The 419,120-nt window shown below is 61.5% G+C and carries 423 protein-coding genes, 9 tRNA genes, 1 other RNA gene, 1 pseudogene and 2 riboswitches; of the genes and pseudogenes, 189 read left to right on the plus strand and 245 right to left on the minus strand.

Features of this window, described 5'->3' with window-relative positions:
* Positions 1-387: 387 nt before the first annotated feature.
* The 10 genes from cpaB (at position 388) to ACP2AV_RS03880 (ending at position 10,453) form a co-directional block, all read left to right on the plus strand.
* Positions 388-1,239, plus strand: a complete 852-nt coding sequence (gene cpaB / locus ACP2AV_RS03835) for a Flp pilus assembly protein CpaB (protein WP_426371365.1) — start codon at positions 388-390, stop codon at positions 1,237-1,239.
* A gap of 212 nt (positions 1,240-1,451) precedes the next feature.
* On the plus strand, positions 1,452-2,888 hold the full coding sequence (locus tag ACP2AV_RS03840) for a type II and III secretion system protein family protein (RefSeq protein ID WP_426371366.1): 1,437 nt from the start codon (positions 1,452-1,454) through the stop codon (positions 2,886-2,888).
* A gap of 4 nt (positions 2,889-2,892) precedes the next feature.
* Positions 2,893-3,546, plus strand: coding sequence for an OmpA family protein (locus ACP2AV_RS03845; protein ID WP_426371367.1), 654 nt, complete (start codon positions 2,893-2,895; stop codon positions 3,544-3,546).
* 215 nt (positions 3,547-3,761) lie between these two features.
* Positions 3,762-5,006, plus strand: a complete 1,245-nt coding sequence (locus ACP2AV_RS03850) for an AAA family ATPase (protein ID WP_426371368.1) — start codon at positions 3,762-3,764, stop codon at positions 5,004-5,006.
* Positions 5,007-5,026: 20 nt separating this feature from the next.
* Positions 5,027-6,490: a CpaF family protein gene (locus tag ACP2AV_RS03855; protein WP_426371369.1), complete on the plus strand. Its 1,464-nt coding sequence runs from the start codon at positions 5,027-5,029 to the stop codon at positions 6,488-6,490.
* Between the two features lie 6 nt (positions 6,491-6,496).
* Entirely contained in the window at positions 6,497-7,465 is a 969-nt protein-coding gene (locus ACP2AV_RS03860) for a type II secretion system F family protein (protein WP_426371370.1), read from the plus strand.
* 10 nt (positions 7,466-7,475) lie between these two features.
* Positions 7,476-8,456 (plus strand): type II secretion system F family protein, encoded by a 981-nt coding sequence (locus tag ACP2AV_RS03865; RefSeq protein ID WP_426371371.1) that lies wholly within the window; start codon positions 7,476-7,478, stop codon positions 8,454-8,456.
* 5 nt (positions 8,457-8,461) lie between these two features.
* Positions 8,462-9,022, plus strand: a complete 561-nt coding sequence (locus ACP2AV_RS03870; RefSeq protein WP_426371372.1) for a tetratricopeptide repeat protein — start codon at positions 8,462-8,464, stop codon at positions 9,020-9,022.
* 73 nt (positions 9,023-9,095) lie between these two features.
* Complete coding sequence (locus ACP2AV_RS03875; RefSeq protein WP_426371373.1) at positions 9,096-9,956, plus strand: tetratricopeptide repeat protein; 861 nt, start codon at positions 9,096-9,098, stop codon at positions 9,954-9,956.
* Positions 9,956-10,453: a prepilin peptidase gene (locus ACP2AV_RS03880; RefSeq protein WP_426371374.1), complete on the plus strand. Its 498-nt coding sequence runs from the start codon at positions 9,956-9,958 to the stop codon at positions 10,451-10,453. Before ACP2AV_RS03875 ends, ACP2AV_RS03880 begins: the two co-directional genes overlap by 1 nt.
* Position 10,454: 1 nt before the next feature.
* On the opposite strand, the gene ACP2AV_RS03885 is transcribed toward ACP2AV_RS03880, so the two are convergent.
* Positions 10,455-12,071: a hypothetical protein gene (locus ACP2AV_RS03885; protein ID WP_426371375.1), complete on the minus strand. Its 1,617-nt coding sequence runs from the start codon at positions 12,069-12,071 to the stop codon at positions 10,455-10,457.
* Between the two features lie 126 nt (positions 12,072-12,197).
* On the opposite strand from ACP2AV_RS03885, the gene ACP2AV_RS03890 reads away from it, so the two are divergent.
* The 3 genes from ACP2AV_RS03890 to pdeM all read left to right on the plus strand — a co-directional run bounded on the left by ACP2AV_RS03890 (position 12,198) and on the right by pdeM (position 16,714).
* Positions 12,198-13,508, plus strand: a complete 1,311-nt coding sequence (locus tag ACP2AV_RS03890; protein WP_426371376.1) for an ATPase — start codon at positions 12,198-12,200, stop codon at positions 13,506-13,508.
* A gap of 93 nt (positions 13,509-13,601) precedes the next feature.
* The gene (locus tag ACP2AV_RS03895) at positions 13,602-16,046 is read left to right on the plus strand and encodes a ligase-associated DNA damage response DEXH box helicase (protein ID WP_426371377.1); all 2,445 of its coding nucleotides are present in this window, start codon (positions 13,602-13,604) and stop codon (positions 16,044-16,046) included.
* Positions 16,043-16,714: a ligase-associated DNA damage response endonuclease PdeM gene (gene pdeM, locus ACP2AV_RS03900; RefSeq protein WP_426371378.1), complete on the plus strand. Its 672-nt coding sequence runs from the start codon at positions 16,043-16,045 to the stop codon at positions 16,712-16,714. The genes ACP2AV_RS03895 and pdeM overlap by 4 nt, the downstream gene beginning before the upstream one ends.
* Here pdeM and ACP2AV_RS03905 read toward each other — a convergent pair.
* From ACP2AV_RS03905 to ACP2AV_RS04000, 20 genes are all read right to left on the minus strand, one after another.
* A complete protein-coding gene (locus ACP2AV_RS03905; RefSeq protein ID WP_426371379.1) occupies positions 16,702-17,454 on the minus strand; it encodes a LytTR family DNA-binding domain-containing protein in 753 nt (250 codons plus the stop codon). The genes pdeM and ACP2AV_RS03905 overlap by 13 nt on opposite strands.
* Positions 17,455-17,579: 125 nt before the next feature.
* Complete coding sequence (gene folD, locus ACP2AV_RS03910; RefSeq protein ID WP_426371380.1) at positions 17,580-18,470, minus strand: bifunctional methylenetetrahydrofolate dehydrogenase/methenyltetrahydrofolate cyclohydrolase FolD; 891 nt, start codon at positions 18,468-18,470, stop codon at positions 17,580-17,582.
* Between the two features lie 293 nt (positions 18,471-18,763).
* A complete protein-coding gene (ftsH, locus tag ACP2AV_RS03915) occupies positions 18,764-20,680 on the minus strand; it encodes an ATP-dependent zinc metalloprotease FtsH (protein ID WP_426371780.1) in 1,917 nt (638 codons plus the stop codon).
* A 79-nt stretch (positions 20,681-20,759) separates the two neighbouring features.
* Positions 20,760-22,025, minus strand: a complete 1,266-nt coding sequence (gene tilS / locus ACP2AV_RS03920) for a tRNA lysidine(34) synthetase TilS (RefSeq protein ID WP_426371381.1) — start codon at positions 22,023-22,025, stop codon at positions 20,760-20,762.
* Positions 22,022-22,846, minus strand: coding sequence for a tol-pal system protein YbgF (gene ybgF / locus ACP2AV_RS03925; RefSeq protein WP_426371382.1), 825 nt, complete (start codon positions 22,844-22,846; stop codon positions 22,022-22,024). Before ybgF ends, tilS begins: the two co-directional genes overlap by 4 nt.
* Before the next feature lie 11 nt (positions 22,847-22,857).
* Entirely contained in the window at positions 22,858-23,376 is a 519-nt protein-coding gene (pal, locus tag ACP2AV_RS03930; protein ID WP_426371383.1) for a peptidoglycan-associated lipoprotein Pal, read from the minus strand.
* Positions 23,377-23,459: 83 nt separating this feature from the next.
* Positions 23,460-24,788 carry a Tol-Pal system beta propeller repeat protein TolB gene (gene tolB / locus ACP2AV_RS03935; RefSeq protein WP_426371384.1) on the minus strand — a complete coding sequence of 443 codons (1,329 nt, stop codon included), beginning with the start codon at positions 24,786-24,788 and terminating at the stop codon, positions 23,460-23,462.
* Positions 24,785-25,894, minus strand: coding sequence for a hypothetical protein (locus ACP2AV_RS03940; protein WP_426371385.1), 1,110 nt, complete (start codon positions 25,892-25,894; stop codon positions 24,785-24,787). Before ACP2AV_RS03940 ends, tolB begins: the two co-directional genes overlap by 4 nt.
* 3 nt (positions 25,895-25,897) lie before the next feature.
* Positions 25,898-26,368: a protein TolR gene (gene tolR / locus ACP2AV_RS03945; protein ID WP_426371386.1), complete on the minus strand. Its 471-nt coding sequence runs from the start codon at positions 26,366-26,368 to the stop codon at positions 25,898-25,900.
* Between the two features lies 1 nt (position 26,369).
* Positions 26,370-27,065, minus strand: coding sequence for a protein TolQ (tolQ, locus tag ACP2AV_RS03950; protein WP_426371387.1), 696 nt, complete (start codon positions 27,063-27,065; stop codon positions 26,370-26,372).
* 116 nt (positions 27,066-27,181) lie between these two features.
* Complete coding sequence (ybgC, locus tag ACP2AV_RS03955) at positions 27,182-27,568, minus strand: tol-pal system-associated acyl-CoA thioesterase (RefSeq protein WP_426371388.1); 387 nt, start codon at positions 27,566-27,568, stop codon at positions 27,182-27,184.
* Positions 27,565-28,200 (minus strand): hypothetical protein, encoded by a 636-nt coding sequence (locus ACP2AV_RS03960; RefSeq protein WP_426371389.1) that lies wholly within the window; start codon positions 28,198-28,200, stop codon positions 27,565-27,567. Before ACP2AV_RS03960 ends, ybgC begins: the two co-directional genes overlap by 4 nt.
* A 53-nt stretch (positions 28,201-28,253) precedes the next feature.
* Positions 28,254-29,279, minus strand: coding sequence for a Holliday junction branch migration DNA helicase RuvB (gene ruvB / locus ACP2AV_RS03965; protein ID WP_426371390.1), 1,026 nt, complete (start codon positions 29,277-29,279; stop codon positions 28,254-28,256).
* A gap of 3 nt (positions 29,280-29,282) precedes the next feature.
* The gene (gene ruvA / locus ACP2AV_RS03970) at positions 29,283-29,951 is read right to left on the minus strand and encodes a Holliday junction branch migration protein RuvA (RefSeq protein ID WP_426371391.1); all 669 of its coding nucleotides are present in this window, start codon (positions 29,949-29,951) and stop codon (positions 29,283-29,285) included.
* On the minus strand, positions 29,948-30,442 hold the full coding sequence (gene ruvC / locus ACP2AV_RS03975) for a crossover junction endodeoxyribonuclease RuvC (RefSeq protein ID WP_426371392.1): 495 nt from the start codon (positions 30,440-30,442) through the stop codon (positions 29,948-29,950). Before ruvC ends, ruvA begins: the two co-directional genes overlap by 4 nt.
* A gap of 468 nt (positions 30,443-30,910) precedes the next feature.
* The gene (locus ACP2AV_RS03980) at positions 30,911-31,267 is read right to left on the minus strand and encodes a hypothetical protein (protein ID WP_426371393.1); all 357 of its coding nucleotides are present in this window, start codon (positions 31,265-31,267) and stop codon (positions 30,911-30,913) included.
* A gap of 104 nt (positions 31,268-31,371) precedes the next feature.
* On the minus strand, positions 31,372-32,247 hold the full coding sequence (locus ACP2AV_RS03985; RefSeq protein WP_426371394.1) for a 50S ribosomal protein L11 methyltransferase: 876 nt from the start codon (positions 32,245-32,247) through the stop codon (positions 31,372-31,374).
* A gap of 4 nt (positions 32,248-32,251) precedes the next feature.
* Positions 32,252-32,824 carry a sugar O-acetyltransferase gene (locus tag ACP2AV_RS03990; RefSeq protein ID WP_426371395.1) on the minus strand — a complete coding sequence of 191 codons (573 nt, stop codon included), beginning with the start codon at positions 32,822-32,824 and terminating at the stop codon, positions 32,252-32,254.
* Positions 32,821-33,474 (minus strand): peptide-methionine (S)-S-oxide reductase MsrA, encoded by a 654-nt coding sequence (msrA, locus tag ACP2AV_RS03995; protein ID WP_426371396.1) that lies wholly within the window; start codon positions 33,472-33,474, stop codon positions 32,821-32,823. The genes ACP2AV_RS03990 and msrA overlap by 4 nt, the downstream gene beginning before the upstream one ends.
* 73 nt (positions 33,475-33,547) lie before the next feature.
* Entirely contained in the window at positions 33,548-34,780 is a 1,233-nt protein-coding gene (locus ACP2AV_RS04000; RefSeq protein ID WP_426371397.1) for an MFS transporter, read from the minus strand.
* A 132-nt stretch (positions 34,781-34,912) separates the two neighbouring features.
* On the opposite strand from ACP2AV_RS04000, the gene ACP2AV_RS04005 reads away from it, so the two are divergent.
* On the plus strand, positions 34,913-35,974 hold the full coding sequence (locus tag ACP2AV_RS04005) for a YeeE/YedE family protein (RefSeq protein ID WP_426371398.1): 1,062 nt from the start codon (positions 34,913-34,915) through the stop codon (positions 35,972-35,974).
* A gap of 321 nt (positions 35,975-36,295) precedes the next feature.
* On the opposite strand, the gene ACP2AV_RS04010 is transcribed toward ACP2AV_RS04005, so the two are convergent.
* The gene (locus ACP2AV_RS04010) at positions 36,296-38,503 is read right to left on the minus strand and encodes a primosomal protein N' (RefSeq protein ID WP_426371399.1); all 2,208 of its coding nucleotides are present in this window, start codon (positions 38,501-38,503) and stop codon (positions 36,296-36,298) included.
* Positions 38,504-38,590: 87 nt separating this feature from the next.
* On the opposite strand from ACP2AV_RS04010, the gene fsa reads away from it, so the two are divergent.
* The 4 genes from fsa to ACP2AV_RS04030 all read left to right on the plus strand — a co-directional run bounded on the left by fsa (position 38,591) and on the right by ACP2AV_RS04030 (position 41,788).
* Positions 38,591-39,244 carry a fructose-6-phosphate aldolase gene (gene fsa, locus ACP2AV_RS04015; protein WP_426371400.1) on the plus strand — a complete coding sequence of 218 codons (654 nt, stop codon included), beginning with the start codon at positions 38,591-38,593 and terminating at the stop codon, positions 39,242-39,244.
* A 195-nt stretch (positions 39,245-39,439) separates the two neighbouring features.
* Positions 39,440-40,147: a DUF484 family protein gene (locus ACP2AV_RS04020; protein ID WP_426371401.1), complete on the plus strand. Its 708-nt coding sequence runs from the start codon at positions 39,440-39,442 to the stop codon at positions 40,145-40,147.
* A 2-nt stretch (positions 40,148-40,149) separates the two neighbouring features.
* A complete protein-coding gene (locus tag ACP2AV_RS04025) occupies positions 40,150-41,073 on the plus strand; it encodes a tyrosine recombinase XerC (protein ID WP_426371781.1) in 924 nt (307 codons plus the stop codon).
* On the plus strand, positions 41,039-41,788 hold the full coding sequence (locus ACP2AV_RS04030) for a CDP-alcohol phosphatidyltransferase family protein (protein WP_426371402.1): 750 nt from the start codon (positions 41,039-41,041) through the stop codon (positions 41,786-41,788). The genes ACP2AV_RS04025 and ACP2AV_RS04030 overlap by 35 nt, the downstream gene beginning before the upstream one ends.
* On the opposite strand, the gene ileS is transcribed toward ACP2AV_RS04030, so the two are convergent.
* On the minus strand, positions 41,789-44,761 hold the full coding sequence (ileS, locus tag ACP2AV_RS04035; RefSeq protein WP_426371403.1) for an isoleucine--tRNA ligase: 2,973 nt from the start codon (positions 44,759-44,761) through the stop codon (positions 41,789-41,791).
* A 112-nt stretch (positions 44,762-44,873) separates the two neighbouring features.
* On the opposite strand from ileS, the gene ACP2AV_RS04040 reads away from it, so the two are divergent.
* A complete protein-coding gene (locus tag ACP2AV_RS04040) occupies positions 44,874-45,149 on the plus strand; it encodes a hypothetical protein (protein ID WP_426371404.1) in 276 nt (91 codons plus the stop codon).
* Positions 45,150-45,161: 12 nt separating this feature from the next.
* Here the strand turns inward: ACP2AV_RS04040 and ACP2AV_RS04045 are convergent, their stop codons facing one another.
* Both ACP2AV_RS04045 and ACP2AV_RS04050 read right to left on the minus strand, forming a co-directional pair.
* Positions 45,162-46,205, minus strand: a complete 1,044-nt coding sequence (locus ACP2AV_RS04045) for a YcjF family protein (RefSeq protein ID WP_426371405.1) — start codon at positions 46,203-46,205, stop codon at positions 45,162-45,164.
* Between the two features lie 149 nt (positions 46,206-46,354).
* A complete protein-coding gene (locus ACP2AV_RS04050; protein WP_426371406.1) occupies positions 46,355-47,764 on the minus strand; it encodes a YcjX family protein in 1,410 nt (469 codons plus the stop codon).
* Positions 47,765-47,852: 88 nt separating this feature from the next.
* On the opposite strand from ACP2AV_RS04050, the gene truA reads away from it, so the two are divergent.
* Entirely contained in the window at positions 47,853-48,635 is a 783-nt protein-coding gene (gene truA, locus ACP2AV_RS04055; protein ID WP_426371407.1) for a tRNA pseudouridine(38-40) synthase TruA, read from the plus strand.
* Between the two features lie 134 nt (positions 48,636-48,769).
* The gene (locus ACP2AV_RS04060; RefSeq protein WP_426371408.1) at positions 48,770-48,925 is read left to right on the plus strand and encodes a hypothetical protein; all 156 of its coding nucleotides are present in this window, start codon (positions 48,770-48,772) and stop codon (positions 48,923-48,925) included.
* 388 nt (positions 48,926-49,313) lie between these two features.
* On the opposite strand, the gene ACP2AV_RS04065 is transcribed toward ACP2AV_RS04060, so the two are convergent.
* From ACP2AV_RS04065 to ACP2AV_RS04075, 3 genes are all read right to left on the minus strand, one after another.
* Complete coding sequence (locus ACP2AV_RS04065) at positions 49,314-50,456, minus strand: fumarylacetoacetate hydrolase family protein (RefSeq protein ID WP_426371409.1); 1,143 nt, start codon at positions 50,454-50,456, stop codon at positions 49,314-49,316.
* 63 nt (positions 50,457-50,519) lie between these two features.
* Positions 50,520-52,217 (minus strand): adenine deaminase, encoded by a 1,698-nt coding sequence (gene ade / locus ACP2AV_RS04070; RefSeq protein WP_426371410.1) that lies wholly within the window; start codon positions 52,215-52,217, stop codon positions 50,520-50,522.
* 97 nt (positions 52,218-52,314) lie between these two features.
* On the minus strand, positions 52,315-52,854 hold the full coding sequence (locus ACP2AV_RS04075) for a hypothetical protein (RefSeq protein WP_426371411.1): 540 nt from the start codon (positions 52,852-52,854) through the stop codon (positions 52,315-52,317).
* Between the two features lie 312 nt (positions 52,855-53,166).
* Here ACP2AV_RS04075 and ACP2AV_RS04080 point away from each other — a divergent pair, with 312 nt between their 5' ends.
* Positions 53,167-54,333: a nucleotide sugar dehydrogenase gene (locus ACP2AV_RS04080; RefSeq protein ID WP_426371412.1), complete on the plus strand. Its 1,167-nt coding sequence runs from the start codon at positions 53,167-53,169 to the stop codon at positions 54,331-54,333.
* Entirely contained in the window at positions 54,333-55,343 is a 1,011-nt protein-coding gene (locus ACP2AV_RS04085; protein WP_426371413.1) for a GDP-mannose 4,6-dehydratase, read from the plus strand. Before ACP2AV_RS04080 ends, ACP2AV_RS04085 begins: the two co-directional genes overlap by 1 nt.
* A 298-nt stretch (positions 55,344-55,641) precedes the next feature.
* Here the strand turns inward: ACP2AV_RS04085 and ACP2AV_RS04090 are convergent, their stop codons facing one another.
* The 4 genes from ACP2AV_RS04090 to ACP2AV_RS04105 are packed head-to-tail and all read right to left on the minus strand — an operon-like array spanning position 55,642 to position 59,612.
* The gene (locus ACP2AV_RS04090; protein ID WP_426371414.1) at positions 55,642-56,373 is read right to left on the minus strand and encodes an SDR family NAD(P)-dependent oxidoreductase; all 732 of its coding nucleotides are present in this window, start codon (positions 56,371-56,373) and stop codon (positions 55,642-55,644) included.
* Positions 56,366-57,523, minus strand: coding sequence for a class I SAM-dependent methyltransferase (locus ACP2AV_RS04095; RefSeq protein ID WP_426371415.1), 1,158 nt, complete (start codon positions 57,521-57,523; stop codon positions 56,366-56,368). Before ACP2AV_RS04095 ends, ACP2AV_RS04090 begins: the two co-directional genes overlap by 8 nt.
* The gene (locus ACP2AV_RS04100; RefSeq protein ID WP_426371416.1) at positions 57,499-58,320 is read right to left on the minus strand and encodes a DUF1365 domain-containing protein; all 822 of its coding nucleotides are present in this window, start codon (positions 58,318-58,320) and stop codon (positions 57,499-57,501) included. Before ACP2AV_RS04100 ends, ACP2AV_RS04095 begins: the two co-directional genes overlap by 25 nt.
* On the minus strand, positions 58,317-59,612 hold the full coding sequence (locus tag ACP2AV_RS04105; protein ID WP_426371417.1) for an NAD(P)/FAD-dependent oxidoreductase: 1,296 nt from the start codon (positions 59,610-59,612) through the stop codon (positions 58,317-58,319). Before ACP2AV_RS04105 ends, ACP2AV_RS04100 begins: the two co-directional genes overlap by 4 nt.
* 114 nt (positions 59,613-59,726) lie before the next feature.
* On the opposite strand from ACP2AV_RS04105, the gene ACP2AV_RS04110 reads away from it, so the two are divergent.
* Complete coding sequence (locus ACP2AV_RS04110; RefSeq protein ID WP_426371418.1) at positions 59,727-60,377, plus strand: sigma-70 family RNA polymerase sigma factor; 651 nt, start codon at positions 59,727-59,729, stop codon at positions 60,375-60,377.
* Positions 60,374-61,006: a ChrR family anti-sigma-E factor gene (locus tag ACP2AV_RS04115; RefSeq protein WP_426371419.1), complete on the plus strand. Its 633-nt coding sequence runs from the start codon at positions 60,374-60,376 to the stop codon at positions 61,004-61,006. The genes ACP2AV_RS04110 and ACP2AV_RS04115 overlap by 4 nt, the downstream gene beginning before the upstream one ends.
* 98 nt (positions 61,007-61,104) lie before the next feature.
* On the opposite strand, the gene ACP2AV_RS04120 is transcribed toward ACP2AV_RS04115, so the two are convergent.
* The 10 genes from ACP2AV_RS04120 to ACP2AV_RS04165 all read right to left on the minus strand — a co-directional run bounded on the left by ACP2AV_RS04120 (position 61,105) and on the right by ACP2AV_RS04165 (position 70,715).
* Positions 61,105-61,181: transfer RNA gene (locus tag ACP2AV_RS04120), tRNA-Met, on the minus strand.
* 69 nt (positions 61,182-61,250) lie between these two features.
* Positions 61,251-62,030, minus strand: coding sequence for an extensin family protein (locus tag ACP2AV_RS04125; RefSeq protein WP_426371782.1), 780 nt, complete (start codon positions 62,028-62,030; stop codon positions 61,251-61,253).
* Positions 62,030-62,947: a prephenate/arogenate dehydrogenase family protein gene (locus tag ACP2AV_RS04130; RefSeq protein WP_426371420.1), complete on the minus strand. Its 918-nt coding sequence runs from the start codon at positions 62,945-62,947 to the stop codon at positions 62,030-62,032. The genes ACP2AV_RS04125 and ACP2AV_RS04130 overlap by 1 nt, the downstream gene beginning before the upstream one ends.
* Positions 62,944-64,026 (minus strand): histidinol-phosphate transaminase, encoded by a 1,083-nt coding sequence (gene hisC / locus ACP2AV_RS04135; protein ID WP_426371421.1) that lies wholly within the window; start codon positions 64,024-64,026, stop codon positions 62,944-62,946. Before hisC ends, ACP2AV_RS04130 begins: the two co-directional genes overlap by 4 nt.
* A 138-nt stretch (positions 64,027-64,164) precedes the next feature.
* Positions 64,165-65,586: a homospermidine synthase gene (locus tag ACP2AV_RS04140; protein WP_426371422.1), complete on the minus strand. Its 1,422-nt coding sequence runs from the start codon at positions 65,584-65,586 to the stop codon at positions 64,165-64,167.
* A gap of 420 nt (positions 65,587-66,006) precedes the next feature.
* A complete protein-coding gene (rpsD, locus tag ACP2AV_RS04145) occupies positions 66,007-66,627 on the minus strand; it encodes a 30S ribosomal protein S4 (RefSeq protein WP_426371423.1) in 621 nt (206 codons plus the stop codon).
* Between the two features lie 299 nt (positions 66,628-66,926).
* A complete protein-coding gene (locus ACP2AV_RS04150) occupies positions 66,927-67,982 on the minus strand; it encodes a Hint domain-containing protein (RefSeq protein WP_426371424.1) in 1,056 nt (351 codons plus the stop codon).
* Between the two features lie 83 nt (positions 67,983-68,065).
* The gene (locus ACP2AV_RS04155; RefSeq protein WP_426371425.1) at positions 68,066-68,986 is read right to left on the minus strand and encodes a lipid A-modifier LpxR family protein; all 921 of its coding nucleotides are present in this window, start codon (positions 68,984-68,986) and stop codon (positions 68,066-68,068) included.
* Positions 68,987-69,075: 89 nt separating this feature from the next.
* The gene (locus tag ACP2AV_RS04160) at positions 69,076-70,128 is read right to left on the minus strand and encodes a diguanylate cyclase domain-containing protein (RefSeq protein ID WP_426371426.1); all 1,053 of its coding nucleotides are present in this window, start codon (positions 70,126-70,128) and stop codon (positions 69,076-69,078) included.
* Positions 70,125-70,715, minus strand: a complete 591-nt coding sequence (locus ACP2AV_RS04165; protein WP_426371427.1) for a heme NO-binding domain-containing protein — start codon at positions 70,713-70,715, stop codon at positions 70,125-70,127. The genes ACP2AV_RS04160 and ACP2AV_RS04165 overlap by 4 nt, the downstream gene beginning before the upstream one ends.
* A gap of 141 nt (positions 70,716-70,856) precedes the next feature.
* Between ACP2AV_RS04165 and ACP2AV_RS04170 the strand changes: the two genes are divergently transcribed.
* Positions 70,857-71,312 carry a MarR family winged helix-turn-helix transcriptional regulator gene (locus tag ACP2AV_RS04170; protein ID WP_426371428.1) on the plus strand — a complete coding sequence of 152 codons (456 nt, stop codon included), beginning with the start codon at positions 70,857-70,859 and terminating at the stop codon, positions 71,310-71,312.
* 5 nt (positions 71,313-71,317) lie between these two features.
* Here the strand turns inward: ACP2AV_RS04170 and ACP2AV_RS04175 are convergent, their stop codons facing one another.
* Positions 71,318-71,596 (minus strand): DUF3572 domain-containing protein, encoded by a 279-nt coding sequence (locus ACP2AV_RS04175; RefSeq protein WP_426371429.1) that lies wholly within the window; start codon positions 71,594-71,596, stop codon positions 71,318-71,320.
* 83 nt (positions 71,597-71,679) lie between these two features.
* Here ACP2AV_RS04175 and ACP2AV_RS04180 point away from each other — a divergent pair, with 83 nt between their 5' ends.
* Positions 71,680-73,080 carry a diguanylate cyclase gene (locus tag ACP2AV_RS04180; protein WP_426371430.1) on the plus strand — a complete coding sequence of 467 codons (1,401 nt, stop codon included), beginning with the start codon at positions 71,680-71,682 and terminating at the stop codon, positions 73,078-73,080.
* Here ACP2AV_RS04180 and ACP2AV_RS04185 read toward each other — a convergent pair whose 3' ends face one another.
* The 4 genes from ACP2AV_RS04185 to ACP2AV_RS04200 form a co-directional block, all read right to left on the minus strand.
* Positions 73,081-73,620 (minus strand): periplasmic heavy metal sensor, encoded by a 540-nt coding sequence (locus ACP2AV_RS04185; protein ID WP_426371431.1) that lies wholly within the window; start codon positions 73,618-73,620, stop codon positions 73,081-73,083.
* A gap of 3 nt (positions 73,621-73,623) precedes the next feature.
* Positions 73,624-73,962, minus strand: coding sequence for a dihydroorotate dehydrogenase (locus tag ACP2AV_RS04190; protein ID WP_426371432.1), 339 nt, complete (start codon positions 73,960-73,962; stop codon positions 73,624-73,626).
* Positions 73,963-73,975: 13 nt separating this feature from the next.
* Positions 73,976-74,560 carry an RNA polymerase sigma factor gene (locus tag ACP2AV_RS04195; RefSeq protein WP_426371433.1) on the minus strand — a complete coding sequence of 195 codons (585 nt, stop codon included), beginning with the start codon at positions 74,558-74,560 and terminating at the stop codon, positions 73,976-73,978.
* A gap of 142 nt (positions 74,561-74,702) precedes the next feature.
* Complete coding sequence (locus ACP2AV_RS04200; protein ID WP_426371434.1) at positions 74,703-75,239, minus strand: EF-hand domain-containing protein; 537 nt, start codon at positions 75,237-75,239, stop codon at positions 74,703-74,705.
* A gap of 232 nt (positions 75,240-75,471) precedes the next feature.
* On the opposite strand from ACP2AV_RS04200, the gene ACP2AV_RS04205 reads away from it, so the two are divergent.
* Both ACP2AV_RS04205 and ACP2AV_RS04210 read left to right on the plus strand, forming a co-directional pair.
* Positions 75,472-75,861, plus strand: coding sequence for a DUF983 domain-containing protein (locus ACP2AV_RS04205; RefSeq protein ID WP_426371435.1), 390 nt, complete (start codon positions 75,472-75,474; stop codon positions 75,859-75,861).
* Positions 75,862-75,916: 55 nt separating this feature from the next.
* Entirely contained in the window at positions 75,917-76,618 is a 702-nt protein-coding gene (locus ACP2AV_RS04210) for an NUDIX hydrolase (RefSeq protein ID WP_426371436.1), read from the plus strand.
* 84 nt (positions 76,619-76,702) lie between these two features.
* On the opposite strand, the gene ACP2AV_RS04215 is transcribed toward ACP2AV_RS04210, so the two are convergent.
* Genes ACP2AV_RS04215 through ACP2AV_RS04230 form a run of 4 tightly spaced genes read right to left on the minus strand, consistent with a single transcriptional unit; the run spans position 76,703 to position 79,821 of the window.
* A complete protein-coding gene (locus ACP2AV_RS04215; RefSeq protein WP_426371437.1) occupies positions 76,703-77,893 on the minus strand; it encodes a thioesterase family protein in 1,191 nt (396 codons plus the stop codon).
* Positions 77,890-78,384: a lipocalin family protein gene (locus ACP2AV_RS04220; RefSeq protein ID WP_426371438.1), complete on the minus strand. Its 495-nt coding sequence runs from the start codon at positions 78,382-78,384 to the stop codon at positions 77,890-77,892. Before ACP2AV_RS04220 ends, ACP2AV_RS04215 begins: the two co-directional genes overlap by 4 nt.
* The gene (locus tag ACP2AV_RS04225; RefSeq protein WP_426371439.1) at positions 78,381-78,725 is read right to left on the minus strand and encodes a hypothetical protein; all 345 of its coding nucleotides are present in this window, start codon (positions 78,723-78,725) and stop codon (positions 78,381-78,383) included. The genes ACP2AV_RS04220 and ACP2AV_RS04225 overlap by 4 nt, the downstream gene beginning before the upstream one ends.
* A gap of 58 nt (positions 78,726-78,783) precedes the next feature.
* A complete protein-coding gene (locus ACP2AV_RS04230; RefSeq protein ID WP_426371440.1) occupies positions 78,784-79,821 on the minus strand; it encodes an aldo/keto reductase in 1,038 nt (345 codons plus the stop codon).
* Between the two features lie 125 nt (positions 79,822-79,946).
* Here ACP2AV_RS04230 and ACP2AV_RS04235 point away from each other — a divergent pair, with 125 nt between their 5' ends.
* The 6 genes from ACP2AV_RS04235 to ACP2AV_RS04260 all read left to right on the plus strand — a co-directional run bounded on the left by ACP2AV_RS04235 (position 79,947) and on the right by ACP2AV_RS04260 (position 85,815).
* Positions 79,947-80,606 carry an ImuA family protein gene (locus ACP2AV_RS04235; protein WP_426371441.1) on the plus strand — a complete coding sequence of 220 codons (660 nt, stop codon included), beginning with the start codon at positions 79,947-79,949 and terminating at the stop codon, positions 80,604-80,606.
* A 77-nt stretch (positions 80,607-80,683) separates the two neighbouring features.
* Positions 80,684-82,399, plus strand: a complete 1,716-nt coding sequence (metG, locus tag ACP2AV_RS04240; protein ID WP_426371442.1) for a methionine--tRNA ligase — start codon at positions 80,684-80,686, stop codon at positions 82,397-82,399.
* Positions 82,400-82,458: 59 nt separating this feature from the next.
* Positions 82,459-83,244: a lytic murein transglycosylase gene (locus tag ACP2AV_RS04245; RefSeq protein WP_426371443.1), complete on the plus strand. Its 786-nt coding sequence runs from the start codon at positions 82,459-82,461 to the stop codon at positions 83,242-83,244.
* 80 nt (positions 83,245-83,324) lie between these two features.
* A complete protein-coding gene (locus ACP2AV_RS04250) occupies positions 83,325-84,050 on the plus strand; it encodes a 5-oxoprolinase subunit B family protein (protein WP_426371444.1) in 726 nt (241 codons plus the stop codon).
* A gap of 8 nt (positions 84,051-84,058) precedes the next feature.
* A complete protein-coding gene (locus ACP2AV_RS04255) occupies positions 84,059-85,075 on the plus strand; it encodes a biotin-dependent carboxyltransferase family protein (RefSeq protein WP_426371445.1) in 1,017 nt (338 codons plus the stop codon).
* Positions 85,072-85,815 carry a LamB/YcsF family protein gene (locus tag ACP2AV_RS04260; protein WP_426371446.1) on the plus strand — a complete coding sequence of 248 codons (744 nt, stop codon included), beginning with the start codon at positions 85,072-85,074 and terminating at the stop codon, positions 85,813-85,815. Before ACP2AV_RS04255 ends, ACP2AV_RS04260 begins: the two co-directional genes overlap by 4 nt.
* 3 nt (positions 85,816-85,818) lie before the next feature.
* On the opposite strand, the gene ACP2AV_RS04265 is transcribed toward ACP2AV_RS04260, so the two are convergent.
* A tRNA-Leu gene (locus ACP2AV_RS04265) sits at positions 85,819-85,904 on the minus strand.
* A 96-nt stretch (positions 85,905-86,000) separates the two neighbouring features.
* Here ACP2AV_RS04265 and ACP2AV_RS04270 point away from each other — a divergent pair.
* On the plus strand, positions 86,001-86,747 hold the full coding sequence (locus ACP2AV_RS04270) for a rhomboid family intramembrane serine protease (protein ID WP_426371447.1): 747 nt from the start codon (positions 86,001-86,003) through the stop codon (positions 86,745-86,747).
* Between the two features lie 70 nt (positions 86,748-86,817).
* Here ACP2AV_RS04270 and ACP2AV_RS04275 read toward each other — a convergent pair whose 3' ends face one another.
* Together ACP2AV_RS04275 and ACP2AV_RS04280 are read right to left on the minus strand one after the other, a co-directional pair.
* A complete protein-coding gene (locus ACP2AV_RS04275; RefSeq protein WP_426371448.1) occupies positions 86,818-87,018 on the minus strand; it encodes a hypothetical protein in 201 nt (66 codons plus the stop codon).
* Positions 87,019-87,176: 158 nt separating this feature from the next.
* Positions 87,177-87,962: an inositol monophosphatase family protein gene (locus ACP2AV_RS04280; RefSeq protein ID WP_426371449.1), complete on the minus strand. Its 786-nt coding sequence runs from the start codon at positions 87,960-87,962 to the stop codon at positions 87,177-87,179.
* Between the two features lie 211 nt (positions 87,963-88,173).
* Between ACP2AV_RS04280 and ACP2AV_RS04285 the strand changes: the two genes are divergently transcribed.
* The gene (locus ACP2AV_RS04285; RefSeq protein WP_426371450.1) at positions 88,174-88,467 is read left to right on the plus strand and encodes a hypothetical protein; all 294 of its coding nucleotides are present in this window, start codon (positions 88,174-88,176) and stop codon (positions 88,465-88,467) included.
* A 35-nt stretch (positions 88,468-88,502) separates the two neighbouring features.
* On the opposite strand, the gene ACP2AV_RS04290 is transcribed toward ACP2AV_RS04285, so the two are convergent.
* Positions 88,503-89,408, minus strand: a complete 906-nt coding sequence (locus ACP2AV_RS04290) for a LysR family transcriptional regulator (RefSeq protein ID WP_426371451.1) — start codon at positions 89,406-89,408, stop codon at positions 88,503-88,505.
* 94 nt (positions 89,409-89,502) lie between these two features.
* On the opposite strand from ACP2AV_RS04290, the gene metF reads away from it, so the two are divergent.
* Together metF and ACP2AV_RS04300 are read left to right on the plus strand one after the other, a co-directional pair.
* A complete protein-coding gene (gene metF / locus ACP2AV_RS04295) occupies positions 89,503-90,387 on the plus strand; it encodes a methylenetetrahydrofolate reductase [NAD(P)H] (RefSeq protein WP_426371452.1) in 885 nt (294 codons plus the stop codon).
* A 60-nt stretch (positions 90,388-90,447) separates the two neighbouring features.
* Complete coding sequence (locus ACP2AV_RS04300) at positions 90,448-90,933, plus strand: PaaI family thioesterase (protein ID WP_426371453.1); 486 nt, start codon at positions 90,448-90,450, stop codon at positions 90,931-90,933.
* Here ACP2AV_RS04300 and ACP2AV_RS04305 read toward each other — a convergent pair.
* Both ACP2AV_RS04305 and ACP2AV_RS04310 read right to left on the minus strand, forming a co-directional pair.
* Positions 90,917-91,954, minus strand: coding sequence for a DUF2235 domain-containing protein (locus ACP2AV_RS04305; RefSeq protein ID WP_426371783.1), 1,038 nt, complete (start codon positions 91,952-91,954; stop codon positions 90,917-90,919). The two genes, ACP2AV_RS04300 and ACP2AV_RS04305, sit on opposite strands and share 17 nt — an antisense overlap.
* Positions 91,941-94,238 (minus strand): xanthine dehydrogenase family protein molybdopterin-binding subunit, encoded by a 2,298-nt coding sequence (locus ACP2AV_RS04310; protein WP_426371454.1) that lies wholly within the window; start codon positions 94,236-94,238, stop codon positions 91,941-91,943. Before ACP2AV_RS04310 ends, ACP2AV_RS04305 begins: the two co-directional genes overlap by 14 nt.
* Before the next feature lie 145 nt (positions 94,239-94,383).
* On the opposite strand from ACP2AV_RS04310, the gene ACP2AV_RS04315 reads away from it, so the two are divergent.
* Positions 94,384-97,449, plus strand: coding sequence for a valine--tRNA ligase (locus tag ACP2AV_RS04315; RefSeq protein ID WP_426371455.1), 3,066 nt, complete (start codon positions 94,384-94,386; stop codon positions 97,447-97,449).
* 377 nt (positions 97,450-97,826) lie between these two features.
* Here ACP2AV_RS04315 and ACP2AV_RS04320 read toward each other — a convergent pair whose 3' ends face one another.
* Positions 97,827-98,618: a crotonase/enoyl-CoA hydratase family protein gene (locus tag ACP2AV_RS04320; RefSeq protein ID WP_426371456.1), complete on the minus strand. Its 792-nt coding sequence runs from the start codon at positions 98,616-98,618 to the stop codon at positions 97,827-97,829.
* Between the two features lie 112 nt (positions 98,619-98,730).
* Between ACP2AV_RS04320 and ACP2AV_RS04325 the strand changes: the two genes are divergently transcribed.
* The gene (locus tag ACP2AV_RS04325; protein ID WP_426371457.1) at positions 98,731-99,837 is read left to right on the plus strand and encodes a pyridoxal phosphate-dependent aminotransferase; all 1,107 of its coding nucleotides are present in this window, start codon (positions 98,731-98,733) and stop codon (positions 99,835-99,837) included.
* Here ACP2AV_RS04325 and ACP2AV_RS04330 read toward each other — a convergent pair.
* Entirely contained in the window at positions 99,834-101,027 is a 1,194-nt protein-coding gene (locus tag ACP2AV_RS04330) for a pyridoxal-phosphate-dependent aminotransferase family protein (protein WP_426371458.1), read from the minus strand. The two genes, ACP2AV_RS04325 and ACP2AV_RS04330, sit on opposite strands and share 4 nt — an antisense overlap.
* Before the next feature lie 143 nt (positions 101,028-101,170).
* Here ACP2AV_RS04330 and ACP2AV_RS04335 point away from each other — a divergent pair, with 143 nt between their 5' ends.
* Positions 101,171-101,842 (plus strand): fused DSP-PTPase phosphatase/NAD kinase-like protein, encoded by a 672-nt coding sequence (locus ACP2AV_RS04335; protein WP_426371459.1) that lies wholly within the window; start codon positions 101,171-101,173, stop codon positions 101,840-101,842.
* A 1-nt stretch (position 101,843) separates the two neighbouring features.
* A pseudogene (locus ACP2AV_RS04340) lies at positions 101,844-103,355 on the plus strand (ABC transporter ATP-binding protein); the annotation flags it as partial.
* 241 nt (positions 103,356-103,596) lie between these two features.
* Here ACP2AV_RS04340 and ACP2AV_RS04345 read toward each other — a convergent pair.
* Positions 103,597-104,280: a TIGR04283 family arsenosugar biosynthesis glycosyltransferase gene (locus tag ACP2AV_RS04345; protein WP_426371460.1), complete on the minus strand. Its 684-nt coding sequence runs from the start codon at positions 104,278-104,280 to the stop codon at positions 103,597-103,599.
* 62 nt (positions 104,281-104,342) lie between these two features.
* On the opposite strand from ACP2AV_RS04345, the gene ACP2AV_RS04350 reads away from it, so the two are divergent.
* Positions 104,343-105,062 (plus strand): YgfZ/GcvT domain-containing protein, encoded by a 720-nt coding sequence (locus tag ACP2AV_RS04350; protein ID WP_426371461.1) that lies wholly within the window; start codon positions 104,343-104,345, stop codon positions 105,060-105,062.
* On the plus strand, positions 105,059-105,838 hold the full coding sequence (locus tag ACP2AV_RS04355) for a fructosamine kinase family protein (protein ID WP_426371462.1): 780 nt from the start codon (positions 105,059-105,061) through the stop codon (positions 105,836-105,838). The genes ACP2AV_RS04350 and ACP2AV_RS04355 overlap by 4 nt, the downstream gene beginning before the upstream one ends.
* Positions 105,839-105,862: 24 nt before the next feature.
* Here ACP2AV_RS04355 and efp read toward each other — a convergent pair whose 3' ends face one another.
* Positions 105,863-106,426, minus strand: a complete 564-nt coding sequence (gene efp, locus ACP2AV_RS04360; protein ID WP_426371463.1) for an elongation factor P — start codon at positions 106,424-106,426, stop codon at positions 105,863-105,865.
* A 216-nt stretch (positions 106,427-106,642) separates the two neighbouring features.
* Between efp and ACP2AV_RS04365 the strand changes: the two genes are divergently transcribed.
* The gene (locus ACP2AV_RS04365; RefSeq protein WP_426371464.1) at positions 106,643-106,963 is read left to right on the plus strand and encodes a DUF6280 family protein; all 321 of its coding nucleotides are present in this window, start codon (positions 106,643-106,645) and stop codon (positions 106,961-106,963) included.
* A gap of 66 nt (positions 106,964-107,029) precedes the next feature.
* Here ACP2AV_RS04365 and ACP2AV_RS04370 read toward each other — a convergent pair whose 3' ends face one another.
* The 4 genes from ACP2AV_RS04370 to ACP2AV_RS04385 all read right to left on the minus strand — a co-directional run bounded on the left by ACP2AV_RS04370 (position 107,030) and on the right by ACP2AV_RS04385 (position 110,799).
* The gene (locus ACP2AV_RS04370; protein ID WP_426371465.1) at positions 107,030-107,725 is read right to left on the minus strand and encodes a VIT1/CCC1 transporter family protein; all 696 of its coding nucleotides are present in this window, start codon (positions 107,723-107,725) and stop codon (positions 107,030-107,032) included.
* Between the two features lie 76 nt (positions 107,726-107,801).
* The gene (locus tag ACP2AV_RS04375; protein ID WP_426371466.1) at positions 107,802-108,665 is read right to left on the minus strand and encodes a hypothetical protein; all 864 of its coding nucleotides are present in this window, start codon (positions 108,663-108,665) and stop codon (positions 107,802-107,804) included.
* A 72-nt stretch (positions 108,666-108,737) separates the two neighbouring features.
* Positions 108,738-110,096: a TolC family outer membrane protein gene (locus ACP2AV_RS04380; protein WP_426371467.1), complete on the minus strand. Its 1,359-nt coding sequence runs from the start codon at positions 110,094-110,096 to the stop codon at positions 108,738-108,740.
* A gap of 49 nt (positions 110,097-110,145) precedes the next feature.
* A complete protein-coding gene (locus ACP2AV_RS04385) occupies positions 110,146-110,799 on the minus strand; it encodes a protein-L-isoaspartate O-methyltransferase family protein (protein WP_426371468.1) in 654 nt (217 codons plus the stop codon).
* 197 nt (positions 110,800-110,996) lie between these two features.
* Between ACP2AV_RS04385 and ACP2AV_RS04390 the strand changes: the two genes are divergently transcribed.
* Together ACP2AV_RS04390 and ACP2AV_RS04395 are read left to right on the plus strand one after the other, a co-directional pair.
* A tRNA-Cys gene (locus tag ACP2AV_RS04390) sits at positions 110,997-111,070 on the plus strand.
* The gene (locus tag ACP2AV_RS04395; RefSeq protein WP_426371469.1) at positions 111,037-111,270 is read left to right on the plus strand and encodes a hypothetical protein; all 234 of its coding nucleotides are present in this window, start codon (positions 111,037-111,039) and stop codon (positions 111,268-111,270) included. The genes ACP2AV_RS04390 and ACP2AV_RS04395 overlap by 34 nt, the downstream gene beginning before the upstream one ends.
* Positions 111,271-111,646: 376 nt before the next feature.
* Here ACP2AV_RS04395 and ACP2AV_RS04400 read toward each other — a convergent pair whose 3' ends face one another.
* The 14 genes from ACP2AV_RS04400 to ACP2AV_RS04465 form a co-directional block, all read right to left on the minus strand.
* Positions 111,647-112,471: a TonB family protein gene (locus ACP2AV_RS04400; RefSeq protein WP_426371470.1), complete on the minus strand. Its 825-nt coding sequence runs from the start codon at positions 112,469-112,471 to the stop codon at positions 111,647-111,649.
* On the minus strand, positions 112,468-112,848 hold the full coding sequence (locus tag ACP2AV_RS04405; RefSeq protein WP_426371471.1) for an ExbD/TolR family protein: 381 nt from the start codon (positions 112,846-112,848) through the stop codon (positions 112,468-112,470). Before ACP2AV_RS04405 ends, ACP2AV_RS04400 begins: the two co-directional genes overlap by 4 nt.
* A 2-nt stretch (positions 112,849-112,850) precedes the next feature.
* Positions 112,851-113,228 carry an ExbD/TolR family protein gene (locus ACP2AV_RS04410; protein WP_426371472.1) on the minus strand — a complete coding sequence of 126 codons (378 nt, stop codon included), beginning with the start codon at positions 113,226-113,228 and terminating at the stop codon, positions 112,851-112,853.
* The gene (locus ACP2AV_RS04415; RefSeq protein ID WP_426371473.1) at positions 113,228-113,758 is read right to left on the minus strand and encodes a MotA/TolQ/ExbB proton channel family protein; all 531 of its coding nucleotides are present in this window, start codon (positions 113,756-113,758) and stop codon (positions 113,228-113,230) included. The genes ACP2AV_RS04410 and ACP2AV_RS04415 overlap by 1 nt, the downstream gene beginning before the upstream one ends.
* 89 nt (positions 113,759-113,847) lie before the next feature.
* Complete coding sequence (locus tag ACP2AV_RS04420) at positions 113,848-114,855, minus strand: DUF6925 family protein (RefSeq protein WP_426371474.1); 1,008 nt, start codon at positions 114,853-114,855, stop codon at positions 113,848-113,850.
* Entirely contained in the window at positions 114,848-115,519 is a 672-nt protein-coding gene (locus tag ACP2AV_RS04425) for an adenosylcobinamide amidohydrolase (RefSeq protein WP_426371475.1), read from the minus strand. Before ACP2AV_RS04425 ends, ACP2AV_RS04420 begins: the two co-directional genes overlap by 8 nt.
* A complete protein-coding gene (locus tag ACP2AV_RS04430) occupies positions 115,516-116,274 on the minus strand; it encodes an ABC transporter ATP-binding protein (protein WP_426371476.1) in 759 nt (252 codons plus the stop codon). Before ACP2AV_RS04430 ends, ACP2AV_RS04425 begins: the two co-directional genes overlap by 4 nt.
* Positions 116,271-117,254, minus strand: coding sequence for a FecCD family ABC transporter permease (locus ACP2AV_RS04435; protein WP_426371477.1), 984 nt, complete (start codon positions 117,252-117,254; stop codon positions 116,271-116,273). Before ACP2AV_RS04435 ends, ACP2AV_RS04430 begins: the two co-directional genes overlap by 4 nt.
* Positions 117,251-118,111: an ABC transporter substrate-binding protein gene (locus ACP2AV_RS04440; protein ID WP_426371478.1), complete on the minus strand. Its 861-nt coding sequence runs from the start codon at positions 118,109-118,111 to the stop codon at positions 117,251-117,253. The genes ACP2AV_RS04435 and ACP2AV_RS04440 overlap by 4 nt, the downstream gene beginning before the upstream one ends.
* Positions 118,086-119,951, minus strand: a complete 1,866-nt coding sequence (locus ACP2AV_RS04445; protein ID WP_426371479.1) for a TonB-dependent receptor plug domain-containing protein — start codon at positions 119,949-119,951, stop codon at positions 118,086-118,088. The genes ACP2AV_RS04440 and ACP2AV_RS04445 overlap by 26 nt, the downstream gene beginning before the upstream one ends.
* 126 nt (positions 119,952-120,077) lie before the next feature.
* A riboswitch (cobalamin riboswitch) is annotated at positions 120,078-120,283 on the minus strand.
* Between the two features lie 591 nt (positions 120,284-120,874).
* Positions 120,875-122,188: a TRAP transporter large permease gene (locus ACP2AV_RS04450; protein ID WP_426371480.1), complete on the minus strand. Its 1,314-nt coding sequence runs from the start codon at positions 122,186-122,188 to the stop codon at positions 120,875-120,877.
* Positions 122,189-122,190: 2 nt separating this feature from the next.
* The gene (locus tag ACP2AV_RS04455) at positions 122,191-122,655 is read right to left on the minus strand and encodes a TRAP transporter small permease (RefSeq protein WP_426371481.1); all 465 of its coding nucleotides are present in this window, start codon (positions 122,653-122,655) and stop codon (positions 122,191-122,193) included.
* A 150-nt stretch (positions 122,656-122,805) separates the two neighbouring features.
* Positions 122,806-123,777 (minus strand): TRAP transporter substrate-binding protein DctP, encoded by a 972-nt coding sequence (gene dctP, locus ACP2AV_RS04460; protein WP_426371482.1) that lies wholly within the window; start codon positions 123,775-123,777, stop codon positions 122,806-122,808.
* A 70-nt stretch (positions 123,778-123,847) separates the two neighbouring features.
* Positions 123,848-124,849 (minus strand): dihydrodipicolinate synthase family protein, encoded by a 1,002-nt coding sequence (locus ACP2AV_RS04465; RefSeq protein ID WP_426371483.1) that lies wholly within the window; start codon positions 124,847-124,849, stop codon positions 123,848-123,850.
* Positions 124,850-125,005: 156 nt separating this feature from the next.
* Here ACP2AV_RS04465 and ACP2AV_RS04470 point away from each other — a divergent pair, with 156 nt between their 5' ends.
* The gene (locus tag ACP2AV_RS04470) at positions 125,006-125,770 is read left to right on the plus strand and encodes an AraC family transcriptional regulator (protein ID WP_426371484.1); all 765 of its coding nucleotides are present in this window, start codon (positions 125,006-125,008) and stop codon (positions 125,768-125,770) included.
* A 168-nt stretch (positions 125,771-125,938) separates the two neighbouring features.
* Here ACP2AV_RS04470 and ACP2AV_RS04475 read toward each other — a convergent pair whose 3' ends face one another.
* Positions 125,939-126,397 (minus strand): universal stress protein, encoded by a 459-nt coding sequence (locus ACP2AV_RS04475; RefSeq protein WP_426371485.1) that lies wholly within the window; start codon positions 126,395-126,397, stop codon positions 125,939-125,941.
* 95 nt (positions 126,398-126,492) lie between these two features.
* On the opposite strand from ACP2AV_RS04475, the gene ACP2AV_RS04480 reads away from it, so the two are divergent.
* The 8 genes from ACP2AV_RS04480 (at position 126,493) to ACP2AV_RS04515 (ending at position 138,621) form a co-directional block, all read left to right on the plus strand.
* Positions 126,493-126,948, plus strand: coding sequence for a MarR family winged helix-turn-helix transcriptional regulator (locus ACP2AV_RS04480; protein WP_426371486.1), 456 nt, complete (start codon positions 126,493-126,495; stop codon positions 126,946-126,948).
* 1 nt (position 126,949) lies between these two features.
* Entirely contained in the window at positions 126,950-128,101 is a 1,152-nt protein-coding gene (locus ACP2AV_RS04485; protein WP_426371487.1) for an HlyD family secretion protein, read from the plus strand.
* Positions 128,088-129,638, plus strand: coding sequence for a DHA2 family efflux MFS transporter permease subunit (locus ACP2AV_RS04490; protein ID WP_426371488.1), 1,551 nt, complete (start codon positions 128,088-128,090; stop codon positions 129,636-129,638). The genes ACP2AV_RS04485 and ACP2AV_RS04490 overlap by 14 nt, the downstream gene beginning before the upstream one ends.
* 307 nt (positions 129,639-129,945) lie before the next feature.
* Positions 129,946-130,950, plus strand: coding sequence for a hypothetical protein (locus ACP2AV_RS04495; protein ID WP_426371489.1), 1,005 nt, complete (start codon positions 129,946-129,948; stop codon positions 130,948-130,950).
* Between the two features lie 3 nt (positions 130,951-130,953).
* Complete coding sequence (locus ACP2AV_RS04500; RefSeq protein WP_426371490.1) at positions 130,954-132,516, plus strand: hypothetical protein; 1,563 nt, start codon at positions 130,954-130,956, stop codon at positions 132,514-132,516.
* Positions 132,517-132,581: 65 nt separating this feature from the next.
* Entirely contained in the window at positions 132,582-133,868 is a 1,287-nt protein-coding gene (locus ACP2AV_RS04505; protein WP_426371491.1) for an O-acetylhomoserine aminocarboxypropyltransferase/cysteine synthase family protein, read from the plus strand.
* 127 nt (positions 133,869-133,995) lie between these two features.
* On the plus strand, positions 133,996-136,533 hold the full coding sequence (locus ACP2AV_RS04510; RefSeq protein ID WP_426371492.1) for a hypothetical protein: 2,538 nt from the start codon (positions 133,996-133,998) through the stop codon (positions 136,531-136,533).
* A 213-nt stretch (positions 136,534-136,746) separates the two neighbouring features.
* Entirely contained in the window at positions 136,747-138,621 is a 1,875-nt protein-coding gene (locus tag ACP2AV_RS04515; protein ID WP_426371493.1) for a monovalent cation:proton antiporter-2 (CPA2) family protein, read from the plus strand.
* Between the two features lie 108 nt (positions 138,622-138,729).
* On the opposite strand, the gene ACP2AV_RS04520 is transcribed toward ACP2AV_RS04515, so the two are convergent.
* The 5 genes from ACP2AV_RS04520 to ACP2AV_RS04540 all read right to left on the minus strand — a co-directional run bounded on the left by ACP2AV_RS04520 (position 138,730) and on the right by ACP2AV_RS04540 (position 143,647).
* Complete coding sequence (locus ACP2AV_RS04520; RefSeq protein ID WP_426371494.1) at positions 138,730-139,239, minus strand: CarD family transcriptional regulator; 510 nt, start codon at positions 139,237-139,239, stop codon at positions 138,730-138,732.
* Between the two features lie 303 nt (positions 139,240-139,542).
* Positions 139,543-139,881, minus strand: coding sequence for a ferredoxin FdxA (gene fdxA, locus ACP2AV_RS04525; protein WP_426371495.1), 339 nt, complete (start codon positions 139,879-139,881; stop codon positions 139,543-139,545).
* Between the two features lie 49 nt (positions 139,882-139,930).
* Positions 139,931-140,311 carry an RNA-binding S4 domain-containing protein gene (locus tag ACP2AV_RS04530; RefSeq protein ID WP_426371496.1) on the minus strand — a complete coding sequence of 127 codons (381 nt, stop codon included), beginning with the start codon at positions 140,309-140,311 and terminating at the stop codon, positions 139,931-139,933.
* Positions 140,312-143,149, minus strand: coding sequence for a helicase-related protein (locus ACP2AV_RS04535; RefSeq protein WP_426371497.1), 2,838 nt, complete (start codon positions 143,147-143,149; stop codon positions 140,312-140,314).
* A gap of 18 nt (positions 143,150-143,167) precedes the next feature.
* A complete protein-coding gene (locus tag ACP2AV_RS04540; protein ID WP_426371498.1) occupies positions 143,168-143,647 on the minus strand; it encodes a tetratricopeptide repeat protein in 480 nt (159 codons plus the stop codon).
* A 153-nt stretch (positions 143,648-143,800) separates the two neighbouring features.
* On the opposite strand from ACP2AV_RS04540, the gene ACP2AV_RS04545 reads away from it, so the two are divergent.
* From ACP2AV_RS04545 to ACP2AV_RS04560, 4 genes are all read left to right on the plus strand, one after another.
* Positions 143,801-144,091, plus strand: coding sequence for an SCP2 sterol-binding domain-containing protein (locus ACP2AV_RS04545; RefSeq protein ID WP_426371499.1), 291 nt, complete (start codon positions 143,801-143,803; stop codon positions 144,089-144,091).
* A 3-nt stretch (positions 144,092-144,094) separates the two neighbouring features.
* Complete coding sequence (locus ACP2AV_RS04550) at positions 144,095-145,030, plus strand: alpha/beta hydrolase (RefSeq protein ID WP_426371500.1); 936 nt, start codon at positions 144,095-144,097, stop codon at positions 145,028-145,030.
* Between the two features lie 66 nt (positions 145,031-145,096).
* Positions 145,097-146,929 (plus strand): M3 family oligoendopeptidase, encoded by a 1,833-nt coding sequence (locus ACP2AV_RS04555; RefSeq protein ID WP_426371501.1) that lies wholly within the window; start codon positions 145,097-145,099, stop codon positions 146,927-146,929.
* Positions 146,930-146,953: 24 nt separating this feature from the next.
* Complete coding sequence (locus ACP2AV_RS04560; RefSeq protein ID WP_426371502.1) at positions 146,954-147,178, plus strand: hypothetical protein; 225 nt, start codon at positions 146,954-146,956, stop codon at positions 147,176-147,178.
* A 1-nt stretch (position 147,179) separates the two neighbouring features.
* On the opposite strand, the gene ACP2AV_RS04565 is transcribed toward ACP2AV_RS04560, so the two are convergent.
* The 4 genes from ACP2AV_RS04565 to ACP2AV_RS04580 form a co-directional block, all read right to left on the minus strand.
* Positions 147,180-147,503, minus strand: a complete 324-nt coding sequence (locus ACP2AV_RS04565) for a DUF4389 domain-containing protein (RefSeq protein WP_426371503.1) — start codon at positions 147,501-147,503, stop codon at positions 147,180-147,182.
* 48 nt (positions 147,504-147,551) lie between these two features.
* Entirely contained in the window at positions 147,552-148,529 is a 978-nt protein-coding gene (locus tag ACP2AV_RS04570; RefSeq protein ID WP_426371504.1) for a Gfo/Idh/MocA family protein, read from the minus strand.
* Between the two features lie 106 nt (positions 148,530-148,635).
* The gene (rpoH, locus tag ACP2AV_RS04575) at positions 148,636-149,538 is read right to left on the minus strand and encodes an RNA polymerase sigma factor RpoH (protein ID WP_426371505.1); all 903 of its coding nucleotides are present in this window, start codon (positions 149,536-149,538) and stop codon (positions 148,636-148,638) included.
* A gap of 164 nt (positions 149,539-149,702) precedes the next feature.
* The gene (locus tag ACP2AV_RS04580; RefSeq protein ID WP_426371506.1) at positions 149,703-150,731 is read right to left on the minus strand and encodes an RluA family pseudouridine synthase; all 1,029 of its coding nucleotides are present in this window, start codon (positions 150,729-150,731) and stop codon (positions 149,703-149,705) included.
* Between ACP2AV_RS04580 and ACP2AV_RS04585 the strand changes: the two genes are divergently transcribed.
* On the plus strand, positions 150,730-151,035 hold the full coding sequence (locus tag ACP2AV_RS04585) for a DUF6476 family protein (protein WP_426371507.1): 306 nt from the start codon (positions 150,730-150,732) through the stop codon (positions 151,033-151,035). The two genes, ACP2AV_RS04580 and ACP2AV_RS04585, sit on opposite strands and share 2 nt — an antisense overlap.
* A gap of 60 nt (positions 151,036-151,095) precedes the next feature.
* Entirely contained in the window at positions 151,096-151,386 is a 291-nt protein-coding gene (locus ACP2AV_RS04590; protein ID WP_426371508.1) for a hypothetical protein, read from the plus strand.
* A 14-nt stretch (positions 151,387-151,400) separates the two neighbouring features.
* Here ACP2AV_RS04590 and ACP2AV_RS04595 read toward each other — a convergent pair whose 3' ends face one another.
* Positions 151,401-152,378 carry a glycosyltransferase family 2 protein gene (locus ACP2AV_RS04595; protein WP_426371509.1) on the minus strand — a complete coding sequence of 326 codons (978 nt, stop codon included), beginning with the start codon at positions 152,376-152,378 and terminating at the stop codon, positions 151,401-151,403.
* A gap of 130 nt (positions 152,379-152,508) precedes the next feature.
* Between ACP2AV_RS04595 and ACP2AV_RS04600 the strand changes: the two genes are divergently transcribed.
* Positions 152,509-154,065 carry a glycosyltransferase family 39 protein gene (locus ACP2AV_RS04600; RefSeq protein WP_426371510.1) on the plus strand — a complete coding sequence of 519 codons (1,557 nt, stop codon included), beginning with the start codon at positions 152,509-152,511 and terminating at the stop codon, positions 154,063-154,065.
* 4 nt (positions 154,066-154,069) lie between these two features.
* On the opposite strand, the gene ACP2AV_RS04605 is transcribed toward ACP2AV_RS04600, so the two are convergent.
* Positions 154,070-154,146 (minus strand) — tRNA-His (locus ACP2AV_RS04605).
* Between the two features lie 128 nt (positions 154,147-154,274).
* Between ACP2AV_RS04605 and ACP2AV_RS04610 the strand changes: the two genes are divergently transcribed.
* The gene (locus tag ACP2AV_RS04610; protein WP_426371511.1) at positions 154,275-154,472 is read left to right on the plus strand and encodes a DUF6324 family protein; all 198 of its coding nucleotides are present in this window, start codon (positions 154,275-154,277) and stop codon (positions 154,470-154,472) included.
* Here ACP2AV_RS04610 and ACP2AV_RS04615 read toward each other — a convergent pair whose 3' ends face one another.
* Positions 154,473-154,946, minus strand: a complete 474-nt coding sequence (locus tag ACP2AV_RS04615) for an MmcB family DNA repair protein (RefSeq protein WP_426371512.1) — start codon at positions 154,944-154,946, stop codon at positions 154,473-154,475.
* Positions 154,947-155,033: 87 nt separating this feature from the next.
* On the opposite strand from ACP2AV_RS04615, the gene ssrS reads away from it, so the two are divergent.
* Positions 155,034-155,191, plus strand: a non-coding RNA gene (gene ssrS / locus ACP2AV_RS04620) — 6S RNA.
* A gap of 7 nt (positions 155,192-155,198) precedes the next feature.
* Here ssrS and ACP2AV_RS04625 read toward each other — a convergent pair.
* The 5 genes from ACP2AV_RS04625 to ACP2AV_RS04645 form a co-directional block, all read right to left on the minus strand.
* A complete protein-coding gene (locus tag ACP2AV_RS04625) occupies positions 155,199-155,519 on the minus strand; it encodes a hypothetical protein (RefSeq protein ID WP_426371513.1) in 321 nt (106 codons plus the stop codon).
* Positions 155,520-155,684: 165 nt separating this feature from the next.
* Positions 155,685-156,140: a transcription antitermination factor NusB gene (nusB, locus tag ACP2AV_RS04630; protein WP_426371514.1), complete on the minus strand. Its 456-nt coding sequence runs from the start codon at positions 156,138-156,140 to the stop codon at positions 155,685-155,687.
* Positions 156,137-156,673 carry a 6,7-dimethyl-8-ribityllumazine synthase gene (locus ACP2AV_RS04635; RefSeq protein WP_426371515.1) on the minus strand — a complete coding sequence of 179 codons (537 nt, stop codon included), beginning with the start codon at positions 156,671-156,673 and terminating at the stop codon, positions 156,137-156,139. Before ACP2AV_RS04635 ends, nusB begins: the two co-directional genes overlap by 4 nt.
* 3 nt (positions 156,674-156,676) lie before the next feature.
* A complete protein-coding gene (ribB, locus tag ACP2AV_RS04640) occupies positions 156,677-157,780 on the minus strand; it encodes a 3,4-dihydroxy-2-butanone-4-phosphate synthase (RefSeq protein ID WP_426371516.1) in 1,104 nt (367 codons plus the stop codon).
* Between the two features lie 130 nt (positions 157,781-157,910).
* Positions 157,911-158,510 (minus strand): riboflavin synthase, encoded by a 600-nt coding sequence (locus ACP2AV_RS04645; RefSeq protein WP_426371517.1) that lies wholly within the window; start codon positions 158,508-158,510, stop codon positions 157,911-157,913.
* Positions 158,511-158,672: 162 nt separating this feature from the next.
* Here ACP2AV_RS04645 and ACP2AV_RS04650 point away from each other — a divergent pair, with 162 nt between their 5' ends.
* From ACP2AV_RS04650 to ACP2AV_RS04660, 3 genes are all read left to right on the plus strand, one after another.
* Positions 158,673-159,971, plus strand: a complete 1,299-nt coding sequence (locus ACP2AV_RS04650) for a capsule biosynthesis protein (protein WP_426371518.1) — start codon at positions 158,673-158,675, stop codon at positions 159,969-159,971.
* Between the two features lie 148 nt (positions 159,972-160,119).
* Complete coding sequence (locus ACP2AV_RS04655; protein ID WP_426371784.1) at positions 160,120-161,244, plus strand: polysaccharide biosynthesis/export family protein; 1,125 nt, start codon at positions 160,120-160,122, stop codon at positions 161,242-161,244.
* Positions 161,245-161,256: 12 nt separating this feature from the next.
* Positions 161,257-163,269: a capsular polysaccharide biosynthesis protein gene (locus ACP2AV_RS04660; protein WP_426371519.1), complete on the plus strand. Its 2,013-nt coding sequence runs from the start codon at positions 161,257-161,259 to the stop codon at positions 163,267-163,269.
* Here ACP2AV_RS04660 and ribD read toward each other — a convergent pair whose 3' ends face one another.
* From ribD to dnaG, 6 genes are all read right to left on the minus strand, one after another.
* Positions 163,270-164,358, minus strand: coding sequence for a bifunctional diaminohydroxyphosphoribosylaminopyrimidine deaminase/5-amino-6-(5-phosphoribosylamino)uracil reductase RibD (ribD, locus tag ACP2AV_RS04665; RefSeq protein WP_426371520.1), 1,089 nt, complete (start codon positions 164,356-164,358; stop codon positions 163,270-163,272). It abuts the gene before it with no gap.
* Between the two features lie 5 nt (positions 164,359-164,363).
* Positions 164,364-164,831 carry a transcriptional regulator NrdR gene (gene nrdR, locus ACP2AV_RS04670; RefSeq protein WP_426371521.1) on the minus strand — a complete coding sequence of 156 codons (468 nt, stop codon included), beginning with the start codon at positions 164,829-164,831 and terminating at the stop codon, positions 164,364-164,366.
* A gap of 150 nt (positions 164,832-164,981) precedes the next feature.
* The gene (locus tag ACP2AV_RS04675) at positions 164,982-165,398 is read right to left on the minus strand and encodes a secondary thiamine-phosphate synthase enzyme YjbQ (RefSeq protein ID WP_426371522.1); all 417 of its coding nucleotides are present in this window, start codon (positions 165,396-165,398) and stop codon (positions 164,982-164,984) included.
* Between the two features lie 66 nt (positions 165,399-165,464).
* Positions 165,465-165,731 (minus strand): hypothetical protein, encoded by a 267-nt coding sequence (locus ACP2AV_RS04680; protein ID WP_426371523.1) that lies wholly within the window; start codon positions 165,729-165,731, stop codon positions 165,465-165,467.
* Between the two features lie 159 nt (positions 165,732-165,890).
* Positions 165,891-167,894, minus strand: coding sequence for an RNA polymerase sigma factor RpoD (rpoD, locus tag ACP2AV_RS04685; protein ID WP_426371524.1), 2,004 nt, complete (start codon positions 167,892-167,894; stop codon positions 165,891-165,893).
* A 139-nt stretch (positions 167,895-168,033) separates the two neighbouring features.
* Positions 168,034-169,992, minus strand: coding sequence for a DNA primase (dnaG, locus tag ACP2AV_RS04690; protein WP_426371525.1), 1,959 nt, complete (start codon positions 169,990-169,992; stop codon positions 168,034-168,036).
* Between the two features lie 309 nt (positions 169,993-170,301).
* On the opposite strand from dnaG, the gene ACP2AV_RS04695 reads away from it, so the two are divergent.
* Genes ACP2AV_RS04695 through ACP2AV_RS04705 form a run of 3 tightly spaced genes read left to right on the plus strand, consistent with a single transcriptional unit; the run spans position 170,302 to position 173,302 of the window.
* Positions 170,302-172,038 (plus strand): pilus assembly protein TadG-related protein, encoded by a 1,737-nt coding sequence (locus ACP2AV_RS04695; protein WP_426371526.1) that lies wholly within the window; start codon positions 170,302-170,304, stop codon positions 172,036-172,038.
* Positions 172,039-172,040: 2 nt separating this feature from the next.
* Positions 172,041-172,595 (plus strand): TadE/TadG family type IV pilus assembly protein, encoded by a 555-nt coding sequence (locus ACP2AV_RS04700; protein WP_426371527.1) that lies wholly within the window; start codon positions 172,041-172,043, stop codon positions 172,593-172,595.
* A 5-nt stretch (positions 172,596-172,600) separates the two neighbouring features.
* Complete coding sequence (locus tag ACP2AV_RS04705; RefSeq protein ID WP_426371528.1) at positions 172,601-173,302, plus strand: TadE/TadG family type IV pilus assembly protein; 702 nt, start codon at positions 172,601-172,603, stop codon at positions 173,300-173,302.
* A 37-nt stretch (positions 173,303-173,339) separates the two neighbouring features.
* Here ACP2AV_RS04705 and ACP2AV_RS04710 read toward each other — a convergent pair whose 3' ends face one another.
* Together ACP2AV_RS04710 and ACP2AV_RS04715 are read right to left on the minus strand one after the other, a co-directional pair.
* Positions 173,340-173,843, minus strand: a complete 504-nt coding sequence (locus ACP2AV_RS04710; protein ID WP_426371529.1) for a hypothetical protein — start codon at positions 173,841-173,843, stop codon at positions 173,340-173,342.
* Positions 173,840-174,427 (minus strand): TetR/AcrR family transcriptional regulator, encoded by a 588-nt coding sequence (locus ACP2AV_RS04715; RefSeq protein WP_426371530.1) that lies wholly within the window; start codon positions 174,425-174,427, stop codon positions 173,840-173,842. The genes ACP2AV_RS04710 and ACP2AV_RS04715 overlap by 4 nt, the downstream gene beginning before the upstream one ends.
* A 99-nt stretch (positions 174,428-174,526) precedes the next feature.
* On the opposite strand from ACP2AV_RS04715, the gene ACP2AV_RS04720 reads away from it, so the two are divergent.
* The 5 genes from ACP2AV_RS04720 (at position 174,527) to ACP2AV_RS04740 (ending at position 179,774) form a co-directional block, all read left to right on the plus strand.
* A complete protein-coding gene (locus ACP2AV_RS04720; RefSeq protein ID WP_426371531.1) occupies positions 174,527-174,763 on the plus strand; it encodes a hypothetical protein in 237 nt (78 codons plus the stop codon).
* A 73-nt stretch (positions 174,764-174,836) separates the two neighbouring features.
* Positions 174,837-176,126 (plus strand): homoserine dehydrogenase, encoded by a 1,290-nt coding sequence (locus tag ACP2AV_RS04725; protein ID WP_426371532.1) that lies wholly within the window; start codon positions 174,837-174,839, stop codon positions 176,124-176,126.
* Positions 176,127-176,611: 485 nt separating this feature from the next.
* A complete protein-coding gene (gene glpX, locus ACP2AV_RS04730; protein WP_426371533.1) occupies positions 176,612-177,574 on the plus strand; it encodes a class II fructose-bisphosphatase in 963 nt (320 codons plus the stop codon).
* Positions 177,575-177,845: 271 nt separating this feature from the next.
* Positions 177,846-179,588 (plus strand): single-stranded-DNA-specific exonuclease RecJ, encoded by a 1,743-nt coding sequence (recJ, locus tag ACP2AV_RS04735; RefSeq protein WP_426371534.1) that lies wholly within the window; start codon positions 177,846-177,848, stop codon positions 179,586-179,588.
* A 111-nt stretch (positions 179,589-179,699) separates the two neighbouring features.
* Positions 179,700-179,774 (plus strand) — tRNA-Glu (locus ACP2AV_RS04740).
* Positions 179,775-180,366: 592 nt separating this feature from the next.
* Here the strand turns inward: ACP2AV_RS04740 and ACP2AV_RS04745 are convergent.
* Complete coding sequence (locus ACP2AV_RS04745) at positions 180,367-183,096, minus strand: cation-translocating P-type ATPase (protein WP_426371535.1); 2,730 nt, start codon at positions 183,094-183,096, stop codon at positions 180,367-180,369.
* Between the two features lie 619 nt (positions 183,097-183,715).
* Here ACP2AV_RS04745 and ACP2AV_RS04750 point away from each other — a divergent pair.
* The 7 genes from ACP2AV_RS04750 to ACP2AV_RS04780 all read left to right on the plus strand — a co-directional run bounded on the left by ACP2AV_RS04750 (position 183,716) and on the right by ACP2AV_RS04780 (position 193,262).
* On the plus strand, positions 183,716-184,747 hold the full coding sequence (locus ACP2AV_RS04750) for a BMP family protein (protein WP_426371536.1): 1,032 nt from the start codon (positions 183,716-183,718) through the stop codon (positions 184,745-184,747).
* Complete coding sequence (locus ACP2AV_RS04755; protein WP_426371537.1) at positions 184,748-186,295, plus strand: ABC transporter ATP-binding protein; 1,548 nt, start codon at positions 184,748-184,750, stop codon at positions 186,293-186,295.
* A complete protein-coding gene (locus ACP2AV_RS04760) occupies positions 186,285-187,334 on the plus strand; it encodes an ABC transporter permease (RefSeq protein ID WP_426371538.1) in 1,050 nt (349 codons plus the stop codon). Before ACP2AV_RS04755 ends, ACP2AV_RS04760 begins: the two co-directional genes overlap by 11 nt.
* Positions 187,335-187,337: 3 nt before the next feature.
* Positions 187,338-188,282 (plus strand): ABC transporter permease, encoded by a 945-nt coding sequence (locus tag ACP2AV_RS04765; protein ID WP_426371539.1) that lies wholly within the window; start codon positions 187,338-187,340, stop codon positions 188,280-188,282.
* Entirely contained in the window at positions 188,282-189,562 is a 1,281-nt protein-coding gene (locus tag ACP2AV_RS04770) for an amidohydrolase family protein (protein ID WP_426371540.1), read from the plus strand. The genes ACP2AV_RS04765 and ACP2AV_RS04770 overlap by 1 nt, the downstream gene beginning before the upstream one ends.
* A gap of 524 nt (positions 189,563-190,086) precedes the next feature.
* The gene (locus tag ACP2AV_RS04775) at positions 190,087-192,258 is read left to right on the plus strand and encodes a malate synthase G (RefSeq protein ID WP_426371785.1); all 2,172 of its coding nucleotides are present in this window, start codon (positions 190,087-190,089) and stop codon (positions 192,256-192,258) included.
* A gap of 170 nt (positions 192,259-192,428) precedes the next feature.
* On the plus strand, positions 192,429-193,262 hold the full coding sequence (locus tag ACP2AV_RS04780; protein ID WP_426371541.1) for a bifunctional allantoicase/(S)-ureidoglycine aminohydrolase: 834 nt from the start codon (positions 192,429-192,431) through the stop codon (positions 193,260-193,262).
* A 231-nt stretch (positions 193,263-193,493) separates the two neighbouring features.
* On the opposite strand, the gene ACP2AV_RS04785 is transcribed toward ACP2AV_RS04780, so the two are convergent.
* The 3 genes from ACP2AV_RS04785 to puuE are packed head-to-tail and all read right to left on the minus strand — an operon-like array spanning position 193,494 to position 196,858.
* Complete coding sequence (locus tag ACP2AV_RS04785; protein ID WP_426371542.1) at positions 193,494-194,906, minus strand: uracil-xanthine permease family protein; 1,413 nt, start codon at positions 194,904-194,906, stop codon at positions 193,494-193,496.
* Between the two features lie 60 nt (positions 194,907-194,966).
* Entirely contained in the window at positions 194,967-195,449 is a 483-nt protein-coding gene (locus ACP2AV_RS04790) for an ureidoglycolate lyase (RefSeq protein ID WP_426371543.1), read from the minus strand.
* The gene (puuE, locus tag ACP2AV_RS04795; RefSeq protein WP_426371786.1) at positions 195,446-196,858 is read right to left on the minus strand and encodes an allantoinase PuuE; all 1,413 of its coding nucleotides are present in this window, start codon (positions 196,856-196,858) and stop codon (positions 195,446-195,448) included. Before puuE ends, ACP2AV_RS04790 begins: the two co-directional genes overlap by 4 nt.
* Before the next feature lie 145 nt (positions 196,859-197,003).
* Between puuE and uraH the strand changes: the two genes are divergently transcribed.
* Positions 197,004-197,360, plus strand: coding sequence for a hydroxyisourate hydrolase (gene uraH, locus ACP2AV_RS04800; protein ID WP_426371544.1), 357 nt, complete (start codon positions 197,004-197,006; stop codon positions 197,358-197,360).
* On the opposite strand, the gene ACP2AV_RS04805 is transcribed toward uraH, so the two are convergent.
* Entirely contained in the window at positions 197,357-198,286 is a 930-nt protein-coding gene (locus ACP2AV_RS04805; RefSeq protein WP_426371545.1) for a LysR family transcriptional regulator, read from the minus strand. The genes uraH and ACP2AV_RS04805 overlap by 4 nt on opposite strands.
* Positions 198,287-198,385: 99 nt before the next feature.
* On the opposite strand from ACP2AV_RS04805, the gene ACP2AV_RS04810 reads away from it, so the two are divergent.
* Both ACP2AV_RS04810 and ACP2AV_RS04815 read left to right on the plus strand, forming a co-directional pair.
* Positions 198,386-199,618: a urate hydroxylase PuuD gene (locus tag ACP2AV_RS04810; RefSeq protein WP_426371546.1), complete on the plus strand. Its 1,233-nt coding sequence runs from the start codon at positions 198,386-198,388 to the stop codon at positions 199,616-199,618.
* 133 nt (positions 199,619-199,751) lie between these two features.
* Positions 199,752-200,228, plus strand: a complete 477-nt coding sequence (locus ACP2AV_RS04815; RefSeq protein WP_426371547.1) for a cytochrome b — start codon at positions 199,752-199,754, stop codon at positions 200,226-200,228.
* Positions 200,229-200,285: 57 nt separating this feature from the next.
* On the opposite strand, the gene ACP2AV_RS04820 is transcribed toward ACP2AV_RS04815, so the two are convergent.
* Both ACP2AV_RS04820 and trxB read right to left on the minus strand, forming a co-directional pair.
* Positions 200,286-202,001: a bifunctional sulfate adenylyltransferase/adenylylsulfate kinase gene (locus ACP2AV_RS04820; protein WP_426371548.1), complete on the minus strand. Its 1,716-nt coding sequence runs from the start codon at positions 201,999-202,001 to the stop codon at positions 200,286-200,288.
* A gap of 244 nt (positions 202,002-202,245) precedes the next feature.
* Positions 202,246-203,193 carry a thioredoxin-disulfide reductase gene (gene trxB / locus ACP2AV_RS04825; protein ID WP_426371549.1) on the minus strand — a complete coding sequence of 316 codons (948 nt, stop codon included), beginning with the start codon at positions 203,191-203,193 and terminating at the stop codon, positions 202,246-202,248.
* 195 nt (positions 203,194-203,388) lie between these two features.
* Here trxB and ACP2AV_RS04830 point away from each other — a divergent pair, with 195 nt between their 5' ends.
* Entirely contained in the window at positions 203,389-203,889 is a 501-nt protein-coding gene (locus tag ACP2AV_RS04830; RefSeq protein ID WP_426371550.1) for an Lrp/AsnC family transcriptional regulator, read from the plus strand.
* Positions 203,890-203,958: 69 nt separating this feature from the next.
* On the plus strand, positions 203,959-204,534 hold the full coding sequence (locus tag ACP2AV_RS04835) for a hypothetical protein (RefSeq protein ID WP_426371551.1): 576 nt from the start codon (positions 203,959-203,961) through the stop codon (positions 204,532-204,534).
* Positions 204,535-204,675: 141 nt separating this feature from the next.
* On the opposite strand, the gene groL is transcribed toward ACP2AV_RS04835, so the two are convergent.
* The 3 genes from groL to ACP2AV_RS04850 form a co-directional block, all read right to left on the minus strand.
* Positions 204,676-206,322 carry a chaperonin GroEL gene (gene groL / locus ACP2AV_RS04840; RefSeq protein WP_426371552.1) on the minus strand — a complete coding sequence of 549 codons (1,647 nt, stop codon included), beginning with the start codon at positions 206,320-206,322 and terminating at the stop codon, positions 204,676-204,678.
* Between the two features lie 35 nt (positions 206,323-206,357).
* Positions 206,358-206,645, minus strand: a complete 288-nt coding sequence (locus ACP2AV_RS04845) for a co-chaperone GroES (RefSeq protein ID WP_426371553.1) — start codon at positions 206,643-206,645, stop codon at positions 206,358-206,360.
* Positions 206,646-207,058: 413 nt separating this feature from the next.
* Complete coding sequence (locus tag ACP2AV_RS04850) at positions 207,059-207,763, minus strand: DUF2161 domain-containing phosphodiesterase (protein WP_426371554.1); 705 nt, start codon at positions 207,761-207,763, stop codon at positions 207,059-207,061.
* Positions 207,764-207,823: 60 nt separating this feature from the next.
* Here ACP2AV_RS04850 and ACP2AV_RS04855 point away from each other — a divergent pair, with 60 nt between their 5' ends.
* The 6 genes from ACP2AV_RS04855 (at position 207,824) to ACP2AV_RS04880 (ending at position 212,502) form a co-directional block, all read left to right on the plus strand.
* Positions 207,824-208,519, plus strand: a complete 696-nt coding sequence (locus ACP2AV_RS04855) for a ZIP family metal transporter (RefSeq protein ID WP_426371555.1) — start codon at positions 207,824-207,826, stop codon at positions 208,517-208,519.
* 83 nt (positions 208,520-208,602) lie between these two features.
* Positions 208,603-209,523, plus strand: a complete 921-nt coding sequence (locus ACP2AV_RS04860; RefSeq protein WP_426371556.1) for a manganese-dependent inorganic pyrophosphatase — start codon at positions 208,603-208,605, stop codon at positions 209,521-209,523.
* Between the two features lie 135 nt (positions 209,524-209,658).
* Entirely contained in the window at positions 209,659-210,534 is an 876-nt protein-coding gene (locus ACP2AV_RS04865) for a TIGR01459 family HAD-type hydrolase (protein WP_426371557.1), read from the plus strand.
* 117 nt (positions 210,535-210,651) lie between these two features.
* On the plus strand, positions 210,652-211,095 hold the full coding sequence (locus ACP2AV_RS04870) for a MaoC family dehydratase (protein ID WP_426371787.1): 444 nt from the start codon (positions 210,652-210,654) through the stop codon (positions 211,093-211,095).
* Positions 211,096-211,133: 38 nt separating this feature from the next.
* The gene (locus ACP2AV_RS04875) at positions 211,134-212,051 is read left to right on the plus strand and encodes a bifunctional riboflavin kinase/FAD synthetase (RefSeq protein WP_426371558.1); all 918 of its coding nucleotides are present in this window, start codon (positions 211,134-211,136) and stop codon (positions 212,049-212,051) included.
* A complete protein-coding gene (locus ACP2AV_RS04880; RefSeq protein ID WP_426371559.1) occupies positions 212,044-212,502 on the plus strand; it encodes a YcgN family cysteine cluster protein in 459 nt (152 codons plus the stop codon). The genes ACP2AV_RS04875 and ACP2AV_RS04880 overlap by 8 nt, the downstream gene beginning before the upstream one ends.
* Positions 212,503-212,581: 79 nt before the next feature.
* Here the strand turns inward: ACP2AV_RS04880 and ACP2AV_RS04885 are convergent, their stop codons facing one another.
* Positions 212,582-213,181, minus strand: a complete 600-nt coding sequence (locus tag ACP2AV_RS04885) for a 2-hydroxychromene-2-carboxylate isomerase (protein ID WP_426371560.1) — start codon at positions 213,179-213,181, stop codon at positions 212,582-212,584.
* A 95-nt stretch (positions 213,182-213,276) separates the two neighbouring features.
* Here ACP2AV_RS04885 and ACP2AV_RS04890 point away from each other — a divergent pair, with 95 nt between their 5' ends.
* Positions 213,277-214,296, plus strand: a complete 1,020-nt coding sequence (locus ACP2AV_RS04890) for a ribose-phosphate pyrophosphokinase (RefSeq protein ID WP_426371561.1) — start codon at positions 213,277-213,279, stop codon at positions 214,294-214,296.
* A 46-nt stretch (positions 214,297-214,342) separates the two neighbouring features.
* On the opposite strand, the gene ACP2AV_RS04895 is transcribed toward ACP2AV_RS04890, so the two are convergent.
* Entirely contained in the window at positions 214,343-214,690 is a 348-nt protein-coding gene (locus ACP2AV_RS04895; RefSeq protein WP_426371562.1) for an H-type lectin domain-containing protein, read from the minus strand.
* Between the two features lie 250 nt (positions 214,691-214,940).
* Between ACP2AV_RS04895 and ACP2AV_RS04900 the strand changes: the two genes are divergently transcribed.
* Positions 214,941-215,261, plus strand: a complete 321-nt coding sequence (locus ACP2AV_RS04900) for a hypothetical protein (RefSeq protein ID WP_426371563.1) — start codon at positions 214,941-214,943, stop codon at positions 215,259-215,261.
* Between the two features lie 152 nt (positions 215,262-215,413).
* Here ACP2AV_RS04900 and ACP2AV_RS04905 read toward each other — a convergent pair whose 3' ends face one another.
* The 6 genes from ACP2AV_RS04905 to ACP2AV_RS04930 form a co-directional block, all read right to left on the minus strand.
* Complete coding sequence (locus ACP2AV_RS04905; protein WP_426371564.1) at positions 215,414-215,833, minus strand: F0F1 ATP synthase subunit epsilon; 420 nt, start codon at positions 215,831-215,833, stop codon at positions 215,414-215,416.
* Positions 215,834-215,892: 59 nt separating this feature from the next.
* A complete protein-coding gene (gene atpD, locus ACP2AV_RS04910; RefSeq protein WP_426371565.1) occupies positions 215,893-217,317 on the minus strand; it encodes a F0F1 ATP synthase subunit beta in 1,425 nt (474 codons plus the stop codon).
* A 19-nt stretch (positions 217,318-217,336) separates the two neighbouring features.
* Complete coding sequence (locus ACP2AV_RS04915; RefSeq protein WP_426371566.1) at positions 217,337-218,212, minus strand: F0F1 ATP synthase subunit gamma; 876 nt, start codon at positions 218,210-218,212, stop codon at positions 217,337-217,339.
* A gap of 14 nt (positions 218,213-218,226) precedes the next feature.
* Positions 218,227-219,765 carry a F0F1 ATP synthase subunit alpha gene (gene atpA / locus ACP2AV_RS04920; protein ID WP_426371567.1) on the minus strand — a complete coding sequence of 513 codons (1,539 nt, stop codon included), beginning with the start codon at positions 219,763-219,765 and terminating at the stop codon, positions 218,227-218,229.
* Entirely contained in the window at positions 219,765-220,325 is a 561-nt protein-coding gene (locus tag ACP2AV_RS04925) for a F0F1 ATP synthase subunit delta (RefSeq protein WP_426371568.1), read from the minus strand. The genes atpA and ACP2AV_RS04925 overlap by 1 nt, the downstream gene beginning before the upstream one ends.
* Positions 220,326-220,892: 567 nt before the next feature.
* A complete protein-coding gene (locus tag ACP2AV_RS04930) occupies positions 220,893-221,642 on the minus strand; it encodes a class I SAM-dependent methyltransferase (RefSeq protein WP_426371569.1) in 750 nt (249 codons plus the stop codon).
* A gap of 63 nt (positions 221,643-221,705) precedes the next feature.
* Here ACP2AV_RS04930 and gloB point away from each other — a divergent pair, with 63 nt between their 5' ends.
* The gene (gene gloB / locus ACP2AV_RS04935; protein ID WP_426371570.1) at positions 221,706-222,467 is read left to right on the plus strand and encodes a hydroxyacylglutathione hydrolase; all 762 of its coding nucleotides are present in this window, start codon (positions 221,706-221,708) and stop codon (positions 222,465-222,467) included.
* A 201-nt stretch (positions 222,468-222,668) separates the two neighbouring features.
* On the plus strand, positions 222,669-224,999 hold the full coding sequence (clpA, locus tag ACP2AV_RS04940; RefSeq protein WP_426371571.1) for an ATP-dependent Clp protease ATP-binding subunit ClpA: 2,331 nt from the start codon (positions 222,669-222,671) through the stop codon (positions 224,997-224,999).
* Between the two features lie 70 nt (positions 225,000-225,069).
* Here clpA and ACP2AV_RS04945 read toward each other — a convergent pair whose 3' ends face one another.
* From ACP2AV_RS04945 to ACP2AV_RS04955, 3 genes are all read right to left on the minus strand, one after another.
* A complete protein-coding gene (locus ACP2AV_RS04945) occupies positions 225,070-226,815 on the minus strand; it encodes a peptidoglycan -binding protein (RefSeq protein ID WP_426371572.1) in 1,746 nt (581 codons plus the stop codon).
* Between the two features lies 1 nt (position 226,816).
* Positions 226,817-227,974 (minus strand): biopolymer transporter ExbB, encoded by a 1,158-nt coding sequence (locus tag ACP2AV_RS04950; RefSeq protein ID WP_426371573.1) that lies wholly within the window; start codon positions 227,972-227,974, stop codon positions 226,817-226,819.
* An 87-nt stretch (positions 227,975-228,061) separates the two neighbouring features.
* On the minus strand, positions 228,062-228,595 hold the full coding sequence (locus ACP2AV_RS04955) for a gamma-glutamylcyclotransferase (protein WP_426371574.1): 534 nt from the start codon (positions 228,593-228,595) through the stop codon (positions 228,062-228,064).
* A 67-nt stretch (positions 228,596-228,662) separates the two neighbouring features.
* On the opposite strand from ACP2AV_RS04955, the gene ACP2AV_RS04960 reads away from it, so the two are divergent.
* From ACP2AV_RS04960 to ACP2AV_RS04975, 4 genes are all read left to right on the plus strand, one after another.
* A complete protein-coding gene (locus ACP2AV_RS04960) occupies positions 228,663-229,661 on the plus strand; it encodes a DUF2125 domain-containing protein (protein WP_426371575.1) in 999 nt (332 codons plus the stop codon).
* Positions 229,662-229,727: 66 nt separating this feature from the next.
* The gene (locus ACP2AV_RS04965; protein WP_426371576.1) at positions 229,728-232,202 is read left to right on the plus strand and encodes a heavy metal translocating P-type ATPase; all 2,475 of its coding nucleotides are present in this window, start codon (positions 229,728-229,730) and stop codon (positions 232,200-232,202) included.
* Positions 232,199-232,597 carry a Cu(I)-responsive transcriptional regulator gene (cueR, locus tag ACP2AV_RS04970; protein ID WP_426371577.1) on the plus strand — a complete coding sequence of 133 codons (399 nt, stop codon included), beginning with the start codon at positions 232,199-232,201 and terminating at the stop codon, positions 232,595-232,597. The genes ACP2AV_RS04965 and cueR overlap by 4 nt, the downstream gene beginning before the upstream one ends.
* 490 nt (positions 232,598-233,087) lie before the next feature.
* Positions 233,088-234,179 (plus strand): AAA family ATPase, encoded by a 1,092-nt coding sequence (locus tag ACP2AV_RS04975; RefSeq protein ID WP_426371578.1) that lies wholly within the window; start codon positions 233,088-233,090, stop codon positions 234,177-234,179.
* 112 nt (positions 234,180-234,291) lie between these two features.
* Here the strand turns inward: ACP2AV_RS04975 and ACP2AV_RS04980 are convergent, their stop codons facing one another.
* The 3 genes from ACP2AV_RS04980 to ACP2AV_RS04990 all read right to left on the minus strand — a co-directional run bounded on the left by ACP2AV_RS04980 (position 234,292) and on the right by ACP2AV_RS04990 (position 238,372).
* Positions 234,292-236,472: a molybdopterin cofactor-binding domain-containing protein gene (locus tag ACP2AV_RS04980; RefSeq protein ID WP_426371579.1), complete on the minus strand. Its 2,181-nt coding sequence runs from the start codon at positions 236,470-236,472 to the stop codon at positions 234,292-234,294.
* Between the two features lie 4 nt (positions 236,473-236,476).
* A complete protein-coding gene (locus ACP2AV_RS04985; RefSeq protein ID WP_426371580.1) occupies positions 236,477-236,941 on the minus strand; it encodes a (2Fe-2S)-binding protein in 465 nt (154 codons plus the stop codon).
* 435 nt (positions 236,942-237,376) lie between these two features.
* Positions 237,377-238,372, minus strand: coding sequence for a helix-turn-helix domain-containing protein (locus ACP2AV_RS04990; RefSeq protein ID WP_426371581.1), 996 nt, complete (start codon positions 238,370-238,372; stop codon positions 237,377-237,379).
* Between the two features lie 282 nt (positions 238,373-238,654).
* Between ACP2AV_RS04990 and ACP2AV_RS04995 the strand changes: the two genes are divergently transcribed.
* From ACP2AV_RS04995 to ACP2AV_RS05010, 4 genes are all read left to right on the plus strand, one after another.
* Complete coding sequence (locus ACP2AV_RS04995) at positions 238,655-239,554, plus strand: restriction endonuclease (protein ID WP_426371582.1); 900 nt, start codon at positions 238,655-238,657, stop codon at positions 239,552-239,554.
* 455 nt (positions 239,555-240,009) lie between these two features.
* On the plus strand, positions 240,010-240,693 hold the full coding sequence (locus tag ACP2AV_RS05000) for a cupin domain-containing protein (RefSeq protein WP_426371583.1): 684 nt from the start codon (positions 240,010-240,012) through the stop codon (positions 240,691-240,693).
* Positions 240,683-241,366: an SDR family NAD(P)-dependent oxidoreductase gene (locus ACP2AV_RS05005; RefSeq protein WP_426371584.1), complete on the plus strand. Its 684-nt coding sequence runs from the start codon at positions 240,683-240,685 to the stop codon at positions 241,364-241,366. The genes ACP2AV_RS05000 and ACP2AV_RS05005 overlap by 11 nt, the downstream gene beginning before the upstream one ends.
* 3 nt (positions 241,367-241,369) lie before the next feature.
* A complete protein-coding gene (locus ACP2AV_RS05010; RefSeq protein ID WP_426371585.1) occupies positions 241,370-242,434 on the plus strand; it encodes a flavin monoamine oxidase family protein in 1,065 nt (354 codons plus the stop codon).
* A 399-nt stretch (positions 242,435-242,833) separates the two neighbouring features.
* Here the strand turns inward: ACP2AV_RS05010 and ACP2AV_RS05015 are convergent, their stop codons facing one another.
* The gene (locus ACP2AV_RS05015; protein WP_426371586.1) at positions 242,834-243,706 is read right to left on the minus strand and encodes a PepSY-associated TM helix domain-containing protein; all 873 of its coding nucleotides are present in this window, start codon (positions 243,704-243,706) and stop codon (positions 242,834-242,836) included.
* Here ACP2AV_RS05015 and ACP2AV_RS05020 point away from each other — a divergent pair.
* The 3 genes from ACP2AV_RS05020 to ACP2AV_RS05030 are packed head-to-tail and all read left to right on the plus strand — an operon-like array spanning position 243,681 to position 245,811.
* A complete protein-coding gene (locus ACP2AV_RS05020) occupies positions 243,681-244,109 on the plus strand; it encodes a DUF2924 domain-containing protein (RefSeq protein ID WP_426371587.1) in 429 nt (142 codons plus the stop codon). The two genes, ACP2AV_RS05015 and ACP2AV_RS05020, sit on opposite strands and share 26 nt — an antisense overlap.
* Positions 244,106-245,431, plus strand: coding sequence for a recombinase family protein (locus tag ACP2AV_RS05025; protein WP_426371588.1), 1,326 nt, complete (start codon positions 244,106-244,108; stop codon positions 245,429-245,431). Before ACP2AV_RS05020 ends, ACP2AV_RS05025 begins: the two co-directional genes overlap by 4 nt.
* Positions 245,431-245,811 (plus strand): hypothetical protein, encoded by a 381-nt coding sequence (locus tag ACP2AV_RS05030; RefSeq protein WP_426371589.1) that lies wholly within the window; start codon positions 245,431-245,433, stop codon positions 245,809-245,811. The genes ACP2AV_RS05025 and ACP2AV_RS05030 overlap by 1 nt, the downstream gene beginning before the upstream one ends.
* A gap of 12 nt (positions 245,812-245,823) precedes the next feature.
* Here ACP2AV_RS05030 and ACP2AV_RS05035 read toward each other — a convergent pair whose 3' ends face one another.
* The 4 genes from ACP2AV_RS05035 to ychF form a co-directional block, all read right to left on the minus strand.
* Positions 245,824-246,759: a metallophosphoesterase gene (locus ACP2AV_RS05035; RefSeq protein ID WP_426371590.1), complete on the minus strand. Its 936-nt coding sequence runs from the start codon at positions 246,757-246,759 to the stop codon at positions 245,824-245,826.
* Positions 246,760-247,221: 462 nt separating this feature from the next.
* Positions 247,222-247,311 (minus strand) — tRNA-Ser (locus ACP2AV_RS05040).
* 828 nt (positions 247,312-248,139) lie between these two features.
* Complete coding sequence (locus ACP2AV_RS05045) at positions 248,140-250,500, minus strand: hypothetical protein (protein WP_426371591.1); 2,361 nt, start codon at positions 250,498-250,500, stop codon at positions 248,140-248,142.
* A gap of 327 nt (positions 250,501-250,827) precedes the next feature.
* Entirely contained in the window at positions 250,828-251,925 is a 1,098-nt protein-coding gene (ychF, locus tag ACP2AV_RS05050; protein WP_426371592.1) for a redox-regulated ATPase YchF, read from the minus strand.
* Between the two features lie 121 nt (positions 251,926-252,046).
* Between ychF and ACP2AV_RS05055 the strand changes: the two genes are divergently transcribed.
* Positions 252,047-252,457, plus strand: coding sequence for a VOC family protein (locus tag ACP2AV_RS05055; RefSeq protein ID WP_426371593.1), 411 nt, complete (start codon positions 252,047-252,049; stop codon positions 252,455-252,457).
* 106 nt (positions 252,458-252,563) lie between these two features.
* A complete protein-coding gene (gene trpA / locus ACP2AV_RS05060) occupies positions 252,564-253,355 on the plus strand; it encodes a tryptophan synthase subunit alpha (RefSeq protein ID WP_426371594.1) in 792 nt (263 codons plus the stop codon).
* A gap of 28 nt (positions 253,356-253,383) precedes the next feature.
* On the opposite strand, the gene ACP2AV_RS05065 is transcribed toward trpA, so the two are convergent.
* Positions 253,384-254,157, minus strand: a complete 774-nt coding sequence (locus tag ACP2AV_RS05065; protein WP_426371595.1) for a ZIP family metal transporter — start codon at positions 254,155-254,157, stop codon at positions 253,384-253,386.
* Between the two features lie 166 nt (positions 254,158-254,323).
* Here ACP2AV_RS05065 and ACP2AV_RS05070 point away from each other — a divergent pair, with 166 nt between their 5' ends.
* A complete protein-coding gene (locus ACP2AV_RS05070) occupies positions 254,324-255,487 on the plus strand; it encodes an alpha-hydroxy acid oxidase (RefSeq protein WP_426371596.1) in 1,164 nt (387 codons plus the stop codon).
* 225 nt (positions 255,488-255,712) lie between these two features.
* On the opposite strand, the gene ACP2AV_RS05075 is transcribed toward ACP2AV_RS05070, so the two are convergent.
* Positions 255,713-256,867: an MFS transporter gene (locus ACP2AV_RS05075; RefSeq protein ID WP_426371597.1), complete on the minus strand. Its 1,155-nt coding sequence runs from the start codon at positions 256,865-256,867 to the stop codon at positions 255,713-255,715.
* Between the two features lie 217 nt (positions 256,868-257,084).
* On the opposite strand from ACP2AV_RS05075, the gene ACP2AV_RS05080 reads away from it, so the two are divergent.
* Positions 257,085-257,726 (plus strand): 50S ribosomal protein L25/general stress protein Ctc, encoded by a 642-nt coding sequence (locus ACP2AV_RS05080; RefSeq protein WP_426371598.1) that lies wholly within the window; start codon positions 257,085-257,087, stop codon positions 257,724-257,726.
* A gap of 55 nt (positions 257,727-257,781) precedes the next feature.
* Here the strand turns inward: ACP2AV_RS05080 and ACP2AV_RS05085 are convergent, their stop codons facing one another.
* Entirely contained in the window at positions 257,782-258,891 is a 1,110-nt protein-coding gene (locus ACP2AV_RS05085) for an NADH:flavin oxidoreductase (protein WP_426371599.1), read from the minus strand.
* A 136-nt stretch (positions 258,892-259,027) separates the two neighbouring features.
* Here ACP2AV_RS05085 and pth point away from each other — a divergent pair, with 136 nt between their 5' ends.
* Entirely contained in the window at positions 259,028-259,834 is an 807-nt protein-coding gene (gene pth, locus ACP2AV_RS05090) for an aminoacyl-tRNA hydrolase (RefSeq protein ID WP_426371600.1), read from the plus strand.
* Positions 259,831-260,865, plus strand: coding sequence for a DUF2332 domain-containing protein (locus tag ACP2AV_RS05095; RefSeq protein WP_426371601.1), 1,035 nt, complete (start codon positions 259,831-259,833; stop codon positions 260,863-260,865). Before pth ends, ACP2AV_RS05095 begins: the two co-directional genes overlap by 4 nt.
* On the opposite strand, the gene ACP2AV_RS05100 is transcribed toward ACP2AV_RS05095, so the two are convergent.
* The 22 genes from ACP2AV_RS05100 to miaB form a co-directional block, all read right to left on the minus strand.
* Complete coding sequence (locus tag ACP2AV_RS05100) at positions 260,862-261,359, minus strand: helix-turn-helix transcriptional regulator (RefSeq protein ID WP_426371602.1); 498 nt, start codon at positions 261,357-261,359, stop codon at positions 260,862-260,864. The genes ACP2AV_RS05095 and ACP2AV_RS05100 overlap by 4 nt on opposite strands.
* A 19-nt stretch (positions 261,360-261,378) precedes the next feature.
* Positions 261,379-261,882 carry a hypothetical protein gene (locus ACP2AV_RS05105; protein ID WP_426371603.1) on the minus strand — a complete coding sequence of 168 codons (504 nt, stop codon included), beginning with the start codon at positions 261,880-261,882 and terminating at the stop codon, positions 261,379-261,381.
* A 79-nt stretch (positions 261,883-261,961) separates the two neighbouring features.
* Positions 261,962-262,579 carry a PepSY domain-containing protein gene (locus ACP2AV_RS05110; protein WP_426371604.1) on the minus strand — a complete coding sequence of 206 codons (618 nt, stop codon included), beginning with the start codon at positions 262,577-262,579 and terminating at the stop codon, positions 261,962-261,964.
* Between the two features lie 135 nt (positions 262,580-262,714).
* Positions 262,715-263,950 (minus strand): tryptophan synthase subunit beta, encoded by a 1,236-nt coding sequence (trpB, locus tag ACP2AV_RS05115; protein ID WP_426371605.1) that lies wholly within the window; start codon positions 263,948-263,950, stop codon positions 262,715-262,717.
* 71 nt (positions 263,951-264,021) lie between these two features.
* A complete protein-coding gene (locus ACP2AV_RS05120) occupies positions 264,022-264,666 on the minus strand; it encodes a phosphoribosylanthranilate isomerase (protein ID WP_426371606.1) in 645 nt (214 codons plus the stop codon).
* A gap of 10 nt (positions 264,667-264,676) precedes the next feature.
* Positions 264,677-265,039 carry a LapA family protein gene (locus ACP2AV_RS05125; protein WP_426371607.1) on the minus strand — a complete coding sequence of 121 codons (363 nt, stop codon included), beginning with the start codon at positions 265,037-265,039 and terminating at the stop codon, positions 264,677-264,679.
* Between the two features lie 11 nt (positions 265,040-265,050).
* Positions 265,051-265,332: an integration host factor subunit beta gene (gene ihfB / locus ACP2AV_RS05130; protein WP_426371608.1), complete on the minus strand. Its 282-nt coding sequence runs from the start codon at positions 265,330-265,332 to the stop codon at positions 265,051-265,053.
* 322 nt (positions 265,333-265,654) lie between these two features.
* Positions 265,655-267,328, minus strand: coding sequence for a 30S ribosomal protein S1 (gene rpsA, locus ACP2AV_RS05135; protein ID WP_426371609.1), 1,674 nt, complete (start codon positions 267,326-267,328; stop codon positions 265,655-265,657).
* A 256-nt stretch (positions 267,329-267,584) separates the two neighbouring features.
* Positions 267,585-268,220, minus strand: coding sequence for a (d)CMP kinase (locus ACP2AV_RS05140; protein WP_426371610.1), 636 nt, complete (start codon positions 268,218-268,220; stop codon positions 267,585-267,587).
* A gap of 51 nt (positions 268,221-268,271) precedes the next feature.
* Positions 268,272-268,799 carry a hypothetical protein gene (locus ACP2AV_RS05145; RefSeq protein ID WP_426371611.1) on the minus strand — a complete coding sequence of 176 codons (528 nt, stop codon included), beginning with the start codon at positions 268,797-268,799 and terminating at the stop codon, positions 268,272-268,274.
* Entirely contained in the window at positions 268,796-270,151 is a 1,356-nt protein-coding gene (gene aroA / locus ACP2AV_RS05150; RefSeq protein ID WP_426371612.1) for a 3-phosphoshikimate 1-carboxyvinyltransferase, read from the minus strand. The genes ACP2AV_RS05145 and aroA overlap by 4 nt, the downstream gene beginning before the upstream one ends.
* 116 nt (positions 270,152-270,267) lie before the next feature.
* On the minus strand, positions 270,268-270,981 hold the full coding sequence (gene trmB / locus ACP2AV_RS05155; RefSeq protein ID WP_426371613.1) for a tRNA (guanine(46)-N(7))-methyltransferase TrmB: 714 nt from the start codon (positions 270,979-270,981) through the stop codon (positions 270,268-270,270).
* Positions 270,982-270,990: 9 nt separating this feature from the next.
* Positions 270,991-271,137, minus strand: a complete 147-nt coding sequence (locus tag ACP2AV_RS05160; protein WP_426371614.1) for a hypothetical protein — start codon at positions 271,135-271,137, stop codon at positions 270,991-270,993.
* Positions 271,138-271,235: 98 nt separating this feature from the next.
* Entirely contained in the window at positions 271,236-272,417 is a 1,182-nt protein-coding gene (gene metK / locus ACP2AV_RS05165) for a methionine adenosyltransferase (RefSeq protein WP_426371615.1), read from the minus strand.
* A gap of 5 nt (positions 272,418-272,422) precedes the next feature.
* A riboswitch (SAM-SAH riboswitch) is annotated at positions 272,423-272,471 on the minus strand.
* 33 nt (positions 272,472-272,504) lie between these two features.
* Positions 272,505-274,010, minus strand: coding sequence for an apolipoprotein N-acyltransferase (gene lnt / locus ACP2AV_RS05170; protein WP_426371788.1), 1,506 nt, complete (start codon positions 274,008-274,010; stop codon positions 272,505-272,507).
* 58 nt (positions 274,011-274,068) lie between these two features.
* A complete protein-coding gene (locus ACP2AV_RS05175; protein ID WP_426371616.1) occupies positions 274,069-274,962 on the minus strand; it encodes a hemolysin family protein in 894 nt (297 codons plus the stop codon).
* Positions 274,963-275,004: 42 nt separating this feature from the next.
* Positions 275,005-275,505: an rRNA maturation RNase YbeY gene (gene ybeY / locus ACP2AV_RS05180; RefSeq protein ID WP_426371617.1), complete on the minus strand. Its 501-nt coding sequence runs from the start codon at positions 275,503-275,505 to the stop codon at positions 275,005-275,007.
* Positions 275,502-275,675, minus strand: a complete 174-nt coding sequence (locus ACP2AV_RS05185; protein WP_426371618.1) for a hypothetical protein — start codon at positions 275,673-275,675, stop codon at positions 275,502-275,504. The genes ybeY and ACP2AV_RS05185 overlap by 4 nt, the downstream gene beginning before the upstream one ends.
* Complete coding sequence (locus ACP2AV_RS05190) at positions 275,662-276,675, minus strand: PhoH family protein (RefSeq protein ID WP_426371619.1); 1,014 nt, start codon at positions 276,673-276,675, stop codon at positions 275,662-275,664. Before ACP2AV_RS05190 ends, ACP2AV_RS05185 begins: the two co-directional genes overlap by 14 nt.
* A 154-nt stretch (positions 276,676-276,829) precedes the next feature.
* A complete protein-coding gene (locus ACP2AV_RS05195) occupies positions 276,830-277,141 on the minus strand; it encodes a hypothetical protein (RefSeq protein WP_426371620.1) in 312 nt (103 codons plus the stop codon).
* Between the two features lie 17 nt (positions 277,142-277,158).
* Positions 277,159-277,737: an OmpA family protein gene (locus tag ACP2AV_RS05200; RefSeq protein ID WP_426371621.1), complete on the minus strand. Its 579-nt coding sequence runs from the start codon at positions 277,735-277,737 to the stop codon at positions 277,159-277,161.
* A gap of 199 nt (positions 277,738-277,936) precedes the next feature.
* Positions 277,937-279,259, minus strand: coding sequence for a tRNA (N6-isopentenyl adenosine(37)-C2)-methylthiotransferase MiaB (gene miaB, locus ACP2AV_RS05205; RefSeq protein WP_426371622.1), 1,323 nt, complete (start codon positions 279,257-279,259; stop codon positions 277,937-277,939).
* 125 nt (positions 279,260-279,384) lie between these two features.
* On the opposite strand from miaB, the gene ACP2AV_RS05210 reads away from it, so the two are divergent.
* Positions 279,385-280,254 carry a hypothetical protein gene (locus tag ACP2AV_RS05210; RefSeq protein WP_426371623.1) on the plus strand — a complete coding sequence of 290 codons (870 nt, stop codon included), beginning with the start codon at positions 279,385-279,387 and terminating at the stop codon, positions 280,252-280,254.
* 152 nt (positions 280,255-280,406) lie between these two features.
* Positions 280,407-280,835 carry an FKBP-type peptidyl-prolyl cis-trans isomerase gene (locus ACP2AV_RS05215; RefSeq protein ID WP_426371624.1) on the plus strand — a complete coding sequence of 143 codons (429 nt, stop codon included), beginning with the start codon at positions 280,407-280,409 and terminating at the stop codon, positions 280,833-280,835.
* Positions 280,836-281,342: 507 nt separating this feature from the next.
* On the opposite strand, the gene irrA is transcribed toward ACP2AV_RS05215, so the two are convergent.
* Positions 281,343-281,765 carry an iron response transcriptional regulator IrrA gene (irrA, locus tag ACP2AV_RS05220; RefSeq protein WP_426371625.1) on the minus strand — a complete coding sequence of 141 codons (423 nt, stop codon included), beginning with the start codon at positions 281,763-281,765 and terminating at the stop codon, positions 281,343-281,345.
* A 168-nt stretch (positions 281,766-281,933) separates the two neighbouring features.
* Between irrA and fabA the strand changes: the two genes are divergently transcribed.
* The 3 genes from fabA (at position 281,934) to ACP2AV_RS05235 (ending at position 284,529) form a co-directional block, all read left to right on the plus strand.
* Positions 281,934-282,443, plus strand: a complete 510-nt coding sequence (gene fabA, locus ACP2AV_RS05225) for a bifunctional 3-hydroxydecanoyl-ACP dehydratase/trans-2-decenoyl-ACP isomerase (RefSeq protein ID WP_426371626.1) — start codon at positions 281,934-281,936, stop codon at positions 282,441-282,443.
* Between the two features lie 61 nt (positions 282,444-282,504).
* Positions 282,505-283,734 (plus strand): beta-ketoacyl-ACP synthase I, encoded by a 1,230-nt coding sequence (gene fabB / locus ACP2AV_RS05230; protein ID WP_426371627.1) that lies wholly within the window; start codon positions 282,505-282,507, stop codon positions 283,732-283,734.
* A gap of 6 nt (positions 283,735-283,740) precedes the next feature.
* Positions 283,741-284,529, plus strand: a complete 789-nt coding sequence (locus tag ACP2AV_RS05235; RefSeq protein ID WP_426371628.1) for an enoyl-ACP reductase FabI — start codon at positions 283,741-283,743, stop codon at positions 284,527-284,529.
* A gap of 19 nt (positions 284,530-284,548) precedes the next feature.
* Here ACP2AV_RS05235 and ACP2AV_RS05240 read toward each other — a convergent pair whose 3' ends face one another.
* A complete protein-coding gene (locus ACP2AV_RS05240; protein ID WP_426371630.1) occupies positions 284,549-285,205 on the minus strand; it encodes a hypothetical protein in 657 nt (218 codons plus the stop codon).
* 166 nt (positions 285,206-285,371) lie between these two features.
* Here ACP2AV_RS05240 and ACP2AV_RS05245 point away from each other — a divergent pair, with 166 nt between their 5' ends.
* The 15 genes from ACP2AV_RS05245 (at position 285,372) to ACP2AV_RS05315 (ending at position 298,591) form a co-directional block, all read left to right on the plus strand.
* Positions 285,372-286,163 carry a hypothetical protein gene (locus tag ACP2AV_RS05245; protein WP_426371631.1) on the plus strand — a complete coding sequence of 264 codons (792 nt, stop codon included), beginning with the start codon at positions 285,372-285,374 and terminating at the stop codon, positions 286,161-286,163.
* A gap of 52 nt (positions 286,164-286,215) precedes the next feature.
* Positions 286,216-286,902 carry a haloacid dehalogenase type II gene (locus ACP2AV_RS05250; protein ID WP_426371632.1) on the plus strand — a complete coding sequence of 229 codons (687 nt, stop codon included), beginning with the start codon at positions 286,216-286,218 and terminating at the stop codon, positions 286,900-286,902.
* Positions 286,902-287,723, plus strand: coding sequence for an alpha/beta fold hydrolase (locus ACP2AV_RS05255; RefSeq protein WP_426371633.1), 822 nt, complete (start codon positions 286,902-286,904; stop codon positions 287,721-287,723). The genes ACP2AV_RS05250 and ACP2AV_RS05255 overlap by 1 nt, the downstream gene beginning before the upstream one ends.
* On the plus strand, positions 287,702-288,688 hold the full coding sequence (locus tag ACP2AV_RS05260) for a threonine ammonia-lyase (RefSeq protein WP_426371634.1): 987 nt from the start codon (positions 287,702-287,704) through the stop codon (positions 288,686-288,688). Before ACP2AV_RS05255 ends, ACP2AV_RS05260 begins: the two co-directional genes overlap by 22 nt.
* 205 nt (positions 288,689-288,893) lie before the next feature.
* Positions 288,894-290,063, plus strand: a complete 1,170-nt coding sequence (gene pobA / locus ACP2AV_RS05265) for a 4-hydroxybenzoate 3-monooxygenase (RefSeq protein WP_426371635.1) — start codon at positions 288,894-288,896, stop codon at positions 290,061-290,063.
* Positions 290,063-290,848 carry a 3-oxoadipate enol-lactonase gene (gene pcaD / locus ACP2AV_RS05270; RefSeq protein WP_426371636.1) on the plus strand — a complete coding sequence of 262 codons (786 nt, stop codon included), beginning with the start codon at positions 290,063-290,065 and terminating at the stop codon, positions 290,846-290,848. Before pobA ends, pcaD begins: the two co-directional genes overlap by 1 nt.
* Positions 290,841-291,221 carry a 4-carboxymuconolactone decarboxylase gene (gene pcaC / locus ACP2AV_RS05275; protein WP_426371637.1) on the plus strand — a complete coding sequence of 127 codons (381 nt, stop codon included), beginning with the start codon at positions 290,841-290,843 and terminating at the stop codon, positions 291,219-291,221. The genes pcaD and pcaC overlap by 8 nt, the downstream gene beginning before the upstream one ends.
* Positions 291,218-291,946: a protocatechuate 3,4-dioxygenase subunit beta gene (pcaH, locus tag ACP2AV_RS05280; RefSeq protein WP_426371638.1), complete on the plus strand. Its 729-nt coding sequence runs from the start codon at positions 291,218-291,220 to the stop codon at positions 291,944-291,946. Before pcaC ends, pcaH begins: the two co-directional genes overlap by 4 nt.
* A gap of 1 nt (position 291,947) precedes the next feature.
* The gene (pcaG, locus tag ACP2AV_RS05285) at positions 291,948-292,547 is read left to right on the plus strand and encodes a protocatechuate 3,4-dioxygenase subunit alpha (protein ID WP_426371639.1); all 600 of its coding nucleotides are present in this window, start codon (positions 291,948-291,950) and stop codon (positions 292,545-292,547) included.
* A gap of 78 nt (positions 292,548-292,625) precedes the next feature.
* Positions 292,626-293,336 carry an alpha/beta fold hydrolase gene (locus ACP2AV_RS05290; protein ID WP_426371640.1) on the plus strand — a complete coding sequence of 237 codons (711 nt, stop codon included), beginning with the start codon at positions 292,626-292,628 and terminating at the stop codon, positions 293,334-293,336.
* Positions 293,333-294,166, plus strand: a complete 834-nt coding sequence (locus tag ACP2AV_RS05295; protein ID WP_426371641.1) for a 3-keto-5-aminohexanoate cleavage protein — start codon at positions 293,333-293,335, stop codon at positions 294,164-294,166. Before ACP2AV_RS05290 ends, ACP2AV_RS05295 begins: the two co-directional genes overlap by 4 nt.
* A complete protein-coding gene (locus ACP2AV_RS05300) occupies positions 294,166-295,494 on the plus strand; it encodes a lyase family protein (RefSeq protein WP_426371642.1) in 1,329 nt (442 codons plus the stop codon). The genes ACP2AV_RS05295 and ACP2AV_RS05300 overlap by 1 nt, the downstream gene beginning before the upstream one ends.
* Positions 295,495-295,545: 51 nt before the next feature.
* Positions 295,546-296,760, plus strand: coding sequence for an MFS transporter (locus ACP2AV_RS05305; RefSeq protein ID WP_426371643.1), 1,215 nt, complete (start codon positions 295,546-295,548; stop codon positions 296,758-296,760).
* A gap of 105 nt (positions 296,761-296,865) precedes the next feature.
* On the plus strand, positions 296,866-297,945 hold the full coding sequence (locus ACP2AV_RS05310) for a zinc-binding dehydrogenase (protein ID WP_426371644.1): 1,080 nt from the start codon (positions 296,866-296,868) through the stop codon (positions 297,943-297,945).
* A 37-nt stretch (positions 297,946-297,982) separates the two neighbouring features.
* Positions 297,983-298,591, plus strand: a complete 609-nt coding sequence (locus ACP2AV_RS05315) for an exopolysaccharide biosynthesis protein (protein ID WP_426371645.1) — start codon at positions 297,983-297,985, stop codon at positions 298,589-298,591.
* 61 nt (positions 298,592-298,652) lie between these two features.
* On the opposite strand, the gene ACP2AV_RS05320 is transcribed toward ACP2AV_RS05315, so the two are convergent.
* Positions 298,653-298,729 (minus strand) — tRNA-Arg (locus ACP2AV_RS05320).
* 45 nt (positions 298,730-298,774) lie between these two features.
* Positions 298,775-299,086, minus strand: coding sequence for an ETC complex I subunit (locus tag ACP2AV_RS05325; RefSeq protein ID WP_426371646.1), 312 nt, complete (start codon positions 299,084-299,086; stop codon positions 298,775-298,777).
* 430 nt (positions 299,087-299,516) lie between these two features.
* Here ACP2AV_RS05325 and uvrB point away from each other — a divergent pair, with 430 nt between their 5' ends.
* Positions 299,517-301,682, plus strand: coding sequence for an excinuclease ABC subunit UvrB (gene uvrB, locus ACP2AV_RS05330; protein WP_426371647.1), 2,166 nt, complete (start codon positions 299,517-299,519; stop codon positions 301,680-301,682).
* A 99-nt stretch (positions 301,683-301,781) separates the two neighbouring features.
* Here the strand turns inward: uvrB and ACP2AV_RS05335 are convergent, their stop codons facing one another.
* From ACP2AV_RS05335 to ACP2AV_RS05345, 3 genes are all read right to left on the minus strand, one after another.
* Positions 301,782-302,585 carry a HEPN domain-containing protein gene (locus ACP2AV_RS05335; protein WP_426371648.1) on the minus strand — a complete coding sequence of 268 codons (804 nt, stop codon included), beginning with the start codon at positions 302,583-302,585 and terminating at the stop codon, positions 301,782-301,784.
* Positions 302,586-302,881: 296 nt separating this feature from the next.
* A complete protein-coding gene (locus ACP2AV_RS05340; protein ID WP_426371649.1) occupies positions 302,882-303,484 on the minus strand; it encodes a rhodanese-like domain-containing protein in 603 nt (200 codons plus the stop codon).
* Between the two features lie 55 nt (positions 303,485-303,539).
* The gene (locus ACP2AV_RS05345; RefSeq protein WP_426371650.1) at positions 303,540-303,863 is read right to left on the minus strand and encodes a zf-TFIIB domain-containing protein; all 324 of its coding nucleotides are present in this window, start codon (positions 303,861-303,863) and stop codon (positions 303,540-303,542) included.
* Positions 303,864-304,112: 249 nt separating this feature from the next.
* Between ACP2AV_RS05345 and ACP2AV_RS05350 the strand changes: the two genes are divergently transcribed.
* Complete coding sequence (locus tag ACP2AV_RS05350) at positions 304,113-304,814, plus strand: response regulator transcription factor (protein ID WP_426371651.1); 702 nt, start codon at positions 304,113-304,115, stop codon at positions 304,812-304,814.
* Here the strand turns inward: ACP2AV_RS05350 and ACP2AV_RS05355 are convergent.
* Positions 304,811-305,128 carry an antibiotic biosynthesis monooxygenase family protein gene (locus tag ACP2AV_RS05355; RefSeq protein ID WP_426371652.1) on the minus strand — a complete coding sequence of 106 codons (318 nt, stop codon included), beginning with the start codon at positions 305,126-305,128 and terminating at the stop codon, positions 304,811-304,813. The two genes, ACP2AV_RS05350 and ACP2AV_RS05355, sit on opposite strands and share 4 nt — an antisense overlap.
* Positions 305,129-305,153: 25 nt before the next feature.
* On the minus strand, positions 305,154-305,726 hold the full coding sequence (locus tag ACP2AV_RS05360; protein ID WP_426371653.1) for a hemerythrin domain-containing protein: 573 nt from the start codon (positions 305,724-305,726) through the stop codon (positions 305,154-305,156).
* 87 nt (positions 305,727-305,813) lie between these two features.
* Here ACP2AV_RS05360 and ACP2AV_RS05365 point away from each other — a divergent pair, with 87 nt between their 5' ends.
* Complete coding sequence (locus tag ACP2AV_RS05365) at positions 305,814-306,278, plus strand: HugZ family protein (RefSeq protein WP_426371654.1); 465 nt, start codon at positions 305,814-305,816, stop codon at positions 306,276-306,278.
* A gap of 66 nt (positions 306,279-306,344) precedes the next feature.
* On the opposite strand, the gene ACP2AV_RS05370 is transcribed toward ACP2AV_RS05365, so the two are convergent.
* Together ACP2AV_RS05370 and ACP2AV_RS05375 are read right to left on the minus strand one after the other, a co-directional pair.
* Complete coding sequence (locus ACP2AV_RS05370) at positions 306,345-308,636, minus strand: glycosyl hydrolase family 28-related protein (RefSeq protein ID WP_426371655.1); 2,292 nt, start codon at positions 308,634-308,636, stop codon at positions 306,345-306,347.
* Positions 308,637-309,029: 393 nt separating this feature from the next.
* Positions 309,030-310,604 (minus strand): lysine--tRNA ligase, encoded by a 1,575-nt coding sequence (locus ACP2AV_RS05375; protein ID WP_426371656.1) that lies wholly within the window; start codon positions 310,602-310,604, stop codon positions 309,030-309,032.
* A 103-nt stretch (positions 310,605-310,707) separates the two neighbouring features.
* On the opposite strand from ACP2AV_RS05375, the gene ACP2AV_RS05380 reads away from it, so the two are divergent.
* Positions 310,708-311,130, plus strand: coding sequence for a tellurite resistance TerB family protein (locus ACP2AV_RS05380; protein WP_426371657.1), 423 nt, complete (start codon positions 310,708-310,710; stop codon positions 311,128-311,130).
* Positions 311,131-311,147: 17 nt separating this feature from the next.
* Here the strand turns inward: ACP2AV_RS05380 and dacB are convergent, their stop codons facing one another.
* The 3 genes from dacB to ACP2AV_RS05395 all read right to left on the minus strand — a co-directional run bounded on the left by dacB (position 311,148) and on the right by ACP2AV_RS05395 (position 313,880).
* Positions 311,148-312,641, minus strand: coding sequence for a D-alanyl-D-alanine carboxypeptidase/D-alanyl-D-alanine endopeptidase (gene dacB / locus ACP2AV_RS05385; protein ID WP_426371658.1), 1,494 nt, complete (start codon positions 312,639-312,641; stop codon positions 311,148-311,150).
* Between the two features lie 26 nt (positions 312,642-312,667).
* A complete protein-coding gene (locus ACP2AV_RS05390; RefSeq protein ID WP_426371659.1) occupies positions 312,668-313,267 on the minus strand; it encodes a nicotinate-nucleotide adenylyltransferase in 600 nt (199 codons plus the stop codon).
* A 163-nt stretch (positions 313,268-313,430) separates the two neighbouring features.
* Positions 313,431-313,880 carry a CBS domain-containing protein gene (locus tag ACP2AV_RS05395; RefSeq protein ID WP_426371660.1) on the minus strand — a complete coding sequence of 150 codons (450 nt, stop codon included), beginning with the start codon at positions 313,878-313,880 and terminating at the stop codon, positions 313,431-313,433.
* 188 nt (positions 313,881-314,068) lie between these two features.
* Here ACP2AV_RS05395 and panC point away from each other — a divergent pair, with 188 nt between their 5' ends.
* The 3 genes from panC to ACP2AV_RS05410 all read left to right on the plus strand — a co-directional run bounded on the left by panC (position 314,069) and on the right by ACP2AV_RS05410 (position 316,354).
* A complete protein-coding gene (panC, locus tag ACP2AV_RS05400; RefSeq protein ID WP_426371661.1) occupies positions 314,069-314,902 on the plus strand; it encodes a pantoate--beta-alanine ligase in 834 nt (277 codons plus the stop codon).
* Entirely contained in the window at positions 314,899-315,717 is an 819-nt protein-coding gene (gene panB, locus ACP2AV_RS05405; RefSeq protein ID WP_426371662.1) for a 3-methyl-2-oxobutanoate hydroxymethyltransferase, read from the plus strand. The genes panC and panB overlap by 4 nt, the downstream gene beginning before the upstream one ends.
* Positions 315,718-315,886: 169 nt before the next feature.
* Complete coding sequence (locus ACP2AV_RS05410; RefSeq protein WP_426371663.1) at positions 315,887-316,354, plus strand: hypothetical protein; 468 nt, start codon at positions 315,887-315,889, stop codon at positions 316,352-316,354.
* A 165-nt stretch (positions 316,355-316,519) separates the two neighbouring features.
* Here the strand turns inward: ACP2AV_RS05410 and ACP2AV_RS05415 are convergent, their stop codons facing one another.
* On the minus strand, positions 316,520-317,506 hold the full coding sequence (locus tag ACP2AV_RS05415) for a 2-hydroxyacid dehydrogenase (RefSeq protein ID WP_426371664.1): 987 nt from the start codon (positions 317,504-317,506) through the stop codon (positions 316,520-316,522).
* A 130-nt stretch (positions 317,507-317,636) separates the two neighbouring features.
* On the opposite strand from ACP2AV_RS05415, the gene ACP2AV_RS05420 reads away from it, so the two are divergent.
* Genes ACP2AV_RS05420 through ACP2AV_RS05430 form a run of 3 tightly spaced genes read left to right on the plus strand, consistent with a single transcriptional unit; the run spans position 317,637 to position 320,092 of the window.
* A complete protein-coding gene (locus ACP2AV_RS05420; RefSeq protein ID WP_426371665.1) occupies positions 317,637-318,128 on the plus strand; it encodes an SH3 domain-containing protein in 492 nt (163 codons plus the stop codon).
* Position 318,129: 1 nt separating this feature from the next.
* A complete protein-coding gene (locus ACP2AV_RS05425; RefSeq protein WP_426371666.1) occupies positions 318,130-319,128 on the plus strand; it encodes a hypothetical protein in 999 nt (332 codons plus the stop codon).
* 58 nt (positions 319,129-319,186) lie between these two features.
* Positions 319,187-320,092: a cation diffusion facilitator family transporter gene (locus ACP2AV_RS05430; RefSeq protein ID WP_426371667.1), complete on the plus strand. Its 906-nt coding sequence runs from the start codon at positions 319,187-319,189 to the stop codon at positions 320,090-320,092.
* A 16-nt stretch (positions 320,093-320,108) separates the two neighbouring features.
* Here ACP2AV_RS05430 and ACP2AV_RS05435 read toward each other — a convergent pair whose 3' ends face one another.
* The 5 genes from ACP2AV_RS05435 to ACP2AV_RS05455 all read right to left on the minus strand — a co-directional run bounded on the left by ACP2AV_RS05435 (position 320,109) and on the right by ACP2AV_RS05455 (position 325,857).
* Positions 320,109-322,136: a M3 family metallopeptidase gene (locus ACP2AV_RS05435; RefSeq protein ID WP_426371668.1), complete on the minus strand. Its 2,028-nt coding sequence runs from the start codon at positions 322,134-322,136 to the stop codon at positions 320,109-320,111.
* 18 nt (positions 322,137-322,154) lie between these two features.
* On the minus strand, positions 322,155-323,207 hold the full coding sequence (locus tag ACP2AV_RS05440) for a HesA/MoeB/ThiF family protein (RefSeq protein ID WP_426371669.1): 1,053 nt from the start codon (positions 323,205-323,207) through the stop codon (positions 322,155-322,157).
* Positions 323,204-323,665, minus strand: a complete 462-nt coding sequence (gene dut, locus ACP2AV_RS05445; RefSeq protein ID WP_426371670.1) for a dUTP diphosphatase — start codon at positions 323,663-323,665, stop codon at positions 323,204-323,206. The genes ACP2AV_RS05440 and dut overlap by 4 nt, the downstream gene beginning before the upstream one ends.
* Positions 323,662-324,852: a bifunctional phosphopantothenoylcysteine decarboxylase/phosphopantothenate--cysteine ligase CoaBC gene (coaBC, locus tag ACP2AV_RS05450; RefSeq protein WP_426371671.1), complete on the minus strand. Its 1,191-nt coding sequence runs from the start codon at positions 324,850-324,852 to the stop codon at positions 323,662-323,664. The genes dut and coaBC overlap by 4 nt, the downstream gene beginning before the upstream one ends.
* 126 nt (positions 324,853-324,978) lie before the next feature.
* On the minus strand, positions 324,979-325,857 hold the full coding sequence (locus ACP2AV_RS05455; protein ID WP_426371672.1) for an RNA polymerase factor sigma-32: 879 nt from the start codon (positions 325,855-325,857) through the stop codon (positions 324,979-324,981).
* Between the two features lie 644 nt (positions 325,858-326,501).
* On the opposite strand from ACP2AV_RS05455, the gene ACP2AV_RS05460 reads away from it, so the two are divergent.
* Positions 326,502-328,016, plus strand: coding sequence for a YifB family Mg chelatase-like AAA ATPase (locus ACP2AV_RS05460; protein WP_426371673.1), 1,515 nt, complete (start codon positions 326,502-326,504; stop codon positions 328,014-328,016).
* On the opposite strand, the gene gshB is transcribed toward ACP2AV_RS05460, so the two are convergent.
* From gshB to rsmI, 3 genes are read right to left on the minus strand one after another with little or no spacing between them, the layout of a single operon-like run.
* Positions 328,013-328,951: a glutathione synthase gene (gene gshB, locus ACP2AV_RS05465; protein WP_426371674.1), complete on the minus strand. Its 939-nt coding sequence runs from the start codon at positions 328,949-328,951 to the stop codon at positions 328,013-328,015. The genes ACP2AV_RS05460 and gshB overlap by 4 nt on opposite strands.
* 58 nt (positions 328,952-329,009) lie before the next feature.
* Positions 329,010-329,372, minus strand: coding sequence for a YraN family protein (locus tag ACP2AV_RS05470; protein ID WP_426371675.1), 363 nt, complete (start codon positions 329,370-329,372; stop codon positions 329,010-329,012).
* Entirely contained in the window at positions 329,369-330,229 is an 861-nt protein-coding gene (gene rsmI, locus ACP2AV_RS05475) for a 16S rRNA (cytidine(1402)-2'-O)-methyltransferase (RefSeq protein ID WP_426371676.1), read from the minus strand. Before rsmI ends, ACP2AV_RS05470 begins: the two co-directional genes overlap by 4 nt.
* Before the next feature lie 111 nt (positions 330,230-330,340).
* Between rsmI and ACP2AV_RS05480 the strand changes: the two genes are divergently transcribed.
* The 3 genes from ACP2AV_RS05480 to murJ are packed head-to-tail and all read left to right on the plus strand — an operon-like array spanning position 330,341 to position 335,881.
* Entirely contained in the window at positions 330,341-331,525 is a 1,185-nt protein-coding gene (locus tag ACP2AV_RS05480; protein ID WP_426371677.1) for a penicillin-binding protein activator, read from the plus strand.
* Positions 331,485-334,328 carry a [protein-PII] uridylyltransferase gene (locus ACP2AV_RS05485; protein ID WP_426371678.1) on the plus strand — a complete coding sequence of 948 codons (2,844 nt, stop codon included), beginning with the start codon at positions 331,485-331,487 and terminating at the stop codon, positions 334,326-334,328. Before ACP2AV_RS05480 ends, ACP2AV_RS05485 begins: the two co-directional genes overlap by 41 nt.
* Positions 334,328-335,881: a murein biosynthesis integral membrane protein MurJ gene (murJ, locus tag ACP2AV_RS05490; RefSeq protein WP_426371679.1), complete on the plus strand. Its 1,554-nt coding sequence runs from the start codon at positions 334,328-334,330 to the stop codon at positions 335,879-335,881. Before ACP2AV_RS05485 ends, murJ begins: the two co-directional genes overlap by 1 nt.
* 5 nt (positions 335,882-335,886) lie before the next feature.
* On the opposite strand, the gene ACP2AV_RS05495 is transcribed toward murJ, so the two are convergent.
* Positions 335,887-336,576, minus strand: coding sequence for a rhomboid family intramembrane serine protease (locus ACP2AV_RS05495; RefSeq protein WP_426371680.1), 690 nt, complete (start codon positions 336,574-336,576; stop codon positions 335,887-335,889).
* A gap of 94 nt (positions 336,577-336,670) precedes the next feature.
* Here ACP2AV_RS05495 and trpS point away from each other — a divergent pair, with 94 nt between their 5' ends.
* From trpS to ACP2AV_RS05555, 12 genes are all read left to right on the plus strand, one after another.
* A complete protein-coding gene (gene trpS, locus ACP2AV_RS05500) occupies positions 336,671-337,687 on the plus strand; it encodes a tryptophan--tRNA ligase (RefSeq protein ID WP_426371681.1) in 1,017 nt (338 codons plus the stop codon).
* Positions 337,688-338,013: 326 nt separating this feature from the next.
* Entirely contained in the window at positions 338,014-339,066 is a 1,053-nt protein-coding gene (locus tag ACP2AV_RS05505; protein ID WP_426371682.1) for a hypothetical protein, read from the plus strand.
* A gap of 48 nt (positions 339,067-339,114) precedes the next feature.
* Positions 339,115-339,570: a universal stress protein gene (locus tag ACP2AV_RS05510; RefSeq protein WP_426371683.1), complete on the plus strand. Its 456-nt coding sequence runs from the start codon at positions 339,115-339,117 to the stop codon at positions 339,568-339,570.
* A 79-nt stretch (positions 339,571-339,649) separates the two neighbouring features.
* Positions 339,650-340,210 carry a NifU family protein gene (locus ACP2AV_RS05515; protein WP_426371684.1) on the plus strand — a complete coding sequence of 187 codons (561 nt, stop codon included), beginning with the start codon at positions 339,650-339,652 and terminating at the stop codon, positions 340,208-340,210.
* Between the two features lie 7 nt (positions 340,211-340,217).
* On the plus strand, positions 340,218-340,898 hold the full coding sequence (gene tsaB, locus ACP2AV_RS05520) for a tRNA (adenosine(37)-N6)-threonylcarbamoyltransferase complex dimerization subunit type 1 TsaB (protein WP_426371685.1): 681 nt from the start codon (positions 340,218-340,220) through the stop codon (positions 340,896-340,898).
* Positions 340,895-341,314, plus strand: coding sequence for a ribosomal protein S18-alanine N-acetyltransferase (gene rimI / locus ACP2AV_RS05525; protein WP_426371686.1), 420 nt, complete (start codon positions 340,895-340,897; stop codon positions 341,312-341,314). The genes tsaB and rimI overlap by 4 nt, the downstream gene beginning before the upstream one ends.
* Before the next feature lie 167 nt (positions 341,315-341,481).
* A complete protein-coding gene (locus ACP2AV_RS05530) occupies positions 341,482-342,471 on the plus strand; it encodes a BMP family lipoprotein (RefSeq protein WP_426371687.1) in 990 nt (329 codons plus the stop codon).
* 6 nt (positions 342,472-342,477) lie between these two features.
* Complete coding sequence (locus ACP2AV_RS05535) at positions 342,478-344,112, plus strand: ABC transporter ATP-binding protein (RefSeq protein ID WP_426371688.1); 1,635 nt, start codon at positions 342,478-342,480, stop codon at positions 344,110-344,112.
* Positions 344,109-345,200: an ABC transporter permease gene (locus ACP2AV_RS05540; protein ID WP_426371689.1), complete on the plus strand. Its 1,092-nt coding sequence runs from the start codon at positions 344,109-344,111 to the stop codon at positions 345,198-345,200. Before ACP2AV_RS05535 ends, ACP2AV_RS05540 begins: the two co-directional genes overlap by 4 nt.
* Positions 345,201-345,203: 3 nt before the next feature.
* Positions 345,204-346,166, plus strand: coding sequence for an ABC transporter permease (locus tag ACP2AV_RS05545; RefSeq protein ID WP_426371690.1), 963 nt, complete (start codon positions 345,204-345,206; stop codon positions 346,164-346,166).
* An 80-nt stretch (positions 346,167-346,246) separates the two neighbouring features.
* The gene (locus tag ACP2AV_RS05550) at positions 346,247-347,164 is read left to right on the plus strand and encodes a sulfite exporter TauE/SafE family protein (RefSeq protein ID WP_426371691.1); all 918 of its coding nucleotides are present in this window, start codon (positions 346,247-346,249) and stop codon (positions 347,162-347,164) included.
* Positions 347,161-347,919, plus strand: a complete 759-nt coding sequence (locus tag ACP2AV_RS05555) for a TIGR02186 family protein (protein ID WP_426371692.1) — start codon at positions 347,161-347,163, stop codon at positions 347,917-347,919. The genes ACP2AV_RS05550 and ACP2AV_RS05555 overlap by 4 nt, the downstream gene beginning before the upstream one ends.
* On the opposite strand, the gene ACP2AV_RS05560 is transcribed toward ACP2AV_RS05555, so the two are convergent.
* The 4 genes from ACP2AV_RS05560 to ACP2AV_RS05575 form a co-directional block, all read right to left on the minus strand.
* Positions 347,904-349,442 carry an ATP-dependent DNA helicase gene (locus ACP2AV_RS05560; protein WP_426371693.1) on the minus strand — a complete coding sequence of 513 codons (1,539 nt, stop codon included), beginning with the start codon at positions 349,440-349,442 and terminating at the stop codon, positions 347,904-347,906. The two genes, ACP2AV_RS05555 and ACP2AV_RS05560, sit on opposite strands and share 16 nt — an antisense overlap.
* A gap of 168 nt (positions 349,443-349,610) precedes the next feature.
* Positions 349,611-350,246: an acyl-homoserine-lactone synthase gene (locus ACP2AV_RS05565; protein ID WP_426371694.1), complete on the minus strand. Its 636-nt coding sequence runs from the start codon at positions 350,244-350,246 to the stop codon at positions 349,611-349,613.
* Between the two features lie 110 nt (positions 350,247-350,356).
* Positions 350,357-351,070 (minus strand): helix-turn-helix transcriptional regulator, encoded by a 714-nt coding sequence (locus ACP2AV_RS05570; RefSeq protein ID WP_426371695.1) that lies wholly within the window; start codon positions 351,068-351,070, stop codon positions 350,357-350,359.
* On the minus strand, positions 351,015-351,230 hold the full coding sequence (locus ACP2AV_RS05575; RefSeq protein ID WP_426371696.1) for a hypothetical protein: 216 nt from the start codon (positions 351,228-351,230) through the stop codon (positions 351,015-351,017). The genes ACP2AV_RS05570 and ACP2AV_RS05575 overlap by 56 nt, the downstream gene beginning before the upstream one ends.
* 138 nt (positions 351,231-351,368) lie before the next feature.
* Here ACP2AV_RS05575 and ACP2AV_RS05580 point away from each other — a divergent pair, with 138 nt between their 5' ends.
* Positions 351,369-351,515: a hypothetical protein gene (locus ACP2AV_RS05580; protein ID WP_426371697.1), complete on the plus strand. Its 147-nt coding sequence runs from the start codon at positions 351,369-351,371 to the stop codon at positions 351,513-351,515.
* Positions 351,516-351,521: 6 nt separating this feature from the next.
* Here ACP2AV_RS05580 and ccrA read toward each other — a convergent pair whose 3' ends face one another.
* A complete protein-coding gene (ccrA, locus tag ACP2AV_RS05585; RefSeq protein ID WP_426371698.1) occupies positions 351,522-352,808 on the minus strand; it encodes a crotonyl-CoA carboxylase/reductase in 1,287 nt (428 codons plus the stop codon).
* Between the two features lie 344 nt (positions 352,809-353,152).
* Here ccrA and ACP2AV_RS05590 point away from each other — a divergent pair, with 344 nt between their 5' ends.
* The 4 genes from ACP2AV_RS05590 to ACP2AV_RS05605 are packed head-to-tail and all read left to right on the plus strand — an operon-like array spanning position 353,153 to position 357,183.
* The gene (locus ACP2AV_RS05590) at positions 353,153-355,120 is read left to right on the plus strand and encodes a methylmalonyl-CoA mutase family protein (RefSeq protein ID WP_426371699.1); all 1,968 of its coding nucleotides are present in this window, start codon (positions 353,153-353,155) and stop codon (positions 355,118-355,120) included.
* A 36-nt stretch (positions 355,121-355,156) separates the two neighbouring features.
* On the plus strand, positions 355,157-355,432 hold the full coding sequence (locus ACP2AV_RS05595; protein WP_426371700.1) for an acylphosphatase: 276 nt from the start codon (positions 355,157-355,159) through the stop codon (positions 355,430-355,432).
* Between the two features lie 60 nt (positions 355,433-355,492).
* The gene (deoD, locus tag ACP2AV_RS05600) at positions 355,493-356,200 is read left to right on the plus strand and encodes a purine-nucleoside phosphorylase (RefSeq protein WP_426371701.1); all 708 of its coding nucleotides are present in this window, start codon (positions 355,493-355,495) and stop codon (positions 356,198-356,200) included.
* Entirely contained in the window at positions 356,197-357,183 is a 987-nt protein-coding gene (locus ACP2AV_RS05605) for an aldo/keto reductase (RefSeq protein ID WP_426371702.1), read from the plus strand. Before deoD ends, ACP2AV_RS05605 begins: the two co-directional genes overlap by 4 nt.
* A gap of 8 nt (positions 357,184-357,191) precedes the next feature.
* Here ACP2AV_RS05605 and ACP2AV_RS05610 read toward each other — a convergent pair whose 3' ends face one another.
* The 10 genes from ACP2AV_RS05610 to ACP2AV_RS05655 all read right to left on the minus strand — a co-directional run bounded on the left by ACP2AV_RS05610 (position 357,192) and on the right by ACP2AV_RS05655 (position 364,595).
* Positions 357,192-357,338: a hypothetical protein gene (locus ACP2AV_RS05610; protein ID WP_426371703.1), complete on the minus strand. Its 147-nt coding sequence runs from the start codon at positions 357,336-357,338 to the stop codon at positions 357,192-357,194.
* A 115-nt stretch (positions 357,339-357,453) separates the two neighbouring features.
* Positions 357,454-357,903, minus strand: coding sequence for a hypothetical protein (locus tag ACP2AV_RS05615; RefSeq protein ID WP_426371704.1), 450 nt, complete (start codon positions 357,901-357,903; stop codon positions 357,454-357,456).
* A complete protein-coding gene (locus tag ACP2AV_RS05620; protein ID WP_426371705.1) occupies positions 357,903-358,679 on the minus strand; it encodes a succinate dehydrogenase iron-sulfur subunit in 777 nt (258 codons plus the stop codon). The genes ACP2AV_RS05615 and ACP2AV_RS05620 overlap by 1 nt, the downstream gene beginning before the upstream one ends.
* Positions 358,680-358,690: 11 nt before the next feature.
* Complete coding sequence (gene sdhA / locus ACP2AV_RS05625; RefSeq protein WP_426371706.1) at positions 358,691-360,499, minus strand: succinate dehydrogenase flavoprotein subunit; 1,809 nt, start codon at positions 360,497-360,499, stop codon at positions 358,691-358,693.
* A 22-nt stretch (positions 360,500-360,521) separates the two neighbouring features.
* On the minus strand, positions 360,522-360,893 hold the full coding sequence (gene sdhD / locus ACP2AV_RS05630; protein ID WP_426371707.1) for a succinate dehydrogenase, hydrophobic membrane anchor protein: 372 nt from the start codon (positions 360,891-360,893) through the stop codon (positions 360,522-360,524).
* 12 nt (positions 360,894-360,905) lie between these two features.
* The gene (gene sdhC / locus ACP2AV_RS05635; RefSeq protein ID WP_426371708.1) at positions 360,906-361,295 is read right to left on the minus strand and encodes a succinate dehydrogenase, cytochrome b556 subunit; all 390 of its coding nucleotides are present in this window, start codon (positions 361,293-361,295) and stop codon (positions 360,906-360,908) included.
* Positions 361,296-361,925: 630 nt separating this feature from the next.
* Positions 361,926-362,960: a MaoC family dehydratase gene (locus tag ACP2AV_RS05640; protein WP_426371709.1), complete on the minus strand. Its 1,035-nt coding sequence runs from the start codon at positions 362,958-362,960 to the stop codon at positions 361,926-361,928.
* Positions 362,960-363,163, minus strand: coding sequence for a DUF1737 domain-containing protein (locus tag ACP2AV_RS05645; protein ID WP_426371710.1), 204 nt, complete (start codon positions 363,161-363,163; stop codon positions 362,960-362,962). The genes ACP2AV_RS05640 and ACP2AV_RS05645 overlap by 1 nt, the downstream gene beginning before the upstream one ends.
* A gap of 4 nt (positions 363,164-363,167) precedes the next feature.
* Positions 363,168-363,719, minus strand: coding sequence for an NnrU family protein (locus ACP2AV_RS05650; protein ID WP_426371711.1), 552 nt, complete (start codon positions 363,717-363,719; stop codon positions 363,168-363,170).
* A 12-nt stretch (positions 363,720-363,731) separates the two neighbouring features.
* Positions 363,732-364,595, minus strand: coding sequence for an HpcH/HpaI aldolase/citrate lyase family protein (locus ACP2AV_RS05655; RefSeq protein ID WP_426371712.1), 864 nt, complete (start codon positions 364,593-364,595; stop codon positions 363,732-363,734).
* A gap of 265 nt (positions 364,596-364,860) precedes the next feature.
* On the opposite strand from ACP2AV_RS05655, the gene ACP2AV_RS05660 reads away from it, so the two are divergent.
* The gene (locus tag ACP2AV_RS05660; protein ID WP_426371713.1) at positions 364,861-365,163 is read left to right on the plus strand and encodes a hypothetical protein; all 303 of its coding nucleotides are present in this window, start codon (positions 364,861-364,863) and stop codon (positions 365,161-365,163) included.
* 90 nt (positions 365,164-365,253) lie between these two features.
* Here the strand turns inward: ACP2AV_RS05660 and ACP2AV_RS05665 are convergent, their stop codons facing one another.
* Positions 365,254-366,018 (minus strand): sulfite exporter TauE/SafE family protein, encoded by a 765-nt coding sequence (locus ACP2AV_RS05665; protein ID WP_426371714.1) that lies wholly within the window; start codon positions 366,016-366,018, stop codon positions 365,254-365,256.
* Positions 366,019-366,168: 150 nt separating this feature from the next.
* On the opposite strand from ACP2AV_RS05665, the gene mdh reads away from it, so the two are divergent.
* The 7 genes from mdh (at position 366,169) to lpdA (ending at position 376,391) form a co-directional block, all read left to right on the plus strand.
* Positions 366,169-367,131 (plus strand): malate dehydrogenase, encoded by a 963-nt coding sequence (gene mdh, locus ACP2AV_RS05670; protein ID WP_426371715.1) that lies wholly within the window; start codon positions 366,169-366,171, stop codon positions 367,129-367,131.
* A 229-nt stretch (positions 367,132-367,360) separates the two neighbouring features.
* Positions 367,361-368,554 carry an ADP-forming succinate--CoA ligase subunit beta gene (sucC, locus tag ACP2AV_RS05675; RefSeq protein ID WP_426371716.1) on the plus strand — a complete coding sequence of 398 codons (1,194 nt, stop codon included), beginning with the start codon at positions 367,361-367,363 and terminating at the stop codon, positions 368,552-368,554.
* 4 nt (positions 368,555-368,558) lie between these two features.
* Positions 368,559-369,446: a succinate--CoA ligase subunit alpha gene (gene sucD, locus ACP2AV_RS05680; protein WP_426371717.1), complete on the plus strand. Its 888-nt coding sequence runs from the start codon at positions 368,559-368,561 to the stop codon at positions 369,444-369,446.
* A 108-nt stretch (positions 369,447-369,554) separates the two neighbouring features.
* Positions 369,555-372,515: a 2-oxoglutarate dehydrogenase E1 component gene (locus ACP2AV_RS05685; RefSeq protein ID WP_426371718.1), complete on the plus strand. Its 2,961-nt coding sequence runs from the start codon at positions 369,555-369,557 to the stop codon at positions 372,513-372,515.
* A gap of 4 nt (positions 372,516-372,519) precedes the next feature.
* Positions 372,520-374,052: a 2-oxoglutarate dehydrogenase complex dihydrolipoyllysine-residue succinyltransferase gene (odhB, locus tag ACP2AV_RS05690; RefSeq protein ID WP_426371719.1), complete on the plus strand. Its 1,533-nt coding sequence runs from the start codon at positions 372,520-372,522 to the stop codon at positions 374,050-374,052.
* A gap of 281 nt (positions 374,053-374,333) precedes the next feature.
* The gene (locus tag ACP2AV_RS05695) at positions 374,334-374,729 is read left to right on the plus strand and encodes an MAPEG family protein (RefSeq protein ID WP_426371720.1); all 396 of its coding nucleotides are present in this window, start codon (positions 374,334-374,336) and stop codon (positions 374,727-374,729) included.
* 273 nt (positions 374,730-375,002) lie between these two features.
* The gene (gene lpdA, locus ACP2AV_RS05700; RefSeq protein WP_426371721.1) at positions 375,003-376,391 is read left to right on the plus strand and encodes a dihydrolipoyl dehydrogenase; all 1,389 of its coding nucleotides are present in this window, start codon (positions 375,003-375,005) and stop codon (positions 376,389-376,391) included.
* A gap of 487 nt (positions 376,392-376,878) precedes the next feature.
* Here lpdA and ACP2AV_RS05705 read toward each other — a convergent pair whose 3' ends face one another.
* Positions 376,879-377,544 carry a GntR family transcriptional regulator gene (locus ACP2AV_RS05705; RefSeq protein ID WP_426371722.1) on the minus strand — a complete coding sequence of 222 codons (666 nt, stop codon included), beginning with the start codon at positions 377,542-377,544 and terminating at the stop codon, positions 376,879-376,881.
* A 35-nt stretch (positions 377,545-377,579) separates the two neighbouring features.
* Complete coding sequence (locus tag ACP2AV_RS05710) at positions 377,580-378,269, minus strand: M48 family metallopeptidase (protein ID WP_426371723.1); 690 nt, start codon at positions 378,267-378,269, stop codon at positions 377,580-377,582.
* A gap of 195 nt (positions 378,270-378,464) precedes the next feature.
* Between ACP2AV_RS05710 and ACP2AV_RS05715 the strand changes: the two genes are divergently transcribed.
* The 3 genes from ACP2AV_RS05715 to ACP2AV_RS05725 all read left to right on the plus strand — a co-directional run bounded on the left by ACP2AV_RS05715 (position 378,465) and on the right by ACP2AV_RS05725 (position 380,101).
* Entirely contained in the window at positions 378,465-378,785 is a 321-nt protein-coding gene (locus ACP2AV_RS05715; RefSeq protein ID WP_426371724.1) for a TIGR02300 family protein, read from the plus strand.
* Between the two features lie 83 nt (positions 378,786-378,868).
* Positions 378,869-378,944, plus strand: a tRNA-Ala gene (locus ACP2AV_RS05720).
* Between the two features lie 842 nt (positions 378,945-379,786).
* Positions 379,787-380,101 (plus strand): MarR family winged helix-turn-helix transcriptional regulator, encoded by a 315-nt coding sequence (locus ACP2AV_RS05725; RefSeq protein WP_426371789.1) that lies wholly within the window; start codon positions 379,787-379,789, stop codon positions 380,099-380,101.
* A 156-nt stretch (positions 380,102-380,257) separates the two neighbouring features.
* On the opposite strand, the gene ACP2AV_RS05730 is transcribed toward ACP2AV_RS05725, so the two are convergent.
* The 4 genes from ACP2AV_RS05730 to ACP2AV_RS05745 form a co-directional block, all read right to left on the minus strand.
* A tRNA-Arg gene (locus ACP2AV_RS05730) sits at positions 380,258-380,334 on the minus strand.
* Between the two features lie 57 nt (positions 380,335-380,391).
* Positions 380,392-381,741: a sensor histidine kinase gene (locus ACP2AV_RS05735; protein ID WP_426371725.1), complete on the minus strand. Its 1,350-nt coding sequence runs from the start codon at positions 381,739-381,741 to the stop codon at positions 380,392-380,394.
* 64 nt (positions 381,742-381,805) lie between these two features.
* Positions 381,806-383,218, minus strand: a complete 1,413-nt coding sequence (locus tag ACP2AV_RS05740; RefSeq protein ID WP_426371726.1) for a dihydrolipoyl dehydrogenase family protein — start codon at positions 383,216-383,218, stop codon at positions 381,806-381,808.
* Positions 383,215-383,937, minus strand: coding sequence for a TVP38/TMEM64 family protein (locus ACP2AV_RS05745; protein WP_426371727.1), 723 nt, complete (start codon positions 383,935-383,937; stop codon positions 383,215-383,217). The genes ACP2AV_RS05740 and ACP2AV_RS05745 overlap by 4 nt, the downstream gene beginning before the upstream one ends.
* 251 nt (positions 383,938-384,188) lie before the next feature.
* Between ACP2AV_RS05745 and rpmH the strand changes: the two genes are divergently transcribed.
* From rpmH to ACP2AV_RS05790, 9 genes are all read left to right on the plus strand, one after another.
* Complete coding sequence (rpmH, locus tag ACP2AV_RS05750; protein ID WP_005980833.1) at positions 384,189-384,323, plus strand: 50S ribosomal protein L34; 135 nt, start codon at positions 384,189-384,191, stop codon at positions 384,321-384,323.
* 23 nt (positions 384,324-384,346) lie between these two features.
* On the plus strand, positions 384,347-384,745 hold the full coding sequence (gene rnpA, locus ACP2AV_RS05755) for a ribonuclease P protein component (protein ID WP_426371728.1): 399 nt from the start codon (positions 384,347-384,349) through the stop codon (positions 384,743-384,745).
* A complete protein-coding gene (gene yidD / locus ACP2AV_RS05760; protein ID WP_426371729.1) occupies positions 384,742-384,975 on the plus strand; it encodes a membrane protein insertion efficiency factor YidD in 234 nt (77 codons plus the stop codon). The genes rnpA and yidD overlap by 4 nt, the downstream gene beginning before the upstream one ends.
* A 205-nt stretch (positions 384,976-385,180) precedes the next feature.
* Positions 385,181-386,026, plus strand: coding sequence for a tRNA 2-thiocytidine(32) synthetase TtcA (gene ttcA, locus ACP2AV_RS05765; protein ID WP_426371730.1), 846 nt, complete (start codon positions 385,181-385,183; stop codon positions 386,024-386,026).
* Between the two features lie 183 nt (positions 386,027-386,209).
* The gene (locus ACP2AV_RS05770) at positions 386,210-387,673 is read left to right on the plus strand and encodes a putative bifunctional diguanylate cyclase/phosphodiesterase (protein WP_426371731.1); all 1,464 of its coding nucleotides are present in this window, start codon (positions 386,210-386,212) and stop codon (positions 387,671-387,673) included.
* Between the two features lie 103 nt (positions 387,674-387,776).
* Entirely contained in the window at positions 387,777-389,582 is a 1,806-nt protein-coding gene (gene yidC / locus ACP2AV_RS05775; protein WP_426371732.1) for a membrane protein insertase YidC, read from the plus strand.
* Positions 389,583-389,597: 15 nt separating this feature from the next.
* Positions 389,598-390,245 carry a ribosome biogenesis GTP-binding protein YihA/YsxC gene (gene yihA, locus ACP2AV_RS05780; RefSeq protein ID WP_426371733.1) on the plus strand — a complete coding sequence of 216 codons (648 nt, stop codon included), beginning with the start codon at positions 389,598-389,600 and terminating at the stop codon, positions 390,243-390,245.
* Positions 390,246-390,314: 69 nt separating this feature from the next.
* Positions 390,315-391,205, plus strand: a complete 891-nt coding sequence (gene argB / locus ACP2AV_RS05785) for an acetylglutamate kinase (RefSeq protein WP_426371734.1) — start codon at positions 390,315-390,317, stop codon at positions 391,203-391,205.
* A complete protein-coding gene (locus ACP2AV_RS05790) occupies positions 391,202-391,711 on the plus strand; it encodes a SixA phosphatase family protein (protein WP_426371736.1) in 510 nt (169 codons plus the stop codon). Before argB ends, ACP2AV_RS05790 begins: the two co-directional genes overlap by 4 nt.
* Positions 391,712-391,768: 57 nt before the next feature.
* On the opposite strand, the gene ACP2AV_RS05795 is transcribed toward ACP2AV_RS05790, so the two are convergent.
* From ACP2AV_RS05795 to ACP2AV_RS05840, 10 genes are all read right to left on the minus strand, one after another.
* Positions 391,769-392,560, minus strand: coding sequence for an amino acid ABC transporter ATP-binding protein (locus ACP2AV_RS05795; RefSeq protein ID WP_426371737.1), 792 nt, complete (start codon positions 392,558-392,560; stop codon positions 391,769-391,771).
* Between the two features lie 12 nt (positions 392,561-392,572).
* The gene (locus ACP2AV_RS05800) at positions 392,573-393,883 is read right to left on the minus strand and encodes an amino acid ABC transporter permease (protein WP_426371738.1); all 1,311 of its coding nucleotides are present in this window, start codon (positions 393,881-393,883) and stop codon (positions 392,573-392,575) included.
* Position 393,884: 1 nt separating this feature from the next.
* Complete coding sequence (locus ACP2AV_RS05805) at positions 393,885-395,102, minus strand: amino acid ABC transporter permease (RefSeq protein ID WP_426371740.1); 1,218 nt, start codon at positions 395,100-395,102, stop codon at positions 393,885-393,887.
* A gap of 164 nt (positions 395,103-395,266) precedes the next feature.
* On the minus strand, positions 395,267-396,283 hold the full coding sequence (locus tag ACP2AV_RS05810) for an amino acid ABC transporter substrate-binding protein (protein ID WP_426371742.1): 1,017 nt from the start codon (positions 396,281-396,283) through the stop codon (positions 395,267-395,269).
* 204 nt (positions 396,284-396,487) lie between these two features.
* The gene (locus tag ACP2AV_RS05815; protein ID WP_426371743.1) at positions 396,488-397,204 is read right to left on the minus strand and encodes an ATP12 family chaperone protein; all 717 of its coding nucleotides are present in this window, start codon (positions 397,202-397,204) and stop codon (positions 396,488-396,490) included.
* Positions 397,201-398,238: an RluA family pseudouridine synthase gene (locus tag ACP2AV_RS05820; RefSeq protein WP_426371744.1), complete on the minus strand. Its 1,038-nt coding sequence runs from the start codon at positions 398,236-398,238 to the stop codon at positions 397,201-397,203. The genes ACP2AV_RS05815 and ACP2AV_RS05820 overlap by 4 nt, the downstream gene beginning before the upstream one ends.
* Positions 398,235-398,612 carry a fluoride efflux transporter CrcB gene (crcB, locus tag ACP2AV_RS05825; protein WP_426371745.1) on the minus strand — a complete coding sequence of 126 codons (378 nt, stop codon included), beginning with the start codon at positions 398,610-398,612 and terminating at the stop codon, positions 398,235-398,237. The genes ACP2AV_RS05820 and crcB overlap by 4 nt, the downstream gene beginning before the upstream one ends.
* A gap of 32 nt (positions 398,613-398,644) precedes the next feature.
* A complete protein-coding gene (locus ACP2AV_RS05830) occupies positions 398,645-399,961 on the minus strand; it encodes a replication-associated recombination protein A (RefSeq protein ID WP_426371747.1) in 1,317 nt (438 codons plus the stop codon).
* 93 nt (positions 399,962-400,054) lie between these two features.
* Complete coding sequence (locus tag ACP2AV_RS05835; protein WP_426371748.1) at positions 400,055-400,642, minus strand: acyl-homoserine-lactone synthase; 588 nt, start codon at positions 400,640-400,642, stop codon at positions 400,055-400,057.
* A gap of 51 nt (positions 400,643-400,693) precedes the next feature.
* The gene (locus ACP2AV_RS05840; RefSeq protein ID WP_426371749.1) at positions 400,694-401,305 is read right to left on the minus strand and encodes an autoinducer binding domain-containing protein; all 612 of its coding nucleotides are present in this window, start codon (positions 401,303-401,305) and stop codon (positions 400,694-400,696) included.
* Positions 401,306-401,426: 121 nt separating this feature from the next.
* Between ACP2AV_RS05840 and ACP2AV_RS05845 the strand changes: the two genes are divergently transcribed.
* Positions 401,427-401,567: a hypothetical protein gene (locus ACP2AV_RS05845; RefSeq protein ID WP_426371750.1), complete on the plus strand. Its 141-nt coding sequence runs from the start codon at positions 401,427-401,429 to the stop codon at positions 401,565-401,567.
* Between the two features lie 74 nt (positions 401,568-401,641).
* On the opposite strand, the gene rplQ is transcribed toward ACP2AV_RS05845, so the two are convergent.
* The 19 genes from rplQ to rpmC form a co-directional block, all read right to left on the minus strand.
* Positions 401,642-402,064, minus strand: coding sequence for a 50S ribosomal protein L17 (gene rplQ / locus ACP2AV_RS05850; protein WP_426371751.1), 423 nt, complete (start codon positions 402,062-402,064; stop codon positions 401,642-401,644).
* Between the two features lie 182 nt (positions 402,065-402,246).
* On the minus strand, positions 402,247-403,263 hold the full coding sequence (locus ACP2AV_RS05855; RefSeq protein WP_426371752.1) for a DNA-directed RNA polymerase subunit alpha: 1,017 nt from the start codon (positions 403,261-403,263) through the stop codon (positions 402,247-402,249).
* A gap of 119 nt (positions 403,264-403,382) precedes the next feature.
* Complete coding sequence (gene rpsK, locus ACP2AV_RS05860; RefSeq protein ID WP_426371753.1) at positions 403,383-403,772, minus strand: 30S ribosomal protein S11; 390 nt, start codon at positions 403,770-403,772, stop codon at positions 403,383-403,385.
* Between the two features lie 15 nt (positions 403,773-403,787).
* Positions 403,788-404,156: a 30S ribosomal protein S13 gene (rpsM, locus tag ACP2AV_RS05865; protein WP_426371754.1), complete on the minus strand. Its 369-nt coding sequence runs from the start codon at positions 404,154-404,156 to the stop codon at positions 403,788-403,790.
* A 383-nt stretch (positions 404,157-404,539) separates the two neighbouring features.
* Positions 404,540-405,181 (minus strand): adenylate kinase, encoded by a 642-nt coding sequence (locus ACP2AV_RS05870; protein WP_426371755.1) that lies wholly within the window; start codon positions 405,179-405,181, stop codon positions 404,540-404,542.
* Positions 405,178-406,533, minus strand: coding sequence for a preprotein translocase subunit SecY (gene secY / locus ACP2AV_RS05875; protein ID WP_426371756.1), 1,356 nt, complete (start codon positions 406,531-406,533; stop codon positions 405,178-405,180). The genes ACP2AV_RS05870 and secY overlap by 4 nt, the downstream gene beginning before the upstream one ends.
* 104 nt (positions 406,534-406,637) lie before the next feature.
* Positions 406,638-407,105, minus strand: a complete 468-nt coding sequence (gene rplO / locus ACP2AV_RS05880; RefSeq protein ID WP_426371757.1) for a 50S ribosomal protein L15 — start codon at positions 407,103-407,105, stop codon at positions 406,638-406,640.
* A 148-nt stretch (positions 407,106-407,253) separates the two neighbouring features.
* Positions 407,254-407,871, minus strand: a complete 618-nt coding sequence (locus ACP2AV_RS05885) for a hypothetical protein (RefSeq protein WP_426371758.1) — start codon at positions 407,869-407,871, stop codon at positions 407,254-407,256.
* 147 nt (positions 407,872-408,018) lie between these two features.
* Positions 408,019-408,207, minus strand: a complete 189-nt coding sequence (gene rpmD / locus ACP2AV_RS05890) for a 50S ribosomal protein L30 (RefSeq protein ID WP_426371759.1) — start codon at positions 408,205-408,207, stop codon at positions 408,019-408,021.
* 5 nt (positions 408,208-408,212) lie between these two features.
* Entirely contained in the window at positions 408,213-408,782 is a 570-nt protein-coding gene (gene rpsE, locus ACP2AV_RS05895) for a 30S ribosomal protein S5 (protein ID WP_426371760.1), read from the minus strand.
* Positions 408,783-408,794: 12 nt separating this feature from the next.
* Positions 408,795-409,154 (minus strand): 50S ribosomal protein L18, encoded by a 360-nt coding sequence (gene rplR / locus ACP2AV_RS05900; protein WP_426371761.1) that lies wholly within the window; start codon positions 409,152-409,154, stop codon positions 408,795-408,797.
* Positions 409,155-409,165: 11 nt separating this feature from the next.
* Complete coding sequence (gene rplF, locus ACP2AV_RS05905) at positions 409,166-409,699, minus strand: 50S ribosomal protein L6 (protein ID WP_426371762.1); 534 nt, start codon at positions 409,697-409,699, stop codon at positions 409,166-409,168.
* Positions 409,700-409,710: 11 nt separating this feature from the next.
* A complete protein-coding gene (gene rpsH / locus ACP2AV_RS05910) occupies positions 409,711-410,103 on the minus strand; it encodes a 30S ribosomal protein S8 (RefSeq protein ID WP_426371763.1) in 393 nt (130 codons plus the stop codon).
* A 10-nt stretch (positions 410,104-410,113) separates the two neighbouring features.
* Positions 410,114-410,419, minus strand: a complete 306-nt coding sequence (gene rpsN, locus ACP2AV_RS05915) for a 30S ribosomal protein S14 (protein ID WP_426371764.1) — start codon at positions 410,417-410,419, stop codon at positions 410,114-410,116.
* Positions 410,420-410,435: 16 nt separating this feature from the next.
* Complete coding sequence (gene rplE / locus ACP2AV_RS05920) at positions 410,436-410,999, minus strand: 50S ribosomal protein L5 (protein WP_426371765.1); 564 nt, start codon at positions 410,997-410,999, stop codon at positions 410,436-410,438.
* Positions 410,999-411,304, minus strand: coding sequence for a 50S ribosomal protein L24 (rplX, locus tag ACP2AV_RS05925; RefSeq protein ID WP_426371766.1), 306 nt, complete (start codon positions 411,302-411,304; stop codon positions 410,999-411,001). Before rplX ends, rplE begins: the two co-directional genes overlap by 1 nt.
* A complete protein-coding gene (rplN, locus tag ACP2AV_RS05930) occupies positions 411,304-411,672 on the minus strand; it encodes a 50S ribosomal protein L14 (protein ID WP_426371767.1) in 369 nt (122 codons plus the stop codon). The genes rplX and rplN overlap by 1 nt, the downstream gene beginning before the upstream one ends.
* A gap of 72 nt (positions 411,673-411,744) precedes the next feature.
* The gene (gene rpsQ / locus ACP2AV_RS05935) at positions 411,745-411,972 is read right to left on the minus strand and encodes a 30S ribosomal protein S17 (RefSeq protein WP_426371768.1); all 228 of its coding nucleotides are present in this window, start codon (positions 411,970-411,972) and stop codon (positions 411,745-411,747) included.
* Between the two features lie 11 nt (positions 411,973-411,983).
* Positions 411,984-412,184, minus strand: coding sequence for a 50S ribosomal protein L29 (rpmC, locus tag ACP2AV_RS05940; RefSeq protein ID WP_426371769.1), 201 nt, complete (start codon positions 412,182-412,184; stop codon positions 411,984-411,986).
* Between the two features lie 205 nt (positions 412,185-412,389).
* Here rpmC and ACP2AV_RS05945 point away from each other — a divergent pair, with 205 nt between their 5' ends.
* Positions 412,390-413,010: a TIGR02466 family protein gene (locus ACP2AV_RS05945; protein WP_426371770.1), complete on the plus strand. Its 621-nt coding sequence runs from the start codon at positions 412,390-412,392 to the stop codon at positions 413,008-413,010.
* A 144-nt stretch (positions 413,011-413,154) separates the two neighbouring features.
* On the opposite strand, the gene ACP2AV_RS05950 is transcribed toward ACP2AV_RS05945, so the two are convergent.
* The 11 genes from ACP2AV_RS05950 to ACP2AV_RS06000 all read right to left on the minus strand — a co-directional run.
* On the minus strand, positions 413,155-413,364 hold the full coding sequence (locus ACP2AV_RS05950; RefSeq protein WP_426371771.1) for a hypothetical protein: 210 nt from the start codon (positions 413,362-413,364) through the stop codon (positions 413,155-413,157).
* Positions 413,365-413,858: 494 nt separating this feature from the next.
* A complete protein-coding gene (gene rplP, locus ACP2AV_RS05955) occupies positions 413,859-414,272 on the minus strand; it encodes a 50S ribosomal protein L16 (RefSeq protein ID WP_426371772.1) in 414 nt (137 codons plus the stop codon).
* A gap of 13 nt (positions 414,273-414,285) precedes the next feature.
* Positions 414,286-414,993 carry a 30S ribosomal protein S3 gene (rpsC, locus tag ACP2AV_RS05960; protein WP_426371773.1) on the minus strand — a complete coding sequence of 236 codons (708 nt, stop codon included), beginning with the start codon at positions 414,991-414,993 and terminating at the stop codon, positions 414,286-414,288.
* Positions 414,993-415,373, minus strand: coding sequence for a 50S ribosomal protein L22 (gene rplV / locus ACP2AV_RS05965; RefSeq protein ID WP_426371774.1), 381 nt, complete (start codon positions 415,371-415,373; stop codon positions 414,993-414,995). The genes rpsC and rplV overlap by 1 nt, the downstream gene beginning before the upstream one ends.
* Positions 415,374-415,376: 3 nt before the next feature.
* Positions 415,377-415,655, minus strand: a complete 279-nt coding sequence (gene rpsS, locus ACP2AV_RS05970; protein ID WP_426371775.1) for a 30S ribosomal protein S19 — start codon at positions 415,653-415,655, stop codon at positions 415,377-415,379.
* Between the two features lie 3 nt (positions 415,656-415,658).
* Positions 415,659-416,501 (minus strand): 50S ribosomal protein L2, encoded by an 843-nt coding sequence (gene rplB / locus ACP2AV_RS05975; protein ID WP_426371776.1) that lies wholly within the window; start codon positions 416,499-416,501, stop codon positions 415,659-415,661.
* 304 nt (positions 416,502-416,805) lie between these two features.
* The gene (locus ACP2AV_RS05980; RefSeq protein WP_426371777.1) at positions 416,806-417,102 is read right to left on the minus strand and encodes a 50S ribosomal protein L23; all 297 of its coding nucleotides are present in this window, start codon (positions 417,100-417,102) and stop codon (positions 416,806-416,808) included.
* The gene (rplD, locus tag ACP2AV_RS05985; RefSeq protein WP_426371778.1) at positions 417,099-417,719 is read right to left on the minus strand and encodes a 50S ribosomal protein L4; all 621 of its coding nucleotides are present in this window, start codon (positions 417,717-417,719) and stop codon (positions 417,099-417,101) included. Before rplD ends, ACP2AV_RS05980 begins: the two co-directional genes overlap by 4 nt.
* Positions 417,716-418,585, minus strand: a complete 870-nt coding sequence (rplC, locus tag ACP2AV_RS05990; protein WP_426371779.1) for a 50S ribosomal protein L3 — start codon at positions 418,583-418,585, stop codon at positions 417,716-417,718. Before rplC ends, rplD begins: the two co-directional genes overlap by 4 nt.
* A 13-nt stretch (positions 418,586-418,598) precedes the next feature.
* A complete protein-coding gene (gene rpsJ, locus ACP2AV_RS05995; RefSeq protein ID WP_108261210.1) occupies positions 418,599-418,907 on the minus strand; it encodes a 30S ribosomal protein S10 in 309 nt (102 codons plus the stop codon).
* Positions 418,908-419,031: 124 nt separating this feature from the next.
* A partial coding sequence (locus tag ACP2AV_RS06000) for a hypothetical protein (protein WP_215942303.1) occupies positions 419,032-419,120 on the minus strand: 89 nt, incomplete at its 5' end.

Below are 419,120 nucleotides of genomic sequence, written 5' to 3' on the forward strand. Positions count from 1 at the left end.
AAGACGGCGCTGTGACCGTTGACTGGGTTGTGCTGACTTCGGCTGTCGTTGGTCTGGGCGTTGCCGTTCTGACCACTGTTGCCGGCGGCACCAAAGAACTGGGCTCGACCATCTCGACCTCGCTGTCGGGCACTTCGGTCGCCACGTACTAAGCCCAAACGCTTAGCTGACATTCGGGGCCGCACTTGGGAAACCTGGTGCGGCCCTGAAACTTTTGGGGCAAGAATTGCCATCGGTCCCGGCCCAGAGCCGCAGGAATTTCCCCGGTAGCGACACTGGTGGGACCAGATATCGCCACAATCATACGTCAAACAGGAAACAGTATTTCATATCGTGGCCCGTTGTTTGCACCCGGCGCAACGGATCGCAACGCGAAAGGACACAGACATGCGTATGGTATTCGGTTTGGTGCTAGTGGTGGGCGTCGCGCTTGCCGGCTTCGCCGTTTACATGGCAAAAGATCGCATCGGTGCCTATCAGGCACAGCTGGCCACTGAGCGCGCGGCGCTCGCACAAATCGTCCCGACCAAAGACGTCTTTATCATGGCCAAGCCGATCGCTTATGGCCAATACCTCAAGAAAGAAGACGTCAAAGCGATCCGCTGGCCGGAAAACGCCTTGCCGGAAGGTGTCTTTCATTCGCTGGAAGAAATCTTCCCGCCAAACGCGGAAGGCGAACGTGCAGCCCTGCGCCGGATGGAGGTCAACGAGCCGATCATGCGCATCAAGGTCACTGAACCGGGGCAGGACGCCGGCGTTGGTGCGCGGCTGGAACGCGGCCAACGTGCCTATGCCATCCGCGTCGACGTCGCATCAGGCGTGTCCGGATTCATCCGCCCGGGCGACCGGGTCGACGTTTATTGGACCGGGCGCAACATTTCGAACCCGTCCATGGGCGACGTCACCCGCTTGATTGAGCCTGGCATTCAGATTGTCGCGATTGACCAGACCGCTGACAGCGATCGGTCCAATCCGATCGTGGCACGGACCGTCACGGTTTCCGGTACACCTGAACAGGTCGCGCGCTTGGCCCTTGCCCAAGGGTCCGGCAAACTGTCGCTGTCGCTGGTTGGCGCAAACGATGACTACCAGGCTGGCGCGATCGACGTTGACCAGAAGCAACTCCTGGGCGTTGTCGATGCGCCGATCGCCGCCCCCGTCGCCAAAGCCCAAGAGTGTTTCGTTACAACCCGCAAAGGCGCTGAAACGATCCGCACCCCGGTCCAGTGCAACAACTGACACTGGGCGCCTGTGTTTGACAAAAGGTGGGCGCACGGCTTGACCGCGCGCCCGTTTCGCGTTCTCAACTGCGATTGTGTTGCGAGTTATCCACATAAGATTTCGCTCGCAATTGATTGATTCTTGCATAAATTTCTGAACTGACGCATCCTCTGCGCAATAAAGGGCGTACAAGACCCATCTTGAGGCGTGATCGGAGAGGCAGGATCACAATGAAAATTGATAAGTTTTTCAAGGCGGCCCTTGTCGGGTTCGCTTTGGTTGCAGCACAAACCCCAAGCGCCTCAGCCGAGGTATTGCGGGTCATGACAGGCACCGCATCGCGCACGCTGAATGTACCGATGAACCGGGCGGTGGTTGTAGAAAGCGACGAACCCTTTGCAGAGCTGTCGATCGCGAACGCGAACATTGCAGACATCTCGACCCTGTCGGATCGTTCGATCTACATTTTGGGCAAAGCGCCGGGCAACACGACCCTGACCCTTTTGGCGCCAGATGGAGGGTTGATTGCCAACGTGCAAGTGTTGGTGACCCCAGACCTGACCGAATTCAAAGAACGCCTGCGACAGGTTCTTCCGGGCGAGCAGATCGAAGTGCGGAACGCAAACGACGGGATCATTCTGTCAGGCGTCGTATCGTCAGCTGCTAAGCTGGACCGCGCCATTGATCTGGCAAACCGCTATGCGCCCGAACGCGTGACGAATATGCTGTCGGTCGGGGGAACCCAGCAGGTCATGCTGAAAGTCCGGTTTGCGGAAATGCAGCGCTCGGTGTCCAAGTCGCTTTCCGCCGGTTTGGCCATGCAGGGCAGTATTTTTGGTGGTGACGTTGGCGTAAACGGCGGCTCTGGCCCGTTCGTCAACCAAAACAACATAAACAGCGCGTTGGACGGCGATCTGTCAACGGGCGTGTCGAGCGGAACCGAGGCCAGTGGCCGCTATCTTCTGGGCTGGAACAGTGGCGGTCTACAACTGGCGCTGGCGTTGGAGGCTCTTGAATCAAAGGGGGTTGTGCGCACTCTGGCCGAACCTAACCTGACGGCCCTGTCCGGGCAGCAGGCCAAGTTCCTTGCCGGTGGCGAATACCCCATTCCGGTGAGCAATGGCGACGGGTCGATTACCATAGAATACAAACCATTCGGTGTGGAATTGGAGTTCGTTCCCCGCGTTGTCGATCAGGACGTGATCAACATTGAAATGAAGGCGGCGGTTTCGGGCATCGACAGCTCTATCAGCTACAACAACGACGGGTTTACGATCAACGCGTTCAAACGGCGAGAAACAGCGACGACGGTGGAACTGCGCGACGGCGAGAGCTTTGCCATTGCCGGTCTGTTGGAAGACGACTTCCAGGATCTGGCCGGTCAAGTGCCATGGCTGGGCGACATCCCGGTGCTGGGCGCCCTCTTCCGTTCGGCCGAATACCAACGTGAACAGTCCGAACTGGTGATCATCATTACCGCACACCTGGTCACTCCGACCCGCGGCGAGGCCTTGGCCCTGCCCACCGACCGTGTGCGCGTTCCGACCGAGAGCGAACTGTTCCTGTTCGGCAAGACGATCAAGGGGGCCAATACACCGAAAACAGGCGCGGCCGCCGAAGTGGCGAAACAGGACTTTAACGGGTCCTATGGTTATGTGATGGAGTAAGCCGATGCAGGCGCACATCAAGATCTTCTTCGGGGCGGCAAGCCTGATCGCATTGACGGCTTGTGACCGCGGGGCACTGGACAGCTGGAACAGCCCGGCGGGCGCCTTCCTGGATGAAGGCAGCTTCGGCAACCCGACCATGAACAATACCTTGGTGATGACCGGTCAACGCGACTACATCATCAACCTGAACCAGCGGTTCGCCTCCGAAGTGCCATCCACGGTCAACTTCGAATTCAACAAGGCGACCCTGACGCCCCAAGCCATGGCCACGTTGCGCCAACAGGCCGATTGGATCCGCCAGTTCCCCGAAGTCCACTTCAAGGTTTTCGGCCACACGGACCTTGTCGGTTCAAATGCCTACAACAAGGCCCTTGGAATGCGCCGCGCCCGAGCGGCCGTGAACTATCTCATCTCGCAGGGCATCAGCCGCTCGCGTCTGGAAGCCGTCGTGTCTTATGGTGAAACACAGCCGCTGGTCGCCACCCAAGAGCCCGAGATGCGCAACCGCCGCACGGTGACCGAGGTGGCCGGCTTTGTGAAAAGCCACCCTGCCGTGTTGAATGGCAAGTACGCGCAGGTCGTCTTCCGCGAATACGTCAATTCGGCACGTCCAGACAGCGATCTGGTCGAATTTGGTGTTTCCAAAACCGAATGACCTTGGCAGCTTGGGCAACACCGTCGCCGATTAGCGTATAATTACGCGATTTCGGCCCAAATGTTGCCCACATTGCCCGTCACAAAATCCTCATTGGGAGTAGTGTGCGCGATTTCTGAGTCGCGTGTGCGGGTTTCAATGGGGATGGTCCGTGCAGAATAGCCGGGAAAATCAAATCTCTGTTGTGGCTCGCCGTTTGGAAAGGACGAGACGCAATGACGAGCAGTGCAGCATTGCAGCCAGAGCCGGTGCCACTGGTGGCGTGTACAGTCAGCAGGGACGTTCAGAACTTTGATCTTCTGATCGAAGACATGGAAACCGAACTCGGCGAGGGTTGGGGCGACCTATCCTTTGACGATGCACGTATTTTCCTGACCCAGCCAGAAAGCGAAGACCTTGAATTCATCGCCATCGCGATGGAGCAGGAAGACGAAGACAAGCTTGCCCTGATCGCCGAACTGATCAAGAAAGCAAAAGAAAAAAGCATCAAGGTCATCTTGATTGCCGAAGACGTCAGCCCGATTTCCCTTCATCAACTTCTGACGATGGGGGCGCAAGAGTTCGTCCCCTACCCGCTTCCAGACGGCGCATTGCACGACGCGATCGAGCGTCTGCGCACCCCCGATCCTGAACCCATCGCCGCCGTGCAAGAGCCTGTTACAAAACTGCGGGCAACCGGCGATCGCAACGGCGTTGTCCTGCCGGTCCACGGTATTGCCGGGGGAACCGGCGCGACAACTCTGGCGGTCAACCTGGCATGGGAATTGGCGAACATCGAAAAGGAAGACGCACCGCGCGTGTGCTTGCTGGACCTGGATTTGCAATTCGGGTCGGCGTCGACCTTTTTGGACTTGCCGCGCCGCGAAGCAGTCTACGAAATGTGGTCCGACACCGAAGGCATGGACAGCGAAAGCTTCATGCAGGCGCTCATGCCCTTCAACGACAAACTGTTCGTGCTGACCGCCCCGACCGAGATTTTGCCGCTGGACATTATCGAACCCAGCGACGTCGAGCGCGTCCTGGAAATGGCCCGCACAAACTTTGACTATGTCATTGTCGACATGCCAACCACGGTGGTCGTGTGGACTGAAACAGTCCTGAACGATGCAGCCGTGTATTTTGTCACGCTCGAACTCGACATGCGCTCGGCCCAGAACACGCTGCGCTTCGTGCGCGCCCTGAAGGGCGAGGAACTGCCGGTGGAAAAACTGCGCTACGTTCTGAACCGCGCGCCCAAAATGACCGATTTGCAGGGCAAAAGCCGCGTCAAACGCCTGGCCGAAAGCCTGGACATCGACGTCGAATTGCAAATGCCGGACGGCCAAAAGCAGGTCAGCCAGGCTGCGGACCACGGCCTGCCGCTGGCCGAGAACTTTGCCAAGAACCCGCTGCGCAAGGAAATTCTCAAATTGGCAGCATCCGTGCACGAACACAACAAATCCGCCGCCGAAGCGAATTGATGACACTAAAGGGGTGACACATGTTTTCACGCTACAAAAAGTCTGACGGCGCGCCGCCCAAAAAGGGTGCAACCGAGGCCGCCAAACCGGCCGAAAACATGGTCAGCTTGGCCGATGTAGAAAAGAAGGCCGCTGCAAAAACGGGTGTTCAGCGCCGGGCCTCGCCAAACAAGGCGGCCGAAGTTGTCCCCATGGACAAGGAACGAAAGCGCAAGGATCGTTTGGTTCAGATCAAGACGACCATGCACAAGCGACTGCTCGAAGACCTGAACCTGGCAGCGCTCGACCAGGCCAGCGAAAGCGATCTGAAGACCGAAATCAGTGCGATCACTTCCGAAGCATCGGAAGAGCTTGGCATTGTTTTGAACCGCGAAGAGCGGGCCACGATGATCCAGGACCTGTACGATGAGGTGCGCGGTCTCGGCCCTCTCGAAGCATTGCTGAAAGACGACAGTGTCAACGATATCCTGGTCAACGGTCCGCAACAGATTTTCGTGGAACGCGCGGGCAAGCTGCAACTGACCGATATCACCTTTAAAGACGAACGCCACCTGCTACGCATCATCGACAAGATCGTGTCGGCTGTGGGGCGGCGGGTCGATGAATCGAACCCTTACGTGGACGCCCGCTTGCAGGATGGATCGCGTTTCAACGCGATGGTTCCGCCGATTGCGGTCGACGGGTCGCTGGTATCGATCCGGAAATTCAAGAAAGAAAAACTGGGGATCGACGATCTGGTCAACTTCGGAGCGTTCACCGAAGAAATTGCCGCATACTTGCAGGCAGCGGTGGCGTGCCGACTGAACATAATCGTGTCGGGTGGGACCGGTTCGGGCAAGACGACCACGCTCAACGCATTGTCGTCTTTCATCGACGATAGCGAGCGTATTCTGACGATTGAGGATACGGCCGAACTCCAGCTGCAACAGACCCATGTCGGTCGGATGGAAAGCCGCCCTGCCAACGTGGAAGGCAAGGGCGCCGTCAGCCAGCGCGACTGTCTGAAAAACGCCCTGCGGATGCGCCCCGACCGCATCATCGTGGGCGAAACCCGCGGTGAAGAAGTCATCGATATGCTTCAGGCGATGAACACTGGCCACGACGGGTCGATGACCACGATCCACGCCAACAGCGCGCGCGATGGCGTCAGCCGCCTGGAAAACATGATCGCCATGGCCGGGATCGAAATGCCGCTCAAGGCGGTGCGCAGCCAGATTGCGTCGGCTGTGAACCTGATCGTTCAGGCAAGCAGGCTGCAGGACGGATCGCGCCGCATGACCTCGATTACAGAAATCACAGGCATGGAGGGCGAAGTCATTTCGATGCAGGAGCTGTTTCGTTACCAGCGCACCGGCCTGACCCCCGACAACAAGATCATCGGCCATTTTACCGCCACCGGCGTGCGTTCGCACTATTCCGAACGTTTCCGGATGTGGGGGTATGACCTGCCGCCCCAAATTTTCGAGCCCTTCAAGCCGGAGTAAAACACCATGAATATCAATCCGGAAATCCTGATATACGGCCTGGTCTTCGTCGGCGTTCTTGTGCTGGTCGAAGGCATCTACCTGACCGTGTTTGGCAAATCGATTTCGCTGAACAACAAGATCAACCGCCGCCTCGAAATGCTTGAAAAGGGCGGCGAGCGTGAGCAGGTGCTGGAACAACTCCGCAAGGAAATGTCCCAACACATGAAATCGCGCAAACTGCCGATCTACTCGATCTTGGCGGAAAAGGCCCAAAAGGGCGCGATTGCCTTCACCCCGCCGCAGCTGATCATGGTGATGGGCGCACTGGCTGTCATCGCCTTTGTCGGGCTCAGCGTGGGCACGGAAACATCCCTGCCGGTGCGCGCGGGTGTGTCGATCATCATGGGTGTCGGTTCGGTGTTCGTCTGGATCAACAGCAAGGCCAAAAAACGCCTGTCCATGATCGAAGAACAACTGCCCGACGCGGTGGAACTCATGGTGCGCAGTCTGCGGGTGGGTCACCCGTTTGTTTCGGCCCTGAATATCGTCGCCAACGAAGTCCCGGACCCGCTCGGGTCGGAAATGGGTATTATCTCGGACGAGGCCGCCTATGGCCGCGACGTTGGCGAAGCCCTGAAACACATGGCCGAGCGGCTGGATATGCAGGATTTGCGCTTTCTGGCGGTTGCTGTGGCGATCCAGCAGCAATCGGGGGGGAACCTGGCCGAGATCCTGGATGGCCTGGCCAAGGTGATCCGTTCGCGCTTCAAGCTGTTCCGCCGGGTGAAAGCCATCACAGCCGAAGCGAAATGGTCGGGCACCTTCCTGTCTGGCTTCCCGCTGCTGGCCTTGATCATGGTGCAGCTTATTCAGCCTAACTACTACGACGATGTGATCGATACGCCAGCTTTCATTCCCGCCTGCCTTGTCGTGGCCGGCTTCCTGACCGCCAATGTCTTTGTGATGAAGGCGCTTGTGAACATCAAGGTCTGAGGAACCCATCATGGACCAGATTTTTCTTTCGATCCTCGGGCCCGAATTGGCCCCCATTGGCCCGACCATTGCGGCGGGGTTTTTCGGCCTGATCCTTGTCCTGTTGGTACTGCCCAAGCTATTGACCAAAGAGCATGACCCGCTCGACAAGCTCAAGGACGAGGCCCGCGGGCGCAAGAACGCCGAAGACGCCAACACACCCGCCTTGCGGTTCGGCGGCAAGAAGGACAAATTACAGAAATACTCCAACTTTCTCGAACCGCAATCAGCCGAAGAGCTGAGCGCGATGAAATTGAAACTGTTGCAGGCGGGTTACCGGTCACCCAATGCGGTGCGGATGTACCATTTCGCGCAGTTTGTATTGGGAATTGGGCTGCTGGCCTTTGGCGGCGTGCTTGCCTTTCTCAAGTCCATGAACGGCGATCCAACGACCCAGCAATTGGCCATGTACGTGCTGATCCCAGCGGGCGCCGGTTACATGTTCCCCAAATACTGGGTGACGCGCCGTGTCGAAACCCGCAAGGAAGAGATCATCGCAGGGTTCCCAGACAGTCTCGATCTGATGCTGGTCTGCGTCGAAGCGGGCCAGTCGCTGGATCAGGCCATCGTACGTGTGTCCACGGAAATCCGGGCGGGTTTTCCCAGCCTTGCCGATGAATTCGAGATCGTCAGCAACGAGATGAAGGCCGGCAAGGACAAGGTAACGGTTCTGCGCGATATGGCCGAACGTTGCGGCGTACCGGACGTGGCCAGTTTTGTGACCGTGCTCATCCAGTCGACCACCTTCGGCACGTCGATTTCCGAAGCATTGCGGGTCTATGCAGCTGAAATGCGTGACAAGCGCGTGATGCGGGCCGAAGAAAAGGCAAACACCTTGCCTACCAAGATGACCCTTGCCACAATGATGCTGACCGTTCCGCCACTGCTCGTGATCCTGATCGGTCCATCGGTTTACGGCATCTACACGATGCTCTCGGGGAGCACGTTCTAACACATATGTCATTTCGACTGATCGTTCTTGCAGCCTCTGGGCTTGTGGCCGCCTGCGCGCCTGCGGGTGGCCTTCGCGCACCCGACGGCGGGGTCTATGCGCCGGCCGGCGTGGATGCACGCGGGCAAAGTGTCGACGGGTTGATCGTAGGGCATCGCCTGATGGCGGCGGGTCAGTACGAACTGGCGTTGGATGCCTATCTGCGGGCTGCGTCCGAGCAAGGGCTGACGGTTGACACCATGTCCGCGCTCGGCTCGGCCAATCTGAAACTGGGGCGCTTGGGACAGGCGGAACGGCTTCTGCGCCAGGCTGTCGACAAGGACGAAACCTTTGCGCCCGCATGGAATAACCTGGGCGTCGTTCTGATGGAAAAGGGCGAATTCGGCGAAGCCGAGCGCGTCTTCCGTATCGCCTATGCGCTGGACAGTGGCGAAAGTGCCGACATCCGTGAGAATCTGCGTCTCGCGCTCGCAAAAATTGAAAACCCCGGCTATCATGATGACAATGACAGCGCTTTTTCGCTGGTGCGTCGGGGTGGCGGAACCTACTTGCTGCTTTCGCGCTGACCAGAAGAGCGCAAAATAGTGTCCCGCAAAGGGACCGGTCAATAAACGAGAGCAGTATAAGGACGCAGGCACCATGCGCCACATTTCCCTTATTTCGCTGTGCTTAGCAGGCGCACTTGCCCTGTCGGCCTGTGAAAATCACGAAAAGATGGATGTTGAACGCGCGGCCGCCAAGGGCGTGAACGTGATCGACGAAAGCAATCTCAATGACGTGATGCTGAACGCCGCCGACCCGAATGAAGCGGTGGCTTATTTTCAGCGCACAGAAGCCGAGAACCCCGATCGCGTGGATTTGAAACGCGGGCTGGCCAAGGCCCTGATCCGTGCCAAACGCATCCCCGAGGCCGAAGCTGCCTGGGCTGACACAGTCGCCCACAAGGATTCGGAGCCCGAAGATAAGGTAAACTATGCTGATGCGTTGATCCGCAACGGCAACTGGGAAACCGCTGAAACGGTCTTGAACGATATTCCCCCCACGCATGAGACCTACAAGCGCTATCGCCTCGAAGCCATGGTGGCCGACAGCAACGAAGAATGGAAAAAAGCCGACAGTTTCTATGAAATCGCTGCCGGTCAGACGACCAAACCGTCGGGCGTCTACAATAACTGGGGGTATTCAAAACTGACCCGTGGTGATTTCAAGGGCGCCGAAGAGATGTTCGCCCGCGCCCTGACTTACAACCCGTCACTCTTCACCGCCAAGAATAACCTGGTTCTCGCTCGCGGGGCGCAACGCAAATACGATCTGCCCGTCATCCAGATGACACAGGTTGAGCGGGCCCAACTGCTGCACACCCTGGCGCTGGCAGCCATCAAGCAAGGCGATGTTTCGACCGGCAAGGGCCTGTTGACATCGGCCATCGAAACGCATCCGCAGCATTTCGAAGCCGCCGTGCGCAGCCTCGACGCGCTGGAAGCGAACGTCACGCGCTAATGGTTCATATCTCGTCTTCGGCGGCACTGTGGTTTTTGCCCTTTGCGGTGATCATTTCGATCTGGGTCGCATGGAGCGACATGAAGTTCATGAAAATACCCAACAAGGCGGTCACTGCCTTGTTGATCGTTTTCGTCGTGATCGGCGTGGTGGCCCTGCCTTTCGAGGTCTGGGCGTGGCGCTGGCTGCATGTCGCAGTGGTTCTGGCGATTGGGTTCGTTGCAAATGCAGTCGGCCTGCTTGGGGCGGGCGACGCCAAGTTCGCAGCGGCAATAGCACCGTACGTCCCGCTCGCAGATGTATCCACGATCCTCTACCTGTTCGCGGCCGTGCTTTTGGGCGCATTCGCAACCCACCGCCTGTTTCGGGCAATTCCGGCATGGCGCGCCTATACGGCGGATTGGCAATCATGGGAGCACAAGGATTTTCCAATGGGCCTCGCGCTTGGCGGAACGCTCAGCTTTTACCTGGTGATCGGGGCAATCTACGGTCCCTAGGTCATCGCAGGATCGCATAGAGCGCAAAGAAATCATTTACGCCGACCAATTGAAGCGGGACCGCGCCCTGGGTCAACGCATCAATCGCCGCCGCCCGCGCGCGCGGAACAAACGGACACATCGGGACCAGCACATGGCTGGCGTCTTCGATCCCGGGCAACCCGCCATAGTACCAGACCGCCCCCCCCTTCAATCGACGATAAGGCCCGAACAGCCAGATTGAGTTGACCGTATCAGTCTCAAAAATCCCCGCGCCAGGGGGCAACAGGTCAGCCAGGGCGGCGCTCATTCCGCGACGCATCCCAACCAGCCCCGAAGTTGTCGTGCAGCGCGGAAAGGACACCCCCTCAAGCGACTTGATCTCTTCGCGTTCGTCCGAGGCATAGGGTTTGAGCGCCGGGATGCGATCTTCGAGCGGCATGGACATGTTCATCAGCGCCTGGCGTTCCGCGTTGACCATCACCCCCCGCATTGCGGCATGCTCGGGCAAAAAAACGATGTAGTCGGACAAATCGCCGCCGAAATGGCGAAACGGGCTTTTCAGCGTATTGACGGCCGAGGGAAAACCAAGTGCAAAGGCCGCGATACCCAGTGCCGTCAACGCGCTGCGCGCCTCGATCCCGAAGAGCCCTTTGTGCATGTTTTCGGGCCGTAATGTGATCAGCAACACACCCAGTAGAATCTGCCATTGTGGATCATTGCCGAAGTTCTGGTAGGTAACGTAGACAAATGCAGGAATGAGAATGAGGATAAGCAGCCCGCCAGCCTTTTGCCCCGATTGCCGCAAAAAGATCGCCCCCAGCAGGGCGCACAAGGTCCCGCCCAAATAGGCCGGACCGGCCAGAACAGTGCTCAGGCTCGCTCCGGGTGCGGCGCGCAATTCCGATCCGGCGACCATGCGCAGGTCAGCCAGATAAGCTGGCCAGTAACTCGGGCCATACCCCAGCGTGACCAGCGCGCCAACTGCCACCCCGCCAATCACCGCAAAGCCCAATGTACGCGCCCCGTGCACCAGCACGACAGCCACAAGAACGGGCAGGGCGAAGGCGACAAAATAGGTTAGCTTCAGGACTGCCAAAACGCCCATCAACAGACCGATCAACACCCCGTCAAGCGCAGGGCGCCGGGGGCCAAGATCCGGCAAGACCGCCAAGGCCAGCGCGGCAAAGGCGATTCCCCAGGCCCACCTGTTGTAGTGCATGGAAACCGAAAGCGCCGCAGACGTGTCCCCGAATACCATGGCCAAGACCAGCGATAGCGTCCCCAGCCCAAAGATCCACGGCATGGCCCCGCGCATTCTGCTGGTACCTGCCCGCCAAACCGGCACCGCTAAAAGCGCCGCAACCAGCATTTGGCCAAGGGGAAACGCCTGGGCGACAGGCAGCCCCAAACCGGTCCAAAAGTGGATAGGCGCAAAGGCCAGAACACCGATAGGGGTGGCGAAGTCATGATGAATCCGCTCGCCGGCATCAAGTCGCAAAACGATCTGTACAAAATGCAACGTGTCAATTTCGTAATTCGAGATCAAGAGGCGCCCGCCGATCAACACCGCGCCCCCCAAAATCGCCACAATCGCTGCCAAAAAGACGGCGAATAGGAATGGATTTGGCCTGCTCATGCCTCACTCCTGCCCATTTTTTCAGACAACTTACACCGGAACACGACCGTTGGATAGAGCGTCCGGTATGACCACCTGCGCCCGGCTTGCGGTCCATCGCAATACGAGCAGTTGCAGGAATTGCCCATGAATATGCACGTGTCCAACGTTCTGGCGCCGCCCCTTCCCCGCAGCCTTGAGCAGCTGGGCCTGCCGCAGGTCATGATGCGGGACATTTTGTTGAAAACCATGTTTCGCATGAACCTTGAGAACGTGACCGACCTTTCGGCAGCCCTTTGTCTGGCCAACTCGGTCTGTCAGGACCTGATCGACCTGGCGCGCGGTCAGAAACTGGTCGAAGCGACGGGCACGCTGCATGCGAATTCCGGCAGCGAAATGGGCTATCAACTGTCGGACGCCGGCAAGGCGCGGGCGTTGGACGCGCTGGCGCAGTCTGAATACTATGGCGCGATGCCGATCCCGCTGACTGATTATCAGCAGCAGGTCGAACGGCAGTCGATCCGCAACATTCAGATCACCCGCGATCAGCTGACAAACGCCATGGGCCACCTGATCCTGCCCGACAGCCTGCTTGATCATTTGGGTCCGGCGGTTGGCTCTGGCCGCTCGATCCTGATGTATGGCCCACCGGGCAACGGGAAGTCGTCGATTTCAAACGGTATCCGCGATGCAATGGGCGACAAGATCTTCGTCCCGCGCGCCATCGAATTCTCTGGCCAGGTGATCACGGTTTACGATCCAATCGTCCACACCGCCGCCGAAATGCAGGTCGATGATCCCAATTCACTACGCCGAACCGCCAACCGGTTCGATCTTCGGTATGTTTATTGTGAGCGTCCCACTGTGATCACCGGGGGCGAATTGTCGCTGGACATGCTGGACCTGGTCTACAACCCCACGGCGCGCACCTATCAGGCTCCGCTGCAGTTGAAGTCGACAGGCGGCATCTTCATTGTCGATGACCTTGGGCGTCAGGCCGAACCGCCGCAAGCCCTTGTAAACCGCTGGATCGTTCCGTTGGAAGAAAGCAAGGACATCCTTGCGCTGCAATCTGGCGAGAAATTCGAGGTGCCCTTCGACACGCTGGTGATCTTTTCGACCAACTTCCACCCGAACGAAATTTTCGACAAGGCGGCGTTGCGCCGGATCTTTTTCAAAATCAAGATCGACGGGCCCGATCAGGCCGGCTTCCTGAAGATCTTTGCGATGGTGGCCAAGAAGAAAAAGGTCCCGCTGGATGAAAAGGCGTTGCTGCACTTGATGAAGGTCAAGTACCCGACCATCGACAACATCTACGCCAACTACCAGCCGAATTTTCTGATCGACCAGATCATCGCCATTTGCGAATTCGAAGGCATCCCATACCAGATGTCGCCTGAGCTGATCGATCGCGCATGGGCAAACATGTTCGTCAAGGAAGAAGAGATCGTACATTGACACGCAGAGATCGCGCATACTGGCATAGATGACCACATCGCGCTCAAGCTTATGCGCTTTGTCCTTGGTCGCAAACCGAACTAGCTTGTGGGCATGTGCGCGCTGCCGGCTTATATTTCCGACTGGTTCGATCAAAACGGATGGTCCCCCCATCCGCACCAGATCGACATGTTTGAGGCGCGAAATGACGCCGCCCTGCTGCTGATCGCACCGACCGGTGGTGGCAAGACACTTGCAGGTTTTCTACCGACATTGGCCGAACTGGGCCAGAATCCGACCCCTGGGTTGCACACACTCTACATATCGCCGCTCAAGGCACTGGCGTCGGACATCGGGCGCAATCTGTCGGCGCCGGCCCACGCGATGGGCCTGCCGGTCCGGATTGAGGACCGGACGGGCGATACCTCTTATGTTCAGAAACGTCGCCAGCGCGCCGATCCGCCCCATATTCTGCTGACCACGCCCGAGAGCTTGGCCTTGATGCTGAGCTACGAGGACGCCCCGCGCATTTTCAAAGGGCTTCAACGTATCGTCGTCGACGAAATTCACGCGCTGGCCGAAAGCAAGCGCGGCGATCAGTTGATGCTGGCCTTGGCCCAACTGCAGGCGCACTGCCCTGGGCTTCGCCGCGTCGGCCTGTCCGCAACGGTCGAAAATCCGCAGGCCATGACGCGTTATTTGGCGCATGGCGATGATCCCTGTTCGCTCGTTCTGGCAGACCCCGGCCCTGACCCGGATATCCAGATGCTGACAACCCAAGACGCCCCCCCATGGTCAGGCGGCGGCGGGCGGTATGCGATCCGCGCGATCCTTGACCAGGTGCGCCAGCACCGCACGACGCTGATTTTTCACAACACGCGCGCGCAGGCTGAATTGTTTTTCCACGATCTTTGGCTGGCCAACGACGATGATCTGCCTATCGGCATACACCACGGCAGCCTTGCGCGCGAATCCCGACAAAAGGTCGAAGAGGCGATGGTGGCGGGCCGCCTGCGCGCCGTTGTCTGCACCGGGTCACTGGATCTGGGAATTGATTGGGGTGACGTCGATCTGGTGATTCAGGTCGGGGCGCCAAAAAACGTCAAACGTCTGGTGCAGAGGATCGGCAGGTCGAACCATCGCCATAATGCGCCGTCCAAGGCGCTGGTGGTCCCGGCCAATCGTTTTGAAGTGGTCGAATGCGTGGCAGCGCTGGACGCAATGCGGGCCCACGATCTGGATGGTGACACCGCACTGCGCGGCGGGCGTGACGTGCTGTGCCAGCACATCCTGATCGCCGCCTGCGCCGGGCCGTTTTCAGCCGACGCCCTGCATCAGACGCTGAGCAGCGCAGGTCCCTACCGCCATATCACCCGCGCCCAATTTGACGCCTGTCTTGATTTCGTGGCCACGGGCGGTTACGCGCTGCGCCACTATGATCGCTGGCAACGCCTGTTGCAGCGCCCAGACGGTATGTGGCAGCTGCGCGACCCCCGGGCCGCACGGCGCATCCGCATGAATCTCGGGACGATCCAGGACACCGACACACTTAAGGTTCGCATGAAAAACCGGCGTGGCGGCGCACCACTGGGAGAAGTCGAAGAAAGTTTCGCGGCCAGCCTGACCCCTGGCGACACATTCCTTATCGGTGGCCGCATTGTGCGCTACGAAGGACTTCGCGAAACCGTGGTCGAGGTCAGCCCTCGCTCCGATAAAAAGCCCAAGATCGCGGTGTTCGGCGGCACCAAATTCGCGACCTCGACCGAACTGGCCCATCGAATCTTGCGCATGTTTCAACAGGACAACTGGCCCGCCCTGCCCGATCACACCGCCCAATGGCTGGCCCTGCAGCGCCGCGTGAGCCGCCTGCCGCGCCCAGACCGGCTGTTGATCGAAACATTCCCGCACGACGGCCGGGAACACCTGTGCGTTTATGGGTTTGCCGGGCGCAACGCGATGCAGACCCTTGGGTTGATCCTGACCCAAGCGATGGAGCGCGCAGGGCTACATCCCATGGGGTTTGTTGCGACGGATTACGCGGTCCTGATCTGGGGGCTGGACACAGTGCATGATCCCGCCGCGCTGCTCGCCGCCGCCAACTTGCGGGATGGTTTCGAAACATGGCTGGCAGGGAATGCCGTGATGAAACGGACCTTTCGCGCCTCGGCCACGATCGCCGGTCTGATTGAACGCAACAGTCCCGGCAGTCGCAGCACGGGTCGGCAGGCCACTTTTAGCTCTGACATCTTGTACGAGACGTTGATGAAATACGATCCCGATCACCTGATGCTGGACATCACGCGCGAAGAGGCGCTGAAGGGACTGGTCGATTTCAGCCGGATCGAAGAAATGCTGAACCGCACCGCAGGTCGGACCGATCATCTGGCTTTGGACCGCTTGTCACCCCTTGCCGCGCCCTTGTTGCTAGAGGTCGGGCGCGTCCCGGTCGAGGGCATGGCGACAGAGCGGCTGCTGGCCGAAGAAGCGGACGCGCTTATGCGCGAAGCTGGGCTGCACCACTTGCATGCGACCAGCGCGCCCGGTAAGAACGGGTCATGAACGTCCACCGTTTCGATTTTGCCGGCGCACCCCTTTGTGCCCTGCCGACCGGCGCCTTGTGGTTGCCGAACGAACGGGCTTTGGTGGTCAGCGATCTGCACTTGGGAAAATCCGAACGTATGGCCCGGCGCGGCGGTGTCATGCTGCCCCCATACGAAACCAGCGACACCATGGCGCGATTGGACACCCTGATTGCGCAGTATGACCCCCGGACCGTTGTCTGTCTTGGGGACAGTTTTGATGATGTGGAAGCCGCTGTGGCCGTATCGCAGCAAATTGCGGATTGGATTTCGCGGTTGCAGGCAGGGCGGCGCTGGATCTGGATCGAAGGCAACCATGACGCTGGATCCGCTGAATTCGGCGGAACGCATGTCGGCGCGATGTCTATCGGCCCCCTCACCTTCCGCCATATCGCCGATCCGGACTGCAAGAACGAAGTGTCAGGGCATTTCCACCCCAAGGCCCGTTTGACCGTGCGCGGCAAGACGATTTCACGCCCATGTTTCGTGGTGGACAGTACCCGGATCATCCTGCCTGCTTTTGGACTTTATACCGGCGGACTGGACTGCAGGGATGCGCCCATTGCCGGATTGATGGGGCCGAACGCCTGCGCCATTCTGACGGGTCCAACGGCCAGGGCCATCCCGATGCCGCGTCACGCCGCTTGATTGTCGACCAATCCGGCCGCACGCGCTTCGTCCATATAGCCGCGGCTGACCGGCACCCGTGACCCGTCAATCAGCTGCAGATATACACGACCGTTTTCACGCTCTGCAGCCGCAACCGCAGCGCGCGCGACCCAGTGCGACCGGTGAACGCGCGCGCCATTGATACCGTTGAGTTCAATCAGAGCATCCGAGAAGCGCATGCGGATTTGCTCACTTCCCTTGTCGGTCACGACTTCCACGTAGTGGCCCTTGGAAGTCATGCGAATTATTCTGCCCGTCCGGTCTTTCGGCAGACGTGCCAGCAGGCGCGGCCGTTCCTTTTGCTGCAGATAAAAGAGGAAACGCGCCACGCCGATAGAGTACATGACTGCGGCGTCATAGATCAGGACACGAAAAATACTTGGCTCGATCATGCTGCCCACGGATTGGAACGCGACAAGAACCCAAAAGGCGACCGGGGCGATGACGATCGTAAGGATCGTGGACACCACAATTTGCAAGACCAACTCGGATTGGCGCGCCAAAACATGCCTTGCGAGGATACGAATGGAGTTCGAGGTCAGGATCGAAACAAGGGTGACGGTCAGCCAAAACGTCGCCCGTGGCCCATATGGCATATTTTCAAAGGTCCCGAACGGGCCACTGATCGTCAACAGCAACGTGCTTGCGAACCAGATGAACAGGTAGACCGGTGTAACAACCACCTTTTCCAGTTCGCTTAAAAACTGTCGAAACGTCAAAAAGCCCAGCCCCCCCGCCGATGTTTCAAGGGATAACGCAGCGCAAAGCGGGCTGACAAGAGAGCATACACGCCGCAGCAGAACAAGGCGTGTGCATCGGTGCTACATCTGTCTCAGAACTCGCGCTATGCGGTCAGACCTTCGGGGTCACTCAACCCACGCGCGCGACAGGCGGCCGTCACTGTGTTGGCAAGCAGGCACGCAATCGTCATGGGGCCAACACCGCCAGGAACGGGCGTCACGGCCGACGCGACATTCGAAATGTCCTTGAAATCCACATCGCCGACCAGCCGGGATTTCCCATCCTCACCTGCAATGCGATTGATGCCCACGTCGATCACGGTCGCCCCAGGTTTCAGCCAACTGCCCTTGACCATTTCGGGCCGTCCCACGGCTGCGACGACGATGTCGGCCTGACGCGTCACCTCGTCAATATTGCGGGTGCGTGAATGGGCAATCGTCACGGTGCAGCTATCACGCAGCAACAATTGCGCCATCGGTTTTCCGACAAGGTTAGAGCGCCCGAGGATGACAGCGTGCTTGCCCGAAAGATCCCCCAACCGGTCGCGCAATAGCATCAGGCACCCCAGCGGTGTGCAACTGATGATCGCCTGCTGGCCACTGGCAAGCCGGCCGGCGTTGATCACGCTCAGCCCATCGACGTCTTTCGCAGGGTCGATGCGGGCGACGATGTCGCGTTCACTCAGGTGTGCCGGAACCGGGAATTGACACAAAATGCCGTGCACATCCGGATCCGCGTTCAAGCGGTCGACCAGCGCAAACACCTCGGCCTGCGAGACATCGGCCGGCAATTTATGCTCGAATGAATTCATGCCGACCTCAACGGTTTGACGCCCCTTGTTGCGGACGTAAACCTCGGACGCGGGATCTTCGCCAATCAGAATGACGGCAAGCCCTGGCGTCAGATTATGCACCTCTTGCAGCCGGGCGACGTGGTCGGCGATCTTGCCGCGCAGTCTTGCCGCAAATGCTTTGCCATCAATAATGTCAGCCATGGCCTGATCATCCCTTTCCCGAACACACGTCCTTCGCGAGCGATAAAGGTTTCGGCCATGTCGGTCCAGAGCCTGACCAGCGGAACGGTGACGAATCCGTGTTCCCGTGCGCTTGCGCCGCCCTTTTTCCAAAGCTGCCCATGGAATGAACCAAGCCTTGGCCTTGCGTTGAGCCAAAGTGGCACTGAAAACCGGCAGTTTATACGAGGATCCTATCCAGTCGCATCCTGGTCGCTGAACGGAAAAAGGCCCGGGACGATCCCGGGCCTTTTGTCGTTCGCCGATGCGTCAGATCAAGCGCTAGGTTCAGGTTCCGGGGTCGGCCCCGTTCCTTCACCCTTGGCTTTTTTCGTCTTGGGGATCGCCGTGACGGACGGCGCGTTGCCCGAAGGCGCATCGCCGTCGTCATCATCGCCGCCAATCGGTTCGCCATTCATCACTTTTTTGATCTCGTCGCCGGTCAGGGTTTCATATTCCAACAAACCTTGCGCCAGACGTTCCCAATCGTCTTTACGTTCCTCGATGATCCTGCGCGCTGTCTGATACCCTTCGTCGATAAGATCGCGCACTTCGTCTTCGATCAGCTCTTTGGTCGATGCCGACACCGAAAAACCGCCGGTATTCCCCGAATACCCTTCATGGGCTTCGGCGTAGTCGATGTTCCCGACCTTGTCGGACATCCCCCACCGCATCACCATGGCACGCGCAATGGCGCTGGCTTGCTGAATATCACCCGCCGGCCCGTTGGATACGTGATCCTCGCCCCATTTGATGATCTCGGCTGCCTTGCCCGCCATGGTCATAGCGATCTTCTGCTTGGCCTCGTCCTTGTGATAGTTCAGCTTGTCCATTTCCGGCAAACTGACCACCATGCCCAACGCAGAGCCGCGTGGGATGATCGTGGCCTTGTAGACCGGATCGCACTTGGGCAGCTCCAGACCGACAATGGCGTGACCAGCTTCGTGGTAGGCTGTCATTTCCTTCTGCTCAGGCGTCAGGACCATGCTGCGACGTTCCACGCCCATCATGACCTTGTCCTTGGCCTGCTCGAAATCTTCCATCGTAACGATATGGCGTCCGACGCGGGCCGCCATCAGGGCAGCTTCGTTGACCAGGTTCATCAGATCGGCGCCCGAGAACCCCGGCGTGCCGCGCGCGATGATGCGCAGATCGACATTCGGCCCCAGAGGTACCTTGCGGGCGTGAACCGACAGGATTTTCTCGCGGCCCTTGATGTCCGGGTTGGGCACATGGATCTGGCGGTCGAACCGGCCCGGACGCAGCAGCGCCGGGTCCAGCACGTCCTTACGGTTGGTCGCCGCGATGATGATGATGCCTTCGTTGGATTCGAACCCGTCCATTTCGACCAAAAGCTGGTTCAGCGTCTGTTCGCGTTCGTCATTGCCGCCGCCAATTCCCGCACCGCGCGACCGGCCCACGGCATCGATTTCGTCGATAAAGACGATGCACGGCGCGTTTTTCTTCGCCTGCTCGAACATGTCGCGAACGCGCGAGGCCCCGACGCCGACGAACATTTCCACGAAGTCCGACCCTGAAATGGTGAAGAACGGCACACCCGCTTCGCCTGCAATCGCACGCGCCAAAAGCGTTTTACCGGTGCCCGGGGGGCCCACAAGCAGCGCGCCTTTGGGGATTTTGCCACCGAGTCGGCTGAATTTCTGGGGATTGCGCAGGAATTCCACGATCTCTTCCAGCTCTTCCTTGGCCTCATCAATCCCGGCCACGTCATCAAACGTGACACGTCCGTGCTTTTCCGTCAGCAGTTTGGCACGCGACTTGCCAAAGCCCATGGCCCCGCCTTTGCCGCCACCTTGCATGCGGTTCATCATGAAGTACCAGAACCCGATAAGGATCACGACCGGCAGCAGCAGCATCATGACGGATTGAAAGCCCGACTGGCGTTGGCTTTCTGCAGAAACCGCAATCCCTTTTTCGATCAATTGATCAGCAATATCAGCTTCTTCCGGGCGGATCGTGGTGTACTGTGCACCGTCGCTGCCACGATAAAGCACTCGTTCACCGTCTAGCGTGACTTCGCTGACGTCGTTGTTGTTCACCGCGGTCATGAATTCCGAATAGCTTGTCTGACGCATGTTCAGCGTCGACTGACCATTCGAAAACACGTTGAAGAGCGCCAGGATCAACAGAAACAGGACGGCCCAGAATGCGAGCGTGCGAGCGTTGCCCAAGGGGATTTCCTCCGAATACATTCGACCCGTGGCGCGTGCCACCGGTCACCCTGCTAAAATAGGCATCACACGGCTTAGTTCAATGCGATAAAGCGGTTGAAAAGAAATGATCGGCCCCAAGCGTCAATTCGGCGCATGTTCCACACGCCATCCCGACCGTTGGCGCGGCGATCAATTCCTGCCCGCGCCACAGCCCCGGATGCGCCAAGAGCGACCGGCGCGGCAAACCTTGCGAGCGCCAATCAGGGCACTGGGCCAGCCCCGCTTCGCCAAGCGCGCGCACTTCTCCTGCCTGATCTGACAGAAGCGTCCAGCGGTTGTCCCACATCTCATTCGGCCGGCCGATCTGGTCAATCGCGCCCACCTCGCGTGTGATGCGCAGGCCTGTGTCTTCTTCGGTGATCACGCAGCCGGCCAGAACATGGATGCCATTGATCGCCAACCCGTGATCCATCCTGGCCAGTTGGTGGGTGCGCGGTTGTTTTACGCTCTTCCCGATATAGGCCAGCGCCGCCAACATGATCCGACGTTCGGTTTCGGGATGGATCGGCGGACGGGGCCGGGTTTCGATCAGCAGATCGCTGCGGTCGAACCGCACCACGCGCCGGGCATCTTCGGCAGTTTTCTGCGCGACCAACGACGCGGCCATTTGCGCCGCGTGGGCGACTTGTCCAAGGGCGTCAACCGTCAGCCCCAAGTTCTCCAGCACCGGCAAGGCGCGCCGCATGCGCACACGCTCAAACGCGGGGTTGTCGTTCGACGGATCTTCAGCCCAGGTCAGACCGTGAGCCGTCAGGTACCGGCGCAAGTCTGCGCGCGCCACCTTCAAAAGCGGACGAATAAAGGTGATGCCGTGCTTTTGGCTGTGTGTCGTCATGGCGGCCAGACCGTCCACACCGGACCCGCGCGCCATCGCCATGAGAACGGTTTCCGCCTGATCATCAGCCGTATGGGCAAGCGCAACGCACGGGATGTCTTGGGCCCTGGCCCACTGAGTGATCAGCCGGTAGCGAGCCTCGCGCGCGGCGGCCATCAGGTTTCCCTTGGCTTGGGTGCCGTCCCACTGCGCGATGTGATGCGAAATTCCGTGATGGGCGCAATAATCCGCGACCAGTCGCGCCTCGCCTGCGGCTTCGGGGCGCAAACCATGGTCAACAGTCACGACGCTGATCAACACCTTCTTGTCAGGCGCAAAGCGTCGATAAAGATCCAGCATCGCCATGGAATCGCCGCCGCCGGACACCGCCAATCCGACGTGTTTTACATCAGCGGGAAAGGCCCACGCCATTGCGCACTGAAGGTGGGATTCGACCGCGTGCAGATCTTCGCCTGACAGGGCGCTCACGAGCACCCGAGATCGGCCATTTTGGCATCAGCAGTGCCGGCAGCATCGGTGCCAGGAAAGCGCACGCCAACCTGACCCAGGGTGACGCAGGCTTCGTTCGTCTGACCCAGGGCCGACAAAGAGACGCCCAGATTCAACAAAGCCTCTGAGGCGCGATTGCCATCTGGCGCGCCCGAAAAGGACGTCAAATAAGCGCGCGCCGCCGCAGATTGTTGGCCCAGTTGCTCCAGGGACTGGCCGCGCAAGAAATGGGCATCGGCCGTCAGTGGCCCGCCGGGATAGTCCGTCGCGAATTTCTCGAACCCAGCCGCTGCCGCTTGCCAATCACCGGCATCAAATGCTGCCTTGGCTGCATCGAAATCCGTCTTTTCGCCAACGGCCAGCTGTACGCCATTGTCTGCGGGCGCGGCCGGTACGGGGGCTGCGACAGGGGCCGCTTGCCCGCCAATCGGCGCAAGCGGGGGCAGATTGGAAATATCGCATCCATCTTCCAATTCGCACACACGGAAATTCAGATCGTCGATCTTGTTGGTTCCGTCCGACACGATCGCATTGATCCGGTTTTCCAGCTCTTCCGTTTTTGACGTCAGCCTGGTCAGTTCGCTTTCTATCAGATCGACACGTTCCAACGTGCTGGCCCCGCCAAAGGACGTATTTGGCGCCCCGGTCGTGCTCAGTTCACGTTTGAGTTTTTGCAACTCGACGAACAGCACGGCCATGTTCTGGCGAATGTCGGCCAGCGTCTCTGCGCGATCTTGCCCAAGCACCGGCCCGGGAAAGATCAGCGCCACCGACATGGCAAGCACAGTGAAACGCATCATCGGTTTGATCCTCAGCTCATGCCGCCTGCGGCCAGGACCGTGACGGCGCGCCGGTTCTTGGCGTAGCACGCCTCGGCGGAACAGATTTCCAGCGGGCGTTCCTTGCCATAGGTGAGCGTTTTCAAACGCGTCGGGGTGATGCCTTGGCTGATCAGGTATTCCTGAACGGCAGCCGCGCGCCGGGCGCCCAGTGCCAGGTTGTATTCGCGCGTGCCCTGTTCGTCGGCGTGGCCTTCGATGATGGCGACATAATCGCGGTTGTCGATCAGCCATTGCGCCTGGGCCGCCAGCGTGGTGCGCGCCTCGTCGCTGAGGGTGGATTGATCGACGGCAAAGAGAACACGATCCCCAACGGTCTGGTTGAAATAGGCCACCGAAGTCGGGTCATCGGCGCTGCCCGGCACAACGGCGTCTTGGCCGCCTGCGCCGGCGCCCGCCATGGTGCCGTCGCCGTTGAAACGGCCCGGGTTCGTACAAGCCGTCGCGGCCATCAAGGCCACCAGCAGAGCTGCTTTCGTGAGATGTCTCATGTGTCAGACGTCCTCGTCCTTGTCATTCATGTGCTCGATTGGGGCGACCATAGCATCGCTGACCGCGCTTGGGAATTCTTGACCTATTGCAGCAGGGGCGACCATGCCGGATCCGATGCCGGCCCGTCCGTCGGAATGCGGCGCAGGTTTCGCCCGGAAATATCGACCGAATAGAGCGCCGGAACACCCGCTGCGCCTTGGGTTTCACGGGTAAACATGATGACGCGACCGTTGGGCGACCAGGTCGGCCCTTCGTCCAGGAAACTTGCGGTCAGCAGGCGTTCTTCGGACCCATCCGTGCGCATCACGCCAATGTGAAAACGGCCCTGGTTCTGCTTAGTAAAGGCAATCAGATCTCCGCGCGGCGACCAAACCGGCGTGCCGTAGCGCCCTGGACCAAAGCTGATGCGACGCGCCTCACCGCCCCCGGCGGGCATGACATAGAGCTGCTGCGTGCCTGACCGATCGCTTTCGAAGACGATCTGACTGCCATCGGGCGAAAAACTGGGGGCGGTTTCAATGGCGGCGGTGTTGGTCAGCCGCTGCGGGGCGCCGCCGATGTCCATCCGGTAGATGTCGGTGTTGCCACCCTTGGACAGCGAAAAGACGATGGTCTGCCCATTGGGCCCGAACCGGGGGGCGAATGTCATCGCCTCGACATCGATATTCAGGGCCCGGCGCGTTACCGTGCCTACGTCCAGAACCATGATCTGAGGAAAGCCGCTTTCGTAACTGGTGAACAACACCCGATCGCCCGTCGGTGAAAATCGCGGCGCAAGGACGATTGACGAACTATCGGTCAGGTACTGAACGTTCGCGCCGTCATAATCCATGACCGCCAATCGTTTCTTGCGGTCATTTTTCGGGCCGCTCTCTGACACGAACACCACGCGGCTGTCGAAATATCCCCCTTCGCCCGTGATCCGGCTGTAGACGACATCGGCCACCTTGTGCGCCATGCGGCGCCACCCGGAGGCTGACGCGACGAATTGCAGCCCGTCGCCCAACGGCTGGTCCGAGAACACGTCATGCACCCGGAACTTGACCGTGACCCGCCCATCATTCGTGGCACTGACCGACCCTGCGATCAGGGCCTGCGCGTTGATCGCCTTCCAGTCCGCGTAAGCGATCGGGTCGTTAAAGTTGCTGATCTGCGAAATATGCGCACTGGCCGGGATTTCACGAAACAGTCCGGTGCCTATCAGATCGTCCGAAATGACGCGCGTAATCTGCGCAGCCAGGTCTGCCGCAGCGGGTGTATCGGCCACGAAAATTGGCGCGGCAAATGGCAACGGTTCAATCACCCCTTCGGTGATTTCAATGCGCAAGGGGCCAGTCCGCTCCTGCGCATGAGCAGGAACAAGACCGCACAAAAGGGCAGCGGCGAAGGCCAGGGATCTCAGTATTTTCATCGCAGCCTCATATTCTCTGGATTGAAGGTCATTTCAATGGTCTGCCAATGGCTGTACTTGTCGCTCGGCAAATTATAGCCGCCCTGCTGGCACCGCAGGACGGCGCGGCGGGCTACCTGGAAGGCGGTCGCGGCGTCAGGGCCGTCCGATGCAATCATGCGCAGTGAGTTCGCCACAACCGTCCCATCGCGGTTCATCCGCATTTCGACAGTCACGACCGTGTTTGCCGCCGGACTGCCCACATCCACATTCCAGCATTTCTGGACCGACACGCGCAGCCCCTCACGTTCGGAAAACGTCAGCGGCGGGCCTGCGGGCGCGCCCACTTGCTCGCCGCCGCCAATAGCTGCTGCAATGTCGCTGGCCACACTGGCGGGACTTTGCGCTTCTGATGCCGCCGGATCGGCCGGTGCCGACTCTTGGGTTGGGGTCTGGGCTGTTTGCACCGGCTCGCGGCGCGCGGGCCGCACGCGCGGGCGTGGGGATGAAGTTAACCCGGCGGGCTTTTCAGCTTCGGTCACGATTTCACTCGTCGCGTCTTCGGGTGCGGCTTGGGGCGTGTCCTCGGCGATCTGATCGCTCGGGGCATCGGGTGACACGGCCGGGGCTGGCGTGTCGGCAACCTGCGGCGTTGGCTCAGGCGTGACCACGGGTTCAGGCGCAACGCGGGGGGCGGCGCGCGGAATCGGCCGATCTGACGGAGACGGTGCCACCACATCCCCAGCCTCTTGGCTGGGCGGTTCGGGCGTTTCTATTTCAGGGGTGACCACGGCCTGGGGTGTCTCTTGCGTCAGGGGATCGGGCGCGCGATCCGGGGTCCTGGGTTCGGGCGGCGACGGCGATGCCTGCTCGGACGGCGCATCAGGTGACACATCAACCCGCGGCGTCGTGTCGGGCGACGGCGCATCTGGAACGGGGGTTTCCAACCCTGCCGTTGGGGCCAGAGTGGGCGCGCTCAGCGCGGCGAATTCTTCTCCGGTCAACAGCGTCACTTCGGCCGAGGGCAGAACATCGGTGCCGTCGGCGCGCAGAAAAATCCCGCCCACCAAGGCCCAGAGAATCAGCGCCGCATGCCCGACCCCCGAAATATACTGCCCCGTATTCACGCCTCAATTGCCGGTCAGGGTCGGTCCGCCGGTGTCGGTCACCAGCCCGATATTGCGAAAACCGCCCGCGTTCAGTGCGCCCATCACCTGAGCCACCTTTTCATAGGGAAGCGCGCCATCAGCGCGCAAATAGACCTTGTCGTCGCTGCGTTCGGCAGCCACGGCGCGCAACTTGGCGATCAGGTCCCCCTCTTCTGTCTCGTTCGACATCAGCAAAACCCGGCCATCGGCGGTCAAGGTGATCGTCAGCGGCTCTTGGTCTTCGCTCGGCAACGCCGTGGCGGCCGTTTCGGGCAGTTCGACCGGCACGCCCACGGTCAGCAACGGCGCCGCCACCATAAAGATGATCAACAGGACCAGCATCACATCCACAAAAGGCGTGACGTTGATTTCCGCCATGGGCTTGGCCCCATGGTTGCGACGACGCGACCGGCGGCTGCCACCCCCGCCCCTTTGCACAACACCTGCCCCCATCTCAGCTATCCAACTGACGCGACAGGATGGTCGCGAATTCGTCGGCAAAGCTCTCATAGCTTCCCAGGATCAATTCGCTGTCTGTCGTCAATTTGTTGTAGAAAATGACCGCCGGGATTGCCGCCAACAGGCCCAGCCCGGTCGCAATCAACGCCTCGGCGATGCCGGGCGCGACCACCGCCAGATTGGTGCTTTGCTGCAGGGCGATTTCTTCAAAGGCATTCTTGATGCCCCAGACGGTGCCGAACAAACCAATGAACGGCGCGGTCGAACCGACGGTGGCCAGAAAGGTCAGCCCCTGGTTCAAATCTTCGGCTTCCTTGGATATCGCCACGTCCATGGACCGGTCAATCCGACTTTGCGCGCCCGGGATCATCCCGCCATCGTCACGATGGGATCGGCGCCATTCCGTCATGCCGGCCACAAACACGCGTTCGGCCGCGCCATCGGGTGTCGGCCCAACTTGTTCGTAGAGCGTGTCCAGCGGTTCGCCCGACCAAAAGGCCCGGTCGAACTGTCCGGCCAAGGCGCGCGCCTTACGGAACAGGATGTGTTTTTGAATGATGATCGACCAAGACCAGAAAGACGCAATGATCAGCATGATCATCACGATTTTCACGGTGAAGGTCGCACGCATGAAAAGGGCGAGAAAGGAGAAATCAATCTCCTGCGCCATCGCAAGGGTTTCGGTTTCCATAGCCTGCTCGTTCTCGGTTGGCTGCAATCTTGCTGCAGCTCTCATTACAGGCGATTCTATCCGGTTTTCAGGGCAATTGCCAACACAGTCGCGTGATGGCCGGTACGGATCCGTTGCTATTGCAGGCGCCGGCGAATTTCTGCCGGAACCCGGGCTGGCTGACCGGCTTCGTTGATCACGACAATTGTCACGTCGGCAACAAAGATCACGTCTTTGCGCCGCAAAACCTCTTGATGCATGGCGATCCGCGCGCCGCGGACCTGCGTGACAGCCGTGTGCACCACCAGATCGTCGCCAAAACGGGCCGCGGCCAGATAGTCGGCCTCAAGCCGACGAACGGCGAAGACCAGTCCGCTTTCGCGCATCTTCAACTGATCGATGCCCATTTCGGAGATCAGTTCGGACCGGCCCCGTTCGATATACTTCAGGTAATTGGCATAGTAGACGATACCGGCCATGTCGGTGTCTTCATAATAGACCTTGACCGGCAGGGTGTGGGTCATGCCGCGTGCACCGCCCGCGCGTACAGCCGCAAGGCGTGCGCCGGATCGCGATCCGATGCTGGCAAGACCGGTTCATAGGCGGCGCGGATCACGTTGGCGATTTCGGGGCGCACGATGGTGCCAGCATTGTCGGGCAGTTCGGCCAGCGCAGAAACGTCGGCAAAGGCAGTATCTGACCATAGCAGCACCCCGTGCACCGCCACGCCCAGAGCGATGACTTCCGCTGGCAGGTCCGCTTGCGCTTCGTTCATGCGAACAAAGCTGAAACACGCCTGGATCGCACCATTATCGTCAAAGCGGAAGGCCCGGTATTGGCCCGCATCGGCCGATTTCAGCCGCGCCACTGTACCGGCCAGGTCAGGGATCATCTGGTCCATCGACGGGACGGCCAAAAGCTCATCCCAGTCGCTGAAAAAGAACACCATGAAATTCGCGCCCAGTTCAGGATCGGTTTCGGCCATCTTGTGGCCGGCAATCGCCACGATCGCTTCGATGGCGCCCTTGATGGTGGGAAGGGTTTCGTCCGTAACGCCGAAGATGACCGGCACGATCGGGCGACCCCAGCGGGCAAAGACATAATCACCCGTCGAGCGGGTGAACAGGGATGTGGTCAGTTCAGGTGTCAAAAGCATGGGCCCTAAATGACAAACCCGCCGTCCGGGGTCCAGCCCCTGCGCGCAGCGATCTAACCGAACAGATCGCTTGCCCCTGACACTCGCGGGGGCTCAAGGCCCAAATGCGTCCAGGCCTTTTGCGTCAGCATCCGCCCCCGCGGGGTGCGCTGGATCAGGCCCTGCTGCAACAGGAACGGCTCAATCACCTCTTCGATCGCATCGCGGCTTTCTGACAAGGCCGCCGACAGGGTTTCGACCCCCACCGGCCCCCCGCCATAGTTTTCGCCAATCAGCGTCAAATAGCGCCGATCCGCCCCATCCAACCCAATCCCGTCAACCCCGAGCCGGGTCAGCGCCCCATCGGCAAGAGCGCGCGTGATGCGCCCGTCGCCTTCGACCAAAGCGAAATCGACCACGCGGCGCAGCAGGCGCCCTGCGATCCGTGGCGTTCCGCGCGCGCGCTTGGCGATCTCGGCAATCCCGTCATCATCGGCAGGCAACCCCAACAGGCGCGCGCCACGGGCGACGATCTGCTCTAATTCTGCCCGTTCGTAAAAGTTCAGCCGGGTCGGAATACCGAACCGGTCCCGCAACGGCGTGGACAACAAACCCAGCCGCGTGGTTGCGCCCACCAGGGTGAAGGGCTGCAATTCGATCCGAACGGTGCGCGCGGCGGGGCCTTCGCCGATCACCAGGTCCAGTTCGAAATCCTCCATCGCGGGATATAACACCTCTTCGACGACCGGGTTCATGCGGTGGATTTCGTCAATGAACAGCACGTCGCGCGCTTCCAGGTTCGTCAGGATGGCGGCCAGATCGCCCGCTTTCGCCAGCACCGGGCCAGACGTCATCTTGAAGTTCACCCCCAATTCGCGCGCCATGATCTGTGCCAAGGTGGTCTTGCCCAGGCCCGGCGGGCCGTGAAACAGGGCGTGGTCCATCGCTTCACCCCGGCGCCGGGCGCTTTCGATGAATACGGCCAGGTTGGCACGCGCCTCGGCCTGACCGATGAAGTCCGACAGGGCCTGCGGGCGCAGGGCGCGGTCGCGATCCTCGGGTTGCGGGTCGGGGCGAAGGGTCGGATCGGGCGTTTCCATCGCTTATCCTTTCGGTGCGAGCAGACGCAGTGCCGCACGGATCAACGCCTCGGTTTCTGCCTCGGGGTCTTCACCCGCCGCCTGGGCCACGGCACTGGCCGCGTCGCCTGGCCCATAGCCCAGGTTCGACAAGGCCGACAAAGCATCGGATTGGGCCGATGCAGACGGTGCCGTGCGCGGCGCGGTCGGGGCAGGCCGTTCGATGACCTCGTCGTCATCGTCGTCATGCAGGGCTGGTTTCGGCGCCTCGGACGCACCCATGGCCATGACCGCCGGGGCCTTGTCTTTCAGTTCATTCACCACCCGCTGCGCGATCTTGGGTCCGACGCCCGGCGCGGCCTTGACCGCGGCCCAGTCACCAAGCGCAATCGCGCGGCCGGTCGCATCCGGCCCCAGCGTTCCAAGGATCGACATCGCCGCCTTGGCCCCCACCCCTTGAACGGATGTCAGCAAACGATGCCATTCCTTTTCGGCCAACGTCATAAAACCGATCAGCTGCATCAGGTCCTCGCGCACGATCATTTCGGTCCACAGTGCGGCAAAGCCCCCCACGGGTGGCAGCGCTGACAAGGTCCGCTCGGACACCTGCACAATATAGCCCACACCGCGCACATCGATCAGCACATGGTCGATCCCGCGATAGTCGATCCGCCCTGAAAGACGCCCGATCACAACGCCACCTGCTTCCAGGCGCTCGAAGACTGCAAGTGATGTGCATGACAAATCGCGATTGCCAAGGCATCGGCTGCATCCGCCCCCTTCAGTGCGACCCCGGGCAACTGCATCTTGACCATCATCTGCACCTGCTTCTTTTGCGCGTGCCCCACCCCGACGACCGCCTTCTTGACTGCGTTCGGGGCGTATTCACCCACCGAAATCGCAGCCAATGCGGGTACCAGCATGGCGATTCCGCGCGCCTGACCCAGCTTGACCGTTGCAACCCCGTCTTTGTTCATAAAGGTATGTTCCACCGCAGCCGCATCGGGTGCAAAGGTGTCTACAACGTCGCGCAGCCCATGATACAGCGCGACCAGCCGCAGCCCCATATCACCGGTTCCGCTGGTCACCTGCCCATTGGCCACGTGGCTGAGTTTCGAGCCGTTCACATCGATCACGCCCCAGCCCATGGACCGCAGCCCCGGGTCGATCCCCATGACACGCATACCAACTGCCCTAACCTGTTTTTTTCTTTGTTTCGCAGTTAGCACGAAAAGTGAACATCTGCCAAGCGCCGTCGCGCGCTGCACTAGGTCCTGACCCCTGAATCGCCCCTGTGCCCGGTGGGCCTGTGCTGCGCCGCGCGCAACCTGCCCCCGTTCAAGCGGACGGAACGCGCCCAGCCCAGAAGGGTCACCGTCACCATGTGAGACCATCGTTTTCGATCTGTCCTGACGGCGCTGGCAGGCCGGGGCCTTGCCCGCCCTGCCCGCACGGTGATCGCAGGATGAATGACACCGGCATGTCAGGCGGTGCGATGGGCGCCTGTCCGCGCAAAAGCCGTGGGCCAGAAAAACGAAACAGGCCGCGTCCTGAACATCGGACACGGCCTTTTCGAACATGCGTCGGTGTGTGGCAGCGTAGAGGAGGGAAAATCTCGCGCCGCCGAACTTACCGGCAAGCCCCGCCGCGGATCAAAAGAGCCCGCCGACCGATTGTTTCATGTGCCGGCTGATCCAAACAGTCACCGGGTCAGCACTCATCACATAGGCACCGGCTTGCTCGACAATCGTGCCGTTTTGCAAACGCTCGATCCGCGACGCATAAGTTGCCGCACCAAGGCTGGAATAGACAAACGCCTTGAACAGCAGCAAGAGACAAAAGCTGAAGAACAGCCCCCGGTACGGGAACCCCATCACCTTTCGGTGTGGGCGCGCGATCACCAATCCATCGCTGGTCATCGCGGTGATAGAGCCGCCTTCCAGCTTGCGGTGATGGCGTTCAATGCGCTGAAGGCGCTTGCCAAATTCGTATTGTTTACGATCGGCCATAGCGGCCTCCCTCGTTCCTGCGCCCCCACAGATCGAATACGAATTTCCGGGTGAAATGCGGCGAAAACAAGGCGAATGTGACGAAATGGGGATATTTCGGCTCTTTACTCTGCCAACTTCTTGAGAATCAGCGTCGACCATTCAACAATTTCTTCGCGACTGACCAGTTTGTATCCATTCTGTTCATAAGCCGCGATCACGTCGTTTGACTGTTCGTTAAGAATACCGGACAGAATCACGACTCCGCCCTCGGCCGACGCACCGGCCATTCCCGGCGCCAGATCGATCAAGGGGCCTTTGAGGATATTGGCAAAGATCAGATCGAAAGGGGCCTTCGCGCGCAGGTCGGGATGATCGAAACCAGCGGCCTCGATGCAAAGAACACGGCCCTCGAGCCCATTGGCCACAACATTCGCTTGGGCCACCTCTACCGCGACCTCATCTATATCGCTGGCCAGAACCTGGTTCGCGCTGACGTGGGCCGCGGCCATTGCCAGTACCGCTGTGCCGCAGCCGATATCGGCCGCGTTCTGGGGGACGAACCCATCGTCCAGCAACCGGTCAAGCGCGCGCAGACAGCCCAACGTTGTGCCATGATGCCCCGTGCCGAAAGCCATGGCAGCTTCGATCAAAAGGCCGATCTTGCTGGCGGGCAGCTTGTCGGCATCATGGTGGCCGTACACAAAGAACCGCCCGGCTTCGACCGGGGACAATTCACGTCGCACATGGGCCACCCAGTCGCGGTCCGGCAATTCGGACACCACGAAATCCTTGGCCCCATGCATCGCCGCCAGCAGGGCCAGCCCCACGCTGTCGGGGCGTTCGGTAAAATAGCCGCCCACTTCCCACAGGCCCGAGCCGTCTTCGATTTCGAACACGCCGACACCAGTGGGTTCGGGAGACAGCGTTTCCATGGCATCCCCCAAGGCTTCGGCAGGCGTCTTGCCAGGCAAAGTGGTCAGGGCGGTGAATGTGGTCATGGGGCTACTCCGGGCTATCGCGCCCTGTTAGCGCGCGCGCGGGCACGCCCGCAACCCGGCATTGGGCGGGAATGTCGCGGTTGACCACCGCCCCGGCCCCCACAATCGCCCCGTCGCCGATCGTGACCCCGGGTAAAACGATGACCCCAGCGGCCAGCCAGACATCCGCGCCGATGGTCACAGGCAGCGCACGTTCGATCCCCTTGGCGCGCTTTGCCGGGTCGCGGTGGTGATCGGCGGTAATGATCTGCACGCCCGGCCCCATCATCGAACGTGCCCCGATCCGTACCGGCGCGCCGTCCAGCACCACGCAACGGGCGTTGAGAAAGACATCGTCGGCAAGATGCGTGTTAAACCCGTACGAGCAGTGAAATCCGTTTTCGATCAACACGTCACGCCCGACATGTCCCAACAAAGCACGCAGGCGCGGCGCCATGCCCAAGGGCGTGCGGTCATCCGGGTGCATCTGGCCATGTTCAAAACAGGCCGCGCGGGCTTCGGCGCGCAGGTCGTCCAGTTCCGCCCCCAGGCAGGAATACCAATCGCCCGCCCGCATCCGCGCAATCAGGTCACTCATACGCCGGTGCCGATCGGGCAACTCACACCGGTGCCGCCCAACCCGCAGTAGCCGCCTGGGTTCTTGGCCAGGTACTGTTGGTGATAATCTTCTGCAAAGTAGAATTCGGGCGCGTCCAGAATTTCCGTCGTGATCGCTCCGTACCCTTCCTGGGCCAGGCGCGGCGCGAACGCGGCCAGGCTGGCTTCGGCCGCTTGGCGTTGTTCCTTGGTGGTGACATAGATGCCCGAGCGATACTGCGTGCCGCGGTCATTGCCTTGCCGCATGCCCTGTGTCGGGTCGTGCCCTTCCCAAAACGTACGCAGCAGATCGTCATAGCTGACGATAGCAGGGTCATAGACCACCCGAACCACTTCATTTTGGCCGGTCTGGCCCGAACACACCTCGTCGTATGTCGGGTTTGGCGTGTGCCCTGCAGCGTATCCCACGGCGGTGTTGTAGACGCCCGGCAGGGTCCAGAATATCCGTTCAACACCCCAAAAACAGCCCATCCCGAAAATGGCGACCTCCATGCCATCTGGCACGGGGGCTTTCAGCGGACGGTCAAAGACGAAATGCGTTGACGCAGTCGGGATGGCGTCCTGGCGCCCCGGCAGAGCGTCTGCTTTGGCAGGCATTTCGGATTTCCTGGAACTGGGCAGTCCAAACATCGCGCGTCTCCTCTTGTTGCTGGTCAAGATATAGGGCGGGCGCGGCGCGTCCATACTTGCGATCACATCGATGTCATTCGGCCGGGACCGGCCCAAGCCCGCTGAGCCGTGTTTCGTACCCCTTGGACGGATGGCGCGGGATCAGCAGCGCCAGCCCCAGCGATACCGCCGCCATACCGGCCGCCAGGGCAAATACCGCGCCTGGCGAAACGATCCACAAATACCCCAGAAGCGCCGGCAAAAAGACCGCGGCGATATGGTTGATCGTGAAAGCCACGGCGGCCGTCGGGGCAATGTCGCCCGGATCAGCGATCTTCTGGAAATATGTCTTGAGCGCCAGCGCCAGCGCAAACAGCATATGGTCGATCACGTAGAGCGTTGCCGCCAGAACGACGCCCCAGCCGAAATAGTAAATCCCACCATATGCCAGAAACACGATGACCAACCCGACATATTCAAAGATCAGGACCCGTTGTTCGCCATAACTGGCCACGGCCCGGCCAAACAGCGGCGCAAAGACCATGTTGGCCACGAAATTGATCAGGAACAGCCCGGTGACCTGATGCACTTCGAAGCCGAACCGCTCGACCATCATAAAGGCGGCAAAGACCACGAAAATCTGCCGCCGCGCCCCGGCCATGGCCTGCAACGCGTAGTACAGCCAGTAGCGGCGGCGCAGTACCATTTTCTTGATCTGCGGCTCGTCTGTTTCGAATTGGGGATAGGCAAAGAAACAGATCAAGGCGACCAGCGCGGTGAACCCGCCAGCCATGAGGTAGACGAATTCGTAGCTCAGGTTAAGCGTTTGCCAGGTCATGACCAGCAATCCGTAGGCAATCAGCGACGCCGCCGATCCGGCGGCCAACAGCCACCCCAGAACCTGAGGCGCGCGCTTTTTGTCGATCCATTGCAGCTGAAGGCTCTGGTTCACGGTCTCGTAATAATGAAACCCGATCGAGCTGAGCATCGTGACCGTCAGGATCCCGTAAAAACTGGGGTAATAGGCGGTGATTGCCGTGGCCACCCCCAACATCAGCAACGACACCAGCCCCAAAATCTGTTCGCGCATGAAAATGATGATGGCGATCACGCCGATCGCGAAAAAGCCCGGGATTTCGCGCACCGTGTGCAGCCAGCCGATCTCAACGCCGGTAAAGCCCGCCACTTCAATCACGAAGTTGTTCAACAGCGCGCTCCAGGTCGCGAAGGCCACCGGCATGGCAAAGGCCATCACGAACAACAGCGCGACGGGCCGCTGCCAGAACGGCAAATCCTGTGCGTTTCGGATATTGATAATACGGGCCATGGCCTGCGTCCTAGGGCGAAACGCATCGAAGGGCGAGAGGCAAAACGCATTCTCAAATTGCGATACTTGATACGGATCAAGGCGGTCAACGCAGTCAGCTCTAAGCTGCGCCCAACTGCGAAAGGACCGGCCATGGACATCCTGTCAATTGTCGAAGCCTTGGGCGAAGGCCCGACGGCCGCGTTTTTCGGCCTGATCACGGGTGCTCTCTTTGGTATTGCCGCGCAAAGGTCAGCGTTTTGTCTGCGTGCGGCCACGGTGGAATTTGCCCGCGGCGCGCTCGGGCCACGGATGGCGGTGTGGCTGTTGACCTTTTCGACCGCGCTGGTGTGGGTGCAGGCGGCCGAAATGGCCGGGTTCATGCGGTCGGCCGATGCCCGGATGATGGCGGTGACAGGCTCGGTTTCGGGGGCGGTGATTGGCGGGCTGCTGTTTGGCGTGGGCATGGTGCTGGCGCGCGGCTGCTCGGGTCGGCTGTTGGTGCTGGCGGCCACGGGCAACCTGCGCGCGGTGGTGTCGGGGCTGATCTTTGCCGTCGTCGCCCAGATGAGCCTGCACGGTGTTCTCGCCCCTTTGCGCGACAAGCTGGCCACGATCTGGGTCACCCCCGGCGGGCGCAATATCGACCTGCTGGACTTTGCAAGACTGCCGGAAGCCACGGGCCTTGTGCTCGGCGTGGTGCTGGCAGCGGTTGCGGTGGGTCTGGCGGCGCGCAACAAGCTTGGGGCGGGCAAGCTGGTCTTTGCCTCGGGCGTTGGCTTTGCGGTGGCCGTCGGCTGGGTTCTGACTTTTGCCTTGTCGCAGGTCGCCTTCGATCCGGTCCAGATCGAAAGCGCAACCTTTACAGGCCCCTCCGCCAACACGCTGATGTTCTTGCTTGTGGACAACCCCGTGCTTGAGTTCGACGTGGGCCTGGTTCCCGGCGTCTTTTTGGGCGCCTTTGTCGCTGCCGCCCTCACGCGTGAGTTCAGGTTCCAGGGCTTCGACGGGGCCGGCAGCATGCGCCGGTCAATGATCGGCGCGGCGCTCATGGGCTTTGGGGGCATGCTGGCCGGGGGCTGCGCCATTGGCGCGGGCGTCACAGGCGGGTCGATCTTTGTCGCCACGGCATGGCTTGCGCTTACTTGTATGTGGATCGGCGCAGTTGTCACCGACATTGTGGTCGATCAGCGCTTGGCCCTGCGCCCGGTTTGAGCCGGACGAAACCCACGCCACGCTGCCGCGCCCAGCAACAGATCGCCCTGAACCCAACCTGCCCCCTGGCCGCAGGGCTTGGCTGAGCGCCACTTTTCCGGCTCTGCTGCGCACCTTGCGTCTCAGAGGGTAGCTTATCTATGAGTGGTGGCCGCAAGCGGTTGGGTCAAAAGCGTGCCGGTGGACTAGGTGGCCAGGGTCAAGCTGATCCGCCACACGCCCCCAGCCACGTTCGCTCGCTTTCCCCTGCGCCCCTCAACTTTTCGAACATTTCCCAAGCCGCACACCAAAAGCGGGTGGCGCCAATGCGCCGAAACGCTGCTAGTAAAAACTCTGCGGGTCGATGTCGATTTGCACGCGCGTGTCACCGCGCGGCTTGAACTGGCCGACCCAATCGCGCAACGCCGCTTGAATAGGCGCGCCCTTGTCGGCCTTGACCAGCAAGCGCACGCGGTGACGCCCGCGTACCCGCGCGATAGGGGCGGGCGCCGGGCCAAAGACCTGCGCCCCGATGGCCCGCATCGGCGCGTCGCGCCGCGCCAATTCGTTGCCCAGATCGAACACGTTCTGCACATCGCTGCCCGACAGGATCACCCCCGCCATCCGGCCATAGGGCGGCACCCCCGCCGCGCGCCGCTCAGACGCCTCGGCGGCCCAAAAGCCTTCTTCGTCGCCCGACAGGATCGCGCGGATCACCGGATGCTCGGGCTGATAGGTCTGCAACAGCGCCGTGCCCGGCACGTCGGCCCGTCCGGCTCTGCCGGCCACCTGCCGGATCAACTGGAACGTTCGCTCGGCGGCCCGCAAATCGGACCCTTGCAACCCCAGATCTGCATCGATCACCCCGACCAGCGTCAATTTGGGAAAATTGTGCCCCTTGGCGACCAACTGCGTCCCGATGATGATGTCTACATCGCCCTCGGCGATCGCCTTGATCTGTTCTTTCAGGGCGCGCGCGGACCCAAACAGATCGCTTGACAACACCGCCACGCGGGCGTCGGAAAAAACCTCGCCCACTTCTTCGGCAAGGCGCTCTACACCTGGTCCAACTGCGGCCAGTGTCCCCTCTTTCTGGCAGTTGGGGCAGACCTCGGGGATCGGCTTGGTTTCGCCGCATTGGTGGCACATCAGGCGCTTGAGAAAGCGGTGCTCGACCATCCGCGCGTCGCAGTGATCACAACCGATCTGATGCCCGCACGCCCGGCACAACGTGATCGGCGCATAGCCGCGGCGGTTGATGAACAGCAGCGATTGTTCACCCTTCGCCATGCGCGCCCGCACTTCGCCCTGCAAGCTGCCGGATATCCAGCGGTTCGCGGGCAGGGTTTCGCCGCGCATGTCGATCGCGCCCATCCGCGGCATGACCGCCGGACCGAAGCGTGTGCTCAGATCGACGCGCCGGTACTTTCCCGCCTCAACATTCGCCCAGCTTTCCAGCGACGGCGTGGCCGAGGCCAGCACCACTTGCGCCGAATTCAGCGAGCCGCGCAGCACCGCCATATCGCGCGCCGAATACAGCACCCCGTCTTCCTGTTTGTAGGACTGGTCGTGCTCTTCATCCACGACGATCAAGCCAAGGTTCTGGAACGGCAAAAACAGTGCTGATCGCGCGCCCACCACTACCTGCGCGCGCCCTTCGCCAACCATGCGCCAACAGCGCCGCCGTTCGGTCATGGTCACGCCCGAATGCCATTCGGCGGGCAGCGCGCCGAACCGTTCCTGCACCCGTTCCAGGAATTCGGCCGTCAACGCAATTTCCGGCAACAGCACCAGCGCCTGGCGGCCGGCGGCAAGGCATTCGGCCACCGCCTCTAGATAAACTTCCGTTTTGCCCGCCCCCGTCACGCCTTTCAGCAAGGTCGTACCATAGGTCCCGCTGGCCACGCCTTCGCGCAACGCGGTGGCGGCGGTGGCCTGATCCGCGCTCAGCGCCTTGCCGGGCAGCGCGGGGTCCAGCCGGGGATAATCGGCGTCGCGCGGCGCGTCTTCGGCGATCACGGCGCCCGGTTCGACCATGCCCTTGACGACCGAGGTGGACACCCCGGCCATTTCCGCCAGTTCCTTGAGCGTGAACGCCAACCCGCCATACTCGCGCAGCACATCGATCACCCGGGCGCGCGCGTCGGTCATGCGCGGCATCTGCCCCGATCCCAGCCGATAAACGGTGCGCATCGACGGCGGATTGCCCAGCCCCGGCGCCCGCGTCGCAAGGCGCAGCATGGCTGGCATGGGCGTCAGAGTGTATTCTGCCACGCGGGTCAGAAAAACGCGCATCTCGTCGCGCATGGGGGCAGCATCCAGAACGCGGATAACGGAACGTACCTTCGAGATATCGAAATCGCCGCGCCCTGCCCCCCAGACCACCCCCAACACCTTGCGCGGCCCCAGCGGCACCTCGACGAAAGCCCCCAGGTGGCATCCGCCCTCGGGTGCCTTGTAGTCCAGCAGACGATCCAGCGGCTGAGCGGTCAGTACACCGATCAACGCGCCTTCGTCGAAATAGCTTTTTGCGGCATTCCCCCGTGTCATGATGGCTGTCTTAGGCCCTTTCGGCCAGTCCCGCCATAGGCTAGAAGAGCGCGGAATCCGAAAGCGCGAATCCAAGGAGCCGCTGCCATGAAATTCTTCGTAGACACTGCAGATGTGGACGCCATCCGCGAGCTGAACGACCTGGGAATGGTCGACGGGGTCACGACCAACCCGTCCCTGATCAAGAAGTCAGGCCGCGACATCATCGAAGTGACCAAAGAGATTTGTTCCTTCGTCGACGGGCCGGTATCGGCCGAAGTGATTGCACTCAAGTCCGAAGACATGATTGCCGAAGGGCGCGAGTTGGCCAAGATCGCCGAGAATATTGCGATCAAGGTTCCCCTGACATGGGACGGGCTGAAAGCGTGCAAGGTCTTGTCGGACGAAGGGCGCATGGTGAACGTGACCTTGTGTTTCTCGGCCAACCAGGCGTTGCTGGCCGCCAAGGCCGGGGCGACATTCATCTCGCCGTTCATCGGGCGGCTGGATGATCTCAATCTCGACGGGTTGGACCTGATTGCCGACATTCGCGCGATCTACGACAACTACGGGTTTGAAACGAACATCCTTGCCGCCTCGATCCGCAGCGCCAATCACATGAGCGAATGCGCCAAGATCGGCGCCGATGTGGCCACCGCGCCGCCTGCCGTGATCAAAGCCATGGCAAACCATCTGTTGACGGACAAAGGGCTGGACCAGTTCGTCAAGGATGCCGCCGACGCGGGTATCAAGATCGTCTGATCCGGTTATTATCGTTTATGGCAGGCCGCAGGGGCACCCTCTGCGGCCTGTTTCGTTAAGCCCCCCTTCACAACTGTGGCCAACGGGCCGCGCGTTGGCCTGCGTATCCGCAAAAGCCTTGCGCAGGGGCCTTTGGACATGATTCAGTGACACTAAAGCCGGGGCGCCAAAGACCCCGATCATTTGTGAGGCAGTATGAACGAGCACGCTCTGAAGGCGGAAGATCTGCGTGAGCGGATTATTTCCGACCCCGAATTCATTCTTGAAGACCAAGATGTCATGGCCGCCCTGATCGCGGCCAACGAACGCGCCATGGGCGCCAATATCATCGATCTGCGCGGTATCGCGATGGAGCGGCTGGAAAACCGGCTGAACCGTCTGGAAGACACACACCGGGGCGTCATCGCAGCCGCCTATGACAACCTGGCCGGGACAAACCAGATTCATCGCGCCATCCTGCGGATGCTTGAACCCACGGATTTCGCGACCTTCCTGCGCGATCTTGGCGGCGAAGTGGCCGATATCCTGCGCGTCGATTGCGTCAAGCTGGTGCTGGAAACCCATGAAGCGGACGCGGGCGAAGCTGTCGCGCAGTTGGGCGATGTGCTGATCACGGCTGAGCCGGGCTTTATCGACACCTATCTGACCATGGGCCGAAATATCCCTGTGCGGTCGGTCACCTTGCGCCAATTGGCCCCCGACAGCGATGTCATTTACGCAGAAGAAAGCGGCTGGATCCATTCCGAAGCCTGCCTGAAACTGGATCTTGGCGCAGGTCGCCTGCCCGGCATGCTGGTGCTGGGCGCCGAAGACCCCCACCAGTTCAAACCCACGCAAGGGGCTGAACTGCTGACGTTCTTTTCGGGTGTTCTGGAACGCTCGATCCGCCGCTGGCTGGCGTGATGCTGATCGGGCCGGGGATGCGTGATGCGCTTGCCGGCTGGCTGGATCACCAGCGTGCGCTGAAAGGCGCGCCGCAAACCACGATTGACGCCTATGCGCGCGACGTGTCGGGGTTCCTGTCGTTCCTGACAGGCCATTTCGGAGAGTCTGGCGGGGTGGCGGTTCTGGGCCAGGTGCGCGTGGCGGACATGCGCGCGTGGATGGCGCATGAGCGCGGGCGCGGAATTGCGGCCCGGTCGCTGGCGCGTGAGTTGTCGGCGGTCAAGGGATTTGCCCGTTGGGCCGCAGACCGGCATGACATTGAAATATCGGCTATTCTTGCGGCCCGGTCGCCCAAGTTCCAGCGCAAACTGCCCCGCCCCCTGTCCGAAGATGCCGCGAAACAGATGATCGATACGGTCGGCGATCAAGCACGCGAACCTTGGGTGGCCGCACGCGACATGGCGGTGGTCACGCTGCTCTACGGGTGCGGGCTGCGAATTTCCGAGGCGCTTGGCCTGACTGGCGCGCAAGCTGACATGGGCGACGCGCTGCGCATTCGCGGCAAAGGGGGCAAAGAACGCATCGTGCCGGTCATTGGCCCGGCGCGCGACGCGGTAGCGCGCTACGTGCAGATCTGCCCCTTCGATCTGGACCCCAAGGGCCCGCTGTTCCGGGGCGCGCGGGGCGGGGCGCTGAACCCCCGGCTGATCGCCAAGGTCACAGAACGCGCCCGGCTTCAACTGGGCCTGCCCGCCACCGCCACCCCCCATGCCATGCGCCACAGCTTCGCGACGCATCTGCTGAATGCGGGCGGCGATTTGCGCGCGATCCAGGAACTTCTGGGCCACGCGTCGCTGTCGACCACCCAAGCCTATACATCCGTCGATACGGCCCGCCTGATGGAGGTCTATGCGGCCGCCCATCCGCGTGCACACGGCGCTTGATGTGGCACGCCGGATCGGCCATCAACACCCAATGCACCTGCGCGCCTACTCTGTCCACCTGCTGACCGCCATTGGCGCGGGCTTGGCGATGCTGGCCATTCTGGCCGCCGCGCAAACCGATTGGCGCGCCATGTTCCTGTGGTTGCTGGCGGCGCTGGTGGTCGATGGTATCGACGGCCCCCTGGCGCGCCGGTTCGATGTCCGTACCAATGCGCCGCGGATCGACGGGGCGCTGCTGGATCTGGTGATCGACTTCTTGACCTACGTGTTCATTCCGCTCTTTGCGCTGTTTCAATCTGGGCTCTTGCCCGGCTGGACCGGCTGGGCGGTCGTGCTGGTGGTCACGGTCACTTCGGCGCTCTATTTCGCGGATGACCGGATGAAAACGCTGGATGGGTCGTTCGAGGGTTTCCCGGCCTGCTGGAACATCGTGGTGCTGGTCTTTTTCGCCACGCAACCGCCCGCCTGGATCATGCTGGTGACCATTGTCGTGCTGACTCCCGCGATGTTTCTCAACATCCGTTTCGTACACCCGATCCGAACGGCGCGCTGGCGCGCGGTATCCTTGCCCGTCACTTTGATCTGGATGGCTACGGCCGCCTTGGCAATGTGGTGGCCCGGCCCGGCCTGGCACGGACCGGTGCTGATTGCCTCCAGCCTTTACCTGTTGTTTGCGGGGGCGGTGCAACAGGTCACCGCCCCGCCGCGCGGGTAATCAGCCAAGCGCAGCGTCACAGCGCCCGCACACGCCCGGATGGGCATGCTGGCCCACGTCTGGCAGGATTTTCCAGCAGCGTTGGCATTTTTCGCCCTCGGCCTTTTCGAACACCACGCCCACACCGTCGACTTCGGGCAGGCGGAACGCTTCGTTCGGGGCCGGATCGGCCGTCACGACGATGGCCGAGGTGATGCACAGATCGTCAAACGCCACGGTTTTCAACATCTCGACCAGCGCCGCATCATCGACGTGGACCACGGGCGCCGCCTCGAGCGAGGCGCCGATCACCTTGTCGCGCCGCTGGATTTCCAGCGCGGCCGTTACAACGCGGCGCACCTTGCGAATAGCGGCCCATTTCGCGGCCAATGCTTCGTCGCGCCAGTCGGCGGGCGTATCGACGAAGTCAACCATGTGGACGGAACTGTCCTCGCCTGCGAAGCGCTCTAGCCAGACTTCTTCCATCGTGAACACCAGCACCGGCGCCAGCCAGCGCGTCAGGCGGTGATAGATTTCGTCCAGCACCGTCAGCGCGGCCTTCCGGCGCGCGCTATCCCCATCGCAATACAGCGCGTCCTTGCGGATATCGAAGTAAAACGCAGACAAATCAACGGTGGCGAAATTGAACACCGCCTGCCAGACGGACGAAAAATCAAAGGTGCGATAGCCTGTACGCACGACATCGTCCAGTTCGGCCAGACGGTGCAACACCCAACGTTCCAGCTCGGGCATGTCGGCGGGCGCAACGCGCTTCGACTCGTCGAAATCACCCAAACTACCCAGCATATAGCGCATGGTATTGCGCAGGCGGCGATAGCTGTCGGCCACCCCTTTCAGGATTTCCGGGCCGATCCGCTGGTCGGCGGTATAGTCGGTCTGGGCCACCCACAAACGCAGGATATCGGCGCCGTATTGCTTGATGACTTCTTCGGGCACGATGGTGTTGCCCAGGGATTTGGACATTTTCATGCCCTTTTCGTCCAACGTAAAGCCGTGGGTCACCACGTTGCGATATGGCGCGCGGCCCTTGGTGCCGCAGGCCTGCAGCAGCGACGAATGGAACCAGCCCCGATGCTGGTCGGTGCCTTCCATGTAGACGTCAGCGATCCCGTCCGGCGTGCCGTCTTCGCGATCGCGCAGAACGAACGCATGGGTCGATCCACTGTCAAACCACACATCCAGCACGTCAAACACCTGTTCATAATCCTGCGGGTCGTGCAGGCCATCCAAGATCTTTTCCTTGAATCCTTGCACATACCAAACATCCGCGCCGTCTTTTTCAAACGCGGCCTTGATACGGGCATTGACCTGTTCGTCGCGCAGCAGAAAGTCAGGATCGGTCGGCAACGCGCCCTTCTTGGTGAAGCAGGTCAGCGGTACGCCCCAGGCCCGCTGGCGGCTCAGCACCCAGTCGGGGCGGCTTTCGATCATCGAATAGAGCCGGTTGCGCCCGGTCTTGGGGGTCCATTTCACCAGCTCGTCGATCGAGCGCAGGGCCCGGGTGCGGATCGTGTCACCATAGGCGCCCATCCCGTCATCCAGCTTGCGGTCCACCGCGGCAAACCATTGCGGCGTGTTGCGGTAGATCACCGGCGCCTTCGAGCGCCACGAATGCGGGTAGCTGTGCTTGATCTTGCCGCGCGCCAAAAGTCCGCCTACTTCGGCCAGCTTCGAGATCACGGCAGCGTTGGCGTCACCCTCCCAGTCGCCCTTCTTGGGCTTGTCGCGCAGGATGCGCTTGCCCCCAAAGAACGGCAAGTCCGCGCGAAAGCTGCCGTCATCCATCACGTTGTAAGTGATGACTTTTTCCAGCATTCCCAGATCGCGGAACAGCTCGAATTCCTCCATCCCGTGGGACGGCGCGCAATGCACGAACCCGGTGCCTTCGGTGTCTGTCACAAAATCGGCGGCGCGAAAATCGCGCGGCTCGTCCCATTCGCCATTGGCACCGTCGGCCCCGGCCAGCGGGTGTTCCAGCGTCAGGCCCGACAGTTCATCGGCCGTGACATCGCGCACGCGGCGCCACATGTCCGGCTCAAGCCGCGCGCGGCTGAACACATCAGCGGCAAGGTTGTCGGCCAGCAGGTAACGCTCGCCGGGTTTGGCCCAGCATTCCTCGGGGGTCGCGGCGACCTCGTAGAGACCGTATGCGATATCCTTGCCGAAAACGACCGCCTTGTTCGACGGCATGGTCCAGGGCGTGGTGGTCCAGATGACGACATAGGCGTTTTGCAATTCGGCGCGGCGCAGTTCAGCGTCTGATAGCGCGTCCAGATCGGGCACATCGGCGGTGCCATCCGGGCCCAGAACGCGGAATTTCACCCAGACCGTAAAGCTATTCTTGTCGTGGTATTCAACCTCGGCCTCGGCCAGCGCCGTTTGTTCCACGGGGCTCCACATCACGGGCTTTGACCCTTGATAAAGCGTTCCATTCATGAGGAATTTCATGAATTCGTCGGCAATCACCGCCTCGGCGTGATAGTCCATGGTCAGGTAGGGATCGGCCCAGTTGCCGGTGATCCCGATGCGCTTGAATTCCTCGCGCTGGATGTTGACCCATTCATCGGCAAAGGCGCGGCATTCGCGGCGGAAATCGACCACCGGAACGTCATCCTTGTCGAGCCCCTTCTCGCGGTATTTTTCCTCTATTTTCCATTCGATAGGCAGGCCGTGACAGTCCCAGCCGGGCACGTAGCGGCTGTCGTGACCCATCATCTGGTGCGAGCGCACGATCATGTCCTTGATCGTCTTGTTCAGGGCGTGGCCGATGTGCAGATGGCCGTTGGCGTAGGGGGGGCCGTCGTGCAGCACGAAACTGTCGCGGCCCTTTTTCTCGCGCAGGCGGTCATAGACGCCGATCCTTTCCCAGCGGGCCAGCCAGTCGGGTTCGCGCTTGGGTAGGCCCGCGCGCATGGGAAAATCGGTTTTCGGCAGATTCAACGTGTCTTTGTAGTCGGGGGTCTCGGCGCACATTTCGCTCGATCCTTGAATGTCTTTAAAAGGTTACGGAGAGATCGGCGCGGTGGTCCATACGCCTTGTCCCGGCGGCTCGTGGTGTCAGAGCGCCGGGCCAGTAATTCGAAAAATGATCGAAGCCATCCGTGTCATGGGCGCGGTTATAGGCGCGGGCCCGAGCAAGGGCAAGCGCTGGCTGGGGCGGCGAATCCCGGCGGGTTTCAGCGCCAGCTACATGTCGGCAATCCGTCAGCCAACCGTCTGCCCAGCGTCGGCGATCCGTCGGACTTTTGACGGGCCGGATGTCGGGCAAAATGTCTGGCAAAATGTCTGGCAAAATGTCTGGCGCGATGTCTGGCGCGATGTCTGGCGCGATGTCTGGCAAACTGTCGGGCAACCTGTATGACAGGAAAAACGCTCAGGTATTGCCGCCCCCGCCGACGTTCCCGTCGACGTCCCCGGCCCCTGCCCCGCGCCCCACGCTGGGAAACAATCCGGTCAGCGCGCGTTGCAAGAGCGAGGTCACGCGCGGCCGTTTCAGGCGGCGGAACGGCAGCGGGCGGCAAACCTCGATCGCGGCAATCCCGACACGCGCGGTCAGCGCCCCGTTCACCACCCCTTCACCGAAGCGGCGCGACACCTTGGCCAGCGCCCCGCCCCCCGCAAGCGATCCGATCAGATCATCGCCAACCGCCACCGCGCCGGTCGCAACCAGATGGGTGAAGACAGCGCGGGTCAGGCGCCAATTGCCCAGCGCCCCCGAGCGCCCGCCGTAGATTTCGGCAATGCGGCGGATCATGCGCAGATTGGCGGTCAGCGCGGCAAGCAGATCGGCCAGCGCCAGCGGAACAATGGCCGTCACCGTGGCAACCTGGCGCGCGGCAGCTTCGACTTCGCGCCGCGCCAGGGCATCAAGGGGCGCCAGCAGTTCGGATTCGGCCAGGCCCAGCACCGCATCGGCGTCGAACTGTTCTTCGTCGCGTTCGCGAAAGCGCGCCAGGCCCCATTCGACTTCGGGGCGCGCGGCGTAAAGCGTCTTGAGCTGGTCCGTCACCGCGCGCGCGGCGCTGGTGTCATTCGCGCCGATGGCAGCGTCTGCCTGGGCCTGCAGCCGGTCCAACCGTTTGAGCCGCGCAAAGGCCGACAATTCGCGGATCGCCAGCCCGGCGCAGACCAGCAAGAACGCCAGAACCAGCACCGCGGCGATGGCGCCCAGAACCGGGTTGCGGTCAAGCAGGGAAAAGGTGAAATCCCACGCCAGCAGGCCGGCAGCAAAGGTGAGAATGGCCAAGAGCAGTTGCCAGAAAGCACGCACCAGCCGGTTGGGGCGGCGCGTGGCAATGGCCGCAACGGTTTGCATGGCGCGCCCTTCGGGCTGCGGTTCGGGGACCGGGGCGGCATCGGCCGGGCTGGGGGCCGGGGCGGTTGGGTCGATGTCGAAAAGGATGGGGCCTTTGGCCATGGCTCAGGGCTTTCGGTGCTTATTTTGGGGCGTTCGGGGCGTTTTTGGGTGCGTTCGGTGTGTTTGGCGCGATGGGACGGGCGCGGCAGCCCTGTGTGTCCGGCGCGCGCAGGGCGCGCCCCCGCAAATTTCACAAGACAAAGACAGCATCAAAGCTTGTCCCCGATAAGAAAGTCGGCGGCGCGGTCCAGACGAATGTGCGGCGGGCCTTCGCCGGGGTTGAGCGTGATGCGTTGGGGCAAAAAGCGCATCGCCTGAAAATCGCCGTCAAGCCATTTGGGCGCGCCCGCACGCGCCGGGCCAAGCAGCACATTGGGGTCTGTGGGCAGTTCGCCCGGATAAAAGGCGGCCTGTTTGTCGCCGGTGTCGGTGGCGATGCGCCCGCGCACCACCGGCAGGTCGGCGCCGTCATGGGGCAGCATGTCTTCGGTGGTGGCGCGCAAGGCGGCAAGCGACATGGCTTGGGTTTTGGCGCCCGCGAAATCGGCGCGGCGGCGGGCGTCATCAACCAGCGCATCCATGATCGCCGTCAGTTGCCCGTGCTGGGTGTGGTGAATGTGATCCGCCTTGGTGGCGGCGAACAGGATACGTTCCACACGTTTGCCGCGCACAAGCTGGCCAAGCAGCGAATTGCGCCCCGGGCGAAAGGCGGTCAGGATATCGGCCATGGTCTGGCGCAGATCCTCTAGCGCGCGGGGCCCGGCGTTGATCGCGCCAAGCGCATCGACCAGCACGACCTGCCGGTCAAGCCGCGCAAAGTGGTCGCGAAAAAACGGTTTGACGACGCGCGATTTATACGCCTCGTAGCGGCGCTCCATCTCGCGGTAGAGCGAGCCGCGCTTGGCCCGCTCTACGCCCGAAAGCGGGGCAAAGGTCAGCACGGGCGAGCCTTCGAGTTCGCCGGGCAAGAGGAAGCGCCCGGGGGTCAGATCAGAATAGCCGGCGCTGCGGGCCGCGTGCAGATAGGCGGTAAAGGCCGTGGCCAGCGCCTTGGCGGTCGGTTCATCATGATCGCTGGCGGGATCGGGCGCGAGCGCCAGGAAGGGCTTGGCGCTGTCGCGCTGGGCCATGCGGGTCAGCACCAGGTCGGACCAATCGGCATAGCTGCGATCAAGGAGCGCAAGGTCCAGCAGCCATTCGCCGGGGTAGTCGATGATATCTAGGTGCACCACCCGCGGGCCCGACAGACCCGACAACAGCCCGCTGGGTTGCACCCGCAGCGACAGGCGCAGCTGCGAGATCTGGCGCGTGCCTTCGGGCCAGTGGGGCGTCGGGGCGGTAAGCGCGCCGTAGTGGTCTTCGAAGGCAAAGCGCGGGATCGTATCATCGGGCTGGGGTTGCAGATAGGCGGCCTGGATCAGCGGCGCGGCAGCAAGGCCGGGCATGCGCGCGCGGTCCATCAGGTTGGCCACCAGCGAGGTGATAAAGACGGTCTTGCCCGCGCGGCTAAGGCCGGTGACCCCAAGGCGGATCACCGGTTCGAACAGCGCCTCGGACACCGTGGACTGCACGGTTTCCACAGAGCGGGTCAGCGCGTCGGCAATATCGTTGATGATCAAGTCTCTGGCCCTCGCCCGCTTCCTGGGGACAACATAGGCGCTTGGGGGCGTGCTTGCCAGTGGGCGCGCGCGGCGATACATGGCGGGCATGCCCCGTTATGCCCTTCAGATCGAATACAATGGCGCGCCCTTTCATGGCTGGCAGCGCCAAAAGGCGCATCCGTCGGTGCAGCAGGCGCTGGAAGAGGCGCTGCGCCGGCTTGAACCGGATGTGCCGTCGATCGCGGCGGCGGGGCGGACAGACGCAGGGGTCCATGCGCTGGGTCAGGTGGCCCATTGCGACATGGGCAAGGCGTGGCAGCCGGCGCGGCTGGCCGGCGCGATCAATGCGCATCTGCGCCCCCTGCCGGTGGCGGTCGTGCAATGCGCGCCGGTGGCGGACGATTTTCACGCGCGCTTTGATGCCCATGAACGGCGCTATCTGTTCCGCCTGGTCGCGCGCCGCGCGCCGGTGACCCATGACGCAGGGCTGGTGTGGCAGATCGGACATGCGCTGGACGCGCGCGCGATGCAGGCGGGGGCGGACCGGCTGTTGGGGCAGCATGATTTCACGACCTTTCGTTCGACCATGTGCCAGGCCGACAGCCCGGTCAAAACGCTGGACGCGCTAGAGGTCAGCGAACACCCCTACCCCGGCGGGCGCGAATACCGGTTCGCGGTGCGCGCGCGCAGTTTTCTGCACAATCAGGTGCGCAGCTTCGTGGGCACGCTCGAACGGGTGGGCGCAGGGGCGTGGACGCCCGATGACGTGACAGCGGCGCTTGACGCGCGCACGCGCGCGGCCTGCGGGCCGGTCTGCCCGCCGCAGGGGCTGTACCTGGCGGGCGTGGGCTATGATCCGGATCCCTTCGCCGGCGCCGCCGGGGTGTAGAGGCGCGAAACAGGCGCGCGGTGCGATGCACATTTGTCGTCTCGAAAGCGACACAATCCTGCCCCGATGTGATGGAATACGTGGTCCGGCACCGCAAAGTGCACCGCAAAAGACACCGCTACGGAGGACGCGCCATGGACCTTTCGACAATCACTTTCGACCAGATTGCAATGGCCGTGATGGGCACCATCGCCCTGCGCGAAGCAATGATCATGGTGTTGCCCAATTCGATCGCCGGTCCGGGCGGCTGGCTGATCGACACGGCACCGGGCGACGTGTCGAAAGCCTGACCCGCCGCACCCGATTTGCTGCCCCAGTTTACCGGCCCGCTTTACCGCAACCAGCGCGGCGCCCTAGGCGCGCGCCCTATCATGTGCGCCGGATGGCGGGCATCTGGGTGAAGTGCACTGAGGATGACGGGCACGGCAATTGTCGGGCTCGGCAAGACACGGGCACTGCAAATCTCAGGTACTGCAAATTATGGTCACTGGGGATGACGGGCACGGCGACCTATTGGCACCGGGGATCGCGGCCCAGCGGATAACAGGGTCAGCAGATCACGGACAGAACCGATGGCCGGCGCAACGAATTGCGCCGCACAACTGAAGGCGGGCACTGCGGATGACAGGCGCAACGAACGGCGCCGCACAACCGAACACGGCGCGGCGGATGGCCCGGTCAGAGCAGTTCGCGCGCGGCCAGATTACGCATCAGCACCGAAATCCCCGCCCGCCACGGCGCACAGTTGTGCGCTGCCACCACCGGATTTTCCAACGCCCCCAGCATCGGCGCGCTGATGCGCACGCGATCCCCGACCTCGTGATGGCTGCGCCCGATACCTTGCGTCATGCACGGCGCAAAGGGCGTGCCGGAAAACAGCATCATGCCATCGGGAAAACCGCGTTCGCTGGACAGAACCTGCGTGACCTGATCCAGCGGCGAGCGCAGCATCCCGCGCAGGTGGTACCGGTCTTGAAACACCGGCTTCCCCCCCGCGCTGACCTGAAAATCCAGATGCATGTCGCTTACGTCATCCAGAGTAAAAACGCCGTCGAACAAGCGGATCATCGGGCCGATCACGCAGCCCGACAGGGTATCCTTGTTCAAATAGGTCCGCGCCAAACGGTCCGACACCTGCGGGCGCGTGCTGACATCGTTGCCCAGCGCAGCCCCCAGAACATCGCCGCGCGAATTGACGGCAAGAACGATTTCGGGCTGCGAGCTGGCCATCTGCCAGTCGCCCGACAGCGGCACCGGTTGCGCATGGCCGATCGCCGACAGCACCGGGCGATTGCCGAGGGTTGCGGCGTCAAGCCCCAGAAATTCGCGCAGCTCATCGAACCAGCAGTCCTGATCCTTCAGCGCGGCGACAGTTGTTTCCAGCCGCTGGCCCTTGCGATGGGCGGCAAAGGCCCGGGTGATCGGATCACGCCGATGGGCCATGAATTCGCGCTGCGCACAGGGATCGCTGCCGGCGCGGATTTCGGCCAGCCAGCCCAGGATCACCTCGACGAAATTCCCGAAGGTCGCCTTGATCACCTGCAGATCGCAGGGCGGCAGCCACGCCAGCGAACTGCCCAGATCCCCGACATCGCCGATCCGCACCCCCCGGACCGAGGTCACGAACTTCAGCGGATCCGGCTGTTCAAGCACATCGCGAACGGTTGGCGCGCGCCGCGAGGTGATTTCGAACACTTCGCCGTCACGCATGACAACCACGCTGGGTCCGATACCATAGCGTTCGACACGCCCAAGCCACACCCCTTCGTCTGGCAATTGGGGATCCACGGCATGGTCGTCGCTGGGTCGGGGCGCTAGCATGCCCTATCTTGGCACTGCGTCCGCTGCGCGACAATCTGTCCTTTCAGACAGTTATTTGGACATTTATCCGATGATTTCGAATTTGTTGACGTCGACCAACCCGCGATCCGTGATCTTGAGATTGGGGATCACCGGAAGGGCAAGGAAGGCCAGTTGCAAAAACGGCTCTTCCAGCGTGACACCCAGCGCGCGCGCCGCCCGGCGCAGATCGCGCAGCCCGTGCTCGACGGTTTCGAACAGGTCCAATGACATCAGCCCGGCGACCGGCAGCGCCAGTTCGGCCAGGATCTTGCCGCCCTGCGCCACCACGAACCCGCCTTCGATATCGGCCATGCGGTTCGCCGCCAGCGCCATGTCGTCGTAATCGGCCCCCACCACGGCGATGTTGTGGTGATCGTGGCAAACGGTGCTGGCGATGGCGCCGCGTTCCAGACCAAAGCCGCGCACGAAACCATTGGCAATATTGCCGTTTTTCCCGTGCCGCTCAATCACGGTGATACGGATCAGATCGCGGCTGGGATCGGGGCGCTTGTCGCCGTTTTCCGGCGCAATCTGCTCGGTCAGGTGCTGGGTGATGATCTTGCCTTCCACAATGCCGATCACCGGGGTTTCGGCGCGATTACCTGTGGCGCGAAAGTGGTCGGGCGTGACGGTGGGCGCCTTGACCGACGCGCGCCCGACCGGGTCGATCAGATCGCGCGCGCCAAAGCTGGCGTCATTTGCCACCTGCCCCCCGGCCAACACCATATGCGCGCGGCAGTCTTCCAACGGCCCGTCGAGCATCACGATATCGGCCCGTTTGCCGGGCGCAATCAGCCCGCGATCCTTCAGCCCGAACGCTTCGGCCGCCGACAGGGACGCGGCGCGGTAGGCCGCCAGCGGCGGCGTGCCCAGCGCGATCAGCGTGCGGATCATGTAATCGAGATGGCCATATTCAGCGATGTCCAGCGGATTGCGATCATCGGTGCACAGGCACACATAGGGGGCAGTGCGATCGGTCAGGATCGGGGCCAGCGCGTGCATATCCTTGGACACCGACCCTTCGCGGATCAGCAAGCGCATCCCCTTGCGCAGCTTTTCCAGCGCTTCCTGGGCGGTTGTCGCTTCATGTTCGGTGCGGATGCCGGCGGCGATATAGGCGTTCAGATCCTTGCCCGACAGCATCGGGCAGTGCCCGTCGATATGGGCCCCATCAAAGGCGTGCAGCTTGGCCATGCAACCGGGGTCCTGGTGGATCACGCCGGGAAAGTTCATGAATTCGGCCAGTCCGATGCCCGACGGGTGGCCGCGCAGTGCGCGCAGCGCGTCGGCGTCGATTTCGGCCCCGGCGGTTTCCATGTGGGTCGACGGCACGCAAGAGCTGAGCTGCACCTTGATCGACATGATGGTGCGCAGGGCGGCCTCTTGGAAATAGCGGATGCCGTCCGGGCCGATCACGTTGGCGATTTCATGCGGATCGCAGATGGCGGTTGTCACGCCGCGCGGGGTCACGCAGCGATCGAATTCGAACGGGGTGACAAGGCTGCTTTCGATATGCAGGTGGGTGTCGATGAAGCCGGGGACAAGGATGCGCCCGCCCGCGTCGATCACCTGCGCCCCGTCATACGCAGCGCAGGTCCCCACGATGGTATCGCCGCAGATCGCGACATCGCCGTCCAGCAGATCGCCGGTGACCAGATCGAGCACCCTGCCCCCCCGGATAACCAGATCGGCGGGGTCGTCGCCGCGGCCTTGAGAGATACGGGCGGACAAATCGGACATGGGGTTGGCTCCTGCTGGGATGATACGCCCAGAATGAGCAGTGCCGCGCCGGGTGTCCAGCCCGCGTGGCGGGGGATCAATCCTGCGGGGCGGTGGATCAGCCCTGCGGGGCGGCGCGGCGCGCTTCGGCCTGCGCGATGGCGGGGCGCAGATCGGCCACGTCCAGCAGGTCGGGGCGGATGTCGCGCAGCGGCAGGATATGGTCAACGCCCGCCTCAACCAGATCGCGCGCGGTGTCCAGTGGCAGGGTGTCGTAGGACATGGCCAGGTAGTGCGTGCCCTGCCCGCGCGACCGGGTCAGCCGCGCCAGCGCCGCCATTTCGCCGGGCGCGCCAGTCAGATCGAAGACAATGATGTCATGCCGGTTGACCGAGGCCACCGATCCGCCCGTTGTGCCACCTGCCATATCGATCAGGCTGGCGGTTCTAGAGGTCACGCGCGCCCCGCGTTCGCCCTGCAGCGCGTGACTGACCATGCGGTTGATGCCCTTGTTCGCGCTGATCACAAGGATCGACGTCTGGTCCATAAACAGCTCGGCCGGGACAGACGGGCGCGGTGTGGGCCGGGGCGTGGGCCCGGGATCTGTGTCGGTATCCGTGTGGGTATCGGGGGCAGCGGCGCGGGTATGGGTCATCATGGCAAACTTTGGGTTTGGCTGTGGATGTCAGTGAATGTCTGGTGATACCGTCGCGCGCAATCGGGGCGGAACTGGGGCGTTTGCAAGGCGATATTAACCAAGTTTCACGCAAACGGGCCGCGCGGCGGACCCGTCCGCCCAGCCCGCGCACTGCCCACGCCCAGCGCCGCGCACAGCCCCGCGCACTGCCCGCGCGAAACTGGCGCAACGATGCAACGGCTGCAGGGCAATTGCGCCGCGCACGGACAATGTATTGAAACACACCCGCCCGCTTTGCATATAAACCCCACAACAAAAGAGCAGAGCCGTTCCATGAAAATCGCCGTGGCGGGCCTCGGGTATGTCGGGCTGTCCAACGCCATCCTCCTCTCCCAGAACAATGATGTGGTGGCCATCGACATCGCGCAAGAGCGGGTCGATATGGTCAACGCGGGCGAAAGCCCGATCATCGATTCCGACTGCGCGGCTTTCCTGGCGCGTGGATCCCTGCGCCTGACAGCCACCACCGACCCGTCCCAGGCCTATGGCGGGGCCGACTACGTGGTGATCGCGACCCCCACCAACTATGACCCCCAGACCAACGCCTTTGACACCACCACCGTCGAAGCGGTGGTCGCGCAGGTGCGCGCCATCAACCCCGATGCGATCATGGTGATCAAATCGACCATCCCGGTGGGCTATACCCAGGGGCTGATCGCCAGCACCGGCTGCACGAACATCATCTTCAGCCCCGAATTCCTGCGCGAAGGCAAGGCACTGCACGACAACCTGTACCCCAGCCGCATCGTGGTGGGCGAACGCAGCGCGCGCGCCAGCACCTTTGCCGACCTGCTGGTCCAGGGCGCACAGAAAGACGACATCGCGGTGCTGTTCACCGGCCCCTCTGAGGCCGAGGCGATCAAGCTGTTCGCCAACACCTACCTTGCCATGCGCGTGGCCTATTTCAACGAACTGGACAGCTATGCCATGGCCTATGGCATGGACAGCAAGCAGATCATCGAAGGCATCGGGCTGGATCCGCGCATCGGCGCGCATTACAACAACCCGTCCTTCGGCTACGGCGGCTATTGCCTGCCCAAGGACACCAAGCAGCTTCTGGCCAACTACGACACCGTGCCCCAGAACCTGATCCGCGCCATTGTCGATGCCAACCGCACCCGCAAGGATTTCATCGCCGACCTGATCATCGCCAAGCGCCCGCGCGTGGTGGGGGTGTACCGGCTGGTGATGAAGGAAGGGTCGGACAATTTCCGCCAGTCCTCGGTTCAGGGCATCATGAAGCGGGTCAAGGCCAAGGGCATCAAGGTCGTCGTCTATGAACCGACGTTCGAGGGCGACGAATTCTTCGGCTCGAAGGTCACGCGCGATCTGACCAGTTTCAAGGCGATCAGCGACGTGGTATTGGCCAACCGGATGCACCCCGACCTGGGCGACGTGCACGCCAAGGTCTTCACCCGCGATCTGTTTGGAACCGACTGATGCGCAGCGCACTTGTCACCGGGGCCGCCGGCTTTATCGGCTTTCACCTGATCCGGCGCCTGCTGGGCGACGGGTTCCGCGTGATCGGGGTCGACAGCCTGAACGATTACTATGACGTGGCGCTGAAGGAACGGCGTCAGGCGCAGTTGCTGCAATCGCCCAACTATCGCGCCGTGACCGGCAAGGTCGAAGATCCCGGCCTGCTGATGGGCCTGATGGCCGAAGAAACCCCGGATGTGGTGGTGCATCTGGCCGCGCAAGCGGGCGTGCGCTATTCCATCGACAATCCAAGGGCTTACGTCGAAGCCAACCTGATCGGCACCTTCGAATTGCTCGAAGCCGCGCGCGCCCATCCGCCTGCCCATTTGCTGCTGGCTTCGACCAGTTCGGTCTATGGCGCCAACACGCTCATGCCCTATAGCGAAACGCATAAGGTCGACACGCAGATGTCGTTTTATGCCGCGACCAAGAAATCGAACGAGGCGATGGCCCACAGCTATGCCCACCTGTTCGATCTGCCCACCACGATGTTCCGGTTCTTTACGGTCTATGGCCCCTGGGGGCGCCCCGACATGGCGCTGTTCAAATTCACCAAGGCCATTCTGGCGGGCACGCCGATCGACATCTACAACCACGGCAAGATGCAGCGCGATTTCACCTATGTCGAAGACCTGGTCGAAGGCATCCGCCTGCTGATCGACACCCCGCCCCAGCGCCCCGAAAATGGCGCCGTCCCCGAAGGTGACAGCCTGTCGCCAGTGGCCCCGTGGCGCGCGGTCAACATCGGCAATTCCGACAGCGTGCCGCTGATGGACTTCATCGCCGCCATCGAAGAGGCGACGGGGATCCAAGCCAAGAAGAACTTCATGGAAATGCAGCCCGGCGACGTGCCCGCGACCTGGGCCGATGCGACGCTGCTGAAAACGCTGACGGGCTATGCGCCCAAGACCGACGTGCGCACCGGCGTCAAAGCCTTTGTCGATTGGTACCGCGACTATTACCAGGTCTGAAAAAGGTCTGAAAAGGGGTGCAGCGCCCGCCCGATGAGGTGAAAGCAGGCGCTGCGGGCACATCTGGGCTGTGCCACCCCTTCGCAAGCACCGGCTTGGGGATGCCGGATCTTTTGCACCGGACCGTCTTCGAACGCGCGTGATTGCACGGTGATTGCACGGTGATTGCACGGTAAATGCACGGTGCGCGCCGGCGTCCGACGGGTCGCGGGACAGGGTGACGATAGGTCATGCGGCAGCGCAGCAGAAATCAGATTTTCGTGACCCGGCGGCCTGGGGGCGTGGGGGTCGGCAGGACTCAGCCGATGATGCGCAGGAACAGGCGGCGCGGGATCAGCCAGCCACTGGTGAACAGCCATGAAAAGGGCCGCGGAAAGCTGGTCTGAAAGCGGCCCGAGCGGATCGCGCCCATGACATGATCGGCGGCTTTTTCGGGGGCCATGATCTGGGGCATGTCAAAGTCGTTCTTGTCCGACAGGCGGGTCTTGATAAAGCCGGGGTTGGCCAGCTGGACGGTCACGTTGGTCTTGTGCAAATCGGCATGCAGGTTGCCCGCAAGGTGCATCAGCCCGGCCTTTGAGGCATCATAGCCGATAGCGCCGGGCAGGCTGCGAAACCCCGACAGCGACCCGATGATCACCACGTGGCCCGCGTCGCGTGCGGCCATATCGGGCACCACGCGGCCCAGAAGGCGCACCGCGCCCATCAGGTTGACGTCGAACATCGCTTCGACCTTTGCCGTGTCCCAGTCGCGCGTGGCGAGCGGTTCGTAATTTCCCACGCACCACAGCAGCGCATCGACCTGGCCCGCCTGCGCGACGGCCTGATCGACCGATGCGGTGTCGGTGACATCCATCGGCACGACCTCTGCGCCGCCCAGGTCTTGCGCGACCGCGTCCAGCTTGTCCCTGGAGCGGGCAGACAGCACCACCTGCGCGCCCTGCCCGGCCAGTTGGCGCGCCAACGCGGCGCCCAGCCCGTGGCTGGCCCCGACGACCCACCAGCGTTTGCCTTGGAACGGATCAGGCATGGGCAATCTCGACTTGCACCACGTCGGTCTGGCCGGTGGCGAAAGAGGCCGCGCAAATTTCAAGATAGAACTGCCAGTTGCGCAAAAAGGCCCGGTCCAGCCCCATCGCTTCGATCCTTGGGCGCTGCGCCATCAGACGTTCAGCCCAGATCCGGCAGGTGCGCGCGTAATCCTGCCCGAAGGCGAAATTGTCGCGCACGGCCAGCCCGGCCTGTTGCGCCTGATCCGCGATCACCTTGTCCGACAGCAGCATGCCGCCGGGAAACGTGTACTGGCGAATGTAATCGGACCCGGCGCGATAGGTCGAAAAATAGCGGTCCGGCACGGTGATGGCCTGCACCACCGCGCGCCCGCCTTCGGCCAGCCGCGCCTTGAGCGTTGCGAAATAGCTGGGCCAGTACCGCTCGCCCACCGCTTCGATCATTTCGATCGACACGATATTGTCGAAGGTGCCTTCGGATTTGCGGTAATCCAGCAACTCGATCCTGGCACGTCCGTCCAGGCGCGCATCGGCATAGCCCTTTTGGCTGGGCGAAATGGTGATGCCGGTCACATCGCGCCCGCTTTGCGTGGCGTGATCGGCGAATCCGCCCCAGCCGCAGCCGATCTCAAGCACGCTTTCGCCCGGCCCCAGACGGCTGAGCACGCGGTCATACTTGCGCCCCTGCCCGCGCTGCAGATCGGTGTCGCCATCGGCAAACAGCGCCGAGGAATAGGTCATCGAAGGGTCCAGCCATAGCTGGTAGAATTCGTTGCCCACATCATAGTGGCTGCGGATGTTGCGCGATGCGCCGCGGATCGAATTGGCCCGCAGGATCCGGTCAACGGTGCGGAATTTGACGGTGTTCCAGACGCTGGGATAGGCGTAGTCGGACATCTGATCGAGATTGCGCAGCGCCACGCTCACCACGTCTTCGATCGACGGCGTATCCCACAGCCCGGCCACATACGCTTCGCCCAGACCGACATCGCCGCGTGCGGCCAGCGCAGTCACCGTGGCCCAGTCGTGGATCACCATGTGGGCCTCGGGCGCGCCCTGGCCGAAGTGGTGGGTATCGCCCTCGGGGGTGGTCAGGGTCAGGCTGCCGTTTGTGATGCCTGCGCAGGTTTCCAGGAAATCATGCTTTACGCGGTTGGTGACGAAGAGCATGGGCTCACCTCTTGTTCGGGGGGCTGGGGACGGGTGCGATAGCGCGCGCCCTTGAGTTTCAGGCGCACGGCCTGCCAGTAAATCAGCGCGATGGTCCGGATGGCCCCGTAAGGGCGGCGCAGCGCCGCGCCAAGGATCACCCGGTTCGTCAGCGGCTGGCGCTTGCCGGCCAAGGTGGCCAGAACGCCCTGACGGCCATTGCGAAAATCGATGCGGATCGAAATCGCATCGTCCGTCACATCGAACTGGAACGCATAGGTGCCGGCGATGTCCTGAAACGGCGACACATGCATCACCTTGCGCGCCTCGATCCGGTCGGCGCCGGTCAAGGGCGACAGGTCTGGCTTGTGACACAGGTAGAAATGGCGATCGCCAAAGGTGTTGTTCACCTCGGCCAGAACGGCGCGCAGGCCATGGCTGTCCTGCGCCAGCCAGAAGCTGACCGGGTTGAACGTCCGCCCCAGAACGCGCGGCTGGGTGATCAGGCGCAACCCTGATATGGCGCCCTGCGCCACCCCGGCGGCGCGAAAGGTGCGGCGCGCGAATTCGGCGCCCTGTACGCCCTGTGTGCCCTGCGCGCCCTGTGAACCCTGGGCCGCCTGTGAACCCTGGGCCCGGCTGCCGTAATCCCTGGAGCGCAGAGAAAACACGTTCCACCCATCGCGCGACCACAGCGCAGGCCCGCCCGCGGCGTCCGGCGACACCAGGACATAGTCGAGCGCATAGGAAAAGCTGTGCGCAACATCGCCCCGGCGCCGATGAAACGTGGTGGCGCGGATATGCTCGGGCCGGCTCATGCGCGCATCAGCGCGGCCGGGGCCGCATCCATCTGGCGCACGACGCGCACGGCCGACGCAAAGCCGTCTTCGTGGAATCCGTGGCGCAGGTAGGCCCCCGCGAACCAGGTCCGGTTCTGCCCCTGGATCGCGGCAATATCACCCTGCGCACGCATTGCCGGGCCGTCGAACACCGGGTGGCGAAAGGTCTTTTCGTCGTAAATCAGATCCTCGCGCACCGGCACGGACGGGTTCAGCGTGACGAACAACGGGTCGTCCTGCGGTATGTTTTGCAGGCGGTTCATCCAGTATGTCACCCCTATCGCGGGCTCTTGTCCCACGCTTTCGGATTTGTAGACCCAGCTGGACCATGCGCCCTTGCGCCGTGGCATCTGGCCTGCATCGCGGTGCAGGATCGCCTGATTGTCCTGATATTTCAAGTCACCCAGCGCCGCGCGTTCGCTTGGGGTGGGCTGGGCCAGCAGACGCAGGGCATCATCGGAGTGGCAGGCAAAGATCACGTCATCGAACCGTTCGGGCGTGCACCCCCGGGCCTGCACGGTCACGCCCAGCGGATCGCGCTGAACCGATTGGACCGGCGTTGCGGCCCGCAATTCGACCCCCAGCCGGGCCAGATGCGCGCTGAGACGGCGCACATATTCGACCGAGCCACCGTCGACCGTCCACCACTGGTGCTGCCCGCTGGCGCTGAGCAGCGCATGGTTGCGAAAGAACCGCACAAGGGCGCGGGCGGGAAAGCGACCGACCTCGGACGGGGGGGTTGACCAGATCGCGCCGCAGATCGGCAACAGGTAATAGCGGCGGAACCACGACCCCAGGTTCATCTGTTCGATCAGCTCATCCGTGGTCAGATCGGCCGCGTCGCTGACCGCTTCGGCCTGCGCGTTGAAGCGGGCAATGTCGCGGATCATGCGCAGGAACTTGGGGCGCCCCAGATTGGACGGTTGCGCCACCACCGCGCGCAAATCCCGCAGCCCGTATTCCACCGTGCCGTTGTCGATGGTGGCGCCAAAGCTCATGTCCGACTTGGCGACAGGCACGTTCAGATCGTCGAACATGCGCGTCAGATGCGGATAGTTGACGTAGTTGAACACGATGAACCCGGTATCGACCGGCTGATCGCCCCGCAGCCCCGCGGTGACGGTGCGCGCATGTCCCCCCAGCGTCTTACCGGCCTCGAACAAGGTGACCTGCGCGTGATCGGCCAGCAGATAGGCAGCCGCCATGCCCGAAATGCCGCCGCCGACAATGGCGATGCGCCGCGCGGGCACGAAGGGGGGATGAATGGTCATGAGCGCTTCCAGTTATTGATATCCCAACGGATACGCCGCCCGCGCGCTGGCGGATCAATTCGCAGGAATAATTCTGATCCGGCTGGCCATGCGCGCCGTAGACTGGTTATGATTATGACAGAGCATAGCCCCGACGCGCCGCCGCATCACCTTGTCCGGCCAAGGGCGGCTGTCGTTGTCCGCCCGCGAAAGGCCCCCGTGAACGAGCCAACCAGACAAGCGTATTCCGAACAAACCGATTGGATGCTGGCGGTTCGCGATCAGCGCGACCGGGTCGCCTTTGGCAAGCTGTTCGACTATTACGCGCCCCGGGTCAAAGGCATCATCATGCGCAAGGGAACGTCCGATGCGCAGGCCGAAGATATCGTTCAGGATGTCCTGCTGACGGTCTGGCACAAGGCGGCCCAGTTCGACCCGCACCGCGCACAGGTATCGGCCTGGGTGTTCCAGATCGCAAGAAATCGTCAGATCGATGTGATCCGAAAGGAACGCCGCCCCGTACCCGAAGCTCTGAAAGTCGAAGAAGATCTGGAACCCGATGCGTCACAGATCGTGGCCTTGGAACAGGAAACGGAAAAATTGCGCGCCGCGTTGCAGGCGTTGAACCCCGAGCAACGCGACATGGTCGAAAAGGCCTATCTGGGTGAAATGACCCATTCGGACATCTCCGAACAAACCGGGTTGCCGCTGGGCACAATCAAGTCGCGCATACGGCTGGGGATGGAACGCCTCAGGCATGAGTTGAAAGGAAATTACACGTCGTGACGGATATCCAGCATCATATTTCCGAGCCGCTTTTGGCGGCCTATGCTGCGGGCAACCTGAGCAAGCCGTTCGAACTGGTGGTCGCAGCGCATGTGTCGATGTGCGACACCTGCCGCGCATCGCTGAGCGCCCACGAAAGCGCGGGCGGCGTGGTGATGGATGCCACAAGCGCGCCGGTATCGGACGATCTGAAGGCGCGGGTCTTTGACGGGCTGGACGCTGATTTCCTTGCCCCGGCCCCGCCAAAGCGTCAGGGCATCTACCCCGGCCCCATCGCCGAGCTGTTGGGCACCAAGCCCCCCAAGTGGTCGTCGCTGGGCCTGGGGGTCAAACAGTCCATCCTGCACGATGACGATCATGGCAGCGCCCGCTTGCTGCTGATCCCGCCCGGCCAGGCAGTGCCTGACCACGGCCACAACGGGCTGGAACTGACGATGGTGCTGCAAGGCGCCTTCCACGACGAAACCGGTCACTTTGGCGTTGGCGATGTTGAAACGGCCGATCACGATCTGGAGCATACGCCGATAGCAGATGACGGTTTGCCCTGTATCTGCCTTGCCGCAACAGACGCGCCGCTGCGGTTCAACAGTATGATCCCGCGGCTCTTGCAACCGTTTTTCCGGATCTGAGCGCCAGCACCGCAGCCCAATGTTCGCGCCGATCCCGCCGCCGGCAAGCGCATCGCCGTTTGGCCGTTCCAGCCCGGCGGATGAATAAAAAGGGGGGGTGGTAGCGGAGGAGGGACTTGAACCCCCGACACGCGGATTATGATTCCGCTGCTCTAACCAACTGAGCTACTCCGCCAGAGTGTGCGGCTAGGTAAGCGACAGGGGCGTGGGGGTCAAGAGGGTTTCGCGCGAAAACCACAGCGAATTATCGGCAGTACGCGCCCGAACGGTAGTGCGCCGTATCAAAGTGAAAATGGTCAAGGTGAAAGCGGTTGGCCTTGGGGCCCAGAACGGTTCCAAAAGGTCCGCAGGCGGCCTTGTGGACCTTGCGCAGGGGGCGGGCATAGCGGGGCTGATTCCAGCCATCCAGCACGGTGACCAACGTGCCATCGCGCAGGTAGAACCCTGAAATGTCGATCGCGCGCCCGCGCCCGTGCTCTGAAATCTTGGCGCCGGGCTGGTTGTTGCGCGTGCGACAGGCATAGCCCGCCGCGACCTTCAGTTTCACCAGCCCGCCGCCCTTTTTGCGAAACGCGGGCTTGGCGGCCTTGTCGACCCAGTTACCAAGCGCGCGTGCGGTCGGGCAATCCATGGTTGCAGGGGTCGACAGCGCCACGCCAGATACCGCCGTGACGCGCACAGGGTTATCAACGCCGCACCCTGCCAGCCGGCCCGGAATCGGCGGCACGCTGACGCCCTGGATGGATTTCGCGCCGCAGATCTTGCCCGCCTGCCCTTTGATCGCCGCTTTGGGCGGCTGGGACTTGGCGCCACCAAAAATCTTGCGCAGCCCGTTCGGGCGCTCTTGGGGGCGCGGGGCGGTCACCCGCGGCGCAGGCGCCACGAAGGCGCGCGGCGGCGCGCTCGGAGCGGTGCGCAAAACGTCGAACGGGCGCGGTTTGGGTGCGGGGGACGATGTGATCGTGGCCAGCGCGGGCGGGGCAATCAGCAGGGCCAGACAGGCGGCATATGCGGCCCTGCGGATCACTGCTTGGTCACCCGCCCGAAATCAGGGGCGTCGGTGTCCTGGCCCGCTTCGATGATACCGCGGCGGATGGCCCGTGTGTGGGTGAAATAGTCGAACAATTCATCGCCATCGCCCCGGCGAATGGCGCGCTGCAGGGCAAAGAGTTCTTCGGTAAAGCGCCCCAGGATTTCCAGCGTCGCGTCCTTGTTGTTCAGGAACACATCGCGCCACATGGTCGGATCGCTGGCGGCAATCCGGGTAAAGTCGCGAAACCCGGCCGCCGAATACTTGATCACTTCGCTGTCGGTCACGCGGCGCAGATCATCCGCCACGCCCACCATCGTATAGGCGATCAGGTGCGGCGTGTGGCTGGTGACGGCCAGAACCAGATCGTGGTGATCGGGGTCCATTTCATCGACATTTGCGCCCATGCCTTCCCACAGCCTGCGCAAACGGTCCACCGCGGCGCGGTCGGTGCCCGCGACGGGGACGATCAGGCACCACCGGTTGTCGAACAGTTCGGCAAAGCCCGAACGCGGGCCCGAATGTTCGGTCCCGGCCAAGGGATGGGCGGGGATGAAATGCACGCCGTCGGGGATCCAGGGCCCCACCGCTTCGATCACCGCGCGCTTGACCGATCCCACGTCGGTCACCGTCGCGCCAGGGGCCAGGGCGGGCGCGATTTCTTCGGCGACGCGGCCCATGGCGCCCACGGGCACGGCCAGCACCACCAGATCGGCGCCATCGACCGCGTCAGCGGCGCTGTCACACACCCGGTCGACCAGACCAATTTCGCGCGCGGTATCGCGGGTTTCGGCGCTGCGGGCATAGCCCGTAATTTCGCCCGCCAACCCCGACCGCCGCATGGCATGGGCCATCGACCCGGCAATCAGCCCCAGCCCGATCAGGGCGACACGTTTGTAGACATGGCTCACTTGACGATGCCCTTGAACTTGGCGATCGAAAACGCCACCCGGCGGCACGACGCTTCGTCCCCGACGGTGATGCGCAAACACTGCGGCAGCTTGTACCCCGCGACCCGCCGCACGATGACGCCCTGCTCTTTCAGATAGGCATCACAGGCGTCGGCTTCGGCCTGATCATGAAAACGGGCCAGGATGAAATTGGCACAGGACGTGTCTGACGGGATGCCCATTTCGGCCAGTGCTTCGGCCAGCCACGCCCGCATCCGGGTGTTTTCCGCCCGGCACTTTTCCACATAGGCCCGGTCGCGCATGGCCGCTTCGGCGGCCGCCTGCTGGATTTCGGACAGGTTGAACGGCCCGCGGATCCGGTTGAGCACGTCGATGATCGCCCTGGGCCCATAGCCCCAGCCGATCCGCAGCCCCCCCAGCCCGTAAATCTTGGAAAAGGTCCGCGTCATGACAACATTTTCGTTCGATTCGACAAAAGACGCGCCCCCGTCGAACCCTTCGACATATTCGGCATAGGCCCCGTCCAGAACCAGGATGCACTGATCGGGCAGCCCCCCGGCCAGGCGCGCGACTTCGTTCCCGCCGATCATCGTGCCGGTGGGATTGGCCGGGTTCGCGATGAACACAAGACGTGTGCGATCGGTCGTGGCGGCAAGGATCGCATCGACATCCACCGTGCGATCATGTTCGGGCACCTCGACCGGCGTGGCGCCGGCCGCCCGCGCACTGATCTTGTACATGGAAAATCCGTGTTCGGTATGGATCACCTCGTCCCCCGGTCCGGCATAGGCCTGACACAGCAGGTGAATGATCTCGTCCGATCCGACACCGCAGATGATGCGCCCGGCGTCCAGCCCGTTCACTTCGGCGATGGCGGCGCGCAACGCGGCGTGATCGGTGCCCGGATAGCGGTGCAACTGGTGCACCGACTTGGTCACCGCTTCCTTGGCCTTTTCCGACGGTCCGAACGGGTTTTCGTTCGACGACAGTTTGACCACGTCAGAGACGCCGTCGACGGTGCTCTGGCCCCCCACATAGGGGCTGATATCCATGATCCCGGGTTGTGGTTCGATCGTCATGCACGGATCCCTTCCAACATCCGCGCCTTCATAACGGCCCACACTGCGCAAAGCCAGTGCCCTGTTGCCATGCCGCGCCGTCATCTGCTGGCACATATCCCGGCGCGCGCAAGGGGCCGTGCCCCCCGCCCCGCCTGATCACGCGCCCAGCCGTTCCAGCACGTTGGCAAAGGCCCAAGGCTCGCTCTCGATCAGGTCTTCGGGGAAATGCGACTGGCGATCGCTCAGCGGCGTCCAGTCGGTGTAATGCCCTTCGACCGGGCCCAGATACGCGCTCTGGACTTCAAGGCAACGGGCATGATCCATCTCGTCGGTTTCAACGATGCCGGCGCCGGGATTTTCCAGCGCCCAGACCATGCCCGCCAGAACGGCCGAGGTCACCTGCAACCCGGTGGCATTCTGATCGGGCGCCAGCGTCTTGGCGTCGTCGTTCGACAGGCGCGAGCCATACCAGAGCGCATTCTTGTCATGCCCGTAGAGCAGCACGCCCAATTCGTCGATTCCGTCAACGATTTCTTCCACGTCCAGAATGTGGTGCACCTGTTGCACCTGCCCCGATCCGAACATCTCATGCAGGCTGAGCACCGCGTCATCGCAGGGATGATAGGCGTAGTGCACAGTGGGGCGGAACGTGGGATGATCGCCGTCGCCAACGGTGTAATAGTCGGCAATCGACACGCTTTCATTGTGGGTCACCAGAAAGCCGAACTGCGGGCCCGGGGTCGGGCACCAGGTGCGCACGCGGGTGTTGGCGCCCGGTTGTTCCAGCCAGATCGCGCTTTTGCAGCCCTTGGCCTGGCGGTGGGCGTTGGGGGGGAACCATGGCTCCCAGCTGCCCCAGCCCAGTTCGGCCGGCTGGAACCCTTCGGCAATGAACCCTTCAACGGACCAGGTATTGACGAAATGGCCCGGCGCGCGCGGGGCGTGGCGCACCTGCGTGTCGCGCTCGGCGATATGCACGCCCTTGACGCCCAGTTTGTGCATCAGCGCGGCCCAGTCCTGACGGGTCTTTGGATCGGCCGCAACGCCCATATCATGCGCCAGTTTCTCAAGCCCCGCCTTGACGAACCAGCTGACCATGCCGGGATTGGCGCCGCAGCACGACACTGCGGTTGAGCCGCCCGGGTCGGCGGCCTTTTCATCGCGCACCGCCTGGCGCAGCGCATAATTGGTGCGCGCGGCGTTGTCCTCGGTGTCGAAATAAAACCCTTCCCACGGCTCGACGACCGTATCGATATAGGGCACGTCCATCTCGCGGCAGAATTTCATCAGATCCAGCGACGAGGTATCGACCGACAGGTTCACCACGAACCCCTGGCCGCGTTGCAGCAGCCCGCCCAGAACATCGCGGTAACTGGCCGGCGTCAGCGCGTCGCCCACGCGGCGGTAGCCCGCGGCCTGGATGGCGGGCGCGTTGGCCGCGTTCGGTTCGATGATGACCAGCTTGTCGCGGTCAAAGTCGAAATGCCGTTCGATCAGGGGCAGTGTTCCCCGGCCGATCGATCCGAAACCGATCATGACGATGGGGCCATCGATGCGCGCGTAGACGGGATAGCTCATGTCGCAAAACTCCTTCTTTCCAGCACCGCTAGCACGGGGTCGCATAGCGAAAAAGGTCTGCGTTGATCCGATCGCCCATTTCGCGCAGGCGTGGCGGGTTCGCCTAGAACCTGGCCGTTACCTGGCGCGGGCGCGGGCGATCATCGGGCCCATCGTCGCCCATCCGGGCCCATCGCCAAGAACAGCGGGCGGACCCGGGCCAGGTCGGTCCCGGTGCCGTCGATCCCCATCTGGTCGGTCCCCGTCGGTCGGTCCCGGTGTCGTCGGTCAAAACCTGCACGACAAGGATGGGCGCGGCGAGCGTTCGGGTCAGGGCCAGCTTCAGCCGCGCAAAAACCAACCCCAGATACATCGGCGCCAACAAAAAAGCCCGCCGCACTTGCGCGCGACGGGCCGAATTCGATGCGTTTCGCGTGAACCTTAGTTCTGTGCGTAGTATTCGATGACCAGGTTCGGTTCCATCATCACCGGGTAAGGCACATCGCTGAGACCCGGAGCGCGCACGAAGGTGGCTTTCATCTTCGAATGGTCAGCGTCGATATAATCGGGCACATCGCGCTCGGGCAGCTGAACGGCTTCCAGAACAACGGCCAGTTGCTTGGAACGGTCGCGCACTTCGATCACGTCGCCTTCCTTGACACGGTAGGACGGGATGTTGACGCGCTTGCCGTTCACCAGGACATGGCCGTGGTTGACGAATTGGCGGGCGGCAAAGACGGTCGGCACGAACTTGGCGCGGTAGACGACGGCGTCCAGGCGGCGTTCGAGCAGGCCGATCAGGTTTTCACCGGTGTCGCCCTTGACGCGTTCGGCTTCACCGAAGATGCGGCGGAATTGCTTTTCGGTCAGATCGCCGTAGTAGCCTTTGAGCTTTTGCTTGGCGCGCAGCTGCAGACCGAAATCCGACAGTTTGCCCTTGCGGCGCTGGCCGTGCTGGCCGGGGCCGTATTCGCGCCGGTTGACGGGCGACTTGGGGCGACCCCAGATGTTTTCGCCCATGCGGCGGTCGATCTTGTACTTGGCAGACGTGCGTTTGGTCACGGCTGGTCTCCTTTTGTGGCTGGCATCACAGCTTGCCCTGATTGCCGGTTCCCACTGTTCGGGCGGGATTTTCATCCCGGCGCGATCCATGAGGCCGACAGCAGCAAGCCACGTGCCGATGTAAAAGGGCGTTGTCCTTTGCCTTGCGGCCGACAGGCATTCCCTTGCGGGAGCCACCAACACCAAATGAAACCCGGCCGCTTTGACAAGCCGCCGGGATGGCGCGCTTATAAACGAGCTTGGGGGCGTGTCAAGCGCCCCTGTTTACAGGGCGCCGTGATTTGTATGGCCCCGTGGATTTACATAGCGCCGTGATGCAGGATTGCCGCCTCGGCCGATGTCAGCTGGCGCCGGGCAAACCCGCCATAATGATTGGGCGCGCGCGCAAGGTCGGGCATGGCGGCCATCAAACGGTGGCGCTGCGCCTCGGGCAGAGCATCCAGATCGGCGGTGTCCGGGTGAAAGCTTTCGGTTTCGACCCCATTGGCGAAAACAACCTGATGCGCGTCCAGCATCAAGTGCACGTAACTGACCTGGCGCAGTTGCCGATCAATCACGATCGTTCGGTCGTTGGCCAGATCGCGCGCGCAGGCCAGCACTTCGTCGGTGTTGAACAGCGCCCGCGCGACCGGACCGCGCACCACGATCCGGTGCTGGGGCGAAACAATCAGTTCATCGTCCGGCACATCAACCCCCAGCGCCGACGCCCGCAGCCGAACCGGGCGCAATTGGGGCATCGCATGCAACCGCGCCCCGGACAGGCGGCGCCCGCCGGTCCAGATCAATTCTTGTGGGCCGTTGTCCTTGGTCAAAATGCGGTCCCCCGCACGCAGAGTTTCGACCGGCACGCCCCCCTGTTCGGTCGCAATCCGGGTGCCGGGCGTGAAACAGACGACCGCGTCCTGCGCCGGGGCGCAATCGCGCCGGACCGGCTGCGCGTCGATCGACACGACCCATAAATCCCTGTCTGCCGGCGGGACCGGACCAAGGAACATGAGCAAGGGCGCGTGGCCCTGCTGGTCAATAAGGCATATCGTATAGCGCAGATGACCGTCCGTCACATCAAAAGACCCGTCGAAAAGACGGTTGCTTTCGTCCTCGGGGTCGTACACCCCGAAGTCCACCCTGTCCTTGGCGATACGCCGCACTTTATCCGCTGCGCGCTGGCGCAGATTGTCCATGCCCAAGGCGTCTTCCAGAATTAATATATCGCGCGCGCCATCTATCCGCGCCGCAGCCCCCGTCCAACGCCACGTGGCGCCGACGATCAACGCATCGACGGGGGCCCCGTGAATCCCGTCGAGCTCGGTTTGCGACCAGCAAATGACGAACGTGCCCCTCGTGCCCGTTCCCATACCCGTATTTCCTGCCGTTCATTTTATTATTAACAGAAGCTTAACAGGCAAAGTTGATCTTGTTAAGAAATGATTCGCATCGCTCAGAAGTTGATGCGAAATCGCACCGATCCGACCAATTGACCTTCGCGCTGACGCTCGAACTCGCGCCCCAGGAAACTGACCCCGGCAAAGCCGTCGGCCCCGACACTGCGAAAATGCATGCCGGCCCGGACGCGGCTGCGCAATGGTGTCAATTCATGCCCGTCGTCGGCCCGCAGATAGCGCGATTGCACCACCCGCGCGACATCGCCGCCCACGGTAAAACCCAGCCTGGGGCGCGGCGCCTTGTGCGTCGCCCTGTAAAGTTGGCCGGTGGTACTGTCGCGCACCAGCATGTCCCCCGCGCCGAGCCCTTTTAGGTGCACATCGACACCGGCGCGCGCAAAAGTCTCTGGCCCCGCTTCCAGTGCCACGAACGGGCGCATCAGCGTTGTGCCGGACACCTGCAAAAGCTGCCCAGCCTCAAATTCCGCGCGCGGATACACCGCGTTGGCGATCTGGTCGACCAACGGCCCGGCGACGGGAAAGCCCGCAATCCTGTGAAATTCACGTTGCAAATCATCCAGATGGGTGTGCGAGCCTGTAAAGGTGGCGCCGCCGCCAAGCATCAGTTCCGTGTTGCGCTTGCGCCAATGGCTGTGCACGCCAAAGGTGACGGCCCCCACGAAGCGGCGATCAGCGGGCGCCGGTGCGGGCGCCACAAGATTGGAGGGCGCGATGATTTCGGCGCCGAACCGGAATTCGACGATGTCGCCAATGTGCTCGGGCAGGCGCCCGTCCCAAGCCCGGCCGATCACATAGCTGTATTGAACGGCCCCGGTGCGCCACCGATCCTGACCGTCCACGATGCTGTCGTTCGAAAAAAGCGCGCCCATACCCAGCGCAGTGCGATCCCCCGCCGCGCCAGGACCAGCAGCCGCGCACATCAGCGCGACCAAGATGACATGAAAGAAAGCCCGCATTGCGCGCCCCCGATTTTGCCCTCTGGCACGTGTAGGGCATGATTGCCGCCCCCGCGAAAAGCCTGGCGCGCCCCCCGGCGCCCCCATGGTCATCGCGCCACAGGTCCGGGTTCGGCCTGAACCTGCGTGGCCATCGGCAGATGCACAGCGGGTTCGAACAAGGTGTAGCACGCACGGCCCTTGTGCTTTGACGCATAGAGCGCCGTATCGGCATCAGCCAGCATCCGGTCGGCGTCCGCCACAGCGTAGAGATTCGATGTCGTGATCCCGATCGATCCGGAAACCCGGCACCGATTGCCTTCGAAAATCACGGGCTCTTCCAGCTTGGCGATGATACGTTTTGCGATCCGGGCCAAGCGCTTGGGATCGATGGTGCCCGGCAGGATCAACACGAATTCGTCGCCCCCCACGCGCGCGATCGTGTCTTCGTCGCGGGTTTCGGCAACCAGGACCTGCGCGACCGCTTGCAACACATGGTCGCCCGCCGCGTGCCCAAGCGTGTCATTCACGTCTTTGAAAAAATCCAGATCCAGATGCATGAGCGCAAAGCAGCGGCCGCAGTTGATCAGCCGCGCCAGAACGTGATCCATGGCGCGCCGGTTCTTCAGCCCGGTCAAGGTGTCGGTGAACGCCTGTTCTTCGGCCGCGATCTTGGCACCCTGCAGGCGTTGGTTCAGCTGGCGGGATTCTTCGAGCACGGCAGACTTGGCTTCGACCAGATAAAGCAATTCGATGGTCAGGTCGGTGGCGGCGAAATCGCCAGATGTCAGCTGGTACTTGGCAACGGCGTCCACCACCGAAATGCCGAAACCAAGGTTCATGAATATCCCCCCCCCGTGGGGCACTGGCTGGATCGTGCCGCGCAAATCATGCCCGCCCAGCGACCGCATCCCCAGTTGGGCGCGACACCCGATGCAGTCCAACAGCCGGTCCACCGTATCCAGACCACGCGGTTTGCGCAGATCGAAAACCTGCCAGAAGCTCTGTCCGATCATCTGCCCCTGATTCTGCCCCTGATAGAGCTTGCGCAGCGTGGGGCCGGCCCGGACAATGTCGCCCCCCCGATCGATTTCCAAATGCATTGGCATCAACGTGTCGATAGTCACCTGCCCCAGCACCACCATGTCTTGTTCGGAAGTCATTGCGTCGCCTTTGCTGCCAAATCGAAACTTCTCCCTTCGGCGAAGGCCGCTTCCAACAGGCTGACGCCAATGCAATCGCTGCCGTCAATTTCGCCTTGATGTTCCAAAAGAACCAACGCGCCATAATCGTCGGCCATCGCCCGAAGGACCCCCACCATGACATATCCGAATCCGGGCATGCCCGGCCCGCATTTGACCGAAAAAGCGCCTGCGGTCACTTCGTCAACTTCGATACTGGGCAGGTCCATTTCGGGCACCGCCAGCCGGGCCCGGTCCTGCAGCTCGTCAAGGGAATGGAGAAATTCTTCAAACGTCTCACCGCCGAAACGCAGCAGGCGGCGCAGCGCTTCCCTATTGGGATGAGACACCAGGTAAGTCCCCAGATCCTCAAGCAGCGCATCTTGTGGTTTTCGCAATTGCGCGGACGCCGCGTCGAGCATCGCAAAGGACTGGGCGTCTTCGTAGATCAACATCGCTTCGAAATTGTCGTGGCCCAACTGCGCGTCTTCCGAAATCGCCGCCCAGGTGTTGACGCCGTAGGTGTCGCGCAGGAAGCATTGGATAGAGCGATTGATCAGACCGTGCATGTTTGGCCTACCTTTTACTACTTTGCGCAACCATAGGCATTTGGGTCTTAACAAACGGACAACAGGCATGGCCGAACCTGAGGAAATCTCGCGTCGTCAACACGTTGACACACCGCGCAGGATGTCTCAAACCGGGTTGTTATGGATAGCGACACATCATATCGCCTGCACGACTCGCTGGGTTATCAGTTATCGATGGCGGCGCGGGTGCAGGAACGGCGCCTGGACGAAGGATTGCGCCAGCTTGGCCTGACGCGCATGTCATGGTGCGTCTTGCTGGCCGTCGGCAGCGAAGGGCTGGAGCAGCCCTCGCTTATTGCGGAATTCGTCGGGATCGACCGCACCGCGACAAGCCGCATTCTTCGCACGATGGAAGGCGCCGGATTGATCGCGCGCATGTCGGAATCAGTCGATCGGCGCAAGACATCCGTGTCACTGACCGCGCGGGGCAAGGACGTTCTGGACAAGGGCGTGCCGCTGGCTGTCGACAACAATCAGATCATGTCCGCGCGCTTGACGGGCGACGAATTCACCGAACTGTCGCGCCTGTTGCAAAAGGTGCGCGCGGGCGAAGACACGCCGCTTTCGGGGATCTGAGCGGGTCAGGTCCAGTTCGGCAGATTGCCCCCCGGCAGCGCCATGCGGGCGGGCGCAACCCGGTCATAGGCCACGCCCGCCGCGTCGCAAAACCCGACGACCCACGCATCATCCATCAACAGGAAATCCAGCACCGAACCAAGGAATTCGGGTTCGCCGGCGCGGGCCGCGATATCCTGGGCCGATGCCCCGGTCGATCCCAGAAAAACTGGCAGCAACTCACCGTTTCCAGCAAGCCAGCCCAGCGCTTGGATCGCAATGACTTCGGCGGATTCCTGCTTCATGGCGCGCGTCCTGCCCTATCTGGTGAAACGGTTTCTTAACCTATCTCAACCATGTTTGGAAAAGACAACTAAAATTGGAACAAATGGGGAATGCGATGGCGGGGCGGATACTTCTTGTTGATGACGTTGCCACCAATCGCATCGTCATGAAAGTCAAGCTGGCCTCAGCGTTTTACGATGTTTTGCAGGCCGATAGCGCCCCCGAGGCCGAGCGGCTTGCGCTGGATGTGCGCCCGGACCTGATCATACTTGACGCCGTCTTGCGCCCCCATGGCGGCGCGGATCTGTGCCACAAGCTGAAATCCAACCCCCACACGCGCGACATTCCGATCATCGTGGTGACATCGCTGCACGACCGCCAGACCCGGCTGGCCGCGCTGGACGCGGGTGCGGACGAATTCCTGACCAAGCCGCTGGATGAGCTGAGCCTTCTGGCGCGGGTGCGCTCGCTTTTGCGGGCACGCGCCACGTCCGAAGAGCTTCGCCGCCGCCAGCACACCGCGCGCGAATTGGGATTCGCCGAACAGCCTGCGCCCTTCACCGTGCCGGGCCGCGTGGCCATCATCACCGCCGAAACCGACGAAGCCATTCGCTGGCGCGAACAGGTGCGCAAACATCTGCGCGATCGGGTCGATGTGATTCCCGCGGCGCAAGTGCTTGAGGCCCTGAACAGCATGAAAACCCCGCCCGATGCCTTTGTTATTTCGACAAATCTGGCCGAGGCGGGCAGCGGGCTTCGATTGCTGGCCGAACTGCGATCGCGCGAACAGACGCGCCATTCGGCGATCCTGATCGTGCACGAACCGCGCGATCGCAATTCGGCCATCATGGCGCTGGATCTGGGGGCCAACGATCTGCTTGCGCGCGGGTTCGATCCCGAAGAACTGGCCCTGCGGCTGCGCGGGCAGATGCGCCGCAAGCAAGAGGGCGACCGCCTGCGCACCAATGTCGAAGACGGGTTTCGCCTGGCCGTGACCGACCCTTTGACGGGGCTGTACAACCGGCGCTACGCCATGCCCCATCTGGGCAAGATCGCCGAACGCGCCCGCGCCCAGTCGCGCAGCTATGCGGTCATGCTGGTCGATCTGGACCGGTTCAAGTTCGTCAATGATACCTACGGCCACGCGGCCGGGGACCGGGTGCTTGTCGAAGTCGCCAAACGCCTGAAGGACAACCTGCGCAGCATCGATCTGGTGGCGCGGGTGGGGGGTGAAGAATTCCTTATCGCCCTGCCCGACACCGACCTTTACGAAGCCACCGTCACGGCCGAACGCCTGCGCCGAATTATCCAGCAAGATGCGATCACCCTTTGCAAAGGCCAGCCTGGCCTGACGATTACCGCGTCCATCGGCGTGGCGATGGGCGGACTCGATGCGACATCAAGCGACAAGGTCGAAGCGGTCATGAACGACGCGGATCGCGCGCTCTATGATGCCAAGGCCGAGGGCCGCAATCAGGTCAGCATGGGGCGGACGGCCGCCTGATCACTTGCGATCGCGCCAACCTTTTTCATCACGGTCCCGTCCTTTTTCATCACGGTCCCGTCGGTCGGGCCCACGGGTCAGGATCCCGTGCAACCGGTCGGCATAGTCTTTGCGGGCGTCAGGGTCCATGTCACGAATTTGATTGAGCAACAGCTCCTGTCCCTGCATCTGCATGGCGTTCAACCTGGATTGCCGCTGGTTCAGCAGGGCTTCCAACGCTTCGGGCTGGAACGGATCGGCCCGCAACACCGCTAGCAGCGCGTCATTCTGGCGATCCATCTCTTGGCGCACCTGCTTTCGATCCGGCATATGCGCGCGATACGCCCGGCCAAGGTCACGCCGGTCTTCCCGCTCGAACGCGGCGATAAAAGCGCCATAGCCAACATCGCGCGCCGCCAGATCCCGGGGCGGCGGGGCTTCCTTGAACCGGTATGCCGCCCCTGCGACCAGACCGATAATCAACAGGTTGATCGCAAGCGACACCACGGTCAGCACCCGCCACACATGAAACTTGCGCTTGGGCTGTGTTGCATCGGCCATGGTTTATCCTTCCTCGGCCAGATCGTAGAAACTGGCTGTCATATCGATGGTACTGTAGTCCCAATATGGGGTGCCCAGTACGTTCTGTGCCAAATCGTTCAACGGATCCGGCATGTAGATCCCGATGCTCAGCCCCGCAAAGGTGGCCGCGCCCAGCCCCGCCACGGCGCCCCAACCGCCCAGTGCGGCCAGCGCCGCGCGCCATCCGCGTCGACGGGCCGGGACCGGGGCCGCCTGGGCCACGGCAATCTGCGCCTCGGCATCGGCCATGATGCGCGCCATGAGATCGCCGCTGGGCACCGGGCCGTCCGCGCGCGCGGCGGAAAACAGATCGTCAAGCATGTCGTCGCTCCGATTAGCCATCCTCAAACCCCAATTCTTCCTTCTGGCCGGCCAACAGGCCAGCGAGCTTGCGTTTGCCCCGCGCTGTCAGACTTTCGACAGCTTCCACGCCGATTTCCATTACTTCGGCAATTTCGGGATTGGACATCCCTTCGATGTGGCGCAAAACCACCGCTTGCCGTTGCCGTTCTGGCAGTGCGCCCAGCGCCTTGTCCAGCGCAGCCACACGTTGCTTTTGTTCCATCGCCGCGTGCACCCCCGGGGTTGGATCCTGGGGTTCGGGCGCTTCGTCCAGTGGCACACCGCGCTTTTTACGTAGCCGATCGGTGCACAGGTTCGATGTCACGCGATAGAGCCAGGTTGTCACCTTGGCCTCGCCCTGGCGCCAATCGGGCGCGATCTTCCACAGCCGCATCATTGCTTCTTGCGCCACATCCTCGGCTTCCGCACGATCCCGTAACATACGGTTCGCAAAGCCGAAAACCCGCGGCGTCAGACGCAACGTCAGCGCGCGCGCGGCCAGCTGGTCGCCATTTCCATAGGCGATCAGCAATGCTTCGTCTGGCACATCGTTCAAGGCATCAAGCGGCATGTTCATCGCCTGTCAGTGCTATCCGTTCCCGCAGTTGCGGACAATCCTGGATGCCGGGCCACACCTTGGGCCCCGCATCCGCTGGTCAGTCGCGCGCCCGTAGGGCACAGGCGTGTGCCGGGCGCGCGACGCTCAGGTCCGGCGGGACTTACCGGCCGTCGCCCATGCGATGCGGGCGTTTGCCACCCGGTTCACCGCGTTTGTTGCTGCGTTCGGCAAAGCGCTCTTTCGCGGCGTCCAGTTCAGCCTCGCTCAGCGCGCCATCGCTGTCGGTGTCCAGACGCTGGAACATCCGGTCCATCGGCGTGGCAGTGCGCGCGGCCTGCATTTCGTCAAAGCTCAGTTCGCCGTCGCCGTTCTGGTCCATGCGTTCCACCATGGCCGCACGGCGCTGCGCGGCGCGCTCTGCCTTCTGGGCCTGCGACTGGGCGGTCAGTTCCTCGGCGGACAGGCTGCCATTGCCATCCGTATCGGCGGCCTCGAACCGGGTTTGCGCCAGCGCTTCGATTTCGGCCTGCGTAACCTTGCCATTGCTGTCCGCATCGGCGGCAGCGAAATCGAATCCGGGCCCGAAACCGCCCGATCCGCGCTGACCGTGACGCATAGAGCCGTCGTGGGCCGTCGCCAGACCAACCGATCCCAGAAGCGTTGCTGCAGCAAGGGTCGAAATCAAGATCTTCTTCATGTAGTCCTCCAAAGACTGCTTCTCGCGGTGCGTTGTTGCGCCATCGTATGGTGATCAAACGGGCAGGCCGGGCGTTTCCGTCGCGCGGTGTCGATATTTTTTTGCGGCGCGCCTGCGCGACACGCCGCCGCACGGACATTCTGCCCCCTTCTTCTGACGCTTCAGTTGCATATATTACGCTAAACCAACCTTTCGCCGGGCCGAATTGCGCCCCTTGCCAGTGAGGCGCCGAATGTCCGAACACCTGTTACAACCGACCCAAGACCGTCCGATGCACCCGACCTTGTGGCGCGGCTGGCGCCGTCGCTGCCCACAATGTGGCAACGGGCCGGTGTTGCGCGGGTATCTGAAGGTGCGCGAAGAATGCCCGGTTTGCGGACAGGATTTTACCGCTGCGCGCGCGGACGACGGGCCGGCCTATCTGACCATTCTGATCGTGGGGCATATCATGGCCCCGCTGCTGCTGTGGGGTTTTACCGTCTATCGCCCCGACCCGCTGGTGTTGTTTACGGTGTTCGCTGTGGGCTGCGTGACGCTGTCACTTTATCTGCTGCCGCGACTGAAAGGGGCGATCGTCGCCTTTCAATGGGCCAAGCGGATGCATGGGTTCGGCGCGGGATGACGCTTGCCCCACCTTGCGCGCAGGTCTAAGCTGCGCCCGATTGGGGAGGAATTGCATGACCGACAAATCAGCGATACGTAATGCCGCCACCGTGATCATGGTGCGCGATCCGGCCGGGGACCCATCGGTCCTGATGGGCCAACGCGGCGAAAAGGCCGCCTTTATGCCGAACAAGTTCGTCTTCCCCGGTGGCGCGGTCGATCCGGACGACGCCGTGGTTCCACTGGCCCGCCCAATGGGCGAACCATGTCGAACCCGTCTGGCCGAAGATGCGCTAAAGCCGCTGGATTTCGACAATCTGCACCACGCGCTGGCAACCGCAGCCATACGCGAGTTGTGGGAAGAAACGGGCCTGATCCTGGGGGCCCCGGGCACCTGGGATATCGCGCCGCCCGAAGACTGGGCCAGTTTCGCGGCCACCGGGCATGTGCCGACCGCCGCGCCTTTGCGCTTTTTCTTTCGGGCCATCACCCCGCCGGGGCGTCCGCGCCGGTTCGATGCCCGGTTCTTGTTGGCAGACGCGGCCGAACTGGCCTGCGATCCGGACGATTTCAGCCACGCTTGCGATGAATTAAGCCACCTGCAATGGATTCCGATCCAGGAAGTGCGCGGATTCAACCTGCCCTTCATTACCGAGGTTGTGCTGGCCGAACTGGTCAAGTCCCTGCCCCGAATCGAAGCGCCGCAAAGCGTGCCGTTTTTCCACAAAGGGGCCGAAGAACAGAAGTTTGGCCAACTGGGTGGGCGCGCGCTCTGATCCACGGCGGGGCCGGTGCATCACCGGCCCGCCATATCAGCACTGCCCGCCATCAGCGCCACCTGTCATCATCGTGGCCCGCCTTCACCGTTGACCTACAGCCTTTCCCGCCCCGTCCGGCGGCGGCAAATGTGCATGTCGCGCGGCCAGTTCCTGCAGCGTTTTCGCCACCGCCGGGGCTGGTGGGCAGGTCGAGCGGGTGGTCAGATCGACGTGCAGCATCAGGTTTTCCGCCGTCGCCAGCAGCGCATCGGCGCTGTGCATTTTGTGCCAGAGCGAAATTTTCTTGCCCTCGGCCAACAGCACGCGGGTGTCGATCCGGAACGACTGGCCGGCGTGGGCTTCGACAAGATGGCGAATGTGGGTTTCGACGGTAAACAGGCTCATCCCAGCGTCAATATAGGCCGCGTCGATCCCGACCGCCCCCATGAAGCGATCCGTGGCATATGCGAAAGCTTCGAGATATTTCGATTCGGTCATGTGGCCGTTGTAATCGGTCCAGTCGGCGGGAACGGCCATCGCCAGTGTCACCAGCGGTGTCTGGCCAAGGTCCGGTGGGCCACCAAGGGCTTCGAACTGGCGCAGCGGGGCCGCCTGGGGACGGTAGCGCGCGCGGGTCGCGCGCAGCAGGGCCACCATCAGGCGCGGATCATCGCGCGCCAGCAGCGCCGGCCCGACGCCCAATTGCAGCACTTGGTGCGGGGCGGACAACGCGTCAGCACTTTGCAGGGCGGCGCGCAGCCGCGCCCCCGCCCCTTGTGATGTCACAGGGACCATGCCGATGCGGTCAAGCACCTGGCGGGCGCGCGCCACCACCCCAGCCGGGTTCGCTGCCGTCGTGCCCAGTTCGACGACGGGCAGCAGGTATTCCGGCGCCTGCCCTTCTGCCACGATGACACAGGCGGGCACTGCGGCGCAGCCTTGCAGGTCTTTGATGTTTGTCCCGCCGGCGCTGGCGATGATCGCATCGCTGTGGGCCTGCGCGGTCTGGATCACCTGACGTTTCAGCGCCAGACGGTTTGGCAAAGCTTCGGTGATCCAGTCGGCATCGGCAACGGCCGCTGCAACCGAACCTGCCATGGTGATTTGCCCTTCGCCCGGCAGAGGCGCATCAAAGAGCCCGGCCAAAAGCGGGCGTGCGGTATCCAGCGCCTGGTTCGCCCGGTCCAATGCTGCGGGATCGCGATCAAACAGGTGCACATCCGCCCCCATCAGCGCCAGACGCGCCGCCCAGGGCGCGCCGCGCGCCCCGACGCCCAGAACCGCCGCCTTCATGAGCGCGACCGGCGCAAGCCCGCCGGATCATAGCCGTTGAAATCCAGGATGCGCCGCGCGGCGTCCATGCGGTCTTTGGGAATGTCGCGGGTGCGGTTCAGCACATAGGCGAATTCGCCGGACGGGGTGGCGATGACCGCGGTGCGATAACCGTCATCGACCCACAGCACCCACAAGGGCGCGCCATCGTCTGTCTGCAGCCGCCCCGGACCGATCAGACGGGCGACACGCTGGCGGGGGGTGGCATCACGGCATGGTCCTTCGGTCAGGGTCACGTCGCCGGTTTTCTGCACCGTCACGGTCAACGCGCCAATCGCGCAGGCGCCATCGTGGTACCCCGCGACCTCGTACCAGCGGCCCTGAAAGCGATTGACATCGAAACTGGCCATGCTGGCCATTTGCGCACCCGGCGCGCGCAACGAAGGCGTCTGCGCGGCGCAGCCGGCAAGGACCAGCGTTGTGACCAGCGATATGACAAGCGCGCGGATCATTCCAGGCACATGGTTGCCACGCGCCCGGTGCGGGTCAGGATTTCGTTGCAGCCGAACAGGGGCGCGACCGGCGCACAGCTGCGCGAGCGGGCAAGGCAGATGTTGGTGCTGCAGTCAGTTGATTTCTTGCACGATTGGCCAGCGTCTTTGGGCACGCGCAGGCACAGGTATCCGCCATCGGCCCCGCCCTTGGCCCATCTGCCGCCGTCCATCGTGCACTGCACCCGCGCCAGATCGCCGCCGTCGATGGCGTAGTTGGACAAGCCCGAAGGGGTCGGCGCTTCGGGTTGGCACGCAGCCAGCGCACCAATCGCAAAGATTGCCCCCAGTCGCTTTAACATGTCGCTGTGCCCCCTGGCGGATCATTTGCGTGCATAAGACAGGCAAGGGCAATCCGGTTCAATAGGGCATCGGGTGGCTCTTGTGCACGGTGTCGATATCGTTCAGCAGCTCTGGCGGCAGCCGAAGGTCGGCCGCCGCGATCGCCAGGTTCAGCTGCTGTATCGTCGTCGCCCCGAAAATCGACGCCCCCATGAAGGGCCGCGTCAGGGTCCAGGCCAGGGCCATTTGCGCCGGATCCATCTGATAGCGCTGCGCGATGGCGCGGTAGGCTTCGATGGCAGGCCACACCCGGTCGGTGACGCGCCCGCCCAGATTGGGTGCGAAAGACCGGCGCGACCCTTCTGGCGTGTCGTTCGGGCCGTATTTTCCCGACAACATGCCCGCCGCCATGGGTGAATAGGCAAGCAGCGCGACATCCTCGAAATGGGTCACTTCGGCCATATCCGTATCATAGAGGCGGCAGAGCAGAGAATATTCGTTCTGCACAGCCACGGGGCGCGGCCCGCCGGTTTCTTCGGCCAGGCGCAGCCACTGCATCGTGCCCCAGGCGCTGTCGTTGGACAGGCCCAGATAGCGGATCTTTCCCGCTTTGCGCGCCCGCTCTAATCCGGCCAGTGTGCCGCGGATGTGGTCCAGAACCGCTTCGCGTTCGCCTTTGGCAGCCCAGCCCCAATTCTGGCGAAAATGGAACGATCCGCGCATCGGCCAGTGCAATTGATACAGATCGATCACGTCGGTCTTGAGGCGCCGCAGCGAGGCGTCGATCAGGGTTTCGATATTATCCGGGCCATAGCCGTCGCCATCGCGGATCGCCTTGCTGTCGCCGCCCGCCTTGGTGGCCAGGATCACATCGTCGCGCCGGCCGGTCTTTTCGAACCAGTCGCCGATCACGCGCTCGGTATCGCCCACGGTTTCAGCGCGCACCGGGTTGACCGGGTACATTTCGGCCGTATCGATGAAATTGATCCCCGCGTCCAATGCGCGGTCAATCTGGGCGTGGCCTTGTTCGGCGGTGTTCTGGCTGCCCCAGGTCATCGAGCCGAGGCACAGTTCGGAAACGCGCAGGTCCGAGGCGCCGAGAGTACGGTATTTCATGGATGGTCCCTTTGTTGCTTCGCGCTGACCTAATGTGTTTTGCCGGCAAGGCAAAGCCCCGGACGGGTGGTGTTTTACGCGCCCTGGCGGATTGAGAACAAAAAGCGAACATGTTAGGGTGACGCATGTCGATTCCCACCGCCTTGTCCCGCAACGGGCCGCTCCGGTCCGACCGGTTCCAGCAGCCGTTCGTGGCGGATCTGACGCTGGGGCTTGGGCGGGTGCATGAGTTTTGCGGCGATGCGCGGCGGCGGCTGGCCCTGATGCTGGCAGCGCGCATGACGGGCGATGTGTTCTGGATCGCCCCCGCGTGGGAGCCGGCCCGACTGAACCCGCAGGGCTTTCACGATCTGGTCGAGCCGGCGCGCATCACCTTTGTGACCGTCAAGCGGGCCGAGGACCTGCTCTGGTGCATGGAAGAGGTGTTGCGATCCGGCGCAGTGCCCCTGGCGGTGGTCGATGTGCCGGGGTTGCCGCATCTGACCCCGGTGCGGCGCATGCATCTGGCGGCCGAGGCAGGGGCAGACCGCGGGGCGGTGCCCCTGGGCATACTGCTGACCCCGGGCGATGGCGGCGCGCAAGGCGTCGAAACCCGCTGGCGGCTGCGCGCGGCACATGCGCCGGGGCACGAGGCGTGGCACCTTACGCGGCTGCGCGCCCGCATGGCTGCGCCGCGCGACTGGCGCATGCAGCCGGGCGCACACGGCATGACCCTGACGCCCTGGCAAGGCGACACGGGGGGAAGGGGCGCGGCGCCCGCGCCGGGCACCCCCGGGGATATTTGAGAACAGAAGAAGAGCGCGGTCTTTTCCTTTGCGCCCCGGCGCGATAGAGGGGAACAAGTCGAACTCAAGGACCCGCCATGCAACGCACGCTGATCACATCTGCCCTGCCCTATATCAACGGGATCAAACATCTGGGAAACCTGGTGGGATCGCAGCTGCCCGCCGATCTTTATGCCCGCTATTGCCGGGCCCGCGGGCATGAGGTGCTGTTTCTTTGCGCCACCGACGAACATGGCACCCCGGCCGAAATTGCGGCCGAAAAGGCCGGCAAGGACGTGGCCGAATATTGCGCCGAATTGCACCAGGTTCAGGCCGATCTGGCCGAAGGGTTCCGCCTGTCGTTCGATCATTTCGGACGCTCGTCGTCCGAGCAGAACCGCAAGCTGACCCAGCATCTGGCCGCACGTCTGGACGACGCCGGGCTGATCGAAGAGATCGAAGAGCGGCAGATGTATTCGCCGACAGACGGGCGCTTTTTGCCCGACCGTTATATCGAAGGCACCTGCCCGAATTGCGGCTATGACAGCGCACGCGGCGATCAGTGCGACAACTGCACCAAGCAGTTGGACCCGACCGACCTGATCAACCCGCACTCGACCATCTCTGGGGCGACCGATCTGGAAGTGCGCACCACCAAACACTTGTTTCTCAAGCAATCCAAGATGCGCGATGCGCTGAGAGACTGGATTGACAGCAAGACCGATTGGCCGGTGCTGACGACGTCGATCGCCAAGAAATGGCTGAACGACGGCGACGGCCTGCAGGACCGCGGGATCACGCGCGACCTGAGCTGGGGCGTGCCGGTGCAAAAAGGCGACGCCCCCTGGCCAGGCATGGAAGGCAAGGTATTTTACGTCTGGTTCGACGCCCCGATCGAATACATCGCGTGCGGCGCGGAATGGGCAGATGCCAAGGGTTTGCCGGATCGCGACTGGCAACGCTGGTGGCGCACCGATGCGGGCGCCGAAGATGTTCGATATGTGCAATTCATGGGCAAGGACAACGTGCCGTTCCACACCCTGTCCTTTCCCGTCACGATGCTGGGGTCGGGCGAACCCTGGAAGATGGTCGACTATATCAAGTCGTTCAACTACCTGAACTATGATGGCGGGCAGTTTTCCACCTCGCGCGGGCGGGGGGTGTTCATGGACCAGGCCCTTTCGATCCTGCCCAGCGATTACTGGCGCTGGTGGCTGCTGAGCCATGCGCCCGAAAGCAGTGACAGCGAATTCACCTGGGAAAACTTCCAGACCTCGGTGAACAAGGATCTGGCCGACGTGCTGGGCAATTTCGTCTCACGGGTGACAAAGTTCTGCCGTGGCAAGTTCGGCGAACAGGTTCCGGGTGGCCCCGCTTATGGCCCGCAAGAAACCGCCCTGATGGACGAACTGCAATCGCGCCTTGAAGCCTATCAGGCCAATATGGACGCGATCGAAGTGCGCAAGGCCGCGACCGAGCTGCGCGCGATCTGGGTGGCTGGCAACGAATACCTGCAATCGGCCGCGCCTTGGACGACCTTCAAGACCGATCCGGAACAAGCCGCGATGCAAGTGCGCTTTGCGCTGAACCTGATCCCGTTCTACGCCGCGCTGTCGGCGCCGTTCATTCCCGATACCGCCGCCGCGATGGCCGAAGCGATGAACGTTGCGCCAGATTGGCCCAGCGACGTGCAAAGCGCCATGACCCGTCTGAGCGCTGGCGATGCATTCAGTGTGCCGGGGAACCTGTTCGCCAAGATCACCGACGAGCAGCGCGAGGACTGGCAGCAGAAATTCGCAGGGACGCGCGACTGAACGTTGCCCCACCCTGCCCGCTTGCGCTAGCGTCACCCCGTCTTAACCGGAGTGTCCCCATGCGTCTTGCCGCCCTTGCCTTGATCCTGTCGTCCACCGCCGCCCTGGCCGCCCCATGCGGCAACGACGCCAGCGGGTTTTTAGCGTGGAAACAAGCCTTTGCCAAAGAGGCCGCCCGCGAAGGGATCGGCGAAAAAGGGCTGGCCGCGCTGACCCGTGCCACCTACGCCGCACGCACCATCGCCGCCGATCGAAATCAGAAAAGCTTCAAATACAGCCTGGAAAAGTTCATGCAGGTGCGCGGTGCGGATGCCATCGTCGCGCAGGGGCGCCGCAACATCGCCAAATACCCCGACTTTTACGGCGCGCTTGAACGCATCTATGGCGTGCCGGCTGGCATCATCGTCGCAATCCACGGCATGGAAACGGGCTTTGGCAGGTTCATGGGCGATTCCCATGTCCTGTCGGCGACAACCACGCTGGCCTATGATTGCCGCCGCCCGGACTTTTTCCGCCCGCATCTGCTGGCGACGCTGAAGTTGATCGACCGCGGGGATATCAGCGCTAACGCGACCGGCGCCAAACATGGCGAACTGGGTCACACCCAGTTTCTTCCCGGCAACATATTGGCGTATGGTGTCGATGGCGACGGCAATGGCCAGGTCGATCTGACCGGCGTTTCCGATGCCCTTTCGTCCACCGCCAACTTTCTGCGCAGCAAAGGATGGCAACCCGGCAAGGGCTGGCAAGAAGGCCAGCCGAACTTTCGTGTGATCAAGGAATGGAACGCCGCCAGCGTCTATCAAAAAGCCATCGCGATCATCGCGGCCCGGATCGAGGCGTAGCGCCCGTGTCGCGCCCCCGCGTCGACTATGTTTGAATTCGTGCCATGACTGCCAACCGCCGCCCGCACGCAATGCCCGCAATGTCCGCTCCGGTCTGCTTGCCACTGGGCGCGGATGGCGTGCTGGTGAAATTCAGCCTGCACCCGGATCCGGCGGCTATGCGCGCGGCGCAGGCTTTTGGCGCCGCCATGCGCCGCGCACCGCCGGGCGGCGTGGTCGAAACCGCCGTGTCTCTGGTGTCGGTGTTCTTGCGGTTCGATCCGTTGGAAACCAGCCGTTTGGCCGTAACCAACGCCGTCAGCGCGACATTGACTGCGCATGACTGGGCCTGCACAGCCGGCCCGCCCGCCGCCCGGCGGTGGCGTATTCCCGCGGTCTTTGGCAACGATCACGGTCCCGCTCTGGCCGAAGCCGCCGCCTTGGCCGGGCTGAGCGAGGCCGAAGCGATCGAAAACCTGACTGGAACCGATCTGAGCGTGCTGGCCATCGGGTTCGCGCCCGGGCAGCCCTATTTGGGGCTGCTCGATGACCGGTGGGATCTTCCGCGCCTTGCCAACCTGACACCGCAGGTCCCGGCCGGGGCAATCGTCGTGGCGGTGCGCCAACTGGTTCTTTTTGCCAACCCGTCGACAACCGGCTGGCGCCACATCGGGCAAACCGCCTTTCGTCCGTTTGACAAGGACGCCGCGCCCCCCTTCGCGCTTGACGCCGGTGATGCCTTGCGCCTGCACGCCGTCAGCGCCGCAGACTTCGCTGAATTGGCCAAACAGCCGATGGGCGGCGCCACCTGCGAGGCGCTTGAATGACGGGCCGCATGACACTCCACAGGGCCGGACCAGCCACCAGCGTGCAAGATCTGGGACGCCCGGGCCTTGTCGGTGTCGGCCTGTCGCGGGGGGGCGCGATGGACCCTTTGGCACTGCAAGAAGCGGCGGCCCTGTTGGCGCTGCCCCGGCCTGTGGCGGCGCTGGAAATGGTGGGGCGCGGCGCGTGCCTGTCTGTCGATGCGCCGACGCGTATCGCGCTGACCGGTGCCCCGATGACGGCGCGGTTGAACACCGCCGAAATCGGCTGGAATCGCTCGGTGGCCCTTGCCCCCGGCGACCGGTTGGACATCGGCGGCGCGACGCGCGGGGTTTACGGCTATGTGTCCTGCGCAGGGGGATTTGCACAGCCGCATTGGCAAGACAGCCAGGCGGCCCATATTTCGGCAGGGATCGGCGGCTGGCTGAGCGACGGCACGGCGCTGAAACTGGGCCCAAACCCGCACCCCGCCGGGCCCGATCAACGCCTTTCCCCCGATGATCGGTTTGCCGGCGGCCCGATCCGCATCATGCCCGGCCCCCAGACTGCCCTGTTCGACGACTACACACTGGCCCGTTTTCTGGCAACCAAGTTTCGCATGAGTGCGCGCGCGAACCGGCAGGGCATCGCTCTGGAGCACGACGGCGAACCGTTTCGCTGCGCAGTTGCCGACGGCCTGGCTTCGGACTTCATCGTGGCGGGCGACATTCAGATCGCCGGCGCGGGACACCCGTACGTTCTGGCCAGTGAATGCCAGACGATCGGCGGCTATCCACGTATTGGAACCGTGATCCCGGCGGATCTTGCGACGCTGGTGCAATGCCAGCCCGGCCAAACCCTGACCTTCGACATGCTGAGCGTCGACGAGGCCGACGCCCTGGCGCGCGCCCAGCCCGATGCCGTTGCGGGCCTGCGCGCCAGGGTGCAACCCCTGGTGCGCGATCCCCATGACATCCCGGATCTGCTGAGCTACCAGTTGATCGACGGGGTGACCGCTGGACTTGACCCCGAAGGGACTGAACCATGACATCGACCGTCGATTTGAATGCGGATATGGGCGAAGGCATTGGAAACGATGCCGCGCTCTTGGACATTGTGACGTCAGCCAACATCGCGTGCGGCGGTCACGCCGGCGATGTCGACACGATGGCAGACACGATGAAAGCCGCATACGGCAAGGGTGTGTGGATCGGCGCTCATCCAGGGTTTTTCGATCGCGAAGGGTTCGGGCGCGCCCGCCAAACCCTGAGCGCGGATCAGTTGCGGTCGCTGATCGCCTATCAACTGGGCGCGGCCCTGGGGATCGGGGCGGAAATTGGCGTGCCTCTGCGCCACCTCAAACTGCACGGGGCCTTGGCGAACATGGCCGCCGAAGACATCGGGATTGCCCGCGCGTGTTTTGCCGCCGCGCGCGCTTTGGCCCCGCAGATTGTTCTGATGGCAATGGCCGGCACGCAGCAAGAGCGCGCCGCGCGCGAACTGGGCGGCGCCTGGGTGGGCGAAGTTTTTGGTGACCGCGCCTATGGCGAAGACGGCACGCTGTTGGACAGATCGCACCCCTCAGCGGTGCTTCACGACGCGACCGAGGCGGCCGAGCGCATCGCCGACATGGTGCGCCAGAGCAGTATCGTGACCCTGTCGGGCAAGCTGATCCCAACGAAAATCGATACCATTTGCGTTCACGGAGACACCCCCGAAGCGGTCGAGATGGCCCGCAAAATACGCGCGCGCCTGCTGCAAATGGACGTGGCCGTGGCCCCGTTTTGACGTTGGTGCGGGCGGTGGGACTCGAACCCACACGGCACAAAGGCCTTCGGATTTTAAGTCCGATATGTCTACCATTCCATCACGCCCGCACCGGCGCGGGGTCAACCCCATGACTTACTACCCAAAGCCACCAGCAACGACAATGCGTTGCTTGACGCCATCGCACCAACAGATAGACCTGAGCCATGTTTCCGATACGTGATCACAATCCATCCCTGCAACGGCCCTTTGTGACCATCACGCTTATCTTGATCAATGTCTGGGTTTTCATCGCCGCGTTGCCCCTGGCCGCTGATCAACAAAGCCTGATGAGCTTTTATGGCCAATACGCGTTGATCCCCGCGCGGATTTCATCGGGCGATGGAATGGAAACCTTTGTGACATCGATGTTTTTGCATGGCAGCTTCATGCATCTGGCCGGCAACATGCTGTTTTTATGGATCTTCGGCGATAACCTGGAAGAGCAACTGGGCCATATCGGGTTCGTGATGTTCTACCTTGCCGCGGGCGTCGGGGCTGCGTTGTTGCAGTTCATCACCGCGCCGTTTTCCGGTGTTCCGGTCGTCGGGGCGTCGGGCGCGATTGCGGGGGTCATGGGCGGCTACCTGTTGTTGTTTCCCAGGGCGCGCGTCGACGTGCTGTTCATCTTCATCATTTTTTTCAAGGTGTTTTCCGTTCCAGCCTGGCTCATGCTGGGACTGTGGTTCGCCATGCAGCTCTTTTTCGGCGTCACGACCGATGCGGGCAATGGCGGGGTGGCCTATTGGGCACATGCGGGCGGCTTTATCGTTGGCTTTTTGTGGGTGCTGCCGCTTTGGCGCCGAAAAGGGGGGCGCGCTTTTTGGCATACCAATGAAGGACATCCGCCGCACCCCGAAGCGAAATACGACCTTTCGCGCACATCCATACCCCGTGCAGGCCGACGCCGCTAAAGGAAAAAGGCGACCCTAAGGCCGCCTTTTCAAAACATAGATTGTGAAACGTGGTCTCTACAAGACGCGATCAGTTCACGTTCGCGGCCATACTCCCCACGGTCGTGTTGATGTCACCGGCCAGGCTGGTGGCACCGCCCGCCACGGTTGTGAGGACGGCCACGCCCAGACCAACAAGTGCGGCTGTCAACACAACCCAATCCACGGTCACTGCGCCGGCTTCATCGCGGACGAAACCCCTGACACGGGCAAATATTTGTTCTTTTTTCACGGTGCTCTCCTGAAAGGCTCAGACACAATGTGGCCCCCAACTCTGGCGCAAATCGGGCATCAAAAACCAATAATTATGTTTTTTGAATCGCCCGGCACGACAAATCTGGCAGGCCGGGCCACTTGTCCAAAATCGCGCAACAATCGCGTGAACCGGTGTCAGTTCCGGATGATTTTGGCCAAAGCACCAAACAGGTCGGAATTCGCGCAAATCAGCTCGCCATCCGCCAGGGCATCGCCTTCGGGGGCCAGCGCTTCAACGAAACCACCGGCCTCGCGCACCAGCAAAAGACCTGCAGCGATGTCCCAGGAATGCAGCCTGCGTTCCCAAAATCCATCGTACCGGCCAGCCGCCACATACGCCAGATCCAGCGCCGCCGCGCCCCAACGCCGCACGCCCGCACATGCGGGCAACAGCCGCGCAAGATCCTGCAGCGTATCGGGCAGATCGGCCCGGCCAGCAAACGGCAGGCCGGTCGCGAAAATCGCTTCGTTCATGCGCTTGCGCGCGGACACACGAATGCGGGTTTCGTTCATCCACGCACCTGCGCCCTTCTCGGCCCAGAACAGTTCATCCTTGGCCGGGTCGTACACCACGCCAGCCACGATTTCGCCCTTGTGCTCAAGCGCGATGGACACCGCCCAATGGGGCAACCCGTGCAGAAAGTTCGTGGTTCCGTCCAGAGGATCGACAATCCAGCGCCGCGTCGGGTCCTTGCCGTCGATGTCTTCGCTTTCCTCGCCGCACCAGCCATAGTTCGGGCGCGCTTCCATCAGTTCTTCGCGAATGATGTTTTCCGCCGCCACGTCGGCCCGGCTGACAAAATCACCGGCCCCCTTCAGCGACACCTGCAGGTTTTCAACCTCTTGGAAATCCTTGACCAACGATCGCCCCGCCTTGCGCGCGGCTTTCATCATCACGTTGATATTGGCACTGCCCTGCATGTCCGGCTCCTGTCTGTCAGGCCGCGCGTATAAGCCCGCAGGCCGTGGAATCCAAGAGCCGAGTGTACGGCGAACCGCTTTAGGGGGCATTGCAGGTGAATTTCCCCGTGATCTGTTGGCAAGGCTTTGTCAAAACTGAACGTGCAAGTCGACTGTTCAGGCGGCGGCACATAACAATACGGGCCCAACGTGCCCGAACAGAGGGTAGAACATGGAAGCGATTATCGGACAATTGGTCGGCGGCGTCCTGGGTGGCATGGGCGGCGGCAAGGCTGTTCCTTCGGCCAACATGGGGTCGTTGGGGAACGTGCTGGCCGGGGCGGCTGGCGGTCTGGCCGGCGGCGGTCTGCTTGGCAGCCTGATGGGCGGCGCCGCAGGCGACGTGGCCGCAGCCGCGGGCGGTCTGGACATTGCCGCGCTGGCATCGAACCTTGTTGGTGGCGGCGTCGGCGGGCTTGTCGTTCAGGTTGTGATCGGCATAATCGTCAAGAAACTGAGGGGCTAACGCCCTTTTGCGCGGCTGAGCGACGGTGCACCCGTTCAGCCGCGCTGTAATTTCAGCGGCTGGGTGCGCGCAAGATCGATCAGGTGTGTCATGTACGGCTTTTTCGCGTCATCGGCCCGGATGGCAGCATAAAGACGCCGGGTGATCCCATCCTTGGTCAACGGACGCGTCACGTAATCCGAATTGTACTTCACCTCGCGCACCACCCAATCGGGCAGCACCGCCACACCCCGGTTCGAAGCCACCAGCAACAGGATCACGGCCGTCAGTTCAACCTGACGAACCGCTTTGGGGACGACCTTGGCAGGGGTCAGCAGCTGGCTGAACAGATCCAGCCGCGCCCGGTCGACCGGGTAGGTGATCAGGGTCTGGTCGCGGAAATCTTCGGCCTCGACATAGGGCTTGTCGGCCAACGGATTGCGCGATGACGCGACAAACACCGGATCATAGTCGAAAAGGGGTTCGAACTGGACACCGGCAATGTTTTCCGGATCGGATGAAATGACCAGGTCGACCTCTTCCTTTTGCAACGCGGGCAGGGCATCGAAGGCCAGACCGGGGCGAATGTCGACATCAACGTCAGGCCACGCCTTGCGGAATTCTTCGAGCACGGGAAAAAGCCATTCGAAACAGGCGTGACATTCGATGGCAATATGCAGACGCCCGGCCCTGCCCGACCTGAGCCCTGAAAAATCCTCTTCCAAGGCGGCAACGCGCGGCAGGACCTCTTCGGCCAAGGCCAACAGTTTCTTGCCCGCCGCCGACAGCTTGAGCGGTTTCGATCTGCGCACGAACAGTTCGACCCCGGCTTGATCTTCAAGTCCTTTGACTTGGTGTGACAGCGCCGACTGGGTTATATTCAACTGATCGGCCGCGCGGGCCAGACCGCCGGCCTCGTGGATTGCCTTGATGGTACGCAGATGTCTGAATTCCAGGTGCATGTGAAAGCAATTCATTAATTTGATGAGTAATATGAAATTGTCTCACAGCGGCGAACATGACACAAGGCCCGCTCAGACACGTAAAGGAATCGACATGTCCGCGCCTCGCATCAGCTATGAATTTTTCCCGCCGCAATCGATCGAGGCGACGTTCCGCCTGTTTGAAACGGTGAATGCGCTGGCCCCGACCCACCCCGATTTCGTGTCCGTGACCTATGGCGCGGGCGGCACCACGCGCAAGTTGACCCATGATGCAGTCGGGACGATTCACAAACACTACGGGTTGAATGTGGCCGCCCACCTGACGTGCGTGGATGCGACCCGCGAAGAAACGCTGGCCATCGCAGACAGCTATGCCGATGCCGGCGTAAGCGAAATTGTTGCGCTGCGCGGCGATCCCCCCAAGGGTCAGGGCAGCTTCAGCGCCCATCCCGAAGGCTTTGCCAATTCGGTTGAACTGGTCGAAGCACTGGCCAAGACCGGCAAATTCAGGATCCGCGTGGGCGCCTACCCTGACCCCCACCCCGAGGCCCCCGACAGCCAGGCCGATGTCGATTGGCTGAAACGCAAGATCGATGCGGGTGCCAGTAGCGCGATTACCCAGTTTTTCTTTGAAGCCGACACGTTCTTTCGGTTCCGGGACCGCTGCGAAAAGGCCGGTATAGACGCCGAAGTCATTCCCGGCATCCTGCCCATCGAACACTGGAAAGGCACCAAGCGCTTTGCTGAACGTTGCGGCACCCCGGTGCCTGAATGGCTGGACGAAAAGTTCGAAGGGGCGATTGCCGACGGCGCCGAGGCCCGGCTGGGGCGGGATCTAGCCATCGATCTGGCGTCCAAACTGATGGACGGGGGCGTGGAAAGCTTGCATTTTTACACGCTCAACAAGCCCGCGCTAACCAGTCAGGTGGTCGGCGCGTTGGGCGTATCCGCCGCCCCGGTGAAACCCGCCGCAACGTCAACAACCCAGGTGGCCTGAGCGCAATTGACCTTGCGCGCGGACGGTTGCAGCGTGCCGTGGCGCAATGGGGGGAATACTATGACAAGATATGTGGCACAGACGCCCGACGAATTGATTGATCAGGACAGCACGTTGTCGATGTCCGGCCTGGACTTCATGAAAGGCATGGTCGAGGGGCGCATCGCCGGGCCGCCGATGGCCGCCGCGCTCAACTACCAGATCACCGAGGTCAGCGAAGGCCGGGCCGTATTTCGCGGCGCGCCAAAGTTCGAATTCGTCAACCCGACGGGCGCCGTGCATGGCGGCTGGTACGGGACACTTCTGGATAGCTGCATGGCCTGCGCCGTGATGACCGCCGTGCCCAAGGGCGCGATCTATACCACGCTGGAATACAAGGTGAATATCGTCCGCCCGATCAAGCTGGGCGTGCAGGTCGATGCCATCGGCATCCTGCAGCACGCGGGCCGGTCCACAGGGGTCGCCACGGGCGAAATCCGGGGGGTTGAAGACGGCAAGCTCTATGCTACCGGATCTACCACCTGCATCATCATGCAGATCCGCTGAGCGCGGCCTCTAGCGTGGGGTGAAACCGCTCGGACGGGTCCGCACCGACCATGCGGCGGCGGCGCGACAAGAACAATTTTGCCGCGCCGCGCCATGTGCCGACTGATGGTGCATCGGCATCTTGGGGAAAGCTGGCCTTCCACCCCGGCGGCAACGGCAGGCCAAGTGTTTCGGCTTGCTCCATCATCCATACGAACGGCACGTTGGCCAGGGGTCTTGCGCGGTGATAGCCGCCCAGTTGCCCCCCCACATCCCCATGCGTGCCGCGAAACCACATCTGGACCAGATTGCCCGACCATTCGGGATCGCTCACCCATAGCACCGGCGCGTAGGAATTGCGGGTTTCGTGAAAGGCCAGCGCGTGAAACCCGTTTTTCACCCCGTGTGAAAGGTGGTGATTGTGAAACTGGTGCTTGGTCTCAGAAAAGCGCCAGATGATCGGCGCCCGCAAGCCCAGCGCCTTGACCGTGTCCCACACACCGATCATTTCGATCGTGACTTCGCGATGGCAATGAACCTTGGCAAAGCCTTCGCGCGCAGCCGCGCCATCCGCGGATTGATAGAGCCTGTAAGCCTCGCGCAGGTTGCGCTCGGTCGCGTGGCTTGCCGTCAACAGCCCCACGCGGTCAATCAAACCGGCAAGCGAGCGCACCGCATAGGCCCCCCGCGAATAACCGAAAAGGAATATCCGGTCCCCCGGACGGTAGCGCGAGGCCAGAGCGCCGTAGACCCGGCGGATCTGCTGGTTGATCCCCCGCCCTTCGATGACGTTCAGCGCATCGCGCCAACCGGTCCATTGCACACCCGCCTCATAGCGCAACGACGTCTGACCCAGGGGCAAGGCCGCCTTGATCAGACGGTACGCAAGACCGGCGTTGGTTTCACGCCCATGGCGCAGCGACGACATCGTGCCATCCAGGATGATCACATGCGTGACCGGCCCGCGCCGCACGACGGGTCCACTGGCCTCTTGCTTGGGGCGCAGCCCGACAAGGCCGAATATGCGATCACTCAGGCGCAGACTGAACCTCCTGCAGGGTGGACCAGACCCGCGACGGGGTGAACGGCATGTCCGCCACCCGTACGCCCTGCCCCCACATTGCATCCAGTGCGGCGTTGGCCACAGCGGCCAGTGCGCCGACGGTGCCGGCCTCGCCGCAGCCCTTTATGCCCATCACGTTCGCCTTTGAAGGAACCGGTTCCGAATGGAACGCAATAAAGGGAACGTCGTCGGCGCGCGGCAAACCATAATCCATGAACGTTGCCGACAGCAGTTGACCGCTTTCATCGAACGCCAGGTCTTCGGTGATGGCCTGACCGATGCCCTGCGCCACGCCACCATGCACCTGGCCTTGGGCCAGCAGGGGGTTGATCAGGTTCCCGAAATCGTCCGCAACCGTGTATTTGACCACTTGCGTCTTGCCGGTGTCGGGGTCGATTTCGACCTCGGCGATGTGACAGCCATTGGGAAATGAACGCGCGTCCAGACGTGCGGTTTCGCGGAAACTCAGCAAATCGGTGCGCGCGGCCTTTCGCGCCATTTCGGCCACATCCATCATCGTGGGCGTGTCGTTGGACCCATCGATACGGAAATGTTCGTCGTCGAAACTGACATCGGCGCGCGGCACGTCGGCATCTTCGGCCAGGAATTCGCTGAAGGCTTCGATCATGAAGGTCGCGGTGGCCAGCGTGGCGTTGTTCTGGGTGGTCACGCTGCGCGAGCCACCCGTGCCGCCCCCCGTCGGGATCAGATCGCTGTCGCCCTGGATCACGTCGATCCGATCGACCTCAATCCCGGTCTGATCGGCCAGAAACTGGGCGTAGACCGTTTCGTGCCCCTGCCCGTTGGATTGCGTCCCGACATATAAATTGACCCGGCCGCTTTCCAGAAATTCCACATGGGCGGTTTCGCTAGGATCGCCAAGGATCGATTCGATGTAATAGCACAGGCCCCGCCCGCGCAGTTTGCCCGCGGCGGCCGAGGCCGCCCGGCGCGCATCGAACCCGTCCCAGTCCGCCTCGGCTGTCGCGCGGTCCAGCACGCGGGCAAATTCACCCACATCATAAAGTTCCCCGGTCTGCGTGTCATAGGGGAACTGATCGGGCTTGATAAAGTTGATCCGCCGCAAATCGCGCGGATCAATCCCAAGTTGGCGGGCCGCGTAGTCCATGGTGCGTTCCAGGGCGTAAATCGCTTCTGGGCGACCCGCGCCGCGATAAGCGTCGACCTGGGTGGTGTTGGTGTAGATGCCTTTCACGGCCAGGAAGACGTTTGCGACGTCATAGGTGCCAGTCAGAACGCGCGCGAACAAAAAGCTCTGGATGGACTGGCCGAAGTTCGAATTGTAGACGCCCAAATTCGACAGCGTCGTCACGCGATAGCCGGTGATCCGATAGTCGGCGTCCAAGGCCAGCTCGCAGGTTGACGTCAGGTCGCGCCCGGCATGATCCGACAGCATCGCTTCGGTTCTTTCCGACATCCAGCGCACCGGGCGCCCCGTCACCCTGGCCGCCAGCGCGCAGGCGAAATACTCGGGATAAGGCGCGGCCTTCATGCCAAAGCCACCGCCCACGTCCGGGTGGGTGACGCGCACCTGGTCGGGATTGATCCCGAAGGCGCGTACCAGTTCGCCCTTCATGCCCCAGACGCCCTGACCGTTAAAGCACAGGTGGACGCGGTCGCCCTGCCATTGGGCATAGCAGCCGCGCGGTTCCAGCGAATTGACGATGACGCGGTTGTCCGGAACATCGACCTTGACCACGTGGGCCGCAGCCTGAAATGCCGCTTCGGTCTGGGTTTCGTCGCCGATGGCCCAGTCATAGGCAACATTGTCCGGCGCTTCGGGGTGAATGGTCGGCCCGCCCGGAGCCACATCCATCTTGACCGGTAATTCATTGAAATCGAACAGGATCAATTCGGCCGCATCGCGCGCCTGATCAAGCGTGTCCGCAACAACCAGCGCAATCGGTTCGCCCACGTGGCGGACGCGATCCTTGGCCAGCATGGGCCGCAAGGGCGCAGCCCCCCTGGATCCGTCACGGTTTGTCATCAACGACCCGCTCATCGAGATATCCATGCCAGCGGCTTCCATGTCCGCCACGCTCAGAACCGCCGCTACGCCCGGGGCAGCGCGCGCATCTTCCAGGTCAAGTTCGGTGATATCGCCATGGGCAACCGGGGATCGAAGGAACACGCCATGCAGCGCATCGGCAGGCGCAATGTTATCGACATAGCGCCCATGCCCGGTAAGAAAACGAAGGTCTTCGCGGCGCCGCACCGGCTGGCTCTTGCCGAATTTTTCCATTTCAGGCCTCCCGCTGTTTTCTGCCAAACACTAGCCTGCCTGCCGCCACTGTCCAACCCATGCGATCATGCGCGGTCTTTCCCTTCCTGCGCGCATTGGGTAAGCAGTGCCGCAGCACAGCAATTCGACCGGAAGGCGACCGATCATGGCGATGGAAAAAACATTCGACGCACGCGAAGCCGAAGCCCGTATTTACGACACATGGGAAGCCGAGGGCCGTTTCAAGGCAGGCGCGAACGCCTCGTCAGACGAAACCTTCAGCATCATGATCCCGCCGCCCAATGTCACCGGCAGCCTGCACATGGGCCATGCGTTCAACAACACGTTGCAGGATATCCTTGTCCGCTGGCACCGGATGCGCGGGCACGACACGCTGTGGCAGCCGGGTCAGGACCACGCGGGGATCGCCACGCAGATGGTCGTCGAACGCCAGTTGGCGCAAAATAAGGAACCCTCGCGCCGCGAAATGGGCCGCGAGGCCTTCACCAAGCGCGTGTGGGACTGGAAGACCGAAAGCGGCGACACGATCATCAACCAGCTCAAGCGGTTGGGCGCGTCCTGCGACTGGTCGCGCAACGCATTCACCATGTCAGGCGCCGAGGGCGCCCCCGAAGGCGAAGAGGGCAACTTTCACGATGCGGTGATCAAGGTCTTTGTCGACATGTACGAAAAGGGCCTGATCTACCGCGGCAAGCGGCTGGTGAACTGGGACCCGCATTTTGAAACCGCGATCAGTGATCTTGAGGTCGAGAACATCGAAGTCGATGGCCATATGTGGCACTTCAAGTACCCGCTGGCGGACGGCGCCACTTACACCTACATCGAAAAGGATGAGGACGGGAACATCGTGCTGGAGGAAGAGCGCGACTATATCGCGATCGCCACCACCCGCCCCGAAACCATGTTGGGCGACGGCGCGGTGGCGGTGCATCCGTCGGACGAACGCTATGCACCGATCGTCGGCACGCTCTGCGAAATCCCGGTCGGCCCCAAGGAACACCGCCGCCTGATCCCGATCATCACCGACGATTACCCCGATCCCGATTTCGGCTCGGGCGCGGTCAAGATCACCGGCGCGCATGACTTCAATGACTATAGCGTCGCATCGCGCAACAACATCCCGATGTATCGCCTGATGGACACCAAGGGCGCGATGCGCGACGACGGGGTGCCCTATGGCGATGCCGCCGCCCGCGCCAGGGAAATCACGGCCGCGGGCACCTTCGATCCGAACGAGGTCGACGGGCTGAACCTGGTGCCTGAAAAATACCGCGGCATGGATCGTTTCGACGCCCGCGAACAGGTGATCGCCGATATCGACGCCGAAGGGCTGATGATCGAGGTCGAGGACAAGAAGATCATGCAGCCGTTTGGTGACCGCTCGAAGGTCGTCATCGAACCGATGCTGACCGACCAGTGGTTCGTCGACACATCGAAGATCGTCGAACCGGCACTGGACGCCGTGCGCAAGGGGCGCGCGAACGGGGGCACTGACATTCTGCCCGAAAGCGACCGCAAAGTGTATTTCCATTGGCTGGAAAACATCGAACCGTGGTGTATTTCCCGCCAGCTCTGGTGGGGGCATCAGATCCCGGTCTGGTACGGGCTGGACCTAGGCTATGACAAGGACATGAACGCAGATGGCGATCTGGACCACGTCGAGCTGCTGGGCCTGCTGACCGAAGGCGGGATGCTGCACGCGGGCGACGTGATGCATTGCGCCGCTGACTTCGCGGGCGTTCAGGATGCCTTCCGGCGCGAGATTTACGATGTGCCGAACCCGTTGTCCCATGCCGCGATCATCGAAGTGGCCGACAAGCACGAAGCCATCGAACGTCTGGCCGAAAGCCTGGCGCAGTATGCTGTCGATCAAGACCCGACCAAGCTGGTCTACCCGGTGTGGCGCGATCAAGACGTGTTGGACACGTGGTTTTCATCCGGCCTGTGGCCCATTGGCACGCTGGGCTGGCCGGAAAAAACGCCCGAGCTAGACAAGTACTTCCCGACAAGTGTGCTCATCACCGGCTTTGACATCATTTTCTTCTGGGTCGCCCGGATGATGATGATGCAATACGCCGTCGTTGGGGAACGCCCGTTTGACACGGTCTATGTCCATGCGCTGGTCCGCGACGAAAAGGGCAAGAAGATGTCCAAATCGCTGGGCAACGTTCTGGACCCGCTGGACCTGATCGACGAATACGGCGCCGACGCGGTGCGCTTTACCCTGACGGCCATGGCCGCGATGGGGCGCGATTTGAAACTGTCCACGCAGCGCATCGCGGGCTACCGCAACTTCGGCACAAAGATCTGGAATGCGGCCCGGTTTGCCGAAATGAACGGCGTGTTCGACACTTATACGCCGGGGGCCACCCCTGCGCCCAAGGCCACGCTCAACCGTTGGATCATGGGCGAAGTTGCCAAGACCCGGGTGGCCGTCGCCGCCGCGCTCGAGGACTTCCGCTTCAACGATGCGGCCAATGCGCTCTACAGCTTTGTCTGGGGGACATTCTGCGACTGGTACGTGGAATTCTCCAAGCCGCTGCTGCTGGACGAAAATGACGACCGGCAGGAAACCCAGCAAACCATGGGCTGGGCACTGGATCAGTGCCTGATCATGTTGCACCCGATCATGCCCTTCATTACCGAAGAGCTATGGGGCACCATGGCCAAGCGCGAAAAGCCACTGGTCCATGCCGACTGGCCGACCTATGGCGACGAACTGGTCGACGCCGATGCTGACCGCGAAATGAACTGGGTCATCAGCCTGATCGAAGCGATCCGTTCAGCCCGCGCCCAGATGCACGTGCCGGCCGGGCTGAAAATCCCCATGTTGCGGGTTGAAACCGATGATGCTGGCCGCCGCGCCTATGCCACGAACGAAGCGCTGATCATGCGTCTGGCCCGAATAGACAGTCTGGCCGAAAGCCCCACGGTCCCCAAAGGGGCAATCACCATTCCCGTTGCCGGGTCCACCTTTGCCCTGCCCATCGCCGACATCATCGACATCGACGAGGAAAAAGCACGGCTGGAGAAAACCCTCGGAAAGCTGGAAAAAGAGCTGGGCGGACTGCGCGGGCGGTTGAACAACCCCAAGTTCGTCGAAAGCGCGCCCGCTGAAGTGGTTGAAGAAACACGCGAAAACCTTGCCGCGCGCGAAGAAGAAGACGCCAAGCTGCGCGAGGCACTTGCACGGCTGGCCGAACTGGGCTGAGCCGAATGGTCCACGGCCTGTCGCATGTCACGGCGGGCCGCTTTGCATCGCCCAGCCTGCAGCGCCGTCCGGCCCGCAGGGGCTGAATTGCCCGCCCGTCCTGCCCGTTTGATCGAATGCCCGTTTGATCGAATGCCAGCCCCGCAGGGCCTGCGCCGAAACCGCCTGTTTGGAGTCCACAAGCGCCGCCGGGCTGCGGACCCTGCACAAAGACCTGCACAAAGCAGGCGTCGCGGCCAGAAAATCCACGCTGGCGCGTACCGGACCAAGCGTGCGAGGCGCGGCGCATCCACGGTGCCCAAGTGGGCCATGGCGCGAATTGTCGATCTGAAAACGCGGTCAATCCTATTGCTCGGCGCGCGGCGCGAATTCTTGTCTTATGTGAACTTCGGCTCACGCTTTTGCAGGAATGCCATCACGGTTTCCGCCTGATGCGGATTGCCGATCAACGCGCATTGCTCGCGGCTTTCTTCGTAGAGCACCTTTTCCCGCTCGCCCTCTTCTGCCACCCGGATCAAACGCTTGCCGGCTTGCACCGCCGACGGGCTTTTGGATGCGATCTTTTCAGCCAATGCGCGCGCGGCGGCGAGCGGATCATCGGACAGTTCGCTCACCAAGCCCCATTCTGCCATCTTCGAGGCAGGGAAAATGTCGGCCGTGAAGGTCAGCCGCTTGATCACGTCGCTCCGCGTCAGCCGCGGCATCAAAACCATGCCGCCCATGTCGGGCACCAGCCCCCACTTCAGCTCCATCACCGACATCTGACATTCGGGATGCGCAATTCGGATATCGGCGCCCAGCGCCAACTGGAATCCGGCGCCAAAAGCCATGCCATGCAAGGCCGCAATCACCGGCACCCGGCAGTCCTGCAGGCACAAGGCAAACTGCTGCATCGCGTTCGCGTCACCATGGGTGCGGGCCATGATACGGTCCGTGCGCTCTTTTCCGTCATCGCCTTGAAACTTCTGGAAATTCGCGATGTCCATCCCGGCGCAAAATCCTGCGCCTTCACCGCGCAGAACGCAGACCCGCGCGTCTGATGCGTCAATTTGTGCGACAGCCCCGATCAGTTCATCCACCATCTGGTAACTGACCGCGTTTCGCTTGTCTGGCCGCATCAGCGCCAGATCGGCAATGTGGTTTTCGATGGTTAGCGCGACGTGTTCCATGATGTTACTCCTGCCGTTTTGCGCCAGCTTACGCGCGGGTTGCGCCCACCCCAAGCGTAACGCAACGAAACAACCCTTGCACCGCAGCGCCGTCGACGCTCATATCGCGGGCATGACCACGCCTCGATACACACCGCTTGTCGCATCCTTGCCCCAATCTGTGCCCTTCATCGGCCCCGAAACGATGGAACGTGAACGTGGACGCCCCTTTGCCGCGCGCCTGGGGGCGAACGAAAACGTCTTCGGCCCATCGCCAAAGGCAATCGAAGCCATGCAAGCGACTGCGCCCGAGGTCTGGAAATACGGCGATTCCCTGAGCCACGATCTGCGACATGCGCTGGCCAGCCACCACGGCGTGTCGGATCGCAATATCATTGTTGGCGAAGGGATCGACGGGCTTTTGGGGTATCTGGTCCGCCTGATCGCCGGGCCGGGCGACAAGGTCGTGACTTCGTGGGGGGCCTACCCGACGTTCAACTATCACGTGACAGGCCATGGCGCAGAACTGATCACCGTTCCCTACAAGGACGATGCCGAAGATCCGGATGCGCTGATCGCAAAAGCCGCCGATGTCGGCGCGAAGCTGGTCTATCTGGCCAACCCCGACAACCCAATGGGCAGTCGGCATTCGGCGGCGCGGATCAGCGCGATGATTGAGGCATTGCCGGACGGTTGCCTTTTGGTTCTGGATGAAGCCTACATCGAATTTTCGCCCGAAGGCACGGCGCCTCGGATCGATCCCGATGATCCCCGTGTGATCCGGTTTCGCACCTTCTCCAAGGCGTATGGGATGGCTGGCGCGCGGGTTGGCTATGGCATTGCGGCGCCAGAGCTCATCGCCAGCTTTGATAAAGTGCGCAATCACTTCGGGATGTGCCGGATCAGCCAGGCCGGCGTTCTGGCCGCATTGCAGGATCAAGTGTGGCTGCTGCACGTGGTCAGCGAAACCGCCGTCGCCCGCAATCGCCTTGCCGATATTGCCGCGGCGAATGGCCTGAGCGCGTTGCCGTCGGCCACGAATTTCGTGGCCATCGATTGCCACCGTGACGGCGCCTTTGCGCGCAAGGTGATGACCGAGCTGTTGGCGCGGGACATCTTTGTGCGCATGCCGTTCGTTGCGCCGCAGGATCGGTGCATTCGCGTCTCTGCCGGCACAGCGGGCGATCTTTCGGCGTTCGCCGATGCGCTGCCGGACGCTTTGGAAGCGGCGCGCCTTTAGGCGGACGCCATCACCTGCGCGGCTGCGTCTGCGGCCCGTTCGCCGTGGGCGATCCCCAGCGCTTTCATCCCGGCATCCATCGCGCCGATCACGCCCATCACCATGTTCATGTTCACATGCCCCATGTGGGCGACGCGGAAATAGCCGTCGGCCGCCGGGTCACCCGGGGGGACCATGCCCAGGCCAATACCAAGGGTCACGCCCGCCTTGTCGATCAGCCATTCGCGCAGCGCCGTCCCCTGCGGCGGGTCAAGCCGCAAGGTGGTGACGGCCCGGCTGCGTGTGGCCGGATCGGTCATGTTGATGCGCATCGACCCGCCCTGCCCCCACGCATCGAACGCGGCCCAATAGGCCCGCGCGAACAGATCATGGCGCGCCCAGACCTGCTCGATCCCTTCGTCGTGGATCATGTCCAACGCCTTGCGCAGCGCGAAAATGTGATGGGTCGGCGACGTGCCGTCAAAGTAGCGATAGACCTCATCCGCGTCGATGCGCGGCGCCCAATCCCAATAGGGCGTTCGGCAGTTGGCCGTCGCCCCGGCCCGGCGCGCCCTGTCATTGCAAAAGATGAACCCCATTCCGGGCGGCGTCATCAGCCCCTTCTGACTGGCCGAAATGGCCACATCAACGCCCCACGCATCCATTTCGAACCGATCGCACGCCAGCGAGGCCACGCAATCGACCATCAACAGCGCCGGGTGCCCGGCAGCATCCATCGCCTGCCGGATCGCCGACACATCCGCGAGAGCCGATGTCGCTGTGTCGACATGGGTGACGGTGACCGCCTTGATCGACTGGGCGGTGTCGGCGGCCAGGGCCTGTTGCACCCGGGCCGGATCTGGCGCCGCGCAAAGACCGAAATCAATGCGCTGCACCTGCGCGCCCAGCGCGTCGGCCACATTCGCCCATCCTTCGCCAAAGCGGCCGTTGACCAGCGCAAGAACCTTGTCGCCGCGCGACAGCACATTGGTCAGCGACGCCTCCCACATCGCGTGCCCGTTGCCGATGTACATCGCGACGTGCCCGGCGGTCCGCGCCACAGCGCACAGGTCCGGGACAAGCGATCTTGTGATATCGTGAATTTCGCCAGTGTAGATGTTCGGCGCAGGCCGGTGCATGGCCTGCAAGACAGCATCGGGCATGACCGACGGGCCGGGAATGGCAAGATAATGACGTCCGGTATCGGGCATATGGCGCGTTCCTTGTCCGCTTATGACCAATTGCTAGGTCGGCTTCGGCCCGAGGTCAATCTGCCGCGCCATTCTTGCCCCGTCGCGCACAACAGATTAGATGGGCATCCAATGCCGCGCCAGCGGTCTCAATCGGGGCGACCATGCCAAGCCAAAACCGACCGCTGATCAGCCGCCTGTGGTTCCAGAAAGGCGATACGCTCGATACCCCTGGGGATCGCGCGCGGGCAATGGTGCATTTCCATCTGGTCGATCACGCCTATCTGCGCGGTCTGTGGCACAACGAAGACGAAATCGCACCGGGTGCCTGGCGGTCGAACCAGCCCTCTCCGCGTCGCTTTGACCGGTTTGCCCGGCGCGGGATCAAGACGGTCCTGAACCTGCGCGGCGAAAACAAGAATCCGCATTACCTGATCGAAGCCGAGGCCTGTGCGCGCCTTGGACTGACGCTGATCAACTACCCGATGGCTGCGCGCGCCGCGCTTGAGCCGGACCGCTACCTTGGGTTGCTGGATATCTTTGACACGATCGAAAAGCCCTTCGTCATGCACTGCAAGTCTGGGGCCGATCGGGCCGGGCTGGCTTCGGCGCTGTACCTGATCCACGTCGAAGGCGTTGCACCGCGCAAGGCCAGGGCGATGCTTTCGCGGCGGTACGTTCATTTGAAGCAGACCAAGACAGGTATTCTGGATCACTTGCTGGATTGCTACATCGAGGCGCATGACGAAACCGGGATAGCGCTGCGTGACTGGTTCGAAACCGTTTACGACCGTGAAACAGTCCGCGATGGTTTCACGCCGCGCTGGAGCGTGTGACATGAACGCACAGTATTCCCACAAGAAGATCCGCAAGTGGCTCTTTGGCACCTATCTGCGCCCGCACACTGGCGTGATCGTCCTGTCTCTGATCCTGATGGCCCTGGAAGGGGGCATGCTCGGGGCGCTCAGTTTTCTGGTGCAACCGATGTTCGACGACGTGCTGGTTGCCGGCAGCCGCAGCGGCTTGGTGGTGATCGCCCTGTCGGTCATGGGGGTGTTCCTTGTGCGAGCGGTGGCGGGCTTTTTGCACCGGGTCTTGATGAAACGCGTGGGCCAAAAGGTGGCTGCGGGATTGCAGCGCGATATGGTCGCCCATGTCCTGACGCTGGATTCAGGGTTCTTTCAGGCCAATTCACCGGGCACACTGATCGAACGGGCGCGGGGCGACACCTTGGTGGCGTCGGAAATCTGGGCCCGGCTCTTTGCGGCTTTGGGGCGCGACACGGTGGCGCTGGCCTCGCTCTTGGGCGTGGCGCTTTGGACCGATTGGAAGCTGACCTTGATTGCGGTGGCGGGCGCGCCGCTTCTGGTGCTGCCAATCATGGGCCTGCAGCGGTGGGTGCGCGTGACCGCCCGCACAGCCCGCGCCGCCGCCGCACGGATTGCCACCCGACTGGACGAGATTTTCCACGGCGTCGATACCATCAAGCTGTCGGGGACCGAGGCACGCGAGGCCACGCGCTTTGACGAAGAGTTGGACGGGTTCGTGCACGCACAGGTCAAATCCGAAGTCGGACAGGCGGCCATCCCCGCCCTGATGGACATCATCGCGGGCCTGGGCTTTATGGGCGTGTTCTTTTACGGTGGCTTGCAGATTGTCGAAGGCACCCGCACGGTCGGCGAATTCATGTCGTTCGTCACGGCCATGGCGCTGATATTTGAACCGCTGCGCAAGCTGGGCAACATTTCGGGCGTTTGGCAGGCCGCGCTGTCCAGCTTTGAACGGCTATACGATATCTTTCAACACAAACCCACGATCCTGTCCCCCGCAGCCCCCGCGCCTGTCCCGGCCGATCCCAGCAAAGCCGACGTCGTGCTGCGCGATGTGGCCTTTGCCTATGGCGACACCCCGGTTTTGCGCGGCGCGACCCTGACCGCCGAGGCCGGGAAAACCACGGCCCTTGTGGGGGCGTCGGGCGCCGGGAAATCGACCGTTTTCCGCCTGCTGACCCGATTGGCCGATCCAGACAGCGGGCAGATCCAGATCGGCGATGTCCCGGTCGACAAGTTGAACTTGCATGATTTGCGCAGTTTGTTTTCGGTGGTCAGCCAGGACGCCTTGATGTTCGATGAAACCATCCGCGACAACGTCCTGATGGGCAAAGACGCCGCCCCCGAGGCGTTGGACAAAGCGCTAGACGCCGCCCACGTGGCGGATTTCCTGCCGCGCCTGACGAACGGGCTCGACACGCCCGCTGGGCCCCGCGGAAGCGGTCTTTCCGGGGGGCAACGGCAAAGGGTGGCCATCGCGCGGGCCCTGCTGCGCGACAAACCGATCCTGTTGCTGGATGAAGCGACAAGTGCGCTGGACGCACAGTCCGAGGATCTGGTGCAAAAAGCGCTGGACCAGCTGTCCAAAGGCCGCACGACACTGGTGATCGCCCATCGCCTGTCCACCGTGCGCGACGCGGACAAGATCGTGGTGATGGATCACGGCCGCGTCGTCGAACAGGGCACCCATGACGACCTGCTGGCTCAGGGCGGCATCTACGCCGATCTCTACCGGCTGCAGTACGCCGGTGGCAAGACGGTCAGCGATCCTGATAACCGCGGGAAAGCCTTGCCGGATCAGCGCCGCAAAGGTAGCGGGCAAGACGCCAGAGGTTCCGGCTTCCTTGGCGCAGCCAACCGTGCGCTTGATAGCGTTCTGAGCGTGTTTCGACGCTAAGCGAGCTGCGCTTGATCCGGCCGCGCAGCGCCCGGGCCAGGGCAACATCCTCCATCAGCGCAATATCCTGATACCCCCCCACCGCGTCGTAAAGGTGCCGCGGGACAACCAGCCCCTGATCCCCATAGGGCAAACCCAGCCGGGTGCGCGCATTGGCCCATGCGGCTGTGACGCGCGCCATCGGATGGCGGCTGTCGAACGCCAGTCGAAACACCAGAGCAAAATCCGGCTGCTTGGCAATGTGATCCAACACCGCGTCGCTCCATCCATCGGGAAGACGCGTATCGGCGTGCAGCACCATGATCCAGTCGCCTTTGCTGGCCGCAACGCCGCGCGCCAGTTGGCCACCGCGCCCGGCGGGTCCCACGATCAATTCGGCGCCAAGCCCATCGGCCACTTTCGCAATGTCGTCTGTTGATCCGCCGTCGGTGATCACCAGTTCGCGCACCAGCCCGGCCTGCAACCCTTCGAACAAGGCAGGCAGGTTTGCCGCCAGTTCGGGCGCCGCATTCAGTGTCGGGATCACGACAGACAGTGCCGCACGCATCACGGGTCCTTTCCACTACGTGGCGCATGACTATATTGACCAGCAAAGGCAGGAAAGAGAACATGCGCGCAATCTTTGAAATCCAAGGGGCCGATCGGGCCGATTTTCTACAAGGTCTGGTCACCAACGACGTCAAAAGCGGCGATCTGATCTATGCGGCCTTGCTGACGCCGCAGGGAAAATATCTGGCCGACTTCTTCCTTGTCCGTCGCCCGGACGACTATTTGCTGGATGTGGATGACAGCTTGGCACCGGGCCTTTTGCAGCGTCTGAACATGTACAAGCTGCGTGCGGATGTCGCCATTGCGCCGTCGGATCTGTCAGTCGCCTGCGGCACGGGCGATGCGCCACACGGCGCCCTGCCCGACCCCCGTCACCCTGAGATGGGATGGCGCCTTTATGGCAACACATCAGGGAATGACGGAACGGACTGGACCGACATTCGGGTGCGCCATTGCATCCCCGAAACCGGGATCGAATTGACCCCGGACACCTACATTCTGGAAGCCGGATTCGAACGCCTGAACGGGGTCGACTTCAAGAAAGGTTGCTATGTGGGACAGGAAGTTACCGCCCGGATGAAACACAAGACCGAGCTGAAGAAAGGCTTGCGCACCGTGCGAATCGAAGGCGCCGCACCGGTCGGAACCGACATCGTTACGCAAGACGGCAAACCTGCGGGCGTTCTGTATTCTCAGTCTGGCGATCAGGCCATCGCCTACCTGCGCTTTGACCGGGCAACCGGCCCATTGCGCGCAGGCGACGCTATCGTGCAGCCATGAACATCGCGGCGGCGCTCAAAGACCTGGGCATCGCGAGTCGCCGGATCACGTCGTTGTCCGGTGGCGCGCTTTCAGACGTTTACCGGGTGGACACCTCTCGGGCTGTCTTCGCGGCCAAGACGGGACCCCATGTCGCTGTCGAGGCGCGCATGTTGCGCGCGATGGCAGCCGCAGGGGCGCCGGTGCCAAGGGTGATAAACGAAGCCCCCAACCTGATCTTGCTTGAATTCCTGCATGACGCGCCGTGCGGACACGATAGCTGGGAAGCCGCAGGGGCCGCGCTGCGCGACATGCACGCCACCACAGGCGATGCATCCGGCTGGCCCGAAGATTACGCCTTTGGCGCAGTCGATGTGGTCAACACGCCCTGCTCCGACTGGCCTGAATTCTGGGCCGAACGGCGCCTGCGCCCATTTGCACAAACGTTCCCGGACCTGGCCCCACGGATCGACACGGCTTGCCAGCGCTTGCGCGGCATTCTGCCTGACCAGGCTTGCGGGCTACTGCACGGCGATATGTGGTCAGGCAATCTTCTGGCAACAACGCGCGGCGTCATGATGATCGACCCGGCCTGCTACCATGGCCATGGCGAGGTGGACCTTGCCATGCTGGATTTGTTCAGCGAGGTGCCCCCAGCCTTGGCTGCGGGGTATGGCCCGTTGGAGCCCGGATGGCAGGAAAGGCGCAGGATCTACCAGATTTTTCCGGCCCTTGTGCACCTGGCCCTGTTCGGAGGCAGCTATCGAAACCTGGTTGACCGGCTCTTGCCAACCTAAAATCCGGGGCTGGCCAGAGCGACCCTATGCGCGCTCGGAATATTCCATCGTTTCGGTGTTCACAACGATGTCTTCGTCCGTCCCGACAAATGGTGGCACCATCACACGCACACCGTTGTCCAACACTGCGGGCTTGAACGAATTCGCCGCAGTCTGGCCTTTGACAACAGGTTCCGTCTCGACGATCTTGCAGATCACTTTCTGTGGCAACGTCGCGTTCAGCGCTTCTTCTTCGTAGAATTCGACGACAATCGTCATGCCATCTTGCAAAAACGGGCGACGCTCGCCCAGAATATCGGCAGGAATAGTGACCTGATCGTAGGTCTCGGTGTTCATGATGTTCAGCAGCCCATCGCTTTCGTAAAGGAACTGCATGTCCTTTTGCTCAAGCCGGACCCGTTCCACCTTGTCGGCGCTGCGAAACCGTTCGTTCAGTTTACGCCCGTCGCGCAGGTTCTTCAGTTCGACCTGAGCGAACGCGCCGCCCTTGCCCGGCTTGACGTGATCAACCTTGACCGCGGCCCACAGGCCGCCGTCATGCTCAAGCACGTTTCCGGGGCGAATCTCGTTTCCGTTGATTTTTGGCATGTGGCAAAACCTTGACAATAGGTTGAAGCAAATTTGGCAAACCCTATATCTTTGGTCAGACCGCCTGGCAAGCAGACTAGATATCGTAGCGCAAACATGCGAAGAATGCACAAAATGCATGGCAGGCATGCATTTGCGTTGTATCCGAATCGCGTTGGACCTGCCATAAGGAACGCCACGCCAGAAAGACAAGAGCAATAAACAAAAGGACCACACATGGCTGATTTCGTTGACAGCACCGCGTTCAATTATGAGCAAGGCCAACGCGCACGTAAACTTTTTGCGGCCGTGGTTCTGGCCGCATTGGATGATGCGATCGCCGATGACAAGAAATATGGAAATGGGCCCGAGCAGATCGCTCGGTGGGCCCGTTCGCGCGACGGTCGTGAAGTGCTGTCTTGCGCCGGGATCGATCCTAACGAACGGGTTGTCTCGGGCCTGATGGAATTCGTGGGCAAAGGCGTGCGCACGTCGGTCGCCCTGTCGCGCGAGGAAAGCGAACGGCGGAACGCCGCACAGCAGGCCGAAGCCGCCTGATCGCGCAGAAATTTGGGTTGGATGCGCGCTCGCCTGAACGGCGGGCGCGTTTTTCATTGCGCCAGCCTAAACGACGGCGCCAAAGATTTTCCCGACCGCTGCGGTGATCGCCATCGCCACGACACCCCAGAACATCACGCGCAGAGTGCCCTGCCCCAGCGGCGCGCCCCCCGCCCTGGCTCCGGCGGCGCCAAGCACACCCAGAAACACCACCGTCGCGGCAAAAACGTAGATGTTAAATCCTGCGATGGGCGCAAATGTTGCCACGATCAACGGCGCAGCGGCGCCGACGGCAAAGGTAATCGCCGACGTCCAAGCGGCCTGAAACGGGCGCGCGGCCGTGATTTCATTCAGGCCAAGTTCGTCCCGCGCATGCGCCCCCAGCGCATCATGCGCGGTCAGTTGCCGCGCCACCTCTAACGCCGTTTCGGTGGTCAAGCCGCGGTCTTCGTAGATCGAGGCAAGCTCTCTGAGTTCAGGTTCGGGGTTGTGTTCAAGCTCGTGTGCCTCTCGGGCAAGGTCGGCCGATTCCGCGTCTGACTGGCTGGACACGGACACGTATTCGCCCGCCGCCATCGACATGGCGCCGGCAACCAAGCCCGCGATTCCTGCTGTCAGAATTTCAGATTTGTCCGCCGAGGCCGCCGCCACCCCAACAATAATCGATGCCGTTGAAATCAGCCCGTCATTGGCGCCCAAAACCGCAGCACGCAGCCAGCCAGTCTTGTGGACATTGTGTTCTTCTGCGTGTGCACTCTGCATTGGGCAACCCTCTGTTCCCCACCACTCTGGGACACACGACGCTGGCTTGCAACGCCGCGCCAGGGCGGCGCGACAATCAGTCCAGCTCGCGCAGGGTCAAAGCGCGTTGGACTTCGCGGCGAACAAGACGGCGGACATTGCGCGTGATGCGTTCGCCAAGATCGCCTTGCAGTTCTTCGCGCACGATTTGTGCGACAAGATCCTTTAACGCGTCTTCGTCAAGAACGGCATCGTCGCCTTCCATTTCCAGTGGATCATCGGCGCCAAACAGGTCGTCATCGAGATGCGCGAAGTCGTCGTCGAACTGCGGGCTGTCCTGGGCCAATACTTCCGCAGATTTTCGCGTGACCGGTTCGTGCCGGCCATCAAATCGTGTTCCACTGGCCGTGCGGGACAAACTGAGAATCGTTGCGGTATGGGGCGCGCCAGCCGATTCTTCGCTGCCATCGGGTTCAAATTCACCGGCCTGCGCACCGATCGCAGCTTCCAATTCGGCGATGCGCTCTTCCAGACTGCTGTGTCTGCTCGGCGCTTCTTCGGTGCCTTCACTATCGATGATCTCGGCGTCCACGATCTCTGAGCTCTGATCATCGGACGGATCATCTGCGCGGTCGTCTACCCATTCTACTGGGTCATCAGCGCGATCTGATTCGGCCGCGGACACCGGATTGTGCAAGGCCAACACATCTTCAAGGTCACTGGCCAGATCGGAAGCGGTTTCGTTCGGGGCGGTTTCTTCGGGCGCGAAGTCACCGCCGGCCTGTTTGCGGGAAACAGCATCTTCGTTGTCTTGTACGCGCAATGCCGGCGTCAGAACAAACTTCTCAGGTTCCTTGCGCGCTTCGGGGGCAACATCGTTCGTTGCGCCCGTTTCGGACACAAGACGACGGATCGACGACACGACATCTTCGATCTCAGGCATCGACATTGGATCCGACATGCGCAGCTCTCCATACCTGCATTGGTACACAGTACCCGCCCAGATTACCCCACACAACAGATAGGGAAAATCTTAGTTTTTTCCCAAGCTCTCAAGCACCCGGTCCAGTTTTTCGCCTTGGGGCGATACGCGGGTCAGCGGTGCAGTTTTCACCGCATTGTAATACGCCGACGGGTCATACCGTGGCACATTCAACCCCAGATGATCGACCGTCAACAACCCCATGGCCCCCAATACGGAATAGACCGCGCGATAGCGTCCCAGCTCGGCCTGAATGGCCGAAACCTGCGCATTCAGAAGGGTTTGCTCGGCTTCGAGCACATCCAACGTCGTCCGCGCGCCCAAAGTCGCCTCTTCCTGGACGCCGCTAAAGGCTTCGCGCGCCGCGCGAACCTGGCGGGCCGTCGCCTCGATACTGGCGGTCGTGACACGCGCGGTGGACCAAGCGGTTCCGATCGATTGTTCCACCGTACGCACCACCTGGATCAAATTCGCGCGCGCGGCGTCCCGGCTTGCCGCCGCAACACGCTCCAAAGACCGCAGGTTGCCGCCCTGGTAGATCGGCCCTGACAAGCTCAGCCCGATCGTATCGTTTGGGTTGTCGTCGGTCAGCCCCACCGAAGCGCTGGCACCAAGCGTCGGGCGCATGCTGGCCCGCGCACGCATGATGTTGATTTCGGCTACGGTTACATCGCGTTTGGCCGCTTTGATGCTGGGATGCTGTTCGCGGGCGACAGCGCGGGCCGCATCAATCGACGTTGCCGTTGCGGGCAGTTGCGCAGGCCGGTGCAGGTTTTCCGGATAATGCCCGGTCACTGCTTTGTACGCCTCGCGCGCGGCGGCCAAATCGCCCTGCGCGAGTTGTTCGTTTGCGCGGGCCTGCGCCAAGAGTGCCTGCGCCTGGCTGACATCCGTGCGCGTCACTTCGCCCACCTCGAAACGGTCTTCTGCCGCACGCAATTCCTGGGTAATCAATCGCACGTTGGACGCGCGAAGCCCCACAATGGCCTGCGCTTCGATCACATCGAAATAGGCAGTGACTGCGTTTTGCAGAACCGCCTGTTCAACCCCGACCAACCGTTCACGCGTAGCAAGCACGTTTTCCTTGGCCGCATCGATCGCCAACTGGCTCTTGCCAAAATCATACAGCGTCATCTGCGCGGTCAGGTTCAGCGAATTGACCCAGTCTTCGGTCAACGACGAATAGGTCATACCCGCAGAATAGCCCACGATCGGGCGCAGCCCGGCAATCGCTTGGGCAACGTCTTCGTCAGCAATGCGCAACAAGGCGCGGTTTTGCTCAAGTAGGCCAGACGTCTTGTAGGCCGAGGCCAGCGCATCGGCCAAGGACTCGGCCCACGCGGCGCCACCGGTTAGCCCGAGCGATACAGCCAAGGCGCCTACCATGCATTTGAACTTCGAAACCTTCATGACAATTGCCTCATATGTCTTGCAGTGACGATCCGGCTGAATCGCCGCGTCACAGTGCGAATGCTCTTTTGGCCTCGAAACCGGACAGGACCGGGGCGCTTGCGTGAAACGCATCGCGCCAGTTGACCTGGCCATCGAAATTATACCCGATTCTGACGGTGCCCAATTCGCCTTCGGTGAAAATCGCGGAAATACGGCCGCCGTCCTTCAGCTGATCGGTCAACGCCTTGGGCATTTGTTCTACCGCACCCTGAAGGATGATCACATCATAGGGCCCGTGCTTTGCAGCCCCTTCGGCCAGGGGCCCCGTCACGACGGCAACATTGTCGTAACCGTGATCGGATAGGTTGGTCTGCGCGTCAGCTGCCATGGCTTCGTCAGATTCAACCGCCACCACCGCTTCGGCCAGGCGCGACATGACTGCGGATGAATAGCCCAGCCCACAGCCCAGATCCAAAACCAACTCGTCGGGTTGAATATTCAGCGCATCCAGCATCTTGGCCAAGGTGCGCGGTTCCAGCAGCACCCGATCGCCACCCAGCGGGATGCTATCGCCAACATAGGCCGCTTCACGCTTCGCATCAGGTACAAAATCCTCGCGCGGAACATTTAGCATAGCATCGATGATGGGGAACTTCGTGACATCGGACGGTCGCACCTGCGTGTCGACCATAATCGTCCTGCGCATATCGTAATCCGGCATGTGTTGAACTCTTTTGTTCATTTTCTCCAAACCCTTTGCCATAGATAGGGCTACCGGGCAACTGCTCAACCGACGCACCCCCATCCCACGCGTGGAACTGTCACCTCCATGCCACCGCCGCATACTGTCGCCGGTTCTGGATTGCTCTCTTGAAACCTCGCAAGAAAGAGATTAGTGCATCGCCGTACCACCACGGCGGCGAGTTGGCGGAGTGGTGACGCAGCGGATTGCAAATCCGTGTACACCGGTTCGATTCCGGTACTCGCCTCCATTATTTTCAATGTCTTGCGTCATCCCCCTTCTCCTTCACTGGCGTTTTTGAAACAACCGTTGAAGCTTTCACGTTTCGGTCTTGCGTCGGTCCATGTGATTTTTCGCCCCTTGGGCGCGCTTCGCGAGTTCCCTTTGCCGGATTACTTTTTTGGCATCGCAACGCCTGAGTGGCCGGTGACAGCCTTGACCATCTCGTGATCACATCCGGCCAAATACACCTCGATCGTCGCGTTTTTCCTCCGCAACGATACGGTAACTCACTGGTCGCCGCTTGGCGTCGGTCACAATGGTGTCATTCGTTCGCTCAAGTCCATCGTGATGGGCCTTCAGGCGGTCGATAAGCGGGGTTCATAGCGGCTTGTCGGTTTTGCCCTGCGTGAAATCGAATCCTTCAGCGCGCGTCAGCGCCGTCATCTGCACCGTCTTGCCGCTGACCGTGGCCATGTGAAACAGACGGTACGGGTTGGTCGGGCGCTGCGGGAAGTCTTCGATGGAATAGAGGCAGCGTTCCAGCGCCGTGATCTGCTAGAATCTTAGCGCAGATATGACGCAAAGTGCGTTCGTTTTTTGCGTCCTAGCGATCGAACCTGATCGGCAGCGAAAAGCGATGCACACCCATAGACACCCCGCGCGGCGCAGCCGAAAACCGCGCGCGCCGCACCGCAGTTACAGCCGCTTGATCGAGCGTCGCATCCCCAGAAGATTTTTGCACAGCAACAGACGACAAGGTGCCAGACGCGGACACTGCAAGCGTTACTGTCACCGTTCCTCGGTTTCTTGTGCCGGCAGGATACCTCTTGCGGTGTTCCACCGATGAACGAATGCTGCTGCCCCATTGCGCCATGAGAGCGGGGTTTGGTGACTGCCGTTTGGTCGGTGCCGCAGCGGCGCCTTCATTGCCGGATGACTGTTTCTGACCTGTTCCCGCAGCGGTCTGTCGGGTTGCAGTTTGTGCCCGAGTGGAAGGCGAAGAACGCGTTTCTCTGGGCCGAACAGGTCTTTCTTTTGGGCGTGGCGATGCCTTTTCAGCCAAAGCGGACGGTTGGGGAACACGCATGTCGATGGCTGGAAGACCATCAACCGCTGAAGCGATAGGCGCCACCGAGGGCTGGGCAACCTGGCGTGCTGGTTGCGATTGCGCGAATGGCGTGCGCGGTTGATCTTGCATTGCCGTTGCCGTGACTGGCTCAAGGACCGCAATCTGTTGGGCCGCTTCGACAGGCCGATCCCACGTTGCGACCAAATCAGAGAGCGCCTTTGAACTTGCCGCCAACGAGATGCTGTTTTCCCCTGCATTGCCGGACGCAGGTGCCGCCCCGTCCGGTGCCTTGGAAAACAGCGCCAGATGCGCCACCGCCGCCACCACCATGAACAAGATGAATTCGACCGCCTGTTTCATGGGCGTCCAACGGCAAGATCGACGGTCTTTAGGCCAATGCCCGCAAGACGGGCCAGAACCTTGGCAAGTTCTGGCGTGGGCAAATCAGCATCGGCGCGGATCGTCAGGCGTTGCTGTGTATTCAAAGTCTGGAGAGCAGCCCATGCATCTGCGCCGACAGCTCCGCGAAACCCCACCACATTCTCACTCGATATGTAGAGGGTCATGTCTTCTTCCAGGACCGTTTCGCTCTGCGAGACCGGCAATGACAGGTCGAATGGCGGCGCAGGCGCAATTCGCGCTGATATCATGAAAAAGATCAGCAAAAGAAACACGACGTTGATCATCGGCACGACGGATTCCGCAAATCGGCGGCGTGGAGGGCGTGAAAACCGCATCGCTATTCGATCAGTGCCAGCTGCGTAAACCCTGCCGCTTGCAGGGCTTGGGCCACGTCGATCAAACGCTGGAGCGGGGCATCATCGGCACCGCGCAAAATGATCACATCGTCATCTGCTTCCACCAATGGGCGCAGCGCGTCGATCATGGACTCCATCGAAACAGCAGATCCGTTCAAGCGTAAATCGTCCTGCCCAATGTCGATCAACCTTGGTGGGCCAGTGTAGGCCGTGCGACTGCCCGCCGCCGTCAAGGGCAGAGCCTTGTCTTGACCGAACTGAGACGCCAGCATGAAAAACACCAGCAGCAAGAACACCACGTCGATCATCGGCGTAAGGCTGGGCTTGCGCCGAGGCTGGGGGCTGGCAAAACTGAACATCAGGCAGCGGGCCTTTGCGGCTCGGACGCTTGCGTAAAGAGCCGGGTTGCGAGGTCTTCCATATCCAGTTGAACACGCTCTACAATTCCCTCGAACCAGCTCAGCGCTACGGCAGCAGGAATCGCCACGGCCATGCCCGCAGCGGTGGTCAGCAATGCCTCCCAAATGCCACCTGCCAACACGGAAGGATCCGCCTGGCCCCCGCTTGTTTCCAGCGCCTGAAACGCGTCGATCATGCCCAGAACCGTGCCAAGCAGACCGATCAGCGGCGCGATGGTGACGATCAGTTCAAGCGGTCGCAAACCGCCGCGCAATGCGGCCAGTTCGTGCGCTGCAAGCCGCGCGACCTCTTCCCGCGCCAGCGTGTCTGGCAACTCGCGCGCCTTGAGTGCGGCACTGACGAAACGGGCACGGACATTGCGTTGGACAGAGGTTTCGGCGGTGCCCGTCTGGACAATGCGGCGGGCTTTACGCGACGACCATGCACCGTCAACAGCAAGCCGCCAGAGCTTCCACAGAATAACCGCCAAGGTCAAAACTGATAGCCCTGCTATCGCTGCAAGTGCAGGGCCACCAGTTTCGAGAAACTGCCTTGCGGCGGACACATCGAACCCCATGATCAATGTCCCGGATTCTCGTCTTCGGCCTCGTCCGGCATGGTGCTGGCATCAAAGGCAACGCTCCAACGGTCCAGCAGCGCACTGTCCGCGTGCAACCGGCGCCACTGCCGCAACCCGTTGCGCAGCCCGGCGCGGCCCGTGCGAGAAGCCGGTTCGGCCACCCCGTCCGGTTCCTGACCCTTTTCAAGCGCTGCCCAGCAATTCGCTTTGGCCGCCAAGTAGTCATCTGGCCCCCACGCTTGCAACAAAGTTTGAAATGCATCGAACGCCTTGCGATTGAAATCCTTGTCCTGCCCCATCCGATCGAACACTGGGTTTTCTGGATGGAAACCTGCGCAGGGCACCCAACCCTCGGGAATAGGGGTGTTTGCAGAATGGGTTCGGCCCGCACGCAACAATTTCGGCAATACATGCGTGTGCGGTCCTTCGGGCGACACCCCGCCCGTATCGGGCCCGCCAATCATCTGGAACACTTCCAGGCGACCGATTTTTGTGAGCGCAACGCGATGTGGATGTGCCTTGAGAATTGCGGGCATGGCTGGATTGCCATGCTCCATGAGCGAGCGCCCTGCGTTTTCGCGCAATATGGCCAACAAGTCTTTGTCGTTGGTGCGGATGCAGAAATCGACCTGCGGTTGCGCCAATCCCATGTCGAACAGGATTGCGCCGCGATCGTCATCGCGCAACGCTTCATCGTCAGGGCCAAGCTCGGTCAGCACGTCACGGCGGTGCATCATCGCATCGCCCTCGGGCAGACAAAGCGACACGGCCTGCGACCAGCGGTGCGCACGCGGGCTGAGTGTCTCATAGGCCACGGGCCGGACACCTTCCAGCCGCTCGATCCGCACGCCACCACGGGCCGTGACCTGCGTCAGCGGCTCAGAGTGCTGGGGCGGAACTTCGTCCCCGACATGGTGAAATTCGGCAATTGCCCCGAATGACCCCATATTCCAGCCGGCCTCTGGGTGTTGCAGACCGTTCGCCAGCACGTCTTCAAGATTAAGCATGTTCCTCCCCTCCCTTCAAAATTGATCCAACGTCGGTTTTCCATTGTTGAGCGCCCTGCATCGTTGCGCGATAAACCGCGGCCCCAACCGCTTCGCCGATCTGCGTGTGCAATCCCGCGAAATTTTCAGCCCCTTGTGGCGCGGCAACGGCGATGCAATCGGTGCCGGTGCCGGTCGCAATCCCGGTCGGCAGGTCCAGTCCCGCCTCCATGATGGCCGCGGTGCGCGCCTGTGTGGCGATGCTGAGCGTCTCGATCAAACCCGCCTGTGACAAACCAGTGTCCAATCGCACAGCGACGTTGATGGTGCCCCAATCCTGCATCTGGCGATCAACCCGGGCCCCAACCCGTTCCGCATTCGAAAGACCGACGGTTGCGACACAATGTGCGGTCATGCGGCCGGCCTTGGCGGTGCTCTGCGTGAAGTACGAGACATCGCGCGAGGTCAGAAACCCGACCGCATCCTCATATGCCTGCAGCTTGAGTTCGCGGTTGAACCATGCGGGCACATCCATGCCTTGCGGCAGATCGGCATTGCGCACTTCGCGCCAGACGATGCGCCGTGCGGTCGCGAAACCGGGGCGGTTGATGGCCCAGCTCAGCACCTGCATGTTGCGCCCCAGATCGAACATCAACCAAGGCCGCGCAAGGGTGACATCGCTCATGTCACGACCCCCAGCGGTTGAAAAACAAGGCCGTTTTCTGTGGTCTCCAGATAGGCGCTGATCCGGAACGTGTCGCGCAAGAGATCCGACGTCAGCACGTCTTGTGGCGGCCCATCGGCGGCGATGCCACCTTTGTCGATCACGATCAGACGCGTGCAATGGCGGGCGGCAAGGCCCAGATCATGCAGTGAAACGATCACGGAATGGCCATCTTGCGCGAGCGCTGAAAAGGTCTGCATCGTTGCGATCTGGTGTGCGGGATCCAGGCCTGCAATCGGCTCATCCGCCATCAACAGCGGCGTTTCTTGTGCCAACGCGCGTGCGATCAGCACGCGGGTCTGTTCGCCCCCAGACAGGCGCGTCGCGGTCCGGCCCCGAAACCCGTTCAGGTCCATGCGTTGCATCGCGCGATCCACAGCCGCAAGGTCGGCGTCACGGGGGCGCTGACCGGCTGCCAAATGCGGCGTGCGACCCAACATCACCAGTGTGTCAATATCAACGGGCCATGCGATTTCTCGCGATTGGGGCATCCACGCGACGGCGCGGCCACGCTCGCGGGGCGACAGTGCGGCCAGTGAACTATGACCGACACTTGCGATCAGACCCAAGGCCGCGCGCATCAGCGTCGTTTTACCTGCACCGTTCGGGCCAATGATACCGACCAATTCCCCTGTTCCGACGCGCAGGTTGATGCCGCGCAGGATATCGCGGTTGCGGCGCGCAACGCCGAAATCACTCAGGGATAGCAAAGTCACGCGATATCCCTTCGTGTGCGGTAGATCAGGTGCAGGAACAAAGGCGCACCAACCAGTGCGGTCACAACGCCAAGTTTCAGATCACGGCCCGGCAAGATCACGCGCACGGCAATGTCTGCTGCCAGCAGCATCGCGGCCCCGCCAAATGCGGATGCCCAGAGCAACCGACCCGGCCGTGCGCCCACAAAAGGGCGTAGCAGATGCGGCACAACCAGCCCGACAAACCCGATCGCCCCCGCCACCGCAGTCGAGGCACCAACGACCGCTGCGGTGCCAAAAATCAGTGTCAGACGCATCCTGCGCAGGCCGATCCCCATCGCCTCGGCCGCATCCTCGCCCAGCGTCAACGCATCCAGCCCGCGCGACAATGTGGCCAGCATCAGCGCCCCGAGCACGATCAGCGGAAAGGCGATCCAGACATGGGTCATCGAACGGTCCGCAAGTGATCCCATCATCCAGAATACAATCTCGTTGGCGGCAAAGGGATTGGGTGACAGGTTCAGCACCAGAGATGTGAACGCCCCCGCCAGCGCCGATATCGCGATGCCCGCAAGGATCAGTGTCAGGGAAGAGCCGCCTGGACCGGCCAGCACCAACACCAGAAAAACCCCGATCAACGCGCCGGCCAGAGCAGCCAGCGGCAGGCCAAAGGCAAACGCCGCAGCCAGTCCCGTCTGTATCGCCAGCACCGCGCCCAACGCGGCAGACCCTGAAACGCCGATCAGACCCGGGTCAGCCAGCGGGTTGCGCAGATATCCTTGCATCGCGGCCCCGGCCAATCCAAGTGATCCACCGATCAGCACGGCAAGCAAAGCACGTGGCAGGCGAATTTCGCGCATCACCAGCGTCATCGGGCCTTCATCGCCTGCGAACAGCGCGTTGAGACTTTGGAACACCCCGATATTTGCCGGACCAACAACCAGGGCCGCAAAAAATAGTAAGGCCACCAGCGTCGACAATATGAGTACCAGCCGTGTCATTGTTGCACTTCCTGCAACTCACGGCGTAGCGCGACCATTTCGTCGATGGCCCGCAATACGAAAGGCGTGCCGCAAACCCAATCACTGTCGGTCATGGATGCCTCGGGGCGCGCGCGACGCAGCGCCTCGATCACCGGATGGCTCTTTACCTCTTCAGAGCGCGATGCGCCTGGATACGGACGGCTGGTGATGACCGCATCGGGCATGGCCATCGCCAGAACCTCCAGCGGGATGATTCCACCCGCGTTGAACCCGTCTTCGGCGGCGATGTTGTCCAGACCGGCGATGCTGAGAATTTGCCCTGCCAGCGTCTTGTCGCCAGAGGTGTAGCCATTTGCGTAGTAGAGCGCTGCGCGGGGGCGCGATGCAATCTCGGCCCTGTAGGCTGTCAACCGCGCGTCAAATTCCGCAGTGATCTTCGCTGCGCGTTCCGGCTGGCCCAGAACCGCCCCCATCTGCGTCAGCCTTTCCTGCACATCCTCTAGAGAATAGGCAGGGTCGAATACGGCAACCGGAATTTCGAGCCGTCTCAGCATATCCACAGTTGCCCGTGTGCTGAAACTGCCCGCGACGACCAGATCGGGTTGCAGCAGATATATCTCCTCGGCCAATCCCCGATTCCTGTGAAAATTCACGGCTTGCTCGACCATTGCCGAACTGCGCGGGTCTGACGCCAGATAAGAGACTGACAAAAGCTGTCCTTCGCCAGCAACCAACATGGCCAATTGATCGGTGCAAAGGTTCATCGACACGACTCTGGTCGGCGTGTCGGACATCGCGGCTACGGGCGCGCTGGTCAGCGCGCCCGCGAGGCATAGCGCCCGTATCGCCTCAGAAATTCGCACTGATGCCAACATAGGCCGCACGGCCCCGTGATGCGAAACCCCAGACGTCTACTGCATCGTCATCGAACAGGTTCGTGATGCGCCCATTCAGGGTCAACGTGTCTGTCAGGTCATATTGTGCGGCAACATCGACGGTCGTGTATGCGGGCAATTCCACCGTGGCGTAAGCTCCGAAGTACTGCGTATCGAAGTTGCCCGACACATGCCGGATGTCCGCTGAAACCGTTCCGCGCCCGCCAAATGTGTCCAGCGTCGCGCCAAGCGCCAGCTCGTGACGCGGCCTGCGGATTTCAACACTGTTGTCGGGGTTCTTGGCGTCAATGTAGGTGTAGGCAAGCCGCAAGGCGAGCGCATCTGTCGCTTGCATGGTTCCCGACACTTCGATGCCTTGACGGTCACTATCACCGGCTTGGTTTTCGTACGAGAACGTCCCCGGCCCGGTGCTGACCGATGTGATTTCATCTGTCAGGGTTTCGTTGAAATAAGTGACGTCGATCAGGCCTCGACCATTCAAGACAGCGAACTCTGCCCCGATATCGAAGCTCTTGTTGCGCTCGGGGCTCAGGTTCGGGTTGCCTGTATACCCAAAGGCGGCGGCGTAAAGCTCGAAATAGGACGGGTTCACAACGCCCGTACCTGCTGATGCGTGCAACCGCACCCCTGTATCAGGCAACTGATAGGACAACCCGACATTCCAGGTCGTTGCATTCTCGAACACATCATTGTCGTCGAACCGCGCGCCTGCCTGCACATCAAGTCCGTTTGCAAAGCTGCCGCGATATTCCAGAGCAATAGAGGTGGTTTCGCGCCCGTACAGCGGGTTGGAACTGCTGCTGTCCTTCTCGTTTTCCAGCAGCAGGTTCAGCAGATGGTCAGCGTCCGCCACCGCGCGCCCGTCCAAGCCATAGCTCAAACGATACTTCCACGCCTCTGTGTCCGTCGTGGTCGGCGCACCGCCGTTGTAGGTCGATGTGTATTCCGTATTCTCGTAAGAGAGACGATGCGTCAGCCGACCGCCCATCATCTGGTATTCAGCATAGATGGCTGCGGTCTTTTCATCGCGGGTGGAACCGGTGGTCGGGTCATCGACCACATAGCTGTCGGCATCCGTCGCGCCGAACGGGGATGGGTCGGTATCGTATTCTTCTTCCGCCCGGCGCAGGGTAAATCCGAGCTTGAGGTCGTCAGTGACCAGGTAGTCACCCGACAGGATACCGGTGGTGCGTTGCAGCCCGTCCTTTTCACCGCCGTCACCCGACTGATCATAGCCGTGATCCTCGGTGTGCGAGAGCGAGAACGACAGCCCCCCCCGTTCATTGCGGCGCGAAATGAGGGTGCTCGCAGTCGTCGCTGCCCCGACTTCCAGCGAGGCCGAATAGGACTCACCGATCCCGCCCTTGCTGGTGATGATGTTGATCACCCCCGCCGATGCGTTCGATCCATAATAGACCGACTGCGGCCCGCGCAGCACTTCGATCCGCTCGATGTTCGCTGTCTCCAGCCCGCTGAGGATGTATTCGCCATCGCCCCCGGCGGCCTCGATCCCGTCGATCAGGATCAGGGTGTGATTGGCTTCACCGCCGCGGACACGCACCTGCGTAAATGAGTTGCTTGACCCATTGACTGAAACGCCAGGAAGGGCGCGCAGGGCGTCCTGCACCGTCGCGATGCCGCGTTCCTCGATTTGCTGTGACGTGACAACGCTGGCCGCGCGCCCGAAAGCGTCAGCGTCAATCGGTGACAGGCCGCCGCTAACGATAATCTCGTCCAGCGCAAAAGTTTCCTGTGCCGAAAGCGGGTTTGCAAGAAGCGGCGTGACGGCCACGGAAGCCAAAAAATAGGTGCGGAGCATAATTAACCCTCGGATACGACCCATCAGGGACGTTGAATTTGAAATGTCATTTGAGGGAAGAGCCCCCCGCAGACGGTGAAAACACCACAAGCGGAAGATCCGCAGCCCTGACGCCCCTCGCGCCCGGACAGGGTGAACACCTCGGCAGGTCTCCTGACTCGCGGGTCAATGCTTGGCCGGCCCTTCCCATCACGCAAAGTGTGACAGTGGATATACCGACCTCGCTCTCCGCCTACAGTTGCGGGGGCAGTCGTGGATTTGGTCAATTGACCGAACCACGTTCCCTTTTAACCGGACGGCGAACCGCCCGGACCGAAGCAAAAAGATAGTATAAGCAGGCGACGACCTTGAAAAGGGCGAATTTTGCTTATCAGATACTGTCGCTCGCAGTTGATCGCATCGATCAAAAAGGGGGGGGTACCTGCCCGTCTACTGGCCCGTCTACTGGCATCACTTGGAAGCAGGCATTGGATCTTGTGCCGACACCCGCGGGAGCTGGGCCGCCACACAACCACCCATGCCACAATCGGCGATAAGCGCTTTGCAGGTCGCAAGTCTTGCGCCTCGTACTGACCGCTTTGGTGTTTGTGAAACCCCGCGATTGGGCCTACGGTCGGTCCCCCGCTCATCTATCAGGGCGCAAACCAAATGGCGGCTTGGGGTGCCACGAACCACGTGTTGGTCAGAGCAGGTGTTCAGGTCCAGCGTGCTTTCGCAAACGCCAAGGCATCCTACGGCGCAGCGTTCGACCCCCGGCGCAACGGAAGAAAACCGATCTGTTCAACAAGGTTTCGCAGGCGTTTTCGACCAATTGACAAGCAGCCCGCTGCAAGGCGCAACGGGCTGCGAGGCCGTAGCCCGGACCGACAAGACAGCATAGCGCTCTGCCACTTGTCGGCCCTGCATATTGGCAAACCTGCCGGCTACAAGAAGCTGGGCAACCAGAGGGCCAGTTCCGGAAAGAGGAACAGCAGGAACAGAACCAGCACTTCCAGGCAGATGAACGGAATCGCCGCGCGATAGATCCGCAGCATCGATATCGACTCTGGCGCCACACCGCGCATAACGAACAGCAAAAGGCCGAAGGGCGGCGTCAACAGGCTGACCTCCATCACCACCAGGAACAGAACGCCAAGCCAGAGCATGTTCACGTCCTGCGCCATCGCGATCGGCAGAAAGAATGGCAGGGTGACCAGCAGCATGCTGACCTGATCCATGAACGCGCCCAGAAAGATCAACACACAGAGCATCATCAACACCGCACCAAAGGCCGTCAGGTTCAGCCCGTCCACGAAACCCAGCATCCCTTCGATCGCCCCGGACAGGGACAAGAGTTGCGAGAAGGTCGTAGAACCAGCCACGATCAGCATGATCATCGAGGCGACCTTGGCTGTTTCGGAAAGCGCGGTATACATCACGTCGAAGGACAGTGACCGATAGGCCGCCGCTGCGATCATCGCCGCCATACAGCCGATTGCAGCTGCTTCGGTTGGTGATGCGATGCCTCCGAAGATGCTGCCCACCACGGCCACAAAGATCAACATCAGCGGCAGGACGTAAACCAGGAACGGGCGCCATTTTTCGCGGCGCGTCAGGTTGCTTACGCTTTCCTGAACCGGTGCCAGCTCGGGGTTGATGGTGCACCGGATCAGCACGTAACCCAGAAAAAGCGCGGCCATCAACATACCCGGCATGAGCCCCGCCACCAGAAGCGACGAGATCGGAATATAGGCCAGACTGCCAAGCAGAACCGCCAGCGCCGACGGCGGGATCAGCATGGCAATCCCCCCGGTCGCCATGATCGGCCCCATCGCGATGCCCGGATCATAGCCGCGTTTGAGCATGTCGGGCAGAAGAACGCCCCCCATCAGGGCCGTGTTGGCAATGGTCGACCCCGTGAGCGATGAAAAGATGGTGCCGCCGGTGATGGCCACGACCGACATGCGGCCGGGAACGCGCGAAATCAGAATGTCGACGGCGTTGATCGCCCGGAAGGCGACTTTGGACTGGAACAGGATCTCTCCCATCAGCAGAAACAAGACGACGGGCAGGAAGGAAAACTTGGCCACGGATTCAAACATTTCACCGGATAGAAATTCCAGCGACCCGGTGCCCCCCATGAACAGCACCATGCCGATCAGATTGGCACCGATAAAGGAAAAAGCGACCGGCAGGCCGATGGCCATGCCGAACGCGATGATGGCAAGCATCAACAAGAGCGCGAGATACCACTCCATGGTCAGAACCCCCCCGAGATTGGCGCCGCCTCGGCGGAATCCGGTTTGTTGCCAACGATGCGCAGCACAAATTCGATGGCCATAAGCAGGAACGAGACCGGTATCACCGCCAGCAGTGGCCATTCCGGGATCACCAGACTTTTGTAGATGGCGCTATTGCTTTCGAACGCGTTGTAAGCGGCCCCCGCACTGAAATAAGCAATCGACAGACACACCGCGAGGCCAACAAAGTCGGCAAACAGGTCGAGCGCGCGCGCGCCCGCGCGCGGCAGTGTCTTGGCAAGGATGTCGATCTTGACATGGAGCCCAAGGCGGAGCACCCAGGGCGCGGCGGCGAATGCCCCCACATAGATCGAATATTCCGCCACCTCGCCGACCCACTCAACCGTGGGCAGGCCCAACAGGCGCAGAAAGATATTCATCGACACCGTGACGGCGATGAAACCCACCAAAATCCCAAAAAACAACACAAACCCCTTAAGCACACCATCGTGTACCGCGCGAACTTGTCGCAACATTTCAGACACCTCCCTATAGTCTCGGCAAAGTCCCATGCGACCGCTCTTGGTCACATGGGACATGCACGTGGCCGCAATGGTACCGCCACGTGCGCGGGCTCATTGCTGGGTAATAAATGCGCGAATTTCGTCAGCGACCGTCGCGTTGATCTTTCTGGCTTCCTCCCAGCCAACACGACGTGCCGTCTCGTTCCAGATCTTTGCCTGGTCGGCTGGCAACACGATGGTTTCGATGCCTGCTTCTGTCTGCCGCGCGATTTCCCTTGCGTCATTTTCGGCGACCAGGTAGTTCCCGCGTTCCAGTTCAAGCATCATCTCGTTCAGCAACGCCTGCTGTTCTTCAGACATGCTTTCCCATAGCTTCAGATTCATCAGCACGTGACCGTTGCCGGTAAAGAACCCAGGTTCGACGCGATATTTCGTCACCTGATCCCAGCTATAATCAAAGATGCCTTCAGCGACCCAGCCGTAACCGTCGACCACCCCGCGCTCCATGAGCGTATAAACCTCGGGCACAGGGGCCGAATGGGTTGACGCCCCAAGCGCCGAGAAAAACGCCTGGTAGGCCGTGGACACGCGGATGTCGATCCCGCTGAGATCGGCGGAATCGATCGGTTTGTTCAGGTAAAGATAGTAGGGCGACGTGTCATAGGTGCGGCCCAGATAATGCAGGCCCTTTTCGGCGTGCAGATTCTGAATGTATTCGTAACCGCCATTCTGGCGAAGCTCTGCGATATCGACCTCGGACAACTTGAAGAAGTCGGCCTCGGGCAGAACGTTGGTGTACCAGCCGCCCGTCACGTAGGCCATGCCGTAGACACCGCCCTTTACCTTCTTGACGATCTGCACCGGGCTGCCGATGGCCGGCGCACCGCCCAGGTAGTCGATCTGCACCAGACCCTTGCCGCGCTCGTTCAGTTCATCAATGAACGCCTCATAGCGCGATGCAATAATCGATCCGGCGGTCCAGCCGCTCACAGCGCGGATCGTTACTTCTTCGGCCAGTGCCGGAACTGCCGTCGCCAGAAGCGCCAGCGCTGCGACAGTGTTTCTCGTCAGAACCTTCAACATGGTCTTTTCCTCCCTTTGAATGGTTTTGGCGCCCGGCGCTTATGGCCGGATCACCAGTTTTTTCAGGTCTTCACAGATCAAATGCGCCCTGCTTGACTTCGTCCGAAACCGCGTTCCATCTGCGCGCAGCTTCGACGGTGCCTTCCAGATAGGCTTTTGGCATCAGATCGAACGGGGGGCGTGTCGGGCCCGCGTTGATATATCCCGCAGCGTTGAAACGTTCCTTTTCCAACGGAATGTTGTATTTGGAAAATTCGCGGAAATCGCCGTTGGGAAAGAAGGTCTCGTAGCTCCAGGTGATCCGATCTGTGAGCCTTTGGGCCATTTCGTCTTCACCGGCGGTGATCAAATCGCGCAGTTTGGTGCAAGGCAGCATGCCGCAGCTTGCTGATCCGGCCCAGGCGGCCACGGATACATCGGCGTCGACTTCCCGGGCTTTCAGCCAATCGCGTTCCAGCGGCAACAGCCGGATCCGGCCCTTCACGGCCTCTAGACTGCGCGCGTAGATGTCGTCGACACCGATCGTCTTGGCGGCCACGACCTGCGGGATCTCGGCAAGCTCGGCCCAGGTTTCGGGGGTAATCCGCCCCTTGAAGGCTTCGGGATTGTCGTAAATCACAATGCCCAGTTCCGGCACTGCTGCAGACACGTCGCGATAATATTGCACGATCGCCTCGGGCGCCAATTGGCACCACATGGGGCGCCCCAGCATGGTTCCATGGGCGCCAAGATCGCGCACGAACTTCATGCGTTCAATGGTTTCGCGTGTGCTCTGCATCGTTGTCCCGATACAGACAGGCACGCGTCCGGCCACCGCTTCGACCACCGTCGTGACGTACAATTTCCATTCTTCGGGGGTCAGCGTGGCTTCTTCACCGAAGGTGCCGTTGGTCAGGATGGCGTCGACGCCGTCTTCGATGATCTGGTTGACGGCGCGGCGTGTCTCTTCGACATCGATGGCGACGCCTTCATACAGCGGGTCGGCCGCCTCAGGTGTGCTGCACGAGGGGATAATTCCCCAGATTCCTGTCACGTCTGCAACCGTAATTCGGCATCCGTTGGCGTTTGGCATTGCTTCTCTCCCAATAGTGCAAAAACACTGGCCGTCCGTGACTTCCTGCATTTGAGGCACGGCCATTCCATGGTCATAACTTAGGGACAGCGATGAAGATGGCGCTACCGGGTCTTTGGACATAGAATAACGCGATTCAGACAAAAGGCCGGCTTCATGAAATACCTACCACCCAACAGCTACGACAAACCCGGATCGCTGATATCCTTCACCGTGCGCCAATGCGCGAACCTCACGGTGGTGCCGCGCCATAGCCACGCGCACCCGCAACTTCTCTATACCACGACCGGATTTCTTCAGGTGCGCACCGACAGCGGCAAGTGGGTGGTACCAAACGGCCAGGCCTTCTGGCTACCGTCAGACGTGGCGCACGAGGTTACGTGCAACGGCAGCGTGACCATGCACAGCCTGTTTTTCAACACCTCTGGCGACGCCGAATTTCTGGACACCTGCAGCGTGGTCACAATTTCCCCTCTGCTGAAAGAGCTGATCCTGTACACCACCCGGACAGTCGACACGCTGGATTCGGCCGCCTCTGAGCGCCTGATCTCGGTCATTCTGGACCAGGTCAGCCACCTGCCCGCCGAGCCGCTGTTCCTGCCGGTCGCAAGTGATTCCCGCCTAAAACCCATTATCGACGGGCTTCTGGACGATCCGTCCGATTCACAGTCGCTCGATGCATGGGCCAACGAAGTGGGCAGTTGCGCGCGCACCCTGTCGCGGCTGTTTATCACACAAACCGGCCTGACCTTTGGCAGGTGGCGCGAAAGGGCGCGGGTGATCGCGGCGTTGAAAGGGTTGTCGGAAGGTCGCAGCGTGACCGAAATGGCCTACGCGTTGGATTACCGCTCGCAAAGCGCCTTTATCAACATGTTCAAACGGACAACCGGACGCACACCTGGAAAGTTCTTTACGCACTGACTGTCGTCATTTCGCACACGCGGACCGATGCGATCATCGGTTATGCGCGGTCGCGAGGTATTTACGCTGCACGCACTATTCGGCACAGTTCGGCCAAACACCTGATCCATAACCATGCACAGCGTGCGCCACCCCGCACGGGCCGGCGCAACGGCCCGTCTCTCGGTCCTATGTCTTCGGGAACAGTTCGGAATCCTCGACCACCTTTTGCGCAAGAAGCAGGCTGCATTTCAGACGGTCGCCAAGCTCGGCGGTGACCGATCTCCTCAACCAGTGCGACCAGAACCCATCGCGATGATGCCCCGCGATCACAAGATCCGCGCCCAACTCATCCGCAATCCTTGTAATGGTTGCAACCGGGTCGCCGAACTCCATTCGCACCACCGGTTCCAGCCCCATCGCGGTGAGCCTGTGGCGCCCCTCTTCCAGTACCGCTTCGAAATCAGCTTGCTGGCGGCGCAGCGCTTCGGCGTCCGCAGCCTGGGCCATTGCACTAACCGAGGACGTTTCAACAACCGCAAGCAGATGAACCGCAGCGCCTGTGATCTGGGCCAGTTTCGCGCCTTCGCGAAGGGCCAGCCGCCCCTCACGGGATCCATCGTAACAGAGCAGTATGGTTGCGTACATCGAAGGGTCTCTTTGATTTGTTTCGCCACTTGCCAATTGGTTAGTTCGACACTAGTTAGGTGCCTAATTAACTACAAGCGATGTTTTCCCCGCCAATGCAAGACGATCCTGATCTCATGGAAGCCTTCACGCGATCTCTGACGATGGTTGCACGTCAGTGGAAGCGTCGTATCGATTTGCAGTTTCGCGAACTGGGGCTGACACAGGCGCGGTGGGGGGTTCTTTTGGAATTGTCCCGCTCCGAAGAGATAACGCAGACCGAACTGGCGCGCTCTTTGGGGATCGAGGGGGCGACGCTGGTCCGGTTGCTTGACGGGCTGGAAGGGGGCGGGCTGGTTGAACGCCGGCCGTGCGAAGAAGACAGGCGCGCCAAGAAACTGCGCCTTACCCCCAAGGCAAGCGCGCTTATCGGCGAAATGAAGAAAATAGCCACAGAGAACAGGCGGCTGCTTCTTGTGGATGTGTCCGAGCAGGATCTGCAGATGTCGACACGCGTCCTGAACCAGATCCTCGCTCGCTTGGAGATAATGAATAGTGACAAGAATGGATGAGATGAAACCTGACCCAACGGCACCGGGTGAAGTGCGCCCGGATAACGCGAAGCCCGCGCGCGCACCCAAGCGGAACCGGACGCGGTGGGGGCGGATTGCGATCATTGCGGGCGGGATCGCCTTGGCGGTCTGGCTGGGTGTGCCTTGGGTGATGGCACGGTTCACACAGATCCATGTCAACGATGCCCGGATTGCCGCCAGCGTCGTCACCGTTTCCAGCGAAGTTGCAGGGCGGGTGACGTCACTGCCGGTCGTGGTCGGGGATACCGTCGCCGCAGGTGACGTGATCGCCATGATCGACCGCACATCGTCCGAGCCGCAACTCGCCGCCGTGCTTTCCAGACTCACCGCCAGCGATGCCCAGGTGGCCGAGATCGAAACCCGCAAGAAGATGCTTGAGAAACAGCTGACCGCGCGGCGGGAAGCGGCCAACGCAGGTATCGCCGCCGCCGAGGCAAACCACGAAGCGGCCCTGGCGGCGCTGGCCAACGCGCGAAGCCGCTACGAAAGGGTCAACACGCTGGCCGAACAGAACATCGCGTCTCAGCAAAGCCTTGACGAAGCACGCGCGGCCTTTGACAGCGCAGCGCAACAGGAACGGGCCGCCTTCGCGGCGATCGGAAGCGCCACAGCCAATCTGGCGATCGTCGATGCCGATGCCGCGCAGATGGATATGCTCGACAGCCAGATTGCGTCGGTACAGGCGGGTCGAAAAGGAACCGAGGCCGAACGGAGCCTGAAGGAAATCGACCTTGCCCATCGCACGCTCACGGCTGAATTCGACGGAATCGTCGATGCCACGTTCGCCGATGTCGGCGAATATGTAACGCCGGGCACGCGGCTTCTTATGTATCACGCCCCTGACCGGACGTGGATCGACGCCAACGTCAAAGAGACCGAATTTGGCAAGATCCGGGTCGGTTCGAAGGCGCGCATCACGGTCGATGCTGTTCCCGGTCAGACGTTCGAGGGCGAAGTGATTGCCATGGGGGGGGCCGCCACCAGCCAGCTTGCGCTGCTGCCCAGCCCGAACCCGTCCGGCAACTTCACCAAGGTCACACAACGTCTGCCAATCCGGCTGTCGATCGACGCCGAGGGCGTTGAACTGAGGCCCGGCATGATGGTCGAGGTCTATATTGATGTCGCAGATTGACCGTTATTTCGAACGGTATGGCCCGGCCTACAAGTGGTATGCGACTGGCGCGACGATGGTCGCGACCATTTCGGTGGTATTGTCCACAACCATCGTAAACGTTGCGATCCCGGCGGTCATGGGAACCTTCGGGATCAGTGCGGTCCAGGCGCAATGGATATCGACAGGCTTTCTCGCGGCGATGACCGCGACGATGCTGCTGGCCGACTGGGCCGATCGTGCCTTTGGAATGCGCGCAACCATGAACGCTGCAATGGCGATCTTTCTGGTCGGGTCGGTCATCGGCGGCATTGCCCCGAACGAATCTGTCCTGACATTCGCGCGTGTCGTGCAGGGGGCAGCGGCCGGTATCGTACAGCCCCTGGCCATGATCCTGCTGTTCAAGGTGTTCCCGCCCGACAAGCGCGGTGCGGCCATGGGGATTTATGGTGTTGGGGTCGTGCTGGCGCCGGCGTTGGGCCCTTGGATCGGCGGGGTGCTGATGGATGCTTTTGACTGGCGGTCGGTCTTTTATCTGGGCCTTCCCTTTTCGGTGATTGCGATCGTTCTGTCCAATCTCTTCCTTCCCGGTCGTGAGGAAAGCGGCAAGCGCCCGGCGTTTGACTTCGTGGGCGTTGCGATCCTTTCGGTCTTTCTGTCGGTGCTGCTAAGCACGCTGTCCAATGCGCAGCGGCTGGGGTGGGATTCGAACACGATACTGCTGGGTTTTGCGGTCTCGGCCAGTGCGGCCGTGGCGTTCGTGATATGGGAACTGCACACGTCCAAACCGATGCTGGACATGCGGCTTTTCGCCAGCTTCGCCTTTTCATCAGCGTCCGTCGTGTCGTTCATCATGGGGGCGGGGCTTTTCGGATCGACCTATCTTTTGCCGGTTTTCGTGCAGCAAATTCAGGGCCTGATGCCGACCCAGGCTGGACTGCTGCTGATGCCGTCGGGATTCGCGATGTTGCTGGTTTTTCCGATCGCCGGGCGATTGTCCGACAAGGTCACACCAGCCATCATGATCGGCATCGGCATGGCGGTCTTTGCCGGGTCTTCGTGGCTGATGGCCGGAGCAAACGTTCACACGGCCTTCTGGACGCTGGCGTGGCTGACAGTCCTGTCACGTGTCGGGCTTGGGCTGGTCTTTCCCGCCATCACGTCAGGGTCGCTCAAGGTTCTGCCGCACCATCTTCTCGGTCAGGGATCGGGCGCGGTGAACTTCATTCGTCAGCTTGGCGGCGCTTTCGGGGTGAACCTTTTGACGGTCTTCATCGAACGGCGCACAATCATGCACGCGGATGCCTTCGCGGCCACCCAGACCAGCGACAACGCAACAACCATGGAATTCCTGGGCAAGGTGGCCGGCCTGTTGCATGCGTCAGGTGTGCCAGACACCCAGCTTATGCCCGCGGCGGCCTCGTTTCTGGGTCAGACAGTCGTGATCCAAGCGTCAAATGCCGCGTTCCAGGACGGGTTCGTTATCATTTGCGGCGTCTTCATGGTCGCCTTGATCCCGACCTGGCTCATGTGGCGCGCTGCCAAGAAAACTGCCTAGCTGTCAAAGAAATGGCGGCCAACAGACGCCTTGGTGCCGGCCGTGCGTGGTCGCATCGCGCCGCAGAACTTCTCACAAAATGAGCCAGGTTGAAACGATGGTATCCCCGCGGCACATCTGAATTTTGGCATGCGCTTGGCGGTTGCTGCGGGACGCGTGCACACCCAAAATACGCCAATAATGCGCAAAGACGTGTTTCATTAAACATACCGCTATAAAAATCTCGAAACGCGGCGCGATGGGTTCTTTAGGCACAAGCCGTCCATCGCTATAGTGACGTCTAATCAGGTTATCAGGCATGCCAAAAATGGCAAAACCGGCAGAAAAATCACGCGATTTCAATATCGTCGTTGTGGGTCAAGATGGCCGGCTAATGTACGAGGCCGCCGTATTCGCCGCCACCCTTCGCGCATCTGACATCGAATTCTCCGGCAAGCTTTTCGTGGCCGAACCGCAACCCGGCCCCAAGTGGCCCCGGGACCCGCGGATCAAGGACAGCGCGGTGCGCGACCTGCTAGGCATGCTCGGCGCCCAGATCCTGCCGTTCGAAAACAAACATTTCGGTGCATCCTATCCAAACGGCAACAAGATCGAAGCACTCATGGCCCTGCCCAAAGGCGAGCCTTTCGTGTTCTTCGATAGTGATACGATCATCACCGGCCCCCTGTCCCGCGTTCCCTTCGACTTCGACCGGCCTTCGGCGTCCATGCGGCGCGAAAATACCTGGCCCAAGATCGAATTATATGGGCCGGGTTATGCGCAAATCTGGAAATCTCTGTATGACAAGTTCGGGCTGGATTTTGAAAGCTCGCTCGATCCCAGCCAGCCAGACGAATACTGGCAGCGGTATTTGTATTTCAATGCGGGCTGGTTCTTTTACCGGTGCCCACACGAATTTGGCGCGCGATTTGCCGAATATGCCACCGCGATCCGGGATCACGCCCCCGATGAACTGGTGTGCCAGAGCCTTGACCCTTGGCTGGATCAAGCAGCATTGCCCTTGGTGATTCACAGCTTTGGCGGCGGGCGCCAGACAATTCCTGCCGGTTTGCTGGACGGCAAGACGTCGGTGCATTACCGGTATTTGCCATTGCTCTATGCGCGCGAAAGCGACCATGCAATCAAGGTTCTGGAAGACGCGATTGCCCCCAACAAGATCAAGAAAGTCCTCAAGGAATACGAACCGCTGAAAAAGCTGGTCTACCAAAAGAAGGGCCACAAAGTGCGCGCCATGTTCGATCAGAACGATTTGCCGCGTCGTGAACAGGCCATTCGCAACCCGATCAAACGGGCAGGTTGGTGGATGAGGTAAAATATGAGCAAGGCGATTTCTTCCCGCGACGCGGCGCAAGACTGGGTTCAGTGGGTCGTGGGCGCCTGCCTGATCCTAAGCGCAGCGCTGCTGCTGTGGAAGCTGCGGCAGTTCTTTCACGACGATGCGTTCATTTCGCTGCGCTATGCGCGGCATCTGGCGCTGGACGGGGAATTGGCATGGAACCTGGGCGAACGGGTCGAAGGCTATACCAACCTGCTGCATGTTTTGCTGTCGGCGCTGTTGATCCGCGCTGGTATGGGCGCGATGGACGCGGTGCACGCAATCAACTTTTGCGCCACGGCGCTGTTAGCGGTTGCCAGTTGGCGGCTGACGGGATTGTCCACACGGGACCTGACGCTGCGGATGGCTGCGATGTTGCCTGTCGTTTCGGCCCCGGTGATCGGTTGGGTTTATGGTGGGCTGGAAGCTGTCCTGGCCGCCGCCTTTATTGCCTGCGCGCTGTTCTTTGCCATGCCTGCGGTCAAGGGCACCGACCGTCTGCCCCGCACGCTTCTGGCGTCGCTCTTCTTCGCGCTTGCCTATTTGACACGCCCCGATGCACTCATCGCGAATTTCGCCACCGGGTTGGCCGTGCTGGCCTTGTCCCCCCTGTCCCTGCCCCGCAAGCTGGTGCATTTCGTGGGGGTTGGAACCGTGTCGGCACTGACGCTCATCGCGCATTTGCTGATCCGCAACGCGTATTACGGCGAATGGCTGCCCCTAACTTTCCACGCCAAGGTCGGGATCGCAACGCCGCAGCGTCTCGTGAACGGGCTGGAATATGCGGGCACTGCGCTCTGGGCCATTCCGGCGCTTCTGGCGCTGATCGTGCTGGCACTGGCGACGCGCAGCCAATCCAACGCACACGGCCCGGTGCGGCTGGCCCGAGCCGGCCTGATGATCGCGGCGCTTCAATCGGCCTACATAATCTGGTCGGGCGGCGACCACATGTCTTTTGTGCGCATCTTCGTGCCGGTTATCCCGGCGGCGGTTCTGGGCGCCGCCGCCTTTATGGCCGCCGATCCGCGCGGGTTCGGGCGGGCTGCCGCATTGACGCTGGCGCTTCTGGCGCTGGCCCAAGCCGCCCTACGGCCTGCGCAACAGGCCGACCCAGCCGCCAGCTACGGGGCCTTCATGGGCCTGCGTATCGCCGAACATTTTCCCGAGCCGCGCGTCGTGGCGCTGGCGACCGCTGGATCGACACCGTTTTTCGCCGACCACCATACCTATATCGACACGCTTGGCCTGAACGATCCGGTGATCGCCAAGCGCGATCCGGTTCCGATCCGCACCCCTATCCAATCCTACCCGGGCCACGGCAAGGGCGACGGTTCCTATGTGTTGTCGCGCAAGCCCGATGTGATCATTTTCGGCACGGCAGTCGGAAACCCGCCAGGCGAGCCTGTGTTCCTGACCGACTACGAATTGCTGGACGATCCCGATTTCCTGCGCTGCTATGACCTGCGCCGTTTTCCAGTCATCCTCTCTGATAATTTTCCACTGACTCCGCCGGATATGAGCGTCACCCCAGAGTATATGTATATGGAACGTGTCTGTGACTGAGCATTCGCGCTTGCACGCCAGCGCCCTTCCCATCTAGCCTGCACGCCAAACAGAGGGGGGATTCCATGAGCGACACCTACGGCTTCGACACACTGCAAATTCACGCGGGCGCCCAGCCCGATCCGGCCACAGGCGCCCGCCAGACGCCGATATACCAGACCACGGGTTACGTGTTTCGCGATGCGGATCACGCCGCGGCGCTCTTCAACCTGCAAGAGGTCGGCTTTATTTACTCGCGCCTGACCAATCCTACGGTTGCCGTACTGCAAGACCGCATTGCCACACTAGAAGGCGGGGCGGGCGCGGTTTGCTGTTCGTCCGGACATGCCGCGCAGATCATGGCGCTATTTCCGCTGATGGGCCCAGGCAAGAATATTGTCGCATCCACAAGGGCTTACGGCGGAACCTTGACGCAGTTCAGCCAGACAATCACCCGCTTCGGCTGGTCGGCCACTTTTGTCGATTTCGACGATCTGGACGCGGTCAAGGCAGCCATCGACGATGACACGCGCGCGATCTTCTGCGAATCCATCGCGAACCCCGGTGGCTATGTCACCGATTTGCCAGCAATCGCCAAGATTGCCGACGGGGCGGGCATTCCCCTGATCGTGGACAACACCAGCGCAACGCCGTACCTGTGCAATCCGATCGAACACGGCGCCACGCTGGTGGTTCATTCAATGACCAAATACCTGACCGGCAACGGAACCGTCACCGGTGGCGCAGTGATCGACAGCGGCAAATTCGACTGGTCCGCCAGCGACAAGTTTCCATCGCTGTCCCAACCCGAACCGGCCTATCATGGCCTGAACTTTCACGAGACCTTTGGCCCCCTGGCCTTCACGTTCCACGGTATTGCCATTGGCCTGCGCGACCTGGGGATGACATTGAATCCGCAAGCCGCCCATTACACATTGATGGGGATCGAAACCCTGTCGCTCCGCATGGAACGGCACGTATCAAACGCCCGCAAGGTTGCCGAATGGCTTGAAAACGATGACCGGATCGAAATGGTCACCTATGCGGGATTGCCTTCATCCCCTTACGCCGAGCGCGCCCAGACGATCTGCCCGCGCGGCGCGGGTGCGCTGTTCACGGTTTCGGTAAAGGGCGGTTACGACGCCTGTGTCAAACTGGTCGAATCATTGAAGCTGTTCAGCCATGTTGCCAACCTTGGTGACACCCGGTCACTGGTCATCCATTCGGCGTCTACGACCCACCGCCAGCTTTCCGAACAGGACCAGATCGCGGCAGGTGCCGCACCAGAAGTGGTGCGCCTGTCGATCGGAATAGAGGACCCGATCGACCTGATCGCCGATCTTGACCAGGCCCTGGCAATAGCGACCAGTTAACGACAGCGCGCGCGGATCGCCGCCGATCCGCGCTTTCCCTTGGCGACGTCCTGCGATAAGGTTTTGCCGAGTTTCGGTCGGGCATGGCCCGGCCGCATTTGCTTATCTCAAGGTGTTGAACGGTGAGATGAAACCAAGCTTTGCGTTGAACCTCAGCCTTGACGGCATCAGCCTGTTGCACCGGGCCGGATCCGTATGGGTCAACGTGGGCGATGTCAGCATCGACAGCGAAGATCTTGCGGCTGAACTGTCGATGTTGCGCAAATCGGCAGCGAACCTCAGCCCGGCGGGGATTACCAGCAAACTGGTCCTTCCAAACTCGCAGATCCTTTATACCAGCCTTGAGGACCCGGGCGAGGATGACGCAAAGCGTCACGCTGCAATTCAAAAAGCGCTGGATGGCACCACACCCTATACGCTGGACGAAATCACCTACGATTGGCGGATCAAGGATGGTCAGATCCTTGTGGCGGCCGTGGCGAACGAAACGCTGGAAGAAGCCGAGGCCTTCGCCAGCGAACATCGGTTCAACCCGGTGTCCTTCGTTGCAGTACCAGAGAATGGCGACTTTCCCGGCGAGCCCTTCTTTGGCCAAGCCAAGGCGACCGCCGAACTGCTGCCAGAGGGCGAAACGGTTGAACGTGATTGCGCGCAGCCCGATGCCCCCGGCCCCGCAGACCTGAACATCGAAGATACGATGCCAGATGAACCGGACGGACAAGGCGCGCTTGGTGACGCACCCGGGGATGCCCCCCGGCCCTCGGAACCGAGCCCGTCAGACAGTCTGCCGCCGGCTCAAACCGCTACTCAGTTCGTCTCACGCCGCGATGCCTCTGCGCCCCAAACCCCCGCGCCGCGCATTTCACAGACACCCGCGCGCATAGATCTGGGAACGGGTGCGGCCGCGCTCGGTGGGGTCAGCCGCAAGGTTGAAACAACCCACGTTCCAATTACAGCGCCTTTTGTCGGGGATCAGGACGACACGCCCCCCCCAAAAAAGGCGCCCAAGGCCAAGAAATCCTCTGCGCCCAAAGGGATGCTGCCCGAACCCCCCCCGATGCCATTGCAACGGACGCCGATTGCGCCTTTGGAACCGACGGAGGTCCGCGCATCCGAAAGCACTTCGTCGAATGACGGCACCGATCACGCCGCCCCAACCGCCGAACACCCGCAAGAGGCGGAAGCGCTCACTGTGTTCGGTGCGCGCAAAGCTGACGGTGCGGCCCAACGTCGGGGGCCAAAGTACCTTGGTCTCATTCTCACCGGCATCTTGCTGGTCTGTCTGGCGGTGATTTTCGTCGTGTCTGGCTGGATGTCAGACGACGAGGCAGGTGCTCAATCCGAACAAGGCGCCGCTCAAACCGGCGCGGCCGCGCCGTTGCCTTCGGATGATCGTCAGGTGGCGGCAGAACAGCCGCCCGAATCCGCGCCTGAGATCGCCCCGCCCCCAGCCCTGCCATCTCAGGGCACAGCCGCCGTGCCAGATGCCGCCACGCTCGCGCGTCAACAAGGGGATGTCGAACTGGACCCCACAGTGGATCCGGCTGCGGCGGCGTCCGGAACGCGGGGCGACGCGCAAAACACCCCGGCCGACGTCGTTACAGATACGATGGTCGCGCGCGAGCCCAGGCTTTCGGCCCAGACCAGCGCTTCCACAGAACTGGCGGTCGTGCCAACGCCCGACAGCCTGGACGACGTGTTTATTGCCGCAATCGATCCGCGGATTTCCGACGGAGATGCGGTTGCCTTGCCACTTCAGCGCGGCGCGGACGGCCCACCGGCGCCACCATCAACACCAGCATCACCGACCGCCAAGTACGATCTGGACGAAAACGGGCTGGTGCGGGCAACCCGTCAGGGCGCACCGACACCCCAGGGCGCGATCGTGTTTCTCGGCCGGCCCGACCGTGTCCCGGCACCGCGCCCCGATGCGGCCATCGCAGCGCGTACTCAGGACATTCAGGAGTCTGACGCCGTTGCCGCAAGTGAAGCTGTGGCAGAAACAGAGCCCAGTGTGCAGCCATCTGATTTGATCGAACGCCAGGACAGCAGCGCCACTGGCAGCAACGCGATGGCGGAACTTGCGCAAATCCTGCCACGACCGCGCCCGACGGATCTGGCCGAGCGCGCCGCACAAATCGCCGCCAAGCGCGCGGCTGCCGAAGCGTCGGCCCAGGCGGCGGCCGCAGCGGCTCAGGCTGCCAGCGCCGCATCATTGGTTGCCGAAGAACCGCCCCAGACGGCAGAACCGATCCGGATCTCGAGCGGATTGGCCGCGGCCCGACCGACCGCGCGCCCCCAGAATTTCGCAGCCATCGTCGAGCGCGCGCGGGCCAATTCGCAGGCGACAGGCGCGACGAGCGGCACTGGAAATTCGCGCGCGCTTTTGGCCGCCGCGACGCCCCGTGCGCCGTCTATTCCGACTGCCGCGTCAGTTGCCCGACAGGCCACGTCACGCAATGCGATCAATCTCAACCGTTTGAACTTGATCGGCGTTTACGGATCCAATCAGGAACGCCGCGCACTGGTCCGTCTGCCATCGGGAAAGTACGAAAAAGTCAAGGTCGGCGACAGGCTGGACGGTGGGCGCGTGCGGGCCATCGGCAAGGACGATCTGACCTACACCAAGAACGGACGCAACATGACCTTGGAAATCAAAGGCTAACCGGCGGCCGCTCTATCGCGTGGCATTGACGGTGCGAAAAGCCCGCAGTCTGTCGGCAAACAGGGCCCTTTGGGCGCCCACACACCACATGGGTGCAAATCAACTGACGAATGTCCGGTTTCGGGCGCGGCATGGCACCGCAGCGCCTTGCCAAGCGCCGGTTCAGCCTTATCCTGCATCAACGATTGTCATCCCCATTTTCAAGGACTTTTCATGGAAGGGTTTCTGTTTCAGGCCACAATTTACCTTGCCGCCACTGTCGTCGCAGTTCCAATTGCATCGCGGCTGGGGCTTGGGTCTGTGCTTGGGTACTTGGCGGCGGGGATCGTGATTGGACCAATCCTGGGGCTGGTCGGGCATCACGAAACGCAGGATCTGCAGCATTTTGCCGAATTCGGCGTCGTCATGATGTTGTTTCTGATCGGCCTGGAGCTGGAGCCGCGGGCGCTTTGGGATATGCGTCACCGATTGCTTGGGCTGGGCGGTCTGCAGATCGCCAGCACCGTGGCGGCGGTGTATGTGGTATCGCACTATGCACTGGGCCAAAGCGTCAATGTCTCGATTGCCCTGGGGATGATTTTTGCTCTGTCTTCAACAGCGATCGTGCTGCAGACGCTCACGGAAAAAGGGTTGATGCAAACGAACGGCGGGCGTTCTGCCTTTTCCGTGCTGCTGACGCAGGATATCGCGGTCATTCCTTTTCTGATCCTCTTGCCACTCTTGGGTACGGCGAGCACATGGGGCTTTTCGCCAGATGGATCGATTGCGCAAAGCGCCGGCGATCACAGCCAGGTGTCCCTGGTCGAAGGCCTGCCGGGCTGGGGCGTTGCGCTGATGACGCTGGGCGCAGTGGCGGTGATTATTTTTGCAGGCACGTTCCTCACCCGCCCTCTTTTCCGCCATATCCATGCCGCCAAACTGCGCGAACTTTATACCGCCGTGGCACTGTTCATTGTGGTCGGGATCGCGCTGTTGATGCTTGCGGTGGGTCTGTCACCAGCACTCGGAACCTTTCTGGCCGGCGTGGTGCTGGCCAACACCGAATTCCGTCATGAGCTGGAGAGCGACATTGAACCCTTCAAAGGGCTGTTGCTGGGGTTGTTCTTTATCACTGTGGGCGCGGGTATCAACTTTGGGCTGCTCTTCGATCGGCCGGCCAACATTATTGCCTTGGTCGTGTCGCTGGTTTTGCTAAAGGGCATCTTGCTGTTTCTGATTGCCACGATCTTCGGGCTGCGACGGCGGCAACGAATGTTGTTCACCCTGTCCCTGGCGCAAGCAGGGGAATTCGGGTTTGTTCTGGTGTCTTTCGCGCTGCAACTAAATGTGCTGACCCAGCAACTGGGAGAAACCGTGCTCTTGGTGGTGGCCTTATCGATGCTCTTCACGCCGCTTTTGTTCATTCTTTATGACTACTTGTCCAAAAAGATGAACGATACCGGCCCCGACATCCCCCACGACGAAGTCGACGATCCCCAGCAGGTCATCATTGCCGGGATCGGGCGGTTTGGGCAGGTGGTCAACCGGTTGGTCCAAAGTTCGGGGTTCCAGACCACGGTGCTGGATTCCGATCTGGCGACGATCCAACTCATGCGCAAGTTTGGCTTCAAGGGCTTTTTTGGCGATCCGACCCGACCCGAAATGCTGCATGCCGCGGGACTGGACGATGCCAAAGTGCTTGTGGTTGCGTTGGACGATCGCGCAGCGGCGAACAAACTGGTGAAATATGCGCGCAGCAAACGGCCCGATATCACGATCATCTCGCGGGCCCACGATCGCCTCCACGTCTATGAGTTATACCAGGCTGGGGCCGACAAGATCGTGCGCGAAATGTTCGACAGTTCTTTGCGCGCGGGACGCTATGTCCTGGAAAGCATGGGGCTATCGGACTTTGAGGCCAGCGAACTGGAATTTGCGTTCTTCCGTCATGACCGTGCGTCATTGCGCGAACTGGCCGAACTTTGGGATCCGGCGGTCCCAGTGTCGGAAAATACGGCCTATCTCGAACGCTCCAAAGTGCTCGACAAAGAACTGGAAACCGCGCTGGTGCAGCAACTGGATCAGGCGCGCGAGAAAAAAAGCGCCTGAGGGGCAGACAACTGCGCATAAAAAATGCCGTCACCCCTCCCCTGGCGACGGCATCTTCGGCCAAAAGACTGGCCTATCCAGAACTGGCCTGTCCAGATCAGCGTTTGATCAGGCTGCGCGCGAGATCAGAACCTCGCCCACTTTTTCTTGCGCACTCACTTCGTCGGTGCCGCCTACGGCAGCCACTTCGCGGGTCAAACGTTCCAGCGCGGCTTCGTAAAGCTGGCGTTCGGAATAGCTTTGCTCACGCTGGTCGTCAGTACGGTGCAGGTCGCGGACAACTTCGGCGATCGCAATCAGATCGCCCGAGTTGATTTTTTGCTCGTATTCCTGCGCGCGGCGCGACCACATGGCCCGCTTGACCTTGGCTTTGCCTCTCAGGGTTCTCATCGCGTCCGCCACCTCGTCGGGCGAACTGAGCGACCGCATGCCGACTTCTTCGGCCTTGTTGGTCGGAACACGCAAAGTCATCTTGTCCTTTTCGAACGAAATAACGAACAGCTCCAACGACAGCCCGGCGATTTCCTGTTCCTCGATCGATACGATCTTGCCCACACCGTGGGCCGGGTACACGACGAAATCGTTGGGGCGGAATTCGGACTTCTTAGCTTTGCTCATATGGCACTTTCTTCTTCGGATCGACCGGTCACCAGAGCCGTCAAATCCCGCACCGATGGGCTCAAACCCTTCGGAGGACGGGATTTCGGTCTTGTGAAACACACCCCACAGGCAATCGGCACATGTAAGGGCCGGTCAAACTAATTGCGTCATTGCTGAATGAGTGTAACACAAAAATGCATCAAAAACCAGCATAGCAGCCGGTTTGTGCGCCTTCGCCACAAAAAATTGGGCTCGGGCAGGCCAAATTCAGGCGTTTACCGTGGCTTACGTCGGGTCAGACGGGCGCTGACACGAATCGGTTTAGCCGCCGTCGCCTGGCGCTTCGGAAAAGTACTTCTCTAGTTTTCCGCTTTCGCCGTCGCGCTCTTCGGCCTCGGGCAGCGGGTCTTTCTTGGTGATGATCACCGGCCAAAGCTCAGAGTACTTCCGGTTGAATTCGACCCACTTGTCCATATCCGGTTCAGTATCGGGACGGATCGCATCCGCAGGGCATTCTGGTTCACACACGCCGCAGTCGATACATTCGTCGGGATGAATGACCAGCATGTTCTCACCCTCGTAAAAACAGTCTACGGGGCAGACTTCCACGCAGTCGGTGTATTTGCAGGCGATGCAAGCATCATTGACGATATAGGTCATGGGCAATCTATCCGTTCATTCCAGCGCCTAGCTAGCGCGGCCCAAGCAATCATTCAAGCGGATCGCGCAGGGAAAGGCGGGCGTTGCGACGATCTTTCGCTGAAGGCCGCCCCTTTCCCTCAAAGCGTGGGTTCGCTGGAACGTCGTCCTTCGGGCGTACCGGTGTCAGGTCGTCATAAAGCGCCCGCGCTTCGGGCGCGGGCCCGCGCCGTTCGCCGATGGCCACGATACGTGCAACGCGGATGTCGCGCCCTTGTGGAAACGTCAGGGTGTCGCCCGGCCCCACACCGCGTGACGGCTTGTCAATCTTGTCGCCATTGACGCGGACGTGACCGCCGCCCACCACTTTGGCGGCCAGACCGCGCGTCTTGAAAAACCGCGCAAACCACAGCCACTTGTCGATCCGGATCGTGGGACGCGGCTCTGCCACTCAGGACTTGTCCTTGAGCCCCATGAGCGCTGCTGCAAAGGGGTTGTCCGGGTCGATGCCCTTGTCCTTCTTGGGCTTGGCCTCGAACCTCTTGGGGCCCTGATCGCGGCGGGGGCCTTTGCCCTTGGCGCCTTGGGGCTTGGGTTTGCGGCCCTGGGGCTTATCCTGCGCGCGGCCACCTTCCCGGCGCGGCCCGCGGTTGCCCCGATTTCCGCCCCAGGTGAAGGTGTAAAATACTTCCATTTCAGGGCCGTCGGCGGCGGTATCTTCGACGCCGTCTGACGACGGACCCGCTGCGGCAGGCGTTTCGACACCGGGGCCTTGGGGTTCGGGCGCATCAGTCGCCACAGCTTCTGGGGCGGCATCTGTCGGAATGGCCTGTGCCGGCGCAGCATCGGCATCGGTGACGTCGGGCGCCGCCTGTGGTGCCTCTGGTGCCGGTGCCTTGCGCTTCTCGCGCTCGCCTTTTTCGGCCTTGTAGCCCAGCCCTTGCATAAGGTCGGCGAATTGTTCCAGCGTCATGCCGGTGATCGACAGCATATCGGGCTTGGTTTCGAACCCGGCGCGACTGTCTTCGCCGCGCAGCATGTCCGCCAGACGCTCTAGCATATCGATGCGGATTGCCCGCTCGCCCGCCAATCGATACCCGGACATCGCATAAAACCCTTGCGGCGCATCCTTCAGCGCGGGGATCGTCACCAACCCCGGCGGCGGGCTTTCGGGTGCCTCGTCGTGCTTGGCCGCCAGCGACCAAAGCAACAAGCGCAGCCGTGTCGGTGCGGGTTTGAGCAGAAGCGGCATGAAAATCGTGAACTGCCCAAAGCGCACACCGTGCTTGCGCAGCGCGCCGCGCGCGTCCTGATCCAGTTCCTTGACCTCGCTCGCGACCTGATCGCGCGGGATGATCCCCAGGTTTTCGGCCAAGCGAAAGGCGAACCCACGGGCCAGGCCGCTCAACTCTTCGTCGCGGCTCATGGCCAGCAACGGCTCGAACAAGGCGGCAACCTTGCGGTCAACGAAGTGCTGCAAGCGGCGTTCAACCTTTTGGGCCACGTCCACCCCTGCTTCGTCGTCCACGAACGCATGGGCACGGGGCTTGAGCGGATCATCGTCGACGACCAGTTTGCCTACCGCGTGCTCGCCCCACATCAGCCCACCCTGATCGGTAAAATCGATCTCGGTGTCGGGGGCATTGTAAAAGCGATCAGCGCGCAAGTGGAATTCCGGCGCCAGCGCGGCCACAGCGGCCTGTCGCAGGGTCTTGGCTTCTTCGGGGTTCGATGTCTGATCCTGCCGGAACTGGAACCCTTCGAGACGGCCTATGAATTCGCCCGCCACATGCACTTCACTCTTGTCGTTCACCTCGGCCACAAGGCTCTCCTTCTGTTTCAACCGGCGAAGCAACACAGAGGTTCGCCGGTCGACAAATCTTTGCGTCAGCGCCCCGTGAAGGGCATCCGACAGTCGGTCTTCTACCGCACGGGTCTCGCCGCGCCAATGGGTTTCATCGTCAACCCACCCCTTGCGCTGCGCCACGTAGGTCCAGGTGCGAATAAATGCCAGTCTTTTCGACAAGGCATCAATATCGCCTTCGGGGCGATCAATTCGCTTGACCTGACGGGCCAGCCAATCGTCCGGGACCCGGCCGCCATCATACAAGTATAGCAGGATTTGTGACACCATTGTTGCGTGTTCTGCGTGGCTGATGCCCCGAAAATCGGGAATGCGGCAGACATCCCACAACAGTTCCACATTCTGGCGCCCTGTCAAACGACCTGCCAGTTCGTCCATCTGAACCAACGATTTCAACGCGATCAGGTCATCGGAATCGCGCACCCGTGTCAGCCAGTTGTCCTGTGTCTGCCGTTCGAGCGACGCGATCAGCGCCTGGGCGGTTCCGAACTCCAACTGCGTATTGCGCCATTGCAGCTTTTTGACCGGGGGGAATTGGTGTTCGGTAATCGCCGCGACCTGTTCTTCGTGCAGCGGTCCCGCCTCGCCCGTGGTGCCAAAGCTGCCGTGGGTCATGTGGCGCCCGGCGCGCCCGGCGATCTGGGCCAGCTCCTGCGAGGTCAACGGCCGCATGCGGCGGCCATCGAACTTGGAGGTCGCAGAAAACGCCACATGGGTAATGTCCAGGTTCAGCCCCATGCCAATCGCGTCGGTCGCGACAAGATAATCGACATCGCCGTTCTGGTAGAGTTCCACCTGTGCGTTGCGGGTGCGCGGGCTGAGCGCGCCAAGCACCACCGCAGCCCCGCCCTTCTGGCGACGCAACAGTTCAGCGATGGCGTAAACGTTGTCGACGGAAAACCCCACGATGGCTGAGCGCGCGGGCATCCGGCTGATCTTTTTCTGCCCGCCATAGGTCAGTTCCGAAAAGCGGTCGCGCCGCACGAACTGGACACCGGGCACCTGCGCGGCAATCGCGCTGCGCATGGTATCGCTGCCCAAAAACAGCGTTTCATGCGTGCCACGCGCATGCAGCAGGCGATCTGTGAACACATGGCCGCGATCAGGATCGGCGCACAACTGGATTTCATCGACCGCCAGGAAATCCGGGCCGGTTCCGATCGGCATCGCTTCGACCGTGCAAACCCAGTATTGGGCGCGCGGCGGAACGATCCGCTCTTCGCCAGTGACCAGGGCAACAACGGATGGGCCACGCAACGCGACAATCTTGTCATACACCTCGCGCGCAAGAAGACGCAGCGGCAGGCCGATGACGCCTGTGCGATAGCCCAGCATCCGCTCGATAGCATAATGTGTCTTGCCGGTGTTCGTGGGGCCAAGGACGGCTGTAACCCGCCCCATCGCGTCCGCGCCAATGCCTGCCATGTTCCTAGCCCTTCAGGCTCAGAGCGACTGATCGCCCAGTTGCGTTTCCAGCCGGTCTATTTCCTCTTGCAGACCTTCGCGGCGGGGGTGCAACGCTTCGACCATGCGATAGGTCGCCAGCGCATCGCGCGGCTTATCCATCTGGTCAAGGATGATCGCAAGCCCCATGAGCGCGCCGAAATGGCGCGGCTCGCGCACAAGGGTGCGCCGAATATCGGCCAACGACTGGCCGATGGCGCCTTGGGCGAAAAATGCCGTTGCCCGCGCGTTGTAGCCTTCGGCGAAGTCCGGCGCATGATCAATCAGGGCCGTGAAATGTTCGATCGCCAGCGCGTGCTCGCCGTGCTCCATCGCGGCGCGCCCTTTCTTCAACAGCAGGTCCATCGCCGGAGACCCCGAAGTCGACCACTCCAGCCATATGGCTTCTTCGGTCAGCGTCAATTCCGGGCCTTCGGCCAGTTTCAGCCGTTCGAACAGATCATCAAGCTTGTCAGCCACGGCCAGGTTGGGCAGAAATAACGCGACGGCACAAGCGACTGCCGCCGATTTGAATTTGGTTTTTGAACGTTGCGAACCCATAACACGGTTGAGTTTAGCGCAGCCTGCTCGAAACAAAAGGGCGCGCGGATCACGAATTAGAGGATAACCCCCATGAGCGATGTAATTACCGGCGCAGTATCCGTCCTGAATGAAAAACTTGACGGCGGCTTTTCCGCCGGCACCGCCAAATTCGTGATCGAAGGCGAAGGCGCGGTCATGATAGACGGCGACGGTGCGCGCGCAGCCGACGAAGATGCCGACGTCACGATGACGGCGGATCTCGAAACATTTCAATCCATGATGGATGGCGACATCGACCCGACGGCCGCTTTCATGCAGGGCAAACTGTCGATCGACGGCGATATGGGCATGGCGATGCAGCTGGGCTCGGCGCTCGCCTGACCCATGGAACACGCCCCGTTTCATGCCGATCAGGCCGAAGGGCCTGACGGTAAGGCCGCCTATTGGTTGACAGCAGCCGACGGGCGGCGCCTGCGTATCGCGGTCTGGCCCAAGCCAGATGCGAAAGGCACCGTCCTGTTGTTCCCGGGTCGCACCGAGTATGTGGAAAAATACGGCCGCGCGGCAGCAGACCTGGCGGCGCGCGGTTATGCCACCGTGGCCATCGACTGGCGCGGCCAAGGTTTGTCCGACCGGGTGCACGATGACGTGTCGATGGGACATGTGGACAGTTTTTCCGACTATCAGCTCGACGTGCAGGCCGCGCTTTTGGCCGTGCGTGAACTGGCCCTTCCTGAACCGTTTTTCCTTATTGCCCATTCCATGGGCGGGGCCATCGGCCTGCGCGCTTTGCAAAATGGCTTGCCCGTCAACGCGGCCGCCTTTTCCGCGCCGATGTGGGGCATCTTGATGAACGGCTTGCCCGATTGGGCAAAGACGTTTTTGTCCTGGGCCCTGACCACCATTGGCTGGGGTAGCAAACGTGCGCCCGGCACTGCTGGTGAAACTTATGTTCTGCGCGAACCGTTCGAAGGCAACCTGCTGACCAGTGACCCGGACATGTATGCATATATGGTGCGCCATGCGCACCATGACACTGGCTTGCATCTTGGCGGACCGTCGATGGACTGGGTTCACAAAGCGCTGGTTGAATGCCACGCGTTGATGAAAATGCCTGCGCCGGACGTGCCGACCAAGGTGTTTCTCGGCACCAAAGAGGCAATCGTCGACCCAGTTCCGATCAAACGCTACATGCCCAAATGGCCCAAAGGCGAATTGATCATGGTCGAAGGGGCGCGCCACGAAATCATGATGGAAGGTCCCAAGGAACGCGGCCTGTTTTTCGACGAGGTCGACGCGCTTTTTTCCGCTCATTTGTGATGGCGTTGCGAAATCGCGTGGGGCAACCTATGTCAAGGGTGAACGACATCTTTGAAAGGCCGCCCCATGCGTGATTTTCCCCCAAACCCCGTCTTCGAAGCTGACGTGCAGGCCAGCGGGGGCGGCAAGGATCTGGGCAATTTGCCCGATTGGGATCTGAGCGACCTCTACAAGGGCGAAGACGATCCCAAGCTGAAATCCGACCTGGACTGGTACAAGGCCGAAGCCGCCCAGTTCGCCAAGGATTTCCAGGGGCGCGTGGCCGATTTGAGCGCGGATGAGCTGTTGGAATCGATCCAGCGCAGCGAAAAGATGGATATGGTTGCGGGCCGCATCCTGTCCTTCGCGGGGTTGCGCTACTACCAGAATTCGCTGGATGGCGGGCGCGTGCAGTTCATGTCGAACATGCAGCAAGAAATCACCGACTCGACGTCGGATCTTGTGTTCTATTGGCTGGAATTCAACCGCATCGCGGACTCCAAATACGAGGCAATGCTGGCCGAAAACGCCGATCTGGCACGCTATCGCCCGGTGCTGGACCATTCGCGCGCCATGAAGCCGTACCAGCTGTCGGACGAAATCGAAAAACTGCTTCACGACCAATCGGTCGTGGGGGCCGCCGCGTGGAACAAACTGTTCGACGAAACCGTCGCCGGATTGATGTTCACCGTCGATGGCGAAGATATGGGCATCAGTGAAGTTGCCGATCTCTTGTCGCACAAAGACCGCGCCAAGCGCGAGGCGGCGGCGCGCGAAATCGGACGGGTTCTGAACGCCAACATCAAGATTTTTTCGCGCGTACACAACACCTTGGCCAAGGAAAAGGGCATCATCGACCGGTGGCGCGGCCTGCCGACGCCGCAAACCAGCCGACACCTTTCGAACCGCGTCGAACCCGAGGTTGTCGAGGCGCTCCGCAACGCCGTTGTCGATGCCTACCCGCGCCTGTCGCATCGGTACTACGAACTCAAGCGCAAATGGCTGGGTTTGGACAAGATGCAGGTCTGGGATCGCAACGCCCCCCTGCCGATGGAAATCGACAAGACCGTCAAGTGGGATGAGGCGACCAAGACCGTGATGGACGCCTATGCGGGGTTCGATCCGCGCATGGCCGAAATTGCCCAGCCGTTCTTTACCAAGGGCTGGATTGATGCCGCCGTCAAACCGGGCAAATCCCCCGGCGCGTTTGCTCACCCCACGGTGACAGATGCCCACCCCTACGTCATGCTGAACTATCTTGGCAAACCACGCGATGTGATGACGCTGGCCCACGAATTGGGCCACGGGGTGCACCAGGTGCTTGCCGCAGACCAAGGTGAAATGCTGTCGTCGACCCCGCTGACCCTGGCCGAGACGGCTAGCGTGTTCGGCGAAATGCTGACCTTTCAGAAAATGCTTTCAGACGCGAAAAGCGATGATGAAAAACGCGTTCTGCTGGCCAATAAGGTCGAAGACATGATCAATACGGTCGTGCGGCAAATTGCGTTTTACGATTTCGAATGCAAACTGCATGCAGCACGTTCCGAGGGCGAACTGACACCCGAACAGATCAACGAATTGTGGATGAGCGTTCAGGGGGAAAGCCTTGGGCCTGCATTTGAATTCATCGATGAATACGCGACTTATTGGTCCTATATTCCGCATTTCGTGCATTCGCCGTTTTACGTCTATGCCTATGCCTTTGGCGACGGGCTGGTGAACGCGCTCTATGCAGTGTTCCAGGAAAGCCCAGACGGGTTTCAGGACAAGTATTTCGATATGCTCAAGGCAGGCGGCGCCATGCACCACAAGGAATTGTTGGCGCCCTTCGGGCTGGATGCATCGGACCCGGAATTCTGGAACAAGGGCCTTGCGATGATCGAAGGCTTCATCGACCAATTGGAGGCAATGGAGGGCTAACACGCCTGCAGAACTGGTTCATTCATGGCCAACTGGCACGAGAGATGGCAATACAGCAAACATAAGGCCCAGACCTGGGCCCTACGCAACATTCCGCCCGGTTTGCGAACCGTGGTCGGCGTGTTGCTGGCCTTGGGCGGCGTCTTCGGGTTCATGCCGGTGCTGGGGTTCTGGATGGTCCCGCTGGGCATTGCCATCGCCGCGCTGGACTTTCGCCCCATCCTGCGATGGCTGCATCGTCGCCGCTAAGTCAATCGCTGCCCCATTGACGCCAGGGAAAAGGCTTTGCTTCGGTTGCGCCGGTCTGAAATTCGGCCACTTGCCGTAACCAATCGCCCAATTGCGCGCCGAAATCCGCGATTCCCCTATTACGTTCCTTGGCAATCAGCATCCACAGGAACTGGACTACGGCCATCACGCCAAGCAGCATTTCGGCGATTCCGAAGAACAGCGCGAAAATGATCATGAACAGGCCACGCATCCAGATGGACTGGGTTTCGCCTAGCGGATTTTGCGGTTCTTCCAGTTCAACCGCGTCATCCATTCCTTTGGGGTTGGTATCAGATGTGGTCATGAGAGCCTCCGCGTTCTGCACCTGTGAAGTTTACCACAGTTCCCGGATTTAGTTCTGATCTGCCTCAAAAACCGCATCAATAGCCGCTTGGGTGCCACGTGCATCTTCCAACGCCCAGGGATAGGTTTCGCCGTTCTGAACGGCCCTGCAAAACGCTTCGACCTGCAGCACGTAGTGATTAACACCCGGCCAACGAAAGGTTTCGATGCCCTGATCAGGCCGGGACAAATGCACCTGCGCTTCACCGAAAACGTTGGGATTGAAAGGCGCGGTCAGGCGAACGGCGCCCTTGTCGCCGTGAAAGAACGCGGATTGATGCGGAAACATCCGCATCGATGTCAGGGATGAAAAGGTGAAATCGGGGAAATCGGCCATGAATTCCGTGGTGGTATCGATCCCGTTTTCACGTTCGATCCGCACGGCGCGGACACGCTGGGGTTCGGCCCCCGTCACGAACCGGGCGCCGCCGATGGTATAGACCCCGATATCAGGCAGCGATCCCCCGCCGGTTTCAGGCTTGTTGCGGATGTTCTGGGCGTCGGCAGAATTGTCATAAGTGAAACAAGCGGTCACATGGCGCAGATCGCCGATGGCCCCGCTCTGCACAAGATTACGCACTTTGTGCCACTGAGGATGATGCGCGATCATGTAAGCTTCCGCCATCACCAGCCCTGTGCGGTCGCGCGTGGCGATCAGTGCGTCGATTTCATTGGCCCGCATCGCAATCGGCTTTTCACAAAGCACGTGCTTGCCCGCCTCGGCGGCCTGAAGGGCCCAACTGACGTGAAGGTGATTGGGCAAAGGTATATAGACCGCATCGATATCCGGGTCGGCCAGCAAGGCATTGTAGTCGTCATGCAGGCGCAAATCGGGTGCAAAGGCCTGAAATCCGAGCGCTTTTTCAGGTGCCGATGTCGCCAGTGCGACCAATTGCGCGCCTTCAGCGGCGTGAATTGCGCGCGCCATGTGTTTGCGGGCGAATGTGGCGGCGCCCATCACGCCCCATCTGACGGGTCTATCGCTCATGTGGCACTCCTTGTTTGCGCAAACATGGCCCAGTTGTCATCAGGAGACAACGCCAAGAAAAACGGGCGCCAAATGGCACCCGTTGATCGAGGGAATACGCATCATGCTACGCTGGTTCAATGACGCCCTTGTCGGTCGCCAGTTCGCGCACACGTTCTTGCAGCTTTTCAAACGCGCGCACTTCGATCTGACGAATACGTTCGCGGCTTACATTGTATTTGCCCGACAGGTCTTCCAGCGTGACGGGCGCATCTTGCAACCGGCGCTGCGTGATAATGTCTTTTTCGCGGTCGTTCAGCACATCCATGGCCTGGACCAATAGCTTGCGCCGGGTGTCCAGTTCATCCTTGGCCTCATAATCGGCGGCCGTGTCTGCATCGTCATCTTCCAGCCAATCCTGCCACTCTGCCGAACTGTCACCATCACCGCCGCCAATCATGGCATTCAACGAGGCGTCGCCGCCTTTGCTCATCCGGCGGTTCATCGACACCACTTCGGCTTCGGTCACGCCCAGATCAGTGGCAATCCGCTTGACGTTGTCGGGATGCATGTCGCCGTCTTCATACGCACCAATGCGCGCTTTGGCCTTGCGCAGGTTGAAGAAGAGTTTCTTCTGCGCGCTGGTGGTGCCCAGCTTTACCAAAGACCACGAGCGCAGAATATATTCCTGGATCGCAGCGCGAATCCACCACATCGCATAAGTGGCCAGACGGAACCCTTTTTCAGGATCGAACCGCTTGACGGCCTGCATCAGACCGACGTTCGCTTCGGAAATCACTTCGGCCTGCGGCAAACCGTAGCCGCGGTATCCCATAGCGATCTTGGCCGCCAACCGCAGATGCGAGGTAACCAGCTTGTGTGCGGCCTCGGTGTCTTCGTGGTCGGTCCAACGTTTGGCCAGCATATACTCTTCTTCCGGCTCAAGCATGGGAAACTTGCGGATTTCCTGCATGTAGCGGTTGAGCCCTTGTTCAGGGCTTGGGGCCGGTAAGTTTTTGTAATTGCTCATGTCTTCTCCCTCGAAACCGCGAAGTTACGCGGATTAACATTACAAATGTAGGTAGCGCTAACGCCCCTTTCAAGGGCCGGTTGCCATACGCTCAACTGGCTACCCGTGCTGTCTTAACGGATAATGAAGCTCATTCCGTCGCTTTCAATCGAACTTCTGCGGTCTCACGCAGACGTGCCAAGTATTTCAAGCAAATCACGCATGTCGGCGGGCAAGCGGGCTTCGAACGTCATGCGTTCGCCGCTGATCGGATGGGCGAACCCCAGTTCGGCGGCATGCAGCGCCTGTCGCGGAAAGGTCCGCAGCGCATCATGGGCAACGGGCGACAAGGCCCCGGCGGCGATCTTGCGCCGTCCGCCATAGGTCTGGTCGCCGACAAGGGCATGACCGGCATAGGCCATATGGACGCGGATCTGGTGCGTGCGTCCGGTTTCCAGCCAGCATTCGACCAGCGCCAGGGCGGGGGGCGCGCCGAATTGTTCGACAACGCGCGCGCGGGTCACCGCGTGTCGCCCCCCGGACATCAAGACGGCCTGTTTCTGACGGTCGGTCTTGTGGCGGGCAAGATGGGTCGTGATCCGTAGGATATTCGCCCCTTCAAAGCCAACCCCGCGCAAACCACGAAGGCGCGGATCGCCCGCGTCCGGCACACCGTAGACCAGCGCCAGGTAACGCCTGTGCACCGTGTGCTTTTCGAACTGCTTGGCCAAACCATGATGGGCGGCGTCGGACTTGGCCACGACAAGAAGTCCCGATGTATCCTTGTCGATCCGGTGGACAATGCCGGGGCGTTTTTCGCCCCCTACCCCGGACAGTGCACCTTTGAAGTGGTGCAACAGGGCGTTGACCAATGTGCCTGCGGGCGTGCCGGGCGCGGGATGCACCACCATCCCGACGGGCTTGTTCACGACAACCAGGTCATCGTCTTCGTACACAATGTCCAGAGGAATATCTTCCGGACCGATATGGCTTTCGCTTGCCTCTTCGACAGTGATCGAGATCACATCGCCTTCGGTCACTTTGGCCTTCTGGTCGGTGACAATCGACCCGTTCACCGAAACCGCGCCCTCTGCGATCAACCGGGCCAGTCGCGAGCGGCTGAGGTGCGCATCGTCTGGCACATCGCGCGCCAGTGCCTTATCAAGACGCGGCGGCGGCGCGGCCCCGATTGTGACCTGCAAGGTGGTGGACATGGACGACGAACCCCCGATTGACCCGGCCGAACTGGCGAACCTGCGCTTTTTACGCCGCTTGGTGACGATCCTGACCGCCACGATGATTTTGGGCCTTCTAGTCCTGATCGTTCTGTTTGTCACCCGCTTCCCGGACCGGCCTGCCTCGGAACTGCCCGGCGCAATCACGCTGCCCGATGGCGCCAAGGCCAGTGCCTTCACGCAAGGGCCCGACTGGTACGCGGTTGTCACCGATGATGACCGGATCCTGATCTACGACCTGGGCGACAACAGCCTGCGGCAAACCATTCAAATCCGCCACTGATTGCCAGATCGATCTGCGCAGGCTAGACCTTTTTCAACATCCGTCGAAGTAGAGCCGTGCATGATGGACCTGATACTGTCACTCGTCGAACAAATTCGCATTGAGGCGCTTGGGTTTCTGGGCGGCATCATCTTTTTCGGCTCGTGGCTGATCCAGGCCGCCGAAAGCCGCCGCGCGGGTCGCCCCGTAGTGTCGGCCCGCTTTTTCTGGCTGCGCGCACTAGCCTCGGCTCTGCTCGCTTATGAAGGCATCCGCGCCGGGTCTCTATCGGTGTTCCTGATGATGGTCGCGACCGGCGCCCTGATGCTCTACAATATCTGGCTGATCAAATCGGGCCGCAAAACTGGCTGACGCCTTTCCGGTGTTCAGTCGATCACCTGATCGATCACGTATTTCTCACGTTCGCTCAGGCGTGTCGTTTGCACCAGCTCGGCCACCAGTCCGACACCGATCAACTGCGTGCCCGTCACGATCAACAGTATTCCGATCTGCAACAGCGGCCGGGTTCCGATCGGCCCGAGCCCAAGAAACCACAAGATCGTCAGATATGTCACGAACGCGCCGCCCAACAGGAACAAAGGCGCCCCGAGCAACGCAAAGAAATGCAAGGGCCGCGCGGAATAGCGTGTCACCATTTTCACCGTGATCAGATCCAAAAATCCTTTCACCATCCGCGATGCGCCATATTTGGACACGCCGTGTTCACGCGCATGGTGCTGCACGTCGATCTCGGTCACCTTGAAGCCGGCCGCGTGCAACAGAGCCGGCGTGAAGCGGTGCAATTCACCATACAGGTTCAGATGTTTGGCCGCCCGCCGGCTATAGGCTTTGAACCCGCAATTGATGTCATGGATGTCGATATCAAAGAGCCAAGAGGTCAGCCGGTTGAACACCTTGGACGGCAGCGTTTTGCCTAAAGGATCATTGCGCTTTTTCTTCCACCCCGAGACTACCTCATACCCGTGTTCGAACTGCTCCAGGAACCGCGGAATTTCTGCAGGATCGTCCTGCAGGTCGGCGTCCATGGTGATGATTACATCGCCGTTCGCGGCCTGGAAGCCTGCGGACAGCGCCGCGGCCTTGCCGAAGTTCCGGGTAAAGCGAAGCGAGCGCACATGCGAATGCGTCCGGGCGAGGTCTTCGGCAATCGCGCTGCCATTGTCAGTCGATCCGTCGTCCACAAAGATGATTTCGTGCGGTCGGCCAATATCGCCCATTGTGGCATCGATCCGCTCTTGCAAGTCGCTCAAGGTTTTTTCTTCGTTGAGGAAAGGAATGACAAAGGAAACCATGCCTGTAGCCAAATCAGGTTTTGCCGTTTTTTCGCCAGCCAGAGCACTCATTGGCGCCCCCTTTCCGCTCTACACCTTGCACCGAAACAATTGCATTCGGGGTTGCTCCTGCGTAGCTTGACGCCACCCAAAAAGCGACCGGGGAAACCGGGCTCGGGTCAAGAAAGATACAGGGTTTGTCATGAACGACACGGTTTCGCGCGCCCGCCGCACTTCGCTGGTCAGGGCCTGTGTTCTGGCGGGGCTGACGCTGTTGCTTGGGTGGCAATCGCTATTTGATCCAATGGGCCGCGATCAGGGAATCCACGCCGCGATCGCTCTTGGGCTGGACCACGGCCTTCTACCCTACAGCGACATCTACAATATCAAGCCGCCTCTTACCACGTTTACGCATTGGTCGGCGCTGACGCTTTTCGGGCACGACATGGCCGCGATCCGAAAGCTGGATATGGTGCTGGTCTGGTTGGCTGCGTGGGCTTTGGTGGTTGCGATCTCGCGCTTGTCTGACCAGCGTGGGCTTGGCCTGATCGCAGGCGTGGCTGCGCTCTTGCTGTATTACGCTCAGGATTTCTGGACCAAGGCCCAAACCGACGCCTGGGCAAGTTTTTGCGTTGTCTGGGCCCTGCTGGTGCTGAGCGGCGCATGGCAGCGAAACGAAGGTCCAAGCAGACGCGCATTGATCGCCGCAGCCGGGGCGCTGATGGGGGCCGCGGTTCTTTTCAAATACACCTTGGCCACCTTTGGTCTTTTGATCTTTGCGCCGCTTCTGGCGCATGGAGCGATCCGATTTCTCTGGTCGGACCTGATATTTCTTTGCCTTGGGGGTCTGGCCGCCCTTGGGGGTATGGCTGCCCTTCTTGCCTGGACCGGCACGCTGGGCGACTATTTCGAAATCCAGCGCTACATTCTGAACTATATCGGCTACCAAGATCATGATCGAACCCTGTGGCGCGAGGCGTTCCAGATTGTGTTCGAAAGCCCCACGGCGACGATGTTTGCTACGATTGGGTTGGTTGTTTCCTTTTGGGCTATGGCTGCGCGCCGCGCGACACTGGTCCAGGCCCTGGTACTGATCCTGCTGTTCAGCGGCTGGATGTCGGGCGCGGCGCAGAACAAAGGGTTTACCTATCATTTCATGCCGCAGCTACCTGGGTTTGCCCTAGCCACAGCGCTTGGTCTGCATGCGGTCTGGACGCGGCTCGCGCGCGGCTCAGCGCTCGGGCGGACGCTGACCGCCGCACTGGTCATTGCCGGGCTGATCGCCGAGGCGCCCGGTACGGACCGGGCCAAGGCAATCGGCCTGATTGGCCAGCCCGATTTCCGACGCGCCTATTGGACCGCGACCGAAATGAAGGGGTTCGACGTGCAGGCCATGGCCGATTTTTCGGCTGACTTTGCCGCCAAACGCGCACCAGAGGAAACGGTGTTCCTGTGGGGGTATGAAACCATCACCTATTTGCTGCTGGATGAACCGCCGCGTTACCGCTACCCGTATGCTTGGCCGCTGGTCGTCAGCTTTCACGATGGGCGCTACACCGCGGACTTGATGACCCGCCTTCGGGCTGACCCGCCGGTCTGGTTTTTGGTAAACAAGCAGGACCAAACCCCCCACGTGACCGGGCATGAACGCGACTCGGCCGCATCATTGCCGCTGATCGCACCGCTGCAGACCTTCGTCGACACCCGTTACACACGCATGAGCACGACACCGCTCTACGACGTTTACCGATTGAAATGAGGGGTGGTACCACCTCCCCGGCTCGAACGGGGGACCTCCTGATCCACAATCAGGCGCTCTAACCAACTGAGCTAAGGCGGCACTGGCAGGGGATTTAGCCCCGCTGCGCGCTGAATGCAAGTGCTTCGAACCGTCAAATCCCAATTGCCCGGCCCTTGCCCTGCACAGCGCAAAGCGATAATCCAAGCCGATCAAAACAGAGGCGTCTCATGAGCATCAATTCAGAAAGCGACATCACGGCCAACCTGCAAATCGGTCCCACCACCGAAGGCATGGTGCGCATCTTCGTCGAAGGTGGCGGCGCTGAAATTCCGATGGACTTCGATCCGGAAGAAGCCGATGAGATCGCAGAAGAAATCCGCGCCGCGGCGGCGCAAGCGCGCAAGATGGCGACAACCAAGCGCTGATCAGGCGGTTTCGGGACCCCAATTTGCGGCGACGCCCGGATCCCGATAGGCCTGCAGGCGGCGGGCCGCATTGGTCGCGAATTTCTGGATCATGACCTTGCGCCGCGCGGCGGCCAGCTTGATTTCCGGGCCCATCCGCAAGATTTCTGCCGAATAGGCATCGGCCACGATCAAACCTGTACCGTCAGGCAGCAACTCCGTGGGGAATGACGCGTCCACGGCCCAGAAAAACCGATCGCACCACTCCAGATAGCCCTGCCACTTGCGATCAGTCTGAAAGTCGGCACGCGAACTTTTGCATTCGATCACCCAGATTTCGCCCTTGGGTCCAAGACCCATCACATCCACGCGCAGCCCGCGTGTGGGCACCAGTTCTTCGACACTCACAAACCCGTGGTCTGCCAAATGGCGGCAGACGCCGCGCGCCAAAAGCTGGCCCGGCTGCGCCGATACGAGGAAAGGATCGCGTGTCATGGGGTAAACATGAACAATACGTGAACAAAAATCAAGCCAGCGTAGCCCTTGCCCCAGAGCGGCCCGCACACTAGGTAGCTTGACAGGCAGGTACTGCCCTTCTCGTAAATGGGGTCAAATTCCGGTGGCCTTAAGCAACTCCGAGGGAGCTGGCTCTGTCCGGATCGTGGTCCGGTTACCTGGCGCCCACCTGTATATACAGGTCCTCGGGAATTAGCTTACCCCACGGTCGTGGCGGTCCTGCCGTTCAATTTACAGGCGCTTTGGCGCCTGCTCTTTCCCAGCATGCACCCGCACCATCGCCGGTTCGCTTGTCATCACGGGCGGCTTTGGGCCGGCCTTGGGGGGCTCTTTTTCTGCAAGGTTCATGATCGCAATTGCAAACTGAACGCCGGAAAAGACGATCCCGTTGAACACGACCAACAAGATCAGCGCCAGAATGCCCACGTCCGAGGTGAAAATAAGGTGCCGGAGGTTCGCTACATTAATCCAAAGCAACGCTGCGACGAAAATCGATGACAGTCCGAAACCGATGAGCACATGGCGGATATACATGGACACGAGTTTGGGCATTTTTGACCCCTCAGTGCAGTGTGTCACGCGGCCGTTTGTCGCGTGTTCACCACTATAGATAGGTATTGAACACCGTCAGTCCAGTGTGCCGATTGCCGCAGCGGCGCGCGGCGGGCTTGTGAACGGTTCGCCGCAAAGCGCTAGACGGGTCAAAACCCGGGCGCGTCAGAACGCCTCGGGGTGGGCTTCGCGTGCCATGTGATCCAGCACGGCGTTGACGAACTTGGGCTCGCGCCCGTCGGGGAAGAACGCTTTGGCCACATCCACGAATTCAACGATGACCACTTTGGGCGGGGTCTTGTTTTCCACAAGTTCGCCCCCGGCGGCACGAAACAGCGCCCGCAACGTGGGATCGATCCGCCCCAGCGGCCACTTGGCCACCAGCGCGCGGTCGGTCATCTGGTCGATCTTGACTTGTTCGTTCACGGCCATTTCGGTGATCGCGTCGAACAGATCCAGATTGGCTTCGGCCATCTCTTCGCCATCCACAACCGCGCCCATGCGGTAGTCGCGAAATTCGGTGCGCACCTTGTCGACGGTCTGGCCAGCCGCTTCCATCTGGAACAAGGCCTGCACGGCATAGAGCCGCGCGGCCGACTTCATCTGTTTCTTGTCGCTCATGCGCGGGCGGATCCTTCGGCGATCTGGATGGCGTCGGAATGAAAGCCGACGCCCTGTTTCGGACCGCCCCATCTACGCGCCAAGGCGATCAGGTGCAAGGCCGCGGCAGCGGCCCCACCGCCTTTGTTTTGACCCTTGGCTTCGGCCCGGACCACCGCTTGCTGGTGGTTTTCCACCGTCAGTATCCCATTGCCGATGCACAGCCCTTGAAGCCCCAGCAGGGTCAATGCGCGGCTGGAGTCATTGCATACCGTATCGTAGTGGGTGGTTTCGCCGCGGATGACACAACCCAGCGCGACAAACCCGTCGAAATTGCTCAGCCGATCAGCCATGCCGATGGCGCTCGGCACCTCAAGTGCGCCCGGAACTTCGACAAGGTCCCACGTGCCCCCAACGTCTTCGATCACCGCCTTGGCACCTGCCACAAGCTGGTCCGCGATGTCCTTATAATAAGGCGCCACCACGATCAGAAGTTTGACCGGCTTGTCAAAGCTGGGAAGGTCCAGCACGTGATGGGTTTCATTCGATGCCATGAGTCAGCCTTTCGTGATCGCGCGCGTGCCGGTGATCGCCAGCCCGTATGCTTCCAGCCCGACGACCTTGGGCTTGGGATTGTCCGTGATAAGCACCAGTTCATGCAGCCCGAGGGCGGCCAGAATCTGTGCGCCAAGTCCGTACTGCCGCAGGGTTTGGGGCGATTCGGCCCCATCGACGGCCAGCTTCATCGTGGTGTCGCGCAATAGGACGATGACGCCCCGCCCATCTTCGGCAATGACCCGCATCGCGCCTTCGACTTCACCCGGATTCGCGCCAATTCCCAGTACGTCCTCCAACGGGTTGAGCGCGTGCATCCGAACCAGGACCGGATCGGGCGATGAAATATCACCCTGGGAAAGAACGATATGTTCGGCCCCTTGGGTTTCATCGGTGAATATGCGCATCATCCATTCCCCACCGAAGGCAGATGTGACCGACTTGGTGGCGCTTTCGCGAACCAGGTTGTCGTGCCTGCGGCGATAGGCGATCAGGTCGGAAATCGTCCCGATCTTGAGGTTGTGCTTCTGCGCGAAAGCTACCAATTCGGGCAGGCGGGACATCGTCCCGTCTTCATTCATGATCTCGCAGATTACGCCCGCAGGCATCAGCCCTGCCAAACGTGACACGTCGGTGGCCGCCTCGGTATGCCCGGCCCGCACAAGAACGCCGCCGTCCTTTGCGCGCAGCGGGAAAACATGGCCCGGTGTCGCGATGTCTGCGCCCGTCTTGGTGGGGTCGATCGCAACGGCGATGGTCCGGGCCCGATCGTGGGCCGATATCCCGGTACTCACCCCTTCGCGCGCTTCGATCGAAACGGTAAAAGCGGTTTCATGGCGCGAGGAGTTGTTCGACGCCATCAGCGGCAGTCCAAGTGCGTCGATCCGTTCGCCCGGCAGCGTCAGGCAAATCAGGCCGCGCCCGTGGGTGGCCATGAAATTCACCGCTTCGGGCGTGGCCATCTGTGCCGGGATCACCAGATCGCCTTCGTTTTCGCGATCTTCGTGGTCAACAAGGATGAACATCCGGCCGTTGCGGGCATCTTCGATGATCTCTTCGACGGTGGAAATGGCGTCGGAATAGTCGTGCGGTGCGGTATCTGTCATAGTCATCCCTTCGGTCCCCCGCGCACATACCGCATGGGTCGGGGCTTGGCCAGAGAAACGCCGCTGCAAATCAGCCGCATTGCATCATTTTGAATTTTTTTGACCGCAAGCCGACCGCAAACGAAAGTGCTTAGCCAGACACCTCGGCCAGTCGTGCAACGTAACGGGCCAAGGTGTCGATTTCCAGATTGACGCGGTCTCCCACCGCAAGCTGGCCCCATGTCGTCACCTGTTGCGTGTGCGGGATCAGGTTGACGCCGAACTGCGCCCCGTTCACTTCGTTCACGGTCAGCGACGTTCCATTCAACGCCACCGAGCCTTTGGATGCGATATACCGCGCGACGTCCTCAGGGGCGCGAAAAGTGATCCGCGTGCTGTCGCCTTCGTCGCTCATGTCCAGGATTGTAGCGGTCCCATCCACATGACCCGACACGATATGTCCGCCCAGCTCATCCCCGACCCGTAGCGCGCGTTCCAGGTTCAGGTGGTGTCCTTCGCGCCAATCGCCCGCCGTGGACTTGGCCAGAGTTTCCGCCGAAATGTCTACATCGAACCAAGGTTCAGGCTCGCGCCCCGATGCCACAACAGTCAGGCACACACCGTTACAGGCAATCGAAGCACCCAGATCGATATCGTCCACGTCGTAGCCTGTCGCGATGCGCGCGCGCAGATCGCCGCGCTGATCCAGCGATGTAATCCGTCCGATATCGGTAATAATGCCTGTAAACATGGTGCCCTCCGTCCGAGCAAATCGGTAGCGCGCATCAGCCGGATGCGCAACCGTTCAGGTATTCTTAGCGCAAATCGCGCACACTGCCTGAAATTCGTCTGGATCTGGTTTTGGTTCAGGTGACTTGGCCGCAATTTGGCGTAAAAAAGAGGCATGGCTCACATGACTGTCGCGCTTGATAATATTGAAAACAGGTCATTTCTGTTTCTGCAGGGACCGCACGGGCCCTTTTTCCACGCGCTTGGCAAAATGCTGCGAACCGCCGGCGCCCGGGTTTGGCGCGTCGGGTTCAACGCGGGGGACCGCGCGTTCTGGCCAGATCGCGCATCCTACATCGCGTTTTGCGATGCGCCAGAGGCATGGAACGACCGCTTTGACGCAATTGTTGCCGAAAATGACATCACCGACGTTGTTCTCTATGGCGACATACGCCCCCTGCACGCCCAAGCGGTTGAACGCGCCAAAGCGGCGGGACTCACCGTCCACATTTTCGAAGAAGGCTATCTGCGACCCTATTGGGTCAGCTATGAGCGCGGCGGTTCAAACGGGTTTTCAGCCCTGATGGACATGAGCGTCGCGCAAATGAAAGCTGTTCTTGCGCGCTCGGATCACGACAATTTCGAAGTGCCAAGTCATTGGGGCGACTTGCGCCACCACGTGTTCTACGGCGCGCTCTATCACTGGTTCGTCATATTCCGAAACGGCCCCTACGCCAAAACAAAACGCCACAGAGAATTGCCCGTCACAAAGGAATTCTACTTCTATCTCAAGCGTCTATGCCTGATGCCGCTGCATTGGGCCGACCGCGTTCTGGCGACGCGCCGGGTTCGCAACGGCGGCTACCCGTATCATTTGGCACTGCTGCAACTGGAACATGACGCGTCCTTTCAGGCCCATTCGCGCTTTGAAACGATGCCAGAGTTCGTAGAGACCGTAATCGAGGGGTTTGCCAATGGCGCGCCCCGCCATCACCACCTTGTCTTCAAGGCCCATCCGCTAGAGATGGGGCGCAGGAATCTGGCGCAAATCGTGGCGCAAATCGCGCAGACCCACGGCGTTGCGGCCCGTGTGCACTACATTCGCGGGGGTAAATTGGCCCAGCTGCTGGACCACGCACGTTCGGCCGTTACGGTCAATTCGACGGCAGGGCAGCAGGTGCTCTGGCGGGGCCTTCCGCTCAAGGTTTTTGGCGACGCCGTGTATGCCAAGCGCGAATTCGTGTCGACGCAGCCGCTGGACCAATTCTTTGCAGCACCAGCGCGGCCGAACAGTTCGGATTACCGCGATTTTCGCCAGTATCTTCTGGAAACCTCTCAGATTGCCGGCGGATTTTATTCGGCCAGCGGGCGGCGGCAGCTCTTGCGGCAAGTCGTTGATATGATGCTGGCACCGACGGATCCCTATACGGCATTGGAACGCGGCACGGCCACGCCGCGCCCGGCTCTTCGTGCTGTGACCTGAGCACGGATCGCGGCAAGGCGGCAACAGGTGACAGGGCCAAACCCCTTGGTCTGATTCGCCGCGCTGGATTTTAGTCGCGGATTCCCTTACCTTGACAAAAAAAGACCGAGGCAGTTTTCAGGTCGAGGAGACCAGTGCAGTGAAATCCATGACGTCGCGCGCGGCGAAAACCGTCGCATTTCTGGCCCTTGCCGGGCTTCTTGCCGCCTGCGGTCTTCCCAGATCCGGTCCAAGCAAACGCGAGATTTTTGCCGGGTCCGTTCAAAAAGAAGGCGACGCATTCGTCATCACCGTGAACGACAGGGTGACGCGTGCCACCAGCGTTGTTCCCGCGCTCGGGTTTTCTCAGACGTTCATCAACGCAGGGATCGTTGGCTCGGACACGATCCGCCCCGGTGACACACTGGGAATTTCGATCTGGGAAAACGTGGATCGGCCATTGCTTGGGGCGCCCGGAACCCCCGCGACCGCCTTGGAAGAAGTGCAGGTTGATGGCAACGGGTATATCTTTATTCCCTACGCGGGACGCATCAAAGCGTCGGGCAACAGCCCCGAAGCGATCCGCCGCATCATCACCAACAAACTCGAAGCTCAAACACCCGACCCGCAGGTGACGGTCACGCGCCTTGCCGGCGACGGGGCAACGGTTTCGTTGACCGGTGCGATCGGCGCCCAGGGTGTTTATGCCATTGAACGCCCCACCCGCACCCTCACGGCGATGCTGGCCCGGGCTGGCGGCGTATCGGTCGAACCGGAAATCGCCCAGATTACCCTGGTGCGCGGCGATCAAACGGCGACGATCTGGTATGAGGATCTGTATTCCAATCCTGAATTCGACATCGCCCTGCGGGCCGGCGACCGTATCCTGATCGAAGAAGACAAACGGTCCTTTACCGCGATCGGCGCGACCGGTGCACAAAGCCGCGTCCCCTTTGAAACGCAGACGCTCAGCGCCCTGGAAGCCATCGCCACGGTTGGCGGCCTGAATTCGCAACTGGCCGATCCGACCGGCGTCTTTGTCTTTCGAAATGAAACAGCTGAAATCGCCAATGAAGTCTTGGGCACGACCGATCTGACCGGACCGCAACGGATGGTCTACCTTCTGGACCTGACCGAACCGAACGGGGTGTTCCTGGCGCGCGATTTTGTCATCCGCGACCAAGACACCGTCTATGTCACCGAAGCGCCCTTTGTGCAGTGGTCCAAATCATTGGGGGCGATCACTGGATCGCTGACCACGGCCGCGACGATCAACACCCTGGCGGGGAACTGACCCCTTGCCCCGATGAACGGCAAGCCGGACATACCAGCCGCCGGGGAGCATGCTTCCCGGCGGCTTTGCGTCTACACCGCCGGGTTCTTGATAGACAAACGGGTGCGGCGCATCCTGAAACTGGCCGGGTGGGCGCCGCGCCTGGGCATTCCGCGTGATGGTGATGCCGTGGGTGTTTGGGGCCATTCGCCCTATGCGCACCGCGGTGAAACCATGGCCGCGAAACACGGGGCCCCAATCGTGCGGATCGAAGATGCATTCCTTCGGTCGGTGCGCACAGGCCGCGAAGGCGAACCGCCGCTGGGCCTGATTGTCGATCAGCGTGGCATCTATTTTGACGCGTCCAAGCCTTCGGACTTAGAGCATTTGTTGTCCACCCATGCGCTGGACGATACCGCGCTGCTGAACAGGGCCCGCAATTGCGCTGAATGGATCCGATTGTCGCATTTGTCCAAGTATAATGCATTTGATTGCGAAAATTCTGTGCCCGATGCGCCATATGTTCTGGTCATCGACCAAACCAAGGGTGATGCGTCTATCCGCCTTGGGGGCGGGTCGGACGATCTTTTTCGCGAAATGCTGGTCTTCGCGCAACTTGAACATCCTGGCACGAAAATCGTGATCAAAACCCACCCCGAAACGGCCGTCGGACAACGCGCAGGCCATTTCGGACCCGAGGACGCAAACGATCGCGTCCAGATCCTGACCGACCCGGTCAGCCCATGGACGTTGATGGAAGGGGCGGTCGGGGTATATACGGTGTCCTCGACCCTGGGGTTCGAAGCGATCATGGCCGGTCACAAACCGCGCGTCTTTGGCCAGCCCTTCTATGCCGGCTGGGGCTTGACCCAAGACGAAAACCCCGTCCCTCGTCGAACCCGTGGTCTGACCCGCGCACAGCTTTTTGCCGGCGCCATGCTGCTTTACCCGACGTGGTACGATCCCTATCGCGACTGCTTGTGCGAACTGGAAGACGTTCTGGCAACGCTCGAAGCCCAGTCGCGCGCATGGCGCGAGGATCATACAGGCTATGTCGCCCGGAAAATGTCGCTTTGGAAAAGAGCGCCCCTGCGACGGTTCTTTTCCAAACGCGTCACGTTCCTGTCCTCGCGACCGGTGGCACCACCTGTGCCGGGGGGGCCAAAACGCCTGGTTTGGGGGCCGGATGCCGAGCCAGGAGAAATCCGTGTTGAAGATGGGTTCTTGCGCTCGCGCGGGCTGGGGGCATCGCTGGTGCCGCCGCTGTCGTTGATCGCTGATCCCGAGGGCATTTACTTTGATGCCACAAGGCCATCGCGGCTAGAGAAACTGATCGCGCAGCGCGTTGATCTGACGCCAGCGATGAGACATCGCGCCGAGGCATTGCGCCAATCGCTGATCCGAAATCGCCTGACCAAGTACAATCTGGTCAAACCGGCAATCCCTGATTTGCCGCAAGATCGCACGAAGATCCTTGTCGTTGGCCAAGTCGAAACCGATGCGTCGATCCGGCTTGGCTGCAGCGACGTGTCGACCAACCTGGGCCTTCTGGAACGGGCGCGTGGCGAAAACCCCAACGCCTTTTTGGTCTACAAGCCGCATCCTGATGTCGAGGCAGGCCTGCGCAAAGGCAAAACCGATGCCACGGGCCTCGCTGATCTGATCGCCCATGAAACCGACCCGATCAGTTTGCTTGACGCGGTCGACGAGGTTTGGGTTCTGACGTCACTTTTGGGTTTTGAAGCGTTGGTTCGGGGCAAACCGGTGACCACTTTAGGCACCCCCTTTTACGCGGGATGGGGGCTGACCCGCGATTTGGGGCCAGGATCGACCCGGCGAACAGCACGGCCAGATCTTTCCGGATTGATCCACGCAAGTCTGATCGACTATCCGCGCTATTTCGATCCCGAAACCGGCCTGGCTTGCCCGGTCGAAGTCGCGGTCGAGCGTTTGGCGTCAGCAAAGGGGCCGAACATGGGTCTGGGGTTGCGCATCTTGTCCAAAGCCCAAGGGGCCATGGTCAGCATAGCCCCGCGCAAACGCTAATTACGCCGGAACCCAGCGGGACATTACGTCTCCGCCAAGGTCGCATGTATCGCGCAAAGCGAACCGCGGCGCATGGTCCAGCCGATCGATGCCCATCGCCGACAAGCTCGGGCGACCCTCGGCGCCAAGCGCAACACCCGCGGTCATGGTAATCAGGTGGTCCACACACCCCGCATCAATCAAAGACCCGGCCAGCGCCCCGCCCCCTTCGCAAAACACACGGGTCAGACCGCGTTCGGCCAGCGCTTTCAACACGTGGCGCAAGTCCAGATGCCGGGCGTCCGACAATTCGCAAGGTACCAGCTCAGCCCCCGCATCCTTCCAATCCGTTTGGGTTTGGGTCGGGGCATCGTCGCCGTGCACCAGCCAAACTGGAACAGCACGCGCGGTCTGAAAAAGCTTGCCCTTGGGCAGATCAAGACGCCGGCTGATCACGACACGCACGGGCTGGTGGTCGATCCCAAGGTCGCGGACGGTCAGCGACGGATCGTCGGCGCGCGCCGTGCCCGCCCCCACCAGCACCGCGTCATGTGTAGCGCGCAGGGCGTGCACGGTTCGGCGCGCCATCGGGCCGGTAATCCACTGACTTTCGCCTGTTCCGGTCGCGATGCGCCCATCAAGCGAACTGGCAAGTTTGAGCGTGACCATCGGGCGGTTCGCTTCGACGCGGCTCAGGAATCCCTGCAAGTCTTGTCTTGCCCTGTCTTCCAGCACGCCTGTCACAACGTCAATTCCAGCAGAGCGCAAGCGCGAAATCCCCTGCCCGTTGACCCTGGGGTCGGGATCGGGATGGGCCACGACAACCCGGCCGATACCCGCCGCAACCAAGGCATCCGCGCAAGGCGGCGTCTTGCCGTGGTGTGAACATGGTTCCAGCGTGACATAGGCGGTTGCGCCCTGCGCCTGGTGACCTGCCTGCGCCAGAGCACGGACTTCCGCGTGGGGCCGCCCCCCTGGCGCCGTCCAACCGCGGCCAACAATGCGTCCATCGCGGACAATCACGCAACCAACGGCAGGGTTCGGCCAAACGCGGCCAAGACCACGCCGACCCAACGCCAGGGCGTGGGCCATATGGGCCGTGTCAGACATGGGGATTATTCTTCCTTGGCCGTTGGCGGGCGCAATTCGCTGACAAACTTGTCAAAGTCATCAGCGGCTTGGAAATTCTTGTAAACGCTCGCAAATCGCACATACGCGACCGTGTCGATCCGGGCCAGGCTTTCCATGACGATCTCGCCGATCGTTTTCGACGGGATGTCGGTTTCGCCCATGCTTTCCAGCCGCCGAACAATGCCCGAGATCATCTGATCCATGCGTTCAGGTTCAACAGGGCGCTTTTGCAGAGCGATACGGATTGAGCGCTCGAGCTTGTCGCGATCAAAATCTTCGCGCCGACCGTTCGATTTGACGACGACCAGGTCGCGTAGCTGCACCCGCTCGTACGTCGTGAAACGGCCGCCACAAGCCGAGCAAAATCTGCGCCGACGAATGGCAACATGATCCTCAGCCGGTCGGCTATCCTTCACCTGAGTATCGACATTTCCGCAAAATGGACAGCGCATGGTGCACCCTTATCCCTGGTCCCGCCTTGGTTCTAGGGGTAGGCCCCTAGTTATCCACACGCACTATAGGATGGCAGCCATAGTTTGGGTAGAGGCTTATTTGCCCCCCAAGATCGTGCGGTCATGGTACCCAGGTTTGCGCCCATGGCATCAACGCAGCATCGCGACGACAGAGCGTTGATGCGGACGGTTTCTGTGTTCGAACAGGTACACGCCTTGCCAAGTGCCCAAGGCCAATGCGCCATCCAGCACCGGGATCGACACATGCGTGGGCAACAGCGCCGCCTTGATATGCGCAGGCATGTCGTCTGGTCCCTCGTATGTGTGCGTCAGATACGCCATGCTGGGATCCGTCGTCGGCGGGACCAGTTTATGAAAGAACGCCTGAAGATCCGTCTGCACTTCCGGATCCGCATTTTCCTGTATGACAAGGCTGGCCGATGTATGTCGGACGAAAAGAGTAAGCAATCCCTCGGACGTTTCTTGGCGGGCGACCCAGCGGGCAACATCGTCGGTAAACTCGTACAGGCCTGGCCCGGACTTCGGGATGGAAAACTGCGTGTTCATTCACTCTCTATGGGTGCAGGACCAGAACGATGTCAAACATGACTGTCGCCAATATTGCGCGGCGTTCTAACCCTTGTCGCGCAAGACACAAACAACACTAGGCCCCGTGAAAGGCGTCGTTGCCGCCGGCTGCAAATGCGCGGTCGGTGGAACCGGGGATGTGGTCAGCACCTGTTCAACCGTGACCCTGCAACGCGCCAGATCTTCTGCGGAAACTTCGATCTCAACCACGCCCGGCTCAAGGTGCTCTTCGGTCAGTGGCACGTATGGAGATGCCACTGCGCTGGAAGAAACAGATACGATAAATGTCAAAATCGCGGCTATCCGGGTCATGTTCGTCCTTCCTTTGTTGAAAGGATAACACGAGCCCGGCGATTTAGTTTCATAGACACGGCATTTACACGCGAAACACAGCGTTTCGGCGGCTATTTCGCCAATCTCGCCCTATGCAATATACACCACAAAAGGCGCCTATCCACGATCGCAGCCCCCCTATTGATCGAGGAAACTGCGCAACTTGCGGCTACGGCTTGGATGTTTGAGTTTGCGTAGCGCTTTCGCCTCAATCTGGCGAATCCGTTCGCGCGTGACGCTAAACTGCTGGCCCACCTCTTCCAGCGTATGATCGGTGTTCATACCTATTCCAAAGCGCATCCGAAGGACGCGTTCTTCGCGTGGGGTAAGCGATGCCAGTACCCGCGTCGTTGTTTCCTTCAGATTCTCTTGAATGGCGGAATCCAGCGGCAAGATCGCGTTCTTGTCCTCGATGAAATCGCCGAGCTGGCTGTCTTCTTCGTCGCCGATCGGAGTTTCGAGGCTGATTGGCTCTTTGGCGATTTTCATCACCTTGCGAACTTTTTCCAGCGGCATCTGCAGCTTTTCTGCCAGTTCCTCAGGCGTGGGTTCGCGACCGATCTCGTGCAGCATTTGGCGCCCGGTGCGCACCAGCTTGTTGATCGTTTCGATCATGTGGACCGGGATACGGATCGTACGCGCCTGATCCGCGATCGACCTGGTGATGGCCTGACGGATCCACCAAGTGGCATAGGTGCTGAACTTGTAGCCACGGCGGTATTCGAACTTGTCCACCGCTTTCATGAGGCCGATGTTGCCCTCTTGGATCAAATCGAGGAATTGCAGACCGCGGTTCGTGTATTTCTTGGCGATGGAAATCACCAGGCGCAGGTTCGCTTCGACCATTTCCTTCTTGGCCTGACGGGCTTCCTTTTCACCCTTCTGAACCTGCTGGACGATGCGGCGGAATTCGCTGATATCGACGCCGACGTATTGACCGACCTGGGCCATTTCGGCGCGCAGCTCTTCAATCTTGGGCGTAAACCGTTCGATCAGCATGGTCCATCCACGGCCCGGCTTTTCGGCCATGCGCTCCAACCACGTTGGATCCAACTCGGCGCCGCGATATTCATCGATGAATTCGCGGCGGTTGATCCGGGCCTGGTCCGCCAGTTTGACCATGTTGCTGTCGATCGACATGATCCGGCGGTTGATGCCGTACAGCTGGTCGATCAGCGCTTCAATCCGGTTGTTGTGCAGGTGCAACTCGTTCACCAGCATGACGATTTCCGAGCGCAGTTTCTGGTATTCAGCTTCGTCGGCGTCGCTGAACGAACCGTCTTCGTTCAGTGTCGCGCTCATGCGCTGATCCTGCATTTCAGACAGCAGCGAATAATCGTGGGCGATGACTTCCAGTGTTTCCAGAACCCGCGGTTTCAAAGCGGCTTCCATCGCGGCCAAGGACATATTGGCCTGATCGTCCTCGTCGTCGTCATCGTCGGACTGGATCGGGTTACCGTCGGCGTCCAGTTCAGGCTGGTCTTCTTTTTTCTCGGCCGGCGCCGATGGCGTCGTGTCGACATTCACGTTCCCGACGACGCTTTCGACATCGTCTTCGTCCCCATCGACCCCCGAGCCGAACGTCGCTTCAAGATCGATCACGTCGCGAAGCAGGATGTCTTCGGACAAAAGTTCGTCGCGCCAGATCGTAATCGCCTGGAAAGTCAGCGGGCTTTCGCACAGCCCGGCGATCATGGTATTTCGGCCCGCCTCAATCCGTTTGGCGATCGCGATTTCACCTTCGCGGCTCAGCAGTTCAACCGACCCCATTTCGCGCAGGTACATGCGCACCGGATCGTCGGTGCGGTCCAGCTTTTCGGTTTCGCCACTGGTCGTCGCGACTTCACCGCTCTTGGACGAGGCATCAACAAGTTCAGTCGAACCCTTCTTGCCCTCTTCTTCCTCGGCTTCTTCGTCTTCGATGATGTTGATGCCCATTTCGGACAACATCGACATCACGTCTTCGATTTGCTCGGACGATACCTGTTCAGGCGGCAATACAGCGTTCAACTGATCGTAGGTGATGTAACCCTTCTCACGGGCCTCGGCGATCATCTTCTTGACGGCGGCCTGACTCATGTCCAGCGACATGCCGTCGCTTTGATCGTCCTGCTGACGTTCGTCGTTGTCCTTTGCGGCCATTCGGCGCTCCTTCGCTGACGGTCAACCCATCGTGGGCGAATCACCCGTTACCTGATTCGCTCGAACATATCCCACGAATCACTGATTCGCACGTTGGTTTACCGTTGTTTCCTTACCAATACCCGATCCGACCCTGGCTCTATCCGGACTCTGAGCCACCGTTTTGACCGATCTTGTTTAACAGTTCGTCCAGTGCGTTGCGTTCCGCACGATCCAGTAACAATCCGTTAGGGGCCCTTTCATAGACGGTCTTGTCCTCATCCTCTGACCGGGCCGCGCGATTTCGGGCTTCGGCGGCTTGTTGCAAACGCCATGTCAGACCCTCGTCATCCTCGGGCAATACTGCGATATCAAGTTCCGCCTCGCTCAACTCACGCAGCATGCCGCGCGCGGCGGTAAGCTTGGCAAGTTCTTCAGCGACGCATTGGGTTGCGATGTCGACATCTCCTGGTGCCCGCACTGCGGGGCTGATCTGGACATGGCGCAAGGCATAGAGCGATTCAAGGGCGTCACGGCCACATATTTGTTCAAGTCGGCCCTGGACGTCATTCGGCGCGGTATCGATACAGACAAGCAGCGCCGCCCGGATCGCTTCATGTTCGGGGGTCGATACGTCCAGCGTTTCCAGCGCGCTTTCGAAGGTCTCGATGATGGCGGGTGTCGCCACAAGGCTGGCAAGGATCACCGCTTCGCGCAGACGTTCTTCAATGCCCGCATCCGTGCGCGCCAGCGGGCTTTGCACAGCGCCTGGCGTTGCCGGTTCGGGCGCGCCGCGCGGGCGCCAAGTGCGGGCGGGGCCGGTATTCCCGCGCCGCCCCCGGAAAAGCTGAAAGCGAAGTTCCTTGATCGCCTCGCCGTAGTGCCGTTTGACTGACGGATCGGGGATTTTCGCGATGGCGTCGCGCAGGGACCGGTCCAGCGCGGCGCGCCGTTCGGGGCTGTCGAACACGCGGCCTTCGGTTTCCCGCTGCCAAAGCAGATCGACCATCGGGCGCGCCTGATCCAGTGCCGCCTGCATGGCGGCTGCCCCCTTTGCCTTGATCAGGTCATCCGGGTCCAGCCCATCTGGCATGACGCAAAACCGCAGCGACTTGCCGACTTGCAATTGTGGCAGGGCAAGATCGATCAACCGCATCGCGGCGCGCTGTCCGGCCTTGTCCCCGTCCAACGTGATGATCGGCTCGTCTGCAATGCGCCACATCAAGTGCAGCTGATCTTCGGTGATCGCGGTGCCCAATGGGGCCACGGTGGCGCCGAACCCGGCCTCGGCCAACGCGATGACATCCATGTACCCTTCGGCCACCACCAAGGGCTGCCCCTTGCCGGCCGCTTCGCGCGCAGGGCCATGATTGTACAAAGATCGCCCCTTGTCGAAGAGTAGAGTTTCGTTTCCATTCAGGTACTTGGCCCGCGCATTCGGGTCCATCGCCCGCCCGCCAAAGGAAATGCAGCGGCCACGCGCGTCGCGGATCGGGAACATGATGCGCCCGCGGAAACGATCATAGGGCGCGCCGCCGTCGTCGGGTGGGATCGCAAGCCCGCAGTCTACGATCATCTGCGGATCGACCCCCTGCCCCTTGAGATGCTCAATCACACCATGGCGCTGGTTGGGGGCAAAGCCGATGTCCCACCGCGCCTGCGCTTCAGGGCCCAGACCACGCCCCGCCAGGTAATCACGCGCCTCGGCGCCCGCCCCGCCTGCCAGCATCAGCCGATAGTGGCGTACCGCCTGCTCCATGACGTCAGCCATCTCGGTGCGCCGGTCGGCCCGCTCTTGCGCTTTGGGATCGGCTTTCGGCACGGGCATGCCGGCCTCGCGCGCCAGGATTTCGACGGCCTCCATGAAACTCACATTTTCCGTTTCGCGAACGAAACTGATCGCATCGCCCTTCGCATGGCAGCCGAAGCAGTAATAGAATCCCTTTTGATCCATCACATGAAACGATGCCGTTTTCTCATGGTGAAACGGGCATGGTGCCCACATGTCGCCGCGCGCCTGATTGGATTTGTGCTTGTCCCACATGACTTTGCGCCCGACCACTTGGGACAGGGACACGAGGGTACGCAATTCATCCAGAAAACCGGGGGGCAGACTCATGGCGCAAGTATCGTTTCCCGCGTCACAACTGTCCAGACACGGCGCGCTGATCCGCGGTTAATCCGCTGGCAAGACCTGTGGCAGGAAGATCAAGAGCTTTCGGCGGGCTTCACCCGTATCTGGCGGCGATTGTTTACGGTTTATTAAACAATCCCGCAGGCCCAGTTCCAAGTGTTTCCAAAACAGATTGTTCTTGTCGGAAATGGAACGGGTTTCGCCATATTTCCGCCACGCGGCGATGCTGTTTTGGGCTTGGCCGGAAGTGTGTGGTCCGGCGTGTGGGGCGCTGCGAATGGGAAAGGGTTAGCGATGACGCGCAAGGCGACAACCACGAGCAAGGCCGAATTGGCGCAAGGCAACCTGCGTCGGCAGGCGGCCCCCTTGCGCAGGGCACACCACGCCGCAGCGCGGTTCCGCAAAGACGAAAGCGGGTCGCTCATCATCTTTTCCCTTTTCATATTCGTTCTGATCCTGATGACGGGCGGCATGGCCGTTGACATCATGCGTTACGAAAGCGCCCGCACGAACGTGCAGAACACGATCGACCGGGCGGTGCTGGCCGCTGCTGACCTTGATCAGGTTTCTGACGCCGAAGCCGTGGTCGACGACTATTTCGCCAAGGCCGGGCTGGGCCATCTGGACCCGCAAACCCAGGATCTGACCGACGACCTGACCTATTCGACCGTGACGACCACGGTCGACGCCAAGGTCGACACGATTTTCATGAAGAACCTGGGGATCGAATACCTGGGCGCGAATTCGGGATCGGTCGCGGAAGAGCGGGTGTCCGAGATCGAAATTGCGCTGGTGCTGGATGTATCCGGGTCAATGGGCAGCAACAACCGGCTGACCAATATGAAAACAGCCGCCAAAGACTTTGTCGACACCGTATTCGAAAATGCCGAAGACGGCACGATGACCGTGTCGTTGGTCCCGTACAGCACGCAAGTGAATGCAGGAGCAGGCATCATGACGCGGCTCGAACGGCGCAACGCCCAACCCTATCTGTACTGCGCCACGTTCGAAGATGACGACTTCACGACCACCACGGTGCCGCCTGTTGGCAACGTGCTGAATGAATCGATCATCCAGACGTCGCATGTCGATATGCAGACGATCTACAAGAGCAGCGAAAATAGCGGGCGATACTGGAATTCAAGCAAGATGAACTGTTCGACCCAAGCCGCGCTGGAAATTTTGCCGCTGGCAGACGATCCATTCGTTATCAAACCCCGGATCGAGAGTTTGTCGGCGGGGGGCTGGACTTCGATCGACCTTGGAATCAAGTGGGGCGTCGCAATGCTAGACCCGTCGTTCCAGTCCGTCGTGACCGGCTTGATCGCCGACGGCGCCGTCGACGCCGCGCATCAGGGCAAGCCCGCGAAATACACCGGCAACCAAGCCATGAAAGTGCTGGTGGTGATGACCGACGGCGCCAATACGCGCCAGTACTGGTTGCCCGAAGAATTGGGATCGGGGCCCAGCAATGTCTGGATCAATCCGGACAACGACCGGCTCTACGTGTTCAAGAATTCGACTTCGTGCAACAACGATCTGAACAGGAACAACTGCTGGTACAGCGCCTATAACGGAAATTACTACAGGACCACGGACCTGATCGATGCCTTCGTCAGTCCGGGCGACCGCGGTGGCATCAACGATTTGTCGGACTTCCAGGCCCATTCAAGCCTCAATCGCTTTGGCTATGTCGACCTGTGGCACACGTATACGGAAAACTACATCGCGTATCTGTATGGAAAGATCGGTGTGAACGGCTGGGACTACTACAGCTGGGACGAGTACATGTACAACTACTACGACCAGCCAAAAAAAGACGCTCGGATGAAAGCGATCTGCGACGCCGCCAAGGACACCGGCAAGATTGTGATCTTCACCATCGGATTTGAAGTCAGCGACAGCGATGCCACCGTGATGGAGTATTGCGCGTCCAGTGAATCGCATTTCCACCGCGTGGCCGGCACCCAGTTGCAAACGGCCTTCGCCGAAATCGCCAACAAGATCTCTCAACTTCGCCTGGTGCAGTAAACATGGTCTCCTGGTTCAAATCAAAGTTCGGCGCCTGGCGCAAAGATGAACGGGGCACGGTGACGGTTGAATTCGTTATCCTGTTTCCTGTCTTTGTGACCATCTTGCTGTCTGGCATCGAAATCGGCGTTCTCATGTCGCGCCAGACCATGCTGGAACGTGGCGTCGATCTGGCCGTGCGCGAATTGCGCCTTGGCATCATCGACGGCGGCAGCGACGACAAGTTGACCGAAGACGATGTGCGCAAGGCAATCTGCAATCATTCCGGCATTCTCAAAGATTGCTTCAATTCAATGCACATGGACCTGATGGTCATTTCGACCAATACATTCAATCTGCCCAAATCCAGCGCAACCTGTCTGGATAAATCGGACGGGGCGATCAAACCCAACGTGGATTTCGATGCGGGCATCCAGAACGACCTGATGATCATCCGGGCCTGCTTCGTCGTTGACCCGTTCTTTCCGACTTCTGCCCTGGGGGCTCAACTGCCGCGGGATGCTGCCGGCAACTACCAACTCGTCAGCATGTCCGCCTTTGTAAACGAGCCGAGCTAATGACCATGTGTACCAAAATCCAGCAACGAATTCGCGCGTTTCGTAACGGGGCTGAAGGATCGATGTCTGTCGAAGCGGTCCTTATTATTCCCCTTCTTCTATGGGCTTACACGGCGATGTTCGTTTACTTTGATGCATTTCGCGCCCGTAACGAAGCCGAAAAGGCCTCCTTTGTGATTTCGGATGCGTTGACCCGCGTGACCGAGGGGGTCGACGAAAGCTACATCGACGGAATGCAGAAAACCTTCGACTTTCTGAACAACCACGATGACGACAGCAGGCTACGCGTGACCGAAGTTCAGTGGATCGAAACAGACCCCGACAGTGGCGACGGCCAGTATGAAGTCACCTGGTCCTATTCGACTGAAAACAAGCTACCCAAGCTGACCAATGCCGATCTGATCAGCCTCAAGTCCAAGATCCCGAACCTCGTCCATGGCGAAAGACTGGTGATCGTTGAAACCAAATCCAAATGGGAGCCGCTGTTTCAGGTCGGCCTTGATCAACGCGACTTCGAATTCTTCGTCCCCTCTTCCCCGCGCTTTGCCTCCAAAGTGGCATGGGAAGGCGCCGAAACGGCAATCGGCGACGAGATCACGAACCCTGACTATGTCGCATCCGACGATGCCGATCTCGAGGACGAAGAGGACGACACCGAATACGTCAAAAAGTCGAAGAAAAAGCGCAGAAAATGGGGTTTCTTCTGACGCATGACAGACAAACCCCGGCCCACGGCCGGGGTTTTCATTTCGGCCCCAGACCGGCCCGCATCATTTCAATCGCCTCGGCCATAATCTTGCCTTCGTGTGCGCGCGTTACCCCACCAAGACCCAATCGTTTACCAACGCGCCACCACAGGCCCGGCGCCCATGCCAGTGGTTGCTTGTCGTTCAGGACCAGCGTGAACCCTTGCGATGGCTTGGATGCGAACGGACCGCGCGCAATGGACTGGATTTGTGACACGTGAACCAGGGCCTGCCCGCCAGCCCCGCCTTCTCCGATCGTCCCATCGCTGTGCAACACGATCCCGTGCGCCGTGGCCCGCCAGCACTTCACGGCCAGCCAGACCGCTGCCGCCCCGAAGGCGCAAAGCGCCAAACGCGCAAGGGCGGATGCGTCACCAGCTGCCACGCCCAGATTTATGCTGAGCCCGCCAAGGGTCACCAGTACGACAACAGCTGCGCCACGCCGCATGGGCGAAGGTGTCAGTGCAGCCACAACATGCCTTTGTTCGGTCTGTGTCATCATGCCCCTACTGCCCGACGTACCATATTCCAATAGATGCGTTCCACACGGTCGCGGCTCAGCCGCCCGCCCTCACGGTACCACGTGTTGACACCCGTCAGCATGGCAATAACCGCCATCATGGCCAACTTGGTGTCCGGGGTGGAAAATTCGCCCACCGCATCACCTTCGGCCAAGATTTTCTCAAGACTGTCCTCGTAGCGTTTTCGCAGCCGTTCGATTTCCGCAAAGTTGTCAGGTGTCAGATTCCGCAGCTCCATGTAGGAAATAAAGACCGCATCCGCGCGCGCCAGGTTGAAACGGATGTGAAACCGGGTAAACGCCTGCAATGCCTCTGTCGGGGTATTGCCGCGCGGCTCTTGCGCCCAGTCCTCAAGCAAATCGGTCATATGCGTGCGCATCAAGTCGAACAGCAATGTCTGCTTGTCGGGCGTATAAAGATATAGTGCGCCCGCCTGAACGCCCACTTCGCGCGCGATCTGACGCATCGAAACGGCAGCGAATCCTTGCTTGGCGAACAGGCGCAAGGCGGCATCGCGTACCTTTGGAGCAGTCTTTTCAGAATGAGAGCCTGTTTTTCTTGCCATACAGACTTGTTAACTGAACGATCGTTCAGTGCAAGTGCGACCACCTTGCTGGAGGCATCCAACAAACGCTATATCTCACCCAGATCATTCGGAGCCGCCATGCGCATTCGCCACTTTCTTTTCCTTGCCGTCCTGGCTGGCTGCGCAGAGTTTCCCGATCTTGATCGGGCGATCAGCCCGTCAGCGCGCGCGGCCAGCTACCCGCAAATCGCGCCGTTGGACGGCACATTGATGCCAGAGCCCGAAGAGACCGACGCAGGCCTGGTCGCTCTTGCTAACCGTGCCGCGGCGCTGCGGGCCCGCGCCGAGCGTTTGCGCGGCACACCGATCGAATAGCGTCTTACCGCATTGCGCCTGCGCGCCGGTTTGGCTAACACCCCCCAGACCCCAAACCGCCACGGAGACCGACATGACACAAGCCCCACTGCGCCTCGGCATCGCCGGTCTTGGGACCGTGGGTGTTGGCACCCTGCGGATCGTCAACCGTCACGCCGAACTGCTGGCCGCACGTGCCGGGCGGCCCATCGAAATCACGGCTGTTTCTGCGCGTAACCGCGACAAGGATCGCGGCGTGTCGATCCAGCCCTTCGCCTGGGAAGATGATCCCGTCGCGCTGGCGCGGCGCGACGATTTGGATGTGTTCGTCGAACTCATGGGCGGGGCGGACGGCCCGGCCAAGGCCGCGACCGAAGCGGCATTGTCCGCCGGCAAGGATGTGGTGACTGCGAACAAGGCAATGCTGGCGATCAATGGCCAGAGCTTGGCCGAATTGGCAGAAGAAAACGGACGCGTCATCCGGTTTGAGGCGGCGGTCGCGGGCGGCATCCCTGTGATCAAGGCGCTGACCGAAGGGCTGGCCGGGAACCAGGTCACGCGGGTCATGGGCGTGATGAACGGCACCTGCAACTACATTCTGACGCGCATGGAAAACGAAGGCCTGAGCTATGACGAGGTTTTCGATGCCGCCAACCAGCTGGGCTTTCTGGAAGCCGACCCGACCCTGGACGTGGGCGGGATCGATGCGGGGCACAAGCTGGCGCTGCTTGCAACCATCGCATTCGGAACGAAAGTGGCCTTTTCTGACATGGTTCTGGAAGGGATCGAGCGGATCACCATCGAGGACATCGAGCAGGCCGCCGATATGGGCTTTCGCATCAAGCTGCTGGGCGTGGCGCAAATGACTCCGCGCGGCCTGGAACAGCGCATGCAGCCGTGCCTTGTTCCGGCAGCCTCCCCCCTCGGCCAGCTCGAGGGCGCAACCAACATGACAGTGCTTGAAGGCGACGCAGTCGGTCAAATCGTGCTGCGCGGCGCAGGCGCAGGCGAAGGGCCGACGGCCAGCGCCGTTATGGGCGATGTGATGGACATCGCGCGCGGATTCCGCACCCCGACATTTGGACGGCCCGCTTCAGGGCTGGCTGATAGCGTGCCGGCACAGACGGCAATTCCCGCCCCCTATTACCTGCGCATGTCGCTCGTGGATGAACCCGGCGCACTGGCCAAGATCGCCACTGTTCTTGGCGAACAGGGAATATCCATCGACCGGATGCACCAATATGGCCACCGTCAGGACAGCGCGCCGGTTCTGTTTGTCACCCACAAGACGGACCGCGCATCAATCGACGCCTCGCTTGCCAAGATGGGCGACACAGGGGTGATCGCATCAGCGCCCGTTGCGATCCGGATCGAAGACGTCTGACCCGTCGGCAGAAATTTTCGTTCTTGATCAGTGCCCTTGGATCGCGCCATTGGTATCCAATGGTCTTTGCTTGACCGCCTGATCCATCGCACGTGGCTAGGGGATGGCCCACCCCCCCCCTGCGCCCCGCGACAACCGTCTGGCCGCGCGCGCCCACACTGTTCCCGCATCAAAACACTCATGACCGGTGCGCTCCAACGCCTGATGATGGCGTATTTGATGCTTCGCGGTCGCTTGCCGGCGGTCTGTTCGCGACTGCTTGCGGACTGGGCCACGCAGGCGCGGGTCAGCGACCGTGCCCTGCTGGGATACAATTGGGCTCGCTGTGGGGGCATTGATCAGCAAAGTTGGTAGTCCTTGCGGCGCAATGCGCCCCAGCCATGACAGGCGCCCAAGCGTTAGCGCAAACGTCTGCGCAGTGGCTTTTCGCGCTTGCAGCAGGCTGATAGACAGGCGCCAACAAGTTCACATCAAAGGATTTCCCCATGGCCGCCACCATCGACTTTAACGACCGCATGCTGTCTCTGGGCTTGGCCCGGGTCTCTGAAGCGGCGGCCATGGCTTCGGCCAAGCTTGTGGGGCGCGGCGATGAAAAAGCGGCCGACCAAGCCGCTGTCAACGCCATGCGCGACCAGTTGAACATGCTGGACATCCAAGGCGTCGTCGTGATCGGCGAAGGGGAACGCGACGAAGCACCTATGCTGTTCATCGGCGAAGAAGTGGGCACCGGAAAAGGCCCGGCGGTGGATATCGCGCTCGATCCGCTGGAAGGCACCACGCTGACGGCCAAGGATATGCCGAACGCGCTGACCGTGATTGCCATGGCACCGCGCGGCACGCTCTTGCACGCGCCGGACGTTTACATGGACAAGCTGGCCATCGGTCCGGGTTACAACAAAAACGTCGTCAGTCTGGACATGTCGCCCAAAGAGCGCGTGGCGGCACTAGCCAAGGCGCGGGGCTGCAACGATGACGATATCACCGTCTGTGTGCTGGAACGTCCGCGCCACGAAAACATGATCGAAGAGCTGCGTTCAACCGGCGCAGCAATCCGCCTGATCACTGACGGGGACGTGGCGGGCGTGATCCACTGCGCCGAGCACGAGATCACCGGCATCGATATGTACATGGGATCGGGCGGCGCACCCGAGGGCGTGTTGGCGGCAAGCGCGCTGAAATGCATGGGCGGCCAGATGTGGGGCAAGCTGCTATTTCGCAATGATGACGAACGCGCTCGCGCAGCCAAGGCCGGCATCACCGATCTGGACAGGGTGTACTCGCGCGATGAACTGGTGACCCAGGACGTGATCTTCGCAGCCACCGGCGTGACAGACGGGTCTGTCGTGAAAGGGATCAAACGCGAGCCGGGCTTTTTGGAGACCGAAACGATCCTCATGCGTTCGAAAACCGGTTCGGTACGGCGCATGGTTTACCGGAATCCGGTCTAAGGGAACGCGTTGGGAATTGGTTTCCAAACAGGCTTCGATGACCCCTTTGGGGACCGCATACTAACCCTGTCGCCCAGTTGACCGCCAAGCGTTTGCTGGAACACTGGCGCGCCCAGAGCGCGCCGGTAGGCTAGGTCCGGCATGTAACAAGCGCGCCGGCCAGCCCGCTGCGCGGTGCAGTCTGCCAGCCGCGCGCCATCGGCGGAATCCGGGGCGACGAAATCCCAAGCTAAGCCTTGCCATCCGTTCTGGTCTTGGGCAAACCCGGTCCATGGCTGACTTCCTTGATGTTTCATGTTCGCTTACCGGACGCCGATGGGTTGGTCCGTCGGCCGAGGACGACCGCCTTTCTGAAGCGCTGGAACAGAAAACCGGGCTGCCGGGGCCAATCGCCCGAATTCTGGCCGCACGCGGCATCGGCGCGGATGAAGCCGACACTTATCTGGCCCCAACGCTGCGGGCCCTGCTGCCCGATCCGATGGTACTGCGCGACATGAGCGCGGTGGCTGTGCGGTTCATTTCCGCAATTGAACGGAAAGAGCGCATCGCGATCTTTGCCGACTACGACGTCGACGGCGGCGCCTCTGCCGCCCTATTGATCACCTGGCTGCGCGATATGGGCCTGGCCAGCACACTGTATATTCCCGATCGGATCGACGAAGGCTATGGACCGAACGACGCTGCGATGTCCGATCTTGCCCGCGCGCACGATCTGATCATTTGCGTCGATTGCGGCACGCTGAGCCATGATGCGATTGCTGCCGCACGCGGCGCGGATGTCATCGTTCTGGACCACCATCTGGGCGGTGAAACGCTGCCCTCTTGCGTTGCCGTGGTCAATCCGAACCGGCAGGACGAAACCGGCGATTTGGCCCATCTGTGCGCCGCCGCTGTGGTCTTTTTACTTTTGGTCGAAGTGACCCGTCGCCTGCGCGGGACCCGCAATACACCTGATCTGATGTGCTTGCTGGACCTTGTGGCGCTGGCGACCGTGGCCGATGTTGCCCCGCTGATCGGTGTGAACCGGGCCTTTGTGCGCACCGGGCTGAGCGTGATGGCGCGGCGCGAACGCCCTGGGCTGACAGCACTGTGCGATGTGGCGCGCATGGACACTGCGCCCACGTCTTATCATTTGGGGTTCCTGCTGGGGCCGCGGATCAATGCCGGGGGACGCATCGGACAGGCGGATCTGGGCGCACGGTTGTTGGCAACCGATGATCCGCGTGAGGCGCAGCGCCTTGCCGAACGGCTGGACGCGCTGAACGGCGAACGACGCGAAATCGAAGCTGCGGTCCGCGACGCCGCGATGGAGCAGGCCGAGGCCCGCGGTCTGGACAAACCGCTGGTATGGGCCGCATCCGAAGGATGGCATCCCGGTGTTGTCGGTATCGTCGCGTCCCGTCTGAAAGAGGCCACAAACCGACCCGCGATCGTGATCGGGTTTGATGGCGCTGAAGGCAAGGGATCGGGGCGGTCCATCCCGGGCGTCGATCTGGGCGCCTGCATTCAACGTTTGGCCGCCGAGGGGCTGTTGGTCAAAGGGGGGGGCCACAAGATGGCGGCTGGCCTGACCGTCATGCGCGATCAACTCGAACCCGCGATGGACCGCCTGTCCGACCTGCTGGCAAAGCAGGGTGCAGGTGACGCAGGTCCCGCTGACCTCAAGTTGACCGGTCTGATGATGCCCGGCGCTGCAACTGTCGAAATGATCGATCAGCTGGAAAAGGCAGGGCCCTATGGGGCTTCGGCCCCTGCCCCCAGATTCGTCTTTCCTGACGTGAAGATCGACTTTGCGAAACGGGTCGGGGCCAACCACCTGAAAATCCGGTTCTCTGATGGCATGGGACACGCGCTAGAGGCGATTTCCTTTGGGGCGTTCGACAGCCAGCTTGGGCCAAATCTGGATGCACACGGCGGAAAACGTTTTCATCTTGCCGGCCGGTTGGAAAACAACGTTTGGAATGGCCGTTTGACCCCCCAGATGCGCCTTGAGGACGCCGCGCCGTGCACATAGGTCGACATTATGAACGCTGGCCAAGATTTTTTGAATGACGCGCGTTTTTCGGTCGTTTTACCTCTTGCCAGCGCCCCCGCCTTTGCGTATTCAGCGCCCCACACCAAGAGTGGCCCGTTCGTCTATCGGTTAGGACGCCAGGTTTTCAACCTGGAAAGAGGGGTTCGATTCCCCTACGGGCTGCCACTTTTTTCTCTGCACAATTTTCCCCAGCACAAATCGCCTGACACATTGCGACGGCACTGCGCCAGCGAATGCAAACGACTGTTTCAATTGGATGGGCAACGATTTGAGCTGTGAGCAAGCTGTTCATTCACCTTGCTTTGCTGAAAAACACTCGTCCGAAACACCGAAACGTTTTGGCACGCTCCCACGATCTTCAGTCGCGCTGACCCGGAAAAGTTGCGGACAGATGCCTGCCACGCCTGTTTAAGGAACATCGTCGTTGGCGGTGTTGGCCCCGTTCAGGGCCTTGAAGGTATCTCAACTCTGCGGCCCTATCCGACCACCGCATGAGACATTTCCCCCTAAAGGGTTAGCGCAATCGCTTTGCCAGGCGCCGATCACATCGATTGCTTATTTGCGCACTGTGGGCCGCCGACCAGGGACTCTGCCACGGCTTTTCCGCGAATAATCCGCTTAGCACTTACACCACCCAAGGCCCCGTCACAGCCGAATTCGTCAAGAGCGGTATTGTCGGCCGCGATGACTGCACGCCCCGTGCATATGCGCTTGGATCAATGTCCGTTGGCACGCCAGAGGTGCATGTTCTGATGTATCATGCCGCCTGCTCCCTGCGCGCGTCCGGCGAATGCGCCGACGCATCATGCTGAACAGCGCGTTCCGGCGGGGCCAGCCACAGCACGATTTGCCCCAACACCAGTTGCAGCGCGCTGAACCCAAAGGCCAGCGCCAACCCGTTCCAGCCCGGGTCAGGCAAGCTCAGGACGTCGGACATGACCGGCAGCCAGAGGGCGATGCCAATCATGCCCAGACACAGCGCAATGGCCCCCCAAACCCAGATATTGCGCGTAACCTCGTTGGACCAGAAGCCCGAACCAGGCGTGCGCATGTTGAAGACATTCCAGACCTGCGCCAACGCCAGTGTAAGGAAGGCCACCGTGATCGCCTGGGGCACGGCCAGGTTCAGCCATTCCAGCGCAAGCACAAAGGCGGCAAGGGTCGCGACGGTGATCGCAGCCCCCAGAAGGGCAATATACGCCCAGCGGCGATTGTCGACGATAGGCTCGGCCGGGTCGCGTGGCGGGCGGTCCATGACGGTGTCATCGCCCGTGCCAAGTCCCAACGCAAAGGCCGGAAAGACGTCCGTGACCAGGTTGAGGAACAGGATTTGCAGCGGCAAAAGTGGCGTCGGCAGCCCGGCGCCCACGGCAACGCCCACGACCATCACTTCGCTGACGTTGCACGACATCAGGTAAACCACGAACTTCCGGATATTGGCAAAGATCACACGCCCCTGGCGCATCGCGGCAATGATGGTGCTGAAGGCATCGTCGTTCAAAACGACCTCGGCGGCTTCACGCGCGACCTGCGTGCCGCGCTTGCCCATCGCGATGCCGATATCTGCCTTTTTCAGCGCAGGGGCATCGTTCACACCGTCCCCTGTCATCGCGACGATCTGGCCGCTCTTTTGATAAAGCGTCACGATTTTCAGCTTGTCCGCCGGGGCGACGCGGGCAAAGACATCGGTGTCAATGATGCGTGCCCGATCCGCCTCGGTGGGATTGTCGAGGTCCATCTCGCGGATGTCTGCGCCCGTCAGCACGTTCATCGTTTCACCCGCCAGACCCGCCTGCCGGGCAATTTCGGCGGCGGTCTGGGCGTGATCGCCCGTCATCATCACGACCCGCACACCCGCGCGGCGGCTGGCGGCAATCGCCTCTGGCACATCGGCGCGGATCGGATCGGAAAGACAGACCATGCCCAACAGGATCAGCCCTTCGTAGGGTTCGGCCGCCGGATCATCTGTTGTTTTGCTTGCCACCCCCAACAGTCTCAGCCCTCTGCCGGCCGCCGCGCGCGCACGTTCGCTCCAATCCTCGCGCATGCTCGCATCCAGCGAAACGACGCCGCCCTCTGTCAGCACCCGGTCGCAGGATGCCAGAACTTCCTCTGGCGCGCCTTTGACGGCAAAAACGATGCCATCGGGCCCGTCGTGGACCGTTGCCATCATCTTGGCGTCCGGATCAAAGGCGTGTTGGGCACATATGGGTTTGTCTTGCAGGATCTCTTCGCGCGGATGCCCGGCGGCCTGAGCCAAATCAAGGAGCGCCAGTTCCATCGGATCACCTGCGCGTTGATCGCCATTACCAAGGCTGGCCGTGTTGCACATCGCCCCAGCCTTGACCGCCTCGGCCAGACCCGGTTGGTCCGAAAGGGCGATGGCCGCCCCATCCATCACGAACCTGTGGTCCTGCGTATCGATCTCTACATCGCCCGAAGACAAGAGCATGCCGACAGCCGTCATCCGGTTTTCCGTTAACGTGCCGGTCTTGTCGGTCAGGATGATCGTTGTCGCCCCCAGCGTTTCGACCGCCGACAGACGGGCCACCAGCGCATTGCGTTGCGCCATCCGCCACATTCCCCGCGCAAGACATAGCGTCGCCACGACCGGCAGGCCCTCGGGCACTGCTGCCACGGCCAATGCGACGCCGGTCTCGACCATCTGCGCGATCGGATATCCGCGCCAGACGCCCAGGGCGATGATGAACAAGGTCAGCCCAAGGGTCAGCCAGACCAGCTTGTGCCCAAGCCGATCCAGACGGCGCTCGAGCGGTGAGCTTTCCGCTTCGGCAGTCCGGGTCAGATCGCTGATCCGGCCCAACTCTGTTGCCATGCCGGTCCCCGTGACAACCGCTTCGGCGCTGCCTTGGGACACTGACGACCCTTTGAACGCCATGTTCGCGCGTTCCGCGATCACGGTATCTTCGGGCAGTTCTTCGGTCTGCTTGGCCACAGGCATCGATTCGCCAGTCAGGACGGATTCGTCGACATGCAGGCCCGAAGCCGTCAGCAAGCGCATGTCCGCCGTCACGATATCGCCCGCCTCGAGCAGCACGATATCGCCCGGCACGAGATCCTGCGCATCGACCATGCGATCCTGCCCATCGCGGCGCACCCGCGTCTTGACCTGAGCGATTTTGTGGAGCGCTTCCATGGACCGCGCCGCGCGCAATTCGGTGATGAAACCGATGGCCCCATTGATCAGCAGCACGACGCCGATCGCTGCAGCTTCGACCAGGTCACCCAAATACAGCGACAATCCTGCCGCCGCGCCCAGCAACCAGACAATGACACCTTTGAACTGGTGAAGCAGGATGGACAGCGGACTCTGCGTCGCGTGACGTCGAAGGCTGTTGACACCATATTTCTGGCGCCGTGCCGCGATTTCGGATTCACTAAGACCGACCTTGGGGTCGACCCCGAAGTGTTGGGCGATCTCAACGTCTTTTCCAGAATGCACTGTTTGTTTTGTTTGGGTGTCCATTTTGGACCTCTGCATCGCAACTTGAGAGCTTTCACTAAAGCGATCACGCCTCGCATGCATTGACAAGGATCATATCGCGAATTGGATCTGACGCAGAGGTATTCCGCTGCTTTGGCTTGGCAAATGCCCATTTCCGAGACCAGCGATGGCGCCATCGCTCATGCCCGAATTTCACACGAAAGCGGTCTGCATCGCATTGGCCAGAAGTTCGAGCCACCAGCGTTTGTACGAACACCTTGGCGGCGGATTTTCGACACTGGCCCTCAGATGACACTGGCCCGCCGATACCGCTTGATCGGCGCAACTATTCACAAACCAGCGGCCCGGGCTGATCCGGCGCGCGCAACGACAGAGCTTTGGAAAGCCAGGCCAGGTCGATCCGACGAACGCGAGGACAAAGAACGCCAGGACAAATCAGTTCCGTTTTCTGGCCATGCTGTACCATCCCCCGCCCCCTGCACGCCTGTTTTTCAGGCAAACGCCGGTGTTCTGCACAGTTTGTCATCCCTTGGTTCTGGACTCGGCGCATGGCGCTGCCTTCTACTGGAAACTATCCGAATTCTTTTGCCATTTGGTCAAACAATCGAGGCATGCCTCGCAAATCAGGGGGATCAGTTTCATGACGCACACAAGAAAAACCAGGGTGATCGGCCTTTCCCGCCGGAAGTTTCTCAGCACCACTGCGGGCATTGCCCTTGTCGTGGCGGCGGGCGTGCCGGGGGCTTTGAAGGCGGCCGAGCCGCTCAAGGTTGCGGGCATCTACACCGTGCCCGTTGAACAACAATGGGTCAGCCGCATTCACAAGGCCGCCAGCATCGCCAAAGAGCGCGGCGACATCGACTATGTGTTTTCCGAAAATGTATCGAATACCGACTACGCCCGCGTCATGCGCGAATATGCCGAGCAGGGTTTTCAGTTGATCTTGGGCGAGGTTTTCGCCGTCGAGCAAGAGGCCCGTGAGGTGGCCGCCGAATACCCCGACATCGCTTTCCTGATGGGGTCCAGCTTCAAGCCGGACGACTCGCTGGCCAACTTTGCCGTATTCGACAACTACATCCAGGATGCGTCATATCTGTCCGGTATCATCGCGGGCGCGATGACGGAAACCGGCAATATCGGCATGGTCGGCGGTTTTCCGATCCCCGAGGTCAATCGCTTGATGCACGCCTTTATGGCCGGCGCACGCGAGATGAACCCTGACACCACATTCCAGGTCAGTTTCATCGGCAGCTGGTTCGATCCGCCCAAGGCCAAGGAAACAGCGTTTGCAATGATCGAAAACGGCGCCGATATGCTCTATGCGGAACGGTTCGGTGTGTCAGACGCGGCGCAGGAAAAGGGCATCCTTGCCATCGGCAACGTAATCGACACCCAGGCCGATTACCCGGGCACCGTCGTCGCCTCGGCGATCTGGCACTTCGAACCCACACTGGACAAGGCCATCGCCGAAGTGAACGCCGGCACATTCACCGCAGCCGATTACGGTCTTTATTCCTTCATGAAGGAAGGCGGCGCGTCACTGGCCCCGCTCGGCACGTTCGAAGGCAAGGTGCCACAAGCGGCGCTGGATCTCGTCAAGCAGCGTACCGACCAGATCACGTCCGGAGAGTTCGTGGTCGAAATCAACGACGAAGAACCCAAGTCCTCGTAAATGTCGATTGCAGAGTCGGCGCAGGTTGTCTTGCGCCTCGATTCCATTACCAAGCGTTTCGGCAAGCTGGTCGCGAATGACGCGGTCAGCCTGTCGCTGCGTAAAGGCGAGGTGATTGCCCTTTTGGGCGAAAACGGCGCGGGCAAGACCACGCTGATGAACATCCTTTTCGGCCAGTACACGGCCGACGAGGGCACCGTCGAAGTCTTCGGCCAGCTTTTGCCGCCCGGCAACCCGCGCGCCGCGCTGGATGCCGGGGTTGGCATGGTGCACCAGCATTTCACGCTGGCCGACAACATGAGCGTTCTGGAAAACGTCATTCTTGGCACCCAACCGCTCTTGTCACTGCGACTTGACCGGGCGGCGGCGCGATCAAAACTCGGCAAGCTGGCCCGTGATTTCGGCCTGAAGGTTGATCCCGATGCCAAGGTCAGCAGCCTGACGGTTGGCGAACGTCAGCGGGTCGAAATCCTCAAGGCGCTGTACCGCGATGCCCGCATTCTGATCTTGGACGAACCGACCGCCGTGCTGACCCCGCAGGAAACCGAAGAACTGTTCGCGACCCTGCGCAAGGCGATCAAGCTTGGCCTGTCGGTGGTGTTCATCTCGCACAAGTTGCACGAGGTCATGGCGATTTCCGACCGCGTCCTGATCCTGCGGCACGGCCGTCTGGTCGCCGAACGGCCCATCGCGGATGTGAACAAGGAAACGCTGGCCGCGCTTATGGTCGGGGCCGACGTATCGGCGCCCAAGGTAGCGCCCGGACACCCAGGTGACGTGCTTTTGCACCTACGCCAGGTCACGACCCCGCCGCGCGGCAACGCACCGGGGCTGAGCAAGGTTTCACTGGCGCTGCACGCAGGGCAGATCGTGGGGCTTGCGGGGGTTTCGGGCAACGGACAAGGCGCGCTGGCCGAACTGATCGGCGGGCTGATCGGGCCAGCATCGGGCCGGCTGGAACTGGATGGCGCGCAGCTTGAAAACTGGTCCCCCCGCGCGGCGGTCCAATCGGGTATCGCCCGCATCCCCGAAGACCGGCACAAGACCGGCACCATCGCTGAATTTGACCTCACAGAAAACGCGATCCTGGAATCCTATGGCCGGCAACCCTACAGTCGGTCAGGCGTGATGAACTGGCCCCAGGCCGAAGCGTTCGCGCGCGAGATCATCGAAACCTATGACGTGCGCTGCCCCGGACCGGGCACGCCAATCAGGCTGTTGTCGGGCGGGAACATGCAAAAACTGATCCTCGGTCGCGTACTAGAGGCAAATCCGCGCATCATTCTAGCCAACCAGCCGGTGCGCGGCCTGGACATCGGTGCGGTCAACTACGTGCATTCGCAACTTCTGGCCGCCCGCGACCGGGGCGCGGCAGTGCTGCTGATATCAGAGGACCTAGATGAGATCATGGCCCTGTCAGACGTGATCCACGTCATTTGCGAAGGGCGCCTGTCGCCGGGATTTGCACGTGGAACGATGACGCCGGCCGAAATAGGGGGCTGGATGGCCGGGCAAGGGTTTGAAGAGGAAGCCGCTCATGCGTCTTGAACCGGTGGCCAACCCCACACTCTGCCGCACGACATTGCCGCCTGTGATCGCCATCGGATCCACCGTGGTGATCGCTTCGCTGTTGGCCATGATTGCAGGGGCCAATCCGTTTTCGGTGCTTGGCCTGATCCTGAAAGGGGCGTTCGGGACAAAATTCGCCCTTCTTGAAACGCTCAACCGGGCCACGCCACTTATCTTTACCGGGCTTGCCGTGGCCGTCGCCTTCCGGGCGCGTCTGTGGAACATCGGGGCCGAAGCGCAGCTTTATGCCGGCGCGCTCATGACCGTGGTTCTGGGCACCGGCATGTTGCAGTGGGGGGCCGTCGCGCTGCTACCCGCGCTGGTGGTCGCATCGATGCTTGCGGGTGCGCTGGTGCTTTTGGTGCCGGCCCTTCTCAAGGTGCGTTTCGGTGTCGACGAAGTGGTAACAACCCTGTTGTTCAACTTTATTTTCCTGCTGTTCATCTCGTTGTTGCTGGAAGGACCGCTGAAGGATCCGATGGGCATGGGATGGCCCAAATCGGCACGTCTTGTGCCCGAAGCACGCCTGCCCCGCATCTTCGAAGGGCTGCGCCTGCACTGGGGCTTCGCGCTGGCCTTGTTTGCCGCGGTCGTCGTGTGGGTGATCGAACGGCGCACAACGCTGGGCTACGAAATGCGCGCCGTGGGCCTCAACCGCGCGGCTGCGGACTTTGCCGGGATTCCGGTCAACCGCGTGTTGATCAAGACGGCGCTGCTGTCCGGCGGGCTTGCGGCGCTTGCGGGTTTTTCCGAAGTAGCCGGGCTGAAAGGCAGCCTGACGCTCGATCTTAGCCCGGGCTATGGCTACACCGGCATTACCGTGGCGATGCTGGCGCTTCTCAATCCGCTGGCCGTGGTGGCTGCGGCGTTGTTCGTGGCGGGTATCTTTGTCGGCGCCGACAGCATGAGCCGCGCGGTCGAAGTGCCCAGCTATCTTGCCGACATCATGCTGGCGAGCGCACTTCTGCTGATGGTTCTGGCGATCCTGCTGACCCGGTTCCGCGTGGTGAGGGAATAGCCCATGGACATCCTTGAAATCCTGCTTTCAGCCAGTTTCTGGACCGCCGCGATCCGCATCGCCAGCCCGCTGATCTTTGCGACCCTGGGCGAGCTGATCTGCGAACGCGCCGGCGTTCTGAACCTGGGGATTGAGGGCATCATGGTCGCCGGGGCCTTTGCGGGATGGATGGCGGTCTATTCCGGCACCGGCCTGTGGGCGGGGGTGGCGGTTGCCATGGCGGTGGGAATGCTGTTCGGGTTGATCCACAGCCTTTTGACCGTGCCGTTCGGCCTGTCGCAGCACGTGGTGGGCCTTGGCGTCACGCTGCTGGCGACATCTTTGACCTATTATTCATATCGCGTCGCCCTGCCCGAGGTGACCAGCCCGCCCAAGATCGATGCGTTCCAACCATTTGAAGTCCCGCTTCTGTCCGATATTCCGCTGATCGGCCCGGCGCTTTTCGCGCAGACACCTCTGACCTATCTGGCGTTCATTCTGGTGGGTGTGGTGGCGGTGGTGCTCTATCGTACGCCGCTTGGTCTTGCGCTGCGGGCAGCCGGCGAAAACCCATCGGCTGTCGCGGCGCAGGGTCTTTCGGTTACCGGAATCCGGATGGGCGCGGTGATCGTGGGCAGCGGGCTGATGGCCGTGGGCGGCGCATTTCTGACCATGTCGGCCTTCGACAGCTTCTTCTTTGAAATGGTCAACGGGCGCGGCTGGATCTGCATCGCGCTCGTGGTATTTGGCGCATGGAAACCCGGCAAGGCGCTGTTGGGCGCGATCCTGTTTGCCGCTTTCGACGCACTTCAGATCCGGGTGCAGCAGACGCCGCTTGGCGCCGATATTCCCTATCAGGTCTTTCTGATGATGCCCTATATCCTGTCTATTCTGGCGCTCATCGTCATGTCGCGCCGGGCCGAGGTGCCCGCAGCGCTGATGGTGCCATTCAATAAAGGAGAACGCTGATGTTCGATCTCATCGTCAAAGGCGGCACGTTGCCCGATGGGCGCAGCGCCGATATCGGGATCAAGGGCGAAACGATCACAGCTCTCGAAGACCTGTCCGGCGCCCAAGCCGCCGAGGTCATCGAGGCGTCGGGCGATCTGGTAAGCCCGCCCTTCGTCGATCCGCATTTCCATCTCGATGCGACGCTTTCTTACGGGCTGCCACGCATCAACGCATCGGGCACGCTGCTGGAAGGCATCGGGCTGTGGGGGGAACTCAAGCAGATCGTCACCAAGGACGAAATGGTCGAACGCGCCCTGACCTATTGCGATTGGGCTGTCAGTCAGGGTCTGCTTGCCATCCGCAGTCACGTGGACACCTGCGACGACCGACTGTTGGGCGTCGAAGCGATGCTCGAGGTACGCGATCGTGTCCGCGACTATCTCGACCTGCAACTGGTGGCCTTTCCACAAGACGGTTTCTACCGCGACCCGACCGCGCGCGACAACACGATCCGCGCGCTCGACATGGGCGTTGACGTGGTGGGGGGAATTCCGCACTTCGAACGCACTATGGCCGATGGGGCGGCATCGATCCGCGAACAGTGTGAACTTGCGGCCGCGCGCGGGCTGATGGTTGATCTGCATTGCGATGAAACCGACGACCCGCTCAGCCGTCACATCGAAACCCTGGCATTCGAAGCGCAGCGACTGGGCCTGCAGGGCCGGGTCGCGGGCAGTCATCTGACGTCGATGCATTCGATGGACAACTACTATGTCTCGAAACTCTTGCCCCTGATGGCCGAAGCCGGGGTCGCGGCCATCCCCAATCCGTTGATCAATATCACCTTGCAAGGGCGGCACGACAGCTATCCCAAACGGCGCGGCCTGACGCGCGTCAAGGAAATGCAGGCCCACGGCATCACCGTGGGCTGGGGGCAGGATTGCGTGCTGGATCCGTGGTATTCGCTGGGCACGGCGGATATGCTCGACGTGGCTTTCATGGGCCTGCATGTGGCGCAAATGACCAGCCCCGAGGAAATGGCGCGCTGTTTCGACATGGTAACCCATCACAATGCCCGTATCCTGGGGCTTCGCGATTATGGCATTGCGCCGGGCAAACGCGCATCGCTGGTCGTGCTGGACGCCGCCACCCCGATCGAAGCGCTACGCCTGCGTCCAGCGCGCCTTGCCGTGATTTCGAACGGCAAGATCGTCAGCCGGATGCCACGTGAGGATGCCGCGTTGTCGATCCCGGGCCGCCCTTCGACGGTGCGTCGGCGGCACGCACGCACCAACTAGGGGCCGTCAGATCCGCCCTGCGCTGGCTGACCGCGCCCTGTCATTCAGCCCTTGCGGTTGCCCGATGCCATTTATCCGCGCCGGGCTTTTCCAAGGTCAGCGCGTGTCGGCTTCGCAGCTCATTCGGGTTTCCCGCCCGGCCCATTTTTGTTGCGCGCAGGTGAAACCGAAGCCGCCCGAGGGGTGCAGCGCAACTGCGCCACGCCTCGCAAATCGCGGTTTTGTTGACCCGGCGAGGCCCGGTTAGGATGAAAACAAATATTCGGTTCGCGCGCGGCCAAGATGATCTGGCCGGCACGCAACGCGGCCCAGCGTGGGCGCCTGCCCTCAGCGCCAATCCATAGCCGCCGCACGACACACGGCGGAAGGTTCGCCCAGACCTGACAGTATTCGCACACCCTTGAAGGTGTATCTTGTTTTTTGAAACAGTTTTGCGCGCCGTATCTGCTAGAAACGCCATGAACGCCCAATTCCGTGTCCACCCGTACCCGACCGATCCAGCAACGCTGCAAAAGGAAGCCGTCATGCCAAACCCAAGCACAGGCCGCGCCTCGAATTCCAAAGGTCAATTGACCGTTGATCCGCAATTGCGCCGGTTTGTCGAGGACGAAGCCCTGGCAGGTTTGGACATCTCGGCCGATCAATTCTGGGGCGCACTGTCCGATATCGTTCACGAGTTCACGCCGCTCAACCGGGCCCTTTTGCAAAAACGCGACGATCTTCAGGCCCAGATCGACGCTTGGCACATTGCCAATCGCCAAGGGCCGCACGATCCGAACGGCTACAAGGCCTTTTTGGAAGGGATCGGTTATATCGTGCCAGAGGGTCCGGATTTCGTGATCGAAACGGAAAACACCGACCCCGAGATTGCATCGGTTCCCGGCCCGCAGCTGGTGGTGCCGTCCGACAATGCACGCTTTGTCCTGAATGCGGCCAACGCGCGATGGGGCAGCTTTTACGATTGCCTTTATGGTACCGACGCAATGGGGCCGCCGCCACAGGGCAGAGCATTCGATGACGGGCGCGGCGCACGGGTGGTGGCGCGGTCTGCGGTGTTTCTCGACGAAATTTTCCCGATCGAGACAACCAGCCACGCCAAAGCATCGCAATATGCCGTGTCCGGGGGTCAACTGCTTGTGGATGGCTCACCTCTCAAGTCCCCGGGTGCTTTCGCTGGCTACAAGGGCGATCCGCAATCCCCCCAGTCCGTTTTGCTCTGCAACCATGGTCTGCATGTCGAACTGGTCTTTGATGCCACGCACCCGATCGGGGCGAAATCGCCATCGGGGTTGGCGGATGTTGTGCTTGAATCGGCGATGTCCGCGATCATCGATCTGGAAGATTCCGTCGCCTGCGTGGATACACAAGACAAGGTTGTGGCCTACCGCAACTGGCTTGGGCTGATGCGCGGCGATCTTGAAGAAACCTTCGACAAGGGCGGCAAGACGATGACGCGCCGCCTTCACGGCGACCGCCCATTCACTGCGCCCGGTGGCGGATCACTCTCGCTCAAGGGGCGGGCGCTATTGCTGGTGCGCAATGTGGGCCACCTAATGACGACCCCGGCGGTTCTGGACCGCAATGGCAATGAGGTATTCGAAGGCCTGTTGGACGCGATGATCACTGTGGTGATCGCCATGCACGATCTGATCAAGACCGACGGTGCGCGCAATTCGCTCTACGGGTCGGTCTATGTCGTGAAACCCAAGATGCACGGCCCCGAAGAAGTCGCGTTTGCGAACAAGGTGTTCGGCGCCGTCGAAGATGCACTCAACCTGCCGCGCCATACCGTGAAACTGGGCATCATGGACGAAGAGCGCCGCACAAGCGTGAATCTCAAGGAATGCATCCGGGCGGCCAAGCATCGGGTTTTCTTTATCAACACCGGCTTTCTTGATCGGACCGGGGACGAGATCCACACCTCGATGGAGGCCGGGCCATTCAGTCGCAAGGACTTCATCAAGCGCAAGGGATGGATCACCGCCTATGAGGACCAGAACGTCGATATCGGTCTGGAATGCGGCCTGTCGGGCAAGGCGCAGATCGGCAAAGGCATGTGGACGGTTCCCGACGAAATGGCAGCGATGCTCGAGCAAAAGATCGAACATCCGCGCGCCGGCGCCAATTGTGCCTGGGTGCCCAACCCCACGGCTGCCACGTTGCACGCCACGCATTATCACAAGGTGGACGTGATGGCAGTGCAAGCGGCGCTGGCCAAGGGTGGGCGCCGCGCTTATGTCGATGCTCTGCTGGACATACCACTTGCAGCCTACCGCCAGTGGACACCCGAACAAATCCGCCATGAGGTTGAAAACAACGCCCAAGGCATTTTGGGGTACGTGGTGCGCTGGATTGATCAGGGCGTGGGGTGTTCCAAGGTGCCGGACATCAACGATGTGGGCCTGATGGAGGACCGCGCGACCTGCCGGATCTCGGCGCAGCACATAGCAAACTGGCTGCATCATGGGGTCGTGGATCGCCAACAGGTGTCAGAAGTGATGCAGCAGATGGCCCGGGTCGTGGATCGTCAGAATGCAGATGATCCGCAATACACGCCGATGGCACCCGGTTTTGACGGGATCGCATACCAGGCCGCATGCGACCTGGTTTTCGAAGGATGCGCCCAACCGTCGGGTTATACGGAACCTGTCCTGCATGCCCGGCGGTTGGAATTGAAAGCCAAAATGGCGGGCTGAACAACCACGAAACGGTTTGGGCGATACGCGCCGCTTGTGGCGATAACCTTGCGCGTATAACGCTGATTTTCAAAACTTCCCGAAGAGAGCTGTTGCGTCTTTGCGGGTGGTTGCGCACGGGATCGAAGCGCATATTCCAACCAAATCGCACGTCGCCGTCAGGAGCATCCATGAGCACCAAGTATTTCGCGCCGCACGGGGGCCATCCGGATCAGAAGCAGCTTGCCACTGATCGCGCCGTCTTTACGGATGCCTATGCGGTTATCCCGAAAGGCACGATGCGTGACATCGTCACCAGCTTCCTGCCGTTTTGGGACGATACCCGGCTCTGGGTGCTGGCGCGGCCACTCAGCGGTTTTGCCGAGACCTTTTCGCAATACATCATGGAAGTGCAGCCGGGCGGTGGGTCGGATCGTGCGGAAACCGATCCGGGGGCCGAAGGGGTTCTGTTCGTCGTCGAAGGGACCGCCACGCTGCAAGTAAACGGACAGACGCACGAAATGACCCCCGGCGGATACGCATACCTGCCGCCCTCAAGCGGCTGGGTCCTGCGCAATCGCGCCGATGAGGTTTTTCGCTTCCACTGGATACGCAAGACCTACGAGGCGGTAGAGGGCTTGGACACGCCGGACGTTCTTGTGCTGAATGAAAACGACATCGCGCCAACACCGATGCCTGGCACCGATGGCAAGTGGGCCACCACCCGCTTCGTCGATCCGGCCGATCTGCGGCATGACATGCATGTGAACGTCGTTACCTTCGAACCCGGCGCTGTCATCCCCTTCATGGAAACCCATGTGATGGAACACGGGCTTTACGTTCTGGAAGGCAAGGCGGTTTACCGTCTGAACACCGACTGGGTCGAGGTCGAGGCAGGCGATTACATGTGGTTGCGCGCCTTCTGCCCGCAGGCCTGCTATGCAGGCGGGCCGGGCCGGTTCCGCTATCTTCTTTACAAGGACGTCAACCGGCATATGGCACTGCGGCCCGGTGCAACAGCCTGACCGCAGCACCCGCGCATCAAGGTTTCGGCCAAGTAACGCTGCGACCGATCATCAAAGCCAGTTCAAAGGTTGGCGCAATGTCCGCGTGGACCAGCGTCGATACGTTGGCACCGGCCACAACGCCGCGACCAGCGGCCGCGATGCAGGGGCCAAAAAATACAAAGCGGCGCAAGCAATGCGCCGCTCTGCGTTATGTTCGCGATAGACGCTTGGCGCGTCAGCAGATGATCGTCAAACGTGCTCATCCTTTGGGGGATGCACAACCATGCCGGCCAAGGCGTCTTCGGCGCCGCCACCCGGAAGATCTTCGGGCAAGAGCAGGTTCAGAATGATCGCGATGAGAGCCGCTGTCAGGATGCCCGACGTGGCCAGAACTTTCAAAGTTCCCGGCAGGTACTGAAGCGCATTCGGCTCAAGCTGCAGCCCCAGACCCAGCGACAGCGCAATCGCGAAGATCACCATGTTGCGGCGATTCCAGTTCACGTCCGACAGCATCGAAATGCCGGCGGCAACGACCATGCCAAACATCACGATCACCCCGCCGCCCAGCACCTCGATCGGGATGGATGAGATCACAGCACCGATTTTCGGGATAAGGCCGCAAATGATCAGGAAGAGCGCGCCAAGGGTCACGACCATGCGGCTCATGACACCGGTCATTGCGATAAGGCCCACGTTTTGTGAGAACGACGTATTGGGCAGCGCACCGAACAGGCCCGAAACTGCCGTGCCCAGACCATCGGCAAAGGTCGCCCCCTGAATTTCCTTGTCCGTCGCCTCGCGCCCGGCGCCACCTTTGGTGATCGCCGAAACGTCGCCAACGGTTTCAACGGCGGAGACAAAGGCCATCGCACAGAAACCGATGATCGCCGCGACCGAGAATTCGATACCAAAATGCAGCGGGTTCGGCAGGGCAAAGGGCGCCGCACGGCTCACGCTTTCAAGGCTGACCTGGCCCAGAGCAAAAGCGACGATATAGCCGACCACCAAACCGATCAGAACCGCCGAAACCGATAGCATCCCGCGGGCAAAGAAACTCAGCCCAAGGGTAACAACGATCACCGTTCCGGCCATGAACCAGTTCAGACCAGAGCCATATTCTTCGGTGCCGATTGCTGGCACACCGCCAGCGGCATACTGGATGCCGACCTTGACAAGCGCCAGGCCGATCATCGTGACCACAAGCCCGGTAACCAGCGGTGGCAGGGCAAAGCGCAACTTCCCGATGAAGAGCCCCAGAAAGGCGTGGAACAGGCCGCCCACGACAACGCCGCCCATCAGAACGGCAATGGCGTCCACCCCTTTGCCGGCGACCAGAGGGATCATGATCGGGATAAACGCAAAGCTGGTGCCCTGCACGATCGGCAGACGTGCGCCCAACGGGCCGATGCCGATCGACTGGAACAATGTGGCTACGCCAGCAAAGAACATCGACATCTGGATCATGTAGATCATCTGTGGAAAGTCAGGGCTGTTCGAACCAAAGCCGAAACCCGCTGCCCCGCACACAATGATCGCCGGGGTAACGTTCGATACGAACATCGCCAACACGTGTTGGATCCCAAGCGGAACCGCCTTGGCCATTGGCGGGGTGTAATTTGGATCGCGCAGCTGCTCCGGCGTTCCGATGGATGCATCCGACATGGCGTCTGTCCTTCCCTAGTGATGCGTGCGCTGGTTCACTATCCGGCGCTTGTTAAAAGTTTATCTTACGATGACGTATGGTTCGTCGAACCAATGCTCTTCCAGGTTCGGACTGTCATTGACACGGTCAACGACCGCGAAAAGACCGGGGCCCGACAAGGGGCACAGCACCCCGTGCCAGACGTTGCGACCGATGTTCACGCCCTGTCCGGAGCCTGCGATAAAGCCACGCGGCCGGTCCGGAACCCCATTGTTGTCCCCAGCCAGCACCACCAGATATTCGCCGTCCTGCATTGGCAAAAATGCTTGGCTTCCGAGTGGATGACGCTCCATCATCTCTAGCGTGAACGGCATCGGGAAAGCCGCCGATTTGAAAAGGCTGATCCCGACATCGCCAGCGATATCAAGCGACGCGCGGTCGTGGAAACGGCCGCAATACCCCCGGTTGATGATCTTGTCCGCTTCCCCGCTTGCGTCAATCAATTCCGCAAGCCCACGTATGGCGTCTTGCGAGATCGGTGCGGCGGGAACGGTCCGGCTCATGTTGCGAATTTCTCTTTCAGGCGCAGCTCGGCAATCCGTTCAACCTGGCGGCAGGCCTCCGCAAACTCGGCGTCCCGGTCGTTGCCGATGCGCCGATGAAAGGCCTCAAGGATGCTGGCTTTGGTGTTGTCTTTCACCGCGATGATGAAGGGAAACCCGTGACGTGCCACATAGTCGGCGTTGAGTTTCTGGAAGGTTTCGCGCTCTTTGTCGGTCAGCATGTCCAGCCCGGCCCCGGCCTGTTCGCCGGAACTTTCCTTGGTCAACCGGCCCGCTGCCGCCAGTTTCCCCGCCAGGTCAGGGTGTGCGTTGAGAACGCCCAACCGTCGGTCCTTTGACGCAGATCGAAACACACGCGCCAAGGCATTGTGAACGCCCGCGGCGTTGTCGTGAGACGGCCCCAGTTCCAGTTCATACGCACCTTCGGCGATCCAGTGGCTGTGTTCGTAAACCCCGCCGAATTCCGACACAAAGGTTGCTTTGTCCATCTCTGACGGTCTGAGCCCTGCCAACGGTGGATGTTCGCGGGCCCAATGATCGGCGATCTGTTCGCGGGTCGCGAACCAGACGCCGTCATGTTGCACGAAGTGATCCAGTGCGCGTTTCAACGCTATGGCCCGCCCCGGACGACCGGCAATGCGGCAATGCAAACCGATGGACAGCATCTTTGGCGCCCCTGCCTCGCCTTCGGCGTACAGCATGTCGAAACTGTCCTTCAGATAGCTTTCGAACTGGTCACCCGTGGTGAAACCCGCCTGAATCGCGAACCGCATGTCGTTGCAGTCCATCGTATAGGGAACGATCAGTTGGTCTTTCCCGCCCGCTTTTACCCAATAGGGCAGATCGTCGGCGTAGCTGTCAGCAATATAGGCCAGATCGCCGACTTCGGCGGCCAGGTCCACGGTATTGACCGAACAACGCCCCGTGTACCAGCCACGCGGCGGGGTCCCTACAACCTCGGTATGCAGGCGGATCGCCTCGCGGATCTGGGCGCGTTCTTCATCAGCGCTCATGTCCTTGTGCTCGATCCATTTCAGCCCGTGGCTGGCGATTTCCCAACCTGCGGCTTGCATTGCAGACAGTTGCAGCGGCGCGCGGGCCAGCGCGGTCGCGACCCCGTAGACCGTGATCGGAATGTCCTGCAAAAGGCTGTGCACCCGCCAGAACCCGGCGCGGCTGCCATATTCATAGATGGATTCCATGTTCCAGTGACGTTGCCCCGGCCAAGGCACCGCCCCGGTGATTTCGGACAAAAACGCCTCGGATGCAGCATCGCCATGCAGGATGTTGTTTTCGCCGCCTTCTTCATAGTTCAGCACGATCTGAACGGCGATCTTGGCACCGCCCGGCCACGTCACGCGAGGCCACTGCCCCCCGTAGCCGGTCATGTCTCGCGGATATCTTGACACGTGAATTCCCTTTTGCTCCTTCATTCATACCCCAGTAGACGCCAATTGTTTTTCAAAAAAAACAGGAAGCAGCCTTCGGACAGACCCGACCTGTCATGAACCCTGCAAACGGGTTAGAAATGCACAGGAATTAGGAGGTCTTGGAATGACTGGCTATTTGACGACCCATGTTCTGGACACCGCGCGGGGCTGCCCGGCAAAAGGCATCAGGATCGCGCTGTACCGTGTCAGTGGCAATTCGCGCGCCAAGATCGCCGAGACTGCAACCAATGACGATGGGCGAACCGATGCGCCCATCCTTCCGGCAGACCAGTTCAAGACCGGCACCTATGAGCTGATCTTCTTTACCGGGGATTATCTGCGCGCCAACGGTTTGGCCCAGGGCGACATCCTGTTTCTCGATCAGGTGCCAATCCGGTTCGGCATGTCGGATCCAGACGCGCACTACCACGTCCCCCTGCTGCTATCGCCCTTCGGCTATTCGACCTACCGCGGCAGCTAGCCTGCCTGTTGGCGCTGCGCCGTGGATTTGAAGGTACCTGCAATCCTGTCGATCATGAATTCCATGAACAGGCGTGTCTTTGGATCCTGGCGGCGGCGGTGGGTGAAAAGGCAAGCCATTTGAATGGGTTCGGGCGGCGTTTGCCGCGCGACCGGCACCAGACGCCTGGTTTGCAAGTGGTCTGCGATCTCAAGAACCGGCTTCATTGCGATCCCGTGGCCGGCCAGCGCCCAATCCGTCAGAACGTCGCCATCGTCGGATTCGTAACGCCCTGTGACACGAAACCGTTTGGGCCCTGCCGGGGTCGTCAGAACCCACTGAAATTCGGTGGCGCCTGGAAACCGCAAACTCAGGCATTCATGCCCGTCAGACACAAGATCGTCCCCGCAAACCGGCATGCCCTTTCTTGCGATGTAGTCCGGGGACGCGCACAAAACACGCTCGACGTCTGCGATCTTGCGGATGCGCAGGTTGCTGTCTTCGGGTTTGCCAAGGAAAAAGGCCAGATCCAGGCCTTCGGTCGTCAAATCCACTTTCCGGTCGGTCAAGCGAAGCCTTACGTTCACGTCTGGATAGTCTTTCAGAAAATCGGGAACCAGGGGCGCAATCAGACGCCGCCCGACCCCAAGCGGGGCGGCAACGTACAGCGACCCTTTGAGGTTTTCGGTGATATTGACGATCTGCGCTTCGGCGCTTTCGACAGCTTGCAGAATATCTGTCGCCCCGCGGTAGAACGACTGCCCTTGCTCGGTCGGCGTCAAACTGCGGGTCGTGCGTTGGAACAGTCTCACGCCGAGATGCTCTTCCAACTGCGAAATCCGTGACGACGTAACGGCTGGGGAAATCCGCAGATCTCGCCCCGCCGCAGACATGCTGCCCAGTTCGTAGACGCGTACGAACGTCCGAATGTTGTCGAGGTAGGACATTGTTCTGTTTTTTTTGATGCTGTATGGCCTTTCATGGCAATACCAGAACAAATCCGTCTCGCCTAGAGTCATGGCAATCCGAATCGTGGGGGTAAGGCCATGTATGACTTGGCAATTCTATGGGACTGGATCGCCTTTTCCGTCCGCTGGCTTCATGTGGTTGCCGCCATGGCGTGGATCGGCGCGTCGTTTTATTTCATCGCGCTCGATCTGATGTTGAAACCCGATGACGCTCTGCCCGAAGGCGCCCATGGCGAAGAATGGGAGGTCCACGGCGGCGGTTTCTATCACACGGTGAAATACCTTGTCGCCCCGGCCCGGATGCCCGAACACCTGACGTGGCACAAATGGCAGAGCTACACCACATGGCTTTCCGGCGCGGCGCTCTTGATGATCATGTACTGGGTTGGCGGCGAATTGTTCCTGCTGGACCCGACAAAGATGGACCTGACCCTTTGGCAGGGCATCTTGATTTCCGCTGGCTCGCTGACCATTGGGTGGCTGGCCTATGACGCGATGTGCAAATCCAGGCTGTCCGACACCCCCACCTTGCTGATGCTGTTGCTGTTTGTGATCCTTGTAATCATGTCATGGGGTTACCATCAGGTCTTTACCGGGCGTGCGGCGCTTTTGCATCTGGGCGCCTTCACCGCGACGATCATGACGGCCAATGTGTTCTTTCAGATCATCCCCAATCAACGCATCGTCGTCGAAGACCTGAAGGCCGGGCGCACCCCGGATGCAAAATACGGCAAAATCGCCAAGGTTCGCTCGACACACAACAACTACCTGACGCTGCCGGTCGTCTTCCTGATGCTGGCAAACCACTATCCGTTGGCTTTCGCCACCCACTATAGCTGGATCATCGCCAGCCTGATTTTCCTGACCGGGGTCACGATCCGTCACTACTTCAACACCATGCATAAAACCGGGCGCGGACCGCATTGGACGTGGGCCGTCACGGTCTTGTTGATGGTCGTGATCGCATGGCTGTCCACGGTGCCGGGGGGCGATAGCTACGAAAACGCCGAAGCCCGCGCTCTGACACCCTATGAAGAAAAATACGCCTCGGCCGCGACCTTTGAAGAGGCATACTACACCGTCATTGGAAACTGTTCGATGTGTCACGCCCGCGAGCCATCTTGGGACGGCATGCACTGGGCGCCCAAGAACATCGTGCTGGAAACTGAAAGCGATGTCGCGCGCCATGCCGATCAGATCTACCTGCACGCCGGTCTGACCAATGCCATGCCGCCACCGAACGCCATCGAAATGGATGACGAAGCGCGCGCATCGATCGTGGCGTGGGTGCGCGAAGTGCGCGGCGAATAAACCCCCGGCCTGTCACATATTGCCCGACCTGTCTGCGTTTGGGTCGTGCCCCTGTTCGATGTAGACCTGTCGCGACGGAAACCGGCCGGCCACGCGTATCACCCGCATTGTTTACAAAATGCGAGACGGAACCGTGACACGTTATTCCCCGCTGCAAACCCTTATCCATTGGTTGATCGTGATCTTGTTCACGGCGAACTATTTCGTTTCAGATGGCATGGGCCGTGCGCTCAGGACCAAGCTGGACGGCGGCACACCCGACCAGTTTGCCGCCAGCATTCACCCGCCCATCGGAATTGCCATCTTGGCACTGATGGTCATCCGCGTTGCCCTGCGGCTGCGCATGGGCGCGCCGGATTTGCCGCCCACGACATCGCCCACCATGGCCAAGGCGGCCAGGGCCGGTCATCTGGCGTTCTATGTCCTGCTGTTCGCCATTCCGATCTCGGGCATGGCCGCTTGGGGCGTGGGCATCCGAGAGGCGGGCGAAGTGCACGAGGTGCTGGTCAATCTAACGGTGATCCTGGTGGTGGGCCACGCCGCGATGGCACTCTATCACCAGTTGATCCTGAAAGACGGGCTGATGACCCGCATGTCTCTGCGCCGATAAAAAAACCGCCCGCAACCAAATGGCTGCGGGCGGTTTGGATCACATGTACCACAACGTTTACTGCGCCGCGATCAGTCCCATCGACTCAAGCTTCAGCAGAACCTGGTGGGCGCAGTTGTCCACATCTACGTTTTCAGTCTCAAGCCGCAGCTCGGGGTTTTCAGGCACATCGTAAGGGTCGGAAATCCCGGTGAATTCCTTGATTTTTCCTTCGCGGGCCAGTTTATAGAGCCCCTTGCGGTCGCGCCGTTCGCATTCTTCGATCGACGTCGAGACATGCACTTCGACGAAAGCGCCGTATTGCTCGACGTTCTCGCGGACGATCCGGCGGGTCGACGCATAAGGGGCGATGGGCGCGCAAATCGCGATACCGCCGTTCTTTGTGATCTCGGACGCGACATAGCCGATGCGCTGGATGTTCAGGTCACGATGTTCTTTCGAAAAGCCAAGTTCCGAACTGAGGTTCTTGCGCACCACATCGCCGTCCAGCAGGGTGACAGGGCGCCCGCCCATTTCCATCAGCTTGACCATCAGCGCGTTCGCGATCGTGGATTTGCCTGACCCAGAGAACCCGGTGAAAAACACGGTAAAGCCCTGCTTCGAGCGCGGGGGTCTGGTTTTACGCAGCTCTGCGACCACTTCGGGAAAGCTGAACCATTCGGGAATTTCCAGCCCTTCGGCCAGACGGCGGCGCAATTCGGTCCCTGAAATGTTCAGGATCGTCACGTCGTCCTTGTCGGCGATCTCGTCGGCCGGCTCGTACTGGGCGCGCTCTTGCACATAGACCATGTGTTTGAAATCGACCATTTCGATGCCCATTTCGTGCTGATGCGCACGGAAAAGTTCCTGGGCGTCATAGGGGCCATAGAAATCCTCGCCCTGGCTGTTCTTGCCCGGGCCGGCGTGATCGCGTCCGACGATGAAGTGCGTGCAGCCGTAATTGGCGCGGATCAGCCCGTGCCAGACAGCCTCACGCGGGCCAGCCATCCGCATTGCCAGCGGCAACAGCGACATCGTCGTGGTCGAGGCGGGGTACTTGTCCAGCACAGCCTCGTAACAGCGGACCCGGGTGAAATGATCCACATCGCCCGGCTTGGTCATGCCAACGACCGGGTGGATCAGCAGGTTCGCCTGGGCCTCTTTGGCGGCGCGAAATGTCAGTTCCTGGTGCGCGCGGTGCAGCGGGTTGCGGGTCTGGAACGCCACGACCTTGCGCCAGCCCAGCTTGCGGAAATAGGCGCGCAGTTCGTTTGGGGTGTCCCGGCTGCCGCGGAAGTCGTAATGCACGGGTTGCTGGATGCCGGTAACCGGTCCACCCAGATAGACCTTGCCGGCCTGGTTATGCAGGTAATGCACGGCAGGATGGGCCAGATCGTCGGCGCCAAAGACCTTTGCGGCCTCGTTGGATTTGTTCGGCACCCAATTGTCCGACACGGTCATCGTGGCCAGGATCACGCCTTCCTGGTCGCGCAGGGCAATATCCTGTCCCTCTTGCAGCGACGCCGCGAACTCTTCGCTCACGTCCAGCGTAATGGGCATGGGCCACAACGTGCCATCGGACAGGCGCATGTCTTCGACCACGCCGTTGTAATCTTCCTCGGTCAAAAACCCCTTCAGCGGGTTGAACCCGCCGTTCATCAGCAGTTCCAGATCGCAAATCTGCCGCGGAGTCAGATCCCAGCTGACCAGTTCGCCAGCTTCCGTCTTGAGCTTCTGCGCGCTATCGTACGAGACGAAAAGTTCGGGGATCGGTGCAAGATTGGGTGACATCATTTCCGGTGGCGCCTTGTTCCAATGGGTAGGTCAAACTGTCAACGGGGCCCACGGCCCCCACTATTTGCAGCGCGGTGTGCAACCAGTTGTGGAAAAATTCAACCCTACCGACACTGACGGCGCAAATTGAGGCGAAATAGCCCCAGGTTTCAGCGATTTCGCCAGTTTTGTTCCCCACCGCGCGTCCGTTTGGGAAATAGTCCCGCCAGAGAGACGCCTCTGTTGCTGCGGCGCAGCATTGTCGTCAGGGCGCGTCTTGTTCCGCGAGCCACCGCTCGGCGTCCAACGCGGCCATGCAGCCCATTCCAGCGCTTGTCACTGCTTGCCGATAAACGTGGTCGGTCAGATCGCCTGCGGCAAAGACCCCCGGCACCGACGTTTCCGTCGTCCCCGGTTTGACCTTGACGTAGCCGCCACTGTGCAATTCCAGCTGATCCTTGACCAATTCGCTGGCAGGCGCGTGGCCGATAGCGATAAAGGCGCCCTTGCAGGGGATTTCGATGATGTCACCGGTCTTGACGTTCTTGGCCCGGACGGCTTCGACCCCCAGCGGGTTGTCTTCACCGACCACTTCTTCAAGCTGGTGATTCCACAGGATCTCGACCTTGGGGTTCTTGAACAGTCTCTCCTGCATGATCTTTTCCGAACGCAGGCTGTCGCGGCGATGAATCAGCGTGACCTTGCTGGCGAAATTGGTCAGGAACAGCGCTTCTTCGACAGCCGTGTTTCCGCCGCCAACCACCACAACGTCCTGGCCTCGATAAAAGAAACCGTCGCATGTCGCGCAAGCCGAAACACCGAACCCTTTGAATTTCTCTTCGCTTGGCAAGCCCAGCCATTTCGCCTGTGCGCCGGTGGCCAGAATGACCGCGTCAGCGGTATAGGTTGTTCCGCTGTCGCCCTGCGCGGTGAAGGGTCGTTGGCCCAGATCCAGCGACTGGATGTGATCCGCAATGACCTCGGCGCCCATGGCCTTGGCATGGGCTTCCATTTTGACCATCAACTCTGGTCCCTGCACTTCGGTTTCGCCGGGCCAGTTTTCAACTTCGGTTGTGATCGTCAACTGCCCGCCGGGCTGAATGCCTTGCACCAACACCGGCTCAAGCATCGCGCGGCTGGCATAGACGGCCGCAGTATATCCGGCCGGGCCGGAACCGATGATCAGGACGCGGGTGTGCTTGGGATCGGACATTGGTTTTCTCTTTAATGGGTCATTTGTTCCGATATAAGCGGGGGGCGCGCGGGATGGAAGGCCAGTTCGCCTCGCAACCGACTCTTGCGCCCGAAGCCCGAACCGCGGAATGATATTGCGCCGCCGCGAAACATTATTGCGCCGCACAGCAGTTCAACATATGTTTCGCGAAACAATTCACCTGGGAGCACTCAAATGGCCGGCACCAAGCTGGACGAAATCGACCGCAAGATTCTGGCCGAGTTGCAAGCTGATGGACGCATAACGAATGTCGAACTGGCCAAGCGTGTCGGCATTTCCGCCCCCCCCTGTCTGCGCCGCGTCCGAACACTGGAAGAGGCAGGGTATATCCGCGGGTATCACGCCGACGTCGACAGCCGCGCGTTGAATTTTGAAGTGCAGGTTTTCGCAATGGTCGGCCTGCAAAGCCAAGCCGAAGCGGATCTGGCGCGGTTCGAAGCGATGTGCCAGAAATGGCCGCTGGTGCGCGAGTGTCACATGCTGAACGGCGAGGTGGATTTCATGCTGAAATGTGTCTCGCCGGACCTGTCGACGTTTCAGAGCTTTCTAACCGGGCAGCTGCTGACGACGCCGAACGTGGGATCGGTGAAGACGTCGCTGGTGATCCGCTGCGCAAAAGACGAACCGGGTGTGCCATTCGATGTGCTCGAAAATCGCCTTGCCCAGGACGCCTGACGCAACAGGTTGCACCGCGATCCTGCCAATTGCCACGCGATGGTCGTGCTTTGGTCGCGTTCAGGCGCTATGCTTGGTCAGATACTGAACCCGACCACATTCGGAACGCAGGCAATGCTGTCACGACTGTTCAAACGCAAACCCAAGACCGCCCCAGTTTTCGGGCAGCAAAGTTTTGCGGACGCAAAAGCGCAGCACGACGCACATTTGTCCAACGTCAACGCGGCGCTGCGCCAATCGGGTGCGGGGCCTTTGATCGCTCTGCCACTTTGCGCTGCGGCATGCGAAGGGGGCGCGATATCCAATTTCCTACTGCAGATCGGCGCCAATCCCTTCGATCGCTGGAACATGATGTATTTCGCCGCGGATGCGTCCACCGCCCAATTGCTCGACACCGTGCAATACAGCCCCGAATTGGACAGCCAGTATGATCAGGCCGTCACCGACGTGATCGGCCGCGTTGCCATTGCCTGGGACAGTTTTCACGACCGGTTCCCCAATTCCGACCCCCAAACCACCGCAGATTTCGCCGCGCAGCTTTGCGATTTGCTGGATGGCATGGCGCGTGATCTTGAACCGCGCATTTACCTTGGCCGAACGAACAAGTGGACCGCGTTCTTTGACCAAGAAGCCACCGCCGCCTGACCGCATCGTCCCGGCCGCTGTCGCCCCCCGGTCCGATCCGGCGCTGACGCCCTTTCAACAAGAAAAGGGGCCACCCAAAGGTAGCCCCCCGCAGTCTTTTGGCTGAATGGGCGAGAAACTCGCCCAGACGGGCCGGTTGGCTTACATCATGCCGCCCATGCCGCCCATGCCGCCCATGTCGGGCATGCCGCCACCAGCCGCGCCTTCTTTGGCGGGCTTCTCGGCGACCATGGCTTCGGTGGTGATCAGCAGGCCAGCGATCGAGGCCGCATCTTCCAGAGCCGTCCGGGCCACCTTAGCCGGGTCGATCACACCGAATTCGAACATGTCGCCATATTCTTCGGTCTGTGCGTTAAAGCCAAAGGACAGATCTTTGCTTTCGCGGATCTTGCCAGCCACGACAGCGCCATCGACGCCAGCGTTTTCTGCGATCTGACGCAGCGGAGCTTCCAGAGCACGGCGCACGATTGCGATGCCGGCTTCCTGATCGCTGTTTTCGCCGCCCAGACCTTCCAGAGCCTTCGCGGCCTGAACCAGAGCGACACCGCCGCCCACGATCACACCTTCCTGAACGGCCGCACGGGTCGCGTTCAGCGCGTCGTCAACACGGTCTTTGCGTTCTTTGACTTCAACCTCGGTCATGCCGCCAACGCGGATGACAGCAACACCGCCGGCCAGTTTGGCCACGCGTTCTTGCAGTTTTTCGCGGTCGTAGTCGCTGGTGGTCTCTTCGATCTGCTGACGGATCTGGCTGACGCGGGCTTCGATCTCGGTCTTGTCGCCGTGGCCGTCCACGATGGTGGTTTCGTCTTTCGTGATCTTGATCGTCTTGGCAGTGCCAAGCATTTCCATGGTCACGTTTTCCAGCTTCATGCCCAGATCTTCGCTGATGACCTGACCGCCGGTCAGGATCGCGATGTCCTGCAGCATGGCCTTGCGGCGATCGCCGAAGCCCGGTGCCTTGACAGCAGCAATTTTCAGGCCGCCGCGCAGTTTGTTGACCACCAGGGTCGCCAGCGCTTCGCCTTCCACATCTTCAGCAATGATCAGCAGCGGCTTTTGCGACTGGATCACCGATTCGAGCAGCGGAACCATCGGCTGCAGCGAAGAGAGCTTTTTCTCGTGCAGCAGAACCAGGCAATCGTCCAGTTCAGCAACCATCTTGTCGGAGTTGGTCACGAAGTAGGGCGACAGGTAGCCGCGGTCGAACTGCATGCCTTCCACGACGGTGGTCTCGGTTTCCAGACCTTTGTTTTCCTCGACGGTGATAACACCCTCGTTGCCGACCTTCTGCATGGCGTCAGCAATCTGGCGGCCGATGTCAGCTTCGCCGTTCGCCGAGATCGTGCCGACCTGAGCAATTTCGTCGCTGTCCTTGACTTCGCGGGCCGCGTTCTTGATCGCTTCGACGACCTTGGCGGTGGCCAGATCGATGCCGCGCTTGAGGTCCATCGGGTTCATGCCAGCGGCAACCGACTTCATGCCTTCCTTGACGATGGCCTGGGCCAGAACCGTCGCGGTGGTGGTGCCGTCGCCAGCTTCGTCATTGGTACGGCTGGCCACTTCTTTGACCATCTGCGCGCCCATGTTTTCGAACTTGTCTTCCAGTTCGATTTCCTTGGCCACGGACACACCGTCTTTGGTGATGCGCGGTGCGCCGAAGGATTTTTCAATCACCACGTTACGCCCTTTGGGGCCCAGGGTGACTTTGACAGCGTCTGCCAGCACGTTCACGCCCTTGAGCATGCGATTGCGGGCATCGGTATCGAACTTGACGTCTTTAGCCATTGTTCTCTCCTAGATTTCCGGTTGTTTCAGGACGATCAGGCGATAACGCCCAGGATGTCCGACTCTTTCATGATGAGCAGTTCTTCGCCGTCCAGTGTGATCTCGGTGCCCGACCACTTGCCGAACAGGATCTTGTCACCGGCCTTGACGTCCATGGCGATGCGATCGCCGTCGTCGTCCTTGGCGCCCAGACCAACGGATACAACTTCGCCCTCGGCGGGTTTTTCCTTGGCGCTATCGGGGATGATCAGGCCGCCCTTGGTTTTTTCGTCGCTTTCAACGCGACGAACCAGTACGCGGTCGTGCAGCGGTGTAAATGCCATCTCTGAGGCTCCTTGGCTCAAAGTTTCAATTCCAGTGTTAGCACTCAATGCAGTCGAGTGCTAACGGGACGTAGGTAAGGAGCGTTCAGGGGCGAGTCAACAGGAATGCGCGTGAAAATTTGCGCTGGCCGTCGTGCCGCTCTGCAGCGCATTTAAACGCCCGGCGCGCACGGCGTTTGCCGCCTGCCGCAGACTATGGCACGCGGCGGCCATACGGCGGCCATCATGCCGGTTCCGCCCCGTTTTCTGTCGGTTTTTGCGCGGACAAATATACCAAGCGAGATATGGGCGTCCGACCGGCGGCGCGCAAGACGCAGCGGCGCAACTAGGTCACTTTGGTCGACCGAAATGGGGCCCAAGGCCTTGCAGGTCGTTGCCGGGCGGGTCCCCCTTGCAGCCGGTGGCAAAGAGTTTCACCGGCGGTTTCCGGTCGGCGGTTCTTGACGCGCCGCGCCCTGCCCAAAGTCCTTTAGTCCTTCGGCCCCCTTTGGCGTCAGCGCGTAGACGCCCTTGTCCACCCGTTCGAACCAGCCGTAGTGATCGTCGCGCATCAGCGTGGTAGCGCGGGAGCACCCGGTGGCGCGGGCGACCTCGGCGCCTTTGGTGGGGCCGTGCGCCGCCAAATGCGCCGCGCAACGCAGGGCGTCCTGCCGGTATGCGGTCACCAAACCCGCCCGCGTCTGCCCCCCCTTGTTCGGATCGCCCACGCGCCGTGCGAATTCGCGCAGCAGCCGCCCCTTACGGGCCTGGTTCTGGCGCGGACGATAGGGCCCTGGATCGCAATGCACTTCCACCAGCCCGTCGCGCAGACGCACGGTGATCAACCCCAGCCCCAACCGCCGGGCCAGCGCCACATTGTCCTTCAGCGACGTCGCAAACCGCCGCCCCTGCCCCCGCGGCACGGCGATGTAAACCCAGTCGGTCACCCTTTGCCGCGCAATCCCTTGATGAAACAACGACAAGGAAAACCCCGTCTTCAACTCGATGACCACCGGATCGTCTTCGCCGCGCACGCCCATCACATCCACAGCGCCGATCTCGGCCTTGACGTCATAGCCCTGCCCTTCCAGAAAGTCCTTTATGGCCGGGTAAAGGTCGATTTCTTGTGGTTTGCTCATACCACCTGATACCGCAGCGTGGAACCGGCGCATAGCGCTGCGCGTTAAGCGGCTATGCTGATGACCTTGATCGTACTTGCTATCGTCGCTGCGGCCCTGTTGATCGGCGCGGCTTGGGGCATTTTCGCGCCCCTGTCAGAAGAAACCGAAGGGTTCGTGATTGCCGTCGCGGGTGGGGCGTTGATCGTTTCCATCATGTCCGAGTTGGTCGAACCCGCATCCCATCACCTGACTTTTTTATCGCTGGCCGCTGCTCTTGTCTTTGGGGCAAGCCTGTTTGTCCTGCTGGACAGGTTCGTCAAACGCAAAATCGGCGCGCAGTCCGGTGGCGGGCTTTTGGTTTCTGTCACGCTGGACGGGATTCCTGAAAATCTGGCGCTCGGTGTCGCCCTGATTGGCGCGGGGCCAAAAGAAGTCGCGGCGCTGGCGGGATCGATTTTCCTGTCCAACCTGCCCGAGGCCGCAGGCGGGGCCAAGGGAATGCAGGCTGATGGGTCTTCGAAACCCACGGTCCTTGCGATCTGGGCGGGTACCGCTGTGCTGCTGACAGCCGCCGCGCTGATCGGGAACCTGATGTTGGCCGGCGTGAGCGAGGCCGCGTTGGCCGCTGTCCGCGTGACGGCCGCCGGCGTCGTTGCAGCGTCGCTTGCAACCGAGATCTTTCCGAAAGCCTATAACGAAGATTCGATGTCGGCGGGCATCGCCGTTGCCCTGGGCCTGGCGGCCGCGCATGGGCTTTCGCAACTTGGTGGCTGACGGGCGCCCCCACGCCTAGTGACAAGGCCGGACCATCGCCCTATAACGCCCGCGAAAATCGCGTTAATTGATGGACAGTGTATATGACCACCCTCGTCTTCGGCCACAAATCCCCCGACACCGATTCCACCGGCTCGCCGCTTATCTGGGCCTGGTACCTGAGCGAGGTGCGCCAACAACCCGCCAAGGCCGTGTTGTTGGGCGAGCCAAACACAGAAGCGGCCTTCGTGCTGAAAAAATGGGGCTGCGACATGCCCGAAATCATCTCGGACGTCAGCGCCGACGACACCTGCGTGATCGTCGACACCAACAACCCGGCCGAATTGCCCCCGTCGATCAATGACGCCAATGTGGTGCAGATCATCGACCACCACAAACTGACCGGCGGGCTGGAAACCAAGGCCCCGATCGACGTCACCATCAAGCCGTTGGCCTGCACTGCAACCATCATGCACAACCTGATGGGCGAAAACGACACCAAGATGACCGACCAGATCAAGGGCCTGATGCTGTCGTGCATCCTGTCCGACACGCTGGAATTTCGCTCGCCCACCACGACGGACCAGGACAAGGCGCTGGCCGAACAACTGGCCAAGGAACTGGGCCTGGACCTGTCGGCCTATGCGGCCGAAATGTTCGAAGCCAAGTCGGACGTTTCCGCCTTTTCCGACGCCGAGCTGATCCGCATGGACAGCAAGGAATACGCCGTGGGCGACACCAAGTTCCGCGTATCGGTTCTGGAAACCACCGCGCCCAAGATCGTGCTGGACCGGAAAGATAGCATCATGGCTACATTCGAGGACGTGGCCAAGGAAGACGGCGTGGATCAAGTTCTGCTTTTCGTCGTCGACATCCTGAACGAAGAAGCCACGCTGTTCGTGCCGAACGATCTGGTCAAGGGCGTTGCGGAAAAGAGCTTTGGTGCCACCGTCACCGGCGACAGCGTCGTACTGCCCGGCATCATGAGCCGCAAAAAGCAGATCATTCCGAACCTCAAGGTCTGATCGCGTCCCAAGATCGCCAAAAGGCCCGTCGATCCCGGCGGGCCTTTTTTCGTTTCAGGGGGGCTGGGCGGTGGTCAAGTCGGGCGGGTTGCGCCATATCTCTGTCAGACCCAAACGTTTTGTACAGACAGGCCCATGACCCAGCTGATTGAATCGCTTTCCGAAATTTCCGGCCGTTACAACGCACTGTTCGTCGATTTGTGGGGCTGTGTGCACAACGGTGTCACGGCCTATCCCGACGCGGTGGCCGCGCTGCAGCAGTATCGCACGCAAACCGGCGGCAAGGTGATTCTGGTCACGAACTCGCCCCGCCCCCGCGCCCAGGTGGCAGAACAATTGGTGCAGTTCTCCGTGCCCGCGGACGCCTACGACGATATCGCCAGCAGTGGCGACAGCGCCCGCGCGGCCATGTTCGAAGGGGTGGTCGGCAACAAGGTCTGGCACATCGGAACGCCGACCGAGGCCCCATTTTTTGAACCTCTGAAGCTGCTGGACAATCCCGCGCCAATCGAGCGGGTGACGCTTGAGGCGGCCGAAGGCATCGTGTGTACAGGGCCCGAAGACCCCACGGCCGATCCGTCGGTTTATCGCCCGCAATTCCTTTTGGCCAAGCAAAAGGGCCTGAAACTGCTGTGTGCCAACCCCGATATCGTTGTGGACCGGGGCGATCACCGTGAATGGTGCGCTGGCGCCTTGGCGCAACTTTACACGGAAATGGGGGGCGAAAGCCTCTACTTTGGCAAGCCACACCCACCGATTTACGACCTGGCCCGCCGCCGCCTGCGCAAGATCGCCGATGTCGCGGACGACAGCATCCTGTGTATCGGCGACGGCATCCACACCGACATTCAGGGCGGCATTGGTGAAGGTCTGGACACGCTGTTCATCACCGGCGGACTGGCTGCCGAAGAGTTCGGATCCGACCCGGCAAAACCCGACAAGGCCCGGCTGGACACATGGCTGTCGGATCAAAGGCTATCGCCCACCGCCGCCATTTCTTTCCTGCGGTAAGCAAGCAACAACATTGCGTCACCTTACCAACTTTCGTTATATTCTTGCGCGAAACATTTGTGCGCGGGCAGCAGACACGCTATGCTGCACCGCAACATGACGAAGGATTCGCTTGATATGCTCGATAATATGCCCCGCGGTACGATCTGCATCGAAGACCTTGAAATCGGCATGGTGCGCTCTCTGCGCAAAGTCGTGACCGACGAGGATATCGAAATGTTCGCGCAGGTTTCGACCGACCGAAACCCCGTGCACCTGGACGACGCCTATGCGCAGGACACCATCTTTGAGGGCCGCATCGCCCATGGTATGCTGACGGCGGGTCTGATTTCCGCCGTGATTGGCGAACAACTGCCCGGCCACGGCACGGTCTACATGGGTCAGACGCTCAAGTTTCTTGCCCCCGTGCGCCCCGGCGACATGGTGCTGGCCGAGGTCACCGTGCGTGAAATCGATTTCGCAAAGCGCCGCGTCACCCTTGATTGTCAGTGTTCCGTGGGCGATACGGTTGTGCTGAAAGGCGAGGCCAAAGTTCTGGCACCGAGCCGTAAATTTGATTGACCCGGTGCGGGGCTGCCCGGGATTCTGGGCGGACGCGAATGCAGGTTTTCACCAAGTGGGACGGGATTGAGCACAAAGGCGCTTCGGTTGCCATTGGCAACTTTGATGGGGTGCATCTTGGCCATCAATCAGTATTAAATATCGCGCGCGGCCACGGCCCGCTGGGGGTCATTACATTTGAGCCCCACCCGCGCGAAGTTTTCGCCCCCAATGGCCCCCCATTCCGCCTGATGAATGCCGAAGCCAAGCGCAACCGGCTGGCCAAGCTGGGGGTCGAATATCTCTATGAATTGCCCTTTGGACCTGCGCTTTCCGACCTGTCGCCGCAGACCTTTGGCCGCGAAGTTCTGGTAGATGGCATCGGCGCCAGCCACGTGACCGTCGGCGCGGATTTCCACTTTGGCAAGGCGCGCGCCGGCACTCCGGACACGCTGCGCGATCTGGGCGCGCAGATGGGATTTGGCGTGAGCGTCGCCGACCTGCTGCACGACGACTCGGTTGAAATCAGCTCGACCAATATTCGCAAGGCACTGGCCGACGGGCGCCCGCGCGATGCGGCGGCAATGCTGGGCCATTGGCACCGAATCGAAGGCGCCGTCTTGCACGGTGACGCGCGCGGGCGCGATATGGGCTACCCCACCGCCAATATGTCGATCACCGGGCTGCACCCGCCCAAATTCGGCATCTACGCCGTATTGATCGACGTGCTGTCCGGGCCCCACGCCGGCAACTACCGCGGCGCGGCGTCATGCGGTGTGCGGCCTATGTTCGGTGACACGGTGCCCAACCTGGAAACGCATATCTTCGACTTTAGCGGCGATCTTTATGACGATCACGTGTCGGTTGCGTTGGTCGAATACCTGCGCGGCGAAGAAAAATTCGACAACGTCGACGCATTGGTCGCCCAAATGGATGCCGACTGCGCACGCGCGCGCACGATCCTTGCCGATGTCTGATCTGCGCCCGCGGTTTTGGGAACGCATCGCGCTGGCCGATATGCGGCCAGCCGAATGGGAAGCGCTGTGCGATGGTTGCGGCAAATGCTGCCTGAACAAACTGGAAGACCCCGATACGGCCGAAATTGCGCTGACCCGTGTGGCCTGTCGCCTGTTTGACGATGCGACCTGCCGTTGCGGACAGTACGACATCCGCAAAAAGATCGTGCCCGAATGCATTGTCCTGACGCCCGGAAATATCGACCGTCACGTCCATTGGATGCCCGAAACCTGCGCCTACCGGCTGCTGCACACCGGGTACCAACTGCCACTATGGCATCCGCTGATCACCGGCGATCCGGACAGCCCGCACAAGGCTGGCGTCAGCGCTCAGGGCCTGACCCTGCCCGAGTTCGAAGTGGACGAGGACGAATGGGAAGACCACATCATCGACGAACCGATGGGCCTGTAACCGCCCAAACCGTTGGCTAAACAGCTGGCCCGTAAGAAATATCTTCGATCGCCACAGGATACCCCCACGCTGCAGGGCGTCAAAGATTCCCGGCCAGGTACGCGTCCAGATCGTCCAGCCGGTCCTGACCCCAGAACTTTTCCGATCCATCCACGATATAGAACGGCGAACCGAACGCACCCTTGTTGATCGCCTCTTCGGCATTGGCCTCATACGTCATGGCCCCGCTGAGCAAACCGGTGTCGGCCAGCCCCGGATCAAAGCCCGCGCGGGACAGACAGTCGCGGATTACGGCGTCGTCGGCGATGTGCTTGTCTTCGGCCCAGCAGGCGCGCAGCACGTTCTGGACCAGCGCGCCAACATCCCCGCCGCCCGCGGCCTGCGCCGCGATGATCGCGTATGAGGCTGGCGCTGGATTGGCCGGAAAATGGGCCGGATGGATGTTGAGCGGCAAACCGGTCTTGACCTGCGCGCGGCGCAATTCCTGCAACCGATAGTCCTGCCGCGCGGGGTGGCGTTCGTTCAGCATCTTGCCGCCCGTGCCGGCAAACACGCGGGCAAAGTCAGCCGGCTTATAGGTAATGGTCGCACCGTGCTTTGCGGCCAGCTGCTCTAATCGGTTCCCTGCCAGATAGGCCCATGGGGAAATTGCGACGAAATAGTAATCGATGTGCGCCATTTGGCCCCTCCTGCGACGGCATTGATTGCCCCGATCATAACGGGGTGCTACTCCGCCCTCAACGTTCACGAATCCGTCACACGGGGAAGCTGCCCATGCCCTCTACTTCCGAGCCGAAGATCATCGCCGGGAATGCCAACCGCCCGCTGGGCAACGCCATATCGCGGCGCATGTCGATGCACCGGGGGATGAGCGTCGAACTTGTCGATGCCCGTGTCGAACGCTTCAATGATCAAGAGATCTTTGTCGAAGTCTACGAGAACGTGCGCGGCGAGGATATGTTCATCATTCAGCCGACCTCGAACCCGGCGAATGACAACCTGATGGAACTGCTGATCATGACGGACGCGCTGCGCCGGTCGTCAGCCAGCCGCATCACCGCCGTGGTCCCCTATTTCGGCTATGCCCGCCAGGATCGCCGCACCAAGGCCCGCACGCCCATTTCGGCAAAGCTGGTGGCCAACATGATGGTCGAGGCCGGGATCGAGCGGGTCCTGACGATGGACCTGCACGCAACGCAGATCCAGGGCTTTTTCGACATTCCCGTCGACAACCTCTATGCCGCGCCGATCTTTGCGCTGGACATCAAGCACCACTTCAAAGGCCAGATGGACGGAATCATGGTGGTCTCGCCCGACGTGGGCGGCGTGGCCCGTGCGCGTGAACTGGCCAAACGGATCGAAGCCCCGCTGAGCATCGTGGACAAACGCCGCGAAAAGGCCGGCGAAGTGGCCGAGATGACAGTGATCGGCGACGTGTCAGGCAAAAAATGCATTATTGTCGATGACTTGGTCGATACCGCCGGCACATTGTGCAAGGCCGCCGACCTGCTGATGGAACACGGCGCGGCCGAGGTGCACGCCTATATCACCCACGGCGTTTTGTCCGGTCCGGCGGTTGAGCGGGTCGAGAAATCGGTGATGAAATCGCTGGTGATCACCGACACGATCGAAACCACCGAAGCCGCCAAGAAATGCCCCAACATCCGCGTGGTGCCGACCGCACCGATGTTTGCGCAGGCGATCATTAACATCTGGAACGGCACGTCAGTGTCGTCGCTGTTTGAAGACAGCACGCTGGCCCCGATTTACGAAGGCATGTACCAGGTCGACTGACGGGAATGGCGCTTTTTCAATAGGTTGGCGGCCATCCCGGCGGGGTTCAGACATCCCAGTTGTCGTCGTCGGGCATCGCGCCCATGGCGATCCAGTCGGCCCGGATGCGGGCCACTCGGGTGTCGGCCCATGTACGGAACACGATCACGAACCCTTCGGGATTGACCATTTCGGCCGTGATGTCGGCGCGGGCATTGGTTTTCTGATCCATGTCCCACATGCCGATCGACACCTGTACCACGGGGCTTTGCGAAAAAACCTGTTCAAATTCAACGATATGGCGCAGCTCGCGCGGGCCGGTGCCCGTCCACATGGCGCCGCCGTCCTGAAAATCGGAAAACAGCAGGACCGAGCCCTGATCCACCCCCAAAACCCCGCTGTGTACCTTGATCATCTGGTCTTCCCTGGACGTAACGCACCGGGAATACGCCATTCACGCCGGAATTTGCAAACGCCGATTGGTGACTGCACACAACGGTGTGGCCGAAGTGCCCCCGCACAGGGCCGGGCGCCGCCGCAACGCGCAAAGGGGGCCAGATCGCCCCTGGCGGGCCAAGGGCATACCGAGCGATTTTTTGGGAAAAAGCGGCGTCTGCAAACCGTCTGCATAGCGTCTGCGGACCGTCGGATATGTGTCGGGCGAAATGTCGGGCCGCTTGTCGGGCGAAATGTCGGGCACAGCATGGGTCGTAACGGATCACGGAAAGACTGCCGCAATGATGCCGCCCGGCGACAGCCATCTGCCGGGCACACGAGGCATCGCGTTCGCGCGGTTCCTGACAGACCGCTCGGCCAACGAACCGGTCGGTTGCGGTATCGTGGACAATGTCATCAGGAAACCACCATTGGATGCCGACGGGGCCATGGGCGTTCGACGTGACCGATTGCAAAGACTCTACAATGTGACCATAGGCCGAAACGCTAGCCGCCACGGGTCATCGCGCTTCGATCGTCGGCGCCGCTGAAGTCACGGTCCAGGTGATCTTGGGGTGGCACCATGGCTGAGGCGGTTGCGGGCTGGCGCGGATCTGCGCCGGGTACGCAACTGGGCGTGACACCGGCAACGAAAAACCCCCGACCTTTCGGGCGGGGGTTTTGGTGTTCGCTGTGCCTGCGCTCAGAGGTTCGGCTGGTTCGGATCCAGGCCGATGTGGCCACCCATGGCGACCATGTCGGCCAGCAGCTTGGCAGCATCGTCGGCCACGCTCGGGTGGGCATCCTTGTGGGCGCGGTGGGCTTCGGTGACCCAGTCGTTCAAGACGTCCTGGGTCATTTCCGTCCGCGGCAGGGATTTTTCGGCCAGAACCGTCACGCCCTCGGGCGAGATTTCCGCAAATCCGCCGGTAACGGTGAATTCCTGGGGCTGACCGTCGGTCGTGACCGTGAGAATCCCGGGGCGCAGGGTGGTGATCAGCGGCGAATGACCGGCCATGGCCGTCAGATCGCCTTCTGCGCCGGGGATCTGCACCTCGCTCGCTTGAACGGACATGAGTTTCCGCTCGGGCGAGACCAGGTCGAACTGAATGTTATCGGCCATCGGGCCTCTCCTCGGGTTGTCCGGCCCCCTGCCCGGTCAGGCAGGTGGGCCATGTTGCGTCAAGCGGCGTCGGCAGCCATTTTTTCGGCCTTGGCGACCACTTCGTCGATGTCGCCAACCATGTAGAAGGCGCCTTCGGGCAGGTGATCGTATTCACCGGCAACCACGGCCTTGAAGGACGCGATGGTTTTTTCCAGCGGCACCTGGATGCCGTCGGACCCGGTAAACACCTTGGCCACGTCGAAGGGCTGCGACAGGAAGCGCTGGATCTTACGGGCGCGCGACACGGTCAGTTTGTCTTCTTCGCTCAGTTCGTCCATGCCCAGAATGGCGATGATGTCCTGCAGCGACTTGTAGCGCTGAAGGATCCCCTGAACGTCACGGGCAACCTGGTAGTGTTCTTCGCCAACGATCTGCGGGTCCATCAGGCGCGAGTTGGAATCCAGCGGGTCAACGGCCGGGTAGATACCCAGTTCCGAAATCGCCCGGCTGAGAACCGTCTGCGCGTCGAGGTGGGCAAAGGTTGTGGCCGGCGCCGGGTCGGTAAGGTCATCCGCGGGAACATAGACGGCCTGGATCGACGTGATCGACCCGTTCTTGGTCGAGGTGATGCGTTCCTGCATCGCGCCCATGTCGGTGGCCAGTGTCGGCTGATAGCCCACGGCCGACGGGATACGACCCAACAGTGCGGACACTTCGGACCCGGCCTGCGTGAAGCGGAAGATGTTGTCGACGAAGAACAGAACGTCGGTCCCGGACTGGTCGCGGAACTGCTCGGCCAGGGTCAGGCCGGTCAGCGCAACACGGGCACGCGCCCCCGGAGGTTCGTTCATCTGGCCGTAAACCAGGGCCACTTGCGATTCTTGCAGGTTGTCGGGCTTGATGACGTTGGATTCGATCATCTCGTGATACAGGTCGTTACCTTCCCGCGTCCGTTCGCCCACACCGGCGAAAACCGAAAAGCCCGAGTGCACTTTGGCGATGTTGTTGATCAGTTCCATGATCAGAACCGTCTTGCCCACGCCGGCGCCGCCGAACAGGCCAATCTTGCCGCCCTTGGAATAGGGGGCCAGCAGGTCGATCACCTTGATGCCGGTCACCAGGATTTCCGATTCCGTCGACTGATCCTGAAACGCAGGGGCCTCAGCGTGGATCGGACGGTATTCATCGGCTTCGATCGGCGCGCCTTCGTCAACCGGTTCGCCGATGACGTTCAGGATACGGCCCAGCGTCGCGTTGCCAACCGGCACCGAAATCGGGGTGCCGGTATCGCTGACGGTCTGACCGCGGACCAGACCTTCGGTCGCGTCCATCGCGATGCAGCGAACGGTGTTTTCGCCGAGGTGCTGCGCAACCTCAAGAACCAGACGCTTGCCATTGTTGTCGGTTTCAAGGGCGTTCAGAATTTCGGGGAGCTCGTCCTCGAACTGAACGTCCACAACGGCGCCGATCACCTGGGTGATTTTGCCTTTTGCGTTTGCCATTTCGTTTCTCCGGTAGGTCTTAGAGCGCCTCGGCGCCCGAAATGATTTCGATAAGCTCGTTCGTGATCACGGCCTGACGCGAGCGGTTGTATTCGATGGTCAGTTTGTCGATCATCTCGCCCGCATTGCGCGTCGCGTTGTCCATCGCCGACATCCGGGCGCCCTGTTCGGACGCACCGTTTTCCAGCAGAGCCGTAAAGATCTGCGTGGCCACACCGCGCGGCAGCAGGTCGGCCAGAATGGCCTCTTCGCTGGGCTCGTAATCGTAGACGACGCTTTCCTCGCCCTCGCCCGTATCTTCGTAGGCGGCGGGGATGATCTGAAGCGCGGTCGGCAACTGGGTGACCACGTTTTCGAACTGCGCGAAAAAGATCGTCGCGACGTCGAATTCACCGGCGTCAAACCGCGTCAGCACGTCCTGCGCGATGGATTGCGCATTGGCATAGCCGATGGTCTTGACCTCGGTCAGGTCCACGTGGCCGATCATCAGATCGCTGTAGTCCCGCTTGAGCTGTTCACGGCCCTTTTTGCCGACGGTCAGGATTTTCACCTGTTTCCCGGTGGCTTGCAGTTCCGCAATGCGCGTCTTGGCCAGTTTGACGATGTTGGTGTTGAAGCCCCCGCAGAGGCCCTTTTCCGACGTCATCACGACCAGAAGCTGCACCTGATCCGAGCCGGTGCCGGCCAACAGGCGCGGCGCCGAATCCGACCCGGCTGAGGCCGCCGACAGCGCACCCATGACGGCGTTGAACCGTTCAGCATAGGGGCGCGCAGCCTCGGCAGCTTCTTGGGCCCGCCGCAATTTCGCGGCGGCCACCATCTGCATGGCCTTGGTGATCTTGCGGGTCGATTTGACCGACGCGATCCGGTTTTTAAGGTCCTTGAGATTTGGCATTGCCTTATCTCTCCTTATGCGAAGTCTGCGGCGAACTCGTCGATAGCAGCTTTCAACCTGACAGCAGCATCGCCCTTGATCTTGGGATCGTCGTTGGTGATCCAGTCCAGAACGTCCATATGCTTGGCACGCATGTGCGCCAGCAGGCCGTCTTCGAAGCGGGCCACGTCTTTGACCGCGACCTTGTCGAGGTAGCCGTTGGTGCCGGCAAAGATCACAACCACGATTTCAGCGTTGGTCAGCGGCGAATACTGCGGCTGTTTCATCAGTTCGGTCAGACGCGCACCACGGTTCAGCAACTGCTGGGTCGCGGCGTCAAGGTCAGACCCGAACTGGGCAAAGGCCGCCATTTCGCGGTACTGGGCCAGCGACAGTTTCACCGGACCGGCAACCGACGACATCGCGTTGGACTGGGCCGAAGACCCCACACGCGACACCGACAGACCGGTGTTCACGGCCGGGCGGATCCCCTGGTAGAACAGTTCGGTTTCCAAAAAGATCTGGCCGTCGGTGATCGAAATCACGTTGGTCGGAATAAAGGCCGACACGTCGCCACCCTGGGTTTCGATGATCGGCAGCGCGGTCAGCGACCCTGCGCCGTGATCTTCGTTCAGCTTGGCCGAACGTTCCAGCAGACGCGAGTGCAGGTAGAACACGTCGCCCGGATAGGCTTCACGTCCCGGCGGACGGCGCAGCAGCAGCGACATCTGGCGATAGGACACGGCCTGCTTGGACAGGTCATCATAGATGATCAGCGCGTGCTTGCCGTTGTCGCGGAAATATTCGGCCATCGCCGTTGCGGCGTAGGGGGCCATGAACTGCATCGGCGCGGGATCGGACGCGGTCGCGGCCACGATGATCGAATAATCGATGGCGCCGGTTTCTTCCAGTTTCTTCACCAGCTGGGCCACGGTCGAACGCTTTTGGCCAATCGCGACATAGACGCAGTACAGCTTTTTGCTGTCGTCGTCGCCGGCGGCGTCGTTGTAGCTTTTCTGGTTCAGGATGGTGTCGAGCGCGATGGCGGTCTTGCCGGTCTGACGGTCGCCAATGATCAGCTCACGCTGGCCGCGGCCGATCGGGATCATCGCGTCAACCGATTTCAGGCCGGTGGCCATCGGTTCGTGCACCGATTTACGCGGGATGATGCCGGGCGCTTTCACGTCTGCGATGCGGCGCTCGGTGGCCTTGATTTCGCCTTTGCCGTCGATCGGGTTGCCCAGACCGTCAACAACGCGCCCCAGCAGCGCTTCGCCGGCGGGCACGTCCACGATGGACTTGGTGCGCTTGACGACGTCGCCTTCCTTGATGTCCCGGTCCGAGCCGAAGATCACGACACCGACGTTGTCGGTTTCGAGGTTCAGCGCCATACCGCGGATCCCACCGGGGAATTCGACCATTTCGCCAGCCTGGATGTTGTCCAGACCGTGCACGCGGGCGATACCGTCGCCCACCGAAAGCACACGACCCACTTCGGCCACTTCGGCCTCTTGGCCAAAGTTCTTGATCTGCTCCTTGAGGATCGCAGAAATTTCGGCTGCCTGGATTCCCATTATCCGACCTCTTTCATTGCATTCTGGAGGGAGTTGAGCTTGGCCTTGATCGACGTGTCGATCATTTGCGAGCCCACTTTAACGACAAGGCCACCGATGAGTGTTTCATCGACGGCCAGATTGATTTTCACATCCTTGCCAACTTGCGCCTTCAGCGTCTTGGCAAGCTTGTCCTGTTGCGCCTTGGTCATCGCCTTGGCGGCGGTCACATCGGCGGTCACTTCGCCCTTTTCGGCGGCGATGCGTTCGCGCAGGGCGGTGATCAGGTGCGGCAGCACGAACAGGCGGCGCTTGGAGGCCATCAGGCCCAGCGTATTGACCATGGTGGTGCCGAGGTTCATTTTTTTCGCGACAGCGGTAATCGCGGCGCTCTGCTGGTCGCGGCTGAAGACCGGCGACGATATCACGTCGCGCAGATCGGCGCTTTCGGCCATCGCGGCATCCAACGCATCGACGTCGCTTTCCAGCGCCTTGAGCGATTTACCTTCCTTGGCCAGTTCAAAAATGGCCGTCGCATAACGTGCGGCGATGCCGCCTGAGATCGAAGCTGGTTCGGACACGTCCACCCTTCCGATTGTCTTAGCCCCACATGCGCCGTGTGCGTTGGACGCAAGGGGGGCAGCCCAATGGTGCGTACCGCGAACGGCGCGCACCAAAATCGGCTTGCATGTAACAGAGCATTTCCGATGCCGCAACCGCCTTGCGCCGGAATTCAGTGCCTTGCCGCATGCGCGAAATCGCCTGACTCTGCTGCCCTGTATACCGGGGTATACCACATAGCCCCCCAAGGTGCGACATTGCGCCCCGCCTTATGGGGCAGTTTTTTCGGCGGTTTTCGCGCGCGGCGACGTCTCCGGGCGACGGTGAGGGCGACGGCGCGCGCGACGGTGCGGGCCGAAATCACGGGCCACATTGCAGCATTGGAATCGCAGGGCGGATAAAGCCAATCCAATTTTGCGGGCCTAATTTGCGGGGCCGGCTTTGCACGTCACATCGCAAGCCACTTCGCGGACCACACCGTACCGACAGATTCGCAAAGCTAAATTCGCAGGGCCAGAACCGCACAGCCAAATTCGCAGGGCCAGAACCGCACAGCCAGACTCGCACGGCCAGAACCGCAGGGCCCGTCAGATCGGCTTGGCTTCGGGGCTGGGCACCCCGGCCAGCACGCCGCGCCGCTTGCGCCCGCTGACCGGTGCGCCGGTCCCGGTCTGGGCATAGACCTGCTTTGACGCCTCGACCACCAGCACCCCGCCCGCCAGCACCGGGATCTTGCGCCCGATCCGTTCCCAGACCGGCCCCGAGCGCAGCCAGAATCGCTTGTGCGAGGGCGGCTGATAGAGCGCCGCCGCGCTGCGTTCGGGCAAAAAGCGATGCCGTTTCAACTGCACTTCCAGCTGACTCGACGAATAGGGCCGCCCGAACCCGAACGGCGTGGCATCGCGCCGCGACCACAGACCGGTGCGGTTCGGCACGACAAAGATCACCCGCCCGCCGGGCCCCAGCACCCGCCAGCATTCATCGAGCAGCGCCGAAGGATGCTCGGACGTTTCCAGCCCGTGCATCACGATCAGCCGGTCGACATGGCCCGTCTGCAACGGCCAGAGCGTTTCTTCGCACAATACCGAATGGTTGGGCCCGCCGGTCGGCCAGGGCATGACGCCTTGCTGGCCCGGCATCAGGCTGATGACCCGGCGCGCATCGGCCAGGTAGGGGCGCAGCAACGGCACCGCGAACCCAAAGCCTGCCACGGTCTGCCCCGTGGCGGCCGTGGGCGCCCACATTTCGGCCACGGCCTCGCGCACCATACGCTGCGCCGCCCGGCCAAGACCGGTGCGATAATAAAAGTTTCTCAGGTCAACAACGTCGAGGTGCATTGCAATCAGGGGTCCGCTCGGGCCACAGTTTCCCTGACCATAGACCAGACGCGGGAAAAGAAAATGCCTCTTGAGATCGTGACCGTCCCCTGCCTGTCGGACAATTATGCCTATCTGGTGAAAGGGCCCGACGGGGTGGCGCTGATTGATGCGCCCGAAGCTGCGCCGATCATCGCCGCGCTCGACGCGCGTGGCTGGCAGCTGGGCGTCATCATGATCACCCACCACCACCACGACCACGTCGGCGGGGTCGACGAATTGCGCGCCCGCTACGGCTGCCCGGTGATGGGCCCCAAGGCCGAGGCCGACAAGCTGCCGAAACTGGACATGGCGCTGGAGCCGGGCTTTGCGGGCGGCACGGGCGATGCGCTGTGCGAGGTGATCGCGGTGCCCGGCCATACGCTGGGCCACATCGCGTTCCATTACCCCAACGCCGGCGCGCTGTTCACCGCCGACAGCCTGATGGCGCTTGGCTGCGGGCGCATCTTTGAAGGCACGCCGGACATGATGTACGATTCCCTGTGCCGTCTGGCTGCCCTGCCCGATGACACCCAGGTCTATTCGGGCCACGAATACACCCTGGGCAACGCGAAATTCGCGCAAACCATTGAACCGGGCAACGCCGCACTTACATCAAGAGCAGACCAGATCTCAGCCACCCGGGCCCAAGGCAAGCCCACGGTCCCGGCCAGCTTGGGTCTGGAAAAAGAAACCAACCCGTTCCTGCGCGCCCATATCCCAGATGTGAAAGCAGCGCTCGGCATGGAGGACGCCGCCGATGTCGACGTCTTTGCCGAGATCCGGCGCCGCAAGGACAAGTTCTGAAGGTCGTGACAATCATCCGGTTCCGCACAAAGTGGCGGGATTCCTGTGCCGCAAAAACGCGCTTTGTCCGAAAAGTGATCGCAAAACGGCAAAAAAACCTTGAAGCCGGACGATTTCAATCGAACTTTAACTATAACAGGCCACGGTCAGAACGGGACCGCGCTGTCCCCCAATGACCTTACTATAAGGAGCGCCGTTCACGTGCCGTCATTTTCGAACTCACTCGAGCAAGCCATTCATTCCGCCTTGGCCCTGGCCAATGCGCGCCGCCATGAACTGGCGACGCTCGAACACCTGCTGCTCGCGCTGATCGACGAAGACGATGCCGCCAAGGTCATGAAGGCGTGCAGCGTCGATGTGGAAGAATTGCGCCAGCAACTGGTCACCTTCATAGACGATGAACTGTCCACCCTGGTCACCAATATCGAAGGCTCGGAAGCAGTGCCGACCGCCGCGTTCCAGCGCGTGATCCAGCGCGCTGCGATCCATGTGCAATCGTCGGGCCGCACCGAAGTCACCGGCGCTAATGTGCTGGTGGCGATCTTTGCCGAACGCGAATCGAATGCCGCCTATTTCCTGCAAGAACAGGACATGACGCGCTATGATGCGGTGAATTTCATCGCCCACGGCGTCGCCAAAGACCCAAGTTTCGGCGAACCGCGCCCGATCACCGGCGCCAGCGACGACGATGAACCATCCATCGACGCAGAAGCGACCAAGAGCGACGACAAGGAAAGCGCCTTGGGCAAATACTGCGTCGATCTGAACGCCAAGGCGCGCGAGGGCGAAGTTGATCCCCTGATCGGGCGCGAAGGCGAAGTCGAGCGCTGCATTCAGGTGCTGTGCCGCCGGCGCAAGAACAACCCGCTGCTGGTGGGCGATCCGGGCGTGGGCAAGACCGCCATCGCGGAAGGTCTGGCCAAAAAGATCGTTGACGGCGAAACCCCCGAGGTTCTGGCCAACGCCACGATCTTTTCCCTGGATATGGCCGCGCTGCTGGCCGGCACCCGCTATCGCGGCGATTTCGAAGAGCGCCTGAAAGCCGTGGTTTCCGAATTGGAAGACCACCCTGACGCGGTGCTGTTCATTGACGAAATCCACACGGTGATCGGCGCCGGCGCCACATCGGGCGGGGCGATGGATGCCAGCAACCTGCTGAAACCCGCGCTGCAGGGCGGCAAACTGCGCTGCATGGGGTCGACCACCTACAAGGAATTCCGCCAGCACTTCGAAAAGGACCGCGCGCTGAGCCGCCGGTTCCAGAAAATCGACGTGAGCGAACCATCGGTCGATGACACGATCAAGATCCTGCAGGGCCTCAAACCCTATTTCGAAGATCACCACGACATTCGCTACACCGCGGATGCGATCAAGACGGCCGTGGAACTGTCGGCCCGCTACATCCATGATCGCAAGCTGCCCGACAAGGCGATCGACGTGATCGACGAAGCCGGCGCGGCGCAGCATCTGGTGGCCGAAAGCAAGCGGCGCAAGACGATCAGCCCCAAGGAAATCGAAGCCGTGGTGGCCAAGATCGCCCGCATCCCGCCCAAGAACGTCACCAAGGACGATGCCGAGGTGCTCAAGGATCTCGAAGCGACGCTCAAGCGCGTGGTCTTCGGGCAGAACGCCGCGATCGAAGCGCTGTCGAGCGCGATCAAACTGGCCCGGGCCGGTCTGCGCGAACCCGAAAAACCCATCGGCAACTACCTGTTCGCAGGGCCGACCGGCGTCGGCAAAACCGAAGTCGCCAAGCAACTGGCTGACAGCCTTGGCGTGGAACTGCTGCGCTTTGACATGTCGGAATACATGGAAAAACACGCGGTCAGCCGCCTGATCGGCGCGCCTCCGGGCTATGTCGGATTTGACCAGGGCGGCATGCTGACCGATGGCGTGGATCAGCACCCGCACTGCGTGCTGCTGCTCGACGAGATCGAAAAAGCCCACCCGGATGTCTACAATATCCTGCTGCAGGTGATGGACCACGGCAAGCTGACCGATCACAACGGGCGCACGGTGGATTTCCGCAACGTGATCCTGATCATGACCTCGAACGCGGGCGCTGCAGAACAGGCCAAGGCCGCCTTCGGGTTCGGCCGCGAGCGGCGCGAAGGCGAAGATACCGCCGCCATCGAACGCACCTTCACGCCCGAATTCCGCAACCGTCTGGACGCGGTGATCAGCTTTGCGCCCCTGCCCAAGGATGTCATCCTGCAGATCGTCGAAAAGTTCGTGCTGCAACTGGAAGCGCAACTGATCGACCGCAACGTTCATATCGACCTGACCAAACGCGCCGCGGAATGGCTGGGCGAAAAGGGCTACGACGACAAGATGGGCGCGCGCCCGCTTGGCCGCGTGATCCAGGAACACATCAAAAAACCGCTGGCCGAAGAACTGCTGTTCGGCAAACTGGCCAAAGGCGGGCTGGTCAAGGTGGGCGTCAAGGATGGCAAGATCGATCTGCGCATCGAAGAGCCGCAAAAAGCGCGCCTGACATCCAAGAAAAAGCCCCCCCTGCTGACCGCCGACTGACCGGCCAGCCACAGGTTACCAGAGCAAAGCAAAGGGCCGCGACCAGCGGCCCTTTTCATTTTGGATACAGCTATTTTTCAGTCAGTTTCAGTTCGATCCGCCGGTTCGCGGCCAGCGCGGCGGGGCTGTCGCCCTTGGCCACCGGCTGGTATTCGCCAAAGCCCGTCGCGGCCAGCCGCTCGGGCGGAAATCCAAGCCCGTCTGTCATATAGCGCACCACCGACAGCGCCCGCGCCTGGCTGAGTTCCCAGTTGTCGGCGTAGCGCCCGCCAAAGATCGGCTGACTGTCGGTATGCCCGTCAACGCGGATGACCCAGTCGATCTGGGGCGGGATGTCATCGGCGATTCCCGACAGGGTGTCAGCCACCTGCGCGATTTGCGCACGCCCGCCCGCGGACAGCTGCGCCGAGCCGGTGGCAAACAGCACCTCGGACGAAAACACGAACCGGTCCCCCACGATCCGCACACCTTCCAGATCGCCAAGGATCTCGCGCATTCTGCCAAAGAATTCAGACCGGTAGTTCGCAAGCGATCTGGCCTCTTCGGCCAGCCGCTGCGCTTCTTTTTCCAGCCGTTCGCGCTCGGCCTCTTCCAGCTGTGCGCGCCGGCGCTGCTCGGACGCGGCGCGCGCCAACGCGGCGTTGAGTTGCCCGGTCAGGGTCTCGATCTGCACTTGCGCGGTCTCATCCTCGGCGGCGCTGGCATCCAGAATGGCCTGAAGGGTCGATAGCTGGCTGCGCAACTCGGCCAATTGTTCGTTCAGCAGCGCCACCTTGCGCTGCGCGTCGGCGGAAATGTCCTTTTGCTCGGCCAGTGCGCTGCGCGCGGCGGCCAAAAGGCCCGCGTTCCGCTCGGCCTCGCTCAGCTCGCTTTGCCTTTCGCGCGCCAACGCGGCGGTTTCGCTGCGCGCGGCGGCCAGAAGGGTCAGGGTTTCTTCGGCCTCTTTGCGCTTTTCTTCCAGCGCAAGGGTCATCGCGGTCAGTTCAGCGTCCGCGTCGGCCAGCCGTTTGCGCAGGGCTTGCGCGGCGGCGGCTTCGGCCAACCGTGCCTCTTCGGCGGCGCTGAGCGCGGCGGTGGTTTCGTCCACCCGCGCGCGCGCGGCCGCCAGTTCTTCGGCGCTCAGCGCGGCCTTGTCCTGCGCCGCGGTGAGCGCGGCCAACAGGTCGGCGGCGCGGCTGCGTTCGCGCTGCAGCGCGGTGCGGGCATCCTCAAGCGCGCTCTGGCGGGTTTCGGCGTCGGATTCCAGTGACGCGATCAACGCCTCCAGCGCCTCGCGCCGGGCCGCGGCCAGACGGGCAGCTTCGGCCTGCGCGTCAATTTCCTGCCGCGCATTGGCGAGCGCAAGGTTCAGCGCCTCTTGTTCGTCGATCAACCGGGTCTGCGCCTGTTCCAGGGCAGCCATTTGCCCCAGGGCGGCGTCGCGCTCGGACAGCAGCGCGGCCACCTGCTCTTCGAAACTGGCGATCCGGTCGCTCTGTTCGCCGATCTGGCTGCGCAGGGTGGCGATCAGCGTGCGCTGGCGGTCGGCCTGCGCCTGCGCCTGCTGCACGTCATCGGTGAGCCGCGACACCTGCTGGCCCAGATCAAAGGCGCGTTGCTGTTCCAGCCCCAGCGCGCGGGCCAGGGCATCAACCTCGCCCGCCAGCGCCTCAAGTTCGCTTTCTTGCCCGGTGATCGTGTCGCGCAGCATGGTCTGCACCACCATGAAAATCGTCAGCACGAACATCAGCACCAGCAAAAGCGCGGTCATCGCATCGACGAAACCGGGCCAGATCGCCCCGGACATGCGTTGCGTGGCGCGGCGGGTCAGGGCCATGTCAGCGCCCCTGCTGGGCGCGGATGGCCTTGGTCAACGCGGCCAGATCGGCCCGCAGTTCGCCCATGGTTTCCTGCCGCCCGGCGGACAGTTCTTCGAGAATGCGCAAGAGCTGCACGTCGATCGAGCGCAGGCGCATCCGGCTTTCCGCATCCACCTGGCCGGCGGCGTCTTCGGCTTGCCGGGTCAGGATCGCGGCCAGTTTTTCCTGCCCGTCGGCGACGCGGTGCATGGCGGCGCTGGCCTGACCATCCGCGTCCAAGCGTTCGGTCAGTTTTTCGATGGTGCCCGCCAGTGCCATCAGACGCGCATCGACACTGGCCTGATCCTGGCGCGCCTCGGAAAACAGGATGCGCATCCGGTCGATCTGGCCGGACATGTGATCGAGCACGGCCGTTGCCGCGCTGGTGTCGCCATCGCTGTCCCCCGCAAACCCGATGCGGGTGATCGAGGACATCCATTCTTCAAGCTCGCGGAAAAAGCGGTTCTGCCCGTGGCTGGCGAAAAGCTCAAGCATCCCCACGACCAGCGATCCGAACAGCCCCAAAAGCGACGAGGAAAACGCCGTGCCCATCCCGCCCAGTTGCGCTTCAAGCCCGCCCATCAGCCGCGAGAACACCTGAACCCCGCCTTCCCCTTCGGTCGGTGCAAGGCTGCGGATGGTGTCGACCATCGCCGGGACCGTCGTGGCCAGGCCAAAGAACGTTCCCAAAAGGCCAAGGAATATCAACAGGTTGACAAGGTAGCGAGTGATGTCGCGTGCTTCATCGATGCGGGTGGCCACGGAATCCAGGATCGAGCGCGCCGAGGTCGACGAGATCTGGCTGTTCGCCTCGCGCCCGCGCATCAGGGCGGCCAGCGGGGCCAGCAGGCGCGGCGCCTTGTCGTTGCCACCCTTGGGCCGGAAGCCGGTAAAGCGTTCAATCCAGTTGACCGAGGCGATCAACTGCACGACCTGCCAGAAACAGGCCAGCACCCCGATCACAAAGACCAGCGCGATGAAGCCGTTGAGATAGGGGTTGGCCAGGAACAGCGGCGCCACGCGCGGCAGCATGACGTACACCCCCAACCCAAGCAGCACCAGCACCAGCACCATCATGACGATCTGGCGCACTGGCTGCGAGAAATGCACCACGACGTCGCTGCGGTGTTGTTCCATGGTGCGGACCCTGCCCCATTGCTTGTCGGTTGTCGGTCAGGCGAAGGATAGGGGTAGAAGTGGCGCCTGCCAACACAAGATGTAGTGTCAGACCCCCGTGATGTCGCGCACCCGCGCGCTCAGCCATGTCAGATCGGGATCGGGCAGGCCCAGTTCGTCCAGATGCCGGGCGGTGTTGGTCAGGTATTCGTGGTTCGCCCCGCGCCCGCCCCGCGCGCGCGCAATGATCTGCGCCTGGCGCTCAAGCGTCAGCGCGCCGCAATACTGCGCGTGATCGCGGTCAACGACATAGGTCAGCGCCTCGACCTGTCGGCCATCGCTCAGCGACAGGATGTGGCGTTCCTCGCGGTAGGCCGAAGACACCAGTTCGCGTTCGCGCAATTCCGCCAAGCCGCCCGCCACATCCCCGCCCATGCGAAACGCCATGCCCATGCAGGCCGCCCCGTCGTCCCGGTCCAGCGCCAACACCAGCCCCGGATCGTCGACGGTGCCGCGATGGTGGATCGACCACATGCAAAAACTGCGCGCAAACCCGCCCAGCCGCGCTATCGCCCGCTCGGCCACGTCAAACCCGGGGTTCCAGATCAGCGAGCCATAGCCGAATACCCAAACCGGATCCATGTTCTGTCCTCTGGTCAGTTGCCTTTTCGCCCTATAGTCATCAGAGCGGAAAATCAAAAGGTGGGTCATGCGCAAAATCGTTTATGTGATCTTGTTGGCCGCGCTCGGATGGGCGGGCTACTGGTTTGTCGGATCGCGTGCCATGGAAGGGGCGCTGCGCACCTGGCTGGCCGATCGCCAACAGGCCGGCTGGGTGGCCGAATATGACCGGCTGAACACCATCGGCTTTCCAAACCGGTTCGACACCACCATCCAGGCGCTGGAACTGGCCGACCCGTCCACCGGCGTGGCCTGGAGCGTGCCGCGCCTTGAAATCCTGCAACTCAGCTACAAACCCAATCACATCATCCTGCGCCTGCCCGGTGAACAGATCGTCGCCTCGCCCTACCAGCGCATCGCGGTGACCAGCAGCGACTTGCGCGGATCGATCGTGTTTGACCCCGACACCGACCTGACGCTGAACCGCGCGACATTCGCCATGGCCGACATGGCGCTGTCATCGACGCTGGGCTGGACCGCGCGGCTGAATTCCGGTCAGCTGGCCACCCGGCAGGCCGGATCGGACCGGGTCCATGACATATATTTCGAAGCCAAGGGCCTGACCCCGTCCGATGGGCTGCGCGATCAGCTGGACCCGACCAATTCCCTGCCCGCCAGCTTTTCGATATTCAAGGCGCAGGCCAAACTGGGCTTTACCGACCCGTGGGACCGCCATGCAATCGAAACCGCCCGCCCCCAGATCGAAACGCTCGATCTGGATCTGGTGCAGGCCAAATGGGGCGATCTGGATCTCAGGATCGCGGGCAATCTGACCGTGGACACCCGCGGCATTCCCACCGGCGATATCACCGTCAAGGCCGCCAACTGGCGTGATATGCTGGCCATCGCCGAAGCATCAGGCGCGGTGCCGGCAGGGTTCGTGCCGACGTTGCGCAAGGCGCTGGAATTCGTGTCGAAACTGTCGGGCGATCCGCGCACGCTGGATGCGCCTTTGACCTTTCGCAACGGGATCATCAGCTTTGGGCCGATCCCGCTGGGACAGGCGCCGCGCCTGATTATTCGGTGAGCCGGCCTTGACCTTCCATTTACTGGAAGGCCTATATCTGACCTGACACAACCCTCAGGTGAGATCATGGCCGCCCAAACCACTGTTTCCTTTGATGTCAACGGAATGACCTGCGCGGGCTGCGCGGGGCGCGTCGAACGCGCGCTGACCGCCCTGCCCGGTGTGGACAACGCGGCGGTGAACCTGGCGCGGGAATCTGTGCAGGTCACCTATGCGCCCGGGGCGCAAGACGCCAAGGGCCTCAGCGACGCCCTGCAGAGCGCCGGCTATCCGGCGCGCCTGGGTGACGTGACGCTGGCGATTTCCGGCATGACCTGCGCGTCCTGCGTGGGCCGGGTCGAAAAAGCGCTGGCCGCGGTGCCGGGCGTTGCGGATGTGTCGGTGAATTTGGCCAGCGAAGAGGCCCACGTACGCATTCTGCAAGGGGCTGTGCGCCCCGAAGATCTGGTACAGGCGTGCAAAGATGCCGGGTACGAGGCCCGCGTGGCCGGGGGCGGCGACGACACGTCGATCACCGAACGCAAACAGGCCGAGGCCGCCGTGTTACGGCGCAATCTGCTGGTGGCGGCCGTGTTGGCCCTGCCGGTTTTCGTGGTGGAAATGGGCGGACATCTGATCCCCGCGATGCATCACTGGATCGCCGGTACGGTGGGGGTCCAGACCAGTTGGATCGTCCAGTTCGTGTTGGCCACGGCGGTCCTGGCCGGGCCGGGGCGGGTCTTTTACACCAAGGGCATACCGGCCCTGCTGCGCGGTGGGCCTGATATGAACAGCCTTGTCGCGCTTGGCACCCTGGCCGCCTGGGGCTATTCGACGATTGCCACCTTCCTGCCCGCCGCCCTGCCCCAAGACGCGCGCGCGGTCTACTACGAAGCCGCGGTGGTCATCGTGGTGCTGGTGCTGCTGGGCCGCTACCTGGAAGCGCGCGCCAAGGGCCGCGCCAGCGCCGCCATCGCGCGGCTGGCGGGCCTGACTCCGGCGCGCGCGGTGGTGCTGCGCGACGGCGCGCCGGTTGACATCGCGGCCGGCGATCTGGCTGTCGGCGACATTGCCCTGGTGCGCGCCGGTGCCCGTTTGCCCGCCGACGGCCAGGTCGTGGACGGCCAGAGCCACGTTGACGAAAGCATGATCACCGGCGAACCCTTGCCCGTCTTGCGCGCGCCCGGCGACAGCGTGACGGGCGGAACGGTCAACGGGGCGGGCACGCTGCAGGTGCGCATCACGCAGGTTGGACGCGACACGGTTCTGGCCCAGATTCAGCGCATGGTGTCCGAGGCGCAGGCGGGCAAACTGCCGATCCAGTCATTGGTCGACAAGGTAACGCTGTGGTTCGTACCGGCCGTTCTGGGCGTCGCGGCTGTGACGGTTCTGGCGTGGCTGGCGTTGGCCCCGTCCCCGGCGCTGACCAAGGCACTGGTGGCCGGCGTGTCGGTGCTGATCATCGCCTGTCCTTGCGCGATGGGCCTGGCCACGCCGACCTCGATCATGGTGGGCACCGGGCGCGCCGCGGAAATGGGGGTTCTGTTTCGCAAGGGCGATGCCCTGCAAGCGCTCAGCGGTGTGGACGTGGTTGCACTGGACAAGACCGGCACCCTGACCGAAGGCCGCCCCGCCGTGACCCATATCGAACTGGCCAACGGCATCGATCACGACACGGCCCTGGCCGCAGTGGCCGCCCTGGAAACGGCCAGCGATCACCCGTTGGCGCGCGCCATCATCGGCGCTGCCGACGGGCTGGCCCTGCCCGACGCGCGCGAGGTTACCGCCCATGGCGGACGTGGCCTGTCGGGCACGGTGGGCGGGCAACGGGTGCTGGTCGGATCGGCCCGGTTCCTGGCCGACGAAGGCATTGACGCATCGACGCTGGCGCAGGCGTTGCAGCAGCACGTGGCATCCGGGGCGACCCCGGTGCTCGCTGCGATCGACAGGCAGGCGGTCATGGCGCTTGCGATCAGCGATCCACTGCGCGCCAGCACGCGCGATGCGATTGCCGCTCTGCATGACCTAGGGGTGCGCGTGGCGGTCATTTCGGGCGATGCGCGCGGCGCCGTCGACGCGGTCGCCCACGATCTGGGCATCGACTACGCGGTGGCCGAAGTGCTGCCGGGCGGCAAGGTCGACGCGCTTGATGACCTGCGGGCAGACGGCGCCAAGCTGGCCTTTGTGGGCGATGGAATCAACGATGCGCCCGCGCTGGCGGCGGCGGATGTGGGGCTGGCCATGGGCTCGGGGACGGATGTGGCGATCGAAGCGGCGGATGTGGTGCTGGTGGGGGGCGATTTGCGCGGGGCGGTGCGCGCCATCGACATGTCGCGCCGCACCATGCGCAATATCCGCCAGAACCTGTTTTGGGCCTTTTGCTATAACGTGTTGCTGATCCCGGTCGCGGCGGGCGTCTTTTACCCCGCGTTTGGCTGGCAACTATCGCCCATGCTGGGGGCCGGGGCCATGGCCGCATCCAGCGTGCTGGTGGTATCGAACGCGCTGCGCCTGCGTCTGGTGCGCCCGGTCCTGAGCGGCGCGCAAAGGGGCACGCCATGAACATCGGAGACGTGGCCAAACGCACCGGCGTGCCTGCGAAAACCATCCGCTATTACGAAGACATCGGCCTGATCACCCCGGCGCGCGGCGACAATGGCTACCGCCGCTTTGGCAATGCGGACCTGCATCGCCTTGCCTTTCTGGGCCGCGCACGGGGGCTTGGATTTTCCATCGAAGACTGCCGCGCGCTGCTGGCGCTGTACAACGATCAAGACCGGGCTAGCGCCGACGTCAAGGTAATCGCGCAAGGCCACCTGGCCCGGATCGAAGCCAAGATCGCCGAACTTCAGGCCATGCACGAAACGCTGGGCGAACTGGTGCGGTGCTGCTCGGGCGATGACCGGCCCGATTGCCCGATCCTGTCGGATCTGGGCGCCGGGCTGACCCGTGGCTAGGGCGATCCCGACGCCCGCGAAGGCGCGGACTCCGGCGCGGGTCTGCGTGCCCGCGCGGGGGTATTCGATCAGCGCAGGTGTTTCGCGCGCCAAATATTGTCGCCGTGCACGTTGCGCATAGCGCCAAGCCGGATGTCAGAACGGAACGCACAGGGGGTGAACAGGCGAATACTGGCGCGAACTGGCGCGCCTGAAATAATTCCCGCGCGCCCCGGACTTTCGTTGCGCCCGCTAGGCGCCTGATCCGCAAGCAAAAGCGTTACCCATCCCCAGAGCGCCTTGGCCGCGCCTGTGGATAAGTGGGTATCTTCGCTGTTGACCGGGCGGTGCGACTCGGCTCTTGATGCAGGTCATGACGCGAAATCGTTACATAAGACCGCCAGGGCTGCGAAGCCCCTGATCGATGTCGGCTGCCTTGGCGCAGCCATCAGCAACCCACTGAAAACATTTCCGATTTATCCGGTTCTGTTCGCTTGCACAGAAAGCCGCCATGACACGTGTTCCTATCCTGCCGATCCCGAAGAACTACAAGACCCAAGACGAATTGGTCGACCATTTCGTGGGCCATATCCTGACCCTGCGCGCGGATCGCCGCGCGGCTTTTGAACAGGGCCAAGGCGACATCGCCAAACCCGAAAAAGCGATGAGCGACGACGAAAAGATCGCCCGCGGCCTGATCTGTGACCGCGACATCCACCGCGCCAAACGGCGGGCCCAACGGATGTCCCGGCACTTTGACGAAGCCCTGGGAATGCGCCATCTGCACGCAACCGAGCGCGCGCGCCTTGTGGCGCTTGGGCCATCGGTCGCGGCGGTGACCATTGAGTCCGAGCACCGCGCAGACGAAATGGCCGCGCAGCTGGAAGCGGAAATGCCCTGGATGCGGGCGGCCAACGAAAAGGTCTGGCAGGACATGCGCCTTGCGGCCAGGCGCGATGGCGTCTTTACCGTTGCGCCGCTGCTTGTGGACGGGCCGCCGGGTGTCGGCAAATCCACCTGGGCGCGCCGGGTGGCCCAGTTGGTCGGCGCGCCTTCGGTGCTGCTGGATGCGACCAAGGGCGGCGCGGGGATGGAGTTGGCCGGGCTGGAACGGGGCTATTCGTCATCACAGCCGGGCCGCCCGGTCGAAGCGATTCTGACCCACAAGGTCGCCAACCCGGTCGTTGTCGTGGACGAGATCTGCAAGGCCAGCACCCGGTTCAGATCGAAGAGTGAAACCCCTTTCGCCGATACGCTTTTGTCGATGATCGAACCGGCGACATCCAGGAAATGGGACTGCGTCTATTTCAGGGTGCCGTTCGATATGTCGCATGTGTCGTGGATCATGACATCGAACAATCGCCTTGGGATTCCGGCAGTGCTGCGCAGTCGTCTGACGATTGTCGAAGTGGCCTCGCCCGGATTGGCGCATCTGGCCGAATTCGTCACGCTTGAAGGTCGCAAGCGCGACCTGAGCCAGCCGGCCATTGATGCGGTCATAGACGCGCTGCAGCGGGTGGATATATCAGGGCTGTCGCTGCGCAGCGTATCACGCATGTTGCGGCTGGCCGAAGTGATCGAAACACGCCCGATGGTGCACTGATCTGGCCGCCCTTTTGATTGGGGTCCGACCGAGCATTAAAAAACGCGCCAAGGATCACCATGGCGCGTTCTTTTGTGGGGCCTGTTGTGGGCCCTGTTGGGGGGCCTGAGACTTAGGCGAAATCAACCTGTCCTAGCATCGGCAACTCGGTCACACGCGCGCCGCCAGCACGCGCGATGGCGTTTGCCAAGGCCGGGCCCGAGGGCGGCGTGCCGGGTTCGCCCACGCCGGTCGGCGCCTCCATCGACTGGATCACAGCGACTTCGATCGCGCCGATATCGGACATGCGCAAAGGCTCGTAATCGGGGAAGTTGGACTGATCCACCTCGCCTTTGGTCAAGGTGATTTCGTTGCGCATCACGGCGCCGATCCCAAAGCCGATCCCGCCTTCGATCTGGGCACGGATCACATCCGGGTTCACCGGAACGCCGCAATCGACAGCCGCCCAGACCTTTTCGATCTTGACCGGATCGTCGCCGCCGCCCGACACCTCGGCCACTTCGGCAACAAAGGACCCGAAGGAATGATGCACCGCAAGGCCGCGTGCGCGCCCGTCGGGTGCCGGAGCGGACCAGTTGGCCAGGTCAGCAACCTGGTTGAGCACACCGATCATGCGGGTCTGGGCCGGGGTATCGCCCGGCAGCATGGACAGGCGCAGCGCCAGCGGGTCGGCATCGGTTTCCTGCGCCACCAGGTCCAACATGCTTTCCATGACATAAGCGGTATGCGTGTGCCCGACTGAACGCCACCACAAAACGCTTGTCGCCTTGGCATGGTCGGTCAGGCCCACGGCCATGCCCGGAACCGCATAAGGGGTGTCCGCCACACCTTCGACCGACGAATGATCGACACCGTCAATCACGGACATCTGCTCCATCGAGGTGCCTTTCATGATCGACTGGCCCGCGATGCGGTGGTCCCAGCCAATGATCGCGCCGTTGTCGTCCAGACCGACACGCACGCGATGCGCGAAGGCGGGGCGATAGTAGCCGCCCTTGATGTCGTCCTCTCGGGTCCAGACCAGCTTGACGGGGCGCGAGCGGTCGGTCATCGCGAAGGCCATCGCACATTCAAGGTTGTAATCGGCCGTGGGATTGGCGCGCCGGCCAAACGATCCGCCCGCCAGAAGCGTGTTGACCTGAACCTTTTCCATCGGCAACTGCAGCACCTGGCTGACGGTCATGTGGCTGAATGTGGGGAATTGCGCCCCATCATGCAGCACCACACCGCCATCGTCCGTCGGCGCGATGGTGCAGGTCAAGGGTTCCATCGGGGCGTGCGCGAGCAGCGGGAAATAGAACGTCTTGTCGATCACCTTTGCCGCCCCATCGACGGCATCGGCGGTGGCGGATTGATCGCCCCACTTCTGATAGGTGCTGGGGCCATTGACGCCGGCGATCAGCTCGGCCTTGATTTCGTCGGACGAACGCATTTCGGCGGCCGAATTGTCCCATTCCACTGTCAGCGCGTCGCGCGCGCTGATCGCGGCCCAGGTCGAGTCGGCATAGACCGCAACGCCGGACGCATCCGGCAGGGTCTGTGCCATGACGAACCCGGGCTTGCCTTGCGCGCCGCTGGCGTCAAAGCTGGCGACCTTGGCCCCGCGCCGCGGCGCATGTGCAATGACCACCACCAGTTGGTTGTCCAACTGCAGATCCATCGCGAACGTGGCGCTGCCGTTTATCTTGACCGGGGTATCCTTGCGTTTGACCGCGCCTTCCTTGCCGATCAGACGCCATTCGTCCGGCGTGCGCAGGCGTGGCTGCTCGGGGGCGTCCAGCGCGGCGGCTGCTGCGACAAAATCTGCCAGCGGCGCGGATTTTCCGCCGCCGGTGATCTGGCCGTCAACGATGTCGAGCGTGCTGGCCTGTACACCCCATTCGCCGGCCGCCGCTGCGATCAGCATGTCGCGCGCGGCTGCCCCTGCGGTGCGGTATTGCATAAAGCTGTTGGCCATCGCGGTCGAGCCGCCGGTGCCCTGGATACCGCCGAACAGCGTGTTGCCATAGACCTGCGGGTTGGACGGGGCGAATTCATAATCGATCTGGTCCATCGTCACGCCAAGTTCTTCGGCGATCAGCGTCGTCAGACCGGTCGCGGGGCCCTGCCCCTTTTCGAAATGCTTGACGATTGCGGTCACGCGGCCGTCCGAGCCGATGCGCACAAACGGGTTCAGATCGGACGCGTCAGAACTGGCCGCCAAAGCGCCATCGGCACGTGCGCCAACATAGAGAACGGCAGCCGTCGCAGCCGCCCCTTTCAGGAAGCCCCGGCGAGAGGTATTCACATTCATCGGATCAAGCCTCCAGAATTTCGGCGGCGCGCTGAACGCCGGCACGGATACGTTGATAGGTGGCACAACGGCAGGCGTTGCCCCACATGTAGGCATCGATTTCTTCGGCGTTGGGCTTGGCGTTTTCGTTCAAAAGACCGACGGCAGACATGATCTGACCCGATTGGCAATATCCGCATTGCACCACATCCAGTTCGGCCCAGGCCTGCTGCACCGCAGCCCCGACGCGGTCTTGCTCCATCGCTTCGATGGTGCGGATATCGACCCCGTCGACATCTTCGATATTGGTCTGACAGGACCGGACCGGCTGGCCGTCGACATGCACCGTACAGGCCCCGCAGGACGCAACCCCGCAGCCGAATTTGGTGCCGGTCATCTTCAATTCATCCCGGATGACCCAAAGCAAGGGTGTGCCGTCTTCGGCATCGACTGTTGTCGTTGTGCCGTTGATGTTCAGTTCGCGTTTCATGTTCTTCTCCCTAATCGTGCCCAGACCTATTCGTGCCAAGACCCTAATCGTGCCAAGACAATGGCACAGCATTCTTTGTCAGAGCAGCCTTTCGGTTTGCACTGAAATCAATATACGCAGTCCCTTAGCCAACGTCGCTTGGGAATCGCGCCAATAAACCAACAAAAAGCGCCAGCGGCGACGACGCTTGCGCCGCGACTTTGACCCACCTGTGCCGCTGACATGCCGGTTGCAGCTACCTGTCTGTCCGCTGACATCTAGCGCATCGCATCTGTCTTGCCACAGCGTGGATCGCGAATATGTGGGTGATGAAAACGGGTTCCCCGGGTTCCCGGCCATCAGCGTCTGGCCAGTGATCGAAGGGGCGGGATCGATGGTGTGGGATCGATGGTGTGGGATCGATGGGGCCGGAACGTGATCCGCCAATCGCGAGGATCAGTTGATTTCCGCCACCCTGGCCTGCGAAGGGGTCATGCCCGTCCATTCATGGAACGCGCGGTAGAAAGAATTGGGATCCTGGTAGGCCAGAAGAAAACTGGTCTCTTCTGCGCTCAGCTTTTGGTCGCGCAGATAGGTCATCGCCAGGGACGCCCGGGTGGCATCCAGCAGCGCCTGGAAACTGGTGTTTTCGTCCTTCAGCTTGCGTTGCAGACTGCGCTTGCTCAGGTTCAACCGGGCGCTGACCGTGTCGATTGAAACTTGCCCCGATGGCAAAAGGTCCGCCAGAACCCGGCGCACCCGACCGCTGAGCGCGGCATCATCCCCATGCCCGGACAGCCGCGCCAAAAGTTCCTTTTCGATCAGGTTGTAAAATTCGGTGTCTGCCGAAATCAGCGGGCGCTTTGCGTCGGCCATCGTGAAGGACAGCGCGATGTGATCGCCGTGTGTTACCGGTGCGCCGACATAGTCGCGAAACGCGTCGGTGACCCAATCCAGGTTCGGCAGTGTGATGGCGTGCGGCAAGACATGATGGGCGGTAAAAGCCCGTGCAAAATCAAGGAAAAAGATGATCTCGGTTGCGGCCATGACGGCCGGCGTCGCCTGTCCATCGGCCCCCGAGAACCGGACGTTCAGGTGCTGGTCGGTCTGTGTGATGTCAAGATTGATCGGCGCCACCAGCGGCTTGAACACGGCCAGGCGGCGCAGGCCCGTGGCAATATCGGGGCTGGACGAAAAGGCAAGTAGCGCGGGTTGAAATGGCCCACGCGACGCACCCCGCCCAAGGGTAAGCGGCAAATCGGGATCGCCGCTTTCTTCTGCAAACGCCGTCCACAGCCGGAAATACGCGGCCGCGTCCACGCCCTTGCCTTCATTTTCCAGGCAGTCAGATGCCAACGCCGCGCGGGCCAGCACACGGGGGACGGAAATGCCCATGATATTGCAGGTCTGTCGGACGACTGCAGCGATCTTGTAGTGGCGCACGGTGGACATAGGGTTCGCTCCGGTTCTGGGGCAACATGTCAGAAAGTCAGCGGACCCGCATCTCTGATCAGCGCTCGTTCCCCAGATTGTGATGCTCTTGGGGTCTTTAGCAAATAAGCAAACATGCCCTGTCGTCAAGCTGTGAAAAGGGGGGGGGTATGGCATGCCAGCCCCTTACGGCAAATGTTGATATCGCTTGCCCGAAAAGGCGGGCCACACTTCTATGCCGCGCCGAAACCACTTCCCTCTTGGAGAGGATGACTACATCTTCCTCAGCAAGGGAGTGCAAATATGGCAAATTTACGTCCGGTAGAGTTCAAACTGGTGGAGAAACTCACTGAGATGGAAAGCGGGTACGTGCTCGACTTTTCAAATCAAACATTCGCGGAGTTCTTTTCGGACGAAGCAGGGATCGACATTTATGATGACGCATTCAGTGAATACGGCGGCTCGAAAGGAAAGCGGCTACGAGCCTTTTTGAGGAGGGCCCAGCCCCTTGCAGTCGCGCGCATTCTCACTTCTCTCTGGGAATACCGAGAAATACGCCGGCTTGAGAGAGGTGAGCCCGAGACCATTCAGAACTGTCGCGCTCGGTTGTCTGCTATCGTGGAAAGATTGGGGGGCGATCCACTCCCTGCCCACGACATATCCCAGGTCGATACGGCCCGCCCTGTTTCGGCTCCGTCGTCAATACGGAAAGGTCCATCTGTCGTTGACCGTCAAGCATTACAGGACGAATTTCAGGCGATGTTTGACATGGCACCACATCCGCGAGGCTATGCTTTCGAGAAATTCTTGAAGAAGTTGTTTGATGCGTGGGGCCTCGATTCCAGAGGTGGGTTTCGAAATTCCGGCGAGCAGATCGATGGCTCCTTTGTTCACGACCAAAATACATACCTGCTTGAAGCGAAGTGGCACAATGAGAAAACGAATGCGAACACACTCCATGCTTTTCAGGGCAAGGTCGAAGAACGGCCGAAATGGGCCAGAGGTCTGCTTATCAGTTATAAGGGTTTCAGCAGTGACGCCTTCGACGCGTTCACCTCTCGCCAAATAATCCTGATGGATGGAATGGATATCATGGATACCCTCGGTCGAGAGCTTCATCTGGATGAGGTGATCCGTGCCAAGCTCCGCCACTCAGTGGAGCGCAAGGAGCCGTTTGCTCGAACACGAACCCTGTTTTCTTGATTACATAAAGTCCCGCTCGAGATGGCCGGACGCGCCGCGAAGCGAACATTGGATCGGAACTTGTGGAAGTAGGCATCCAAACTGCGCAGCGTTGCGCGGCGGATACGCGCGCGTTCGGGGCATTCGCCCGCTTGGCGATGCGTGATGCCCGTTGATTTCCACCCGGCGTCCCATTTTTCGCGCCAAGGACTGTCGACGCGGAGCGGTCGCAGCCTATCTACCGATCAACAGTTCGACGGCTTGCCACCAAGACCTTGCCACCAAGACAAAGGACCACGCGCGTGAAAAACTACGTCAGGGACGGCGCCGCATTTGCGGGGTTGGCGTCAGCGGATGCCGCCAATTTGGCCAGTTTGCAGTCGGGAAATGCCCACCAAACGTGGCACGCCAAAATCGCGCGATACCCATCAATCGCAGGGCAATGCCCAAACCGCTGTACGACAAGGAAATGACCGATGAACCTGAACGCAGACTTCGACAAACGTGTCCTTGTGCGCTCTGACGACTTAGCGTGGCAAGCGTCACCGATGAATGGCGTCGAGCGCCGCATGTTGGACCGTATCGGCGGCGAAGTGGCCCGCGCCACAACCATCGTCCGCTATGCACCCGGCAGCAAGTTTTCGGCCCACACCCACACCGGCGGCGAAGAATTCATCGTGCTGGACGGCGTGTTCCAGGATGAACATGGCGACTACCCGGCGGGCACCTACGTGCGAAACCCGCCAACGACACAGCACACACCGGGGTCGGATCAGGGCTGCACCATCTTCGTCAAGCTCTGGCAATTCGACCCGGACGATCGCAACCAGTTCCGCAAAAACATGGCCGATGAACTGGGAGCATTTTCCGATGGCGTGGCCACTGCCCTTTTGCACCAAGACGATCGTGAGGTGGTCAGCTACAGCCACATTGACCCGAGCGCGACCCTGACATCCCAAGCCCCGGGCGGCATCGAGATGCTGGTCCTTGACGGCAGCGTCACGCTGCCAGCGCAACATCTGGGCAAAAACGACTGGCTGCGCTTGCCCGATGGGGATCCCCTGTCGGCCACAGGCGGCCCCGATGGCGCCAGGGTCTGGATCAAATCCGGCCACCTGCCCTTTGCCAAAGCCCCCGAGGTGCCCTCCGATGCAACGTGACAGACCGCTGGCACTGGTTGCGGGTGCGGGGGCGGGCCTTGGCCAGTCGCTTGTCGAACGGTTTGAGGCGGGCGGCATGACAGCCGTCGGTCTGGGCCGCACCCGGCCAGACAAGACCGCGGGGCTGTTCCATCAGATCGATCTGGCGGACCCCGAACAGGTCTCGCCCCTGCTGGCGGACCTGATTGCCGCCCACGGGGCCCCCGAAATCGTGGTGCACAATACGGCCGAGCTGGTGATTGCGCCGTTCGCTGAAACCTCGCTTGCGGAGTATCAACGCACTTGGACATCCATGGTGCAAACTCTGGTCATCTTGGGCCAGACTGTGCTGCCGGCAATGGTTCAGTCCGGCGGCGGGGCGCTTATCGTGTCCGGCGCGACGGCATCGCTGCGGGGGGGTGCGACGTTTTCGGCCTTTGCGTCGGCAAAATTCGCGCTGCGCGGGCTGACCCAATCGCTTGCGCGCGAATTCCAGCCACAGGGCATCCATGTGGCCCATGTGATCCTTGACGGGATCATCGAAACGGCCCGCTCGAAGACCCTGCACAGCCTTGATCCGGCGAAAATGATGACGCCCGCCGACATCGCCGAGACGTATTGGCAACTGGCCCATCAGCCCAGTTCCACCTGGACGCAGGAACTGGATCTACGCCCGCCGAGCGAAGGGTTCTGATGGATGCAGACCGATACACTGATCATCGGTGGCGGGCTTGCCGGGCTTTTCCTTGCGGCCCGTCTCAGCGCGCTTGGGCACGATTTCCTGCTCGCCGAGGCGCGCCCCCGCCTTGGCGGGCGCATTGCGACGCTGCACCAGGATGGCGGCGCGTTTGACATGGGGCCTGCTTGGTTCTGGCCCGGCCAACCGCGCATCGCACAGCTGATCACCCAGTTGGGGCTAAGCCGTTTCGATCAATATGCCCATGGCGACCTGATCTACGAGGACGACCAAGGGCAGCCCATCCGCGGTCAGGGCTTTGCGTCGATGCAAGGGTCATATCGTCTGACCGGCGGGCTGGGGCAACTGATCACCGGCCTGTCGGATCAGATCGACGCGGGCCGCGTGCACCTTGGTACACCCATCACCGGCCTTGCCCGGCACACTGACGCCATCACCGCGACCGTGCAAACCGGCCAGACAATCGCGGCCCGCCGCGCCGTGCTGGCCATCCCCCCGCGCCTGGCCTCTGACATCGTTTTTGATCCCGACCTGCCCGGCCCGGCCCATGCGGCCATGAAAGCCACCGCCACATGGATGGCCGGCCACGCCAAGGCGGTTGCCATCTATGATCGCGCGTTTTGGCGCGAAGCGGGCCTGTCCGGCGATGCGATGAGCCGCTTTGGACCATTGTCGGAAATACACGATGCCTCGCCTGCGCAGGGCGGCCCCTACGCGCTGTTCGGGTTTCTCGGCGTGCCGCCTCAGGCCAGGGCGGACGAGCAAGCGCTGAAACAGCACATTCTCGCGCAGCTCACCCGGATCTTTGGCCCCGATGCGGCCAGTCCTGTCACCCTGGCGGTGAAAGATTGGGCCTTTGATCGGTTCACCGCAAACGGGTTGGACCAGCAACCCCTTTTTGCCCACCCTGACTATGGTCTGCCCGCCGCGCTGAGCGGCTTGTGGAACGGCAAGCTGATCTTTGGCGGGACCGAGGTCGCGCCGGAATTCGGCGGCTATCTTGAGGGGGCATTGGAAGCCGCTGAAAACGCGCTGAGCCAATTGAAAAGCGGCTTGTCCGATTGAAGCAAGTCAGGTGATTTGCGGTCCATGGCGCGGCTTGCCTGGGCCATATTTTCGAAGTTCGCTTTGGTGGGCGTCACCTTTGCGCGGCGGGCGACAAACAGGTTCAGACGGGACAACCGTATCAGCCGGCGAATTGATGTCCCAAACTTCCGCAGCCCCCTGCATAAAGCGCATGGCGCAATGGCCGCGTTGCGTATTGGGTAAGACATAGATCGCCGCGCGAAACCGTTGATCGGATTTATCTATCCGCCACAGCTATTGATTTCGCGAACTGCGACCTTGGGCGGCGCGCCGACATTGCCTGCACTTGCGGGGCCATGCGTGGCAACGCGAAACTGGCCGGTCATTGGGAAATCATCATAGTGGCCACCCGGCGCGTTGCCGGGTGGCCGTTTGGTCTCAGGACGCTTGCGCCTTGCGCGGCCTTGCCACGTAGATCACGCCTTCAATGACCGCCAAAACGATCAAGGTCAGGCCGACCAGCGGAAAGAATATCCCCGCAGCAATGGCAATAAGCAGCAGCGTGCGCGGGATACGCCAATCGGTTGGGTATTGCGGTGTGCCGATCGCGCCGGCGGGGCGGCGTTTCCACCACATTGCCCCAGCGGCGACGGACATGACCACCATGGCCACGCAGACCAAGAGCAAGACGATCTGGTTTACCAGCCCCCATGCCTGCCCCATGTGGATCGAAATGCCCCATTCCGCAGCCCAGCCAAGCGCGCCCAAATCATTCAACCCGGCATCATAGAGAACTTCGCCGGTGTATAGATCCAGGTGGAGCACCCGCTCTTGCGTAGCGTCATCGGGATAGACCGACGCAGAGAACACGCCTGTTTCACCCGATGGCATGTTCAGCGCATAGCCCGGCGCAATGCCCAGCCCTTCGACCGTGGCAACAATTTGATCCAGCCCGGCAGGAACGCCCGAAGAGGCGCCCGAAACGGGCATGGGCTGCTGCTCCATGATCCAGGGCGTACGATCCAGCGCCTGTGCACTCGGCACAGTGGATTGCGGCGTGTTCGACCAATAGCCATCCGGCATTCCCAGCCCCAGCGCATAGGCCCCGTCATAGAAATACCCGCCCCAGACCGAAGACCACGGCAAACCGGTCATCGCGAGAAACACGATAAACACAGCCGAATAGATGCCCGTCACCGCGTGCAGGTCGCGCCACCACGGGCGGCCCTTGGTGGCTTTGATCGTGGCCGTGCCGACCTTTTTGCCCCGCGGCCACCACAGGTAGATGCCCGTCGCGGTCAGCAACACCATCCAGCCTGCAACAGCCTCGATGATCCGGTTGCCGATCTTTCATGCGCCCGCGCCGAATACCAGCCGTCAGAACCTCGAGCTGCGGCTTGGCTACCGCATCCAGGAACTGGCCCTCGGCGGCATTGGCCGCGACACCCGGCGGACGCTGGATGCACTGGCGACGGAGGTGGCGTCCGGCGAATCCGGTCAGGTGATGACCGACCCACGACGGCCTTTGCCGGGCACCAAGCTGGTCCGGGAATGGAACGGTGTCGAGCACACCGTCACAGTTTTGGCGAAGGGCTTCGAGTGGCAAGGTCGTCGGTACAAATCGCTTTCTGGCGCGGCGCGGGCCATCACCGGCGCGAATTGGAATGGCTGGAAATTCTTCGGCTTCACCCCACGCCCGAGGATCAGCAAATGACACGCCAACCACAGTCACAACCGCCCCGCCGCCTGCGCTGCGCCATCTACACCCGCAAGTCGAGCGAGGAAGGGCTCGACATGGAGTTCAACAGCCTCGACGCCCAACGAGAGGCGTGTGAGGCCTATATCGCCAGCCAAAAGGCCGAGGGTTGGGTCTGCCTGCGTGATAAATACGATGACGGCGGCTTCTCCGGCGGCACGCTGGAACGTCCCGCGCTTAAGGATCTGATCGCCGACATCGAGGACGGGCTGATCGACATCGTCGTCGTCTACAAAATCGACCGCCTCAGCCGCGCGCTGATGGATTTCTCAAAGCTGGTCGAGATCTTCGACAAGCACGGCGTCACCTTTGTGTCCGTCACGCAGTCCTTTAACACCACCACATCCATGGGACGGCTCACACTGAACATCCTGCTTAGCTTTGCCCAATTCGAACGCGAGGTCATCGGCGAGCGGATCCGCGACAAGGTCGCGGCTTCGCGCAAGAAGGGGATCTGGATGGGCGGGCCGGTGCCGCTCGGCTACACCGTGAAGGACCGCAAGCTGATCGTGGATCCGGACGAGGCCGAGGCGGTGCGGACGATCTTCACGCTCTACGCGCGGTCCAGTTCCACGGCGCAGGTGGTCCGCGAGTTGGACGCGCGCGCAATCCTCACCAAGACCGGCAGGCCCTACGACAAGACCTCGCTGCTCAAGACCCTGCACAACAAGGTCTATCGCGGCCTCGCCGTGCACAAGGGCACCGCCTATCCCGGCGAGCACGACGCAATCATCGACGAGACGCTTTGGGACGAGGTGCATGAGGTGATCGCGAACAACCGGTATTTTAGGAAGGCTGCGGCCCAAGAGCCTTCACCGGCGCTGCTGCGCGGGCTGATCTTCACCGAGACCGGCGTGGCGATGACCCCGCACCACACCAAGAAGGGCACGCGGCGCTATCGCTACTACGTCTCGATGGACGTGATCAAGAAACGCCCCAAGGCCGAGCTACGCGGCCCGCAGCGGTTGCCGGGTGGTATGGTCGAAGATGCCGTGGTCGGCGAAGTCCGCCGCCTGCTGCAAACGCCGGAGGTCGCCGCGCGGGTGTCGCGGACCCTGCGCAAGGACCGGCCAGACCTTGGCGAGGCGGACATCAGCGCATCGCTCTCCCAGTTTGACGAGATGTGGAACGCGCTGATCCCGGCCGAACAGGCGCGCGTGGTCCGGCTCTTGGTGGCGCGGGTCACCGCCAGCGAGGCCGGATTGGCGGTCGACCTCCGACATGAGGGCTTGGGCGCGATTGCAGCACTCATGGCCCCGTCCAATCCGGAGGTGGCGTGATGGCAGAGCCCGAGACCCTCCGCGTCCACATCCCACTCACCCTGCGCAATCGAGGCGGCCGCCCCCGCATCCTGCCGCCAAAAGAGATCGAGGTCGCCATGGATCGCGGCCAGGATGCCCGCCTTCTGCGCGCCATCGGTCGCGCATGGGACTGGCGGTACAGGCTGGAGCAAGGTGATGTGAACACCATTGCTGATCTTGCCAGAGCGGAAGGTATCTCCGACCGTTATGTCAGCCGCGTGATCCGGCTGGCATGGCTCTCGCCCTCCGTTCTGGAGCGACTGGTCCTTCGGCGCGAGCCCACTGTGCTGTCGATCTTTGATCTTTGCGGCGTGGCGGAACTGCCATGGGTCGAGCAGCCGGAAAGGGTGTTCGACTGATGGCCACCCGTTTTAGCTGATCGCCGGATGTACCCGGATCTTGTCCTTCGAAAGCGGTCCGGCCGGGTCGGACATATCATAAGAGACCAGTGGGCCTTCCTTGCCAGCAGAATAGTCGAGGCAAAGCGCATTCTGTGCCTGTAGGACCGGGTCGCCACTCAACCAGTAATGCCCGAAGAACACCGGTCGCGCAGTGGCTGGATAGGTCTGTGCCGAAAGCGTCTCCGGCAGGTTTTCGTCAGGCAGGTCCTCAATTGACGGCACAGAGATCGCTATGTCGCGCCAGGTGCGAGCGGCCGCGTTCCACCATTGCAGGCGCACATGATCTCTCTCCGTCCCGTCCTTGTCCGTGAACGACCAGCCTTCCGGTAGTCGATGCTCTGGCCCCTTCGTAATCTGCTCGGCCAAGATAAACATCTCGTCGGCTTCGTCGCGACGGATCAGCTGTTCCTCGGTCAGCACGCCATCCCCGGTCAGCGTCTTGAGCCGATCCAATGAGGCGTCGATCCAGCAGGCGTGCACGGCACGAAACCCGTCCTCCTCAAGAAACAGAGGCAGGCTTCGCATCCAGTCCAGAACGTCGCGCGTCTGCGGATCGCCGGGCGGGAACTGGTTCAGGAACGTTCGGTGCTGCCGGATGTTTTTCGGCGAATGCGCACGAAGCGGCTGACCATCATCGGGGTGCATCGTGTGGAAGTGGAGAGCGTTGAGCTCATGATTGCCCATGATCGCCTTGGCCTTGCCTGCATCGACAAGTTCGCGGACGGTCTTGAGAACAGCCCGATTATCCGGCCCACGGTCGATGAAGTCTCCCAGAAAGACGATCTGTCGATCCGGATCGGGATGGGTCCATCCGAGAGCACTCCGCCTCCACCCCAGCCCAGCGAGGGCAGCGTCGAGTTTGGCGGATTGGCCGTGGGTGTCTGGAATGATGTCAAATGGGTTCATGCGGTCATCTTGGGATTATTCTCGGTATCTGGTTTGGCTCAGCCTCCGCATCGATATGAACCAATCCGAGGTTCTTGAAACGCTAGCGGTGCTAAAATGGTTTGTCATCAGGGGTTTCGGAGAGTGAATGGGATGCGAACCCACCCAAGAAATCCGCCTGTTTACGCTGGCATCCCGAGCAACGCGCCTACCGCGTGTTCCGTCTATGTTGCCATCGATATCGTTCGGAACGCGCGTTTGGGTTTTGGCGGTGTTCGGCGGCAGAGCATTGAAAGGTAACGAGAAAACGAGACCGAACCGGAACGGACGAGGTTCGCCCAAACTGAGACGGAGGGCCATTCTGAGCCCAGCTTCGGCCATTGAGCGCGTCTAATAGGTTCGGTCGGTTCCTGCAAACCCCTTTTATAACACGGAAAAATCCGTGCCCGTCAGGGCGGTGTCACTGGTTCGCAATGGGGATAATGGCGGAGACGAAGGGATTCGAACCCTCGAGACGGTTTCCCGCCTACTCCCTTAGCAGGGGAGCGCCTTCGACCACTCGGCCACGTCTCCGCTGATGGGTATAGCCGCGCAAGTCCAAGGAATACAAGACGAAATTGCCCTTGCCCGGAAAAGATAGGGCGAGACGCCCAAGCCCTTGAAATGACACCGAAAGGCGCAGAATAGCGCGGAGTTTGGACAAGATTTGGTCAACCGAATTCGACCGAAATCTTACCCGAAAGCGTTTGGAATTACGCCGATCAATTCGGCTAGGTCGGGCAAAACAAGGCCTCGCCGGGCCTTTAAAGCGGCAGCCCGCAGCACTCGTGCCCGCGAGGAGAGAAGCGTTGCGTGACAGCATTGAGCATCGAAATGGGCGGGCATCCTCTCCAACAAGGCAATCCGGCGTATGGCTGCCGAGCTTCTGGGAGATCCTGCACCGATGCTTAGCCGGACCGATCTCGAGATCCGTTGGGGCGTCGGACCTGACACCGTCCAAAAACTGGTCAAGCTCTCGACCCCAGCGCTTCCATACGCATCGGCAACAAGCGCCGTTTCCGTCCCAACTGCACTGCGCTGGACGAGATGATGAAACGGCTGCCTGAACCGAAAAATATACCGGGAAATACTGGTATTTCCGGGCATGGAGCAGTCGAAAATTCAACTTAACCTCCCGCCTCTCCCCAAAATTTACGCAACAGTTTGGTTGGCCCACTTGGAAGGCCTAACCGAGGGGCCGATGGAGTGATTGCAGATCGCAACAATGCAACGAGCGGCGCCAAATCTGACGTCTTTGCTTGGGTGGAAGATCGCCTCAAAGGCTACTCCGCAGGCACGAGCAAGCTCAGCGGTCAGATGGAGCGTTTCAACGCGCGCATAACCACCTTTTCTTTCTTCTGGTTAACGGCGATTGAGCCAAGGCCTATTCAGTCGAGATCGTAGCAGCTCGCCCGCGGGGCGCCCCGCTTCGATCATGGCAGCCTTCAGGCCTGGCTTACGGGCAATTGTCTGTTCGACTTCGTGAAGCCCTGACAGAACGGCAGCGTCTGCGGGCGCAATATCGCGCGCGGTAAACAGCAGCTTGATTGCATCGACCTCTGACTTTGGGCGAGAGGCGATGAGGCTTGCGTGGTCCTCCAGGGCGGAGATCAAATCATCTTGGGCCCGCTGGGCCATCCAGGCATCTAGATCTGATCTCGATGCCTGGATGTTAAAGGTATCACATCTCTCTGTGAGACGGTCGATGCGGCACTCTAAGGCCGCGATGACATGGCCGTGTAGTTTTTCTGCGGCCCGCCGCAAGTCTTCGCGCCAATCTGCCATGAGCTGCTTCTGAGCGTAGTCTTTCAATGTGCTGTTGCCCAGAAGAGCGGCGGCTCCGATCGCGGGGCCGAGAATGAGCGCACCGGCCGGACCTATTGCAATAAGGCCGAACCAAGCCCCTGCATTTCCACCCGCGAAAGCGAGTAGGCCACGCGAGGCGCCGTCGAGGATAAGCCAGGCAGGAAGGTCGGAAATCGGAACCCGCCCCCGGACCATCTCAATGCCCCCGCGCAGAACACCGAGCGACAACGCGAATTGCAGGATGTCCGGGTCGGCCAAATCGACGGCATGACCGAGAGTCTCTGAGATCTGCTCCTCGATCGTCGCAATCTCGAACCCGGGAAGGGTCGTCACCATTTGCGCCCATGGCGCACCGCGTGCCACGGCCTCTTCAGCGAGAGCGGAATTGGCGATCACCGGGATGTCCGGGTATTTCTCGAAATGCTTGGTCAGGTTCGAGAACGAAGTGCCGCATTTGACCTGCACTGCCGCCCCGTCGACGATGACATCAAAACCGGGCGTGTTACTGGATTCTGCGAGTTGGACATCGTGACCATCGGCAATAAGCTTGTCCATGACGAGCCGTTCGGCCGTGTATCCCCGCAGTGAATCTTTGGCGCCCGAGGACAGGAAATCGGCGGCGCTCCAAGCTAAGGCAATAGGATCTCCGAGTTCCTTTGAGCGAGAAAAGTCGGCGGCCTTCATGACGTTGGGCTCAATCGCCGCGGCGTGCCAGAGCATTTCGCCGGCGGTAAGGCCCAACGAGGCAATCGCATCGGGGACGTCGGTGGTCATCTTCTTCGAAGACCACGGCTCCGGAGGCTGTCCTGCCGGCACCGGAATCGGCCCAGCCAAGCGGCCAACAAGCGAGGTTACATAGTGGCGCATTTCTGCGCGATCCTTCGCAGGCATCCAGCCGAAGGAACTGTTCGGCGCCCGGTCCAGCTTGCGCATGTCCGCGAGAAATTGATCCAGACCCGTCTCTGTGTGCTGCGCGCCTTGAGCGGCCATGAGCACCCCGAGACGGGCAGCCAACTGGCTACGGACTATCCGAGACCCGCGCCCCATTCCGAGCCATCCAAGAGCGGCGACGCCCACCATGACGGTCACAGGGTTGACCAAGGTGAAAAGCAGAGAGGTCAAGGTTGGCCCGGCGACCAGTGGAATGATCGAGCTGAGATGTGCGGCCAGCAGGTAGGGGGCAAAGCCCGCATTGGCGACCACGACCGCCCCGCCGATCCAAGCCCCGCCAGCAGCCATGGCATTGCGCGCCCGGACCTGTCCTTGCCGCAGAGCCTCGGCAATCTCTGGATCGGCTTCTTTCGCCGCGGCCTCCAGAACCTTGTCGTCCGCGAGAAGCGCCATCATTTCCTCGGCCACGATCTGGGGGAATGGCAGAGGCGGCTCCGCGACGAAGGCAGCTTTCGCCGACTTCCAGTAGTCAGCGGCCTTACCGCCGACCAGTACGCCAACGCCACCGTCGGGCTCTTTATGATGTGCCGTGCGGTGGCGGGCTCGGATGGAGGGTGTGAGCCTCTCGGATGCGCGAACCGCAAAAGCGGATGCCGATCGCGTGGCAGACTTCGCTGACAGGCAGGGGACAACACACGGCAGAGACATGGCCTCTGTCAGCCTCGACCAAAGGCGAAAGCGAAGGGCGGCATCCGAGGCAGACGATCCCGCAAGGTCATTCTGAGCAGCTTGGAGGCGTTCTGCGGCGGCATCCGCTGCGAGACCGAGCTTGGCGCCCATTCCCTGCACAGCCCCTTTGGCGAGGAAAAGGCCGTCGACGCATTCAATGAGAGCGATGATCTGGCAAATCTCGGCCCGTTCGAGAACACCAAGACCCGACAGGATATCCACGGGGCGAATAATAGGAGGTGCGGCAGGTTCAACAGTCATGTTGCGGACATTGCGCCTTTTCGGAAGATACTCCAACTGGCAAGAGCACTTACATTGCTGATTTTACTTAAGAAGAGATTAAGGTCAGCTTCGGTTTTTCTGCATCGTAGTGCCGTGGTTCCTTTTAGATTGTGGCATTGTACCGTTCTTAACCGCGCCGGAACTTCACGCATACGCTCCCATGTGCGCCCGACGCCAATTGGCGCACCGGGTCGCCGTGACCTTGGGATTTCCCCGCCACTCAAAATGCCCGCGCTGGCCCGCCGCGTTCACCGGCTGATCCCATGCGCGGGGCCCAAGATCTGCTGCTTGCTGGCCGAACCGTCGGGCGTAGGCCACAGGCGACAGGCCGTTGCGGGAGGCTCAGGTGTTGAACAGGAAATGCATCACATCGCCATCCTTGACGATGTAGGTCTTGCCCTCGGCGCGCATCTTGCCTGCGTCTTTGGCCGGGCCTTCGCCGCCGAGCGCCACGAAATCGTCATAGGCGATGGTTTCGGCGCGGATGAAACCCTTTTCGAAATCGCCGTGGATGACGCCTGCGGCCTGCGGCGCGGCGGTGCCGTGCTTGATCGTCCAGGCGCGCGCCTCTTTGGGGCCCACGGTGAAATAGGTTTCAAGGTGCAGCAATTCATAGCCTGCGCGGATCAACCGGTCGAGGCCGGCTTCCTCCAACCCCATTTCTTCCAGGAACATCTCGGCCTCGTCTGGATCAAGCTGGCTGATTTCCTCTTCGATCTTGGCAGAAATCACCACGGCCCCTGCCCCCTGCTCGGCGGCCATCTTGGCCACGGCATCGGAATGGGCGTTGCCTTTGGCCGCGTTTTCTTCTTCGACATTGCAGACATAGAGGATCGGCTTTTGCGTCAGAAGTTGCAGCATGCGCCAGGCCTTGGCGTCTTCGGCGTCGACATCGACCGAGCGCGCGGGCCGGTCGTTTTCCAGCGCCTCTTGTGCGTCGGCCAGCAGCCGGTCTTGCTGTGCGGCCTCTTTGTCGCCGCCCTTGAGCTTGCGGACCAACCCTGCGCGACGTTTTTCAATGCTCTCCAGATCGGCCAGCATCAGTTCGGTTTCGATCACCTGCGCGTCATCCACCGGGTCGACACGACCTTCGACATGGGTCACGTCACCGTCTTCGAAACAACGCACCACATGGGCGAAGGCGTCACATTCGCGAATGTTGGCCAGAAACTGGTTGCCCAGCCCTTCGCCCTTCGAGGCGCCTTTGACCAGCCCGGCGATGTCCACGAACGTCATGCGCGTCGGGATGGTCTGTTTCGAGCCAGCAATCGCGGCCAGCTTGTCCAGACGCGCGTCAGGCACGGCGACTTCGCCCACGTTGGGTTCAATCGTGCAAAAAGGAAAATTGGCGGCCTGCGCGGCGGCGGTTCTCGTCAGTGCGTTGAATAGCGTCGATTTGCCCACATTCGGCAAGCCGACGATCCCCATCTTGAAACCCATGGCTCAGGCCCTTTCGCGTCAATCCGCGCGCTTGATAGGGCGCAGCGGCGCGGCGCGCAAGCGGACTTGGCGGAATCGCACAATCCTGTCAGTCTGAACCTGACCAACAAGAGGTACCGCCATGCCCATCGCACCCTATATCCATTTCCAAGGCAACTGCCGCACTGCAATGACCGCCTACCAGCAGATTCTGGGCGGCGATCTAGAGATCATGGGCTACGATCAGATGCCCGGTGCCCCTGCCCCGTTGGCCACGAGCAACCGCGTGATGCATTCGGCGCTGATGTCGCCCTTTGGCGATATTGAGGCGTCAGACTTTCCACCCGGCGTCGATGGGGGCCCGCAAATGGGCGTCTCGATCGCGCTGGAAGTTCCCGCGAAGGCTGACGCAAAGCGGATCTACGAGGCCTTGTTGCAGGACGGCGATGTGCTCGAACCCTTTGGCGAAAATTTCTTTTCCCCCGGTTTCGGGATGCTCAAGGATCGGTTCGGCACACATTGGATCGTCATGACCACCCCGGCCCCTGCCTGAGCCGCAACCTGAGCCCCAACCTGCGCCCCGCCTGGGTCCGACCAGACCCATTGCCTTTCGCGTCGCTTTGGGCGAAACCCGTCGCCAGACAGACCGGAGAACGCCCATGACCCGCATCGACGACACATTCGCGCGCCTGAAAGACGCAGGGAAAAAGGCATTTGTCGCCTACGTCATGGCCGGCGACCCGGACGAGGCGACATCGCTGGAGATCGTACGCGCCCTGCCCGGCGCTGGCGTCGATATCATCGAACTGGGCCTGCCCTTTACCGATCCCATGGCTGACGGACCGACCATCCAGCTGGCCGGTCAACGGGCGCTTGACGCGGGCATGACACTGGAACGCACGCTGAATATCGCGCGCGAATTTCGCAAAGACGACGACACGACGCCGATCGTGCTGATGGGGTATTACAACCCGATCTATTCGCGCGGCGTGGACAAGTTTCTGGCCGACGCAAAAGACGCCGGGATCGACGGTCTGATCGTGGTCGACCTGCCGCCGGAAGAAGACGACGAACTATGCATTCCGGCGCAAAAGGCGGGGTTGAATTTCATCCGGCTGGCCACACCCACGACCGACGACAAACGCTTGCCCAAGGTGCTGCAGAACACATCGGGATTCGTCTATTACGTGTCGATCACCGGGATCACCGGCGCGGCCGAAGCGCAGGCCGACACGGTCGCCCCCGAAGTGGCGCGCATCAAGTCGCAAACCGATCTGCCGATCATCGTGGGCTTTGGCGTCAGAACGCCCGAAACCTCGGAAGCGATTGCGGGAATTGCCGATGGCACCGTCGTTGGCAGCGCCATTGTCGAAAGGATCGGCAAGGGCGAGAGCGTTGAAAAGGTTGCGCAATTCGTAAAATCCCTGGCCGACGGGGCGCATCGCGCCTGATCCGCACCCATAACCGCGCCTGACCGGATCAACCCAGCGTCACATCCAGGAACATCATCAGGATCAGTCCGATCATCAGCCCCGCAGTCGCCATCTTCTGGTGGCCATTGCGGTGCGTTTCGGGAATGATTTCATGGCTGATGATGTACAGCATCGCGCCGGCCGCAAAACACAGCCCCCACGGTAGCAGCGCCGCGCTGATATGGATCAGCCAGACGCCCAGAAGCCCGCCCACCGGCTCAACCAGCCCTGTGGCCAGCGCAATGGCAAAGGCGCCCAACTTGGTATAGCCCTGCCCACGCAGCGCGACGGCCACGGCCAACCCTTCGGGCGCGTTCTGCAGGCCGATCCCGGTGGCAAGGGATATGCCATTGGCCACATCGCCCCCGCCAAACCCCACGCCCACGGCCATGCCTTCGGGAAAGTTGTGGATGGTGATCGCGATGACGAACAGCCATATCTTGGACAGGGCCGCCAGGTCGCTGCCCTCGCGCCCGGCGATGAAATGTTCGTGCGGCACATATTCGTTCAGCGCGTGCACCAAAAGCGCCCCCAACGCCAGGCCCGCCGCCGCGATACTTGCCGCCAACCAGACCGAACCGGTCTGTGCCTCGCCCGCGTCAATCCCCGGGATCAAAAGGGAAAAATAACTGGCCGAAATCATGACCCCGGCCGCAAACCCCAGCAGCATATCGTTGGTCCGCCGCGAAATGCCGCGCCCGAACAGGACTGGAATCGCGCCCACGCCCGTCATCAGCCCTGCAATCAGGCTGGCGAGTGTTCCCATGACGATGATCGACATATGCGCCCCTGTGCCTGAACCCCCGTGCCTGCACCCATGTTGCGCCATTTGCCGCTGGACGCAACCGGTCCCATCGCCACACTGGTTTTGCGCGCAGGTTGTCCACGCAGGTTGTCCATGTAGTGCAAAATTGGTAAGGGGACCTAACCAAAACAAGGGGCGTGCCATGCCAGTCATCACCTGCATCGACGATCTCAAGCGCCTGCACAAGCGCCGCACGCCCACGATGTTCTATGATTATTGCGAAAGCGGGTCCTGGAGCGAGCAGACCTTTCGCGAAAATACCAGCGATTTCGATAAGATACGGCTAAGGCCGCGTGTCGCCGTCGACATGGACGGCCGCTCGACCGCGACCAAAATGATCGGTCAAGACGTCGCGATGCCCGTCGCGTTGGCCCCGGTAGGGCTGACCGGGATGCAGCGGGCCGACGGGGAAATCAAGGCGGCGAAAGCGGCCGAGAAATTCGGCGTGCCCTTCACCTTGTCGACCATGTCGATCTGCTCGATCGAAGAAGTGGCCAAGCACACCCGCAAACCGTTCTGGTTTCAGCTATACGTGATGCGCGACCAGGATTTCCTGCGCAATGTGATCCAGCGGGCCAAGGATGCCGGCGTGTCGGCTCTGGTGCTGACCCTGGATCTGCAGATCCTTGGCCAGCGGCACAAAGACCTGAAAAACGGCCTGTCAGCCCCGCCGAAACTGACCCCGCGGGTGATCGCGGACCTGATGACAAGATGGCGGTGGGGTCTGGAAATGCTGGGCACCAAAAACCGCGGGTTCGGCAATATCGTGGGCCACGCCAAAGGGGTCGAGGATCCAACGAGCCTGTTCACCTGGACCGCGGAACAGTTCGATCCGCGGCTGGATTGGTCCAAGATCGAAGCGATCAAGAACATGTGGGGCGGCCCGCTGATCCTGAAAGGGGTGATGGAGCCACAAGACGCTGAAATGGCTGCAAAAGTTGGCTGTGACGCTATCGTGGTATCGAACCATGGCGGGCGCCAACTGGACGGGGCGCTAAGTTCGATCCGGGTACTGGAACGTATTGTGGACGCGGTCGGGGACAAGACCGAAGTGCATTTCGACAGCGGCATCCGATCGGGTCAGGACGTGCTGAAGGCCTTGGCGCTTGGGGCCAAGGGCACCTACATCGGGCGCGCGTATATTCACGGGCTGGGCGCAATGGGCGAAGAGGGGGTCACCAGGGCGCTGCAGGTGATCCACAACGAAATGGATATTTCCATGGCGCTGTGCGGGCGCAAGTCGGTTGAGCAGGTGGATCGGGACATGGTGCTGGTGCCGCAGGATTTCGCCGGCCGCTGGGCCTGAAACGCAACGCGTGGTGGGCCGCCTGTGCGATGGGCCGCGCCCCACCATGCGCCGCCGTGCCCCACCGTGCCCCGCCGCTGCGGCGGGAAAATTGCGCCGATGACGATCCCGATCCGCGTCGGCCAACCGTCTGCAAACGGTCTGCTTCCCGTCTGCCATCCGTCGGACAAATTGTCGGGCAAACCGCACGGTTCGCGCAACGTGCGCCGGGATGCAGGCGAACGGTTAACCGCGCCGCTTGTGCGCCGTCATCACCAGCACCGCCGGGATGATCGCACTGACCAGACCCGCCACCACCACAAAGGCCACGCGCAGGCCGGCCAGCTCGGCGATGAAACCGATCAACGAAGGGCCGATGAAAAAGCCGAACATGCCAAAGAGCCACGCGCGCGCAATCGCGTGGGCGCGCTGTTCGCGATGCACCATCTTGCCCAGCAGCGAATTGGCCGTCGGCACGATCACCGCCAGGCCCGCCGCCGCGATGCCCACGCCGATCAGAACGGCCCAGGTGCCAGGTGCAGTCGCGATCACCAGAATGCCGATCACACCCAATGCGCCCGACCAGATTATCACGCGATCCTCGCCCAGCTTTTCCGTGGTGACCTGGCCCAGCAGACGCACGGCCGCCATGATAAAGCCCAGCGTCGCGGGGCCGAAACTGCCCTGGCCGGGGGCGCCGTCCAGTTCGCGCTCAATGAATAGCGCGGTCCAGGTTTCGACCGCGGTTTCGCCCACGAAGCTGACCAGCAACATCAGCCCCGCCATGGACACGATCAGCCAGGGGATCGCGGCGGGCGCGGCGTCGCCATCCAAGGGCTGGAACGGACGCCAGGCGCGCCCTTCATAGGTCAGGGCCGCCAGCACGCCATTGACCACCCCCATGACGGCGAAAATCGTGATCAGGTCCACCCCGGCGTGACGCAGCCCCCCCACCACCAGCGCCGCTGACCCGAAACACAGCGAAGACATCGCGTGGTTGATGTTCATCAGGTGCACCCCGTGCCGTTCTTCCAGCTGCGACAGGCGCATGTTGGCGCCAATATCGACAGAGGCCAGCGTGCCCCCCAAGACCGCAAGTATCGCGAACAGCGTGGCGGGCGAATTTGCGTGGGGCGGCAACTGCATCGCCGCCACCACCACGATCGCCAGCGCCGGCAGCACATGGCGACCCAGCGCCACCGACAGGCGCGGCGCGAACCACATGGCCACCATGCTGCCCAATGCCCCGCCGACCAGCGCCAGGCCAAGTTGCAGATCGCTGGCGCCGGCCTGCGCCTTGATCCCGGGGATTGCGGCCGCAAGGGTGCCCCAATATGTCCCCACCGCGCCCAATGCGAAAAAGGGCGCGCGCGAGATTTTGATGGCAGTCAGCAAGGACATGGGTGACCCATACATCCGTCACGGTAACCGACGCTAGGAACACGCGCCGTGTTCGGCAACCCCGAATGCGACGCCACCCCAACGGCGCGCAGGCGCAACTGCGGCCGCAGCGCCCCAAAAACCGCTTTGCAAGCCCGGGATTCTGGCCTATACGCGCGGCTTCACGCGGGCATACAGCCTTGGAGGATGTCCGCCTTTACAATTTGGAGACTGAACTATGGCTGGTGAGATCCCTGATCTTCACGCCACGGTACGGACGGGGACTGGCAAGGGCGCCGCTCGTCAAGCCCGCCGCAACGGGAACGTACCTGGCATCGTATATGGCGGCGGCGCAGACCCCCTGCCCATCGAAATTCCGTTCAACGTGCTGCTCAAGCGCCTGAAAGCAGGCCGCTTTTTGTCGACTCTCTTCAACATGAAGGTTGAAGGCCAGGACGACGTGCGCGTGATCTGCCGCAGCGTGCAACGCGACGTGGTCAAGGATCTGCCGACCCACGTGGACTTTATGCGCTTGCGCCGGACGTCGAAAATCAACCTGTTCATTCACGTTGATTTCGTCGGCGAAGAAGAATCGCCCGGCATCAAGACCGGCGGCGTTCTGACCGTTGTGCGAAGCGAAGTCGAACTGATCGTGACCGCAGCAGATATTCCCGAAAGCATCACGGTGGACATTTCGGGCGCGGATGTGGGCGACGTGATCCACATTTCCGACGTGACCCTGCCCGAAGGCGCCAAACCGGTCATCGACCGTGACTTTGTGATCGCCAACATCTCGGCCCCGTCCAGCCTGCGCGCTGCGGGCGACGACGACGAAGAAGAAGCTGCCGAGGCCGGCGAAGAGGCCGCAGCCGAAGAATAAGATCCGCTTTCGGATCGACGCGAAACGGGGCCCCGGCGGGCCCCGTTTTTTTTGCTTACGACAGCGTGGCCAGCAACGATTTGTCGTAAGGGACCAGGGCGGCGAAATCGCCTGCCTTCACCCGGTTCGCCCAGTCGGGGTTGGCGATCAGTGCACGTCCCACGGCGACCAGATCGAATTCGTCGCGGGCCATCCGTTCGATCAGGTTGTCGATGCTGGCCGGTTCCCCGGCGTTGAAGGCGCCGGTGCCGTCTTCGGGCAAAAAGTCGGAATTCAGCCCGACGCTGCCCACGGCGATCGCGGGCTTGCCGGTCAGCTTGCGCGTCCAGCCGGCCAGGTTCAGGTCACTGCCGTCAAATTCGGGCTGCCAGAACCGGCGGGTCGAGCAGTGAAAGATGTCGACACCCGCATCCGCCAGCGGGCCAAGGAATGCGCCCAGGGCCTCGGGTGTGTCGCACAGGCGGGCAGAATAATCCTGCTGTTTCCACTGGGAATAGCGCAGGATGATCGGGAAATCGGGGCCGACGGCTGCGCGCACGGCCGCCACGATTTCCAGCGCAAAGCGCGAACGCGCGGCCAGGTCACCGCCATAGGCGTCGTCGCGCGCGTTGGTGCCATCCCAGAAGAACTGGTCGATCAGATAGCCGTGTGCGCCGTGGATCTCGACCGCGTCGAACCCGATTTTCTTGGCGTCTGCGGCGCCCTTGGCAAAGGCGGCGACCACGTCGTCGATATCGCGCTGCGTCATGGCGTGGCCGGTCACCTTGCCGGGCCGGGCCATGCCCGACGGGCTGTAGCCGGGCGTGTCGCCCCCGGGCGCCACACCGGGGCGGCGCACGGCCCCCACATGCCACAGTTGCGGTGCGATCTTGCCGCCCGCCGCGTGGACCGCTTCGACCACCCGCGCCCAGCCGGCCAGCGCGTCGGCGCCATAGATGGCCGGCACGTCGGGATAGCCGCTGGCGGCGGGATGATCCACAATGGTGCCTTCGGTGATGATCAGCCCCACGCCCCCTTCGGCGCGGCGGCGATAGTAGTCAACCACCTTGTCGTTGGGCACGTTGCCCGGTGACATGCTACGGGTCATGGGGGCCATGACGATGCGGTTCTTGAGGGTCAACGTGTCACTGGTGAATGGGCGGAACAACGTGTCTTGTGCGGTCATGATGTGTCTTTGTCCTTTGCTTCGCCGCTAAGGAAACCGACCTGCCGAAAAGGGCAAGTGTTTCGCCGCGTCGCAGCCCTTCCTCAGGGCAGAAAAACTGGCTAAGCTGGCCGGACCAAATGGACGAGGCAAGACGGTGAAGCTGTTTGTGGGGCTGGGAAATCCCGGCATGAAATACGCGGGCAATCGCCACAACATCGGCTTTATGGTCATCGACCGGATTGCCGGGGATCACGGCTTTGCGCCGTGGCGTGGCAAGTTCCAGGCCAGCCTGTCCGACGGCGTGTTGGGCGGTGAAAAGGTGATCCTGCTCAAACCCGAAACCTTCATGAACCTGTCCGGCCAATCCGTGGGCGAGGCGATGCGGTTTTACAAACTGACGCCCGCCGACGTGATCGTCTTTCATGACGAACTGGACCTTGCCCCCGGCAAGGCGCGGTTCAAACAGGGCGGCGGGCATGCGGGCCACAACGGGTTGCGGTCGATCCATCAGCATATCGGGCCCGACTATGGCCGGGTCCGGCTGGGCATCGGCCATCCGGGCCACAAGGACCGGGTCGCGGCCTATGTTTTGTCCGATTTCTCCAAGTCTGATGCAGATTGGCTGGACGATCTGGTGCGTGGATGTTCGGATGGTGCAAGCCATCTTGCGGCGGGCGATGCCGGGAAATTCATGAATGCGGTGGCGCTGCGCACCGCGCCGCCCCGATCGTCGGCCACGCCAGCGCCCAAAGCAGGCGCGAAACCAGAAGCGAAGGCTGGGGCGAAGGCGAAGGCTGACCCGAAGGCTGCGGCGAAGACCGACGCGAACGCCAAGGCCGGGCCCAAGTCAGAGGCAAAGTCTGAGGCAAAGCCAGAGTCCAACACCAAAACACCCGGCCCTGCCCCCGCGCCGCAAGACCCCCGCAGCCCCCTGCAAAAACTGGCGGACAAGTTCCGTTGAGCCTGCGCGCCGCCCTCACCCGTCAGGCTGATGCATGCGACGCGCTTGGGTCAGAGTTTACGGCGCGGCTGCTGCGGCTGACCGCGGCCCGCCTGCAGCGCGGCACGCCAGTGGCGGACCGGATGCTGGACTGGCCCGGCGATGTCAGCGGGGCGGGCGCGTCGGTGCCGCTGCGCTTTGCCGGCGCGCTGCACGGGCTGATCCTGATGGACCATGCCCCCGAACTGGCGCCGCTCTGGCCGCCGCACGCGGTGACAGACGACACCCTGTGGGCCGGCGTCGAGGCCGCGATGCGCGCCCACCAGGGCGAATTGATGGCATGGCTGGACAATGCCCCCCAGACGAACGAGGTCCGCCGCTCCGCCGCGCTGATCGCCGTGGGTCACATCCTGTCGGCCCGATACGGGCTGCCCATCCGCCTGTCAGAACTGGGGGCCAGCGCGGGGCTGAACCTGTTCTGGGATCACTATGCGCTGGCGGCGGGGGGGCAGACACTGGGCCCCGAGGCCCCGGCGCTGACGCTGACGCCGGACTGGTCCGGCCCCCTGCCCCTGCCGTGCGATCCGTTCATCAGCGACCGGCGCGGCGTGGATCTGCACCCGCTGTCGCCCAGCGATCCCGCGGATCGCAATCGCTTGCGCGCCTATACATGGCCGGACCAGCCCGACCGGATGGCGCGGCTGGACGCGGCGCTGTCGGTGGCCACGCCAGTGGTGGACCAGGGCGATGCGGCGGCATGGCTGGTCAACCGCATGGCAGACATGTTGGAAGGTCAGCTGGATTTCGTTTACCACACGGTCGCTTGGCAATATTTCCCGCCCGGCACCCGCGCCGCCTGCACCGCGGCGTTGGAAGCGCGCGGCGAAAAGGCGACCATGCGAAGCCCGCTGGCCTGGCTGTCGGTAGAGGCCGACACGGGCGGTGCGCAACAGGGCGCGGCGATGGTGCTGCGGCTGTGGCCCGGTGACCGCACGCCGATCCGGCTGGGCCGGATGGATTTCCACGGCCGCTGGATCGACTGGCGCTGTTAGGAATTGGCCGGTCCCGGCAGGTCGATCAGATCATCCAGAAACAGGGCCAGCAATTGTGGCCGCCCCCCGACGCCAGCCTTGCGATAGATCGCGTTGGTCTGGGCTTTGACCGTGCCCTCGGAGGTGTCGCGCAGGGCGGCGATTTCGCCGGTAGACATGCCCTTGACGGCAAAGAATGCCACGTCGCGTTCGGCCGGCGTCAGGCCCCATTCGTCAAACCGTTCGTCCAGTACCTGCATGAATTCCGACGACGCACGGTGCAGCCGCGCTTCGGCCGCGCGTTGGCGGCGTAGCGTAGCGCGCAGCAGCAGCCCGCCCATGACCACCCCCAACACCAGCCCCAGCGCGGCGCCGATTTCGATCAGTTCGCGCGCTTGCCAACTGATCGGGCGATCGCGCAGACCAAATAGCGATGAAAAGATATCCCACACGAAAAAGACGGCGCAGGCTGCCTGCACCGCGACGGTTGCGATCACCAGCGGGTTGCGCCGCACAGGTCAGGCGCCTTTCGGGTCAGTCGTCATCGTCGTCCCCATTGTCTGCATCATCACTGTCGCCATTGCTGTCGTCATCGCTGTCGTCATCGTCGGCGCTGTGGCCATCGCTGTCGTCGTCATCATCGTCGCTGTCGTCGTCATTGCTTGCGTGCCCGCGGGTGTCACCATGGCCGCCACTGCTGTCGCCGGACGATCCGGTCTGGGGCACCGAAATGATCGACCCGCCAAGGCTGGATGAGCCGGCGTTTTGCGCTGCGGGGCCGCGGCTGTCCAATTCCCAATAGTCGCGCAGGATTTCCCCGGTATTGGTGTTCAGGATGATTTCACGACGCGCGGCATTGCCTGTGGCCACGATCCGGGTGCGGCCCAGCAGGGTGCGGGTGATCTGGATGCGCGCATAGCCCTGATCCTTGAGCTGTTCGACCACCCGGTCCTGCGCGCCCTGCGCCATACCCGGGCCGATCATCGCCGCGAGGACGAAGGCGCTGGTCAGGATGATATGGACAAATCGGCGGGTCATCAGGCTTTCACAATGCGGCGGGACCCGGCCGGGGCCGGATACCGATCAGTGTCAGGATGTTTGCAGGTTTGACAAGGGGTCAGTCGTCGTCGCTATCAGAGTCAGAGTCGCTATCACCATCTGACTCACCGTCTGAATCGCTATCTGAATCTCCGTCTGAATCGTTGTCCGAGTCACTATCGGAATCGCCATCGCTATCGGACTCGCCGTGCCCTTCGGAGTCTGCGTCGTCGTCGCTATCGTCCCCGTCATCATCGCCATCGTCGCCATCATCATCATCGTGATCATCATCAGCGTCGTGGTCGTCGCCATCGTCATCGTGGTCGTCGCCATCATCATCATCGTCGTCATGATCGTCGTCGTAATCATCATCGTCGTCATCATCATCATCGTCGGCGCGCACGAAATCGCGGTCTTGGCTGCGCACCTCAACACCCGGCGTCGTGTTGTCGTTGCGCCCGACGCGCTCAACCTCTTGCTTCAGCAGATCGCCGGTGGCCAGGTCATAGACCAGTTCAACCTTCTGGTTGTTGCGGATCGCTTCGACCTTCATCTGGGTCGCGCCGTTGCGGACCTCGACGCGGGTGAATCCCTGTTCCTGCAACCCGCGGATCACCTGATCCGACGCGCTTTGCGCAAAGGCGGTGGTGGCGGCAAATGCGCCGATAAAGGCGGCAACCTTGATCGTGACTTTCATCGGGTGTGTCCTCATCTGGATGAATTTCTGATGACAGGACATTGCCCAGCCCGCACCGTCCGATCCATTGACCAGAGGGTATAGACCGGGGGTTTTGGTCCCCAGGTTCAGGCGCATAAACCAGGGTTTACGGGGTCAGCCGCCGGTCTGAACGTCAACGCCTAGGTGCTTGGCAACGGTGAAGATGTCTTTGTCGCCGCGCCCGCACATGTTCATCACGATGATATGGTCCGATGGCAAATCCGGTGCGATCTTCATGACATGCGCCAACGCGTGGCAGGGTTCGAGCGCAGGAATGATGCCTTCGGTGCGGCAGGAAAACTGAAACGCCTCAAGCGCCTCGGCGTCGGTGATCGAAACATAGTTCGCGCGGCCCGTGTCGTGCAGCCAGCTGTGTTCGGGCCCAATGCCCGGATAATCCAGCCCGGCGCTGATCGAATGCCCTTCCAGGATCTGCCCATCGTCGTCCTGCAGCAGATACGTGCGGTTGCCATGCAGCACGCCGGGGCGCCCGCCGGTCAGGCTGGCACAATGTTCCATCCTGTCATCCACGCCCTTTCCGCCCGCTTCGACGCCGATGAATTGCACATCGGGGTCGTCAAGAAACGGATAGAACAGACCCATCGCGTTCGAGCCCCCACCGATCGCCGCAATCACCGTGTCGGGCAAGCGGCCTTGGCCCTCTTGCTCGGCCAGCTGCACCCGCACTTCCTTGCCGATGATGGCCTGGAAATCGCGCACCATCGCAGGGTACGGATGCGGCCCGGCCACGGTGCCGATGCAATAAAAGGTGTCGTGCACATTGGTCACCCAGTCACGCAGCGCGTCGTTCATCGCATCCTTGAGCGTGCCGCGGCCCGATGTCACGGGCACCACTTCGGCCCCCAGAAGGCGCATGCGAAAGACGTTGGGGGCCTGGCGTTCCACGTCATGGGCGCCCATGTAAACCACGCATTTCAGCCCGAACTTGGCGCAGACAGTGGCCGTGGCCACGCCGTGCTGGCCGGCGCCGGTTTCGGCGATGATGCGCGATTTTCCCATCCGGCGCGCCAGAATGATCTGGCCCAGAACGTTGTTGATCTTGTGCGCGCCGGTGTGGTTCAGTTCGTCGCGCTTGAGGTAAATCTTGGCCCCGCCCAGTTCTTCGGTCATGCGGCTTGCGAAATACAACGGCGACGGGCGGCCGACATAGTGGGTCCACAGATCGTTCATTTCGGCCCAGAAACTATCGTCGGTCTTGGCCTTTTCGTATTCGGCCTCAAGATCGAGGATCAGCGGCATCAGGGTTTCCGACACGAACCGCCCACCGTAAATGCCGAACCGACCGTTTTCGTCTGGGCCGGACATGAAACTGTTGAAAAGGTCGGTCATCGAAAGCTCCTGTTGGTCGGGCCAGCCTGGCGCAAAAGCGGTGTATCCCGCCCCCGTGGCAGGGGCAAGCGTCAGGCGTGTGCGGCGCGGGTGAAGGCGCGGATCAGGGCCGCGTCCTTGATGCCGGGGGCGCTTTCCACCCCGCTTGACACATCGACCTGCTTCGCACCGGTCAGGCGCACCGCCTGGGCCACGTTGTCGGGGGTCAGACCGCCCGCCAGCATCCAGGGCTTGGTCCAGTACTTGCGCGTTTGCAGCAGCCGCCAGTCGAACGACAGCCCGTTGCCGCCGGGCAAATCCGCGGACCTGGGCGGCTTGGCATCGATCAAGAGCTGGTCGGCCACCGGGGCGTAGGCGTCGATCTGGGCCAGATCCGCGGCGTCGGCGATGCCGATGGCCTTCATCACCGGCAAGCCGGTGTGCGCGCGCACTTCGGACACGCGGCGGGGCGATTCGGACCCGTGCAACTGGATCATGTCCAGCGGGACCGCGCCGGTGATCGCATCCAGATCATCGTCGCTCGGGTTGACCATCAGGGCCACCTTGGCAATGCCCACCGGCACGTCGACCGCCAGCGCAGTCGCCTGCGCCACGGACAGGTTGCGCGGGGACTTGGGGAAAAAGACAAAGCCGACATAGGCTGCACCGGCCTGCGCGGCGGCGGCCACCTGTTCAGGGCTGGTCAGCCCGCAGATTTTCACACGAATGTCGGTCATGCCCACTGCTTTATCGCGCGTGGTTCGCATCCTCAAGCAAGGCGAGCACTTCGTCGCCCTGACGCTTGGCCTCGTCGGTCTTGAGCTTGCGCACTTCGCGGCGCAGCTGTTCTTTTTCGCGCCGTTCGGCATCGGCGGCGGCGCGGTGCTTGTGTTCGCGCAGCCATTCCCAAATGAAACCGATCAAAACGCCGGCGATGATGCCGCCGAAGATCACCAAAAAGAGCGGCAGGGTAACCGACCCGCCGATTCCCGTCAGTGACGCCAGGTCATCGGGCAACAGGTTCAACGTCACATTGGCGCGGTTGGCCAGCGCCACCGTGACCAGGACGATGGCAAGAACTGCCAGGAAAATATAGCGGATATAGCGCATGGAATGCAGCCTCAGTCGTCGTTCAGGCGGTCACGCAGCAGCTTGCCGGTCTTGAAGAAAGGCACGTGCTTTTCTTCAACCTCAACGCTTTCGCCGGTGCGTGGGTTCCGGCCTGTTCTGGCATCCCGCTTCTTGACGGAAAACGCGCCAAATCCGCGCAGCTCGACCCGATTTCCCCGGGCCATGGCTTCGATGATTTCGTCGAAGATCGTGTTCACGATCCGCTCAACGTCGCGCTGGTAAAGATGCGGGTTGTCATCTGCGATTTTCTGGATCAGTTCCGACCGGATCATCCTGTTCCCCCCTTGGGTGTCCCGCAGCGCCCTATCATTTGGGCGCACTCATGTGATTGGGGCAACTATAGGTCGTGATCAGGCGGCGCGAAATAGCCTCGGCGCGCGGCAAAAGGCATTTTTTTGGGCTAAAGCGCTGATCTTTTGCGAAAAATACAGTTGTGCCGGCATAGAATCGCCCGCCATGTCCCATTTCTGCGGTGCGGCACGGAATTTGGAAAAGTCGTGATTCGGATTGCCGAAATGAAAACGGCCCCACCAAATGGCGGGGCCGTTTGCGATTTCTTGGCCAGACTTTGGCCCGACCCTTACCGGGCTGGGCTTAGTCCTCCGACTTGAGCGCGGCGCCCAGGATATCACCCAGCGATGCACCCGAATCCGAGCTGCCGTACTGTGCCACGGCTTCTTTTTCTTCGGCGATCTCGCGGGCCTTGATCGACAGACCCAGACGGCGGGTTTTCTGATCGACGTTGGTGACGCGCACGTCCACCTTGTCGCCCACGCCAAAGCGCTCGGGGCGCTGTTCGGCCCGGTCACGCGACAGGTCCGAGCGGCGGATGAAGGACTTGGCGCCTTCGTATTCCACTTCGATCCCGCCATCTTCGATCGCGGTGACTTCCACGGTGATGATCGAGCCGCGTTTCACGCCTTCGGTCGCACCGCTGAAGCTGTCGTCCAGCGCCTTGATGCTCAGCGAAATCCGCTCTTTTTCAACGTCCGTTTCGGTGACAACGGCCTTGACCACGTCGCCCTTCTGGAAGTTCTGGATGGCATCTTCGCCACGCTCGTCCCACGAGATGTCGGACAGGTGAACCATGCCGTCGATGTCGCCCGGCAGGCCGACGAACAGACCGAATTCGGTGATGTTCTTGACCTCGCCTTCCACCTGAGTGCCCTCGGGGTGGGTTTCGGCGAACACTTCCCACGGGTTGCGTTGGGTCTGCTTGAGACCCAGCGACACGCGGCGTTTGGCACTGTCGATTTCCAGCACCATGATTTCGACTTCCTGGCTGGTCGACACGATCTTGCCGGGGTGGACGTTCTTCTTGGTCCACGACATTTCCGACACGTGCACCAGGCCTTCGACGCCCGGTTCCAGTTCCACGAACGCACCATAATCGGTGATGTTCGTCACGCGGCCGGTGTGCACCGAACGCAGCGGGAACTTGGCTTCGACGGCATCCCACGGATCGTCCTGCAGCTGCTTCATGCCCAGGCTGATGCGGTGGGTTTCCTTGTTGATCTTGATGACCTGAACGTTGATGGTCTCGCCGATCGACAGGATTTCCGACGGGTGGTTGACGCGGCGCCAGGCCATGTCGGTGACGTGCAGCAGGCCGTCAACACCGCCAAGGTCAACAAAGGCACCGTATTCGGTGATGTTCTTGACCACGCCTTCGACGGTCTGACCTTCGGTCAGGTTGCCGATGACTTCGGCGCGCTGTTCGGCGCGGCTTTCTTCCAGGATCGCACGGCGCGAAACAACGATGTTGCCACGGCGACGGTCCATTTTCAGGATCTGGAAGGGCTGCTTGAGACCCATCAGCGGCCCAGCGTCGCGCACGGGGCGCACATCGACCTGGCTGCCGGGCAGGAACGCAACCGCGCCGCCCAGATCGACGGTGAACCCGCCCTTGACGCGCCCAAAGATGGCACCTTCGACGCGCTCTTCTGCGGCATAGGCGTTTTCCAGGCGGTCCCAGGCTTCCTCGCGGCGCGCTTTATCGCGGCTGATCGAGGCTTCGCCACGCGAGTTTTCCACGCGATCCAGGAACACTTCGACCTCTTGGCCGACTTCCAGATCGGGGGCTTCACCGGGATTTGCGAATTCTTTCAGATCAACGCGGCCTTCCATCTTGTAGCCGACGTCGATGATGGCTTGACCCGCCTCGATGGCGATGACCTTGCCTTTGACAACGCTGCCTTCGGCGGGCGTGTCAATTTCGAAGCTTTCATTCAGGAGGGCTTCGAATTCCTCCATACTTGTTTGAGCCATGTGGTCTCTGGTTTCCTTTGATCTACACTATTCTGGCCGAGCGGTTGTCTCCGCCGGTCTTGGTTTGGTCTGCTCCGCGACGGGCGCCCCCGAAATGGGATTCGGCATAAAAAACAAGGGCCGGTTGCCCGACCCTGCTCAAATGTCCGACGCTCTGCGGCCCCTTGACGGGCGCCGTATAGGGCAAAGGGCTCAATAACGCAAGGGGTTTGGCCACTTTAGACGCCGGCAAATGCGCGCCCCGGCCCCTGCGCCGCTAGACGGTTGAACCGTTGTTGTCGGCATCCTTGATCGCGGCGTCGATCAACGCGGCGGCCTTTTCCACGGCCTGCGCGATGCTCAGCGTGCTGGTGTCCAGTTCGATCGCGTCCGGCGCAATGGTCATCGGCGCGGTGGCACGGTCGGCGTCGCGCTGATCGCGGGCGCGCAGATCGGCCAGCACCTTGTCAAAATCGGTGTCGGCGCCGCCTGCGACCAGTTCTTCGAACCGGCGGCGGGCGCGCACCTCGTCGGTGGCGGTGACGAACAGCTTCACCTCGGCCTCGGGGCAGATCACGGTGCCGATGTCGCGCCCGTCCAGAACCGCGCCGCCCGCGCGCCGGGCAAAGGCGCGCTGAAAATCGACCAGCGCTTCGCGCACGTCCGGGATTGCCGCCACCTTGGAGGCCGCCTGCCCGGCCGCCGCCGTGCGCAGATCGCCGCGATCGAGATCCTCGGGGCGCAGGGCGCGCGCCGCGTCGATCGGATCGGTGCCGTCCGCCGCCAGCGCCCCGACCGCGCGGTAAAGCAGCCCGGTGTCCAGGTGCGCAAAGCCGTAGCGCGCGGCGAGGGCGCGGCTGATCGTGCCTTTTCCCGAAGCGGCGGGGCCGTCAATGGCAACGCAAAGACTCATGGCGTCTCCTGTCAATTGAGCGGCAATTTTTGACCCAGCGAACCTGCACTGTCAAACGTCGCGGCGAAAAAACACCCGCCGAACGATCAGCGGCACAACCACCAGCCCCGGCCAGACGGTCAGCAGCGCCTTGGCCTGCGTCAGAATGCTGGCCTGCGCGATCTGCGCGTCCGTCACCGCGCCGGGGGGCAGGCGCAGCATCGCGGCGATGCGCGCGTTTTCGGTCAGATCGCACAGCATGCCCAGCACGGATGACACGATCAACAGCACCGTTACCCAGCGTGCCACCCCGCGGGTGGCCCAGACGATGGACCAGCAGGCAATCACGCACAGCAGCACCGGATACACCGTGTCCAGCCGGCGCTGCACGTTCAGATAGAGCGCCCGCCCTTCGTCGCTGAGCGCGCCCAGAAAGGCGCGCGCGGCATCGGCGGAATAGCCGGACAGGCGCAGATCCAGCGCCGGCGATCCGGCATCGGCGGCAATGCGCGGCAAGGTGCCCAGCATCATGACCGTATAAAAACCGAAGGTGACGGCGACGATGGTCCAGTAGAGCGTAATGCGTGCGCGCCCGCTCACTCGGACTCGCGCGTGACCAGCGCCCCGAGACCGGCCATCAGCGGCTCGAAATCGGGAAAGGACGTGGCAATCGGGCTGCCGTCATCCACATGGACCGGCGCTTGCGCGGACATGCCCAGCACCAGGAAGGCCATGGCGATGCGGTGGTCCAGATGGCTGGCGCAAACCGCCCCGCCCGGCACGTTGCCCTGCCCCAGACCGTGCACGATCATCGTATCATGGTCTTCATCCACGCTGACCCCGCAGGCGCGCAGCCCCACGGCCATGGCGTCGATCCGGTCGCTTTCCTTGACGCGCAGTTCCTTGACGCCGCGCATCGTCGTGGTCCCGGCGGCATTGGCCGCGACGACCGACAGCACCGGGTATTCGTCGATCATGCTGGCCGCGCGCGCGGGGGGCACATCGACCCCTTTCAGATCCGGCGAATAGCGCACGCGCAGGTCGGCCACAGGTTCTCCGCCTTCTTCGCGCGGATTGTCAAAGACGATATCGGCGCCCATTTCGACCAGCGTGGTAAAAAGCCCGTTGCGCGTGGGGTTCTGGCTGACACCGGGCACGGTGATGTCCGAGCCGGGCACAAGGATCGCGGCGCAAACGGGAAAGGCCGCCGACGACGGATCGCGCGGCACGGCCACGGCCTGGGGGCGCAGTTCGGGCTGGCCGGTCAGGGTGATGCAGCGCCCTTCGGGGGTGTCTTCCACGGTGATCTCGGCGCCGAACCCTGCCAGCATGCGTTCGGTGTGATCGCGCGTTGCCTCGCGTTCGCGCACGATGGTCTTGCCCGGCGCGTTCAGCCCGGCCAGCAGCACCGCCGACTTGACCTGCGCCGATGGCACGGGGGTCACATAGTCGACCGGGACGGGCATTTCAGCCCCCACAAGTGTCAGTGGCAAGCGCCCGCCCGACCGGCCCACCGCCCGCGCGCCAAACAGCGCCACCGGGTCGCTCACCCGGCCCATCGGGCGTTTGCGCAAGCTGGCATCGCCGGTAAAGGTGACCGCAAAGGGATAGGTCGCAACCAGCCCCATCAACAGGCGCACCCCGGTGCCCGAGTTGCCGCAATTGATCACGTCGTCAGGTTCGCACAGACCGCCAACGCCCACGCCATGCACCGACCACGCGCGCCCATCGGCATCGCGGGTAATTTCGGCGCCCATGGCGCGCAGGGCCTTGGCGGTGTCCAGCACATCTTCGCCTTCGAGCAAGCCGGTGATGCGGGTTTCGCCGACCGCAAGCGCGCCGAAAATCAGCGCGCGGTGACTGATCGACTTGTCGCCCGGAACCTTGGCCTGGCCGGTCAACGGGCCGCACTTGGCGGATCTCATCGGGATGGGGGTGCCGTGTCCAGACATGCGGGTTCCTTGAATCGCTTGCGAGAAGTCTGCCGCGCCCTGATAGCGCACCCCCTGCGCCGGGTAAATCGGGCGCAGGCGAATTTGCGCGCGCCCGGCCTGCCCAGAGGCGGCGATCAGAGGCGGCGAAATGTCAGGTAATGGGGCGTGCGCCCTTCGCGCAGGGCCTTTTGTTCATAGCGGGTCGATAGCCAGTCGTCCCACGGGCGGCGCCAGTCATCCGCGCGCGCGCCCTGCCATTCGAACCCGGCCCTTGGCACTTCTTCCAGCGTCTGGCGGACATAGTCGGGGATGTCGGTCGCCACGCGAAATTCCGCCCCCGGTCTGAGCACCCGGTGCAGCGGCGCCAGATGTTCGGGCGTCACAAAGCGGCGGCGGTGGTGGCGGGCCTTGGGCCAGGGGTCGGGATAGAGCAGGAACGCCTTGTCGATGCTGGCGGGCGGCAGCACATCGAACAGGTCCCGCGCATCGCCCGGATGGACGGCCACGTTCTGTGTGCCCAGCCGCCGGATCTTGCCCAAGAGCGCCGCGACACCGTTGATGTACGGCTCGCATCCGATGATTTCGACCTGCGGGTTGAGACCGGCCTGATGCACCATATGTTCGCCCGAGCCAAAGCCGACCTCAAGCCAGACCGGCTTGCCGTGAAAGCGCGCGGCCATGTCGATGGGGGTGCGATCGGGGTTTGCGTCCCAATCCACCGCGCCGGGCGACAGGGCGGCCAGGTCCTGATCCAGATAGTCCTGCTGCGCCTTGTTCAGCGATTTGCCATGGCGGCGGCCATAGAAATTGCGCCACGGGGCGCCGGTTTTGTGTGTCTCGTCGGTCATGGCGCCCTGCTAGCGCCAAGGATGCGCCAAGGCAAGGGCGCGCACGGCCCCCGGCGGGCCGCCTGCGCAGACGGCAGAGACGGTGATGGTGCCAGTGATCGTGCCCGTGATCGTGGCAGCGATGGTGCCCGTGACGGTTGCCGTGATTTGCGCCATCGCGCACCGGGTCCAGAACGAATGCAATGTGCCCGGCAAGCCCCCCTGCCCGTTCACGCGGCACGGTCAGGGGGCGCAGACGCGGGTTAACCGCCGGATCAGACGGCTTTTTTCAACGCCTCGGCCAGATCGGTGCGTTCCCAGCTAAAGCCGCCATCGGCCTGGGGCGCGCGGCCAAAATGGCCGTAGGCGGCGGTGCGCTGGTAGATCGGCTTGTTCAGCTGCAGATGCGTGCGGATGCCGCGCGGGGTCAGGTCGATCACATCGCGTATCGCGTTTTCGATCTGGGCCGGATCAACCTGGCCGGTGCCATAGGTGTCGGCATAGATCGACAGAGGCTTGGCCACGCCGATGGCATAGGACAGCTGGATCAGGCAGCGTTCGGCCAGGCCGGCCGCAACCACGTTCTTGGCCAGGTAGCGCGCGGCATAGGCGGCGGACCGGTCCACCTTGGTCGGATCCTTGCCCGAAAACGCGCCGCCCCCGTGCGGGGCCGCCCCGCCATAGGTGTCCACGATGATCTTGCGCCCGGTCAGGCCTGCGTCCCCGTCCGGGCCGCCGATCACGAACTTGCCGGTCGGGTTGACCCACCATTCGGTGTTTTCGGTCAGCCAGCCATCGGGCAGAACCTGCCGGATGTAGGGTTCGACAATCGCGCGGATATCGTCCGAGCTCTGGGTTTCGTCGGTGTGCTGGGTCGACAACACCAGCGACGTCACTTCGACCGGCTTGCCATCCACATAGCGCAGCGACAGCTGGCTTTTGGCGTCTGGGCCCAGCGTAGGTTCGGTGCCGTTCTTGCGCACCTCGGCCAGGCGGGCAAGGATCGCGTGGGCATAGTGAACCGGGGCGGGCATCAATTCGGGCGTTTCGCGCACCGCATAGCCAAACATGATCCCCTGATCGCCTGCGCCTTCGTCCTTGCCGGTGGCCGCATCGACGCCCTGGGCGATATGGGCGGATTGTTCGTGCAGGTAGTTCGACACCTTGAGCGTCTGCCAGTGGAACTTGTCCTGTTCATAGCCGATATCGCGCACGCAGTCGCGCACGATCCCGTCCATGTTTTTCATGTATTCCGACAGCTTGGCCTGATCTGACAGCCCCACTTCGCCGCCGATCACGACGCGGTCGGTGGTGGCAAAGGTCTCGCAGGCGACGCGCGCTTCGGGCTCTTCTGCCAGCAACGTGTCAAGGATGGCATCGGAAATCCGGTCACAGACTTTGTCCGGATGCCCCTCGGATACGGATTCCGAGGTAAAAATATAGTTCTGTCGGGTCATGAAAGCGCTCCACTAAAGTGACCGTCGCACGCCAGGAAGCCGTTGTGCGCGGCAATTGCTCAGCGATACCCGCAGGTTGTGTCCGGGTCAAACGCTTTCTCGGCGCGTGCGCAACGTCACGGTCACGATACCGACGATAAGCAACACCGCGACCGGCAGATCGCCCGTGCGGCTGTAAAGCGTGGGCGGCGCAGGCGCGGGCAGGCGCACATCCAGCCGCCCGGCCACGTTCAGCGGCAGCGCGGCCTGCACCCGCCCGCGCGCATCGATCAGCGCCGAAATGCCGGTATTGGCGGCGCGAATCAGCGGCAACCCGGTTTCGATCGCGCGCATCCGCGCCTGCACCAGATGCTGCTGCGGGCCTGCGAAATTGCCGAACCACGCATCGTTGGTGATTTGCAGCACCCAGTCGGGGCGCGTCGCGGTGCGCAGGTCGTGGGGGAACACCGCCTCGTAGCAGATCAGGGGCAGCGCATGGCCAAGCGCGCCCAGATCCAGCACCTGCGGCCCTGGCCCTGCGCTGAAACCGTAGCCGCTGGCTTGGGTAAACGTCTGCAGCCCGAGCGCACGCAGCAGCCCCGGCAGCGGGATGTATTCGCCAAAGGGAACAAGGTGGTGCTTGTCGTAGCGCAGGCGGGGATTTCCGGTGTCATCCAGGACCACCAGCGCGTTATAGGCGCGCCCGGCGGCATCGGCGTTGATCCCGGTGATCATCGGGGTGCCGGTCGCCGCGCTCATCAACTCGAACGCGGGCCCCGCACGGCTGAGCCAGGTCGCGACCGCGCTTTCGGGCCAGATCACCAGATCGGGTTTCGGCGCGGCCGAGCTGAGCTTGAGCGCGCGTTGAAAGAACATCGGCGCCTTTACCGGATCCCATTTGTCGCGCTGCGCCGCGTTGGGCTGGACGATGCGGATCAGGGGCGCTTGGGGCCGTGTTTGTGCCAGTGTGTCGGGCCGTATTTCTGGCCATGTTTCTGGCAGTGTTTCGGGCCGTGTGTCGGGCGCCGCCAGGGCCGCCAGCGACAGCGCGCCGCCCACCGCAGCCGGGGCCAGCAGCGCGGCCAGACGGCGCTGCGCCGCGGCCCACTGCACCAGCGCCGCCATCATCGCAAAGGCCACCATCAGCCCATAGGGCCCGATCCACGCCAGAGCCGCCGCCATGGGCGTGTCGATCAACGCCTGCACCGGACTGGCCCAGGGAAAGCCGGTAAACAGGTGGGCGCGGGTCAGTTCGGCGGCGCCAAGGGCCAGAACCCAGCCCGCCCGGCCTGCCTGGCCTGCCCGGCCGTTCCGGCCCGGTGCAAACCGCCCCGCAAGCCACATGACCAGCCACATGAACAGGCCCCAGATCAGCGCCAGCCCGCCAGCCATGAAGATGACGGCGAACGGGGCCATCCAACCGTGGCGCGCAAGATCCACAAGGAACGGTTCCACCAGCCAATGCAGCGAGGCGCCGAAATAGGCGACGCCAAACCACCACGCCACAAATCCCGCCTGCCGCGGCGTGCTGATCAGGTGCAGCCCCAGCCACCCGGCCAGCCCGACCAACGTCAGCGGCCAGACCAACAGTGGCGCCATGCCCGCGGCAGACACCCCGCCCAAGGCCGCCGCCGCAACATAGCGACGACGCCCTTGCAGGTATGGATTTGGCTTATTCGGCAGCTTCCACGGCCTCGGGCAGGCGCACGCGCACACGCTTGATCCGCCGGGGATCGGCATCGACGATGGTGAATTCCGCACCTGACGGATGGGGCACCACTTCGCCGCGCGCGGGCACGCGGCCCGTCAGCAGGAACACCAGCCCGCCCAGCGTGTCGATTTCTTCGTCCACGTCGACATCGGACAGGGTCATGCCGATTTCGGCCTCAAGTTCGTCCAGCGGCGTCTTGGCCTGCGCGATCCAGGCGCCGGGGCCATCGGCGGTCCAATAGGTGCCTTCGGCGATGTCGTGTTCGTCTTCGATTTCGCCGATGACCTGCTCGATCAGGTCTTCCAGCGTCACCAGCCCATCGACCCCGCCGTATTCGTCGATCACCAGCGCCATATGCATGCGCTCGCTCTGCATCTTTTGCAGCAGCACCCCGATCGGCATCGACGGCGGCGCAAACAGCAAGGGGCGCACCAGCTTGCGCATGGAAAAGCGCCCGCCCCCGTCAAACCCGTGGGTCAGCGCAAAATCCTTGAGATGGATCAGCCCGATCGGCGTGTCGAGCGTGCCGTTATACACCGGCAGGCGCGTCAGGCCGCTGTCGCGGAACACCTTCACCAGGTCTTCTTTCTTTATGTCGACCGGCACCGCGACCATATCCGCCTTGGGAATGGCCACATCTTCGACCTGCACACGGCGCAGGTTGAGCATGCCGAAGTTCTGCGTCTGGACGGTGCCGCGCGGGCCGGTGTCTTCGGGTACCGGACGCTGGGTGGTTTTTGGCGACAACAAATGACCGAACAGGCGGCTGAACAGCCCCCGTTTCGGTTGCGATATCTTGACTTGCGGAGGCGCGCTTTGCGCTGCCGCAGAAGACCCATCAGGGGAAGTGTCCATCAGTCCTTTCCAATTGTGCCGGGCCAATACACGCCCGCAATTTCACGAATATGGGTCCGCAAGGCCCATGGATGCAAGTATCGCGACCTCATGTCGTTCCATGACCGTGGCATCTTGGTCATCAATATGATCGTAGCCCAGAAGATGTAACAGCCCGTGAACAAGCAGGTGCGTGACGTGATCGGCCAACGGTTTGGCCTGCTCGGCGGCCTCGCGCGCGCAGGTATCATAGGCAATGGCGATGTCGCCCAGTTCGGTCGGGAACGGGCCGTCGGCGACCTGGGGCGCGGCGGGCGCGGCGCCCGGCGTGGCGGGGGCGCGATCCTCGGATGGCCAGCTGAGCACGTTGGTCGCGGTGGGCTTTTCGCGAAAATCGGCGTTCAGGGCCGCAATGCGTGCGTCGTCGCAGGCCAACAGCGCAACTTCCAGCCCCTGCGCCCCGATATCCAGATGCGCCAGCGTTGCGGCAAAGGCCGTTTCGGCCAGCCGTTCCAGGCCCAGATCAGCCCAACGGTCATCTTCAATGACGGTGTCAACGATCATGGCCGGGCCATGCCCTGCCCCGCCTGTGCCCAGACCGCCACGGGCAGATCGAACGCAAAGACCGCCATGGCCTTGTACAGGCCGCCGGCAAAGCCGGGGCCACAGACCCAGAGCGCCGCCAGTGCTGACAGCGGCGTCGCGATTGGAACAAAAAGTTTAGCCTGACACATCGTCCGCGTCATACGCCTCGATGATCCTGGCGACAAGCGGGTGGCGCACAACGTCTTTCGAGGTGAAGTAATTGAACGCGATATTATCGATATGCGACAGCAGGCGCTCGGCGTCGCGCAGGCCCGATTGCACCCCGCGCGGCAAATCGACCTGGCTGCGATCGCCTGTGATCACCATGCGCGACCCTTCGCCCAAACGGGTCAGGAACATCTTCATCTGCATGGTGGTGGCGTTCTGTGCTTCGTCCAGCACAACAAAGGCGTTCGACAGCGTGCGCCCCCGCATGAAGGCCAGCGGCGCGATTTCGATCTTTTTCTCTTCGATCAGCTTGGCCACTTGCTTGGCGGGCAGAAAATCGTTCAGCGCGTCATAGAGCGGCTGCATGTAGGGATCGACCTTGTCTTTCATGTCGCCCGGCAGATAGCCCAGCTTTTCGCCCGCCTCGACCGCCGGGCGCGACAGGATGATCCGGTCGACATGACCGCCCATGAACATGTTCACCCCCACGGCAACGGCCAGATAGGTCTTGCCGGTGCCTGCCGGGCCGATCCCGAACCCCAGTTCATTCTTGTAAAGGTTCGTGACATAGGCCTTTTGGGCGGCCGTGCGCGGTTCGATGGTCTTCTTGCGGGTGCGGATTTCCACCCTGCCGGTGTCGGAAAAAAGTTCCGCCTGATCGCTGGGTTCATGCATCCGGTCGGCGCCGCCCATGCGGATTTCGCCATCAATCGCCCCCGCATCCACATCACCGCCGTGTTCGAGACGCTGATAGAGTTCCTGCAGGACCACCGCCGCCTGACTGCGCGGGTCAGGTTCGCCCATCACCGCCAGGACATTGCCTCGGCGCAGGATCTGGACCTGAAGCTGATGTTCGATCTGAGCAAGGTTGCGGTCAAACTCGCCGCAAAGGTCAATCAACAGGCGGTTGTCTGGAAATTCCAGAAGCGTCTCATGCGAGGCTTCGGGAGATGGCGGGGGTGTCAACGCGCTAAGGCCCAATCAGAACTCCGTATCAAAGGTCTTGTATCTCGATGGTGCCAAGGCCCCACCTTTGGTGCAAGCCTGAATCGAGAAACTTCACATCTCTGTAACGAAAAAGGCCGTGCGGGGTTCCGCACGGCCAGCGATGCCTGATTGATGGGCAAAGCCGGGTTCAGATCGAATCATCGATCGTCGAGCCGGATCGGAACGGGCCGACAGCCGTGTTCGGCGCGCCCGCGCCGGAACAGACCATGGCACCGGTCCGTGGATCGCGGCGCGCATCCATGTAGCCTTCGATCCCGTCGTCGATGATCCAATGATCGCACCCATTGGGATCAATCCAGATCCCCGCCTTTAGGTCCGTGAGCGGCTTTTTGTCGGTGCCATAATCAATGGTCTTGTTCGCACCGGTCCGGCCCGAGTCTTCGCACCCGGCCAGAATCCCGACGGCCAGAAGGGCGGCGATTACCTTGGTTGTCGTCATGTCTCCGCTCCTCCGGCTCATTTCACACACACGATTTCGACGCGGCGGTTTTCGGCCATGCCAGCGGCCGTGTTGTTCGACGCGCGCGGCTTGCGTTCGCCGTAGCCTTCGACTTTCTGAATCGTTTTGCCCGCGCTTTGTGCAATCGCAGCCACGGCATTGGCGCGGTTCTTGCTGAGCGTCATGTTATACGCGTCCGAGCCGCGGGCATCGGTGTGCCCCTGGATGATGTAGGCCTTGGCCGGATTGTCGTTGAAGAATTGAAGGACGCGGTCGCGCCCTTCGGCTGATACGGTATAGCTGTCGGTGGCAAACAACGCGTCTGAGCCGAGCGTGCCGCAGGACAGGCTGGGCGCGGTGCGGCCACAGACCGGCAAGCCGTTACGCTTGAGATGCGGCGTCATATAGCCTTCGAACCCGTCGTCCATCACGAAATGCTCGCACCCGTCCGGATCGATCCAGATCGATGGCACGTAACTTTCGCCAGACACGACCTCTTGCGCCATTGCGCCATTTGCGCCTGCTGCCACAAGCACCGCTGCGACACCGGCAGCGGCCATCGCCCTGCCGGACGCGTCAAAAAGTTTGGTAAACACCGCTTTAATCCTCACTCTAGAAAACGACGTGGCACTTTTCGTGCTGCTCCGTCTTTTATTGGGTGCAGCTTAACAAACCCTGACGACTCCTGTGAAGCCAACTTATCCACACACTGTGGATAATGGCGCAACAGCGGTGTGATTTTGCACCTATTGGCGCGCGGTCGTCACCAATCAGCTACCGGAACCGCAGGCGCGTTTATCCAACCAGCGTTCCGGCAAGCGAATTTGTCCCGCTTCGCGTGATTCTGACCCTGCGAATGTCGCCCTTGGCGATGGTGTCATCGGCCACATGCACCGCGTGCAGGTAATCGGATTTGCCCACCATCTGGCCGGGCTGGCGGCCGGGTTTTTCGAACAGCACCGACACGTCGCGCCCGACCATGCTCTCCTGGGTTGCGCGCTGCTGTTCGGCCAGCAACGCCTGCAGCTCTTGCAGCCGGGCGTCGGCGACCTGCGGGTCGACCAGGGCCTTTTCGGCCGCCGGGGTCCCGGGGCGGGCGCTGTATTTGAACGAATAGGCGGTGCCATAGCCAACCTGACGGATCAGGGCCATGGTATCGGCGAAATCAGCATCGGTTTCACCCGGAAACCCCACGATGAAGTCGCCCGAGATCAGGATATCGGGGCGCGCGGCGCGGATGCGTTCGATCAGGCGGATGTACTGCTCGGCGGTATGCTTGCGGTTCATCGCCTTGAGGATCCGATCGCTGCCGGCCTGCACGGGCAGGTGCAAATAGGGCATCAGCTTGGGTTCATCGCCATGGGCGGCGATCAGATCGTCTTCCATGTCGTTGGGGTGGCTTGTGGTGTAGCGGATGCGGTCCAGCCCATCCACGCGGGCCAGTTCGCGCACCAGACGGGCCAGCGACCAGTCGCCGCCATCGCTCGCGCCGTGATAGGCGTTGACGTTCTGGCCCAGCAGCGTGATCTCGCGCACGCCGCGTTCGACCAGATCGCGCGCTTCGGCCAGAACGCGCGCGGCCGGGCGGCTGACTTCGGCGCCCCGCGTGTAGGGCACCACGCAAAAGGCGCAGAACTTGTCGCAGCCTTCCTGCACGGTCAGGAATGCCGTGGGCGCGCGTTTGGCCTTGGGGCGGGCGGGCATGTGTTCGAATTTGTCTTCGGCCGGGAAATCGGTATCGAGCGCCTTTTCCCCGGACCGCGCCTTGGCTTCCAGTTCGGGCAGGCGGTGATAGCTTTGCGGGCCCACGACCAGATCGACCATCGGCTGTCGGCGCATGATCTCTTCGCCCTCGGCCTGGGCGACACAACCGGCCACGCCGATCGTCAGGTCGGGCCTGGCGGTTTTCAACCCCCGGAAGCGGCCCAATTCGGAATAGATCTTTTCGGCCGCCTTTTCACGGATGTGGCACGTATTCAGCAAGATCATGTCGGCGTCGTCAGGGGTGGCGGTTTCGACATACCCCGCGCCGCCCAGGGCTTCGGCCATGCGTTCACTGTCATAGACGTTCATCTGACAGCCATAGGTCTTGATATACAGCTTTTTAGGCTCTGACATGATACGCGCTCCGGGTTGAGGCCGCTCTGTACACCCATCGCCCGCGCCCCGCAACGCTTGCATCGCGGGGCTCTTCATGGCCTGTTAAGCAGAATGCGGCCAACAAGGCTGCCATGGGCAGTGCGATGCGATACCAGAACCTCAAGTCCTTCCTTGCCGACGGCAAGGCGGCGCTGGCCAAGGGGCCGGTGGCCCTGATCTTTGCCGAGGACCTGAGCGAGGTAGACACCACCATCCGCCACCACCGGAACCTGGGCTTTCGCGAGGTGGTGTTGTTCGCCCCGGCCGAGCTGGAGCTGCCCGCAGCGCTGGAAAAGACCGTCCACCGGGTCACCCAGACAACCACGTCGATGGCCATCACCACCGACACGGTCAACCAGATCATCGATGCGGCGCCGGGGATCTGGCTGTATTACTGTTTCAACGCCGAATACCTGTTCTTTCCGTTCTGCGAGACCCGCACGGTCGGGGAAATGCTGGCCTTTCACACCGAAGAACGGCGCGATGCGATGCTCAGCTATGTCATCGACCTGTATGCCGGCGATCTGAGCGAGGCCCCGAACGCGGTATCGCTGGAAGACGCGCACCTGGACCGGTCGGGCTATTACGCCGAAGCGCGGCAAGACCCCGACAACGAAAACCGCCCCAAGGATCGGCAACTGAACTTTCACGGCGGGCTGCGCTGGCGCTATGAGGAACACATCCCCCCTGCCCGCCGCAAGATTGACCGCATCGCGCTGTTCAAGGCCAAACCCGGCCTGCGCCTGCGGGACGATCACACCTTTTCTGACGAAGAATACAACACCTTCGCCTGTCCCTGGCACAACAACCTGACCGCCGCCATCGCCAGTTTCCGCACCGCCAAGGCCCTGCGCGCCAACGCCGGTTCGCGGTTTGAAATCGACACGTTCACCTGGCACAATTCGGTGGAATTCGAATGGCATTCCCAGCAGCTTATGGATCTGGGCCTGATGGAGCCCGGGCAATGGTTTTAGCCGGTTTTAGGCGGTTTTAGGCGGTTTTAGGCGATTTTTGGCCCGCGCCCGCGATCGCTTTGACACCCGGCGCATGGCTGATAGACTCGCGCTAAATCTGAGCACCCGCTGATGCGGCCTCATACATTCATCCAGACATCTGAGGACCATTCATGACCGAAGCGAAATCGGGCGACAAAGTTCGCATTCATTACACCGGCACCCTGCAAGACGGCACCGTCTTTGACAGCTCGCAGGGGCGCGACCCGCTGGAATTCACCGTTGGCAGTGGCCAGGTCATTCCGGGGTTGGACAAACACCTGCCCGGCATGACCGTGGGCGAAACCAAGACCGTCACCGCCGAAGCGGGCGAAGCCTATGGGCCGCCCCATGACGATGCGATCCAGGACGTTCCGCGCGAACAGATCCCCGCCGACCTGCCGCTGGACATCGGCACGCAACTGCAGATGCAGACCCCTCAGGGCCAGGCAATTCCGGTGCGCGTGGTCAAGGTCACCGAAGACACCGTGACGCTGGACGCCAACCACCCGCTGGCCGGCGAAGACCTGACCTTTGCGATCGAGCTGGTCGAAATCGCCTGATCCGGGCCAACATCACCATGAAAAAGCCGGGGCCTGCGCCTCGGCTTTTTTGTTGCCCACCGGGATGCGTCAATTCAGGGTTTCGGGCGCGATACGACCCGGCACCCCCATCGCGCCGCGCGGATGCGACTACGTCGATCATGGGCGCGGGGGCGCCGATCGTGAGATTTCCGCGGCCGGCCCAGAACAGCCGTGTCGATCTTTTCACTCAGCAACCCGTCCTGCGGGCGTCCTGAGTGATCACGATGAACTCTGGTTTCAGGCTGGGCAGCGATTTGGCGTTCTTACGCAGGATTTGGCGTCGTTTCGCAGAATGGTATCGCGGTGGGCCGTGTTCGAAACGATCAGCGTGCAATCGGGCAAGCGCAATGGCCGAGCCTTGCGCGCCATCAAACACCAGCGGATGCAGGTTGTGGACACGGATCGATGTGTTGCAGGGGTGGTGTATGGGCGATGTCGGCCGCCTTTTCAAAGGCGGGTTCAAAGATGGGCGCGGGCGCGCGGGCTTCAGGTGCGCCGCAGCCGGATCACCACGTCGACCTTGGCCACGGTGGTGCCGTCGGGGGCTTTGGGCAGGCGCGCGATTTCCAATTCGTCCGCCGGCGCGTCTGTCAGATCGGCGCTGTCTTCCCAATAGAAGTGCGGGTGATCGTCCAGCCGGGTGTCGAAATAGCTTTTTGAACCATCGACGGTGATTTCCTGGACCAGCCCTGCCTCGGTAAAGGCGCGCAGCGTGTTGTAGACGGTCGCCAGCGACACCGTATCGCCCGCCGCGCGCGCCGCATCGAACAGCGCTTCGGCGGTGACATGGCGGTGCTGCCCGTCGCCCACCATCAGCGCCGCCAACGCCACGCGCTGGCGCGTGGGGCGCAGGCCGGCGTTCATCAGCCAGCCTTCGGTTTGCTTCAAGATGGTATCGTCCAGTGGCATTTCCGCTTCCCTCTGGCCGCCAATATAGAAGCGAAACGTGGTCCTTTTCAACGTCAAACCCTGTTTCGCACCAATCGGGCAATGCCTATGGTCCTATTGCAACCGCCAAAGCGCCGATGCTAGGGAAGGGATCAAAGCACTGAACGGCACAGAAGTGGAACGAGCGGCATGTCGCAATACCCCAGCAGTTTCGACAAGGAAGACCTTTTGAAATGCGCCCGCGGCGAACTGTTCGGACCCGGCAACGCCCAGTTGCCCGCCCCGCCCATGCTGATGATGGACCGCATCACCGACGTGTCGGCAGATGGCGGCGAACATGGCAAGGGCCATATCACCGCCGAGTTCGATATCACGCCCGATCTGTGGTTCTTCGAATGCCACTTCCCCGGCAATCCGATCATGCCTGGCTGCCTGGGGCTGGATGGATTGTGGCAGCTGACCGGCTTTAATCTGGGCTGGCGCGGCTGGCAGGGGCGTGGCTATGCCCTGGGCGTGGGCGAAGTAAAGCTGACAGGCATGGTCCGCCCAGACCGCAAGATGCTGACCTACAAGATCGACTTCACCAAGGCGATCCAGACCCGCCGCCTGACAATGGGCGTCGCCGACGGGATCGTGGAAGCCGACGGCGATGAGATCTACCGCGTCAAGGATATGAAAGTAGCTCTGTCCGAGAGCTGATCCGATACACCAGCGCCCCGGCCCTGCCCGCGCGGCGCCATTCAAGCCAAGGAATACACCCATGCGCCGCGTCGTCGTCACAGGATTGGGGATCGTCTCTTCGATCGGGAACACTACAGATCAGGTTCTGGAGTCGCTGAAAACCGGAACCTCGGGGATCACTTTCAACGAAGACATGGCCGCGCATGGCTTTCGCAGCCAGATCGCGGGCAACATCAAGCTGGACGTGGCCGAACATGTCGACAAGCGCACGCTGCGCTTCATGGGGCCCGGCGCGGCCTATGCCCATATCGCCATGCAACAGGCCATTGCCGACGCGGGGCTGGAAGAGGGCGATGTCGTCAACCCGCGCACCGGCCTTGTGGCCGGATCGGGCGGGCCGTCGACCAGCGCCCTGCTGACCGCGCACCAGAGTGTTCTGAAAACCGGCGCGACCAAGCGGATCGGGCCCTTTGCGGTGCCCAAGTGCATGTCCTCGACCATCAGCGCCAACCTGGCGACGGCGTTCCAGATCAAGGGCATCAACTATTCGATCACGTCGGCCTGCTCGACATCGCTGCATTGCATCGGAAATGCGGCCGAACAAATCATGATGGGCAAACAGGACGTGATGTTCGCCGGCGGCGGCGAAGAATTGGACTGGACCCTGTCGTGCCTGTTTGACGCCATGGGCGCGATGTCGTCCAAGTATAACGACACCCCGGAAAAAGCCTCGCGCGCGTTCGATGCGAACCGCGACGGCTTCGTGATTGGTGGCGGCGGCGGCATCGTGGTGCTTGAGGATCTTGAGCACGCCAAGGCGCGCGGCGCCAAAATCTATGCCGAAATCACAGGGCTGGGCGCCACATCCGACGGCGCCGACATGGTGGCCCCATCCGGTGAAGGCGGCGAACGGGCCATGCGGCTGGCCCTGCAGACCCTGCCCGAAGGCCGCAAGGTCAGCTACATCAATGCGCATGGCACCAGCACGCCCGTCGGCGACGTGGGCGAAGTCGAAGCCGTGCGCCGCGTGTTCGGCGCCGGCAACACGCCCCCGATCAGCAGCACCAAATCGATGACCGGCCACAGCCAGGGCGCGACCGGCGCGCAAGAAGCGATCTATTGCCTGCTGATGCTGGAACACGATTTCATCGCGCCGTCGATCAATGTCGAAACGCTGGACCCGGCGCTGGACCCGGCCGAAATCGCAACGTCGCTGGTGCAAAACGCCGGCTTGGACACGGTGATGACCAACAGCTTTGGCTTTGGCGGCACCAATGGATCGATGCTTATGTCGAAATACAACGGGTAGGGGTAGATGGCGGAACTGATGACCGGCAAGCGCGGGCTTGTCATGGGCGTGGCAAACGAACGCTCGATCGCCTGGGGCATTGCCAAGGCCCTGGCCGACGAAGGGGCCGAGCTGGCCTTTACCTATCAGGGCGAAGGGTTCGGCAAGCGCCTGCGCCCGCTGGCCGAAAGCGTCGGGTCCGACACGATGGTGGATGTCGATGTCACCAACCCCGACCAGATGGACCGTGCCTTTGGCGCACTGGAAGACAAATGGGGCACGATGGATTTCGTGGTACATGCCATCGCCTTTTCGGACAAGACGGAACTGGCGGGCCGGTTCATCGACACCTCGATCGACAACTTCAAGAATTCGCTGCATATCTCGTGCTACAGCTTTATCGACGTGGCCAAGCGCGCCTCGGTGATGATGACGGGCGGCGGCACGCTGATCACGCTGACGTTTCAGGGATCGAACGCGGTGGTGCCGAACTATAACGTGATGGGCGTGGCCAAGGCGGCGCTGGAAAGTTCGGTGCGCTACCTTGCGTCAGATCTTGGGCCACAAGGCATCCGCGTCAACGCGATCAGCCCGGGCCCGATGAAAACGCTGGCCGGCAGCGCCATCGGCGGGGCGCGCCGCACGTATCGCCATGCCGAAGAGAACGCCCCGATGCAGTCGAACGCCACGTTGGACGCGGTGGGCGGCACTGCGGTCTACCTGGCCTCGGATGCGGGGGCCTGCACGACGGGCGAAATCATCCACGTCGACGGGGGCTATCATGTGATGGGCATGCCCCGGTTCGAAAACATCTGAGCAAAGCGCACGGGGGCCGCTAGTGGCCCGGCCCCCGTCCCTGCCCCGGCCCCTGCCCCCGTCCCTGCCCCACGCCGCAATCGGTGCATCCGTCGCAGGCGCGGGCGCGGTCCTTCATCTCTACCAGCATGTTCGAAAATTCTTCGCCGTCGCCATAGTCAACGAACCGGTCGTAGTGCGCATGACGGTCCGGCAAGTGCCGCCCGTGCTTGATCGGGCACCAATAATATTCCGTGCGCCCGGCCACCTCGCGCACATAGGCCAACAGCCCGTTACAGTAGCCGCAATAGACACAATACAGCTTTTGCAGGATGTTCAGATAGGTCAGCTTGTGCCGGTCGACGGCGATATAGTCGCGCCGCCGGACCTTGGGGATACCGTAGACGGGAAAGCAGATCGCCTGATAGACCGATACGAACAAGTCCATGAGAACGAAGGGAATGATCAGCGAAAAGATCAGCGGCGCGGTGACGATTTCCATCAGGCGGGCGCGGCCCAGAAAGGTCGCCCAGCGCATGCGGAACAGACGCCCGCGCTTGCGCGCCTCGTCTTCAAAGACGATGCGTCCGTTTTCCCAGCGATAGCGAAACTGGGCCGCGCGTTCTGACGCTTCGCGTTCCAGATTGGCTTGAAGATCGCGCAGGTTTTCCCTTAGTCGCTCTACCGTGTTGTTCATGGTCGTCTCCGAAAAATGCTGGCGCACATATTGATCCAACCGAACACGCAATGCGCAATCGGAAACAGTATGTTGTGTTAATTTTTTCTGCGCAATTCGCCACATTCCTGCCACATTTGAACCCCCACTTGGACAAGAACTTCTGGGGCTGACCGATTCCGCAATCATGACGACATCATATTTTATTCTACTTACGTCTATTCTGATCGCACTGGGCGTCGCCGTCAGTTTGCGGCCTGTTCAGGTGTCCGGGGCCGCCCCGCGCCGCCTTGTTCTGCATGGGTTCGACGGCACCGGTGTGGTGCTGGCCTTTGTGCTGTTCATCATGGCAACCATACTGGTGGGCCCGCTGGTGGCGGCGTCGGTTCTGCTGTCGCTGTTCATTTATGAACTGGGGCAGGCGCTGGCCCGGCGCTCGCTGTGCGCGGGCGAACCACGGCTGCGCATCCTTCCGGTGCCTTTTCTCAGCCCGCGCGGCGCGCAAAGCGACGATCCGGCCGCCGAAGCGTTCGTGGTGCTGATGGGCGCGGGCCTGTCGCTGGCGCCGGTCGCGCTGGCTCTGGGGGTCGCGCAGGTCGTCGCCGGGTCATCGCCCGGCCTGGCGTTTGCGCTTTTGACCTTTGGGGCGACCTGCGGCGCGGTGAATTTCATCATGCTGCTGCCCTTCCTGCCGCTGGACGGTGGGCGCTGTATCCGCGCGGTTTCGAACAGTTTCTGGCCCAGCATGGGGCCGCTGATCAGCATTTTCCTGGTCGCGGCCTTTGCCTCGGCGGCGCTGCAAAACCAGTCGATCGGCTTTCTGGTGCTGGCCGCGATCGGGTTGCAGAGCCTGCTGCCGCGCCGCAATGCCACCCTGCCCCTGCCGCAGAACACCGCACTGATCGTTCTGGCGGCCTATGCGTTTACGCTGGCAGCCCATTTCATGGCCGGTCAGGCCATTCTGGACGGGCTGCTTTAGTCACTTTTCATTTGCCGGCGCCCATGTCACCCTGTCCGAAACGGGGGGCGACATGACCATCAAAGCCTGTGTATTCGACGCCTATGGAACGCTGTTCGACGTGGCCGCCGCCGCGCGCGAAGCCGCGCGCGATCCTGCCTTTGCCCCATTGCGGGACCTGTGGCCGCAAGTGGCGCGCGATTGGCGGCTCAAGCAGTTGCAATACACCTGGCTGCGCGCCGTGGCCGATGCCCATTGCGACTTTTGGCAGGTCACGCAGGATGGGCTGGATTGGGCGCTGGACTCCGCCAATCTGGCCGATCCGGCGCTGCGCGAACGGCTATTGGCGCTCTACTGGGAATTGTCCCCCTTCCCCGAGGTTCCCCAGGTGCTGGCCACGCTGAAGGCGCGCGGCTTTCAAACCGCGATCCTGTCCAACGGCTCGCCGGCCATGCTGGACGGCGCGGTGCAATCGGCGGGTCTTGGCGATGTTCTGGACGATGTGCTCAGCGTTCAGTCCGTGGGCGTGTTCAAACCCCATGCCTCGGTCTACCAACTGGCGGTGGACCGCTTTGATTGCCCGCCCGATCAGATCCTCTTTGTCAGCTCGAACGGCTGGGACGCGGCCGGCGGCGCGGGGTTCGGATTTCGCACCGTCTGGGTCAACCGCATGGCCGAGCCCATTGACCGTTTGCCCTGGCGCCCCACCGAAATCCTGACCGACCTGACGGAAATTCCCGACCTTGCCGGACGATTCTGATGCCCCATTTCACCACATTCGACGGTCTGAACCTGCACTACGATGACCAGGGCGACGGGCTGGCGGTGCTGTGCTTGGCGGGGCTGACGCGCAACGGGCGCGATTTCGATCATGTCGCGCCGCATCTGGACGGTGTGCGTCTGATCCGCATGGACTATCGCGGGCGCGGGCAGTCCGACTATGGTGACTGGCGCAGCTATACCATCGAGAACGAGGCGCGCGACGCGATCAAGCTGCTTGACCATCTGGGGCTGGCGGACGCCGCCATCCTCGGCACCTCGCGCGGGGGGCTGATCGCCATGCTTCTGGGCCTGACCGATGGCGACCGGGTGCGCGGCGTCGCGCTGAACGATATCGGGCCAGAGCTGGACACATCCGGGCTGGACCGGATCGCGGGGTATCTGGGCAAGCCGCCGCCATGGACCACGCTGGCGGATGCGGCCGCAGCGATGCCCGCCGCCAATCCCGGTTTTACCGATGTGCCGCCCGCGCGTTGGCGCGCTCAGGTCGAAAACAACTATGTGCAGGGCGATCATGGCCTGCAGCTGCGCTATGATCCGAAATTGCGCGACGCGGTGCTGGAAGCGCCCACAGGCGATGCGCCCGATCTGTGGCCGCTGTTCGATGCGCTGGCCGGCAAGCCGGTGGCGCTGATCCGGGGCGCGAACTCTGACCTTTTGGGCGCCGACACCGCGCAAAAGATGCAAGACCGCCACCCCGGCCTGATCTACCGCGAGGTGCCGGGCCGCGCCCATGTGCCGTTTCTGGACGAAGCCCCGGCGCTAGAGGCGCTGCGCACGTGGATCCAGCAGTGCCGGTGAACCGGTCCGATGTCGAAGATGCCGCGCGCCGCCTGTTCGGGCATGTCCGGCGCACGCCATTGCTGTCGTCACCATTTCTGGACGACATCGCGGGGCGCCGCGTGCTGGTCAAAGCCGAATCCCTGCAACACAGCGGCTCGTTCAAGTTTCGCGGCGCGTGGTCGGCCATTTCCGCCCTGCCATCGGACCAGCGGGCGCGCGGCGTCATCGCCTATTCGTCAGGCAATCACGCGCAGGGCATCGCGTTTGCAGCCATGTTGCACGCCATTCCCAGCGTCATCGTGATGCCGTCGGACGCGCCCGCGATCAAGGTGGCCAACACCCGCGCCTACGGGGCCGAAGTGGTGCTGTATGACCGCGCGGTGGAAAGCCGTGAACAGATCGGCCAAGCCCTGGCGCGCGATCGCGGCCTGACCCTGATCCGCCCCTACGACGAGCCTCTGGTAATCGCGGGTCAGGCCAGCGTGGGGATCGAGATCGCCGAACAGGCGGCCGAATTAGACATCTTTGACGCAGAGGTGCTGGTGTGTTGCGGCGGCGGCGGGCTGACATCCGGCGTTGCGCTGGCGTTGGAAACCCACGCCCCGCAGATGCGCGCACGTCCGGTCGAGCCGGAAGGGTTCGACGATGTCGCGCGTTCACTGGCAGCGGGCCGGATTCTGGCCAACCCGGCGCTGTCCGGGTCGATCTGCGATGCGGTGCTGACGCCAAAGCCGGGCGATATTACCTTCCCCATCCTGCAACGCCTGTGCGGCCCCGGCATCGTCGTCAGTGATGACGAAGCGCGGCGCGCGATGGCGCTGGCGTTTTTACGGTTGAAACTGGTGCTCGAGCCGGGCGGCGCGGTGGCACTGGCGGCAGCGCTGTTCCATCCGCCGCAGGCTGACACGGTGATCGCGGTGGCATCGGGCGGCAACGTCGATCCCACGCTATTCGCCCAAACGCTGCAGGATTTCGACGGCTGAATTTTCCGGGGCGCGGCGGGCTGCGGACGCCGGGTCCGGCCAGGCGGCCCCACAATATTCCCCGGCCAATCTCCCCCCCCATTTCCAGCCCTTTTTCAAGCCCTTTTCCGGGCCCTGCTGCGCCCCGTTTGCCCAGATTGCCCCCATAAACTAATTGACGCCGCCAATTACCTTTGCGCATCTTGCGCCAGCACGGAGGCAACGCATGCGCACACAGGTTTGCATCATCGGGGGCGGCCCGTCGGGACTGCTGTTGTCGCAGTTGCTGCACCGCAAAGGTATCGATAGCGTGGTGCTGGAACGCAAGACCAAGGAATATGTCCTGGGCCGGATCCGGGCCGGCGTTCTGGAACAGGGCCTGGTCGATCTGATGCGCCAGGCCGGGGTGGCCGCACGGATGGAATCTGAAGGCTACGTGCATGACGGCACCCAGATTTCCTGTGGCGATGCTCTGATCCGCATCGACATCAAGGCGCTGACCGGCAAGCCCGTGGTCGTGTATGGCCAGACCGAAGTCACGCGCGATCTCTACGCGGCGCGTGAAAATTCGGGCGGGCAGATTGAATTCAACGTCGAGGGCGTGACGATCCATGACGCCAGAACGGACGCGCCCAGTGTCACCTTTGTGCGCGATGGAACGCACCACCGCATCGATTGTGATTTCGTGGCTGGCTGCGACGGGTTCCACGGCGTCTCGCGCAAGACGATCCCCGATGATGTGCGGCGCGACTATGAAAAGGTCTATCCCTTTGGCTGGCTGGGTGTTCTGTCGCAAACCCCACCCGTCGATCACGAACTGATCTACGCCGCGTCAGAGCGGGGGTTTGCCCTGGCGTCCATGCGCAATTCGAACCTGTCCCGCTATTACATCCAGGTGCCCCTGTCGCACAGGCCCGACGACTGGCCCGATCAGACCTTTTGGGGCGAATTCAAAAAGCGCATTCCCCAGGGCCACGCCGCCAGGCTGATCACCGGGCCGATCATCGAAAAATCCATCGCCCCCTTGCGCAGTTTCGTGACCGAACCGATGCGGTGGGGCCGCCTGTTCCTGTGCGGTGACGCGGCGCACATCGTGCCCCCCACCGGCGCCAAGGGGCTGAACACGGCCGCCAGCGATGTGCACTACCTGTATCAGGGGCTCTGCCAGCACTATCTGGAGGGCAGCGATGACGGCATCGTTGCCTATTCCGACAAGGCGCTGGCCCGCATCTGGAAGGCCGAGCGATTCAGCTGGTGGATGACGAACCTGTTGCACCGCTTCCCCGAATGGTCAGACTTTGACTTGAAGATGCAACAGGCCGAAATCGACTTTCTGCGCAGCAATGAAGCCGCGCAGCGGGCGTTGGCCGAAAACTATGTGGGGTTGCCCTACTGATGAAAGTTTCCGTTGGGGATATTTCGCTGAACATGCACGAGGATGGCGACCCGAACGGCGCACCGATCGTCTTTGCCAATTCGCTGGGGACTGATCTGCGCCTGTGGGACAAGGTGGTGCCGCTGTTGCCGCCTGGTCTGCGGATCATCCGGTTCGACAAGCGCGGGCACGGGCAATCCGACGTGCCCGATGCGCCCTATTCGATGGGCCAACTGGTGAGCGATACCGAACGGCTTCTGGACGCCCTGGGCGTGAAAGACGCGATGTTTGTTGGCCTGTCCATCGGCGGGATGATTGCGCAGGGCCTGGCCGTCAAACGGCTGGACCTGGTGCGCGCGGTGGTGCTGTCGAACACCGCCTACAAGTTCGGCACCGCGCAAACCTGGGCCGACCGGATCAGCGCGATCCGCGCCGGCGGAATCCAAGCCCAGGGCGACGAGATCATGGCGCGCTGGTTCTCCAAACCCTTCCGAAATGGCCCCGAGCTGCAATTCTGGCGCGACATGCTGACGGGCCAGCCGCTGGAAGGCTATCTTGGCTGTTGCGCGGCCATCGCGGGCACCGACATGTACACCCCCACCGCCGGGCTGCGCCTGCCCGCCCTTGGGATCGCGGGCGATGCAGACGGATCATCCCCGCCCGACCTGGTGCGCGAGACCGCGGCGCTGATCCCCGGCTCGCAGTTTCACCTGATCCGCGGCGCGGGGCATCTGCCTTGCGTCGAAAAACCCGACGAATACGCCGAAGTGCTGACGAAATTCCTGAAGGAGACAGGCCATGTCTGACCGCTACACCCAAGGGATCAAAACCCGCCGCGCCGTATTGGGCGATGCGCATGTTGAGCGCGCCGAAGCGAACACGACCGAATTTGACGCCCCCTTCCAGACCCTGATCACCGAAGGCGCCTGGGGCACCGTGTGGTCCAGCGACGGGATCACCAGGCGCGAACGGTCCATGTTGACGCTGGCCTTGCTGGCCGCCACCGGCAATTTCGATGAAATCCCGATGCACATCCGGGCCACGGCCAACACCGGCGCAAGCCAGCGCGACGTTCTGGAAGCCTTTCAGCATGTCGCCATCTACGCCGGCGTTCCGCGCGCGAACCGGGCCTTGAAACTGGCCAAGGCGACCTATGCCGAAATGGAGGAAAATTCATGACCGATCCCGGCCCTCTGGTGGCGCGCAATCGTGACATGCACCCGGTCGTGTGCGACCCCAATTACAAGACATCCGTGGCGCGCTCGCCCGACTGGGCGCTGCTGTCAATGGAAAGCACGCCGTCCGAAGAAACCGGCCCGCGGTTCGGCCATTCGATGCTGGGCAAATATGACAACAACCTGATTGTGAATTTCACCAACGGCAAGGCCCACGCCATAGGCGAACGGGTTCTGGTCCATGGCCGGGTGCTGGATGAATTCGCCCGCCCGGTGCCCAACACGCTGGTCGAAATCTGGCAGGCCAATGCCGGCGGGCGCTATCGTCACGCCAAGGACACCTATTTTGCCCCGCTCGATCCCAACTTTGGCGGTTGCGGGCGCACCATCACCGATGACGACGGGCACTACGAATTCCTGACCATTCGCCCCGGCGCCTACCCATGGCAGAACCGCGGCAATGACTGGCGGCCGATGCACATACACTTTTCCGTCTTTGGGCACAGCTTTGGCCAGCGCCTGATGACCCAGATGTATTTTCAGGGCGATCCGCTGATCGATCTCTGCCCGATTGCGCATACGATCAAGCAGCGCAGCCAGCTTGACCGCCTGGTCGCCCCGCTGGACATGGCCAAGGCCCGCCCGATGGATTTTCTGGCCTACAAGTTCGACATCGTGCTGCGGGGGCGCCGCCAGACCATGTTCGAAAACAAGATAGAGGGCAGCTGACATGGTCCAATCGCTTGAGAACCTGTTTGAAACGCCGTCACAAACCGCCGGCCCCTACGTCCACCTTGGGTGCATCCCGACCTTCGCGGGCCATCCCGATATCTATGGCAAAGACGTGGGACAAAGCCCGATCGAGGACGGCGCACAGGGCACGCTGATCGAGATCTCGGGATCCGTATACGACGGGCTGGGCTGGGCGCTGCGCGATGCGATGATCGAAAGCTGGCAGGCAGATGCGAACGGCAGGTTCGCCGGGCAGGACGGCGCCGACCCCAAGGTGCCCGGCTTTTGCCGGTTCGCCGCCGACCAGCAAACCGGAGCGTTCACGCTGCGCACGATCAAGCCGGGCAAGGTTCCGATACGCGGCGGCGGCTTTCAGGCGCCACATATCAGCCTGTGGATCGTCGGGCGTGGCATCAACATCGGCCTGAACACGCGCCTCTATTTCGAAGATGAAGACAACACGCGCGATCCCCTGCTATCGCGGATTGAACAAAAGACCCGTATCGCAACGCTGATCGCCAAGCCGGACGGCGATGGAAAATACCGGTTCGACATCCACCTGAAAGGCAGCGACGAAACCGTCTTTCTGGATTTATGATCCGCGTCCCATCTGACTGCATCCGAGGGCTGACGCGCCCCCGGTTTTGTTTATAGTGCGCCAAAAAGGGAGATCCACATGGCACGTATAATTCTCATTCATGGCGCCTGGGGCAACGCGGCCAGTTGGCTGCGGCTGATCCCATTTCTGCATCGCCACGACGTCGAAGCGATCGACCTGCCTGGCCACGGCGCCAGCCCTGTGCCGCCCGAAACGGTCGGCATGGCCGATTACGTCGCCCATGTTGAAAAAGTGCTACGCGCCGGGCCGCCGGCCTTCATTGTGGGCCATTCGATGGGCGGAATCGTGACAGCGCAAGTCGCAGCCCGCAACCCCGATCATGTGCTTGGGACAGTCTACGTGGCCGCTGTGTTGCCGCGCGACGGGGACAGCCTGCTTTCGCTCATCGGCCAGCAGGATACGCCGGGTGTGTCCAAAGCCGTGCGCCACGGCCCGGTCAAGGGCACCACCGTTCTGGACGCCGATCTGGCCCCGCCAATGCTGTTTCAGGACGCCAGCGCGCAAGACCAACAGGACGCGATGGCCGCCATGTCGCCCCAATCGAACCGCGCGCAAAGCGACCCGGCGCAGATCGGCCCCGATTTCGACCGCGTGCCGCGCGCCTATGTATTCTGTACTCAGGATCAGACCGTCACCTACCCGCTGCAACAACAGATGGTCGCCGCGTCGCCGTGCGATCCGACCCTGACCCTGGATTGCGGGCACGTGCCGCAACTGACCCAGCCCAAAGAGCTGGCCGACTTTCTCAATTCACTGGACCATCCATGACAACGCCCTGCATCATCTGCGTGGCCATCACCGGCAGCGTCCCCACCAAGGACGACAACCCCAACCTGCCGACCACCATCCCCGAGCAGATCGAAAGCGCGCACGCGGCCTTTGAAGCTGGCGCGGCCATCGCGCACTGCCACGTCCGCGACGACCAGGGCAAACCGACGTCCGATCCGGATCGGTTTGCCCGGCTCATGGACGGGATCCAGGCACACTGCCCTGGCATGATCGTGCAACTGTCCACCGGCGGGCGCTCGGGCACCGGCCGCGCGCGCGGCGCAATGATTCCGCTGCGGCCCGACATGTGCTCGCTGGCGGTCGGGTCGAACAACTTTCCCACGCGCGTCTACGAAAACCGCCCTGAACTGATCGATTGGCTGGCCGGTGAAATATTAAAGTATGACGTGAAGCCCGAGATTGAAGCATTTGATTTATCACATATTTTGCAAGCAAAGCTGATGGCGGATGCAGGCAAGATCCCTGGCACCCCCTATGTGCAATTCGTCATGGGGGTCAAGAACGCCATGCCCGTCGATCGCGACGTGTTCGACTATTACATCCACACCGTCAAACGGCTCTTTGGCGCGAACGCGCCGTGGTGCGCGGCGGGCATTGGCCAACACCAACTGACGCTGAACGACTGGGCGATTTCATCCGGCGGGCACACGCGCACCGGCCTGGAAGACAACGTGCGCCTTGACCGCAATACGCTGGCCCCGTCGAACGCGGCACTGGTCGAACGCACGGTCGCGCTTTGCGCCAAGCACGACCGCCCCGTCGCCACGCCCGCCCAGGCGCGCGACATCCTTGGGCTGAGGGCCGCCTGATGGCTGCGTCACCGCTCGATAGCGCACTCTATCACAAGCTGTTCAGCCACGCGGACACGGCGACGTTATTCTCGGACAGTGCCGAATTGCGCGCCATGCTGCTGGTCGAAGGGGCGCTGGCCAAGGTGCAGGGCGCGGCGGGCGTGATCCCCGAGGTTTCGGGCGCGTTCATCCACCGCGCTTCGATGGAATTGCAGGTCGATCCCGGCGGGCTGGCCGATCAGGTTGCCGTGGACGGCGTGCCGGTGCCCGCGCTGGTCGCCGCCTTTCGCAAGGCGATGGAGGCGCCCGAACACGGGCAATACGTGCATTGGGGCGCCACCTCGCAAGACATTGCCGACACGGGCCGCGCGCTGCGGCTCAAGCGGGTGATCGGCATTTGGGATACGCAACTGCGCGACGCAATCCGCGCGCTTGGCACCCTTGCGCACAGCCATGCCGACCTGCCGATGGCGGGGCGCACCTATCATCAGGCCGCAACGCCGATTTCCTTTGGCAGCTATGTGGCGCAGTGGGGCCGCCCGCTGATGGCGCAACTGGCACGGCTGGATGCGGTGCGCGACGCGACATTGCGTGTGTCCCTGTCTGGTGCAGCGGGCACCAACGCCGCCCTGCGCGGCAAAGGCGGCGATGTGCGCGCGGGCCTGGCCCAGGCGCTTGGCCTGGCCGATCCCGGTGCCACCTGGCACACCGAGCGCGACGGCCTGGGTACCCTGGCCGGATGGGCCGCAACCACCGCCGGCGTTCTGGCCAAGATGGGCGGCGACATTGCCCTGATGACGCAATCGGGCCGGGGCGAGCTGCGCCTTGGCGACAGTGGCGGGTCGTCAACCATGCCGCAAAAGCGCAATCCGGTGCTGCCGCTGACGATGCAGACGCTCGGGCGGCAGGTACAGGCGCAGGCGGCGATCATCCAATCGGCGATCGAGCATCCCGAACAGCGCGACGGCGCGGCGTGGTTTGCCGAATGGTTCGCCGTGCCCCCCTTGTGCATTGCGCTCTCGCGCCAGATCGAAATCGCGGGCGCCTTGGCCGCGCAGATCCAGCCAAGCCACGACGCCATGGCGCAGCTGATCGATCCGGACGGGCTGGGCCTGATTTATGCCGAAGCGCTGACCTTTGCGCTGGCGGCGCAGATGCCCCGCCCGCTTGCGCAACAGGCCGTCAAGGACATCTGCGCCGAAGCACAGCAAACCGGTCGTTCGGTGGTCGATATTGCCGCAGCGCGCCACGCCGATCTGGATAAATCGCGTTTCACGCCTGCGGCACAGATGGGCGATGCCCCCGCCCAGGCGCGTGCTTTCGCCGACGCCGCGCGACAGGTTTGACCCCAGGCATCGCACCGGGCTAAGCCCATCTGGCAGCTTGAAAGGACGCCGATGCGCCTGCCCATCGTATTCATTCTGGCCACAGTCGGAATCGACGCCATCGGGATCGGGCTGATCTTGCCGATCATGCCCGCTCTGCTGATCGAAGTGTCGGGAAACACCCTGGCCGACAGCGCGATCTGGGGCGGGGTGCTGGCCACGGCTTTTGCGGTGATGCAGTTCCTGTTCGGCCCCGTGGTGGGAAATCTGTCAGATGCCTACGGACGCCGCCCGGTGCTGATGTTCGCACTGGCGGTCATGGCGCTGGACTATGTGTTCATGGCAGTGGCCGACACGGTCTGGTTGCTGCTGGCCGGGCGCGTCATCGCCGGGCTTGCGGCGGCCACCCACACCACCGCCAACGCCTTCATGGCTGATATTTCGGAAAAAGACGACCGCTCGCGCAGGTTCGGGATGGTGGGCGCGGCCTTTGGCGTGGGGTTTGTCGCCGGGCCGATCCTGGGCGGGCTGTTGGCGGGCATCGACACGCGCGCGCCCTTCTGGGCCGCCGCCGGCCTGGCGCTGGCCAACCTTGTCTTTGGCTATTTCGTCATGCCTGAAACCGTGACCAAAGCAACGCGCCGCCCGTTTTCCTGGGCGCGCGGCAACCCGCTGTCGGCAGTGCGCGCCGTCGGCAAGCTGCCCGGCAGCAAGCGCCTGCTGACGGTACTGGGGCTCTATACGCTGGCGCTTTTTTCCTACCCGGCGATCTGGGCTTTTTACGGCAAGGCGGCCTTTGGCTGGTCCGAAGGGATGATCGGCCTGTCGCTGAGCCTGTTTGGCGTTTCCATGGCGATCAGCCAGGGCGCGCTGGTGGCCCCGGCCATCCGCGTGCTGGGCCAGCGGGGCACGGTGGTCGCGGCAATGCTGGCCGATCTTGTCGCCTTTTCCATCCTGATCACCACCGGATCGGGCACAATGGCGCTGATCGCGACTCCGATCGCATCGCTGTCGTCAGTGCTGATGCCCGCGCTGCAGGGCATTCTGGCCAACCAGACCCCCGACGACCAGCAGGGCGAATTGCAGGGCGTCATCGCCTCGGTCATGGCTTTGGCCACGATCATCGCGCCGCTGATCATGACGACGGTCTTCGCCTATTTCACCCGGCCCGCGGCCGCCACGCCGTTTCCCGGTGCGCCTTTCGCGGTGGCGGCGGGGCTGGTCATCCTGGCGCTGGCGGTCTTTTTGACCAGCCCAAGGGCCGCCCCGTCCCCCAGCGGCGCGTGACGACGCATGGCACTACAACGTAGGGCGTTCGCCTGTCGAAACGGCATTTCAAGTTGCAAACAGGCGCAAGGTTTCGCACCCTAAAACCAAGCCAAGGAGAACCCCATGCAAACCATCCGCGCCGCTGTCTGCCGCGAATTCGGCAAACCGTTCACCATCGAAAACGTCCAGATCCGCGATCCCAATGCGGGCGAGGTTCAGGTCGATATCGACGCCTGTGCGATTTGCCATTCCGACATCAACTTTGCCGATGGCGGCTGGCCCACCCCGCTGCCGGCGGTTTATGGCCACGAGGCCGCAGGCCGCGTGTGCGCCGTGGGCGACGGCGTGACCAAGGTTGCGGTGGGCGATCCGGTGCTGGTGACACTGGTGCGCTCATGCGGGACCTGCCCGGCCTGCGCCAGCGCGCACCCGGCCAATTGCGAAACACCCGGCCATGCCGGTGACGGGCCGTTGTTCACGCCCCAGGGCGATCCGATCTTTCACGGGTTGGACGCGGCGGCCTTTGCCGAAAAGGCGGTGGTTGATCAGAGCCAGATCCAGAAGCTGCCCGATGGCGTGCCAATGGACAGCGCGGCGCTGATTTCCTGCGGCGTGATCACCGGCGTGGGCGCGGCCGTAAACACCGGCTCGGTGCGCCCGGGCATGGACGTGGTGGTCATCGGTGCAGGCGGCGTGGGCCTGAACGCGATCCAGGGCGCCGCCATCGCAGGGGCCCGGCGGATCATCGCCGTCGATCTGAACGACGACAAGCTTGAGGCGGCGCAGGAATTCGGCGCCACCCACGCCCTGAACGCGGCCGGCAAGCCCTGGAAGGCCGTCAAGCAGCTGACCGGGCGCGGCGCCGACGTGGTGCTGGTGACCGTGGGCGCCGCGCAGGTTTATGACACCGCCACGCGCTATCTGGCGCCGATGGGCCGCGTCATCATGGTGGGCATGCCGCACGCAGGCGCCGCGTCGTCCTATGAACCGATGCTGGTCGCCCGCATGGGCAACGCCATGGTCGGCAGCTTCATGGGCGACGTGATATTGTCGCGCGACGTGCCGTGGATTGTCGATCTCTACCAGCAGGGTCGTCTGAAGCTCGACGATCTCATATCGGGGCGCTGGTCCCTGGACCAGATCAACGAAGCGCTCGATAATACCCGTTCGGGCACGGCCCGGCGCAACGTCATTGTATTTTGAGCGGGAACCATTTCGCCCGCGTGGGAGTTTGTAATCCATGACAACCGATGCTCACACCCGCCGCCTGCGCGCGATTACAGATGTCATCGGCGAAACCCGGCGTGTTGCACAAAACCGCAGCCACCTGAGCGTCGGCGAACTGGTCGACAGCCTTGGACGGCTGTCACACGCGGCGATGCTGCTGGTACCGGCCCTGATCGTGGCCACGCCACTGTCGGGAATTCCCGGCCTGTCTTCGGTCGGCGGGATATGTATCGCACTGATTTCCCTGCAACTTTTGATCGGTCGGGATGAATTGTGGTTTCCACGCTGGATCCGCCGGCTGGAATTGGGCGGCGATCGTCTGGATGCCGCATTGGCCAAGATCGAAAAGCCCGCCGCCTGGATCGACGCCAAGACAGAACGGCGCGCGCGCATCATGTTCCGCACGCCCATGCTGGGGATTATTCACCTGATGTGCCTGATGTGCGGCGCGGCCATGCCGTTTCTGGAACTGGTGCCCATGACATCATCGCTGCTGGCCATCGCAGTGTGCTTCTTTTCACTGGCAATGATGGCCCGCGACGGGCTCTTGGCGATGGCTGGCATCGCCTTCATGGGAACGGCGGTCAGCCTGCTGGGCACGCTGGTGGCCGGGGTGATCTGACGGGGGAATCTGACCGGGTGTTTTAACGGGGGATAACGGGGGATAACGGGGTGATCTGAAATGGCGATCCCTGAAGGACTCGAACCCTCAACCTGCTGATTAGAAGTCAGCTGCTCTATCCAGTTGAGCTAAGGGACCGCTTGGCGCCGGTATGGCCCAAGGGCAGCGTCCGCTCAACCCCTATCAGTGCGTCCAGATGGTGCGCCGATCGGTGGCGAAATTATCGCCGTAGCCACCAGGGCGGATGTTCGGCTTGCGCTTGTGCGGCTCGCGCACGACGGCGTCGATGTTGTGTTCCGCCGCATAGGCCAACGCGTCTTCCTTGGTGTCAAAGGACAGCTTGACCTGCGCCTGCGTGTCCGAAGAACTGGTCCACCCCATCAGCGGATCGACTTCTCTGGCCTCTTGGGGGACATATTCAAGAACCCAGTGTTTCGTCTTGGCCACACCCGACTGCATGATGTTTCGGGCTGGCTGGTAAATGCGGGCGCGCATGGGACACTCCTTTTACGCCGGAACCGGCGGCTTGCGATCCAATATATGTAAAAATCCGGCGCCCCGCGCAAGCCCCCAACGCAAACACACCCGCCCCGATGAAACCGGGACAGGAGCGCGGAGGAATTGCGCAAGGTAGACTGCCGGTTCATGATGCGGGAGCGAGGGGTGGGGTGGGTGGGTACACCACGAACCGGTCAGTCTTTTCTGCTGCTTGCCCTTTGACCCTAGGCGCTGATCTGAAACGAGGCAAGAAAAAAATACACCTTAGGTTGTATTTAAATCGTAGAGATGCCCGCGTAGGTGGTAACACTTTGTTAACCTTTGCCCACAGCGCGCTCCAGACGCCATGCGGGCCGCATCTTGGGGCCTGCCCCCTTGAACTGGAACAAAAAGTGATCAAATCTGAACCTGCTGTCAGGAGATCGCCTTGGACCAACCCATTCTCACCGCCCCTGCCCCAGACGTGAAAAACCGCCCCAAGCTTGAGGGCGGCAAGCGGTTCGTCATGCACACAGACTTTGACGCGGCGGGCGACCAGCCCACCGCCATCGCCGAACTGGCCCAGGGCGTGCGCGACGGCGAACAGAACCAGGTGCTGCTGGGCGCCACCGGGACGGGCAAGACCTTTACCATGGCCAAGGTGATCGAAGAAACACAGCGCCCGGCCATCATCCTTGCGCCCAACAAGACGCTGGCCGCGCAGCTCTATGGCGAATTCAAAAGCTTTTTCCCGGACAATTCGGTCGAATATTTCGTCAGCTTTTATGACTACTACCAACCCGAAGCCTATGTCGCACGGTCCGATACCTACATAGAAAAGGAATCCCAGATCAACGAACAGATCGACCGGATGCGCCACTCGGCCACCCGGGCGCTGCTCGAACGCGACGACGTGATCATCGTGGCGTCGGTGTCGTGCATCTATGGGATCGGCTCGGTTGAAACCTATAGCGCCATGACGCAGGACCTCAAGGTTGGGGTCGATTATGACCAGCGCGCGATCATGGCTGACCTGATCGCGCAGCAATACCGCCGCAACGACCATGCCTTTCAGCGCGGCAGTTTCCGGGTGCGCGGCGATGTGCTGGAACTGTGGCCCGCCCACCTTGAAGACCGCGCCTGGCGGCTGTCCTTCTTTGGCGAAGAGTTGGAAGCGATCACCGAATTTGACCCGCTGACCGGCCAGAAGACCGACACGTTCGACCAAATCCGCGTCTATGCCAACAGCCACTACGTGACCCCAAAGCCAACGATGAAACAGGCGATTGAGGGGATCAAAAAGGAACTGCGCATCCGGCTGGATCAGTTGGTGAACGAAGGCAAGCTGCTCGAAGCGCAACGGCTGGAACAGCGCACCAAGTTCGATCTGGAAATGCTGGAAGCCACGGGCGTGTGCAACGGGATCGAGAATTATTCGCGCTATCTGACCGGCCGCGCGCCGGGCGAACCGCCCCCCACCCTGTTTGAATTCATCCCCGACAACGCCATCGTTTTCGCCGATGAATCGCACGTGTCGGTCCCCCAGATCGGCGCGATGTACAAGGGCGACTACCGGCGCAAGTTCACCTTGGCCGAACACGGGTTCCGCCTGCCATCGTGCATGGACAACCGCCCGCTGAATTTCGAAGAATGGGACGCCATGCGCCCCCAATCGGTCTTCGTCAGCGCAACCCCTGCGTCGTGGGAACTGGAGCAATCGGGCGGCGTCTTTTCCGAACAGGTGATCCGTCCCACCGGCCTGCTCGACCCACAGGTCGAAATCCGCCCCGTCGAAATGCAGGTCGATGATCTGCTGGACGAGGTGCGCCGCGTCGCCGCGGACGGCTACCGCACCCTGGTCACCACCCTGACCAAACGCATGGCCGAGGATCTGACTGAATACATGCACGAACAGGGCATCAAGGTGCGCTACATGCATTCCGACATCGACACGATCGAGCGGATCGAAATCCTGCGCGACCTGCGCCTTGGCGCCTTTGACGTGCTGATCGGCATCAACCTGCTGCGCGAAGGCCTGGACATCCCCGAATGCGGGCTGGTCGCCATTCTGGACGCGGACAAGGAAGGCTTCTTGCGGTCGGAAACGTCCCTGATCCAGACCATCGGTCGGGCCGCGCGCAATGCCGACGGCCGGGTGATCTTGTACGCCGACCGGATGACCGGCAGCATGGAGCGCGCGCTGGCCGAAACCGACCGCCGCCGCGAAAAGCAGATCGCCTATAACGAAGCGCACGGCATCACCCCGCAGACGATCAAGAAGAACGTCGATGATGTCCTGTCCGGGCTCTACAAGGGCGACGTCGACATGAACCGCGTGACGGCCAATATCGACAAACCGCTGGTTGGCGCGAACCTGGCCGCGCACTTGGAAAGCTTGCGCGCTGACATGCGCAAAGCCGCCGAAAACCTGGAATTCGAAGAAGCCGCACGGCTGAGGGACGAGGTCAAACGCCTCGAAGCGGTCGACCTGGCCGTCGCGGATGACCCACTGGCCCGCCAAAGCGCCGTCGAGGCGGCATCCGAAGGCACGAAAGGCAGATCAACGGGCGGCCGAGGCGGAATGCGGGGCGGGAAGGCGAGAAGGGGGCGGTGAACGCGCTCTACTTCAAAAATTCCCCGAGCCATTTGCAATGCGCTTGCGGCAGTTTGGTCTTGTCCTTCAACCAGTAGAGAAATTCGATTTGCTGATCGGTCAATCGCTTTCTTTCCCACTGCTTACAATCCCTAAAAAAAGATCGAGAAACGTATTTCTAACTAAACCCAATTTAAACGATACAGACCCCGGCGCGGCGGTTTCCAAATTTCGCGCTTTTTTCATGTCTGCGAAATTCCACGAATAGGCATAGTCTGCCAAAGTAGATATCCCTTCATTGGAGGCGTCCAAATATTTTGCTGGCTCTCTTATGGGATGATCTGGAAATCGCTTCAACGCCTCCGAGTATTTTTCCCCGGTCATTTTGTATAGATCGCCTTCTACATCTACATCCAATCCTTCACCGATTTCCAGCGACAAGTTAATTGTACGCCTCCTGAACTCAAAACAAATCTGATCGAACACAAAAAGATCGTAACTCCACCCAGAATGGGAGATTTGCCCGTAACGGATATTTGGGCTACCGATTCTGTCCAGACGATAGAGGAAATCGTGTACATCAAGACCAGCAAGATCAGATGGCCAATATTCTTCTTTCAATTCATCTGGCCTAGTCAATGTTGAATAGTGATCGTCAAGCAGATATTCGGACAATTCATTAAATAATTTGGGGAGATTGTGTGCTATCCCCTTAGCGCTGCCGCCATTCAGAACGAGTGATGCTTTCATGTACTTCTCAAGCGCTTGCGCCGCCTGCCAGAAGAATTCTTCTCTTAAAGAATTTATGTAACAAAATCGCGCCAAAACGTAATTATTATCAGCCGGCTCTACATAAAAACTAGTTGCAAATATATGCTTTGCGCGCTCGATACCGTTGACGCTTGACCAAAATTTCAAATCCATATCCAGTTAATTAGTGAACATCGGACACCGAGGTTAGGGCATTGCGAGGCGGGCGCAAACCCCCGCGCCATTTGCGTCGCTCAATCATGCATCCCCGTCCCCGCCAAGGTTACCCGATTGAAACTATCAACTATTTGATTTTCCTACATTTTCCTTTTACAGGCCGGCAAAAATACCCTAAGCCTGTCTTCAAGAAGCGTATGTAGCCAGCGATCCAGCCAGGGGCACCCCAGCCAGATAGCCCGCCACGGCGCGTCATTTTGTATGACTATTCGCGCCGTCCCCAGTCGCCGGTCCTAGTCGCCCGTCACGGTCAATCCCAACCCGCGCCAGGCCTGCATGCCGCCGCGGTAGTAGTAGATTTTCTCGGCCGGAAAGCCTGCTTCAATCATGCGCCGTGCGGCGGTAGGCGATTGGCCGCACCATGGTCCGTTGCAATAGAGTGCAACCGATTTCACGTCTGCGCCGTTGCAGATCCAGCCGTCGAAATCAGGCTCGCAGCCCAGCGCGCCCAAGCGGTCAGCGGCCTCGGTATAGGGGACGTTGATCGCGCCCGGGATCGCGCCGCCTTCAAAGTCGGGGCGCACGCGGCCGTCGATCACCACCACGTCGGGGTCCTGCAGGAAGCCCATCAGTTCCAATTCACCGATCGGGGTGACGCCGGGCGCGGGCACCATGGGCTGGATGCAGAAATTCGGGCACTCCCGCGAGGTGCGCGCCCATTCGCCGTCCAGCTCATGCGCGGTGTCCTGGATGCGGGAAATCTCGACCGGGCCAGTTTCGGTCGGGACGGTGAGCGACATCACGTCGGGGCGAATGTTCACCGGTTCGGCCAGGGCCGCAGCGGGGGCCAAGGCGGCGGGGGCCAGGGCAGCGATCAGAGCAAGGGTTCGAAACATGCGGGGTCCTCCTGCGCGGAAGACTGCCCCATTTACATTCGAATTTCCAGATATGTCAGTCGATGATGTCGAAAATCTCGGACAGGATGCTCTTGCGCTTCTTGCGCTTGTAGGGCTTGGCGTGCTTGTAGGCGCGCGGATCGTAGCGCGGATCCCCCTGCCGCAGATCGTCACTATAGGGTTCGCGCCATTCGCGGGGCGGTTCGGGCGGCGGGGCCGGCTGGGGTTCGCGCTGCACGATAGGCGGCGCGGCCTTGTCGATGACCTTGTCCAATTCGCCCCGGTCCAGCCAGACGCCCCGGCACTTGGGGCAATAGTCAATTTCGACGCCGTGGCGTTCGGACATCCGCAGTTCGGTCCCGTCAACAGGGCAAAGCATTCATCAATTCCTCTGGTCGTTTCATTCGATCTAGGCACCCTTGTCCGCCATGCAACCTTACTGTGCGGTAAAACCCAGTTTTTGGCCGAATAGTGTCAAGATCCTGCCTTGTTTACATTTGATAAAGGTTGGCAAAGGGCGAAATGCCCCGGGCCAGCCCCCTGCCCGCCGCGCGTGAACCGCGCTCTTTCCAGAATGGTCCTTGCCGCAGAACGCAGCGCAAAGCACACGATCTTGGAAGGAAACACCATGCGTATCTTGCTCGCTGAAACCAGCTGGCATTCAGCCACCGCCGCCGCCGATCTGCGCAAATCGGGCTTTCTTGTAACCGCAGTCAACGACGGGTCCGAGTTGATGGAATTCGCCACCGACAGCGCCCAATCGGCCATCATTCTGGAAATGAACCTGCCGGATATGGATGGGTTCGATTTGGTGTCCAAGCTGCGCGCCGCAGACAGCAAGATGCCCATCTTTGTGCTGGCCGAAGAAGGCGATTGGGACTTCAGCAAACGCCTTTTCGAACTGGGGGCAGACGATGTGCTGGTGGGCAAGTTTTCACCCGCCGAACTGGCCGAGCGTGTGCGCGCGGCCGTGCGCCGGTCGGGCGGGTATGGCACGGTAACGCTGCAGGTCGGCGATCTGGCCGTGAACACCCGCGACCAGTCCGCCACGTTCGCGGGGCAGCCGATCAAACTGACGCGCAAGGAATACGAAATCGTCGAAATGCTGGCGCTCAACCGCGACCGGATGGTCAGCCGGGACGAAATCATGGCCCAGCTCTACGCGTGGGAGGATGAACCCGCCGCGCGGATCCTGAACGTCTACCTCAGCCGCATCCGCAGCCAGATCGCGGGGGCCGGCGGCGTCCCCGAGGTGCTGCAAACCGTTTGGGGCCTTGGCTATCGGTTGCACAGCAGCGCCGAGGCCGCATCCCGGACCCAGGCTGCCTAGTAGGTGTGGGCGACCTCGTACATTACAGGTTCAAAGGTTTTGCAGAGCGCAGCAATCCTGCGGTTGCGCTCTCGCATTTCGTCGGTCCGTAGCATCGCCTGGAAATCTTCGCGCCGGTTCCATTGGGAATAGTTCGCAACCCGTGTTTGCGCGTCATTCACATGTAGCGCGGCGGCGATAAATCCCGGTTGCCTGGAAATGAAACCGGAAAAAGCGGCCTGCAGTTCATCCAGCAGGTCCTGGCATGTGCCCGGCGTGGTATCGAAGGTGGTGATGACGGTCTGATGCGCCGTGTCGTTGGAAATCTGGACCATTGGGGCTCCTCCTGCCCCGATCCTATCACATCAAACCGCCGGGGCCGTGCTTCAAAATTACCGGCGCGATAATTTCTTCTTCGTCGCACAGGTGCCGGTCAAGCATACGCTGAAAACTGCCCAGCTCCTTGTCGAACCGGGCCGTGCTCTCGCGTGCCTGTTCTTCGTCGGGCTGGAGCAACACGCCGTTCGCGGCCTCGGTGAAACGATTGAGCAGGCCATCCATGGCGTGATGATCGCGATCCAGCACGTCAAAGGCCCGCTCAAGCCGGGGATCCAGGACGCGCAACTGCGGGAAATAATGGTGGTCTTCGATCTGGTGATGGCCGTGCAATTGTTCGACCAGCATAGACCCGAAACGGCCCAGCCGTGCGCTATACTGGTCGGGGGCAATCGCGCGGTCCAGGCGCTGCGCCGCGTCCGTTTGCAACAGTCCCAGCAGCTTTCGGAACATCAAATGGCGCTCAAGCCAGAATTGGACCAAACCGGAAAAATTCGGGTGCGCCTCCCAGGCCGCGCGGGGATAGTCGGCAAGCAGAACGCGCAGCGCCTCGGGCAGCTTTTCGCGGGTGGCCAGTGCAAGCGTGTTGTCATCCATCCACCAGATCTAGCGCATCAGTCGCGCCGCGCCCAGTTCGGGAATTGTGCGTTGGCGCGGACCCAGTCGCAGTCTATACATCACGTCATGGAAAAATCACCGATTCAGCCCACCGACGACGAAGCACGCGCCTTGGCCAAGTCTCTGATGTCAGATGCAAACTTTGCAGCGCTCGGGGTTTTGGCCGATGACGGCAGCCCCCATGTCACACGCATTGGCGTCGGCTGGACCCCGGCCGGCGTGACCGGGTTGATTTCGTCGCTGGCGTATCACCACGGTGCCTTGATGCGCAGCCCCGATTGTTCGCTTCTGCTGGGCGAGCCGCCGGACAAGGGCGATCCGCTGGCGTTTGCGCGCCTGACCCTGCAGGCCCGCGCCGAAATCATCGAAAAGAGCGCGGACATCCGTGATGCGTATCTGGCGACCCACCCCAAGGCGAAGCTTTACGTGGATTTCGCCGACTTCAATTTCGTGCGGTTTGTGCCGCGTTCGGGCGCGTTGAACGGCGGCTTTGGCAAGGCTTATGTGCTGAGCGCTGACGATCTGATCTGAGACCCACTACAATGCGAAAAGCGCCGGGGAATTGCCCCGGCGCCCTCTGGTGACAAGTGCTGTGGATCACACCGGGCGGTCGACCCGCGCTGTGATGTGAACCGTGCCCTGGACCGCCTCGGGCCAGCCCAGTTGCACCATGTTGTTGTCGACCCCAACATTCGTGGTCACGAAGGGCGCGGCAAACACCGTCGATCCGGATCCGTTCTTCACCGGTCCTTCCGGCACGACAGCCGACACGGTCCGTGACCAGCCGCCAAACGGCAAGTACGCCCCGACGTCCAGCGTCCAGGTCGACGCAGTCGACCCTTGGGTGAACTCGAGCGTAACCGGGTTGATGGTCGGCTGGCTGATCCCGTTGAACGTGTTGCCCGAAAATTCGACATTTCTGGTGCGACCGAAATCAAGATCGGCGAAACTGTCGTCAACGCTTTCAACGCGATCGATCGAGCCGTTCAGCGACTTGAACGTATTGCCCGTCATCGAAAGCCCCTGGATGAAGTGGTCTTCGCCATAGGGCTTGATCACGATCCAGTTGAACCACGACGCAACATCGTTGCAGGTAAAGATGTTGCCCGTCACGGTCAGCCCACCGAACGAATATTCGTTGGCGAAATCCGGATCGGCGTCGTGTTCATTGGTCCATTCGATGAAGTTGTTATCGATATAGTTGCCGGTGATGATCGATTTGACGTTGGGTTGCGTGAACACCAGCCCCGCCTTGCGCGGCCCATCGGTCACATCATCGCCGTGGAACCAGTGATTGCCCACGATAATATGCCCGTTCCCGTGCAGAACCGCCGTGGTGCCCAGATGCTGAAAGCGGTTGTTGCGGATTTTGGCGTCGTTGGCGTTGACATTGAACCCTACCGAAACGCGGTCGGGCGACGCGGTCGGGCTTTCCGAGGAAAAGAACGTGCACCGATCTATCTGCAGGTCCTGACAGCCGCCCCCATGCGAGGAAACCGCATGTTGGCCGACCTTGCGGAACTGGCAATCCTTGATGTGGACAGTTTCGCCATCGGGCGCAAGCAAGATACCCGATGCCCAGCCCTTCAACTGGAATTCAATCCCGTCGATGCAGAACTTGGACAGCTTGGAAAAGCCCGAAAAATCAAGCACGTATTTGTAGCGGGTAAAGGTGTACCCCTGCGAGGCGTTCGGCCCATAGAGCGGCTGGCTGAGCGTGATGGTCTGCGCGCCGATGTTGCGATCACGCACGTAAACCTCGCGGCCCACGCCGTTGCCCGCGATCACCGATCCGACTTCCACATTGGCCACGTTCGTCACATTGGTCAGGGTCAGCGGGTTGTTGGGATTGTAGCTGGCGGTCGAAGTCGCCACCTGCGGGTCCCACGCACTGGAGCTTTCGGCGCTGATAAAGCCGTTGACCAGGCGGCGGTGAACTTCAAGCGTGCTCAGCCCCCCGGCAACCGCCGACACGTCAATCGGCCCGGACAATTCGACCCGGCGCCCTTCCAGATCGAACGCGATGTGGTCGGTATGATGGCAAAGCGCTGCCAGCCCGCGGCGCAGGCCCTGTTCGTCGCTGCCAAACGCATTGGCGTAGGTGGTGATGTTGAAATCTTTCTGACAGCTCAGCCGCTTGTCATCCGGCAAGGTCACGGTCCCATTGAACCGCACATGCGACGTCAGCGTGACGTTGTTCGTCAGGCGGAAAATGCCCGCCGGCACCAGGATGGTGCGCCCGTCTGCCGCGGCATCGGCGGCTTCAAAGGCGGCCGTGTCATCCGTGATCCCATCGCCGATTGCGCCGAAATCGCGCACGTCCACCACGTCGATCATATCGCGCAAGAAGGCGCTTGTGATGTCTTCGATGACGATGTCGTCGATGCGGACCACGCCGCCATTCGCGCCGATCAGATCCAGGCCAAAATGGCCGTAGACGGCTGCATCGCCCCAGGGCATATCAACGCCGCCGCGCGTGCCGGTACCTACGATGCCGGTTACTTCGACAATCTGGCCATAGGTGGTCAGCGCCACCTCGGGGCAGGTTTCGGTGACGCCGCCAACATGGTCAAAGCTGCCATCTCCGGCCCAGCCGGCGATGCGCACCGACGGCAGATTGCCGCTGATCGCTTTGACGCGCGCCGTGATGCGCAAGTAGCACCCCGGCAACACAGGGGTTTCCCCCATATAGCGCAACTTGGTCACCGTATCGGATTTGGTGATTTCCAGCGCGCCGCCGAAATCGGCATCTGACGGCACCAGCGCCGCATTGACCGCCCCGTCGTAGGTCGCAGACCCCGGCGTGCCGTCTTCGCTCGACCACACGTCGAGCCCATCTGCAAAGGCGGGCGGCATCAGCAGCAGCCCGTCGGTAATGGCCTTGTTCATACGAACCCCTTTCCACATCGCTTCATACGCATGCGCTGCGGGACCGGGGGCGCTTGGCCCCCGCGTCTCCGCTCGTTGATCCAACTCGGGTAAGGTGAGTGGCGTCAGGCGCATGCCCGGACACCAAAAGAAATAACACGCTGCGCTGAGCGGCGCGTTAAGCCATCGCGCGTTGCGTGGCCTGCCGGGCCGACATGTCCGGCCCGGTCCATTCGCGTCGTTTGTTGGTTTTTCTAATGCGTTCGGCGCGGATTACTGCGCATCTTGCGCCCCGGACGCTGGCGTTCGCGCGCGCCGGGCACCGCACAAGCAAAGCGCGCGCCAGGCCCGATTGCCACGACCTGGCGCTTGTTATCCGGAAATATGCGCAGTCACGACCCCAAGGGGGTCAAATCAGACCAGCTCGCCAGACAAGCCCTTATCAATCAGCGCGATCGTCTCGTCGATGCCATAGAGCGCGATGAACCCGCCGAACCGGGGGCCCTGGCTGGCGCCCAAGAGCACCTCGTACAGGGCTTTGAACCAGTCGCGCAGCGGGTCGAACCGTTCACGCCCGCAGGCAAAGACCAGCGATTGCAGCGCTTCGGGGTCGGCTGGGCCGTCCCATGCGACCAGACCCGCACGCAGCTCTTGCAGGGCCTCGCGTTCCAGGTCGTTGGGGGCGCGGAACTGGCGTTCGGGCTTTACGAAATCGTTGAAATAGCGCACCGCATAGCCTGCGGCGGCATCCAGATCGGGATGCGTGTCAGGCGATGCGTCCGGCGCATAACGCTGGATGAACCCCCACAGTTTGTCCTTGTCTTCGGCTGCCGACACGGCCGCCAGGTTCAGCAGCATCGCGAACGGCACCACCATGTTCGACGCGGGCGGATGGCCGTTATGAATATGATAGACCGGGTTGGCCAGTTGCGCCTTTTGGTCCTGGTCGGGGAAAGCGCGCAGTTGCTGGTGGTATTCATCCACCGCTTTGGGAATCACGTCAAAATACAAACGCTTGGCCGTTTTCGGCTTGAGATACATGAAATACGACAGGCTTTCGGGCGCGGCATAGGTCAGCCATTCTTCCATCGACAGGCCATTGCCCTTGGACTTGGATATCTTCTGCCCGTGCTCGTCGTTGAACAACTCATACGACAGGCTTTCAGGTGGCTGCTTGCCCAGCGCGCGGCAGATTTTCGAGCTCTGCGTGACGCTGTCGATCAGATCCTTGCCGGACATTTCATAATCCACGCCAAGCGCGGCCCAACGCAGCGCCCAGTCGGGCTTCCATTGCATTTTCACATGCCCGCCGGTGACGGGGATTTCCACCTTTTCGCCATCCGGCTCTTGATAGACGATCGTCCCCTTGGCCACGTTGCGTTCCAGCGTCGGCACCTGCAGAACATGCCCGGTCTTGGGGGAAATCGGCAAAAAGCACGAATAGGTCTCGCGCCGCTCGGGGCCAAGCGTGGGCAGCATGATTTCCTGGATCTTGTCGAACCGCTCCAACGCGACCAGTAGCATTTCGTCGAATTTGCCCGAGGTGTAGTAATCGGTCGCGCTGGCGAATTCGTATTCGAACCCATAGCTGTCCAGAAACGCGCGCAGCCGGGCGTTATTGTGCTGGGCGAACCCCTCATGCGTGCCGAACGGATCGCGCACCTTGGTCAGGGGCAGGTTCAGGTCTTGTTTCAACTCTTCCTGCATCGGCAGGTTGGTGGGCACCTTGCGAAATCCGTCCATATCGTCGGAAAAACAGATCAGCTTGGTCGGGATGTCCGACAGAACCTCGAAGGCGCGGCGAACCATCGCGGTCCGCGCGACCTCGCCGAAGGTGCCGATATGGGGCAGGCCCGACGGGCCATAACCGGTCTGAAACAGCACATAGCCCTTTTCGGGCGGTGTCTTTTCGACCCGTTTGAGCACCCGGCGCGCCTCTTCGAAGGGCCAGGCTTTCGAACTCATCGCGGCATCGCGCAGATCGGACATCGGTGCTCTCCAGTTTTCGGGCCACCCCGGCCCGCCAAGGCCCACTCCCTATTGCCGTGGCGCGTACAGGTCAATATTCTGCGATGCGAAAGGCCAGGTGAAAATGACTGACATACCCCATAGCTGGACCCCGCAGGACGCGCTGGTTGCCGTGATGATTGCCGTTTCGGCGTCGGATTCCCAAATCCGCACGTCCGAGTTGGTTCGGATTGAAACGCTGGTCAATCACTTGCCGATTTTTTCTGAATACGATGCTGACCGGATCAAGGCGGTCGCCCAATCGGTGTTCGACCTGTTCAGCGAAGAAGACGGGCTGGACGCGCTGTTCGGGCTGATCCGCGAAGCCCTGCCCGAAAAGCTGTTCGAAACCGCCTATGCCGTTGCATGCGATGTGGCCGCAGCCGACGGCACCACGCGCGAGGAAGAGCTGCGCCTGCTGGAAGAAATCCGCTACGAACTGAAGCTCGACCGCCTGCATGCCGCCGCGATCGAGCGCGGCGCGCGGGCCCGGCACGCCACGCTCTGACCGCTCAGCCTGACCGCTCAACCCTCGTGCACGAGCGCCCATCGACGGATCAGCTGTTGCTGTAGCCGTCGCGCCCGGCTGGTCCAGGCCCGGGCGCCGTGCGGCACCTCGTCTCCGCGGGCATGGGCAGCGGCGCGGCGTTCAAGATCGCCCGACATGATGGAAAAGGCCAACCTGCGCCCCGCCGGTGTGGTCACGTACCCCGACAGCGCCGACACGAAATCAAGCGTACCGGTCTTGGCCACGATGACGCGGCGCGCGCCCGCGTCGCGATTGCCATCGGGGTCGAGCGGCGCAATCGGTTTCATCAGCCCCGGCAGGGTCGCTACCGCGCGCGGATGCATCAGGATGCGCAGCATTTCGGCACTGGAAATACGTGATTCTTCGCCCAGGCCCGAATGATCGACCAGCCCCGGCCCGCGTGTCCCAAGCGCATCGCGGGTCCAGTCCGACATGACGCGCGCCGAATTTGCCAGCGTGGCCGCATCCCCGCCCCGTGCCTTGGTGGCGGTCAGGCCCAGCACTTCGGCGGTCAGGTTTGTGGAATACTTGAGCATGTTGCGCGCGATGACATCCAGCGGTTCCGATTGCACGGCCGCCAGCTGTGTCGCGCCCTTTGGTGCTTGGGCCATGTCCGGACCGCGTTTGACCACGATCCCGTTGGCGCGCAGCAGGGTCTGGAACACCTCGGCCGTGTAATCCGCCGGGTTACGGACCGGCAGCCAACGCGCGCCCCCGTTACCCAAGGCCTCGCGCGCGACGGTCCAATGCTCGGCGCCGTTGTCCTCACGCCATGTAAACAGGGGGCGTCGGCGCGGCGCGATCGCCATCTTGGCCATATGCACGGGGGGGCGGTGCTTGATCGCGCGCGCCTGCATGGTGGTGGTGAACCCGTCCTTGTCGCGCCGCCATTCAAAATGCACGCGATTGTAGTTCAGGTTCAGCCCGGCAATCGCCGGGTTGTAGCCCGCATAGGGCTTTTGGCCCTGATCGATTTCATAGAGCATCGGCAAGGCACCGGCATGGATGCGCAGATGACCCGACACATGCGTCACCCCGCCTTCACGCAGGGCGATTGCCAGACTGGCCAGCCGGTCTGTGTCCAACGTTGGATCGCCCGAGCCGACCAGCACCAGATCGCCGCGCAGAGTGCCGCTCTGCACCGGGCCGCTGGCCAACACACGGGTCGTAAAGCGATGCGCCGTTCCAAGCGTTTCCAGCGCATAAAGCGCCGTGATCGCCTTGGCCGTGCTGGCCGGGGCCATACGGCGCAAAGGGCTGCCCGATTCCAGAACCGCGCCCGTCGCCGGATCGCCCACTGTTGCGCTGAACGCCCCGCCCAGATTGGCGCGCGCGACATAATCGGCAATGGAAGGAATGGCGCGCAGGCCCAAACCATCCGGGCGGGCAAGCGGAATGGCCGAGCGTGTGATCGGCCCGGCCCCGACCGTACCCGCGACCAGCGCCATGCCGCCGCCCAAAAGCCCCCGTCGTGTGATCGCCTTTGCCATGCCCAACCGTTAGTTTGTGCGCGCCATCAGGTCCAGTCGCCCTTGGCGCGAATTTGCGTCGATGACGAGTTGTTCATGGGAATGTTGATAAATGACCAACGCGGCGCCGGTCCCCAGGCCAAAGTGGGCGATGCCGGGCCGCGCAGGCGGGCGTGCCGGTATATGTCGGCGGCCTTGGCGTGGCGGGCCGTGGTGCGGTCTCCGGGCCGGGCCAGCACGCCGATCGGCACATTTTCCATGATCCAGCGCCAATTCTCCCACTGATCGAATTGGGTCAGGTTGTCCGCCCCCATCAGCCACACGAAGGTCACTCCGGGATATAGCCGCTGCAGGGCCTGCAGGGTTTCGGCCGTGTAGCGCGTGCCAATGCGGGACTCGATCCCGGTGACGACAATGCGCGGGTCGTCTACCAAACTGCGCGCATGGGCGATGCGTTGATCCAGTGGCGCCGGCCCGCGCGCCTTGAGCGGGTTGCCCGGCGACACCAGCCACCAGACCCGATCCAGACCGAACCGTTTGAGCGCCGCCTTGGTGATATGCACATGCCCGCTATGGGCCGGATCAAAGGATCCGCCCAACAGTCCGATCACCTGACCGGCACGGGCATATGGAAGCTGCGCGCGCATAGGCGGGATGGATGGCCGGTGCTTGCGCCGCTGTCAATGCACCTGTCAATGCACCGGATCGACCAGTGGGCGGATCGCCGACACCTGCGGTTTTTTCACCCCGCCTGATTTTGGCCCGCCCATATTCGGCCAGCCTGTCTTCATCCCAACTGTCTGCAACGTGTCATGCGTAGGGTTGCACCGTGTCGTCCAGCGGACGCATGGCGGTGTAATCCTCGTACCGCTCCCACATCAGGCGGTTCTCGGTCGGGATGTCGCGCATCGACACCATGCCGGTGGCCACGCCGCGCTCGGTCACGATCAGATGGCGAAACCCGCCGCGCTTCATTTCACCAAGTGCTTCGGCGGGCGCGGCGTGCCCCGGCATCGTGACGGGCGGGGTTGTCATGACATTCCGCACAAGCGTGTTTTCAGGGATCAGCCCTTTGACGACAACGCGGCGAATGACATCGCGCTCGGACAGAATGCCCACCAGGTGGCCATCATCGCAGACGGCCAGTGCCCCGACGTTTTGCGACGCCATCAATTCGCTGGCTTCGACAAGGGTTGCATCGGGATCAATGGAATACAGCGAACGCTTCGAGGAAATCTCGGACAAGGTGCGGATCGGCATAAATCTAATCCTTCGGTGATGAAAATGAACGTCTTTTAATACCCCTCAGACTAGCAGAAATTGCGCCAAGGTCAGAGTCTGGAATTCCGGAACATTCCGTTTCCCCGACCTTGCAGGTGCAGCAGCGCCCACTTGCCGCGGCGCAGCGGTGCCGCTACAACAGCGCCACTTCGGGCAGGAGGGGCCGGATGATAATTTGCAAGACCGAGACCGAAATGCGTCGCGTGGTCCATGGGTTCAAGCAACGCGGGACGGTCGGATTGGTCCCGACCATGGGCGCATTGCACGATGGCCACGTGGCACTGATCAGGGCCGCCTGCGATCATGTCGTGGTGTCCATCTTTGTGAACCCGACCCAGTTCGGCCAGGCTGCCGATCTGGACAATTACCCCCGCACCGAAGCCGAAGATTGCGCACTTCTGGAAGCGGAAGGCGTCGATGCGGTGTTCATGCCGGACGTCGACACCATGTACCCTGCCGGGGACGAAACCATCGTCGAAACCACCCGCCTGGCCAACATGTTGCACGGCAAGGTCCGGCCCGGACATTTCCGCGGCGTGACGACCGTGGTGCTGAAACTGTTCAATCTGGTTCAACCCGACCGCGCGTTTTTCGGTGAAAAAGACTATCAGCAACTGCAGGTCATCCGCCGCATGGTGCGCGATCTGCACGTGCCTGTCGCCATCACCGGGGTGCCTACCGTGCGCGAAGGCGACGGGCTTGCCATGTCGTCGCGCAACCGGCGCCTTTCGCCGGCCGACCGGGCCGCCGCGCCGGTCTTGAACCGTGCGCTGACCGCGGCCGCCAAAGACACAACCGTCGAGGCGATGGCCAATACGATCCGCGCGGTCATCGGGACCGAACCGCGCGCCCGTCTCAAAGGACTCGACATCGTCTGGGCGAGCAGTTTCACTGAAGCCAGCGGTCCGATCACCGAAACCGCAGGCATCATGATCTCGGCCGAATTCGGCCCGGACGACGACCCGATCCTGCTCATCGACCAGAGGGAGATTCACCCATGAGCACCCAGACCGAAACCATCCGCCGCCTGACCGTGCCGCAGATCGCCGCGCGAAAAGGGGGCGAGCCGATTGTGTCGCTGACCTCGTACCATGCGCACACGGCAACAATCGTCGACCGCCACGCGGATTTCATCCTTGTCGGCGACAGTCTGGGCATGGTGATGCACGGCATGGAAACCACCGTCGGCGTTCCGCTGGACCTGATGATCATGCACGGCAAGGCCGTTGTCCGCGGCACCAAGCGCGCGCTGATCGTCGTGGACATGCCCTTTGGCACCTACGAGGAAAGCCCCAACATGGCCTTCCGCAACGCCGCCACGATCATGAAGGAAACCCAGTGCCAGGCGGTCAAACTGGAAGGCGGCAAGCGCATGGCCGAAACCGTTCACTTCCTTGTCGAACGCGGCATTCCGGTGATGGCCCATATCGGCCTGACGCCCCAATCCAGCCACGTGATGGGCGGGTTCAAGACCCAAGGGCGCGACCAAGACACATGGCCGCTGCACATCGAAGATGCCAAGGCTGTCGCAGACGCGGGCGCCTTTGCGATCGTGGTCGAAGGTGTGGTCGAAGAGCTGGCCGACCAGATCACGGCAGCTGTGGATGTCCCCACCATCGGGATCGGCGCCTCCAAGAACTGCGACGGTCAGATCCTTGTGCTTGAGGACATGCTGGGCCTGAATCCCTGGGTGCCGAAGTTTGTCAAGAAATACGGCAATCTTGGCGAGGGGATCGAAGAAGCGGTCAAAGCCTATGCACAAGAGGTCAAATCCCGCACTTTTCCCGGCGAGGCCCAAGTCTACAAGAATAAATAGGGTTCGCTGCCACGCACCGGAGCAAAAGAAAAAAGTCGCGTAGAATTTTCACGACACTGCCAGGTGGCAGTAGGGGTTTGTGAAGAATTGGGGTGCGATAACCTTCCTATGCGGTGGGGGCCGCATCGGACCGAGAGAAGCCGGTCTGATATCACGTGGGGTGATATACATGACTTGGTCGAAAGTTATGCGCACGGTTGGGGCCGTGGCAATCGGGATCGCGTGTGCCACCGGCACACCGCCCGCAATGGGAGCGTCGCGCGCCGACAACATAAAGGTGGTGCGCAACGATTTTGGTGGAAGGATCCGCATTCGCGCGGCCGAGGTTGCTCGGCTGGCGGATGCGGGTATCCGCGTGGAAATCCGTGGTCGAAGCTGTTTGTCGTCTTGTACGATGTATCTGGGCTTGCCCGACACTTGCGTTGAGCCGAAAACCAGTTTCGGGTTTCACGCGCCATCCTTTTACGGTGCCAAGCTGAGCGCCCGGGATTTCAAATACTGGAGCAACGTGATCGCGTCACACTATCCCGAACCGATTCGAAGCTGGTACCTGAAGACCGCGCGCGACACCACGACCGGGTTTCACAGAATTTCGGGCGAAAATTTGATAAAAATGGGCTTCCAGCAATGTGACTGACGGCCGGACGGCCCGGCCGTTTGGTCGCGCCGCCGTTGTTGTCACAGTGGTTGCCTCAGTGTTTTACGCGGTGGTTTTCGCCGCAGCTCTCGCGGTGATTTTCGCATCGGTTCCGTTCCGGCTGTTACCACGCAACTTGCACGCGCCATGCGCGCGCAAAAGCGTTCACTGCATCGCAGGCACAACAAGATCCGGCGGGCGATGGCCGTCGGCGAAGGTCTTGATATTGACGATGACCCTTTCCCCCATCTCGGTCCGCCCTTCCACGGTCGACGATCCCATATGCGGCAGCAGCACAACATTGGGCAATTCGCGCAAGCGCGGGTTCACTTCGGTACCGTGTTCGAACACGTCCAGACCGACCCCGCCCAGCTCGCCGGCCCGCAACATCCGGGTCAGGGCGTTTTCGTCGATAACCTCGCCGCGCGAGGTGTTCACGATCACCGCATCGGGTTTCATCAGGCGCAATCGGCGCGCGTTGAGCAGATGGAACGTCGACGGGGTATGGGGACAGTTGATCGACAGCACATCAACCCGCGCCAGCATCTGATCCAGACTTTCCCAGTAGGTCGCTTCAAGCGGTTCTTCGATTTCGGGCCGCAGGCGTTTGCGATTGTGATAATGGACCTGCATCCCAAAGGCGCGCGCGCGTTGGGCCACTGCGCGCCCGATGCGCCCCATGCCCAGGATCCCCAGTCGCCGCCCACCGATGCGCCCGCCCAGCATTGCGGTCGGGCTCCAACCATCCCAATTGCCCGACTGCATCAGGAACAAACCCTCGGGGATGCGCCGTGTCACGGCCAGCATCAGCGCAATGGTCATATCGGCTGTGTCTTCGGTGACGACGCCGGGCGTGTTCGACACCAGCACCCCGCGTTGGCGCGCCGACGAAACGTCAAGATGATCGATCCCGGCACCGTAGTTCGCGATCAGCTTCAACCGCTCGCCCGCCTGGGCCAGCATGTTCGCGTCGATATTGTCGGTCACGCAGGGCACCAGAACGTCGGCCCGTGACATCGCCGCCACCAGTTCATCGCGCGACATCTTGGCGTCGCTTTCGCTCAACTCAACGTCGAACAGCTCCATCATCCGCGTCTCGACGACTTCGGGCAAGCGTCGCGTAACGACAACACTCAGCTTTTGTCCTGGCACTCTCGATCCCCCCGGTGCTTTTCTTTTCAATTCCATACTGGCAAACTGTGGCGAATGGGGGCAAGAGCAGAAAACACCTCGCCCTGCCGGAAATAGAACGCCACAACGGCGCATTTTGAGGCACATGCGGATGAGACAGGCGATTATCCCATTTTTTGCGGCCCTGATGCTGGCCGCACAGGCCGGTGCCGGTGAACGGGGCCAGGTCACCAACCTGCCATTGCCGCGGTTCGTATCGCTGAAGACCGACGAAGGCAACGTGCGGCGCGGACCGTCCCTAACCCATCGGATCGACTGGGTATTCACACGCGAAGACATGCCGATGGAAATCGTCGGCGAATACCGCCATTGGCGTCGAGTGCGTGATCGCGACGGGATCGGCGGATGGATGCACTATTCACTGATATCGGGCGCGCGCACGGCCATTGTGGAAACCGATATGGCGGCCCTGCGGGCCAAACCCGACCCCGATGCCACGGTCAATGCCCGTGTAGAAGCCGGCGTTATCGCGCGCATTGACGAATGCACGCCCGATTGGTGCAAACTGAATGCGGGCGGATACCGTGGCTGGGTACCCAAATCAGACATTTGGGGCACGCATCCGGGGGAAATTGTGGAATGATATGAACCGGCATTTCGAAGAAATCCGAACCAGCATGGGCGCGCGCCGGGTCAGCGCGGTCGGACGCACTTTGGTGATCCATGCAGAAGACGGGTGGGTGCAGCCGATCCGCGATGGAACCTTCGATTTTTTCACCAAGCTCGGGCCGAAGTTGGCGCAAGAGGGGCTGGCGACACGCATCGTGACCGCAGGTGGAACTGCGTCCAAGGTCTTGCTGGGACAGGATCATGTTCACTTGATGGTGGGCAGCACTCCGTCCTACGGCCCCGGGATTCTTCATGCCGTGCCGTCCTATATCTGGGGCTTTTGGTATCTGGACGAACTTGGCAGCAGGCATCATTCGTCGATCCGGTTTGCCGGGTTTGATCCCGACCACGTTGATCACGGGGCCGCAGAATATTTCTTCAACGGCGTTTCGGGGTATATGCTACGCGAAAACGTGTCGCCCATTGCGCAGCCCGACCGGCTGCATCACCCCCTGGCCCCGGCCGCAGCGACGATCCTGTGCCAAGAGATCGAACGTCAGCCAGAACGCGCGCACTATCTGACCACCGAAGAAATCATCCGGATCACGGCCGACGCCTGCCGCGAAGAAAAAGTGTACGTCAAACTGCATCCGAACCAGTCCAAACCGATGCGCAGGCATATCATGGCGATCTGCGCAGACTACCTCAATGTCGAGATTTCCGAAGCCAGTGTGCACGATCAGATCGCCGCAGCGCGCTGCGTGGTCACGCAAAATTCGGGCGCAGGCTTCGAAGCCCTTATGCATCGTAAAACGATCATTACCTGCGGAAAGACCGATTATTGGCATGCCACTTTGACACCGAAAAATGAAACTGATCTTCGCGATGCGTTGGAATTTGGCCCCGAGGTGATGAAGAATTTCGCCTTTGAGAAATACTTGTTCTGGTTCCTCGATCGAAAATGCCTCGAGCCGCAGCGCCAAGGGTTCGAAGCCAGGGCCTGGGGGCGTATCGCGGGCAAACTGATAATGTGACCGGGGACTCGTGACCGGGGCCTTGTGGCCGTGGGCGCGCACACGGTATTGACGCCCCATGGCCCCTGACAACAAACACCTGAACCTGTCAGCCGGGATCGCGTCGGTCAGCGTCGCGGTGATCCTTGTGCTGGCCAAGCTGTGGGCGCTTGCGGCGACCGGGGCCTTGTCCGTGGCCGCGTCGCTGGTGGATTCGGGTCTGGACCTGATGGTGTCGCTGGCGGGCCTGGCCGCGATTACCTACGCGGCGCGCCCGCCCGACGAAGATCACGCCTTCGGCCACAGTTCGGCCGAAGATCTGGCAGCGCTTGGGCAGGCGTTGTTCATCATCATTTCAGGCCTGGTGATCGGGGCTGCCGCGATCCGGCGCCTTGTGACGCCCGTTCCCCTGCCCGAGCGCGAGGGCGCAGGCATCGCAGTCATGGTTCTGTCCATCGTGCTGACCATCGGGCTGGTTTTGTGGCAGCGCCGTGTTGCGCGGATCACCGGCAACCGTGTGGTGCGTGCCGACAGCCTGCACTATCTGGGCGATCTGGTGCCAAACATCGGTGCCATTCTGGCGCTTGCTGCATCGGCCTATCTGGGACTCGGTCAGATCGACAGCGTCGTCGCGCTTGGCGCAGCGGCGATTTTGATTGTCGGGGCGGCGCGGATCGGCAAACAGGCGCTGGACGCGCTGATGGACCGGTCAGCACCCCCCGAAATGGTCGCCGGGATCGAACGGATCGCACGGAATTTTCCCGGCGTTCTCGGGTTTCACGATCTCAAGACACGCACTGCGGGAAGCCGGGTTTTTGTCAATCTTCACATAGAGTTGGACGGCACGCAAACCCTGGACGCCGCCCACGCCATCGGCGCGGGCCTGCGCCGTGCGATCATCGCCGCCTACCCCCAGGCCGATGTCCTGATCCACAAGGATCCCATTGGTGTCGACCCGCATCCGGACGATCCGACCAAGCGGTAAGCGCCCCGCCAGACCATTATGAAGCGTCCAGCAACCCACGGCCTTTCAATAGCGCCTCGGGGCCCGGCATTTGTCCGCGAAACGCCAGATAGAGCGCTTCGGCATCCTGACTGCCCCCTTTGGACAGTATCCAGGTTTCCAGCTTGCCGGCCATGTGCGGATCGAAAGCGCCGCCCGCCTCTTCAAAGGCGGCGAACGCGTCGGCGTCCATGACTTCTGACCACATGTAGCTGTAGTAACCGGACGAATACCCGTCGCCCGAAAACACATGCGCGAATTGGGGTGTCGCGTGGCGCATCGTGATGGCCGACGGCATGCCGATCCCATCGAGGATTTCGGCCTGCCGCGCCATGGGATCCGACGGCGCCTGTCCCAAATGAAATTCCAGATCAACCAGCGCCGAGGCCACGTATTCCACCGTCGCAAAGCCCTGACCGAACGTCTGTGCACCAATCAGTTTGTCCTGCAGCGATTTGGGCATGGGCTGGCCGGTGTCGGCGTGCGTGGCATATTCTGCCAGCACCTCGGGCACGTCCAGCCAATGTTCATAAAGCTGGCTGGGCAATTCGACGAAATCCCGCGCGACAGAGGTCCCTGACACCGATGGATAGGTCACATCCGACAGCAACTGGTGCAGGGCGTGGCCGAACTCGTGAAACAGGGTGCGCGCATCATCATAAGACAACAATGCCGGCTTCCCTTCGGCAGGTTTGGCAAAATTACATACGTTTACGACGATGGGCCGGATGTCGCCCGCCAGCTTCTGCTGAGACCGTATGGCCGAACACCACGCCCCTGATCGTTTCGATCCGCGCGCGAAATAATCCCCGATGAACACCCCGACATGCGCGCCGTTCCGGGTCACGTTCCACGTCCGGCAATCTTGATGGTAACAGGGCAGGTCCACAGGCTCAAACCGCAGGCCGAACAAACGTGTGGCCGTATCGAAGGCGGCCCGGATCATGTTGTCCAATTGGAAATAGGGTTTCAGCTCGGACTCGTCCAAGTCATGCTCGGCCTTGCGCAGCTTTTCGGCGTAGTAGCGCCAATCCCACGGTTCCAGATCGCCGTTGATACCGTCGGCGTGCATCATCGCTGTCAGCTTTTCCGCATCACGTAGCGCCGCGCGGCGTGCAGGCGCCCACACACGCATGAGCAATTCACGCACGGCGTCGGGCGTCTTGGCCATTTCAGTTTCCAGCTTGTAGCTGGCGAAATCCTTATATCCCAGCAACTTGGCCCGCTCTTGGCGCAGCGCCAGAATTTCCGCAACGATATCGCGATTGTCGGTCTTGCCGCCGTTCGCGCCCCGGGCCGCCCACGCCGCAAAGGCTTTCTGGCGCAAATCGCGGCGGGGCGAAAATTGCAGGAACGGCACGATCAACGACCGCGACAAGGTCACGACGGGCCCGTCCGCGCCCTTGTCCTGACCCGCGGCCTGCGCGGCGGCGACGACGAAATCGGGCAAACCGGCCAAGTCGTCTTGCGACAGAGGCATCGACCAATCGCGTTCATCGGCCAGCAGGTTTTGCGTAAACTCGGTGCCCAGGGTCGCGAGACGCGATTTGATCTGGGCGTGGCGTTTGGCGTCTTCGCCACTCAACAAACTGCCTGCGCGCACAAACCCGCGCCGGGTCAACATCAGGACGCGGGCTTGTTCGTCCGTCAAGTCCAACGCATCGCGGCCCTGCCACAGGGCCTCGATCCGGGCAAAGAGGTCTTTGTTTCCAGCCACTTGCGACCCGTATTCGGCCAGGCGCGGCGAAAAGGCACGCATGAGTTCATCGCGCCGGTCGTTCGTGTCTGCCCCGGCGGCGGCATAAAATACCGACAAGACCTTTTCCAGCGGCTCATCCGCCTGTTCCAGCGCATCGATCGTGTTGGCAAAGCTGGGGGCGTCGGGATTGTTTGCGATGGCCGCAATATTCGCGCGGGCCTTGTCCAGCGCTTCGTCAAAGGCCGGGGCAAAATCGTCGTCGGTGACTTTGTCGAAGGGTGGGAACTGAAACGGGCCGGTCCAGTCGGCCAGCAGCGGGTTGGTCATGTGCGTCTCCTTTGACGCTCAACCTAGGGGCTCGACCTTGCCTGTGCCACCCCCGCAATCGGGACAATCAGCGCGTTTTTTCAACGTAATCACGCGCGTGTCGCCATAAAGGCCGTCATAGATCAGCATCCGCCCGCGCAGCGTCGTGCCAGCCCCGGTGATCACTTTGACCGTTTCAAGCGCCATCATCGATCCGATCACCCCGGGCAACGGCGAAATCACTCCGGCCTCGGCGCAGCTGGGCGCCAGACCATCGGCAGGCGCTTTGGGAAAGACGCAGCGGTAACAGGGGCCCCCGGCGGCGGGATCGAATACGCTGACCTGCCCCTCCCATTGCGCCAAAGCGCCGGAAATCAGGGGCTTGCGCGCGCGCACGGCGGCGCTGTTGGCCGCAAAGCGCGTGTCGAAATTGTCGGTGCCATCCAGCACCAGATCATAGTCTTGCAGCAACTCATCCGCGATGTCGGCGCAAAACCGGCGTTGGTAGGTCTTGATGGCGATATCCGGGTTCAATGCCTGCATGGCCTGCGCCGCCGAAGCGACCTTGGGCTGGCCGATCATGTCCGTGCGATGAATGACCTGTCGTTGCAGGTTGGAATTTTCCACCAGATCATCGTCAATGATGCCAAGGGTTCCGACGCCACTGGCCGCAAGGTATTGCAACACGGGCGCGCCAAGGCCGCCGGCCCCGATAATCAGGACGCGCGCGTCTTTCAGGCGCTTTTGACCCGCCCCGCCCACTTCGCGCAGGACGATGTGGCGCGCGTATCTTTCCAGCTCTTGGCGGTTGAACGGGCCGGCCAAGTCAGGCGCGGGTTGCGGATCGCGTGTTCGTTTGCGCACCCATGCCAGCCCCCGCAAATAGCCCAACGCCAGCAAGGCTGCGCCGCCCAGCACCAGCCATTCCCCCGCCGATCCGTTCAGGATGCGTGCGCTTTCGGGCATCAAGGCCAGGTTGATCAAGATCGCCACGTAGATCAAAGCCAACAGGCCGATGCGCAGGCGGCGGGACAGCCCGATTGCGTTTCCCCCCCACCAGATCGCGGCGGCAAGGATGACGATCAGAATCATGTTCCGGTCGATCCGAAACCGCCCGCCCCGCGCCCGGTGTCCGACAGGCTCTGACCGGTTTGGAACGCCGCGCGCACGACCGGGGCGATGACCACCTGCGCGATCCGCATGCCGTGCTCAACCACAAAGGGATCGTGACCATGGTTGATCAGGATCACCCCCAAAGGCCCGCGATAATCCGCATCGATCGTGCCGATACCGTTGGCCAACGCGACGCCATGTTTCGCCGCCAGACCAGAGCGCGCCCGGATCTGCATTTCAAACCCTTCGGGAATTTCAACGCGCAGCCCGGTCGGCACAATGGCCCGCGCCCCCGGCGCCAGCACCAGCCCGGCGGGGCGATCATCGATGGCCAGGTTGGCCCGCAGATCTGCGCCGGCAGCGCCCGATGTCTCATAGGATGGCAGCGGGATGTCCGTGTCGGCCCCGTCCAGGTATGCGCATCGGATCACGGTCATTTCAGCGCCTCGGCGATACGGGCTGCCAGCTTGCGGGCAACCTCGGGCTTGGACATCTTGGGCCAATCTTCTGCGCCATCGTCGGTGATCAGGGTGACCGTGTTGTCGGCGCCCCCCATGATCCCGGTAGCGGGCGACACATCGTTGGCGACGATCCAGTCGCACCCCTTGCGTTCGCGCTTGGCAGTGGCGTGGGCGATCACATCGTCGGTTTCAGCCGCAAAACCCACCACCAGTTGCGGGCGGGTCTTGCCTTGGGCCACCGTGGCAAGGATGTCGGGGTTTTCCTCGAATTGCAGCGATGGCAACGCGCCGTTCTTTTTCTTGATCTTGCTGGCGCTCTGCGATGCCACGCGCCAATCGGCAACAGCCGCGGCGAACACGGCGGCATCGGCGGGCAAGGCTGAATTGACCGCATCCAGCATCTGTTTGGCGGTTTCTACGGGCACGACCTGCACACCCTGGGGCGGGGCGATGTCGGCCGGGCCGGTGACGAACGTGACCTGCGCGCCCAGCGCGGCAAGCGCCGCCGCGACCGCCGTGCCCTGCGCGCCGGATGAGCGGTTGGCAATGTAGCGCACCGGGTCAATCGGTTCATGCGTGGGCCCCGAGGTGACGAGAATATGCTTGCCTTTGAGCGGTCCGTCCGACAGCCGGGCCACGATCGCGGCAACCAGATCGGGCACGTCCGACAGGCGCCCGGGCCCGAATTCGCCGCAAGCCATGGTGCCATCATCCGGGCCGACGACGGTGATCGCGTCGTCGATCAACGTGGCAAGGTTGCGCTGCGTAGCCGGGTGCTGCCACATCCGCACGTTCATCGCCGGGGCGATCAGGACCGGGGTGTCCGTTGCCAGAAGCAGGGTCGAAGCCAGATCATCGGCATGACCATTCGCCATCTTGGCCATCAGGTCGGCGGTGGCCGGCGCGACCACGATCAGGTCGGCCGAGCGGGACAGTTCGATATGGCCCATTTCCGCTTCGTCGGTCAGATCGAAAAGGTCGCGGTACACCTTGTTCGCCGCCAGCGCGCTGGCGGACAAGGGCGTGACAAACTGCTCGGCCGCGCGTGTCAGAACGGGCGTAACGCTAGCGCCCTGTTCACGCAGCCGTCGGATCAGGTCGAGCGCTTTGAACGCGGCGATCCCGCCCCCGATAATCAATAGAATTCGCTTGTTTGCCAGCATCTTGCCTGCTCCTGCGCGGTCAACGCGCTGACAATAGGCGCGCATGCGCCACAGGGCAAGCGGATGCGCGGGATCTGCCCCGCGTGCACGCTGGGATCGCTGGACAAGTTGCGAGCAGAAAAAGGGCTATTCGATAAGGACTTTCAGACCTTCGCCCTGCGTTTCCAGCGTTTTGCGCATCTTGGTCAGGGCCGCGACCTCAAGCTGGCGGACCCGCTCCTTGGACAGGTTCAGTTCTTCGCCCAGACTTTCCAGGGTGCGCGGTTCATCCGCCAGTTTGCGGGCGCGGACAATCAGACGCTCGCGCTCGGGCAAGGCCCCGATCGCATCGGCAAGCCATTGGCGCAGGGTGCGCAGATCCTGATCGCGGGCGACGTCGTCAGCGCCAGGCGCGTCATCGTCCATGATCGTGTCGATCCATTCCCGACCATCCTCGTCGGCCTTCTGCGTTGCGTTCAGCGAAAAGTCCGAGCCGGCCAGCCGGCCGTCCATCATTTCCACGTCTCGCATCGGCACGCCCACTTCCATGGAAATCAACTGGTGCAACTGGTGCCGGTCCAACGTTTCACCGCGGCCCATCGCCTCGCGTTCAAGACGGGCCTGAACGCGGCGCATGTTGAAAAACAGGGATTTCTGGCTGCTGGTCGATCCGGTGCGCACCATTGACCAGTTCCGCATCACGTGATCCTGGATCGATGCCTTGATCCACCAGATCGCGTAGGTCGAAAACCGCACACCGCGTTCCGGGTCGAACTTGTCGGCCGCTTTCATCAGCCCTAGTCCGGCCTCCTGGATCAGATCGTTCATGGGCGCGCCATAGCGTTTGAACTTGGCCGCCATGGAAATGGCCAGACGCATATACGCGGTCACAAGGCGATGTAGCGCAGCCTCGTCGCGGTGGTCACGCCAGGCGATGGCCAGTTGCTTTTCGGTTTCCGCATCGAGCAGTTCTGCCTTCATCGCCTTGCGGGTAAACGATTTGTCGAGTGGTGCGTCGAGAGCCATTTTATTTTTCCCTGTCTGCCGGCCCATCTCGGGACCTTGTGAGACCTATTACGCAAAGTTAACGCATCTGGATGACATTCGGTTTCACGAAATCTTGGGAATTCGTGACAAAACGCACTACGGCGGCACGGCCTGCCCGAGGTAAATCCATATATTATTACATATAATCCGTCACTTATATATGACAGTAACCACAGATGAAACGCGCTGTTTGCCGCGACGCACACTGGTTGCGCAGGATCGCACAGCTGATGGAACGTCACAAAGGCAGCGCGCCGCGTGATTTAGCCCCGGTTTGAGGTGTTGCATCTCGCCTGCCCCGCACAGGCGTGCCTACGACAGGACGGGCGCCATGGTATCACCTGCCGTTTGCAGACGCGCCTTGGGCGCATCGCCGCGCTTTTCGCATTGCCCATGGCCCGCCAGATGGTGCGGCGAACCGGACCCTACCCTGCCCTACGTGGAGGCGCATCGGGTCGGTCCTGCGGCGTTGGCTGACGGGCGGCCGGCCACATCCAGTATCCCGGCGCCCGACGCGGTTGATATCCTCCCCAGCCCCCGGCCCGGGCCGCTTTGGCCCTGACGGGTTAACCCTTTGCTAACGGTGCCGGCGTTAACCATGTTCCGTTCAGAAGGAGCCGGACATGGTGGTGCGCACGTATTCAGTTGCCTTCGAAGGGGTCGAGGCCAAACGCATCGAAGTTCAATGCGCGGTGTCGCCCGGCCTGCCGTCGTTTTCCGTGGTTGGCCTGCCCGACAAGGCCGTGTCAGAAGCGCGCGAACGCATCCGCGCCGCCTTGGGCGCAATGGCCATCGCGCTGCCGTCGAAAAAGGTCACGGTGAACCTTTCCCCAGCGGATATGCCCAAGGAAGGGTCGCACTTTGATCTGCCGATTGCGCTGGCGGTCATGGGGGCCATTGGTGTGATCCCCGCTGACCAGCTTGAAAACGTGGTCGCACTGGGTGAACTGTCGTTGGACGGATCGCTGGTCGCGGTCAATGGCGCGCTGCCGGCCGCAATGACTGCGGCCGAAGATGACGCGATCCTGCTGTGTCCCAAACCCTGCGCCGGCGAAGCGGCATGGGTCGGCGCGGCGAACGTGATCGCGCCGCAATCGCTGCACGGCGCGATGCAGCACCTGACGGGCCAGTCGGTCCTGCCATCGGCCGAACCGGGTCAGCCGCCAGAGGTCGACCTTCGCGGCGACATGCGCGACGTAAAGGGGCAAGAGCGCGCCAAACGGGCGCTGGAAATCGCGGCGGCGGGGCGCCACCACCTGTTCATGATCGGCGCGCCGGGTTCGGGCAAATCGATGCTAGCCGCGCGCCTGCCGGGGATTTTGCCGCCGCTGTCACCGATCGAGGCGCTGGAAACTTCGATGGTCCACTCGGTCGCGGGGCTGCTGGGCGACGGCGGGCTGACCCGCACGCGTCCGTTTCGCGAACCCCATCACACCGCGTCCATGGCGGCCATCGTCGGGGGCGGGCGCGGTGCCAAGCCGGGCGAAGTGTCGCTGGCCCACAATGGTGTGCTGTTCATGGATGAATTCCCCGAATTCCCGCGCGGCGTTCTGGAAACACTGCGCCAACCGATTGAAACCGGCGAAATCACGGTGGCCCGCGCCAATGCCCATATCCGCTATCCCAGCCGCTTCATGCTGGTGGCCGCCGCAAATCCATGCCGTTGCGGGCACCTGTTCGATGCCGCCCGGGCCTGCTCGAAAGCGCCGCTGTGCGGCGAAGATTACATGGGCAAGATATCGGGGCCGCTGATGGACCGGTTCGATCTGCGCCTCGAAGTGCCCCCCGTCGGGTTTCAAGACCTCGACCTGCCGGCCAGCGGGGAAACGTCTGCCCAGATCGCGGCCCGCGTGACTGCGGCGCAGGCCGTGCAAAGCGCGCGCTATGATGGGATGGCGGGGGTGCGCACCAACGCTGATGCGCAGGGCCCCCTGCTGGACGAAATCGCAACCCCCTGTGCAGACGGTACGGCCCTGCTGGCACGCGCCGCCGACCGGTTCGCCCTGTCGGCCCGCGGCTATCATCGGGTATTGCGCGTGGCGCGCACCATCGCCGATCTGGATGGCGCACAGGATGTGCGCCTGCCCCATCTGGCTGAAGCGCTCAGCTTTCGGATGATCGGCGCGCCAGACGCCTAGAGCTTGGCCTCGATCGCTTCCCACAGCAGTTGGGCGACGTTGGTGCCGTCAAAACGTTCCAATTCCTGAATCCCCGTGGGCGAGGTCACGTTGATTTCCGTCAGATAGTCGCCGATCACGTCGATACCCACGAAGATCTGGCCTTTTTCGCGCAGCACCGGGCCGATGGCGGCGCAAATCTCGCGGTCGCGATCGGACAGCGCGATCTTTTCGGGCCGCCCGCCTACATGCATGTTCGAACGGGTCTCACCCGCCTGCGGGACGCGATTGATCGCGCCCACCGGTTCGCCGTCGACCAGGATCACGCGCTTGTCGCCATTGGACACATCGGGCAGGAATTTTTGCGCGATCAGCGGCTCGTTGTTGATGCCGGTGAACAGCTCGTGCAGCGAGCTGAGGTTGCGGTCGTTCGGGTCCAGACGGAACACCCCCGCACCGCCATTTCCGTAGAGCGGTTTGAGGATGATATCGCCGTGCTTGTGCTTGAATTCCTTCAGAGTCTGCAGATCGCGCGCAATGGTGGTCGGGGGCGTCAGGTCAGGAAAACGCAAGACCAGCAGCTTTTCGGGGCTGTTGCGCACCCAAAACGGATCGTTGACCACCAGCGTCTTGCCGCCGATCATTTCCAGCAGGTGCGTGGTGGTGATGTAGCCCATGTCAAAGGGCGGATCCTGGCGCAGCCAGACCACGTCCATGTCGGCCAGATCGACGACCTGTTCTTCGCCCAGGGTATAGTGGTTGCCGACTTCGCGCCGCAGCTCCAGTGGCCAGCCACGCGCGGTCACGCGGCCATCTTCAAAGGCCAACTTGTCGGGCGTGTAGTAGAACAGCGAATGGCCACGCGCCTGCGCTTCGATGGCAATGCGAAAGGTGCTGTCGGCGTTGATGTCGATGGCTTCGACGGGGTCCATCTGGATGGCGACGTTCAGGGCCACGTGGGCGTCTCCTTGGCTTGTTTGCCCGGAAGATGGGGCAGCGCGTGGGTATAATCAATCACATGAACGCGTTTTCCAGAATTTCGATCGCGCCGCTGGCATCCACCAGCGCGACATCGAAGCGCATATCGGTCAGCTGGCCGGCCGGCTCGTTCGCCACGAAGGCGGATGCAGATGTCTGGATGCGCGCGGCTTGGCGGGCACTGACGCGCGCCGCCGCTTGCGCATGGGTCTTGCTGGCTTTGACTTCGACAAAGATGACGCTGTCGCGCCCGCGCACGATCAGATCGATTTCACCGCCCGGACCCCGATAGCGCCGCTGCGCAAGGCTGTAGCCGCGCCGCAGGTAATCCTGTTCCACGATGGCTTCTGCGGACAGGCCCGCGTGATAGCCCAACCGTCCGCGCGCGGCGCGGCTCATTGATCGTCCTTGGCCATGGCCAGCGCGGCCTGGTAGACCTTGCGCCGTGGCAGGCCCAGCGCCTCGGACACGGCGGTGGCCGAATCCTTGACCGACATTGTCTGCATCGCGGTTTCCAACGCGCTCTCCATATCCTCGCCGGTGGCTTGGCGCCGGTCGCGATCGACCAGCAACACAACCTCGCCCTTCAGGGACCGCCCGGCGCACCAATCAGCCAGCTCGGCCAGGGTGCCCCGTTTGACCTCTTCGAATTTCTTGGTCAGTTCGCGGCAGACGGCGCCCTGCCGATCATTCCCCCATGCCTCGCACATCTCGTTTAAGGTCCGGTGAACGCGTTTCGGGGATTCATAGATCACCAGCGTCGCAGGCACCGCGCCCAGTTCGCCCAGCGCCTGCCCCCGTGCGCCTTTGGCCGGCGGAAGAAAGCCGGCAAACAGGAACCGGTCCGTCGGCAGGCCCGCAATCGATAGCGCGGTGATGACCGCCGAGGGCCCGGGCGCGGACGTGACCGGCAGACCCTGTTCGAGCGCGTCGCGGGCTAGGGTAAAGCCGGGATCGGCGATGGCAGGGGTTCCAGCTTCGGATGCGTAGGCCAGCGATTTGCCATCCTGCATCAGGCGGATCAGGCGGGGGCGGACGTCGGCGCCGTTGTGATCGTGGTAGGCAATCATCGGGCGATCAGCCAAGGGCACACCGTGGATTTCCATCAGGTGGCGCAGGGTGCGCGTGTCTTCGGCGGCCAGAACGTCGGCAGATGCCAGAACATCCAGTGCCCGAAGCGTGATATCGCGCGCCGACCCGATCGGCGTGGCCACGAACGTCAGGCCAGCGCAAAGCGGCACCTTCTGCCAATTCATCGGCCAAGTTCCCCTTGGTGGCGTTTACCTTTAACGCGCATATGCTTAGTGTCGCGTGGGAATGCCGACGCTGTCATCTGTTGTAGCCCTTACCGGAGTGAGATTTCGCCCATGTTTGCCTTTTTGCGCCGCGCCCGCAAGTCACTGACCCGATTCGCACTCGCGGGATCTGTTGTCGCTCTTGCCGCTTGTGATCCGGGGGCCTTCACCTTGCCTGGCGGGTCCGGTCAGCGGATCGATTCCGGCGAACCTGTCCAGGTCGCGCTGCTGGTTCCGGCGGGCTCGGCAACGGATGGTGACAATATCGTGGCCCAGTCGCTGGAAAACGCGGCGCGCCTGGCGGTTGCCGATCTGGGGAACGCAAATATCGACCTGCGCGTCTACCCGACGGGGGGGGATGCCAATCAGGCCGCCATCGCGGCAACGAACGCGGTGAATGACGGCGCCAAGATCATTCTTGGGCCGCTCTATGCGCAGAATGCTGCAGCGGCCGGCGTGGCGGCTGCCAAGAAAAACGTGAACGTGCTGGCATTTTCGAACAACACCGCCGTGGCCGGCGGCAACGTGTTCGTGCTTGGCCCGACGTTCCAGAACACGGCCAACCGGCTGGCCAGCTACGCGGCCTCGCGCGGCAAATCAGCGGCCGTGGTCGTGCATGGCCAAAGCCCCGCCGAAGAGATCGGCGCCGACGCCATCGCCCGCGCCATGGCCAACGTCGGCGGCACCGTCGTGGCCACCGAAAGCTTCGAGATGTCGCAGCAAGGCATCGTCCAAGCCACGAAGAGCATTGCCAACACCGTCAAGAATTCGGGCGCCAATGCGCTGTTCTTGGCGTCCGGCAATGACGGGGCGCTGCCGTTCCTTGCGCAGTTGCTGCCGGAAAACGGCGCCGGGCCTGACCGGATTCAGTGGCTGGGCCTGCAACGGTGGGACATTCCCGCGTCAGCCGTGACCTTGCCGGGCCTTCAGGGCGGCTGGTTCGCCGTCCCGGACCGGGCCATGGCCGCCAATTTCTCGCAGCGCTATAACAGCACCTACGGGCAGCCGCCGCTGCCGACCGCAGGCTTGGCCTATGACGGGATTGCGGCCATTGGCGCGCTGATCCAATCGGGTGACCCGGACGCCCTGACCACCACGGGACTGACGCGCGCGTCCGGCTTTGCCGGCGTAAACGGTATCTTCCGTCTTTTGCCCGATGGTACGAATGAACGCGGTCTGTCCATTGCGACCATCCAGAACAATCAGGTAATCGAAATTGACCCTGCCCCAAGACGTTTCGGCGGCGCCGGATTCTGATCCGGCCCGCCCCAAATCGCCATTCACCGCATATTTCCCTGCGCAGACGGATGACCTGATCTGCCCGACCGACGCCATTTTGGACGTGGACGGGTTGATCGCGGCGCTGCAAACGCGGATCGCTTCGGACCTGCCTGCGGCTGAGTTGCGCAAGGCCGTCGTCGCACAGCTGTCCGATGCGATGAATGACGGGCGCGCAGCGATTGCAAACGCCATCGCAGCAAACCCCGGCCCCAGCCACGCCCGCCCCGCCGAGCGCGCCTATGCCTGGCTGACCGACTGTCTTGTCGGCGCGGTGGTGGCGGTGTCCATCGAACATCTGCACCCGCGCCCCAACCCGACCTCGGGCGAACGTCTGGCGGTGCTGGCCGTGGGCGGATACGGGCGCGGCGAAATGGCCCCCTATTCAGACGTCGATCTGCTGTTCATCAGCCCCTACAAGATCACCGGCTGGGCCGAAAGCGTGATCGAAAGCTGCCTGTACATGTTCTGGGATCTCCACCTGAAGGTCGGTCATGCTTCGCGCACCATCAAGGATTGCGTGCGTTTGGGGCGCGAGGATTTCACCATCCGCACGGCCCTGCTGGAACAGCGGTTCTTGTGCGGATACGCGCCATTGGCCGAAGAATTGCGCGCACGGTTTCAATCGGACATCGTGGAAGGCTCGGCGTCGGAATTCGTGGAAGCCAAGCTTGAGGAACGCACCGAGCGGCTGAAGAAACGCGGCAACCAGCGCTACGTGGTCGAACCGAACGTCAAGGAAGGCAAAGGCGGGCTGCGTGACCTGCAAACCCTGTTCTGGATCGCGAAATACGTGGAAAACGTGCGCGATGTCGGGGAACTGGTGGATCACGGCGTGTTCACGACCGAAGAATTCACCCGCTTTCGCGCAGCAGAAACGTTCCTGATGGCCGTGCGCAACCACCTGCATCTGATCGCAGACCGCGCCATGGACCAGCTGACCTTCGACATGCAGGTCGCCGTGGCCGAAAGCATGGGCTATTCGGACCGGGGCGGGCGACGCGCGGTCGAACATTTCATGCAGGATTATTTCCGTCACGCGACCGTGGTCGGAGAGCTGACGCGGATCTTGCTTACCTCGCTCGAAGGCCAGCACGTCAAGACGCCCCCCCGCCTGCAAGGCCTGTTCAAACGCCGCCGCAAGCCATCTGCCGGCTATCACATCGTAAACGGTCGTCTGGCCATTGCAGACAACGCGGCCTTTCTGTCGGACAAGCTGAACCTGCTGCGTCTTTTTGCGGAAGCGCTGCGAACCGGGCTGTTGATCCACCCCGATGCGATGCGCCTGATTACCGCCAACCTGAACCTGATCGACGATGAAATGCGCAACCGGCCCGAAGCCGCGCAGGTGTTTCTTGAAATCCTTGTGAAATACGGCAACCCCGAACGCGGGCTGCGCCGGATGAACGAACTGGGGGTGCTGGGCGCCTTTATCCCTGAATTTCAGGCCATCGTCGCCATGATGCAGTTCAACATGTACCACCACTATACCGTGGACGAACACACGATCCAGTGTATCAGCACCCTGTCGCAGATCGAACGCGGGGGCCTGGTCGAAGAACTGCCGATCGCGTCGAAAATCCTTGAGGATGGCGTGAACCGCAAGGTGCTCTACGTTGCCTTGCTGCTGCACGACATCGGCAAGGGCCGCAACGAAGACCATTCCATCCTGGGCGCCCAGATCGCGCGCAAGGTCGCGCCGCGCCTGGGGCTGCGTCCGCAGGAATGTGAAACCGTGGAATGGCTGGTGCGCTATCACCTGCTGATGTCCGACATGGCGCAGAAACGTGACCTGTCCGACCCGCGCACCCTGCGCGATTTTGCCAAGGCGGTGAAAACCAAGAAACGGCTGGATCTGCTGACGGTGCTGACCGTGTGCGATATTCGCGGCGTGGGCCCCGGCACATGGAACAACTGGAAGGCCGCCTTGCTGCGCAATCTCTACCGGATGACAGCCGACGCGCTGGAACACGGGCTTGAGGCCGTCAACCGCGACGCCCGCGAGGGCGAGGCAAAGCGCGCCTTGCGCGCCGAGCTGTCCGGGTGGTCGGCAAAGGATGTGCGCACCGAAGTGAACCGCCACTACGGCCCCTATTGGCAAGGTCTGCCAACCTCGGTTCACGTCGCCGTGGCCAAGCTGCTGCGTGACGTCGAAGACAGCGAAATCAACATCGACCTGATGCTGGACCAAGACCGGGATGCAACCCGCGCGGTCTTCTGCATGACCGACCACCCGGGGATCTTTTCGCGGCTGGCCGGGGCGCTGGCGCTGGTCGGCGCCAACGTCGTCGATGCGCGCACCTTCACGTCGAAAGACGGCTACGTGTCGGCCGTGTTCTGGATCCAGGATGCCGATGGCCATCCCTACGAGGAAGCGCGCCTGCCCCGCCTGCGCCAGATGATTCACAAGACATTGCTGGGCGAAGTCGTCGCGCGCGACGAACTGGTCAAACGCGACATCATCAAAAAACGCGAAAGCAAGTTCAGCCACACAACCGCGATCAGCTTCGACAACGACGGCTCGGAAATCTACACCATGATCGAGGTCGACACCCGCGACCGGCCCGGCCTGCTCTATGATCTGTCGCGGACGCTGGCGGCCAACAACCTGTCGATCGCGTCGGCCCAGATCGCCACCTATGGCACGCAGGCCGTCGATACGTTTTACGTCAAGGATATGTTCGGGCTGAAACTGCACTCTGAGGTCAAGCAAAAGGCACTGGCCAACAAGCTGCGCGACGCGATCAAGGCCGGGGCGAAACGCGCGTCGGACGCCGCTTGATGAAGCCGATCCGCCTGATGCGCGGTTTTTTGACCGTGGGCGTCTGGACGCTGGCCAGCCGCGTTCTGGGCTTTTTGCGTGACATCCTGTTTGCGGCCTATCTGGGCGCCGGCCCCGTGGCCGAAGCTTTTGTCATCGCCTTTTCCCTACCCAACATGTTCCGCCGCTTTTTTGCCGAAGGCGCCTTCAACATGGCCTTTGTGCCGCAGTTCGCCAAACGCGTCGAAGCAGGCGAAGATGCCAAAAGCTATGCGCAGGACGCGATGGCCGCGCTTGGGTCGATCCTGATCGTTCTGACCGTTTTGGCGCAGCTTGCGATGCCCTGGCTGGTGCTGGCGATGGCGTCCGGTTTCGCCGGGGACGAACGGTTCGATCTGGCGGTCGGCTATGGGCGGATCGTGTTTCCCTATATGCTGTTCATTTCCCTTGCTGCGTTGCTGTCGGGCGTGCTGAACGCGACGGGGCGGTTCGCGGCCGCCGCCGCGGCGCCGGTTTTGCTGAACATTGTGCTGATCGCGGCCATGCTGTGGGCGCGCCAGATGGGGTATCCGGTGGGCGATGCGCTTGCCTGGGCCGTGCCGGTGGCCGGCATCGCCCAGCTTGCGCTGGTCTGGCGTGCGGCGGCCAGGGCCGGGTATGACCTGCGCCCCAGGTGGCCGCATTTTTCGCCCGAAATGAAACGCCTGGCAATCATTGCGGCCCCGGCGGCGCTGGCGGGCGGGGTGGTCCAGGTCAACTTGCTGGTGGGTCGGCAAGTCGCCAGCTTTTTCGAAGGCTCGATCCAGTATCTGAACCTGGCCGATCGGCTCTATCAACTGCCCTTGGGCGTGATTGCCATCGCCATTGGCGTGGTCCTGCTGCCCGATCTGTCGCGCCGCCTGCGCGCGGGCGATGACGCGGGCGGCAAGAATGCGTTCAACCGCGCCTTCGAATTCGCGCTGCTGTTTACCGTGCCCGCTGCCGTCGCCCTGATCGTCATCCCGTACGAGCTGATTTCGACCCTGTTCGAACGCGGCAGGTTTACCGAACAAGACGCGCGCGCCACGGCGCTTGTGGTGGCGATCTACGGGCTGGGCCTGCCCGCCTTCGTGATCCAAAAGGTGCTGCAACCGGCCTTTTTCGCACGCGAAGACACCAAGACCCCGTTTCGCTATGCGTTGGTTGCGATGGTGGTGAACGCGGTGGTAGCCATCGGGCTGGCCCCGGTTCTGGGCTATCTGGCGGCGGCCATTGCGACCTCGGCCGCGGGCTGGGTCATGGTGGTGCTGCTATGGCGCGGATCGCGCCGGATGGGCGATGCGACCAAGCCCGATGCGCGGCTGAAACGGCGCACGCTGGGTATCCTGGCGGCATCGGCGCTGATGGGCGCAATCACCTGGGGCCTGGCGCAATGGCTGGCCCCCTGGTTTGCCGCGGGCGGCGGGATGCGGGCGCTGGCGCTTTTGGTTCTGGTGGCCCTGTCGATGCTTGCCTATGGCGGGAGCGGCCTGGCCATCGGTGCGGTCAGCCTGCGGGAAATCCGCGATTCGCTTAGGCGCGGCCCGACCAGCTGAGCGCGTCAGCGCCGCCGCAAACGCTTCAGCATCGCCGTGCCGCTGCCCGGCACAAACAGGGCCGCGACAACGAACCCCGTGGCAAAGCCCGCCAGATCCGCCACCCAATCAGGTGGCCCGCCGAACAGCAGACCGAAGAGCAGTTGAATCCCCATCAGAAAAGCGATCAGCGTGAACGCCCGCATCTGGTTTTGATGCAGCGCGCCCAGCCCGACCCAAAGCATGAAAGTATAGCCCCCGATCATGCCGTAGGCCCCCGGCATCCCGCCGATCAACCGCGCCTGGGTGCCGGTCAGCAACCAGAACGCCAGCGCGCCAACTGCGGACGCGGCAAGAAAGATCACCAGAACGGCAATATTGCCAAAAGTCTCGCCCACCATCTTGCCAAGCGCCAGCAGGAACACGATCACGAAAATTACATGCGTGGCCGATACATGCACGAAGGCATAGGTCACGAACCGCATCAGCACCTCAGCCGACCAGGCCCCACGATCGGCCACCAGATCCATCAACGGGGCTGAAAAGCCAAAGGCATCCACGGCCTCGGCCCGCAGACCGATCCCGGCCTGCCCGCCGATTATCCCCGCGCTGCCGGCCTGAAACACCAGTTCGATCGCGCCCAGCACGACGGCAAGGGCGATCACCATAGGCGGCAAGGGGTTGAATGGAATTTCGTCTTTGGCCGGATCGGGCATCTGCTCGGGCTCCCTGGTGTGCTGGCGCTTCCTTGACGCCCTTTGCCTGCATGGGTAAGCCAGCCCGGCGCATAAATCCAGATGGAGCAAACAGATGTCGCAAACTGCATTCACACCGCGCGTCTTTTCGGGGATCAAACCCTCGGGCGGGCTGACCCTGGGCAATTACCTGGGCGCGATCAAGCGTTGGGTCGCCATGCAGGATGAAGGGATGGAGACGGTGTATTGCGTCGTCGACATGCACGCGATCACCGTCTGGCAAGACCCCGCCGCCCTGACCCGCGCCACGCGCGAGGTTGCTGCCGCCTTTATCGCCAGCGGCATCGACCCGGCAAAATCGATCCTGTTCAACCAATCGCAGGTATCGGGCCATGCCGAGCTGGCCTGGATTTTCAACTGCGTGGCCCGCGTGGGCTGGATGAACCGGATGACCCAGTTCAAGGACAAGGCCGGATCGAACACGGAAAAAGTGTCGCTGGGGCTGTATGCCTACCCGTCGCTGATGGCGGCGGACATCCTGCTGTATCATGCCACCCACGTGCCGGTGGGCGAAGACCAGAAACAGCATGTCGAATTGACCCGCGACATCGCCAACAAATTCAACCACGACTTCAAGGTCGACTTTTTCCCCGAAACCATCCCCGTGATCGAGGGCCCGGCCATGCGCGTGATGAACCTGCGGGACGGGACGAAAAAGATGTCGAAATCTGGCGAAAGCGACATGGAGCGGATCAACATGACCGATGACGCCGACGCCATCGCAAAAAAGTTCAAAAAGGCGCGCACCGATCCCGAACCGCTCCCAAGCGATCTTGAGGGGCTGAAAGACCGCCCCGAAGCGCGCAACCTTGTCGATATCTACGCCGGGCTGTCCGATCAGACGCCCCAGCAGGTGATCGCCGAGTATGCCGGCGCCGGTTGGGGGCGGTTCAAACCCGCGCTGGCCGAACTGGCGGTGGAAAAACTGGCCCCGATCAGCGGCGAAATGGCCCGCCTGATGGATCAACCGGGCGAAATTGACGCGGTGTTGCGCCGCGGCGCGGAGCAGGCCCGCAATATCGCCGAGCCGGTCTTGAAAAAAACCTACGATATCGTGGGGTTTGTCCGTTAGGTCCGGGTTTTGTTGCGCCCGGGTTCTGTCGCGCCCGGGTTCGGTTACGCCCGGATTCTGATGCGTCCAGACGATGTCACGCAAGTGACACGCACGGGTCATCGCGCAGAATCAATCCCGACCTAAGCTAGAGCACGCGGTGGCGCCCAATCCCGTGTCCCATCCCAACCGCGCCCGCATTTCAGAACTGGCGCATGCGGCGACATCGCAAGAACAGACGGGAAATTTCGGCCCGTTCGAACCCCGGCGGTCGCCCGCCGGGGTTTTGCGTTGCCCCTTATATCGCCCATCTGGCGGCGCTATCGTGCACCAAGGGGGGCGCCGTCATGATCCGTTTGGTCCATCGTCTTTTGCTGCTCGTCACTCTGGCTTCGGCGGGCGCAACCATCTGGGCGCTACAGGCCAACCCCTTGGCGCAAATGATGGTGGAACGCAGCCAACAGGGCGCAAACCGGGCGCTGGCACGGGCCACGGCCTGGCGCGTCACCCCTGAATGGGTCGATGCCGATCTGCGGGTGGCGCTGGAGGCACAGGATTATGACCGCCTGCAACTGGTGCTCGATCTTGCGCTCGGGCACGGGATCCAACCTGACCCGGCGCTGCTGCACGAAATGGCCGCCTTTGCCGCCCGCGAAGAAAGCGTACAGGCCACGGTGCGCGATTGTGCGGCCTGTGCCTATGATATCGCAACCTGCAAGCGCATCGCCGAAATGGCCGCCTGCGCCATCCCCGTCGAACTGAGCCCGCTGGGCGATCTGAACGCCCTGCGCCGCGCTGGAACGGACGCCGCGATGGGGCGCGCGGTCGACAAGCTGGACGCGGGCCTTGCCGTCACCGGGCTGGCGGCGACCGGGTTGGCCGTCGCGTCGGGGGGCAGTTCGCTGACGATCAAGGCGGGGGCTTCGGTGCTGCGCGCCGCGCGGCGGATGGGGGCGATTACGCCCGCGTTTTCCCATAGCCTGCGGCGCGCCGCGGATATCGATATCGACTGGCCTGCCCTGCCCGGCGCGCTGGTCGGGCGCACCCCGGTGCAAGACAGCGTCGATATGGCCAAACTGGCGGCGCTGGGCGCGCTGGCGGGCGACATGGGGCGGGTGCGCGCCGCGACATCAACCGCAGATGCGCTGGTGCTGGCCCGCTATATCGACAGCCCCGACGATGCGCGCAAACTGGCGAACCTGGCCGAAACGCAGGGCGCCAGCACCCGCGCCACGCTGCATGTTCTGGGCAAATCGCGGGCATTTCGTGCGCTGACCCGTCTGAGCCGCGCCGCACTGGTCGCGCTGTCGCTGATCGCGGCCACATTCGGGCTGCTGCTGGCGTTGATTTCAGAAACATTGCGCCTTGTTTTGCGCCCGCGAAAGGGCCGTGTTGCCTAAGACCATATCCTCGGTCATCATCGGCGCGAACTGCAAGGGACAGACCGTATGCGCAAATTCCTCGTCATTCTCGACGATAGCCGCGAATGCCTGAACGCCATGCGCTTTGCCGCGATGCGGGCGGCGCACACAGGGGGCGGGGTGACGATTCTGTCGGTAATCCCACCCGAAGAATTCAACCACTGGATCGGTGTCGGCGACATCATGCGCGAAGAAGCGCGCGAACGTATCGTCGCCCATTTCGAGGTCTTTGCCAAATGGATGCGCGACCGGCAGGGCATCGACCCCGAACTGGTGATCCGCGAAGGTGACGCGGTGCCAGAGATTTTCAGCCAGGTCAGAGAAGACCCCGATATCGGCGTGTTGGTGCTGGGCGCGGGCGACGACAAGTCCGGCCCCGGCCCGCTGGTGTCGCAGTTGACGAAACGGTCGGGCAGCTTGCCAATCCCGATCACAGTCGTGCCCGGCGAGATGTCCAAAGAGCGTCTGGAAGCGATTACCTGAGGGATTTAGAATTGTTCTAAGTTATTGACTTTCCCGGCCGCACAGCGCATATATCTGACCAGAACGCTAAGGAAACGCTATGTTTATTCAGACAGAATCAACCCCGAACCCCGCGACGTTGAAGTTCCTGCCCGGGCATACCGTTCTGGAGTCCGGCACCGCTGATTTTCCGTCCGCCGACACCGCCGCGAAAAGTCCGCTGGCGCAGCGCCTGTTCGCTGTTGATGGCGTGACCGGCGTGTTCCTTGGCAATGATTTCGTAACGGTCACCAAATCCGAAAATGTCGATTGGGATCACATCAAGCCCAGCCTTCTGGGCGCGATCATGGAACATTTCCAGTCCGGTGCACCGGTCATCGAAGGCGATAACGCCGCCGCCGGTCATGCCGAACATGACGGCCCCGATGGCGATATCGTCGAACAGATCAAGGAACTGCTGGACACCCGCGTACGCCCGGCCGTGGCGCAGGATGGCGGCGATATCACCTTTCACGGGTTTGATCGCGGCGTGGTTTATCTGCACATGCAAGGCGCCTGCGCTGGCTGCCCGTCATCGACGCTGACGCTGAAGATGGGCATTGAAAACCTGCTGCGCCACTTCATCCCCGAGGTGCTTGAGGTGCGGCCCGTCGCAGCATGATGCATCCATGACGGCAGGCAGTCCAAAAATCCTGGTATTTGATACGTCCGGTCCCGCCTGTTTGGCGGGACTGATCGTTTCAGCACGCGGGCTGCCCAGCCCAACCGACAAACCGGGTGCATCCGACAAACCGGACCTGGCCGATATCGGGCCGGTCGCGACGCGGATCGAAGATATGGCCCGCGGGCAAGCCGAACGGCTGATGCCGATGCTCGAAGAATTTCTGGCCGAACGCCACCTGACCTGGCCGGACCTGGACGCCATCGGCGTCGGCATCGGGCCCGGCAATTTCACCGGAATCCGCATTTCCGTGTCCGCGGCGCGCGGCTTGGCCATGGGGTTGGGCATTCCGGCCATCGGCGTGTCCGCATTCCAGGCGGCAAGCCTGACCCAGGGCTTGCCCTATTACGTCGCGGTTCCCGGCCCGCGCGACCACGCTTATCTGGCCAAGATGACCGGGATGACCGCGCAAATGTCCAAGCCGAAACTTGTTCCCGCCGACGCCCTTGGGGATCTGGATGCGCCGCTGATCCGCTATGATGATGTGTCGCAGGCGGACCGCATCGCCAATATGGCGCAGTTTGCATTCGCGCGCCGTGGCATGGCCGCGCCGCCGCCCTCGCCGCTCTATGTCAAACCTGCCGACGCGGCGCCCCCGCGCGATCCGGCCCCCGTGCTGCTGCCATGACACCCAAAGGGCTGGCCAACATCCACCAGGCGGCATTCACGACCCCGCGCCCCTGGTCAGCCAGCGAAATCGCCACGCTGATCGCACAGCCAAACACCTTTGTGGTGACGCGGCCGCAGGGCTTTGTCATGGGCCGTGTCGTGCTGGGCGAGGCTGAACTGCTGACCCTTGCGGTGATGCCGCAGGCCCAAGGCAAAGGGCTGGGCCGCGTCCTGCTGGCCGATTTCGAACAGGACGCATGCGCCCAAGGCGCCACATCGGCGTTCCTTGAGGTGGCATCCGACAACGCGCCGGCCGTCGCGCTGTATACCCGCGCGGGCTATGGCGAATCCGGGCGCAGGGCGTACTATTACACCCGCCCCGATGGCAGCAAAGTTGACGCGGTGCTCATGTCGCGGGCACTTGCGCAAAGCTGACGCTTCGTTATCCACCCATTTATCAGGCAGTTTCCCAACTGACAGCGACCAAATGGTCAAAAACCTGTTGACCCCCCGCTGACGCGCCCCCTTAATTGTTGATGAACAGAATAGCATCTGCTCGCATAATGAGCGTGCGCGCTCAAAATCATACACGGGAGTAATTCATGACCCTGATGCAGAAATTCCTTGGTGCCGCCGCGACGCTGGCGCTCAGCACCGGTGCTGCTCTGGCCGATCCGGCGATCATTTTCGACCTTGGCGGGAAATTCGACAAGTCGTTCAATGAGGCCGCCTATAACGGCGCCGAGCGCTGGAAAGAAGAAACCGGCGGCAGCTACCGCGATGTCGAACTTCAATCCGACGCGCAGCGCGAACAGGCCCTGCGCCGCTTTGCCGAAAACGGGTACAACCCCATCGTGATGGCAGGCTTTTCCTTTGCCACATCACTGGACACTGTCGCCCCCGACTATCCCGACACCAAGTTCGTCTTGATCGACATGGTGGTCGACCAGCCCAACGTGCGATCAGTCGTGTTTTCCGAACATGAAGGGTCGTACCTGGTGGGCATGCTGGCCGCGCTGAAGGCCGAAGGCGACACCGTGTCTTTCGTCGGCGGGATGGACATTCCGCTGATTTCGAAATTCGCCTGCGGCTATGCCCAGGGCGTGAAGGCCGTCAAGCCTGACGCCAAGGTGATCATCAACATGACCGGCACCACGCCGGCTGCTTGGAATGATCCGGTGAAAGGCGGCGAACTGACGCGCGCCCAGATTTCCGAAGGCTCAGAGGTGGTGTTCGCGGCCGCCGGGGGCACCGGCCTGGGCGTGTTGCAAACCGCAGCCGACGAAGGCATCCTGGCCATCGGCGTGGACAGCAACCAGAACTTCCTGCAGCCCGGCAAGGTGCTGACCTCGATGGTCAAGCGCGTCGACAACGCGGTGTTTGATGCTTTCTCGGCGGGCGCTGACGTGGAAACCGGCTTTAACATCATGGGGCTGGCCAACGATGGCGTCGGTTATGCGCTGGACGAACATAACGCAGACCTGATCACCGAAGAGATGAAAGCCACGGTGGAAGACGCCAAGGCCAAGATCATCTCGGGTGAAATCGTGGTGCACGATTACATGGCCGACGAATCCTGCCCGGCCTATTGAGCCGACATGGCAGGGGCAAACCAAACGGGGCGGCAATCAGATGCCGCCCCCTCAGCGGACCTTGCGATTGAACTTCGCGGGATTTCCAAGGCGTTCGGGCCGGTGCAGGCCAACAAGGACATTTCGATCCAGGTGAAGCGTGGCACAATCCACGGCATCATCGGCGAAAACGGCGCCGGCAAGTCCACGCTGATGTCCATCCTCTACGGATTTTACAAGGCGGACGCGGGCCAGATTTTCATCGGCGGGCGCGAAACGCAGATCCCCGACAGCCAGGCGGCCATCGCAGCGGGCATCGGGATGGTGTTCCAGCACTTCAAACTGGTCGAAAACTTCACCGTTCTGGAAAACGTCATTCTGGGGGCCGAAGACGGCGCATTGCTGCAGCCATCCAAGGCCAAGGCGCGCAAGCTGTTGAAAAGCCTGGCCGATGAATACGATCTGAACGTCGATCCCGACACCCTGATCGAAGATCTGTCGGTCGGCCACCAGCAGCGGGTCGAAATTCTCAAGGCGCTCTATCGCGAGGCGGACATCCTGATCCTGGATGAACCGACCGGCGTGCTCACCCCGGCCGAAGCGGATCACCTGTTCCGCATTCTGGAAGGGCTGAAAAAGCAGGGCAAGACGATCATCATGATCACCCACAAGCTACGCGAGATCATGGAAATCACCGACACGGTCAGCGTGATGCGCCGCGGGGAAATGACCGCGACCGTCAAGACCGCCGACACCTCGCCTTCGGAATTGGCCGAGCTGATGGTGGGCCGCAAGGTGCTTTTGGAAATCGACAATGGCCCGGCCAACCCGGGCGCAAACGTGCTTGAAATCCGCAATCTGCGCGTGGTCGACGAACAAGGCGTGGAACGGTTGCGCAGCATTGATCTGGACATTCGCGCCGGCGAAATCCTGGGCATTGCGGGCGTGTCGGGCAACGGGCAAAGCCAGCTTCTGGAAGTGCTGGGCGGCTTTCAGCGCGCCACCGGCACGATCAAGGTCAATGGGGAAGAGATCGACCTGACCGGCAAGCATTCCGATGGCCAGAGCCGCCGCGCGCGCGGGATCGCCCACGTGCCCGAAGACCGGCAGGGCGAAGGGCTGATATTGGAATTCGAAGCGTGGGAAAACATCGCTTTCGGCTATCACCACGACCCGAAATACCAGAAAAACCGCTTTCTGATGGACAATGGCGCGATCAAAGAGGACGCGGCCGGCAAGATGGAGCGTTTCGACGTCCGCCCGCCCAACCCGCGCCTGCAAGCCAAAAACTTTTCCGGCGGCAACCAGCAAAAGATTGTCGTCGCCCGCGAGATCGAGCGTAACCCCGACCTGTTGCTGGTCGGCCAGCCGACGCGCGGTGTCGATATCGGCGCGATCGAATTCATTCACAAACAGATCATCGCCCTGCGCGATCAGGGCAAGGCAATCTTGCTGGTATCGGTCGAACTGGACGAAATCCTGTCGCTGTCCGACCGAATCGCGGTCATGTTCGACGGGCGCATCATGGGCGAACGCACACCCGAAGAAACCAACGTGCAGGAACTTGGCCTGCTGATGGCGGGCATGGACCCGTCGCAGGACGCCAGTCTCAACGACATCGCGGCCAACCTGAACAAAGTGGCCGAGGGGCGCAAAGCATGAAGAAGATGCCGAAATGGGCCGACGTCGCCCTGATCCCATTCCTCAACCTTGCGATTGCGTTCATCCTGTCCGGCCTTGTGATCCTTGCCATTGGCAAGGACCCGGTCGTTGCCATCAGAACCATGGTTCAGGGCAGCTTTGGAAACACCAACGGGCTGGGCTATACGCTCTATTACACCACGAATTTCATCTTTACCGGGCTGGCCGTGGCCGTGGCCTATCACGCGCGCCTGTTCAATATCGGCGGCGAAGGTCAGGCAATGCTTGGGGGGCTGGGCGTGGCGCTGGTCTGCCTGGCGGTGCCCTGGCCCCATTGGACGCTTGCACTGCCCTCGGCCATCTTGGGCGGGGCGCTGTTCGGCGCCGCCTGGGCCTTTATCCCGGCCTATCTGCAGGCCAAGCGCGGCAGCCATATCGTGATCACCACGATCATGTTCAACTTTATGGCGGCGGCCCTGCTGGGGTATCTGCTGACCAAAGTGCTCAAGGTGCGCGGGTCAATGGCCGCCGAAACCGCCCGTTTTCCCGAAGGCGCAAGCCTGCCCACCTTTCACGAGATGCTGGCCCCGTTCGGCATTCACTTCAACGCCAACGCACCGGCGAACATCAGCTTTCTCGTGGCACTTCTGGCGGCATACCTGTTCTGGCTGCTGATCTGGCGCACCCGGCTGGGCTATGAAATCCGCGCCTTTGGCCAATCGGAAACCGCAGCCGTTTACGCCGGCATTTCGCCGCCGCGGATCATCATCATCGCCATGATGATATCGGGCGCGATGGCCGGGCTGATGGCGATCAACAACGTGATGGGCGAGGCCGAGCGCCTGATCGACAACGCGGTGGAGGGCGCCGGTTTCATTGGCATCGCCGTGGCGCTGATGGGCCGCAATCACCCCGTCGGGATCGTGCTGGCGGCGCTGCTGTTCGGGTTTCTCTATCAGGGCGGGGCCGAACTGTCGCTGTGGGAAAGCATCCCGCGCGAACTGGTCGTCGTGATCCAGGGCCTTGTGATCCTGTTGACCGGGGCGCTGGACAACATGATCCGCATGCCGGTCGAACGGTTCTTTGCCCGCACGCACAAGGAAGGATGAGCCATGGATTTCCTGACCGTCATCCAGATCCTCGATTCCACCGTCCGCCTGGCGACACCGCTGCTGCTGGCCTGCCTTGCGGGGCTGTTTTCCGAACGCTCGGGCGTGGTCGATATCGGGCTCGAGGGCAAAATGCTGGCCGCTGCCTTTCTGTCGGGGGCCGTAGCGGCCGTGACCGGATCGATCTGGCTGGGCCTTCTGGCCGGGATCGTGGGCGCGCTGTTCATTTCTTCGTTGCACGGGTTGGCGTCGATCACCTTCAAGGGGGATCAGTTGATTTCGGGCGTGGCGCTGAATTTCCTGGCCGCCGGGCTGACCGTCGTCATTGGGCAAAGCTGGTTCCATCTGGGCGGGCGAACCCCGTCGCTGTCGGGCGGGGGCCGGTTTGAGCCGATCACCCTGCCCTTCGCCCAAGCCCTGGCCGATGTGCCCATCCTTGGGCCGATCTATTCCGAACTGATTTCGGGCCACACGATCCTGGTCTATGTTTCGCTGGCAATGGTGCCCTTGTCATGGTGGCTGCTCTATCGCACACGGTACGGGCTGCGCTTGCGCGCGGTGGGGGAAAACCCCAGTGCCGTCGATACCTCCGGGGTGTCGGTGGCAAGGATGCGCTGGTCGGCAATCGTGATCGCCGGGATTTTGACCGGGCTTGCAGGCACCTATCTGGCGTCTCTGGCGGCGGGTTTCGTCAAGGACATGACCGCAGGGCGCGGGTATATTGCACTGGCGGCCCTGATTTTCGCCAAGTGGCGCCCGTGGTATGCGCTGTTTGCCTGTATGCTGTTTGGCTTTCTTGAAGCGGTCGGCAACCGCTATCAGTCGATCGAGCTGGGCAGTTTCGTGGTTCCGGTACAATTCATGCAGGCCCTGCCCTACATCCTGACGGTGGTCATTCTGGCCGGTTTCATCGGCAAGGCGATCCCGCCGCGCGCCGGTGGCCAACCATATGTGAAAGAACGATAAGCCCAGGGCCGCAACGGTTTGACTCTGCCGCCCCGTAGCGTCAAAGCTGACAAGCAACCTGCGGGCGCGGACGCAACGACATGCAAATCTACCTGCCTATCGCCGAAGTATCGGTGAACATCTTTTTGCTGCTGGGATTGGGCGGCGTGGTGGGGCTGTTGTCGGGCATCTTTGGCGTCGGCGGCGGGTTCCTGATCACGCCGCTGCTGTTCTTTGTGGGCATTCCGCCGGCGGTGGCCGTCGCAACGTCGGCGAACCAGATCGTCGCCTCGTCCGTATCGGCCGTGCTTGCGCACCTGCGGCGCAAAACAGTCGATTTGCGCATGGGAATGGTGCTGCTGGTGGGCGGGCTGATCGGTGCCGCCCTGGGCATTCAGATTTTCGCCGCCCTGTCGCGGATCGGTCAGGTCGACCTGCTGGTCACGCTGTCCTATGTGGTTTTTCTTGGCGTGATTGGCGGGCTGATGCTGATCGAAAGCCTGCATGCCATTCGCCGCGCGCGCAATCCGCAGGCCCCACGCAAGCGCAAGAAACACGGGCTGGCCCATGCCATGCCGCTGAAAATGCGGTTTCGAACCTCGGGGCTCTATATTTCGGTCATTCCGCCGGTGCTGGTGGGCGTTGGGGTGGGCATCCTGTCTGCCATCATGGGCGTCGGCGGCGGATTCATCATGGTGCCCGCAATGATCTACCTGCTGGGCATGCCCACCAAGGTGGTGGTCGGCACATCGCTGTTCCAGATCATCTTTGTGACCGGCTTCACCACGATCATGCATGCGGTGACCACGCAATCGGTCGATATCGCCTTGGCGTTCCTGTTGCTTGTGGGCGGGGTTTTCGGGGCCCAGGTGGGCGCGCGCCTGGGCGTACGCCTGAAGGCGGAACAACTGCGTGTGCTGCTGGCCCTGCTGGTTCTGAGCGTTTGCTTCAAACTGGCGCTCGACTTGTTGTTGCAACCCTCTGAACTCTACTCGATCGCGCGGGGGGGGGCCGTATGATCCGCCTGTTCGCCTTTGCCTTGGCGCTGCTTGTGCCCCTTGCCGCCCTGGCCGAAGAGGTCGTGGCCGGGCTCAGCCAGAATCGCGTGGCCATCACCGCGCGCTTCGATGGGTCGGAAATCCTGGTGTTCGGTGCGATCAAGCGCGACGCCCCAGTCCCCGAAGACCCGTTCGAGGTGACCGTCGTGATCGCCGGCCCGTCCACGCCGATCACCGTCCGGCGCAAGGATAACCAAATGGGCATCTGGGTGAACACCGACGCCGTCCAGATCGACGCCGCGCCATCCTTTTACGCCATCGCCACATCATCGTCCTTCGACCAGACGCTCAGCGACGAAGAAGACACCCGCAATCGCGTGTCGATTGACCGCGTCATCCGCGAGGTCAACGTACCGCCGGGCATCACCGATCCCGACGCATTTCTGGATGCGCTGGTGCGGCTGCGGACACAGAACGGCATTTACCAGTTCAACGAATATGCCGTCCAACTGTCTGAAAAGACACTGTTTCGCACAGCCATCGCCCTGCCGGCGAACCTGACCGAAGGGATCTACCGCGCGCGCATTTTCCTGACGCGAGACGGCGAGGTTATCGACAAATACGAAACCTGGATCGATGTCAGCAAGGTCGGGCTAGAGCGCTGGTTGTTCAACCTGGCCCATGAACAGCCACTTGCCTATGGCATTCTTGCGCTGGTCATTGCGGTGATTTCGGGGTGGGGCGCATCGGAAATCGTGCGCTACGTGCGGCGCTGATCGTCGTCCGCGCTCAGCGCAAACGCCTTGCGCGCGACCCGCAGATCATCCAGCGGTAGCGGTCCATCCGGTTTGGCCAGCCGATAGCGTGTCACCCAATGCAGCCGGGTCTGCGCGCGGGTGATCGCCACGTATGCCAGGCGTTTCCACAGGGGGATGCCCGCTTCGACCCGGCCCGCGCGGGCTGCGGCATAGAGGTCCGGCGCAAAGACCTGCACATCTTCCCATTGCGACCCTTGCGCCTTGTGGATCGTGCAGGCCGCCCCATGCACAAAAGCCGCCCCCATGCGCGCGGCGTAGGGGATGAAGGGTTCATCTTCGTCGGGCAGTTCGATCTTGATGATCGACGCGACACCGATTTCCGGATCCTCGGCGCCCATCACGTGCAGCTTGGAAAAGCCCGGTTTCGAACCCGGCCCCTTGTAGATGACCTGCGCCCCCTTGATCAGGCCGCGCGCCTCAAGATCGATGCGCTTCTTGCGGTGTTTCAGGGGTAATTCGATCCCGTCGCAAATCAACGGCTCACCGGGCATCAATTCGTCGGCGGGCGCGCCGTAGGCCGCGCGAAATGCGTGGATCAGCCGGATGCGCGTGGCGTTGCGCCAGACCAGAACCGGCGAGCGCGCCATCAGGCTGCTTTCCACCCGGCCGGCAAGAATCACACGTTCGTCACGCGATGCGGCGTCTTCGACCTGGCGCTCGAAGGCCTCAAAGCTCAGTTCGGGATCGGCCAGGGCATGGGCCAGATCCAGGATGGGGCTGTCGTTTTCCTGCCGGTGAATGCGGTGCAATTCCAGTTTGCGCGGCGCGGGCAGGCTGTCGAAGACCATTGCGCCAGACTGGTTCACCGGGGCCAGCTGCGCGGGGTCGCCAAACAAGACCAGCGTGGGGAAAATCTCTTGCAGGTCTTCGAATTGGCGCGCGTCCAGCATCGAACTTTCGTCGACAAATCCGATGTCCAGCGGGTTTTCGCGCCGCTTCCACCCGGTGATAAAGTCCGACCCGCGCAGACCGGCGGCTGCCAGCGCGCCGGGCACGGATTTGTTGTTGGCATAGAAGGCCTTGGCGCGATCAAGCGCCTCGTCCGTCAGGCCTTCGACGCTGGGCCGTTCGGCATTTCCGACCAGCCATTCGGCGACCTTTTCGTATTCGGGATCGTAAACAGGGGTGTAGATGATGCGGTGGATCGTGGTCGCGGGCACGCCGCGATTGCGCAGGACGCTTGCCGCCTTGTTGGTCGGCGCAAGGATCGCCAGCGTGCGCTTGTCCTTGCGGCGGCGGCCTTCGAAATCGCCCGAGATCACTTCGACCCCGGTTTCGTCCAGGGCTTCGTACAATCGCGCCAGCAGCATCGTCTTGCCAGATCCGGCCTTGCCGATCACGGCCATCGCGGTTTCGCCACCTTCGGTCATCGGGGTGGTCAGGCTTTCTTCGATGTCCACGCCGGTCTTGCGCAGCATCTCGGCCACGCGGTCGAAAGCCTCGGCCTGATCATCGGAAAACTGCAACACGGGAAGGGTCATGGGGCAGGTTTACAGGGGCCTGCGCCGGTGGGCCAGCGCTACCTTGGCACCGACCCCACAAGGGGGGCCGCGCGGACCGGTCGCTCCGAACAAGCGGTCCGGCCCTGCGCGGCCGCATTGCCCCACCGCCACTGCCGGGACGGTTGGGCAAAACTCATGTCAAAGGGATCAGACGGCGATCGCCAGTTCGCTGCGCACAAAGCCCATCGAGCGTTCGAACCACTGGGTCGAGATCTGGCGGGTGATGCCCAGCTTGGCCAGAACGCGGGGCCATGCGTCGCAGTCCATTTCCCACAAGCCAACGCCGATTTCCTGATCGCCTTCGCCGGCACGGCCGATCACGTCGGGGTTCAGGCCCATGCGGCGATAGATCCGCTCCATCCGTGGGTCAAAGACACCAACGAAGTGGCGCAGGTGGAAGCGGTCCATGATCTCGCCCGCGCCCAGGGTCAGCGCGGCGGCAGCGCGCCGGTCAGCGCGGGGGCTGATACAAAAGCGGGTGCATTCCCAGATCAGCGGGGATTCGATGTGAACCCCGTCGGTCAGGTGCGAAAAATGATCGTTGACCATGGTCTGGCCCACGGTCGGCAGGAACCGCATCGAGCCGCCATGCGTGCCATCGGGCAGTTCCCAGATGACATAGAGCGGGTTGATCGCGTCATATTCATCGCGCTCTTCGCCAGCCTCGTTGACGGTGACATCCCAGCCCAGGCGCTTTTTGAATTGCTCGGCCCGATCTTGGAACATTGTGTCCCGCAGCAGTGGGAAACGGTGAAGGTCTTTGGCGTAAACGTAGCGCAGCATTTGAAGGCTCCTGTTGTTCGGATGCCTTAACGCTAGCCCTCAGCTGGTTAATGTTCGCTTTTTGTACCGTAACGGTGCAATGAAAATCTTATCTATGCACCGAACGTTGCCTAGACCACGATCAACCCTTCGCTGAGGGCACGGGCCACCGCGTGGGTGGTATTCAGGGCGCCCAGCTTGTGGCGGGCCGCTTCGATGTAGACACGCAGCGTATGCTCGGAAATCTTCATCTCATCAGCGGCTTGGGCACGACTGAGCCCCTTTGCCAGGCAGGTGATTGCCCCCAATTCCCGTGGGGACAACGCCGGTTTGCTTACGGCATCTTCACCTAGCTCGAACTCCAGCGCCTTCTTGTTGAATTCGTGCGCTATGATGATCAGATTCTGCGATTGCGCGTCCACGAAATCAGCCCACTCGTTATCCGAACAAGAGTGGTTGACCGTGAAAAGCGCGAACTGTCCTTGCGGTCCACGGACGGGAATCGAGAGCCCCTGATTCCCTACACCGTAAACGATTGCGTCCTCGAACATGGCCCGGGCCGCCTTGGACGACCAATCGAGCTGTTTCCATTCAACCGGGTGGAACCTTTGGAAACACCCGAAAATCACCGGGTCCATCCGCAGGTAGTTCATTTCCAGGTACCGGTCGACCCATTCGGATGAATATGTCCCGCATCCGAACCGTTCGCCCACGCTATTGACCCAGTGATAGACAACGTGAGTGATGGCCAGGGTATCGCGCAAGTCTTCGCTGGCGCGCTGAAGATCTTCAAGCGCGTCCGCCTGCCGCACGCAGGAAACGATTTGCTCCAGCAACACATCCATTTGTTAATGCCGCCGGCGGCATATCCCCTTCTAAATTGGCAAGCTCTGCCGCCGCAACCAGCCTTGCGTCGTCGAGCTGCTCTGCCAAAACGTCCAGTTGGTTGCTCACAGCGTAGGAACGCAGATCGCTCAGGACGTCCAATATCCATTCGTTTTTCATGTTACCCTCAGAATTAGTGAGCTTGGAAGCACAAACACAACTTTAGACAGAACTACTTTTAAAACTATTCGCTTTTTGCACCTCCCCAGAAATAGCGAGGCGGGATTTTGCAAGTATCTGAAAGAAAATCGGATGCGTATGCATTTCACGGTCAAGCTGGCGAACGTGGCGATTCGCATCCAGGGCCGACTCGGGGGCATACTCCACCACCGGTTGTTCTGGAAAACACAGGGCGGCGCAAAAGAAAAGGCCGCCCCGATGGACGGCCCTTTCAATCATCTGTGATGTGGATCAGCCGCGTGCGTCCAGCGCGTCTTCAAGCGTGCGCAGCCCGGTGGTCGGGGCCTGAACCAGCACCGACATGTTGCCGGGTTTGTGTTCGTTCTTGTACATCTTCATGTGCGCATCGGGGATTTCATTCCACGGGAACACTTCGGACATATAAGGATCGATCCGACGTTCGATCATCAGCTTGTTGGCTGCAGCCGCCTGTTTCAGGTGGGCAAAGTGGCTGCCCTGCAGGCGCTTTTGGTGCATCCAGATATAGCGCACGTCGAAGGTGCAGTTGAACCCGGTGGTGCCGGCGCAGATCACGACCATGCCGCCCTTTTTGCAGACAAAGCTGGACACGGGGAAGGTCGCTTCACCGGGGTGTTCGAACACGATGTCGACGTTGTTGCCCTTGCCGGTGAATTCCCAGATCGCCGCGCCGAACCTGCGCGCTTCCTTGAACCAGACGGCGTATTCGGGCGTGTTCACCGTGGGAAGCTGGCCCCAGCAGTCGAAATCCTTGCGGTTGATCACGCCCTTGGCGCCCAGGCTCATGACAAAGTCGCGTTTGCTTTCGTCGCTGATCACGCCGATCGCGTTGCCGCCGGCCGCGTTGATCAGCTGGATCGCATAGGAGCCCAGACCGCCCGACGCGCCCCAGACCAGAACGTTCTGCCCAGGCTTGAGTTCGTGCGGGTGGTGACCGAACAGCATCCGGTAAGCGGTGGCCAGCGTCAGCGTGTAGCACGCGCTTTCTTCCCAGGTCAGGTGCTTGGGACGGGGCAGAAGCTGCTGCGCCTGAACGCGGGTGAACTGGGCAAAGGACCCGTCGGGCGTTTCATAGCCCCAGATGCGCTGGCTGGGCGAATACATCGGATCGCCGCCGTTGCATTCTTCGTCGTCGCCATCGTCCTGGTTACAGTGGATCACCACTTCATCGCCGACTTTCCAGGCCTTGACCTTGTCGCCCACGGCCCAAACGATGCCAGCAGCGTCGGACCCTGCGATGTGATAATCCTGTTTGTGCACGTCAAACATGCTGACGGGAACGCCCAGACCGGCCCAGATGCCATTATAGTTGACGCCCGCGGCCATCACCAGAACCAGCACTTCGTGGCTGTCGATCTGGGGCACGTCGACCACTTCGACCTGCATCGCCTGTTTCGGCTCGCCCTGACGGTCCCGGCGGATTGCCCAGGCATACATCTGTTTGGGCACGTACCCCATCGGGGGCATCTCGCCGATTTCATAGAGATCTTTCTCGGGCGCGTCATAGGGCGCGATTCCGGGTTCGGTGTCCAAGGCCATCGGGTCCATCCTTCATTGCCGCGCCGCAGAATCGGCGCCGTATCTGCCAAGTGAAATATAATCGGGCGCGCAATATTGCAACCCTATCAGGGCGTGGTTTGAAATATTATGACCGAGCAACTGCAGAAACTTTGAGAGACCACTGGCCCGGCCCACTGGCCCTACCCCATGGCCCCGACCCCGCCGCCTGACGAAACAAGTATAGCACCCGCCCCCTGTTTTCACGCATAGTAATGACGAGCTTTCGACACATGCCGCGTCGCGGCGAATTGACTTTGGTACAAAATTTTTCCAGAACGACGCAAGACGAAAGAAAATTGCTCGACCGATTCAGCGAGGCCGCCATGACTGCACCAAACAAAGACCGCCCCTGGCTCTTCCGCACCTATGCGGGCCACTCGACGGCCAAAGCGTCGAACGAACTGTATCGCGGCAACCTGGCCAAGGGGCAGACGGGCCTGTCTGTCGCCTTCGACCTGCCCACCCAGACCGGGTATGACAGCGATCACGAACTGTCGCGCGGCGAAGTCGGCAAGGTCGGCGTGCCGGTCACGCATCTGGGCGACATGCGGGCGTTGTTCGAAAACATCCCTCTGGAAAAGATGAACACCTCGATGACGATCAACGCCACCGCCCCGTGGCTGTTGGCGCTGTATATTGCGGTGGCCGAAGAACAGGGCGCCGATGTCAGCAAGCTGCAAGGCACGGTGCAAAACGACATCATCAAGGAATACCTGTCGCGCGGCACGTATATCTGCCCGCCAAAGCCCAGCTTGCGGATGATCACCGATGTCGCCGCCTACACGCGCGAACACCTGCCCAAGTGGAACCCGATGAACGTCTGTTCCTATCACCTGCAAGAGGCCGGTGCCACGCCCGAGCAGGAATTGGCCTATGCGCTGGCCACCGCCATCGCGGTGCTGGACGATCTGAAGGACAAGGTCGCGCCCGAAGATTTCCCCGAAATGGTCGGCCGGATCAGCTTCTTCGTGAATGCGGGCATTCGTTTTGTCACCGAAATGTGCAAGATGCGCGCCTTTGTCGAACTGTGGGATGAAATCACCGCCGAGCGCTACGGGGTGCAAAACCCCAAGTACCGCCGGTTCCGCTATGGGGTGCAGGTCAACAGTCTTGGCCTGACCGAACAGCAGCCGGAAAACAACGTCTACCGCATCCTGATCGAAATGCTGGCCGTAACGCTTTCGAAAAAGGCCCGCGCCCGCGCCGTTCAGCTTCCCGCCTGGAACGAAGCTTTGGGCCTGCCACGCCCGTTTGATCAGCAGTGGTCGCTGCGCATGCAGCAGATTCTGGCCTATGAAACCGACCTGCTGGAATACGAAGACCTGTTCGAAAACAACCCCGCCGTAGACCGCAAGGTCGCCGAACTGAAAGCGGGCGCGCGCGCCGAACTGGACACGCTGGACGGCATGGGCGGTGCGGTGCAGTCGATCGAATACATGAAATCGCGCCTGGTCGAAGCCAACGCAGAACGCATCACCCGCATCGAAGGCGGCGAAACGGTGGTGGTCGGTGTGAACCGGTGGCTTGAGGCCGAACCATCGCCGCTGACCACGGGCGAAGGGTCGATCATGAAATCCGACCCAAAGGCCGAAGCCGATCAGATCGACCGCTTGAACGCCTGGCGCGCCCAGCGCGACGAAACAGCGGTGAAGGACGCGCTCGCGCGTCTGCGCGAGGCCGCGAAATCGGGTGCCAATGTCATGCCCGCATCGATCCAGGCGGCCAAGGCCGGCGCCACCACCGGCGAATGGGGCGACGTGGTGCGCAGCGTCTTTGGCCAGTATCGCGGCCCGACCGGTGTGTCGGCCTCGCCCAGCAACCGGACCGAAGGGCTGGACGATATCCGCGACGCCGTGGCGGCCTGCTCGGGGCGGCTGGGGCGCAAGGTCAAGTTCCTGGTCGGCAAGCCGGGGCTTGATGGCCATTCAAATGGCGCCGAACAGATCGCCGCGCGCGCCCGCGACGTGGGGATGGAAATCAGTTACGAAGGCATCCGCCTGACCCCGGCCGAAATCGTCGCCGCCGCACTGGCCGAAGGGTCCGACGTGGTGGGCCTGTCGATCCTGTCGGGCAGCCATATGCCGCTGATCAAGGAACTGATGGACCGCATGCGCGAGGCCGATCTTGGCCATGTGCCCGTGGTTGTGGGCGGCATTATCCCCGAAAACGACGCGCAGGCGCTTTTGGGCATGGGTGTGGCCCGCGTCTATACGCCCAAGGATTTCGAACTGAACCGCATCATGTTCGACATCGTCGCGCTGATCGATCCGCAGGCCGAAGCCGCCGAATGATTTGCCCGCCGCGGCGCGTCATGGCACAGTATCGCCATGGCGCAAGTGGCAAGACATCTTCGCATCACCGGCCGCGTGCAGGGCGTGGCCTATCGCGCCTGGACCCATGGCATGGCCACACAGCTTGGCCTGTCGGGCTGGGTGCAGAACCAGCATGACGGGTCGGTCATGGCACTGGTGGCCGGTGGCGACGCGGCGGTCGACAAGATGATTTCCGCCTGCTGGGGCGGGCCCGGCGCGGCCCAGGTCAGCGACGTTCAGGTCACCCCTGCCGATCCGCCCGACACGCCCGGCTTTACTATCCTGCGCTAAGCGGTTGCCCTTCGCGGCTCAGCCGATACTCTGACCTGGCAGCAACTCAGGAGCGCGCGCATGCCCACCCCCCATATCGGAGCCAACCCCGGCGACATCGCTGAAACGGTCCTTTTGCCCGGCGATCCGCGCCGCGCCAAATGGGCTGCGGAAACCTTTCTTGACTCGCCTGTTCTGGTGAACGAAGTGCGCGGCATGCTGGCCTATACCGGCACCTGGCAGGGCAACCGCGTCACCATCCATGGCACCGGCATGGGCATGGCGTCACTGTCGATCTATGTGAACGAGCTGATTTCAGAATACGGCGCGCAGACCCTGATCCGCATCGGATCGTGCGGCGCAATGCAAAAAACGGTCAAGGTGCGCGACGTGATCATCGCGATGACCGCCAGCACCCTGTCCACCCCGTCGCGCGGCATCTTTCGCGAGCTGAACTTTGCCCCCTGCGCCGATTATGGCCTGCTTGAGGCGGCCGTCGCCGCCGCCCGCGCCAAGGGGACCGACACCCATGTGGGCGGGATCTATTCGTCAGACGTGTTTTACGACGAACGCCCGGACCTGACCGAAATCATGACGCGCCACGGCATACTTGGCGTGGAAATGGAGGCGGCCGAGCTGTACAACCTTGCAGCGCGCCATGGACGCCGCGCGCTGGCGGTCCTGACCGTGTCCGACCACCTGCTGACCCAGGAAGCGCTGCCGGCCCAGGACCGCGAACGCACCTTCGGCGACATGGTGGAAATCGCTCTGCAGGCGGCCTTCGCATGAGCCGTCCCAAGCGCAGATTCGGCGACCGCCAGGTCTGCGCCATCGGCTTTGGCGCCATGTCCTTTGCCGGGTTCTTTGGCGCTGCGGACGACGACGTGTCTATGGCCACGCTGGCCGCTGTCGTGGACGCGGGCATCGATCATTGGGACACCGCGAATATCTACGGCATGGGGCGCTCGGAACAGATCATCGGGCGCTATTTTTCCGAAGTTGGCGATCCGGGCGTACATCTGGCGACCAAGGCCAGCATCATCCCCGGCCCCCCGCGCCGCTTTTCCAATGATCGTGACCACCTGCGCAGCGAACTGGACGGCTCGCTGAAGCGGTTGAACCGCGACAAGGTCGACCTGTTCTACGCGCACCGAAAAGAAGCCGAACGCCCGATCGAAGAGCTGGCCGAAACCATGGCCGGCCTGATCGATGAGGGGCTGATCGACGGCTACGGCCTGTCCGAGGTGTCGCCCGGCACGATCAAGCGCGCCCATGCGGTGCATCCGGTCACGGCGGTGCAGAACGAATATTCGCTGTGGACGCGCCTGCCCGAACTGGGCGTGATCCAGACCTGCGCCGCCCTTGGGATCACCTTTGTGCCCTTTTCGCCCGTGGCGCGCGGGGCGTTCGGGCGGCACAACGTCAACCCCGCCGAATGGGCCGATGGCGACTTTCGCAAGGCCATTCCCCGCTTCATCGAACCAAACTGGTCGCTGAACCGGCAAACCATCGACGCGCTGCGCGATCTGGCGACGGCCAAGGGCGTGACCCTGCCCGCCCTGGCGCTGGCGTGGATCCTGTCGCGCAACGATACGATGGTGCCGATTCCCGGCACGCGCACGGCCGAGCATATGCGCGATTGGCTGCCCGCCCTGGACATGACGCTGACCAAGAACGATCTGGCCCAGATCGACCGGATCGCCCCGGTCGGCTGGGCTTATGGCGACCGCTATTCAGAGGCGGCGAACATCGGGCCGGAACGCTATAGCTGACCGGCGCCTTACGCCTCGTAATAGGCGTACATCTGTTCGATTGCACTGAGCTGGCGCTCGGGCCGCGGGGCGGGTGTCTGGGGGGCGTAGTAGGCATCGCTCTCGGGCCAGATGATCGCGGCCTGCTTGGCCAGTTTGGGATCATGGTTGGACATGGGACTGTCTTTCGTTAGTAGCTCTCCCTACCGCATGACCTAGTCATGACGGCAGCGATCCACATCCCATAATCGGGCAATCCCGGCATGATCTGGGTGCAAGCAACCGCCCGGATCAGGGCAGGCGCGTGACCTGGCGCGTGATCGTGTCAACCGACCAGCGGGTGACTTGCGTGGGGCAGCAGCGCGGCTCGTTCGGGCCCAGCATCGTGGTGGTGATTTCGACCCTGCCGGGGAAAAACCGTGCCTCGCGCGGGGACGTTCCGTACAGGCCCTCAACCGGGCCGGCGAACACCCATCCGCCTTCGATGTGATGGAACAACCCGACGTTCAGCATGACCGCGTTGCCGCCCACGCGGTTGCCGTAATAGTGAAAGCCCAGGGCCACGTCTGCGGCGGCCGGGTTCATGTTGTCGGGAAAAAGTTCGGCCGGACCTTCGCCCGGCCGAATATCAAGGCCCTGTCGGGCCAGCGGATCGATAAAGCGCCACGCAGTCTGGGCGGCGTCCTGCGCGCCCGCCAAAGCGGGCCACAGCGCCAGCGCCAGAACCGCCAGCCGCCACATCACACGACCCGGTCAACCATCATGTGCTTGATCTCGGCGATGGCTTTTGCCGGGTTCAGACCCTTGGGACAGGTCTTGGCACAGTTCATGATCGTATGGCAGCGATACAGCTTGAACGGGTCTTCCAGGAAATCCAGACGCTCGCCGGTCGCTTCGTCGCGGCTGTCGATGATCCAGCGATAGGCATGCAGCAGTGCCGCCGGCCCCAAGTATTCTTCGCTGTTCCACCAGTACGACGGACAGGCCGTGCTGCACGAGGCGCACATCACGCATTCATACAGCCCGTCCAGTTTCTTGCGATCCTCGATCGACTGGCGCCATTCCTTGGCCGGACGATTCGTCTTGGTTTCCAGCCACGGCATGATCGACGCGTGCTGCGCATAAAACAGCGTGAGATCCGGGATCAAATCCTTGACCACCGGCATGTGCGGCAGCGGGTAAATCCGGACATCGCCCTTGATCTCGTCCAGCCCATAGATGCAGGCCAGCGTGTTGATCCCGTCGATGTTCATCGCGCAAGATCCGCAGATGCCTTCGCGGCACGAGCGGCGGAAGGTCAGCGTGGGGTCGATCTCGTTCTTGATCTTGATCAGCGCGTCCAGAACCATGGGGCCGCATTTGTCCATGTCGATGAAATAGGTATCGACGCGCGGGGTTTGCCCATCATCAGGGTTCCAGCGATAGATCTGGAACTTGCGGACGTTGTTGCCGTCCGGCTTGGGCCAGGTCTTGCCAGTCGTGATCTTCGAGTTCTTGGGGAGCGAAAATTGAACCATGTCGTATCTCCTTAGAACGTCCGCGCTTTGGGCGCGATTTTCTTGAGGCTGATGCCGCCTTCGGATTCGCTGGACAGCGGATCGGTGATGACGGGGCGGTAGGACAGCGTGACCTTGTTGCCATCAACGCGCGACACCGTGTGCACGCGCCAGTTTTCGTCGTCACGCGCGGTGTGGTCTTCCATCGCGTGGGCGCCGCGGCTTTCCTTGCGTGCCTCTGCGCCCACGATAGTGGCCAGCGCATTGGGCATCAGGTTGGTCAGTTCCAGCGTTTCCATCAGGTCGCTGTTCCAGATCAGGCTGCGGTCGGTGACGGCCAGATCGCCCAGCTTGGCGGCGATCGCGGTCATCTTTTCGACGCCTTCCTGCAGCGTCTTGTCGGTGCGGAACACTGCGGCGTCCTGTTGCATGGTGCGCTGCATTTCCAGCCGCAATTCGGCCGTCGGCGTGCCGCCCGATGCGTTGCGCAGCGTGTCGAACCGGTCGAACGCCTTGTCGACGCTGGCCTTGTTCAGTGTCGGGTTCGGGGCCGACGCATCGACAATTTCGCCTGCGCGGATGGCCGCGGCGCGGCCAAAGACCACCAGGTCGATCAGCGAATTCGATCCAAGGCGGTTCGCGCCATGCACCGAAGCACACCCCGCTTCGCCCACCGCCATCAGGCCCGGCACAACCTGGTTCGGTTTGCCTTCGGTCGGGTTCAGAACCTCGCCCCAGTAATTCGTCGGGATGCCGCCCATGTTGTAATGCACGGTCGGCAGAACCGGGATCGGTTCCTTGTTCACGTCAACCCCGGCGAAGATCTTTGCGCTTTCCGAAATGCCCGGCAGGCGTTCGGCCAGCGCTTCGGCGGGCAGGTGATTGAGGTTCAGGTGAATGTGATCGCCGTGTTCGCCCACACCGCGCCCTTCGCGGATTTCCATCGTCATCGACCGGCTGACATAGTCGCGCGGCGCAAGGTCCTTGTACTGGGGCGCATACCGCTCCATGAACCGTTCGCCTTCGCTGTTGGTCAGATAGCCGCCTTCGCCGCGGGCGCCTTCGGTGATCAGGCAGCCCGAGCCGTAGATGCCGGTGGGGTGGAACTGCACGAATTCCATATCCTGCAGCGCCAGGCCCGCACGGGCCACCATGCCGCCGCCATCACCGGTACAGGTGTGCGCCGACGTGGCGCTGAAATAGGCGCGCCCGTAGCCGCCCGTGGCCAGCACGACCATCTTGGCGTTGAACACATGCATCGTGCCGTCGTCCAGCTTCCAGCAGACGACGCCCTGACATTGCCCATCGTCCGACATGATCAAGTCGATGGCGAAATATTCGATGTAGAATTCGGCGTTATTCTTCAGCGACTGACCATAGAGCGTGTGCAGGATCGCGTGGCCGGTCCGGTCGGCGGCGGCGCAGGTCCGCTGCACCGCGGGGCCTTCGCCAAATTCGGTGGTATGGCCGCCAAAGGGGCGCTGATAGATCTTGCCTTCTTCGGTCCGGCTGAAGGGCACGCCATAGTGCTCAAGCTCATAGACCGCCTTGGGCGCCTCGCGGGTCAGGTATTCCATGGCATCGGTGTCACCCAGCCAATCAGACCCTTTCACCGTGTCATACATGTGCCACTGCCAGTGGTCGGGGCCCATGTTGCTCAGCGATGCGGCGATACCGCCCTGGGCCGCCACCGTGTGCGAGCGGGTCGGGAACACCTTGGTCACGCAAGCGGTGCGCAGACCCTGTTCGGCCATGCCCAGCGTGGCGCGCAAGCCAGCGCCACCGGCGCCCACGACAACCACGTCATATTCATGGGTTTCGTATTCGTATGTAGCAGTCATTGTTTTTGATCCTTCCCGCGCATCAAAGGGCGAGTTTGGCCAAGGCAAACAGCCCCGCCGCCATCATCGTGTAGACCACCGCGGAGGCCGCGATCAGGGTCAGTTTGCGGGCCGTGCCGCCGATGTAGTCTTCGACAGCCTCTTCGATTTCCATCTTGATGTGGTTCAGACCCACGATCAGGCCCAATGCCATGATGATCGCCGGAACCGGACGGGCGAAATAGGCCAGCACGCCCTCGTAGCTGCGGCCAAGCGCGCAGCCAAAGGTGATGATCAGCAACGGCATCAGCACGACCATCAGGATCGACGATACCAGCATTTTCCAGTGGTGCTCGGTGCCCTTGCGGCCGGCGCCCAGCCCCTCGGCGCGTTTGCGGTCAGTGATGTAACGCATGGCTCGGCCCCCCTACAGCACGATAACGGTCAAAATGGCCAGCACGCTCGCCCCGGCGAACATGGCCCAGCCCAGTTTTTCGGCGGTCTCCAATTCCAGCCCATAGCCGAAGTCCCAGATCACGTGGCGCAGGCGGCCCAGAACGTGATACCAGATCGCCCAGGCGGCCAGCAGCCATACCAGCGTGCCGAACCAGCTGCGCAGCAGCCCGTCAACAGTGGCGAAATATTCGGCGCCGGTGGCGGCGGCAAACAGCCACCAGATCACCAGCAGCGCCGATCCCAGCGACGCAATCGCGGTGATGCGGATCATGATTGACGACATCGACGTGATCTGCGGCCGGTAATACGGGCCGATCATGAAGGGCGAGAGCGGGCGGTTGCCCTGGTTGACTTCAGGCATGGCGTGTCCCTTTTCGCTAGGTGCGCGCTCGGTGCGCGCGGCACATTGCTTTTCACGTGTATTAGCGCCTTTCTTTCGGGCGAGTCACTAACCGTGAGCGTTATCAGAGGCAATTTTTGTCTCTGATGTGAACATTCTCGGTCGATGTGATCACACCCGCGCCAAACGTGATCACATATACCGGAAAGCCCGGGTAAAAACCTCGGGTTTTTGGGGGGCTTGGCCCGCATCCTGCCCCGATTGCCCGGAAAAAATGTGATCACAAAATGCGGTGCGGGTTGCGCCTGCGCGCCGGCGCGGGGCCTTTTTGCACCCCGATTTGCCACGGCGACCAGCGTTTTGGGCCACAGCTTGCAATAGATCGGGGCAAACCGGCCTGCATTTCGACCAATTGGATGACGGCGGTTTCAACCCCGTATCGGTCGGCTGTTTCGGGTACGGGCCAACCTGTCGCGGCTTGGATCGGGGCATGGGTCGCGGCGGCGCTGCCGCATCGCCGCGGCCCTCGCGCGCGCCCACCCCGCGGCGCAGGCCAGCGGGCTGACCGTCGGCCGCAGTTGCGCCGCAGTTTCCTGGTATCTGGTTATCGAGCCCTCAAGTACCGGGGCGGCAGATTACCGGGTCATCCGATTACTGGGGCATCAGCGCCCAGTAATCCAGATCCAGCAGCACGTCGGGCAGGTATTTTCCATCCTCGCCCTTCAACGCAAAGTCCGGCGCGCCGTGTTTGGTGGCGACCAGCCGCAGGCGAATCGCGCCGACGCCCGGCGCGGGCGTGTCGGCTTTGTCCAACACCTCGCTCCAGGCGCGCACCGTATCGCCCGAGAAGCACGGGTTGGCATGTGCGCCCGCGTTCAAACCGACGATCATCTGCGCGTTGGCCAGCCCGTTAAAGCTCAGGGCGCGGGCCATGGAAATGATGTGACCGCCATAGATCAGGCGTTTGCCGTCCTCGCGGTTGGTGGCGTCGAAATGCACCTTGGCCGTGTTCTGCCACAGGCGCGTGGCCAGCATGTGCTCGGCCTCTTCGATGGTCACGCCGTCCACGTGGTCGATCTTTTCGCCCACCTCGTAATCGCCCCAGCGGTGCGGCTCGCCGGCCTGGGTGAAATCGTAACCCGAAAAATCCAGGCCCTCGGGGATCATCAGATCGCCGGCATCGACGCTCTTGGCCAGGTCGGGGATCACGGTGGCGGGCGCGTCGGCATCCAGATCGCGCTTGCGCACCATCACCCAGCGCACATATTCCATGACCGTTTCGCCATGCTGGTTGGTGCCGCGCGTGCGCACGTACACCACGCCCGATTTGCCGTTTGAATTCTGCTTCAGCCCGATCACTTCGGACGATGAAAGCAGCGTATCGCCCGGCCAGACCGGTTTCAGCCAGCGCCCTTCGCCATAGCCCAGGTTCGCCACCGCGTTCAGCGAAATATCCGGCACCGATTTGCCGAACACCACGTGAAAGGCGATCAGGTCATCCATCGGGCTGGCAGGCAACCCGCTGGCCTGCGCAAACGCGTCCGAGGAATAGAGCGCATGGCGCGCCGGGTAGAGCGCGTGATACATCGCCCGCTCGCCCCCCGATACGGTGCGTGGCACAGCATGCGCGATCACGTCGCCCAGCCGATAGTCTTCGAAAAAGCGGCCCGCGTTGGTCTTGCCCATCAGAATTCCCCCAGATTCACTTCGGGGAAATAGGTCCCCTCGCCGTCTTTGATCACCGCCTGCCCGCAGCGCATCTTGCCCGTGTCGGGGCATGGCGCATAGACGGGCGAGCCGAACAGGCTCCACCCTTCGTTCAGGGCCTTGGTGACCTTGTGGCAAAACTCCGACGTGTCGTCGCCGGTCAGGAAACGATAAGCTCTCATGCAGTTACCTCGGGAATGGGTAGTAGCCCAGCCACCAGTGCACGGCGGCAAGGACGATAAAGACAACGATGGAAATCACGAACAGGCGCACATCGCCCGCCGCAGATCCGCCGTCATAGGGGACATAGCTGTGAACCTGCCGGTTGATCAGCGTCATTTCCACCAGCGCCCAGGCGATCATCGATCCGAACAGCACCAGCGACGCCAGATCGCCGTTCACCAACAGGTGCGACACGCCCCACAACAGCGTACCGATCAACATCGGGTGACGCATCCGCGCGCGCAGGCGGGATTTGGAATTGCCCACGCCAAACAGCAGCACCGCAATGAACATCAGCGTGTTGTTCAGATGCACACCCCAGCTGGGCGGGGCATAGACAAATATTTCGTCGCTGGCGCGATAGCCCAGCACCATGAGCACCAGCCCGATCGTCACCCCGGCGGCGACCAGACCCTTGCCCGCATTCCCCATCGCTTCGCGGCGGGCGGGGGCAATGCGTTTGAACAGGTGCGGAAGGATCCACAAAAGGATCCCGATAATCAGTAGCGACGACATGGCGAAGCCTCCTCAGGCTTGTTGAGCTTCCAAGGCGGCAATCGCCTCGGCCTTCGCCAGAGTGGCCTTAGCTGTGGCCACGTGCAAGTTTTCCACGATCTTGCCATCCACAACGGCAACGCCCTGCCCGGTTTTCTCGACCTCGTCGAAGGCGGCGATCTGGCGGCGGGCCAGGTCGATTTCGTCTTCGGTCGGGGCGAAGGCTTCGTTGGAAATGGCCAGCTGGGCCGGGTGGATCAGCGATTTGCCGTCAAAGCCCATGTCGCGCCCCTGGGTGCATTCGGCGCGCAGCCCGTCTTCGTCCAGGTATTTGTTGTACACGCCGTCGATGCAGATCAGCCCATAGGCGCGCGCGGCCAGCAGGCACAGTTGCAGCGATGTCTGCAGCGGGGCGCGATCGGCGGGGGTGCGACAGTTCAGTTCCTTGACCAGATCGTTGGTGCCCAGAACGAAGCCGGCCATGCGCGGGTGCGATGCGATTTCGGCGGCGTTCAGCATCCCCAGCGGGGTTTCCATCATCGCCCAGAGCGGCACGTCGGGGATTGCGGCGGCCAGCTCTTCGACGTCCTTGCGGCTGTTGACCTTGGGCAGCAGCACCCCGTCGATGTCCAGCCCGGCCAGCGCGGCCACATCGTCGCGGCCCCAGTCCGTGTCAAACCCGTTAACGCGCACGATACAGGCGCGCGGGGCATAACCGCCGCCCTTCAGCATCGCCACCAGCGTGGTGCGCGCATCGTCCTTGGCATCGGGCGACACCGCGTCTTCAAGATCGAACAGGATGGCATCGCAGGCCAGCCCCTTGGCCTTTTCCAAGGCGCGTTCCTTGGAACCGGGGATGTACAGGCACGAGCGATAGGCGCGAGGAGCGTCGGACATGATTCTTCCTTCCGGGTAATAATGTTGCGTTCTGGTGCACTCTTGCGCACCAATTGGCAAGGGTGGATTGGCCGCATTGCAGAAAACCTTGCCCGCCCGTGGGTTACGCGCCGCGTTGCGTGCGAACCTTGCGTTAACCAATATTTTCCACCCTCTGGGCCATTCTCTTACCACCGTCGGATGGAGGGAGAGCCAGAATGGCACATCCGGCTGCATTGTTCAGCGCCCCAAAACGGGGCCACGCAACAGGAACAGGAGACGTGACATGAAATATGTACTGACAGCCCTGACCCTCGCCGCAGCCACTCTGTCCACACCGGCCGCGGCGGCGAACCAGTGCGCAAAGCGCGACCAGGTCGTGACCCGGCTGGAAACCAAATACGGTGAAACCCGTCAGTCGATCGGCCTGGGTGCCAATAATGGCGTGGTCGAGGTGTTTGCCTCGCCCGATACCGGCACGTGGACGATCACGGTGACGATGCCATCGGGCGTGACCTGCCTTGTGGCCAGCGGCCAGGCGTTTGAAACCCTGGCCGAAGCCACCGTGATCCCCGGGTCGGACACCTGATCGCATCGCGCCAGATCGCGGTCACGGCGGGCCCCGGTTGCGCGAAACGGTCCCTTAAAACGGCCCCCTGAAACGACTCCCTGAAACGCCCTAGCTCAGCGCGTCGAAAATCAGCTTGGCGCCGGTCGCCAGCAGGAACACATAGGTCAGCCCAAAGAACAGCTTTTCGGGCACCTTGTTGTGCAGCCTGTAGCCCAGCCAGACGCCGGCCAGCGCCACCGGCGCCAGGATCACGATGGCGACAAACATCTGGCTGCTGAACAGGCCCAGCGCGGCATAGGGCGGCACCTTCAACAGGTTGACCAGCCAGAAAACGATCACGCTGGTGGCTTGGAACGTCGTTTTGTCCAGCGGGCGTGACAACATATAGACCGACGCCGGCGGCCCGCCCGCATGGCTGACGAAACTGGTGAACCCCATTGCGACCCCCGCGATCGTGCCGCCCACAGGGCCCATCGGGCGTCTGAGCGGGCGCAGCAGCCCGGTCTGGCGCGCCAGCTGGAACGCCACGAACGCCACCGCAACCACCCCGATCAACAGGCGAAACAGGTCCGGATCGGCCGCGCGGAAAAACACCGCGCCCAGCGCGAGCCCCGGCAGCGACGCCAGCATCAGCAGCCGTGCCTCATGGCGCGACCACTTGCGCCAAAACGCCTTCATCGCCCCCACATCCATCACCATCAGCAGCGGCAGCATCAGCGCAACCGCCTGCTCGGGCTCAAGAATCAAGGCCAGCAGGGGGGTTGCCGCAAAGGCAGCCCCCGACGCAAATCCGCCCTTGGAAATCCCCGCGAATAGCACCGCAGGGACGGCGATCAGGAAAAAGGTCAGGTCCAGTACCACAGCGCCACCCACATGATTTTCCCCAGAATTCAGGGGCCTTAGCGGTAAGTTAGCGATAACGCCACCCCCCGCAAGCCCCGCCCGCCCCACGCGCCACCCTTGCGTGTGCACCCGCAGAACGCTAGGCATCGCGGCAACGTAAAACTGTCCGGAGAGAATTTCATGGCCAGACCCAAGATTGCCCTCATCGGCGCAGGTCAGATCGGCGGCACGCTCGCCCATCTTGCTGCGCTCAAGGAACTGGGCGATGTCGTCCTGTTCGACATTGCGGAAGGCACCCCGCAGGGCAAAGCGCTCGACATCGCGGAATCGGGCCCCTCGGAAGGCTTTGACGCCACCATGGTCGGCACCAACGACTACGCCGATATCGCAGGCGCAGACGTGTGCATCGTCACCGCCGGCGTGCCCCGCAAGCCGGGCATGAGCCGCGATGACCTGCTGGGCATCAACCTCAAGGTCATGAAATCGGTCGGCGAAGGCCTCAAGGCGCACGCCCCCGACGCATTCGTGATCTGCATCACCAATCCGCTCGACGCGATGGTCTGGGCGCTGCAACAGTATTCCGGTCTGCCGCCGGAAAAGGTCGTCGGTATGGCCGGCGTTCTGGACAGCGCGCGGTTCCGCCATTTCCTGTCGGTGGAATTCAACGTGTCGATGAAAGATGTCACCGCCTTTGTTCTGGGCGGCCACGGCGACACGATGGTGCCGTCGGTGCGCTATTCCACCGTCGGCGGCGTTCCCCTGCCCGATCTGGTCGACATGGGCTGGACCACGCAAGACAAGCTGGACGCGATCGTGCAGCGCACCCGTGACGGCGGCGCTGAAATCGTTGGCCTGCTGAAAACCGGCAGCGCCTTTTATGCGCCCGCCACCAGCGCCATCGAAATGGCCGAAGCATACCTGAAAGACCAAAAGCGGGTTCTGCCCTGCGCCGCCTATTGCGACGGCGAACTGGGCGTCAAGGGCATGTATGTTGGCGTGCCCACGGTGATCGGCGCTGGCGGGATCGAACGGATCGTCGGCATCAAGCTCAACAAGGAAGAGCAAGAGATGTTCGACAAGTCGGTCGACGCGGTCAAAGGCCTGGTCGAAGCCTGCAAGGGCATCGACAGCAACCTGGGCTGATCCCAACCACGACATTACCACAGACGGCCGGGGCATTCCCGGCCGTTTTTCGTTCATGATTCCCGGTAAATGCGGCGATCTTTGATTTTTGTGATCACACAGAATTAGCGTGTGATCACAAAACCACGGAATTCCACCCAAACCGCGCAATGTTAGCGAAAAACCGTTTCTTCATCCTTCTGGTGTGTGTCATAGCGGAAAATGAACCGCACTAAGAGGGACAAGATTCATGAACATTCATGAGTATCAGGCGAAAGCGATCCTGCGCGACTACGGGTGTCCCGTGTCGGACGGACGTGTCGTGCTGAAAGCAGACGAAGCGAAAACCGCCGCGGGCGAACTGGATGGCCCGCTCTGGGTCGTCAAGGCGCAGATCCACGCCGGTGGCCGCGGCAAGGGCAGTTTCAAGGAATCCGACGCTGGCGACAAGGGCGGTGTGCGCCTGGCCAAGTCGGTCGAAGAAGCCGAACAGATGGCCAAGCAGATGCTGGGCCGCACGTTGGTCACGCATCAGACCGGCCCCGCCGGCAAGCAGGTCAACCGCATCTATATCGAAGACGGCAGCGACATCGATCGCGAACTGTACCTGGCCCTGCTGATTGACCGTCAGACCAGCCGCGTGTCGATCGTCTGTTCGACCGAAGGCGGCATGGACATCGAAGAGGTGGCCGAAAGCACGCCGGACAAGATCCTGTCCTTCAGCGTTGATCCTGCCACCGGCTACCAGCCCTTCCATGGCCGCCGCGTGGCCTTTGCCCTGGGCCTGGAAGGCGGACAGGTCAAGCAGATGGTCGGTCTGTTGAACAAGCTCTACACGGCGTTCATCGAAAAAGACATGGAGCAGCTGGAAATCAACCCGCTGATCGTCATGCCCGATGGCAATCTCAAGGTGCTGGACGCCAAGGTCGGTTTTGACGGCAACGCGGTCTACCGCCACGCCGGTATCGCCGCCCTGCGCGACGAAACCGAAGAAGACCCCAAGGAACTGGCGGCCAGCAAATACGATCTGAACTACATCGCGCTGGATGGCGAAATCGGCTGTATGGTCAACGGTGCGGGCCTGGCGATGGCCACCATGGACATCATCAAGCTTTATGGCGCGGAACCGGCCAACTTCCTTGATGTGGGCGGCGGCGCGACCAAGGAAAAGGTCACCGAAGCGTTCAAGATCATCACCAGCGACGAAAACGTCAAAGGCATCCTGGTCAACATCTTCGGCGGCATCATGCGCTGTGACGTCATCGCCGAAGGCGTTGTTGCGGCCGTCAAGGAAGTGGGCCTGCAGGTGCCGCTGGTCGTGCGCCTGGAAGGCACGAACGTGGAAAAAGGCAAGGAGATCATCAACAACTCCGGCCTGAACGTGATCGCTGCGGACGACCTGAAGGATGGTGCGCAGAAGATCGTCAAAGAAGTGAAAGGCTGAGCAGATGGCAGTCCTCGTAGACAAACATACCAAGGTGATCTGTCAGGGCTTCACCGGCTCGCAGGGCACATTTCACAGTGAACAGGCGATTGCCTACGGCACGCAGATGGTCGGCGGCGTCACCCCCGGCAAAGGCGGGCAGGACCATCTGAACCTGCCGGTGTTCAACAGCGTGCACGAAGCCAAGGCCAAGACCGAAGCCAACGCCAGCGTCATCTATGTGCCGCCCCCCTTCGCCGCGGATTCGATCCTGGAAGCGATCGACGCGGAAATGGAACTGATCGTCTGCATCACCGAAGGCATCCCGGTGCTCGACATGATGAAGGTCAAGCGCGCCCTGGTGGACAGCACCTCGCGTCTCATCGGGCCGAACTGCCCCGGTGTCATCACGCCCGACGCCTGCAAGATCGGCATCATGCCGGGCCACATCCACAAGCGCGGCAGCGTTGGGGTTGTCTCGCGCTCGGGGACGCTGACCTATGAGGCCGTGAAACAGACCACCGACATGGGCCTTGGCCAGTCGTCGGCTGTCGGCATCGGCGGCGATCCGATCAAGGGCACCGAACATATCGACGTGCTCGACATGTTCCTGGATGATGACGAAACCCAGTCGATCATCATGATCGGCGAAATCGGTGGAACGGCCGAAGAAGAAGCCGCCGAATTCATCGCCGAGCAGAAGAAAAAAGGCCGCTGGAAGCCGATCGCCGGGTTCATCGCCGGGCGCACCGCGCCTCCGGGTCGCCGCATGGGCCACGCTGGCGCCATCGTTGCCGGTGGCAAGGGCGACGCGGAAAGCAAGATCGAAGCCATGAAGTCGGCCGGCATCGTGGTGGCCGACAGCCCCGCCACGCTGGGCGAGGCCGTGAAAGACGCGATCGCCAAGGGCTGATCGCCCGCCGCCTGCGCGCGGCACCAAAGCACCAACCCGCGCCCCGTTTGACAGGGGCGCGGGTCAACCCTCATCCGGGGCCGTGCCCCAACAGATCAGGTCAGAGCCATGAACGACCAGAGCCCAAACGACGCTTTCCACGCCTCGAGCTTCATGCAGGGGCACAACGCGGAATACCTCGACCAGCTTTATGCCCGATGGGCCAATGATCCGGGCGCGGTCGATGCGGCCTGGGCCGAATTCTTTGCCCAGCTCGGGGATGCGGAAACCGACGTCAAGGCCGAGGCCGCGGGCCCCAGCTGGGCGCGCACCGACTGGCCCCCCGTTCCCAGCGATGATCTGACCCAGGCGCTTGATGGCCAATGGGCCGAACCGGCTGTCGCAGCCGACAAGATCAAGAAAAAGGCCGCTGAAAAGGGCGTCGAAGTGACCGACGACCAGGTCAAACGCGCCGTTCTGGACAGTATCCGCGCGTTGATGATCATCCGCGCCTACCGCATCCGGGGCCACCTGATTGCCGATCTGGATCCGCTGGGCATGCGCAGCCAGGAACCCCACCCCGAACTGGACCCCAAGTCCTACGGGTTCACCGATAGCGACATGGACCGGCCGATCTTTATCGACCAGGTTCTGGGCCTTCAGGTCGCCACGATGCGCCAGATCATGGATATCGTGAAGCGCACCTATTGTGGCACGTTCGCGCTGCAATACATGCATATTTCCAACCCCGAAGAGGCCGGCTGGCTCAAAGAGCGGATCGAAGGCTATGGCAAGGAAATCAAGTTCACCCGCGAAGGCCGGCGCGCCATCCTGAACAAGCTGGTCGAAGCGGAAGGCTTTGAAAAGTTCTTGCACGTCAAGTACATGGGCACCAAACGCTTTGGCCTTGATGGCGGCGAAGCGCTGATCCCGGCGATGGAACAGATCATCAAGCGGGGCGGCAACCTGGGCGTCAAGGAAATCGTCATCGGCATGCCCCACCGCGGGCGCCTGTCGGTTCTGGCCAATGTGATGGGAAAGCCCTACCGCGCCATTTTCAACGAATTCCAGGGCGGCAGCTTCAAGCCCGAAGATGTCGATGGCTCAGGCGATGTGAAATACCACCTGGGGGCGTCATCCGACCGCACCTTTGACGATCACACCGTCCACCTGTCGCTGACCGCGAACCCCAGCCACCTTGAGGCGGTGAACCCCGTCGTGCTGGGCAAGGCGCGCGCCAAGACCGATCAGGCGAACGATCCCGATCGCACCACGGTCATCCCGATCCTGCTGCATGGCGATGCGGCCTTTGCCGGCCAGGGCGTCGTTGCGGAATGTTTCCAGTTGTCGGGCATTCGCGGCCACCGCACCGGCGGCACCATTCATATCGTGGTGAACAACCAGATCGGCTTTACCACCGCGCCGCATTTCAGCCGCACCTCGCCCTATCCGACTGACATCGCGCTGATGGTCGAAGCGCCGATCTTCCACGTGAACGGGGACGATCCCGAAGCGGTGGTGCACGCTGCCAAGGTGGCCACCGAATTTCGCCAGAAATTCCACAAAGACGTGGTCATCGACATTTTCTGCTATCGCCGCTTTGGTCACAACGAAGGCGACGAGCCGATGTTCACCAACCCGCAGATGTACAAGAACATCAAGCGGCACAAGACCACGCTGCAGCTTTATACCGAACGTCTGGTGGCCGACGGGCTGATCCCCGAGGGCGAAATCGAAGACATGAAGGCCGCCTTTCAAAGCCGCCTGAACGACGAATTCGAAGCTGGCAAGGAATTCAAGCCCAACAAGGCCGACTGGCTGGATGGCCGTTGGAGCCATCTGAACCGCGAAGGCGAAGAATACCAGCGCGGCCAGACGGCGGTAAAGGAAACCACCATCCGCGAAATCGCCGACGCGCTGACCCGCGTGCCCGATGGTTTTGACATCCACAAGACGGTGGTGCGCCAGCTTGCGGCCAAGAAAGAAATGTTCACATCCGGCACCGGGATTGACTGGGCCACGGGTGAAGCCCTGGCCTTTGGGTCATTGCAGCTGGAAGGCTACCCGGTGCGTCTGGCCGGTCAGGACAGCACGCGCGGCACGTTCAGCCAGCGCCACAGCGCCTTTGTCAACCAGTCCACCGAAGAACGCTATTACCCGCTCAACAACATCCGCGAGGGTCAGGCCCGCTACGAGGTCATCGATTCGATGCTGTCGGAATACGCGGTTCTGGGGTTCGAATACGGCTATTCGCTGTCGGAACCCAACGCGCTGGTGTTGTGGGAAGCGCAGTTCGGCGATTTCGCCAACGGCGCGCAGATCATGTTCGACCAGTTCATCAGCTCGGGCGAACGCAAGTGGCTGCGCATGTCGGGTCTGGTGATGCTGCTGCCGCACGGGTTCGAAGGCCAGGGGCCGGAACATTCGTCGGCGCGCCTTGAGCGGTTCCTGCAGATGAGCGCCGAAGACAACTGGATCGTTGCCAACTGCACCACCCCGGCGAACTATTTCCACATCCTGCGCCGCCAGCTGCACCGGTCCTATCGCAAGCCGCTGGTGATGATGACGCCGAAATCCCTGCTGCGCCACAAGCTGGCGGTCAGCGATCTGAAGGATTTCACCGAAGGGTCGTCCTTTCACCGCGTGCTGTGGGACGATGCGGACCGCGACAATGGCACCGGCCGCTCGCCCACCAAGCTGAAGGAAGACGCCGATATCCGCCAGGTCGTGATCTGCTCGGGCAAGGTTTACTACGACCTGCTCGAAGAACGCGACGCGCGCGGCATTGACGATGTCTACATCCTGCGCCTGGAACAGTTCTATCCTTTCCCCGCGCTCAGCCTTGTCAAAGAACTGGAAAGGTTCAAGAAATCCCAGGTTGTCTGGTGCCAGGAAGAACCCAAGAACCAGGGCGGCTGGAGCTTTGTCGAACCCAACATCGAATGGGTTCTGACGCGGATCAAATCCAAGCACACCCGCCCCCGCTACGCCGGACGCGCGCCGTCGGCGTCGCCCGCAACCGGTCTGGCCAGCCAGCACAAAGCCCAACAAGCCGCGCTCGTGAATGATGCGCTGACCATCGAAGGATAACGAAATGTCTGTTGAAGTCCGTGTCCCCACCCTGGGTGAAAGCGTCACCGAAGCCACCGTCGCCACCTGGTTCAAGCAACCCGGCGATACCGTGGCCGTCGACGAAATGCTGTGCGAACTGGAAACCGACAAGGTGACCGTCGAAGTGCCATCGCCCGCCGCCGGCGTGCTGGGGGAAATCGTCGTCGCCGAAGGCGAAACCGTGGGCGTCGATGCGCTGCTGGCCACGCTGACCGAAGCGGGCGAAGGGGGCAAAGCCGCGCCCAAACCTGCCGAAACCGCCAAACAGGCCCCCGCGCAAAGCGCCAGCCAGGACGCCGCGCAGATCGACGTCATGGTGCCCACGCTGGGCGAAAGCGTCACCGAAGCCACCGTCAGCACCTGGTTCAAGGCGGTGGGCGACACCGTCGCGCAGGACGAAATGCTGTGCGAGCTGGAAACTGACAAGGTGTCGGTCGAAGTGCCCGCCCCCGCCAGCGGCACGCTCAGCGAAATCATCGCCGCCGAAGGCGAAACCGTGCAAGCCGACGCCAAGCTGGCGGTGATCAGTTCGGGCGACGGCGCGGCCGCTTCGGCCCCCGCCGCCGCGCCCGCCACCGCCGCGCCTGCCGGGGCCACGGACACTGCAACCGCGGGCAACAAAGACGTGGAAAACGCGCCCTCGGCCAACAAGATGATGGCCGAAAAGGGCATCGATCCCAGCACCGTTCAAGGGTCGGGCCGTGACGGTCGGATCATGAAGGAAGACGTGATGAAGGCCGCCAGCAAACCGGCCGCATCCCCTGCCCCTGCCGCCCCGGCGGCTGCGCCCCGCGCCCCGGTATCGGCCGACGACGCCGCGCGCGAGGAACGGGTCAAGATGACCCGCCTGCGCCAGACCATCGCGCGCCGGCTCAAGGATGCGCAGAACACCGCCGCCATGCTCACCACCTTCAACGAGGTGGACATGAAAGCGGTCATGGACCTGCGCAGCACCTACAAGGGCGAATTTGAAAAGAAACACGGCGTGCGCCTGGGCTTTATGTCGTTCTTCACCAAGGCGTGCGTGCATGCGCTCAAGGAAGTCCCCGAGGTGAACGCCGAAATCGACGGCACCGACGTGGTCTACAAGAATTTCGTGCACATGGGCATCGCCGCAGGCACCCCGCAGGGTCTGGTCGTGCCGGTGATCCGCGACGTTGACGCGATGTCCTTTGCCGAAATCGAAAAGGCCATCGCCGACAAGGGCCGCCGCGCGCGCGACGGCAAACTGTCGATGGCCGAAATGCAGGGCGGCACCTTTACCATTTCGAACGGCGGCGTCTACGGATCGCTCATGTCGTCGCCGATCCTGAACCCGCCGCAGTCGGGCATCCTTGGCATGCACAAGATCCAGGACCGCCCCATGGTCGTTAACGGCGAAATCGTCATCCGCCCGATGATGTATCTGGCGCTCAGCTATGACCACCGCATCGTCGACGGCAAAGGCGCCGTCACCTTCCTGGTGCGCGTCAAGGAAGCGCTGGAAGACCCGCAGCGCCTGCTGATGGATCTGTAAGCCAATGCCGGCCACGCGTCATGCACCCATGTCGGCGGGCCGCGCCCGTCCCGCAGGGGGGCGTGACGCGGCCCGCGCCGCAGGGGCCGTCCAAAGCCGCCGACCCGGGGTTTCGCCGGGTGTTGCAAAGGCGCGCATGATCCGCACGCTTGCAGGGCCAGGATTTTGCACTAATCATTTGCCGCGCAGCGCCGTTGTGCCTGTTACCGCCATCGCCACCCCCATCGCGAACGACAGAACATACCGGTCCCACACCCCCCGTTGACCTCCAGGAGCTACGCATGACCGCAGATCTTACCGCCCTCGCCCTCGCCGGCCTTGTCCACATCATTTATTTCCTGTTCTTCTCGGTGCGTGCGAACCGCGAACTTGACCTGGACTATGCGCTCGGCCCGCGCGACGGCACCCCCAGCCGCGAACCCAGCAACATCACCGCCCGCCTTGGCCGCGCCTATGACAATTCGGCCGCCATGTTCGGTCTCTTTGCCGGGGCCGTCCTGCTCATCGCCGTTTCGGGCCAGCCCAGCACTATCACCGCAGTCCTGTCCTGGGCCTATGTCGTGTTGCGCGTGCTTTACACCCCGGCCTACATGCTTGGCCTGACCCCGTGGCGCAGCGTGTTCTGGATCGGTTGCCTGATCTGCTGCGCCGGGCTCTATATCGCGGCGCTGGTCTGATGCGCCGACTGGGTCAAGATACCCCGGGGGGCCCGGCGCACCAGCGCCGCGCGCGGCCTTGCCCCACCCCCCGGCCCGACCCGGCCCGGCGCCCAACGACATGCCCGACAACATGCCCGACACTTTGTCCGACACATGAGCCGACACTTTGTCCGACACTTGGCCCGACAGGTGTCCGACGCAGATCCGACAGTTTGCCGACGCCTAGCAGACGTTTTGCAGACGCTGTGCAGACCTGGATTTTTACCCGTTTCCATACCCAAGGAGTGACCCATGGCATCCTATGACGTCATCATCATCGGCGCAGGCCCCGGCGGCTATGTCAGCGCCATCCGCTGCGCGCAGCTGGGCCTGAAGACTGCGATCGTCGAAGGCCGTGATACGCTGGGCGGCACCTGCCTGAACGTGGGCTGCATCCCGTCCAAAGCGCTGCTGCATGCCACCCATATGCTGCACGAGGCCGAGCACAATTTTGCCGCCATGGGCCTGAAGGGCAAATCGCCCAGCGTCGATTGGAAACAGATGCTGGCCTACAAGGATGACGTGATCAGCCAGAACACCGGCGGCATCGAATTCCTTATGAAAAAGAACAAGATAGACTGGCTGAAAGGCTGGGCATCGATCCCCGAAAAGGGCAAGGTCAAAGTGGGCGACGACCTGCACGAGGCCAAGAATATCGTGATCGCGTCGGGGTCCGAACCCAGCGCCCTGCCGGGCATTGAAATCGACGAAAAGGTTGTCGTGACCTCGACCGGCGCGCTGGAGCTGCCGAAGGTGCCGAAGAAAATGGTCGTGATCGGCGCGGGCGTGATCGGGCTGGAACTGGGCAGCGCCTACAAGCGATTGGGCGCCGAGGTGACAGTGGTGGAATACATGGATACCATCACCCCCGGCATGGACGCCGATGTCCAGCGTACCTTCCAGAAAATCCTGACAGGTCAAGGGCTTGAATTCGTTCTGGGCGCCGCGGTGCAAAAAGTCGACGCCACGAAAACCAAGGCCAAGGTGACCTACAAGCTCAAGAAAGACGACAGCGAACACACCGTGGACGCCGATGTGGTTCTGGTCGCTACGGGGCGCAAACCCTTTACCGACGGGCTTGGCCTGGCCGATCTGGGTGTCAAGATGTCCGAGCGCGGTCAAATCGCCGTCGGCAAGGATTATCAGACCAATATCAATGGCATATACGCCATCGGCGACGTGATCGAAGGCCCGATGCTGGCCCACAAGGCCGAAGACGAAGGCACCGCCGTGGCCGAAATTCTGGCCGGTCAGCACGGCCATGTGAACTACGGCGTGATCCCCGGTGTGGTCTATACCACGCCCGAGGTTGCCACCGTCGGCGCCACCGAAGCCGCGCTGAAATCCGAAGGGCGCAAGATCAAGGTCGGTAAATTCTTCTTCATGGGCAACGCCCGCGCCAAGGCAGTCCACCAGGGCGAAGGCTTCGTCAAGATCATCACCGACGCGCAAACCGATCGCGTTCTGGGCGCCGCCATCATTGGCCCCGCCGCCGGCGAGCTGATCCACGAAATCTGCGTGGCCATGGAATTCGGGGCCGCTGCCGAAGATATCGCGCGCACCTGCCACGCACACCCCACCTATTCCGAAGCCGTGCGCGAAGCGGCACTGGCCTGCGGCGACGGGGCAATCCACGCCTGACACGACACCTTCGGACAACCGCCTAAACCCCCGTTCGCTGTGCCCAGCGCGCGGGGGTTTTTTCATGAAAAGCAGCCTGTTAGGGGGTCTGCCACAGGCGCCGGTCGCCTGCCGCCCCCGCGTTCAGAAAGGACACCCCATCGCGATGGCAGCGTCTGCTGGCTTGGTGCAACGATGGCAAGTCACCCCCTCGCCCCCGCGCCGCGAGCGGCGAAACCGCGCGGGGCGCAGACCTATTGTGCGGGCCGATACTGTGGGTGGTTTGTCATCCGAATCGCGGCTCTGTTCATCCGCCTGATGCAGGGAAACCGGGCGCGGCGCGACCGCACGGGGCTGCTGGCGCATCATGGTAAAGGCACGGAAAGCTGTCCGGTTTTATGCCCGATCGTTGGCATCGTTCGGCGCGCGCTGGCGAACGCAGCGTTTGAAACGGGACAGCGGCTGTCCGAATAGTGCATTGCGGCACAAAACGCACCACGGGCGGAATTCAGCCCAGAAGCATCCGCAGCCCCTGCGTCACATCCGTGCGCACCGCAAGGCGCAATCCCGGCTCGTCGCCCGCGCGCAGCGCCGCGACAATCAGGCGGTGATTTTGGGGAACTTCGGTGCGCTGCAACCGTCCGTAGAGTTTTCGCATCGTCGGACCCAGTTGCAGCCAGACGGTTTCTGCCATGGCAAGCATGGCCGGGGCCTGCGCGCGCAGGTACAGCGTGCGGTGAAAATCCAGGTTCGCGCGGATATAGCCCACCGCGTCCTGCTTGGCGACGACTTCGGCGATTTGCCGGTTTGCCGCCTCTAACCGATCGATCAGCGCCATATGCGCGCGTGGCAGGGCGCGACCGGCCAGTTCGGGTTCCAGAAGGGCGCGCAGGGCGGCCAATTCCTCAATCCGTTCATTCGACAGCTCGGGCGTGGAAACGCGCCCCGAAGACGACAGTTTCAACGCCCCCTCGGCGACCAGACGGCGCACCGCTTCGCGCGCCGGAGTCATGGATACGTCGAATTCTTTGCCGATACCGCGCAGGGTCAGCGCTTTGCCGGGGACCAGTTCACCGTGCATGATCTGACCGCGCAGCGCGCGATAGACCCTGTCGTGGGCCACCTGTGGCGGGCCTGCGGCGTCAAGGCCAGTGCGGGGGGATTGGATCAGCATGGGCCCTTATGCGCGCCCTGACGGCGCTTGGTCAATCATTTGAAATTCCAGCGATGCAATGCGTGCCCATCCGTACGCAGCCATGTCCGTGTGGCAGCGTGTTCGGGAAAGACGCTCTGGACGACATCCCAGAACGCGGCTGAATGGTTCATTTCAACGCGATGCGCGACCTCGTGGGCCGCGACATAGGCCAGCACTTCGGCGGGGGCCATGATCAGGCGCCACGAATACATCAGGTTGCCATCGGCCGAACAGGACCCCCACCGCGATCGTGTATCGCGCAGGGTGATCCGCCCGATATCCACCCCAAGCGCGCGCGCGTATCTGACCGACGCGTCCGTCAAATGCACCCGCGCCTGCAGCTTCAAGAACGCGGCGACGCGGGCAGGCACCATCGCATCGCGTGGGGGGACGATCATGGCACCGTCCTGCAGTTTGGCCGAACGCACCCGTCCTGCGATGATCGGCACATCCATACCGCGAAAGGGGATCACGCCGCCAATGCCCGGCGTTTGCGCTTGCGCCTGCTGCGCCAGGTTTTGCCGAATCCAGGGTTCTTTCTGGCGCGCAAAGTCCATTGCTTCGGTCTCGGGCGTCCAGTTCGGCAGCGATAATGTCACCCGCCCATCCAGGCGTGACACACGCAGCGAAATGCGGCGCGCGCGACCAGAGCGTCGCAGCAAGATGGGAATCGGGGGATCGCCCGGAAGTATAGCCTGTGTCATGCCTCTGGGACCTGTATCCTGATCGCTTATCTGATCGCATATCTGATTGCAGACAGGATACCGCAAAACCCCGCGCGCCTGCCAGCCCCGCCGGTCTGGTTCGGCCAGTTGTCCGGAAAGCCTTTGACTTACCTTCGCGCTTGTGGCAATGCCGCGCGGCAATCCTTCAGTTCGAGATGACGAAAGAGGTATCCGATGCCCAAAGAAGAATGGGGCGTAAAACGTGTTTGCCCGACCACCGGCAAACGTTTCTACGATCTGAAACGCGATCCGATCGTCAGCCCTTATACCGGCGAAGTTGTGACTTTTGACGCCAACAACAAGTCACGGGTCGCGGTCACCAAGGAAAAGCCCAAGCCGGAAGAAGAAGAAAACCTGATCGAAGACGGCGACGATCTGCTGGCCGATGATGCCAGTGATGTCGATCTGGGTGACGATCTGTTGGATGACGACGAGGATGACAACGTATCGTTGGATGACCTTGCGGACGTTCCTGCCGACGACAGCGACGACTGATCGAAAGTCATGGATTTTGCGCTTGCAACACCTGTGACATTTCCCTAAGACGCGCGGGCGGGCGGCAGACGCCCACCGCAGATGGGGCCTTAGCTCAGTTGGGAGAGCGCTTGCATGGCATGCAAGAGGTCAGGGGTTCGACTCCCCTAGGCTCCACCATTCCCCGTTGAATAGCGCCAGATAGTTCTGCCTTTCTCGTCAGAGGGTTTACCTCTGACGCGCAGATCCGCGCCCTTGGGCGTGTTGATCGACATGAAGCCCTTTCCTTTTCGAACCCGAAGAGGGCCCATGCGCGACCATTTCTTCGTCGTGACGAGCGGCCCTGGTGCGGGCAGGATCAGCCTGATCACCGAACTTAGCCGCCGCGAATTCCATACGCTCCCCCGACTGAGGCGGCGCAATCATCCGCGAAGAGATACAGAGCGGCGGCAGCTCGCAGCAAAAGCCAGTGGGTTGCTCCGCGGTTTCGATGCTGCCAAGTAACTTGGCCGCGACATCTACCTATTGGGTACCTTTGTCGAGGAGCTCTTCATCAGGAAAGCCGGGGAAATGGCGCGGGACGCCCCGTATTTCCGGAAAGACGACCCCGACAGCTTCCTTCAGCGTCTGCATCGCGGCACGGCATATGGGTCAAGGGCCAAAGCCGAAGCGGCGCGCGCAGCGGGTCGATGACGAACCGCTGCTGTCGTTCGCATATAGCCTGACTGGCACACGCGCCCGGATCACCGGGCTGATCGGGACGGCGCAGGCGTGTTTTGCGCACTGCGATCATTGGTACATTTGACACTCTGTTCGCATCGACATACTTCGAATCGGCGTTGCAACCAGATTGTAGGACTTGTCGATTTGCCGGAAGATACGATGCCCAATGATGCCCGGATCGAACTGGGGCACATGAAAAAGATCTCGCTTTTGTCACACGTGCACTGCGCACCCACCTGCGGCGCGAACACGCCGAGATTCTTGGCAAATTCCGGCCAGTCAACGGCGAAATTGCCATTCTGAATCTGATCGGGACAAATCCCGGCATGTCGCAAAAGGCACTGGCCGAGGCAATCGTTCTGAAAAAATCCGCTCTGACGAAAGCCGTGAGTGAACTTGAAAAAGGCGGTTTGATCGAACGGCGCAAGACCGGAAATGACCTTCGGTTCAACGCCCTGCACCTGACCGCTGACGGTGAAGCACGTCTTGAGGCGTTGACGGCAGCCACCCGCGACAAACAGGATGAATTGCTCTCGGCGCTCAGCCACGGCGAGCGTGAACAACTGTTCACGCTGCTCTGGCGTTTGATCCGCGACCTTGAAACGCGCAAATGATCTGTCGCTGACGAACAGCCGCACCGTCCGCGACACTGGGTGAGCAGTGGTCGCCCGCCGAAAGGCCCGGCCGCAACCTTTGCGTGTTCAAAATGGATCAGGACGGGTCAATCCAACTGCCCGGAAAATCACGGCAAAGCTCTGCAAAATGGGAAATGGCGCGCTGGGGAGGATTCGAACCCCCGACCCCTTGATTCGTAGTCAAGTACTCTATCCAACTGAGCTACCAGCGCGCGGAGTGAGGGGGATGTACTTCCACGCGCGGCCCTTTGCAAGGGGGGCAGACGATTTTATTGTGCTGCGTCTTCCAGCATCGCGACCTGCTTGGGCAAATGCAGATTGAACCGCGTTCCGTCTGCGCCCGTGTAGGCAAGATCGAGCTTGCCGCCATGACCGCGCGCAAGGTCCGCCGCGATGGCCAGCCCCAGACCAAAGCCGCCCTTGCGCGCACCGCCCTGAAACGCCTTGAACAGGTGATCGCGCGCCTTGTCCGGCAAACCTGGGCCGGTGTCATGCACGCTCACAATCCAAGCGGCATCGTCTTCGGTGGCGCTGACGGTGATTTGACCGCGCTCACCGCTGTTCATGATGGCCTGCGCCGCGTTTCTGATCAGATTCGACAGGATCCGGTGCAATTGTTCGCTGTCTGCGCGGATCCATAGCCCAGCGGGAACATCCGCCACGAAGGACAGCTCGTAATCGCCCACGGCAAGCCGTTCGCCTTCGAACACATCCTCAACCAGGTCCGCCAGGCGCAGGCGCGAGAGGCTGGGCGGCGGCTCGTCAGCTTTGCCGAAGGCCAGCGTGGTTTCGCACAGGTTCACCGCGCGTGAGATCGAATTCACCAGCTTGGGCGCCGCCCGTTGCACCCCGGGATCCTTGGACATTTCCATCCGATCCGCGAAAAGTTGCGCCGTCGTGAGAATGTTGCGCAAATCGTGGCTGATCTTCGCCACTGCACTGCCCAACTGGGCCAAGCGTTCTTTTTGTTTCAAAGACGCGCTCAACTGGGTTTGCATGTCATGCAGCGCTGTTTCGGCCGCGCGCAATTCGGTGACCTTGGCAGATGGTACAATGATGCGCCGCGCATCTTCTGGCGCTTCGGCATAAGATGTCATCGCGCCAATGACGCCATTGATGGGCCGCACGATCAGGCGGCGCGCCGCAAGGAACAGCAACACCGCTGCAAACACCGAAATCACCAATGACAACGCCAAAATCCGCAAACCGTAATCGATGATCGCATCGCGAAGCGGTTTCGCCTCCATCACAACTTCGATCAGGGGGCCGGCTTCGCGGACCGGTTCGCCAATAACGCGGATCATTTGCATGTCCGGCGTGACCAGCGTTTTCAATGCGTCCCGGATCAGGGTGAACGGGCTGGCGTTGCGCAGGTCGTACGTGTCCGAAATGCTCTGGGTGATCGGGGTACTCAGGACAAGGACGCGGGCATTGTCGCGTTGCAGAACGACATTCATGACACCGGCAGTTTCCAGCAATTCACGTTCCAGCGTTTCGTCCAGCATGTCGCCCGCTTCCACCGAAAGCGACGCAATCTGGGCCCGTTCCAGACCCGACAGCAGGTAGTCTTCGCGAAAACGGGCGACGGATGGCACGAAGATCAACACTTCGGCCAGCATGACGAACACCGCCGTCAAAATCAGGAAGCGTCCCGATAGCGAATTCAGCTTGTCACCTCGTCATCTAGGGCAAAACCCGTTGCACAGCACCGACGATGCGTTTCACCGTCGTTCTTTCGAAAAGCCTGGGGCTAAAATAGGCACCTGCCGCGCGTTTACCAAGCTCTGCCCGTGTGGGATAGGCCGCAACCATCCCTGCAACGTCTGACATTTTCAGGTTTTTCGATAGCGCAAGCGACCAGAGCGCGATTAATTCGCCCGCGTCGGCGCCGACGATCGTTGCCCCGACGGGGCGGCCTTTGTGGACGACAACCTTGATGAATCCGGCCGTCTTGCCTGTCGCAATAGCGCGATCATTTTCGTCTGTTGCAAAGCGCGCGATTTCAATATCGCCATGCGCAGCGCGGGCTTCAGACTCGGTCATGCCGACCTGGGCCAATTCGGGATCGGTATAGGTTGCGCGCGGGATATGCGCCTGTTTTGCCTTGGCGGGCAAACCGAACAACATGGGCCGGATGATCGTGCTGGCATGATACCCGGCAAGATGGGTGAATTGCCCGCGACCAGCAACATCGCCAATCGCATAGATCCGCCGGTTCGTCGTGCGAAGATCATCGCCCACTGTGATGCCTTGGGATGACGTATCGACCCCTGCTGCTTCAAGGTTCAGCTGGCCGATATTGGGCCGGCGCCCCAAGGCCACCAACAGATGTGTGCCATCAAAGGCACGCCCGTCCTTTGTATGGACCGTTACCGCGTTCGCATCGCCAGAGACCCGTTCAGCCATGGCGCCTTCGGCAACGCTCACACCTTCGCGCCGCAGCGCGTCCAGGACAACGGCCACAGCTTCCGGGTCCTCGCGGTTCATCGCGGTGTCACCTTCGATCACCGTGACGTCACAGCCCAAGCGCTGGTGGGCCTGCGCCATTTCCATGCCGATCGGACCGCCCCCCAGAATCAGCAAATGACTTGGGGCCTCGCGCAGATCAAACAGTGTCTCATTGGTCAGGTACGGCACACCGTCCAACCCATCGATGGGCGGGACCAAGGGGGATGATCCGGTTGCGATGACAAAGCGGCGGGCCTTGACGATGGTGTCACTGGCCTGGACCTCTTGCCCGGACACGAAAGACGCGTAGTCGCGCAAGACAGTACACCCCAGCTCTTCGAACCGCTGCTGACTGTCGACCGGGGCAATGTGCGCTATGGTATCGCTGACATGGGCCATGGCCTTGGCATAGTCCACTGCGGGCTCGATCCCGGCTATGCCTGCCCCGCCCGAGCGCATCACATGCGCCTGCTTTGCGGCGGCCAAAAGCGCCTTGGACGGCACACAGCCGTAATTCAGGCAATCGCCGCCCATGCGGCCCCCTTCGATCAGCACGACACGGGCGCCCATCTGCACCGCGCCGGCCGCAACCGAAAGCCCCCCCGAACCTGCTCCGATCACGCAAATATCCGTGTCAGTCTGTTTCAAACCGCATCTCCGTTCGTGAATCGTTTCATGAGTACCGGCAGAATCGACAACGCGCACAATCCCAAGATGGGCAACAGCACGTACGGTTCAAATATGACGCCCAGATCCGGTGTTTCACCCCTTTCGAACACCGCACCCAGACCTGATCCAACAGACGTATAGACCAGCGCGCCCGGCATGATGCCAAAAAACGTTGATACCGCGAACCGCCACAGCGACACCCCCACAAGGGCGGGGATCAAGTTTGCAACAAAGAACGGCACCAGAGGGACAAGCCGAATGAAAAACAACATCGACCACTGGTTGTCGTCGATGCCCCGCTTGATCGCGCGGACAAGGCCGTCAGACGCATCCATTTTGGCCGCAAGGGTCTTGCCCAGCCCCAAGCGTGCGGCAAGAAAGATACCGACCGCGCCAATGCTGGCCCCGATGACGTTGAACACGACACCCGGAAACAGGCCGAACAAAAAACCGCCGGTCAATGTGGTGACCGTGGCGCCCGGCAGGGAAAAAGCGACGATGACGATGTAGGTCCCGATGAAAGCCGCCACCGCAGAGGCGTAGTGGCTGTCCCGGAAGGCCAAGAGGGTTTGGCGATTGTCCCGCAGGGCATCAAAGCTCAGCGTGTCGCGCAACAGAACCGCGCCAAGAACCGCCGCGATGGCAATGGCGAACAGCGGCACATGGCGCCAGATGCTGGTTTGGGCGTTGTTGTTCAATAGGTTCGTCCTTCTTGCGTTTCGTCAACATGCGCGGGCAAAGCGGCCGTGGCCAGCCCGATCACGCGTCGTTGATCCAGCGCGTTCAAATTGATATTCACTGAAACAATTCCCTAAAATCGGGGAAAAACGGCCCAAACCGCCACAGGTTCGTTGACAAGCCGCCCGCTCGCCCCTATTGGACGGGCTTCGAATGACCTTGGGCAGCCGAATCCAGCGCGATTTGGGCCACATGACATGGAGCTGGAGCGATGAAACGCACCTACCAACCCTCGAACCTGGTTCGCAAACGCCGCCACGGTTTCCGCGCGCGCATGGCCACCAAGGCCGGCCGCAAAATCCTGAACGCGCGTCGCGCTCGGGGCCGGAAATCGCTCAGCGCGTAAGCAATACGCTGACCGGTACGGTATTGGAACCGCCGGATGCATCTGTGGCAGGCGATATCGCCATGTCCGCAGGGCCTCCGGCGGTTTCCGTTTGCATGGACGTGATCAAGAAACGCGCCGATTTTCTAAAGGCGGCCAGCACGGGGCGACAGGGCACCAAGGGCATGATGGTCCAGGCCCGCCGACGCCCAGACGACGGGCCTTGGCGCGTCGGCTTCACCTGTTCGAAAAAAGTCGGCAACGCAGTGGCGCGCAACCGCGCCAAACGCAGATTGCGCGAAGTCGCGCGCACGGTCCTTGCTGAACATGGGCGCGCGGGATGGGATTATGTGTTGATTGGCCGGGCGAATGCGACAGCGCAGCGCCCCTTTGACGACCTGCAATCCGATTTGATCTACGCGCTACGAAAGCTGCACAGATGACCCCTCTGGCGCATATCGCCGCCCTGCCCGTGCGCATTTATCGGGTGGTCGTCTCGCCGTGGCTGGCATCGAACTGTCGGTTCCAGCCCACCTGCTCGGCCTATGCGCTGGAGGCCCTGGAAAAGCACGGCGCGATCAAGGGCAGCATCCTTGCGGTGAAACGGATATCACGCTGTCGCCCTCTTGGCGGTTCTGGCTATGATCCGGTGCCGGACAAGGACGAGCCCTAGGGAAAGAGGGCTGTGTTTCCCGCATTGGGCATCGTTCGCATCGCCCACTTGTTGTTGCGCCGTTGTCATGGCGACGCTGAAAGTTCGGAACGAAAACACTTATTCCCTGGCGCGGGGCCTGCAATTCGCTCTTGCTGCCACGGTTTCGACTTGCTCCCGAATTCCCGCTCTTGCCCGGCGCAAGGTGAATGACTAATGCAGTGCCATGCTTGATGATCTAGACGATATCCATCCGCTGTTTCACGGTGCGCCGTCCAGTATTGAGTTCAAGAAGTTGCGCAAGCGGATCATCCGCAACGTGCGCGAGGCAATTGAACAGTACGGGATGATTGAGCGCGGCGCGAAGTGGCTGGTTTGCCTGTCCGGTGGCAAAGACAGCTATACGCTGCTGGCCGCGTTATACGAATTAAAGTGGCGCGGCCTGCTGCCTGTTGAGCTTTTGGCGTGCAATCTGGATCAGGGCCAGCCTGGGTTTCCCGCGACGGTCCTACCGGATTTCCTGGAAAAAATGCAGGTGCCTCACCGGATCGAATACCAGGATACCTATTCCATCGTCATGGACAAAGTGCCCGAAGGCCGCACCTTTTGTGCGCTGTGCTCGCGTCTGCGGCGCGGAAACCTCTATCGGATCGCACGCGAAGAAGGCTGCAGCGCTGTGGTTCTGGGCCATCATCGTGACGACATCCTTGAAACCTTTTTCATGAATCTGTTTCACGGAGGACGGCTGGCCACGATGCCACCGAAACTTGTTAACGAAGACTCCGATCTGTTTCTTTACCGGCCTTTGGCCCATGTCGCCGAGGCGGATTGCGAAAAATTCGCGGCGGCCATGAATTATCCAATTATTCCTTGCGATCTTTGCGGCTCGCAGGACGGGCTGCAGCGCCAACAGGTCAAACAGATTCTCGACACATGGGAGAAAAACGCCCCGGGACGGCGGCAGGTCATGTTCCGCGCGCTCATGAATGCACGCCCATCCCACCTGTTAGATCAAAATCTCTTCGATTTTGCCGGACTTTCCTTGGAAAAGGGCGAAAAAACATCGCTATAGACCAGTTTTCGCCTGAAACGTTAACCGTTGAATGACCCTTTGTGCCTAGTTTGTTCCTTGAGAGAGGTGGCAAATGTGGACTGGCAGAGGGACAGGTAGATGAGGCAGTTGGGGACATCTAAAGGCGACCGGTTTCGTACTGCGCTTCATGCAATGCTCGTTGGGCCGCAGTTGCTGGCTTTTTTGCCCGCATTGACTTTGGGCGGCTACTGGTTCGGCGGTGAAGGTGTGTTGTTGTTCATGGCGCTGTTGCTTCCAGCGTTGTTCGTCATAGCCGGTGCATTTCCCGCGTTGCCCATCACATCGACCCATGCGCGCGATGGCGTCACAGGCGCGCACATTCGTAAAAGTGTTGTTTCCGCCCTGGACCAGCTGGTCTCGCAACAACCGAACACGGGCCGGTCCACGGCATGCTTGGTCATTGACGTAGATGACTTTAATTCGGTTCACGCGACCTATGGCGCAGAGGCTGCGAATGACGTCCTGCGCGCAGTAGCGCTTAGTATCAAGGACGTTCTGCGTGACCACGACGTACTCGCACGTCTGGATGGCGCCACGTTCGCAGTCGCCCTTGCCCCAATGCGGCGCGCCGATCTTGAAACGATGATCCAGCTTTCCTCGCGGCTGCAAGCCGCGATTTCACACCCAATAAGTGTGGATGCCAGCAGCGTGTGCTTAACTGCGTCTATCGGGTTCTGCTTGCCGTCGCGCGCGACCGGCGCCTCTGGTGAAGACTACCTGATGTGCGCGCAAAGTGCATTGGACGAAGCCAAGGCAAATGGGCCGGCATCGATCCGTGCGTATTCCGGGGCAAAACCCAAAACTCCGGAAAACTATGGCGAAGTGCTCGCTGAGGTCAGCGATGCGTTGGAAAATGGCCAGATCCGTCCATGGTTTCAGCCACAGATTTCCACGGACACAGGAAAGATATCCGGGTTCGAGGCATTGGCGCGTTGGGAGCATCCTGAACGCGGGCTTATCAGCCCGGCGAGTTTCTTGCCTGCCATTCGTGAATTGGGTCTGTTCGAGCGTTTGGGCGAGGTCATGCTCTATCACAGCCTCACCGCACTGCGCGACTGGGAACGGGCTGGCTTCACTATCCCGAACGTGGGCGTGAATTTTTCGTCCTCGGAACTTGCCAACCCGAAGCTATGCGACAAAATCCGCTGGGAACTGGATCGTTTTGACTTGGCCAGTGACCGCCTGACCGTAGAAATTCTGGAAGACGTGATCGCCCAGAGCGACAATGACGTCATTACCCGAAATATCCGCGGTTTGTCCGATATGGGCTGCGCTATTGACCTGGACGACTTCGGGACTGGCCATGCATCAATCGCGAACATCCGACGCTTTGGCGTTGATCGTATAAAAATCGACCGATCTTACGTTACCCATGTTGATCGTGACCGTGAACAACAGAACATGGTGGCAGCCATCTTGACCATGGCGGATCGACTGAATTTGGACACCTTGGCAGAAGGCGTGGAAACGCCGGGCGAATACTCTCTTCTCGCGCAGCTGGGGTGCAAACATGTCCAAGGCTATTCCATTGCGCACCCCATGCCCTATGATGCGACACTGGGTTGGATCGAAAAGCACATGGCCGCGCTGGTAGAACCACCCCGGATTGATCGCCAAGCTGGCTAGGGTTTCCTTCGCGTTCCCTTGAAATGCAGGTCTTTGGGCTTGACCTTTCGTCCCTTGGGCGTTTGAACCTGCACAGAATTGGAACAGCGGTGGACTGCCCTTCATGGACGAACAGAACAAAAACCTCATTCTTGCAGTCGTCCTGAGCGGCCTGGTAATGCTGGTGTGGATGACTTGGTTCGCGCCAACGCCGCCCGATACCGGCCAAGTGTCTGCGGGCGCCGAGCAAGCCCAGGACGCGGCGACCTTGCCGTCAGCACCCCTTTCGCAATCTGCGCCCGCGACAAGCAACACCCCTGCACCGGAAGCGGCCGATGCGCCGCGGGTGGACATTCAAACTGGGCGAATCTCTGGATCCATCTCGCTTACAGGTGGGCGGATCGATGATTTGCAATTGCTCGACTACGACCAGACGCTGGACGAAGATAGCGACAACGTACGTCTGCTGTCTCCGGTTGGCTCCGAGCATCCATACTACGCAGTCTACGGCTGGGCACCGGGTGGTGAATTGGGTGCGAACGATGTGCCGGGCCCGACAACCCAGTGGGCGTTGGTGTCGGGCGAAACATTGACCCCTGACTCGCCGGTTGTTCTGGAATGGTCCAACGATTTGGGAATGAGGTTCCAACGCACGATATCAGTCGATGACGACTACATGTTCACTGTCCGCCAGTCGGTTCTGAACGGGACCGACTCCTCTCAGCGTGTTGCACCTTACGGGTTGATCGAACGGAGAAACCTGCCCGAGATGCAGAATTTTTTCGTCCTGCACGAAGGTGTCGTACGTTTGAACGACAACGAATTGGCTGAGATCAAGTACAAAAAGATGCCCGACATGGACTTCGTTGCCCGTGAAGGCGCGCAGGCCGAGGTCGCCGATGTCGAACAAAACGGCTGGATCGGGTTCACGGACAAATACTGGATGACCACTATCGTCCCGAAACCGGGGCAAGGTTTCCGGTCCGTCGCAAAGTACCTGCCACAAAGCGAAACATACCAAGCTTACGCCAGCCTTCCGACCGTGGAACTGGCCGCTGGCGAGTCTGCGGAAGTAGAGACTTTCTTGTTCGCCGGCGCAAAAGAAAAAGCGACGATAAGCCAATATGAAGATTCCTTGGGCATTGAGCGCTTCATCGATTCTATCGACTGGGGATGGTTCTATTTTCTGACCAAGCCGATCTTTTTCGGGCTTCACTGGCTGAATGCACTGATTGGAAACATGGGATGGGCGATCATCGGGCTGACGCTGATCCTCAAAGCGGCTCTGCTTCCGTTGGCGTACAAATCCTATGTCTCCATGGCCAAGATGAAGGAGCTGCAGCCCGAAATGGAGAAAATCAAGGAAAGGGCCGGCGACGATCGTGCGAAACTGCAGCAGGAAACGATGGCGCTCTACAAAAAAGAGCGCGTAAATCCAGCCGCTGGGTGTTTGCCGCTGCTGCTGCAAATTCCAATCTTCTTTTCGCTCTACAAGGTGATTTTTGTTACGATTGAATTGCGCCACGCCCCCTGGTTTGGCTGGATCAGGGACCTTTCGGCGCCCGATCCGTCTTCAATCCTGAACCTGTTCGGGCTCTTGCCCTTTGCTGCGCCTGACCCCAACAGCTTGCTTGCGATCGTGTCGCTGGGCGTGCTGCCCATTCTTTTGGGCATTTCCATGTGGCTTCAGCAGAAACTGAATCCCACGCCGACTGACCCCGCACAGGCCGCAATTTTTGCCTGGATGCCTTGGATTTTCATGTTCATGCTCGGCACGTTTGCCAGCGGGCTGGTGTTGTACTGGATCACCAACAACGTCATCACATTCATCCAGCAGTATCTGATCATGCGCAGCCACGGACATAAACCTGACGTGATAGGCAACATTTTGCGCTCGCTTCGGCTCAAGAAAAAGGAACCAGCGGATTAATCCGCGGTCTATTTCATGCAGATAGCCTTTCCTTTTGCCGAACCGGATGACAGCGCACGTGAAATCGGGCGCAAACTCTTTGCGGGCGAAACGGAATTTCTGAAAGGGGTGGTCGCCATGGGCGGTCTGCCCCCGGATGATCGGCGCGAAGTGTGTTTTGCCGGACGCTCAAACGTTGGGAAATCGACCCTGATCAATGCTTTGACCGGTCGCAAAGCCCTTGCACGCGCGTCAAACACACCGGGCCGCACACAAGAGATCAACTTTTTCACCTGCGGCCCCGAGCTCTATCTGGTCGATCTGCCTGGCTATGGCTTTGCCAACGCGCCGGTCGCTGTTGTTGAGAAATGGCAAAGGCTGCTCAAGACCTATTTGTCCGGTCGCGCGTCCTTGCGCAGGGCTTTCGTATTGATTGACAGTCGCCATGGCGTGAAAGCGGTGGATGAAGAAATCATGACGCTGCTCGACAAGGCGGCCGTCACGTTTCAGGTGGTTTTGACCAAGGCTGACAAGGTAAAGGCCACGGATCGCGAGCGTATGTTGAAACAAGTGCGCAGCGCACTTCAAAAACATCCGGCGTCTTTTCCGGAAATCATCTCGACCTCGTCCGAAACGGGCGATGGGATCGCGGATTTGCGCGCGATCATAGCGACCCTCGAGTAACTGCCCCCTTCGGCTTGCGCCCCCGCCCAAGGCTGCAATAATGCCGCGAAGCCATTTCCGGACTATCAGATGAAGACACAAGACATGAACCGAGACTGGATCGCGACTGCCAGAACCCTCAGCCAGGCTCTTCCTTACCTGCAGCGCTACGAAGGCGCGACCGTCGCGATCAAGCTTGGCGGGCACGCCATGGGCTCGCACGAGGCAATGGAAAGCTTTGCGCGCGACGTTGTGCTGATGCAGCAGGTCGGTGTCAAACCTGTCATCGTGCACGGCGGCGGCCCCATGATTAACGCGATGCTCGACAAGTTGGCGATCAAGTCCGAATTCGTGAACGGCAAGCGCGTCACCGGGCAAGATACGGTCGAAGTTGTCGAAATGGTCCTGTCCGGTTTGGTCAACAAACGGATCGTGCAGGCCATCAACGGACAAGGTGGGCGTGCGGTTGGGCTGTCTGGCAAAGACGACAACCTGATGATTTGCGATCAGACCGATCCCGACCTTGGGTTTGTCGGCACGCCATCCAAGATGAATACCCGGCTGTTGCGCGAAATGGGCGACAACGGTGTCATCCCAGTGATTGCCCCGTTGGGTGCCGGGCGTAACGGAGAAACTTTCAACGTCAACGGTGACACCGCCGCGGGGGCGATTGCAGCCGCGCTCAAAGCGGATCGTTTGCTGTTGTTGACAGATGTCGCGGGGGTCAAAGGGGCGGATGGCGAGGTTCTGACCGAGCTAAGTTCGAAGCAAATTCGCGATCTGACAAAGGACGGCGTGATTGCGGGCGGCATGATTCCCAAGACTGAAACAGCGTTGGACGCCCTGCGCGGCGGCGTGCGCGCAGTGGTCATTCTGGACGGGCGTGCGCCCAATGCGTGCTTGCTCGAACTTTACACCGATCATGGCGCAGGGTCCTTGATCCGCGATTCGGCACCACGTATCAAACCCACGGACGCATGATGCGATTGATCGTGATGCGCCACGCCAAGTCTGGGTGGGACGATCCAACGCAGGACGATTTCGACCGACCGCTGAACGCGCGCGGTGTTGCATCCAGCCGCGCGATTGGCTGCTGGCTTGCAGGCCGAGGGTACGTTCCGGATCAAGTGTTTTGCTCGTCGGCGCGCCGAACCCGCGAGACATGGGCCCATGTGGCCGAAGAATTGGGGCTGAACGCGTTGGACGCCCGCTTCGAACAAGCCTTGTATCTGGCGTCCGAGGATAAAATAGAGCAGGTCTTGCGCAAAGCGACCGGACAAACCGTTCTACTGATCGCGCACAACCCCGGTATCGGCTACTTTGCCGAACGTTTCGCCCTGCGCCGACCCGATCACCCGCAATTTCTGCAGTATCCCACGGCAGCGACGACGGTCTATGATGTGGCGGCCGATCGTTGGTCGAAAATCAGGGCTGGCGACAACCCTGTTCTTGATTTTGTCGTTCCGCGCGACCTGTCTGGGCGTTGACTGAAAAAGCCGCCCGAATTTCCGGGGGGCGGCCTTTTTGACATTTTGTCGCGATGATCAGTGCCCCAAGATCTGGCTGAGGAACAATTTCGTACGTTCGTTCTTGGGGTTGTTGAAGAATTCTTCAGGTTCATTCTGTTCCACGATCTGGCCCTGATCCATAAAGATCACGCGGTGGGCAACCTGGCGGGCAAAGCCCATTTCGTGCGTCACGCAGAGCATGGTCATGCCCTCTTCGGCCAGTTCGATCATGGTGTCCAGGACTTCCTTGATCATTTCGGGGTCCAGCGCCGAGGTCGGTTCGTCAAACAGCATGATGCGCGGTTTCATGCATAAGGAACGTGCGATGGCCACGCGTTGCTGCTGACCGCCGGACAATTGACCTGGATACTTGTTCGCCTGATCGGGGATCTTCACTTTTTCAAGGAAATGCATCGCCGTTTCTTCGGCTTCGCGCTTGGGGATCTTGCGGACATGCATCGGCGCAAGGGTGCAGTTTTCCAGGATCGTCAGGTGCGGGAACAGGTTGAAATGCTGAAAGCACATTCCGACCTCGGACCGGATCTTGTCGATGTTCTTGAGGTCAGATGACAGCTCGGTCCCATCCACAAAGATCTTGCCTGACTGGTGCTCTTCCAGCCGGTTGATACAGCGAATCATGGTGGACTTGCCTGACCCGGACGGCCCCGCGATTACGATCCGTTCGCCGCGCCGGACAGTCAGGTTTATGTCGCGCAGCACGTGAAAGGTGCCATACCATTTGTTCATGTCGATTATTTCGATGGCGATCTCGTCGCTGACGGTCATGGCCGTGCGGTCGACGGTGCGATCTAGTGCGAGGTCAGACATACCAAACCCTCCTTAATGATGGTCGGTGCGCAGTTTGCGCTCGAGGTATTGAGAATAACGGGACATCGAATAACAGCAGATCCAGAAGACCAGTCCGATAAAGATGAACAGCTCCCAGTAGATGCCGTTCCAATCGGCGGTGGCGCGAATGGCGTTCGACATGCCCAACATGTCGAAAATGCCGATGAACATGACCAGCGTGGTATCCTTGAACAGACCGATGAACGTATTCACGATTCCTGGGATCGAGATTTTCAGCGCCTGCGGCATGATGATCAGCTGCTGCGCTTTCCAATAGTTCAAGCCAAGCGCATCCGCGGCTTCATACTGCCCCGAGGGCAGCGCTGCCAAACCACCGCGGATCACCTCGGCCATATAGGCCGATGCGAATAACGTCACCATGATCATCACCCGCAAGATGATGTCAAAGTTCGTGCCCGGCGGAAGGAAATAGTTGAGCAACAAGGACGCAGTGAACAGCAGCGTGATCAGTGGCACACCGCGGATGAATTCAATGAAACCGACGCATAGCGACTTCACGATGAACAGATCCGACTGTCGTCCAAGTGCCAGAAGTATACCGATTGGCAGGGACAGCACGATGCCCGTCACGCCAATCAGAACGGACACCATGAACCCACCAAGCTGCTTGGACGGGACAGCCTCCATTGCGATCGGGACAAGCCCCTGCATCATATCCGCAAATCCGACAGCAGCCAGCATCCACCAGAGCACCGGCACCAAACCAGCGGCGATCACGGCGCCCAGGTTGCCCGCCAAGGGGTGAACGATACGGAACGCACCCCATCCCAGCACAAACCCCAGGATCGCTGCGACCGGCAGCCAGATCGACCCGCCCCAGATCAGCCAATAAATGACAAAGGGCGACAAGAGTGAAAACCACAGTGCCCTGCGCGAAAGGGAATCGAACAGGACGGGCGCGAAGGCCACCAACATCAAAACGAAAGCAAGGTTTGGCCGCCAGTAGAGATGCTGCGGGTAGAACCCGTAGACCAACTGATTCCAGCGCTCGCCGATCACCGCAAAACAGGCGGCGGACTCAACGCCGGCAGCATCGCGTATTTCGCGACACTCGGTCAGGCTCCCTGCCCGCCAAATCCCGTTCCAGAACCAGGGGAACAGATGGCTGACGACGAAATAGACCACCACAAGCGACGCCAGAGTGAGAATTGCATTCACCCAGCCCGAAAACAAGTTCTCGCGCAGCCATTTTATGGCGCCGGTTTCGCTTATTGGCGGCTCTTTTTGAGGGAGCATCGTGTCACGAACGTATGCGACGGATTGTGCGTGTGTGTCACTCATCTCACCGCTCCTTCAGTTTGATGGATTGGTTGTAGACATTCATCGCCCCCGAAATGATGAGTGAGATGATCAGGTAAATGAGCATCATCAAAAGCATGCATTCCAGCTCGCGCCCGGTCTGGTTCAATGTGATCCCGCCGAGCGTCGAACGCAGGTCCATATAGCCCACGGCAATCGCCAAGGACGAGTTCTTGGTCAGGTTCAGGTATTGCGAGATGAGTGGCGGCACGATGACACGCATCGCTTGCGGTAAGATGACAAGGTTCATCGTCTTGCTCGGACGCAAACCCAACGCGAACGCCGCCTCTGATTGGCCTTGGGATACCGCCAGAATACCAGAGCGCACGATTTCAGCGATAAACGCACCGGTGTACAGCGACAGCGCCAACCACAAGGCAATGAAGGAATTGCGCAGATGCAATCCGTCCTGAAAGTTGAAGCCGCGCAGTTCGGGGTAAGACAGACCGATCGGCCGCCCCATGATGTAATACACGATCAGCGACGGCACGGCGAAAATGGCCAGTTCGATCCAGATATTCGGCAGGTCCTGACCGGTTTCTTCGAATCGTCGATGTGACCATTTTCGGAACGCCCAGATCGCCAGCAGAGACAGCAGGAAGGTAATCACCACGATCGCGGACCCATCCTCCCAGATCGGGCGGGGGATGTAGGTGCCGCGGTTGGTGATAGCAACGGTGTCGCCCAGGATCATCGAGGCCGTAGGACTATCCCCACGAAAGGCATTGGGACGGGGCGTCGCTTCGGTAAGGATGGCGAAAAAGGCAATGATCCAAAGCAGCACTGGAATATTGCGAAAGCTCTCGACGTAGAAGGCCATCAGCTTGGCCGTCAACCAGTTCTTGGACAGGCGCAAAACGCCCGCAATGACACCAACGATTGTTGCCAGGATGCAGCCCAGCACGGCGATGATCAACGTGTTGGTCAGCCCGACAAGGGTCGCGCGAAAGTGCGTCGAATCATTGGTGTATTCGATGGGGCGCTGGTTGATGTCATAGCCGGCACGTTCGCCCAAAAAGCCAAACTCAAATGACTTTCCCTGTGCTTGCAGGTTGTAATAGGTATTCGTCAGCAGCCAGGCGAAAATCGCCATAAAGGCAATGAAAGCCACCACCTGGATCGTGATTGAACGATACCGGGTGTCATAGATCAGCTGGCTCAGACGAAACGTTTCCTGCGGCGAGTCGCTGAGTGTCGCCATGTGCTTCGCTCCCGTGTGCGGATTGCTGGATGCACTGACTGAAGGCGTAGAAAATACGCCGGTTCAGGCCAGCGCCCTACCGCAATCGCTTGTTATTGATGTATCTCGCCTCGAAAAGCGATTGGGGCGCGAGCCTTGCGGCCCGCGCCCCGTTTTGTCAGGTCTTACCGGAAAGGCGGCGAATACAGCAGACCGCCATCTTTCCACTGAGCGTTCAGACCGCGTGCAATCCCGATCGGGGTGCTTTCGCCAATGTTCCGCTCAAACATTTCGCCGTAGTTGCCAACGAACGAGATCACGTTCTTGGCCCAGTCGGCTTCAAGACCGATCATTTCGCCCAGGTTGCCTTCGCCGCCCAGCAAGCGGGCAATTTCAGGGTTGTTGGTATTTTCAGCCAACTCGCCGACATTTGCCGACGTCACGCCAAGCTCTTCAGCGGTAACCAGTGCGTTCAGCGTCCAGCGGGCGATGTCACCCCATTCGCTGTCGCCGTGGCGAACGGCCGGTCCAAGCGGCTCTTTCGAGATGATTTCCGGCAGCACGACATAGTCGCCCGGGTTCTCGAAGGTCGCGCGTGTTGCGGCAAGGCCCGATGCGTCGGTGGTAAACACGTCGCAGGCGCCGGCCAGAAACTGCTGTTGCGCTTCCGAGTTGGTTTCAACTGGCACCGGCTCATAGCTGATGTTGTTGATGCGGAAGAAGTCAGCAAGGTTCAGTTCGGTCGTGGTGCCGGTCTGGATACACACGGTGGCGCCGTCCAGTTCCTTTGCCGACGATACGCCCAGACCCTTGGGGATCATAAAGCCCTGACCATCGTAATAATTCACGCCCACAAACTCGAGCTTGAGATCGTTATCGCGCGAGAAGGTCCAGGTGGTATTACGCGCCAGCAGATCGATCTCGCCCGATGAAAGGGCGGTAAAGCGCGTCTGGGTGGTCAGCGGCGTGAAATCAACTGCTTTGGGATCACCAAAAATAGCCGCGGCAACTGCGCGGCAATAATCGACGTCAAACCCTTCCCATTCACCGTTCGCGTCCGGAGACGAGAAACCGGCCAAACCGGTGGACACGCCACAGTTCAGCTTTCCGCGCGCCTTCACGTCGTCCAACGTGGCCGCCGACGCCGCGCCGGCAGCCAGGCCAGCGACGGTCAGCGCACCGAGAACTAGAGATTTTTTCATTTTTACCTCTTCAAATTTTCCCCCTTTGCGGGGGTTCCTCCTGCTGGCGTTGCCAGCCGGGTGCTACACTGTGAGAGTGGTTACCCCTGCACTGCCTAGAGTTTGGGCGGATTCATTTCTTTCCGTCAAGGGGCGCATCAGCAAAAGCGATGAATTATCGTGCATTCCTTTGCGGAATAGGCAGAACGCTAACAGTTTAAGCTTTCAGAATTTTGTCTGAACCATTTGATAAAATGATAGCGCGACCATAAAGGCGTCGCGTTTGTACGCACTCAACTCTGCCGCTTCTTCATCGACGCCCCATTGCTCTTCCTGCCAGGCCTCGTCCAGACGCGACGCCTCCCACAACGCCTCTGGTGCGGCCATCTCGTGAATGGCCGCCAGTCCAACCACCAATGAGCCACTGATCGCGACAAGGTCGTGAAACGCGGCCAGTTCAAATGGCGACATGGCGTGGACCTGTCTGGCCAGCGCATCAAGACTGGCGGCATCCTGAGGGGCGTGCATTACCCCTGTCCGGGGCAACAATCGGGCTGCAAATGTCTGCGCCGCCCAGTCCAGCAACGGGTCCCATGCCTGTGCCTGACGCGCGACCAATTCCTGAGGGTTTTCAGCCCGATAGCACAACAGATCACTGTCACCGTAGGCTGCAAGCATGTCGGCAACCTGGGTGTGTTGCGGCAGCACCTTGTCGATGGCGGAATTCGCCATGCGCGTATAGGGCATGCCCGTCGGATCTATGGTTTCGTCCTGCGCATCCCATTCTGCGGCGATCGCTGCGGCCAGTTGTCGGCTTGGCAGGGCCAGTGCTGCCTTGGCCGGGGTCCGCACGGGACGGCCATCCAAGAGCACTTCAAACCCATCGTCACGTTTTTCTACTGCGGTGCTCTTCCAAAAACGGCGGGCGGCCCACTCAGTCATTCCAAGTCCTCGAACGGATCAGCCGGCACGTCTGCGGCGCGCCAATCAAAGGTGTCCCAAGTCTGCTGCATATGCGGCGGCAAGGGGGCGGTAAATGTCAGGGTTTTTCCCGTCACGGGGTGGGTGATCGTCAGGGACCGCGCATGCAGGTGCAACTTGCGGCTCATTTCACCGCCCAGTTGCGCGCCCCAGCCGTCACCAAGGTTTTCCTGGCCCGAACCGCCATATTTGCCATCCCCGATGATGGGATGGCCCAATTCGGCCATATGTGCGCGCAGCTGATGGGTTCGCCCCGTAACGGGGACCAGCGCGACCCAGGCACAGCGCCGGGCCGCAGCAGTCAGCACCGCGTAATCCGTGGTCGCCCGCTTGGCCCCCGGCGTCGAATCGATGTCGCGCGGGTGCACACAATGCATCCGCTCGCCCTCGCCCTTGCCGCCGCCGGGGGCCTTGACCAAACCGAACCGGACGGTCCCCATCTGCGGCATTGGCACGCCTGCAACAGCGGCCCAATAGATCTTGCGCGCATCGCGGGCGCGAAACGCCTGTGTCAGCTCAGATGCCATCCGTTGAGTGCGCGCCATCAGAAGGACGCCCGAGGTATCCTTGTCCAGCCGATGCACCAACCGCGGCTTGTCTTCCAAGCCGAACCGCAGCGCCTCGGCCAGCCCGTCAATGTGACGCGTCACACCTGAGCCGCCCTGCGTGGGCAATCCGGCTGGTTTGTTCAGCACGATGATCTGATCATCCTTGTAGAGCACCGCATCGCGCATCATGTGCGCATCGGCATCACTGATCGTCGGACGGTCCCGCTTGGGGGCCTTGGTGTCTGGCAACGGTGGGATGCGCACCTCTTGCCCCGGCGTGATGCGGGTATTTGCCTTGGCGCGGCTTCCATCGACGCGGATTTCGCCCTTGCGGCACATTTTTTCAATCTGGCCCTGGGTCGCCTGTGGGTAGTGGCGGCGGAACCATCGGTCCAGTCTCTGGTCTGCCTCGTCTGGGCTGACCTTGCGCATGTGGACTTTGCTCATGCGATCACCCGCGCAGTATAAGCCCCGGCGACCAACGCCAGGATCGACAAAACGACCGAAGCCAACACATATGTCACCGCGATCCCCCCTTGCCCCCTTTGATAGAGCGTCACAGCTTCCAGCGCGAAGGCGGAAAACGTCGTGTAGCCACCCAGCACCCCCGTCATGAGAAACGGATTCAGATGGGCGCCACTGCGCAGCGCCAGCACGCTCGCCAGCACGCCCATCACAAAGCAGCCCAGAACGTTGGCGGTTATCACCCCGAGCGGGAAAGTGGGCAGGCCAAACAGACGCACCATGCCGACGCCGGTCAAATACCGGGCGCTGGCGCCGATCGCGCCGCCTGCAGCCACCTGAAGAAGCGTTGAAAACATGGCCACGTGTGAATACCGCGCAGGCGGTGTTGTCAACCGCCCTGCCGCTTGGCCCGTAACTTGGCAAAATAGTCCAGACGCTTGCCCAGCTCGCGCTCATAGCCGCGCTCAACCGGCTGATAGAAGCTCTCGCGCGCCATGCCGTCAGGAAAATAGTCCTGGCCGGAAAACCCGTCCTGTGCCTCATGGTCGTACTGGTAGCCGTCACCGTATCCCTGTTCAGACATCAGCTCGGTCGGCGCGTTCAGGATGTGCTTTGGCGGCGGGACCGACCCGGTCTTGCGGGCGTGCCCCATGGCGGCCTTGTAGGCCACGTACCCCGCATTCGATTTGGGGGCCAAGGCCAGATAGGTGACCGCCTGCGCAATCGCCAGTTCGCCTTCGGGACTGCCCAGGCGTTCGTATGTTTCCCACGCCTGGATACAGATGCCTTGCGCTTGCGGGTCGGCCAGGCCGATATCTTCAACGGCCATGCGCAGGATCCGGCGCGCAAGGTATCGCGGATCCTCGCCCCCGGTCAGCATACGGGCCAACCAATAGAGCGCCGCATCGGGGTCGGACCCGCGCACGGATTTGTGCAGCGCTGAAATCAGGTTGTAGTGTTCGTCGCCGGACTTGTCATAGTTTGTGACACGGCGCATCAGGCGCGCACCCAGTGTGGGCGCGTCGATCGCATCCGCCAGGTTCCACGAAGACACCTGTTCGATCAGGTTTAACAGCGCGCGCCCGTCGCCGTCGGCCATCTCGTGCAGCGCTTTGCGCGCACCGGGGTCCAACGGCAGCGGTTTGCCGATTTCCTCTTCCGCCCGCTTGGTCAGGGCCGCCATGTCATCGACGCTGAGCCGTTCCAGCACCATGACCTGCGCCCGGCTTAGAAGGGCTGCGTTCAATTCGAATGACGGGTTTTCCGTGGTCGCACCGACCAGCAAAATGGTGCCGTCTTCCATATACGGCAAAAACCCGTCCTGTTGGGCTTTGTTGAAGCGGTGGATTTCGTCGACGAACAGCAACGTCCCCTGCCCGTTCGCGTGGCGCATCTTGGCCGCTTCGAACACTTTTCTCAGGTCAGGAACGCCGGTGAAAATCGCGCTGATCTGTACAAACGTCAGATCTGTCTCGCGGGCCAGCAATCGGGCAATCGTCGTCTTGCCGACGCCGGGCGGGCCCCAGAATATGATCGATGACAACGTGCCGCTGTCCAACATGACACGCAATGGGGCATCCGGCCCCAGCACCTGGCGCTGACCGATGACATCGACCAACTGTGTCGGGCGCAATCGATCAGCGAGCGGACGTGGAGAGTTGCCCTGCGGTTCTGCCGCGGGCGCATTGGAAAACAGGTCGGCCATGGCGCGACCCTAGGCCGTCCGTTTGGGGCGGAAAAGCGAAAGATGTGATTCGGGGCCAAACTGGCGCGGTCTGGCCCCAATCAGTTTGTCACCTCAATGGAGCTTGTTGCTCAGGTTGATGGAAATGCAGGCGTTGCGCGCGCCGCCAATGTCCATGACCGGACCGATCACGTCGATGTCCAATCCGACACGGCGACCCCAACGTGGTCCGTTTTGTGGGATCAGCCCCAAAACCGATGTGGCCCCCATTGCACGGGCGGAAACGGTCATTTCGTTGATCAGGTTCATTTGAACCCGCATCCGCAGCTTGGCCGGGACCCGGTTGGACACGAAGATTCGGCTGCTTTCCCAAATATGCGGCGCAACTGGCGCCTCATCAAAAAGCAAATCAGTCGGGATGGTATCCAGCAGCCCCCGCTGCGCGTCCCGGATCATATAGGTGTAGATTCCGCAACGTGTTGTTGTTGGGGTCAGCCGAATCCCGGCCAGAACCTCGCCAAATTCATGCACGGCGATCCAACGCGACGCGGGCGTGTCGTACTGGTCGTACTCCATACCATCAGCTTCAGGTAGATCCCATTTCGCCTGCTGGATGAAAGTCTCGTGGCGTGCGCGAAGCATGTTCGCGAAAAGCTCGCCATGGTTGTGCATGTTGTCGAACGAAAGCGTAGTGGTTTGCATAGTGTCTTCTCCGATGTGTTGATTTTTCAACGCACCGCAAACGCGACACCGTCACAGCAGCCTGTATTCCTTAGCTCGTTGGATGGCTTCAGAAGTTGTTCGCGCGAGAAGCCTGTCACGGGCCGAGACCAGCCGCGCCTTCAGCGCGCTCTCGGAAATCCCAAGCTTCGCCGCAGCGGCTGCGTGACGGTCCCCGTCCGCGATGCACCGGAGCGCCTGAAGTTGGGCCTTTGTAAGCTCGGTCTTGGGTTCCGCAATTTCATGAAGTGTTCGGACGATCCCGGCGATATGCTCCGCCTCTTGGTTCGTGAACTCTCGATCATCGCGTGAAACGCCGACAATTGTCCGCGACTGCATGGGACCACAAGAAATAGCCAACCCGTACTTCAAGCCGTATTCGGCCGCCTGCCCCCAAATGTTGAAGGGATCGGGGAGTTCAAGTTCGCTCCACCTTATCACGCCCTCACAGCTGAGACCCCACCCAATAATTGGATCGCGCAGACCGTAAGCATTCATGGTGTAATACTCGGTCCACTTTTCGTCGTAAGTGCTGTTCGAAATCAACGGCGCCGCAAAGCGGATGTGCAAGCCGGCTGCGTACCCCTTGGGTGCGGCGGCATCGAGTTTGGCAAAGAGGCGTTTCGTTTCGAAGGTTTTTGACATGACCAAATGGATAGGTTGTTCAGACTGGCGACATCTTTAAGTTGTTTTCTAAATTATGGATTAAACCAAAGGCCCTCACATGAAAAGATCGGAATTTGAATTGAATAGGATATTTTCCGGCATGCCCGACCAGGAAAAGGAGGTTTTTCTAGAGTTTTTGCATTGGAATGGGGAAAGTAACGTGACGGAACAAAGCCTGTTGGCAAGTTTGGCGATGTCATTGGCCATCAAGCAATCCTTGTCTAACCAGCACAAAAACTGACGCAAAATGCAAAAAACCCCGCGATTACGCGGGGTCTTGATTCGCCGTTAAGTATACGACTTGGCTGCGATGGCTCACTCTTCGGCGGCAGCTTCTTCCGCTTCGACGCGGGCCAGGTCGGCTGCGCCTTTTGCTGCGGGGTCACGATCAACCAATTCGATGATGGCCATAGGGGCCATGTCACCGTAGCGGAAGCCGGCCTTCAGAACGCGGGTATAGCCACCCTGGCGGTCTTTGTAGCGCGGGCCCAGAACCTCGAACAGTTTGGCGACGTCCTTGTCCTGCTTGAGTTGCGCAGCGGCTTGACGGCGCGCATGCAGGTCCCCGCGTTTGCCCAGCGTGATCAGCTTGTCCATGATCCGCTTGAGCTCTTTTGCCTTGGGCAGGGTAGTCTTGATCTGTTCGTGTTCGATCAGCGAGCCGGCCATGTTCGAGAACAACGCCTTGCGGTGTTCGTGGGTCCGGTTCAGGCGGCGGTAGCCTCGTGCGTGACGCATTTTCAGTCTCCTTGGTGCCCGTGTCGGGCTTTTGCTTTGTCTGGCCGGCGATGCGTGTCACCGGCTCTCCTTGGGGCGGGATTGCCCGGAAATGGTCGTCTGCGAAGCGTCGGCAAACTGTCTGCACAGCGTCGGCTTTGCGTCGGACATGTGTCGGGCAAACGCGTCTGCCCGACGTTGTCTTAGAACTGGTCTTCGAATTTCTTGGCCAGCTCTTCGATGTTTTCGGGCGGCCATTCTTCGACGTCCATGCCCAGATGCAGGCCCATGCCCGAGAGCACTTCCTTGATCTCGTTGAGCGACTTGCGGCCAAAGTTCGGCGTGCGCAGCATTTCGGCTTCGGTCTTCTGGATCAGGTCACCGATGTAAACGATGTTATCGTTCTTCAAGCAGTTCGCCGAACGCACTGACAGTTCCAACTCGTCCACTTTCTTCAGCAGCAGCGGGTTGAATTCGAGACCGTCGTCTTCTTCCTGGCGGCCCGCCGATTCCGGTTCGTCAAAGTTGACGAAGATCGACAGCTGGTCCTGCAGGATGCGCGCCGCAAAGGCCACGGCATCTTCGGGCGTAACCGACCCGTCGGTTTCCAGCTTGAGCGTCAGTTTGTCATAGTCGAGCACCTGACCTTCGCGGGTCGGCTGCACGTCGTAGGACACCTTCTTGACGGGCGAATAGATCGCGTCGATCGGCACCAGCCCGATGGGGGCATCGTCAGGCTTGTTCTTGTCGGCCGAAACATAGCCCTTGCCGGTGTTGACCGACAGTTCCATGAACAGGTCCGCGCCTTCGTCCAGGTGGCAGATCACGTGTTCCTTGTTCAGAACCTCGATACCTGCGGTTTCCGAAATGTCACCCGCGGTCACGATCATCGGCCCCTTGGCCGAAATCGACAGGCGCTTGGGCCCTTCGACTTCCATGCGCAGGGCAACACCCTTGAGGTTCAGGATCACGTCGGTCACGTCTTCGCGCACGCCTGCAACGGTCGAGAATTCGTGCAGGACGTTGTCGATCTGTACGCTTGTGATCGCGGCCCCTTGCAGCGAGCTCAGCAAAATGCGGCGCAGCGCGTTGCCCAACGTCAGACCGAAGCCGCGTTCCAGCGGTTCAGCGATAACGGTCGCCTGACGCGCGGGATCGTTGCCCGGTTTGATTTCCAGTTGCTGTGGCTTGATGAGCTCAGCCCAGTTCTTGTGGATCATGCTTGTGCCTCCATACTTGTCTTCCCGTCCATGTCCTTAAACAGGAGACGCCCGAGGTTTCGAAAACGAATACGCCCGGGCCTTGGAATCCAGGGCCCGAGCAGAAAATTACACCGGTTTCAGACGCGGCGGCGCTTCGGCGGACGGCAGCCGTTGTGGGCCATCGGGGTCACGTCACGGATCGACGTGATGTTGAAGCCGACAGCGGCCAGAGCGCGCAACGCGCTTTCGCGGCCCGAACCTGGGCCCTGCACTTCGACTTCCAGCGTCTTGACGCCGTGTTCCTGTGCCTTGCGTCCAGCATCTTCGGCGGCCATCTGTGCCGCGTACGGGGTCGACTTGCGCGAGCCCTTGAAGCCCATAGTGCCAGCCGACGACCACGAGATCGCATTGCCTTGCACATCCGAGATCAGGATCTTGGTGTTGTTGAACGACGAGTTCACATGAGCAACGCCAGTGGCGATGTTCTTGGAGACTTTTTTCTTGGTGCGACGGGTATCACGTGCCATTGATCTGTGCCTCCCTTACTTCTTCTTGCCGGCAATGGCCTTTGCAGGGCCTTTGCGGGTACGTGCGTTGGTGTGGGTCCGCTGACCGCGCACCGGCAGGTTGCGGCGGTGGCGCAGGCCACGGTAGGCACCAAGATCCATCAGGCGCTTGATGTTCATCTGCACTTCGCGGCGCAGGTCGCCTTCGACAGTGAAGTTCGCATCGATATGTTCGCGGATGGCCAGAACTTCGGCGTCCGACAATTCGTTGACCCGGCGGCTCTCGTCGATGCCCACGGCGTCGCAGATCGCCTTGGCCGAGGTGTTACCGATACCGGTGATGTAAGTGAGGGCGATTGGAACCCGCTTTGCAGTCGGGATGTTTACGCCGGCAATACGTGCCACGTGTCTTGTCCTTTCGTTGCGGTTCCGTAGTTCCGGAACCTTTTTTCACAACGGAAGCCCGCAGTTTTCTGCGGGCCACAGCTGAATTAGGTGATGGATGCCGGGGCGCGACCCCTTTGCGAATCCTTAAACCCTTGCGGGATGGGTTGCCATACGGGGGATTCGCCCGAGCGTCAAGGCCCGCCAGCACCAATCACAGGTAGGCAGACTTAAGGCCGGACCCACGCGCCCGCCGCCCGGGCCAGTCCGGCCTACGTTAGGGCTACCTCGGGGCCACCTCAGCCTGCTTCCGCTGCCCGGCAAAAGGGACACCAAGCTGGCGGCCAAAACGAAAACGGCAGGGCATGACGCCCCGCCGTTTCAACCCGTGGTCTTGGCGATGATTACATCATCGCCTTGGCGATCTGGTCGGCTACTTCGTCCGGGGCCGCCATGCCATCAACCCGTTTCAAATCGCCCTTGGCATAGTAATAGCCAATCAGCGGCGACGTCTTCTTGTAGTATTCCATCAGGCGGGTGCGAAGGCTTTCTTCGTTGTCATCCGCCCGGCGGCGCAGGTCGGTCGACCCGCAAACATCGCAAACGCCTTCTTTCTTCGTCGGCTTGGTCTGGTCGTGGTAGACTTCGCCGCAGTTGCCGCAGGTAAAGCGGCCGGTGATACGTTCCACCAGCGCCTTGTCGTCCACCTGCATTTCAATCACGGCCTCAAGCTGCGCGCCATTGCGGCTGAGCAGTTCCGCCAGCGCATCGGCTTGGGCCAAGGTGCGCGGGAAGCCGTCAAAGATATAGCCTGCGGGATTGCCCTCGCGGATTTTTTCTTCGATCAGGCCGATCACGATTTCATCGGTGACCAGTTCGCCCGCGTCCATAACGGCGGCAACTTTCTTGCCCATTTCCGTGCCGGATGTGCGAGCGTCGCGAAGCATGTCCCCAGTCGAAAGCTGGACCATTCCCCGCTCCTCCACCAGACGGCGTGCCTGGGTCCCTTTGCCCGCTCCCGGCGGGCCGAGGAGAATGATATTCATCGTCTTGCTGTCCCTTTTTTGCTGCGCTTTTTGCCGCGCAGCTGAGATTTTTCAATAAGCCCTTCATACTGGTGCGCCAGCAGATGGCTTTGTACTTGCTGGATGGTGTCCATCGTGACCGAAACCACAATCAACACCGACGTGCCGCCAAAATAGAAAGGTATGGCCAGTTGGCTACGCAGAATCTCGGGTAGGAGACAAACTGCCGCAAGATAGGCCGACCCCAGAACCAGAACACGGGCGACAACATAATCAAGATACTCTTCGGTCTTTTTACCGGGGCGAATCCCGGGAATGAACCCGTTCTGATTCTTCAGGTTCTTGGCCACGTCTTCGGTCTTGAACGCCACGTTGGCCGTGTAGAAATAGGCGAAAAAGACAATCATCGCCGTGAAGAACAGCAGGTAGAGCGGCTGGCCCGGACCGAAATAGGCCAGGATCGTCGCCATGACCGGCCCCACGTCATTGCCCGAGAATGTGGCCAATGTCGTCGGCAAAAGCAGCAGCGAGCTGGCAAAGATCGCCGGGATCACGCCTGCCGGGTTCACCTTGATCGGCAAATGGCTGGAATTCGCATCGTAGATCTTCATCCCCTGCTGGCGGCGCGGGTACTGGATGTGGATCTTGCGCAAACTGCGCTCCATGAACACGACAAAGGCGATCACCGCCACGATCATCAGGATCACCCCGATAGTGACGACCGGGCTGATCGCGCCCGAGCGCCCCGAGGCAAAGAACTGCGCCAATGCGCCCGGAATTTCGGCCACGATGCCCACGAAGATGATCAGCGAAATGCCGTTCCCGACGCCCCGCTGGGTGATCTGTTCGCCCAGCCACATCAGGAACATGGTGCCCCCGACCAGTGTCACCACCGTAGCGATGCGGAAGTACCAGCCCGGATCGGCCACCAGATCGCCGGCCTCCAGGCTGACAGCCAGGCCATAGCCCTGAAAGATCGCCAGCAGCACCGTGCCGTAGCGCGTGTACTGGTTGATCTTCTTGCGGCCCGCCTCGCCCTCTTTTTTCAGGGCTTCAAACCGCGGCACCATCGCCGTCATCAGCTGCACGATGATCGACGCGGAAATGTATGGCATGATGCCCAGTGCAAAAATGCCCATCCGCCCCAGGGCGCCGCCCGTGAACATCGACAAAATGCCGCCGATCCCGGCGCTGGCCTGCTCCATGAACTCGCGGAGCGCACTTGCGTCGATGCCCGGCACGGTGATGAACGTGCCGACCCGGTAGACTATCAGTAGCCCGATGGTGAAAAGGATGCGCTGACGAAGCTCGGTGGCCTTCCCGAAGGTGCCCCAAGACAGGTTCGCCGCCATTTGCTCTGCTGCAGAAGCCATGCTCGGTCTCTTTTCATGTAAAGCGCCGCCAGACCGTTTCCCGGTCGGCGGCGCTTGGGAAATCTTGTGAAGATGTAAGCAGCCCAGAGGCTGCCCGCAACCTCTTACTCGGCGGCCGCCGCGGTGGTCAGCTTGCCACCGGCTTTTTCAACCGTCTCTACGGCCGATTTCGACGCACCGGTCACGTTCAGCGTCAGCTTCGACGTCAACTCGCCCTTGGCCAGAACGCGCACACCGTCCAGTTTGCGCCGTACAAGGCCCGCTTCGACCAGCGTGTCTTCGTTGATTTCGCCCTTGGCATCCAGCTTTTTGGCGTCGATGAACTTCTGGATCAGACCCAGGTTCACAACGGCATATTTCTTGCGGTTCGGCTTGTTGAAGCCGCGCTTGGGCAGACGCATATAGAGCGGCATCTGGCCGCCTTCGTAGCCATTGATGGCCACACCCGAACGGGATTTCTGACCCTTGATACCCCGGCCGGCGGTTTTACCCTTGCCCGAGCCCGGGCCACGGCCAACGCGCATCCGTTTCTTGGTCGCGCCTTCGTTGTCACTCAGTTCATGCAGTTTCATGTCGCTTCTCCTTGGCCGGAAATGCCCTCCAGCGACGGAGTGGGCAAACACGGCATTTCTTGTTTGATTCTTGCGACCACAAGGGGCCACCGGGGGCGTATAGACGAGGTGCGGCGATGGATCAAGGGCGCCGACATTGTTCTGTGGCCTAGCGACGGGTGTTCCTGGCCGTCACCTTGGCCAATTGCTGATCCAACTCGGACAGTCTGGCGGACAAGCGCGCGTCGCTTTCGGTCAGTTGCCCCCCAGTCAGCCGCAGATCTGCGACCAGGTCCTCAAACTTTGGCGGCGCTTGGGCCGCGCGCACCCGTTTGAGCAGCTCTGCGACGAAATCCTTCGGATAGCCGCGCGCCGACAAACCCTGAATCACGGCTTCGCTATTGACCAAGGTGGACACATAGGAATCCCAAATGCGATCCAGCTCGTCATCATCAATGACTTTCAGGCGGAAAAATTCGTACGCGCGGTACAGCCGGTTGATCCGTAAATACTGAAAGAAAATGATCCGCGCGTCATCCAGGTTGATGCGATCATCCGGGCGAACAGACAGAACAGCGGCGCGCAGATTCTCATCGTTCAACAACGCGGCCTCGTTCAGCCGCTGCAAGACATCATAGTTCTGTTCCAGAACGTTGATACGGTCTTTGACCAGGCTGCGCCGGTGGGAATCATAGGTCGCATAGGCAATGGCACCGGTTAATCCGACCATCCCGATTGTCTCAAGCCAAGGTCGCAACGCCTCAAGAATTTCCACCCAAACCGCCATGGCCCACCCACCGAAAAAATTATTGCCCAATCCGACACTATCATACGGTGAGTTTTCGCATAGATCCCCGATGCGCAGGATGTCACAAGCCAAAACGCCCCGGCCATTTCTGACCGGGGCGTTTCGCATTCTTTGTGGCGTGTGGCCTTAGCCGCGCTCTTCGATGATCTCGACCATATGCGGGATCTTGGCGACCATACCGCGGATTGCGGGGGTGTCTTCCAGTTCCCGGGTGCGGTTCATCTTGTTCAGACCCAGACCGATCAGGACCTGGCGCTGAGAGGCAGGACGGCGGATCGGGCTGCCGATCTGTTTGACGACGATGGTTTTTGCCATTTCGATCAAGCCTCCTCGGTCACGGCTTCTGCCGGCGCTTCATCGCGCTTGGGCAGAATGTCCGACACTTTCTTGCCACGACGCTGTGCAACCGAACGGGGCGAGCTTTCCTTGGTCAGCCCGTTCAGCGTGGCGCGGATCATGTTGTAGGGGTTCTGCGAGCCGATCGACTTCGCAACAACGTCCTGCACGCCCAGCATTTCGAACACGGCACGCATCGGACCACCTGCGATGATCCCGGTACCGGTCGGGGCGGTGCGCATTACAACGCGGCCCGCACCGTGACGGCCTTCGACGTCGTGGTGCAGCGTGCGGCCTTCTTTCAGCTGCACACGCATCATCTGACGCTTGGCCTGTTCGGTCGCCTTGCGGATGGCTTCGGGCACTTCTTTCGCCTTGCCCTTGCCAAAGCCCACGCGGCCTTTCTGATCGCCGACAACCACCAGGGCAGCAAAGCCGAAGCGCTTACCACCTTTCACGGTTTTCGACACACGGTTGATCGCCACGAGACGATCGGCGAATTCCGGCGTTTCGTCGCGATCGCGACGGGGCCGGCGGTTTTCACGTTCTGCCATAATATCGTCTCCTTAGAACTTCAGGCCGCCTTCACGCGCAGCGTCGGCCAGAGCCTTCACCTTGCCGTGAAAGAGGAAGCCACCACGATCGAAGTACACGTCTTCGACACCGGCCTTTTTCGCGCGCTCTGCAATCGCGACACCCACCTTGGTGGCGGCCTCGATGTTGTTCTTGCCGACAACGCCCAGATCCTTTTCCAAAGAAGAGGCACTGGCCAGGGTCTTGCCCTGCACGTCGTCGATCAGCTGAACGCTGATGTTCTTGTTGCTGCGGTGAACCGACAGACGGGCTTTGCCGACGTTGACTTTCCGCTGTTTGTTCCGAACGCGCAGGCGGCGCTTCAAGAACAGGTCTCGTTTGCTGTTTGCCATTTTCGCGTTCCTTACTTTTTCTTGCCTTCCTTGCGGAAGATATACTCGTCCTTGTACTTGATCCCCTTGCCTTTGTAGGGCTCGGGAGCACGCCAGGCGCGGATATTTGCCGCAACCTGACCGACGAGCTGCTGGTCAGCACCTTCCACAATGATCTCGGTCTGCTTCGGTGCCGTGACGGTAACGCCTTCGGGGGCTTCGAAGTTAACCTCGTGCGAGTAACCCAGCGACAGCTTCAGGGTGTTGCCCTGCATCTGCGCACGGTACCCAACGCCGTTGATTTCAAGCTCTTTCTTGAAACCGTCGGTGACGCCCTGGACCAGGTTCGACACCATGGTGCGGCTCATGCCCCACTGCTGACGGGCGCGCTTGGACTTGCCGCGCGGCGTCACGGTGATCGCATTGTCACCCTGGGCGATGGTCACATCGTCCGTTGCGGTGAAGCTGCGGGTGCCCTTCGGGCCCTTTACTTCAATGGTCTGGCCCGAGACCGTGGCGGTGACACCACTGGGCAGCTCGACCGGTTTCTTGCCAATTCGAGACATAACAGACCTCCTTAGAACACGGTGCAGAGCACTTCGCCGCCAACATTCTGGCTGCGTGCTGCTGCATCGGACATGACGCCTTTCGGCGTGGAGACAATCGACACACCCAGGCCCTGACGGACGGCTGGGATGTCCTTGGCGCCCAGGTAAACGCGACGGCCCGGCTTGGAAACGCGGGTCAGTTCACGAATGACGGGGGTGCCATCGAAGTATTTCAAGCTGATTTCGAGGGTCGGGTGACCCGCTGCATCAGTGCCTTTTTCGTAGCCGCGGATATAGCCTTCGTCCGCCAGCACGTCCAGAACCCAGGCACGCAGCTTCGAAGCCGGCGTGGAAACGGTGGACTTGCCGCGCATCTGGTTGTTGCGGATACGGGTGAGCATGTCGCCGATAGGATCGTTCATCTCTGTCTCCTTACCAGCTCGATTTCACAAGACCGGGGATCTGGCCGTTCGAGCCAAGCTCGCGCAGCATGATCCGCGACACCTTCATCTTACGGTAGTAAGCGTGCGGGCGTCCGGTCAGTTGGCAACGGTTGTGCAGGCGCGTGGGCGAGCTGTTCCGCGGCAGTTCAGCCAGCTTCAGGGTGGCGCGGAAACGCTCTTCCATCGGCTTGGATTCGTCGTTGATGATCTCTTTGAGAGCAGCGCGTTTGGCAGCGTATTTTTCCACCAGCTTCTGGCGCTTTTTCTCGCGTTCGATCATGGATTTCTTAGCCATGAGTTCGTTCTCCCGATCAGCTGTTGAAGGGCATGTTGAAATGCTTCAACAGCGCCTTGGCTTCCGCGTCGGTTGCCGCGGTGGTGGCGATGACAATGTCCAGACCCCAGACCTCGTCGACTTTGTCGAAGTCGATCTCGGGGAAGACGATGTGCTCTTTCATGCCCATGGCATAGTTGCCACGGCCATCGAACGATTTGCCGGACACGCCGCGGAAGTCACGAACGCGAGGCAGGGCAACGGTGATGAGACGATCGAGGAATTCGTACATCCGGTCACCGCGCAGCGTCACTTTTGCGCCAAGCGGCATTTCTTCGCGGACACGGAAACCAGCGATCGACTTCTTGGCCTTGGTGACCAGGGCTTTCTGGCCGGCGATCTTGCTCAGGTCTTCCTGGGCCGACTTGGCCTTTTTGGAATCCTTCACCGCCTCGGCACCGCAGCCGATGTTCAGCACGATCTTGTCCAGACGCGGGATCTGCATGTCGTTCTTGTAGCCGAACTCTTCTTTCATAGCGGCACGAATGCTGTCAGCGAACTGGGCCTTCAGGCGCGGGGTGTAATTTGCAGCGTCGAGCATCAGATTACGTCTCCCGTGGTCTTGGCAAAACGCACCTTCTTGTCGCCATCCATGCGGAAGCCGACGCGGGTTGCTTTGCCATTCTTGTCAACGATGGCCAGGTTCGACAGATCGATCGGCACCGCAGTTGGAACGCGGCCGCCCTGGCTGGTCTGGCTCTGACGCTGGTGACGGATGGCGATATTCACGCCATCGACGATGGCCTTGCCCTTGGACGGCAGCATCTGGGTGATTTCACCCTGCTTGCCCTTGTCCTTGCCGGCCAGCACGACGACCTTGTCGCCCTTACGGAGTTTCGCAGCCATTACAGCACCTCCGGAGCGAGCGAGATGATCTTCATGAAGTTCTTCGCGCGCAGCTCACGAACCACCGGCCCAAAGATACGGGTGCCGACAGGTTCGTTGTTGTTATTGAGGATGACAGCGGCATTGCGATCAAAACGGATCGCGGTACCGTCTTCACGGCGGACTTCCTTGGCGGTGCGTACGACGACGGCCTTGCGGACATCACCCTTTTTCACACGACCGCGCGGGATGGCTTCCTTGACGGACACCACGATGACGTCGCCGACCGAAGCATAACGCCGCTTCGAGCCACCCAGGACCTTGATGCACTGAACTTTCCGAGCACCGGAATTGTCAGCAACATCCAGATTGGTCTGCATCTGGATCATTTGGTTTCTCCCGACCTTTGGGGGGGCTTGCAGCAGCCCTTGACCCCAGGGTTTCGATTAAGTTGGGATCGCTTACGCGATGACTTCCCAACGCTTGGTTTTCGACTTCGGCGCACATTCCTGGATACGGACGGAATCGCCGACGTTGAACTGGTTGCTTTCATCGTGAGCCCGGTACTTCTTGGACTTACGAATGGTTTTCTTCAGAACGGGGTGCTTGAAGCGACGCTCGACCGACACGGTCACGGTCTGTTCGTTCTGGTTGCTCGTCACGGTGCCTTGCAGAATACGTTTGGGCATATCGGTCGTCCTTATTCCGCTGCCGTGCGGGCTTTTTCGTTCAAGATGGTCTTCACACGGGCCGTGTCACGACGGACCTGGCGCATGCGTGCGGTGTTTTCCAGCTGGTTGGTCGCCTGCTGGAAGCGCAGGTTGAACGATTCTTTTTTCAGATTTGCCAGCTCATCTTTCAGCTGGTCCGGCGTTTTTTCACGCAGGTCGTTGGCGTCCATTTCGCCTGTCCTTTTCCTTGCACCAGAAGGCCCCGTGCGGGTGACCTTTGCCCTGGTGGGTTATGTCAAAACACACGAATCCCGGTGACCCGGGAATCGCGCGATGCCGCTACATAGGTGACCTGCCCCCACAGGGCAAGGATTGTTTGGCTTTTTCTGCGCGCTGGCGTAGGCAAAGGCCAAATCCCGTTACGGAGCCGCCCCCATGTCGCAGATCGAAAGCCTTTTTGCCACCCGCCTGTATCGTGCCCGTCTGGGCGGGCAAGGACCCGCCGTGGACATCGATGAACTTGAGGCGTCCTGCTATGCGATCGCCGAGGATGACGAAGCGGGCCAGCAGTGGTGCGAAGCGAACGGGTATCCGGGTTACACCTCTTATGCGTCGCTGTCCGACCTGCCCTGGCGCTTTCCGATCTTTGCCGACATCGTGACGGCGCTGGATGGCCATGTCGCCGCTTTTGCGCAGGATCTGCAGTTCGATCTGGATGGCCGCCAACTGGAACTCGAGGACCTGTGGATAAACATCCTGCCCGAGGGCGGATCGCACGGTTCGCACATCCATCCCCATTCGGTGATCTCTGGCACGACCTATGTGGCGATGCCAGACGGGGCGTCGGCCCTGAAACTGGAAGATCCGCGCCACGCGATGATGATGGCCGCCCCGCCGCGCATGAAAGACGCCCGGCGCGAATTGCAGCCGTTCATCTATATCGCCCCCGAACCGGGCGACGTGATGCTGTGGGAAAGCTGGCTGCGGCACGAGGTCCCGGCGAACATGTCGGAATACGACCGGATTTCGGTGTCTTTCAATTACAAATGGGCCTGAGCCCCCGGTCTGACACCACACGTGCACGGCAGTTTTTTGCGGAGAAAAAGCTATGAGAGCGGGGACGGGTTGGGGCTACACCAACTCACCTAGCTGCGCGGAGGTTGAAAAACATTCTTCAACTTAAGTACTGACAACCCGAGGCTATTCCCAAGGCAATTTTCCCATCGGATCTTGAAAAAACTCGAGCAGTGTCACCTCTTCGCCGTTGAACCGAACTTCTTTCGTTTGGGCAAACTTTTCAAACTTGAACCTGAAGTTGGTCTTCTCGTCTTCTGAACCTTGAAAATCACCGTTGGACAACAACGTAGCCGCGATTTTCAGGCTATACATCCGTAGCAGCGGTGGGTCCATGTGCGAACGATTGAGCGATAAATCCGTAGCAGCGGTGGGTCCATGTGCGAACGATTGAGCGATAAATCCAAGAGTGGCGGGCTTTCAAGACACATATCCATTACGTGCTCACACGTAGCTTGGGTTATCTTGCGCACGTTTGGTTTCTTCGTACCTTTAGTTTGCTTTGAGAATTGCCACAAAAGATCAAAGTAACTGAGGCTTTCGAAGAACCTTTGAGCATCGAGCAACGGCACTTCGACCAAGTCCGCGAGATAGAATGCGTTCTCATTAAGAAATTTTCTCTTACCGAATCCGAACATCGCTATTCCAACATATGCAAAATACAACAATCGCAATTTTACCATTCCGCCTTGGAAAAGCAAAATCCAGCAGACCTAGAAAACCCCCGCCGATTGCTCGACGGGGGTCTCATTTTCTAACGGGGTGCGGCCCGGACGGTTTCTGCGAAACCGCTTACACCGCAGTCTGGATGATTTTCGCGAAAGCGAAAATCACCAGTCTTCGCGCTGCACCGTGCGGGTTTTCAGCGGCAGTTTCATCGCCGCGAGGCGCAGGGCTTCGCGTGCAACGTCTTCGCTGACACCGTCGATTTCGAACATCACGCGGCCGGGTTTCACCTTGGCGGCCCAATAGTCCACCGAGCCTTTACCCTTACCCATACGCACTTCGGTCGGCTTCGACGTCACGGGCGTATCGGGAAAGATACGGATCCAGACGCGGCCCTGACGTTTCATGTGACGCGTCATGGCACGACGTGCCGCTTCGATCTGACGGGCGGTGACACGTTCCGGTGTCACAGCTTTCAGGCCGAAGGAACCGAAGTTCAGATCGGTGCCGCCTTTTGCCTGACCGGAAATCCGGCCTTTGTGCATCTTGCGGAATTTTGTGCGCTTTGGCTGAAGCATATCTCAGTTCTCCTTAGCGACGGCCGCCGGCGCCACGGGGCGCGGGACCTTGCTGAAGCTCTTCGGCGCGACGGTCACGAGCCTGCGGGTCGTGTTCCATGATCTCGCCTTTGAAGATCCAGACCTTGATGCCGATGATGCCGTAGGGCGTCGAGGCTTCTGCGTGGGCGTAATCGATGTCGGCGCGCAGCGTGTGCAGCGGCACCCGGCCTTCGCGATACCATTCGGTCCGCGCGATTTCCGCGCCGCCCAGACGGCCAGCAACATTCACCCGGATCCCCAGAGAACCCATGCGCATTGCGTTCTGAACCGAACGCTTCATGGCACGGCGGAAGGACACACGACGTTCCAGCTGCTGCGCGATGCTTTCAGCCACCAGGGCGGCGTCCAGCTCGGGTTTGCGCACTTCAACAATGTTCAGGTGCAGTTCGCTGTCGGTCATCTTGGCCAGCTTTTTGCGCAGGGTTTCGATGTCTGCGCCTTTCTTGCCGATGATGACGCCGGGGCGGGCGGTGTGGATCGTGACGCGGCACTTCTTGTGCGGACGCTCGATGATCACACGGCTGATGCCGGCCTGTTTGCATTCTTCCTTGATGAACTCACGGATTTTCACGTCTTCCAGCAGAAGGTCGCCAAAATCTTTCGAATCCGCATACCAGCGGCTGTCCCAGGTACGGTTGACCTGCAGGCGCATGCCGATCGGATTAATCTTCTGACCCATTAGGCTTGCTCCTCGATCTGACGCACCTTGATGGTGATTTCGGCGAAGGGCTTGAGGATCTTGCCGAACCGGCCACGGGCCCGCGGGCGACCGCGTTTCATGGTCAGGTTCTTTCCGACCCAAGCCTCGGCGACAATCAGTTCATCGACGTCCAGGTTATGGTTGTTTTCTGCGTTGGCAATCGCGGACTGAAGGCATTTCTTCACGTCCTGCGCAATCCGCTTGTTCGAAAAGGTCAGGTCCGTCAGGGCCTTGTCCACCTTCTTACCACGGATCATCTGTGCAACCAGATTAAGTTTCTGCGGGCTGGTACGGAGCATGCGCGTCTTGGCGATTGCTTCGTTTTCAGCCACGCGGCGGGGGTTTGATTCCTTGCCCATGACTTACTTCCGTTTCGCTTTTTTGTCGGCGGCGTGACCATAGTAGGTCCGGGTCGGCGAATATTCACCGAACTTCTGGCCGATCATTTCTTCCGTCACGTTGACGGGGATGTGCTTGCGGCCGTTGTAAACGCCAAACGTCAGACCCACGAATTGGGGCAGGATCGTCGAGCGACGCGACCAGATCTTGATGACTTCATTGCGGCCGCTTTCGCGTACCTTTTCAGCCTTCTTGAGGACGTAAGCGTCAACAAAAGGCCCTTTCCATACAGAACGTGCCATGTGTTAGCGGCCCTTCTTCTTGGCGTGACGCGAGCGGATGATCAGCTTCGACGACGCCTTGTTCTTGTTGCGCGTCTTGGCGCCCTTGGTGGGTTTGCCCCAAGGCGAAACGGGGTGACGACCACCCGAGGTCCGCCCTTCACCACCACCATGGGGGTGATCGACGGGGTTCATCACGACACCACGCACGGACGGGCGAATGCCCTTGTGGCGGTTGCGGCCGGCTTTACCGATGTTCTGGTTGCTGTTGTCGGGGTTCGACACAGCGCCAACGGTGGCCATGCATTCCTGACGAACCATACGCAGTTCGCCCGAACTCAGGCGGATCTGTGCGTAGCCACCGTCACGACCGACGAACTGGGCATAGGTGCCTGCGGCGCGGGCGATCTGGCCACCTTTGCCGGGCTTGAGTTCGACGTTGTGAACAATGGTCCCGATCGGCATGCCCGAGAAACGCATGGCGTTGCCCGGTTTTACGTCGGTCTTTTCGCCGGCAACGATGGTGTCACCCACGGCCAGACGCTGCGGGGCCAGCACATAGGCTTGCTCGCCGTCTTCATATTTGACCAGCGCGATGAATGCGGTCCGGTTCGGGTCATATTCGATACGCTCGACCGTGGCGGATACGTCGAATTTGTTCCGTTTGAAATCCACGATGCGATAGAGACGCTTTGCCCCACCGCCGCGGCGGCGTTGCGTGATCCGTCCGGTGTTGTTCCGTCCACCCTTCTTGCTCAAACCCTCGGTGAGGGCTTTGACTGGGCGGCCTTTCCAAAGCTCCGAACGGTCAATCAGAACCAGCCCACGCTGGCCAGGCGTCGTCGGTTTGTACGACTTGAGTGCCATGCTTTCTGTCTTCCGTTTGCTTCAGACCTTGCGGCCTGGGTTGTCGTAAGGGCCCCGTAGGTCCCACTTCACAATGCACATGGCCCCGGAACGAATCCGGGGCCACGCGATGGGCGGGGTATAGTGCGTGTTCGGGGGCGAGTCTAGTCAAGATACGCAGGAAAACCATGCGCGGCCCACGGCCCGGCAACAGGGCCAGAATTGGGGCAAGAATTGGGGCCAAAATTCTGGGTCGAACAGACCGCAATAAAAAAGGGCCCCCCGCCGGACGGCGAGGGGCCATATCGTTAGCCTTGCGCTACGATCACAGACCGGTGGTCACGTCGATCGTGTTGCCCTCTTCCAGGGTCACATAGGCCTTTTTCACGTCTTTCCGCTTGCCCAACTGGCCACGGAAGCGCTTGGTTTTGCCCTTGGTGATGGTCGTGTTGACCGCCTTCACCTTGACACCAAACAGACCTTCCACCGCTTCCTTGATCTGCGGTTTGTTCGCGTCGATCGCCACTTCGAAAACAACCGCGCCAGCTTCGGACGCCATGGTCGATTTTTCGGTGATGATCGGCTTGCGGATCACGTCGTAATGTTCTGCCTTCGCGCTCATTTCAGTCGAGCCTCCAGAGCTTCGATTCCCGCCTTGGTGATCACCAGGGTGTCACGCTTGAGGATATCGTACACGTTTGCACCGATCGAGGGCAGCACATCCACGCCCGCCACGTTGGCAGCCGCACGCTTGAAGTTCGCGTCAACGTCAGCGCCATCGATGACCAGAACACGCTTCCAGCCCTGTTCCTTGACGGCCTTGGCCAGCGACGCGGTCTTGGCGTCGGCCAGTTTGGCTTCGTCCAGGATGACCAGGTTACCCGTTGCAGCCTTCGACGACAGCGCGTGCTTCAGGCCCAGCTTGCGGAATTTCTTCGGCAAATCGTGGCCATGGCTACGCGGGGTCGGGCCTTTGTAGATCCCGCCCTTGCGGAAGATCGGCGCGTTACGGTCACCGTGGCGTGCGCCGCCGGTGCCCTTTTGGCGATAGATCTTCTTGGTCGAGTAGCTGGTTTCCGAGCGGGTCTTGACCTTGTGGGTGCCCTGCTGCGCGTTGTTGCGCTGCCAGCGAACCACACGGTGCAGGATATCCGCACGCGGCTCCAGGCCGAAGATCTCGTCGCCGAGATCGACCGACCCGGCCTTGCCGCCGTCGAGTTTGATCACGTCGAGTTTCATTCTTCGCCTTCCTTCTTCTCGGGCGCGGCATCGTCTTCGGCCTTATCGGCTTCGATCGATGCTTCGGCCTCTTTCAGAGCGGCCTCTTCCGCGGCAGCCTGCTCGGCAGCTGCGGCTTCTTCGGCGGCCTTGGCTTCGGCTTCAGCGGCGGCAGCAGCTTCTTCAGCGGCAGCAGCGGCTTCTTCGGCAGCGGATTTCAGGGCCGCCGGCAGGATCGCGTTCTCGGGGAACGGTTTCTTGACAGCGTCCTTGATCGTGACCCAGCCACCTTTCGAACCCGGAACGGCGCCTTTGACCATGATCAGGCCACGGCCCGCATCGGTCTTGACGACCTGCAGGTTCTGGGTGGTGACACGGGCGGCGCCCATGTGACCGGCCATTTTCTTGCCCTTGAAGACACGACCAGGGTCCTGACACTGACCGGTCGAACCGTGCGAACGGTGGCTGATCGACACACCGTGCGTCGCGCGCAGACCCCCGAAGTTGTGCCGCTTCATGGCACCGGCAAAACCTTTACCGATCGAGGTGCCCGAAACATCCACGAACTGACCTTCGAAGTAGTGGTCCGCCGTGATTTCTTCGCCCACGTTGATCAGGTTTTCCGGGTCCACGCGGAACTCGGCGATCTTGCGTTTCGGGGCAACGTTGGCAGCCGAATAGTGGCCGCGCATCGCCTTGGAAACGCGTTTCGCCTTGGCCGCGCCAGCACCCAGCTGAACAGCCGAATAGCCGTCTTTGTCAGCGGTACGCTGTGCCACGACCTGCAGGCCGTCCAGCTGCAGAACCGTTACCGGGATCTGCTTGCCATCTTCTTGGAAGATCCGCGTCATGCCGACCTTCTTTGCGATTACACCAGAGCGCAACATTCCGTAGCCCTCCTTAAACCTTGATCTCGACATCCACGCCGGCGGCGAGGTCGAGCTTCATCAGCGCGTCTACCGTCTGCGGGGTCGGATCAACGATGTCCAAAAGACGCTTGTGCGTCCGGATTTCAAACTGGTCGCGCGACTTCTTGTCGACGTGCGGACCACGAAGAACCGTGAACTTTTCGATCTTGTTGGGCAGCGGGATCGGGCCACGGACCTGCGCGCCAGTGCGCTTGGCCGTGTTCACGATTTCCTGCGTGCTGGCGTCCAGCACACGGTAATCGAAGGCCTTCAGCCGGATGCGAATGTTTTGCGATTGCATTGTTCTGCCTTTCGCGGCGTTTCAGGTTGAGAGGTCGAGGACGCACCATGCGCCCCCCACGTCGAACCCGGAATGTGAAGCGGGGCGGCGTACCGCCCCGCAAATTCAGACGATCAGACCCGGCTTACTCGATGATTTTCGAGACGACGCCGGAGCCTACGGTGCGGCCGCCTTCGCGGATGGCGAAGCGCAGGCCGTCTTCCATGGCGATCG

Source organism: Aliiroseovarius sp. PTFE2010 (assembly GCF_049943335.1).
Lineage (GTDB): Bacteria > Pseudomonadota > Alphaproteobacteria > Rhodobacterales > Rhodobacteraceae > JBNFVY01.

Coding starts and splice junctions, on each gene's coding strand:
- cpaB (WP_426371365.1), top strand. CDS start 388: ATGCGTATGGTATTCGGTTTGGTGCTAGTGGTGGGCGTCGCGCTTGCC.
- ACP2AV_RS03840 (WP_426371366.1), top strand. CDS start 1,452: ATGAAAATTGATAAGTTTTTCAAGGCGGCCCTTGTCGGGTTCGCTTTG.
- ACP2AV_RS03845 (WP_426371367.1), top strand. CDS start 2,893: ATGCAGGCGCACATCAAGATCTTCTTCGGGGCGGCAAGCCTGATCGCA.
- ACP2AV_RS03850 (WP_426371368.1), top strand. CDS start 3,762: ATGACGAGCAGTGCAGCATTGCAGCCAGAGCCGGTGCCACTGGTGGCG.
- ACP2AV_RS03855 (WP_426371369.1), top strand. CDS start 5,027: ATGTTTTCACGCTACAAAAAGTCTGACGGCGCGCCGCCCAAAAAGGGT.
- ACP2AV_RS03860 (WP_426371370.1), top strand. CDS start 6,497: ATGAATATCAATCCGGAAATCCTGATATACGGCCTGGTCTTCGTCGGC.
- ACP2AV_RS03865 (WP_426371371.1), top strand. CDS start 7,476: ATGGACCAGATTTTTCTTTCGATCCTCGGGCCCGAATTGGCCCCCATT.
- ACP2AV_RS03870 (WP_426371372.1), top strand. CDS start 8,462: ATGTCATTTCGACTGATCGTTCTTGCAGCCTCTGGGCTTGTGGCCGCC.
- ACP2AV_RS03875 (WP_426371373.1), top strand. CDS start 9,096: ATGCGCCACATTTCCCTTATTTCGCTGTGCTTAGCAGGCGCACTTGCC.
- ACP2AV_RS03880 (WP_426371374.1), top strand. CDS start 9,956: ATGGTTCATATCTCGTCTTCGGCGGCACTGTGGTTTTTGCCCTTTGCG.
- ACP2AV_RS03885 (WP_426371375.1), bottom strand. CDS start 12,071: ATGAGCAGGCCAAATCCATTCCTATTCGCCGTCTTTTTGGCAGCGATT.
- ACP2AV_RS03890 (WP_426371376.1), top strand. CDS start 12,198: ATGAATATGCACGTGTCCAACGTTCTGGCGCCGCCCCTTCCCCGCAGC.
- ACP2AV_RS03895 (WP_426371377.1), top strand. CDS start 13,602: ATGTGCGCGCTGCCGGCTTATATTTCCGACTGGTTCGATCAAAACGGA.
- pdeM (WP_426371378.1), top strand. CDS start 16,043: ATGAACGTCCACCGTTTCGATTTTGCCGGCGCACCCCTTTGTGCCCTG.
- folD (WP_426371380.1), bottom strand. CDS start 18,470: ATGGCTGACATTATTGATGGCAAAGCATTTGCGGCAAGACTGCGCGGC.
- ybgF (WP_426371382.1), bottom strand. CDS start 22,846: ATGATGCGTTTCACTGTGCTTGCCATGTCGGTGGCGCTGATCTTTCCC.
- pal (WP_426371383.1), bottom strand. CDS start 23,376: ATGAGACATCTCACGAAAGCAGCTCTGCTGGTGGCCTTGATGGCCGCG.
- tolB (WP_426371384.1), bottom strand. CDS start 24,788: ATGAAAATACTGAGATCCCTGGCCTTCGCCGCTGCCCTTTTGTGCGGT.
- tolR (WP_426371386.1), bottom strand. CDS start 26,368: ATGGGGGCAGGTGTTGTGCAAAGGGGCGGGGGTGGCAGCCGCCGGTCG.
- tolQ (WP_426371387.1), bottom strand. CDS start 27,065: ATGGAAACCGAAACCCTTGCGATGGCGCAGGAGATTGATTTCTCCTTT.
- ybgC (WP_426371388.1), bottom strand. CDS start 27,568: ATGACCCACACCCTGCCGGTCAAGGTCTATTATGAAGACACCGACATG.
- ACP2AV_RS03960 (WP_426371389.1), bottom strand. CDS start 28,200: ATGCTTTTGACACCTGAACTGACCACATCCCTGTTCACCCGCTCGACG.
- ruvB (WP_426371390.1), bottom strand. CDS start 29,279: ATGGAAACGCCCGATCCGACCCTTCGCCCCGACCCGCAACCCGAGGAT.
- ruvC (WP_426371392.1), bottom strand. CDS start 30,442: ATGCGTGTCATGGGGATCGACCCGGGGCTGCGGTCCATGGGCTGGGGC.
- ACP2AV_RS03980 (WP_426371393.1), bottom strand. CDS start 31,267: ATGGCCGATCGTAAACAATACGAATTTGGCAAGCGCCTTCAGCGCATT.
- ACP2AV_RS03985 (WP_426371394.1), bottom strand. CDS start 32,247: ATGACCACATTCACCGCCCTGACCACTTTGCCTGGCAAGACGCCTGCC.
- ACP2AV_RS03990 (WP_426371395.1), bottom strand. CDS start 32,824: ATGAGTGACCTGATTGCGCGGATGCGGGCGGGCGATTGGTATTCCTGC.
- msrA (WP_426371396.1), bottom strand. CDS start 33,474: ATGTTTGGACTGCCCAGTTCCAGGAAATCCGAAATGCCTGCCAAAGCA.
- ACP2AV_RS04000 (WP_426371397.1), bottom strand. CDS start 34,780: ATGGCCCGTATTATCAATATCCGAAACGCACAGGATTTGCCGTTCTGG.
- ACP2AV_RS04005 (WP_426371398.1), top strand. CDS start 34,913: ATGGACATCCTGTCAATTGTCGAAGCCTTGGGCGAAGGCCCGACGGCC.
- ACP2AV_RS04010 (WP_426371399.1), bottom strand. CDS start 38,503: ATGACACGGGGGAATGCCGCAAAAAGCTATTTCGACGAAGGCGCGTTG.
- fsa (WP_426371400.1), top strand. CDS start 38,591: ATGAAATTCTTCGTAGACACTGCAGATGTGGACGCCATCCGCGAGCTG.
- ACP2AV_RS04020 (WP_426371401.1), top strand. CDS start 39,440: ATGAACGAGCACGCTCTGAAGGCGGAAGATCTGCGTGAGCGGATTATT.
- ACP2AV_RS04030 (WP_426371402.1), top strand. CDS start 41,039: ATGCGGCCGCCCATCCGCGTGCACACGGCGCTTGATGTGGCACGCCGG.
- ileS (WP_426371403.1), bottom strand. CDS start 44,761: ATGTGCGCCGAGACCCCCGACTACAAAGACACGTTGAATCTGCCGAAA.
- ACP2AV_RS04040 (WP_426371404.1), top strand. CDS start 44,874: ATGATCGAAGCCATCCGTGTCATGGGCGCGGTTATAGGCGCGGGCCCG.
- ACP2AV_RS04045 (WP_426371405.1), bottom strand. CDS start 46,205: ATGGCCAAAGGCCCCATCCTTTTCGACATCGACCCAACCGCCCCGGCC.
- truA (WP_426371407.1), top strand. CDS start 47,853: ATGCCCCGTTATGCCCTTCAGATCGAATACAATGGCGCGCCCTTTCAT.
- ACP2AV_RS04060 (WP_426371408.1), top strand. CDS start 48,770: ATGGACCTTTCGACAATCACTTTCGACCAGATTGCAATGGCCGTGATG.
- ACP2AV_RS04065 (WP_426371409.1), bottom strand. CDS start 50,456: ATGCTAGCGCCCCGACCCAGCGACGACCATGCCGTGGATCCCCAATTG.
- ade (WP_426371410.1), bottom strand. CDS start 52,217: ATGTCCGATTTGTCCGCCCGTATCTCTCAAGGCCGCGGCGACGACCCC.
- ACP2AV_RS04075 (WP_426371411.1), bottom strand. CDS start 52,854: ATGATGACCCATACCCGCGCCGCTGCCCCCGATACCCACACGGATACC.
- ACP2AV_RS04080 (WP_426371412.1), top strand. CDS start 53,167: ATGAAAATCGCCGTGGCGGGCCTCGGGTATGTCGGGCTGTCCAACGCC.
- ACP2AV_RS04085 (WP_426371413.1), top strand. CDS start 54,333: ATGCGCAGCGCACTTGTCACCGGGGCCGCCGGCTTTATCGGCTTTCAC.
- ACP2AV_RS04090 (WP_426371414.1), bottom strand. CDS start 56,373: ATGCCTGATCCGTTCCAAGGCAAACGCTGGTGGGTCGTCGGGGCCAGC.
- ACP2AV_RS04095 (WP_426371415.1), bottom strand. CDS start 57,523: ATGCTCTTCGTCACCAACCGCGTAAAGCATGATTTCCTGGAAACCTGC.
- ACP2AV_RS04100 (WP_426371416.1), bottom strand. CDS start 58,320: ATGAGCCGGCCCGAGCATATCCGCGCCACCACGTTTCATCGGCGCCGG.
- ACP2AV_RS04105 (WP_426371417.1), bottom strand. CDS start 59,612: ATGACCATTCATCCCCCCTTCGTGCCCGCGCGGCGCATCGCCATTGTC.
- ACP2AV_RS04110 (WP_426371418.1), top strand. CDS start 59,727: ATGACAGAGCATAGCCCCGACGCGCCGCCGCATCACCTTGTCCGGCCA.
- hisC (WP_426371421.1), bottom strand. CDS start 64,026: ATGACGATCGAACCACAACCCGGGATCATGGATATCAGCCCCTATGTG.
- ACP2AV_RS04140 (WP_426371422.1), bottom strand. CDS start 65,586: ATGAGCTATCCCGTCTACGCGCGCATCGATGGCCCCATCGTCATGATC.
- ACP2AV_RS04150 (WP_426371424.1), bottom strand. CDS start 67,982: ATGGGAACGGGCACGAGGGGCACGTTCGTCATTTGCTGGTCGCAAACC.
- ACP2AV_RS04155 (WP_426371425.1), bottom strand. CDS start 68,986: ATGCGGGCTTTCTTTCATGTCATCTTGGTCGCGCTGATGTGCGCGGCT.
- ACP2AV_RS04160 (WP_426371426.1), bottom strand. CDS start 70,128: ATGACTTCCGAACAAGACATGGTGGTGCTGGGGCAGGTGACTATCGAC.
- ACP2AV_RS04165 (WP_426371427.1), bottom strand. CDS start 70,715: ATGCACGGTCTGATCAATCGCTCTATCCAATGCTTCCTGCGCGACACC.
- ACP2AV_RS04170 (WP_426371428.1), top strand. CDS start 70,857: ATGGATAGCGACACATCATATCGCCTGCACGACTCGCTGGGTTATCAG.
- ACP2AV_RS04175 (WP_426371429.1), bottom strand. CDS start 71,596: ATGAAGCAGGAATCCGCCGAAGTCATTGCGATCCAAGCGCTGGGCTGG.
- ACP2AV_RS04180 (WP_426371430.1), top strand. CDS start 71,680: ATGGGGAATGCGATGGCGGGGCGGATACTTCTTGTTGATGACGTTGCC.
- ACP2AV_RS04185 (WP_426371431.1), bottom strand. CDS start 73,620: ATGGCCGATGCAACACAGCCCAAGCGCAAGTTTCATGTGTGGCGGGTG.
- ACP2AV_RS04190 (WP_426371432.1), bottom strand. CDS start 73,962: ATGCTTGACGATCTGTTTTCCGCCGCGCGCGCGGACGGCCCGGTGCCC.
- ACP2AV_RS04195 (WP_426371433.1), bottom strand. CDS start 74,560: ATGAACATGCCGCTTGATGCCTTGAACGATGTGCCAGACGAAGCATTG.
- ACP2AV_RS04200 (WP_426371434.1), bottom strand. CDS start 75,239: ATGAAGAAGATCTTGATTTCGACCCTTGCTGCAGCAACGCTTCTGGGA.
- ACP2AV_RS04205 (WP_426371435.1), top strand. CDS start 75,472: ATGTCCGAACACCTGTTACAACCGACCCAAGACCGTCCGATGCACCCG.
- ACP2AV_RS04210 (WP_426371436.1), top strand. CDS start 75,917: ATGACCGACAAATCAGCGATACGTAATGCCGCCACCGTGATCATGGTG.
- ACP2AV_RS04215 (WP_426371437.1), bottom strand. CDS start 77,893: ATGAAGGCGGCGGTTCTGGGCGTCGGGGCGCGCGGCGCGCCCTGGGCG.
- ACP2AV_RS04220 (WP_426371438.1), bottom strand. CDS start 78,384: ATGATCCGCGCGCTTGTCATATCGCTGGTCACAACGCTGGTCCTTGCC.
- ACP2AV_RS04225 (WP_426371439.1), bottom strand. CDS start 78,725: ATGTTAAAGCGACTGGGGGCAATCTTTGCGATTGGTGCGCTGGCTGCG.
- ACP2AV_RS04230 (WP_426371440.1), bottom strand. CDS start 79,821: ATGAAATACCGTACTCTCGGCGCCTCGGACCTGCGCGTTTCCGAACTG.
- ACP2AV_RS04235 (WP_426371441.1), top strand. CDS start 79,947: ATGTCGATTCCCACCGCCTTGTCCCGCAACGGGCCGCTCCGGTCCGAC.
- metG (WP_426371442.1), top strand. CDS start 80,684: ATGCAACGCACGCTGATCACATCTGCCCTGCCCTATATCAACGGGATC.
- ACP2AV_RS04245 (WP_426371443.1), top strand. CDS start 82,459: ATGCGTCTTGCCGCCCTTGCCTTGATCCTGTCGTCCACCGCCGCCCTG.
- ACP2AV_RS04250 (WP_426371444.1), top strand. CDS start 83,325: ATGTCCGCTCCGGTCTGCTTGCCACTGGGCGCGGATGGCGTGCTGGTG.
- ACP2AV_RS04255 (WP_426371445.1), top strand. CDS start 84,059: ATGACACTCCACAGGGCCGGACCAGCCACCAGCGTGCAAGATCTGGGA.
- ACP2AV_RS04260 (WP_426371446.1), top strand. CDS start 85,072: ATGACATCGACCGTCGATTTGAATGCGGATATGGGCGAAGGCATTGGA.
- ACP2AV_RS04270 (WP_426371447.1), top strand. CDS start 86,001: ATGTTTCCGATACGTGATCACAATCCATCCCTGCAACGGCCCTTTGTG.
- ACP2AV_RS04280 (WP_426371449.1), bottom strand. CDS start 87,962: ATGCAGGGCAGTGCCAATATCAACGTGATGATGAAAGCCGCGCGCAAG.
- ACP2AV_RS04285 (WP_426371450.1), top strand. CDS start 88,174: ATGGAAGCGATTATCGGACAATTGGTCGGCGGCGTCCTGGGTGGCATG.
- ACP2AV_RS04290 (WP_426371451.1), bottom strand. CDS start 89,408: ATGCACCTGGAATTCAGACATCTGCGTACCATCAAGGCAATCCACGAG.
- metF (WP_426371452.1), top strand. CDS start 89,503: ATGTCCGCGCCTCGCATCAGCTATGAATTTTTCCCGCCGCAATCGATC.
- ACP2AV_RS04300 (WP_426371453.1), top strand. CDS start 90,448: ATGACAAGATATGTGGCACAGACGCCCGACGAATTGATTGATCAGGAC.
- ACP2AV_RS04310 (WP_426371454.1), bottom strand. CDS start 94,238: ATGGAAAAATTCGGCAAGAGCCAGCCGGTGCGGCGCCGCGAAGACCTT.
- ACP2AV_RS04315 (WP_426371455.1), top strand. CDS start 94,384: ATGGCGATGGAAAAAACATTCGACGCACGCGAAGCCGAAGCCCGTATT.
- ACP2AV_RS04320 (WP_426371456.1), bottom strand. CDS start 98,618: ATGGAACACGTCGCGCTAACCATCGAAAACCACATTGCCGATCTGGCG.
- ACP2AV_RS04325 (WP_426371457.1), top strand. CDS start 98,731: ATGACCACGCCTCGATACACACCGCTTGTCGCATCCTTGCCCCAATCT.
- ACP2AV_RS04330 (WP_426371458.1), bottom strand. CDS start 101,027: ATGCCCGATACCGGACGTCATTATCTTGCCATTCCCGGCCCGTCGGTC.
- ACP2AV_RS04335 (WP_426371459.1), top strand. CDS start 101,171: ATGCCAAGCCAAAACCGACCGCTGATCAGCCGCCTGTGGTTCCAGAAA.
- ACP2AV_RS04345 (WP_426371460.1), bottom strand. CDS start 104,280: ATGCGTGCGGCACTGTCTGTCGTGATCCCGACACTGAATGCGGCGCCC.
- ACP2AV_RS04350 (WP_426371461.1), top strand. CDS start 104,343: ATGCGCGCAATCTTTGAAATCCAAGGGGCCGATCGGGCCGATTTTCTA.
- ACP2AV_RS04355 (WP_426371462.1), top strand. CDS start 105,059: ATGAACATCGCGGCGGCGCTCAAAGACCTGGGCATCGCGAGTCGCCGG.
- efp (WP_426371463.1), bottom strand. CDS start 106,426: ATGCCAAAAATCAACGGAAACGAGATTCGCCCCGGAAACGTGCTTGAG.
- ACP2AV_RS04365 (WP_426371464.1), top strand. CDS start 106,643: ATGGCTGATTTCGTTGACAGCACCGCGTTCAATTATGAGCAAGGCCAA.
- ACP2AV_RS04370 (WP_426371465.1), bottom strand. CDS start 107,725: ATGCAGAGTGCACACGCAGAAGAACACAATGTCCACAAGACTGGCTGG.
- ACP2AV_RS04375 (WP_426371466.1), bottom strand. CDS start 108,665: ATGTCGGATCCAATGTCGATGCCTGAGATCGAAGATGTCGTGTCGTCG.
- ACP2AV_RS04380 (WP_426371467.1), bottom strand. CDS start 110,096: ATGAAGGTTTCGAAGTTCAAATGCATGGTAGGCGCCTTGGCTGTATCG.
- ACP2AV_RS04385 (WP_426371468.1), bottom strand. CDS start 110,799: ATGCCGGATTACGATATGCGCAGGACGATTATGGTCGACACGCAGGTG.
- ACP2AV_RS04400 (WP_426371470.1), bottom strand. CDS start 112,471: ATGAAACAGGCGGTCGAATTCATCTTGTTCATGGTGGTGGCGGCGGTG.
- ACP2AV_RS04405 (WP_426371471.1), bottom strand. CDS start 112,848: ATGCGGTTTTCACGCCCTCCACGCCGCCGATTTGCGGAATCCGTCGTG.
- ACP2AV_RS04410 (WP_426371472.1), bottom strand. CDS start 113,228: ATGTTCAGTTTTGCCAGCCCCCAGCCTCGGCGCAAGCCCAGCCTTACG.
- ACP2AV_RS04420 (WP_426371474.1), bottom strand. CDS start 114,855: ATGCTTAATCTTGAAGACGTGCTGGCGAACGGTCTGCAACACCCAGAG.
- ACP2AV_RS04425 (WP_426371475.1), bottom strand. CDS start 115,519: ATGAGCGATGTCACCCTTGCGCGGCCTTGGTTGATGTTCGATCTGGGG.
- ACP2AV_RS04435 (WP_426371477.1), bottom strand. CDS start 117,254: ATGACACGGCTGGTACTCATATTGTCGACGCTGGTGGCCTTACTATTT.
- ACP2AV_RS04440 (WP_426371478.1), bottom strand. CDS start 118,111: ATGTTGGCATCAGTGCGAATTTCTGAGGCGATACGGGCGCTATGCCTC.
- ACP2AV_RS04445 (WP_426371479.1), bottom strand. CDS start 119,951: ATGCTCCGCACCTATTTTTTGGCTTCCGTGGCCGTCACGCCGCTTCTT.
- ACP2AV_RS04450 (WP_426371480.1), bottom strand. CDS start 122,188: ATGGAGTGGTATCTCGCGCTCTTGTTGATGCTTGCCATCATCGCGTTC.
- dctP (WP_426371482.1), bottom strand. CDS start 123,777: ATGTTGAAGGTTCTGACGAGAAACACTGTCGCAGCGCTGGCGCTTCTG.
- ACP2AV_RS04465 (WP_426371483.1), bottom strand. CDS start 124,849: ATGCCAAACGCCAACGGATGCCGAATTACGGTTGCAGACGTGACAGGA.
- ACP2AV_RS04470 (WP_426371484.1), top strand. CDS start 125,006: ATGAAATACCTACCACCCAACAGCTACGACAAACCCGGATCGCTGATA.
- ACP2AV_RS04475 (WP_426371485.1), bottom strand. CDS start 126,397: ATGTACGCAACCATACTGCTCTGTTACGATGGATCCCGTGAGGGGCGG.
- ACP2AV_RS04480 (WP_426371486.1), top strand. CDS start 126,493: ATGCAAGACGATCCTGATCTCATGGAAGCCTTCACGCGATCTCTGACG.
- ACP2AV_RS04485 (WP_426371487.1), top strand. CDS start 126,950: ATGAAACCTGACCCAACGGCACCGGGTGAAGTGCGCCCGGATAACGCG.
- ACP2AV_RS04490 (WP_426371488.1), top strand. CDS start 128,088: ATGTCGCAGATTGACCGTTATTTCGAACGGTATGGCCCGGCCTACAAG.
- ACP2AV_RS04495 (WP_426371489.1), top strand. CDS start 129,946: ATGGCAAAACCGGCAGAAAAATCACGCGATTTCAATATCGTCGTTGTG.
- ACP2AV_RS04500 (WP_426371490.1), top strand. CDS start 130,954: ATGAGCAAGGCGATTTCTTCCCGCGACGCGGCGCAAGACTGGGTTCAG.
- ACP2AV_RS04505 (WP_426371491.1), top strand. CDS start 132,582: ATGAGCGACACCTACGGCTTCGACACACTGCAAATTCACGCGGGCGCC.
- ACP2AV_RS04510 (WP_426371492.1), top strand. CDS start 133,996: ATGAAACCAAGCTTTGCGTTGAACCTCAGCCTTGACGGCATCAGCCTG.
- ACP2AV_RS04515 (WP_426371493.1), top strand. CDS start 136,747: ATGGAAGGGTTTCTGTTTCAGGCCACAATTTACCTTGCCGCCACTGTC.
- ACP2AV_RS04520 (WP_426371494.1), bottom strand. CDS start 139,239: ATGAGCAAAGCTAAGAAGTCCGAATTCCGCCCCAACGATTTCGTCGTG.
- fdxA (WP_426371495.1), bottom strand. CDS start 139,881: ATGACCTATATCGTCAATGATGCTTGCATCGCCTGCAAATACACCGAC.
- ACP2AV_RS04535 (WP_426371497.1), bottom strand. CDS start 143,149: ATGGCAGGCATTGGCGCGGACGCGATGGGGCGGGTTACAGCCGTCCTT.
- ACP2AV_RS04545 (WP_426371499.1), top strand. CDS start 143,801: ATGAGCGATGTAATTACCGGCGCAGTATCCGTCCTGAATGAAAAACTT.
- ACP2AV_RS04550 (WP_426371500.1), top strand. CDS start 144,095: ATGGAACACGCCCCGTTTCATGCCGATCAGGCCGAAGGGCCTGACGGT.
- ACP2AV_RS04555 (WP_426371501.1), top strand. CDS start 145,097: ATGCGTGATTTTCCCCCAAACCCCGTCTTCGAAGCTGACGTGCAGGCC.
- ACP2AV_RS04560 (WP_426371502.1), top strand. CDS start 146,954: ATGGCCAACTGGCACGAGAGATGGCAATACAGCAAACATAAGGCCCAG.
- ACP2AV_RS04565 (WP_426371503.1), bottom strand. CDS start 147,503: ATGACCACATCTGATACCAACCCCAAAGGAATGGATGACGCGGTTGAA.
- ACP2AV_RS04570 (WP_426371504.1), bottom strand. CDS start 148,529: ATGAGCGATAGACCCGTCAGATGGGGCGTGATGGGCGCCGCCACATTC.
- rpoH (WP_426371505.1), bottom strand. CDS start 149,538: ATGAGCAATTACAAAAACTTACCGGCCCCAAGCCCTGAACAAGGGCTC.
- ACP2AV_RS04585 (WP_426371507.1), top strand. CDS start 150,730: ATGGACGACGAACCCCCGATTGACCCGGCCGAACTGGCGAACCTGCGC.
- ACP2AV_RS04580 (WP_426371506.1), bottom strand. CDS start 150,731: ATGTCCACCACCTTGCAGGTCACAATCGGGGCCGCGCCGCCGCCGCGT.
- ACP2AV_RS04590 (WP_426371508.1), top strand. CDS start 151,096: ATGATGGACCTGATACTGTCACTCGTCGAACAAATTCGCATTGAGGCG.
- ACP2AV_RS04595 (WP_426371509.1), bottom strand. CDS start 152,378: ATGAGTGCTCTGGCTGGCGAAAAAACGGCAAAACCTGATTTGGCTACA.
- ACP2AV_RS04600 (WP_426371510.1), top strand. CDS start 152,509: ATGAACGACACGGTTTCGCGCGCCCGCCGCACTTCGCTGGTCAGGGCC.
- ACP2AV_RS04610 (WP_426371511.1), top strand. CDS start 154,275: ATGAGCATCAATTCAGAAAGCGACATCACGGCCAACCTGCAAATCGGT.
- ACP2AV_RS04615 (WP_426371512.1), bottom strand. CDS start 154,946: ATGACACGCGATCCTTTCCTCGTATCGGCGCAGCCGGGCCAGCTTTTG.
- ACP2AV_RS04625 (WP_426371513.1), bottom strand. CDS start 155,519: ATGCCCAAACTCGTGTCCATGTATATCCGCCATGTGCTCATCGGTTTC.
- nusB (WP_426371514.1), bottom strand. CDS start 156,140: ATGAGCGACAAGAAACAGATGAAGTCGGCCGCGCGGCTCTATGCCGTG.
- ACP2AV_RS04635 (WP_426371515.1), bottom strand. CDS start 156,673: ATGGCATCGAATGAAACCCATCACGTGCTGGACCTTCCCAGCTTTGAC.
- ribB (WP_426371516.1), bottom strand. CDS start 157,780: ATGACAGATACCGCACCGCACGACTATTCCGACGCCATTTCCACCGTC.
- ACP2AV_RS04645 (WP_426371517.1), bottom strand. CDS start 158,510: ATGTTTACAGGCATTATTACCGATATCGGACGGATTACATCGCTGGAT.
- ACP2AV_RS04650 (WP_426371518.1), top strand. CDS start 158,673: ATGACTGTCGCGCTTGATAATATTGAAAACAGGTCATTTCTGTTTCTG.
- ACP2AV_RS04655 (WP_426371784.1), top strand. CDS start 160,120: ATGACGTCGCGCGCGGCGAAAACCGTCGCATTTCTGGCCCTTGCCGGG.
- ACP2AV_RS04660 (WP_426371519.1), top strand. CDS start 161,257: ATGAACGGCAAGCCGGACATACCAGCCGCCGGGGAGCATGCTTCCCGG.
- ribD (WP_426371520.1), bottom strand. CDS start 164,358: ATGTCTGACACGGCCCATATGGCCCACGCCCTGGCGTTGGGTCGGCGT.
- nrdR (WP_426371521.1), bottom strand. CDS start 164,831: ATGCGCTGTCCATTTTGCGGAAATGTCGATACTCAGGTGAAGGATAGC.
- ACP2AV_RS04675 (WP_426371522.1), bottom strand. CDS start 165,398: ATGAACACGCAGTTTTCCATCCCGAAGTCCGGGCCAGGCCTGTACGAG.
- ACP2AV_RS04680 (WP_426371523.1), bottom strand. CDS start 165,731: ATGACCCGGATAGCCGCGATTTTGACATTTATCGTATCTGTTTCTTCC.
- rpoD (WP_426371524.1), bottom strand. CDS start 167,894: ATGGCCGCAAAGGACAACGACGAACGTCAGCAGGACGATCAAAGCGAC.
- dnaG (WP_426371525.1), bottom strand. CDS start 169,992: ATGAGTCTGCCCCCCGGTTTTCTGGATGAATTGCGTACCCTCGTGTCC.
- ACP2AV_RS04695 (WP_426371526.1), top strand. CDS start 170,302: ATGACGCGCAAGGCGACAACCACGAGCAAGGCCGAATTGGCGCAAGGC.
- ACP2AV_RS04700 (WP_426371527.1), top strand. CDS start 172,041: ATGGTCTCCTGGTTCAAATCAAAGTTCGGCGCCTGGCGCAAAGATGAA.
- ACP2AV_RS04705 (WP_426371528.1), top strand. CDS start 172,601: ATGTGTACCAAAATCCAGCAACGAATTCGCGCGTTTCGTAACGGGGCT.
- ACP2AV_RS04710 (WP_426371529.1), bottom strand. CDS start 173,843: ATGATGACACAGACCGAACAAAGGCATGTTGTGGCTGCACTGACACCT.
- ACP2AV_RS04715 (WP_426371530.1), bottom strand. CDS start 174,427: ATGGCAAGAAAAACAGGCTCTCATTCTGAAAAGACTGCTCCAAAGGTA.
- ACP2AV_RS04720 (WP_426371531.1), top strand. CDS start 174,527: ATGCGCATTCGCCACTTTCTTTTCCTTGCCGTCCTGGCTGGCTGCGCA.
- ACP2AV_RS04725 (WP_426371532.1), top strand. CDS start 174,837: ATGACACAAGCCCCACTGCGCCTCGGCATCGCCGGTCTTGGGACCGTG.
- glpX (WP_426371533.1), top strand. CDS start 176,612: ATGGCCGCCACCATCGACTTTAACGACCGCATGCTGTCTCTGGGCTTG.
- recJ (WP_426371534.1), top strand. CDS start 177,846: ATGGCTGACTTCCTTGATGTTTCATGTTCGCTTACCGGACGCCGATGG.
- ACP2AV_RS04745 (WP_426371535.1), bottom strand. CDS start 183,096: ATGGACACCCAAACAAAACAAACAGTGCATTCTGGAAAAGACGTTGAG.
- ACP2AV_RS04750 (WP_426371536.1), top strand. CDS start 183,716: ATGACGCACACAAGAAAAACCAGGGTGATCGGCCTTTCCCGCCGGAAG.
- ACP2AV_RS04755 (WP_426371537.1), top strand. CDS start 184,748: ATGTCGATTGCAGAGTCGGCGCAGGTTGTCTTGCGCCTCGATTCCATT.
- ACP2AV_RS04760 (WP_426371538.1), top strand. CDS start 186,285: ATGCGTCTTGAACCGGTGGCCAACCCCACACTCTGCCGCACGACATTG.
- ACP2AV_RS04765 (WP_426371539.1), top strand. CDS start 187,338: ATGGACATCCTTGAAATCCTGCTTTCAGCCAGTTTCTGGACCGCCGCG.
- ACP2AV_RS04770 (WP_426371540.1), top strand. CDS start 188,282: ATGTTCGATCTCATCGTCAAAGGCGGCACGTTGCCCGATGGGCGCAGC.
- ACP2AV_RS04775 (WP_426371785.1), top strand. CDS start 190,087: ATGCCAAACCCAAGCACAGGCCGCGCCTCGAATTCCAAAGGTCAATTG.
- ACP2AV_RS04780 (WP_426371541.1), top strand. CDS start 192,429: ATGAGCACCAAGTATTTCGCGCCGCACGGGGGCCATCCGGATCAGAAG.
- ACP2AV_RS04785 (WP_426371542.1), bottom strand. CDS start 194,906: ATGTCGGATGCATCCATCGGAACGCCGGAGCAGCTGCGCGATCCAAAT.
- ACP2AV_RS04790 (WP_426371543.1), bottom strand. CDS start 195,449: ATGAGCCGGACCGTTCCCGCCGCACCGATCTCGCAAGACGCCATACGT.
- uraH (WP_426371544.1), top strand. CDS start 197,004: ATGACTGGCTATTTGACGACCCATGTTCTGGACACCGCGCGGGGCTGC.
- ACP2AV_RS04805 (WP_426371545.1), bottom strand. CDS start 198,286: ATGTCCTACCTCGACAACATTCGGACGTTCGTACGCGTCTACGAACTG.
- ACP2AV_RS04810 (WP_426371546.1), top strand. CDS start 198,386: ATGTATGACTTGGCAATTCTATGGGACTGGATCGCCTTTTCCGTCCGC.
- ACP2AV_RS04820 (WP_426371548.1), bottom strand. CDS start 202,001: ATGATGTCACCCAATCTTGCACCGATCCCCGAACTTTTCGTCTCGTAC.
- trxB (WP_426371549.1), bottom strand. CDS start 203,193: ATGTCCGATCCCAAGCACACCCGCGTCCTGATCATCGGTTCCGGCCCG.
- ACP2AV_RS04830 (WP_426371550.1), top strand. CDS start 203,389: ATGGCCGGCACCAAGCTGGACGAAATCGACCGCAAGATTCTGGCCGAG.
- ACP2AV_RS04835 (WP_426371551.1), top strand. CDS start 203,959: ATGCTTGGTCAGATACTGAACCCGACCACATTCGGAACGCAGGCAATG.
- groL (WP_426371552.1), bottom strand. CDS start 206,322: ATGGCTAAAGACGTCAAGTTCGATACCGATGCCCGCAATCGCATGCTC.
- ACP2AV_RS04845 (WP_426371553.1), bottom strand. CDS start 206,645: ATGGCATTTACACCGCTGCACGACCGCGTACTGGTTCGTCGCGTTGAA.
- ACP2AV_RS04850 (WP_426371554.1), bottom strand. CDS start 207,763: ATGAGCAAACCACAAGAAATCGACCTTTACCCGGCCATAAAGGACTTT.
- ACP2AV_RS04855 (WP_426371555.1), top strand. CDS start 207,824: ATGACCTTGATCGTACTTGCTATCGTCGCTGCGGCCCTGTTGATCGGC.
- ACP2AV_RS04860 (WP_426371556.1), top strand. CDS start 208,603: ATGACCACCCTCGTCTTCGGCCACAAATCCCCCGACACCGATTCCACC.
- ACP2AV_RS04865 (WP_426371557.1), top strand. CDS start 209,659: ATGACCCAGCTGATTGAATCGCTTTCCGAAATTTCCGGCCGTTACAAC.
- ACP2AV_RS04870 (WP_426371787.1), top strand. CDS start 210,652: ATGCTCGATAATATGCCCCGCGGTACGATCTGCATCGAAGACCTTGAA.
- ACP2AV_RS04875 (WP_426371558.1), top strand. CDS start 211,134: ATGCAGGTTTTCACCAAGTGGGACGGGATTGAGCACAAAGGCGCTTCG.
- ACP2AV_RS04880 (WP_426371559.1), top strand. CDS start 212,044: ATGTCTGATCTGCGCCCGCGGTTTTGGGAACGCATCGCGCTGGCCGAT.
- ACP2AV_RS04885 (WP_426371560.1), bottom strand. CDS start 213,181: ATGGCGCACATCGATTACTATTTCGTCGCAATTTCCCCATGGGCCTAT.
- ACP2AV_RS04890 (WP_426371561.1), top strand. CDS start 213,277: ATGCCCTCTACTTCCGAGCCGAAGATCATCGCCGGGAATGCCAACCGC.
- ACP2AV_RS04895 (WP_426371562.1), bottom strand. CDS start 214,690: ATGATCAAGGTACACAGCGGGGTTTTGGGGGTGGATCAGGGCTCGGTC.
- ACP2AV_RS04900 (WP_426371563.1), top strand. CDS start 214,941: ATGTCGGGCCGCTTGTCGGGCGAAATGTCGGGCACAGCATGGGTCGTA.
- ACP2AV_RS04905 (WP_426371564.1), bottom strand. CDS start 215,833: ATGGCCGATAACATTCAGTTCGACCTGGTCTCGCCCGAGCGGAAACTC.
- atpD (WP_426371565.1), bottom strand. CDS start 217,317: ATGGCAAACGCAAAAGGCAAAATCACCCAGGTGATCGGCGCCGTTGTG.
- ACP2AV_RS04915 (WP_426371566.1), bottom strand. CDS start 218,212: ATGCCAAATCTCAAGGACCTTAAAAACCGGATCGCGTCGGTCAAATCG.
- atpA (WP_426371567.1), bottom strand. CDS start 219,765: ATGGGAATCCAGGCAGCCGAAATTTCTGCGATCCTCAAGGAGCAGATC.
- ACP2AV_RS04930 (WP_426371569.1), bottom strand. CDS start 221,642: ATGCACCTCGACGTTGTTGACCTGAGAAACTTTTATTATCGCACCGGT.
- gloB (WP_426371570.1), top strand. CDS start 221,706: ATGCCTCTTGAGATCGTGACCGTCCCCTGCCTGTCGGACAATTATGCC.
- ACP2AV_RS04945 (WP_426371572.1), bottom strand. CDS start 226,815: ATGGCCCTGACCCGCCGCGCCACGCAACGCATGTCCGGGGCGATCTGG.
- ACP2AV_RS04950 (WP_426371573.1), bottom strand. CDS start 227,974: ATGGAACAACACCGCAGCGACGTCGTGGTGCATTTCTCGCAGCCAGTG.
- ACP2AV_RS04955 (WP_426371574.1), bottom strand. CDS start 228,595: ATGGATCCGGTTTGGGTATTCGGCTATGGCTCGCTGATCTGGAACCCC.
- ACP2AV_RS04960 (WP_426371575.1), top strand. CDS start 228,663: ATGCGCAAAATCGTTTATGTGATCTTGTTGGCCGCGCTCGGATGGGCG.
- ACP2AV_RS04965 (WP_426371576.1), top strand. CDS start 229,728: ATGGCCGCCCAAACCACTGTTTCCTTTGATGTCAACGGAATGACCTGC.
- cueR (WP_426371577.1), top strand. CDS start 232,199: ATGAACATCGGAGACGTGGCCAAACGCACCGGCGTGCCTGCGAAAACC.
- ACP2AV_RS04975 (WP_426371578.1), top strand. CDS start 233,088: ATGACACGTGTTCCTATCCTGCCGATCCCGAAGAACTACAAGACCCAA.
- ACP2AV_RS04980 (WP_426371579.1), bottom strand. CDS start 236,472: ATGAATGTGAATACCTCTCGCCGGGGCTTCCTGAAAGGGGCGGCTGCG.
- ACP2AV_RS04985 (WP_426371580.1), bottom strand. CDS start 236,941: ATGAAACGCGAACTGAACATCAACGGCACAACGACAACAGTCGATGCC.
- ACP2AV_RS04990 (WP_426371581.1), bottom strand. CDS start 238,372: ATGTCCACCGTGCGCCACTACAAGATCGCTGCAGTCGTCCGACAGACC.
- ACP2AV_RS04995 (WP_426371582.1), top strand. CDS start 238,655: ATGGCAAATTTACGTCCGGTAGAGTTCAAACTGGTGGAGAAACTCACT.
- ACP2AV_RS05000 (WP_426371583.1), top strand. CDS start 240,010: ATGAACCTGAACGCAGACTTCGACAAACGTGTCCTTGTGCGCTCTGAC.
- ACP2AV_RS05005 (WP_426371584.1), top strand. CDS start 240,683: ATGCAACGTGACAGACCGCTGGCACTGGTTGCGGGTGCGGGGGCGGGC.
- ACP2AV_RS05010 (WP_426371585.1), top strand. CDS start 241,370: ATGCAGACCGATACACTGATCATCGGTGGCGGGCTTGCCGGGCTTTTC.
- ACP2AV_RS05020 (WP_426371587.1), top strand. CDS start 243,681: ATGCCCGTCGCGGTCAGCAACACCATCCAGCCTGCAACAGCCTCGATG.
- ACP2AV_RS05015 (WP_426371586.1), bottom strand. CDS start 243,706: ATGGTGTTGCTGACCGCGACGGGCATCTACCTGTGGTGGCCGCGGGGC.
- ACP2AV_RS05025 (WP_426371588.1), top strand. CDS start 244,106: ATGACACGCCAACCACAGTCACAACCGCCCCGCCGCCTGCGCTGCGCC.
- ACP2AV_RS05030 (WP_426371589.1), top strand. CDS start 245,431: ATGGCAGAGCCCGAGACCCTCCGCGTCCACATCCCACTCACCCTGCGC.
- ACP2AV_RS05035 (WP_426371590.1), bottom strand. CDS start 246,759: ATGAACCCATTTGACATCATTCCAGACACCCACGGCCAATCCGCCAAA.
- ychF (WP_426371592.1), bottom strand. CDS start 251,925: ATGGGTTTCAAGATGGGGATCGTCGGCTTGCCGAATGTGGGCAAATCG.
- ACP2AV_RS05055 (WP_426371593.1), top strand. CDS start 252,047: ATGCCCATCGCACCCTATATCCATTTCCAAGGCAACTGCCGCACTGCA.
- trpA (WP_426371594.1), top strand. CDS start 252,564: ATGACCCGCATCGACGACACATTCGCGCGCCTGAAAGACGCAGGGAAA.
- ACP2AV_RS05065 (WP_426371595.1), bottom strand. CDS start 254,157: ATGTCGATCATCGTCATGGGAACACTCGCCAGCCTGATTGCAGGGCTG.
- ACP2AV_RS05070 (WP_426371596.1), top strand. CDS start 254,324: ATGCCAGTCATCACCTGCATCGACGATCTCAAGCGCCTGCACAAGCGC.
- ACP2AV_RS05075 (WP_426371597.1), bottom strand. CDS start 256,867: ATGTCCTTGCTGACTGCCATCAAAATCTCGCGCGCGCCCTTTTTCGCA.
- ACP2AV_RS05080 (WP_426371598.1), top strand. CDS start 257,085: ATGGCTGGTGAGATCCCTGATCTTCACGCCACGGTACGGACGGGGACT.
- ACP2AV_RS05085 (WP_426371599.1), bottom strand. CDS start 258,891: ATGACCGCACAAGACACGTTGTTCCGCCCATTCACCAGTGACACGTTG.
- ACP2AV_RS05105 (WP_426371603.1), bottom strand. CDS start 261,882: ATGACCCGCCGATTTGTCCATATCATCCTGACCAGCGCCTTCGTCCTC.
- ACP2AV_RS05110 (WP_426371604.1), bottom strand. CDS start 262,579: ATGAAAGTCACGATCAAGGTTGCCGCCTTTATCGGCGCATTTGCCGCC.
- trpB (WP_426371605.1), bottom strand. CDS start 263,950: ATGACCGACCTTTTCAACAGTTTCATGTCCGGCCCAGACGAAAACGGT.
- ACP2AV_RS05120 (WP_426371606.1), bottom strand. CDS start 264,666: ATGACCGACATTCGTGTGAAAATCTGCGGGCTGACCAGCCCTGAACAG.
- ACP2AV_RS05125 (WP_426371607.1), bottom strand. CDS start 265,039: ATGCGCTATATCCGCTATATTTTCCTGGCAGTTCTTGCCATCGTCCTG.
- ihfB (WP_426371608.1), bottom strand. CDS start 265,332: ATGATCCGGTCGGAACTGATCCAGAAAATCGCAGATGACAACCCGCAT.
- rpsA (WP_426371609.1), bottom strand. CDS start 267,328: ATGGCTCAAACAAGTATGGAGGAATTCGAAGCCCTCCTGAATGAAAGC.
- ACP2AV_RS05140 (WP_426371610.1), bottom strand. CDS start 268,220: ATGAGTCTTTGCGTTGCCATTGACGGCCCCGCCGCTTCGGGAAAAGGC.
- aroA (WP_426371612.1), bottom strand. CDS start 270,151: ATGTCTGGACACGGCACCCCCATCCCGATGAGATCCGCCAAGTGCGGC.
- trmB (WP_426371613.1), bottom strand. CDS start 270,981: ATGACCGACGAGACACACAAAACCGGCGCCCCGTGGCGCAATTTCTAT.
- ACP2AV_RS05160 (WP_426371614.1), bottom strand. CDS start 271,137: ATGGCGCAAATCACGGCAACCGTCACGGGCACCATCGCTGCCACGATC.
- metK (WP_426371615.1), bottom strand. CDS start 272,417: ATGACCCGACAGAACTATATTTTTACCTCGGAATCCGTATCCGAGGGG.
- ACP2AV_RS05175 (WP_426371616.1), bottom strand. CDS start 274,962: ATGGACACTTCCCCTGATGGGTCTTCTGCGGCAGCGCAAAGCGCGCCT.
- ybeY (WP_426371617.1), bottom strand. CDS start 275,505: ATGATCGTTGACACCGTCATTGAAGATGACCGTTGGGCTGATCTGGGC.
- ACP2AV_RS05185 (WP_426371618.1), bottom strand. CDS start 275,675: ATGTGTCAGGCTAAACTTTTTGTTCCAATCGCGACGCCGCTGTCAGCA.
- ACP2AV_RS05195 (WP_426371620.1), bottom strand. CDS start 277,141: ATGACGACAACCAAGGTAATCGCCGCCCTTCTGGCCGTCGGGATTCTG.
- miaB (WP_426371622.1), bottom strand. CDS start 279,259: ATGTCAGAGCCTAAAAAGCTGTATATCAAGACCTATGGCTGTCAGATG.
- ACP2AV_RS05210 (WP_426371623.1), top strand. CDS start 279,385: ATGCGATACCAGAACCTCAAGTCCTTCCTTGCCGACGGCAAGGCGGCG.
- ACP2AV_RS05215 (WP_426371624.1), top strand. CDS start 280,407: ATGACCGAAGCGAAATCGGGCGACAAAGTTCGCATTCATTACACCGGC.
- irrA (WP_426371625.1), bottom strand. CDS start 281,765: ATGCCACTGGACGATACCATCTTGAAGCAAACCGAAGGCTGGCTGATG.
- fabA (WP_426371626.1), top strand. CDS start 281,934: ATGTCGCAATACCCCAGCAGTTTCGACAAGGAAGACCTTTTGAAATGC.
- fabB (WP_426371627.1), top strand. CDS start 282,505: ATGCGCCGCGTCGTCGTCACAGGATTGGGGATCGTCTCTTCGATCGGG.
- ACP2AV_RS05235 (WP_426371628.1), top strand. CDS start 283,741: ATGGCGGAACTGATGACCGGCAAGCGCGGGCTTGTCATGGGCGTGGCA.
- ACP2AV_RS05240 (WP_426371630.1), bottom strand. CDS start 285,205: ATGAACAACACGGTAGAGCGACTAAGGGAAAACCTGCGCGATCTTCAA.
- ACP2AV_RS05245 (WP_426371631.1), top strand. CDS start 285,372: ATGACGACATCATATTTTATTCTACTTACGTCTATTCTGATCGCACTG.
- ACP2AV_RS05250 (WP_426371632.1), top strand. CDS start 286,216: ATGACCATCAAAGCCTGTGTATTCGACGCCTATGGAACGCTGTTCGAC.
- ACP2AV_RS05255 (WP_426371633.1), top strand. CDS start 286,902: ATGCCCCATTTCACCACATTCGACGGTCTGAACCTGCACTACGATGAC.
- pobA (WP_426371635.1), top strand. CDS start 288,894: ATGCGCACACAGGTTTGCATCATCGGGGGCGGCCCGTCGGGACTGCTG.
- pcaD (WP_426371636.1), top strand. CDS start 290,063: ATGAAAGTTTCCGTTGGGGATATTTCGCTGAACATGCACGAGGATGGC.
- pcaC (WP_426371637.1), top strand. CDS start 290,841: ATGTCTGACCGCTACACCCAAGGGATCAAAACCCGCCGCGCCGTATTG.
- pcaH (WP_426371638.1), top strand. CDS start 291,218: ATGACCGATCCCGGCCCTCTGGTGGCGCGCAATCGTGACATGCACCCG.
- pcaG (WP_426371639.1), top strand. CDS start 291,948: ATGGTCCAATCGCTTGAGAACCTGTTTGAAACGCCGTCACAAACCGCC.
- ACP2AV_RS05290 (WP_426371640.1), top strand. CDS start 292,626: ATGGCACGTATAATTCTCATTCATGGCGCCTGGGGCAACGCGGCCAGT.
- ACP2AV_RS05295 (WP_426371641.1), top strand. CDS start 293,333: ATGACAACGCCCTGCATCATCTGCGTGGCCATCACCGGCAGCGTCCCC.
- ACP2AV_RS05300 (WP_426371642.1), top strand. CDS start 294,166: ATGGCTGCGTCACCGCTCGATAGCGCACTCTATCACAAGCTGTTCAGC.
- ACP2AV_RS05305 (WP_426371643.1), top strand. CDS start 295,546: ATGCGCCTGCCCATCGTATTCATTCTGGCCACAGTCGGAATCGACGCC.
- ACP2AV_RS05310 (WP_426371644.1), top strand. CDS start 296,866: ATGCAAACCATCCGCGCCGCTGTCTGCCGCGAATTCGGCAAACCGTTC.
- ACP2AV_RS05315 (WP_426371645.1), top strand. CDS start 297,983: ATGACAACCGATGCTCACACCCGCCGCCTGCGCGCGATTACAGATGTC.
- ACP2AV_RS05325 (WP_426371646.1), bottom strand. CDS start 299,086: ATGCGCGCCCGCATTTACCAGCCAGCCCGAAACATCATGCAGTCGGGT.
- ACP2AV_RS05335 (WP_426371648.1), bottom strand. CDS start 302,585: ATGGATTTGAAATTTTGGTCAAGCGTCAACGGTATCGAGCGCGCAAAG.
- ACP2AV_RS05340 (WP_426371649.1), bottom strand. CDS start 303,484: ATGTTTCGAACCCTTGCTCTGATCGCTGCCCTGGCCCCCGCCGCCTTG.
- ACP2AV_RS05345 (WP_426371650.1), bottom strand. CDS start 303,863: ATGCTTTGCCCTGTTGACGGGACCGAACTGCGGATGTCCGAACGCCAC.
- ACP2AV_RS05350 (WP_426371651.1), top strand. CDS start 304,113: ATGCGTATCTTGCTCGCTGAAACCAGCTGGCATTCAGCCACCGCCGCC.
- ACP2AV_RS05355 (WP_426371652.1), bottom strand. CDS start 305,128: ATGGTCCAGATTTCCAACGACACGGCGCATCAGACCGTCATCACCACC.
- ACP2AV_RS05360 (WP_426371653.1), bottom strand. CDS start 305,726: ATGGATGACAACACGCTTGCACTGGCCACCCGCGAAAAGCTGCCCGAG.
- ACP2AV_RS05365 (WP_426371654.1), top strand. CDS start 305,814: ATGGAAAAATCACCGATTCAGCCCACCGACGACGAAGCACGCGCCTTG.
- ACP2AV_RS05370 (WP_426371655.1), bottom strand. CDS start 308,636: ATGAACAAGGCCATTACCGACGGGCTGCTGCTGATGCCGCCCGCCTTT.
- ACP2AV_RS05375 (WP_426371656.1), bottom strand. CDS start 310,604: ATGTCCGATCTGCGCGATGCCGCGATGAGTTCGAAAGCCTGGCCCTTC.
- ACP2AV_RS05380 (WP_426371657.1), top strand. CDS start 310,708: ATGACTGACATACCCCATAGCTGGACCCCGCAGGACGCGCTGGTTGCC.
- dacB (WP_426371658.1), bottom strand. CDS start 312,641: ATGGCAAAGGCGATCACACGACGGGGGCTTTTGGGCGGCGGCATGGCG.
- ACP2AV_RS05390 (WP_426371659.1), bottom strand. CDS start 313,267: ATGCGCGCGCAGCTTCCATATGCCCGTGCCGGTCAGGTGATCGGACTG.
- ACP2AV_RS05395 (WP_426371660.1), bottom strand. CDS start 313,880: ATGCCGATCCGCACCTTGTCCGAGATTTCCTCGAAGCGTTCGCTGTAT.
- panC (WP_426371661.1), top strand. CDS start 314,069: ATGATAATTTGCAAGACCGAGACCGAAATGCGTCGCGTGGTCCATGGG.
- panB (WP_426371662.1), top strand. CDS start 314,899: ATGAGCACCCAGACCGAAACCATCCGCCGCCTGACCGTGCCGCAGATC.
- ACP2AV_RS05410 (WP_426371663.1), top strand. CDS start 315,887: ATGACTTGGTCGAAAGTTATGCGCACGGTTGGGGCCGTGGCAATCGGG.
- ACP2AV_RS05420 (WP_426371665.1), top strand. CDS start 317,637: ATGAGACAGGCGATTATCCCATTTTTTGCGGCCCTGATGCTGGCCGCA.
- ACP2AV_RS05425 (WP_426371666.1), top strand. CDS start 318,130: ATGAACCGGCATTTCGAAGAAATCCGAACCAGCATGGGCGCGCGCCGG.
- ACP2AV_RS05430 (WP_426371667.1), top strand. CDS start 319,187: ATGGCCCCTGACAACAAACACCTGAACCTGTCAGCCGGGATCGCGTCG.
- ACP2AV_RS05435 (WP_426371668.1), bottom strand. CDS start 322,136: ATGACCAACCCGCTGCTGGCCGACTGGACCGGCCCGTTTCAGTTCCCA.
- ACP2AV_RS05440 (WP_426371669.1), bottom strand. CDS start 323,207: ATGATTCTGATCGTCATCCTTGCCGCCGCGATCTGGTGGGGGGGAAAC.
- dut (WP_426371670.1), bottom strand. CDS start 323,665: ATGACCGTGATCCGATGCGCATACCTGGACGGGGCCGACACGGACATC.
- coaBC (WP_426371671.1), bottom strand. CDS start 324,852: ATGCTGGCAAACAAGCGAATTCTATTGATTATCGGGGGCGGGATCGCC.
- ACP2AV_RS05455 (WP_426371672.1), bottom strand. CDS start 325,857: ATGGCTCTCGACGCACCACTCGACAAATCGTTTACCCGCAAGGCGATG.
- ACP2AV_RS05460 (WP_426371673.1), top strand. CDS start 326,502: ATGGTGGTGCGCACGTATTCAGTTGCCTTCGAAGGGGTCGAGGCCAAA.
- ACP2AV_RS05470 (WP_426371675.1), bottom strand. CDS start 329,372: ATGAGCCGCGCCGCGCGCGGACGGTTGGGCTATCACGCGGGCCTGTCC.
- rsmI (WP_426371676.1), bottom strand. CDS start 330,229: ATGAATTGGCAGAAGGTGCCGCTTTGCGCTGGCCTGACGTTCGTGGCC.
- ACP2AV_RS05480 (WP_426371677.1), top strand. CDS start 330,341: ATGTTTGCCTTTTTGCGCCGCGCCCGCAAGTCACTGACCCGATTCGCA.
- murJ (WP_426371679.1), top strand. CDS start 334,328: ATGAAGCCGATCCGCCTGATGCGCGGTTTTTTGACCGTGGGCGTCTGG.
- ACP2AV_RS05495 (WP_426371680.1), bottom strand. CDS start 336,576: ATGCCCGATCCGGCCAAAGACGAAATTCCATTCAACCCCTTGCCGCCT.
- trpS (WP_426371681.1), top strand. CDS start 336,671: ATGTCGCAAACTGCATTCACACCGCGCGTCTTTTCGGGGATCAAACCC.
- ACP2AV_RS05505 (WP_426371682.1), top strand. CDS start 338,014: ATGATCCGTTTGGTCCATCGTCTTTTGCTGCTCGTCACTCTGGCTTCG.
- ACP2AV_RS05510 (WP_426371683.1), top strand. CDS start 339,115: ATGCGCAAATTCCTCGTCATTCTCGACGATAGCCGCGAATGCCTGAAC.
- ACP2AV_RS05515 (WP_426371684.1), top strand. CDS start 339,650: ATGTTTATTCAGACAGAATCAACCCCGAACCCCGCGACGTTGAAGTTC.
- tsaB (WP_426371685.1), top strand. CDS start 340,218: ATGACGGCAGGCAGTCCAAAAATCCTGGTATTTGATACGTCCGGTCCC.
- rimI (WP_426371686.1), top strand. CDS start 340,895: ATGACACCCAAAGGGCTGGCCAACATCCACCAGGCGGCATTCACGACC.
- ACP2AV_RS05530 (WP_426371687.1), top strand. CDS start 341,482: ATGACCCTGATGCAGAAATTCCTTGGTGCCGCCGCGACGCTGGCGCTC.
- ACP2AV_RS05535 (WP_426371688.1), top strand. CDS start 342,478: ATGGCAGGGGCAAACCAAACGGGGCGGCAATCAGATGCCGCCCCCTCA.
- ACP2AV_RS05540 (WP_426371689.1), top strand. CDS start 344,109: ATGAAGAAGATGCCGAAATGGGCCGACGTCGCCCTGATCCCATTCCTC.
- ACP2AV_RS05545 (WP_426371690.1), top strand. CDS start 345,204: ATGGATTTCCTGACCGTCATCCAGATCCTCGATTCCACCGTCCGCCTG.
- ACP2AV_RS05550 (WP_426371691.1), top strand. CDS start 346,247: ATGCAAATCTACCTGCCTATCGCCGAAGTATCGGTGAACATCTTTTTG.
- ACP2AV_RS05555 (WP_426371692.1), top strand. CDS start 347,161: ATGATCCGCCTGTTCGCCTTTGCCTTGGCGCTGCTTGTGCCCCTTGCC.
- ACP2AV_RS05560 (WP_426371693.1), bottom strand. CDS start 349,442: ATGACCCTTCCCGTGTTGCAGTTTTCCGATGATCAGGCCGAGGCTTTC.
- ACP2AV_RS05565 (WP_426371694.1), bottom strand. CDS start 350,246: ATGCTGCGCTACGTTTACGCCAAAGACCTTCACCGTTTCCCACTGCTG.
- ACP2AV_RS05570 (WP_426371695.1), bottom strand. CDS start 351,070: ATGGATGTGTTGCTGGAGCAAATCGTTTCCTGCGTGCGGCAGGCGGAC.
- ACP2AV_RS05575 (WP_426371696.1), bottom strand. CDS start 351,230: ATGAAAAACGAATGGATATTGGACGTCCTGAGCGATCTGCGTTCCTAC.
- ACP2AV_RS05580 (WP_426371697.1), top strand. CDS start 351,369: ATGCATTTCACGGTCAAGCTGGCGAACGTGGCGATTCGCATCCAGGGC.
- ccrA (WP_426371698.1), bottom strand. CDS start 352,808: ATGGCCTTGGACACCGAACCCGGAATCGCGCCCTATGACGCGCCCGAG.
- ACP2AV_RS05590 (WP_426371699.1), top strand. CDS start 353,153: ATGACTGCACCAAACAAAGACCGCCCCTGGCTCTTCCGCACCTATGCG.
- ACP2AV_RS05595 (WP_426371700.1), top strand. CDS start 355,157: ATGGCGCAAGTGGCAAGACATCTTCGCATCACCGGCCGCGTGCAGGGC.
- deoD (WP_426371701.1), top strand. CDS start 355,493: ATGCCCACCCCCCATATCGGAGCCAACCCCGGCGACATCGCTGAAACG.
- ACP2AV_RS05605 (WP_426371702.1), top strand. CDS start 356,197: ATGAGCCGTCCCAAGCGCAGATTCGGCGACCGCCAGGTCTGCGCCATC.
- ACP2AV_RS05610 (WP_426371703.1), bottom strand. CDS start 357,338: ATGTCCAACCATGATCCCAAACTGGCCAAGCAGGCCGCGATCATCTGG.
- ACP2AV_RS05615 (WP_426371704.1), bottom strand. CDS start 357,903: ATGTGGCGGCTGGCGGTTCTGGCGCTGGCGCTGTGGCCCGCTTTGGCG.
- ACP2AV_RS05620 (WP_426371705.1), bottom strand. CDS start 358,679: ATGGTTCAATTTTCGCTCCCCAAGAACTCGAAGATCACGACTGGCAAG.
- sdhA (WP_426371706.1), bottom strand. CDS start 360,499: ATGACTGCTACATACGAATACGAAACCCATGAATATGACGTGGTTGTC.
- sdhD (WP_426371707.1), bottom strand. CDS start 360,893: ATGCGTTACATCACTGACCGCAAACGCGCCGAGGGGCTGGGCGCCGGC.
- sdhC (WP_426371708.1), bottom strand. CDS start 361,295: ATGCCTGAAGTCAACCAGGGCAACCGCCCGCTCTCGCCCTTCATGATC.
- ACP2AV_RS05640 (WP_426371709.1), bottom strand. CDS start 362,960: ATGGGCAAGACCAACGCGGGCCGCTTTTTCGAAGACTATCGGCTGGGC.
- ACP2AV_RS05645 (WP_426371710.1), bottom strand. CDS start 363,163: ATGAGAGCTTATCGTTTCCTGACCGGCGACGACACGTCGGAGTTTTGC.
- ACP2AV_RS05650 (WP_426371711.1), bottom strand. CDS start 363,719: ATGTCGTCGCTACTGATTATCGGGATCCTTTTGTGGATCCTTCCGCAC.
- ACP2AV_RS05655 (WP_426371712.1), bottom strand. CDS start 364,595: ATGTCCGACGCTCCTCGCGCCTATCGCTCGTGCCTGTACATCCCCGGT.
- ACP2AV_RS05660 (WP_426371713.1), top strand. CDS start 364,861: ATGAAATATGTACTGACAGCCCTGACCCTCGCCGCAGCCACTCTGTCC.
- mdh (WP_426371715.1), top strand. CDS start 366,169: ATGGCCAGACCCAAGATTGCCCTCATCGGCGCAGGTCAGATCGGCGGC.
- sucC (WP_426371716.1), top strand. CDS start 367,361: ATGAACATTCATGAGTATCAGGCGAAAGCGATCCTGCGCGACTACGGG.
- sucD (WP_426371717.1), top strand. CDS start 368,559: ATGGCAGTCCTCGTAGACAAACATACCAAGGTGATCTGTCAGGGCTTC.
- ACP2AV_RS05685 (WP_426371718.1), top strand. CDS start 369,555: ATGAACGACCAGAGCCCAAACGACGCTTTCCACGCCTCGAGCTTCATG.
- odhB (WP_426371719.1), top strand. CDS start 372,520: ATGTCTGTTGAAGTCCGTGTCCCCACCCTGGGTGAAAGCGTCACCGAA.
- ACP2AV_RS05695 (WP_426371720.1), top strand. CDS start 374,334: ATGACCGCAGATCTTACCGCCCTCGCCCTCGCCGGCCTTGTCCACATC.
- lpdA (WP_426371721.1), top strand. CDS start 375,003: ATGGCATCCTATGACGTCATCATCATCGGCGCAGGCCCCGGCGGCTAT.
- ACP2AV_RS05705 (WP_426371722.1), bottom strand. CDS start 377,544: ATGCTGATCCAATCCCCCCGCACTGGCCTTGACGCCGCAGGCCCGCCA.
- ACP2AV_RS05710 (WP_426371723.1), bottom strand. CDS start 378,269: ATGACACAGGCTATACTTCCGGGCGATCCCCCGATTCCCATCTTGCTG.
- ACP2AV_RS05715 (WP_426371724.1), top strand. CDS start 378,465: ATGCCCAAAGAAGAATGGGGCGTAAAACGTGTTTGCCCGACCACCGGC.
- ACP2AV_RS05735 (WP_426371725.1), bottom strand. CDS start 381,741: ATGCTGGCCGAAGTGTTGATCTTCGTGCCATCCGTCGCCCGTTTTCGC.
- rpmH (WP_005980833.1), top strand. CDS start 384,189: ATGAAACGCACCTACCAACCCTCGAACCTGGTTCGCAAACGCCGCCAC.
- yidD (WP_426371729.1), top strand. CDS start 384,742: ATGACCCCTCTGGCGCATATCGCCGCCCTGCCCGTGCGCATTTATCGG.
- ttcA (WP_426371730.1), top strand. CDS start 385,181: ATGCTTGATGATCTAGACGATATCCATCCGCTGTTTCACGGTGCGCCG.
- yidC (WP_426371732.1), top strand. CDS start 387,777: ATGGACGAACAGAACAAAAACCTCATTCTTGCAGTCGTCCTGAGCGGC.
- yihA (WP_426371733.1), top strand. CDS start 389,598: ATGCAGATAGCCTTTCCTTTTGCCGAACCGGATGACAGCGCACGTGAA.
- argB (WP_426371734.1), top strand. CDS start 390,315: ATGAAGACACAAGACATGAACCGAGACTGGATCGCGACTGCCAGAACC.
- ACP2AV_RS05790 (WP_426371736.1), top strand. CDS start 391,202: ATGATGCGATTGATCGTGATGCGCCACGCCAAGTCTGGGTGGGACGAT.
- ACP2AV_RS05795 (WP_426371737.1), bottom strand. CDS start 392,560: ATGTCTGACCTCGCACTAGATCGCACCGTCGACCGCACGGCCATGACC.
- ACP2AV_RS05800 (WP_426371738.1), bottom strand. CDS start 393,883: ATGAGTGACACACACGCACAATCCGTCGCATACGTTCGTGACACGATG.
- ACP2AV_RS05805 (WP_426371740.1), bottom strand. CDS start 395,102: ATGGCGACACTCAGCGACTCGCCGCAGGAAACGTTTCGTCTGAGCCAG.
- ACP2AV_RS05810 (WP_426371742.1), bottom strand. CDS start 396,283: ATGAAAAAATCTCTAGTTCTCGGTGCGCTGACCGTCGCTGGCCTGGCT.
- ACP2AV_RS05815 (WP_426371743.1), bottom strand. CDS start 397,204: ATGACTGAGTGGGCCGCCCGCCGTTTTTGGAAGAGCACCGCAGTAGAA.
- ACP2AV_RS05820 (WP_426371744.1), bottom strand. CDS start 398,238: ATGAGCAAAGTCCACATGCGCAAGGTCAGCCCAGACGAGGCAGACCAG.
- crcB (WP_426371745.1), bottom strand. CDS start 398,612: ATGTTTTCAACGCTTCTTCAGGTGGCTGCAGGCGGCGCGATCGGCGCC.
- ACP2AV_RS05830 (WP_426371747.1), bottom strand. CDS start 399,961: ATGGCCGACCTGTTTTCCAATGCGCCCGCGGCAGAACCGCAGGGCAAC.
- ACP2AV_RS05835 (WP_426371748.1), bottom strand. CDS start 400,642: ATGCAAACCACTACGCTTTCGTTCGACAACATGCACAACCATGGCGAG.
- ACP2AV_RS05840 (WP_426371749.1), bottom strand. CDS start 401,305: ATGTCAAAAACCTTCGAAACGAAACGCCTCTTTGCCAAACTCGATGCC.
- ACP2AV_RS05845 (WP_426371750.1), top strand. CDS start 401,427: ATGCCCGACCAGGAAAAGGAGGTTTTTCTAGAGTTTTTGCATTGGAAT.
- rplQ (WP_426371751.1), bottom strand. CDS start 402,064: ATGCGTCACGCACGAGGCTACCGCCGCCTGAACCGGACCCACGAACAC.
- ACP2AV_RS05855 (WP_426371752.1), bottom strand. CDS start 403,263: ATGATCCACAAGAACTGGGCTGAGCTCATCAAGCCACAGCAACTGGAA.
- rpsK (WP_426371753.1), bottom strand. CDS start 403,772: ATGGCACGTGATACCCGTCGCACCAAGAAAAAAGTCTCCAAGAACATC.
- ACP2AV_RS05870 (WP_426371755.1), bottom strand. CDS start 405,181: ATGAATATCATTCTCCTCGGCCCGCCGGGAGCGGGCAAAGGGACCCAG.
- secY (WP_426371756.1), bottom strand. CDS start 406,533: ATGGCTTCTGCAGCAGAGCAAATGGCGGCGAACCTGTCTTGGGGCACC.
- rplO (WP_426371757.1), bottom strand. CDS start 407,105: ATGAAACTGCATGAACTGAGTGACAACGAAGGCGCGACCAAGAAACGG.
- ACP2AV_RS05885 (WP_426371758.1), bottom strand. CDS start 407,871: ATGGCGGTTTGGGTGGAAATTCTTGAGGCGTTGCGACCTTGGCTTGAG.
- rpmD (WP_426371759.1), bottom strand. CDS start 408,207: ATGGCAAAAACCATCGTCGTCAAACAGATCGGCAGCCCGATCCGCCGT.
- rpsE (WP_426371760.1), bottom strand. CDS start 408,782: ATGGCAGAACGTGAAAACCGCCGGCCCCGTCGCGATCGCGACGAAACG.
- rplR (WP_426371761.1), bottom strand. CDS start 409,154: ATGGCAAACAGCAAACGAGACCTGTTCTTGAAGCGCCGCCTGCGCGTT.
- rplF (WP_426371762.1), bottom strand. CDS start 409,699: ATGTCTCGAATTGGCAAGAAACCGGTCGAGCTGCCCAGTGGTGTCACC.
- rpsH (WP_426371763.1), bottom strand. CDS start 410,103: ATGAACGATCCTATCGGCGACATGCTCACCCGTATCCGCAACAACCAG.
- rpsN (WP_426371764.1), bottom strand. CDS start 410,419: ATGGCTAAGAAATCCATGATCGAACGCGAGAAAAAGCGCCAGAAGCTG.
- rplE (WP_426371765.1), bottom strand. CDS start 410,999: ATGCTCGACGCTGCAAATTACACCCCGCGCCTGAAGGCCCAGTTCGCT.
- rplX (WP_426371766.1), bottom strand. CDS start 411,304: ATGGCTGCGAAACTCCGTAAGGGCGACAAGGTCGTCGTGCTGGCCGGC.
- rplN (WP_426371767.1), bottom strand. CDS start 411,672: ATGATCCAGATGCAGACCAATCTGGATGTTGCTGACAATTCCGGTGCT.
- rpsQ (WP_426371768.1), bottom strand. CDS start 411,972: ATGCCCAAACGTATTCTGCAAGGCACCGTGACGAGCAACCAGAACGAA.
- rpmC (WP_426371769.1), bottom strand. CDS start 412,184: ATGGACGCCAACGACCTGCGTGAAAAAACGCCGGACCAGCTGAAAGAT.
- ACP2AV_RS05945 (WP_426371770.1), top strand. CDS start 412,390: ATGTCGCAGATCGAAAGCCTTTTTGCCACCCGCCTGTATCGTGCCCGT.
- ACP2AV_RS05950 (WP_426371771.1), bottom strand. CDS start 413,364: ATGGACCCACCGCTGCTACGGATGTATAGCCTGAAAATCGCGGCTACG.
- rplP (WP_426371772.1), bottom strand. CDS start 414,272: ATGCTTCAGCCAAAGCGCACAAAATTCCGCAAGATGCACAAAGGCCGG.
- rpsC (WP_426371773.1), bottom strand. CDS start 414,993: ATGGGTCAGAAGATTAATCCGATCGGCATGCGCCTGCAGGTCAACCGT.
- rplV (WP_426371774.1), bottom strand. CDS start 415,373: ATGGGCAAGGAATCAAACCCCCGCCGCGTGGCTGAAAACGAAGCAATC.
- rpsS (WP_426371775.1), bottom strand. CDS start 415,655: ATGGCACGTTCTGTATGGAAAGGGCCTTTTGTTGACGCTTACGTCCTC.
- rplB (WP_426371776.1), bottom strand. CDS start 416,501: ATGGCACTCAAGTCGTACAAACCGACGACGCCTGGCCAGCGTGGGCTG.
- ACP2AV_RS05980 (WP_426371777.1), bottom strand. CDS start 417,102: ATGAGCGCGAAGGCAGAACATTACGACGTGATCCGCAAGCCGATCATC.
- rplD (WP_426371778.1), bottom strand. CDS start 417,719: ATGAAACTCGACGTGATCAAACTCGACGGCGGCAAGGCCGGGTCGGTC.
- rplC (WP_426371779.1), bottom strand. CDS start 418,585: ATGTTGCGCTCTGGTGTAATCGCAAAGAAGGTCGGCATGACGCGGATC.
- rpsJ (WP_108261210.1), bottom strand. CDS start 418,907: ATGCAATCGCAAAACATTCGCATCCGGCTGAAGGCCTTCGATTACCGT.